The organism is Bordetella saccharivorans (assembly GCF_045862855.1).
GTDB classification, from domain to species: Bacteria; Pseudomonadota; Gammaproteobacteria; order Burkholderiales; family Burkholderiaceae_B; genus Bordetella_A; species Bordetella_A petrii_F.
Window position 1 is genome coordinate 3,279,703 of record NZ_BAAFZO010000001.1, and the last position, 448,648, is coordinate 3,728,350.

Below are 448,648 nucleotides of genomic sequence, written 5' to 3' on the forward strand. Positions count from 1 at the left end.
CATCCTGTACCTGTTCAAGAAGAACAAGATCACGTTCTTCCACGGCAAGGGCGCGTTCGCCGGCAAGGCCGACGGCGGCTATGCCATCAAGGTCTCCGGCACGGCCGACGAAGACCTGGTCGCCAAGCATGTGGTCGTGGCGACCGGCTCGTCGGCGCGCGAGCTGCCTGGCCTGCCGTTCGACGAAAAAGTGGTGCTGTCCAACGACGGCGCGCTGAACATCGATGCGGTGCCCAAGAAGCTGGGCGTGATCGGCGCCGGCGTGATCGGCCTGGAAATGGGCAGCGTGTGGCGCCGTCTGGGCGCCGAGGTCACCATCCTGGAAGCCATGCCGGAATTCCTGGCCGCGGCCGACCAGCAGGTCGCCAAGGAAGCCCTGAAGGCCTTCACCAAGCAGGGCCTGGACATCCAGATGGGCGTGAAGATCGGCGAGATCAAGGCCACGGCCAAGCAGGTCACGGTGCCGTACACCGACGCCAAGGGCGGCGAGCAGAAGCTGGTGGTCGACAAGCTGATCGTGTCGATCGGCCGCGTGCCGTACACTGGCGGCCTGAATGCCGAGGCGGTGGGCCTGAAGCTGGACGAGCGCGGCTTCATCGAGGTCGACGGCGACTGCAAGACCAACCTGCCCAATGTGTGGGCGGTCGGCGACGTGGTGCGCGGCCCGATGCTGGCGCACAAGGCCGAGGAAGAGGGCGTGGCGGTGGCCGAGCGCATCGCCGGCCAGCATGGCCATGTCAATTTCGACACAGTGCCGTGGGTCATCTACACCTCGCCCGAGATCGCCTGGGTGGGCAAGACCGAACAGCAGCTGAAGAAGGAAGGCCGCGAGTACAAGGCGGGCAGCTTCCCCTTCATGGCCAACGGGCGCGCGCGCGCGCTGGGCGACACCACGGGCTTCGCCAAGGTGATCGCCGACGCCAAGACTGATGAGGTGCTGGGCGTGCACATCGTCGGGCCGATGGCTTCCGAGCTGATTTCCGAAGCGGTCACCATCATGGAATTCCGCGGCGCCGCCGAGGACATCGCCCGCATCTGCCACGCGCACCCGACCCTGTCGGAAGCCGTGAAGGAAGCGGCGCTGGCGGTGGACAAGCGCACGCTGAATTTCTGACGCCGGCGCGGGATGCCGCCGCGTCCCTGGCTGCCAGATAGCGTGTCACTCGGGTGTCAGACACCCATAGGTGTCTGACACCTGGGGACACCGGGTGGAAGTTGCGACACCTGGCGCATCAGGCGGGCCTCCCGCCTGGTTGCGATACAAGGCGGTCGGTCCGCCTTTTTTCTTTCAGGTTTTGCCCTGCGACATGAACGTCCGCGAATATTACGAACAGGCCCTGGCGGAGCGGGGCTACCAGCCCGATGCGGCGCAGAAGCAGGCCATCGACCGGCTGCAGGCATATTACGACGATTGGGTGCGCTTCAAGGCCATGCGCTCGAATGCCTTGAAGAAGCTGCTGAACCGGCCCGATGTGCCGCGCGGCGTCTACCTGTGGGGCGGCGTGGGGCGCGGCAAGAGCTTCCTGATGGACGCCTTCTACGCCACCGTTCCGGTGGTGCGCAAGACCCGGCTGCATTTCCACGAGTTCATGCGCGGCGTGCACCGCGAGCTGGAAAGCGTCAAGGGCATGCAGGACCCGCTCGATGAAGTGGCGCGCCGGGTGGCCAAGCGCTACCGCCTGATTTGCTTCGACGAGTTCCACGTGTCGGACGTCGCCGACGCGATGATCCTGTACCGCCTGCTGCTCAAGCTGTTCGAGTACGGCACCTCGTTCGTCATGACCTCCAACTACGAGCCATCGACCCTGTATCCGGACGGCCTGCATCGCGACCGCATCCTGCCGGCCATCGAGCTGATCCAGAAGCGCATGGACGTGCTCAACGTGGACGCGGGCATCGATTACCGGCGCCGCTCGCTGGAGCAGGTGCAGTGCTATCACACGCCGCTCGACGCGCACGCGCGGGCGGCGCTGCAGGATGCCTTCGACCGCCTGGCCGATACGCCGCCGCAGGAGCCGCTGCTGCATATCGAGCACCGCGAGATCCGCGCCCAGGCGCTGGCCGGGTCGGTGGTGTGGTTCGACTTCGCCACGCTGTGCGGCGGGCCGCGCTCGCAGAACGACTACCTCGAGCTGGCCAACCGCTTCCACGCCGTGATCCTGTCGGACGTGCCGCGCATGGGGCCGCGCCAGGCCTCCGAGGCGCGCCGCTTCACCTGGCTGGTCGACGTGTTCTATGACCACAAGATCAAGCTGATCATGTCGGCCGAGTGCGCGCCCGAGGAGCTGTATACCGAAGGGGCGCTGGCCAACGAATTCCACCGCACGGTGTCGCGCATCCTGGAAATGCAGTCGCGCGAATACCTGGAGGCGGAGCGGCGCCTGACGGTCGGCTTGTAACGCGCGCCGCCCGGCGGCGGGGTCGGGCTCATAGCGATTGATAATAATATTGGTTATCAATTACTATCAGCGTTTTCGGTCCTGCCCGCTTGCCGTGAAAACCTCTACGCCATGCGGGCCCGTCGCGTCCGCGCCGGTGCCCGTGGATGTGCTTTACCGCGATCACCAGCCGTGGCTGTTCCGTTGGCTGCGGGGGCGGCTGGGCAGCCCATTCCGGGCCGAGGACCTGGCCCAGGACGTGTTCGTGCGCGTGCTCGCCGGGCGCAAGCAGGTGCACGCGGCCCAGGCGCGGCCGTTCCTGCGCACCATCGCCCACGGCCTGCTGCTGGACCACTACCGCCGCGCCGGCCTGGAGCAGGCGTATCTCGACTACCTGGCCGCGCTGCCCGAGCCGCAGCAGCCTTCGGCTGAACAGCGCGCCGCGGTGGTGCAGCAGGTCGCGGCGCTGGACCGCATGCTGGCCGGGCTGCCGGACAATGTGCGGCGCGCTTTCCTGCTGGCCCAGCTCGACGGGCTGTCTTATGCCGATATCGCCGCGCGGCTGGGGGTTTCGCTGAGTTCGGTGCAGCAGTACATGACGCGCGCCCTGACGGCCTGCTATGCCTGCCTCCAGGACTGAGGCGCCGCCGGACGACGCGGTGGCGCGCGAGGCGATTGCCTGGTGGGTCAAGCTGCAGTCCGGCGAGGGCGGCGCGGCCGCGGCGCTGGCCTGTAGCCGCTGGCGCGCCGCCGACCCGCGCCATGAGCGCGCCTGGGCGCGCCTGGAGGGATTGGCGCAGGCGGTGCGCGGCATTCCGTCCGACTTCGCCCATGCCCAGTTGCTGGGCGCGCCGCGCTCGCGGCAGCGGCGCACCGTGCTCAAGAGCCTGGCCGCGGCGCTGGTGGTGGGCGGCACAGCGGCGGCCGCATATGAATGGGCGCCCTGGCAGCGGCTGCTCGCCGACTACAGCACCCGGGTAGGCGAGCGCCGGCGCGTGCTGCTGCCCGGCGACATCCGCATGGACCTGGCCAGCGATACCGCGGTGTCGGCCGAACTCGGCGCCGGACGGCGGCAGTTGACCCTGTGGCGCGGGCAGATGGGAATCGCGGTCCACGATGCCGACGGCGCGCTGCCGCTGGTGGTGCGGGGCGCCGACAGCTTCGTCGAGGCGGCGCAAGCGCGTTTTGCGCTGCTGCGCGAGGCGGCGGGAATGCGAGTGGACGTCTACGAGGGCAGCCTGCGCGTGGTGGGCGCCGGCGGCGAATCGCGCCTGCTGAGTGCGGGCACCGCGCTGTACCGCCAGGGCGGCGCGTGGCGCGAAGGGCCTGCGGCTGCCGACCAGGGAGCCTGGGTCGACGGACTGTTGGTCGCCAACGGCGATCGGCTCGACGCCGTGCTGGCGCAATTGGCCCGCTACCGGCCGGGCGTGCTGTCGGCCAGTGGCGCGGTGGCTGGTTTGCCGGTGTCCGGCGTGTTTCCGCTGGACGATACCGACTTGGCCCTGCGGATGTTGCAGCAGACCTTGCCGATCTCGGTCACCCGCTGGGGAGAATGGTGGGTGCGGGTCGAAGCCGCTGGGGCGGCCACGCCAGGCCAGGCGTGAATCAATTCGTTGCAATTTGGGCCGCCGCGCGGCTGCAGGTTTGGCGTGGCCATGCGGAATAGCTCCTGCAGACCATCCATTCTTGCAGGAGTTCCCGTCTTGTCTTTGCTTGCTTCTTTCCTGACGGCCCCGGCCGGCGGTGCGCGGCGTCGCGGCCAGGAGGCCCGGGTCCGGCCCGCCGCCATGTTGCCTGCGCTGGTCCTGGCGCTGGCCGGCGCCGGCCTCGCCACCTTGCCGCCGGCCACGCTGGCGCAGCCGGCCGCCGCCCGCAGCTATTCGGTGCCCGCCGGCCCGCTCGGCCAAGTCTTGACTGCCTATGCGCGGCAGGCAGGCGTGCTGATCTCGTTTGATACGCGCCTGGTGGCGGGCCTGAGCGCCGCCGGGTTGCGGGGCAGCTATTCGGTGGGCGACGGGTTCGACGCCATTCTGCAGGGCACTGGCCTGCAGGCCCAGCCGGGCGCCGGCGGCTGGGTGCTGCGGCGTGTGCCCGCCTCTACCGGCGACACGGTCAGCCTGGCGCCGGTGGTGGTGCAGGGCGAGGGCGAGACCGGCACGGGGCAAACCTACGGCGTGGTGTCGCGGGTGGCGGCCACCGGCACCAAGACCGACACGCCCTTGCTGGAGACGCCGCAATCGATCTCGGTCATCACGCAGGACCAGATCGCCCAGCAGGGCGCCAATACGCTGAACCAGGTGTTGCGCTATACGCCGGGCGTGGCGGTGGAAACGCGCGGCGCGACGGCCACGCGGCTGGACCAGTTCACCATCCGCGGCTTCGCGGCCACCACCTACCTGGACGGCTTGCGCGTGTTCGGCGGGCGCGACGCGCTGCCGCAGGTCGACGCCTACCGGCTGGAGCGGGTCGATGTGCTGAAAGGCCCGTCGTCGGTCGTGTATGGCCAGGGCGGGCCGGGCGGCGTGGTCAACCAGATCAGCAAGCGACCGGTCGACGGACAGGTCAACGAGCTGGGCGTGGAGTTCGGCACCGATTCGCTGCTGCGCGGCATGGCCGACGTCGGCGGACGCCTGGACGACGAGGGCAGGCTGCTCTACCGCGTGGTGGCTTCCGGCTACAAGGCCGACGGCCAGCTCGACTACACCAAGGAACGCCGCTATTACATCTCGCCATCCTTCACCTGGCAGCCTTCGGGCGATACGCGGTTGACCGTGCTGACGCATTTCCAGCGCGATCCGGACATGGGCGCGTATGGCTCGCTGCCGGCCATGGGCACGGTGTACGAACTGCCGGACGGCAGCCGTTTTTCGCGCAGTTTCTATGATGGCGACAAGGGGTTCGAACGCAGCGACCGCAAGCATTATTCGCTGGGCTACGACTTCGAGCACCGCTTCAACGACACCTTCAAGGCGCGCCAGAACTTCCGCTATACGCACGCCGATGCACAGTACCGCAGCATCTACAACAGCGCCTGGGCCGACCCCGGCACCTACCGCTACCTGGCGCGCGGCATGATCGGCACGGACGTGGAGTTCGACGCCCTGACGCTGGACAACAACCTGCAGGCCGATTTCACCACCGGCGCATTCGCCCACAAGGTGCTGCTGGGCTTCGATTACCAGCACATCAAGACCGATACCCTGTCGGCATCGCGCTGGGGCACCGCCGACTTCAACCTGGATACCTGGAACCCCAATTACGACGCCGGCTACACCCTGCCGCCGTTCACCAGCGACCAGACCCAGAAGCAATACCAGGCGGGCTTGTATTTGCAGGACCAGATCAAGGTGGGGCGCCTGTCGGTGCTGCTGGGCGGGCGCTATGACTGGGCACGCACATCCACCGACACCACCAACCTGGCTTCCGGCGCGCGCACCCATTCGCCGCAGCGCGCCCAGGCCTTCACCGCGCGCGCCGGCCTGCTGTATCTGTTCGACAATGGGGTGGCGCCGTACTTCAGCTATTCGGAATCGTTCGAGCCGCAAAACGGCACGGGCTGGAACAACCAGCCGTTCGACCCGGTGGAAGGGGAGCAGTATGAAGTGGGCGTGAAGTACGAGCCGGCGGGGTCGCGCATGCTGCTGACCGCCGCGCTGTTCGACCTGCGCCGCAAGAACCTGACCACCACCGACCCGGATCCGTCGCATATTTGCGGCTCCGGACGCTGCAACATCCAGGCGGGCGAAGTGCGCACGCGCGGGCTGGAGCTGGAAGCCAAGGCCGAGCCCATCGAGGGCCTGAGCGTGATCGCGTCCTACACCTGGCTGAACAATGCCTACACCAAGGACAACCCCAACAGCGCCGGCGTCAGCCTGAAAGGGACCCACCCGACCGGCGTGCCCAAGCACCAGGCCTCGGCCTGGGTGCGCTACCAGCTGCAGGAAGGGCCGCTGGCCGGCCTCGGCCTGGGTGCGGGCGTGCGCTACCTGGGCGAAACGTGGGGCGATTCCGCCAATACGTTCCGCGTGCCGGGCGCGACGCTGTTCGACCTCGGCCTGGACTACGACCTGGGCCGCCACCAGCCGGCCTTGAAGGGCTGGCAGGTCAGCCTGAACGTGGCCAACGTGTTCGACAAACGCTATGTGGCGTCGTGCATCGACGAGAACTGGTGCTGGTATGGCTATGACCGCACCGTGAAGGCGGCGGTGAAATACCGCTGGTAATGGCGCTTGCCGGCCCCGTCCGCGCGGCGGGGCTGGCGGCGTTGTTGTTAATGATTATAATTCTCAACTTATTTCGTTCGCAGGACTTGCAGTGAAACCTCATCCCGGCGCCAGCCTGGCGCGTTATCGATGGGCCGTGGCGTCGCGCGTGGCCGCCGCCGTGCTGGGCGGCTACGGCCTGGCCTCGGCCACCGCCGCCTGCCTGGCAGTCTGGCTGCCGCTGGCGCGCGTCGATGCCGTCATTACCGCGATGCTGGCGGCCTTCGTGGCCTACGCCATCGGCGTGGCCTGGGTGTTCGCCACCCGCAACGCGTGGCGCGCCTGGGCCGGCATGCTGGTGCCCGCCGCGCTGCTGGCGGCGCTGTTCTGGGCGGGCCGGCCGGCGGGGGTGGCATGACACCGTCCGCCAAGCCGTCCCAGGAGGCGGGCGAGGGCCTGCGCCAGGCCATGTCGTGGCTGCATACCTGGTCCGGGCTGGTGCTGGGCTGGGTGTTGTTCGCCATGTTCCTGACCGGCACGCTGGCGTTCTTCCGGCCTGAAATCACCCACTGGATGCAGCCCGAAATGCCGGCCCGCCAGGCGGCCATGCCGGCCGCGCAGGCCGCCGACCTGGCGCAACGTTACCTGCAGCAGCACGCACCCGATGCGCCGCGCTGGTTCATCGACCTGCCTTCGCCGCGCGAGCCGGGGCTGGGGCTGCTGTACCAGGTTCCCAAGCCGGCGCCGGGCGAGCGCGGCTTCAAGCGCGTGAAGCTCGACCCGCGCACGGGACAGGAGCTGCAGGCGCGCGAGACGCGCGGCGGCGACTTCCTGTACCGCTTCCATTTCGAGCTGGAAATGGGTTTCCCATGGGGGCGCTGGCTGGCCAGCATCGCCGGCATGTTCATGTTGATCGCCATCATCAGCGGCGTGATCACCCACAAGAAGATCTTCAAGGATTTCTTCACCTTCCGTCCGGCCAAGGGCGGCCAGCGCGCCTGGATGGACGGCCACAATGCCTTGTCCGTGCTGGGCCTGCCGTTCCACTTGATGATCACCTTCAGCGGGCTGGTGATCTTCATGGCCATGCTGCTGCCGGCGGGCATCTCGGCCGCCTACGACAATCCGCGCGGTTTCACCAACGACATGTTCCCGGCCTTCGCCGCGACGCCCGCCGGCGAGGAAGCCGCGCCCCTGCTGCCGCTTGGCCAACTGGTCGAACAGGCCCAGGCGCACTGGCAGGATGGCCGGGCAGGGCGCCTGGTGGTGGCGAATCCGGGCAAGGCCGGCGCGGTCGTGTCGGTCAGCCGCGACGCGGGCGAGCGGGTGTCGTACGGCCGCCTGGCGCCCAGCCTGCGCTTCGATGGTGTCGATGGCCGGCTGCTGGCGCGCCACGATAGCGATAGCGCGGCCATGGTGACGGCCGGCACCATCATCGGCCTGCACCTGGGCTTGTTCGCCGAGCCAGTGCTGCGCTGGCTGTATTTCCTGGTCAGCCTGGCCGGCACGGCCATGGTCGGAACCGGGCTGGCGCTGTGGGTCGCCAAGCGTCGCCAGAAGGCCGGCGACGCGGCGGCCCGGTCGTTTTCCCTGCGGCTGGTCGATGCCTTGAATGCCGGCGCGATCGCCGGCTTGTGCGTGGCCCTGGCCGCGTACTTCTGGGCCAACCGGCTGCTGCCGCCCGAGCTGGCCGGCCGCGCCGCCTGGGAAACCCGCGTGTTCTTCAGCGTCTGGGGGCTGACGTTCCTGTATGCCTTCGCGCGGCGCGCGCGCATGTGGCCCGACCTGCTGTCGCTGGCCGCGGCCCTGGCCCTGGCGCTGCCGGCGCTGAACGCCGTCACGACGGCGCGCCACCTGGGCGTGTCGCTGCCTGCCGGGGACTGGGTCATGGCCGGGTTCGACCTCACCGCGCTGGCCTCCGGGGCGCTGCTGGCCTGGATGGCCCACAAGGCGCGCAAACCGCGCGCCCGACCTGTACGGCGGCCGCTGGCGCGCGGTGCGGCGGCCCTGGAGACAAGGTGATCCAATCATGATGAGCATCGCCGCTTTCTGCCTGGCCTACGCCGGCTTCGCCGCCCTGTGCCTGGGCATGGACCGCCACTATGAGGCGGTATTCGACCGCGCGCTGCCGCGCCGCCATCGCACCCCCTTGCGGGCCGCGGGCTGGCTGGCGCTGGTCCTGTCGCTGTGCGCGTCGGCCGCGGCCTGGGGGTGGCGATACGGCACGGTGGAATGGATCGGCATCCTGAGCCTGGCGGGCCTGTTGCTGATCTGGTTCGTCAGCTACCGCCCCGGCGCCGCGCTCGCAACCGGCGGGCTGTGCGCCGTGGCGGCGCCGGTGCTGGCCTGGATGTGAGCATTCAGTCCGTCGCGCTCGGGTTCCAGAATGCCTGCCGCACCGCCGGCAGCGCGGCGAGCCGCCGCACCAGCGCATCGAGTTCGTCACCATCGACCGAATCGGCCGCCAACGTCGCCTCGATCTCGATCTCCGTCTGGCCGAAGGCGTGCGCCTCAAGGTCGCGCGCCGGGTAATTGCTGCGTTCCAGCTCTTCTTCGAGCTGCACCAGGACCATCTTCTGGTGCGCGCGTTCGGCGATCAGGTAGACGGTGTTGGTGACCTCGGCCGACTGCACGTCGAGAGGCTTGCGGTTGATGGTGTTGACGATGGGGCGCAGCAGGGTGTTGGCCGCCAGCACGAACACGGTCGCCAGCATTGCCTCGGCGATCAGGTCGGCGCCGGCGGCCGCCCCGACGGCGGCCGATCCCCATAGCGTCGCGGCGGTGTTGAGCCCGCGCACGTTGCCTTCTTCGCGCATGATGACGCCCGCGCCCAGGAAGCCGATGCCCGATACGACGTAGGCCATGACGCGCACCGCCCCGTCGGGGCCGGCCAGGCGGTTGGCGGCGTCCACGAAAACGGCGGCCCCCACGGCCACCAGCACATTGGTGCGCAGTCCGGCGGTGCGCTGCCGGTACTGCCGTTCGAAGCCGATCAGGCCGCCCAGCACGAAAGCCGTGGCGAAGCTGAGCAAGGTGTCGAGCAATGAGCCCGCATTGAGATTCAGGAGAGCTTGCATGCCGGTTTCCTCATTGCCAGCCGTGGCGGCGCAGGTAGATGTTCTTCATGATTTGTGTCAGGCCCATGTACGCCAGCAAGATGACGGGCAGGCACGCGAAGTACAGCGGCGGCAGCGCTTGCAGCTTGAAGTACGGGGCCAGCGGTCCCATCGGCAGGAAGATGCCGGTGGCCACGATCAGGCCGGTCATCAGCAGCAGCGGCGCCGCCGCGCGGCTCTGGATGAACGGCAGCCTGGGCGTGCGGATCATGTGCACGATGAGGGTCTGCGTCAGCAGGCCGACGATGAACCAGCCGGACTGGAACAGGGTCTGTCCGCGCGGCGTGTCGGCGCCGAAGACGAACCACATCATGGCGTAGGTGACAATATCGAATATCGAACTGATGGGCCCGAAGAACAGCATGAAGCGCCCGATATCGGCCGGCTGCCAGCGCTGCGGCCGGCTCAGCAGGTCCTCGTCCACGTTGTCGAACGGAATGGCGATCTGCGAGATGTCATACAGCAGGTTCTGCACCAGCAGATGGATCGGCAGCATCGGCAGGAAGGGCAGGAAGGCCGAGGCCACCAGTACCGAGAACACATTGCCGAAGTTCGAGCTGGCGGTCATCTTGATGTACTTGAGCATGTTGGCGAAGGTGCGGCGTCCTTCGCGGACGCCGGCCTCCAGGACCATCAGGCTTTTTTCCAGCAGGATGATGTCGGCCGCTTCCTTGGCGATGTCCACCGCCGTGTCGACCGAGATGCCGACATCCGCCGCGCGCAGCGCCGGCGCGTCGTTGATGCCGTCTCCCAGGAAGCCGACTACGTGGTTCCCGGCCTTGAGCGCGCTGACGATGCGTTCCTTGTGGGCGGGCGTCAGGCGCGCGAAGATGTCATGGCTTTCTACTGCGTGGGCCAGTACCCGGTCGCTCATGCGCTCGATGTCTTGGCCCAGCAGCAGCCCGCGCGAGGCCAGCCCCACCTCGTGGCAGATCTTCGTGGCCACGCGTTCGTTGTCGCCGGTGAGCAGCTTGACCGCGACGCCATGGGCGGCCAGCGCCGCGAGCGCCGGGGCGGCGGACTCCTTGGGCGGATCCAGGAACGCGATATAGCCGGCCAGGACCAGGTCGCGTTCGTCGGCCACCCCATATGGCTGTCCGGTCGGCGGCAGTTGCCGGGTCGCCACGCCGATCACGCGCAGTCCTTCATCGTTCAGCCGGCCGGTCACGGCGCGGATGCGGGCCAGCAAGGCGGGCGTCAGCGCCTGCACGGTATTGCCGTGGCGCACCTGGGTGCAGGCGGCGAGCATCTCGTCGACCGCCCCCTTGGTGATCATGACGGGCGGCCCACCGCGGGCGGCCACCACGACCGACATGCGGCGGCGCGCGAAGTCGAACGGGATCTCGTCCACCTTGCGGTAATTCCTGGCGGGCTGCAGGTCGCGATGCACCTCGGCATGTTCCAGCACCGCCACGTCCAGCAGGTTCTTCAGGCCGGTCTGGTAATAGCTATTGAGGTACGCAAGCTCCAGCACCTCGTCGCTGCCGCCGCCCCAGATATCGACATGCCGCGCCACGGCAACCCGGTCCTGGGTGAGCGTGCCGGTCTTGTCGGTGCACAGCACGTCCATCGCGCCGAAGTCCTGGACAGCGTCGAGCCGCTTGACGACGACTTGGCGGCGCGACAAGGCCACCGCGCCCTTGGCCAGCGTCGATGTCACGATCATCGGCAGCATTTCGGGAGTCAGGCCGACGGCGATGGAGAGGGCGAACAGCAGGGCTGCCGGCCAATCGCCCTTGGTGAAACCGTTGATCAGCAGCACCAGCGGGGCCATCACCAGCATGAACCGGATCAGCAGCCAGCTCACCTTGTTGACGCCGGCCTGGAACGAGGTGGGGGCGCGATCGACCGCGACGACGCGACCGGCCAGCACGCCGAAGTAAGTATTGTTGCCGGTGGCGAGCACCACGGCCGTGGCCGAGCCCGACACCACATTGGTGCCCATGTAGAAGATATTGTCGAGATCCAGCGGATTGATCGCGCGCGCCTCGCGCTGAGCCGCGAACTTTTCGACAGGCGTCGATTCGCCGGTCATCGCGGCCTGCGAGACGAACAGGTCTTTCGCGACCAGCACGCGGCAATCGGCGGGAATCATGTCGCCCGCCGACAGCGCCACGATATCGCCGGGCACCAGTTGCTGGATGGGCAGTTCGATGGCGTGCGCTGCGCCCGCGTGGCGGGCGGCCGCCAAGCCGCAGGCGGACATCCCCATGTCGCGCGCCGGACCCGGGCGGAGCACGGTCGCCGTGTTGGCGACCATCCTCTTGAGCGAGTCGGCGGCGGCATTGGAGCGCGTTTCCTGCCAGAAGCGCAGCAGCGTCGACAACACCACCATGGTGGCGATGACGATGGCCGCCTTCAGGTCCTCGGTCAGCAGCGAAATGGCCGCCAGCAAGCTCAATAGCAGGTTGAACGGATTGCGGAAGCAATGCCATAGGTGCCGCCACCATGGCAGCGGTTTCTCATGCTCGATCTCATTGAGGCCCACGCGGGCGCGCATGGCCTCGGCCTGGGCGTCGCTCAAGCCTTCGGCGCGGCTGCCGAGTCGCTGCAACAGGGCCTGGGGGTCGCAGGTCGCCGCGGCGGCCAGGGACTGGCCCAGCGACGCGAGCACATCCCGGCTGACGCCGGTGCCTGCCAAGGTCTCCAGCATCGCCAGGCGGCGGAAATGCCGGACGATATGGCGAGCGCGAAGGAAGCTCGCAAAAAGCGCTTTCAATAGCGTGAAGCTCATTGTTGTTCTCCGGTTGGCATGCCTGCTTCACGCTTTGGGGCGCGTATTCAGGCGGGAGGGGGTGGTCGGGGTTCTGGCATGGTTCTGGTCGGGTCAAGTGGGCCAGGCGATCGGACGCGCACGACGAGCACGCCTGGCGGACGCGCGTCGTCGGCTCGCCGCGAACGGCAAGCATCATTCGGGCCGGCGGCCAGCAAGGCCGTCGGCGCGTCAGGGTCTGGAGAAGGGGATGCCACGGCAAGGTGCCGTGGCCGGAGGCCGCTTCCCGCGCTCGGCGAGACAGCGGCAGGGACAAGCCTGCGCGTTATCGTGCCGAGGAAGTGCCGGTCTCCTGGACCGGCCGACTACTGTCGCTCGAACAAGTGCCCACGTCGGGGTCTCCGCAGTTGATGAACTGGCGCGATTCTACGCCGGCGGATAGGCCACCTCAAGCATTTTTCGCGTTCCTGTTTGCATTCTCTTTTTTGTATGCAAAAATATATATAAATACACAATCATGATGCCATGCCCATACCGCAAGCCAGTTCACAGGCGTACGCCGCCTACAACGAGATCAAGCGCCGCATCTTTTCAGGCGAGTTCGCCCCCGGTGCGCGCCTGCGCGAGATCGAGGTCGCGGAACTGCTGGACTTGGGCCGCACGCCCGTGCGCGAGGCGCTCAAGCGCATCCAGGACGAGGGCCTGCTGCGGCAGGAGCCCGGCCGCGGCCTGGTGGTCACCACCATGGACCAGCAAGAAGTCGGCGAGCTCTACGCCATGCGCGAAGTGCTGGAATCGGCCGCCGCGGCCCTGGCCGCGCGCCATGCCACCGACGCGGAGATCGCCAACATGGAAGCCATCCTGCGCGAGGGCGGCAGCGATCCGGTGGCGCTCAACCTGCGCTTTCACGAAGCCATCTACAGCGCCGCGCACAACCGCCACCTGATCCGCCTGCTGCGCTCGCTGACCGATACCACCTACTTGCTGGGGCGCAGCACGCTCAGTTCCAGGCCGCGCGCCAAGGCGGCGCAGCAGGAACACGCCGGAATCGTGACCGCGATCCGCGACCGCGATCCGGCCCGGGCATCCGAGGCGGCCCGCGAGCATATCCACCAGGCATTGCTGGAGCGCCTGAAGATGCTGCGCCAGGGGTGAGCCAATCATTTCAAATCATCGAGGAGACAAGACATCATGCGTTACCTGAAGAGCATCCGCCGGCGCGCGCTGGCCGCGGCGGCCTGGATGCTGCCGGCGCTGGCTTGCGCGCAAGCTTTTCCAGACCAGCCCATCAAACTGGTGGTGCCGTTCGCGGCGGGCGGCGGCACCGACAGCATTGCGCGCGATATGGCGCGTACGCTGAGCGACCGGCTGGGGCAGCCGGTCGTGGTCGAGAACCACGGCGGCGGGGGCGGCTCCATCGGCGCCAACCTGGTGGCGCATGCCGCGCCCGACGGCTACACCCTGCTGTTCGCCACGTCCACTTTCGTGACCAACGCGGCGGCGCAGGCCACTCAGATGTACGACGTCGAGAAGTCATTCGCCCCCGTGGCGCTGATCGGCCGCGGGCCGCTGTTGGTGGTGACCAACAAGGACCTGGGCGTGCAGTCGGTGGCCGAGCTGCGCAGCCTGGCTGGCCAGCGGCCCGACGACATCAATTTTTGCTCGGCCGGGGCGGGCAGTATCAATCACTTGTCGGGCGAACTCTTCAAGCAGAAGGCAGGCGTGCAGATGACGCACGTGCCATACAAGGGCAGCGGCCCGGCCACGGTGGATCTGCTGGCAGGAAGAGTGCAGGTATTTTTCGCGACCGTGCCGACCATGCTGGGGCAGGTGAAAGAGGGCCGCGTGCAGTTGCTGGCCGTCACCAGCAAGGCGCGTTCGCCGCTGTTCCCCGACACGCCGACCATGGCCGAGGCGGGCGTGCCGGATTTCGACATCTCGACCTGGTGGGGCATCCTGGCTCCGGCCGGCACGCCGCCGCAGGTGGTCCAGCGGCTCAATACCGCGGTCAACGAGGCCGCTGCCGCCGACCTGGTGCGCCAGCGCCTGACCAGCGAAGGCGCCGACCTGTACGCGGGCCCGCCCGAGGACTTCAGCCGCGCCTTGTCGGCCGAACTGGCCTTGTGGCGCGGCGTGGTGCAGCGTTCGGGCATTCGCCTCGATTGACGCAGCGGAGGACCGATCATGGCACATGTTCCTATTAGCCCCGCCGTGCCCGGCCGCCGGCGCTGGTTGGCGCGCGCCGGCGCCGCCGCCATGCTTGGCGTTCTCGGCCGGCGCGCCCTGGCGCAGCCCGGCTATCCGTCGCAGGCCATCACCGTGACCGTGCCGTATGCGCCGGGCGGGCAGGGGGATGTCTTCGCGCGCTTGCTGGGCGAGCGGCTTGGCGCGGCGCTGGGGCAGACCATGGTGGTCGAGAACCGGCCCGGCGCTTCCGGCTCGATCGGCACGCGCCAGGTCGCGCGCGCCGCGCCCGACGGTTATCACCTGCTGCTGGGGCAGACGGGCGAGATGGCGGTCAATCCATTCGTGATGCCGGACCTGGGCTACGATCCGCAGCGCGATTTCATTGCGGTCGCGCTGGTGGGCGATTCGCCGCTGGTGCTGGCGGTGCCGGCGGGCTCGCCGCATGCCGACCTGGCGGCGCTGGTCGCGGCGGCGCGCGCCCGGCCCGACACCGTCACGTATGCATCGTCGGGCACCGCGACGCCGGGGCATCTGGCCGCCGCCGCGCTGGCGCTGGCCACCGGCGCGCGCATGGTGCACGTGCCGTACAAGGGCGCGGGGCAGGCCATGACCGATTTGCTCGGCGGACATGTGGATGGCTTTTTCTCCAGCGCGTCGGCGGTCATGCCGCACATCGCGGCTGGCAGGCTGAAGGCGTTGGCCGTGTCCACGCCGCGGCGCGTGGCGGCCCTGCCGGATGTGCCGGCGGTGGCGGAACGCGTTGCGCCAGGCTTCGATTTCAGCCTGTGGGGCGGCTATTTCGCGCCGGCGGGGACGCCCCAGGCGGTCGTGCAGCGGCTCAACAACGACATCAACGCCGTGCTGGCCGATCCGCGCATCCGCAGCCGTCTCGAGGCCGACGGCACCACCGTGCGCCCGGCCTCGCCGGCGGATTTCGCCGCTTTCGTGCGCGACGAGGCGGAGAAGTACCGTCGCCTGGTCGAGGCGGCTGGCGTGCGGGTGCAAGGCTGAGCGGTTCTATTTCTTACGAGGTGTCTTCATGAAGATAGTGGTTCTCCCGGGCGACGGTATCGGCCCCGAAACGATGGCGGTGGCGGTCGACGCCCTGGAAGAGGCGTCCCGGCGTTTCGGGCTGGCCCTGCAGCTCGAACATGACGTCGCCGGCCATGCCAGCCTGCAGCGTTACGGCGCCACCGTGACGCCGGCGTTGCTGGACAAGGTGCGGGCGGCCGACGGGCTGATGCTCGGGCCGATGGCGACCTACGATTTCAAGGACGAGAGCAAGGGCGAGATCAACCCGTCCAAGTTCTTCCGCAAGAGCCTCGACCTGTACGCCAACATCCGCCCCGCCCGCACGTACCGCGGCATGCCGGCGCGGCTGGGCGAGTTCGACCTGGTCGTGGTGCGCGAGAACACCGAAGGTTTCTATGCCGACCGCAACGTCGAATCCGGCGGCAGCGAGATGCTGATCACGCCCGACGTGGTCGTGTCGCTGCGGCGCATCACGCGCCAATGCTGCGAGCGCATCGCGCGCACCGCGTTCGAACTGGCCATGACGCGCAACCAGCATGTGACCATCGTGCACAAGGCCAACGTGCTGAAGCTTGGCGATGGCATGTTCATCGATATCTGCCGCCAGGTGGGGCAAGAGTTCCCCCAGGTGCGCGTCGATGACGTGATCGTCGATGCGATGATGGCGCATGTGGTCCGGGCGCCGGACCGCTATGACGTGGTGGTGACCACCAATATGTTTGGCGACATCCTGTCCGACCTGACCGCGGAGCTCTCCGGCAGCCTGGGCCTTGGCGGTTCGCTCAACGCGGGCCGCGACCATGCCATGGGGCAGGCCGCCCACGGGTCGGCGCCCGACATCGCCGGGCAGGACATCGCCAACCCGGCATCGCAGCTGTTGTCGGCCGCCATGCTGCTGAACTGGTACGGCCAGCGCAAGGGCGGGCGCAATTTCCTGGAGGCCGCGGCGGCCATCGAGCAGGCCATCGCGGCCGCGATCGAGTCGGGGCAATGCACCCGCGACGTGGGCGGCAGCCTGGGCACGCGCGCCGCCGGCCAGGCCGTGGTCGACCGGCTGCGGGCCGCCTGACCATGCCGGCCAGCGCACAGCCCGCCGGCGCCTGCGACTGCCACGTACACGTGGTCGGCGATCCGCGCCGCTATCCCATGGCGGCCGACCGGCACTACACGCCCGGCTTCGCCGGCCCCCCGGACCTGCTACGACACATGGACGGGCTGGACCTGGCGCGCGCCGTCATCGTCCAGCCCAGCGTCTACGGCACCGACAACCGTTGCCTGCTGGACGGCCTGGAGGCGCTGCAAGGCGCGGGCCGGGGCGTGGCGGTACTGGACCAGGACGCCACGCCGGCGGCGCTGGCCGGCTTGCACGCCCGCGGCGTGCGAGGGGTGCGCATCAACCTGGAAAGCGTGGGTCGCAGCGATCCGCACGGTATCCGCGCGGCACTGGCCGCCTGGGGCCGGCGCCTGGCGCCGCTTGGCTGGCATGTGCAGGTGTATGCCTCGCTGGATGCGCTTGCCGCGGCGGCGCCCACGCTGGAGGCATTGCCGGTGCCCGTGGTGCTGGATCATTTCGCCATGATTCCGGCCGGCACCGCGCTGGCGGATCCGCGCGTGCGCGCCGTGCTGGCCTTGCTGGCGTCGGGAGCCGCCTATGTGAAGCTGTCGGCGCCATACCGCATCGATCCGTCCGGCCAGCGCGGCGGCGAGGTCGCCGCCCTGGCGGCCGCTTTGCTCGCCAGCAATCCGGACCGCGTGCTGTGGGCCAGCGATTGGCCGCACACCAGCCGCGCGCCGGGCAAGGCCGCGTCGGAGGTCAGCGCCTACCGCCGGATCGGTAGGGAGCAGTTGGCCGCCGGCATCGCCGCCTGGCTGCCCGATGCCGGCCTGCGCGCGCGCGTGCTGGTCGACAACCCGGCGCGCCTGTACGGGTTCTAGGGGGGCTGCCCGCGCTCCGGGCCGGCCGCGGCTCGGGTGGCCGACGCGTTACACTGCGGACTTCCCCGCAACTGCCTGTTGTCCCTGTTCATGAGTACCCGCGTTCTCACCGGCATCACCACCACCGGCACTCCCCATCTCGGCAATTATGCCGGCGCCATCCGCCCCGCCATCCAGGCCAGCAGGCAGCCCGGCATCGACGGGTTCTATTTCATGGCCGACTATCACGCGCTGATCAAGTGCGATGATCCGGCCCGCGTGGCCCGCTCGCGCCTCGAACTGGCGGCGACCTGGCTGGCGGCCGGCCTGGACACGGAACGCGTCACTTTCTACCGGCAGTCGGATATTCCCGAGATCCCGGAGCTGTGCTGGCTGCTGACTTGCGTGACGGCCAAGGGGCTGATGAACCGGGCGCACGCCTACAAGGCCTCGGTGGACCAGAATACGGCCAAGGGCGTCGATCCCGACGATGGCGTCACGATGGGCCTGTTTTCGTACCCGATCCTGATGGCGGCCGACATCCTGCTGTTCAACGCGCACAAAGTGCCGGTGGGCCGCGACCAGATCCAGCACCTGGAGATGGCGCGCGACATCGCGCAGCGCTTCAACCATTTGTACGGCCGCGAATACTTCGTGCTGCCGGAAGTGGTCATCGAAGAAGAGGTGGCGACGCTGCCGGGCCTGGACGGCCGCAAGATGTCCAAGAGCTACAACAACACGATTCCGCTGTTCGAGGGCGGCTCGGCGGCGCTGCGCGCGGCGGTGATGCGCATCGTGACCGATTCGCGCCAGCCCGGCGAACCCAAGGATGCGGAAGCCTCGCACTTGTACACGCTATACCGCGCGTTCTCGACGCCGGCCGAATCGGCGGCGTTCCGCGCGCAGCTCGAGGAAGGCCTGGGCTGGGGCGATGCCAAGCAGGCGCTGTGCGAGCGCATCGAGCGCGACCTGGCGCCGCTGCGCGAGCGTTATCAAGAGCTGATTTCCAATCCCGGCCGTATCGAAGAGATCCTGCAGGCCGGCGCGCAGAAGGCCCGCAAGCTGGCCACGCCGTTCATCGCGGAACTGCGCGAAGCGGTAGGCCTGCGCACGCTGGGGGCCGCCCAGGCGACCGGCAAGGCCGCCAGGAAAACCGGCAAGTCGGCCCGCTTCGTCAGCTTCCGCGATGACGACGGCCGCTTCCGCTTCCGCCTGCTGGCCGCCGATGGCCAGGAACTGCTGCGTTCCGCGGGCTTCGACAACCCCAAGGAAGCCGGGGCGCTGATGCAGCGCCTGCAGGCCGGCGCGGCGGACTCCCTGCGCGCCGATGGCCTGTCCTATGCGGCCATGGTCGATGGCGAGCCGGTCGCCCATGGGCCGGCGGCGGCCGATGCCGGGCAGCGCGATGCGCTGATCGAGCAGACGCGCCAGGCTTTGGCCGCGCTGGCCGGCTGAGCACTCAGCGCGCGGCGGCCGCGACGATGCGGCCGTCCCGCAGCTGGAAGCGCGGCGGATTGCCCTGGCCGGCGATCTCCAGCACGTCGCCTTCCGCATAGCCCATCACGGCTGGGCAGTCCAGCCATTCCGGGTTGATGAACGGGAAATACCGCAGCGTGCCGCTGCCCTGGCTGGCGAATTCGAAAGTGGTATTGGCCACTACTTCGGGGTCCCACTGGCTGGCGTCGAATACCAGCGAGCAGCGCGCGCCGATGCGATAGGTAATGGCGGCGCCCATGCTGGCGAAGCCCAGCGCGCCGGCGTGCAGGCTGGCGCCATTGACCAGCTCCACCATGCGCGCGCCGAGACGTTCCAGGATGAGCTGCTTGAAAGACGCCTGCACGCCGTCCAGCACCAGGCGGGCATGCTGGCCCAGCGTGACCTCGTCGTAGCTCGCGCTGGGGCTCAGGGTGGCGGCGTCTATGGTCTGCGACGCGTGGGCGGCGAGCGCAAGCGTGTGGCTTCGCATGATGAAAGAGTCTCCGGGATACCGGGCGCAGCCGGATATCGCATGCTGACACCCGGATGGGGCAGCGATTTTATTGTTTTGATACAAAAGGATATTTTCACTTAATTGAGGCTGCCTGGCTGCTCTTTTTTGCCGCGGCGCCCCTAGGGATAACCCGGCCGGCGCTGGCCATGCTTCGGCCGGTGTCGAACTGTGGCGCCCGGACATGCGCTAGAGTGGCCATTCCCAGGAGCTGCGCGATGTCTTATCAACCCGGTTTTTCCGCCACCGCTTTCCTGCTGGCCGACCATGCGCGGGCGGCCATGCTGGCCGAGCTGCTCGACGGGCGCGCCCTGCCTGCCGGCGAACTGGCCCGCACGGCGGGTGTCACGGCGCAGACGGCCAGCTCGCACCTCGCCAAGCTGCTCGACGGCGGGCTGCTCGCCGTGGAAACCGAAGGGCGTCACCGCTATTACCGGCTGGCCGGCGCGCATGTCGCGCGCATGCTGGAAAGCCTGTCGGCGATGCAGCCCGAGCGTCCCGCGGTGCGCAAGGCCCTCAGTCCGCAGGCGCGCGAGTTCCGCTTCTGCCGGCGCTGCTACGATCACCTGGCCGGCCAGCTCGGGGTGGCCATCACCCAGGCCATGCAAGCGCGCGCCTACCTGGCCGCGGCGCCGGACAAGCAATTCGACGTCACGCCGGCCGGCGCCGCCTGGTTCGGCGGCATGGGAATCGACGTGGACCAGCTCCAGCCGACGCGCCGCGGGCTGGCGCGCCAGTGCCTGGACTGCACCGAGCGGCGCCATCACCTGGCGGGGCCGCTGGGCGTGGCGCTGCTTGCCGCGTTGTGCGACCGCGGCTGGCTGCGCAAGGATGCCCACTCCCGCGCGATCAAAGTCACCCCGCAGGGGTGGCGCTGGCTGGGCGAACAACTGGGGATCCAGGCGCCGGCGCTGCCGCTGGCCGCCTGAGCAGCTCAACGGGCGCCGCCGCTGCTGAAAGTTCTACTGGCCACCGCAATTTTTACGCCGCCCGCGCCGGCAGCCGGCTTGGTCGCCGGCAGCCGGCTTGGTCGCCGGCCGCCCGGGTACATGATGTGCTGCTCGATGGCTTGCAGCCGCCATCCCGGCGGCCATGCCCGCAGGAGGACATATGCCCAGATCCCCGACATCCCGGCCGGACGGCCCGGCGACGCGCCCCGGCGCGCCCGGCCGCGCGGCGCCGGTTGACGATTACGAATTCCGGCATTCCGGCCGCCGCGCGGCCGGCCATGGCGGCGGCGCGCTGGATCCTGCGCAAAGCCCCGGCGACGCGCCCGGCCGGCCATCGGGCGACGCCAGCATGGCCGGCCGTGGCCATACGCCGCAGCGGTCTCTCAAGCGCGAGACCGACGAGGAACTGGAGGGACGCTCCGGCCCTTATGTGCGCAGCGGCGAGCGCAAGCAGTCCAAGTAGACGGCTGGCCGCGCGGTTGCGTCAGGTCGGCGCGCCGCCCTGCAGTTGCGGGGTATTGCCGGGCGTGTCATGGACTTCCATCTGGTCGTGCACGCGCCGCACGCCGGTCATGTGAGTCACCGCGGTGATGAGCGCGTCGCGCTCGGCCGCCAGGATATGGCCGCCCAGGGTCACCTCGCCCGCGGCGACCGTCAGGTGGATCGCGCCGGGGTGGCTCACCAGGCGTCCCAGCTGTGCGCGCACGCGTTCGCCCAGTTGGTGGTCGCTGGCGGGCTGGTCCAGGCCCAGCCCGGAACGCACGCCGGCCGTCCAGCCGTGCAGATGGTCGGCCGCCTGCTTGCCTTCCGCCAGCAGGCAGTCGGCGGCGTCGTTGCGCAAGGCCGTCATTTTGTCGCAGAGCAGCGCGCGGCGCCGCCGTCCCGATTGGGGGTCGAGGTAATACATGGCTGCCGCGCCGAGCGCCAGCGTGGCGATGCGGTTCAGGATCTGGTTCACTTGCGTCCTCCGGGTCGGTCGGGCCGTGGCCGCGCCGGTCGGCGCGGCCGGCCGTGGTGGCACTGCGCAAGCGATGTGCCCGGCCGCGCGCGGGCCGGGCGATGTGGCGGCCTCAGCGCTTGAGGCGGGCGAAGGCGTCGGCCATGGCGCTGTTGCGCGGCTCGGCGCGGCCGGCATCGGCCTGCGGACGCCGGCCGGCGGGCTTCGCCGCGCCGCGCGGCGCTTCCCCGCCGCCGCGCCGGGCCGGCTGGGCGGTGTCGTTGAGCCGCATGGTCAGCGCCACGCGCTTGCGCGCCACGTCGACCTCCAGCACCTTGACGGTGACCGTCTGCCCGACCCGCACCACGTCGCGCGGGTCCTTGACGAATTTCTCGGCGAGCGCCGAGATATGCACCAGGCCGTCCTGGTGCACGCCGATGTCGACGAAGGCGCCGAAGTTCGCCACGTTGGTGACCACGCCCTCGAGCACCATGCCGGGGTACAGGTCGTTGAGCGTTTCCACGCCGTCCTTGAACTGCGCGGTCTTGAACTCGGGGCGCGGATCGCGGCCCGGCTTTTCCAGTTCGGCGAAGATGTCGCGCACGGTCGGCAGGCCGAAGCGCTCGTCGGTGAAGTCGGCCGGCGACACGCCCTTGAGCGCGTCGCGCTGGCCGATGATGTGCTGCACGTCGGCCTTGATCTTGGCGACGATGCGCTCGACCACCGGGTACGCCTCGGGGTGCACGGCTGAGGCGTCGAGCGGGTTGGCGCCGTTGGGGATGCGCAGGAAGCCGGCCGCCTGCTCGAAAGCCTTGTCGCCGAAGCGCGGCACCTTGCGCAGCGTGTCGCGCGTGGGGAACGCGCCGTTCTCGTCGCGCCATGCCACGATATTCTTGGCCAGCAGCGAATTCAGCCCGGATACCCGCGCCAGCAGCGCGGCCGAAGCGGTATTCACGTCCACGCCGACCGCATTGACGCAGTCCTCGACCACGGCATCGAGCGAGCGTGCCAGCTCGCGCTGGTTGACGTCGTGCTGGTACTGCCCCACGCCGATCGCCTTGGGGTCGATCTTCACCAGTTCGGCCAGCGGGTCTTGCAGGCGGCGCGCGATGGATACGGCGCCGCGCAGCGTGACGTCGAGGTCGGGGAATTCAAGCGCCGCGGTCTCGGAGGCCGAATACACCGAGGCGCCGGCCTCGGATACCACCACGCGGGTCAGCTTCAGGTCGGGGTACTGGCTCATCATGTCGCCGACCAGTTTCTCGCTCTCGCGCGACGCGGTGCCGTTGCCGATGGCGATCAGCTCGACCTGGTGCCGGGCCGCCAGCGCGGCCAGCGTGGCAATGGTGCCTTCACGGTCGCGGCGCGGCTCGAAGGGGTATACGGTGGCGGTGTCGACCACCTTGCCGGTGCGGTCGATGACCGCCACCTTGCAGCCGGTGCGGATGCCCGGGTCCAGGCCCAGCACGGCCTTGGGGCCGGCCGGCGCGGCCAGCAGCAGGTCTTTCAGGTTGGCGGCGAACACGCGGATGGCCTCGGCTTCGGCGCTTTCGCGCAGGCGGCCGATGAGCTCGCTTTCGAATGCCGTCAGCAACTTGACGCGCCAGGTCCAGCGGCACACTTCGCCCAGCCAGCGCGCGCGCGGCGCGGCGTCCGCGGCAAACAGGCCGTTGCCCAGCTTCAGAAAACCGGCGATGCGCGCCACGCAGGGGTGCGGCGTCTCGGCCTCCAGTTCGGCGTCCAGCCCCAGGCGCAGTTCCAGCACACCTTGCTGGCGGCCGCGCAGCAGCGCCAGGATACGGTGCGAGGGCAGGGTGCGCAGCGGCTCGCTGAACTCGAACCAGTCGCGGAAATTGGCGCCTTCGGCTTCCTTGCCTTCGGCCACCTTGGAATAGAGCAGGCCGGTGGACCAGAGGTGCTCGCGCATGTCGGCCAGCAGGTCGGCATTTTCGGCGTAGCGTTCGGCCAGGATATCGCGCGCGCCGTCCAGCGCCGCCTTGGCGTCGTTGATCGACGCTTCCGGGTTCAGGTATTGCCCCGCCAGCGCGGCCGGATCGCAGGCCGGGTCGGCCAGGATGGCGTCGGCCAGCGGTTCGAGGCCGGCTTCGCGGGCGATCTGCGCGCGCGTGCGGCGCTTGGGCTTGTAGGGGGCGTACAGGTCTTCCAGGCGCTGCTTGGTATCGGCGGCGGCAATCTCTTGTTGCAACTCGGGGGTCAGCTTGCCCTGCTGCGCGATCGATTCCAGGATGGCGCCGCGGCGCTCTTCGAGTTCGCGCAGGTAGCCCAGCCGCACTTCCAGGTTGCGCAGCACGGTGTCGTCCAGGCCGCCGGTGGCTTCCTTGCGGTAGCGGGCGATGAAGGGCACTGTCGCGCCGTCGTCGAGCAGCTCTACGGCGGCGGCCACCTGCGAGGGGCGGGTGCCGAGTTCGGTTGCCAGCTGGGCGAGGATTCGGGCGTGGTCGACGCTGGGCGCGGTGCTCGTGGTGGCGGAAGTGTCGGGCATCTCGATACGACGGCAAAGGGAAAACAAGGGGCGGATTGTGCCACAAGGCGCGGCGCGCCCAGCTGCGGCAGCGCTATTTTAGGCATCCCGGCCGGCCCGGGCGGGGTATCATTTGGGCCACTTCACCGCCTGCCCCGATTGATGCTGGACCTGGATATTTCCGAGTTTTTCGCCGCCCACGGCCCCCTGGCCGCGGCGCTGCCGGGCTATACGCCGCGCCCCGCCCAGGTCGAACTGGCGCAGGCCATCGGCCGCGCCATCGCGGACCGCGCCACGCTGGTGGCCGAGGCCGGCACGGGCATCGGCAAGACCTGGGCCTATCTGGTGCCGGCCTTCGTCCACGGCGGCAAGGTCATCATCTCGACCGGCACGCGCACGCTGCAAGACCAACTGTTCGCGCGCGACCTGCCGCGCGTGCGCGCCGCGCTGGCCGCGCCGGTTACCGCGGCGCTGCTCAAGGGACGCGCCAACTACGTGTGCCACTATCACCTCGACCGCCTGCAGGGCGACGAGCGCGCCCTGAAATCCCGCAGCGAGATGGCGCAGCTGCGCCAGATACAAGTATTCGCAGGCATCTCCAAGACGGGCGACAGGGCCGACCTGGGCAACGTGCCCGAAGATGCCGACATCTGGCAGCGCGTAACGTCCACGCGCGAAAACTGCCTGGGCCAGGAATGCCCGCGCATCCGCGACTGCTTCGTGGTGAAAGCGCGCCGCCAGGCCCAGGAAGCGGACGTGGTGGTGGTCAATCATGCGCTGTTCATGGCGGACCTGGTCCTGCGGGAAGAAGGCGTCACCGATCTGCTGCCCGAGGCCGATACCGTAATCTTCGACGAAGCGCACCAATTGCCCGATACCGCCACGCGGTTCCTGGGCAGCAGCGTGTCGACGCACCAGTTGCTGGACTTCGGCCGCGCGCTCGAGGCCGCCGGCCTGGCCTATGCGCGCGAGGCCGCCAAATGGAGCGAGGTCAGCCGGCAGGTCGAGACCGCCGCGCGCGAGCTGCGCCTGGCGTGCGCGCCGCTCGACCAACTGCCGGGCCGCAAGGCCACGTTCGAGGCCATCCCCGACGCCGAGCAGTTCGACGCCGCGCTGGCGGCGCTGCGGCAGGCGGTGGAGGCCGCCACGCGCGCCCTGGGGGCGGTGGCGGAAAAGCATCCCGACCTGGCCGCAGCCGCCCGGGGCGGCGCCGAAATCTCGCTGCGGCTGGCGCGCTGGGCCACGCCCGGGCGCGATGGCGCGGCGACGGATGAAGGATGGGGCCAGGACGTGCACGCGCTGGCGCCGGCTGGCCCAGACGGCCCGCCGCTGGCCCAGGCCCTGCTGCAAGGCGCGGCCGCGGCGGCCGACCACGGCGGCCCGGCGGTGCGCTGGGTCGAGCACGGGCTGCACCATGTGCGGCTGCACTCGGCGCCGCTGTCGGTGGCGCAGGCTTTTTCGCGCTTCCGCAAGCCCGGACAGGCGTGGGTGCTTACGTCCGCCACCCTGTCCGTGCACGGCGATTTCGGCCATTTCACGCGCCAGCTTGGGCTCGACGACGCCCGCACCGGCCGCTGGGAATCGCCGTTCGACTACACCGGGCAGGGCTTGCTGTTCGTGCCGCGCGACATGCCGGAGCCGCAGTCGCCGCGTTTCGCCGAGCGTTTCGTGCAGACGCTGGTGCCGCTGCTCGAGGCCAGCCCGGGCGGCGCGCTGGTGCTGTGCACGACTTTGCGCGCGGTCGAACGCGTCGCCACGCTGCTGGCCGACGCGTTCGACGACCAGGGCCACGACTGGCCCCTGCTCAAGCAGGGCGATGCGACGCGCCGCGAGCTGCTGGAACGCTTTTGCAAGCTGGACCACCCGGTCCTGGTGGGCAGCGCCAGCTTCTGGGAAGGCATCGACCTGCCGGGCGACGTGCTGACGCTGGTGGCGATCGACAAGCTGCCGTTCGCGCCGCCGGACGACCCGGTCATCGAGGCGCGGCTGCGCGCCTGCCGGGTGCGCGGCGGCAACCCGTTCGCCGAATACCAGTTGCCCGAGGCGGCCATTTCGCTCAAGCAGGGCGCCGGGCGGTTGATCCGCACCGAACGGGACTGGGGCGTGTTGATGGTGGGCGACGCGCGCCTGGTCGAAAAGCCCTATGGCAAGCGCCTGTGGCGCGGCTTGCCGCCGTTCTCGCGCACGCGCGAACTGAACGAGGTGCTGGCGTTCTATGCGCGGCGCCAGCAGGCGGCCGCATAGCGCGCACCGCCCGCGCCGCGGGCTACTTCCAGGAGAACGGGTTCCACCAGCTCTTGTCGGTGAGCAGCTTGGACTCGTCGTAGGTGCTGTTGGGGAAGTTGGTTTCGAGCACGCGTTGCGCGTCGTTCTTGAGGTCGGTCATGCCGAGCTTGTCGTACGACGCCACCAGGATGTACAGCGCCTCTTCGGCCGCCGGCGCGCCTTCGAAATCCGTGATGACGGTCTGGGCGCGGTTGGCGGCCGCCACGTACGCGCCGCGCTCGTAGTAATAGCGCGCCACGTAGACTTCGTTCATGGCGATGGCGTTGACCAGCCAGGTGACGCGCTTCTCGGCGTCCGGCGTGTACTTGCTGGCGGGGTAGCGCTTGATCAGTTCATTGAATGCGTCGTAGGACGCGCGCAGGCCCTTGGGGTCGCGCTCGGCCGGATCCTGCCCGGTGAGGTTGCTCATGAAGGCGCTGGCCGGCGTGAAATTGATCAGGCCCTTCAGGTACAGCATGTAGTCGGTGCCCGGGTGGTTGGGGTACATCTGCTGGAAGCGGTCGATGGCGGCCAGGGCCTGCTCGTTTTCGCCATCCTTCCAGTTGACGTAGGCCAGGTCGATGAGCGCCTGCTGGGCGTACACGCCGAACGGGTAGCGGCTTTCGATGGCCGTCAGGCGTTCGCGGGCTTCGGACCAGGCGCCCGCCGCGGTCTCGGCCTTGGCGTCGGCATAGAGCTGCTCGGCGCTCCAGCCCGCCGTCTTGTCATATTTCGTGTCAGTGCCGCTGCATCCTGCGATGGCCAGGGCGACTGACAGCGCGGCGGCCGTACGCAGGAGCGACCCGCGACGAGCAGGGCGGTTCGGGGAGGCAGCGGTGAGGAAAGTCACGAGCTTGGTTTCCTTGGTGTTAGGATGGCACGCTGAATTATATGATTTGTCCACATGCCCCACACAGACGCCCCTGCCGCCGCGCCGGCCGGCCTCGCGGCGGATGACGAGCCCCAGTTCATCACCGTGCCCGCCGGCACCCGCGCTGACCGCCTCGACAAGGTCCTGGCCGCCTTGCTGGGAGGGCATTCGCGCAGCCGCCTGCAGGGCTGGATCGAGGCCGGCTGGGTGCGGGTCAATGGCGCGCCGGCCAAGGTGCGCCAGGTGGTGGGCCCCGGCGATGTGCTGGCGGTCTGGGAGCAACCCGCGCCCGAAAGCCTCGCCTTCGCGCCCGAACCGGTGGATTTCGCCGTGGTCGACGAAAGCCCCGACTGGATCGTGGTCGACAAGCCGGCCGGCCTGGTCACCCACCCGGGCGCCGGCAATTGGCACGGCACCCTGCTCAACGGGCTGCTGCACCGCTATCCCGAACTGGCGCACGTGGCGCGCGCCGGCATCGTCCATCGCCTCGACAAAGACACCTCCGGCCTGATGGTGGTGGCGCGCACGGAACTGGCGCAGACGCACCTGGTGCGGCAGCTGCAGGCGCGCAGCATGGGGCGCGAATACATCGCCCTGGCGCACGGCTGGCTGGCCGGCCAGGGCGTGGTCGAGCGCGCCATCGGCCGCGATGCGCGCGTGCCGGTGCGCATGAGCGTGGACCGTCCCATCGCGCCCAAGCCCGCCGTCACGCACTACGCGCCGGCCCGCCGGGGAGCAGCCGCCAGCGGCGAGCCCGTGACCGAAGTCGTGTGCCGCCTGGAAACCGGCCGCACGCACCAGATCCGCGTGCACCTGGCCAGCCTGGGCCATCCGCTGCTGGCCGACGCGCTGTATGGCGGTGCGCCGCTGGCTGGCGCCAGCCGCCAGATGCTGCATGCGCGCGCCCTGCATTTCGACGACCCCGGCGGCCGCGGCGAGCTGGGCTTCGATGCCGCGCCGCCCGCTGACATGCGACAAGTACAGGAAACCCTGCAATGGAACGCCTGATCCACGGATTGGCCGTCGTCACAGGCCCGCAGTGGCCCGGCGTGCAATATTTCTGCACCACGCGCGCCGGCGGCGCGGGCACGGCCCCTCATGACACGCTCAACCTGGGCCTGCGCGCCGGCGACCGGCCCGAGGTCGTGCAGGAAAACCGCCGGCGGGTGCGGGCCGCGGTGCCTGGCGAGCCGCTCTGGCTGCGCCAGGTGCATGGCGCCGAGGTGGTCGACGCCGATGCCGGCCCGGCCGCCGAGCCGGCCGCCGACGCCAGCGTCACCGCCGCCCGCGGGCGGGTGCTGGCCGTCATGGTGGCCGACTGCCTGCCCGTCTTCATCACCGACCTGGACGGCACGGTGGTGGGCGCGGCGCATGCCGGCTGGCGCGGCCTGGCCGGCGGCGTGCTCGAGCACACCTTGCACAGCCTGCGCGCCAAGGCGCCCGGCGCGCGCGGCTGGCGCGCCTGGATCGGGCCGGGCATCGGGCCAGCCGCCTTCGAGGTAGGGGCCGATGTGCGCGCCGCCTTCGCCGCCGACGGCGCCGAAGCGCAGGCCCTGTTCGCGCCGCGCCCGGACCGCCCCGGCAAATGGCTGGCCGACCTGCCGGCGCTGGCCTTGTTGCGGCTGCGCCGTGCCGGCGTCGAGGACGCGCATGCCAGCGGGCTGTGCACGGTATCGGACCCCGGGCGCTTTTTCTCCTACCGGCGCGACGGCACGACCGGCCGGATGGCCCTGCTCGCGTGGCGGGAATGAGGCCGCCGTGCGGCGGCGCGGCAGCGGCCGGCCGGCCCGCCGCCGCGCCGCCGCGGTTATCCTTGTATACCCGCATTGACAGCCCCTATGCCGCCATGCACCATCGGGCTGTCGCGCAGTCATCAACACAAGGTGCGGGCTCGCGCCAGATGTCTCGCGCCGGACCATAATATGGTGTCGAAGTGAACGCCCCTCTTTCCGCTGCATGGCCCGTTCCGGTTAGCGTGGCGCCGGACGCCCTGGCAGAAATCCAGGCCGAATTCTCGCGTGAATGGCTGCGCCTGTGCGACGACGCCCAGCGCGGCGCGCTGGCGCCTCCCGCCGACCGGCGCTTCCGCGGCCCGGCCTGGCAGGCCAGTCCGCAGCACACGCTGCTCGCGCATGCCTACCTGCTGTCGGCCCGCACGCTGTCGCGCATGGTCGATGCCGCCCAGGTGGGCGAACCGCTGCGCAACCGGCTGCGGTTCTCCATCATGCAATGGGTCGACGCGCTGTCGCCATCCAACTTCCTGGCGTTCAATCCCGAGGCGCAGCAATCCGCCATCGAGACCGCCGGCCGGGCGCTCAGCGACGGCCTGGCCAACCTGGTCAACGACCTGCGCAAGGGGCGCATCAGCCAGACCGACGAAACCCAGTTCGAGATCGGCCGCAATGTCGCCACCACGCCGGGGCAGGTGGTGTACCAGAACCGGCTGTTCCAGTTGATCCAGTACGCGCCGCAGACCGACACCGTGTACGAGCGGCCGCTCGTGATCGTGCCGCCCAATATCAACAAGTACTACATCCTCGACCTGCAGCCGGCCAATTCCTTCGTGCGCTACGCGGTGGAGCAGGGCCACACCGTGTTCATGGTCTCGTGGCGCAATCCGCTGGCTTCCGACACCGATGGCGTCGACCGCGCCACCTGGTCGCAGTATCTCGAAGAGGCCGTGCTCAAGGCGCTGGAGGTCGCCAGCGACATCACCGGCCAGCCGCAGGTCAATGCGCTGGGGTTCTGCGTGGGCGGCACGTTGCTGGCCTCGGCGCTGGCGCTGGCCCATGCGCGCGGGCAGCGGCCGGCGGCGTCGCTCACGCTGCTGACCGTGCTGCTCGATTTCCACGACACCGGCGTGCTGCAGGTGTTCGTCGACGAGGCCCACGCGCTGCTGCGCGACCAGCAACTCGGCCAGGGCGGCCTGATGGCGGGCCGCGACCTGGCCACCACGTTCTCGTTCCTGCGGCCCAACGAGCTCGTCTGGAACTATGTCGTGGGCAACTACCTGAAGGGCCAGACGCCTCCTGCCTTCGACCTGCTGTTCTGGAACGGCGACAGCACCAACCTGCCGGGGCCGTTCTTCGCCTGGTATTTCCGCAACACCTATCTCGAGAACAATCTCAAGGTGCCGGGCCGCGCGCAAGCGGCGGGCACGGCACTCGACCTTACCCGCCTGGACGTGCCGGCCTACTTGTACGGTTCGCGCGAAGACCACATCGTGCCCTGGACCGCCGCCTATGCGTCCACGCAGTTGCTGCGCGGTCCGCAGCGCTTCGTGCTGGGCGCCTCCGGCCACATCGCCGGCGTGGTCAATCCGCCGGCGGCCGGCCGGCGCAGCTACTGGGTCAGCGACGATCCGGCGCTGCCCGGCGACCCGCAGGCGTGGCTGGCGCGGGCCGCGGAACACGCCGGCAGCTGGTGGCCGGACTGGTCCCGCTGGCTGGCCACGCATGCCGGCGCGTCGCGGCCCGCCCGCACGCGCCTGGGCAATGCCCGCTACCGGCCGGTCGAGCCGGCGCCGGGCAGCTATGTGAAGGTCCGCGCAACTTGAGCGCCCCACCCGGGTCGAACGGTTTGCAGCAAGCAGTCATTTAGGCGCCCAGCGCGCAGGAGGAAGGGACATGAGCGGGAAACTGGCATACGTCACCGGAGGGATGGGCGGCATCGGCACGGCGATCTGCCGCCGGCTCGCCAAGGACGGCTTTCGCGTGGTGGCGGGCTGCGGCCCGCGCCGCAACTACCAGCAATGGCTGGATGAGCAGGCGGCGCAGGGCTATACCTTCCACGCATCGGTCGGCAACGTGTCCGACTGGGATTCCACCGTGGCCGCCTTCGAGAAAGTGGTCGCCGAGCTCGGCCCGGTCGACGTCCTGGTGAACAACGCCGGCATCACCCGCGACGGCCTGTTCCGCAAGATGTCGGCCGACGACTGGCGCGCCGTCATCGATACCAACCTCAACAGCCTGTTCAATGTGACCAAGCAGGTCATCGACGGCATGGTCGAGCGCCAGTGGGGCCGCATCGTCAACATCAGTTCGGTCAACGGCCAGAAGGGCCAGTTCGGGCAGACCAACTATTCCACCGCCAAGGCCGGCATCCATGGTTTCACCATGGCGCTGGCCCAGGAGGTGGCCAGCAAGGGCATCACGGTCAATACCGTGTCGCCCGGTTATATCGGTACCGACATGGTGCGCGCCATCCGGCCGGACGTGCTCGAGAAAATCGTCGCCACCATCCCGGTGCGCCGGCTCGGCGCGCCCGAGGAGATCGCATCCATCACGTCGTGGCTGGTGTCCGACGAGGCGGGTTTCGCCACCGGCGCCGATTTCTCTCTCAACGGCGGCCTGCACATGGGCTGACCGCAACCGGCCGGGAGGCGCCAGGCGGCCTTTCCGGCTTACACTTGGAATAGTTCAAAGTTAAAGAGATCGCCCGATCTCGGGGACAACCATGACGCAAGCACAGAACGGCGCCAGCCTGCGCCTGATCAAAAAGTACCCCAACCGCCGGCTGTACGACACGCAGACCAGCACTTACATCACCCTGGCCGACGTCAAGCAGCTCGTGCTGGCCAACGAAGAGTTCCAGGTGGTCGATGCCAAGAGCGGCGACGACCTCACGCGCAGCATCCTGCTGCAGATCATCCTCGAAGAAGAGAGCGGCGGCATGCCGATGTTCTCGTCGAACATGCTGTCGCAGATCATCCGCTTCTATGGGCACGCCATGCAGGGCATCATGGGGTCGTACCTGGAAAAGAACATCCAGGCGTTCATGGAGATCCAGCAGCGCATGGCCGAACAGTCCAAGGGCCTGTACGGCAGCCAGTTCGGCCCTGAGGCCTGGGCGCAGTTCATGAATGTGCAGACGCCCATGCTGCAGAACATGATGAACAACTACATCGACCAGAGCAAGAACCTGTTCGTGCAGATGCAGGACCAGATGCAGGACCAGACCCGGGCGATGTTCTCGTCGTTTCCGTTCACGCCAGGGGGCGGCACGCAGGGCGGCGGCCGCAAATAGCGCGGGCGGGCGAGGGCCCGCGAAACCTGCTCGGCTTGCGATATGTCAGGAGCCTGTCAGGACGTTCGCGATACAGTAATGAAAACGGTTCTTGTTTATTAAACGGAACCGTTTTCTCGTTCTGTATCTAGAGGCTCCGCATATGTTGAAGAAAATCCTGGCGCTGGCCGCTGGCCTGGCGCTGTCGGGTTCTGCTCTCGCCGTCGAATACCCCATCGGCGAACCCGCGCAGAAGGGCGGCATGGAAATCGGCGCGGTCTATCTGCAGCCGATCGAAATGGATCCGCCCGGCATGATGCGTCCCGCCAAGGAGTCCGACGTGCACCTCGAGGCCGACATCCACGCCACGGCCGACAACAAGACCGGTTTCCCGGAAGGCGAATGGGTGCCGTACCTGGTGGTCAAGTACGAAATCCAGAAATCCGGCAGCCCGAACGCGCAGAAGGGCCTCTTGATGCCCATGGTGGCCAACGACGGCCCGCACTACGGCGACAACGTCAAGCTCGAGGGCCCCGGCAAGTACAAGCTGAAATACTTCATCGCGCCGCCCGGCGCCGACCACGCCAGCCATTTCGGCCGCCATACCGACAAGGAAACCGGCGTCGGTCCCTGGTTCGAACCGTTCGAGCTCGAATACGAGTTCGTCTACGCCGGCACCGGCAAGAAGGGCGGCTATTGATGGCGCGCCGCCGTCCTGCCTGGCTGGCCGCGCTGGCGCTGTGCGCCGGGCTGTCGGCCGTCCTGCCCGGGGTGGCGCGGGCCGAATTGCCCACCTTCAAGCTGACCTTCAAGCCGGACGGCACCTTCGAGCCGGCCCGGCTGGTGGTGCCGGCCGGCCGCTTCAAGATCGAGCTGGTCAACGAAAGCAACGAGCCGGTCGAATTCGAAAGCATCCCCTTGCGCAAAGAGAAGGTCATGGGGCCCGGCGTGAGCTCGTTCGTGGTGATCACCATTTCGCGGCCGGGCGAATACCCCTTCTTCGACGACTTCCACCAGGACGTGCGTGGCACGCTGGTAGTCACTCCCAAGGACTGATCCGGCATTCATGGAACAGGTACTTTTCATTGTCTGGCGCGAAAGCGTCGAAGCGCTGCTCGTGGTGGGCATCCTGTATTCATGGCTGCGCGCCGCGCCCGAGGGCCGGCGCGGCCTGCCGTACCTGTGGGGCGGCGTGGCCGCCGGCCTGGCGCTGGCCGTGGCGCTGGCCCTGGTGCTGCTGGGCGTGTCGTCGTGGCTGAGCGACGAGGGGCAGGAGTGGTTCCAGGCCATCATGTCGCTGGTAGCTTGCGCCCTGGTGGTGCAGATGGTCGTCTGGATGAAAAAGCACGGGCGCACGCTCAAGCGCGATCTCGAAAGCGGCGCCCATGCCTCGGCGGCCCACGACAACTGGTGGGGCCTGCTGGTGCTGGTCATGATCGCCGTCGCGCGCGAGGGCAGCGAGACGGTGGTGTTCCTGTACGGCAGCCTGGCGGCCGGGCAGGGCGGCGATACCGCCATGCTGGCGCTGGCCGGCATGGCCGGCTTCGCGGTGGCGCTGCTCACGTTCTGGCTGCTGCAGCTGGGCGGCAAGCTCATCACCTGGCGGCGCTTCTTCCGCCTGACCGAAGTGCTGCTGCTGTTGCTGGCCGGCGCCTTGCTGGTAGGCGGCCTGGACCACCTGATTTCGCTGGGCGTGCTGCCCACCGTGATCGATCCCGTCTGGGACAGCTCCTGGCTGCTCGACGACAGCAGCGGCGTGGGCAAGGTCCTGGCCGATTTCGCCGGCTATCGCGCTTACCCTGCGTTGATATCGGTGCTGTTGTGGGCGGCCTACTGGGTGGTGGTGTGGGGCCTGTTGCGGCGTGCCGGACGGCCGCCCAGCGCGGCGCCCGTGCCCGCTTGAGGGTTTTGCGTTGAACGGCCGGCAGTCCTGCCGGCCATGGCGTTTGAAGGTTGATTCGATGGCAGCCGTACTCGGGCGCTCCGCCGCCCGCTTCGCTGATTTCCTGCGCGACCACGCGCCCCTGCTGCGCAAGCTGCAGTGGTGCGTGGTCGGCGCCTATGCGTTCCTGCTGATCGTGCCGGCGCTGCTGCCGCTGCCCGACAACGCGGCGTCGGTCTTCAACAACCTGACCATCCTGGCGCAGTTCGCCTTCTGGGGCATCTGGTGGCCGTTCGTGCTGGTTTCCATTCCGCTGCTGGGCCGCGCCTGGTGCGGCTGGCTGTGCCCCGAGGGCATGCTCACCGAATGGGCCAGCGAGCGCGGCCGCGGGCGCTCCATTCCCAAATGGATGCGCTGGGGCGGCTGGCCGTTCGTGGCGTTCGCGCTGACCACGGTCTATGGGCAGCTGGTCAGCGTGTACCAGTATCCGCTGGCGGTGCTGGCCGTGCTGGGCGGCTCCACCATGGCCGCCATGGTGGTGGGTTACCTGTACGGGCGCAACAAGCGGGTCTGGTGCAAATACCTGTGCCCGGTGAATGGCGTGTTCAACCTGCTGGCCAAGCTGGCGCCCTGGCATTTCAAGGTCGACGAAGCGGCCTGGCGCCACCCTGTCATCCGCATCGAGCCGGTCAATTGCGCGCCGCTGGTGCCGTTGCGGCACATGAAGGGCGCGGGCGACTGCCATGTCTGCGGGCGCTGCAGCGGCTACCGGGGCGCCATCGCGCTGACGCCGCGTTCGCCCGAGCAGGAAATCGTCAAGATCGCCACTGGCGATGCCTGGCAGACCGCGTTGATCTGCTTCGGCCTGATGGGCATCGCCATTGGGGCGTTCCTCTGGAGCGCCAGCCCCTGGTTCGTGACCGTCAAGCAATGGGCCGCCACCTGGCTGGTCGAGCACGACATCCTCTGGCCGCTGCTCGACAACGCACCCTGGTTCATCCTGACCCATTATCCCGAGATGAACGACAGCTTTTCGTGGCTGGACGGCGCCGGCATCCTGCTGTTCGTGGTGGGCTGCACGGTGTGCGTGGGCGGCGTGGCGTTCGCCGCGCTATGGCTGGCCGACCGCGCCGCCCCCGCCAGCCTGGCAGGCGGCCGGCTGGCGGGCGTGCACCGGCTGGCCCAGGCGCTGATCCCGGCCGCCGGCATCGGCGTGTTCCTGGGCCTGTCGGCCACTACCGTCACCCTGCTGGGCCACGAGGGCGTCTCGACCAGCTGGGCGGACCCGGTGCGTTTTACGCTGCTGACGCTGGCGGTGGGCTGGTCGCTGCGCCTGCTGTGGCGTCTGCTGGCCCAGCGGGCCGTCGCGTGGCCGCGCAGGCTGGGCGCCTGGCTGCTGGCCGCGGCCGGCCTGGTACCGTTCTGCGCGGCCTGGGTGCTGTTCTTCGCGATCTGGTAGGCGCGCCGCGGCGGCGTTATCATCGGCCGTCCTTCCTTGCCGTGCCGTGCCATGCCTTCCTACGCGTTCCGCCTGCTCAATGTGTTCGCCGAAACCACATTCGGCGGCAACCCCTTGTGCGTGTTCGAGGACGCGCGCGGCCTGTCCGAACAGGTCATGCTCGACCTGGCGCGGCAGTTCAATCTTTCCGAGACCACGTTCGTCCTGCCCAGCGACCGCGCGGATGCGCGCGTGCGCATCTACACGCCCGGCTATGAAATGCGTTTCGCCGGGCATCCCACGCTGGGCACCGCGCACGTGGTGCGCCAGCTGGCCGGCGCCGGCGATCGCCTGGCGCTCGAATTTGCCGCCGGGGTGGTGCCGGTAAGCGCGCAGGGCGCTACCTGGACCTTCACCGCGCCGGCCGGCGGCGCGCCCCGCACCGCGCCGGCCGCGCTGCCGGCGGCCGAGATCGCCGCGCAACTGGGGCTGGACGTGGACGACCTGGCGGACGCGCCGCTGTGGGTCGACACCGGCGCCGACCAGCTGTTGGTGCCCCTCAAGACGCCGGCCGCGGTGGTGCGCGCACGGCCCGACAGCAGCCGCCTGGAACAGTGGCAGCCCAGCAGCCTGGGCCGCAAGACGGCCTATGTGTTCGCCTTCGATCCCGAGCCGGGGCCCGAAGGCCGCCGCAAGGTGCGGGCGCGCTATTTCTTCACGAAAGAAGGTGGGGGCGTGGCCGAGGATCCGGGCACCGGTTCGGCCTGCGCCAACCTGGGCGGCTGGCTGGTCGCGCAGGGCGGGCCGCTGCCCGCGCGCATCCTGGTGGAACAGGGCGACCTGGTCGGCCGCCCCTGCCGCCTCTACCTGGATGTCGCGCCGGACGGCGCCATCCAGGTGGGCGGCAATGTGATCGAACTGGGAAGCGGCACGGTCCGCCTCCCGTAGCCCGGCCGGGGCTTACTACTTGGCTTCGGCCTTGGCGGGATCGACCTTGATGTCGTTCTGCACCTGCTTGACGCCTTCCACGTCGCGGGCCACGCGGGCCGCCTGCTCGGTCTCGGCTTCGGTGCCCACCGTGCCCGTGAGCGTCACCGTGCCATTGGTGGTTTCGACGGCGATATCCAGCGCGCTGAGCGTCTTGTCCGCGACGAAGGCGGCCTTGACTTTGGTGGTGATGACGGCGTCCGAGGCGTACTCGCCCATGGATTGCTTGGGCGCGTCGCCCTGGGCATGAGCCGCCGTGCCGAACACGGCGCCAGCGCCCATGGCGGTGGCGACGATCAGTTTGCGCAGTTGCATGGTCGTTCTCCTTGTTGGGTGGCGGTCGGTGGGGCGGCAGCCGCCGCGGGCTGCCCCAGGCTGCCTATTTTTTCCTGAAGGCGCCGCTCAGGATGGACAGCAGCGCCAGGATCAGGAACACGAAGAACAGGATCTTCGCAATTCCCGCGGCGCCGGCGGCGATGCCGCCGAAGCCCAGCACCGCGGCAATGATGGCGATGATGAAGAAAACAACGGCGTAATACAGCATGTCGTTTCTCCTCGAATGAAAGGGGAATCAGCGATTGGCGTCGAAGAAGGCCCGCACTTCTTTTTCGGCTTCTTCCTTGGTCTTGCCGTAGCGTTCCTGGATCAGGCCGGCCAGCCGTTCGGCGTTGCCCTCGGTGCGGGTCAGCTCGTCGTCGGTCAGGTCGCCCCACGCGGCTTTCGCTTTACCAGTCATTTGCTTCCACTTGCCTGCAACGATGTCGTTGTTCATGGTGGTTCTCCTGGTTGATGAGCGTGTTACCACCGTACGTGGGCCTGCCGCGCAGTGTCAAACGCGGCTGTAGAAAAATGTAAGCGCGCGCGCGTCGTCGCCCCCGGCTGCGGGCGCGGCGCTATTGGCGGCAAGCGGAGTTACAGTTCCGTAAAGTTTTGAGTCGCTTTGACGGGGCGGCGTAACAGGGGCTCAGGCGGCTGCGATGCGGTTTGCCAGGTGCTCCAGCGCCGCCTCCACCTGGTCTACCAGGATCAGGCACAAGTCGCCTGCCGCCAGCCGCGCCAGCGCGCTGTCGATGGCGCGGAACTCGCCATGGATTTCCTCGATGTGGCGAGCGCGCCGCGCCTGCGCCAGGCCCTGGCGCAGCAGGGCCAGCACCTCGCCGTCGGCGCGCCCGCGCTGGCATTGGTCCTGGTACAGCAGTACGTCGTCGAAGGCGTCGCCCAGGATCTCCGTCTGGCGCCGCAGGTCTTCGTCGCGCCTGTCGCCGGCGCCGCTGATCACCACGCTGCGGCGCGTCGCGGGCAGGGCGTCGACGGCCTGCACCAGCGCCGCGATGGCATCCGGGTTGTGGCCATAATCGGCGATGACCGTGGCGCCGCGATAATCGAACACGTTGAAACGGCCCGGCGCGGTCCGGGCATCGCTGGCGAATCCCGCCAGGCCGCGGCGGATGACGTCCCAATCCAGTCCCAGCGACCAGGCGGCCGCGATGGCGGCCATGGCGTTGTCCACCTGGAACGCGATCGCGCCGCCGCGGGTCAACGGGATGTCGGCCAGCGCAAGGGCCACTTCGGCCGCGCCTTGCGCGGCGATGATGGCCGGGCCGTCGCGGTAGACCACGCGATTTCCCTGCGCGCGGTGAGTGGCCACCAGCGGGTGCGCGGCATCGCCCGAAAAGAGCGCCACCTTGCCCGGGCACGCCGCCGCCATGGCGGCCACCAGCGGGTCGGTCGCGTTGAGCACCGCGGTGCCGGCGGCATGCACATACTGCACGATCACCCGCTTGACCACGGCCAGGTCTTCGATGGTGCTGATGTAGCCCAGCCCCAGGTGGTCGCCCATGCCGAGATTGGTCACGATGGCCACGTCGCAGCGGTCGAACGCCAGGCCTTCGCGCAGGATGCCGCCGCGCGCGGTTTCGAACACCGCCGCGTCGACGCCGGGATGCGCGAGGACGCGGCGCGCGCTGCGCGGCCCGCTGCAGTCGCCGGTGTCAATGCGCCGCGCCCCGATGTAGACGCCGTCGGAATTGGTCATGCCGACCCGCCGGCCGGCGCAGGCCAGCAAATGGGCAGTCAGGCGCACCGTGGTGGTCTTGCCGTTGGTGCCGGCCACCGCCACGACCGGGATGCGGCCCTCGTCGCCATCGGCGAACATGCTGGCGATGATCGCCTCGCCCACCGCGCGGCCCTTGCCGAACGACGGGCTCAGGTGCATGCGCAGGCCAGGCGCGGCATTGACCTCCACCACGCCGCCGTGCTGCTCTTCGAGCGGCAGGTGCACGGTCTCGGCCACCACGTCGACTCCGCAGATGTCCAGGCCGACCATGCGCGCGGCCGTCACTGCCCGCGCGGCCAGGTCAGGGTGGACTGCGTCGGTCACGTCGGTGGCCGAGCCGCCGGTGCTGAGGTTGGCATTGTGGCGCAGCGCCACCAGCGCGCCGGCGGGCGGCACCGAGTCGGCGTGATAACCCTGCGTGGCCAGGGTGGCCAGCGCAATGTCGTCGAAGCGGATCTTGGTCAGCGAGGTGGCGTGGCCGTCGCCGCGCAGCGGGTCGGCATTGACCTGTTCGACCAGTTGCCGGATCGAATGGCGGCCGTCCCCGGTGACTTGCGGCGGATCGCGGCGAGCCGCGGCGACGAGCTGGTCGCCGACCACCAGCAGGCGGAAATCGTGGCCGGGAATGTAGCGCTCGACAATCACGTCGGCGCTGATCCGGGCGGCCGCTTCGTACGCCGCCAGCACCTGCTCGCGCGTGCGGATATTGACCGCCACGCCGCGTCCCTGGCTGCCGTCGCGCGGCTTGATCACCACCGGCCCGCCCAGCTCGCGCGCGGCCTCCCAGGCCGCCTGCGCATCGCGCACCGGGCGGCCCTGCGGCACGGGCACGCCGGCCGCCTCCAGCAGCATCTTGGTCAGGTCCTTGTCCTGGGCGATGGATTCGCCGATGGCGCTGGTGGCGTCGGTCTCGGCGGCCTGGATGCGGCGCTGCCGGCTGCCCCAGCCGAATTGCACCATGCTGCCCCGGGTCAGGCGGCGATAGGGGATGTTGCGCGCCAGCGCCGCATTGACGATGGAGGCGGTGCTGGGTCCCAGGCGCAGGTCTTCGTCCAGTCCGCGCAGCTGCGCCAGCGCGTCCACGACGTCGAACGGGGCATCCGCCAGCGTTGCCTCGAGCAATAGCGTGGCCAGTTCAACCGCGCGGCGGCCTACTTCTTCCTCGCTGTATTCCACCACGACCTGGAACACGCCCGGCTCGACGGTGGCGGCCGTGCGGCCGAAGGCGACCGGGCAGCCGGCGTGGGCCTGCAAGCCCAGCGCCACCGCCTGCAGCACGTGGGCGATCGACAGCGCGCCCTGATGGCCCTCCGGGCGCAGGCGGCCGATCTGCGGGAAGCGCGCGCGCAGCCGCGCCTCGAAATCGGGCAGGTGTTCGTCGACGGCGCATTCCGCGTCGCTGCATGTAATGATGGCTTCGATGGCGGTGTTGCGGCTCCACAGGTTGGGGCCGCGCAAGGCTCGGATACGGGAGACGTCCATGGGGCGGATTCCTTTTTGCGCCACGCCGGCGGCGGCGCGGCATGACGCTTGGTTATTGTTGGATCCAGCGGCGCACGCGGTCGATGGTCGGGCCGGAATAGGCCTCGTCGGACTGCAGCAACAGGAAGTCGCCGGGCCGCAGGCGCTCGAACATGATGTCGATGGCGCGGCCATGGTCGGGTTCCTCGTGCACTTCAGCCACGCGCGCGCCTTGCGCCAGGCCCTGGCGCAGCAGCGCCCGCGCCTGGCCCGCGGGGCGGCGGCTCGGCACCGTGGCGTCGTCATACAGCACCACCTGGTCGAACGCGGCGCCGAGCAACCGGCCCTGCTCGACCAGGTCGGCGTCGCGGCGGTCCGCGCCGGCGGCATAGACGGCGCACCGCCGGCCGGCCTCGAAATGCGCGGCCGCCGCCAGCAGGGCGCGCAGCGCGGGCACGTTGTGCGCGTCGTCCACCACCACGGTGGCGCCGCCGCGCTCGAATACCGTGAACTGCCAGGGGGCATCGGCCTGGTCCACGTCGAAGGCCTCGATGCCGGCGCGCATCAAGGCTGCGGGCAAGCCCAGCGCCCAGGCCGCGGCGACCGCGGCCAGAACATTCTCGACCTGGAAGCCGACGCGCCCGCGGTGCGTGAGCGGCACGGCGGCGACATCGGCCAGCGCCGTCTCGCGGCTGCCGTCCGCCAGCACGATGCGGCCGTCGCGCACGAACACGGCGCGCCTGCCCTCGGCAAGCTGCGCGTCGATGGCGGGCAGGGCGGGATCGATGCCGAAATAAAGCACCTCGCCATCGCACAGCCGGGCCATGTCCGCCACGCGCGGGTCGCGCGCATTGAGCACGGCCGCGCCGCCGGGCAACACCACGTCCACTTGCGTGCGCAGCACGTTGGCCAGGCGTTCGGCATCGTCGATGTCGAAGTCGCCCAGGTGATCGCCTTCATCGAGGTTGGTGATCACGCCGACCTGGCAGCGGTCGTAGGCCAGGCCCTGGCCCAGGATGACGCCGCTGTCGTTCTCGATGACGGCGGCTTCGACGGTGCGGTTCATCAGCAGGCGCCGGCCGTTGGCCCAGTCGGCGCGGTCGCCGCCCTGCACCAGGCGGTTGCCCACGTACAACCCTTCGCTGCAGGCCAGCCCCGTGCAGCGGCCCGACAGGCCCAGCAGGTGCGCCACCAGGCGCGCCACCACCGTCTTGCCGTTGGTACCGGCGACGCCCACGATGGGAATGCGGCCATCTTCGCCGGCGGGGAACAAGTGGTCGACGATGGCGCGGCCCACCGGGCGCGGCGTGCCGTCAGCGGGCTTGAGATGCATGAGCAGGCCGGGGCCGGCATTGACCTCGACAATGGCGCCGCGCTGCGCTTCCAGGGGCTGCGCGATGTCTTCGGCCACCAGGTCCACGCCGGCCACGTCCAGCCCCACGACCTGCGCGGCCAGCACCACGGCGGCGGCGGTGTCCGGATGCACGCGGTCGGTGACATCGAAGGCGACATTGCCGCTGCGCTGGATCAGCACGCGCCGGCCGGCCGCCGGCACGGCGTCGGGCGCCAGCGACTGGCGCGCCAGCTCGAGCCGGGCGGCCGAGTCCAGCCGCACGATGTTCAAGGGATGATTCTCGGTGCGGCCGCGGCGCGGGTCGGAATTGATCTGCAGTTCGATCAGTTCGGCCACGCTGGCGCGGCCGTCGCCCACGATCCAGGCCGGCTCGCCGGCGGCCGCGGCGACCAGGCGGTCGCCCACTACCAGCAGCCGGTGCTCATTGCCGGGAATGAAACGCTCGACCAGCACGCCGCTGCCCTCGTCGACGGCGATGGCGTAGGCCGACTGCACGTCGGCCTGGCTGGCCAGGTTGATGAACACGCCGCGCCCATGGTTGCCATCGCACGGCTTGACCACGACCGGCAGGCCGATGTCCAGCGCCGCTTCCCAGGCGGCCTCGGCGCTGTCGACGCGGCGCCCTTCGGGCACCGGTATGCCGCAGTCGGCCAGCAGCGCCTTGGTCAGGTCCTTGTCGCGCGAGATGCCTTCGGCGATGGCGCTGGTGCGGTCAGTCTCGGCCGTCCAGATGCGCCGCTGGCGCGCGCCGTAGCCGAACTGCACCAGGTTGCCCTCGAACAGCCGGATGCAGGGAATGTCCCGGTCGTCGGCCGCATCCACGATGCAGGCGGTGCTGGGGCCCAGGCAATGCGTATCGGCCAGGTCGCGCAGCCGCGCGACGGTGCGCGCCACATCGTAGGGACGGTCTTCCATGGCGGCCAGCACCAGTTCGCGCGCGGCCGCCAGCGCCGCGCGCGTGACCTGTTCCTGCCAGGCCCGCACCACCACCTTGTACACGCCGCGCCGCGACGTTTCGCGCGCCTTGCCGAAGCCGCCCGGCAAGCCGGCCAGCGTCTGCAGTTCCAGGGTCACGTGCTCCAGGATGTGGCCGGGCCAGGTGCCTTCGCGCAGGCGCTGCAGGAAACCGCCGCGCACGCCGGGGCTGCAGCGGTGCTCGATCAGGCCGGGCAGCCAGGACGACAGGCGTTCATAGAAGCCCGCGATGGTGTTCGACGGGCTGTCTTCCAGGTCGCCGATGTCGATCCAGGCTTCCAGCACCGGGCGGTAGGTCCAAATGTTCGGGCCGCGCAAAGCCACGACATCGAGAAATTCAATGTCTTTGTTTTTCATGGAGTAGGGGGTAGGGGCGCGTCGGCGGACAGGAAGCCCCGCATGAGGTGCGGCGGGGATGTCGGTGCAGGATGGGCCGATGCGAGAGGGCGGTCGATTCCTAGGTGGAAATTGGCAAAACCGGTGCTACTATACGCCGCCTTTTTGCGCCGATAAACTCGCGCTGTTGTAAGGAAGGGACACGTTCGGCCAGGCCGATTCCCGGCCCGGCCGGACAGCCATCCATGAACAGAAAACAGCTTCTGCCCGGCTTGCCCGGGCAAGCCGGCGCCGCCGGACACGACGCGATGCAGTCCCGCCTCGCGCCCGGCGAAGCCATTCTGGCCTGGATCGAGACCGACCTGGACGCGCGCCTGGCATTCCGGCCCGGCCTGGTAGTGCTGACCGACCGGCGCCTGCTGGCCCGCGACCCGGCCGACGGCCAATGGCATACCTGGCGGCGCACCCCGGCGCTGCGCCTGGCGTTGTACGACCACGCCGGCGCCGCCGCGCTCGAACTGCACGATGGCGGAGCGCGCCTGGCAGTCTGGCGCTTTACGCTGGCCCATCATGCGGCTGCGCTGCGCCTGCAGGCGCGTTTCGAGGAAACCCGGGGCGATCCGTCCGGCGCGCCCGCGGCGGGGCCTGCCGCGGGCGCTTGTCCGTCCTGCGGCGCGCCGCAGGCGGCCGGGCAGTCCGGGTGCGCGGCCTGCGCACCCGCTCCGGCTGCCCCGCCTTCGACCTGGGCGCTGCTGCGCCTGTGGCGTTTCGCCCGTCCCTATCGCGGGCCGTTGCTGGCCGGTTTCGTGCTGACCTTGCTGGCGACGGCGGCCACGCTGGTGCCGCCGTACCTGACCATGCCGTTGATGGACGATGTGCTGATTCCGTTCCAGAACGGCGCGCCCATCGACTACGGGCTGGTGCGCCTGTACCTGGGCGGCCTGCTGGCTGCCGCCGCGCTGGCCTGGGGGCTGGGCTGGGCCCGCACCTATATCCTGGCGTGGGTCAGCGAGCGCATCGGCGCCGACCTGCGCACCACCACGTACGAACACCTGCAGCAATTGTCGCTGCAGTACTTCGGCGGCAAGCGCACCGGCGACCTGATGTCGCGCATCGGCAGCGAGACCGACCGCATCTGCATATTCTTGTCGCTGCACCTGCTCGACTTCGCCAACGACGTGCTGATGATCGCCATGACCGCGGCGATCCTGTTTGCCATCAACCCATGGCTGGCTCTCGTGACGCTGGCGCCGCTGCCTCTCATCGTGTGGATGATCCACGCGGTGCGCGACCGCCTGCGCCACGGGTTCGAAAAGGTCGACCGCATCTGGGCCGAGCTCACCAACGTGCTGGCCGACACCATCCCGGGCATCCGCGTGGTCAAGGCTTTCGCGCAGGAAAAGCGCGAAGTGCAGCGCTTTCGCGCCGCCAACAACCGCAACCTGGAAATCAACGACCGCGTCAACAGCCTGTGGTCGCTGTTTTCGCCCACCGTGACGCTGCTGACCGAAATCGGCCTGCTGGTAGTGTGGGTGTTCGGCATCTGGCAGGTCGCCAACAAGCAGATCACGGTGGGCGTGCTGGCGGCGTTCCTGGCCTATATCGGCCGTTTCTACACCCGGCTGGACTCGATGAGCCGCATCGTCTCGGTGACGCAGAAGGCGGCCGCCGGCGCCAAGCGCATCTTCGATATCCTCGATCACGTGTCCAGCGTGCCGGAAGCCGCCCGGCCGATGTCGCTGGGCCGCGTGACCGGCCGCATCGAGTTGCGCGAGGTGGCGTTCCGCTACGGCAACCGCTCGGTCATCCACGGACTGGACCTGTCCATCGCGCCGGGCGAGATGATCGGCCTGGTGGGCCACAGCGGGTCCGGCAAGAGCACGCTGATCAACCTGATCTGCCGCTTCTACGACGTTTCGGAAGGCGCCATCCTGGTCGACGGCGTGGACATCCGCGCGCTGCGCATCGCCGACTACCGCCGCAACATCGGCCTGGTGCTGCAGGAGCCGTTCCTGTTCTTCGGCACCATCGCCGACAACATCGCTTATGGCCGTCCGCAGGCCACGCGCGCGGAGATCGTCGCCGCGGCCCGGGCCGCGCATGCCCACGAGTTCATCCTGCGCCTGCCGCATGGCTACGACTCGCTGGTGGGCGAGCGGGGGCAGGCCCTGTCCGGCGGCGAGCGGCAGCGCATCTCGATCGCCCGGGCCTTGCTGATCGACCCGCGCATCCTGATTCTGGACGAGGCGACTTCTTCGGTCGATACGGCCACCGAGAAGGAAATCCAGAAGGCTCTCGACAATCTGGTGCGCGGCCGCACCACGATCGCCATCGCGCACCGCCTGAGCACGCTGCGCCGCGCTGATCGCCTGGTCGTGCTCGACCACGGCCGTGTCGTGGAGCAGGGCGGGCACGAGGCGCTGATGGCGCGCCAGGGGGCCTATTACCGCCTTTACCAGGCGCAAGCGCGCCCCGATGCCGAGTTGCGCGATGACGGCGACGATGACATTGCCGGCGCGGACTGGCCCGCGAGCACGCCATGAACCTGCCTGCCTACGACTTGCGCCGCAATGCCGAAGGCCGGCTGGTCTTCGTGGCGGCCGACGGCCTGGCGCACGAAGGCGTGCTGGCGGTGCGCGCTTTTCCCATCAGCGATCCCGAGCGCGGCATTTCGATCATCGGCGCGGCCGGCCAGGAGCTGGCCTGGATCGAAGACCTGGCCATGCTGCCGACGCCGCTGCGCCAGGCGCTCGACGATGCGCTGGCCGAGCGTGAATTCATGCCTGAGATCCTCCGCATCGACGCGGTATCCGGCTTTGCCACGCCCTGCGAATGGCGGGTCGACACGGATCGCGGGCCGACGGCCTTCACGCTCAAGGGGGAAGAAGACATCCGCCGGCTGGCGGGGCAGACGCTGTTGATCGCCGACAGCCATGGCATCCATTACCTGGTGCGCGATGCGGCCGCGCTCGACCGGCACAGCCGGCGGCTGCTCGATCGCTTCCTGTAGCGCTACGCGCGCCGGAACGGCGTGTGCGCCTCCAGTTCGCCCAGGTAGCCGTCCACCATCTGCGTCTCGCGGCCCAGGAAGTCCTCGATCGCGGCGGCAAAGCGCGCATCGGCGATCCAGTGCGCCGACCAGGTCGGCGCCGGCAGCAGGCCGCGCGCCATCTTGTGCTCGCCCTGCGCGCCGCCCTCGAAGCGCGCCAGCCCATGGCGGATGCAATAGTCGATGGATTGCAGGTAGCAGGTCTCGAAATGCAGCCCGGCCACGAATTCCAGCGCGCCCCAGTAGCGGCCATACAGCGTGTCGCCGCCTTGCACGTTCAGCGCGGCCGCGATGGGCTCGTCATCGCGCTCGGCCACGATCAGCACCAGGGCGTCCGGCTGTGCCGCATGGACGCGGCGGAAGAATTCGGCGCTCAGATAGGGAGGGTTGCCATGCGCAAAATACGTGCGCCGGTAGCAGCGATAGAAGAATTCCAGCGCGCCGGCGTCGATCTGGGCGCCGCGCAGCCAGCGGTGGCGGATGCCGGCCGCCTGTACCTTCTTGCGGTCCTGGCGGATCTTCTTGCGCTTGTCGTGGTTCAACGCCGCCAGGAAGGCGTCCAGGTCGGCGTAGCCGGCATTGCTCCAGTGGAATTGCACGCCCTCGCGCACCAGGTAGCCGGCCTCGCGCAGGGCCGCCAGGTCGCGCGCGTGGGGGAACAGGATATGCAGCGACGAAACCTTCAGCCCCTGCGCCAATTCGATCAGCCCGCGCGCCAGCGCCAGGCGCTCGGACGGCCCCGCCGCCAGCAGGCGCGGCCCGCCCACCGGGGTGAACGGCACCGCCGCCAGCAGCTTGGGGTAGTAGCGCAGGCCGTGGCGTTCGAAGGCGTCGGCCCAGGCGTAGTCAAAGACATACTCGCCGCGCGAATGCGATTTCAGGTACAGCGGCACGGCGCCGGCCAGTTGTTCGCCATGCCGCAACAGCAGGTAGTGCGGCGCCCAGCCGGTATCGGGCACGGCGCAGCCCGTGTCGTGCAGGGCCGACAGGAATTCGTGGCGCACGAACGGCTGCGCGCCCGCCAGGGCGTTCCATTGCCGCGCGTCCACCTGGGATAGGGATGTCGTGATTGCCAGCCGGGTAGGAGAGTCCATGGCGCAATGATAAAGTCCAGGGCCTGGCGCGCCGAAAGCAGCCGCGTCCTGAATGATCCCCGCTGTTTGATTGCATGAACATTTCCGTATCCGCCGCCGTCCCCTCCGGAGTGCGCCGCCAGGCGCTGGCCGCGCTGGCCGCCTGCGCCTGGCCCGACAAGCTGGCCGCGGTGCGGGCCATCGACGACGCGGCGCCGCTGGAAGCGCACGCCACGCTGGCCGAGCCGGCCGGGCTGCCCGGCCGGCCCGCGGCCCCGGCGCTGGTGCCGCCCGCGCAGGTCAAGCAGCGCTCCGTGCAGTCCGCCGAAGGGCGCGCAGCCTTGCTGCACGCGCTGGCGCACATCGAATTCAACGCCGTCAACCTGGCCCTGGACGCGGTCTGGCGCTATGCCGGCATGCCCGACGCCTTCTACCGCGACTGGTTGCGCGTGGCCCGCGAAGAGGCCTATCACTTCGAACTGCTGAATACCCACCTGGGCGGCCTGGGCCACGCCTATGGCGACTTCCCGGCGCACAACGGCTTGTGGGAAATGGCCGAGAAGACCCGCGGCGACCTGCTGGCCCGCCTGGCGCTGGTGCCGCGCACGCTGGAGGCGCGCGGCCTGGACGCCTCGCCGCTGATCCGCGACAAGCTGGCGGCGGCGGGGGACGCGCGGGGCGCGGCCATCCTCGACATCATCTTGCGCGACGAGATCGGCCATGTGGCGATCGGCAACCGCTGGTATCGCCACTTGTGCGCCGAGCGCGGGCTCGACCCGCTGGCGTGCTATGGCGAACTGGCTGCAAGCTATGGCGCGCCGCGCCTGCGCGGCCCGTTCAACCTGGCGGCGCGCCGCCAGGCCGGATTCGACGAGGCGGAGCTGGACGCGCTGCAGCGGCCGTAGCGGTATTGCCCGACGCAGTTACAGCGCGATACCAGGGCAAGGCCGGCCCGCGGCCGCCGGGCCGCGCCTGACGATAGAATCGACGCCATGATGACTCCACGCTTCTTGCCCCTGCTGGGCCTGGCCGTACTGGCCGGCGCCGCCCATGCCGCGCCGGCCGCCGATGCGGCCAGCCCCGCCGATGCCGCCGCCTTCGCCAGCTGCCTCGCCCAATTGCGCGGCCCCGCCGCCCAGCAGGGCGTGTCGGCCGCCACGTACGACACCCATACCCGGGGGCTGGCGCCCGATATGAGCGTCATCGCCTCGCTGGACGCCCAGCCCGAATTCAAGACGCCCATCTGGGACTACATGGCCGGCCTGGTCGACGACGAGCGCATCGCCGACGGCCGCGAGGCGCTGGCCCAGTGGCAGCTGCAGTTGCAGCGGGCGCAGTCGCAGTTCGGCGTAGACCCGGCCACGGTCGTGGCGGTGTGGGGCGTGGAAAGCAATTTCGGCAAGCGCCTGGGCGGCCGGCCGCTGCTGACTTCGCTGTCGACGCTGTCGTGCTTCGGACGGCGGCAGGCATATTTCCGCGGCGAATTCTTCGCCACCCTCAAGATCATCCAGCAGGAACATGTCCGCCCCGAGCGCCTGAACGGTTCATGGGCGGGCGCCTTCGGCCAGACCCAGTTCATGCCGTCGACCTATCTGCGCCTGGCGGTCGATTTCGACGGCGACGGCCGCCGCGACCTGGTCGACAGCGTGCCGGACGCGCTCGGTTCGACGGCCAATTTCCTGCAGCGCGCCGGCTGGAAGCCGGGGCTGCCGTGGGGCTTCGAGGTCGTCCTGCCCGCCGGGCTGGACACTGCCTCGGCGGGGCGCCGCAACAAGCGCGCCATGTCGGCCTGGGCGGCGCAGGGCATCAAGCGTGTCGATGGCCAGCCCCTGCCGGCGGGCGACACGCCGGCTGGACTGCTGCTGCCGGCCGGGCCCGACGGCCCGGCCTTCCTGGTCACGCGCAATTTCGACGCGCTGTACTCATACAACGCGGCCGAAAGTTATGCGCTGGCCATCGCGCACTTGTCGGACCGGCTGCGCGGCGCCGGCCCGTTCGTGCGCGCCTGGCCCACCGACGACCCGGGCCTGTCGCGGGCCGAACGGCGCGAACTGCAGTCGCTGCTGATCGCGCGCGGCTTCGACATTGGCGAGCCGGACGGCCTGATCGGGGCGCGCACTCGCCAGGCGCTGCAGACGGTCCAGCGCCAGGCAGGGCTGCCGGCCGACGGCCGCGCCGGGCAGAAGGCGCTGCAATGGCTGCGCCAGAATGCCCCCGACCGGCCCGCCGCCGGGCTCAATGCGCCGCCGGCGGATTGAACACGTAGGCATCCATCGACAGCACGCCATGGCTGATGCCGCCGTCCATCACTTCTACGTCGGCATCGGGCGCCGCCGCGCCGGCGGCGATCAGCAGCGGCAGGTAGTGCTCGGCCGTGGGATGGGCGCGCCGGGCCTGCGGGGCGGCTTCCAGGTAGCCGACCAGGGCGGCGCGGTCGTGGCGGCGCACGGCCTGTCGCGCCCAGTCCGTGAAGGCCCGCACATAAGGCTCGTCCGCGCCGTCGCGCTGGCGGAATTCATACAGGTTGTGCGTGAGGCTGCCCGAGCCGACGACCAGCACGCCTTCGCCCGACAGCGGCGCCAGCGCCTGTCCCAGGGCCCACGCCGACGCGGGCTGCAACGTGGCCGGCAGCGACAGCTGGACCACCGGCACGTCGTGCTGCGGGTACATATGCAGGAGCGGCACCCAGGCGCCGTGATCCAGCCCGCGCTCCGCATCCAGCTCGACCCGCTGGCCCGATTCGCCCAACAAGGCGGCCACGCGCGCCGCCAGGGCCGGGTCGCCGGGGGCGGGATACCGCAGGGCATAGAATTCGGCGGGAAAGCCGCCAAAATCGTGGATAGTCGCGGGGTGGGGGCTGGCGGTCGCCGCCAGCCCGCGGGTCATCCAGTGCGGGGATACGATCAACACGCCACGGGGCCTGGCCAGGCGCTGGCCGAGCGCGGCCAGCAAGGGGCCCGCCCGTCCGGGCTGCAGCGCGAACGTCGGGGCGCCGTGGGATACGAAAAGCGTCGGTTGGGCATGCATGGCGGGAAATCTCCGATAAGCTAGGCCGGGTAGTCCAGCAAACTGTAATTGCATCCCACGGCGGGATAAATAGCCCATTTGTGGATATATTGTTCCAGGATGGTGGTTAATATGGACCGATTCGAAGAGATGCGCGTATTCACCGCCGTGGTCGAAGCGGGCAGCTTCGTCAAGGCCGCCGAGACCTTGCGCATGTCCAAGGCCGGCGTGTCGCGCCATCTGACCGAATTGGAGACGCGTCTTGGCGCCCGCCTCATCCAGCGCACCACCCGGCGCCAATCGCTGACCGAGGAAGGTCAGCTGTTCTACGAACGTTGCAAAGTCCTGCTGGCGGAGGTCGAGGACGCCGAGACCGAAGTCAACAGCCGCAGCGGCGAAGTCGGCGGCCTGCTGCGCGTCAACGCGCCGCTGACCTTCGGCGTGCGGCACCTGGCGCCGCTGTGGGGCGTGTTCAAGGCCCAGCATCCCAAGCTGATGCTGGACATCACCCTGGCCGATCGGGTGGTCGACCTGGTCGATGAAGGCTACGACATGGCGGTGCGCATTTCGCAATTGGCCGACTCCACGCTGGTCAGCCGGCGCCTGGCCTCCACGCGCATGGTGCTGTGCGCCAGCCCGGACTACCTGCGCCGCCACGGCGCGCCGGCGCACCCGCGCGAACTCGCCGCGCACGGCACCATTGCCTACAGCTACTGGGCCGGCCGCGACGAATGGCGCTTCCTCGGGCCGGAGGGCGAGGTCAATGTGCGCATCCAGCCGCTGATGCGCGCCAATAACGGCGATACCTGCCTGGCCGCTGCCCTGGCGCACCTGGGCGTTGTCCTGCAACCCACCTTCCTGGTCGGCGAAGCGTTGCGCGCCGGCGAGCTGGTCGAGCTGATGCCGCAATACCGCTGCGCCGAACTGGGCATCTACGGGGTCTACCCGACCCGGCGGCACGTGCCGCCGCGCGTGCGCGCGCTGCTCGAGTTCCTGGCGGCGCATTTCGCGCAGCCGCCCTGGCCGGAATGAACCCGCCGGCGCACCGGTTCCGGGCGGCGCCGCGCCCGCCCCGCTTGTCTACGGCGAACTTCAAAGGAGCACACACGATGTCCCGCTTTCTGCCCCGTACTGCCCGTTCCGGCATGCTGGCGCTGCTGTGCGCGTCATCCATGGGCCTGGCGCACGCGGCCCCCGTGGCCGAGGTGCATGCCGCCGCCCAGGCGCAGCGCCAGCCAATGCTCGACACCATGCGCGACCTGGTGGGGATTGAATCCGGCAGCAAGGACCTGGAAGGCCTGAAGCAGCTCGCCGGCCTGGTGGCCGGGCGCCTGAAGGCGCTGGGCGGCAAGGTCGAGGTCATCGCGCCCGCTGACATCACGCGGCTGTCCGATACGCCGGAACAAGTGGGCGCCATGGTGCACGCCGAGTTCCAGGGCAGCGGCGCCAGGAAGATCATGCTGATCGCCCACATGGACACGGTCTACCAGCGCGGCATGCTGCAGGACCAGCCCTTCCGCGTGGAAGGCGGGCGCGCCTACGGGCTGGGCATCGCCGACGACAAGCAGGGGGTGGCGGCCATCATCCATACCGTGGCGCTGCTGCGCGAACTCGGGTTCAAGGAATACGGCACCCTGACCGTGCTGATCAATGGCGACGAGGAAATCAGCTCGCCCGGTTCGCGCAACACCATCACCCGCCTGGCCGCCGAGCAGGATGCCGTGTTCTCGTTCGAGGGCGGCGGCAAAGACGGCAATCTCAGGCTGGCCACCAGCGGCATCGGCGCGGCTTACCTGACCGTCACGGGCAAGACCTCGCACGCCGGCGCACGCCCCGAGGGCGGCGTGAATGCGTTGTATGAGCTGGCGCACCAGGTGTTGCAGATGAAAGACCTGTCGCAGCCGGACCAGGGCTTGAAGCTGAACTGGACGCTGGCCCAGGCGGGCACGGTGCGCAATGTGATTCCCGGCCAGGCCACCGCCCAGGCCGATGCCCGTTCGCTGCGCGTAGCGGATTTCGACGCGCTGGAGGCGGCGATGCGCGAGCGCATCCAGCACAAGCTGCTGCCGGAATCGAAAGTCGACCTGCGCTTCGAAGTGCGGCGCCCGCCGCTCGAGGCCACCGCAGCCTCGCGCCGCGTGGCCGGCCACGGCGTGGCCATCTATGAAGAGCTCGGCCTGCCCATGAAGGTGCTGGACAAGGCCACCGGCGGCGGCACCGACGCCGCCTTCGCCGGCGTGCGGGCGCGCGGCGCGGTGGTGGAAGGCATGGGGTTGAGCGGTTTCGGCGCGCATTCCAACGATGCCGAATACGTGCAGATCGAGACCATCGTGCCGCGCCTGTACCTGGCCGCCCGCATGATCATGGATATCTCGCGCGGCAAGCTCGACGCCCGGTAAGCATCATGGCGCGGCGGGCGCCGCCGGTTTCGGCCGGCGCGCCGGCCGCAGGGCGATGAACGGCAGGTCCTGCATCACTTGCCGCGCCATGCGCACTACTGCATGCAGGCCGTCCGCCTCGGGCGCGCGCGCATAGGCCGCGCAGATTTCCAGCGGGCGGAACGGCACGCGCTGCCCATAGCGGATCACCGAGCCGCGCGCCAGCTCGTCGGCCAGCACGCAGGCGGGCAGGGCGCTTATCCCCACGCCGGCGCAGACCAGTTTGGCGATGATCGCCACGCTGTTGCAGGTATTGAAGGCGGGCGCGGGCGTCTGGCCGGTGTTGCACCATTCGGCCACCAGTTCGTACAGCGGGGAGGGCGGCGGCACGCTCAGCAGATTCAGGCCCTGCAGGTCGGCGGGCTTGAGCGTGGATGACGCCAGCGGCCGCGCGGCGCTGCCCAGCCAGGCGACCTCGGCCGCGGCCAGCGGCTCGAGGCGCATGTGGCGGCTTACGCCCGGATCGGCCAGGAAGGCGATGTCCAGCTGGTTGGCATTGAGCTTGTCGCACAGCACGAAGCTGTTGGCGACCGTGATCTCCACTTGCACGCGCGGATAACGGGCTTCGAGCCGGCGCACGATTTCCGGCAGGCAGATCATGGCGACCATCTCGGACGAGCCCATGCGCAGCGAACCCTGCAGCGGATCGCCGGTGCGCAGGCGCGCCTCCAACTCATCGAACAGGCCCAGGGCCTGCCCCGCGTACCGTACTGCCACTTCGCCTTCGGCCGTCAGCACCGCGCGCCGGCCTGCGCGCTGGAACAGGCGCGCGCCGACCGCGTCTTCCAGTTCGCGCACCCGCAGCGAGACGGTGGGCTGTGTCACGTGCAACTGCGCCGCGGCGGCGTGGAACGAACCATGCCGGGCGATGGCCAGCAAGGCCTCGATCTGCGCCAGGGAAAACCGTTTCATCAGAAAAACCTATCGAAATGGCGGTTGAATCCTAATTAGATATTGTTTTTTCTTATTGATAGCATGGAATAACTGTAGCTTCCTCACTTACCCGCGCCTGCCATGAACAAAGCCCGCCTGTTGCGCCAATTGATCGATGCGCCCGAAATCCTGCCCCTGCCTGCCGTGTTCGACGGCTTCAGCGCTCGCATGGTCGAGTACAGCGGCTTCGGCGCCGCGTTCATCACCGGCAGCGGCGTCAGCGAATCGCGCCTGGGCCAGCCCGACGTGGGCTTGATGGGCCTGGAAGAAAACGTGGCCGCCGCCCGCGCGATCGCCGCCTGCTCGGACCTGGTGCTGCTGGCCGACGGCGATACCGGGTATGGCAACGCGGTCAATGTGCATCACACAGTGCGCGCCTTCGAGCAGGCCGGCGTGGCCGGGCTGATGCTCGAAGACCAGGTATGGCCCAAGCGCTGCGGCCACATGCGCGGCAAGGAAGTGATTCCCATGGAGGAAATGGTCGAAAAGATCCACGCTGCCTGCGAGGCCCGGCGCGACCCGGATTTCGTCATCAAGTCGCGCACCGATACATTGGCCACCGACGGCGTGGGCGCGGTCATCGAGCGCCTGAACGCCTATGCCGAGGCCGGCGCCGACCTGCTGTTCGCCGATGCGCTGATGACCCGCGAGCAGATCGACACCGTCGTGCGCAATGTGTCCAAGCCGCTGTGCGTGAACATGGGCTTCGGCATACGCCAGCGTTCCACCACGCCGCTGTTGTCCGCTGCGCAGCTGCAGGCGCTCGGCGTGGCGGTGGTGATCTTTCCACGCATGCTCAGCGCCTGCGCGCTGATGGGCATGCAACAGGGGCTGGCCCTGCTGCGCGAATCGCTGGATACGGGCGCGGTGGTCGACCGCCCGGACCTGCTGGTTTCGTTCGAAACCCTGAACAGCATCATGGGCATGGCGCAGATCCAGCAACTGGAAGAACGCTTCCTGACGCCGGCGCAGAAATTCGCCAAGTATCGCGGCGGCGCGGCCGGCCCCGTCGCGGAGGCCGGGCGTGGCTGAGTGCGGCGCCGTGCCCGCCCAGGCCGGCTTGCCGGCCGGCGCGATCGATTGCCACGCCCATGTCATGCGCGTCGACGCGCCGCTGGTGCGCCAGCGGCATTCCGCCCCGGCGCGCGACGTGACCGTCGAAGAATACCTGGCGGTGCTGGACGCGCATGGCGTGCGCCGCGGCGTACTGACCGCGCCGAGCTTCTACGGCACCGACAACGGGCTGCTGCTGGAGGCGCTCGGCCATGCGCCGGACCGGCTGCGCGGCACCGCCATCGTCGATCCCGGCATCGGCGACGCCGAACTGGACGCCCTGCGCGCGCAGGGCGTGGTAGGCGCGCGCTTGAACTGGGTGCGCCGCGCGACCCTGCCCGACCCGGCCGGCGCCGCCTATCGCGCGCTATACGCGCGGCTGCGCGAGCGCGACATGCATATCGAGCTCTACGTCGAAAGCGCGCACCAGGAGCACATCCTGCCCCCCATCCTGGACAGCGGCGTGCGCCTGGTGCTGGATCATCTCGGCAGCCCCGATCCCGTACAAGGCCCGCACGGCGCGGCGTTCGCGCGGGTGCTCGCCGCGTTGCAGACCGGGCGCGTGTGGGTCAAGCTGTCGGCGCCGTACCGCCTGGCCGGGGCCGACGCGGCGCCGTACGCCCGGGCGCTGCTGCGCGCCGGCGGCCCGCGGCGGCTGGTGTGGGCCACGGACTGGCCATGGGTGGGCTTCGAAAACGCCGTGACCTACCGGCAATGTATCGACTGGCTGTTCCAGTGGGTGCCGGACGACGCGCAGCGCCAGGCCATCCTGGTGGACACGCCGCGCGAACTATTTCACTTCCCAGGGGCATAGACCCCGCGAGCGAGCAGGGCACAAGGAGACACATCCATGAAAACCATGACAAGCATTGCGCTGGCCGCCATGTCGTGCGCGCTGGCCGTGTCGGCCTGGGCGGCCGGGCCCATCCGGCTGATCGTCCCTGCCGCGCCGGGCGGCGGCACGGACGGCTTTTTCCGTGTCCTGGCCAAGGACGCCGAACCCCATTTGAAGACCTCGGTGGTGGTGGTCAACGTCGGCGGCGCCGGCGGCAGCATCGGCGTATCGCAGATGGTGCGCGCCGAGCCGGACGGCAACACCGTGGCGGGCGTGTGGATGGGGCCGGTGACGGTCGCCCCGCATACCGTGCCGGTCAACTACGGCCCGCATGACTACATTCCCGTGCTGCAACTGACCAGCGCGCCATATGTGCTGTGCACCCGCGCCGAATTTCCAGCCGACGACGGCGCGGCTTTCGTCGATACCCTGCGCAGGCATCCCGACCAGTACACCTTCGGCACCGACGGCGCCGGCGGGCCGGCGCAGCTGGCCACCGTGCGCGTGTTCCGGCCGCTCGGCATCCGCCAGCGCGACATCCCGTACAAGGGCGCCGGCGAGACGCTGCTGGCGCTGCTGGGCAGGCAGATCGACATCTACGTGGGGTCGATCCCGCCCATCATGCCCTATGTGAAGAACGGCCAGGCCAAATGCCTGATGGTGACCTCCGCCGCCAAGGTGCCGGACCTGCCGCGCGCCATCAGCCTGGACGAATTGCAGCTGGGGCAGGAGGAAACCCTGTTGTGGCGCGGCCTGCTGGCGCCCAAGGGCACGCCGCCGGAACGCATCGCGTATCTGGAAAAGGCTTTCGAGGCGGCAGCCCAGGCGCCGGGCACGCGAGAGTTCGTGGCCAGCGCGGGCGAGCAGATCGTCATCCTCAAGGGCGAAGCGCTGCGCCAACGGATCGATCGCGAATACCAGGCCCTGGGCGAACTGGTGCGGAGCCTGCACCTGGGGCGTCCGGGCCCCTAGAGCCTGTTCACCCTGAAAGGAGCCGCCAGCTCAGCGGTGGAAACCGTAGGCGCGCATGACCTGGCTGACCTTCGGCCCCTTCAGGTAGAACAGGAACGAACGCGCAGCGAGGTTTTCCCGGCCGTTTTCGAGCAGGACCGCATCCTGGCGGATCGGGTCGTACAGCGTCGTCGGCACGATCCAGGCCGAACCGCCCACGAAGCGGCTGTCCCGGTAAATGTGCGACAAGGTCACGAAGCCCAGGTCGCTGTGGCGGCCTGACAAGAAGCGTTCCGTGTCCGAGAACGTGCGGCGTTCGACCAGCTTGCCCGAGACCGCGCCGCGCAGGCCGAGGCGATCCAGCACCTGCATGGCGGGACGGCCATAGGGCACCAGGCTCGGGCTGGTAATGGACAGGCTCTGGAACCGGTTGCGCTTGAGCACGTCGCCCTGCGGGTCGACATAGCCTTCCTGGGGCGACCACAGCACCAGCACGCGCGTGGCATAGGTATAGCGCGTGCCCGGCACGGCCTGGCGCTCGGCCTCCAGGCGCGCCGGCAGCACCTCGTTGCCGGCCACGAGGACATCGTACTCGGCCCCCTGCCTGATCTGCGCATAGAGCTGGCTGGTAGGGGCCGTGGAAAGCACCACCGTGTTGCCGGTCTTCTGCTGGAAGTCTTCGGCAATGGCGCGAATGGGGGCGGCCACGTTCGACGCCACCGCGACCTGCACCTGCCCGGCCTGCGCCGGCAGGCCCGCCATACAGGCAAGCAGGGCTGCGGCCAGCAAGCGGATGCGCGCAGTCATTGGGTTCGGAGCTGCCGGGCAGCTTGGTTTCCTGTCCATATCAGGCGTGTGATTTGATCACATTCGACGCGCCGCGCCCACCCTCGGCCAGGCCCGCGCGCAGGGAATCCGCGAGATTAGGGGCAATGAACCCCCGAGATACACGAAATAAAAAGTCGCAATATGAAGTTACATACTGGGGTGGCCACGCCGGCCTTTCCAGGAGAATGCAATGAACGACCGTTACGACCAACAGCCCTTGAAGTGGCCGAGCGACTTCCCGGCCAAGCATTGAGGCCGCGCGGCCGGCCTGCGGGCCGGCCGGGTCAGGCGCAACTGGCGGCTGCCGCGGCGCTGCCGCCTATCTGCCGGTCGCGGCCGGCCAGCATCCCGCATAGCGCCAGCAGGGCGCACAGCGCGGCGCACAACAGCAGCGGGGCCGTCCAGGCGCCGGAGGCATCGTGCAGCATGCCCAGCAGCGCGGGGCCAGCCGCCGCCAGCAAATAGCCAATGCACTGCGCCATGCCCGACAAGGCTGCCGCCTGCCGCGCGTGGTGGACCCGCAGGCTGACGAACGACAATCCCAGAATGATGGCCGCGCCGGTGCCGACGCCGAACAGCACGCTCCAGGCGCTCGCCCAGGCGGGCAACAGCAGCAGGCCGGCGGCCGCGGCCAGCGAGGCCAGCGCGGCCATGGCCGCCGCCAGCGACTGGTCGCGCAGCCGCCGCAGCAAGGGCACCAGCAGTATCCCCGGCGCCGCCGTGGCCAACTGCATCAGGCCATGCAGCGAGCCCGCTTCGCGGGCCGAGTAGCCGGCGTCTTGCAGCAGGGCCGGCAGCCAGGCCACCGCGCCGTAATAGACGAACGAATTCAGTCCCAGGTACAGCGTCACCTGCCATGCCAGCGGCGAACGCCACAGCCCGGCGCCTGCGCCATGCGGCGCCGGGCGTGCCTGCGGCACGGCGGCCGGCCGTCGCGCCAGTTGCGGCAGCCAGGCGAGCATGGCCAGCACCGGTAGCAGCCCGAAGGCGGCAGTTGCATGGCGCCAGCCCCATCCGGGCAACTGCGCCAAGGGGACCGTCACCGCAGATCCCAGCGCCGCCGCCAGGCCCATGGCCAGCACATAGGCGGCCGTCACACCGGCAATCTGGCCGGGAAAATCGCGCTTGAGCAGGCTCGGCAGCAGCACGTTGCCAATCGCGATGCCGGCGCCGAGCACCGTCGTGCCCAGGTACAGGGACCAGGCCGGCCCGGCCATGCGCACCGCGATGCCCAACAGCACGGCGAGCAGGGCCCCCAACAGCGTCCGCTCCAGGCCCCACGCCTGGCCGAGCCGCGCGGCGAACGGCGAGACGGCCGCGAAGGCCAGCAGCGGCAAGGTGGTCAACATGCCCGCGGCGGCCGTGCCCAGGCGCAGGTCGGCGGCAATCAGGTCCAGCGCCGGCGCCACGGCGGTGATCGGAGCGCGCAGGCAGGCGGCAACGGCCAGAATCCCCAGGATAGAGACAGCCGAAGCGGTGTACGTATTCGAAAAGCGAGACATCAGGCAATGCATCCAGATAGTGCAAGGCCCTCATCTTAAAAATGGCGTTGCCTTGTTGAATCTGGATAGAATGACAAGAAGTTTCTAAAAACAGCCAAGCCATGGCACACGTCGCCGTACCTGTCTGCTTCGACCCGGATCGCCTGCCCCAGCCGGCCATTGCCCTGCAGCTCGATGTGCGGGCCCACGATGAAGAGGCCCCCATCCATACGCATCGCAAGGGCCAACTGGTGATCGCGCTGCGCGGCGGGGTTACCAGCGAGGTGCCCGGCGGCCTGTGGATGGTGCCGCCGCATTGTGGCGTCTGGATACCCGGCGGCGTGCCGCACAGCAACCGCATCACGCCCAACGGCCGTGTCTGCTTCCTGCTCGTCGAGCCCAGCGCCGCCGCGCTGCCGCAGGCCTGCTGCACGCTGTCGCTTACGCCGCTGGTGCGCGAACTCATCCTGCACCTGGCGCAGCAGCCGCACGAGTACGCCGCGGGCGGCGCCACCGCCCGGCTGGTCGCCGTGCTGCTGGAGCAATTGGCCCAGATGCCCACGGAACGACTGTACCTGCCGATCTCGACCGATCCCCGGCTGCGCAGGATCGCCGGCGCCCTGACGCAGGATCCGGGCGACCGGCGCACGCTGGCAGAATGGGGCGCGCGGGTGGCAATGAGCGAACGCTCGCTGGCGCGCATGGTGCTGCGCGAGACCGGCATGACCTTCGGCCGCTGGCGCCAGCAACTGCAACTGATCGCCGCCCTGCAGCGCTTGTCGTCGGGCGTCTCGGTGCAGCGCACCGCCGACGACCTGGGCTACGAATCGGTCAGCGCCTTCATCACCATGTTCAAGAAAGCACTGGGCAAGTCGCCGGCGCGGTATTTTGCCGACCGGCGCGACGGGCCATGACGGCTGCCTGATGTCAGGCCACCGGGCCGTCGGGAATGGGCCGGGTGCTCAGCGATACCGCCACCGTAGCGCGTTCGCCCGGCGCGAGGGTCAGCGCATCGTCCAGCGCCCGCGCGGTTTCGACGCACAGCATGCCCCGCCAGGCATCGTCCGCCAGGTCGTCCAGGCGGCTGGCCTTGGCGGGGCCGGGATTCCACACCACGGTTGAACGCGACGCGCTGGATGCGACGCGGATGCTCCTTCGCCAGCCCGGGTCCCGCACCACGAGCGGCGCATCGGTTTCCAGGTACAGGCGATCCGTTTCGCCGTCGAGCCGCACCGGCCCGAGCTGGCGGCGGCGCACCCAATCCTGCGCCATATCCAGGTAGTCGCGGCCGTGCAGGCCATCGACCGCGACCTGCCGGCTGTCCGATACCGCCAGGTAGGTGTGCAGCGCCAAGGCGGTGGTGCAGGACTGCGTGCCCCTGTTTTGCACGCACAGCGCCAGGCTCAGCTCCCGGTCGCAGCGGATGCGCAATGTCAGCCGCGCATCATGCCGCCACCCTGGCGCGCAGCCGGGCGGGGCATCGAAGCCGAGTTCGAGTTCCGCCGCATCGGCTTCGACGCGTTGCGCGATGAGCTGCCAGTCGGCCTGGCGCACCCATCCATGCGAGGGCGCGTCGGCGGGCGCGCCGGCGCCGGCGCTGTCGCGTACCGCCCGGGGATTGCGGGCGAAAGTCGCAAACCAGGGCCAGCAGACCGGCACGCCGCCGCGCACCGGCCGTCCCGGGACAAAGTGCGCGCGCTCCGACAGCCAGACCAGCGGCGGTTCGCCGGCCGGCGCATAGCTGAGCAATTGGGCTCCCTGGCGGGCCACCAGCGCGGTGCCGTGCGGCGTGCGCATCCGCCAGCCCTCCAGGTGGCGGATGGCCAGGGGCATGATGCTGGCGGGAGGCATGGCGCTGGCGTCGCGGTGCGCTACAGGATGTACTTGAGGTACTGCTTCAGGCAGGCCTTGGCGTCCCGGATGTTGTGCCGGCGCATTGCCTCGGCACGATCGGCATCTCCTTCGCACATCGCCTTCAGGATCTCGCATTGCTGGCGCACGCCGGCTTCGGCGCGGCCGGGCAGGATGACAATGCGCCGGATGATCACCTGGGTTTTCTCGTTGATGCTGTCCAGCGCCCGCGTGAGCTCCGGATTGTCCGCGGCCTGGATGCATTTGGCGCGGAACGCGCTGACCTCGTCCATGTAGAGCTCGAAATTACCCTGCTTGACGGCTTCGGAGACCGGTCCGGAAAAATATTCGTACAGGTCGCGCCATTCGGCGGGGGCGGTATTCTGCGTTGCCAGCCGCACGCACAGGCCTTCCAGCACTTCGCGGATATCGTAGATGCGAAAGACCTGCTCGGGCCCCAGCCGGGCCACCATTGCGCCGCGATTGGGCGTGCGTTCGATCAGCCCGCGCTGCTCGAGCTCGACGAACGCATCACGCACCCGCGTACGAGGGATGCCGAACTCCGCCGAGAGGTCGTACTCATTCAGCTTCGAACCGGGCGGAAGATCGCCCTTGGCGATGCGCTCGCGCAGGACCAGCGACAAGTCCTGGGCGGCCGAACGACTCCCTTTTCGTGCGGCGGCCGCGCCGCTGCCGGCGGTGGTCCGCTTGCGGGGGGAAGTTGAGGTGGCCATGGCAGATGGGACCGCGAATTGAAGACAGGGGAGTGTATTAATCGGCACCCGCGGGCGTCAAACCACGGTACTGCGCAGGCAATCGCCGCGCCCGCGTCCCGGACATGTCCCAGGCGCGGGCGCGCGGCGATGCGGGCCGATGTCAGGGTCGCACGCCCGCCTTGTGCTTGGGGCCGAGGCTGATTCTCAGCGCTCCCTGGGCGGCGCCGATGAAGCGCGCCAGGTAGCGGCGCGTTTCGCGCGGGTCGATGACGTCCTCCACGCCGAAGGCTTCGGCGGTCCGGAACGGCGAACCGAAGCGGCGCAGTTTTTCCTCGATCTCGGCCTCTTTCTGCCTGGGGTCGTCCGCCGCCTCGATTTCGCGCCGGAATGCCGCCGCGACGCCGCCTTCCACGGGCAGCGAACCCCATTCCGCGGTCGGCCAGGCGAGTTTCAGGCCGATGCCCACCTTGTCGGTGGCCGCCATGCCCGCCATGCCATAGCACTTGCGCACGACGACGGTCGCCATCGGCACCGTCGCCTGCAGGCTGACGAACACGCTGCGCATGCCGTCGCGCAGCGTGCCTTGCGCCTCGGCGTCGCGGCCCACCATGAAACCCGGGACGTCGACCAGGAAGACCAGCGGAATGTGGAAGGTATCGCACATCTCGATGAAATGCGTCTGCTTGCGCGCGCCCGCCGCGTCGATCGCGCCGCCGTAGAACATGGGATTATTGGCGATCACGCCGACTACGTACCCGTCCAGCCGGGCCAGCGCCGTGATGACGGCTTTGCCATAGCTCGGCTGGATCTCGAACACCGATTCCGCGTCGAAGATCATATTCATGACGCGGCGCATGTTGTAGGCCTTGCGCCGGTCCTGCGGCACGATCGTGGCCAGGCTCTCTTCGCGCCGGCCGGCAGGGTCGCCGGTGGTCTTGCGGGGCGGCAATTCCCACACGTTCTGGGGCATGTACGACAAAAAGCGCCGGATTTGCGCGAAACACTCCTGCTCGCTGGCGTAGGCGTCGTGAATAGTTCCTGCCACGTCGACGGCGATCTTGCTGCCGCCCAGGTCTTCCTTGTGGATCTGCTGGCCGAGCGAGCGCTTCACGACGGGAGGGCCGGCCGCGAAAACCTGGCTGTTGCCCTTGACCATCAACGACCAGTGCGCCAGGATGGCGCGGCCCGCGGGGCCGCCAGCCGCCGTGCCCATCACGGCGCACACCACGGGCACCTGGCCGAGCAGGGCGGTGGCGGTTTCAAAGCCGTGCACGCCCGGGAAGACGCTATGGCCACGCCTCTCGGCAGATGTCACGCTGCCCCCCACGCCATCGCACAGGTTGATGAGCGGAATCTTGTAGTGCAGCGCCAGGTCTTCGACAAAGCCGCCCTGTCCGCCTTTCTTGCGATCGCCGCTCCAGCTGGCGCCGCCGCGCACGGTGTAGTCCTCGCCGCCCACGGCGACCGGCCGGCCATCGATTTCGGCCAGGCCCATGACATAGGGCGCCGGCGTCAGGCCCTGCAGGCGGCCCTGCTCGTCGTAGTGGCCGGTGCCCGCCAGGCCGCCCACCTCCTGGAAGCTGGCCGCGTCGCACAGGGCGCCGATCCGTTCGCGTACCGTGAGCTTGCCGGCATTGTGGTGCCGTTCCACGGACGCCTCGCCGCCCATGCGCTGGGCGAGCTCGCGCCGCAGTTCGAGTTCTTCGATGCCGGGGGTCATGTGCTCCGATGGGGCATTCATGCCTGGTCCTCCTCGATGGTCGCCACCACCTGGCCTTCCTCCACCGCTTGGCCTTCCTCCACCAGGATGGCGCCGATCACGCCGGAAGCCGCGGCCTCGACGGGGATCTCCATTTTCATGGACTCGAGGGTGATGAGCTCATCGCCCTGGCTGATCCGCTGGCCAACCTGGCATTGGATTTTCCACACGGATCCGACGACCTCTGACTTGACTTCTACGCTCATGAGTTTTCCTTGGGGCAAATGAATGACCGGACGGGTGGCCCGTGCTATTGCGGCTGGATGTGCGCGGTCGCGCCCACCTTCTTCCACGTCGCCAGTTCGTCCTGGAAGATCTTCCCGAAATCGGCGGCGCTCAGGCTGGCCAGGGTGAGGCCGCCGCCGGCGATCAGTTTTTCCCGGACGGCCGGCTCTTTCAGCACGGCGTTGATTTCGCGGTTGAGCCGATCGGTGATGTCTTGCGGCATGTTCTTCGGCCCCATGACGCCGAAGAACAGGCTGCGGTCGTACTCGGGCACGCCGGCCTGCGCGAACGTGGGCACATCGGGGATCAGGGCCGAACGCTGCTCCCCGGTGACCGCCAGGCCGACCGCGCGGCCGCTCGATATGACGGGAGCGGCCAGCAGCAGCGTATCCATCAGCGCGTCGATCTCGCCCGCCATGAGAGCCGTGCTGGCCTGGCCGTTGCCCTTGTAGGGTACGTGCGTCATCTTGATGCCGGCATAGGAGCCGAATGCCTCCATCGACATGTGCGTGGACCCGCCCACCCCGGAGCTGCCGAAATTGACTTCACCCGGTTTTGCCTTGGCATGCTCGATGAAATCCCGCACCGTCTTGATGCCGGATTTGCCGGACACCATGAGCACCGTCGGCAGGTAGCCAATCAGCGCGACCGGCTGCAACTGGCCGGCCACCTCCGAGGCGTTCTTGTAGACGGCGGGGTTGACCGCGATGGCGCTGGAGACGGTCAGCAAGGTGTAGCCGTCCGGGGCCGCCCGCACCGTGTCCTGCGCGGCCAGCGAGCCGCCCGCGCCCACTTTGTTCTCGACCACGATGGGCTGCCCCAGGCGCCGGGCCAGGGCTTCCGACACCACGCGCGCCACGATATCCGTCGCGCTGCCGGGCGAGAAGCCAACGTACATCTTCACCGGCTTGTCGGGATAGGCCTGGGCCAGCGCCGGGGCGGCGGGATAGCAGGCAACCGCGAGGGCGGTCGTCAGGATGCGCACGCCGTTGAGCATGGTTTGTCTCCTGTTATGTAGTTGGTCGGGCCATAGTAACCAGCGTGGATAAATTAGACAACTATTTAGTAGACTAAAAAATAATAAATTTATCGTAATTGCTTTATTTTTTAGTTGTCTAAATAGTAGACTAATTGTCATGGCAGGTCGCGACGCCACCACGGCGGCGGCGTCGCCCCCTTTTCAGCCCAGGAAACCCGTATGTCCGACAGCTTTCAACCGGCGCCAGGCCGGAACGGTCCCTTGAGCGGTTATCGCGTCCTCGAGCTCGGCTCCACCGTGGCCGGTCCCTTCTGCGGCCGGCTGCTGGCCGACTTCGGCGCCGAGGTGGTCAAAGTCGAGCCGCTGGCTGGCGATCCAGTCCGCACCATGGGCAAGCAGTACGAGGACCAGTCGCTCTACGCCGCCAGCATCCTGCGCAACAAGTCGCTGGTCGCGATCGACCTGCGCTCGCCGGCAGGGCAGGACCTGGTGCGGCGCATGGCGGCCCGTTGCGACGTCGTCATCGAGAATTTCCGGCCGGGCGCACTTGAAAAGTGGAACCTTGGGTATGAGGCGCTGGCGTCCCTCAACCCGCGTCTGGTCATGGCCCGCATCAGCGGCTTCGGCCAGAATGGCCCGTACAGCCAGCGTCCCGGCTACGGCGTGATCGGCGAAGCGGTCAGCGGGCTGCGCCACGTAACCGGCGACCCGGACCGGCCGCCTTCTCGCGCGGCCGTATCGCTGACCGACTGCCTCACCGGCCTCTATGCCGCTTTCGGCATCGTGATGGCCGTGCTGGCGCGGCAAGCCACCGGCAGGGGCCAGTGCATCGACGCCGCACTGTACGAATGCGCTTTCAGCATCATGGAGCCGCATGTGCCGGCCTTCGACAAGCTCGGCGTGGTCGCGCAGCGCGCCGGCTCCAAGTTGCCGGACAGCACGCCCAACAACCTGTACCCCACGCGGGACGGCGGCTATATCCACATCACGGCCATGGCGGACGCGGTCTTCCGCCGCCTGCTGGGCGCCATGGACAGGCCCGCCCTGGCGGACGACCCCCGGTTCGCCGATGCGCGGCTGCGTGCCGCCAATGCCGACGCGCTGGACGGCCTGGTTGCCGACTGGACCGGCTCCCTTACCCTGCAGCAAGTCGAAGCCGCGCTTGCCGCGGCGGAGGTGCCGGCGACGCGCATTTTCACCATGCAGGACATCTTCAACGACGCCCACTTCAAGGCGCGCGACATGCTCGTCGACCTGCCGCACGACGACCTGGGATCGGTCCGGGTGGCCGGCGTCGTGCCCAAGCTGTCCGATACGCCGGGGGCGCTGCGCCGCGCCGGGGGCGCGGTAGGGCGCGACACCCGCCAGGTCCTGGCCGCGCTGGCGGGTTGTTCCGCGACGGAAATCGAGGCGCTGCTGGAATCGGGCGTGGTGGGCGCCGCGGCGCGCGGCACGGCAGCCGCCGCGCATTGAACCGGCGCGCAGCAGCGCATAACCAGGGAAGAGCCATGTTCCATAAAGTCATCGTCGCCAACCGCGGCGCCATCGCCAGCCGGCTTATTCGCGCATTGCGCGAAATGGGGATCCGTTCCGTCGCGGTCTATTCAGAAGCCGACGCCGGCGCCCCGTATCTCGAGCAGGCTGACGAAGCGCACCTGATCGGCCCGGCCATGGCGCGCGACAGCTACCTGAATCAGCACGCCTTTATCGAACTGGTCAAGCGCACTGGCGCCGATGCCTTGCATCCTGGCTACGGCTTCCTGGCCGAAAACGCGGAATTCGCCCGCCGCATCCAGGCCGCCGGCGCAACCTTCATCGGCCCTTCGGCGGACTGGATCGATGCGATGGGCCACAAGACCCGCGCGCGCGAGCTGGCCGCAACACACGGTTTGCCGGTGGGCAAGGGGTCGCCGATCCTGTCCGGCGACGCGGCGCAGATGCGTCAATATGCCGATGAGGTCGGCTACCCCGTGCTGATCAAGCCGGCGGCGGGCGGCGGCGGCATCGGCATGCTGGTCGCGCACGATGCGGGCGAACTGGCTGCCATGGTTGAGAAAGCCAGCACGCTGGCGATGCGCGGGTTCTCGAACGCGGAGGTATATCTCGAGCACTACCTGCAGCGCCCTCGCCATATCGAGTTCCAGCTGCTGGGCGACAGGAACGGCCGTGTACGGCATTTGTTCGACCGCGATTGCTCGCTGCAGCGGCGCCACCAGAAGATCATCGAAGAAGCCCGCGCGCCGGCGGTCGGGCGCGGCGGCATCGATGCGCTGGCCCGGCGCTTGGCGGACACCTTCTCGCGGCTCGGCTACGACAACATCGGCACGGTCGAGACGCTGATGAGCCAGGCCGGGCAATTCCATTTCCTGGAAATGAATACGCGCCTGCAGGTCGAGCATGGCGTGACGGAAGCGATCACCGGCGTCGACCTGGTGCGCGCGCAGGTCGAGAGCGCCGCCGGCATGCCGCTGGAGCGCATCCTGCCCGTCGACCTCCACGCTCGCGGCCACGCGATCGAGGCGCGCGTCTATGCCGAGGACTCGCGCCGCTTCCTGCCGTCGCCCGGCGTGCTCAAGGTGTACCGCCCGCCGCAAGGCATCCGTGTCGAAACCGGATACGCCGAAGGGCAGCAAGTCACCGCCCACTACGATCCCATGCTGGCCAAGCTGATCGCCCACGGTTCGGACCGCGCCGACGCCATCGACAAGCTGCTCGCCGCGCTGGACGAGTTCGAGATCGAGGGCGTCAAGACCAACATCGATGCCTTGCGGGTGCTGCTGAGCAACGAGGCGTTCCAGCAAGGCGACGTGCACACCGGGCTGGTGCCGGAGGTCATGGCGGGGCAGGTCGCCTAGGGCCCGTTCCCTCTAAAAGGCGCGCCGCACTGGCCGGGAATCGGGCGGCTGGCCAGCCGCGCCGGCCACGGGCCGTGCGACAATCGCGTCGCGTGCCGTTTCTTTTTCCGCCCATGTCCGATCCCGCCCCGACCGCGTCCTGCGCTTCTGTCCGAGTTGCCATCATCGGTGGCGGGCCCGCCGGCCTGATGGCGGCCGAAACCCTGGCGCGCCAAGGCATACGGGCCGACGTCTACGATGGCATGCCGTCGGTGGGGCGCAAGTTCCTCCTGGCCGGCCGTGGCGGATTGAACCTGACCCATGGCGAGCCGGCCGAGCGCTTCAGGCAGCGCTATGGCGGGCGCAGCACGGCGGTGGCCGCATGGCTGGGCCGCCTGGATGCCCAGGGCCTGCGCGACTGGGCGCATGGGCTGGGCATCGACACGTTCATCGGCTCGTCGGGTCGGGTGTTTCCCAGCGAAATGAAGGCCGCGCCGCTCCTGCGCGCCTGGCTGGCGCGGCTGCGCGCCGCAGGCGTGCGTTTTCACATGCGGCATCGCTGGAGCGGCTGGGCCGCCGGCGCGGCAGCCGGGCCGCAGGCACTGCATTTCGATACGCCGCAAGGCCCGCTGGCCGTGCGCGCCGAAGCGGCCATCCTGGCGCTGGGCGGCGCCAGCTGGGCCCGGCTTGGGTCGGACGGCGCATGGGTGGCTGCCTTGCAGGCGTACGGCATGGAGGTGGCGCCGCTGCGCCCGGCCAACTGCGGCTTCGAGGCGGACTGGAGCGTGCATTTGCGCCAGCGCTGCGCCGGCATGCCGGTCAAGTCGGTCGCCATGGCGCTGGATAACGCCGGCGCGCCCGGCGCGTGGCGGCGCGGCGAATTCGTGCTCACCGAATCGGGCATCGAAGGCAGCCTGGTCTACGCCTTGTCGGCCGGCCTGCGCGACGCCATCGGCGCGCATGGCGCCACGTTCGCCTGGATCGACCTGCTGCCCGACCTGTCGGCGCAGCGGGTCCTTGCGCAGGTCGCGCATCCGCGCGGCGCGCGCTCCATGTCCAGCCATCTGCAGAGCCGGCTCGGGCTCAAGGGAGTCAAGGCCGCGCTGCTGCGCGAATGCGCGGGCGCGCCGGCCTGGCAGGACCCGGCGCTGCTGGCTCGTCGCATCAAGGCGCTGCCGCTGCGCTTATTGCGCGCCCGTCCGATAGACGAGGCGATCAGCAGCGCGGGCGGGGTGCGGCTGGAAGCCCTCGACCAGGCGCTGATGGCACAAGCCATGCCCGGCGTTTTCTGCGCTGGCGAAATGCTGGACTGGGAAGCGCCCACGGGGGGGTATCTGCTGACGGCCTGCATGGCCAGCGGCGTGGTGGCGGCCGAAGGAGTGGCGGCGCTGCTCGGGCGCTGACCTGCGGGCTGGCAGCCGCCCAGAGGAAATCCATGCTTGCGGGCCGGCAGCCGCCGGCTTTCATAGGCGGCCGGGCGCCACCGGGCGGGACTGCCGCATCGACGGTCCCGCCTGCCTGGCGGCATGCTAGCGGTTGGCCTGCAACAGGCTTGCCAGCTCTGCTGTCGACATGACGTCCGCGTATTTGCTTGCCATGTCGAACAGGTTCACCGCGTGCGATACCTGCGAGCGGTCGTAGACAGCGTCCTGCGGCACCACGACCTTGTAGTTCAAGGCGCAGGCGTCGACCACGGTGGCCCTCACGCACCCGCTGGTGGTGCATCCGGTGACGACCAGCGTATCGACCCCCAGGCCGACCAGGTAGCTGGCAAGCGCGGTGCCATGGAAGGCGCTGGCCTGGTACTTCGGAATCTGGATATCGCCCGCCTGCGGCGCCACTTCCTTGACAAAGTCGTAATCCGCCGCGGACACGCTCATGACCCCGGGAACCTTGGCTTCGAACTGGCCGCGATCATGCGACAGCTTGGGCGCGACATGCGGGTAGATCACGGGCGCGCCGATTTTCCGAAATTCATCCAATAGCCGGGCGATGTGCGGTACGGCGCGCCAGCCATACTCGCCGCAGCTCGTCGGCATTGTCTCGATCGCTCGCCCAATCGGCATGGGCTCGTAGCCCATGGACCGGTATTGCACATCGATGACCAGCAGCGCGGGGCGCCGGCCGATTCCCGTGGGGGCGCCCCAGCCTGCCTTGCGGTAGATGTCGAGTTCCTCGTCAGGGATGACTCCATCCCAGGGCCGCGCACGTTGTCCCTGAATCTGAGCCATGGCGCTATATCTCCGCGGAGGTGGCGTCATACTGGAGCAGCCAGTCGTAGCGTTCCCGGACCGCCTGCGCGGACCAATGCTCATGAATATAGGGCCAGGCGGTTTCACTTTCCGCCAGGTCCGGGCTATGGAAAACTTCAAACATTTTCAGCGATTCCGATTTGGTGCGATTGGCGCGTTCGATGCGGGCGCGGTCGTAGCGTTGCAGTGCTTGCGGGATATCGGCCAGGCCTTGTTCCAGGCACCTGGCAAGAACGAAGGCGTCTTCCATCGTCAAGTTGACCCCCATCCCCAGATATGGCGTCATGGAATGGCATGCATCTCCCACCAGCGTCACCTGGCCCTTCGACCAGGCGTCGAGCGGGTCGCGGACGAACAGTCCCCAGCGGAACAAGTTTTCAGAGGCGATGAACAGGTCGATGATGTCCTGGTGCCAGCCGGCGAAGTCCCTGAGCGCGTCGGCCAGGTCGCCTTTCTCGGACCATGATTCGGTATGCCATTCTTCACTGTCGACCTGCGCCGAAAAGCTGACGAACATTTCGCCATTGCGCTGGACCGGGTAGGTCGTGACGTGGGCGGTCGGGCCTACCCAGGTCGAGGCCAGGGCTTCGCGGTGCTGCGGCTTGAGCTTGGCCATGGGCGCGAGGCCGCGCCAGGCCAGGGCGCCCGTATAGCGGGCGGGCGCCGGCCCGAATAGTGACTGCCGCACTCTCGAATGCGCGCCGTCGCAGCCGACCACCACGTCGCCCTCGACATGGCGGCCGCCGTCGAGCAGCAATCGGGCCCGCCCGTCGACCGTTGCCGCGCCAATTGAGCGTGCCCCGAAATGCACGGCATCCGGCTTCATCTTGATGACGGCTTCGTACAGCACCCGCTGCAGCTCCGCGCGCAGCACCTGTATCAGCGTGTGATCCGCCTGCGAGGCGTCGGCCCCGCGGTTATAGACAGACTTGCCCTCGCCGGTCTTCCAGTATCGGATAAGCCGGTCCTTGGGCGGCAGGTTGATATGCGCGAGCGTATCGGCCAGGCCAAGAGCCGACATGACGCGGGCCCCGTTGGCCGAAATCCACAGCCCCGCGCCCACCTCGCGGAGCTCCGGCGACTGTTCATAGACATCAACGTCGAATCCCTTCTTGAGCAGGGCCAGGGCGAGCGTCAGCCCGCCCATTCCGGCGCCCGCGACGAGCACATGTTTTCGCGGAGGGGTACTTTGCGAATCAGACATCGGTTCCTCTACCTATTGATAGTTCGATGGGTTGTGGACGAGGTCCATGACGGCCTCGAGAATCTTCACGTAACCAGTACATCTGCAAATGTTGCCCCGCAGATAGTGGCGCACTGTCTCCTCGGACGGTTTTTCATATCGTTCCAGCATCGCCTTCACCGCCAGGATCATCCCGGGCGTGCAGAACCCGCATTGCAGCGCGCCGTGGGCAATGAACGCGCGCTGGACGGGATCCAGCCGTTTCCCTTGCGCCAGTCCCTCGATAGTCGTGACTTCGCGGCCATGCGCATCGGCGCACAGCGTCGTGCAACTGGAGGTGGGATTTCCGTCCACCAGAACAGTGCACGCGCCGCAGACCTGCACATCGCAGGATCGCTTGGTCCCCGTCAGCTGCAGCCGCTCGCGGAGCACATCAATCAACATTTCGCACGGTTCGATGTCAACGGCGGTCGGGCTGCCATTGAGCTTGAAATCGACGCGCATCATGGGAAATTCGTAGTTGGTCTGACTCATGGCATGCATGCTTTGAGAGCCCGCTCGGCAAGAACGGAGACGAGATGGCGCTTGTAATCGGCTCCACCGTGGAGGTCGTCATGGGCCTCGATGCTCGCGGCGTCTGCCGCCACCGCGTGGCGAAGGCGGTCCCATGTTGCTTCACTGCCAAGGCCGGCGGGGAGCCCAGCCGCGAGCTCCTCCGCACGTTCCAGGCGCGCCGGTCTGGCAGAAATCGCGCCGGCCCAGAGGCTCAAGCGCTGCGGGTTGTCGGTCGACCAGACCGCGGCCACTCCTACGGCCGGTCGTTCGGTATGCCCGAAAGCCCGGTAGGCAGAGCGCGTGCCCGCCGACTGGGGGGCGATATCTATCGAGGCGAGGATCTCGTCGTCGGCGCGAGCCGTTGTAAATTCGCCGAGATGGAAATCCCTGGATGGGATTTCGCGTCGTCCGTCCGGGCCTGCCAGGACGACCCAGGCGTCCAGCGCGCACAGCATGGTGGGCGCATCGGCGTGCGGTTCCCCGAAGCACAGTACGCCGCCCAGTGTGCCGGCGATCCGGACCCGGATGTTCGCCACCTGCTCGCTCAGTTCGGCATACCCGGGCAGGCAGTCGCGCACAATGGGATCGTTGGCAATACGGTCGTGCGTGGTCAACGCCCCGATGCTTATGGTGTCGTCGCTGTTCAGCCGTACGCCCTTGAGTTCGCCGATCTGCTTGAGATCGATCACATGTTCGTACCGCAAGACATGGGCCTTCAATGCCACCAGAAGCTCGGTTCCGCCGGCATGAAAGGTGGCCGCGTCGCCATGCTTCTGCTTGAGCGCAATGGCCTCGTCAAGGCTGGTCGGCCGGTGCAGGAAGAATCTCTTGGCGCGCATCAGGCACCCCGCTTTCCCAGGCTCGCGGCGACGCCGAGCAGGGGAGCGGCCAGCCACCACCAGGGTGACTGGCCGAACGCCACCGCGCCGTGCGCGACGCCGATCGCCACGGCCACGTTGATGCCCAGTCTCGGCCAGAGCAGGACCAGCTCCGTGGCGCCAGTGCTGGAGGGGCGGGCGGCCGGCGCGTCATGGCGCGGGTTCCGCGGGGCCGGTGCGGGAGGCCGGGGCGTCCCGGCGGGCACAAGGGGCTCGGCGGCAGGCGGCACGGCCGCTTGCTCTTCCGCGTCCGGGGAAGCAGATTGCGGCAGCGCGGGCCTGGCGCCACCCACGTTCGAGAGTTCCGCCCGCAAGCGCTGTTCGAACTCGGCGAAGAGCTGTTCCGAACGTTTTCGGACAATCGGATACCCGAGCGAGGCGAGACGGCCGGCGACTTGCATCGTGGCGCTGACATCAAGCTTGCACAAGACGCGTTCGCCGTCTCGCTGTTCGTCGAGATTGACAACCATGCCCACATCGATCGTGGTGCCCGTAGCCTTGTCGCTGCCAGCGGCTTTCAGCGAGACCTGCCGCTCGGGATCGTACGAGTCGATGTCGATGCGGGTGGGGACCTCCAGCTTGAAAGGCCCGATCTTCTGCCGCATGACCGCGGAGAACTCTTTGAGTTTCTCCACCTCGACGACGTTCTCGCAACCCGGGATGAGAGCGGCCACCCGCTTTACATCGAAGAAAATGGCCCACAATTGCGAAGCAGTGGCCGGTAGTAGTGCATCGATTCTGAAGTCCATGGCGTCGGCGTTATTTCTCGGTTAGTTTCTTGTCCCGCAGCGCGCGCCAGACGCGCTCCGGGGTGAGCGGCAATTCTTTCAACCTGATTCCCCACCCTTGGAAAAGGGCGTTGGCCACGGCAGGGGCCGCGGGCAGGATCGCTCCTTCGCCGCCGCCGCGCGCGCCGAAAGGCCCGGGCCCGTCGCCGCTCTCTATCAATGCAGTCCCGACGTGGTCCGGGACGTCTTCCATCGTCGGCACCTTGTAATCAAAGAGCGTCCCGTTGACGACCTGGCCATCCTGGTAGATGTATTCCTCTGACAGCGTGTGGCCTAGCGCCATGACCATGGCCCCTTCGTCCTGGCCCTCGGCGGCCTTCGGGTTGATTACATGGCCCAGGTCGGCCGCGCCGCCCGCCCTCAAGACCCTGATGGCGCCGGTTCCTTCGTCCAGGGTGATCTCGAATGCGCCGGCGCCCGTTTCCCAGAACAGCGGCTGCTGTTTGAAGCTGCCGTTGTTCGTGTTCGGGTTGACGCGCCCCACGCCGAGGAATTCCCCGGCGGCCATGCCGTTGAAGCGTCGCAACAGCTCGATCAGGGCGATCGATTCTTGCGGCCCCTGTACCGCGTTTTCCACCAGCTGATAGTCGTCCGCCTGCCCGCCCAACACCTGGGCGGCCGTGTCGCGAACTTGGCGGACAATGTCCTCGCAGGCCAGCTGCACTGCCAGGCCGATGATGACGGTCGAGCGGCTGGCTCCCGTACCCCAGTCATAGGGAGCCTGCAGGGTATCGGGCTCGGCGACTGCCACCATCTTCAACGGCTGATTCAGGGTTCGGGCGGCGACGATGCGGAGCACCCCGCGGCTGCCCTGGCCGATCTCGACGGTATTGGCCGACACGCTGACCGAGCCGTCCGCCCTCAGGCGCACGATGGCGCCGCCGACCGGCATGATGCCGGGGTCCGTCGCGCCGACCGCGACGCCGAGCCCCCGGCGTCCTGCGCAGCGGGGTTCGGGCAAGTTGTCGAGCGTCTCGAGCGCCGCGCGCAATGAGCGTCGCATATCGACATCGATCGGCCTCAGGTCATGCTTGATCGCCTGTCCTTTTTCCGCCAGGTTGAGCATCCTGAACTCGACCGGGTCATAGCCCATGGCATCGGCGATGATGTCCATCTGCGACTCGGTGGCCCATACCGCCTGCGGGCCGCCGATGGAGCGGAATGCGGCGCCCGGCACGGTGTTCGTATAAACGCCGATGGCCTCGAGACGCAGGTTCGGTATGTGATAGGGCCCGATGGCACGGATCGCCGCCTTGACCGCAATCGCCGGCCCGGTGTCGGCGTAGGCTCCGCCATTCAGCGTGGCGCGGATGGATTTCGCAACGATCCTGCCGCTTGGGGCCACGGCGGTCTTGAGCGTCACTTCCGCGTCCAGGCGCCGGCACGTCAGCATGGATTCGGTGCTTGTCAGGCAGATCCGGACAGGCGCGCGCGCCTTCCACGACAGCGCCGCCACCAGGGGGTCGATCTTTACCGAGGCCTTGCCGCCGAATCCGCCGCCGACGTAGGGCGAATGGACCCGAACGCAAGCCAACGGCACGCCCAGCATTTCCGAACAGACACGCTGGATAGCGGTGGGAGTCTGGCCGCCGCTCCATATCTCCAGCGAACCCGGTTTCCAATGCGCAATGCAGACGTGCGGTTCCATTGCATAGTGGAAGACCATCGGAAAGGTGAACGTGTCTTCAAAGACCCGGACGTCGCCCTGGAAGGCGCCCTCGACATCGCCATTTTCATAGGCCCATTGCTGGAACTTGTTGGTGCCTTCCACCGGCGTGCAGTGGCCCCTGAAGTAATAGTCCTTGAGGACCTCCATATCCTCATGGACCAATGGGGCTCCCTCGGCGAGCGCTTCCTGGGCGGTGGTGGCATGCGCAAGCGCCTCGTAGCTGACCGCGATGGCCTCGACGGCTTCTTCCGCGGTCGCTTCATCGACCGCGGCCACCGCGGCGACCGGATCGCCCACGTAGCGCACTTTTTCCAGGGCAATGATCGGACGGTCGCGTAGCGATAGCCCCCACCGGATATCGGCGCCCGGCAAGTCATGCAGGTCGTCGCCGGTCAGAATGGCGACAACGCCTGGAATGGCGAGGGCCGCGCTCACGTCAATCTTGGCGATGCGGGCATGCGGCACGGTGCTGCGCAGGATTTTCCCGTGCAGCATGTTCGGTATCGTTACGTCGCTCGCGTAGATTGCCGCGCCCGTGACCTTTTCCAGATAGTCAGAGCGGGGCTCCGCGCGGAGTGAAAACTGGGGCTTGGAGTGCATGGCAAGACCTGGGCGTTAGTCTTCGAGCGAGATCTTCGAGCGCGCAATGACGTCTTTCCACAAAGCCGTTTCAGCCGCCTGGCGCTTCACGACTTCCGCGGGCGTGCTGGAGGCCGGCTCGACGCCGACCACGGCAAGCCGTTCCTTGACTTCCGCCGACGCCATCGTTTTGGCGATTTGCGGCACGACTCGGTCGACGACGTCCTGGGGAATGCCCTTGGGCGCGTACAGCGCGAACCACGTGACCACGTCGAAGCCGGGCAATACGGTTTCGGCCAGGGTCGGGACGTCCGGCAGGGCCTCGGACCGCTTCGCGGTAGTGACGGCCAGGGCCTTCAGCTTGCCGGACTTGATGTATGCCAATACCGCCGGCCCTTGTTCGATCGCCATGACGACGCGTCCCGCGATCAGGTCGACGACCATGGGGCCGCTCCCCTTGTATTGCACCGGGAACAGATCGACGCCGGCGCGCTGCTTGAAGAGCTCCATGAACACGTGCTGCGAGGTGCCGGCTCCGGCCGAACCGTAGCCATACTTGCCCGGATCCCGTTTGAGATACGCAATCAGTTCCTGGATGGAATTGACGGGCAACGTGGCCGGCACGACGACGTACGACGGATTGAAGCCGAGAATCGAGATCGGCTCGATCTTCTGGTAGACGCCGTCCATGCGTTTGCTGAGCAGGGGCAGCACGGAGAACATCGAAGAGGCGCCGATGAGCATGGTGTAGCCATCCGGCGCCATGCGCGCGGCATAGTCCGCTCCAATGATCCCCGAAGCGCCGGCGCGGTTCTCTACGACGACGGGCTGGCCCAATTCGTCCAGGCCCGCGGCGATCGAGCGCGCGTACAGGTCCGTGGCCCCGCCTGGGGGGTACGGGGCGATGAGCGTGATGGGCTTGTCCGGAAAGGAGCCCGCGTGGGCGGCGCCCACCAGGCAAAGACCGCCACAGGCCAGGCTCGCAAAAAACCGCTTCCAGCTTACGTTACGCATTGTTAATACCCCTGGAAAGTTATAGGGACACAGCAGCACGGGCGTGTGATGCGCATCCGTTCTGTTGAAGGGAACTCTATTCTGCAGAGCGGTACGATACAATGTCAACTAGGACATGCACTAGACTGAGCCAACAAATGTCGGAAGCACCGGATAGCGACGCAAAGGCTGGCGGCGTTGCCGCTGTAGAGCGGGCGATTGCGATACTCAACGCCTTCCGCGCAGGCGATAGTTCTTTATCGCTCAACGAAATCGCGCGCAGGACCAAGATGTACAAGAGCACCATCCTCCGGCTCTTGGCTACGCTGGTACAGGAACACTGCATCGTGCGGCTGGACGACGGCAGCTATCAGCTGGGCTCGATGCTGCTGCACTGGGGCGGGCTTTATCAGTCGGCTTTGCGGCTGGACGACCATGTGCCGCCGATTCTGCGCCGGCTCGTGCAAGAGACCGAGGAGGGCGCGTCGTTTTTCACACGCGAGGGCAATCACCGTGTCTGCCTGTTCCGGGTAGACTCGCCCAGGTCTATCCGGGACCACATCCGGACCGGGGATCTCGTCCCCCTCGATAAAGGAGCGGCAGGCCGGATCCTGATTGCATTCGACCCGGCAATGACTCCTCCGCCAGAGGCGCCGGCGCAGCCCTACATCATTACGATTGGCGAACGGGAGCCGGATATCGCCGCAATCGCCGCTCCCGTGTTCGGCCCGCAAAGGAACTTGCGCGGGGCGCTGGCCATTTCCGGGCCGGCGGCCCGGTTCTCTTCCGAGTTGATTCCCGCGATGGCCACGCGCCTACTATCGGCGGCGGCCGACCTGACGCGTCGGCTGGGCGGGGACGCCACGATATTCGACAATTGGCATTCGACGGACCGGCCGGCCGCATAGGCTGACGCGGCCGGCCAGGGGCGTGGGGCCGGTCGTTCAGGCGTGCCGATCGACCCGCATGGCGGGGTGGATCACGTCACCGTCTTTCAGGATCTGCGTGCCATCCAGCCAAAGGCTGCAGCGGCGCATCGGCAAATCCAGGTGGCAGGCCGTATCGTTGTCGCCCCCTACCTCGAGATTCGGTCCCAGCGAGAAAAGCACATTGCCATAGAAGGCCAGCGCGTTCATCACGTGTTCCGCCGGCAACTGGCGCGTGACCGAAAATTGGTACCAGCGCGCTTTTTCATTGAGGCCCCAGCCAATGTGCGAAATCGCATATGCCCGGTCATCGCTGAAGCTCTTGATATAGCTATCGATCAGTTGCGCGTCTACGCCCGCGCCTGATATGTCCACGACGTTGCCATCCCTTATTTTCAGGGTCACCGGCGACTCGACGTATTTCTTGAACGCGCACAGGATATCGCCCGGCTGCAGCACGACCGCGCCATTGACGCCGCCGTCATTGCCTTGCGTGAAGGCAAAGCCCGACGGGAAATGATCCCAGCGGCCGGGCTCGTAGGTATAGCCGTATTCCGAAATAACGGGGTATTGGCCCAGCTGGTATGTAACGTCCGTGCCGGCATCAGAAGTGAACCGTAGTTCGCGTGCCTGCTCAAGCATGCCCTTGGCATATTCGACGCGTCGCCGCAGGTCTTCGGTGGGGAACATCTGCTTCAGGACATGGAAAGGCTCCATCACGCGAAGAATGCGCGCGCCGGCGGCCTGGATCTCCGCCTGTTCGCGCGAGAACAAGAGCCCGACCATATCGATGACCATGTCCGCCGACTTCAGCGTCTGCATGGCGAGTTCATTGCCGACAAGCGGGTGCCGTCCCTGCACGCCCACCGCGTTCTGTTGGCCGCGGCGGACATTCAGGTTGAAGGTGGTGGCCCCCAGGCCCTGGGCGGCGGCCATGAAGGCGTTTGCGTTCTCTTGCCATTCATCATCGGCAGTCAATACCACAACGGCTTCCCCGGGCTTGACGCCGCAGAGTCTCAGCTCTTTCGTGAACAGATCCAGCGCTTCCGCATCCAGTTTCAATTGCCGCTCCTCTCCATGGTCTGGCGATGGCGGGCAAGAATGCCGCCCAACGCCTGCTTGAATGCTTCAAAGTTCTCAGCCTGCATCTGGTGGCCCACGCCGGGCAGCCGGACGATGGACATATCGTTGCGCAATTGGCGCATTTCCGCGACATCTGCTTCGGAAACGACCCCGCCTTCGCCCGCGCAAAGCAGCGAAACAGGCTCTTTCGTTTGCGCGAGATCGGCGAAAAGATCTTCGTTATGAAAATCATCGTAGGTGACGTGCACGGCGCGCTCATCGCAAGTCGGCAGCCATTCCGCCCGCAGTTGCTGCAGTTCGTCCGGCCATGGCGCCGTTCCGCGCGGCATTGACCCAAGCGCTTCGCCGCGATGGGCTGCCCGCAAGAGATTCAGGGTTCGTGTCTTTGGCACCGGGTAGGCCCTGCGGCCCGGGCCGCTGGTGGGGGGGTCGACCAGCACGAGCGCTTCGATGAGCCCGGGCGCCAGCGTGGCGGCGCGCAGCGCGATTCTTCCGCCCATGGAATGGCCCACCACGATCGGCTTGGCCAGGCCGGCCTTCTCGATGAACGCAGCCACGTCGCGGGCGCAGGCCCCTACGCTGTAATCGACATGCGGACCGCTTTCGGAAAGCCCGCGTCCTCTTGCATCGAGAATGTGGCAGTCGAATTTTTCAGATAGCCATTGCCCGACATGTCGCCAGAGAATCGCCGGGCTGACGATGCCCGGGATGATCAGCACGCTTTGGCCAGGCCCGGCAAAATGCAAATAATGCAGGCGAATGCCGTTTACGCGGAGATGCGCTCCTTTCCCTGGGGTCACTTCGTTTCCTTGTCGGCCGATGGCTGCCGGTTATGGGGCATCTCTTTGTCTATGCTGCGCAGCCGGGCTGCCCGGACAAAGAGGGTGGTGCGTCAAACAGAATTTAATTCTATCAGGAAGAATTTATGGGTCAATCCAGATATTCCGGGATAGAGACGGTGGCGAGATGGGAGGAGGCCGCGGATATGCCAGGAGCCGGCCTCCTGCGGGACAAGCCCCGATGTGTCCCCAGAAAAACGTAAAGCGGCGGATGGCCGCATGGCGAGAGCGCCGCCGGCCCCTGGAACGCATCCTGCCCGCCACGATCCATGCCCGCGGCCGTGCCATCGAGGCGCGCGTGCATGCCCGTGCCGGCGGCCGCGCCTATTGGGGCATGGCCAGGAAACTGCGCAACTCGGCCGTGCGGGGCGCCGAGAATATCGCCTCCGGCGGCCCCTCCTCGTGTACGCAGCCCTGGTGCATAAACACGACACGGTCGCTGACCTTGCGGGCAAAGTTCATTTCATGCGTGACGATGATGAGCGTCGCGCCCTCGCGAGCCAACTGCTCGATGACCTGCAGCACCTCGCCCACCAGTTCCGGATCGAGCGCGGAAGTCATTTCGTCGCACAACAGTACTTCCGGTTCCATGGCCAGCGCCCGCGCGATCGCCACGCGCTGCTGCTGTCCGCCGGAAAGCTGGTGGGGCGCGGCGTCGAACTTGCCGCCGAGGCCGACGCGCTCCAGCAGGCGCCCGGCCAGCGCGCGGCAATCGTCGCGGCTGCGTCGCCGCACGAGATGGGGCGCCAGCATGATGTTCTCGCCGGCCGTCATGGACGGGAAAAGATTGAACTGCTGGAATATCATGCCGACCTTCTGGCGCAGCTCGCGCAGCGCGGCATTGTCGGCCGTTTCGACGCGCTGGCCGCCCACGGCGATCTCGCCCTGGTCGAATGTCTCGAGGCCGTTGATGCAGCGTAGCAGCGTGCTCTTGCCCGAGCCGCTCTTGCCGATGATGCAGACCACCTCGCTGCGCGCGACCTGAAGGTCTATGCCCTTGAGCACCTCGTTGGCGCCGAAGCGCTTGTGCAGTCCGCGGATGCTGACCAGGGGAGTGCTGCCACGATCGTTCTTCATGCGTTCATCCTCAATACTGAATGCGTGTGCGTTTTTCCAGCCAGCCACCCAGCAACGAGCACGGGAAGCAGAGCGCGAAATAGAACAGGGCGACCAGCCCGTACACCAGGAACGGATTGAAGGTCACATTGGCGATCATCTGGCCGGCGCGTGTCAGTTCCACGAAGCCGACCACCGACGCCAGCGACGTGTTCTTGATGATCTGCACCAGCAGGCCCACGGTCGGCGGAATCGACAGGCGCACCGTCTGCGGGAAGATCACATAGCGCAACTGTTCGCGGAATGTCAGGGCCAGGCTGGCGGACGCTTCCCACTGCCCCTTGGGAATGGACTCGACGCAGCCGCGCCAAGTGTCGGTCAGGTAGGCGCTGGCGTAGAGAACCAGGCACAGCGTGGCCGCGACCATGGGCGAGGTCTCGATGCCCAGCAGCGCCAGGCCGAAGTACGCGAGGAATAGCTGCATCAACAGGGGGGTGCCCTGGAAGATCTGCACATAGGCCGCCACGGGCCGGGCGAAGACGGCCGGGCGGGCCAGGCGCAGCACCAGCATCAAGAGCCCGATCGCCGCGCCGCCGGTGAATGCGATGGCCGACAGCGCCAGCGTCCAGGGGATCGCCTGCAGCAGGTTGCGGACGATGTCCCACAAGGTGAACTGGATCATCGGGCGCCTCCCGTCGGCGCGCAACCGAACAGCCAGCGGGGCCCCAGCCATTGCAGGAAATGGCGGAAGCAGATGGACAACAGCAAATACAGCGCGGTGACCGCGATGTACGACTCGAAACGCAGGAAGGTCTGGCTGGCGACCAGGTTCGCCGCATACGACAGCTCTTCCGTCGAGATGAGGCTGCAGATGGCGGTGGCCAGCATGATGATCACCAGTTGGCTGATCAGGGCGGGCCAGACGCGCGACAGCGCCGGCGGCAATATCACCCGCGTGAACGTGTGCCATCGGTTCAGCCCCAGCGATTGCGCGGCTTCGAGCTGGCCGCGCGGCGTGGCCTGGATCCCGGCACGGACGATCTCGCAGGCGTAGGCGCCGAGGTTGATGGTCAGCGCCGCGATGGCGGCCGGAAAGCTGGCCAGCTTCAGGCCCGTGGCGGGCAGCCCGAAATAGATGAAGAAGATCTGCACGATGAACGGCGTGTTGCGAAAGAACTCGACATAGCAGACCACGGCCGCGCGCAGCGGGCCGGACGCGTAGACGCGCAGCCAAGCGGCGGCGATGCCCAGCAGTGTGCCCAGCGAGCAGGAGAACAGAGTCAACAGGGCGGTCAGGCCGAGTCCTGTCAGGAAGGCCGGCCAGGCGGCCAGTACGCCGGTGAAGTCAAGCATGGTCATTCCCCTTTTTTTAGGTGGCTGTCCGTGGCGCGCCTGGCGATGCGGCCGGCGCCAGGGCGTCCAGCAGCGCCTGCACCGGCCGGGCGCTGTCCAGTTCATGTATGGTCCCGAGCGCCGCGGCCGCGCGCGCCGCGCCGATGACCGGCCCGGCGCACTCCAGGAATTTACGGTCCATCTGCGCATCGTCCAGCGGCGTGTCGGCGCTGCCGATTGCCTTGGCGCGATACGCGCTGAGCACGCGGCCATCGCGCAGTTCAAGGCGCACGCTGGCGCCTTCGGGGGCCGCCGCGGCGCGTCCGGGCTCCCGCCATGCGGGTCCGCTGACCATACTGACGCGCTGCATCAGGGTGCCCAGCCCGGGATCGGCGAGCCGTCCCGGCTCGAGCGCCTCCAGCCCCCAGTCCGGGTCGCGCAGTGTCATGGCCACGGCGAACTGCATGCTGAAGCGGGCCTCGGCCGGTGAGCGCGGTCGCGCGTGCCGCAGGTTCGACACCACGATGGGGGGTACGTCGCATATCACTCGCGCCACTTCGCCGGCGCGCAGCCGGTGGCGGGCGGCCAGCTCGCGCACGGCGTCCACCGCCGCGTGCGACGAGAGGCAGACCGGGATGCGCTTGGTGTCCACGCCCGGCTGCTCCAGGTACCATCGCGTGCCGAGGCGGCTCAGCGCCTCGTCATCGAAGATTCCCTCGTTGAGGCAGGCCACGAAACCATGCGGGTCCTCGAACGGCCGCCGCGGGCCGCTCGCTCCGGCAGCGGCCAGCAGCGCGCACAGCACCCCGGCCTCGGCCGCGCGGCCTGCCATCAAGGGCTTGGTGTCGGAGCCGAAACACGATTTGGTGCCCGAGGCCATGGCGACCGCCAGGGCCAGCGCGTGATGGGTGCGGGCCACACCCAGCCCGGCGATGCGGGCCGCGGCGATCGCCGCGCCGATCGGTCCCAGCACGCCGGTCGTCCACCAGCCCCGCTCGTACAGGCGGCCCCGGGTGGCGGCGCCCACGGCGTATTCGCACTCGGCGCCCGCCACGTATGCCGTGACGGCGCGCGATCCTGTCGCGCATGCAGCCTGCGCGCAGGCCAGCAGCGCCGGCACGATGATCGCCGAACCATGCACGAAGCCGGCGTAGCAATTGTCGTCGAAGTCCAGCGCGTGGGCCGCAGTGGCATTGGCGAACGCGGCCGCGCGCGGGCTGTATCCGCCGGCCGCGCCCAGCACGGTCGCGGGGCCGTGGTCGGCATGGCCGCACAGCGTTCGCGCCGCGCGCGCCGGGCCCGACGTGCTGCCCGCCAGGGCTACGCCCAGGGTGTCCTGGACACAGGACACGGCCCTGCGCCGCACGGCGGGCGGCACGTCCGAATCCGTTAGCCTGCACGCCCAGCGCGCCAGGCGCATGCTGGCGGTTCCGGTCTTGCGGTCCACGCTGTTCCCCTTGTTTCGCGGGCGCGCGCGGCAACGCCCGCGGCGTTGTCCGTCGCCGTCGTCCGCGCGGCGCCGCCGCGTGGCGGCCTACTCCGGCAGCTCGCCCGCCGGCGCACCCATCCAGCGCTTGGAGAGCGCGTCGAGCTTGCCTTCCTGCTTGGCCTGGCGAATGATCTCGTTGATCTTGGCCAGGAGCCGGGGCTGTCCTTTGCGCACGCCGATATAGCATGGCGCGTTGGCCAGCACGACCTTCAACTCTAGATCCAGGTCCGGGTCGCGCTGTGTCAGGGTGGCGGCCACGGGGGTGCCGCTGGCGAACATTTCCGCCTGCCCCGACAGGAAGGCCGAGATCGTGCTGTTGTTGTCCTCGTAGCGCTTGATGGTGGCCTTGGGCGCCAGGTCCTGCAATTCCTGGTCCTGCATGGAGCCGCGTGTCACCGCGATGAGTTTGCCGGCCAGGTCGTCGTAGGTCTTGGCGGGGTCGGCCTTGGCGCCGAACACGGCGTCGAAGAACGGCGCGTAGGCGATGCTGAAGTCGATCACCTTGGCGCGCTCGGGCGTCTTGCCCAGCGAGGAAATCGTCAGGTCGGTCTTGCCGGTCTGCAGATAGGGAATGCGATTGGGCGCCGTGACCGGCACCAGGTCGGCCTTCACGCCCAGCTTGTCGGCGATCAGCCGGGCCATGTCCACGTCCAGGCCTTGTGGCTTCATGTCGGGCCCGACGAACCCGAAGGGCGGATAGTCGGTCGGTATGGCCACGCGGATGCTGCCACGCGCCAGGATATCGTCGAGCGCGTCCGCCGCGTGGGCCGAGGGGATCATGGCTATCGTCCATGCGCTCAAGGTCCCGAGGATCCATGTCTTGATATGCATATCACATCCTTACGAAAGTGTTGCTGTTGTCGTTCGGCGCGGCTGCGCCGCTATGGTCTCCCCGGTTTCCCCCTGAGGATGACATCAAGATTTCCGCCGGAACTCTGCGGTTCCGGTCCGGCCAGCGGCCGTGTCAGTCGGGAATCACGGCCGTCGCGTCGATTTCGACCAGGTACTCGGTGCGGGCGAACGCGCTGATCACCAGGCCGGTGGACACGGGATGGACGCCCTTGAGCCACTTGCCGACGACACGATAGACGGCTTCGCGGTAGCGCGGGTCCGTGATGTATATCGTGAGCTTGCAGATGTGGCTCAGCTGGCTGCCGGCCTCCTTCAGCAGCATGTCGATGTTCTTCATGGCCTGTTCGGCCTGCCCGGCGGGATCGCCGATGCAGACGCATTCGGAAGTATCGAGGTCCTGGCCGATCTGGCCGCGCAGGAAGACGGTGGTGCCGCGCGCTACTACCGCCTGGCACAGGTCGTTGTCGAGTTGCTGTTCCGGATAGGTGTCGCGCGTATTGAACTTGCGGATGCGGGTATGTGCCATGGTTCGCTTCTTTCTATGAGGGGCTTGGTGCGGAAAAAAAGAGGGATCAGCCGCGGTCGAAATAGCCGGCGCGTATCGCGCTGCCGATCAGGTTGACGATAAGACGTCCGGCGGTGACGCATGTCAGCCGCGCGGGGGTGTCCTTGGCGGGCTGGATTTCCACGATGTCCATGCCGACGACCCGTCCCTTGGCGACCAGGCCGTGGATCAGCTTGCGGGCCTGCACAAACGTGACGCCACCGGGCGCCGGTCCGTCGACGGCGGGCATCACCGTGGCATCCAGCCCGTCGGCATCGATGGACAGGTAGTAGTTGCCTCCGTCGGGTATGCGGTCCAGAACGGCCTGCATGCCGATATCGTGCAGCTCGTAGGCGGTGACGAGTTCGGCGCCGTACGCGCGCGCGGCCTCATAGTCGGCCGGCCGGCCGCTGCCCTGGGCGCGCAGGCCGATCTGGACGATCTTGCCTATGTATGGCAACTCGGACGCCCGCCGGATTGGACTCGACAGGCCGTCGCGCACGCCATTGACTTCATCGCGCCAATCCAGGTGCGCGTCGACGTGCACCAGTGTCACGGTTTCGCTCAATTCCTCGTAGGCGCGCAGTACCGGATTGGTGATGCCATGGTCGCCGCCGAGCACGATGGGCAGGCCCCGCCCGCGCAGAATGCGGCGCACGACCTGCTCGCAGCGGCGGTGGTGCTCGCCGGGGACGGCCAGGTCGGGCAGGACGTCGCCGCAATCGACAAAGCGGATATCGGACCGGCCCTGCAACAAGGGGCCGTCGATATCGAAGTCGTAGTGTTCCGGCGCCCTGACGATGCGGTCGGTGACGTCCCGGATCGCCTGCGGCGCGCGCGTCTGGTCGTTGCTGAACGCCTGCGGCGTGTAGGGCGAGCCGAACGGCATGCCGACGATGGCGATGTCGGCTCGCAGATTGTCCAAGTCGGTCGCCAGTTCGGAATAGAGCAGGGTGGGGTGTCCCGTCCTGGGCGCGACGGTGAGCGGCTGCGTGGGCGTGGCTGGCAAAGTGGACTCCGCTGGTGAGTTGGCAAAGACGATGCGCTGATTACTGTACGGGTGGGAAGTGGAATCAAAAAATGATATTTTTGTTGGGATAGTATTGAAATACGAAACCTTTTCGCCGGCTGCGCGCCGCTTCCGCCATGCTCAAGCTGGATTTCGATGAACGCGATCTGCGCTCGCTGCGCGTGTTCTGCCATGTGGCCCAGGCGGGCGGCTTCGCCGCCGCGGAACGGCGCCTGTTGATGTCGAAGGCTTCGATCAGCCGCCATGTGCGCGAAGTCGAGGCCCGCCTGGGGGTGCGCCTGTGCGAACGCGGCCCCGGGGGCTTTCGCCTGACGGCCGAAGGCAGCGTGGCATTGGATCTCGCCACCAGCGCGCTGCACGCGCTGAGCCGCATCCGTTCGGAAGTCGATGCCGTTCACGGCGTGCTGTCGGGGCCGCTGACCATCGGCATGGGCGAGCATTCGCTGACCCATCCAACGTGCCGGCTGCCCGAGGCATTGCGGGAACTGCACCGGCAGGCGCCCAACGTGCAACCGGAAATCCTGGTGATGTCGTTCAATGAGCTGGACCAGGCCTTGCGCACCCAGCGCATCGATATCGCCATACGCGGCAAATACCGCGAGGACCGTGATTTCGAGTACCTGCCGCTATACGTGGAGACACACTGCATGTACGTATCCAGCCAGGCGGGGCGCGCGTCCGACGCGGTGCGCCTGCCGCTGGTCTACCGCAGCCATCCCTATGTCGAGCAGGCGCTGGCGACGGGCCGCTACCAGCGCGGCCCGGAAGCGGGCGGGCTGGACGCCATCGGCGCCTTGGTGGCCACGGGGTATTATCAGGGGCTGCTGCCTACCCACTACGGGGAGCTGCTGCAGGAACGCTTTGGCCTGCGGCGGGTGGCGGGTGGCCCGGAGTACTCGCATGTGGGCTGTGCCGTCACGCTCGCTTCGCGCCAGCTCAGCCATCGCGCGGCGCTGTTCCTGAGCGTGCTGCGCGGCCTGCATCAGGCGAAAGGCCTGCACCGGTTCTAGGCAGGATCCAGGTCTTGATCCCTTGAGGCGGCGCGGCCGGTCCGGTGGGCCGGCCAAGGCCGGCCAAGCCAATCGAAACAGCTAAAAAAAAATAGCCAACCCTTGAAGTTGGCTATTATCTAGACGATTGATGAATCACGGAAATTTGGTGGAGCCGGGGGGAATTGAACCCCCGTCCGCAAGCCCTCCGCAACCAGTTCTACATGCGTAGTCGGCCTATTTGGATTTAACCCTGGACTTAGCCAGCCGACAGGCCGGACCAGGGCGATTCACGTAATTTAAGCCTGAACCGTGTGACCCCAGCGCAGACCGATTCCTTGTAAATGTCGCTGCTGCGGTTCGGGGTTGCCCCCTGGGAAGTTGCCTTCCCCCGCCTGACCCAAGGACAGATCAGTGCAGCGGCTCACCGATTAAGCGGCGAGAGCGAAACGCTCGTCGTTGGCGTTTGTAGTGTTCCAGTGGATTAACGAGCGAACTGGTGCTCGGCATGCCCTGAGTTGTTTCGCGACCCACGTCGAATCCGGATCGGCCCCAAGTTGTTTTAATTGTACCCGAAATGGCATCGAACCGACAGTATCGCGCCCCGTTCAGGCCCGCTTGCCGGACGCATGCCGCATGGCGCGCAACGGCCGCCGCGTGGTGGCCATCAGCAGCAGGGCCAGGCCCATCGCCGCCGCCATGATGCCGGCGGCCGCGCCGCCCAGTGCCGCCAGGCCATGATGGTCGATCACCAGCCCGCCGACCAGGGCGCCGATGCCGATGCCGATATTGGCGCCCGAGATGTTCAGCGACGCGGCGAAGGCGGGCGCGTCGGGAGCGGCCTTCATCAGGCGCACATGATTCACGATGAACATCGCCGCCTGCGCAATGCCCCATACGCCCAGCGTCGTCGCCAGCAGGACCGGCGTGCGCATGGCGGGCGCGGCCAGGACCTGGCCGAACGCCAGCAGGGCCGCGAACAGCAAGGTGGCGCCCAGCGGGCTGCGGTCGACCAGCCGGCCGCCGGCCCAGTTGCCCAGCAGCCCGATGGCGCCGAACGCCATCATCGACCAGCCGACCAGCCGGCCGTCGAAGCCGGCCAGGCGTTCCAGCATGTCGGCCAGATAGGTATAGGCAGTGAACATGCCGGTGAACGCCAGCACCGACAGCAGCACCTGCCCGAGCATCCGCGCGTCGCGCAGGATGCGCAGCTGCGTCCGCAGGGCGACGGCATGGGACTGCAGCCGCGGCCGCGGGAAGCAGGCCCAGAGCAGCAGCGCCTTGGCGAAGGCCAGGACGGCCAGCACCCCGAACGCGGCGCGCCAGCCGAAGCCGTCGGAGATCAGCACGCCGATGGGAATGCCGAATACCGTGGCCGCCACGGTGCCGAACGCTACCAGCGACACTGCCCGGCCGGCGCGCGCCGGGCCTGCCAGCTCGACCGCGGTGGCGCTGGCCAGCGACCAGAACACCGGCAGGGCCAGGGCAGGCACGAAGCGGGCCAGCGCCATGACCCAGATGTTCGGCGCCAGTGCGGCCAGCAGGTTGGCGGCGCCGAACAGCGTCAGCACGGCGACGAACAGCCGCTTGCGGTCCACGTTGGCCATCAGCGCCGTCAGCAGCGGACCGACGGCCGCCACCGTAAAGGCGAACAGCGTGACCAGCAGGCCGGCCTGGGACACGGTTACCTGCAGGTCGCGCGCCAGCGGCGGCAGCAGGCCGACGATCAGGAATTCCGTCGTCAGGATGGTGAATCCGGCGACAGAGAGCAGCAGAATAGGCAATAGCATGCGATTCCCGTACGCGCCGCGAGGGCGCGGCGCGATGAGCAGAAACTGGAAAAAAAGATGGCCGCCGCATGGGGCCGGAGGTGCGTTCCGCGCCCCGCCCTTGCGAGCACGGCTCTATGGGCAGGGGACGAAAGCAATGCGTCGATACGCTACTGTAGTGAAACCGGCGCCCGGGATAAAGAGCGGCGCTCCGGCATGACTGTTCGGTATTCCCGAACCGTCGCGGCCCATCCGGGCCGGGATGGCTGCAGCGGCGCTCAGCGCACGTCGGCCGGCAACAGCGGTTCGATGGCGTCCCAGAGCTCGTCGGGCGTGTTGGCGCAGGCCTCGGCCGACCAGGTGGTGACGTTCTCGTCCTGGCCCAGGTAGCCGTAGGCGGCGGCCACGGCCGGCATGCCGGCCGCGTGGGCCGCCTGGATGTCGCGCAGGTCGTCACCCACGTAGACGCAGCGGTCGGTGGCGTAGCCGGCCTCGCGCGCGGCGTGCAGGAGCGGCGCGGGATGCGGCTTGGCGTGTTCGGTGGTGTCGCCGCACACCAGCACGGCGCTGTCGCGCGTCAGGCCCAGGAACTCGACGATAGGCAGGGTCAGGTGCGTGACCTTGTTGGTGACGATGCCCCATGCCAGCCCGCGTGCGCGAATGCCGTCGAGCAGGGCGGCAATGCCCGGAAAGAGCCGGCTGTGCACGGTGGACCCGGCGGCGTAGTCCTGCAGGAACTGCTGGCGGGTCGGCTCGTAATCGGGCTGCCCGGGCAGCAGGTCCAGCGCGATCCGCAGCAGGCCGCGCGCGCCTTGCGAGGCGACCGGGCGCAGGAGTTCGTAGGGCAGGGGTTCCAGGCCCCGGCGGACGCGTTGCTGGTTGGCGGCCGCAGCCAGGTCGGGGGCGGTGTCGGCCAGGGTGCCGTCGAAGTCGAACAGGATCAGGGCGCTCATTTGCGAGTGGCCATCAGGTAATTCACCGAGGTGTCCTCCGACAGGCTGTAGACCTGGGTTATGGGGTTGTATTCCATGCCGCGCATGCTGGCGGGTTCCAGGCCGGCCTGGCGCGCGGCCGCCGCCAGCTCGCTGGGCTTGATGAACTGCTCGTGGCTGTGGGTGCCGCGCGGCAGCAGCCGCAGCACGTATTCGGCGCCGATGATGGCGTAGAGGAACGACTTGGCGTTGCGGTTCAGCGTCGAGAAAAACACCCAGCCGCCCGGCTTGGCCAGGGCCGCGCAGGCGCGCACCACGGAGCCCGGGTCGGGCACGTGCTCGAGCATTTCCATGCAGGTCACGACGTCGTAGCGGCCCGGCTGCTCGGCGGCCAGCTGTTCCACCGGCACGGCGCGGTATTCCACTTGCACGCCGGATTCCAGGCCGTGCAGGCGGGCGATCTTCAGCGAGCGCTCGGCCAGGTCGATGCCGGTGACCTGGGCTCCGGCGACCGCCATGCTTTCAGAGAGGATGCCGCCGCCGCAGCCGACGTCCAGGACAGTCTTGCCGGCCAGGCTGCCGGCGCAGTCCTGGATCCAGCCCAGGCGCAGGGGGTTGATGGCGTGCAGCGGCTTGAATTCGCTTTCCGGGTCCCACCAGCGGGCGGCCAGGGCGGCGAACTTGTCCAGCTCGGCCTGGTCGGCGTTGATGCCAGGGGTGGCGGGGGCGGAGGGATGGGTCGTCATGGGCGGCTTGGCGGCAAAAAAAGGGCCTCGCTATGCGAGGCCCTTCATTGTAGCGGCTAGCGCGTCGATTAACGGCGGCTACCCACGACTTCGATTTCAACGCGACGGTTCTGGGCACGGCCTTCACGCGTCTTGTTGGAAGCGACGGGCTGCAGTTCGCCCTTGCCTTCCGTGTAGATGCGGTTGGGGTCGACGCCCTTGCTGACCAGGTACGACTTGACCGAAGCGGCACGGCGCTCGGACAGCTTCTGGTTGTAGGCTTCGGTACCGATCGAGTCGGTGTGGCCGACGGCGATGATGGTTTCCAGATCGATGCCCGAAGCTTGCTGAGCGACTTGGTCCAGCAGTTGACGGCCTTCCGGCTTCAGGGTCGACTTGTCGAAATCGAAGAACGTATCGGCATTGAAGACGACCTTGGTGGCCATGGGAGTGGGCTTCGGAGCTTGCGCGACCGGCACGCCGTCGCAGCCCGGGACGCCGGTGGCCGGGGTCCAGAAGGCATCGCGCCAGCACAGTTCATTGGTGCCGTTCATCCACACGTCGCCGAACGGGTTGCGCCAGTTGTCAACCGTTTCGGGGTACGACTGGGCCGAGGCTACACCAGAGGCCGTAACGGCGGCGAAGGCGAGCGCCAGAGCGAATTTGGAGGGTTTGTTCATGTTTCTCCTCGTTGAGCTTGAAGCTGGATAAGTGACTCGCAGCGAACCCCCGCCGCATATCAGGAAAACGGGGCCAGTATAGCAACGCTCAGAAAAGGTTCAAAGGATCGCTACCGGGTCTCCCTGCGTGCTGGAAACAATCTTAAGGCATTTGATGATCTTTGGCTTCCCTCGCAAGCCGCATTGATGCTGGATATGATCTTTTCTTCTCTATGTGCGGTGAGGGATGTTGGTTTTTGGCAACAGGGCGGTGAAAACTGCCAGATGCTTTCGCCATGCATGCCCGCGCTGCCGGTTTCCCGGTCATCGGACAATCGGGTGATAGAATTTCCTGTTTACCCGGCCCGGGTTTCTCTTACTCGATTCAGTCGCTATATATATGGATTCCTTCGCCAAGGAGACGCTTCCGGTATCGCTGGAAGAAGAGATGCGCCGCAGCTACCTGGATTACGCCATGAGCGTGATCGTCGGGCGGGCGCTGCCGGATGTGCGCGACGGCCTCAAGCCCGTGCACCGGCGCGTGCTCTACGCGATGCACGAGCTGAACAACGACTGGAACCGCGCTTACAAGAAGTCCGCCCGCATCGTCGGCGACGTTATCGGTAAGTACCACCCGCACGGCGACCAGTCGGTCTACGACACCATCGTCCGCATGGCGCAGGATTTCTCCATGCGCTACATGCTGGTCGACGGCCAGGGCAACTTCGGCTCGATCGACGGCGACAGCGCCGCGGCCATGCGTTACACGGAAATCCGCCTGGCCAAGATCGCCCACGAGCTGCTGGCCGATATCGACCAGGAAACGGTCGATTTCGGGCCCAACTACGACGGCAGCGAGCAAGAGCCGCTGCTGCTGCCCTCGCGGCTGCCCAACCTGCTGGTCAACGGCAGCTCGGGGATCGCGGTGGGCATGGCGACCAACATCCCGCCGCACAACCTGCAGGAGGTGGTCGACGGCTGCCTGTACTGCCTGCGCAATCCCGACTGCTCGGTCGACGAGCTCATCGAGGTTATTCCGGCGCCCGACTTCCCCACCGGCGGCATCATCTACGGCATGGCCGGCGTGCGCGAGGGCTATCGCACCGGCCGCGGCCGCGTGGTCATGCGCGCCAAGACCCACTTCGAGGACATGGAGAAGGGCAACCGGCAGGCCATCGTGGTCGACGCCATCCCCTACCAGGTCAACAAGAAGACGCTGCAGGAGCGCATCGCCGAACTGGTCAACGAGAAGAAGATCGAAGGCATCGCCGACATCCGCGACGAGTCCGACAAGGACGGCATGCGGCTGGTCATCGAGCTCAAGCGCGGCGAGGTGCCCGAGGTCATTCTCAACAACCTGTACAAGAACACGCAGCTGCAGGACACCTTCGGGATGAACCTGGTGGCGCTGGTCGACGGCCAGCCGCGCCTGCTCAACCTGAAGCAGATGATCACCTACTTCCTGCAGCATCGCCGCGAAGTGGTGACGCGCCGCACGGTGTTCCAGCTGCGCAAGGCGCGCGAGCGCGGCCATGTGCTGGAAGGCCTGGCGGTGGCGCTGGCGAACATCGACGATTTCATCGCCATCATCAAGGCCGCGCCCACCCCGCCGGTGGCGCGCCAGGAACTGATGTCGCGCTCCTGGGATTCTTCCCTGGTGCGCGAGATGCTGTCGCGCACCGAACTCGACGCGGTGGGCGGGCGCGCGGCGTTCCGCCCGGACGACCTGCACGAGAGCTTCGGCCTGCAGGGCGACGGCCTGTACCGCTTGAGCGAGACGCAGGCGCAGGAAATCCTCAACATGCGCCTGCAGCGCCTGACCGGGCTCGAGCAGGACAAGATCGTCGGCGAGTACAAGGACGTCATGGCGACCATCGCCGACCTGCTCGACATCCTCGCCAAGCCCGAGCGCATCACCACCATCATCGGCGAGGAACTGCAGGCCATCAAGGCCGAGTTCTCCACCGGCGCCAAGGACGCGCGCCGGTCCGAGATCGAGCTGAACGCCACGGAACTCGACACCGAGGACCTGATCACGCCGACCGACATGGTGGTGACGCTGTCGCACGCCGGCTACATCAAGAGCCAGCCCTTGTCGGAATATCGCTCGCAGAAGCGCGGCGGACGCGGCAAGCAGGCCACGGCCATGAAGGAAAACGACTGGATCGACCAGCTCTTCATCGCCAATACGCATGACTACCTGCTGTGCTTCTCCGACCGCGGCCGGGTGTATTGGCTGAAGGTCTGGGAAGTGCCGCAAGGCACGCGCAATTCGCGCGGCAAGCCGATCGTCAACATGTTCCCGCTGGCCGACGGCGAGAAGATCACCGTGGTGCTGCCCGTCAAGGAATTCAGCGAAGACAACTACGTCTTCATGGCGACTTCGCGCGGCACCGTCAAGAAGACGCCGCTGTCCGACTTCTCCAACCCGCGCAAGGCCGGCATCATCGCGGTGGCGCTGGACGACGGCGACTACCTGATCGGCGCCGATCTCACCGACGGCAAGCACGACGTGATGCTGTTCTCCGACGCCGGCAAGGCCGTGCGCTTCGACGAGAACGACGTCCGCCCCATGGGCCGCAACGCCCGCGGCGTGCGCGGCATGACGCTCGAGGACGGCCAGACGGTCATCGCGCTGCTGGTGGCCGGCGACGAGTCGCAAAGCGTGCTGACCGCCACCGAGAACGGCTACGGCAAGCGCACGTCCATCACCGAATACACCCGCCACGGCCGCGGCACCAAGGGCATGATCGCCATCCAGACCTCCTCGCGCAACGGCAAGGTGGTGGGCGCGGTGCTGGTGATGCCGTCCGACGAGATCATGCTGATCACCACCGGCGGCGTGCTGGTGCGCACCCGGGTCGGCGAGATCCGTGAAATGGGCCGCGCCACGCAGGGCGTCACCCTGATCAGCGTGGATGACGGTAGCAGCCTGTCGGGCGTGCGCCGGGTGGTCGAAAGCGACGCCGACGTCGACGACGAAGAAGAATCCGAAGCCATGGATGCCGACGGCGATTCCGGCGCTTCGCCCGAACCGACCGAACCTACGGAGTAATCATGGCCCGTCCCTGGAACTTCTCGGCAGGCCCGTCGGCCTTGCCCGAGCCGGTGCTGCGGCAGGCCGCCGCCGAAATGCTGGATTGGCGCGGCAGCGGCATGTCCGTCATGGAAATGAGCCACCGCGGCAAGCATTTCGTGGAGATCTGCGACCAGGCCGAAGCCGACCTGCGCGACCTGCTGGGCATATCGCCCGATTACGCCGTGATGTTCATGCAGGGCGGCGGGCTGGGCGAAAACGCCATCGTACCCATGAACCTCATCGGGCGGCGCGGCCAGCCCGCCGCCGACTTCGTGGTGACGGGGCATTGGTCCACGCGCTCGCACAAGGAAGCGGGCCGCTACGGCAACACCCATATCGCCGCCAGCAGCGGCACCGCCACCGAGATCGACGGGCGCGAACAGGGGCCCTGGACCTGGGTGCCGCCGGTCGAGGCCTGGCAGGTGCGGCCGGAGGCCGCCTACCTGCATTTCTGCAGCAACGAGACCATCAATGGCGTCGAGTTCACCGACTGGCCCGATACCGCCGCGCTGGGCGCGCCGGACGTGCCGCTGGTGGTCGACGCGTCCTCGCACTTCCTGTCGCGTCCCATGGACATCGCGCGCGCCGGCCTGGTGTTCGCCGGCGCCCAGAAAAATGCCGGCCCGGCCGGCGTCACCGTGGTGATCGCGCGCCGCGACCTGCTCGGCAAGGCATTGCCGATCTGCCCCTCGGCGTTCGACTACGCCAACGTGGCGGCCGAGCATTCGCGCTACAACACGCCGCCGACCTTCGCCATCTACATGGCCGGCCTGGTGTTCAAGTGGGTCAAGGAGCAGGGCGGCGTGGCCGGCATGGAGGCCGCCAACCGCGCCAAGGCCGACCTGCTGTACGGCTATCTGGACAGCACGTCCTTCTACCGCAACCCCGTGCACGCCGCGGCGCGCTCGCGCATGAACGTGCCGTTCGTGCTGCGCGATGAATCGCTCAACGACGCCTTCCTGCAGGGCGCCGAAGCGGCCGGGCTGATGCAGCTCAAGGGCCACAAGAGCGTGGGCGGCATGCGCGCCTCGATCTACAACGCCATGCCGCTGGACGGCGTGCGGGCGCTGGTCGACTACCTGCGGGATTTCGAGCGCCGCCATGGATGATTCCCTGCAAGGCAAGCTCAAGCCGCTGCGCGAGCGCATCGACGCCATCGATGCGCAGATCCTCGACCTGCTGTCGCAGCGCGCCCGCGCCGCGCTCGAGGTCGGCGAGGCCAAGCACGCCGCGGCCGCCGACGGCCCGGTGCTGCGCCCCGAACGCGAGGCGGAAGTCATCCGCCGCCTGCAGCAGCTCAACCCCGGCCCGTTTCCGCGCGATGCCGTGGCCTCGGTCTGGACGGAGATCATCTCGGCCTGCCGCGGCCTCGAGCGCGGCATGACCGTGGCCTACCTGGGGCCGCGCGGCTCGTTTTCCGAGCAGGCGGCGCTTGAACATTTCGGCCGCGCCGTGCAGCAGTTGCCTTGTCCGTCGTTCGACGAGGTGTTCCGCGCCGTCGAGGCCGGGCAGGCCGATGTCGGCATGGTGCCGGTGGAAAACTCCACCGAGGGCGCGGTCAACCGCAATCTCGACCTGCTGCTGACCACGCCGCTCAAGATCCTGGGGGAACGCTCGGTCGACATCCGCCACTGCCTCATGACGCAGTCGGGCTCCATGGAGGACGTGACCGCCATCGCCGCGCATCCGCAGGCGCTGGCGCAGTGCCAGGGCTGGCTCAACCGCCATTATCCGGGCCTGGAGCGCGTCGCCGAGGCCAGCAATTCCGAGGCCGCCCGCGTCGCCGCCGGCAACCCGGCGATTGCCGCGATCGCCGGCGAGAGCGCCGCGCCGGCCTGGAACCTGCAGATCGTCGCCGCCGGCATCCAGGACGATCCCAACAACCGCACCCGCTTCCTGGCGGTGGGCGACATCCAGCCGCTGCCCAGCGGCCGGGACAAGACCAGCCTGATCCTGGCCGTGCCCAATCGCGCCGGCGCGGTCTACGACATGCTGGCGCCGCTGGCCGCCAACGGCGTGTCGATGACCCGTTTCGAGTCGCGCCCGGCACGCACCGGCCAGTGGGAATACTATTTCTACGTCGACGTGCTGGGGCACCGCGACGACCCGCAGGTCGCCCGCGCGCTGGCCGACCTGCAGGCGCAGGTTGCTTTCATCAAAGTGCTGGGCTCATACCCGGCGCAGTAATTCCTTACGCGTACGCGCACCGCCATGACCACTCCCAAGCCGTTGACCGCTCCCGCCCACGTCAGTGCCATCGCGCCCTACCAAGCGGGCAAGCCCATCGATGAACTGGCCCGCGAGTTCGGGCTCGACCCGGCCGGCATCGTCAAGCTGGCGTCCAACGAAAACCCCCTGGGCATGCCCGAATCCGCGCGCCAGGCCCTGCTGGCGGCCGCCGAATCGCTGGCGCGCTATCCGGACCCGAACGGTTTCGACCTGAAGTCGGCCCTGGCCGAACGCTACGGCGTGCCGATGGGCTGGATCACGCTGGGCAATGGTTCCAACGACATCCTCGAGATCGCCGCGCTGGCGCTGCTCGAGCCGGGCGCTTCGGCCGTGTACGCGCAACATTCGTTCGCGGTGTACCGGCTGGCCACGCAGGCGCGCGGCGCGCGCCACATCCAGGTACCGGCGCGCGACTACGGCCACGACCTGGACGCCATGTTCGCGGCTATCGAGGACGACACCCGGCTGGTGTTCATCGCCAATCCGAACAACCCCACCGGCACTTTCGTGCCGGGCGCCGATGTCGCGGCCTTCCTGGCGCGCGTGCACGAAGCGCACGGCGATCGCGTCACGGTGGTGCTGGACGAGGCCTACAACGAATACCTCGACCCGGAACTGCGCTTCGACAGCGTGGCGCTGGTGCGGCAGTATCCCAACCTGATCGTCTCGCGCACGTTCTCCAAGGCGTACGGCCTGGCCGGGCTGCGCGTGGGCTTCGCGGTGGCGCAACCCGCGCTCACCGACCTGCTCAACCGGGTCCGCCAGCCTTTCAACGTCAATACGCTGGCGCAGGCCGCCGCGATCGCCGCGCTCGGCGATGCCGACTACCTGGCCCGCGCGTACGAGCTGAACAAGGCCGGCAAGCGCCAGTTGTGCGAAGCTTTCGATAGCCTGTCGCTGCGCTACGTGCCCAGCTATGGCAACTTCGTGCTGGTGCGCGTGGGCGACGCGCCGCGCGTCAATCTTGAACTGCTCAAGCGTGGCGTCATCGTCCGGCCAGTGGCCGGCGACGGCCTGCCCGAGTGGCTGCGCGTGACCATCGGCCTGCCGGAGGAAAACCAGCGGTTCATCGCCGCGCTCACGGAAGTCCTGGCCGCATGACGCCCGCCGCGACCGGCGCCGCGACACAGGGGGCCGAGGGCCCCCTGATTCCTGTACTGGCGGTAATCGGCGTCGGGCTGATCGGCGGTTCAGTCGCACTGGCGCTGCGCCAGTCCGGCCAAGTCGGGCGCGTGGTGGGCGCGGGGCGCAATGCGCAATCCCTGGCCCGGGCGCAGGCGCTGGGCCTGATCGATGCCGCCGTCACGCCCGAAGAGGCCGCGCAAGCCGACGTGGTGCTGCTGGCCACGCCGGTGGGCGGGCTGGGGGCAATGCTGGCGCGCCTGCGTCGGCACCTGGGCGCGGCCACGCTGTTGACCGACGCCGGCAGCACCAAGGCCGAAGTGGTCGAGGCGGCGCGCGCCGCGCTGGGCGATCGCGTCGCGCAGTTCGTGCCCGGGCATCCCATCGCCGGGGCCGAGCGCAGTGGCCCCGAGGCCGCCGACGCGGGCCTGTATCGTGGCCGCACCGTGATCCTCACGCCGCTGCCGGAGAACCCGCCGGCCGGGGTCGCGCGCGTGCGCGACTTGTGGCAGGCTTGTGGTGCCCGGGTCATCGACATGGACGCCGCCGCGCATGATCGAGTCCTGGCGTCGGTCAGCCACATGCCGCACCTGCTGGCGGCGGCCTATATGGCGCAGGTGGCCGCGGCCGACGATGCCACGGCGCGGCTGGCCCTCGCCGGCACGGGGTTTCGCGATTTCACCCGCATCGCGGCGGGGTCGCCCGAAATGTGGCGCGACATTTTCCTGTCCAACCGCGCCGCCTTGCGCGCCGAGCTGGCGGCGGTACGGGCCGTGCTGGACCAGGCCGAGCAGGCCATGGCCGCCGGCGACGGCGGCGCCCTCGAGGCGCTGCTGGAGCGCGCCGCGCAGGCGCGCCGCAACTGGCGCAAGGAGTAGCTTTGCCATGACCGGACAGCCGTATCTCGACCTGCCGCGCGCCCGCCAGGCGCGCGGCGTGGTCGCCTTGCCGGGCTCCAAGAGCATTTCCAACCGGGTGTTGCTGCTGGCCGCGCTGGCCGCCGGCCGCACCGACATTTCCGGCTTGCTGGATTCCGACGACACCCGGGTGATGCTGGCGGCCCTGCGCCAGCTCGGGGTCGAGATCGCCGACGGCGGCCCCGGCCGGGCGACGGTGACGGGCGCCGGCCGCTTCGCGGCGGGGCAGGCGGACTTGTTCCTGGGCAACGCCGGCACGGCATTCCGGCCCCTGACCGCGGCCCTGGCCCTGATGGGCGGGCAATATCGCCTGTCGGGCGTGCCGCGCATGCACGAGCGTCCCATTGGCGACCTGGTCGATGCGCTGCGGCAATGGGGCGCCCGGATCGACTACCTGGGGCAGCCGGGCTACCCGCCGCTGGCCATCGGCCGGGGCGAGATCCGCGCCGGCGTGCCGGCGCGCGTGCAGGGCGCGGTGTCCAGCCAGTTCCTCACCGCCTTGCTGCTGGCCGCGCCGGTGCTGGCCCAGGCCAGCGATCGTCCGGTGGTCATCGAAGTAGCGGGCGAGCTGATCTCCAAGCCCTATATCGAGATCACGCTCAACCTGATGGCGCGCTACGGCGTGCGGGTGCAGCGCGACGGCTGGCATTCCTTCACCATCGAAGCCGGCGCCACGTACCGCAGCCCGGGCGCCATCGCCGTCGAAGGCGATGCCTCGTCCGCCTCGTACTTCCTGGCGCTGGGCGCCATCGGCGGCGGGCCGGTGCGCGTCACTGGCGTGGGCGCCGACAGCATCCAGGGCGACGTGGCCTTTGCCCGCACCCTGGCCAGCATGGGCGTGCAGGTCGAATCCGGCCCGGACTGGATCGAGGCGCGCGGCGTGCGCGTCGACCAGGGCGGCCGCCTCAAGGCCTTCGACGCCGATTTCAACCTGATTCCCGACGCCGCCATGACGGCGGCCGCCCTGGCGCTCTACGCCGACGGCCCGTGCCGCCTGCGCAATATCGGCAGCTGGCGCGTCAAGGAAACCGACCGCATCCACGCCATGCATACCGAGCTGTCGAAGCTGGGGGCGGGCGTCGAGTCCGGCCCCGACTGGCTGCGCGTCACGCCGCCGGCCCCGGACGGCTGGCGCGATGCGCACATTGGCACCTGGGACGACCACCGCATGGCCATGTGCTTCTCGCTGGCCGCCTTCGGGCCCGCCGCGGTGCGCATCCTCGACCCGGGCTGCGTCAGCAAGACTTTCCCCGATTATTTCGATGTCTACGCCGGGCTGGTGGCCGGCGCCGACCCGGTACCGAATCATGAGCACTGAGCCCGCTACGCCCGTCGCCGATATCCCCGTCATCGCCATCGACGGTCCCACGGCCTCGGGCAAGGGCACCGTGGCCCATCGGGTCGCCAAGGCGCTGGGCTGGGCCGTGCTCGACAGCGGCGCCCTGTACCGGCTCACGGCGCTGGCGGCCCTGAACCGCGGCCTGGCCGCGGAGGACGAGGCCGGCGTGGCGCGTGTCGCGCAGGACCTGGATGCGCGTTTCGAGGGCCGGCACATCTACCTGGAGGGGGCCGAGGTGGGCGAGGCCATCCGCCAGGAGCGGGTCGGCAACTTCGCGTCCCGCATCGCCGCCTATCCGGCGGTACGGCAGGCGCTGCTCGAGCGCCAGCGGGCATTCCGCGCGCCGCCCGGGCTGGTGGCCGACGGCCGCGACATGGGCACGGTGGTCTTTCCGGATGCGTCCCTCAAGGTATTCCTGGTGGCGGATGTCGAGGCGCGTGCGCAAAGACGCTGTAAGCAGTTGATCGAAAAGGGAATTTCTGCTAATCTATCCGACCTTTTGCGCGATATGCGCGAACGCGACGCGCGCGATACGCAGCGCGCCGCGGCGCCGCTCGTTGCGGCCGCGGATGCGCACGTGCTCGATTCATCCTACCTGACCATCGAGCAAACGGTGCAGGCAGTACTCGATTTCTGGAAAGTTTCAGGCCCTGCCAAGGGTTCGTAGCGCCGGGCGCATGCCCGGGGCGCGGAAGCTGGCAGGTTCATTCACTCCACTGTCGCGGGCAATCCGCTTCGGTGTGTTTTTCAAGGCCATTTTGGCCCAATGGATTTCAACTCAATGTCTTCCGTTTCCACTCCCGCCACCGGCGGCGAAAGCTTCGCCGACCTCTTCGCAGAAAGCCTCAAGACCCAGGACATGAAGTCCGGCGAAGTGATCAGCGCTGAAGTCGTGCGCGTCGACCACAACTTCGTCGTCGTCAATGCCGGCCTGAAGTCCGAAGCGCTGATCCCCCTGGAAGAGTTCCTCAACGACCAGGGCGAACTCGAAGTGCAACCCGGCGATTTCGTCTCGGTGGCCATCGACTCCCTGGAAAACGGCTACGGCGACACCATCCTGTCGCGTGACCGCGCCAAGCGCCTGTCGGCCTGGCTGCAGCTCGAAAAGGCCCTCGAAAACGGCGAACTGGTCACCGGCACCATTACCGGCAAGGTCAAGGGCGGCCTGACCGTCATGACCAACGGCATCCGCGCGTTCCTGCCGGGCTCGCTGGTCGACCTGCGCCCCGTCAAGGACACCACCCCGTACGAAGGCAAGACCCTCGAATTCAAGGTCATCAAGCTCGACCGCAAGCGCAACAACGTCGTGCTGTCGCGCCGCCAGGTGCTGGAAGCCAGCATGGGCGAAGAACGCCAGAAGCTGCTCGAGACCCTGCACGAAGGCGCGGTGGTCAAGGGCGTGGTCAAGAACATCACCGACTACGGTGCGTTCGTCGACCTGGGCGGCATCGACGGCCTGCTGCACATCACCGACATGGCCTGGCGCCGTGTGCGTCACCCCTCCGAGGTCCTGCAGGTGGGCCAGGAAGTCGAAGCCAAGGTCCTCAAGTTCGACCAGGAAAAGAGCCGCGTCTCGCTGGGCGTCAAGCAGCTGGGCGAAGACCCGTGGGTCGGCCTGGCGCGTCGCTACCCGCAGGGCACCCGCCTGTTCGGCAAGGTCACCAACCTGACCGACTACGGCGCGTTCGTCGAGGTCGAGGCCGGCATCGAAGGCCTGGTGCACGTCTCCGAAATGGACTGGACCAACAAGAACGTCGATCCGCGCAAGGTCGTGACCCTGGGCGAAGAGGTCGAAGTCATGGTCCTCGAGATCGACGAAGACCGCCGCCGCATCTCGCTGGGCATGAAGCAGTGCCGCCAGAACCCCTGGGAAGAGTTCGCCACCAACTTCAAGCGTGGCGACAAGGTCCGTGGCGCCATCAAGTCGATCACCGACTTCGGCGTGTTCGTCGGCCTGCCCGGCGGCATCGACGGCCTGGTGCACCTGTCCGACCTGTCCTGGACCGAAACCGGCGAAGAAGCCGTCCGCAACTTCAAGAAGGGCGACGAAATCGAAGCCGTGGTGCTGGGCATCGACACCGACAAGGAACGCATCTCGCTGGGTATCAAGCAGCTGGAAGGCGATCCGTTCAACAACTACGTCGCCACCTATGACAAGGGCGCCGTGGTGCAGGGCGTGATCAAGTCGGTCGAGCCCAAGGGCGCGGTCGTCACCCTGTCGGTCGACGTCGAGGGCTACCTGCGTGCTTCCGAGATCTCCTCGGGCCGCGTCGAGGACGCCACCACCGTGCTGAAGGCCGGCGAAAACGTCGAAGCCATGATCGTCAACATCGACCGCAAGACGCGTTCGATCCAGCTGTCGATCAAGGCCCGCGACAACGCCGAAACGGCCGATACCATCCAGCGCATGTCCGAAGCCAGCGCCTCCTCGGGTACCACCAACCTGGGCGCGCTGCTCAAGGCCAAGCTGGATCAACAGCGCAACGACGGCTGATAAGTGACCAAGTCGGAGCTGATCGCCGCACTGGCGGCCCGCTATCCCCAGCTGGCCGCCCGCGACACCGATTACGCCGTCAAGACCATGCTCGATGCAATGACCCAGGCCCTGGCCTCGGGCCAGCGCATCGAGATCCGGGGTTTTGGCAGCTTTTCACTGTCGCAGCGTTCACCCCGCATCGGGCGCAACCCCAAGTCGGGCGAGCAGGTGCTGGTGCCTGGCAAGCAGGTGCCGCACTTCAAGGCCGGCAAGGAATTGCGCGAGCGGGTCGACATGGCCGGCGGCGACGCCGGCACGCCGTCCGATACCGCCGCGGACGACCCACTGCCCACGCTGCTCGGCATGCATGCCATGTAGGGTTGCGGCAGGGTGGTTGGCCGTTTGCCGCGGCGGCGCATATCCCGATGAAGCCCCTTGCTCGTTCAAGGGGCTTTGCTTTTGCGCGCTTGTGGCGGACCGCCGCGCCGCGGGGCGGCGCATTTGTCGCCGCCGGCAGCGGATTCCGGCCCGCTTCCGCTTACAATTGACAGTCTTGAATTCTCTGGAGCATGCGCCATGCGCTACCTGGTCTGGGCCCTGCGATTGCTCGTTTTCATCGCGGTGCTGATGTTCGCCTTGAAGAACACCGGCCCCGTCGCCGTGAATTTCTACGCCGATTATGTCGTGCAAGACGTCCCGCTCATCGTGGTGATGCTGGTGACGTTCGTGGTGGGCACGGTGTTCGGCCTGCTGTTGACGGTGCCCGCCGCCATGCGCCGGCGCCGCGAAGCCATGCGCCTGCGCCGCGAGGTCGAGCGCCTGCAGGCCGCCGCCAACGGCACGACCCCGCCGGTCGCCCCGGAGGCCATTGCCCCGATGTCGCCGCTGTAAGCGGCGCGCATCGTTTCCCTCGACCGCTACAGAGCTCGCAGCGTGGATTTTGAACCTTGGTGGCTTATTTTCGTGCCCTTGCTGTTTGCATTGGGCTGGCTGGCGGCGCGTTTCGATTTTCGCCAGATGCTGCGCGAAACGCGCACTTTGCCGGATTCCTACTTCCGCGGGCTGAATTTCCTGCTCAATGAGCAACCCGACCGTGCCATCGACGCCTTCGTCGAGGTCGCCAAGCTCGACCCGGAAACCACCGAGCTGCATTTCGCGTTGGGCAGCCTGTTCCGCCGGCGCGGCGAAATGGAGCGCGCCATCCGCGTGCACCAGAGCCTGCTGAACCGGTCCGACCTGCCCGAGGCCGAGCGCGAGCACGCCCAGCACGAACTGGCCCATGATTTCCTCAAGGCCGGCATGCTGGACCGCGCCGAAGCCGCTTTCGAGCAGCTCAAGGACACCCGCTACGCCTTGCCGGCGCTGCGGTCGTTGATCCGCATCTACGAATCCGAACACGACTGGCCGCGCGCCATCGAGGCCGTCAAGACGTTGCACGGCCTGGTCGACGAGCCAGTGCCGCAGATCGTGCACTATTACTGCGAGCAGGCCCAGACCGCCCTGGCGGCCAAGCCGTTTGACGCCGACGCGGCCCACGCGGCGCTCGACGCCGCCGATCATGCGGCCAGCCAGGCGGGCGTCGGCGAAACCGCCGGCAAGGCCGCGAAAGTCCGCACTTCCATGCTGCGCGCGCGCCTGGCCGCCCTCGAGAACGATCCCAAGCGCGAGCGGCTGTACCTCGAGTCCATCCTGGCCGACGCGCCCGAGTTCGCCGGCCTGGTGGCCGAGCAACTGCTGGCCAACTACCGCGCCGCCGACCAGGCGGCCGAGGGCCTTGAACTGCTGCAGAAGCAGTACGGCCATCACGCGTCGCTGGACTTGTTCAACGTCATCTTCCGCGAGCTGCGGGTGCAGCGCGGCGCGGCGCCGGCCTGGGCCTTCGCGCGCGGCGCGCTGCGCCATCATCCATCGCTGCTCGGGCTCGACCGCCTGCTCGAGGCGGAGCTGGGCAGCGCCACGGGCCAGCCGCCGGGGCAAGAGGCCGAGCAAGGGCCCGTGCGCGGCGCCGATCTCACCCTGCTGCGCAGCCTGATCCACAAGCATACGCAGCGCCTGGACCGCTACGCCTGCCGCAATTGCGGCTTCCAGGCGCGGCGGTACTATTGGCAGTGCCCGGGCTGCAATGTCTGGGAGACCTACGCGCCACGCCGTCTGGAAGAACTCGAATGAAATCCTATCCCGCCGAGGCCATTGCGCGCAGCCGCGTGCTCGTCGTGGGCGACATCATGCTGGACCGCTACTGGTTCGGCGAGGTCGACCGTATCTCGCCCGAGGCGCCGGTGCCCGTGGTGCGCGTGGCGCGCCGCGAAGACCGCCTGGGCGGCGCCGCCAACGTGGCGCGCAACGTCGCCGCCCTGGGCGGGCAGGTCACCCTGGTGGGCATCGTCGGCGCCGACGAGGCGGGCGAGGGCATCGGCCGGCTGGCCGGGCAGGCCGGCGTGCAGGCCGACCTGGTGGCCGACGCCGACCATCCCACCACGCTCAAGATGCGCGTCCTGGGCCGCCAGCAGCAACTGCTGCGGGTCGACTTCGAACAGCACCCCGGGCCGGCCACGCTCGACGACCTGGACACCCGCTACGCGCGCCATCTGGCGCAGCACGACGTGGTGGTGCTGTCCGACTACGCCAAGGGCGCGCTCGACCGGGTCCCGGACCTGATCGCCCGGGCGCGCGCCGCCGGCGTGCCGGTGCTGGTCGATCCCAAGGGCGACGACTACGCGCGCTACCGCGGCGCCACCCTGGTCACGCCGAACCGGGCCGAGATGCAGCAGGCGGTGGGCCGCTGGACCACCGAGTCGCAACTGACCGAGCGCGCCCAGCGGCTGCGCGCCGACCTCGAACTCGAAGCCCTGCTGGTGACCCGGTCCGAGCAGGGCATGACGCTTTTCACCGCGGCGGGCCGCGAACATGTCGATGCGCAGGCGCACGAAGTGTTCGACGTGTCCGGCGCCGGCGACACGGTGCTGGCCACCCTGGCGGCCATGCGCGCCATCGGGCAGCCCTGGGCCGAAGCCATGGGCTGGGCCAACCGCGCCGGCGGCATCGTCGTCGGCAAGCTGGGCACCTCGGTCGTCACCGCCGCAGAACTCGCAGGAGAATCCACATGATCGTCGTCACAGGCGCCGCCGGCTTCATCGGCAGCAACCTGGTGCGCGGCCTGAACCGGCGCGGCATCCAGGACATCATCGCGGTCGACGACCTGACCGAGGGCGACAAGTTCCTCAACCTGGTCGATTGCCAGATCGCCGACTACCTCGACAAGGACGAATTCCGCAAGCGCGTCCTGGCCGGCGCGCTGCCGCCGGTGCGGGCCGTGCTGCACCAGGGCGCCTGCTCGGACACCACCGAGCGCAACGGCCGCTACATGCTCGACAACAACTACCGGGTCACGCTGGAGCTGTTCGAGTACTGCCAGGCCCAACGCATCCCGTTCCTGTACGCCTCGTCGGCGGCCGTGTACGGAGGCTCGTCGGTGTATGTCGAGGAGCCCGCCAACGAGCGTCCGTTGAACGTCTACGGCTATTCCAAGCTGCTGTTCGACCAGGTCCTGCGCACCCGCATGGGCAGCCTGACCGCCCAGGTAGTGGGGCTGCGCTATTTCAACGTCTACGGCCCGCACGAGCAGCACAAGGGCCGCATGGCGTCGGTCGCGTTCCACAACATGAACCAGTTCCTGGCCGAAGGGCACGTGCGGCTGTTCGCCGGCTGGGACGGTTACCCCGACGGCGGCCAGAGCCGCGACTTCATCTCGGTCGAGGACGTCGTCGCCGTCAACCTGCATTTCCTCGACAATCCCGGCACCTCGGGCATTTTCAACTGCGGCACGGGGCGCGCGCAGCCGTTCAACGACGTGGCCGCCGCCGTGGTCAACACGCTGCGCGCGGAACGCGGCGAGGCCGCGCTGCCGCTGGACAAGCTGGTCGAGCAGGGGTTGGTGCGCTACATCCCGTTCCCCGAGGACCTGAAGGGGCGCTACCAGAGCTACACCCAGGCCGACGTCAGCCGCCTGCGCGCGGCCGGCTTCAGCGCACCCATGCGCGACGTCCAGACCGGCGTGGCGGAGTACGTACGCTACTGGCGCGCGCGCAAGGCCTGACCGGCAGGCCGCCGGCTGCGTAATTTCCGGGGCGGACTTTCCCGTTCACCGGGGCGCCCGGCCGGGTGGGGCGGCGGCATCATGGCAGGCAGGCGGGCCCTCCGGCCCGCCTTTTCACACGGAGCCCCGCCATGAACCCCTTCCTGCACGATCCCGTGGCCGTCCCCTTGCCGGCCGTGCCTCGCCCTTCCCGCCGCAACCCGCCGCGCTGGCCGCTGGTGGGGGCGCGCCAGCCCGGCCGCGCCGGGCAGCCCCCGGCGCGCCGCGCCATGGCGCATGCGCTGGGCCGTTTCGCGGTCGCCGGCGGCCTCAGCCTGGCGGCCATGCCCGCGCAGGCACTGGACGTCAACGCTGCCACGGCGGAACAGCTGGAATCGCTGCGCGGCGTGGGGCCCAGCACGGCCCGGATCATCATCCAGGAGCGCGAGCGCGCCGGCCGGTTCGAATCGCTGGAAGACCTCTCCGACCGGGTGCGCGGCATCGGCCGCAAGCGCCTGCGCAGCCTGCAAGCGGCCGGGCTGGTGGCAGGGCCGGGCATTCCGGTGCTGGTTCCGGGGGGCGCCGCCACGCCGCAGTTCGCGCCCGCGCTGCCCAGCCTGTCAGCACCCTGAACGCCGCGGGCGGTATCCCTGGCGCGGGCGCGGCTTTCGCGCCACGTCCGCACGGCAGCGGTTATCATCGGCCGATGGCTACCTCATCCTATCCCACCATCGAACAAACCGTCGGCAATACGCCGCTGGTCCGCCTGCAGCGTATTCCCGGCGCGGCGGGCCAGGCACGCGGCAATGTCATCCTGGCCAAACTGGAAGGCAACAATCCGGCCGGCTCGGTCAAGGACCGGCCGGCGCTGTCGATGATCCTGCGCGCCGAAGAGCGTGGCGAGATCAAGCCGGGCGATACGCTCATCGAAGCCACCAGCGGCAATACCGGCATCGCGCTCGCCATGACGGCCGCCATGCGCGGCTACCGCATGGTGCTGATCATGCCGGACAACCTGTCGGTCGAGCGCCGCGCCGCCATGGCCGCCTATGGGGCCGAACTGATCCTCACGCCCGCGGACAAGGGCGGCATGGAATACGCCCGCGACCTGGCCACCAGCATGGAGGCCGAGGGCAAGGGCAAGGTGCTGGACCAGTTCGCCAATCCCGACAACCCGCGCGCCCACATCGAGGGCACCGGCCCCGAGATCTGGGCGCAGACCGAAGGCCGCGTCACCCACTTCGTCAGTGCCATGGGCACGACGGGCACCATCATGGGCGTGTCCACCTACCTGAAGTCGCGCAATCCCGCGGTGCAGGTGGTGGGGGCCCAGCCGGCCGAGGGCTCGCAGATCCCGGGCATCCGCAAGTGGCCCGAAGCCTACCTGCCGAAGATCTTCGATCGCAGCCTGGTGGATGCCTATGAATCCATCGGCCAGGCCGAGGCCGAAACGATGGCCCGCCGCCTGGCCGCCGAAGAGGGCATTTTCGGCGGCATTTCATCGGCCGGCGCGCTGGTGGCGGCCCTGCGCGTGGCCGAGCGGGTCGAGAACGCGACTATCGTGTTCATCGTCTGCGACCGCGGCGACCGCTATTTGTCGACCGGCGTATTCAACGAGCGCCGCTGACGGGGTTGTTGCTTTCAGATGTCTGACACCCGGCGCGGCAGTGGCCGCATGCCTGGGGTGTCTCGTCGGGTGCCAGGCGCCTGCAGCGTGAAGCCGGGCGCCTGCGCGGCGGGTCATCTGCCCATGCGTTGTTCGAGCGCGGCCGCCAGGTCGGCCACCGCGGTGGCGTAGAAATAACTACGGTTATATTGCGTCAACGCAAAAAAATTCGGCGTTGCGGTTCGGTACTGTACGGTGCCGCGCGCCTCTTCTTCCAGGTCCACCACGCCCAGCGGGCGCTCCTGCCAGCCATTGCCGCTGGCGCCGGGCGCCAGGCGCGCGCCGGCGGCCCGCAGCGATGCCCAGGTCTGCGTGGGCTCGAGCCCGCCCGAGGCCAGCGCGGATGGGTCCGGCGGCAGCACCACCGGCGCGAATACCGGCAGGCCGCGCTGCCAGCCATGCGCGACCAGGAAATTGCCGACCGACATGACCGAATCCGCGACGCTGTTGGTCAGGTCGATATGGCCGTCGCCGTCGCCGTCCACCGCGAAGCGCATGATGCTGCCGGGCATGAACTGGGGCATGCCGATGGCGCCCGCATAAGAGCCGGTCGCCTCGAGTTCGAGCTTGCCGCGCAGCGCCAGCGTGATGAAGTCCCCCAGTTGCCCGCGGAACATATCGGCGCGCTCGGGGCGGCTGGGGTCGGGATAATCGAATGCCAGGGTGGCCAGGGCGTCGAGTACGCGGAAGTTGCCCATGTTGCGCCCGTACAGGGTTTCGACCCCGATGATGGAAGCGATGATCGAGGCGGGCACGCCATAGCGCTGGGCCGCCTGGTTCAGCAGCGCCGCGTTTCCCTGCCAGAACTGCACGCCCCAGCGGATGCGCTTGGGCTCGACGAAGCGCGCGCGGTAAGTGAGCCAGCTGCGCCATATCTTGCGCCCCGGGGGGGACGGCGCGATCAGGCGCGCCACGGTGGCGTTATAGCGGGCGTCGGCCAGGGCGGCCGTGATCTGGTCCAGCGGCAGGGCCTGTTCGTCCGCCAGTTGGCGGGCGTAGGCGCGCGCTTCGGGCCGCAACTGGCCGGTGGATGTCAGCGCGGCCGGCGGCTCGCCGGGCGGCTTGGCCGGGCCGATGCGTATCGGGGCGCCGCCGGAAGGGCGCTGGGGATGGGCCTGGTCGTGGGGCTGTGAGCCGGACGGCGGGGCGCTCGCGCATCCGGCCAGGAAAAAAGCAATCGTGCCGATTTGCAGGAATTGCCGACAGATGAACATAATCTTCCTTTATGGAGACCATGTATCTTACCCACCCCGCGTGCCGGCTGCATGAAATGGGCAGCTGGCACCCCGAAAGCCCGCAGAGGCTGGATGCGATCGCCGACCAGCTGCTGGCCAGCGGCCTGATGCCTTTCCTGGCGGAGCGCGAGGCGCCCGCCGCTTCGCGCGAGGCGATCCTGCGCGTTCATACGGCGGGCTACCTGGCCAGCCTGCATGCCCGCTCGCCCGCCGAGGGCTACAGCACCATCGATCCCGACACGATGATGAACCCGCATACCTACGAGGCGGCGCTGCACGCCGCCGGCGCGGGCATCGCCGCCGTCGACGCGGTCATGGCGGGGCAGGCGGCCAATGCCTTCTGCGCGGTGCGCCCGCCCGGCCATCATGCGCGCCGCGAGCAGGCCATGGGCTTCTGCTTCCTGAATAACGTCGCCATCGCGGCGCAACACGCCATCCATGCGCACGGGTTGCGCCGCGTGGCCATCGTCGATTTCGACGTGCACCATGGCAATGGCACCGAAGAGGCCTTCGCGGGGGACGACCGGGTACTGATGTGCAGCATCTTCCAGCACCCGTTCTTTCCCAACAGCGGCACCACGCGTCCGGCCGCCAACATGGCCAATGTGCCGGTCCCGGCCTATACCGACGGCGCCGAGGTGCGTTCGGTGGTGCGCGATGTCTGGCTGCCGCGCCTGCAGGCCCACGCGCCCGAGCTGATCCTGGTCTCGGCCGGCTTCGACGCCCACCGCGAGGACGACATGGGCCAGCTCGCCCTGGTCGAGGCCGACTACGCCTGGATCACCGAGCGCATCGTCGAAGTGGCCGACCAGCACGCCCAGGGCCGGATCGTCAGCCTGCTGGAAGGCGGTTACAACTTATCAGCCCTCGGACGGAGCGTCGTCGCCCACATACGGGCGCTGGCAAAGTTGTAGAATCAATGAATTGTGCAATGCGGGGTCGGCTTGGGCCGGCCGGTTAATCATAGTTAGGAGGCTGCTGGATGAAGGTGTTGGTACCTGTCAAGCGCGTGGTTGACTACAACGTCAAGGTGCGCGTCAAGTCGGATCAAACGGGCGTGGATATCGCGAACGTGAAGATGTCCATGAACCCGTTCGACGAGATCGCGGTCGAGGAAGCCACGCGCCTGAAGGAAAAGGGCGGCGCCACGGAAGTGGTGGCGGTGTCGTGCGGCGTGGCGCAGTGCCAGGAAACCCTGCGCACGGCCATGGCCATCGGCGCGGACCGCGGCATCCTGGTGCAGACCGACGCCGAACTGCAGCCGCTGGCGGTGGCCAAGCTGCTCAAGGGCCTGGTCGAGAAGGAACAGCCGCAACTGGTCATCCTGGGCAAGCAGGCCATCGATGACGACGCCAACCAGACCGGCCAGATGCTGGCCGCGCTGCTGGACTGGCCGCAGGCGACCTTCGCCAGCAAGGTCGAGCTGGGCGACGGCGAAGTCTCGGTCACGCGCGAAGTCGACGGCGGCCTGGAAACGGTCAAGCTAAAGCTGCCGGCCATCGTCACCACCGACCTGCGCCTGAACGAGCCGCGCTATGTCACGCTGCCCAACATCATGAAGGCCAAGAAGAAGCAGCTGGACACCGTCACGCCCGAAGACCTGGGTGTCGATCCCGCGCCGCGCCTGAAGACGCTGAAGGTCACCGAGCCGCCGGCGCGCAAGGCTGGCATCAAGGTGGCCGACGTGGCCGCGCTGGTCGACAAACTCAAGAACGAAGCGAAGGTGCTCTAAGATGACGACCCTGGTTATTGCCGAACACGACAACGCCCAACTGAAGGGCGCGACCCTGAACACCATCGCCGCGGCCGCCAAGCTGGGCGGCGACGTGCACGTGCTGGTGGCCGGCAGCAATGCCCGCGCCGTGGCCGACCAGGCCGCGCAGGCCGCCGGCGTGGCCAAGGTGCTGCTGGCCGACGCGCCGCAACTGGCCGAAGGGCTGGCCGAGAACCTGGCCGCGCAGGTGCTGGCCGTGGCCTCCAGCTACAGCCATATCCTGTTCCCCGCCACCGCCTCGGGCAAGAACGTGGCCCCGCGCGTGGCCGCCAAGCTGGACGTGGCGCAGGTCTCCGACATCATCGGGGTGGAATCGGCCGACACCTTCCAGCGCCCGATCTACGCCGGCAACGCGATTGCCACGGTGCAGTCGGCCGACGCGGTCAAGGTCATCACGGTACGAACCACGGCGTTCGACGCGGTGGCCGCCACGGGCGGCTCGGCCGCGGTGGAAGTGCTGGAAGCGGTGGCTGATTCGGGCAAGTCGTCGTTCGTGGGCCGCGAAGTGGCCAAGAGCGACCGTCCGGAACTGGCCGGCGCGCGCGTGGTGGTGTCCGGCGGACGCGGCCTGGGCAGCGCCGAGAACTTCAAGATCCTCGACCCGCTGGCCGACAAGCTCGGCGCGGCGCTGGGCGCATCGCGCGCAGCCGTCGACGCCGGCTACGCGCCCAACGACTGGCAGGTGGGCCAGACCGGCAAGATCGTCGCGCCGCAGCTGTACGTGGCGGTCGGCATCTCGGGGGCCATCCAGCACCTGGCGGGCATGAAGGACTCCAAGGTCATCGTGGCCATCAACAAGGACCCGGAAGCGCCGATCTTCGGCGTGGCCGACTACGGCCTGGTCGGCGACCTGTTCCAGGTCGTGCCGGAACTGGCCAACGCCCTGTAACACGCGGGGCGCCGCGCCGGGCGCGCCATGCCGGGTCTTCCCGGCCGGCGCGCCCGGCGTTTTTTCATTGGCGGCCGCGGTTCGCCCGTCCCTGCGCGACGCCGTCGCGCAAGGTCTCAGTACAGCGCCTTGCAGCCTTGCCAGGCGCCTTGCGCGACCAGCCGCTTGATCTCTTCTTTGCACAATTCCACCACCTGTTCCACGGCCGGCGTGGGCGGCATGCTGGCGCTGGCGCACAGCACCAGTTCGCGCGCCAGCCCCATGTCCAGCGCATGCGCGGCGATGGCGCCGTCGGCGATGTCCGAGTGGGCGGCCGAATAGGGCAGGATCGTGGCCGCCATGCCGTGCCGCACGGCCGGTATCAGGATCGCCGAGGTGCTGGCTTCGGCGAACAGATTGCAGGTCAGGCGCGCCGTCAGGAATGCATGGTCCACCCGTGCGCGCAGCGTGTTCGGCAGGCTGGGCAGGATCAGCGGCAGATGGTGGAAATCGGCGATGGACAATTTGCGGCGCGGCAGCTTGACGCCAGCCCCGGTCAAAAGAAAAAGCTCTTCGAGCAGCAGCGGCGTGCATAGCAGGCCCTGCATGGGTTGCTGGTCCGGCGACAGCGAGAAATCGATGCGCCCCTGCAGCACCAGCTTGGTCAGGTCGGCGCTGGGGATGTCGACGATCTCCAGCACCACCGAAGGCAGTTCGGCCTTGACCCGCTGCATCAGCGGCAATGACAGCATGCGCGCGGTGCTGGAGGCCAGGCCGATCGATACGGTGCCGGTGACCTGGTCGGCCGCGCGGGCCAGCAGGCTGCGCGTGGCGTCCACCTGGCGCAGGATGGTCTGGGCGTGGCGGTACAGCAGCAGGCCTTCGGCCGTAGGCTGCACGCCCTTGGCGCCGCGCACCAGCAGCCCGACGCCCAGGGCTTCTTCCAGCAAGGCCATTTGCTGGCTGAGCGCCGGCTGGGCCAGGTGCAGGCTCTCGGCCGCGCGCGTCATGTTGCGCAATTCGACGACGCGCACGAAGTATTTGAGTTGACGCAGGTTCACAAGGAATAAGTTTAACTTATGGTTTGATCGTTAAATCGTATTTTTTCGCTTGGCCAGGCCTGCCTAGAATGGCTCGCATTCGAGAGGAGACGAGCCATGAGCCTGCCGTTGGCCGGACTGAAAGTCCTGGACCTGACCCGCGCCCTGTCGGGGCCATTCAGTACCATGACACTGGGCGACCTGGGCGCCGAGGTCATCAAGGTCGAGCCCACGCCCGAGGGCGACATGGTGCGCCAGTGGGGCCCCTTCGACGACGACATAAGCGTTTATTATCTGAGCGCCAACCGCAACAAAAAGGGCATCGGCGTCGATTTCCGCCATCCCGAGGGCCTGGCGCTGGTACGCAGGCTGGCATTGGGCTGCGACATCGTGGTGGAGAACTTCAAGGTCGGCACCATGCAGCGCATGGGCCTGGGGTACGAGGCGCTGGCGGCCGAGCATCCGGGCCTGATCATGGCGTCGATCTCGGGCTTCGGCAGCCGCGGGCCGGCCCGCGACTGGGCCGGTTTCGACCAGATCGCGCAGGGCTATTCCGGCTTCATGAGCCTGACCGGCACGCCGGAGTCGGGGCCCACCCGCGTGGGCACCGCGATCGGCGACCTGGCCGCCGGCCTGTGGCTGGTGATCGGCATCCTCGCCGCCGTGGTGCAGCGCAACCGCACCGGCCGCGGCCAGCATGTGGAAACCTCGCTGCTGGCGGCGCTGATGGCATTGCTGAGCGTGCAGGGCCAGCGCTACCTGAGCGTGGGCGAGGTGCCGCGGCCTTGCGGCAATGTCCATCCTGTCATCGCGCCGTACGGCACCTTCGAGACGGCCGACGGCCCGCTCAACCTGGCGCCCGCGACCCAGGCGATGTGGACCCGGCTGTGCGGCATCCTGGGCCTGGAGCGCCTGACATCCGACCCGCGCTTCCTGACCAATGCCGACCGCATGCAGCACCGCCATGAACTGAAGCAGGAACTGGAAACCGCGCTGAAGCGCCGCACGCGCATGGAGTGGACGCCGCTGATGATCGAGAACGGCATTCCGGCCGGGCCGATCAATACCCTGGACGATGTGTTCGCCGACCCCCAGGTACGGGCTTGCGGATTGGTGCAGGCATTGCGGCATCCGCTGCTGGGCGAGCTGCGTCAGGTCGGCCTGCCGCTGGACCTGGGCGGCGTGCCGCCGGAGGCGGCGGCGCGGCAGGCGCCGCCGGTGTTCGGCCAGCACACCCGTGAAGTGCTTGCCTCGTTCGGCCTGGCGCGGGACGAGATCGAGCGCCTGCTGGCCGGGCGCGTGCTGCACCAGGCGGCCGAACCGGCGGAGGCATCATGAGCGCCGCCGATACGCCGCAACTGACCGTGGACGGCCCGGTGGCGACAGTGCGGCTGCGCAAGCCGGCGGTGGCCAACCGGCTTAGCCCGCAAGACCTGGAGACGCTGCGCGCGCACCTGGCAACCGTCAATAGCGACGAGCGCATCCTGGTGCTGCGCTTCGTGGCCGAGGGCAAGTATTTCTGCAGCGGCTATGACATCTCGTCGCTGGCCGCCGACAGCGCGCCCAGTTCGCTCTACTTCGGCGCCACCATCGACCTGCTCGAGGCGGCTCGGCCGGTGACCATCGCCGCCGTGCAGGGCGGCGTCTACGGCGGCGGCACCGACCTGTGCCTGGCCTGCGACTTCCGCCTGGGGACGCCGCAGGCTGACATGTTCATGCCCGCGACCCGGCTGGGCCTGCATTTCTATGCGGGCGGCATGACCCGCTATGTGACTCGCCTGGGCCTGGACCAGGCCAAGCGCCTGTTCCTGACCGCCGACCGGATCGGGGCGGAGGAAATGCTGCGCATTGGCGTGTTGACCGAGCTCGTGGCCGCCGACGAGTTAGGCAGCCGGCTGCAGGCGCTGACCGGACAACTGGCCGATATGGCGCCGTTGGCGCTGCTGGGGGTCAAGCGGCACCTGAACCTGATCGCGCGCGGACAGATCGATGCACAGGAGATCGAGCAGGCCGTACTGCGCTCGGAACGCTCGCGCGACATCGCGGAAGGCGCGCGGGCCTGGAAGGAGAAGCGCAAACCGCGATTCACCGGCCACTGAGGCCGCAACGGCCGGGCTTGGCGGCCCGGCCGCACGAATAACCAAGAGGAGACAGACATGCACATTCAACGCGCCGCGCGCGCCGCAGGGCGCGCGCTGATGCTGGCCGGCGGGTTGCTGGCCGCGGCGGCCCAGGCGGCCACCGACTATCCAGCCAAGCCGATCACACTGGTGATCGGCTTTCCGCCCGGCGGCGGGGCCGACCATGTCGGGCGGGTATACGCCAACAGCCTGTCCAAGGTGCTGCGCCAGCCCGTGGTGGTCGAGAACCGGCCGGGCGCCGGCTCGACAATCGGCGCCAGCCATGTGGCGCGCGCCGCGCCGGACGGCTATACCCTGTATTTGGGCAATTCCAGCGTGATGGGCAGCGACAGCGTGCTCTACAAGGTGGATTACACCCCGGACGATTTCGTCCCGGTGGCCCAGCTGACGACCGGCCCCATGGTGCTGATCGCCAACGCCGGCCTCGGGCTGGCAAGCGTGCAGGACTTGCTGGACAGGGCGCGCCGCCAGCCCGGCGAACTGAATGTGGCGTCTTCCGGCAACGGAGTCATCACGCACCTGGCGGCGGTGGAGTTCATGCAATTGACCGGGACGAAGCTGATGCACATCCCGTTCAAGGGCGGCGCCGCGGCGACGCAGTCGGTGGCGGCCGGGGAGACTGATATTTCCTTTGCCACCGCGCCGTCGGCCAAGGCGGCCATCGACACCGGCAAGGCGGTGGCCCTGGCGGTGACGTCGGGCCAGCCATCGCGGCTGCTGCCGTATCCCGCCATCGCCGCCGCGGTGCCGGGCTACGACCTGTCCAACTGGTGGGGAGTGTTCGTCCCCCGGGGCACGCCGCAGCCGGTCGTTCAAACGCTGTTCGAGGCCACCCGCAAGGTGCTCGACGAGCCAGCCGTGCGCCAGAGCCTGGCCGCCGGCTATGAGGAAGTCACGCCCTCGGCATCGCCGGCCGCGTTCGGCGAGTTCGCCCGCAAGGAGGGTGCCAAAGGTTTAAGATTGGCCCGGGAGAGCACCGCAACCGCCAACTGATCCTGGAGACACAATGCCCTACGTCACCCCGTTGCAGGATTTCCGCTTCGCGCTCAAGGCGCTGGCCGGACTGGACGACATCCTCAAGCTGCCCGGTTTCGAAGAAGTCACGCCGGACCTGGTCGATGCGATCCTGGACGAGAACGCCCGCTTCGTCGAGCAGGCCATCGTGCCGCTGAACGTGCCCGGCGACCAGCAGCCGCCCCGCTGGGAAGACGGACGGGTGACGACCACTCCCGGGTTCCGGCAGGGGTTCGCCGACTACGCCGCCAGCGGCTGGCAGGGCTTGCAGCACCCGGCGCAATGGGGCGGGCAGGGGTTGCCCAAGCTGGTGGCGGCCGCTCCCAGCGAAAACATCCAGGCCGCCAGCCTGGCGTTCTCGCTGTGCCCGATGCTGACCGACGGCGTCATCGAGGCCCTGCTGACGGTGGGCTCGGATGCGCAGCGGCAAGCCTATGTGCCCAACCTGATCGCCGGCAAATGGACCGGCACCATGAACCTGACCGAACCGCAGGCCGGCTCGGACCTGGCCCAGGTGGCGACCCGGGCGGTGCCGCAGGCCGACGGTACCTACCGCCTGAGCGGGCAGAAGATCTTCATCACTTACGGCGAGCACGACCTGGCCGAGAACATCATCCACCTGGTGCTGGCCCGCACGCCCGACGCGCCGGCCGGCGTGAAGGGAATTTCGTTGTTCATCGTGCCGAAGTTCCTCGTCAACGCCGACGGCAGCCTGGGGCCGCGCAACGATGTCTGGTGCGCATCGCTCGAACACAAGCTGGGCATCCACGGCAGTCCTACCGCGGTGCTGCTGTACGGCTCGGGCAAGGGCGACGCCGGCGAGGGCGCCGTGGGCTACCTGGTGGGCGAGCAGAACCGCGGCCTTGAATACATGTTCATCATGATGAACGCGGCGCGCTTCGGGGTGGGGCAGCAGGGCATCGCCGTGTCCGAGCGCGCCTATCAGCACGCGCTGGCGTACGCGCGCGAGCGCGTGCAAGGCCGCGCCGTGGAAGGGTCGGCAGGGCCGGTGCCGATTGCCCGGCACCCGGACGTGCAGCGCATGTTGCTGACCATGCGCGCCCTGACCGAGGCCGCGCGGGCGGTGTCGTTCGTGGCGGCGGCCGCGCACGACAAGGGCACGCATCATCCGGATGCCGAGGTCCGCGCGCGCAACCGGGCCTTCTATGAATACCTGGTGCCCATCGTGAAGGGTTTTTCCACCGAATCGGCCGTCGAGGTGGCGTCGCTGGGTATCCAGGTGCATGGCGGCATGGGCTACATCGAAGAGACCGGGGCGGCCCAGTACTACCGCGACGCGCGCATCCTGCCGATCTACGAAGGCACCACCGCCATCCAGGCCAACGACCTGGTCGGCCGCAAGACCCTGCGCGATGGCGGCGCCACCGCTTACGCCTGCATCGCGGCCATGCGCGATACGCTCAAGACGCTCGACGCCGAGACCGGCCGCGCCGATGCCGACGACCGTGAAGGGCTGTGCCTGCTGCGCGACAACCTGGACCAGGCCATCCAGGCCTACGACGGCGCCGTGGCGTTCATACTGGAACATGCCCAGTCGCACATCCGGGCCATCTACGCGGCCAGCGTGCCGTACCTGATGCTGGCGGGCACGGTGCACGGCGGCTGGCAGATGGCGCGCGCCGCGCTGGCGTGCCGGCGGCAGCTGGCCGAGGGTTCCACCGACCCGTTCTACCGTGCCAAGCTGGCCACCGCGCTGTTCTATGGCGCGCAGATCCTGCCGCGCGCCTTGAGCCTGTCGGCCGCGGTCCGCGCGGGCACCGTCGCGGACGCCTGCGGCGCGCAATCGGATATTGCATAAGGTTATATAACTTGCGTATTTCCGGCGATACGAGTTTGATGTAAGAATCGTCTGATGCCGATCCCCGTGCGCCGGGGTCGCTTTGCAGGTCGCCGGCCAGCGCGGCCGGCGGCGCCAACCGCCAGGAGACTTTCATGAGCCAACTTCGCCTGGGCGATACCGCCCCCGACTTCGAGCAGAAATCGTCCATCGGCCCGATCCGTTTCCACGAGTACCTGGGCGACAGCTGGGGCGTGCTGTTCTCGCACCCGGCCGACTTCACGCCAGTGTGCACCACCGAGCTGGGCTATACGGCCAAGCTGGCCGACGAGTTCGCCAAGCGCAACGTCAAGGTGCTGGCGCTGTCGGTGGACGGCGTCGAGTCGCACACCAAGTGGATCGACGACATCAACGATACCCAGTCGACCAAGGTCAATTTTCCGATCATCGCCGACGACGACCGCAAGGTGGCCGAGCTGTACGACATGATCCACCCGAACGCCAGCGCGACCGCGACGGTGCGTTCGGTGTTCATCGTCGACCCGGCCAAGAAGGTGCGCCTGATCATCACCTATCCGGCCAGCACCGGGCGCAATTTCAACGAGATCCTGCGCGTCATCGACTCGCTGCAACTGACCGACAGCCATAGCGTGGCGACGCCGGTCAACTGGGAAGACGGCGATGATGTCATCATCGTGCCGTCGCTGCAGGACGAGGCGGTAATCAAGCAGAAATTCCCCAAGGGCTACAAGGCGGTGCGGCCCTACCTGCGCATCACGCCCCAGCCGAATAAGTAAATAACCGTGGCGCTGATGGGGCGTGCGCGCCCCGTCCGCGCCAGGTGCCGCCTCCGCGCCCGCATGGGCGCGGTTTTTTTGCCCGTCGAACACGCCCCTTCGCGGCGCCCGTGGTGTTCGAGGGCGGCAAGGGCGCCGCCGCGGCCGGCCGCTTTATTGCTGGCAGCGATGAGCAACCAAAAAATGATTCGTTCCGTTTAGCTTGTCCGCCCCGCACACTTGCATGCATCGCTCATACGCACCGGATGCAGGCATGCTGAAGAAAAAGAAACTCTGGACCGCCCTGGCCGCCGTGGCCGCGACCTTCGTCCTGGGATTGCCGGCGCAGGCGCAGGACAAGCAGGCCCTGCTGAATGTCTCGTACGACCCGACGCGCGAGCTGTACCGCGAAGTGGACGAGGCCTTTGCCAAGGCATACCAGGCCAAGACCGGCGTCGAACTCACCATCCGCCAGTCGCACGGCGGTTCCGGCAAGCAGGCGCGCTCGGTCATCGACGGGCTCGATGCCGACGTGGTGACCCTGGCGCTGGCCTATGACATTGACGCCATCGCCGCCCGCGGCCTGTTGCCCGCCAACTGGCAGAGCCGCCTGCCGCGCAACAGTTCGCCGTATACCTCGACCATCGTGTTCCTGGTGCGCAAGGGCAATCCCAAGCAGATCCAAGACTGGAACGACCTGGTCAAGGATGGCATCGAGGTCATCACGCCCAACCCCAAGACTTCGGGCGGCGCGCGCTGGAACTACCTGGCCGCCTGGGCCTATGCGCTGGAGCAGAACGGCGGCAGCGCCGACCGGGCCAAGGAGTTCGTCGGCGAACTGTTCCGCCACGTGCCGGTGCTGGATACCGGCGCGCGCGGCGCCACCACCACGTTTGTCGAGCGCGGCGTGGGCGACGTGCTGCTGGCGTGGGAAAACGAAGCTTTCCTGGCGCTGAAAGAACTCGGCCCGGACAAGTTCGACATTGTCGTGCCATCGCTGTCGATCCTGGCCGAGCCGCCGGTGGCAGTGGTGGACAAGAACGTCGACCGCAAGGGCACGCGCGCCGCGGCGCAGGCCTACCTGGAATTCCTGTACACCCCGCAGGCCCAGGAGATCATCGCCCGCAATTACTACCGGCCCACCGACGAGCGGGTGGCCGCCACGTTCGCCAGCCAGTTTCCCAAGGTGAAGCTGGTCACCATCGACGACCCCATCTTCGGCGGCTGGCAGCGGGCGCAGCAGACGCATTTCAACGATGGCGGCACTTTCGACCAGATCTACCAGCCTGGCAACAAATAGCGGACCACGACGGAATGGAATCATGAGCACAGCTTCGATGGCAGCCGCGGGCGCGACGATGCCCGCCGGCCGGCGGCGCAACCGGCCCGGCGTCCTGCCGGGCTTCGGCATTTCCATGGGATACGCGGTGCTGTACCTGAGCCTGCTGGTGCTGATCCCGCTGGCCGCCTTGCCGATCAAAAGCGCCGGCCTGGGTTGGGCGGGCTTCTGGGACACCGTGACCGCGCCGCGCGTGGTCGCCTCGTACCGGCTGACGTTCGGCGCCGCCTTGCTGGCCGCGCTGGTGAACCTGGTGTTCGGCATGCTGGTGGCCTGGGTGCTGGTGCGCTACCGCTTCCCGGGCAAGAAGATCCTGGATGCGCTGGTCGACTTGCCGTTCGCGCTGCCCACCGCCGTGGCCGGCATTGCCCTGACGGCGCTGTATGCCAGGAACGGCTGGTTCGGCGGCCCGCTGGAGCAATGGCTGGGCCTGAAAGTGGCGTTCACCCCGCTGGGCATCGTCGTGGCGCTGATCTTCATCGGCATTCCATTCGTGGTGCGCACGGTGCAGCCGGTGCTGGAGGACATCGAGCGCGAAATCGAGGAGGCGGCCGCCAGCCTGGGCGCCAGCCGCTGGCAGACCATTCGCCGCGTGCTGCTGCCCACCGTGTTGCCGGCGCTCTTGACCGGCTTCGCCCTGGCATTCGCGCGCGCGGTGGGCGAGTACGGCTCGGTCGTGTTCATTGCCGGCAACCGTCCCATGGTGTCGGAAATCACGCCCTTGCTGATCATTTCCAAGCTGGAACAGTATGACTACGCGGGCGCGGCCGCCATCGCCACCGTGATGCTGGTGCTGTCCTTCGCGCTGCTGTTGCTGATCAACCTGCTGCAGGGCTGGCAGGCCCGGCGCGCCGGGAGGTTCGCATGACCCCCGCCGCGCCCGGCCGTCCGGACCACCTGACCGAGCCGCGCTGGGTGCGCGGCGCGCTGCTGGCGCTGGCGCTGGGCTTCCTGGCGCTGTTTTTGCTGGCGCCGCTGGTGGCGGTGTTCGCCGAGGCTTTCAAGAAGGGCTGGCAACTGTACCTGGCGGCGATCGCCGAGCCGGACGCCTGGAGCGCGATCCGGCTGACGCTCTGGGTGGCCGCGATCTCGCTGCCGCTGAACCTGGTGTTCGGCGTGGCGGCCGCCTGGGCCATCGCCAAGTTCCAGTTCCGCGGCAAGCAGTTCCTGATCACGCTGATCGACCTGCCTTTTTCGGTGTCGCCGGTGGTGGCGGGCCTGGTGTTCGTGCTGCTGTTCGGCTCGCAGGGCTGGCTCGGGCCCTGGCTGCAGGAGCACGACCTGAAGGTCGTCTACGCGGTGCCCGGCGTGGTGCTGGCTACCTTGTTCGTCACTTTTCCCTTTATCGCTCGCGAGCTGATCCCCTTGATGCAGGCCCAGGGCAGCGAGGAAGAGCAGGCGGCGCTGACGCTGGGCGCCAGCGGCTGGCAGATCTTCTGGCGCGTCACCCTGCCCAACATCAAGTGGGGCCTGCTGTACGGCGCCATCCTGTGCAACGCGCGCGCCATGGGCGAGTTCGGCGCGGTGTCGGTGGTGTCCGGCCATGTGCGGGGCCTGACCAACACCATGACGCTGCACGTGGAAATTCTCTACAACGAATACCAGTTCGCGGCCGCGTTCGCCGTGGCCTCGCTGCTGGCCCTGCTGGCGCTGGTGACGCTGGTGGTCAAGAACCTGGTCGAGTGGCGCAGCGCCCGTCCGGACGCCGCCGGCGTCCCGATGGAGCGGACGGCCGCGCCGGCCGCCGCGCCCCGTCCGGCAACGGCATGAAGGAGCTCCTGCCATGAGTATCGAAGTCAGAAACCTGTCGCGCCGCTTTGGCGATTTCCGGGCGCTGGACGATGTGTCGCTGCACATCGAGACCGGCGAGCTGGTGGCCTTGCTCGGCCCGTCGGGTTGCGGCAAGACCACCTTGCTGCGGATCATCGCCGGGCTGGAAACGGCGGACCACGGCAGCGTGCTGTTCGCGGGCGAAGACGCCACTTCTGTCGATGTGCGCCATCGCCAGGTGGGGTTCGTGTTCCAGCACTATGCACTGTTCAAGCACATGACGGTATTCGAGAACGTGGCCTTCGGGCTGCGCGTCAAGCCCCGCGCGACGCGGCCTTCCGAGGCGCAGATCCGCGCCAAGGTGCATGAGCTGCTGAACCTGGTGCAGCTGGACTGGCTGGCCGACCGCTATCCGGCCCAGTTGTCCGGCGGCCAGCGCCAGCGCATCGCGCTGGCCCGCGCGCTGGCGGTCGAGCCGCGCGTGCTGCTGCTGGACGAGCCGTTCGGCGCGCTGGACGCCAAGGTGCGCAAGGAGCTGCGCCGCTGGCTGCGGCGGCTGCACGACGAACTGCACGTGGCCAGCGTGTTCGTCACCCACGACCAGGAGGAGGCCCTGGAGGTGGCCGACCGCGTGGTGCTGATGAATGCCGGGCGCATCGAGCAAGTGGGCACGCCGCGCGAAGTCTGGGAGCACCCGGCCACGCCGTTCGTCTACGGTTTCCTGGGCGACGTCAACCAGCTGAGCGGGCAGGCCGCGCGCGGGATCTGGCACGCGCATGGCGTGGCATTGCCCGCGCCCGAGCTGGCCCAGGCCGAGCATACGCAGGCCATTGCCTATGTGCGCCCGCACGAAATCGACCTGGCCCGCAACAACGGCACCGGCCAGGGCATCCCGGTGCGCCTGAACCATGCCTACCTGGCCGGCGCCAGCGCCTACCTGGAGCTGGAGCGCGAAGACATGCAGGCCATCATCGAAGCCCAGGTGCCCGAGCACCTGTATCGCGAACTCAACCTGAAGGAGGGCGAAAGCCTGCTGGCGCGGCCGCGCCGGGCCCGCGTTTTCGCCGCGCAACCATGACAACTACCGAGACCGCCCTGGACCCCGCCGTTGCCGCCCGCTGGCGCGCGCTGCAGTCGCGCCTGGCCGAAATCGCGCAGCGGCATCCGGACGCCGCGCTGGCGTCTTCGCTGGCCGCCGAGGACATGGTACTGACCCACGCCATCTACGACGGCGGCCTGGCCCTGGAAATCTTCACGCTGGATACGGGCCGCCTGCATGCCGAGACGCTCGGGATGCTGGACGCGGTGCGCCAACGCTACGGGCGCGGGCTGACCGTTTACCGGCCCGAGGCGGCCGCCGTGCAGGCCCATGTGCAGCAGCATGGCGCCTACGCGTTCTACGAAAGCGTGGAGCTGCGCAAGGCCTGTTGCCAGATCCGCAAGGTCGAGCCGCTGAAGCGGGCGCTGGCCGGCCGCGGCGCCTGGATCACCGGCCAGCGCCGCGCCCAGGCGGCTACGCGCGGCGAGCTGCCGGAGGCCGAGCAGGACGCGGTGTTCGGGCTGTACAAGTACAACCCGCTGGCCGCCTGGAGCGAGGAAGACGTCTGGCATCTCATCCGCGCGCTCGATATTCCCTACAACCCGCTGCACGACCAGGGCTATCCCTCGATCGGCTGCGAGCCCTGCACGCGCGCCGTCCGTCCCGGCGAAGACGTGCGGGCGGGCCGCTGGTGGTGGGAGTCGTCCGACTCCAAGGAATGCGGCCTGCATGCCGGCAACCGGGTCATCGGCGTGACGGCCGTTCCCGCCAAACCGACTTCTGTGTAAAGGAAAACCCCATGTCCGTCGTCGTCAACCGCAGCCACCTCGACTGGCTGGAGTCCGAAGCCATCTACATCCTGCGCGAAGTCGCAGCCGAGTGCACCAAGCCGGTGCTGCTGTTTTCCGGCGGCAAGGACTCGGTGGTGCTGTTGCGCCTGGCCGAGAAGGCCTTCCGGCCGGGCCGCTTCCCATTCCCGCTGATGCACATCGACACCGGCCACAATTTCGACGAAGTGATCGCCTTCCGCGACGCGCGGGCGGCCGAGCTGGGCGAAACCCTGTTGGTGCGCAGCGTCGAGGACTCGATCCGGCGCGGCAGCGTGGTGCTGCGGCGTGCGACCGATTCGCGCAACGCCGCGCAGGCGGTGACCCTGCTGGAAGCCATCGAGGAATTCGGCTTCGACGCCTGCATCGGCGGCGCGCGCCGCGACGAGGAGAAGGCGCGTGCCAAGGAGCGCATCTTTTCGTTCCGCGACGAGTTCGGCCAGTGGGACCCGAAAGCGCAGCGCCCCGAGCTGTGGAACCTGTTCAATACGCGCGTGCATCCGGGCGAGAACATGCGCGTGTTTCCGATTTCCAACTGGACCGAACTGGACGTGTGGCAGTACATCCAGCGCGAACAGCTGGCGTTGCCATCCATCTACTACAGCCACCGGCGCGACGTGGTGCGCCGCAAGGGCCTGCTGGTGCCGGTCACGCCGCTGACGCCGCCGCAGGACGGCGAACGGGTCGAGAACCTGGCGGTGCGCTTCCGGACGGTGGGCGATATTTCCTGCACCTGCCCAGTGGCATCCGAGGCGGCCGACGCGGCCGCCATCATCGCCGAGACCGCCATTACCGACATCACCGAACGCGGCGCCACCCGCATGGATGACCAGACTTCCGAGGCCTCGATGGAGCGCCGCAAGAAAGAAGGCTATTTCTGAACCGACACTGGATGCTCCCATGAACGCTGTGAACGATTCTTTTCTTTCGGGCGCCGACCGCGGCGTGCTGCGGCTGATCACGGCCGGTTCGGTCGACGACGGCAAGTCCACCCTGATCGGGCGCCTGCTGTACGACAGCAAGGGCGTGTTCGCCGACCAACTGGACGCCATTTCGCGCGCCAAGTACAAGCGGGTGGCCGGCGACGGCATCGATTTCGCGCTGCTCACCGACGGCCTGGAGGCCGAGCGCGAGCAGGGCATCACTATCGACGTGGCGTACCGCTATTTCGCCACCCCGCTGCGCAAGTTCATCGTCGCCGACGCGCCCGGGCACGAGCAATACACCCGCAACATGGTGACCGGCGCCTCGACCGCCGACGCCGCCGTGATCCTCATCGACGCCACGCGCGCCGCCGACGGCAAGCTGCTGCCGCAGACCAAGCGGCACAGCACCATCGCGCGCCTGCTGGGCATCCGCCACATCGTGGTGGCGGTCAACAAGATGGACCTGGTCGACTGGGACCGCGCCGTGTTCGAGCGCATTCGCGACGCCTATGCCGAACTGGCGCGGCGCCTGGACATCGCCCGCTTCCATGCGCTGCCGCTGTCGGCGCTGGAGGGCGACAACGTGGTCAATCCGTCCGCCAGGACGCCCTGGTACGACGGCCCGCCGCTGCTCAGCCTGCTGGAGCAACTGGGCCAGGCCAATGACGCGGCCGGGCAGCCGCTGCGCTTTCCGGTGCAGTGGGTGGCGCGCCACGGCGGCGACAGCGCCGACGATTTCCGCGGCTACGCCGGCCGCGTCGCCAGCGGCGTGCTGCGGCCGGGCGATGAAATCGTGGTGCAGCCATCGGGGGTGCGCGCGCGCGTCAAGCAGGTGCTGGCCTTCGATCGCGCGCTGGATGCCGCGCTGGCCGGCGACTCGGTCACGGTCGTGCTGGACCGGGATGTCGACGTTTCGCGCGGCGATGTGCTGGCGCATGCCGATGCGCCGGCGCGCGTCGGCCGCGAGTTCGAAGCGGAACTGTGCTGGCTCGACGCGCAGGCGCTGAACCCGGCGCGCAAGTACCTGCTCAAGCACGGCACGCGGCTGACCACCGCGAAGGTCCGCGACGTGCACACGCAGCGCGACATTCACGAACTGCAGGAGATCGCCAACGCCGGCGGCACGCTGAACATGAACGACATCGGCCGCGTGTCGCTGGTCACGCGCGAGGCGCTGGCGGTCGATCGCTATGCCGAGGCGCCCGCCACGGGCGCGTTCATCCTGATTGACGCCGCCACGCACCAGACCGCGGCCGCGGGCATGCTGCGATGACGTCCCGGCCCGCCGCCGGACGCCGGCGGCGGGCTGTTGTTTTATTGCGAAGCCTAGTATTCATGCGGGTTTCCGGGCGATTTCCAGACCATGAAATGATTTCTCCAGACGGCTGCCGCGTCTTGCGGTAAAGTGGGGCGTCGCCCTTTCGGGGCGTCAGGGGCTTGCTGAAAGTACTGGTTTTTTGTACAGTACTTTCATGGAACGCACCGATCACGTTTTTCCCGCCGGTTCTGGGTCCCCGGCTGCCGCCCCCGCCGCCTTGCGCGGCCGGGGAGCGGTTACTAACGTCCGGCATCGCTTCCAGCAAACCGACCGCGCCCCCGCCGACGACGGCTGGGCCGCCACCCACGTACCGGCCGATGCCCTGGCGGATGCCTCCTGGCCCGCCGACGGCGTGGCCGAACCCGCCGTCCCTTATATTCCCATCACGCCGGAGCCGGCCCGCCAGACCACCGTGGCCCCCGAACAGGCCCGCAAGCTGCTGTCGCGCAACGATTCTCCCGACATCCCGTTCGATGTCGCCGTCAACCCCTACCGTGGGTGCGAACACGGCTGCGTGTACTGCTACGCGCGGCCCACCCATGCCTACCTGGGCTATTCCCCCGGGCTGGACTTCGAAACCCGCCTGGTGGCCAAGGCCAACGCGGTGGACGTGCTGCGGGCCGAGCTGGCCCGCCCCGGCTACCGGGTGTCGCCCATCAACATCGGCTCGGCCACCGACGTCTACCAACCCATCGAACGCCAGTGGCAGCTTACCCGCGGGGTGCTCGAGCTGCTGCTGCAGACCCGCCACCCGGCCACCATCGTCACCAAGAACGCCCTGGTCGAGCGCGACCTCGACCTGCTCCGGCCGCTGGCCGAGCAGCGGCTGGTCACGGTATTCGCCAGCATCACCACCCTGGACGCCGACATGGCCCGTACGCTGGAACCGCGCGCCTCGGCTCCCTGGCGGCGCATCCAGGCGGTGCGCACGCTGGCCGATGCCGGCGTGCCCGTCGGCGTCCTGGTGGCGCCCGTCATTCCCTTCATCAACGACGAATCCCTGGAACACATCCTGCAGGAAGCCCGCCAGGCGGGCGCCTGCTACGCCAGCTACACCGTGCTGCGACTGCCCTGGGAAGTGCGCGCCGTCTTCGAGGAATGGCTGCAGGCCCATTTCCCCGACCGTGCCCAGCGCGTGCTGCATCGCATCGAAGACCTGCGCAACGGCCGGCGCAACGATCCCCGTTTCGGCAGTCGCATGCGCGGCACCGGCCTGTGGGCCGACCTGCTGCGCCAGCGCTTCGGGCTGGCGGTGCGCAAGCTGGGCCTGAACACCACCCGGCTGCAACTGGCCACGCATCTGTTCCAGCCGCCCCGGCCCGCCATGGCCGTGGCGCCGGGGCCGGGCGGGCACCGCCACGCCAGGCCGGCGCCGCAGGCCTCGCCGCAGTTGTCGCTGTTCTGATTTTCCGTTTCACCGGCTGTCGCCGCGCGTCCAGGCGGCCCCTTAATCCGCAGAGCTGTTCGTCTGCCAGCGTTCACCGGAGTCTTTCATGACCATCGCCACCCTCGCTTCCGATTCCGCCGTTTCCCTGCCCAGCTCGCGGTTGCCCGCCTGGCTGCCGCGCCTGCTGGCGCAGGCCGGCGGCGGCGTGCTGCGCCAGCCGGCCAAATGGCCGTTCTCGTCGGGGTTGTCGCGTGGGCGCCAGCTCATGCCGGCGCCCGCCCAGGCGGCCGACCGTCCGGCGCAGCCGGCCGCCGTCGCGCCCGTGGCGCCCGCCGCCTCGACGCTGTCCGCCGATACCCAGGCCGCCCACAGCCAGTCGCTGGGGACGGCGGCGCGGGTGGCGGGGCAGGGCGTCACGCTGCGCCAGATGGTGGTCGACGTCGTGCTGGTGGCCATGTGGGCCGCCCTGATCCCCGGCCTGATGTGGCTGGGGGCCGTGGCGGGGTTCTGAGCCGGCCGGCGCTCCCCGCGGCACGCCGGGGCGCGGCGGCTAGCTCGAGCCGAGCAGCACCACGCCCACCAGAATTGCCGCGCAGCCCGCCAGGCGGCCTATGCCGACCTTTTCGCGCAGCAGGAACATGCCCGCCAAGGTGCCCAGCATCATCGACATCTCCCGGGCGGGGGCCACCAGGCTGAGCGGCGCGCCGTTGCGCAGCGCGTACAGCACCAGTATGTAGCCCAGCGGAGACAGCACCCCCACGGCCAGCGCCAGGTGCCAGTGGCCGCGCATCGCTTGCCAGCTGGCGGCCCGCCGTTGCAGGACATGCGGCGTCATCATCGCGGTGCGCGTGACGCAGGTGAACCAGTCGAACAACACCGGCATGAGCAGCAGCACCTTGACGCCATAGGCGTCCACCACGGTATAGGCCGCGATGAACAGGCCTATCACCACGCCCCAGCGCACGCCCAGCCAGGCCTGGGGCTGGCGGAACAGCGCCAGCCTGCCTTGGGTGGCGATCAGCAGCACGCCGCCCACCACGCACAGCATGCCGGCGATGCCCGTGGCCGAGGCCGGCTCGCCCAGCAGCAGGAAGGCGCCCATGGTCGAGAGCAATGGGCCGGTGCCGCGCGCGATGGGATACACCACGGACAGGTCGGCGACCTGATAGCCGCGCTGCAGGCACAGGCTGTAGCCCAGGTGCAGGGCGCTCGACGCCAGGATGCATGCCACCACCGGCCAGGTCCAGGCCATGCCCTCGTGCAGCAGGATCCACACCACCCAGGGCGCATACAGCAGGCTGGCGCACAGGCCGTAGGCGAAGACGAAGACCGGTCCCACCATCGCCGCGCGCTTGGCCAGCAGGTTCCAGGTAGCATGGGCCACGGCCGCGAGGACCACTAATATCAGTGACGCATACGACATGGCGAGGCCGGTGGAATGACAGGTTTGTGACAAAACGGAGGCCTACAGCGTACTCCTTTTATTGGGGCCGGGTGGCAAGGCAGGGAAGACATGGCGGCTAGTACCAGACGTCCTGGTTTTGATGTAGAATGCTGGGTTTGCCAAACCCTCATCCTCTGCTTGCGCACAGGCCAGGGCACCGGGGCCAGCCCCGTATGCCCCGCGTAAGAACAGCGCAACGCACGATGACTTCGGAGTTCATCATGAACCTCATCGCTCTCCTGGAACAGGAAGAAATCAAGCGCCTGACCGGCGACAAGACCATGCCTGAATTCGCCCCCGGCGACACCGTGGTGGTCAGCGTCAACGTCGTGGAAGGCACCCGCAAGCGTGTGCAGGCCTACGAAGGCGTCGTCATCGCCAAGCGCAACCGCGGCCTGAACTCGTCGTTCATCGTCCGCAAGATCTCCTCGGGCGAAGCCGTCGAGCGTACGTTCCAGCTGTATTCGCCGCAGATCGCCGGCATCGAAGTCAAGCGCCGCGGTGACGTGCGCCGCGCCAAGCTGTACTACCTGCGCAGCCGCTCGGGCAAGTCGGCGCGCATCAAGGAAAAGCTCGTCATCAAGCAGGCCAAGTCGGCTTGATGCTCCGTCGCGGCAAGGCGCCAGCCATGGCGCAATGCCGCGCTCGCGGACATTCCGGGTTAAAAAGGCACCTGCAAAGGTGCCTTTTTCACATCCCTCTCAGGTATGCCTGATCCCTCGTCACGCCCGCGCCGGCCGCCCGCCGGCCCGTCTTTCGATCCCGCCGCCCAGCCCTGGCAGCCCGCCGATACCGACCTTGCCGCCGTCCCGCCGGAGCGGCTGGCGCCTGATTCCTTGCGCGGGGCGCTGAGCCGTCCCGGCCCCTGGCCGATGGACCCGGTGGTGACTCCCGAGCAGCGCTATCCCGGCCGCGAAGGGGCGCCGGTGCTGGCGGCGGTGCTCATCCCCCTGGTTGCGCACCCGGATGGCGTGCGCGTCATGTTGACCCAGCGTACTGCGCATTTGCATGATCATGCGGGCCAGGTCAGTTTTCCCGGCGGGCGGCTGGAGGCCTTCGATGCCGGCCCGGTCGCCGCTGCGCTGCGCGAGGCGCAAGAAGAAACCGGCCTGCCGGCCGAGCACGTCGATGTATTGAGCAGCATGCCCGCCTATCTGACGGCCACGGGGTTCTCGATCACGCCGGTGGTGTCGCTGGTGCGGCCCGGCTATACGCTCGCGCCCGACGCCTTCGAGGTGGCCGAGGTATTCGAGGTGCCGCTGGCCTTCCTGATGGACCCCGCCAATCATCGCCTGTACCGCGCGCGATTGCCGGATGGGCGCGAGCGCCGCTATTACGCCATGCCCTGGCAGGATTATTTCATCTGGGGGGCTACCGCCGGCATGCTGCGCAACCTGTACCACGTGGTGCGCCACCGGCTGGCCGGCATTCAATAGCGCTGCTGCGCGGCCTCGCTTTCTTCCAGGATGCGCCGGTACAGCGCGTAGCGGCCAGGGTCGATCCCGCCCGCCTGCAAGGCCGCCACCACGCCGCAGCCCGGCTCGTGGCGGTGGGTGCAGTTATAGAAGCGGCAGTGCTCGATATGCGGGGCGAATTCCGGGAAGCCGCGCAGGATATCCGCGCCGGACAGGTGCTGCAGCCCGAACGCCTGGAAGCCGGGTGAGTCGATCAGGTCGCCGCCGGGCGGCGGCAGGTGGTAGAGGCGGGTGGTGGTGGTCGTGTGCCGCCCCATGTCGAGCGCGGCGGAGTGTTCGCGCGTGGCGGCGCCGGCTTGCGGAACCAGCGCGTTGAGCAGGGTGGACTTGCCCATGCCGCTCTGGCCGAGCAGCAGGGTGGTGCGCCCGGCCAGGCGCGGTGCCAGCAGGGCATGCACCGCTGCGGTGTCATGGGCGCTGAGTTCGATCACCGGCACGCCCAGCGCGCGCACCGACGCCAGTCGCGCGCGCGCGGCGTCCAGGCCGTGTTGCAGGTCGGTCTTGTTGAGGATGATGAGCGGCTCGATGCCGGCGCTCCAGGCGCCGGCCAGCGCGCGGCCGGCCAGGTCGTCCGAGAAGGTCGGCTCGACCGCCACGACGATCAGTAGTTGGTCCACGTTGGCCGCGAACTGCTTGGCGCGCATTTCGTCGGAGCGATACAGCAGGTTGCGGCGCGGCAGGATGGCTTCGATGACGCCTTCGTCGCGGCCCTGCGGCGCGACCAGCACCCGGTCGCCCACCGCCGCGCCGGCCTTCTTGCCGCGCGGGAAGCAATGGCGCTGCACGCCGTCGGGGAATTCCACCACATAGTGGCGTCCGTGGGCGGCGATGATGCGGCCCTCTGCCTGCGCCGCGGCGCTCGCGTCGGCGCCGCGTTCATGGCGCGAGCGCACCGGCTTGGGGCGGCCTGGCGCGGCGCTCATGCCGCCTGGGTGAGGTGACGGATGCGCACGGCGGCGGGAGGGTGGCTGTCGTAGAAGGCGGAATGCACGGGGTCGGGGGTCAGGGTGGCGGCGTTGTCATCGTACAGTTTGACCAGTGCCGACACCAGCCGGTCGGGCGAGCTCTGCGTGGCGGCGTAGCGGTCGGCCTCGAATTCGTCGCGGCGCGAATACCAGCTGGCCACGGGCGTGAACATGAAGGTGAAGACCGGGATCGCCAGGAAGAACAGCAGCAGCGCCATGGCGTCGTTGCGGCCGTCCAGGCGCGGCAGCACGCCCAGGCCCTCGTAGAACCAGGGCTGCCGGGCGAGCCAGCCCAGCACCGCGAAGAACAACAGGGCCGCGCCGAAGCTGAGCACGATGCGCTTGATGATGTGCCGCTTGGCGAAATGGCCCAGCTCGTGCGCCAGCACGGCTTCGATTTCGTCGGCGTTCAGGCGCGCCAGCAGGGTGTCGAAGAATACGATGCGGCGCGCCTTGCCGAAGCCGGTGAAATAGGCGTTGCCATGCGCCGAGCGGCGCGAGCCATCCATGACGAACAGGCCGTTGAGCGCGAACCCGCAGCGCTGGGCCAGCTGCTTGATGCGGCCCGCCAGTTCGGGGTCGGTGAGCGGGGTGAACTTGTTGAACAGCGGCGCGATGAAGGTCGGGTAGATGAACAGCAGCAGCAGGTTGAAGAGGGTCCACAGCCCCCATGCCCAAAGCCACCACAGGGCGCCGGCCTCGGCCATGAGCCACAGGATGGCGGCGGCCAGCGGGGTGCCCAGCAGCAGCGCCACCACCAGCCCCTTGGCCAGGTCGGCGGCGAACAGCCCGGGCGTCATGCGGTTGAAGCCAAAGCGCGCCTCGAGGCGGAACTGCCGCCACAAGGTGAACGGCAGCCCCAGCAGGCCCAGCAGCAGGGCCACGCTGCCCAGCAGCAGCAATTGGCGCAGCAGGTCGTGGGAGGTGGCCTGCGCCACCAGCAGGTCGATGGCCTGCAGGCCGCCCAGCAGCGTCAGCGCCACCAGCACCACGGCGTCGTAGACACGCTCCAGTATGCCCAGACGCATGCGCGCCACGGTGTAGTCGGCCGCCCGCTGGTGGCTGGCCAGCCCGATGCGCGGCGCGAATTCGGGCGGCACCTGGTCGCGGTGGCGCGCCACGTGGCGGATCTGGCGGGAGGCCAGCCACAGCCGCACGCAGATATCGGCCAGCAGGAGGGAAACGAACAGCAGGGTCAGGGCGGTCAGGGGCACGGCGCGGGGGGTATGAGAAAATGCAGTGTTTTAAAGGCAAATTATATGGCTGCGAACGAAAACCGCCTGGTCTGGCTCGATATGGAAATGACCGGGCTCGACCCCACCAAAGAGCGCATCATCGAAGTCGCCGTGGTCGTCACCGAGCCCGACCTGACCGTGGTGGCCGAAGGGCCGGTGCTGGTCGTGCACCAGCCCGACAGCCTGCTCGACGCCATGGACAACTGGAACAAGTCCACGCACGGCAAGAGCGGCCTGATCGAGAAGGTCAAGGCGTCGACCCTGACCGAGGCGCAGGCCGAGCAAATCCTGCTGGATTTCCTGGCGCAGCACGTGCCGGCCGGCAAATCGCCGCTGTGCGGCAATACCATCAGCCAGGACCGGCGCTTCATGTACGCCTACATGCCCAACCTGGAGCGCTTCTTCCATTACCGCAACCTGGACGTCAGCACCCTGAAGGAACTGGCGCGCCGCTGGGCCCCGGCCGTCTACAAGGGGTTCGAGAAACAAAGCCGGCACGAGGCGCTGGCCGACATCTACGAATCCATCGACGAATTGAAGTACTACCGCGAGCATTTCCTGAAGGCGTAGGCGAGTGCCTGCCTATCCCGTAGCCCGGATCCGCCTGGCCGAACAGCGGGCGCAGGCGCGCGGCCTCGCGCTGATGCCGCGGGCGGGGGCGGCCGCCGCCGACTTCATCGCGGCGCGCTGGGCGGCGGGCGCCGCCGTGCTGGCGCTGGTCGGGCCGGGCAACAACGGCGGCGACGCGCTGGTGGCGGCGACCCGCCTGCGGGCCGCCGGCTACCGGGTGAGCGTGGTGATGCCGGGCGATCCCGGCCGGCTTCCCGCCGACGCCGCGCGAGCCTATGCGACCTGGCGCGCCCAGGGCGGCGCCGAACGGGCCGGCCTGGCGCCTGGTCCGCGGCCCGATGTCATTATCGACGGCCTGTTCGGCATCGGCCTGAACCGTCCGCTGGGAGCCGACTGGCAGGCGCTGGTCGATGAGATCAACAGTTGGGAACTGCCGGTGCTGGCCCTGGACGTGCCCAGCGGCGTGGACGCCGATAGCGGCCGGATGCTGGGGCGCCCGCTGCGGGCGCGCTGGACCCTGTCGTTCATCGGGCGGGCGCGCGGCCTGGAGGCGCCCGGCCCGGGCCGCGACGCCGCCGGCGAGCTGCACCTCGATACGCTCGGCGTGGCCGTCGAGCCCTAGCGGGCCCTAGGCGCCCGGCCGCCCGCCGAAGCGCGCGTACACCTCCGGCGACAGCGCGGTATAGCGGTCGTTGTCGCGTCCCGCCACCGCGTCCAGGTGCTGTTCCGACGCATCGAACAGCTTCCAGTAGATCTGCCCGCACAATGCGCGGGCCGCATGGCCGGGCCAGCGCTCGGGCAGCATGGGCACCGGCAGTTGCGGGTCGTGCAGCACGATCCGGCGCCAGGTATGCAGCAGCAGCATGCGCGCCGCAAAGGCGTCGGCCGGCGCTACCGGCTCGTCCAGCAGCTTGTCCAGCGGCGCGAACTGGCGCGAGAAATGCCGGTATTGCCCGGCCAGTTCGTCCAGGTTCCAGCAGTGCGGCGCCAGGCTGGCGATGGGCAGGCCGCCCGCCTCCGCCAGGTCGCGTCCCGACAGCACCAGCGCCTTGTCGGGGATGCCCAGTTTCTGGAGGATTTCATGGGCGGTGCCAGCCCCGGCCTGGGGGTGGGCGAACAGCCCCGGCGCCAGCATGCCGAAGCCTTCCCAGGCCAGTTCGCGCCGCAGCTCGGTGCGCTCGGCCAGGCCGTTGTTGCCCAGGCGCGGCAGCGCCACCAGGGTCCATTGCCCGTCCCAGTCGGCCGCCGGCCCGTCGTAGATGCGCTGCGAGGCGTGCGCGGTGTGGCGCCGGCCCTGCTCGGACAACTGGTACAGGCTGCGGCGCCCGTGCCGCTCGGCCTGCAGCCAGCCTTGCGCCACCAGCCGGAACACGCTGGTCCGCAGCAACCGTTCATTGATGCCCAGCGGTTCGAGCAGCTCGATGATGCCGCCCAGCCAGATGGCGCCCCCGTGACAGGCCAGCGCATCGCCCAGCAGGCTCACGCACAGCGACTTGGCGCGCGGCGGGTCGTCCTTGAGCAGGCGGGCGATGTAGCGGCCCACGGAAGAGGGGGGATTTGCCATGGGATACGTGGCCTATATGACAATGCTCAACATGATACACATATCTGATGTGATACAAAAATAGGTTTGACAATTAATTTTGTGTATTAAATAATCGTCTCATGCCTGGCCAGACCAATGGCCGGCGCGCGCGCCGCTCCCGGCTGGCGTGGCGCGACCGCAAGGAGACGAACATGTACGCACAACTTGTCGAAACCGGCGTCAAGCAGGTCCGCGGCGTCGACCAGCTCACCGGCCCCGAACAGGCCTTCCAGCGCCGCATCGACGACGGCGTGCGCATCGAGCCGCAGGACTGGATGCCCGAGGCCTATCGCAAGACCCTCATCCGCCAGATCTCCCAGCATGCCCATTCCGAAATCGTCGGCATGCTGCCCGAAGGCAACTGGATCACCCGGGCGCCCTCGCTCAAGCGCAAGGCCATCCTGCTGGCCAAGGTGCAGGACGAGGCCGGGCACGGCCTGTATTTGTATAGCGCCGCCGAGACCCTGGGCGTGTCGCGCGACGACCTGGTCGACGACCTGCACACCGGGCGCGCCAAGTATTCCAGCATCTTCAACTACCCCACGCTCACCTGGGCCGACATCGGCATGATCGGCTGGCTGGTCGACGGCTCGGCCATCATCAACCAGATCCCGCTGTGCCGCTGTTCGTACGGCCCCTATGCGCGCGCCATGGTGCGCGTCTGCAAGGAGGAATCCTTCCACCAGCGCCAGGGCTACGACCTGCTCATCCAGATGTGCCGGCATGGCACGCCGGAGCAGAAAGCCATGTGCCAGGATGCGCTGAACCGCTGGTGGTGGCCCGCGCTGATGATGTTCGGGCCGTCGGACGCCGAATCGCCCAACAGCGCGCAGTCGATGGCCTGGAAGATCAAGCTGTTCTCCAACGACGAGCTGCGCCAGAAGATGGTCGACCAGACCGTGCCGCAGGCCGAGTACCTGGGGCTGACGGTGCCCGATCCCGACCTGAAGTGGAATGCCGAGCGCGGCCACTATGACTTCGGCGAGATCGACTGGGACGAGTTCTATGCGGTGATCAAGGGCAACGGGCCCTGCAACCGCGAGCGGCTGGCCGCCCGCAAGCAGGCGCACGAAGCGGGCGCATGGGTGCGCGAGGGCCTGGCCGCCTATGCCGAGAAGCAGGCGCGCCGCGAGGCCGCCTGAGCGCATACGACACGACCACCCCCCGGGGCCGCGCGGGCGGCCCCGCACCTGAAGGATACGCATCATGAGCAAGCAGTGGCCGCTCTGGGAAGTCTTCATCCGCAGCCAGCACGGGCTGGCGCACAAGCACGTGGGCAGCCTGCACGCGCCGGACGCGGAAATGGCCATCAACCACGCGCGCGACGTGTACACGCGGCGCAACGAGGGCCTGAGCATCTGGGTGGTGCGCGCGGCCGATATCGTGGCGAGCAGCCCGGCCGACAAGGAGCCGCTGTTCGACCCGGCCAACAACAAGGTCTACCGGCATCCGACCTTCTTCCCCATGCCCGACGAAATCAAGCACATGTGAGGCGCGCATGGACAAGCCGTTATTCGAATACTTGCTGCGCCTGGGCGACACCACGCTGATCCTGTCGCAGCGCCTGTCCGAATGGTGCGGGCACGGCCCGGCCCTGGAAGAGGACCTGGCGCTCACCAACACCGCGCTCGACCTGCTGGGCCAGGCGCGCATGTGGCTGACGCTGGCCGGCGAAGTGGAGGGAGCGGGGCGCGACGAAGATGCGCTGGCCTATTTCCGGCATGCCCACGAGTTCCGCAACCTGATCCTGGTCGAACGGCCCAATGGCCACTATGGCGACACGCTGGCGCGCCAGTTCTTCTTCGACGTGTGGCATTACTTCCTGCTGCAGCGCCTGGCGCAGTCGACCGACGAGTGGGTGGCGGCGATCGCCGCCAAGTCGCTGAAAGAGGTCACCTACCACGTGCGCCGCTCGTCGGACCTGGTGGTGCGCCTGGGCGATGGCACGGCGCAGAGCCACCAGCGCATGCAGGACGCCGTGGACGACGCCTGGCGCCACACCGGTGAACTGTTCAGCGACGACGACATCGACCGCGACATGGCGGCGCGCGGCGTCGGCTGCGAACTGGCGGCGCTGCGCGAACCCTGGCTGGCCCATGTGCGTGAAGTACTGGGCGAGGCCACGCTGACAATGCCCGACCTGGCCGAGGCCGGCCATGCCGCGCACCAGGGCGGCCGCCAGGGCCGGCACACCGAGGCGCTGAGCTACGTGCTGGCCGAGATGCAGTCGCTGCCGCGCGCTTATCCCGGAGCCGTGTGGTGAACCGCGCCGTGTCCGTGCCCGCCAGCCAGGTCATGAGCTGGCTGGAAAGCGTGCCCGATCCCGAGATCCCCGTACTGTCGGTGGTGGACCTGGGCGTGGTGCGCGAGGTGGCCTGGGACGGCGGGACGTGCGTGGTCACCATCACGCCCACGTATTCGGGTTGTCCGGCGATGCGCGAGATCGCCCATGACATTGAACGCACCCTGGCCGGCCACGGCGTGGCGGCGGTGCGCGTCGAGACCCGGCTGGCGCCGGCCTGGACCACCGACTGGATGAGCGAGCGCGGCCGCGCGGCCCTCAAGGGCTACGGCATCGCGGCGCCCGCCGAGCGCGCCATCGATGTCTCCGGCATCAGCCGGCGCGCCGCCGGGCCGGTGGTGGCCTGCCCGCATTGCGGCTCGGGCCGCACCCGGCTGGTCAGCCACTTCGGCTCCACGTCGTGCAAGGCGCTGTACCGCTGCGCCGCCTGTCGCGAGCCATTCGATTATTTCAAGACCCATTGAGCAGGGCCGCATTGCTTCATGAGCCAGACTTCGTTCCATCTCCTGAAAGTCGCCTCGGTGGCGCGCAATACGCGCGACGCGGTGGTGGTGACCTTCGACCTGCCCGATGCCCTGCGGCCGCAGTTCGCTTTCCGGCCGGGCCAGTACCTGACCCTGCGCACCGAACTGGACGGCGAGGAGCTGCGCCGCTCGTATTCCATCTGTTCGGCGCCGGACGACGGCGTGCTGCGCGTGGCCATCAAGAAGGTCGACGAGGGCGCGTTCTCGAGCTGGGCCAACCATCAGCTGCAGCCCGGCCAGACGCTGGAAGTCATGCCGCCGGCGGGCAATTTCACGGTGGACTTCGCGCCGGACAACCGCCGCAACTATGTGGCCTTCGCCGTGGGCAGCGGCATTACGCCGGTGTTTTCGCTGGTCAAGACGGCGCTGTCGACCGAGCCGCACAGCCGCTTCACGCTGTTCTTCGGCAACCGCGCCTCGTCGTCGGTGCTGTTCCGCGAGGAAATCGAGGACCTGAAGAACCTGTACATGGAGCGGTTCTCGCTGGTCTACATCATGAGCCGCGAGAGCCAGGACATCGAGCTGTTCAACGGCCGCCTGGACGGCGACAAGGTCGACCAGCTGCTGACGGCCTGGATGCGGCCGGACGAGATCGACTATGCCTTCGTGTGCGGCCCCCAGACCATGATCGAGAGCGTGGTGCAGCGGCTGCAGGAGCGCGGCCTTGCCAAGGAACGCATCAAGTTCGAATTGTTCGGCGCGCCGCGCGGGCCGCGCGCGCTGCGCACCGGCCGCGATGCGCCGGCCGCGCCGGGCAAGGGCCAGTGCCAGGTGATCGTGGTGCAGGACGGCCACAGCCGCAGCTTCGTGATCGACAAGAACAAGGACAGCGTGCTCGATTCGGCCCTGGCGCAGGGCATCGAGCTGCCTTACTCCTGCAAGGGCGGCGTCTGTTCGACGTGCCGTTGCAAGGTCGTGGAGGGCGAAGTGGACATGGACGCCAACTTCGCGCTCGAAGACTACGAGGTGGCGCGCGGCTTCGTGCTGAGCTGCCAGAGCTTCCCGGTCAGCGACCGGCTGGTGCTCGACTTCGACCAGGAAACCTGACGCGCCCGCCGCGGCGCATGCCAACCCCGAACCCATTCATTGCGGAGATCGCCCGTGTCACCAGACTATTTCGAACGCCACCAGCCCATGCTCGAGCGCGCGCTGGCCGCCGCCGCGGAACGGGGCTACTGGAGCCCGTTCGCCGAATCGCCCAGCCCGCGCCATTATGGCGAAAGCGCCAATGAGGACGGCCGCGCCGCTTTCGAGGCGCTGCGCGGCAAGCCTTTCCCGCTGGAGGCGCGCGGCGCCCAGGGCACGGTGGGAGGCGAGCGGTCGCCCTACGGCTTCGCGCTGGACATCAGCTATCCCCAGGTGCCGCCCGCGGCGCTGGTGCAGTCGGCCGGCCAGGCGCTGCAGGCCTGGCGCCGCGCTGGCCCGCGCGCCTGGGTGGGCGTGTCGCTGGAGATCCTGGCGCGCCTGAACCGCCGCAGCTTCGAAATGGCCTACGCGGTGCAGCACACCACCGGCCAGGGCTTCATGATGGCCTTCCAGGCCGGCGGCCCGCATGCGCAGGACCGCGGCGTCGAGGCAGTGACCTATGCCTGGCAGGAAATGGCGCGCATCCCCGGCGTGGCGCTGTGGGAAAAGCCGCAGGGCAAGCACGACCCGATCAAGATGGAAAAGCGCTTCACCGTGGTGCCGCGCGGCATCGCCCTGGTGATCGGCTGCTCCACCTTCCCCACCTGGAACGGCTATCCGGGCCTGTTCGCCAGCCTGGCCACCGGCAACGCGGTGATCGTCAAGCCGCATCCCGGCGCGATCCTGCCATTGGCGCTCACCGTACAGGTGGCGCGCGAGGTGCTGGCCGAGGCCGGTTTCGACCCGGACGTGGTGCAGCTGGCGGCGCATCCGGCCGGCGACGAAACGGCGCAGCGGCTGGCGCAGGACCCGGCCGTCAAGATTGTCGATTTCACCGGCAGCAGCGCCAACGGCAACTGGCTGGAACAGCACGCCCGCCAGGCGCAGGTCTATACCGAGAAGGCGGGGGTGAACCAGGTGATCGTCGATTCGACCGACGACCTCAAGGGCATGGCGCGCAACCTGGCGTTCTCGTTGGCGCTGTATTCCGGCCAGATGTGCACGGCACCGCAGAACATCTACGTGCCGCGCGACGGCATCCAGACCGCCGAAGGCCGCGCCAGCTTCGACGAGGTGGCGGCCGCGCTGGGCACGGCGCTGGGCAAGCTGTGCGCCGACCCGGCCAAGGCGGTGGAGCTGACCGGCGCCATCCAGAATGACGATATTGTTGCGCGCATCGAGCGCGCGCGCGGGCTGGGGCTGCCGGTGGTGGCGGACAGCCAGGCGCTGGCGCATCCGCAGTTCGAGGGCGCGCGCGTGCATACGCCGCTGCTGTTGCGCACCGAGGCGGGCAACCCGGCGACCAGCCAGGAATGGTTCGGCCCGATCGCCTTCGTGGTGGCGACCGATTCGACCGACCACAGCATCGCGCTGGCGCGCGACAGCGTGATCGAGCACGGCGCGCTGTCGCTGTCGGCCTATACCACCGACGACGCTGTCGCGGCGCGCATCCAGGACGCCGCCGAAGTGGCCGGCGTGGCGCTGTCGCTGAACCTCACCGGCGCGGTGTTCGTCAACCAGACCGCCGCCTTCAGCGATTTCCACGGCACCGGCGCCAACCCGGCCGCCAACGCCGCGCTGTCGGATTCGGCCTTCGTCGCCAACCGTTTCCGCGTCGTGCAGACGCGCCGCCACGTCTGACCGGAGAGCCCCGCCATGTCCTACCAGAATATCCTGTTCGACCTGTCCGGCGGCATTGCCCGGTTGACGTTGAACCGTCCCGACAAGCTCAACAGCTTCACCGCCGCCATGCACGGCGAAGTCGCCGACGCCCTGGCGCGCGTCGAGAACGAGGGCGCGCGCGTGCTGCTGATCACCGGCGCCGGGCGCGGCTTCTGCGCCGGCCAGGACTTGAGCGAGCGCCAGATGGCGGCCGACGGCACCCCGCCCGACCTGGGCGAGACCGTCGGCAAGTATTACGCCCCGCTGGTGCGCCGCCTCAATGCGCTGCCGCTGCCCGTGGTGGTCGGCGTGAATGGCGTGGCGGCCGGGGCGGGCGCCAACCTGGCGTTCGCCGGCGACATCGTGGTTGCCAAGGAGTCGGCCAGCTTCATCCAGTCGTTCTGCCGGCTGGGGCTGATTCCCGACACCGGCGGCACGTTCGTGCTGCCGCGCCTGGCGGGCCGCGCGCGCGCCATGGGGCTGGCCATGCTGGGCGACAAGCTGAGCGCGCGCCAGGCGCAAGATTGGGGGCTGATCTGGCAGTGCGTGCGGGACGACGAGTTCGAGGCCGCGCTGGAACGGCTGGTGGCGCACTTCGCCGCCGCGCCCACTTTGGGCCTGGCGCGCACCAAGCAGGCGCTGCAGGCCAGCCTGCACAACGACCTGGCCGGCCAGCTCGAGCTGGAGCAGGAGCTGATGCGCGAACTGGGCCGCAGCGCCGACTACGCCGAGGGCGTGGCGGCCTTCCTGGCCAAGCGCGAACCCCAGTTCAAGGGGCGTTGATGAGCGCGCACGTTCCCCCCGTCGAGGCGCCCGGCGATCCCCAGGAACTGGCGCAGGCCGTGGGCGCGGCCATGTACGCCGTGGACGCCGCGTCGCAGGCGCTCGACATGACTGTGGCGGAGATCGCGCCCGGCCGGGCGCGCCTGACCATGCGGGTGCGGCCGGACATGCTGAACGGCCACCAGACCTGCCATGGCGGCTTCATTTTCGCGCTGGCCGACAGCGCCTTCGCCTTCGCCTGCAATTCGCGCAACGCCAGCACCGTGGCCTCCGGCTGCACCATCGATTTCCTGGCGCCCGGCTTCGCCGGCGACGTGCTGACGGCGGTCGCGCAGGAACGCTCGCTGGCCGGCCGCACCGGCGTCTACGATGTGACGGTCACCAACCAGGACGGCCGCCAGGTGGCGCTGTTCCGGGGGCGGTCCTACCGCATCAAGGGCCAGATCGTCGGCACGCCGCCGGATGCGTGAAGACCCTGCTTTCGCATCGCCCCCAGACTCAATACGATAAAGCGGCGTACCGCCGCACCGCCGCATTACCAGGAGACCTCCCCATGTCCAATACCGCGAGCAAGCCCGGACTGGACCCGATCGAGCACGCCAGCCGCGACGAGATCGAGGCGCTGCAGCTCGAGCGCCTGAAGTGGACGCTGGCGCACGCCTACCAGAACGTGCCGCACTACCGGAAGGCGTTCGACGCCGCCGGCGTGCATCCGGACGACCTGAAACAGCTGTCCGACATCGCCAAGTTCCCGTTCACCACCAAGCAGGATCTGCGCGACAACTACCCCTTCGGCATGTTCGCCGTGCCGCGCGAGCAGGTGGCGCGGGTCCATGCCTCCAGCGGCACCACCGGCAAGCCCACCGTGGTGGGCTACACCGCGCGCGACATCGACAACTGGGCCGCCCTGGTGGCGCGCTCGATCCGCGCGGCCGGAGGCAAGCCGGGCGACATCGTGCACGTGGCGTACGGCTACGGGCTGTTCACCGGCGGCCTGGGCGCGCACTACGGCGCCGAGAAGCTCGGCTGCACGGTGATCCCGATGTCCGGCGGCCAGACTGAAAAGCAGGTGCAGCTGATCAGCGATTTCCGGCCGGACATCATCATGGTCACGCCCTCGTACTTCTGCAACATCATCGAGGAGCAGCGCCGCCAGGGCATCGACCCGCGCCAGAGCTCGCTGCGCGTCGGCATCTTCGGCGCCGAGCCCTGGACCGGTCAGATGCGCCAGGATATCGAGGCCGAGGCGGCCATCGATGCGGTCGACATCTACGGCTTGTCCGAAGTAATGGGCCCCGGCGTGGCCAGCGAATGCGTCGAGACCAAGGATGGCCCGGTGATCTGGGAAGACCACTTCTACGCCGAGATCGTCGACCCGAACACCGGCCAGCCGGTGGCGGAAGGCGAACCGGGCGAGCTGGTGTTCACGTCGCTCACCAAGGAAGCCATGCCGGTCATCCGCTATCGCACGCGTGACCTGACCCGGCTGCTGGCGCCCACGGCGCGCAGCATGCGCCGCATCGGCAAGATCACCGGCCGCAGCGACGACATGCTGATCGTGCGCGGCGTGAACCTGTTCCCCACGCAGGTGGAAGAGCAGGTGCTGAAGATCGCGCAATTGGCGCCGCACTACCAACTGGTGCTGACGCGCGACGGCCACCTGGACGAACTGGAAATCCTCACCGAGGTGCGCGACGAGTTCGCCAACCTGGCCGAGGCCGAGCGCGAGGCCCTGGGCAGGCAGCTGCAGCACGCGGTCAAGTCATATATCGGCGTGACGGCGCGCGTGCGCGTGGCGGACTGCGGCTTCGTCGAGCGCACGCTGACCGGCAAGGCGCGCCGGGTGGTGGACAAGCGGCCCAAGTAGGCGGCCGCGATGTCCGCCGTTCCACGCCTGGCGGCCATGGACGAGCTGGCCGCCGTGCGGGCGCTGGTCCATGCCGCCTATGCGCACTACGTGCCGCGCATCGGCATCGAGCCCGGTCCGATGCGCGATGACTACGCGCCGCTGATCCGCGACGGGCGAGTCTATGTGGTCGGCGCGCCGCGGGCCTTGCAGGCGGTATTGGTGCTGCTTCCGCAGCCGGATGCCATGCTCCTGGACAACATCGCGGTGGCGCCAGCGGCGCAGGGACGGGGCTACGGCAAACTGTTGCTGCAGTTCGCCGAGCAGATGGCGCGCCAGGCGGGCTTTCGCTCGATCCGCCTCTACACCCACGAGAAAATGGTCGAGAACCTCGCCCTGTATGCGCGCATCGGCTATCGCGAGACGCATCGCGTCCACGAGCGCGGCCTGGCGCGCGTCTACATGCTCAAGGACCTGGCAGAGCGGTCCTGAGCGTGCGCGGCCGCGGCCGCTCAACCGCGTCCGAGCAGGTCGTGCGAGTCCAGCAGGGCGTAGACGATCTCGGGCTTGCGGTCCAGGGCCCGGCGGATGGCGGCGGGCAGGGTCTGGCGGGTCTTGTTGCACAGCCCCGGCTGGTCGGCGATCTCGATCTGCAGGCCGCGCACCGTGCGGACTTCATTCGGGCCGGGGGCCACCGTCAGGGAAATGCCCAGCAGTGCGCGCATGCGTTCCTGCATGTGCCGCAGGTCGTCCAGGCTGGCCAGGTTTTCCAGGCGCGCCACCAGCTTTTTTTCTTCTTCGCGGGTCAGGCGCAGGATGCGGATGTCGCCGCCCGGCGTGGCCAGCAGCCGGTCGCGGTCGCAGACACAGGCCCCGGGCGGGCATTCCTGGCGGATGGGAAACGGCAAATTCATAACGCCCGCACAGTATCACACGGTGCGGCCGCCTACCTGGCGTAGACCAGGTCCCGCAGCCCCAGCGACAGCCCGGGCCAGTAGGTAATGACCATCAGGCAGGCGATCACCACCAGCACGAACGGGATCAGCGGCCGGATCAGGCGCTCCAGCGGCAGCTTGGCGACCGCGCAGGCGGCGAACAGGTTCACGCCGAAGGGCGGGGTGATCATGCCCAGCGCCAGGTTCACGACCATGATGACGCCGAAGTGCACCGGCTCGACGCCGAACTGCATCGCCACCGGCAAGAGCAGCGGCGCCAGCACCACCACCGAGGCGGAGGTCTCGATGAACATGCCGATGACGAACAGCGCCGCATTGATGCCCAGCAGGAACGCGGTCTTGTCGTGGAACAGCTGCGCCAGCCAGGTGCCCAGCGCATCGGGCACGCCGGCGCGATTGAGGAGAAAGCTGAACACGCCGGCATTGGCGATGACGAACATGATCACGGACGTGGACACCACCGAGCGGTGCAGCGTGCCGGTCAGCGCGCGGAAACTGAGCTTGCGGTAGACGAACTTGCCGATGACCACGGCGTACACCACGGCCACCACCGAGGCCTCGGTCGGCGTGAACACGCCGCCGTAGATGCCGCCCAGGATGATCACCGGCATCAGCAGCGCCAGCCAGGCGCGCTTGAAGGCCGGCCACAAGGGCAGGCGGCCGTCGCCATCCTGCTTGCCCAGGCCGTTGCGCTTGGCATACAGCCATACGTACAGCATCAGCGCCGCGCTGATCAGGATGCCGGGCATGACGCCGGCGATGAACAGTTCGCCGGTGGAGGTGTCGGTCGACACGGCGAACAGGATCATCGGGATGGAAGGGGGGATGATCACGCCCAGTTCCGCCGCGCTGGCCTGCAGCGAGGCGGCGAACGGGGCAGGGTAGCCGTGCCGCACCATGGCCGGGATCAGGATCGCGCCGACGGCGAACGTGGTGGCCACGCTGGAGCCGGCCACCGCGGCGAAGATCATGCAGGTCAGCACGCAGGTGCAGGCCAGGCCGCCCTGGATGCCGCCGACCACGCTCTTGGCGAATTCGACCATGCGGTCCGAGATGCCGCCGGCTTCCATCAGGTTGCCGGCCAGGATGAAGAACGGCACGGCCACCAGCGGGTACTTGTCCAGCGCGGCATAGAGCTGTTGCGCCACCACCAGCCAGGGCAGCCCGCCCAGCGACACCCCGGTCAGCGCCGCCAGCCCGATTGCGACCGCCACGGGCACTGACAGCCCGAAGAAGATCAGCATCGTCAAAATCATCAATTGGGACATGGCAATTTGCCTACGGTCAGTATGTCTTGGTCTTGGTTGCTCTGCGGGCCGCCCGCGTCGCAAGAAGCGGGGCGTCAGCCTTGCGCGTCATTGCGCACCGGCGCGGGCTCGTCCGCGCCCAGCAGCCAGCGCGCCAGCACGGCGATGGCCGCCAGCGAGGCGCCCACCGGGATGGCCAGGTAGATCCAGGAAATGGAAATGTTCAGGCTGGGCACGTTCTGGAAGCGCACCCGATAGGTCATGTTGCCGCCGATCCAGGCCAGGAATACCAGGAACGCCACGCAAATGATGGCGATCAGGTGTTCCAGCAGGCGCCGGCGGCGGCCGTGCAGCAGGTTGTGCAGCACCTCCACGCTGATCATCGCGCCGTGGCGGAACGCCAGCGCGATGCCCAGCAGCACGGTCCAGATCAACAGCGCGCGCGTCAGCACCTCGCTCCAGTCCGAGGGCGCCTGCAGCACGAAGCGGGCGATGACCTGGTAGAAAGCGGCCGCGGCGGCGGCGACCAGCAGGATCTGGGCGATGGCCGAGACGCCCTTGAACAGGGCGCGTTCGGCAAGACGGAGCAGGCGCATGGTGAAGTCCGGATGCGGAAGGGATGGGAAAGCCGGCCGGGCCGCATGCGGCGGCCTGGCCGGCCGGACGGCCGCCCTTACTTGGTGGCGCGGATCGCTTCGATCAGCTGCTTGTCGTACTTCTTGTAGTACTCGGCGTAGGCCGGCTCGACGGCGGCCGCGAAGGCGTCGCGGTCGACATCGGTGGTGACCTGCATGCCTTCCTTGCGCAGTTGCTCGACGCCGGTCTTCTCGATGTTGTCGACGTAGTCGCGCATGGCCTGGGCCGAAGCCTTGCCGGCCTGCTGGAAGTTGGCCTTTTCGGCGTCGGACAGGCCTTCATAGACGCTGGCGGACATCAGCACCAGCGCCGGGCCGTACACGTGGCCCGTCAGCGACAGGTATTTCTGCAACTGCGACAGCTTGGCCGAGGTAATCACCGACAGCGGGTTCTCCTGGCCGTCGATGGTGCCCTGCTGCAGGGCGGTGGCCACTTCGGGCCAGGCCATGGGGGTGGGCAGGATGCCGATGGCGCGGAAGGCGGCGATGTGGATCGGGTTCTCGGTGGTGCGGATCTTCAGGCCCTTGGCGTCGGCCGGCGTCTTGACCGGGCGCACGTTATTGGTCAGGTGCCGGAAGCCTTGCTCGCCCCAGGCCAGCGCGATGATGCCGCGATCGGGGAACTTGGCCAGCATGTCCTGGCCGATCTTGCTGTCGAGCACCTTGCGGGCATGCTGCAGATCGCGCAGCAGGAACGGGATGTCGAACACGCCGGTCTCGGGCACGAAGTTCAGGGTGGCGCCGGTGGAGACGATGGCCAGGTCGATGGTGCCGATCTGCAGGCCCTCGATGACCTCGCGTTCGCCGCCCAGCGCGCTGTTGGCGAACTGCTGCACCTTGTACTTGCCGTTGCTGGCAGCCTCGATCGACTTGGCGAAGGCTTCCGCGCCGGCTCCGTAGTGCGACGAGGTGGACAGCGCGTACGCCATCTTCAGCGTATTCTGGGCGGCTGCGGGCAGCGCGGCGGTGGCGGCGCAGGCAGCCAGGAGGGTGGCGGCAAGCCAGGACTTACGCATGGTGTCTTCTCCAGTGAACAAATATTGGTATTGGCGGTCGCATGTTACGCCCAGGCCGCATGATAGCGGGATTCCCCTGACAAACAGACCTTTGGTTACCATTGCAAAATGATGGATTTCCCTGATTCTTCCTGCCGCGCGCGGCCAGGCCTGGCCGCCGCGCTGCGCCAGGGCGCGCGCATGATGATGCGCGACGCCCGCGCCGGCGAGCTGCGCCTGCTGGTGCTGGCGCTGGTGGTGGCGGTGGCGGCGGTGGCCAGCGTCGGCTTCCTGGCCGACCGGGTCGGCCGCGCGCTCGAGCGCGATGCCAGCCAGATGCTGGGCGCCGACCTGGTGCTCGACGCCGACGAGCCGATCGCGGCCGGGTTCTTCGACGCGGCGCGCCAGCGCGGCCTGGAAGTGGCGCGCACCCTGCAGTTCCCCTCGATGGCCAGCGCCGGCGACGGCGCCCAACTGGTATCGCTCAAGGCGGTCGAACCGGGCTACCCGCTGCGCGGCAGCCTGCGCGTGGCCGAGGCGCCCTATGCCGAGGGCGCGCCCACGCGCGACATCCCCGCGCCCGGCACCGTATGGGCCGACCCGCAGCTGCTGGCCCTGCTGAACATCGAGGTCGGCGACACCATCGGCCTCGGCGACAGCCGGCTGCGCGTGGCGCGCGTCATTACCTACGAGCCCGATCGCGGCATGCAGTTCGTCAATGTGGCGCCGCGGGTCATGATGCGGGCCGACGACCTGCCCGCCACCGGCCTGGTCACGCTCGGCAGCCGCGTCGACTACGCCCTGCTGGCCGCCGGCGAGCCCGATGCCGTGGCCGATTACTCGGCCTGGCTGGGCCAGAACCTGCAGCGCGGCCAGAAACTGGCCACGCTGGAGTCGGGCCGCCCCGAGGTGCGCCGCACCCTGGATCGCGCCCAGCGCTTCCTGTCGCTGGTGGCGCTGCTGGCGGTGCTGATCTCCGCGGTCGCCGTGGCGCTGGCGGCGGGCCGCTTCATGGTGCGCCACCGCGACGGCATCGCGGTCATGCGCTGCCTGGGGGCCGTCCAGGCGCAGATCACCCGCATGCTGGTGCTGGAATTCACCCTGGTGGGGCTGGCGGCGTCGGCGGCCGGCTGCCTGCTGGGCTATGTGGTGCACGAAGGGTTGGTGGCGGCCCTCGGCAGCCTCATCGATACCCAATTGCCGCCGCCGTCGGCCGTGCCGGCGCTGCAGGGGCTGGTCACCGGCGTGTTGCTGCTGCTGGGCTTTGCCTTGCCCGCGCTGGCGCAATTGCGCCACGTGCCGCCCGCCCGCGTGCTGCGCCGCGACGCCGACACCCTGCGGGCGCGTGGCGCGGCCGGCTACGCCCTGGGCGCGGCGGGCTTCGCGCTGCTGATCTGGTGGTTCGCCGGCAATGCGCGCCTGGGCGCGGTGGTGGCGGGCGGCTTCCTGGGCGCGTTCGCGCTGTTCGCGCTGGTGGCCTGGCTGTGCGTGCTGGGGTTGGCGCGGCTGCGCGGGCTGGCGGCCGGCCTGCCGGCGCTGCGCTTCGCGCTGGCCGGCGTGGTGCGCCGCCGCGCCGCCACCATTACGCAAGTATGCGCGCTGGCGGTGGGCCTGATGGCGCTGCTGCTGCTGGCCATGACCCGCACCGACCTGGTGGCGGGCTGGCAGCGCACCCTGCCGCCGGACGCGCCCAACCGCTTCCTGATCAACATCCAGCCCGACCAGCGCCAGCCGGTGCTCGACTTCCTGGCCGGCCACGGCTTGCGGGACGTCACGCTGTGGCCGATGGTGCGCGGCCGCCTGGTGGCGGTCGACGGACGGCCCGTGGGGCCGGCCGACTACGACGAGCCGCGCGCCAAGCGCCTGGTGGACCGCGAATTCAACCTGTCGTACGGCGCGGCCCTGCCGGCCGACAACCGCATCACGCAGGGCCGCTGGCTCGACCCCGGCGCGGCCGAGGTCTCGCTCGAGGCGGGCCTGGCCGAATCGCTGCGGCTGGCGGTCGGCGACAAGCTCACCTTCGACGTCGCCGGCCAGCAGGTCGAGGTCGCGGTCACCAGCATCCGCACCGTGGACTGGGATTCCATGCACGTCAATTTCTTCGCGGTGCTGTCGCCCGCCGCGCTGCAGGACATGCCGCAGAGCTGGATCACCTCGTTCCACCTGCCGGCCGGCCAGGCCGCCTTGCCGCGCGAACTGCTGCGGCAGTTCCCCAACCTGACCGTATTCGACGTGGGCTCCATCCTGAACCAGTTGCAATCGGTGCTGGACCAGGTCGTCATGGCGGTGCAGCTGCTGTTCGTGTTCACCCTGGCGGCGGGGGTGCTGGTGCTGTCGGCCGCGCTCACCGCCACCCGCGACGAGCGCGTGCGCGAAGCCGCCGTGCTGCGGGCGCTGGGCGCCACCCGCAACCAGTTGGCGCGCGCCCAGCGGCTGGAAGTGCTGGCGGTCGGCGGGCTGGCCGGCCTGCTGGCGGCGGCCGGCGCCAGCGCCGTCGCCTGGGCGCTGTCGTCCTTCGTATTCGATTTCCGTATCACCCTGAGCGCCTGGCCGTGGCTGGCCGGCGTGGGCGTCGGCATGGCGGCCGCCTGGGCCGGGGCCGCGCTGGCCCTGCGCGGCGTGCTGCGCGCGCCGCCCCTGCTTACCCTGCGAGAAGCCTGATGACCTCCACCCGCGTGCAACCCACGGTCGAATCCCTGCAGACCTCCGCCACGCTGTTCGACACCCTGGGTGGCGAACCGGCGATCCGCGCGCTGGTCGACCGCTTCTACGACCTGATGGATCTCGAGCCGGACCTCGCGGCCTTGCGCGCCGCCCACGGCCCCAGCCTGGACTCGGCGCGCGACAAGCTGTTCCTGTTCCTGTGCGGCTATTTCGGCGGGCCCAATTACTACATCGAGCGTTATGGGCACCCGCGCCTGCGGGCCCGCCACCTGCCGTTTTCCATCGGACGCGTCGAGCGCGACCAGTGGCTGGCCTGCATGGGGCGCGCCATGCAGGACCAGGGCCTGGAACCGGAACTCATCGACCGCCTGCTGGCGGCGTTCTACGGCGTGGCCGACTGGATGCGCAATCGTGACGACTGATCCCCCGCCGCAGGTGGAGCCGCACGCGCGGCGCCTGGCCTGGGCCGACCCCCCGGCCGGCGCGATGCTGTGCGATGCGCGCCTGGGCGCGGCCGGCCCGCAATGGCTGGATCCGAGCTGGTACGGCGAGCGGGCCCGCCCGGTGGACGCGGGCGGGCGCCAGTCGGCCTGGTTCGTGCATGCCGAGGGCTGGCAGGGGGTGCTGCGGCGCTACCGGCGCGGCGGGCTGGCCGCGCGGGTCAGCCGCGACGCCTACCTGTGGCAGGGCGAGGCCCGCACCCGCAGCTTTCGCGAGTTCCGCCTGCTGGCGCTGTTGCGCGAGCGCGGCCTGAACGTGCCGGCACCGCTGGCGGCGGCGTACTGGCGCCACGGCGCGACCTATCGCGCCGCGATCCTGGTCGAGCGCATTCCCCATGCGCGGCCGCTGGCGCATCTGCTCGACGAGCCGGCCTGGGAGGCGGCCGCCGGGGCCATCGCGGCCATGCATCGGCAGGGCGTATGGCACGCCGACCTGAACGCGTTCAACATCCTGCTCGACGACCAGGGCCGCGCCTGGCTGATCGACTTCGACCGCGGCACCGCCGGCGGCGTGTCCGGGCGCGCCCGGCGCGCCAACCTGGCGCGGCTGCGGCGCTCGCTGGAGAAAGTGGGGGGGGCGGCCGGGCTGGCTTTCTGGGAACGCCTGGACCAGGCCTACCGGGCCTGCCTGGATTAGCCGGGCGCGGCCCCAGCCGGCAAACCCGCGGGCGCAAGGCGTCTTTGCGGGCCGGCAGGCACGGCGCAAAAACCACGGTTTCTGCGCCGTTCTCTGGACAACGCCCCGTAAAAAGGCTTTATTATTTTGCCCTTTGGCAAATTTCGCACTAGGCAAGGCAAGGGGCTCGCGATGAAGATCAAGCCGGGAATGCAATGGGCGCTGGGCGCGGCGCTGGCCGCGGCGGCGGTATCGGGCGCCGCGGCGCAGGACAAGGTCGTCAACGTCTATAACTGGGCCGAATACACGGCGCCCGACACGATCCCGGGGTTCGAGCGCGAAACCGGCATCAAGGTGCGCTACGACGTCTACGACAACAACGACACCCTGCAGGCCAAGCTGCTGACCGGTAAGTCGGGCTACGACGTGGTGGTGCCGTCCACGCACTACGCCTCGCGCCAGATCGAGGCCGGCCTGTACCAGAAACTCGACAAGTCCAAGATCCCCAACTGGAAGAACCTGGACCCGGACATCATGGCGCTGGTGGCGTCCGTCGACCCCGGCAACGAACACGTCATCCCGTGGGGCTACGGCACCAATGGCCTGGGCTACAACGTCACCAAGGTCAAGCAGATCATGGGGCAGGACGCCGACCTGGGCAACTGGGACATGCTGTTCAAGCCCGAGAACGCCGCCAAGCTGAAGGACTGCGGCATCTCGGTGCTGGACGAGGCCGCGCAGGTGTTCCCGGCGGTGCTCAAGTACCTGGGCAAGGATCCCAACAGCGACAACCCGGACGACTACAAGGCCGCGCTCGACCTGCTCAAGCAGATCCGGCCGTACATCCGCCAGTTCAGCTCGTCGGGCTACATCGACGAGCTGGCCGTGGGCGACCTGTGCATGGTCTACGGCTTCTCGGGGGATGTGATGATCTCCCGCAAGCGCGCGCAGGACGCCAAGCGTCCCTACGAAATCAACTACTTCATCCCGAAGGGCGGGGCGCCCGCCTGGTTCGACGTGATGGCCATCCCCAAGGACGCGCCGCACCCCGAGGCCGCCCATGCGTTCATCAACTACATCGAGACGCCCAAGGTGCATGCCGCCATCACCAACACCATGTTCTACCCGAACGCCAACAAGGCGGCGCGCGAGTTCGTGGTGAAGGACGTGGCCGACAATCCCATGATCTACCCGCCGGCGGACGTGGCCAAGACGCTCTATGTGATCAAGGCCCAGCCCCTGAAAATCCAGCGCCTGCAGACCCGCATGTGGGCCGAACTGAAGTCCGGACGATAGCCATCATGAGCGAAAGCCGTTACGCGGCGCAGCATTCGGCCGACCCCGACGAATTCGTCCGGGTGGCCGACCTGGTCAAGATCTTCGGCGACGTGGTCGCCGTGCGCTCGGTCAACCTGGCGGTGCGCCGCAACGAGATCTTCGCGCTGCTGGGCAGTTCCGGCTGCGGCAAGTCCACGCTGCTGCGCATGCTGGCCGGCTTCGAGGAAGTCACCTCGGGCCAGATCGTGCTCGACGGCGAGGACATCACCAGCGTGCCGCCGTACCGGCGCCCGGTCAACATGATGTTCCAGTCGTACGCGCTGTTCCCGCACATGACGGTCGAGGCCAACGTGGCCTTCGGCCTCAAGCAGGAAGGGGTGGACCGCGCCGAGATCCACGACCGCGTGTTCGAGGCGCTCGACCTGGTCCAGATGGCCGGCTATTCGCGCCGCAAGCCCCACCAGCTGTCGGGCGGCCAGCAGCAGCGCGTGGCGCTGGCGCGCAGCCTGGTCAAGCGGCCCAAGCTCCTGCTGCTGGACGAGCCCATGTCGGCGCTCGACAAGCAGATCCGCCAGAAGACCCAGATCGAGCTGGTCAAGATCCTCGAGCAGGTGGGCGTCACCTGCATCATGGTCACGCACGACCAGGAAGAGGCCATGACCATGGCGCACCGCCTGGCCGTCATGACCGAAGGCCAGATCGTCCAGTGCGGCACGCCCCAGGACGTCTACGCCTTCCCGAATTCGCGCTTCGTGGCCGGCTTCATCGGCTCGACCAACCTGCTCACCGGCACCATCGTGGTCGACGAACCCGACCACGTCGCCATCGAGTGCGCCGAGCTGACCCGCCCGCTGTACGTCAGCCACGGCGTCAGCGAGCCGCTCGGCATGGAAGTGCATGTGTCGATCCGGCCCGAGCGCCTGGTGGTGTCGCGCACCCAGCCCGAAGGCGAGTACAACTGGGCCCACGGCATGGTCAGCCACATGGCCTGGATGGGCAGCTACGCGCTCTACCAGGTGCGGCTCGATTCCGGCAAGATCGTCGAGGCCAGCGTGCCCAGCCTGCAGCTGGCCCAGATCGACGCGCCGGGCATCGACGAGGAAATCTTCGTCAGCTGGGACGCCGACAGCGCGACGGTGCTGGCCTCATGAAGCCGTCCTCGCTGCGCGACTGGATGCCGTCCGGGCGCGCCCTGGCGGTGGCGCCGCCGTTCCTGTGGCTGGCGCTGTTCCTGCTGGTGCCGTTCCTGCTGGTGCTCAAGATCAGCTTCGCCGAGCTGCAGTTCGGCATCCCGCCCTACACGGCGCTGGCCGAGTTCAAGGACGAGGCCGTGCAGCTCAGCCTGCACCTGCGCGGGTACATTCTGCTGTTCACCGACAGCCTCTACCTGGCCACCTACCTGAATTCGCTGAAGATGGCGGCCGTCACCACGGTGTGCTGCGTGCTGATCGGCTATCCCATCGCGTACTACATCGCGCGCTCGTCGCCGGCGATACGCAATGTGCTGCTGCTGGGGGTGATCCTGCCGTTCTGGACTTCGCTCCTGCTGCGCGTCTATGCCTGGGTGGGCATCCTGCGCAACGACGGCCTGCTCAACAAGCTGCTGATGGGCCTGGGCATCATTTCCAGCCCGCTGGAAATCTATCGCACCGACCTGGCGGTGTACATCGGCCTGGTCTACGCCTACCTGCCATTCTTCATCCTGCCGCTGTACGCCAATCTGGTGAAGATGGACCTGCGCCTGCTGGAGGCGGCCTACGACCTGGGCGCGCGGCCCTGGCAGGCGTTCTGGCGCATCACCGTGCCGCTGTCGCGCCCCGGCGTGATCGCCGGCGCCATGCTGGTGTTCATCCCGTCGGTGGGCGAGTACGTCATTCCGGAAATGCTGGGCGGGGCCGACACCCTGATGATGGGCCGCGTCATGTGGAACGAGTTCTTCAACAATGCCGACTGGCCCATGGCCTCGGCCGTGACTTGCGTGATGGTGCTGTTGCTGCTGGTGCCCCTGGCGCTGTTCCAGTACAACCAGGTGCGCCAGCAGGAAGCCCTGCAAAGGGGGCGCGCATGAAAGGGCCCAACAAGACCGCGCGCGGCCTGGCCCTGGGGCTGGGGTATTTCTTCTTGTATGCCCCCATCCTCAGCCTGATGGTCTTCTCGTTCAACGATTCGCCGCTGGTCACGTCCTGGAGCGGCTTCTCGCTGCGCTGGTACGGCTCGCTGCTGGACGACAGCGCGCTGCTCAGCGCCGCCTGGCTGTCGTTCAAGATCGCCGCCCTGACCGCCACCGCGGCGGTGGTCATCGGCACCTGGGCCGGCTACGTGCTGGGCCGCATGGGGCGGTTCCGCGGCTTCGCGCTGTACGTCGGCATGCTCAGCGCGCCCCTGGTCATTCCCGAGGTCGTGCTGGGCATCTCGCTGCTGCTGATGTTCGTCGAGATGCGCGGCGCGCTGGGCTGGCCGGCCGAGAACGGCGCGTTCACCATCTGGGTCGGCCACGTCACGCTCTGCATGGCGTTCGTCGCCGTGGTCATCCAGGCACGCATCCGCGACCTCGACCGCTCGCTCGAAGAGGCCGCGCTGGATCTCGGCGCCACGCCCCTGACCGTGTTCTTCCGCATCACCCTGCCGCTGATCGCGCCGGCGCTGGTGTCGGCCTGGCTGCTGTCGTTCACCTTGTCGCTCGACGACGTGGTGCTGGCCTCGTTCCTGTCGGGGCCGGGCTCGACCACGCTGCCCATGGAAGTATTCTCGCGCGTGCGGCTGGGGCTCAAGCCCGAAGTCAACGCGCTGGCCACCCTGTTCATCCTGGCGGTGGGCACCTGCGTGATCCTGGTCAACCGCCTGCAACAGCGCAAGGAAGCAGATTCCAGATGAAGCCACAAGCTACCCTTTATGGCCTGAACAAGTGCAGCACCTGCGTCAAGGCGCGCGACTGGCTGTCCGCCCACGGCGTGGCGCACGAGTTCATCGATTACCGCGACCATCCCGTGCCGGCCGCCACGCTGAAGGCCTGGGCCGGCAAGGTGGGCGGCTGGGAAAAGCTGGTCAACCGCACCTCCATGACCTGGCGCAGCCTGTCCGAGGACCGCAAGGCGGCGCAGACCGACGCCGACTGGACCCGCCTCATCGCCGACTATCCCGCGCTGGTGCGCCGGCCGGTCACCGTCACGCCCGACGGCGAAGTCACGGTCGGCTTCTCGGAAAAGCGCTACGGCGAGCGCTTCGCCTGAAGATGGCCGCCGCTTCCGCCCGGCCGCGCGCCGCCGCGCGACGCGGTAAAGCCCCCGGGCCCGCGTTGCCGGACAGCTTCTTCGACCGCGATCCGGCCCAGCTGGCGCGCGAGCTGCTGGGCAAGGTGATCCGGCGGCGCCTGGACGGCCTGTGGCTGTCGGCCCGCATCATCGAGACCGAAGCCTATTACCTCGCCGAAAAGGGCAGCCACGCCTCGCTGGGCTATACCCACAAGCGCCGCGCCCTGTTCATGGACGGCGGCACCGTGTACATGTATTACGCGCGCGGCGGCGACTCGCTGAATTTCAGCGCGGGCGGCCCGGGCAATGCGGTGCTGATCAAGTCGGGCCATCCCTGGGTCGACGAAATCTCGGGGCCGGACGCGCTGGCCCGCATGCAGGCGCTCAATCCGGATGCGCGCGGCCTGCCCAGGCCGCCGGCGCGGCTGTGCGCCGGGCAGACGCTGCTGTGCCGCGCGCTGGGCCTGAAAGTGCCCGACTGGGACGCGCGCCGCTTCGACCCGGCCGAATTCTTCGTCGAGGATGTCGGCCAGGCTCCCGAGCGGTTGGTCTGCACCACGCGCCTGGGCATCCCGGCAGGCCGCGACGAGCACCTGCGCTATCGGTTCGTGGACCCTGCCTACGCGGCCTTCTGCACGCGCAATCCGTTGCGGCGCGGCCAGCAGCCGGGCCGCGACTACGACTGGATGGACCGCTACGGGGCGATCCTGGCCTGAGCGGCCCGCGCCTCGTCGTGCTGGCGCTGCAGGCGGGCGCGCCATTGCGCGTACTTGCGGTGCATGCGGCGCTTGTTCAAGCGCTTGCTCCAGGCGTACAGGGGGATGAGCGGCAGCACGCCGAAGCCGTCGATCAGGTACATGCCGGGCTTGCCGTCGGCATTGCGGCCCAGGGCGATGTTCTTGGCGGACATGTCGCTGATCACGATGTGCGCGTCGATCAGGTCCTCGAAGAACGCATCGAGCCGGTCGCTGAGCTCCGCGCCGATGCCGTCGCGCGCGATGACCTGCGCCAGGGTGGGCGCCAGCCCGCCGTCCTCGCCGGTGATTTTCTCGACCAGCTGGCCCAGCCCCAGGGTGGTCTGCGCCAGGCCGACCACGCGCGCCATGGGCACGTTCCAGACGCCCGACGGCACGGTGGTGGTGGTGACGTATTCGGCCAGTTCGTCGAGATACACGCGATAGGCGCTTTCACGCTGGAACTGCTTGTAGAAGCGCTTGAACGGCTTGCGTTCCAGGTAGGCCGCGTAGGCCTCGGTGTTGATGACCTTGATCAGCAGCGAGGGTTCGTTGGGATGCTGGAACACGTAGCGGTCGGCGCCCCTGGCCAATACCTGCGCGCCCGCCAGGTCGAGCGGCCCGAACACCGCGGCGTAGCCGGCTGACGGCGCCGTCGCGGGCGGCAGCAGGTCGAGCTGGCGGGCCGGGCCGCGGCCGCCGTGCGGAGCGGCGGACAGGGTAGAGGGGTCGTGTTGCACAATAATGTCGGCGGGCGGTTCTCGTTGTCCTGCGATTGTCGAAGTTACGGGGGTTTTGCGCAACTTGGCGCCCAGGCGTCGGCGCCGGCCCGCCTACAATGCCGCTTTCAGGAGAATGCCCTTGATCGAAGCCTTGCCCTGGATCGCCGCCGCGGCGGCCGTGGCGACCCTGCTGGTCGCCGTGGGCCTGTGGCTGCGTCCGCCCGCCGACCCGCGCGTGACGCGGCTGTTCGACGAAATGGAACGCCTGGAACGGGCCCTGCGCGCGGGCCTGGACGAAAGCCATCGCGGACTGCGCAGCGAGTTCGCCGAATCCACCCGCGGCGTGCGGGCCGAACTGGCGCAAGGGCACGAGGCGCTGCGCGGGGCGCTGGCGCGCGATGCGCTGGCCGCGCGCACGGAGTATGCGGATTCGCTGGCGCGTTTCGCCGCGCAGTTCGGCGAGCGGCTCGAGGGGCTGGTGGCGCTCAACGACCGCCGCATGCAGGAAGTGCGCCACACGGTCGACCAGCGGCTGCAGGCGCTGCAGGCCGATAACGGCGCCCGGCTCGATGAAATGCGCCGCACTGTCGACGAGAAACTCCACGCCACGCTGGAGCAACGCCTGGGCGAGTCGTTCAGACTGGTCTCCGACCGCCTGGAGGCCGTGCACAAGGGCCTGGGCGAAATGCAGTCGCTGGCCGCCGGCGTGGGCGACCTCAAGCGCGTGCTCACCAATGTGAAATCGCGCGGCACCTGGGGCGAAGTGCAACTGGCGCGGCTGATCCAGGACACCATGACGGCCGAGCAATACGCCGCCAACGTCAAGCCCGTGCCGGGCAGCGACGCCGTGGTCGAGTTCGCCATCCGGCTGCCGGGCCGCGAGGCCGGGGCCGAGCCGGTCTGGCTGCCGATCGACGCCAAGTTTCCCAAGGAAGAGTACGAGCGCCTCATGGAGGCCCACGACGCCGCCGACCCCGACGGCGAACGCGCTGCCGGCGCCGCGCTGGCGCGCGCCGTCGAGCTGCAGGCGCGCCAGATCGCGGCCAAGTATGTCGCGCCGCCTTACACCACCGATTTCGCCATCATGTTCCTGCCCACCGAGGGCTTGTACGCCGAAGTGCTGCGGCGGCCCGGCCTGCTCGACAAGCTGCAGGGACTGCGCGTCAATGTGGCCGGGCCGAGCAACCTGGCCGCCATGCTCAACAGCCTGCAGATGGGGTTCCGCACGCTGGCCATCGAACAGCGCTCCTCCGAGGTGTGGCAGGTGCTGCGCGCGGTCAAGACCGAGTTCGCCAAGTTCGGCGATTCCCTGGCCAGCGTGAAGAAGAGCCTGGAGTCCGCCAGCAACAAGCTGGGGCAGACCGAAGTGCGCACGCGGGCCATGCTGCGCAACCTGAAGACCGTCGAGGCGCTGCCCGATAGCGACGCCGAGCGCTTGCTGGGGCCGGCGGCGCCGGCGGGCGACGAAGAGGCCTGACGCGGCCCTGGCGCGCATGCCCGATACCCGGGCGATGCTTGCGCCGCCACATCAAAAGTGCTAACGGTGAAGTCTATCGTTGCGCCGCGCCGGAGGCCGCCATGCCGTCGTTCCAGACCCACGCCGTCTTCAACCAGGTCGCGCCCCTGGAGGACTATTCGCTGTACGACACGGACACGGTGCTGCAGGAGGCGGTGCAGCGCGAAGGCGCGGCCGCCTGGGCCAACGGCTTGCGCGAGCACGGGGCCTGGCTGGGGGGGGCGCCCACGCTGGCCGCCGCGGCGCAGGCCAACCGCCTGCCGCCGCGCTGGCAAGGCTACGACCGCAATGGCCATCGGGTCGACCAGGTAGAGTTCGACGGCGCCTGGCACGCCTTGCTGACGGGCATCGTGGCGCGCGGCCTGCACAGCCGCGCCTGGCTGCAGCCCGAGCCAGGGGCGCAGGCGGCGCGCGCGGCGGCGTACTTGATGCAGGGCCAGGTCGAGGCCGGCACCCTGTGTCCCACCACCATGACGTTCGCCGCCGTCCCGCTGCTGCAAGCCGAGCCGGCCGGCGCCATCGATTTCGCGCGCGACTGGCTGCCGGCGCTGGGCTCGGCCGACTACGACCCCGTCGACGCGCCCCTGCCCGGCAAGCGCGGCGCCCTGGTCGGCATGGGCTTGACGGAGAAGCAGGGCGGCTCGGACCTGCGCGCCATTACCACGCAAGCGGTCGCGGAGGGCCGGGGCGGGCGCGGCGCGGCCTACCGGCTGACCGGGCACAAATGGTTCTATTCCGTGCCGCACGCCGACGCGCACCTGGTGCTGGCCAATACGGACGCGGGCCCCGGCTGCTTCTTCGTGCCGCGCTGGACGCCCGACGGCCCGCGCAATTCGGTGCGCATCCGCCGCTTGAAAGACAAGCTGGGCAACCGCAGCAACGCCAGCGGCGAAGTGGAGTTCGAGCAAGCGTGGGGCATGCTGATGGGCGAGCCCGGGCGGGGCTTGCCGCTGCTCTTGCAGATGGCCGCCACCACCCGCCTGGACTGCGTGCTGGGCAGCGCCGCGCTGCTGCGCCAGGCCGTGGCGCAGGCCTGCCATCATGCGGGGCAGCGCCAGGCTTTTGGCCGCGCGCTGGCCAGCCAGCCGTTGATGCGCCAGGTGCTGGCCGACCTGGCGCTGGAAAGCGAGGCGGCCACCGTCTGGGCCATGCGGCTGGCCCGCGCGGTGGATGAGCGCGGCGACGCCGGCGCGCGCGCCCTGGTGCGGGTCGGGACGCCGGCGGCCAAGCTGTGGGTGTGCAAGCGCGCCATTGCCGCCATCGGCGAGTGCATGGAAGTCTGGGGCGGCAACGGCTATGTGGAAGAAGACGGTCCGCTGCCGCGGCTGTATCGCGAAGCGCCCGTGAATTCCATCTGGGAAGGGTCGGGCAATATCATGGCGCTGGATGTGCAGCGCGCCCTGCAGCGCGAGCCCGATTGCCTGGCCGCGCTGCAGGCCGAGCTGGAGCCGGCGCGCGGCGCCTGGGCCGCCTATGACCGCGCCTGGGACGATTGGCGGGCCGCGGCGGCCGCGCAAGCCGGGCAGCCTCCCGATCCGGCCCAGGCGCGCCGGGCGGCGGCCGAGCTGGCCCGGCTGTGGCAGGCCGCGCTGCTGATCCGCCACGCCCCGGCGGCCGTGGCCGACGCCTACGTGGCCAGCCGGCTGGCGTGTCCGGGCGGCATCGCCGGCGAGCTGCCGCCGGGCATCGACCTGGACGCCATCCTGGCGCGCGCCTGGCCGGGTATCTGCTAAATTGCTGCGCTGGCACTCATGAACCGCGCGCCCGGCGCGCCACCGCACCATGCTCACTCAGCAAGAACTCAAGCAGCAGGCCGCCGACGCGGCGCTGGCCCTGATCGAACCCTATATCGGCCCGGACGTCGTCATCGGCGTCGGCACCGGCTCCACGGCGGACCTGTTCATCGACGGGCTGGCCCGCTTCAAGGGGCGGCTGCGCGGCACGGTGGCCAGCTCCGAACGCAGCGCCGCCCGCCTGGCCGGCCACGGGCTGGCCGTACTGGACTTGAACGACGTGACGGCCATGCCGGTGTATGTCGATGGCGCCGACGAGATCGACGCCCGCCTGCACATGATCAAAGGTGGCGGCGGCGCGCTGACGCGCGAGAAGATCGTGGCCTCGGTGGCCGAGCGCTTCATCTGCATCGCCGACGAATCCAAGCTGGTCGAGCGCCTGGGCCGTTTTCCGCTGCCGATCGAGGTCATCCCCATGGCCCGCCAGGCGGTGGCGCGGGCGCTGGCGGCCCTGGGCGGCCAGCCGCGGCTGCGCGAGGGTTTCACCACCGACAACGGCAATGTCATCCTGGACGTGGCGGGCCTGCGCATCGACGACGCCCCCGGACTGGAAGCGGCCGTCAACAACCTGCCGGGCGTCGTCACCTGCGGGCTGTTCGCCCGCGCCGGCGCCGACGTGGCCCTGCTGGCCACCCAGGACGGGGTCCGGCGCCTGGACCGCGGCTAGGGCCCGTGCGCTCTAAAAGAGCCGGTGCCGGGCGGCGGCCCGGCGCGCGGCTTGCCGGTCTTCCGGGGGCGATTCATAATCCTGTCATACTCGAGTCATAACCTTGCGGGTCGGCGGGCCCCTCATCTCGCACCAGAAAGGGCAGTGCCATGAATACACCTACGCAGGGAGTCCGGATGACGGAGCACACCAACAAGCAATTCGACGCCGACCTGGAAAGCGTCCGTTCGCAGTTTCTGCAAATGGGCGGCGTGGTCGAGGCCATGATCCAGGAGTCGATCGACGCGGTTCCCACCGGCGACCTGGAACTGGTCGAAAAGGTGCGCGAACGCGAAAAGCAGGTCAACCGGCACGAAGTCGAGATCGACGAACGCATCAGCCTGATCCTGGCGCGCCACCAGCCCACGGCCATCGACCTGCGCACGCTGCTGGCAGTGTCCAAGATGCTCACCGACATGGAACGCTGCGGCGACGAGGCCGAGAAAATCGCCAACACCGTGCGCCGCATGTACGAGGCGGAGCAGCGCCACATCCCGGTCATCGAGCTGCGCCACATGGCCAACAGCGTCGGCCGCATGCTGCACAGCGTGCTGGATGCCTTCGCCCGGCTGGATCCGGTCCAGGCGGCGCAGGTAGTGCGCAGCGACAAGGAAGTCGACCGCGAATGGAAGGGGGCCCTGCGCAACCTGATCACCTACATGATGGAAGACCCGCGCACCATTTCGCGCGCCATCGACATGGTGTTCATCGCGCGCGCGCTCGAGCGCATCGGCGACCACGCCAAGAACATGGCCGAGCGGGTCATCTACATGGTGAAGGGCGCCGACGTGCGCCATACCGGCGTCAAGAACGCCGAGCGCCAGGCACGCGGCGAGGAAGACGAGCCGGCGCCGGCCCAGCAGCAACCGGCCGGCGAAGCCTGAGCGGCGGCCGCGCGGCTCGCGCCCATGCAAAGGCCGCCCCGTGGGGCGGCCTTTGGCTTGCGGCGGCGCTTCAGGCCGACGGCGGCACGAAACCCTGGGCCTCGACGCTGCCGTCTTCGAACAGATAGCGTTCCATCTGTTGTTGCAGGTACTTGCGGGCGCGGGCATCGGCCAGGTTGAGGCGGTTTTCGTTCACCAGCCGGGTCTGCACCTGTTTCCAGTCTTCCCAGGCTTCCTTGGAGACGCTTTGCCAGATGCGCGTGCCGAGTTCGCCGGGATAGGGCGGGTAGTCCAGCCCTTCGGCCTCGCGCTTGAGTTTTACACAGTTGACGGTACGGGACATGGTTCGCTGCCGGTTTCAATGATGGACTTGCCATTTTAGCGGCCCGCGGCCCGGCCTGCCGCCCGGCCGCGGTTACAAACCCTGGCCCGCTCAGAGTTTCTTGATGAAAACCAGGCTGTTGCGCGAGCGGTTGTAGTTGTTCTGCTTCTCGCGCGGCAGGTCGGCGATGCCGCCCGGCACGAAGCCGCGCTTCATGAACCAGTGCGACGTGCGGGTGGTGAGCACGAACAGGCGCCGCGCGCCGATGGCGCGCGCGCGCGATTCCATGTGGCGCAGCAGCAGCTCGCCCTCGCCGGAACCCTGCCATTCGGGATGCACGATCAGGCAGGCCATTTCCGCCATGTGCTCGTCGGGGTAGGGATGCAGCGCGGCGCAGCCGTAGATGACGCCGTCGTGCTCCAGCACGGTGAAGCGCTCGACTTCGCGCTCGATCACGCTGCGCGGACGCGGCACCAGGGTGCCGTCGGCCTCGAGCGGCTCGATCAGGCTCAGGATGGCGCCGACATCGTCCAGGGTGGCGGGACGCAGGTCGTCCAGGGTGTCTTCGACCACCATGGTGCCCACGCCGTCGTGGGTGAAGATCTCCAGCAGCACGCTGCCGTCCAGCGCATACGGCACCACGTGGGCCCGCGCGACCCCGCGCTTGACCGCCAGCGAGGCATGGCGCAGGAAGAAGGCCGTGTCCTCGTCCAGGTCGCCCTGCTGCAGCAGCGCGTCGGCGTCGATCCGCGCCAGTTCGGTGTCCACCGAACCATCGGGCAGCAGCACGCCGGGCGAGCCGGACAGGAAGATCAGCTTCTCGGCGCGCAGCGCCACGGCGACGCTGGTGGCGAGTTCTTCCATGGCCAGGTTGAAAGCGTCGCCGGTCGGGGAAAAGCCGAGCGGCGACAGCAGCACCACCGACGAGCCTTTCTCGATGGCGAACTTCAGCGCGTCGACGTCGATCTTGCGGACCTGGCCGGTATGCTTGTAGTCGATGCCGTCCACCACCCCGGTTGGCCGGGCGGTGACGAAATTGCCCGAGATGACCCGGATGTGCGAATGCGACATAGGCGTATTGGGCAGGCCCTGGCTGAAGGCGGCCTCGATGTCCAGGCGGATCTCGCCGGCCGCTTCCTTGGCGCATTCCAGCGCCGCCGGGTCGGTGGGCGCCAGGCCGCGGTCGAACTGCTGCGTGTAGCCTTTCAGGCGCAACTGCTCGTTGACCTGTGGACGCGAACCGTGCACCAGCACCAGCCGCACGCCCAGCGCCGACAACAGGGACAGGTCCTGCACCAGTGCGTTGAGGGCGCCGGCCTGCACCAGCTCGCCGCCGAACGCCACCACGAAGGTCTTGCCGCGGAAGGCATGTACGTAGGGGGCGACTTCGCGGAACCATCGGACGAATTGCGCGGGGGCGAATTCGGGGGCATCTTGGGCGGAAACGGTGTCGGGTTCCAGGTCGGGCATGATGTGGCGGAAGGGCTTCCTGAGCAGTCGGTGGGCGCGCCCCACGGGCGCGGCCGGCGCCGCGGTACGCGGCGCTCGCGGAAATTATAGGACTGCGCGCCCGGTTTGCCCGCGCCGTTCCGGCGTGGGCGGGCGTGCGCGCAACACTGGCGGGCCCGCCGGCGCTCCTTTTAGCGTGAGCAGGCCCTACAGGGTGCCGGGGTACAGGCCGCCGTCCAGCACCAGGTTCTGGCCGGTCATGAAGCCGGCCTGGGCGCTGCACAGGAACGCGCAGGCATCGCCGAATTCGGCCGGGTCGCCGAAGCGCCGCGCCGGGATGCCGGCCTGCCGCGCGGCCATCACGTCGGCGACGCTGCGGCCGGTGTCCTGGGCGGTCTTGGCGGCCGTCTGGGCCAGCCGATCAGTGGCGAAGGGGCCGGGCAGCAGGTTGTTGATGGTGACGTTGTGCGCCGCCACCTGGCGCGCCAGCCCGGCGACGAAGCCGGTCAGGCCGGTGCGCGCGCCGTTGGACAGGCCCAGGATGTCGATCGGCATCTTGACCGCGGCGGAGGTGATGTTGACGATGCGTCCGAAGCGGCGTTCGATCATCTTGTCCACCGTGGCGCGGATCAGTTCGATGGGCGTCAGCATGTTGGCATCCAGCGCCGCCACCCAGTCGTCGCGCGACCAGTCGCGGAAGTCGCCGGGCTTGGGGCCGCCGGCGTTGGTGACCAGGATGTCGGGGGCGGGGCAGGCCGCCAGCGCGGCGGCCCGGCCCGCCGGCGTAGTGATGTCGGCGGCCACGGTCGTCACGCGCGCGCCGGTCTCCGCGCGGATGGCGGCGGCGGCCGCCTCCAGCGCTTCCTGGCCGCGCGCCAGCATGGTCACCTCGGCGCCCTCGCGCGCCAGCGACAGGGCGCAGGCGCGCCCCAGCCCCTTGCTCGATGCGCACACCAGGGCGCGCTTGCCCTCGATACCCAGATCCATCGCTATCCTCCAGTTGGGCCGCCGCTGCGGCGAGATCACAAATTTTTATAATAGGTGCTCATAGAATAGAACGCACCCAATGCCTGAAGTCTCCCGACCGCCCGCGCGCGGCGCCGCGCCGCGCCCGGAGCGGCCCATTCCCGCCATCGCCTATCCCGAAGACCTGCCCGTCAGCGCGCGGCGCGGCGAGATCGCGCGCGCCATCGCCGCGCACCAGGTGGTGATCGTCAGCGGCGAGACCGGCTCCGGCAAGACCACCCAGTTGCCCAAGATCTGCCTGGAGCTCGGGCGCGGCCGCCAGCGCATGATCGGCCATACGCAGCCGCGCCGGCTGGCCGCCACGTCGGTGGCCAGGCGCATCGCCGAAGAGCTGAACACGGTGCTGGGCGAGGTGGTGGGCTACCAGGTGCGCTTCAATGACCGCACCGGCCCCAACGCCTCGGTCAAGCTGATGACCGATGGCATCCTGCTGGCCGAGTCGCAGCGCGACCCGCTGCTGCGCCGCTACGACACCATCATCATCGACGAGGCGCACGAGCGCAGCCTGAACATCGACTTCCTGCTGGGCTACCTGAAGCAGTTGCTGCCGCGGCGGCCCGACCTGAAACTCATCATCACGTCGGCCACCATCGACGCCGAGCGCTTCGCGCGCCATTTCGCCGCCGCGGAGGACGCGCCGGCGCCGGTCATCGAAGTGTCGGGCCGGCTGTATCCGGTCGAAGTGCGCTACCGGCCGGTGCGCCAGGACGACGCCGAGGACGGCGCCGCCAGCGGGGCGCGGCCGAACCGCGAGCGCCTGGCCGGCGACGAGGAGCGCGACCTGATCGACGCCATCGTCGACGCGGTCGACGAATGCGCCCGCCATGGCCCGGGCGACGTGCTGGTGTTCCTGCCCGGCGAGCGCGAGATCCGCGAAGCGGCCGAGGCGCTGCGCAAGCATCATCCGGCCGGCACCGGGATACTGCCGCTGTACGCGCGCCTGTCGCAGGCCGAGCAGGAACAGATCTTCCATCCGCGCGGCAATGCGCGGCGCGTGGTGCTGGCCACCAACGTGGCCGAGACGTCGCTGACCGTGCCCGGCATCCGCTTCGTGGTCGACAGCGGCCTGGCGCGCATCAAGCGCTACTCGTGGCGCAACAAGGTCGAGCAGCTGCGCATCGAGCCCATCAGCCGCGCCTCGGCCAACCAGCGCGCCGGGCGCTGCGGGCGCGTGGGTCCGGGCGTGTGCATCCGCCTGTACGACGAAGCCGACTTCAACGCGCGCGCGCCGTTCACCGATCCGGAGGTGCTGCGCTCCTCGCTGGCGTCGGTGATCCTGCGCATGAAGTCGCTGAAGCTGGACGACATCGAGCAGTTTCCTTTCGTCGAGGCTCCGCCGGGGCGCGCCATCGCCGACGGCTATCACCTGTTGCAGGAACTGGGCGCGATCGAGCTGGCCGCGCCAGACGAGGATACCGGGGACGGCGAGGGCGCGCGCACCGGCGCTGCCTTCGTCCTGACGCGCACCGGCCACGAGCTGGCCAAGCTGCCGGTCGACCCGCGCATCGGCCGCATGATCCTGGCCGCCCGCGAACAGCAGTGCCTGGCCGAGATGCTGGTCATCGCCGCGGCCCTGTCGGTACAGGACCCGCGCGACCGTCCCATGGCAGAACGCGAGGCCGCCGAGGCCGCGCATGCCAAGTTCGCCGACGACAAATCCGAATTCATCTCCTTCTTGAAGCTGTGGCGCTGGTACGGCGAACAGGTGCAGCACAAGGCGTCGCAGCGCAAGCTGGTGGCGCTGCTGCGCCAGAATTTCCTGTCGCCCGTCCGGCTGCGCGAATGGCATGACGTACATACCCAGCTCGCCGCGCTGGTGGGCGAGCAGGGCTGGCGCGTCAACCAGGCCGAGGCCACCTACGAGCAGCTGCACCTGGCGCTGCTGTCGGGCCTGCTGGGCAATATCGGCTTCAAGGGCGACGAGGGCGGCATGTACCGCGGCGCGCGCGACATCCGCTTCCACATCCATCCGGGCTCGCGCCTGGCCAAGAAGGGCGGCCGCTGGATCGTGGCGGCCGAGCTGGTCGAGACCACGCGCCTGTACGCACGCTGCGTGGCGCGCATCGAGCCGACCTGGCTCGAGCGGGTGGCCGCGCACCTGCTGCGCCGCAGCTGGTCCGATCCGCGCTGGGAAAAGAAGGCCGGGCAGGTGGTGGCCAACGAACGCGCCACGCTCTACGGGCTGGTGGTCTATGCCGGCCGCCGCGTCCACTACGGGCGCGTCAACCCGCAGCATGCGCGCGAGCTGTTCATCCGCGAGGCCCTGGTGCCGGGCGAGATCGACACGCGGCTGCCGTTCGTGGCGCACAACCGCAAGCTGATCGCCGGCATCGAGAAGCTCGAGCACCAGGCGCGCCGGCCGGACATCCTGGTCGACAACGCGCTGATCTACGCGTTCTACGACCGGCAGTTGCCCGACGGCATTTCGCAGACCGCCACGCTGGAAAAATGGGTGCATGGCCTGGACAAGCAGGCCGCCGCCGCGCTGCTGCTGACGCGCGACGAGCTGATGCGGCACGAGGCCGCCGGGGTCACCACCGACGTGTTCCCCAAGCAGGTCGAGTGGCAGGGCGTGACCATGCCGCTGGACTACCATTTCGAGCCGGGCTCGCCGCGCGACGGCGTGACGCTGTCGGTGCCGCTGTTCGCGCTGAACCAGATCGACCCGGCGCGCTGCGAATGGCTGGTGCCCGGCATGCTCAAGGAAAAGGTGCATCTGCTGCTCAAATCCCTGCCGCAGAAGCTGCGGCGCCACTGCGTGCCGCTGCCCGACTATGCCGCGGGCTTTTATGAGCGCTGGTTCGAGCGGCTGGCCGACCCGCAGCGCGGCCTGGTCGACGCGCTGATCGCCGACATGTGGGAGCAGGTGCAGGTGCGCCCCGCGCCGGGCGATTTCAAGCAGGAAACCCTGCCGGCCCACTTGTCCATGAATTTCAAGGTGGTGGACGAGCACGGGCGCATGCTGGCGGCCGGCCGCAACCTGGCGCAGCTCAAGGCCGAATTCGGCAAGCAGGCGCAGGCCACCTTCCAGCAACTGGCGGTGCGCGACACCGAGGTCGCGCAGGCGCTGGCGCACGAGAACCTCACGTCGTGGTCGTTCGGCCCGCTGCCGGAGATCATGGAAATCAAGCGCAAGGGCCAGTCGGTGATCGGCTACCCGGCGCTGGTCGACCGGGGCGCGCATTGCGACCTGGACGTGTTCGACGACCCCGACGAGGCGCGCCGGCATCATCGCGCTGGGCTGCTGAAGCTGTTCCGGCTGGGCTTGCGCGAGCAGGTGAAGTTCCTCGAGAAGAACCTGCCCGACCTGACCAAGATGAGCATGTTCTACATGAACCTGGGCACGCAGGAGGAGTTGCGCGACCAGATCATCGATTGCGCGCTGGCGCAAGCCTGCCTGGCCGAGCCCTGGCCGGCCGACGCCGAGGCCTTCGAGGCGCGCCGCCAGGAAGGCAAGGGCCGCCTGGGCCTGCTGGCCCAGGAAGCGGCGCGGCTGGCGCACGCGGTGCTGGCGGAGTACGCCGCCCTGCAGCGCAAGCTGCCGCAGGCCAAGCCGCATGCGGCCGCCTACGCCGACCTGCAGCAGCAGATCGGCGCGCTCATGCCCAAGTGGTTCGTGCGCGATACGCCGCATGCGCAGCTGGCGCATTTTCCCCGCTACCTGAAGGCGGCGGTGGCGCGCATCGACAAGCTGCGCGCCGATCCGGCGCGCGATGCGCGGCTGATGGCCGAGATGGCGCCGCTGCTGACCCAGTACCAACGCGCCCGCGCCGCCCTGAAAGGCGCCCCGGACCCGCGCCTGGACGAGTTCCGCTGGCTGCTGGAAGAACTGCGGGTGGCGCTGTTCGCCCAGGAACTGCGCACGCCCATGCCGGTGTCGGTCAAGCGGCTGGCCAAAGCCTGGGAGTCGATGCGGCGCTAAGGCCGTTGACCCCAAGGGCCCCGCATTGCCCGCGCCGCTCATCGCGCGGGCAATTGCCGGTGCTCCAGCCGGCTCAGCAGGCGCACCACCGGCCACAGCAAGGCCAGGTAGAACAGCGCCGCCAGCATGATGGGCGAGGGGTTGTACACCAGCGATTGCGCGTCGCGCGCCACGCGCAGCAGCTCGGGCAGCGCCACGGCGCTGGCCAGCGTGGTCAGCTTGACCACCTCCAGCGTATTGCTGATCAGGTCCGGCATGACATTGCGGGCGGCCTGCGGAATCTGCACATACCAGAGCGCCTGCCAGCTCGACAGCCCGGTGGAGCGGGCCGCCTCGATCTGGCCGCGCGGCACGCTTTCCAGGCCGGCGCGGAACACTTCGCCGTAATAGGAGGAGTTGTTCAGCATGAAGCCGATCGCCACCGCCAGCAGCTTGGGCAATTCGAGCCCCAGGAAGGGCGAGCCGAAGTAGATGAAGATCAGCAGCACCAGCGGCGGCAGGGCGCGGAAGAAATCGATGTAGATCGCCAGCAGCAGGCGCGCCCAGCGGCGCTTGAGGGTGATCGACAGCACGCCGATCAGCAGGCCCGAGACCAGGCCCACCGGAATGACCAGGGCCGACAGCAGCAGCGTGCGGCCCAGGCCCTGCAGCAGGTAGGGCGCGACGTTCTTGTAGACATTCAGGTTGAAGAAATTCTGCAGGATTTCATCCATGCCGTTTCCCCCGGGCCGTGCAGCGCGCCGCCGCGGCGCGGCGGCCGGCCGGTATTGGTATCAGTGCTTCCATTTGAAGCGGGTCTCGGTCCAGCGGCCCAGCAGCACGACCGGCACGAAGATCAGCAGGCTGGCCACCGCCGCCAGGGTCAGCGGCGTGGCGTTGCCCGCGTTGCTGCTGGCCGATTGGGCGTTGTTCAGGACTTCGCTCAGGCCGACCACGGAACCCAGCGCCGTGCTCTTGGTGATGGCGATGACGCGGTTGGTGAGCGGCGCGACCGTCAGGCGCAGGGCCTGCGGCATGATCACGTAGGCCATGCTTTGCAGCCAGTTCAGCCCGGTGGAGCGGGCCGCCTCGCCCTGGCCGCGCGGCACCGACAGGATGCCGGCCCAGAAGATCTCCTCGGCAAAGGCGGCCAGCACCAGCGATAGCGACAGCCAGCAGGCGGTGAAGGCCGACATGGCCAGGTTGATGTACGGAAAGGCGAAGAACAGCATCATGATCACCACCAGCGGCGGCAGGGCGCGCAGGATGTCGGCGAAGCACACGATCAGGAAGCTGAGCGGCCCGATGCGCGCGGCGCGCAGCACGGCCAGCGCCAGGCCGAGCAGCACGCCGGTGACGGCGACCGCCAGGCCCAGTTGCAGGGTCACCCACATGCCCGCCAGGATGTCGGGCAGGTAGCGCCAGGCGATTTCGGCATTGAAGAAGGAGAACAGCAGCGCGTTGAGATCCATCGGTGTCGTCGCGGCCGCGTCAAGCGGCGTGTTCGGCCATGCGCGCCAGGAAAGCCTGGGTGCGCGGCTGGCTGGGGTGGTTGAAGACCTGCTGCGGCGTGCCTTGTTCGACGATCACGCCGCCGTCCATGAAGACCACCCGGTCCGCCGCCGCCTTGGCGAAGCCCATCTCGTGGCTGACCACCATCATGGTCATGCCGTCCTGCTTGAGCTCGCGCATCACGTTGAGCACGCTGCCCACCAGTTCCGGGTCGAGCGCGCTGGTGGGTTCGTCGAACAACACCACCTTGGGCCGCAGCGCCAGCGAGCGGGCGATGCCGACGCGCTGCTGCTGGCCGCCCGACAACTGATCGGGATAGGCGGCCGCCTTGTCGGCCAGCCCGACCCGCTCGAGCGCCTCCAGGCCGCGCCGGTCGGCCTCGGCGCGCGGCAGCTTCTGCACCTTGCGCAGCGCCAGCGTGATGTTCGACAGCACGGACATGTGGCGGTACAGATTGAAGTGCTGGAACACCATGCCGATGTTCTGGCGGATGCGGTTCAGCTCGGCGCCGGCGGCGGTGATCTCGTCGCCGTCGACATGGATGGTGCCGGCCGTCGGCTCTTCGAGCCGGTTGCAGCAGCGCAGCAGGCTGCTCTTGCCGGAGCCGGACGGGCCGATCATGAAGACCAGCTCGCCCTTGGCGACGTCCAGGTCGATGCCCTTGAGGACCGGGTTGTCGCCATAGGCCTTGTACAGGCCGGCGATCTTCAGGATCGGTTCGTCCATGCAATGTTCCTCGCGATGACAGGGGGGGCGCGGCGCAGCCGCGCGCCCGTGCTAGTTGCAGCGCAACTCGACCGGCGTGGCGTCGTAGCCGGGCAGGCCCGGCACGCCCTGGCCGGGCGCCACGGTCACGGCCGCCGAGCCGGGCGCCGGCGTAAAGCCGAACCATTTCTGCGCCAGCTTGGCGACGGTGCCGTCCTGCTTGAGGCATTTCAGCGCCATGGAAACGCGATCGCGGCCCGCCTTGTCGTCCAGCCGGAACGCCAGCGCCCAGACCAGGCCGGTTTCGATGGTGTAGGTGGTGCGCACCGCCGGATTCTGCTTGGCGACCCAGGCCGACACGGTATTGCCGGCCAGGTTGGCGTCGGCGCGGCCGGCCTGCACGGCCTGTATCGCATCTGCGTTGGAGGCGTACACGTCATAGGTGAACCCGTACTTCTGCGCGTTGTCGCGCGCCCAGTGCTCGTAGGCCGAGCCCTTGTTCACCGCCAGCTTCTTGCCCTTGAGGTCGCCCAGCCCGCCGATGTCGGCGGCCTGCTTGGGCACCACGAAGGTGTAGTCGGTGTTCAGGTAGCCCTCGGAAAACAGCAGCGCGCGGGCGCGCTCTTCGGTGGCGGTGGTGGGCGCCAGCACAAAATCGTATTTCCTGGCGTTCAGCCCGGGGATCAGCGCGGCGTACTCCGTGCCTTCGATGTTGATGGTGGTGCCCAGCTGCTTGGCCAGCGCCTGGCCCAGCTCGATGTTGAAGCCGTCCAGGCCGCCGCCCAGTTTCGGCATGGCATGCGGCGCGAAGGTGGCGTCGACGCCGCTGGTCAGCGGGCGTTCGGCATGGGCATGGCCGGCGACGGCCAGCCAGAGCATCAGGCCGCAGCGGCCGGCCAGTGTCAGGGTGCGGGTAAGGCGGTTCATGTCGGGTCCTTTACGGAAGAGGGGCGCTGCCCAGCGCCGGGCCGGCGCCCGTGCGCTCGAGGATCAGGCCGTAATGCTCGGGCCGGCGATGGGCGGCGAAGTTGAAGATGTGCTGCTTGAACGTGTCCGCCAGCGCCAGGTCGGCCTGGCAGACGATCACCTCGTCTTCCTCGCTTTGCGCCAGCGCCACGATCTCGCCGGTCGGCGCGACGATGGCCGACCCGGCGATCAGGTGGCTGCCGTCCTCGATGCCGGCCTTGCCGGCCGCCGCCACCCATACCGCATTCTGGTAGGCGGCCGCCTGCAGGCTGAGCAGATGGTGGAACATGCGCAAGTGGCTCGGCTCGTTCCAGTGGATGTTCACCGACGGCGTGTTGTAGCCGAGCGCGACGATCTCGGCGCCCTGCAGCGCCATCACGCGCCAGGTTTCGGTCCAGCGGCGGTCGTTGCACAGGCACATGCCGATGCGGGTATTCATCGTCTCCCAGACGTTGAAGCCTTCATTGCCCACTTCGAAGAATTTCTTCTCCAGGTGCTGGAACGGCGCCTGCGGCTTGTGGTCGCTGTGGCCCGGCAGGTGGATCTTGCGATAGCGCCCGACGATGCGGCCTTCCGCGTCGACCAGGATGCTGGTGTTGAAGCGCCGGCCGTCGGCGGCGATCTCGGCATAGCCCAGGTAAAAGCCGATGCCGAGCCCGCGCGCGGTCTCGAACAGGATGCGGGTCTGCGGGCCCGGCATCTCTTTCTCGAAATAGCGTTCCATCGCCTCTTCCTCGCTCATCCAGTAGCGCGGGAAGAAAGTGGTCAGGGCCAGCTCGGGGAACACCACCAGGCGGGCGCCGCGCGCATGGGCTTCGCGCATCATCGCCAGCAGCCGGGCGACGGTCTGGCTGCGCGATTCCTGGGGCTGGACCGGCCCCATCTGGGCGACCGCCAGGCCGAAGGGACGTTTGCTCATGGATTCATCCTTGCCTGGGCAGGCTGTTCGTGAAGTACTTGCGCACCAGCGCGTTGGGGTTGCCGTTCAGGCGCTGGCGCAATACCGGCTCGGGCGTGCCGCGCGCCAGGAACCGGCCGCTGCCGCGCTCGACCCGCAGTTCGCCATCCTCGACGGCGACCCGGCCGCGGCTGACCACCACTTCGGGCCAGCCGCGCACGGTCTTGCCTTCGTACGGCGTATAGCCGACGTTGTCGTGCAGCATGTCCGTGGAGATCGTGACTTCGCGCTCGGGGTTCCATACGGCAAGGTCGGCGTCGGCCCCCACCGCGATAGTGCCTTTCCTGGGATACAGGCCATAGGTGCGCGCGTGGTTGGTGGCGGTCAGCGCCACGAAGCGCTCGATGGAGATGCGTCCGGCCAGCACGCCTTCGGAGAACAGCAGCGGCATGCGCACTTCCAGCCCGGGCACGCCATTGGCGACGTCCTTGAAGGTGGTCTGGTCGCCCTTGGGCAGCTTGCCGCTGGCGTCGTAGCGATAGGGGGCGTGATCGGAGGAATACAGCTGCAGGGTGCCGTCCGTCAGTCCTTGCCACACCGCCTGCTGCGAGGCCGCGTCGCGCGGCGGCGGGCTGCAGCAGTACTTGGCGCCTTCCAGGCCGGGCAGGTCGATGTCGCCGGCTTCCAGGAACAGATACTGCGGGCAGCTCTCGGCGTGGATCGGCAGCCCCAGGGCCTGCGAAGAATGCACGACCTGGACGGCTTCCAGGCCCGCCACGTGCACGATCAGGATCGGCACGTCCATCATGCGCGCCAGCGCCACGGCACGATGGGTAGCCTCGCTCTCGGCCAGCGGCGTGTGGGCCACCGCGTGGTACTTGGGCGCGGTCATGCCGCGCTCGACCAGGCGCCGCGCCACCCAGCGGATCATGTCGTTGTTCTCGGCGTGGACCATGACCAGGGCGCCCTCGCGGTCGGCCACTTCCAGCACGTCCAGCAGCTGGTAGTCGTCCAGCTTCATGCGGTCGTAGGTCATGAAGACCTTGAACGAGGTGATGCCGTTCTTGATCAGCTCCGGCAGGTCGCGCTGCAAGGCCTGTTCGGTGGGGTCGGACAGGATCAGGTGGAAGCCGTAGTCGATCACCGCCTTCTCGGCGGCGCGCCGCGCGTAGTCGGCCACCACGTCGGGCAGCGCGTCGCCGCGATGCTGGGCCGCGAACGGGATGATGCAGGTGGTGCCGCCGAACGCCGCCGACACGGTGGCGCTGTAGAAATCGTCGGCGCACATGATGCCCATGCCCGACAGCTGCTCGACATGGCAGTGGCTGTCGATGCCGCCGGGCAGCACCCAGCGGCCCGCCGCATCGATGTCGCGGCGGCCGGCCGGCAGGCCCGGGCCGAGCGCCGCGATCACGCCGTCGCGCACGCCGATGTCGGCGTGGAAGGTGTCGCTGGCCGTGCTGATGCGGCCGTTGCGGATGGTCAGGTCGAAGGGCGTGTCGGTCATGGCTGCCGCCCTCAGGCCGAGATGTCCTGGCGGCCGCCGGCCGCCAGCGCCAGGCCGACGCGGCGCACGGTGGCCTCCAGTTCGGCGGCGGTCGCCGGGTCGATGCGCATGCCCGGGGCGCGCAGGGCGTGGCTCTTGATGGCGCCGCGGCGCTGGTAGACGTACTTGCGCAGCGCCAGGCCGATCTTGGGCTGGAATTCGTAGCGGATCAGCGGGCAGTAGCGGTCGAACACCGCCGCCGCGCCGGCGTGGTCGCCGCTGGCATAGCGCTCGTAGATGGCCACCAGGATCTCCGGGAAAGCGAAGCCCGTCATGGTGCCGACGGCGCCGCGCTGCAGTTCTTCCAGGAAGTACACGCCGCCCAGGCCGCCGAAGATTTTCATTGCCTCGTCGCCGGCCAGCTCGCGGATGCGGCTGATCTTCTGCGCCACCGGCGGCTCTTCCATCTTGATCATGTGCACGCCGCCTTCGCGGCCGAGCCGCGCCACGACTTCGGGGCGGATCTCGGTGCCGAACGAGTCGGGAAAATCGTGGATCACCACGGGAATCTTCACCGCGTCGGCGACCGCCTTGTAATAGTCGAACAGCAGTGCGTCGCCGGCGTTGTCCAGCGGGGCGGCGAACACCGCGTCGGCGCCCAGGTCCTGCGCCTCGCGCGCCTGCTCGATGGCGCCAGCGATGCCGTGGGCGCGCACGCCGACCCAGACCGGCACCCGGCCGTCGGTATGCTTGACGAAGGTTTCCAGCACCTGCCGGCGTTCGGCGCTCGACAGCTTGTGCAGCTCGCCCAGGAAGCCCAGGATGGCCAGGCCGGTGACGCCGGTCTCGAGCAGGAAGTCGACCAGCGAGCGGATGCTGTCGGTGTCCACCGCCAGCGCATCGTCGAAGGGCGTCGGGCAAATGGTGAAGACGCCCTGGGCGTCGGGTATGGCGGCCATCATCTCTCCATCAGGATGCGTGGAAAACCGAAATCGGCAACTGCGTTTCGGATGTCATCCTAATGCGGAAGTTTTAGACCTCCACTTGCTTTTTTATTGCCTTTGTATAACAGCCTGTTAAGTCAAGGTTTACCCTTGGCAGGGCTTTCCCGCATTGGCTCCGTCAACTCGAAGCCCTGCTCGCGCAGGGTGCGGCGCAGCGCGTCGACGAAATCCTGCGCCAGCTGCGACAAGGGCTCGAAGCGCGATTGCACCAAATTGGCGGTGAGAATCTTGGCCTGGTCGATGGGCCGCACCACCAGGTCGCCCGAGCCGCGGCTCTTGACGGAGAACTCGTCGACGATGGCGATGCCGGCGCCGGCCTGCACCAGCGAGCAGGCGTTCTGCGGCGAACTGACTTCCACCGCCAGGCGGCGCGTATGGCCGGCCTCCCGGTACATTTCCTCGACCAGCGTGCCGAATGGCGTGTGAGTGCCGTACGAGATCAGCGGATACGGCTGCATGTCGGCGATCGACAGCAGCGAACGGTGCGCCAGCGGATGGTTGTAGGGGCAGATGCACACCAGGCGCGCCTGGCCGACCGGCTGCGACAGCAGGTTGGGGTGTTGCACCGGCAGGATGACCACGCCGAGCTCGGCGTGATTGTCCAGCAGCATCTGCGTCAGCGGCTGGTAGGTCAGCGGCTGGAACGTGACCTTGACGTCGGGGTGGGTGGCGCGAAAACGCGCGATCGACAGCGGGATGAGCATGTGCCCGATGCTGGGGCTGGACACCAGGTGCAGGATGCCGCTGCGCCGCTCGGCCAGTTCCGAGGCCAGCGCGCCGACGCGCCGCACGCCGGCGTACACGGCCTCGACCTCGCGGAACAGCTGGCGCGACTCGGGCGTCGGATAGAGGCGTCCCTTGATCCGCTCGAACAGGGTGAACCCCAGCCGCTGCTCGGTATGCGAGAGCAGGCGGCTGACCGCGGGTTGCGAGACGAACAGCAATTTGGCGGCGCCGCTGATCGAACCGGTGGTCATGACAGCGCGAAAGACTTCGATCTGCCGGAGATTCAATTGCATGACGGGTGGGCCTCCCTGGGCCGAATGCTACATAACAAAGGGTTAAGGGTGTCGCACAAATCGACAATACTTGCTTATCGGCCGGCACGGCTAGACTGCTTGCCGTACGCAACGCGGCCGACTGGCCGATGCGCCCCGTCGAGGACAGTCGAATGGAACAGACCCTGTTTGTCATCAATCCCAATTCCACCCAGGCGGTGACGGATGCGTTCGACGCCGCCCTGGACCCGCTGCGCATGGGCGACGGTCCGCGCATCCAGTGCCTGACGCTGGCCGAGGGGCCGGCCGGCGTGCAGACCCAGCTGGACGTGGAAAGCGTGACGCTGCCGCTGGTACGCCTGGTGCGCGAGCTGGACGCCAGGCATGGCGCGGCGGCTGCCGGCTACGTGATCGCCTGCTTCAGCGATCCCGGGCTGCACGCGGTGCGCGAGGCGACCGCCAAGCCCGTCCTGGGGATCAGCGAGTCCGGCATGCTGACCGCCCTCACGCTGGGGCAGCGCGTGGGCGTCATCGCCATCCTGCGCCAATCGCTGGCCCGCCATGGCCGCATGTTCGGCGCCATGGGGCTGGCCGGGCGGGTGGCGGCCGAATTGCCGCTGGACCTGGGCGTGGTGGAGCTATCCGACGCGGCGCGCACGCGCGAGCGCCTGTTGCAGGTGGGGCGGCGCCTGCGCGACGAGCACCAGGCCGACGTGCTGGTGCTGGGCTGCGCCGGCATGGCGGCGTACCGCGGCTGGCTGCAGGAACAACTGGGCGTGCCGGTGGTCGAGCCGACCCAGGCGGCCGCCGCGATGGCCATCGGCCGCATCCGGCTCAACTGGCATGGCGCCTGAGGCCGCCATGCGCATTCCGGAGCTGATAGAGCGCCTGACGCATCTGGTGGGCGAGGACGGGCTGGTGCTGGATGCCGAGGGCCAGGCAGCCTACGTGCGCGACTGGCTCGGCAAGTGGCAGGGCAGCACGGCGGTGGTGGCACGGCCGCGCAACGCCGCGCAAGTGTCGGCGGTGATGCAGTTGTGCCACCAGACCCGCACGCCGGTGGTGCCGCAGGGCGGCAACACCGGCATGAGCGGCGGCGCCACGCCGGACGGCAGCGGCGCCCAGGTGATCCTGAGCCTGAATCGCATGAAGCGCATCCGCGAGGTCGACCCGGTCAACAATACCCTGTGCGCCGATGCCGGCGTGCTGCTGGCCGAGGTGCAGGAAGCCGCCCGCGCCGCCGGCCGGTTCTTCCCGCTGAGCCTGGGCGCGGAAGGCAGTTGCACCATCGGCGGCAACCTGGCCACCAATGCCGGCGGCACGGCGGTGCTGCGCTACGGCAACGCGCGCGACCTGGCGTTGGGGCTGGAGGTGGTGCTGCCCGATGGCCGTATCTGGAACGGGCTGCGCGGCCTGCGCAAGGACAACACCGGCTATGACCTGACCAGCCTGTTCATCGGCTCGGAAGGCACGCTGGGCATCATCACCGGCGCCGTGCTGAAGCTGTATCCGGCGGCGGCCGGGCGCGCCACGGCCTGGGCCGGCGCGGCCACGCTGCCGGCGCTGGTGCAGTTGCTGACCCGCCTGCAGGCGGCCTGCGGCGAACGCCTGACCGCATTCGAGATGATGTCGGCCAACTGCCTGGAGCTGGTCCTGGCGCACGTCAGCGGCGCCGCCAGCCCGCTGGCCGGCCGCCACCCGTACTACGTGCTGTTCGAATTGACCGACACCGAACCGGCCGGCCTGCCGGTCCTGATGGAGCAGGCGGCCGGCGCGGCGCTGGCGGAAGGCCTGCTGCAGGACTGCGCCATCGCGATGAATGAAACGCAGGCGCGGGCGATGTGGCGGCTGCGCGAGGGCATCTCGCAAGCGCAAGTGCGCGCCGGCAAGGCGGTCAAGCACGACATCGCCTTGCCGGTGTCGCGCCTGGCCGCTTTCGTGGAAGAGGCGGGCGCGGCGCTGGCGGCGGAATTTCCCGCGCTGCCGGTGGTGAACTTCGGCCACATCGGCGACGGCAACCTGCATTACAACGTGCTGCTGCCGCCGGACGTGGCGGCGCCCGAATACGCGCGGCTGACTGCCGCCCTGAACCGCCGGGTGCACGACCTGGTGGCGCAGCTCGACGGCAGCATCAGCGCCGAGCACGGCGTGGGGCAATTGCGCCGCGACGAACTGCGGCGCTACAAGTCGCCGGTGGAAATGGACCTGATGTGGATGATCAAGCGGGCGCTGGACCCGAACCACCTGATGAATCCGGGCAAGCTGCTGTAGCCCGGCCTGTCGCCGCGCGGCTACAGCGTGGTCTTGTCGACCAGTTCGTCCTTGCCGTAGAACTTCACGCCGATGTGGATGCGGTCGCGGCCCTGCGAGCGGCGGTGGCGGTTGGTGTCGCGCAGCGAATACACGCAGCCGCAGTATTCCTGCTGGTAGAAGTTCTCGCGCTTGCTGATCTCGATCATGCGCTGCGAGCCGCCGCCCTTGCGCCAGTTGTAGGTCCAGTAGACCAGGTCGTCGTAGCGGGCCGCCGCGCGCTCGCCGCAGCCGTTGATCTGGTTCATGTCCTTCCAGCGCGAGATGCCCAGCGAGCTGGTGATGGTGTCGAAGCCGTGCTCGTGCGCGTACAGCGCGGTGCGCTCGAACCGCATGTCGAAGCACACCGTGCAGCGCTCGCCGCGCTCGGGTTCGTTTTCCAGCCCCTTGACCCGCTCGAACCAGTTGTCCATGTCGTAGTCGGCGTCGATGAACTCGATGCCGTGCTGTTCGGCGAAGCGGATGTTCTCCTGCTTGCGGATCTCGTACTCTTTGACCGGATGGATGTTCGGGTTGTAGAAGAAGATGGAATAGTCGATGCCGGAGGCCTGCATGGCTTCCATGACCTCGCCGGAACAGGGCGCGCAGCACGAATGCAGCAGCACCTTGCGGCGGCCGGTGGGCAGTTCGAGTTTGGGGCGCATGAATTCGGACATGGCGAAGCAGTATTGCAGCGGTAAAAACCCTTATTTTACGCCGGGTTGGGCGCCGCCGCCGGGTTGTCTCCCAGCACCGCGCGCCACAGCGCGTCGACCGCCGCGCGCTCGTCGACCAACTGGTCCTGCGGCACCCGCGCCTTTTCGGTGCCCTGCAGGCGCAACTGGTGCTGGGTGCGCCGCAGCGTGCGGTAGGCGTCGCCGGCCCGCTGCGCCAGCTCGGCGGGAATCAGCCCGGCCTCGCCGGCCAGGCGCAGCAGGGCGATGTTGCCCAGGTTGTTGACCAGCACGCGGTGCGTGCCGGCATGGCACAGCACCAGGTACTGGGTGACGAATTCCACGTCCACCATGCCGCCGCGGTCGTGCTTCAGGTCGAAGTCGCCGCTGTGGTTCGGATGGCCGGCGCTGATCTTGTCGCGCATGGCCAGCACTTCCTGGCGCAGCGCGGCCGTGTCGCGCGGCTGCACCAGCACTTCGGCGCGGATGCGCTCGAAGCGCGCGCCCACCGTGGTGTCGCCGGCCGCATAGCGGGCCCGCGTCAGCGCCTGGTGTTCCCAGGGCCAGGCGTGCTTGAGCTGGTATTGCTCGAAAGCCTCGACCGAAACCGCCAGCAGGCCGGCCTCGCCATCGGGGCGCAGGCGCAGGTCGGTCTCGTACAGCCGCCCGGACGAGGTCATGGTGGACAGCCAGGAGGTCATGCGGCGGCCGAGCTTGGCATAGACCTCGGCCGCGTCCTCGCGCGGGTCGTCGAACAGGAACACCAGGTCCAGGTCGGAGGCGTAGCCGAGCTCCTTGCCGCCCAGCTTGCCGTAGGCGATGACCGCGAAGCGCGGTTCGGCGCCGGACAGCTTGTTCACCAACGGCCAGACGCGCCGCACCGTCTCGGCCAGCAGCATGTCGGCCAGCGCCGAGAGCTGGTCGGCCAGTTTCTCGACCGTGAGCTCGCCTTCCAGGTCTTGCGCCAACAGCTGGAAACTGGCCTGGCGCTGCACATCGCGCATCAGGTTCATCTGGCGTTCGATGTCCGGCTCGCCGTCGGCCAGCCGGCAGGCGTCCAGGTCGGCCGCCAACTGCCGCGCCATCTGCGCGAAATCGAGCGGCTCGAACAGCGTGCGCCAGTCGATCAGGCTGTCGAGCAGCAGCGGATGCTGGGTCAGGTACTGGGCCGCCCAGGGGCTGGCGGCCACCATGCGGGCCACCCGCGCCAGGGTATCGGGGAATTCCGCCAGCAGGGCCAGGTAGGCGCTGCGCTGTGCAATGGTCTCGATCAGGTCGAGCAGGCGCACGGCGGCCTGCGCGGGCGCGCCGGTCTGGCGCGCGGCCGCCAGGGCCGCCGGCAACAGGGCTTCCAGGCGGCGCCGGCTGCTTTCGGGCAGGCTGCGCACGCGGTGGCTGTCCAGCAGCGATTCGGCGCGGCGCAGCAGGTCGTCGGCGGCATCGCCGTAGGCCTGGCGGATCTGTTCGGCCAACTGGCTCTCGGCATCGCCATTGGCGCCCGCCGCGGCTGCCACCGCCATCGACGGCGTGCCGTTGTCGTCTGCGTCGCCCATGCCGGCCAGCCGGAAGGCATTGCGGAACATCTGCGAAACAAAGGCGCGGTGCCCGGCCAGCGTGCGCTCGAATTCGCCGGCCTCCAGCCCGAGCGCGGCGCCCAGTTGCGCGCGCTGGGCGGGGTCGCCGGGCAATAGATGGGTCTGTTCGTCTTCGCGGTATTGCAGCGCATGTTCGACGCGGCGCAAGAACCGGTAGGCCTGTTCCAGGCGCTGCGCGTCGTCGGCGCTGACGAGGCCGGCCGCGCGTTCCGCATGCAGGGCCTGCAGCAGGCCGCGCCGCTGCAGCGCCGGCATGCGGCCGCCGCGCACCAGCTGGAATAGCTGCACCACGAATTCGATCTCGCGGATGCCGCCGTCGCCCAATTTGATGTTGTTGGCGCTGTCCACGCCGTTGCGCGCCAGCGCGCGCCGCTGCCAGTCCTGGCGGATGCGCTCGCGCAGCGCCCGCAGCGAGGCCAGCGCGTCGAAGTCGAAGTATTTGCGGTAGACGAACGGGATGCGCAGGCTTTCCAGGTGCCGCGCCTGCGGGGCGGCGTCGCTGTCGGGGAAGGCCTGCGCCGGGATCAGCCGCGCCTTCAGCCAGGCATAGCGTTCCCATTCGCGGCCCTGGGCCACCAGGTAGTGCTCGAACGCGTCCAGGCTCCAGGCCGGCGGGCCGGCGTCGCCATCGGGGCGCAGCCGCAGGTCGGTGCGAAATACCTGTCCGTGTTCGTCGGCTTCGGACAGCACCGGCATCATGCGCCGCGTCAGGCGCCCGTAGAACTCATGGTGGCTGATGCGGCGCGGCCCGTCGGTCTCGCCTTCTTCGCCATATAGCATGACCAGGTCGATGTCGGACGATACATTGAGCTCGCCGCCGCCCAGCTTGCCCATGCCGACGATCAGCATTTCCTGGGGCGCGCTGGTGGCCGGGTCGCGCGGGATGCCGTGCACGGCGGCGAGTTCGGCGGCCACGCTGCGGTAGGCGCTGGCCACGGCGAGGTCGGCCAGGGCCGTCATGGCGCCGCCCACTTCCTCCAGGTCGGCCAGGCCGGCCAGGTCGCGCACCATCAGGGCGGCGAAGGTCCGTTCGCGCAATTTGCGCAAGGTTTCCCGGCACAGCGGCACCGGCAGCACCTCCGGCGCGCCGGCGCCAGCCAGCTCGGCGTGCCAGGATGCCAGCGCGTTGGGCGTGACCGGATGGCGCGCGGCGGTTTCCAGCCAGGCGGCCAGGTCGGGGTGAGCGTCGACGCGGCGGCGCAGGTAGCCGGACCAGGCCAGGGAGGGGGCGAGCAGGGAAGCGGGCATGATGCGGACAGGCAGACGGGAGAGCGCGTTTCGGGTATAAGGGGACGATACCCCAAGACGCCTTCTCTGCCCACTGATCCGTGTCCCTGTCCGCCAAAGTCATCCGCTGTCTGCTCTGGAGCGTGCTGGCCGTCTACATCGTCGCGGCGCTCCTGCTGCTCGGGCTGCGGTACTGGGTGCTGCCCAACATCGACCAGTGGCGTCCGCGCATCGAGGCCTACGCCAGCGATGCACTGGGGGCCCAGGTCTCCATCGACCGCATCGAGGCCGACTGGCGCGGCCTGAACCCGCGGCTGACGCTTACCGGCGTGGCCATTCATGACGCGCAGCCCGAGCCGGTGCTGGCCTTGCCATCGGTCTCGGCGGTGCTGGGCTGGCGCAGCGTCGCCTTGCTCTCGCCCGCGCTGCTCAGCCTGCGCATCGAGGGGCCGGAACTGCTGCTGCGGCGCGACGCCGAGAACCGCTTGTGGATCGCCGGCCGTTCGGTCGACCTGGACGCCGCCGGCGACGACCGCCCGCCGCGATTGCTGCAATGGCTGGCCGGGCAGCGCGACATCGCGCTGGTCGGCGCCACGCTGCATTGGCGCGACGAACGGCGCGGCGCGCCCGATATCGCGCTGCGCAATGTAAACCTGCGCCTGTACAACGGCGCCTTGTCGCATCGCTTCGCCCTGAGCGCCGAGCCGCCCGCCGGCCTGGCGCGCGATCTGTCGCTGCGCGGTCGCTTCGCGCGCAATCCGCTGCTGGCCGGGCAGCAGCGCTTCACCGGCGAGTTGTATGCGGAGATCAACGATGCCGAACCGTCCGCCTGGGCGCCCTGGCTGGCGGCCCCGCCGGTGGCCGGGCGGGCGGCGGCGCGGGCCTGGCTGACCCTGGACGAGGGCGCGGTGACGGATGTGACTGTGGATGCCTCCGTGCGCGGCGTCCATTGGCAGGCCGACGGCGGGGCCGCCGCGTTCGGGCTGGACGAGGGCAGGCTGCGCGTACAAGGGCCGCCGGGCGCGGTGGTGCAGTTCGCCGATGTCCCGCTGGCGCCCGGCGGCGACGGCGCCGGCGTGGCGCTGCGCGGCGAGCTGGCGGGCCTGCGCGTCAACCTGCCGGGGCTGTTCGACCCGGCGCTGCTGCAAGCCGACACGGTACGCGTCGACGCCAGCGTGCGGCGCCCGGCGCAGCAGCCGGCGGTGGTGGACGTACGCCAGCTCGATATCATCAATGCCGACCTGGATGCGCGCCTGCACGGCCGCTGGACGGCGCAGGGCAGGAGCGCCGCCGGCACCGCCGATTTCGGCGGCAACCTGGCGCGCGCGGCCATGCCCGCCATTCACAAATACCTGCCGCTCACCGTCAATGCCGATGCCCGCGAGTGGCTGGCGCGCGGCCTGCCGGCCGGCCAGGCGCGCGACGCCTCGGTCACGGTCAAGGGCGATCTCGACGATTTTCCCTTCGGCCGGCCCGACGACACCGGCCAGTTCCGCATCGCCGGCGCCTACGACGGCGCCATCGTCGATTACGCGCCGGCGCGCGGCGACCGCAAGGGCTGGCCGCGGCTGGAAAACCTGGCGGGCAATTTCGCGGTGGACAAGGTTAGCCTGTCGGTGGACAGCCCTGACGGCGCCATCATACGCACCGGCGAAGGGCAGACGGTGGAACTGGGCGCGGTCACCGCATCCATCCCCAACATGGAGGAGCGCGCCACGCTGTACATCGACGGCGCGACGTCGGGACCGGTGCCCGCCTATCTGGCGCTGGTCGACAACTCCCCGCTGGGCCGCATGCTCGACGGCGCCCTGGACGAGGCGCAGGGCAGCGGGTCCTGGCAAGTGCCCCTGAAGCTGGAAGTGCCGCTGCTGGATGCCGAGGAAACCAAGGTCGACGGCCGCATCGTGTTCGGCGGCGACACTTTCCGCTTCGTGCCGGAGATGCCCGAGCTGCGCCAGGTGCAGGGGGAACTGCATTTTTCCGAGCGGGGCGTGCGCACCGACGGCGTGCGTACCGAGTTCCTGGGCGGACCGGCGCGTATCGCCGGCAAACTGGAGCAGCGCGGCGATGCGCTGCGCTTCGACGGCACGCTGGCCGCGGCGGGCCTGAAGCAACTCACCAACAGCCCCGTCCTGGCGCGTTTCTCCGGCCAGGCGTCGTACCGCGGGCAGCTTTCGTACGGCGCCGGCGGGGCGCTGGATATTTCCGTCGAATCCGACCTGGCCGGCCTGGGCATCGATCTGCCGGCCCCGGTGGGCAAGGATCGCGCCGCCGCGCGGCCGCTGAAGGCGCGCTGGGGCCCGGCCGCCGACGCCGCCGGCCGCGACCAGCTATCGGTCTCCCTGGGGGGCGACATGGCGCTGCTGCTGGAGCACAACCGCGGTGCGCGCGACGGCCCGTATTTCCCGCGCGGCGCGCTGGGCATCGGCCGGCCGGCTGCGCTGCCCGCCGCCGGCCTGGCGGTGGATATCGCCGCGCCCGAGCTGGACCTGGATGCGTGGGAAACGGTGGCCGACAGCGCCGCGTCCGCGCACGCGGACGGCAAGCAGGGCGGCGGCGTGTTGCCCGAACTCAGCCGCATCGACCTCGAAACCGCGCGGCTGCGGGTGGCGGGATGGGATCTCGACGAACTCAAGCTGCATGCCACCCGGCCGCAGCCGGCGCACTGGCAGGTCGACCTGCAATCACGCCAGGCGGCCGGATCGTTGTCGTGGCAGGAGGCGTCGGGCGCGATCGCCGGCCAGGTCACGGCGCGGCTGTCGCGCCTGGCGCTGGGCAGCGAGGACTCATCGGAAGCGCCGGCCGACGACACGCCCATGGCCGATGACGACCTTTCCGACATTCCCGCCGTCGATTTGCGCGCCGAGCATTTTTCCCTCTATGGCCACGATGTCGGCGCGCTGGAACTGCTGGGCACCAATCTCGAGCGGGGGCGGTTGTGGCGCCTGGACAAGCTGCGCATTGCCAACGACAGCGCCACCCTCGATGCGTCGGGCAACTGGCGGCTCGACGGCGCACAGCGCGGCCTGTCGGTCGAGGCCACGGCCCAGTTCAAGGACCTGGGCGCCTTCATGGACCGCATCGGCTACAAGCAGATGGTTGCCGGCGGCAGCGGTTCGGTGCATGGCAAGCTGACCTGGCGCGACCTGCCCTGGACGCACAACCTCGCCAATATCGACGGACAGGCGCGCATCAGCCTGGACAACGGCCGCTTCCTGAACGTCAATTCCCGCAGCGCCCGGCTGCTGGAGCTGTTGTCGCTGCAATCGGTGCAGCGCCTGGCCAAACTGGAATTCAACCCCGCCAACCTGCTGCGCGACGGCTTTCCGTTCGACACCATCCGCGGCGACATGGCGCTCAGCCGCGGCATTCTGCACACCGAGGGCTACAAGCTCAACGGCCCGGTGGCCACCATCGTGCTGGCCGGCGACACCGCCATCATCGCCGAGCGCTGGGACCTGAAAGCGGTCGTGATTCCCAACCTGGATGCGAGCGGCGCGGCCGTGGCCACCGCGCTGGCGGTCAACCCGCTGATCGGCCTGGGCGCCTTCGTGACCCAATGGCTGCTGAAGCAGCCGCTGGCCCGCGCCATGGCCATGGAATACACCGTCACCGGATCGTGGGACGAGCCCAAGCTCGCGCCGGTCGAGCCCAAGGCCACGCATACGCCCAAGCCGGTCGAGGACCACATCGAGCATTGAGCGGGCCTTGCCGGATCCCGCCGGCCCGTTCCGGCGCAACCGGCCGGCCGCGGCGGGCCGCGCCGCCCGATCAGGCGGTGACCGAGCGCCAGGCCGCGTTCACCCCAGGCCGCGTTCACCGTTGGCGGCCAGCACCGCCGCGAGGCCTGCTTGCAGGTCCTTGACGAAGCACGCGGGAACCTCCAGCGACGGGAAATGTCCGCCGCTTGCGGGCGTGCCCCATCGGACGATCTGGCGGTACCGCTCTTGCGCCCAGGGGCGCGGGCATTTTTCGATGTCGCGGGGATACACGCTGATGGCCGCCGGGACGTCGACCCGCAGCGCGGGGTCGAGCGAGTCGTGGCTTTCGTAGTAGATGCGGGCCGCGGATGCGCCGGTGCGCGTCAGCCAGTACAAGGTGACGTCGTCCAGGATGCGGTCCCTGGATATCGTCTCGAACGGGCTGTCCTCGGTATCTGTCCACTCTGCGAATTTGTCGAGGATCCAGGCCAGCAGCCCGACCGGCGAGTCGACCAGCGAGTAGCCGATGGTCTGTGGCCGGGTCGCCTGCTGCTTCGCGTACGCGGCGCGGTAGCGCCAGAAGTGGCGGGTTTCCTCGGCCCACTTGCGCTCGGCCGACGTCAGGCCATCCATGGCCAGCCCGGGCGGCGCCTGCGCCAGCGTCGAGTGGATGCCGAGCACATGCGCCGGAAACCGGCCGCCGAGGATGGTGGTGACCACGCCTCCCCAGTCGCCGCCGTGGGCGAGGAACCGGCCGTAGCCGAGCCTGCCCATCAACTCCACCCATGCGGCGGCGATCTTTTCGGTGCCCCATCCGGTGGCGGCCGGCTTGTCGCTGTAGCCGAAGCCCGGCAGCGATGGCGCCACGACGTGGAACGCCGGCGCGCCGGCATCTGGTGGGTCCGCCAGTTCGTCGATGATGTCGACGAACTCGGCGATGCTGCCCGGCCAGCCGTGCGTCAGGATCAGGGGCGTGGCGTCCGCGCGCCCGGACCGGCGGTGCAGGAAGTGGATGCCCAGGCCGTCGATGGTCGTGCGGAACTGGCCGATCCGTTCGAGGCGCGCCTCGAACGGCCGCCAGTCGTACCCGGTGCGCCAGTAGTCCACCAGCTCGACGAGGTCGGCGAGCGGGACGCCCTGGTCCCAGCGGCGCGGGCCGGGCGGGGCGCGCCGGACCGTCTCGGCTTCCGGCAGCCGCGCCGCGGCCAGGCGCGCGCGCATGTCGTCGAGCTCGGCCTCGGTTGCGCGGGCTTCGAACGCTTGTATGTCGCTGCTTGAATGGGGCATGGGACCTCCAGGCTATCGTGGAGCCGGCCATGGCTATTGTGAACCGGCTTAGATGGTTCTAACATGTGCGCCATGACAACGTCAATCAAGCCCGGCGGCTCCCTGCGCGCCGGGTTTCCCGGTTTTCGCCTCGGCAGCGTGCTGGCGACCAGCTTTACGGGAACCCTGACAGAGCGCCAGGGCAACCCCGTGGAGCGCATCCCCACGCCGCGTCGCCTGATCGACTGGCTGGCCGTGTACGGCCTGGCGGTGGACTCCTGCAGCGCTGCCCAGCTCGAGCTCGCCCGCGAACTGCGCGAGGCGATCCACGCCGCCGCTACTGCGGCCGCGATGGGGCGCGCCCTGCCTGCGGCCGCCATCCACGTCATCAATGCGTGCAGCGCGCGGGGCCGGGCCGCCGCGATCCTGGCGCCCGAGGGCAAGCGGCAATGGCGGCTCGGCCCGCCGCGTCGCGTGGAAGATGCCCTGAGCGTGATCGCCGCCGACGCGATCGGCATCATCGCCGGCGAGCGGGACGGAAAACTGGCCTTGTGCGCCTCGCCGACCTGCCGGGCCGCCTTCTTCGACACAAGCCAGAGCCGCACCCGCAGATGGTGCGACATGAATACATGCGGAAATCGCCAGAAGAAAGCGCGCTTCAATGCCAATCGGCGCGACAAGCCGGCCGGGGAGGACGCCGGACATTGAGCCGGGACAAGGAGGGCAAGTGGTGCGAATGGTGTGCAGGTGTCAGACACCTCTGCGAGGTGTCTGACACCTAATATGCGTGCGAGACAGGAGCAGCCATGCCCCATCGGGGACGCGCGGATCCGGCTCCGCCGGTCCGCAGCGTCGCCCCCCTGGGGGGGAAGCGCGCAGCGCTTCGGGGGGGGACCCTACTTCTTCATCATGTCGAAGAATTCGGCATTGGTCTTGGTGGCGCGCATCTTGTCCAGGATGAATTCCATCGACTGGACTTCGTCCATGTCGTGGATGAACTTGCGCAGCACCCACACCTTCTGCAGCAGCTCGGGCTTGATCAGCAGTTCTTCGCGGCGGGTGCCGGACTTGTTCAGGTTGATGGCCGGGTAGACGCGTTTTTCGGCCAGGCGCCGCTCGAGGTGCACTTCGGAGTTGCCGGTGCCCTTGAATTCTTCGTAGATGACCTCGTCCATGCGGCTGCCGGTCTCGATCAGCGCGGTGCCCAGGATGGTGAGCGAGCCGCCTTCCTCGAGGTTGCGCGCCGCGCCGAAGAAGCGCTTGGGACGCTGCAGGGCGTTGGCGTCGACGCCGCCGGTGAGCACCTTGCCCGAGGCCGGCACCACCGTGTTGTAGGCGCGCGCCAGGCGGGTGATGGAATCCAGCAGGATCACCACGTCCTTCTTCATCTCGACCAGGCGCTTGGCTTTCTCGATGACCATTTCGGCGACCTGCACGTGGCGGGTGGCCGGTTCGTCGAAGGTGGAGGCGACCACTTCGCCGCGCACCGTGCGCTGCATCTCGGTGACTTCCTCGGGGCGCTCGTCGACCAGCAGGACGATCATGACGGCGTCGGGATAATTGGTGGTGATGGCGTGGGCGATGTGCTGCATCATCACCGTCTTGCCCGACTTGGGGCTGGCCACGATCAGGCCCCGCTGGCCCTTGCCGATGGGGGCGAAGATGTCCATGATCCGGCCGGTCAGGTTTTCTTCGCTCTTGATGTCGCGTTCCAGGCGCAGCGGCTGGTTGGGATGCAGCGGCGTCAGGTTCTCGAACATGATGCGATGCTTGATCGCCTCGGGCGCCACGCCGTTGACCTTGTCGACCTTGACCAGGGCGAAGTAGCGTTCGCCGTCCTTGGGCGTGCGCACCTCGCCTTCGATGGAGTCGCCGGTGTGCAGGTTGAAGCGGCGGATCTGCGACGGCGAAATGTAGATGTCGTCGGTGCTGGCCAGGTACGAGGTCTCGGGCGAACGCAGGAACCCAAAGCCGTCGGGCAGGACTTCCAGCACGCCATCGCCGAAAATCTGTTCGCCCTGCTTGGCGCGCCGCTTCATGATGGCGAACATCAGCTCTTGCTTGCGCAAGCGGTTGGCGTTTTCGATTTCCAGGCCGGCGGCCATTTCCAGCAACTGCGAGACGTGCAGCGCCTTCAGTTCATTGAGGTGCATCGCGGTGAAAGGGGGAAAGTAGAGAAGGGCTCTGGCGGCGGGCCACGGACGGGCCCGCGCGGTACAAAGGCGCCGGCGGCGCCGGCGCCGGCGCGTGGTTTACAGCGCGTAGTTTACAACGTTACAGCGCGCCGTCCAGGAAAGCGGTCAGTTGCGACTTGGACAGGGCGCCCACCTTGGTGGCGGCGGCCTGCCCGTCCTTGAAGAGCATCAGGGTGGGAATGCCGCGGATGCCGTACTTGGCGGCGGTGCCCTGGTTTTCGTCGACGTTGAGCTTGGCGACCGTCAGGCGGCCGGCATATTCGGTGGCGACTTCTTCGAGGATCGGCGCGATCATCTTGCAGGGACCGCACCAGGCGGCCCAGTAGTCGACCAGCACGGGCTGGCTGGACTTGATCACATCGGCATCGAAGCTGGCGTCGCTGACGTTCTTGATTTGCTCGCTCATGGTGATTCTCGGTTCAGCAGCATGGGTCACGCCTCGCGGCCCTGCCGTTTTGTTCTACTGATAGGTTGGTAAGGGTTAAGCATACCACTGTTGATAACAACAGGGTTTGCCGGTTTTGTGTAGGATTGGCGACGCGGCCCGGGGAGCCGGGGCCGGCGCTTGCCGGCGCTGCCGCCCCCGGGCCGCCAGATTTGTCATCGTACCGAATTCGGGGCTGGTCAGGTCGTGCGCATCCCACCTCGGGCCGCGCAGAATCTGGACTTGTCCTTAAAATGTCGGTTTTTTTCCACAGATGTTGGGGATAACTTGGCTACACCACGTTACACCGAAGCGTCCATCCGGGTCCTGAAGGGCCTGGAGCCGGTGCGCCAGCGCCCGGGCATGTACACCCGCACCGAAAATCCGCTGCACGTCGTGCAAGAGGTCATCGACAACGCCGCGGACGAGGCACTGGCCGGCTACGGCAAGCAGATCCAGGTCACCCTGCACGCCGACGGCAGCATCTCGGTCGAGGACGACGGCCGGGGCATCCCGGTCGGCCTGCACCCCGAAGAAAAGGCGCCCGTGGTCGAGCTGGTCTTCACCCGCCTGCATGCCGGCGGCAAGTTCGACAAGCAGGGCGGCGGGGCGTACGCCTTTTCAGGCGGCCTGCACGGGGTGGGCGTGTCGGTCACCAATGCGCTGGCCACGCGGCTCGAGGTCGTGGTCTGGCGCGATGGCGGTCCTACCCGCCTAGTCTTCAAGGGCGGCGACGTGGCCGAGCCCCTGGCCCCGTATCCCGAGGCCGGCCGCAAGAAGTCCGGCACGCGGGTGCGGGTCTGGCCCGACCCCAAATATTTCGACAGCGCGCAGATCCCCCTCGGCGAGTTGACCCACCTGCTGCGCAGCAAGGCGGTGCTGCTGCCGGGCGTGAAGGTCAGCCTGGTCGTCGAGAAAACCGGCGACACCAAGACCTGGCAGTATGAGGACGGCCTGCGCGGCTACCTGGCCGAGGCCCTGGCCGGCGCCGAGCTGATGGTGCCTTTCTTCGAGGGCCAGCAGTATGCCGGCGCGGACCACGAAACCTTCGCCGACGGCGAGGGCGCCCAGTGGGTAGTGGCCTGGACGGAAGACGGCAACGCCGTGCGCGAGTCCTACGTCAATCTCATTCCCACCCCGGCCGGCGGCACGCACGAGTCCGGCCTGCGCGAGGGCCTGTACGGCGCCGTCAAGGGCTTCGCCGAGCTGCATGGGTTGCTGCCCAAGGGGGTCAAGCTGCTGCCGGAAGACGTCTTCGCCCGCGCCAGCTTCGTGCTGTCGGCCAAGGTGCTCGACCCGCAATTTCAGGGGCAGATCAAGGAGCGGCTCAACAGCCGCGACGCCGTGCGCCTGGTAGGCGGTTTCTCCAAGAGCGCGCTCGACCTCTGGCTGCACAGCAACGTCGAATACGGCAAGAAGCTGGCCGAGCTGGCCATCCGCCAGGCCCAGGCGCGCGCCCGCTCGGCCCAGAAGGTCGAGAAGCGCAAGAGCTCGGGCGTGGCGGTGCTGCCCGGCAAGCTCACCGACTGCGAATCCTCCGACGCCAGCCGCACCGAGGTCTTCCTGGTAGAGGGCGATTCGGCCGGCGGGTCCGCCAAGATGGGCCGCGACAAGGAATTCCAGGCCATCCTGCCGCTGCGCGGCAAGGTGCTCAATTCCTGGGAAGTCGACCGCGACCGCCTGTTCGCCAACAACGAAATCCACGATATCGCCGTGGCCATCGGGGTCGACCCGCACGGCCCGAACGACACGCCCGACCTGTCCGGGCTGCGCTATGGCCGCATCTGCATCCTGTCGGACGCCGACGTCGACGGCTCGCACATCCAGGTGCTGCTGTTGACGCTGTTCTACCGGCACTTTCCCAAGCTGGTCGAGGCCGGCCACGTCTACGTGGCCAAGCCGCCGCTGTTCCGGCTGGACGTGCCGGCCCAGGGCAAGCGCCCGGCGCGCAAGATCTACTGCCTGGACCAGGGCGAGCTCGAGGCCGCGCAGGACAAGCTGCGCAAGGAAGGGGTGCGCGAGGGCGCCTGGAGCATCAGCCGATTCAAGGGCCTGGGCGAGATGAACCCGGAGCAGCTCTGGGAAACCACCATGAATCCCGACACCCGCCGCCTGCTGCCCGTCGGCTACGGCAGCCTGACGCCCGAGGACACCACCCGCATGTTCGACATGTTGATGGGCAAGGGCGAATCGTCGCAGCGCCGCGCCTGGATCGAAGAAAAGGGCAACCTGGCCGAACTCGACATCTGAGCCGCGCCCCCCGGCCGGCTCCCTGACAGTACACGCAACCGCTTAGACACATGACCGACAGCAATCAACCCGGCTTGTTCGACGAGGCCGCCGGCGAGGCCGACGAGGCCATCACGCTGGCCCGCTACGCCGAGCAGGCCTACCTGGACTACGCCGTTTCCGTGGTTCGCGGCCGCGCGCTGCCCGATGTGGGCGACGGCCAGAAGCCGGTGCAGCGCCGCATCCTCTACGCCATGCAGGACATGGGCCTGGGCCCCGGCGCCAAGCCGGTGAAGTCGGCCCGCGTGGTCGGCGACGTGCTGGGCAAGTATCATCCGCACGGCGACCAGGCCGCCTACGACGCCATGGTGCGCATGGCGCAGGATTTCTCCCTGCGCTATCCGCTCATCGACGGCCACGGCAATTTCGGCTCGCGCGATGGCGACAACGCCGCGGCCATGCGCTACACCGAGGCCCGCCTGACGCCGTTCTCGCGCCTGCTGCTGGACGAACTCGACGAGGGCACGGTCGATTTCGCGCCCAACTACGACGGCAGCCAGCAAGAGCCGCAGATGCTGCCGGCGCGCCTGCCGGTGATGCTGCTCAACGGCGCTTCCGGCATCGCGGTGGGCATGGCCACCGAGATCCCGTCGCACAACCTGCGCGAGATCGCGCAGGCCTGCGTGGCGCTGCTCAAGCAGCCCAAGCTGCCGGACGAGGATTTGTACGCCATGGTGCCGGGGCCGGATTTCGCCGGCGGCGGCCAGATCATCACGCCGGCGGCCGACATCGCGCAGATCTACGCCGGCGGGCGCGGTTCGCTCAAGGCGCGGGCGCGCTGGCAGTTCGAGGAACTGGCGCGCGGCCAGTGGCAATTGGTGGTCCATGAGCTGCCGCCGGGCACCTCGTGCCAGAAGGTGCTGGAAGAGATCGAGGAAATCACCAACCCCAAGGTCAAGGCCGGCAAGAAGAGCCTGACGACCGACCAGCAGCAGGGCAAGGCGGTCATGCTGAACCTGCTGGACGCGGTGCGCGACGAGTCGGGCAAGGACGCGGCGGTGCGCCTGGTGTTCGAGCCCAAGACCTCGCGCGTGGACCGCGACGAGTTCGTCAACACGCTGCTGGCCCAGACCAGCATGGAAAGCAGCGTGCCGGTCAACCTGGTGTGCATCGGCACCGACGGCCGGCCGCGCCAGAAGGGGCTGCGCGACATTCTCACCGAGTGGCTGGCGTTCCGCACCGACACCGTGGTGCGCCGCACCCGCCATCGCCTGGACAAGGTCATCGACCGCATCCATGTGCTGGAAGGGCGCATGGTGGTGTACCTGAACGTCGACGAGGTCATCCAGACCATCCGCGAGTCCGACGAGCCCAAGGCCGCGCTGATGCAGCGCTTCAAGCTGTCCGAGCGCCAGGCCGAGGACATCCTGGAAATGCGGCTGCGCCAGTTGGCGCGCCTGGAAGGCATCAAGATCGAGCAGGAACTGGCCGACAAGCGCGACGAACAGGCGCGCCTGCAGGAACTGCTGGACAACCCCGCCTCGCTCAAGCGCCTGCTGGTCAAGGAGATCGAGGCCGACGCCAAGCAGTACGGCGACGAGCGCCGCACGCTCATCGAGACCGCCGAGCGCGCGGTGCTCGAGACCAAGGTGCTGGACGAGCCGGTCACCGTCATCGTGTCGCAGAAGGGCTGGCTGCGCGCCCGCCAGGGGCACGGCCACGATGCCTCGCAATTCGGCTTCAAGCAGGGCGACGACCTGTACGGCGCGTTCGAGTGCCGCACCACCGACACGCTGATCGCGGTGGGCGACAACGGCCGCGTCTATTCGGTGGCCGTCGCGGGCCTGCCGTCGGCGCGCGGCGACGGGCAGCCGGTCACCACCATGATCGACCTGGAGCCCGGCACGCGCATCGTGCACAGCATCGCCGCGGCGGCCGATACGCGCTGGCTGCTGGCCACCCAGCGCGGCTTCGGCTTCGCGACGCGCCTGGGCGACATGGTGTCGCGCCAGCGCGGCGGCAAGCAGTTCATCACGCTCGAACAGGGCGACGCCCTGCTGCGGCCGGTGCCGCTGTTCGAGGGCGCGCGGCAGCTGGCGCTGCTGTCGGCCAAGGGCAAGTTCCTGGTGTTCGGGCTGGACGAGGTCAAGACGCTGGCGGGCGGCGGCCGAGGCACCATCCTGATCGGCCTGGACGCCGCCGACAAGCTGGCCCAGACCGTGCCCGTGGGGCCGGCCGGCCTGCGCGCCGCCGGCATCTACCGCAACAAGCCGACCGAGGACATCCTGGCCGGCGCGGCGCTCGAGGCCTACGTAGGCAAGCGCGCCCGCAAGGGCCGCGCGCTGGACGTGCGGCCCAAGCAGCCGGTGCTGTCGCCGGTGCTGTGAGGGAACCGCGCGCGCTAGGGGTCTCGCGATAGGTGTCTGACACCCCTATGCCGCGATAGCGGCTTGCCCCGGGGTGTCTCGGGGGTGTCAGGCACCTGACTCCGGACGCCTGGTCACCCGCCTACGTGATAGGTGTCTGACACCCCTATGCCGCGATAGCGGTTTGCCCTGGGTGTCTCGGGGGTGTCAGACACCTGGCTCCAGATGCCTGGTCGCCTGCCTACGTGGTAGGTGTCTGACACCCTCATGCGGCGATCGTGACTTGCCTCGGGGTGTCTCGGGGGTGTCAGACACCTGACTCCGGACACCTGGCCCCCAGGCGCCTGCGCCTTCAGCGCAGGATCGCCACGCCGTCCGCCGCCTTGACTCCCTGGCCCTCGGGCAGCACGAACAGCGGGTTGATCTCCGCCTCGGCCAGTTTGTCCCCGAGCTCCCCGGCCATGTGGGCAAAGGCCAGGATGGCGTCGACCAGGGCCGGGATGTCGGCGCGCGGCGCGCCCCGGTAGCCTTCGAGCAGCGCGCGGGTCTTCAATTGGCCCACCATGGCCTCGGCGTCGGCGCGCGTCAGCGGCAGCAGGCGCAGCGCGGTGTCGTTGAACAGCTCGGCGGCCACGCCGCCCATGCCCAGCAGCACCGCGGGGCCGAGTTGCGGGTCGTGGTGCAGGCCGAGGATCATCTCCACGCCGCCGCGCACCATTTCCTGGACCAGCAGGCCTTCGACCGGCGCGTCGGTGGCGGCACGCACGGCCTGCAGCATGGCCCGGCCGCGCGCCTCGGCGTCAGCCGCCGGCACGCCGACCGCGACGCCGCCGATGTCGCTCTTGTGCGCCAGCTGCCGCGACAACACCTTGATCACTACGCGCTCGCCCAGTGCCGTCGCGGCAGCGGCTGCTTCGGCCGGCGTGGCCGCGATGGCCTCGCGCACGGCGGGAATGCCGAAGCGCGCGAACAGCGCCTTGCTGTCGGCCTCGTGCAATGGGCCGGCCGACAGGGCGCGCACTTGCTTGCCGGCCGCCCGCCATGCGGCCTCGTCGGCCGGCACGCGGCCGGCCGGCGGGGCGGCGGGCGCCGCCCCGCGCGCCAGCATGGCCGCGAAAGCCGATGCGCAGCTCTCGGGCGCCGCGAATGCCGGAATGCCCTGGCGGTTCAGGCCGGCCACGATGTGCGGCGCATGCGGGCTGACGTAGACCAGCACGGGCTTGTCGCTGTCCCGCAGGCAATCGCGCACGGCGCCGGAGACCAGCTCGGGATGCTGCAGCGACGACGACCCGGCGATGACCACCGCGCCATCGTAGCCCGGGCTGGCCAGCAGCGCGCCGAGCGCGCCGCGCAGCAATTCGGGCTTGAGTCCGGCCAGCGTCAGGTCGATCGGATTGCGGCTCAGCACGGCGTCGCCGCCGCTTTCCAGCGCGTCCAGCCGCGCCGCGGTCGTGTCATCGGGGGCGGGCGTGTCCAGGCCGGCCAGGCCGCAGCTGTCGGCCACCAGCGTGCCGGCGCCGCCAGTGGAGGTCAGGATGGCGATGCGCCGGCCCGCCAGCCGCCGGCCGGTGGACAGCGCGGCGGGAATGTCCAGCAAGTCGGCGAAGGTCTGGGCGCGGATCACGCCGCATTGCGCGAACAGCGCGTCGTACATGCGGTCGGCACCGGCCAGTGCGCCGGTATGCGACACCGCCGAGCGCGCGCCGGATTCCGACCGGCCCACCTTGAAGACGACCAGCGGCTTGCCCAGCCGCGCCGCGCGCAGGGCGGCGGCGCGGAAGGCGGCCGGCTTGCGCAGGCCTTCGATATATAGCGCGATCACGGCGGTGGCAGGATCGTCCAGCAGGCACTCGACCAGGTCGGCCACATCCAGGTCGGCCTCGTTGCCGGTCGAGACCAATTTCGAGAAGCCGATGCCGCGGCTGGCGGCGCGCGACAGCATGGCCCCCAGCACGCCGCCGCTCTGCGACACGACGGCGATCGGGCCGCGCTGCAGGTCGTCCATTTCCAGCGCGCCGCTGGCCGACAGCGTGATGCCGTCGGTCAGGTTGACCAGGCCGATGGTATTGGGCCCCAACAGCGGCATGTCGCCGGCGGCCTCGCGCAGCGCGCGCTGGCGCTCGGCGCCTGCGGCGCCGGTTTCCTGGAAACCGCTGGCCAGCACGACGGCCGCGCCGGCGCCGCGCTCGGCCAGGTCGCGCACGGCCTGCGCCGCGCGCGCGGCGCCCAGCAGCACCAGGCCCACGTCGGGCGCCTCGGGCAGGGACGCCACGTCGGCATAGCAGGGCAGGCCGGCGATCGTGTCGCTGCGCGGGTTCACCGGGTAGATCCGGCCTCCGTAGCCGTGCTTCTGCAGATAGGCGATCGGGCGGCCGGCGGTCTTGGCGGACTCCGACGAAGCGCCGATCACGGCCACGCTGCGCGGCCGCAGCAGAGAGTCGAGTTGTCGCATCGCCTGTCTACCCCTTGGCCGCGGTCTTGGCCAGGAACGCCGCCACCGAGGCCCGGTGTTCGGCCGTGGTATAGCAGACTGCCTGGGCCTGGCTGCTCATGGCGAACGATTGCTCGGCGCTCAGTTCGAAGGTCTGGTTCAGCATGGTCTTGGACAGCGCCAGCGCCGTCGGCGAGCCGTGCGACAGCTCGGCCGCCCAGACGCGCGCCTGGGCCAGCAGCGTATCGGCCGTGGCGATGCGGTCGATCATGCCCAGCGCCAGCGCCTCGTCGGCCGCCACGCGCCGGCCGGAGAAGATCAGTTCCTTGGCGCGCGCCAGGCCCACCCGGCGCGGCAGGAAATACATGCCGCCGCCGTCGGGGATCAGGCCCCGGTGGATATACGTCATCGACAGGTGCGCGCAGTCGGCCGCGATGACGAAATCGCACGACAGCGCCATGTCGCAGCCCAGCCCGGCGGCGGCGCCGTTGACGGCGGCGATGGTGGGCTTGGGCAGCTTGAACAGCGCGGTCACGGCATGATGGGTGCGCTGCTGGCGCTTCCAGCCGTTGAAGGCGACTTCGCCGGCCGGGGCGTCCAGGCGCGCCTGCATGCCCTTGATGTCGCCGCCGGCGCAGAAGGCCGGGCCGGCGCCGGTCACCACCAGCGCGCGTATCGCCGGGTCGCGCGCGGCGCGGTCGAGCGCCTCCAGCAGTTCGCCGCGCATGGCGTCGTCGATGGCATTGCGCACGGCGGGACGGTTCAGCGTCAGCACGCCGATGCCGTCCTCCACGCTGAGCAGGATGGCGGCGGTGGGCGGGGTGTCGATAGAGGACATGGTCGATCCGGATGACAGGGGATAGGATGGAAGGTCAGTTCTGCTGCAGATGGGCGTCGCGCACCACCTGGCTCCAGCGCTGTTGCTCGGCTTTGACGTAGCTGGATAATTGCTGCGGCGGGCCGGCGTCGACCACCAGGCCTTCTTCGGCCACGCGCTCCTGGAAGGCCGGGGCCTGCACCGCGCGGGCGATGGCCGCGTGCAGGCGCTGCACCGCGGCGTCCGGCGTGCCGGCCGGCGCATAGACGCCGTACCAGCTTTCCGCCTGGTAGCCCGGCACGCCCGCCTCGGCCACGGTGGGCAGGTCGGGGAAGGCTTGCGAGCGCTCTGCCGACGTGACCGCCAGCGCGCGCAGCTTGCCGCTCTTGATGTGGGACGCGACGCTCGCCACCGTGGTGAACATGAGCTGGATCTGCCCGCCCATCAGGTCGTTCAGCGCCGGCGCGCTGCCTTTGTAGGGCACGTGCACCAGGTCGACCTTGGCCAGGTTCTTGAACAGCTCGCCGGCCAGGTGCGCCGAGGTGCCATTGCCGAACGATCCATAGTTGAGCGTCCCGGGCTTGGCGCGCGCCGCGTCGAGCAGGTCCTGGACGCTGTGGAACGGCGAATTCGGGTTGACCACCAGCACATTGGGCGAGTGCGCCACCAGCGCCACCGGCGTGAAGGCGCGCTCGGTGTCATACGGCAGATTCTTGTGCAGCGACGGGTTGACGGCGTGGGCGAAGGTAGCCATGACCAGCGTATAGCCATCGGGCTCGCTGCGCGCGACGAACTGGGTGCCGATCACCGTGCCGGCCCCGGGCCGGTTCTCGACGATGACGGTCTGGCCCAGGTCGCGGCCCATGCCTTCGGCCAGGACGCGCGAGACGATGTCGGTGCCGCCGCCGGGCGCGAAGGGCACTACCAGGGTGACGGGGCGTTCGGGAAAGGCGGCCTGCGCGGAAGCGCTGCCCAGCGCCAGGGCGGCCGTGGCCAGCGCGCAGGCCAGCAGCCGCGGCGCGCGGCGCGTCCGGCCGGGGAAAGGGAAAAGCGACATGGCTGTCTCCAGGATTTTTCGTCGGGGTTCCGTCGAGGGGCGGAACTGCAGCGAAATTGTGGGACGGCCGGGCGGGTGCGGACAATCAACAATTTGTCCGCCCCAGACTGACTTATTGTTGGGCTCGGGGTTCCGTTTGCGCCAGCGTCTGCAACAGCCAGGCGCGGAAGATGCGCAGCGCCGGCGATTCGCGCCGCCCGCGGGGACGCACCAGGTAGTAGCCGCCCGGCAGCGTGTGCGTCAGGGCAAAGGGCGCCACCAGCGCGCCCGAGTCCAGGTAGCGCCCGACCAGCGCGCGGATGCCGATGGCGCAGCCCACGCCCTGGATGGCGGCCTCGTAGGCCATGGCGGAGTTCTCGAACTTCAGCACGCGCAGGCCGGCATCGCCGCGGCCGGCCGCCGCCAGCCAGGCCGACCAGTCGTCCGGCCGCGCCAGCGAATGCAGCAGCGTGACGCGCCGCAAGTCGCCGGGGCCGCGCAGGCCGCCCACCGTCTTCAACAGGGCCGGACTGACCACCGGCAGCAGCTCGATGGGCGCGAGGAAGTCGCTTTCGTAGTCGGGCCAGGCGCCGGTGCCCGAGCGGATCGCGGCATCCAGGTCGCGATGCGCGAAATCCACGGCCTGGGTCGAGGCCGACAGGCGCACCTCGATGCCCGGATTCTTTTCGTGAAAGCGCGACAGGAGCGGAATCAGGCCATGCTGCGCGAAGGTGGTGTAGGCCTGGATGGCCAGCACGTCGGGGCGGTTGCGGCGGCTGACCAGCGCGGCCGCGTGCGAGATCTCGTCGAACGCGCGCCCCACCGCAGGATAGAAGCGCGCGCCCGCGTCGGTGAGTTCGATGGAGCGCGGGCCGCGCGTGAACAGCTCCACGCCCAGGTAGCCTTCCAGCACCCGCACCTGGCGGCTGATGGCGACCTGGGTGACGTTCAATTCTTCGGCCGCCCGGGTGAAGCTGAGCAGGCGCGCGGCCGCCTCGAAGGCGCGCAACGGGTTGAGCGGGACGGGAACGCGTTTCATGGGGCGATTCTAATCGCCGGCGGGGCCCGCCTTCAGTTCGCGCCGCAGGATCTTGCCCACCGGCGAGCGCGGCAAGTCGTCGCGGAACTCCACGTGGCGCGGCACCTTGTAGCGGGTCAGGTGAGCGCGGCAATGCGCGATCAGGGCCTGGGCGTCCAGCGCCGGGTCGCGGCGGATGACGAACAGCTTGACGGCCTCGCCCGAGCGGGCGTCGGGCACGCCCACCGCTGCCACTTCGCGCACGCCCGGATGCAGCGCCGCGACGTCCTCGACCTCGTTGGGGTACACATTGAAGCCCGACACCAGTATCAGGTCTTTCTTGCGGTCCACCAGGAACACATAGCCGCGCTCGTCCACGTAGCCCATGTCGCCGGTGCGCAGGAAGCCGTCGGGATGAAAGGCCAGGGCGGTTTCGTCGGGGCGGTTCCAGTAGCCCGTCATGACCTGCGGGCCGCGCACGCACAGCTCGCCCGTCTGGCCCACCGGCAGTTCGCGGCCGTCGTCGTCGCGTACCGACAGCTCGGTCGAGGGCACGGGCAGGCCGATGGAGCCGGTGAATTCCGGCGCATCCAGCGGGTTGATGGTGACGGCCGGGGCGGTCTCGGTCAGCCCATAGGCCTGCGCCAGCGTCACGCCGGTGGTCTCGCGCCAGCGCTGCGCGACCGCGCGCTGCACGGCCATGCCGCCGCCCATGGTCAGGCGCAGGCGGGAGAAGTCCAGCCGCGCGAAGCCGGGCTGGTTCAAGAGCGCGCAGAACAGCGTGTTGACGCCGGTAATGGCGCTGAAAGGCGTCTTGCGCAGGGCCTTGATGAAGGCCGGCAGGTCGCGCGGGTCGGCGATCAGCAGGTTGCGCGCGCCCAGCTTGAGGAAGACCAGGCAATTGGCGGTCAGCGCGAACACATGGTAGAGCGGCAGCGCCGTGACGACGCACTCCTCGCCTTCGCGCACCAGGTCGCGCACCCAGGCGTGCGCCTGGCACAGGTTGGCCAGCATGTTGCCGTGGCTCAGCACCGCCGCCTTGGCCACGCCGGTGGTGCCGCCCGTGTATTGCAGGAAGGCCGGGTCGGCCCGCGTCAGCGCGGGCGCCTGCCAGGGCAGCCGATGGCCGGCGGCCAGCGCCCGGCCCAGCGGCACCGCGCCCGGCAGCGACCAGGCGGGCACTTTGCGCTTGACGTGCCGCACCGCGAAATCGACCGCGCGCCCCTTCAGCGGTCCCAGCAGTTCGCCCACCGAGGTGGTGACAATGTGCCGCAGCGGGGTCTGCGGCAGCGCGCGCTGCAGGGTGTGGGCGAAGTTCTCGGCGATGACGATGGTCTCGGCGCCGGCATCCGCCAACTGGTGGGCCAGTTCATGCGCGGTGTAGAGCGGATTGCAGTTGACCACGGCGCAACCCGCCCGCAGCGCGCCGAACAGGCACACGGGATACTGCAGCAGGTTGGGCAGCATGAGCGCCACCCGGTCGCCCCGCCGCACGCCGCGCGACTGCAGCCAGGCCGCGAAGTCGCGCGACAGGCGGTCCAGCCGCGCGTAGCTGAGCGTGGCGCCCATGCTGATGTAGGCCGGCAGGCCGGCGAAGCGCCGGCAACTGTCGTCCAGCACGGTCAGCAGCGAGTCGTACGGCGAGGTGTCGATCTCGGCGGGCACGCCGGGCGGATAACTGTCGAGCCAGATCCGTTCCATATTGTTCGCTCGGCCTCCTCAGGGGCCGGGCGGCGCGCCTGCGGCGGCGCCGGCCCGGGCCTTGTTCTTGTAGAACTGCTTGTCGGCGATGTACACCGTGCGCTCGACCACCGCGTACACCACGCCCTCGCGGTCCTTGAGCTCGACCACGTACAGGCGGGTGGTCTCGTGCCGGCGCGCCAGCTCGGCGCGTATGGCGGCGATGTCGGCGCGGTCGATGCGGAAGTCGGCATACAGCGTGCGGTAGGCCGGCTTGCGGTAGCGGATGGTGGCCGCCTTGTCCCATACGATGGCGCCCGACCCGAGCGCCGACATCAGCAGCGTGGGATGGGCGCCGTCGGTTACCGCGAACAGCGAGCCGCCGTACATCGAGCCGACGATGTTGCGCGTGCGCCGCACCAGCGGCAGCTTGATGCGCAAATGCGTGAAGTCCGGCGAAACGTGCACGACGCGCCCGCCAGTGGCCCGGAAGGCCGGATGCAGGTTGAACCCGGCCCGCATCAGGCGGGCCCGCCACCTGGGCGGCAGCTTCTGGAACCAGTACGGTTTCACGGCGGCTAGAGGGCCTCGAAGATGCCGGCCGCGCCCATGCCGGTGCCCACGCACATGGTCACCATGCCGTACTTGCCGCCGGTGCGGCGCAGGCCGTGCACCACCGTCGCGGTGCGGATCGCGCCGGTGGCGCCCAGCGGGTGCCCGAGCGCAATCGCGCCGCCCAGCGGGTTGACCTTGGCGGCGTCGAGCTGCAGGTCGCGGATGACGGCCAGGGACTGCGCGGCGAAGGCTTCGTTCAGCTCGATCCAGTCGAGATCCTGCTGGGCGATGCCGGCGCCGGCCAGCGCCTTGGGAATGGCGAGCTTGGGGCCGATGCCCATGATTTCCGGCGGCACGCCGGCCACCGCGAAGCCGGCGAAGCGCGCCAGCGGCGCCAGGTTGAGCTCGCGCACGACCCGTTCGGACACCAGCACCACGGCCGCGGCGCCGTCGGACATCTGCGAACTGTTGCCGGCGGTGACCGAGCCGCGCGCCGCGAAAACAGGCCGCAGCTTGGCCAGCGCTTCGGCGCTGGTGTCGGGGCGCGGGCCTTCGTCGCGCTCGGCCACGCGTTCGGCGGCGCGTACTGCGCCCGCTTCGCCCGGCAGGTGCGACACCACGGTATAAGGGGTGATCTCGGCGTCGAAGTATCCCGCCGCGATGGCGGCGCAGGCCTTCTGGTGCGACGCCAGCGCGAAGGCGTCCTGGTCTTCGCGCGAAATGTTCCATTGCGCCGCGACTTTCTCGCCGGTCAGGCCCATGCCGTAGGCCATGCCGAGATGCTCGTCGCCGGCGAAGATGGCGGGGTTGATGGCGACCTTGTTGCCCATGATCTGCGGCATGGCGCTCATGGATTCGGTGCCGGCGGCGATCATCACGTCGGCCGCGCCCAGGCGGATGCGCGCCGCCGCGTCGGCCACGGCCTGCAGGCCCGAGGCGCAGAAGCGATTGACCGTCACGCCGGGCACGTTGTCCGGCAGGCCGGCCAGCAGCAGGCTCATGCGCGCCACGTTCATGCCTTGCTCGGCCTCGGGCATGGCGCAGCCGGCGATCACGTCCTCGACGCGCGCCGGGTCCAGCGCCGGCACCTGGGCCAGGGCGGCGCGCAGCGCGGCGGCCAGCATGTCGTCGGGGCGCGTGGTGGCGTAGATGCCGTTGCGCTTGCCCACCGGCAGGCGGGTGGCGGCCACGATATAGGCGTCCTGGATCTGTTTGCTCATCTTGGTTCCTCAGTTGCGCAGCGGTTTGCCGGTTTCCAGGGTGTGGCGGATGCGCGCCTGCGTCTCGGGCGTGCGCAGCAGCGCCACGAACTCGCGGCGCTCCACGGCCAGCAGCCATTCCTCGTCGACGCGCGTGCCGGCCTCGACTTCGCCGCCGCACAACGCCACGGCAGCGGCATGCGCGACCCGGTAATCGTGCGCGCTGATCATGCCGCCTTCGCGCATGTTGACCAGCACCATGTCGAAATTGGCGATGCCGGTGCGCCCGGCCACCGGCACCGCGCGCGGCCGCGGCGGCGGCGCGTGGCCGGCATCGGCCGCCGCGCGCGCCTGGCGCAGGGCCACCCACAGCAATTCGTCGGGATGGAACACCACCGGGTCGCCGGCTTGCGCGTAGCCCATGTCGATGGCGTGCAGCGCGCTCTTGGCGACCTGTGCGGTGGCAATGTTCTGGAATACCGGTTGCAGGTGCGGGAAGACTTCGGCCGGCGTGGCGGTGGTGGCGGCCAGGGCGGCGGCGCGCACCGCCAGCGCCTTGCTGCCGCCGCCGGCCGGCACCAGGCCGACCCCGGCCTCGACCAGGCCGACGTAGCTTTCGAGCGCCAGCACGCGATGGCTGCAGTGCATCAGGAATTCGCAGCCGCCGCCCAGCGCCATGCCTTGCACGGCGGCCACGGTGGGCACGCGCGCGTAGCGCAGCGCCAGCGAGGCGCGCTGGAATTTCTCGACCGTGGCTTCCAGCAGGTCGAACTGGCCGGCGGCGCAGGCCTGCGCCACCTGCGCGAGGTTGGCGCCCACCGCGAACGGCGCGTCATGCCACAGCACCAGGGCGTCGAGCTCGCGCTCGCTGTGGGCGACCGCGTGCATGACGCCGTCCAGCACCTCGGCGCCGATCGTGTGCATCTTGGAAGTGAACGACAGGATGCCGATGCCGGCATCGAGTTCGGGCAGGTGCCACAGGCGCACGCCGTCGTTTTCCCATAGCGTCGCGCCGCGCGTGGCGGCGGCCTCGCCAGCCACCCGTTCCGGGAACAGCTGGCGCGCATAGACGGGCAGCGTCGAGCGCGGCTGCGGCTGGCCGGTGCGCGGCGAGTACGAGCCTTGCTCGCCGTGCACGCCGGCGCGGCTGTCTTCGCGCGCCCAGGCCGGCAGCGGCGCGCCGCTCATGGCGCGGCCGGCGGCGATATCCTCGGAAACGGCGGCGGCAATGGCCTGCCAGCCGGCGGCCTGCCAGGTTTCGAACGGCCCCTGCGACCAGCCGAAGCCCCAGCGCATGGCCAGGTCCAGGTCGCGCGCGTTGGCGGCGATGTGCTCGAGCTGGAATGCGCTGTAGTGGAAGATGTCGCGGAACAGGCTCCAGAGGAACTGCGCCTGCGGGTGCGCGCTGGCGCGCAGCGCGGCAAAGCGCTGCGCCGGCTCGCGCTGCTTGAGGATGGCGTCGACCTCGTCGGCCACCGCGCCGGCCGCGGGCCGGTAGTCGCCGGCGGCCGGGTCCAGCACGCGGATCTCCTTGCCGACCTTGCGATATACGCCCGCGCCGCTTTTCTGGCCCAGCGCGCCGCGCGCGATCAGGGCGTCGAGCCAGGCGGGCAGGTGGAAATGCGCATGCCACGGGTCGTCCGGCAGCTTGTCGCGCATGGTTCCCACCACGTGGGCCAGCGTATCCAGGCCGACCACATCCGCCGTGCGGTAGGTGGCGCTCTTGGGCCGGCCGATCCTGGGGCCGGTCAGGGCGTCGACTTCGTCGAAGCCCAGGCCCAGGCGCTCGGTATGGTGCAGCGCCGCCAGGATGGAGAACACGCCGATGCGGTTGGCGATGAAATTGGGCGTATCCAGCGCGCGCACCACGCCCTTGCCCAGCCGCGTGGTCAGCCAGCTTTCGAGTTCGTCGAGCACGGCGGGCCGGGTGTGCGGCGTGGCGATCAGTTCCACCAGCCGCATGTAGCGCGGCGGGTTGAAGAAGTGCACCCCGCAGAAGCGCGCGCGCAGCGCGGCGGGCAGGGCGTCGGCCAGTTCGCCGATCGACAGGCCGGAGGTGTTGGAGGCCACGATGGCGTCCGCCGCGACATGCGGCGCGATGCGCTCGTACAGCGCCGTCTTCCAGTCCATGCGTTCGGCGATGGCCTCGATCACCAGGTCGCAGCCGGGCAGGCGGTCGAGATGGTCGTCGTAGTTGGCCGGCGTGATCAGGTCCAGGCGCGACGGGCTGGCCAGCGGCGCCGGCTCGAGCTTTTTCAGGCCGGCCAGCGCCTTGTTGGCGATGGCATTGCGGTCGCCTTCCTTGGCGGTCAGGTCGAACAGGGTGACCGGCACGCCGGCGTTGGCCAGGTGCGCGGCGATCTGCGCGCCCATGACGCCGGCGCCGAGCACGGCGGCGTGTTTGACGATGAACTTGCTGCTCAAAATGGTCTCCTTGAGGCGGCGGGCGCGCGGCCGGGCCAGCGGCCGCGGCCATGCGCCGCGGGTGTGCCCGATGCGGCCGTCAGAACCGGGTGGACACCTGGATGCCCAGGATGTTCCCCTTGCTGCGGTAATCGCCGGCGACGCGCCCCTTGGTGAGCGCGCTGCCCGAGTCGGTGTCGATGTCGGTGTCGCGCAGATACAGGTAGGTGTAGCCGACGTCGATGCGCGTGTCCTTGCTTGCCTGGTACTGTACCCCCGTCGAGAACCACCAGCGGTCGGTGTCGGGCAGCGAGGTGGGGCGGTCGGACGGGTTGTGCACGGGGGACTGGTCCCAGGCCACGCCGAAGCGCCATTTCCATTTCGGCGCGAACTGGTAGTTGGCGCCCAGGGCGACCCGCCAGCTGTCGCGGAACTCGAGCGGCAGCGTGTCGGTGGGGCCGCCGTCGTTCTTGATCTTCAGTTCCTGGATGCTGCTCCAGCCCGTCCATGATACGTCGGCCAACAGTTCCCAGCGTTCGTTCAGCTGGTGCGCGGCGCTCAGGATCAGCGTATCGGGCAGGTCGACCGAGGCCTCGGCGTCGTACGACAGCGAACGGCCCGGCGCGAACCCGTCGATGTCCGTGTCGCCCTTGGCCTTGTGCTTGATCTTGGACCGGTAGGACAGGCCGATGCGGGTGTCCTCGGTGGGCTGCAGCATGATGCCGGCATTCCATCCCCACGCGTCGCCGTCCAGGTTCAGGTCGGCGTCGCCCGGCAGGAACGGCCCCATGGGCGTGACCGGCACCACCACTTTCTTGGTGTATTGCGCGTCGATGTACTGGTAGTTCAAGCCGAAGCCGATCGAGAACTGGTCGTTGACCTTGTAGGCCACCGACGGGTTGATATTGATGGTCTTGATGTCGAACTTGGTGGAATGGTATTGGCCGACCCAGTCGTCGTCGTATTCGGTCATCAGGCCGAACGGCGCTCCCATGCCGACGCCGACGAACCATTTTTCCGTGAGCTGCCACGAGAAGTACGCATTGGGCACCACGCCCAGGTTGCCGGCATCGCCGCCGTTGCCGCCGGTGGGCGCGCCGCCGCCCAGCGCCAGCGGGTTGCGGCTGTTGCCGTTGTCGCGGAACTTGAACGACGGCCAGATGGCGTTGACGCCGGCCGACACGCTGAAGCCGGGCAGGTAGGTCATGCCCGCCGGGTTGAAGTAGATGGTGCTGGCGTTCTCGGCGACCGCGGCCGAGCCGGCATAGGCATTGCCCAGGCCGCTGGCGTTCTGTTCAAGCAGCTGGAATCCCGCCGCATGGACGACGCCCGTGCCCGCCGCCGCAAGCGCGGCGGACAGGGTGGTCAATGCCAATGTTGCTTTCTTCATGGTGTGTCTCCTCCTTCAGGCGGCAAAAAGCTTGTCTCGCTGCGTTGGCGTGTTGTGATTTATGGCGCCGGCGGCGGCGCGGCGGCCGCGGCCCGGTCGGTTGTCCTGGCGGCAACGGGCGCGCTGGCCGTCGCGTGATAGTGCAGTGGTCCGCCGGTAAAGGGGGCGAAGCCGGTGCCGAAGACCACGCCGGCGTCGGCCAGGTCGGCGTCGGCCACCACGCCGTCGCGCACCTGTTGCCGGGCGCGCTCGATGAGCGGACGCACCAGGCGCAGCGCCAGTCCGGCCGGCGGCGTGGCGGCCTGGCCCTTGCCGGGCTTGCCGTCTTGCCACGTGTAGAAGCCGCGGCCGGTCTTGCGGCCCAGGTCGTTGCGCGCGACGCGTCCGGCCAGGCAGCGCGGCGGCTCGGCCTGGTCAGTGAGCTGGCGGCCGGCCGCCATGGCGATGTCCAGGCCGACGGTGTCGGCCAGCTCGAGCGGCCCCATGGGCATGCCGAAATCCGTCATGGCGCGATCGATGGTCTCGGGCGCCAGCCCTTCGTCGACGCAACGCATGGCCTCGAGCAAATAGGGGGCCAGCACCGCGTTGACCAGGAAGCCCGGCGCGTCGCGCACCGGCAGCGGCAGCTTGCCGATCTGGCCGACGAAGGCGCAGGCGCGCGCCTGCGCGTCGTCGCCGTCCGCGCCGGCCTGCACCACTTCGACCAGCGGCATCTTGGCCACGGGGTTGAAGAAGTGAATGCCGACCAGCCGCCCGGGCTGCGCCAGGCCCTGGCGCAGCGTGGCCAGCGACAGGCTCGAGGTGTTGGTGGCCAGCAGCGCGCCCGGCTTCAGGCGCGGTTCGATGGCGCGGTAGAGCGCCTGCTTGGCCTCGGCCTGTTCGGTGATGGCCTCGATGACCAGGTCGGCGCGCGCCACCCCGGCGCCGGCGGGATCGGGCGTCAGCCGGTCGGCCGCGGCCCGCGCGGCGCGCGGGTCCTTGAGCTTGCGCGTGAACAGGTCGGCGGCGCGGCCGATGGCCGGCGCGATGCGCGCCGCGTCCTGGTCTTGCAGGGTGACGGCCAGGCCCTTCAGCGCGCACCAGGCGGCGATGTCGCCGCCCATGGTGCCGGCGCCGACCACGTGCACGTGCCTGATCGGCGCGGCGTCGGCGGCCGGCTTGCCGTTGGCCTTCAGGCGTTCTTGCAGCCGGAACACGCGCAGCAGGTTGCGCGCGGTGTTGGAGGTAAGGATGCGGTCGACGATGTCGGGCGCGCGCAGGGCATTGCCGCCGTGGCGCGCCCACAGCGTGACGATGGCGGCGGCCGCCGGATAGTGGCCCTGTGGATCCTTGGCGGCGACTTGGCGCAGCGCGCGCCGCTCGACCAGTAGCTTGAGCGGCCAGCGGTCCAGCCAGCCGGCCGGGCCGCGCGCGCGCCGCGGCGCCTTGCCCGAGCGCACCTGGGCGCGGGCCGCCGCGTCGGCCAGCCGGGGCGGCACTTTGGCATCGACCAGGCCCAGCGCCGCGGCCCTGCGCGCGTCGGCCGGGCGACCGGTCAGCATCATGTCGAGCGCCGCCGGCGGGCCGATTAGGGCCGGCAGGCGGCGCATGCCGCCCCAGCCGGGGAAGATGCCGAGCATGACCTCGGGCAGCGCCAGCGACGTGCCGGGCTCGTCGACGGCCAGGCGGTAGCGGCAGGCCAGGGCCAGTTCCAGCCCGCCGCCCAGGCAGTGGCCGCGGATCAGGGCCAGCGTGGGGTAGGGCACGGCGGCCAGGCGGTTGAACAGGTGCCAGCCGCGCTCGACCAGCGCGCGCGCCTGTTCGGCAGTGCGCAGTTCGGAGAATTCGTCGACGTCGGCGCCGGCGATGAAGCCGGCTGCCTTGCCGGAGCGGACCACCAGGCCTTGCGGGGGATCGGCCTGCAAGGCGTCGAGCACGGCGGAGAGTTCGGCCATGACCTCGGCCGACAGGGCATTGACCGCGGCGCCGGCCCGGTCCAGCGTGAGCCAGGCCAGCCCGTCGGCATGGCGTTCGAGCCGCCAGTGGCGCCAGGCGTGGGGCGTTGCGGTGTTCATGGGGTGGCCTCCGTCTCGACCAGCATGGCGCCGCCCTGGCCGCCGCCGATGCAGATAGCCGCCACGCCGCGCCGCAAGCCGCGTGCCCGCAGCGCCTGCAGCAGGTGCAGCACGATGCGGGCGCCCGAGGCGCCGACCGGATGGCCCAGCGCGATGGCGCCGCCATCGACGTTGAGGCGGGCCTGGTCGAGCGGGCCCCAGGCGCCGGTGCCCAGGTGCTCGCGGCAGTATGTTTCATCTTCCCACGCCGCCAGGCAGCCAAGGACTTGCGCGGCGAAGGCTTCGTTGATTTCCCACAAGTCCGGATCGTTGAGCGCCAGCCCATGGCGTTGCAGGATGGGCGTGGCCGCATGCACCGGGCCGAGGCCCATCTGGGCCGGGTCGAGCCCGGCCCACTGCGTGTCCACGATGCGGCCCAGCGGTTGCAGGTTCCAGCGCCGGACGGCCTCTTCCGAGGCCAGCAGCAGCAGGGCCGCGCCGTCGGTAACTTGCGAGCTGTTGCCGGCGGTGATGTTGCCCCACGGCTTGTCGAACACCGGCCGCAGCTTGGCGAGCCGTTCCGGCGTGGAGTCGTCGCGCACGCCGTCGTCTTCGGCGTACAGCGTCCCGCGCGCATCCATCAGCGGCACGATTTCGTCGAGCGCCCCGGCGGCCCGGGCGGCCAGCACGCGCGCATGGCTGCGCGCCGAGTAGGCGTCCATCGCGGCGCGGTCGATGCCGAAGCGCGTGGCGAGGTTCTCGGCGGTCTGGCCCATCGACAGGCCCACCACCGGGTCGGTCAGGCCCTTGACCAGCCCGATGACCGGCGCCAGGCCGCGCCACGGGAAGGCGCGCAGCGCGGCCAGCCGCTGGCCCGCGCCGCGCGAGGCATACCAGCGCGCCAGCCAGCGCGTCATGGCGTCGGACACCAGCAGCGGCGCGCGCGACAGGGCATCCACGCCGCCGGCCAGCACCAGCGAGGCGCGGCCGGTCTGGATATCGGCGATGGCCGAATCGAGCGCCTGCATGCCCGAGGCGCAATTGCGCATGACCGTCCAGCCGGGCACGCGATGGCCGCAGCCAAGGCGCAGCGCGATGACGCGGCCGATATTGACTTCGTCGGGCGAGGGCGCCGCGCAGCCGATGATGACTTCGTCCAGGTCGGAGGGCGCGAAGGGCTGGCGCAGCAGCAGCGCGCGCCCGGCCTGCACCGCGAGGTCGGCGGCCGAGAACGGGCCGGGCGCGTTGCGCGCCTTCAGGAAAGGGCTGCGCGCGCCGTCCACGACATAGATGGGAGTGGGCGTCATGGGGGCTCCTTTGCGGATATCCTACGCCGCTTTGCGCTGCGCGCCAGGCTGGAGCGCGCCGGTGATGCCAAAATCAAACGGAAAGTCATCGACGCGGATCACCTGGTCGCGCAGCGCATCGCGGCGCTTGATCAGTTCGTAGTCCTGGCGCTCGATGCCGCCCGCCGCATAGGCCGCGTCGGCCAGGTCGCGCACATTGGCGCGCGGGTCGCCGTCGAGCGCGCCGGTCTTTTCGTAGGCGCGCAGCCGCGCGTCGGCCAGCTCGGCCGCCAGCGTGGCGGCCAGGGCCTGTTCGAGCGCGCCGACCGGCTCGTCGGCGCCGGCGGGCAGGTGGCAGCTGGCAGTCAGGCGATCGCGCGCCGCGCCGGGCTCGGTGAGCAGGCGCGCGACCTGCTGGCCGAGCGCATCGGAGGGCGCGCGCTGCGGCTGGCCCCAGGGAAACACCACGCGGCGCAGCATCCAGGCCATGGAACGGCGCGGCAGGTTTTCCAGCACGCCATCGAAGGCCTGCTGCACGCGCAACAGGGCGTCCTGCAGCGCCCAGTGCGCCAGCGGCGCGTCGGCGGCCTGCCGGCCGTCGTCCTCGAAGCGCTTGAGCACCGCCGAGGCCAGGTACATCTGCGAGAGAATGTCGCCCAGCCGCGCCGACAGGCGCTCGCGGCGCTTGAGGCTGCCGCCCAGCAGCGCCATCGATGCGTCGGACAGCAACGCGAAAGCGCATGAATAGCGGCTCAGCTGCCGGTAATAGCGGTGCATCTCGGGCGCCGCGGCGGCCGGCACGCGGGCCAGGCGCGCGCCGGTCAGCGCATGGCCCGCGGCGCGCAGGGCGTTGCCGGCCACGAACGCCACGTGGCGCCAGAATGCGCGGTCGAACGCATGCAGGCCGCGCCGCGCGTCGGCGTCGCCGGCGGCCCGCATTTCCGCCAGCACATAGGGATGGCAGCGGATCGCGCCCTGGCCGAAGATGATCAGGCTGCGCGTCAGGATGTTGGCGCCTTCCACCGTGATGCCCACCGGCACCTGCTGGTAGGCGCGGCCCAGGAAGTTGGACGGCCCCAGGCAGATGCCCTTGCCGCCGATCACGTCCATGCCGTCGTTGACCACCTGGCGCGCGCGTTCGGTGACGTGGTATTTCACGATGGCCGATACCACCGAGGGCTTTTCGCCCAGGTCCACCGCGCCGGCGGTCATGACGCGCGCCGCGTCCATCAGGTAAGTGTGGCCGCCGATGCGCGCCAGCGCTTCCTCGACGCCCTCGAAGCGGCCCACCGGCGTGCGGAACTGGCTGCGCACGCGGGCGTAGGCGCCCACGGCCCGCGCGGCCAGCTGCGACATGCCGGTGTTCGAGGCGGGCAGCGAAATCGAGCGGCCGGCGGCCAGGCATTCCATCAGCATGCGCCAGCCCTGGCCGGCCATGGCCGGGCCGCCGATGATGAAGTCCAGCGGCATGAACACATCGGTGCCGCGCGTCGGGCCGTTCATGAACATGGCGTTCAGCGGAAAATGCCGGCGCCCCGTTTCCACGCCGGGGTGGTCGTGCGGCACCAGCGCGCAGGTAATGCCTACGTCGGCCGGCCCGCCCAGCAGGCCGTCCGGGTCGTAGAGCCGGAACGCCAGGCCCAGCAGCGTGCAGACCGGCGCCAGCGTGATGTAGCGCTTGTCCCAGGTGACGCGCATGCCGAGCACTTCGCGGCCTTGCCAGAGGCCTTTGCAGACGATGCCGCGATCGGGGATGGCGGCCGCGTCGGAGCCGGCCCACGGGCTGGTCAGCGCGAAGGCGGGCACTTCCTCGCCGCGCGCCAGGCGCGGCAGGTAATGGTGCTTCTGTTCCTCGGTGCCGTAGTGCAGCAGCAATTCGGCCGGCCCCAGCGAATTGGGCACCATGACCGACACGGCCAGCGCCGACGAACGGGTCGACAGCCGGGTCACCACCTGCGAATGCGCGTAGGCCGAAAAGCCCAGGCCGCCGTATTCGCGTGGAATGATCATGCCCAGGAAACCGTTGCGCTTCAGGTAGTCCCAGGTCTCGGCGGACAAGTCATAGCGCTTGTGGGTGACGTCCCAGTCGTCGACCAGGCGGCAGGCTTGCTCGGTTTCGTTGTCCAGGAAGCGCTGTTCGTCCTCGGTCAGGCGCGGGCGCGGCAGGGCCAGCAGGCGGGCCCAGTCCGGGCGGCCCCGGAACAGCTCGCCTTCCCACCATACGGTGCCGGCCTCCAGCGCGTCGCGCTCGGTATCGGACATTTGCGGCAGCACCTTGCGGTAGGCATTGAACAGGGGCCGGGATAGTAGCGCGCGCCGGACCGGCCGCACGCCAAGTAGGACGGCGGCCAGGGCCGCCAGGATGCCGACCGTAAGCAAGAAACCGCTCATATCGTCTTGTCTCCGTTATATGCGTGCGCGGGCGGGGTCAGCCCGCGGGATGTTGCGGCAGCGGGGCGCGCAGGCCGCCCAGCAGGAAACTCATCAGGCGCGGCAGCAGCCGTTCGGGGTCGTGCTCGCGGTCGGTGTCTTCCAGGCTCCAGCCCATGGCCAGCCGCAGCACTTCCGTGCCCACGATGGCGTACGAGGTGGCCCCCAGCATGAATTGGAAGCGCCAGATCACTTCGGCGCGCGGCACGTCGGGCAGGGCCTTGAACAGCGCCGCCTGGTAACGCTCCATCACGTCCGCGTATTCCTCCGCCACCAGCGCGCGGATGAACCCGGTCGGGTCGGTCATGGTGCGTTCGAGCAGCGGCAGGAAGTTCTTGCCGGCGTGATCGGGGCTGGCGGCCAGGCGCAGCAGCGTGCCGAAGAAGGCGTCGACGATTTGCGACGGCTTGAGCGGCTGGCCCGCGGCGCGCGCCTCGAGTTCGTCGAGCAGGCGCAGGCGTTCCTGGTTCAGCACCGCCAGGCGGCGCTTGAGCACGGCTTGCACCAGGGCTTCTTTCGAGCCGAAGTGGTAATTGACCGCCGCCAGGTTGACCCCGGCCTCGCTGGTGATCTGCCGCATCGAGGTGCCGTCGTGCCCCTGCCGGGCAAACAGGGCCTCGGCCGTGTCCAGGATGACTTCGCGGGTGGAAGGGGAACTGAGTTCGCTCATGGTCGAATTCATTCAAACGTTCGTTTTAACTAAGATTATAGGAATGCCCGCGCGGAATGCCAGTCCGCATTAACCCCAATAAGAGGGGTGGCGTCGCCGCCCGCGCGACAAAACCCCAATGGGAGGCGGGTCGCGCCCGGCAAGCGGGTGCCGGAGCGGTTACAGTCATGGCTGGCGCCGCGGCGAAATGCGGCGCGGCTATGCAGAGGTTTTGCCATGAATGATTCGTCCCATTTGCCGCCGGCGCACTGGAACCTGGACAGCATCGTCTCGGGGTTGCGGGCCGCGCGCGTCGACTGGCGCGGCCCGCGCGGGCGCCTGCGCGAAGACGCCGGGAACCGCGAATTCCCTTCGCAGGAAAGCCTGCGCGTCATCGTGCGGCAACTGTGCGGGGCCCTGTTTCCCATGCGCCTGGGTCCCATCGACCTGCGCGAAGAAGTCGAGGACTTCTACGTCGGGCACACCATCGGCGCCGCGCTCGACGCCTTGCTGCACCAAGTCTGCCTGGAGCTGCACCACATGGGCCGCAACGCGCCCGAGGCCGAGCCGGAGGCCAGCCTGCGCGCGCGCGCCACGCAGATCGTGCGGCAGTTCGGCGCCGCCTTGCCGCAGGTGCGGCGCGCGCTCGACCTGGACGTGACCGCCGCCTACCAGGGCGACCCGGCCGCGCACAGCGTGGACGAGGTGCTGTTGTGCTATCCCGGCGTCAGCGCCATGATCCACCACCGGCTGGCCAGCGTGCTCTACAAATTGGGCGTGCCCATGCTGGCGCGCATCGTGGCCGAGATCGCCCACGCCGACACCGGCATCGACATCCATCCCGGGGCCACCATCGGCAAGAGCTTTTTCATCGACCACGGCACCGGCGTGGTGATCGGCGAGACCGCCATCATCGGCGACCGCGTGCGGCTCTACCAGATGGTGACCCTCGGGGCCAAGCGCTTCCCGCCGGGCGAGAACGGCGAGCTCAAGAAGGGGCTGCCGCGCCACCCGATCATCGAGGACGACGTGGTGATCTACGCGGGCGCCACCATCCTGGGACGCGTCACCATCGGGCGCGGCTCGACCATCGGCGGCAATGTCTGGCTGACGCGCAGCGTACCGCCCGGCAGCAATGTCACGCAGGCCAGCCTGGTCAGCGACATGCCCGACTGCGGGCTGGGCGGCGCCTAGGGTTCGATGGACCAGCCCGCCCGCGCATCGGCCGCTCCGCCGGCCCGGCACGCGAACGCGCCGGACCTGGCCGCGCTGGGCCGGTTCATCGATGGCCACGCCGGCCTGTTCGTGTTGACGGGGGCTGGCTGCAGCACCGGTTCCGGCATTCCCGATTACCGCGATGCCGACGGCCAATGGAAGCGCAGCCCGCCCATCGATTTCCAGGCGTTCATGGGCAGCGAGCAGGCGCGGGCGCGCTACTGGGCGCGCAGCGCCGTGGGCTGGCGCCGCTTCGGCAAAGTGCGGCCGAATGCCGCGCACCGCGCCCTGGCGTGGCTCGAGGCGCAAGGCCGGCTGGCGTTGCTGGTCACGCAGAACGTCGATGGCCTGCACCAGGCCGCCGGCAGCCGCGAGGTGCTGGACCTGCACGGGCGGCTCGACGAAGTGCGCTGCATGCGCTGCGACTGGCGCGGCCCGCGCGCCGCGTGGCAGGTGGAACTGGACGGCCGCAATCCCGGCTGGGCCATGCTGGATGCGGCCGACGCCCCCGACGGCGATGCCGACCTGGAGGGCGTCGATTTCGCGTCCTTCGACGTGCCGGCCTGTCCGCGCTGCGGCGGCATCGTCAAGCCCGACGTGGTGTTCTTCGGCGAAAGCATTCCGCCCGAGCGCGGCGCCCGGGCGCGCGCCGCGCTGGCGCGGGCCGGCGCGGTGCTGGTGGTGGGGTCGTCATTGATGGTGCATTCCGGCTACCGCTACGTGCGCGCGGCGGCCGACGCGGGCCTGCCCATCGCGGCCCTGAACCTGGGCCGCACGCGCGCCGACGCCTTGTTCAGCCTGAAAGTGTCGCGTCCCTGTGCGCCGGCGCTTGATGCGCTGTACGGCCCGTTCACCGCGCAAGCCTGATCGCAAACTGCAAGTGCTTGGCCCGCCTGGGTTTTTTGTGGATGGCCCCAGGCTGTCCATAGGGTTGTCCACAGAAACTGGGGATAAGCCGGACGCGATTCAGGCGGGAGGGAAGTCGTCGCCCATCAGCGCCCGGCGGGCGGCATGCCAACTGCCGACATCGGGCGCGTACAGCAGGCCGCCGCTGCGGTGGGTGGGCTTGTAGGGGCTGGCATCGAAATGGGCCGAGAAGCCGCCGGCTTCGCGGTGCAGCAGCCAGCCGGCGGCGTGGTCCCAGGGGTCGAGCTTGTTGTAGAGCATGACGTGGCAATGGCCGGCGGCCGCCATGCGGTATTCGTGCGCGGCGCAGCGCAGCGACGCGGTGGTGGCCAGCGCGCCCAGGTTGCCGTTGACCGTGGCGCGCAGCGGTTCGGGCAAGGCGCCGGTGGAGATCAGGCCATCCATGTCGTGGGGCGGGGCCGGCTCGGCCACCTTGAGCGGGGTCTGCGTGCCGTCGCCTGCTTCGGACCAGGCGCCTTCGCCGCGCACGGCCATGGCCCAGTCGTGCGCCACGGGATCGTAGATGACGCTGGCCAGCACGTCGCCGCGATGGCACACCGCCACCATCATGCCGAACAGCGGCAGGCCGGCCACGAAATTGCGGGTGCCGTCGATGGGGTCGATGAGGAAGGCCAGGTCGGCGTCGACCAGCATGTTGAGCAGCGCCGGATTGCGGGCCGCGGCTTCCTCGCCGACCATCACGGCGCCGGGATGCAGCTTGGCCAGGCGCGCGGCGATGAAGCGTTCGGCCGCTTCGTCGGCGTCGGTGACGAGATCGCGCGGCGAGCTCTTGCTGTGCACCGCATCGGCCGGCAGCCTGCGAAAGCGCGGCATGACCTCGGCCTGTGCGGCCTCGGCCAGGATCGCGCCGATGCGGCGGGTGTCTTCGCGGGTATAGGATCGGGTCATGCCGGACTCTTCGGAAGGAGCCGCAAATCTAGCATGTTTGGATGGCGGGCAGGTTGATGCGCGGGCGGGTTCCAGGCCCGGCCGGAGCGGGGGAAGGTGTCAGACACCTTGTATCTTGGGCGCAGTGGTGATTAGCTATCCCCACTAGCGGATCTGGTGAGCTTGTTCAGACACCGAAGGCTTGAGACTTTGTCCTACAGATTAAGCGCCGGATCCTCCCTCTGAGAGCCGACTGGACACTGGACGGTAGCGAAGGGCTTGGAGCCCCTGGATGTACAAGGCAAGTGGGCGCAGTGGGCTTGGAGGCAGCGTCAATAGGAGTCCAAGTCTATGTTTTTTCTGGGAATTGATGTTTCAAAGGCGAAGCTGGATTGCGCGCTGTTGAGCGCCGAAGGGACCAAGCGCAAGACCAAGGTGGTGCCCAATACGGCGGCCGGGGTGCGGCTGTTGCTGGGTTGGTGCGCCAAGCAGGGCGCGCAGCCCGAGCAGTTGCATGCCGTGCTTGAGCCGACCGGGCCGTATCACGAGCAGGCCGGCACGGCGCTGCACGATGCGGGGGTGACGGTGTCGATGATCAACCCGGCGCAGGCTCGCGATTTTGCGGGTGCGCTGGCGGTGCGCTCGAAGACCGATGGAATCGATAGCTACGTGCTGGCACGCTATGGCCAGGTGCTGCGTCCGTCGGCCTGGCAGCCTGCGCCGCTGCACGCGCGGCAGTTGCGCGCGCTGCTGGCTCGGCGCGAGGCGCTGGTTCAGGATTTGCAGCGAGAACTCAACCGCCAGGAGAAGGCCCAGTTCGGCCGCTCGCCGCAACTGGTGACGGGCTCGATCAGCGAGAGCGTGGCGTTCTTGCGCGAGCAGCTCAAGCGCCTGGAGCGTGCGATCGACGACCATATCGATCGTCATCCGGACCTGAAAGAAGATCGCGAGCTGTTGACCAGCATCCCGGCCATCGGCCCGCAAACAGGCAATGCCATCCTGTCGATCATGCACAACCGGCGTATCGACTCGCCAGGGGCGTTGGCCGCTTACCTGGGTGTGGTGCCGGTGCAGCGCCAGTCCGGGACCAGCCTGTGCGGCCGAGCGCGGCTGTCCAAGGCCGGCCCGGCTCAGGTGCGGGCCATTCTCTACATGGCTGCCATCGTGGCCGTGCGGCGTAATCCGCACGTGCAGCAGCTCTATGCCCGCTTGCTCAAGGCCGGCAAAAGCAAGATGGCCGCGCTGGGCGCGGCCATGCGAAAGCTCACTCACTTGTGCTTCGGCGTGCTCAAAAACCGCACCCCCTACCGCAGTGACTACGCTTTAAATGCTTGACTGCCGAGACGGTATCTGTAGCCGAGTGTCTGACACGCGAGCGGAGGGGGAGGTGTCTGACACCCCATGAGACGGGCCCTGCCTGCCTGGGGCATCCCGGGGGGTGTCAGACACCTGACAGCGACACTGACCGCGGCGGGTGTCAGATACCGGTGCCTGGCAAGCTCATGCGCCCAGGTCGACGCACAGGTACTTCAGTTCGAGGTATTCCTCGATGCCGTACTTCGACCCCTCGCGGCCCAGGCCCGATTGCTTGACGCCGCCGAACGGCCCGACCTCGTTCGAGATGATGCCGGTGTTGATGCCGACGATGCCGTATTCGAGCGCTTCGGACACGCGCCAGATGCGCGCGTAGTCGCGCGTGTAGAAGTACGCGGCCAGGCCGAAGATGGTGTTGTTGGCCTGCTCGAGCACTTCGGCCTCGGTCTCGAACTTGAACAGCGGCGCCACCGGCCCGAAGGTTTCCTCGACGGCGAAGCGCATCGAGGCGGTGACGTCACGCACCACGGTCGGCTGGAAGAACGTGCCGCCCAGCGCGTGCGGCTGGCCGCCGGTGACCACCTTGGCGCCCTGGGCGGTGGCGTCGGCGATGTGTTCCTGCACCTTGGCGACGGCATTGCCGTCGATCAGCGGGCCCTGCACCACGCCGTCGGCGAAGCCGTCGCCCACTTTCATGGCTTCGACCTTTGCGACCAGCCGCTTGACGACTTCTTCATAGACGCCCGCCTGCACGTAGATGCGGTTGGCGCACACGCAGGTCTGCCCGGCGTTGCGGTACTTGGAGGCGAGGATGCCGTCCACCGCGCGGTCCAGGTCGGCGTCGTCGAAGACGATGAACGGCGCGTTGCCGCCAAGCTCCAGCGAGAGCTTCTTGATGGTGGGCGCGCATTGCTCCATCAGGGTGCGGCCCACTTCGGTGGAGCCGGTGAAGCTGAGCTTGCGCACGACTTCGCTTTCGCACAGCGCCGCGCCGATTTCGCGCGAACTGCCGGTGATGACGTGGAACACGCCGGCCGGCACGCCGGCTTCCTCGGCCAGCACGGCCAGCGCCAGCGCGGTCAGCGGCGTCTGCTGGGCCGGCTTGACCACCATGGTGCAGCCGGCGGCCAGCGCTGGGCCGACCTTGCGGGTGATCATGGCGGCGGGGAAGTTCCAGGGCGTGATGGCGGCGGTCACGCCGATGGGCTGCTTCAGCACCATCAGGCGCTGGCCACCCTTGGGGCTTTGCAGGATGTCGCCGTCGATGCGCTTGGCTTCTTCGGCGAACCATTCGAGGAACGAGGCGGCGTAGGCGATCTCGCCGGCCGCTTCGGCGACCGGCTTGCCTTGCTCCGACGTCATGATGGCGGCCAGGTCCTGCTGGTTGGCCATCATCAGCTGGGCCCATTTCAGCAGGATCGCGCCGCGTTCCTTGCCGGTCTTGGCGGCCCAGGCGGGCAGGGCGGCCGCGGCGCTGGCGATGGCCTGCTCGGTTTCCTTGCGCCCCAGCTTGGGCACCGAGACGATGGTCTTGCCGGTGGAGGGGTTGTCGACCGGGATCGCGGCGGCGCCGCCGGCGCCTACCCATTTCCCGTCGATGTAGCAGGCGTCGCGCAGCAGTTCGGCGCGCTTGAGCGGATGGGACAGTTGCGACATGAATGCTCCTTGATATGGAAAGCGCGAAAACGGCTCGCCGGCCCGCCGCGTCCGGGCGGGCGCGGCGGGCCGGATGTGGTCCGGAGGATGCCGCCTTCAGGCGGTCAGGACATCGGCGAGGATATCCAGGGCCCGTTCGAACTGGGCATCCGGGATGGTCAAGGGATACAGGAAGCGCAATACGTTTCCGTATACACCGCAGCTTAGCAAAATCAGGCCGCGCTTGAGCGCTTCGTCCTGCACGCGCTTGACCGCCTGGGCATCGGGTTGGCCGGTGGCGGGGTCGTTCAGTTCCAGCGCGACCATCGAGCCCAGCCCGCGCACATCGGCGATGGCCGGGCAGCGGGGGCGCAGGCTGGCGAGGCGCTCCTGCAGGCGGCGGCCCAGCTCCGCGGCGCGCTCGCACAGCCGTTCTTCCTCGATCACGCCCAGCACGGCGTGGGCGGCCGCGATGGCCAGCGGGTGGCCGGCGTAGGTGCCGCCCAGGCCGCCCGGGGCCGGGCCGTCCATGACTTCGGCGCGGCCCACCACGCCGGAGATCGGGAAGCCGCCGCCCAGGCTCTTGGCCATGGTGATCAGGTCGGCCTCGACCGCGTGGTGCTGCATGGCGAACAGCTTGCCGGTGCGCGCGAAACCGGTCTGCACTTCGTCGGCGATGAGCAGGATGCCGTGCTCGTCGCAGACCTTGCGCAGCGCGTTCATCAGTTCCGGCGGCGTGATGTTGAAGCCGCCTTCGCCCTGCACCGGCTCGATGATGATGGCCGCCACGCGCTTGGGATCGATATCCGACTTGAACAGCAGGTCGAGTGCCTTGAGCGAGTCGGCCACGCTGATGGCCTGCGTGGCATTGGGGAAGGGCACGTGGTAGATGTCGCCCGGCATGGGGCCGAAGGCCAGCTTGTAGGGCGCCACCTTGCCGGTCAGCGCCATGCCCAGCATGGTGCGGCCATGGAACGAGCCCGTGAACGCCACCACGCCCGAGCGGCCGGTGTAGGCGCGCGCGATCTTGACGGCGTTCTCGACCGCTTCCACCCCGGTGGTGAAGAAGGCGGTCTTTTTCAGGCCGCCGATGGGCGCCAGGGCGTTGATGCGCTCGGCCAGCGCCACGTAGCCTTCATACGGCACGATCTGGTAGGCGGTATGGGTGAACGCCTCGAGCTGGGCGGCCACGGCGGCCTTCACCTTGGGATGGCGGTGGCCGGTGTTCAGCACGGCGATGCCGCCGGCGAAATCGATGTATTCCTTGCCGGTGTGATCCCACAGCGTGGCGTTTTCCGCGCGCACGGCATAGAAGTCGCACATCACGCCCACGCCGCGCGGCGTGGCGAGCGAACGGCGCGTGTTCAAGTCTGGGTTCTGCATATCAACAACCTCGATGGCAAACGGTCAGGCCGCGCGGATGCGGCGGGAAGCGCCGGCGCCGCCGGGCGGCGCCTGTCAATGGGTTATTTAATGCTAAGATGGCTCCATTCGTAGGAACCACTGCAGCAAAACAGGTAGAACCAATTGCGATCCCTTGCCGGCGACCTCCTGCAGCTGCGGCTGGGCGAACCCGGCGACGGGCCGATGAACAAGCGCCTGTACCAGGGCATCCGCGAAGCCATCCTCGAAGGCGCCATCCCCGCCGGCACGCGGCTGCCGGCCTCGCGCGACCTGGCGGCCGAGCTGGGCATCGCGCGCAATACCGTGGTGCACGTCTACGGCCAGTTGCTGGCCGAGGGCTATACCTACAGCCGCCAGGGCAACGGCACCTTCGTCACCGATTCGGTGCCCGACACCTACCTGGCCAGCGGCCGCGGCCAGCGCCATGCCAGCGCCGCGCAGCCCGGCGCCGCGCTGTCGCGGCGCGGCGCGCAGATCGTCGACGAGGTCTCGGCCTCGCCCTACCAGTGGGGCGCCTTCATGCCCGGCGTGCCCGACGTCACCGAGTTCCCGCACAAGAAGTTCGGCCGCATCGTCGGCGCGCTGTGGCGCGATCCCGCGCCGGACATGCTCAGCTATTCGTACGGAGGCGGCCTGCCCGCGCTGCGCGAGGCGCTGGCCCAGCATCTTTCGCTGACGCGTTCCGTCGATTGCGAGCCGGACCAGATCATCATCGTGGAGGGTTCGCACCAGGCCATCGACCTGGCCACCCGCATCCTGGGCGACCCGGGCGACGTGGCCTGGGTAGAGAACCCCGGATACTGGGGCGCGCGCAGCGTGCTGGCGGCCAACGGCATACGCATCGTGCACCAGCCGGTCGACGAGGAAGGCATGCAGGTGCCGACGCAGGCCGACGGCGCGCCGCCGCGTTTCGTGTTCGTCACGCCGTCGCACCAGTATCCGCTGGGCCCGGTGATGTCGCTGGCGCGGCGCCGGCAACTGCTGGCCATGGCGCGCGGCTGGGGCAGCTGGATCATCGAGGACGACTACGACAGCGAATTCCGCTTCTCGGGCCGGCCCATCGCCTCGCTGCAGGGCCTGGAGCCCGACGCGCCGGTGATTTACCTGGGCACGTTCAGCAAGACGCTGTACCCGGGCCTGCGGGTCGGCTACCTGGTGCTGCCCAAGGCGCTGACGGCGGCATTCCAGGCGGCGCACGCCGAGCTCTACCGCGAGGGCCACCTGATGACCCACGCGGCGCTGGCGACATTCATCGCCGAAGGCCACTATGCGGCGCATATCCGCCGCATGCGCATGCTGTATGCGCGCCGGCGCGCCATCCTGGTCAATCTCATCGAGCGCCGCCTGGGCGCGCAATGGCTGCATCGCGATTCCAGCGACGCGGGGCTGCACCTGGTGCTGAACTTGCCGCCCGACATGGACGACGCGCGGGTGGTAGAGGTGGCGCGGGCGCGCGGGGTGCTGACGCGTCCGCTGTCGCGCTACTACGCGGCGGGCACGCCGGGGCGCCGCGGCTTGCTGCTGGGCTACGCCTGCGTGCCCGACAGCGAGATCGCGCGCAAGTTCGAAGTGCTGCTGCAGAGCCTGGCCCAGGTCGACCGGGAAAGGTAGGCGCGGGCGCGCCGCGCCATGCCGGCCAGGCGCGCGGTCATGCCGACACGGCGTTCTTGAGATAGCCGATGAAGGCCTTGCACGCTTGCGGCAGGACGCGGCCGGCCAGGGTCTGCACCTCGAAATGGCGTTCGTTCATCTCGCGGTCGCGCAACGCGACGGCGACGATATTGTCCCAGCGCAGGCGGTTGCGGATCGCCAGCTCGCCGCAGAAGGTCACCCCGCCGCCCGCGCTGGCGAAGCCCACCAGCGCGTCCAGGCGCTGGCTGGTGAACACCGGCTCGCACGGCAGCTGCTGGCGGCTGCAACTGATGTCGATGAGCTGCCGCAGCGTGGTGTCGCCATTCGGCAGGGCCAGCGGATAGGCGACCACCTGCGCCAGCGACAGGGCCCGCCGCCCGGCCAGCGGATGGTCGCGCGCCAGCACCGCGCGTATCGGCGCCGGGCTGCGCAGTTCGACCCGGATGCCGCGCTGCGACGCCAGGCCCAGCGTGATGCCGATATCGGCCTCGCCGTCGCGCACGCGGCGCGGGATGTCCTGCTGCGAGCAGGCCTCCAGCGAGAAGCGGATGCCGGCGTATTGGCGGCGAAAGGCGCTGATCACGGCCGGCAGGAAGTCCGAGGCATAGCCTTCGGTCGTGACCAGCCGCACCTGGCCGTGACGCAGCCCGCGCAGCGCCTGGATCTCCTCGACGATGCGGTCGGTGTCTTGCTGCATGCGGCCGGCATGGGCGGCCAGCAGCTCGCCCGCCGCATTGAGGGCCATGCCGCGCGCGCGCCGCTCGAACAGCAGCGTGTCCAGCTCGCGTTCCAGCCGGGCGATCTGCCGGCTGACCGCGGACGGCGCGACCTCGAGCCGGGCGGCCGCCGCGCTGACCGAGCCGGTGCGCACCACTTCCAGGAAATAGCGCAGCGCCATTTCCTGGAGTACCTGGGTATTCATCATGCGGCTCCTGGGCAAGGTTTGCGTTTGGCGCAATGAATCATTCTAACCATTGATCTTGCTGCACGGCTCGGTCTGCGCCTAGGATGAGCGGGCCCGCCATAGCACGAGATTCTTGCCGCCAGATGACTACCGCCGATCCGTCCCGTCTCCTGCATGCCTTGCGGCGGGCCGAGCCCCTGCTGTGGGTCCGGCCGGCCGCCTGCGCCGATGCCGCCGCGCCCGCGCCTGTCACGGCCGCGCAGGTGGAGCAGGCGCGCCTGCGGATGGCGCGCTTCGCGCCCCTGCTGGCGGAGCTGTTTCCTGAATTGCGCGCCAGCGGCGGCGCCATCGAGTCGCCGCTGTTGCGGGCCGATGCCATGCAGCAGGCGCTGGGCTTGCCGGCCGCGTCCGGCCGCCTGTGGATCAAGGCCGACCACCAGTTGCCGGTGGCCGGCTCCATCAAGGCGCGCGGCGGCATCCATGAGGTGCTGGAGTTCGCCGAGGGCCTGGCGCTGCGCGAAGGGCTGCTCGATGCCGGGGACGACTATCGCAAGCTCGGCGGTCCGGCGGCGCGCGCCTGCTTTGCCCGCTACCAGGTCGCCGTCGGCTCCACCGGCAACCTCGGGCTGTCGATCGGCGTCATGGCGTCGGCGCTGGGCTTGCGCGCGGCGGTGCACATGTCAGCCGACGCCAAGCCGTGGAAGAAGGCACGCCTGCGCGCCCGCGGCGTGGAGGTGATCGAGCACGCGGGCGACTATGAACAGGCGGTGGCGGCCGGCCGGGACCAGCTGCGGGCCGACCCGCGCGGCCATTTCGTCGACGATGAACGGTCGTCGTCGCTGTTCCTGGGCTACGCGGCGGCCGCCTGGCATCTGCGCGCTCAGTTGGACGCCGAAGGCATCCGCGTCGACGCGGAACATCCGCTGTTTGTCTACCTGCCTTGCGGCGTGGGCGGCGCGCCTGGCGGCATTGCCTTCGGCCTGCGGCAGTTGTTCGGCCCGCATGTGCATTGCTTTTTCGCCGAACCCACCCAGTCGCCGTGCTTCCTGGCGCGCATGATGGCCGGCTGCGGCCAGTTGCCGCCGCTGGCCGGGCCGCCTTCGGTGTACGACCTGGGGCTGCGCAACCAGACGGAAGCCGACGGCCTGGCCGTGCCGCGCGCCTCCGAGCTGGCCTACGCGGCGGTCGGCGCGTGGCTGGACGGCGTCTATACGGTGGCGGACGAGCGCCTGTTCGCCGACCTGGCGCGCCTGCACGACAGCGAGGGGCTGCGCATCGAACCGTCGGCGGCCGCGGGTTTCAGCGGCCCCGCCCGGCTGTGCGGCAGCGACGCGGGACGGACCTGGCTGCGCGCCCATGGACTGGTCGGCCGCCTGGCGCGCGCCACGCACCTGGTCTGGACCACCGGCGGGCTGTACGTGCCGGACGACGAATACGCGGGTTTCCTGCGCCGCGGCCGGCAGGCCGCGGCCGCTTCCTGAGCGCGGCGCAGTCCGTGCCAGCCTTTCCACCACCACAACCTCGAGTACACCCATGAAAATCCCGTTTCTCGGTGCCAGTCTCGCATGTGCCTGCTTGCTGGGCGGCGGTGCCGCCGCCGTCGCGCAGGATGTCTACCCCAACCGTCCCATCACGCTGGTGGTGCCCTTTCCGCCAGGCGGCGCCACCGATGTGGTGGGCCGCGTAGTGGCCAAGACGCTGGGCCAGAAGCTCGGCCAGACGGTGGTGGTCGAGAACCGCGCCGGCGCGGGCACGGTCATCGGCGCGGGCCACGTGGCCAAGTCGCCCGCCGACGGCTACACGCTGCTGGTGAGCTCGGGCAGCACCTTCACGGTCAACCCGGCGATCCGCAGCAACCTGCCCTATGATTCGGTCAAGAGCTTCGAACCCATCGGCATCGTCGGCCGCTCGGGCCTGGCCTTGCTGGCGAACCCGCAGGTGCCGGTCAAGAACCTGCAGGAATTCGTGGCCTATGTGAAGGATCCCGCCCATGGCAAGCCACCGTACGGGTCGTTCGGCACCGGCACGACCTCGCATTTCGTCGGCGAGGCCCTGCTGGCCGCGGCTGGCGTGCAGATGACGCACGTGCCCTACAAGGGCAGCGCGCCCGCCATGACCGACCTGATCGGCGGCCAGATTCCTTTTTCGGTGGACACGGTCGCGGCCGCGCTGCCGCAGGCCCGGCAGGGCAAGATCCGCGTGCTGGCCATCTCCGCGCCCAAGCCGTCGGCCTTCTTCCCGGATGTGCCGACCATGGCGCAGGCGGGGTACCCGAGCGTGAACATGGACACCTGGCTGATGATGGTGGCGCCGCGCGGCTTGCCAGCCCAGGCCAAGGCCCGGCTCGAGGCGGCGCTGCGCGACACGGTGGCCGACCCCGAGGTGCGCAAGAATCTGGAGGCGCTGGGATTCGAACCGGAGTATTCCGACGCCGCGGCCAGCGAGGCCTTGATCCGCACCGAGCTGGTCTCGATGCGCGAGATCGCGCAGCGCGCCAACATCAAAGTCGAATGAGGAGTGGCAGCATGGCATTGGACGAATCCCTGGTATCGCTTTCCGCGGTCGAATTGCGCCGCCTGATCGGCGCGCGGCAGGTGTCGCCGGTGGAACTGCTGGAGGCCTGCATCGAACGGATCGCGCAGGTCAACCCGTACGTCAACGCGGTCACCGCGACCGCCTACGAGCGGGCCCGCGGCGAGGCGCGCGAGGCCGAGCGCGCCGTGCTGGCCGGCCAGCCGCTGGGGCTGCTGCATGGCCTGCCGCTGGGGGTGAAAGACCTGGAGCCGACCGCCGGCGTGCTGACCACCTACGGCTCGCCGCTGTACCGCGGCCATGTGCCGGCCGACGATGTGGAACTGGTAGCGCGCCTGCGCCGGGCGGGCGGCATCGTCGCCGCCAAGACCAACGTGCCCGAGATGGGGGCCGGCGCCAACTCGCGCAATGCGGTATGGGGCGCCACCGGCAACCCGTTCAACCCTAACCTGAATGCCGGCGGTTCGTCGGGCGGCTCGGCGGCCGCGCTGGCGTGCGACATGCTGCCGGTCTGCACCGGCTCGGATACCGGAGGTTCGCTGCGGATCCCGGCGGCCAAGTGCGGCGTGGTCGGCTTCCGGCCCTCGCCCGGGGTGGTGCCCAGCGCCCGCAAGCCGCTGGGCTGGACGCCGATCTCGGTGGTGGGGCCGATGGGCCGCACCGTGGCCGACGCGTGCCTGCAACTGGCGGCCTCGGCCGGCGTGCATGCCGGCGACCCGCTCAGCTACCCGCTGGACCCGCTGCAATTCCTGCAGCCGCGGCCGGCCGACCTGGGCGCGCTGCGCGTGGCCTACACCGAGGACTTCGGCGCCTGCGCGGTGGACGACGGCATCCGCGCCGCCTTCCGCGCCAAGATCGCCGCCATGCGCCACTTGTTCGCCGCCTGCGACCCGGTGGCAATGGAACTGGGCGAGGTGCATCGCTGCTTCGACGTGCTGCGCGCCGAGGCATTCGTGGCCGGCATGCGCGACGCCTACGAGAAGGACCCGGACAGCCTGGGGCCCAACACCCGCGCCAACTACGAGATGGGCGCGGCCATGAGCCTGCTGGACAGCGCCTGGGCCCAGGCCGAGCAGACCCGCGTGCTCAAGCGCTTCCAGCAGGTCTACGCCGATTATGACCTGGTGCTGGCCCCCACCACGCCGGTCTCGCCGTTCCCCTGGACGCAGCTGTATGCCGACACCATCAATGGCGAACCGCAGGAAAACTATTACCGTTGGCTGGCGCTGACGTATGTCGTGACGCTGACCACGCACCCGGCCCTCACGCTGCCGTGCGGCCGCGACGCGCAGGGCATGCCGTTCGGGCTGCAGGTGATCGGCCCGTTCCGCGCCGACCTGCAGGTGCTGGCCGCCGCGCAGGCCATGGAGCAGGCCTTCGCCGGCATCGAGGCGCTGCGCCGGCCGCTTCCCGACCTGGCCGCCCTGCGTCCCGCCGAGCCTGCGCTGACGTCGATCGTCACCGCGCCGCCCACGCTGCCGGCCGGTGGGCAGGGCGGGGCGGTGTCGGCGGTGTAGCGGCTACGACCGGGCCAGCGCCGCCGCCAGGCCGGCCGCGTTGCGCATGCCCTGGTCCTGGTAGTTGGTGTTGAGCACCGCATGGGCCTGCCGCACGCGCTCGGCCAGGCGCTTGAGGCGCTCGGCCAGTTCGGCCAGTTCGGCCGGCGAGTATTCGTACTGGAAGCGGCCGGACGAGGCGCCGGTCATGTTGTTCCATGCGGCGGCGTTGCGCCCGTGCAGGCGCACGACGGCCAGGTCGGGATGGGTGGTTTCCCAGACGGCCGGCACGGTGTTGTCGGAGCCCTGGGGAGCGTCGACCACCGTATGCACCGCGCCCAGCTCGCGCTCGAAGGCCAGGGTGGACGCACTGGCGGCGGCGCTGTCGAACCAGCTGCGATGGCGGAACTCCACCGCCATCAGGTGCTCATCCAGGTGGCGCGCGCAGTCGCGCACCAGCGCCATGCCGCGCGGTTCGCGCCGCACCCAGGGGGCGAACTGGAACTGCACGGCGCCCAGCTTGCCCGCCAGCCGCAGCGGCTCCAGCGCCACCAGGAAGCGGCGCCACAGTTCGTCGCGCAGTTCGGCCGGCACTTGGCCGTAGTAGAGCGTGGGCGCGCTGCGCGCGGGGCTGCCGGGTGGCGCCGGCGCGTCGGCGTCGTCGCCGGACGCGCCCAGTTCGCGCCGGATATCGGCGGGCAGGGCACGCAGCGACGCGGCATGGCCGGTGAACAGCCGGAACGCCTTGACGTTGAAGACGAAGCGGCCCGGCGTGCGCGTGGCCCAGGCATGCGCCATGTGGCCGCTGGGCAGGCCGTAGTAAGTGGCGTCGACCTCGGCCATGCCGAACTGGCTGGCATAGTGGCGCAGGCGCGCCTCCGGCGTGCGCACGTGCGGCGGGTAGAAGCGGCCGCAGGCCAGCAGGGTGGGGTCGGTCCAGGAGGCGGTGCCGGTCAGGATGGACATGGCGGGAAGGCGGCCGGCGCGGCGGGGCGCCAGCGTGCGCGGGCCCTGGGCGACGGCGGCGGTCGAGTTCCGGTTATAGTCTGTATGAATATACAGTATTGTCTTCGTCCTTCCCCATGTCCGGTTCTCCTGATTCTGCTGCCGGCGCCGCTCGCGGCGACGCCGATTACCTGTCCGACCTGAACCCCGCCCAGCGCGAGGCGGCCGAGTTCGGCGTGGGCGCCCCGGCCGCGCCCGCGCTGCTGGTGATCGCCGGCGCCGGCTCGGGCAAGACCAGCACATTGGCGCATCGCGTGGCGCACCTGATCCTCAACGGGGCCGACCCGCAGCGCATGCTGCTGCTGACGTTCTCGCGGCGCGCCGCCCAGGAAATGGAACGCCGCGTCGGCACCGTGCTGCGGCGCGTGATGAAACTGCATCCCACCCAGCAGGCGCCCGCGTTGCCGTGGGCGGGCACCTTCCACAGCATCGGCGCGCGCCTGCTGCGCGACTGCGCCGGCCGCATCGGCTTGGCCGAAAGCTTCACCATCCACGACCGTGGCGACGCCGAGGACCTGATGGGCATGGTGCGCCACGAACTGGGCCTGTCGGCCACTGCCGAGCGCTTTCCGCTCAAGGGCACCTGCCTGGCCGTGTATTCGCGCGTCATCAACAGCCAGGCCCCGGTGGCCGAGGTGCTGAAGGACGCCTATCCCTGGTGCGCGCAATGGGAAGACGCGCTCAAGCGGCTGTTCGCCGCCTACGTGCAGGCCAAGCAGGACCAGCAGGTGCTCGACTACGACGACCTGCTGCTGTACTGGGCCGAGATGATGCAGGATGAAGTGCTGGCGCGCGACGTGGGCGGGCGCTTCGATCATGTGCTGGTGGACGAATACCAGGACACCAACCGGCTGCAGGCCGCCATCCTGCTGGCCATGAAGCCCGACGGCCGCGGCCTGACCGTGGTGGGCGACGACGCGCAATCCATTTATTCTTTCCGCGCCGCCACGGTGCGCAATATCCTCGATTTTCCATCGCAGTTCGCGCGCCCGGCCCATATCGTCGCGCTCGAGCGCAATTACCGTTCGACCCAGCCCATCCTGGACGCCTCCAATGCGGTGATCGGCCTGGCGCGCGAGCGCTACACCAAGAACCTCTGGACCGACCGCGCCTCGACCCGCCTGCCGGCGCTGGTCACGGTCAGCGACGAGGCGGGCCAGGCGCGCTGGGTGGCCGACCAGGTGCTGGCGCGGCGCGAAGAGGGCGCCACCCTGAAGTCGCAGGCGGCGCTGTTCCGCGCGTCGAACCACAGCGCGGCGCTCGAGCTCGAGCTGACGCGCCGCAATATTCCATTCGTCAAGTTCGGCGGCCTGCGTTTCCTGGAGGCGGCCCATATCAAGGACGTGCTGTCGCTGTTGCGCTGGGCCGAAAACCCGCGCGGCCGGCTGGCGGGGTTCCGGGTGGCGCAACTGCTGCCCGGCATCGGGCCGGCCATCGCGGGCCGCCTCATGGACGCGCTGGCCGAGGCGGCCGACCCCTTGGCGGCGCTCGCGGATTTCAAGCCGGGCGCGGCCGCGCGGGGCGACTGGCAGGCCTTTGCCGAGACCTATGCCGCGCTGCGCGCGCCAGGGCTGCAATGGCCCGGCGACCTGGACCTGGCGCTGCGCTGGTATGCGCCGCAGCTCGAGCGCCTGTACGACGATGCGCGGGTGCGCAAGGCCGACCTGGACCAGCTGGCGCGCATCGCCGCCGGCTATGCCAGCCGCGAGCGTTTCCTGACCGAGCTGACGCTGGATCCGCCCGACGCCACCAGCGCGGAATCCGGGCCGCCGCTGCGCGACGAGGACTACATGATCCTGTCCACCATTCATTCGGCCAAGGGGCAGGAATGGAAGTCGGTCTATGTGCTCAACGTAGTGGACGGCTGCATCCCGTCGGACATGAGCACCGGCAGCGCCGAGGAAATCGAGGAAGAGCGCCGGCTGCTGTATGTGGCGATGACACGCGCCAAGGAGCATCTGCAGCTCGTCATGCCGCAACGCTTCTATGTGCACCAGCAGACCGGGCTGGGCGATCGCCATGTCTACGGGTCGCGCACGCGCTTCATTCCCGAGCCGCTGCTGCCGCTGTTCGAGTCGCTGCCCAGGCCGCCGGAACTGCCGTTCGGCCGCGGCCGTCCGCCAGAACAGGCCGCGCCCCGGATCGACGTGGCGCAGCGGGTCCGCAAGCTGTTCTCGTGAGCTATCATGCCCCGGTCGCCCGCGCCGGGGCGCGTTCCGGAGACCCGCATGCCGCAGAATGAATCCGCTACGTCGCAGCCGCAAGGCGAAGTGGTCGCCTCCGTGGCCTATGAACGGGGCGAGCGCGCCTACGACGTCCCCATCGAGGGCATCAAGGCGTATACCTGCCAGGACGAGAACCTGCTCTGGATCGGCCTGCGCAATCCTGGCGAGGCAATGCTGCGGCGGGTGGCCGACGACCTCGGCATCAAGGCCAAGGCGCGCGACGAGATGCTCGAAACGCACCGCCGCCCCAAGATCATCGATTTCGGCAGCTGCGTGCTGGTCGTGGCCATCACCGTCGAGGTCGAGCAGGACCGGCCCGTGTTCGGCGAAACCCAGGTCGTGATCGGCCGCGGCTACCTGGTGACGGTGCGGCGCGGCGCCACGGCCAGCCACAGCGAGCTGCGCGAACGCCTGGAAGGCGCGCCGGACCTGCTGCGGCGCGGCAGCGACTATGTCGCGTCCGAACTGCTGGACCTGCTCATCGACCGCTATGTCGCGGCCGCCGCCAAGCTGGAAAGCGTGGTCGAGAGCGCCGAGCAGAAGCTGATGATCCGCGGCGCCAAGGATTCGGACATCCGCAAACTGTACCGGCAGCGCCGCGACCTGCTGCGCATCCATACCGTGATCGCGCCGCTGGCCGAGATCTGCCGGCGCCTGGCCTCCATGGACATGTCCACCGTCGACGCCAACGCGCGCCCGTACTTCGCCGTGGTGGCCGACCGGGTGCTGCGGGTCGATGAGCTCATCAACGCGCTGCGCGAGGCGCTGGCGTTCGCCTTCGAAGCCAGCCTCATGATCGCCCAGACACAGCAGAACGACATCACCCGGCGGCTGGCGGCCTGGGCCGCCATCCTGGCAGTGCCCACCGCGGTTGCCGGCATCTACGGCATGAATTTCGAGTTCATGCCCGAGCTCAAGACCCACTGGGGCTACCCGGTCACGCTGGTCGCCATCGTCACCGCCTGCGGGGTGCTGTACTGGCGCTTCCGCAAGGCGGGCTGGCTGTAGCGCGGGCCGCGTTCCGCCGCCGGCACGCTCTGTGGCACACTGCGGGCCACTGGATTCTTCGGGACACACATCTTGCGCAAGCCGTATTCGTTCGGCCGCCTGGGCCGCAGGCTGGGCGGCATCGTGGGCGTGGCCCTGGCCGCCGCGCTGGTCCATTGGTTCCAGGGCGGCCGGGAGCCCGCCCCGCCTGCGACCGCGCCAGCCGGCCAGCCCGCGCCTGCGGCTCCCGCCATGCCGCCGGCGGCCGGCGCCGTGCCGCCGGGGCGCTACGCCCTGACCGGTGAGATCGTCAAGGTGGCCGATGGCGATACCGTCACCCTGCGGGCCAATGGGCGCCAGCACCGCATCCGCCTGGACAGCATCGACGCGCCCGAGGACGGCCATAGCCCGCGCGAACCTGGCCAGCCATACGCCGAGGCGGCGCGGCGGCACCTGGAACAACTGGTGGGCGGCAAGACCCTCACCGCGCAATGCTACGAGCAGGACCAGTTCGAGCGCGACGTGTGCGCGCTGATGCTGCCCGGCGGCAATTCGGCCAACCGCGCCCAGGTCTCCGCCGGCTACGCCTGGGCCTACACCGCGCGGCGCGGCGACTACCTGCGCGACAAGGCCATGCCGGGCCTGCAGGACCAGGCCCGGCAGGCCCGGCGCGGCCTGTGGGAGCGACCCCGGGCCACCGAACCCTGGAAATGGCGCTACGAATGCTGGCGCAACCAACGCTGCCAATAGCTTGTCCAAGGGCAAGCCGCCGGGCGCAAGCCCGGGCTTGCCTGGATGGGGCGCGCGGACAGCCTTTGCTATGCTGTGCGCCGGGCTGTATGCAGGATAACGAGACGGAAATGGTTCTATGGGTGCATGGCTGCGGGGGATCTCGATAGCGGCGCTGGCGTCGGTGCTGGCATTGGCGGGTTGTTCGCGGGACCCGATCAACAGTCCCTATGAAACCGGCGCGCTGGCCGAAAACACGCTGTATACCGCGTTCGTCAAGCGTTCGCCCAAGTACCTGGACCCGGCGCGGTCTTATTCCACCGACGAAACCCCGTACACCTACAACATCTACGAGCCGCTGTACGGCTACCAGTATCTCAAGCGGCCCTACGAGCTGGTGCCGCGCGCCGCGGCGGCCGTCGCGCAGCCGCGCTACCTGGACGCGCAAGGCAAGGTCCTGCCCCAGGACGTGCCCGGCCAGCAGGTGGCCGAAAGCGTGTACGACATCCGGATCCGTCCGGGCATCCGCTTCCAGCCGCACCCGGCCTTCGCCCGCGATCCCGATGGCGGCTACACCTATTTCCCGCTGCAGCCGGGCGAGCTGGACGACAAGTTCTACCTGCCGGATTTCCCCCGCACCGGCACGCGCGAGCTGACCGCCGCCGACTACGTCTACGCGTTCCGGCGGCTGGCCAGCCCCCGGGTGGCCTCGCCGATCTATTCGCTGATGGCCGACTACATCATCGGCATGCAGGACTACAGCGAACGCCTGCGCCAGCGCGACGAGGCGCTGCGGCGCGGCCTGCCCGCCGGGCAGCGCGACCTGCCCTGGCTCGACCTGCGCGAGGCCGACGGCTTCGACGGCGTGCAGGCGCTCGATGCCCATACGCTGCGCATCCGCATCAAGGGCAAGTATCCGCAGTTCAAGTACTGGCTGGCCATGACCTTCACGGCCCCCATCCCCTGGGAAGCCGACCGCTTCTACAGCCAGCCCGGCATGGCCGGGCACGACCTGTCGCTCAACACCTGGCCGGTGGGCACCGGCCCCTACATGCTGGCCGAATCGCTGCAGAACCGCCGCCACGTGCTGGCGCGCAACCCCAACTTCCGCGGCGAACCGTATCCCTGCGAGGGCGAGCCGGCCGACCGCGCCGCCGGCCTGCTGGCCGATTGCGGCAAGCCCACGCCGTTCGTCGATCGGGTGGTGTTCAGCGTCGAGAAGGAAGCCGTGCCGCTGACCGGCAAGTTCATGCAGGGCTATTACGACATCCCGCAGGTCGAGCGCGGCGAGTACGGCGTGGCCATGCTGGTGGCCGCCGGCGACTCGCCCGACAAGGCCAAGCGCTACCGCGACCATGGCATCCAGCTGCCCACCGCCATCGAGACTTCCAGCTGGTACATGGGCTTCAACTGGCTGGACCCGGTGGTGGGGCTGGGCGATACGCCCGAGCAGCAGGAAAAGAACCGCAAGCTGCGCCAGGCCATCAGCATCGCCTTCAATTGGGAAGAATACGTGGCCGTGTTCGAGAACAGCCAGGCCATGGTGGCGCACGGGCCGGTGCCGCCCGGCGTGCTGGGCTACCGCGATCTGCCCGAGGGCATGAACCCGGTGGTGTACCGGGAGGTCGACGGCCGGGTGCAGCGCAAGCCGATTGAAGTCGCCAAGCAGTTGCTGGCCGAGGCCGGCTACCCCAACGGCCGCAACGCCGAGACCGGCGCGCCGCTGGTGCTGTACTACGACGCCATGACCGGCGGCGGCGCCAACCCGCAGTTCGACTGGATGCGTCGCCAACTGGCCAAGATCGGCATCCAGATGGACGTGCGCTCCACCGACTACAGCCGCTTCCAGGACAAGATGCGGCGCGGCACCGCGCAGATCTTCTACTGGGGCTGGGTGGCCGACTACCCCGACGCCGAGAACTTCCTGTTCCTGCTGTACGGGCCCAACGGCAAGGCCAAGCATGGCGGCGAGAACGCCGCCAACTACGTCAACCCCGAATACGACCGGCTGTTCGAGCAGATGAAATACCTGGACGACGGCCCCGAGAAAGAGACCGTGATCGCCCGCATGGTGGCCATCGTGCAGCGCGACGCGCCGTGGATGTTCGGCTATTTCCCCATGTCGGGCGGCGCCTACCAGCAATGGGTGGGCAACGCCAAGCCCACCCAGATGGTGCGCAACACCCTGCAGTACGTGAAGATCGACCCGGCGCTGCGGGTCCGCAAGGTGCATGAATGGAACACGCCGCTGTGGTGGCCGCTCGGGGTGCTGGCCGTGCTGCTGGCGCTGGCGATCTGGCCATCGTACGTGGCGCTGAAGCGGCGCGAGCGCCAGACGGCCTTCGGGCCGGGCGCCGCGCCGGCCCGACCCAAGGAGCAACGGCCATGACCGGCTACATCATCCGCCGCCTGCTGTACGGGGTACTGATCCTGGTCGGCGTCAACCTGTTCACCTTCATCCTGTTTTTTGCCGTCAACACCCCGGACGACATGGCGCGCCTGGCCATCGGCGGCCAGCGCGTCAGCCAGGAAGCGATCGAGCGGTGGAAGGCCGAGCACGGCTACGACAAGCCGCTGTTCGTCAATACCGGGGCCGAGGGCGCCGCGCGGCTGACCGACACGGTGTTCTACCAGCGTTCGGTGCCGCTGCTGGCGCTGGAGTTCGGCGCCTCGGATGCCGGACACGACATCGGCCGCGAGATCCGCATGCGCATGGGCCCGAGCCTGGCGCTGGCCATTCCCACGTTCATCCTGGGCTTGTTCGCCAGCGTGGCGTTCTCGCTGCTGCTGGTGTATTTCCGCGCCACCCGGCTCGACTTCTGGGGCGTGGTGCTGTGCGTGATACTGCTGTCGATCTCCAGCCTGTTCTACATCATTGCCGGCCAATGGATGTTCTCCAAAGTGCTGCGGCTGGTACCGTATTCCGGCTTCGCCGGCGGGCTGGACGCAATCAAGTTCCTGGCGCTGCCGGTATTGGTGGCGATCGTCTCGCGCCTGGGGCCCGAGGCGCGCTTCTACCGCGCGCTGTTCCTCGAAGAGGCCGGCAAGGACTACGTGCGCACGGCGCGCGCCAAGGGCCTGGCCGAGCGCGTGGTGCTGTTCCGCCACGTGCTGCGCAACGCCATGCTGCCCATCCTGACCGGCACCGTGTCGGCCATTCCGCTGCTGTTCATGGGCAGCCTGATCGCCGAGTCGTTCTTCGGCATCCCCGGACTGGGCAGCTACACCATCGACGCCATCAACGCCCAGGATTTCTCCATCGTGCGCGCCATGGTGTTCCTGGGGTCCGCGCTGTATATCGTGGGCCTGATCCTGGCCGATATTTCCTATACGCTGGCCGACCCCCGCGTACGCTTCGAGTGACCGCCATGCCCAAGTTCGTATTCCTCTGGACCGATGTGGCGCTGTTCCTGCTGGTGGCGGGCGTGCTGGGCTATGCCTGGCGCGTGCGCCGCAGCCCGGCCTTGCGCGCGACCTGGGCGCGCGTGGGCCGCGACGCGCCCGCCATGAGCTCCGCCGTGATCCTGCTGGCGTTCGTGGCGGTGGGCCTGCTGGACTCGATCCACTACCGGCCGCAATTGCCGCCCGCGCCGGGCGCCGCGGCCGATGCGCCGCCGATCTATGCCCCGGCGGTCCGCTCCGCGCTGGACGGCCTGCTGGACGGCACGGTGCTGGCGCGTCCCGAAAAGACCTACTCCGCGCCGCTGGCGGCCCGCCAGTTCACCAAGGAAACCGAACTGATCGACGGCCAGCCGGTGCGCGACTTTCCGCGCCTGCGCAGCGGCGGCGCACACCTGGCCGAGCCGGACACGGAGCGCTGGCCCGACGTCTTGCGGCGCCTGGGCTGGGGCCTGGCCGGCGGCGCGGCGGCGGCGCTGGCGGGCGGCGTCCTGTTGTGCGCCGGGCTGGCGCGCGGTCGCGCCTCATGGCGCCGGGCGCTGGCCGACGTGGCCGGCGCGCGCACCGACATGCCGTGGCGCGCCATGTGGATCACTTTCGCGCTGCTTTGCCTGGCGGTCGGCGCGGTGGCCGGGCTGGCGACCGGCTATCACACCTTCGGCACCGACCGCACCGGCAACGATGTGCTCTGGCAGGCGCTGAAAAGCGTGCGCACGGCGCTGGTCATCGGCAGCCTGACCACGCTGGCCATGCTGCCGCCAGCCATCGGCTGCGGCATCGCGGCCGGTTATTTCAAGGGCAGGATCGACGACGCCATCCAGTACGTCTACACCACGCTCACGTCCATTCCGGGCGTACTGCTGGTGGCGGCCTGCGCGCTGATGATGCAGGTCTACATCGACAGCCACCCCGACCTGTTCGATACCTCGGCGGCGCGCGCCGACCTGCGCTTGTTCCTGCTGTGCATGATCCTCGGCCTGACCGGCTGGTCGGGCTTGTGCCGGCTGCTGCGCGCCGAGACCCTCAAGCTGCGCGAGCTCGAATACGTGCAGGCGGCGCGCGCCTTCGGCGTATCGCACTGGCAGATCATGCGGCGCCACCTGCTGCCCAATGTGATGCATATCGTGCTCATCACGGTGGTGCTGGAATTCTCCGGGCTGGTGCTTTACGAGGCCGTGCTGTCCTACCTGGGCATCGGCGTCGACCCCAGCATGAATTCGTTCGGCTCCATGATCGACAGCGCACGGCTCGAGATGTCGCGCGACCCGATGATCTGGTGGAACCTGCTGACCGCGTTCGTGTTCATGCTGGCGCTGGTGCTGGCGGCCAACTTGTTCGCCGATGCGGTGCGCGAGGCCTTCGACCCGCGCGCGCGCCGCTATCGGCCGGCGCGCCTGGCCGAAGCCAGCGCGGCGCCGGTCGCGGATGCCGGAGCCCCGCGATGAGCCGGCCCGCCGACGCCTTGCTGACCGTGGACGGCCTGGACGTCGCCATCGCCGGCGAATCCGGCTTGACGCATGCCGTCAAGCGCCTGCGGCTGGCCATCGCGCGCGGCGAGACATTCGCCCTGGTGGGCGAGTCCGGCTGCGGCAAGAGCATGACGGCGCTGGCGTTGTTGCGGCTGCTGCCCGACGCCGGCCGCATCGTGGGCGGGCAGATCGAGCTGGGCGGGCAAGACCTGAACCTGCTGGCCGAGAGCGCCATGCGCGGCGTGCGCGGCGGGCGCATCGGCATCATCTTCCAGGAACCCGCCACCAGCCTGAATCCCGTCATGCGGGTGGGCGAACAGATCCTCGAGACGCTGACCGCCCATACGCCGCTGCGCGGCGCGGCGGCGCGCGCGCGCGCCATCGACTGGCTGCGCCGCGTCGGCATTCCCGAGCCGGAGCGCCGTATCGACGACTACCCGTTCCAGTTTTCGGGCGGGCAGAAACAACGGGTGATGATCGCCATCGCGCTGGCCGCCGAGCCGGCGCTGCTGATCGCCGACGAGCCCACCACGGCGCTGGACGTGACCGTGCAGGCCCAGGTGCTGGACCTGCTGGCCGATATCCAGCGCGAGATGGGCATGGCGATTCTGCTGATCACCCATGATCTGGCGGTGGTGCGCAATGTGGCGCAGCACGTGGCCCTGATGCGCGCCGGCGAGATCGTCGAGAGCGCGCCGGCCGATGTGTTCTTCGCCGCGCCGCGTCATCCGTATGCGCGGCAGTTGTTCGATGCCATTCCCACCTACGCCAAGCGCGGCCGGCCGCTGGCGGGCGGGCCGGGCGCCGCGCCGTCCGCGCGGCCGGCGCCGGCGGGCGAGGTGGTGCTCGATGTGCAGGACCTGCTGGTGCACTACCCGGTGCGCAAGGGCCTGTTGCGGCGCATCGATTCCTGGGTGCAGGCGGTCAATGGCGTGACGTTCTCGCTGCGCGCCGGCGAAACGCTGGCGCTGCTGGGGGAATCGGGCTGCGGCAAGACGACTACCGGCAAGGCGCTGTTGCGGCTGGCCGAGGGCGCCAAGGTCGAGGGCAGGGCGGTGCTGCAGGGGCGCGACCTGCTGCGCGCCGGCCACCGCGAACTGCGCCGCATGCGGCAGGACATCCAGATCGTGTTCCAGGATCCGTTCGCCTCGCTGAACCCGCGCATGCGGGTGGGCGACATCCTGGACGAAGGCATCGCATCGCTGCGCCCCGACCTGGCCGAGCCGGCCCGCCGCGAGCGCGCGCAAGGCCTGCTGCGGCGCGTCGGGTTGCCCGACGACACGGCCAGCCGCTATCCCCACGAGTTCTCCGGCGGCCAGCGCCAGCGCATCGCCATTGCGCGCGCGCTGGCGGTCGAACCCAAGGTGTTGATCTGCGACGAGCCTACGTCGGCGCTGGACGTTTCCGTGCAGGCGCAGATCCTCGACCTGCTGCGCGAGCTGCAGGTCGAGTTGGGCATTGCCTATCTATTCATCACGCACAACTTCGGCGTGGTCGAATACCTGGCCGACCGCATCGCCATCATGCACGAAGGCCGCATCGTCGAAGAGGGCAATGCCGACGCCGTCCTGCACGCGCCGCGCCACGAAATGACCCGTCGCCTGCTGGACGCCGTGCCCAGGCTGACGTTCGGCAAGCAGGCGTGAATGCCGGCCTTGCCGGGCATGAGCAACGGGAAGGTGTCTGACACCCCGCGAGCAGCCGCGTGCATGCCGGGACCATGGCACGGGGTGTCAGACACCTGGTGCGCTATTGGGGAGAGCTAATCACCACTGCGTGCAAGACACAAGGTGTCTGACACCCCGTGGGCAGCCGCGTGCATGCCGGGATCATGGCATGGGGTGTCAGACACCTGGCGCGCTATTGGGGATGGCTAATCACCACTGCGTGCAAGACACAAGGTGTCTGACACCCCGCGAGCAGCCGCGTGCATGCCGCGATCGTGGCATGGGTGTCAGACACCTGGCCTATGAAGAAAGGTGCCTGACGCCTGGCCCGTCAATCATCCCACCGCTGGGCATTGCGCATTTCCAGCCACGCGCGGGTATCGTGCCGCAGCGCTTTCAGGCACTGCGCCAGGAAGCGGTGCACGGTCTCCAACTGCGTGGTGTCGAAGTTGCGCGCCAGCAGGGTGACTTCGCGGGCGATGGCTTGCCGTTCGGCCAGCAGCGGCCGGCACCGTTCCTGGACCGGCCGGATCACGATGACCCGGCGGTCCAGCGGATGCCGGCCGCGCGCGATGTAGCCGGCCGCTTCCAGCCGGTTGATCAGCGCCGTGGCGCCGCCGGGGCTGATGCCCATCAATTGCGCCAGTTGACCGGTGGGCAGCGACTCGAACTCCAGTACCAGGTCCAGCGCCTTGAGGTCGGCCAGCGCCATGTCCATCCTTTCCGCCAGCGCGGCCTGGCAGGCCGCGGTGTAGGCGGCGAATTGCCGTCCCAGCATCAGCGCGATGTCGTCGATCATGTCTGGCCGTGTCTCGTCGCTTTCCGAAACCGGTACGGAAGGACGGCTGAAGGGCACGACGGAATCCAGGTGTTGCAGCATGGGTTCACGCTCCGTTCACCGTCCGGCCGATCACTTGGCGCCGCCGTTCAGGCCGCCCAGCAATCCGCCGACCAGGCCGCCCAGCAGGCCGCCGTTGCCGGCGTTGTCGCCCAGGCCGCCGGTCAGTCCGCCGACCAGTCCCGTTACCGGCGCCAGCAGGCCGCCGCCATTGGCGCCACCGCCCGCGTCCCCGCCGCCAGCCAGCCCGCCCGTCAGGCCCGCCACCAGGCCTGTGGCCGGGGCCAGCAGGCCGTTGTTGGCGCCGGCGTTGCCGCCCAGGCCGCCGGTCAGCCCACCGACCAGGCCAGTCACAGGGGCGAGCGGGCCGCCATTGCCGGCGTTGCCGCCCAGGCCGCCAGTCAGGCCGCCAGTCAGCCCGTCGACCAGGCCGGTCACCGGAGCGAGCAGGCCGCCATTGGCGCCGCCGCCTCCCAATCCGCCGGTCAATCCGCCGACCAGGCCGGTCGCCGGGGCCAGCAGGCCGCCTTCGCCGGCCAGGCCGCCGGTCAGCGATGCGACGGCCGCGGTCGTGTGGCCCAGCGTGGCGCCCAGCGGGTTGGGGTTGCCGGGCCCATGCAGCACGCCGCCCAGGCTGGCCACGGCATTCCCCAGGTTATTGACCACGCCATTCAACGGCGTGCCTCCGGGCAGTTGGCCTTCGACGCCGGCCAGCGTGCCGCCGATGCTGGTCAACAGGCCGGCCACCGGCGCGCCCAGCCCGGTGGCCGCGCCTACTTGCTGGGTCACGTCCATCAGCTTGCCGGCCACCGGGCTGACGACGTTGTCGAGGCTGGCGCCGACGCCGCCCAGGGCGGGGTTCAGGCCCAGCGGCAGCACGTTGTCGACGGTCGTGCCGACATTGGCCAAGGCCGGCTCCAGCAGCGGCTGGCCGTCGCCCAGGCTGCCGGTCAAGTTGCCGACCAGGCCAGTGACAGGATTGAGCAGCCCGCCTTCGCCGGCCAGCGCGCCGGTCAGCGCGCCGACCGCGTTGGTGGCATTGCCCAGCACCGTGGTCAGCGGTTGGGGGTTGTCAGGGTTGGCGTTGAGCAGGCCGCCCACGCTGGCGACGGTGTCGCCCAGGCCGCTGACCAGGCCGCCTACGCCGGCGCCGAGCCCGCCGGGCAGGCCGGTGCCGGCGACGGTGTCGCCCAGGTTGCCGACCACGCCGCCCACTTGGGTGAGCACGCCGTCCACGGGGGCGCCCAGGCCGGTCGCGGCGCCGACTCGTTGAGTCAGGCCGGTGACCGTGCCGACTACCGGGGCGAGGGTGGGGTCGAGCGCCTCGCCGACGCCCGCCAGGGCCTTGCCCAGGTCGAGCGGTGCGACGTTGTCGACCGCCTTGCCAGTGTTGCCGAGCGTGGTTTCCAGCAGGCCGGGCGGCAGGGTCGCGGGCGTGTCGCCACCCCCTCCGCCGCCGCCACCACCGCCACCGTTTCCACCGCCGCCGACCCCCGGCGGGATGCCGGCGATCGCGTCGTCGCCGCCGCCACCGCCGCCGCAGGCGGCCAGCGCGGCTGACAGGGCAAGGACCAGGGCCGTCCGGGCCAGCAGATGGGGAACACGACGAATCTCGGAAGTTGTCGCAGGCATGATTGCACTCCTCTCAGTGGTCTATTCGGCGTCACATACGCCGGAATATCCCGCTTGAAGCACAATTCATGCCAAATTTTGAAACTGCCGGAAAAATCTTGTATTGCGACCCAGTGAAAAACCGAAAAGTCGTGCCGGATCAAAGGCTTGGTCGGATAACCCAGAATATCGCCCAGGCTCGACCATCGTGAATCTGGGATGGTCCCGAACCTGCGAACGTTACGAGTTCGCGGCCAAGTCACGTTACATGGGGGCCGATGTTACGTAACGCAGTCGGGCGCGGCGCGCCGCCCGCCGGCGCTCAGAAGGCGTCGTAGAACAGCGAATAGTTGGCGTTGAACCGCAGGTCGCGGTCGCCGTCATCGAGCCGGCGGGCGCCTACCGGCTTGGCCATGTTGACATCGAACAGGTAGTACTTGTCGTCGGTGAAGCGCATGCCCAGGCCGACCGAGGACAGGTGGCCGGGATTGTTCTCTTGTATGGCGCGGTTGTTGTACCAGGTGCGCGCATAGTCCACCACGGCGTAGGGTTGCACACTGTTCAGGTACTTCCAGCCTACCCCGAAGCGTCGATTGATTTCGGCCGACAGGCCCACTCCCTTGTCGCCGTTTTTCTCGCCTTGGGGGTAGCCCAGCGCATAACGCCAACTGCCGTACGACACTTGCTCCGAGCTGGGCAGTACGTCGTCGCTGTATTGCGCCGCGCCGCGCAATACCAGCCCGATCTCGCCGGGCAGCGTGAAGGTCTGCTTCAGGTCGAGGTTGTAGCGCGTGAAATTCAGGTCGACCTGGGCGACGCCGCTGTATCCGTAATTGGTATCGACGGTCTTGTCGGCGCCCAGGCTGTTGAACCCCTGCGATATCGCCAGGCCCGCCTCCGTCGAGCGGCTGGGCAGGATGTCGCGATAGCGCAGCTCCGCGGTCGCCGCCCGTACGTCGACATCTTGCTGCAGCCAGTAGTCGGTGCCGCGCAGCGTGTAGCGGTCGGTCGCGTCCACGGCGTACATGCCCGCAGAGGCTGTCAACGAACGGCGATTGTTCAGCAGCAACGGATAGCTCAGCCCCAGCGCCACGCGGTTGTTGGTCACTTCGCGGGCGTAGCCCAGCCGCTCGACCGCATCGTCCTGCGGCTGGGACCGGTAATGGTGCCCCTGGGCATACAAGGCCAGTCCGTCCGCGCCCAGCGGCACCGTGGCTTCGACGGCAATGTAGCGCACGTCATCGCTGTTGAGCGGCACGCTGCTGGTCAGCTTCACCTGCTCGCCCAGCGGCGTGAGGCTGTTGCCCGCGACATTCGCCAGGGGCTGCATGCCGGTGCCCAGATCCACCAGCCCGCCGTTGGCCGTGACCGGGCGCCGGGTGGCATCCAGCGCCAGTTCGGTCGCGCCGTCGGCGCGGCGCGGCAAGTCCAGGCTGGGCTGGAACCGCACGCCCGGCACGGCGCGCATCAGGTTCAGCACGCGTTCGAGCGTGGCCTGCGTGAGCGGCCGTTCCTGCAATAGCGGAGCGGCCAGGTCTTGCAGGCGGTCGCGCGCATTGCCGATGTCGCCATCGATGCGGACCTGGCCGACATAGCCTTCGACCACGGTGACCACCACCAGCCCGCCGGCGAACGACTGGTTTTGCAGCAGGGCGAACGACAGCGGGTAGCCGCGCGCGCGGTACAGCGCAGTGATCTTGTCCACTTCCTGCACCAGCGCGCCTACCGTGGTTTCCTTGCCTGCCAGGGGCGCCAGCAGATTCGAGATCTCATCGAAGGGCAGGGCGCGCACGCCGGAGACATCGAAGCTGCGCGGCACCAGCCGCTGGGCCAGCCGCGCCTGCACGGCGCGTTGCTCCGGCGTGGGCGCCTGCAGGGCGGGTTGCGGCCGGGGAGCGTCGCTGGCGGCGGGCGTCTGGATGCGGGGCAGCGCGTCGACCGGATTGCCGCGCAACGGTCCTTCAGCATGCGTCGGACCGGTCGCCATGGCGAGCAGCAAAGAGGAAGCCAGAACGCCTGTGCGCAAGGAAACAATCATGGGCAACGGTCCGCCGGAAACGAGGGGGGAAGCCGGCGTCCGGCAAGCCGGCCGCCGGATTGAAACAAAAAACTAATTCTTATTCTTAATGTTGCCACCGAACATCATAGATGCCGAATGCAACGTAATAAACGAACACAAAATTGAATCATTTGTGTAGTCTATATAGGCAATATTTGCCAATATGTAACGAATATTCGGCATTTTGTTGTTTATTTCCGATCTTATCTGCCGCTATTATGCATATAAGTTAGGATAGTTGGAAATATAAACATAAATTACGTAATAACCCTGATGTTCCTTCTTGGTTATTAGTTGAAACTATATTGAACGTTATGCAACTTCATTTGTTGCAATTGGTTGTCCTTTTTCATTGTGGAACTAGCCGCATGTCCCCTTCCTTGGTCCCGCCGCTGAGCGCGGGGGCTGCTGCCGATCGGAAGCTTTCATGACTCCTGGCGAAGTGGTCCCGCTGTCGTTCAGCGCGGGTCTGGTCATCCTGTCGTTCCTGACCGCCGCATATGGCGCCTATGTCGCATTGCGCGCCGCCGCGCAGATCCGCGCCGCCGCCGCCGATGGCGTGTCCTGGCTGCCCAGTGTGGGCATTGCCGCCGTATCGATGGGCGGCATCGGCATCTGGAGCATGCATTTCATCGGCATGCAGGCACAGGCCATGCCGTTCGAGGCGGGCTACCAGGTATGGCTGACGCTGCTGAGCTTCCTGCTGGCCGTGGCGTGTTCCGGCCTGGCGCTCTGGTACGTGGCCCGCGTCCGTTTCTCGGCGGCGCGCTGCCTGGCGGGCGGCATCATCGCCGGCCTGGGCATTGCCGCCATGCACTACGTGGGCATCGCCGCCATGCGCATGCCGGCCCTGTTCCTGTGGAGCCTGCCGCTGATCGTGCTGTCGGTGCTGGTCGCGGTGGCCGCGACCACCGCCGCGCTGTGGCTGGCCTTCAACGTGCAGACCGCCTGGCAGCGGGTCCTGGCCGCGGTGGTCATGGCCGCCGCCGTCTGCGGCATGCACTACACGGCTGCGGCGGCCGGCGTCATGGTGTGCACCGCGCCACGCGAATCCGGCGGCCTGCAGGTGGGCGGCGCCGCGCTGCCCTACGTGGTGTTCGCGCTGTCGATCGTCGCGCTGGCGCTGCTGCGCTGGCAGTTGCACCGCTCGTCCCTGCGCTTCCGCCAGAAGCTGGCGCGGCGCGTGGATGCGCTGATTGGATCTGGCGCCGTGGCGGCGGCGGGCGATGTGCCCGCCAGCCCGCCGGGGCGCGGATAGGGAGCCCGGCATTGCCGGGGTGGTAGGGGCGGCGCCGCATGGGGTGGCGCCGGCCGGGTAGTCGGTAGGCCTGGAGAGCGAAATGAAAGAGCAATTGATGCGGTTCTGGAACGATGAAGAGGGCGTGACGGCCCTGGAATACGCGATCGTCGCGGCGGTGCTGGTCGTGGCCGTGGGTGCGGCGATATGGGCGCTGGGGGACGATCTCAAGGCCTTCTTCGAAGGTATCGGCACCAAGCTGGACGACGCCGCCACCAAGCCGACGTGATGATCGCGACGTGGACGAAGTTGTGGCGGCGGCGTCGGGCGGCCCGGGAAACGGCCCGGCCGATCACCGCTGCGCGGGATGCGTGTGAAGCATGGAACTGTCCGCAGGGGTAGCGTTGTGGTGGCTGCTATTCACGTCCTGGAACCTGGCGCTGGCCCATGGCGACCTGCGTTACCGCAAGGTGTCCAACAGGCTCGTCGTGGGCGGGCTTTGCGGCGTGCTCCTGTGGGCGGGCGCCGCCGCGTGCGTCGCCGGCTGGCGCTATCCGCCGCTGTGGCCGGGCTGGCCGGCCGCCGCGGCCGGCTTCCTGGTGGCTGCGCCGTTCTTCCTGCTCTGGCAGCGTCGCTGGATGGGGGCGGGCGACGTCAAGGCGATCGCCGTCCTGGGGCTGGCGATGGGGCCGGCGCGCCTGGTGCTGGTGCTGGCGCTCGCCAGCCTGGCCGCCGGCGCGCATGCGCTGCTGTATCTGGCCGCGGCGCGCCGCTGGACGCCGCCGGCCCGGCTGCGCCAGGTGCCCTACGCGGCCTACTTGGCCCTGGGCGCGCTCAGCGCGGTGTTTATTCCCTTGAGTTCGGCCTGGTGTTTCTGGTGTTTTTCATGATCCTGTACGCGATCATCACCTATGGCCTGGTGTTCACCGCCCAGCAGTCGCTCGACCTGGCCGCGCAGGATGGCGCGCGCAAGGCGCTGCAGTGGCAGTCGGGCGAGGCGCACATGCTGGCCCGCGCCAATGCGGCGCGCGACGTCGCGCTGGAGCGCGCCGGCTGGATCGCCGCCATGTCGGCAGCGCCCCTGCAGGTCGCCGTGTGCGGCAGCGCCGGCGCATTGAGCGCCGCTGGCGGCGGGGCGTGCGGCGGCACCGTGCTGGAGGCGGACCAACTCGAAGTGCGTGTTTCCTATGCCTATGCAAGCCACCCCCTGGTCCCCGCGCTGCCGTGGATCGGCGCGGCCATGGTGCCGGACCTCCTGAGCGCCCGCGCCATCGTGCGGCTGGGGCAGTTGCACGCGACGGGAGGCCCCGCATGAGCACGCCTGTCCGGCGCATCGTGCCGATCGCCGCGACGCGCGGTCGCCAGCGCGGCGTGGCCGCCGTCGAATTCGCGCTGGTGGTGACCCTGACGCTGTTGTTGTTGCTGGCCGTGATCGGCTACGGGGCCTTGTTCTGGACCCAGCAGCAACTGTCGGCGGCAGCCGGCGAGGGCGCGCGCGCCGGCATGCTGGCGCGCTACGCGGGCCGCGCCGACGTACAGGACGCCGCCTGCGACGCGGCGCTGGGTGTCTTCGGCCCGGCCACGCAGGTGGACTGCAACCGCGCGGCAGGGCCGGCGCCGTGCGCCTGGGCGGGCGCGGGCGGCGCGGCGGTGGGCTGCGTCGACGTGGTGTTGCGCTACGACATGGCGCAGTGGCCGCTGCTGCGGTCCTTCCAGGGCCTGCTCGATCTGGCGACCGGCGGGGCGGCGAGCGGGCTGGTGCCCGTCGCGCTGACCGCCCGCGCCGTCATTCAAATCACACAGGAGCCGCTATGACCGGCGTCAGCAAGATTCTCGCCGCTGTGCTGCTGGCGGCAGGCGTGATGTTGGCATTTCTCGCCTACCACCTCGCCACGCGGCCCGCGCCTGTGGCCGCCGCCGTTTCGGCGGACGAGCCTGCCGCGCCGCCCCGGCCCGCGCCCGCCGCGCCGCAATACCCGGTCGTGCTGGCGGCGACCGCGATCGCGGCCGGCACGCGCCTGGAGCCGGCCATGCTGAAGGTCGAGCAATGGCCGGTCTCGCTCAGCCAGGGCTATGCCAGGCCCGAGGACCTGCTGGGCGAGGTGGCGCGGTTGGATATCGCGGCCGGGGAACCCGTCACCGGGCAGTCGCTGGCGCAGGGCCTGGCGCGCCAGCTGCAGGCCGGCGAGCGCGCCGTGGCGGTGCCAGTCGACGAGATCGTCGGCGCCGGCAACCGCGTCATGCCGGGCGACATGGTCGACGTGTTCTTCGCGCTCGAGAAGAACCAGGAAGTGCAGGGCACCCAGGTCCGCCTGTTGCAGTCGCGCGTGCGTGTGCTGGCGTACGGCATGCAGTCGATCGACGGCCCCCCGGTCGCCTCGGACAAGCCGGCCGTGCAGCGCGGCGGCGTCTCGCAGCCGGCCCGTTCGGCCCTGCTGGCAGTGCCGGTGGAGCGCGTCAACGAGCTGCTGTTGGCCAGTCGCTCGGGCCATCTGCAACTGGCCTTGCGCGCGCCGGACGATGACAGTCTGCCGGACCGCGACCTGTTCCTGCCGCGCCAACCCGTGATGACGGCGCGCGGCGGGTTGAGCGCCGCGCAGCTCGAGGCGCTCCAGACGGGGCCGAACCGCGCCTATGCGGGCGACAGCCTGGCGCAGCTCGACGGCCCGGCCCCGGAACCCGTCAAGCGCGCCGCGGCGCGCGCGGCGAGCGCGGGCGGGCGCAGCATCGAGATCCTGCGCGGCGACAGCGCGCAGCACGTGCGCTATTGATCCGGCCATCCAAACTCAGGCTACCGCCCATTTTCCTTTTCCTTCAATGTCGATTCGGATGAACTCCAGAATGCGCGCCTCCCTGATTTGTTTTGCACTGGCGCTGGCCGGTGTCTGCCACGGCGCGCCGGCGGCTGGCCAGGACCGCGCCGCCGCGCCGGCGGCCGCGCGGGACATCAGCCTGCCGGTCAAGGGCCAGCATTTGTTGCCGCTGCCCGGCGCGCCGACGCGCATCGCCGTGGCCGATCCCGCGGTGGCCGACGTGAAGATCCTGCCCGCGGCGGCTGGCCGGCCGGCCGCCGTGATGCTGATCGGCAAGCAGGCCGGCACCACCGAGGTCCAGGTATGGGCGCGCGGCAGCCGTACCCCCATGGCGTGGACGGTGCGCGTGGCCGGCGCGGTGCAGGCCGAACTGGCGCGGCGCGGCCTGGCCGGCGAGGCGCAAGTCGGCGTGGCCGGGGCGCATGCGGTGGTGTCGGGGCAGTCGCAGTCGGCGCTGGCGCACCAGAGCGCCGTGGCCGCCGCGGCGGCCGCCGTGGGCGAGCAGCAGCTGGTCGATGTGGCGACCGCCGGCACGGGCGGCGTGGTGCAGGTGGAGGTCAAGGTCGTCGAGCTGTCGCGTTCGGTGATGAAGCAGGTGGGCCTGTCGATGGCGGGCAGCGCCGGCGGCTGGGGCTTCGGCACGCGCACGGCGCCGGATGGGTTCAACGTGCCAGGGGCGATCGCCGGCCGCGGGTTGCTGGGCGAAGGTTTCAGCCTGCTGTTCGATTCGGACGACTTCGGCGCGACCCTGCGCCTGCTGCAGAGCAACGGCATGGCGCGCGTGCTGGCCGAACCCACGCTGGTGGCGCTGAGCGGCCAGAGCGCCAGCTTCCTGGCGGGCGGGGAAATCCCCGTGCCGGAGTCCGGCGGGCTGGGCACCCAGAATGTGGTGTTCAAGCCGTTCGGCATCGGCCTGACTGTCACGCCCACGGTCCTCTCGCGCGAGCGCATTGCGCTGAAGGTCGCGCCGGAAGCCAGCGAGCTCGACTATGTCAACGGCATTCCCATCGTCAACGGCGAGAACACCACGCTGATTCCCGCGCTGCGCACGCGCCGCGCCGACACCATGGTCGAACTGGGTGACGGCGAGAGTTTCGTCATCAGCGGCCTGGTGTCCCGCCAGACCAAGGCGTCGGTCAACAAGGTGCCGTTCCTGGGCGAACTGCCGATCATCGGCAGTTTCTTCCGCGGCATCGAATACTCGCAGGAAGAGCGCGAACTGGTCATCGTGGTCACGCCGCGCCTGGTGCGTCCCATCGCGCGCGGGGTGTCCCTGCCGCTGCCCGGCGAGCGCCAGGAGCAGGCCGACGGCCTGGCCAATGCCTGGGGTTATTACCTGATGGGGCCGGCCGGCGGCCAGCAATTGCCCGGTTTTTCACGGTGAACATCATGAAGGCGTATTCCACAGAACTTGCCGGGCTTCAGAGCGGTGTCCGGTTTCTCTTCTGCTCCAGGGGCGATGCCATCGCCGCGCAGCTGAGCCAGGCCCTGGGCCCCATCGGCGTGCTGACGCAGGAATCCCCCTCGCTCGAGCACCTGGCGCGGCGGCTGGCCGACATCGAGCCCAAAGTGATCTTTCTGGATTTCACGCTCAGCAGCAACGAGCCGGGCAAGCTGCTGCATTCGGCCGACCTGGCGCGCACGCTGGCGCGCGTCGCCCCGGACATCCCGCGCGTCGCGGTCGGGCTGCTGGGCCAGCCCGAAGGAGCCATTGCCGCGCTGCGCGCCGGCGTGACGGATTTCGTCGATCCGTCGGTCGCGCCGCACGAGGTGCGGGAGGTGGTGCAGCGGCTGCTCGACGTGCCGGCGTTCGGCGCGGGCGAGGCCGGTTCGCGCCGCGATGTGCTGCTGATCGGCGCGCGCGCCGGCGTCGGCACCAGTACGCTGGCCGCCCACTTGTCGGGCATTGCGCAGGAGCGCTACGCGCAGGTCCATGGCGCGTCGCCCGGCGCGGCGTCCGGCAAGCCGGCGGAACCGGGCGCCGCGCTGCCTCTGGCCGCGCGCGTAGCCTTGCTGGACCTCGGCTGGCCGATCGGCGATGCGCAGCTTTATGTCAACGTGGCGGGCGATTTCGATTTCGCCGAGGCGACGCGCAACCTGCAGCGCCTCGACGCGACCTTGCTGGGCTCGGCCATGGCGCGGACGCGCGAAGGGCTGGGCGTCATGGCCCTGCCGCGCGACCTGGCGCAGATGAACAACATATCGCCGTCCGATTCGCTGCTGGTCTTCGAGCGCCTGCGCCAGCACTTCGGCCTGCTGGTGACCGACACGGGCGGCTTTTCCAACATGGACTTCGTCGCCGGGCTGGCGCGCTCATCGCACACCATCTGGGTTGTCACCGACCAGAGCGTGAGCTCCCTGGTGGCGCTGTCCGGCGTGCTGCAGGACCTGGAGCGGCGCCACGTCGACCGGGCCGGCATCGGGCTGGTGGTGAACCGCTACGACGAACGCTACGGCATGACCGCCCAGCAGATCGCCGAGCGCTTCCGGCTGGAGCTGGTCGGCACGCTGCCGGACCGCACGCTGGCGCTGATGGTGTGCACCAACCAGGGCCGCCTGCTGCACCAGGATGCCGAGCGCGACGTCTATGTGCGGGGCGTGCAGGGCCTGATGGACAAACTGTGCAACGACACGCAGCAAGCCGCGGGACGCGGCAGCTGGCTGGCGACCTGGCTGCCCGGCGTGCACCGGCGCATGCTGGTCAGCAGCTGACCGGCGCCCGCGGCGCGCTCGCGCCGGCCGCGCGCCGGCGGGCTGAGTGAAACAGGACCCGACATGATCATGACAGCGACGATCCAATTCGGCCCGGATGGCGACAACAGCTTTGTCGGCTCCGCGCGCTACCAGGAAATCAAGACGGCGGCGTATGAGCACCTGCTCTCGCGCATCGAGGAGCTGGGCGCCGAATTCGGCCGCTGGGCCCGCGAGGCGATCCAGGACTTTGTCGATATCGAAGTCGCCAGCTTCGCGCGCACCCGGCGCGTGGCCATCAACGAGGGCGAGATGCGGCACATCGCCGCGGCGCTCACCAAGGAACTGGCCGGCCTCGGGCCGCTGGAAGACCTGCTGGCCGACCCGGCCGTCGAGGACATCCTGATCAACGGCCACGACAACGTGTTTGTCTCGCGCGGCGGCGTGCTGTCGCGCGAGACGCTGGGGTTCTCGGACAACCAGCACGTGCTGCGCATCGTGCGGCGCATCCTGGCGCCGATCGGGCGGCGGCTGGACGAGTCCAGCCCGATGGTGGATGCCCGCCTGCCCGACGGCGGGCGGCTGAACGTGGTGATCGAGCCGCTGGCGGTGGACGGGCCGATGGTGTCGATCCGCAAGTTCCGCAAAGATCCGCTCAAGCCGGCCGACTTGCTGACGCTGGGCACGTTCAATGAAGAAATCTACCGCCTGCTCAGCGCGGCGGTCGCCAACCGTTGCAACATCCTGGTGTCGGGCGGCACCAGCTCGGGCAAGACCTCGCTGCTCAATGCGCTCGCGTTTTTCATTCCGGGCGGCGAGCGGGTGGTCACCGTGGAGGATACGGCCGAACTGTCGCTGAACCATCCCCACGTGGTGCGGCTGGAGTCGCGCCAGGGCGGTTTCGACGGCAACGGCCTGGTCACTATCCGCGACCTGATCCGCAACAGCCTGCGCATGCGGCCCGACCGTGTCGTGGTGGGCGAAGTGCGGGGCGCCGAAGTGATGGACATGCTGCAGGCCATGAACACCGGCCACGAAGGCTCCATGGCCACCATCCACGCCAATTCGCCGCGCGAATGCCTGTACCGCATCGAGATGCTGGCCGGCTTTGCCGGTTTCCAGGGCAGCGAAGACAGCCTGCGCCGGCAGATTGCCAGCGCCCTCGACTTCATCGTGCAGATCGGCCGGCTGCCCAACGGCAAGCGGCGCGTGCTGTCGCTCACCGAGGTCACCGGCATGGGCGACAACGTCATCGCGACCCAGGAACTCTACCGGCACGAACTGTTCGTGGCGCCGGACGGCGAGGAGAAGGACAACTGGCAGTGGCTGGGCGTGCACCCGCATACGCCGAAACTGGCCAAGCTGCGCGACGAGCTGCGTGCCAGCGCGGCCGCCCAGGACGAGCCGTCCGGCGGCGGCTTCTGGGGGCGGAGGCGCTGATGGCGGCCGCATGGATGACCGCGCTGCTGGCCCTGGCTATGGTGCTGGGCGCGGCGCTGTTGTGGCGCCAGGCCGGCCGCGGCGCGCGGCGCCAGGCCAGCTCGGTGTTCCTGGAGCGCCAGCTCGCGCAGGGCCAGGCTGGCGCCGCGCCGGCCGCCCACGATCCGCGCGGCGCGCGCCGCGCGACGTTCAGCAGCGGCGTGGCGCGCTGGGACACGCTGCTGCGCTGCGCCGGCATCCGGCAGACGGCCGGCCTGTATGCCGGCGCGGCCGGCATACAGGCGCTGGGCGTGGCGCTGGCCGCGCTGCTGGGCGGCATGGTGTCGGCGGGCGCGGCCGGCGTCATGTTGCTGGTGGCGATGTATTTCTTCATCTGGCTGCGCGCCGACCGCCGCCGTGCGCGCATGTTCGATCAATTGCCCGAGATGTTGGACAACATGGTGCGGCTGATCACCATCGGCAACAGCATGGCAGCGGCGTTCCAGGCGGCCGCCGCCAACACGGGCGAGCCGCTGCGCGAAGTGGTCGAGCGGGCCGCGCACCTGAGCCGCTCGAGCCAGGAACTGGACGCCGCGCTGGCGCAAGTGGCGCGCCAGTACGACTTTGAAGAGCTGCGCCTGCTGGCGGCGGTGGTGCGGGTCGCCCAGCGGTTCGGCGGGCGCAGCGACGTGGTGCTCGAGCGCATGGCCGAGTTCATGCGCGACGTGGCGCAGGCGCGCTGCGAACTGGCGGCATCCTCGGCCGAGATCCGCCTGTCGGCCTGGGTTCTGGCGCTGCTGCCGCTGGGCATTGCCTGCTACATCATGCTGACCAATAACGCCATGTTCATGACCATGTGGGACGACCCGCTGGGCTTCAAGCTGCTGATGGCCGGCCTGGCCCTGCAGCTGCTCGGCTCGTACTGGTTGTACCGCATGACCAAGTCGATATGAGGGCGGCGCCATGAACATCCTGAACGCCGCCAACCCCTCCGCGCTGCTCGCCGCCGGCGTGCTGCTGATCGCGCTGGCGCTGCTGGTCGCCGGCCTGGGGATGGTGTTGCGGCTGCGTGGGCAGTCGCGGACCCTGCGGGTGGTGGACCAGGCGTTGGCCGCGCGCGCCGGCGCCGCCGGGCCGGACGGTCCCGCGCCGTCCGGAGCCGCCGGCCGCATGGGCGCGCTGGCGCAGGGAGCCGATGCACTCGGCCGGCGCCTGGGCCAGGGCCGCTTCGCCGAAGCGCTATTGCCCGCCGAAGACAGCAAGTTGCTCGAGCTGGCCGGGTACCGCGATGTCGGCCGCGCGCGGGCGCGCTATGTCGCGCTGCGCTTCGCGCTGGCGGCGGGCCTGCCCCTGGCCGCGCTGCTGCTGCGCAGCGCCTGGCTGGGGCCGGGTTCCATGGTCGCCACGCTGTCGACCGTGTTCATCGGCTTCGCCGCGGGCTATCTGCTTCCCAAGGCGCTGCTTGCGCGCCGCGTCGCCGCGCGCAAGAAACAGGCCGCCAACGAGCTGCCGCTGCTGATTGACCTGTTGCGGCTGCTGCAAGGGGTGGGTCTGTCGGTGGACCAGAGCCTGCATGTCATCGTCAACGATTTCTCGCCGGTGCTGCCGGTGCTGGGGCATGAACTGGCCGTGGCCACGACCATCTACTCGCGCGGCCGCACGCGCGAACAGTCGCTGGCGCGGCTGTCGCAGGATTTCGACGAGGACGACCTGGCGGCAGTGTGCCGGTTGATCGTGCAGGTGGACCGCCATGGCGGCGCGGTGCAGGAACCGCTGAACCGCTTCGCGCAGCGCGTGCGCGATCGGCGCCGCTTCGAGCTGCGCGAGAAAATCGGCCGGCTCACCGTGAAGATGACCGGGGTCATGATCATGACCCTGTTGCCGGCCTTGCTGATCGTGACCGGCGGCATGGGTGTCCTGTCGGTCATGCGCGGCCTGTCGCGCATCGCGGGAGGAATGTGATGAAACTTCAATGGCGGCTGGCGCTGTTGCCCTGCGCCGCGGCGCTGGCGGGCTGCCAGGGCGGCGGCGCGCAGACGGCCTGGGCCCTGATGCAGCAGCAGCAACAAGAGCAGGCGCTCATGCGGCAGGCGGAAGACCAGGCCCAGGCCGGCGCTCAGCCCTCCGAGCCCGGCCTGACGCTGGCCATGATCCGCGCCACGCAGGCGCAGGGGCGCTACTTCGCCGCGCTGGCCTACATCGACGCCTACCGGCAACGCTTCGGCGCCAACGATGAATTGGCCGCGCTGCAGGCCGACGCGCTGCGCCGCACCGGCCAGGAGGCGCAGAGCGAGGCCGCCTACCGCAAGCTGCTGGGCGGCAGCCAGGCCGCGCTCGGCTGGCACGGCCTGGGCCTGTTGGCAGGCGCCCGCGGCGACTATGAGCAGGCCGCCCGGGACCTGGAGCGCGCGGTCCGGCTCGCGCCCACCGATCCCCAGATGCTCGGCGATCTCGGCTACGCGCGTCTGCGCGCCGGCGACAGCGCGGGCGCGCGCGTGCCGCTGGGCCAGGCCGCCGAGCTGGACCCGGGCAATGCCAGGGCGCTGGCCAACCTGGCATTGCTGCTGCTGGTCGAAGGCAAGGCCGCGCAGGCGCAGCAATTGATGGAGCGCGCCAAGCTGGGACCGGAGGCCCGCAGCCAGGTGTTCGAGTTGGCCAGCCAGATAAGCGCCCGGCGCGACGATGCGCCGCGCAGCGGCGTGGTGCGGCCGGTCGCGCAGGTGTCCAGCGGCCGCGATGTGGTGATGCCGATGTTGCAGCCGACCATGGACCGCATGCTCAACCCGCCGCTGTCCCAATGACGGCCGCGTCCCTCAAACTCCGACTACTCGAAGAGGCAACCATGCTCCGACATTTCCCGCGTTTCCTGGTCCTGTCCGTGGCGCTGCCCTGGGCGGCGTGCGCCCAGACGAACGCGCCGCTGACCGGAGCGCCGGCCCCGCAGCCGGCGGCCGCGACGCCTGCGGCCGCCGCGCAGCCGATGCCGGACCGGCCGGTAGTGCGGCAAGTGCAGACGCCCATGCCGGCCGCGCCCGCCGCCCCGCAGCAGGCCGCCCGCCACACTGCGGTCGGCGACGTTACGCGCGCGCTGCTGGCGGCCCAGGCCGACGGGCGCCGCGCCGGCGCTGCCTTGCCGATCCTGGGGCCGGTTGCCACCGCATCCTGGCATCGCTACCTGGAGAGCTTCCGCCAACCCATTCCGGAATGGTTCAGCGAGAAGGTCAAGATCGAAGGGCAATAGGGCGGCGTCACTCATGAACCGGCTACCCCGTGTGTCGCCGCGTCCGCTGCCAGGCCAGCGCGGCTCCATCACTGTCATGGCGGTGTTTGCCGTGCTGATCGGCATGGCGGTGCTGCTGTCGGCGCAGGTCGGCTATCTGTTCTACATGAAGCGCGAACTGCAGAAGGCCGCCGACCTGGCCGCGCTGTCGGCCGTGCAAGTGCTGGCGCCCGGCGGCAGCCCGACGGACTGCGCGGCGGGCTCGCCCGTGCACGCGGCCGCGCAGGCCAGCGCCATTGCCAATGTGCCGGGTTTCGTCGACGCCGTCGCGGCGGCCGACATCATCGTCGACTGCAAATTCTGGGATCCGACCCGCGCCGACGCGACGGGCATGCATTTGTTCGATCCCGCCGCCGGCGGCCGCGCCAACGCCGTGCGGGTGCGCATCGACAAAACGCTCAGCGCGCTGATCCCCAGCGTGATCAGCGGCTGGGCCGGCGGTACGCGCGCCAGTGTCGTGGCGGTCGCCGCCACCACTGCCCCGACCGCCGCCTTCAGCGTCGAATCGCGCTTGCTGCGGCTGGCCTCGGACGGCTTGCTCGCCAAGCTGCTGGCCTCGCTGGGCGCGACGCCAGGCCAGCTCGCCGTGCTGGATTCGGCCGGCCTCGTCAACCTGGACATCACGCCGTCGGGCCTGCTGCAGCAACTGGGCCTGCCGCTGACCTTGCTGTCGGGTATCGGCACGCCGGAGCAACTGGCCGCCCTGGATGCGGTGTCGCTGGGCGACCTGCTCAACGCCACGCTGGCGCTGGTGCAGCGTACCCACGGCACGGCGCAGGCGCAGATCGGCCTGCTGTCCGACGTCATCCAGGTACTGCTGGACGTGGCGCCGCTGGACATTCCCATCAAGCTGTTCGGCGACGGCGGCGTGCTCGACGCCGCGCTGGCCACCGACGCGCAGTCGGCCCTGCTGGCCGACGTCAAGGTCATGGACCTGCTGCAGACCAGCCTGGTGATCGCCAACGGCGACAACCTGATCAACCTGGGGTTGGATGTGCCGCTGCTGGGCGTGCAGAGCCGGGTGCGCGTGGTAGAGCCGCCCTCGATCGCGGTGGGCGGGGTCGGCACGCGCGCCAGCACCGCGGGCGTGCGCGTCTACCTGCGCCTGAGGACCGACGACATTCCCGTGGTGGGACCACTGCTGAGCACCCTGGGCACCCGCGTGGACCTGCCGCTGATCATCGAGGCCGGGCAGGCTGACGCGACCCTGGCCGCGCTGTGCGAGGCGCCCCTGACGCCGCGGCAGGCCCGCTTCGAGGTGCGCTCGTCGGTGGCCAATGTCTGCCTGGGCGGCTTCCCGGCCATGGATCCGGCCAATGCCGAGTCGTTTTTTTCGCGCGCCAACGCCTGTGTGGAAAGCGGGTTCGTCGACGTGGGGCGCCACCAGGTATTGAACGTGCTGGGCATCCTGCCGGTCACCAGTCGGGTGACCTTGCCCGTCTTTCGCGCCGGCGACCCGCTGTCGGTGACGCTGACCGAGCCGCCTTCGGACGAGGCCAGCAAGACGGTCCAGGCCACCGACCTGAACCTGGCGGCATTGACCGCGGATGTCGCAGATGCCGTGATCGGCGGCATCCTGGGCGACCTGCTCACCAACGGCGCTGTGTTGACCGCGGCGCAGCGCAAGGAGCTGGCCGCGCAACTGGTGGGGCCGTCGCAGCACGGCCGCTCGATCACGGAAGTGGTCAATGAGTTGCAATGGTCCGGCGCCGCCATGGACCGGCTGGGCCAGCGCATGCGCCAGGGCGGCCTGACCGGCGTGCTGGGCGGCACGCTGCAGGTGGTCGGCAATGTGCTGGGCTCGCTGTTGTCGCCGGTGCTGGATATCGCCTGCGGCGTGGGCGGCTTGTTCGGCAGCATCAAGGAATGCCGCATCAACACGGTGGCCGACCTGGCCCTGAGCGGCGGCAATGCCCTCAGCAGCCTGGCCAGCATCGTCGTGGCGCTGCTCGAGCCGCTGCTGTCGCCGCTGTCGATGCTGCTGCAGCAATTGCTCAACCTGCTCGGCCTGAACCTGGGCGAGACCGACGTATCCCTGTTGTCCGTGGATTGTGGCAAGCCGCGGCTGGTGTATTGACATGAACATGCAGAATTCCTGGTGGCCGCCAGCGGGCGGCGCGGGCCATGCGTAGCAAGCCTATCCGCGACGACTTCGACCTCTATGTCTGGGAGGGCGCTTCCGACATCGCTGCGCGCGCCGAGCGCTGCCTGGCGGGCATGGACGTCACCGTGGTGCGCGCCGACGCCGCTACCGCCTTCCCGCCGCCGCGCGACATGGCGCGCGCGGCGATCGCCCTGGTGTCGGTGTCCGTCATGGGCGACAAGCGCTTCAGCGGCTACGACTGGCTGGCGGCGCAGGGCATGCCGGTGGTCTGGGTGGCGGCCGAGCCGCGCGGCGCCGATCCACGCTTTTATCCGCCGGCGTATTCGTACATCCTGCCGCCGGCCTTCACCGCGGCCGAGCTGCGCCGGCAACTGGTCGAACTGCTGGGTTCGCTGGACGGCGCGGACCGCCGGGCGGCCCGCCGCGAGCAGCCGTTCGTGGCCGTATCGGAGCCCATGCGCGCCTTGCTGGCCGAAGCCCGCATGTTCGCCGATTGCCGCAGCAATGTGCTTATCCACGGCCAGACCGGCGTGGGCAAGGAGCGCGTGGCGCGCCTGCTGCACGAGTGCGCCGCCTGGGCCGACGGGCCGTTTATAGCGGTCAATTGCGGCGCCATCCCCGAGGGGCTGTTCGAGGCGCATTTCTTCGGCCATGCCAAGGGCGCTTTCACCGGCGCGGTCGGCGCGCACAAGGGCTACTTCGAGCAGGCCGACGGCGGCACGCTGTTCCTCGACGAGATCGGCGACCTGCCGCTGTACCAGCAGGTCAAGCTGCTGCGCGTGCTCGAGCAGAACGCCGTGACCCGGCTCGGCTCGACGGTCGAGGTGCCGGTCGATTTCCGCCTGGTGGCGGCCACCAACAAAGACTTGCGCGCGCTGTGCGCGCAGGATGAATTCCGCTCCGATCTCTACTACCGGCTGGCGGTCATCGAGTTGTACATCCCCAGCCTGCAGGAACGTGGCTCCGAGGAAAAAATCGCCATCTTCCGCGCGCTGCTGGAGCGGCACGGCCTGGACGCGGACGATCCGCCGCCCGGCTGGCTGCTCGAGCGGGTGGCCTGCACCGTCTATCCCGGCAACGTGCGTGAACTGGCCAACGTGGTCGAGCGCGTGGCGATCGTGCGCCGCCAGTTCCAGGAATGGGACCGGCCGCGCATCGAGCAGGTATTCGACCGGCTGGGCGCCGGCCCGGCGCTCGCCGCCGCGCCGGCGGCGGATGCGGCTGACGCCTGGTCCGATGCCGAGCGGACCGAGCGCAACCGCATCCTGGCGGCGCTCGAGGCGCACGGCTGGCGGCGCCAGGACACGGCGCACTACCTGGGCATCAGCCGCAAAGTGTTGTGGGAAAAGATGCGCAAGCTGCGGCTGGGCAGCAGCCAGGGCGAGCCGGCCGAGGGACTGGCGGAACCGCTCTAGCGGCCGGCGCGCCATCACGCTGGCCGTTCGAAAATTTAATTAATTGGTATAGTTTCGAAACAATCACTTGGGGAAGGCATGAGAGTCCATCATCTTCATCGCGCCGTGCGCCTGGCGGTGCTGGGCGCGGCGCTATCCGGCCTGGCGGCCTGCGCCAGCGCTCAGCAGTCCGAAGCCGCCCGGCCGCCCGTGCAGCAGGTCGAAAGCCGGCAGGCCGGCGATGCGCCGGTGACGCCCCCGGCGCCGGCGGCCAAGCCCAACTCCACGATCGCCGAATTGCAGGCCCTGATCCAGAATCGCCAAGTGTCGGAACTGCGCACCACCTACAACGGCACGTACGGCGCCAGCCTGCTGTTCAAGCCCGACGACCTCACGTATTACGCCGCTTTGTTCCAGCAGAAGGATTTCTGGCGCGTGGTGCAGACCAAGTCGGACAAGCAGGCCGAGGCGACCTACCGCGCTTTCGCCGAACAATCGGCCGAGCTGGCGGAGGTCGACATCAAGCGGATCAAGCTGCAGGCCGAATACGCGCATTCCGAGCGCCTGCTGGCCGACCGCAGCAATGAGCTGGCCACCCTGCAGGCCGACCAGTCGCTGCGGCGCCAGCAGGAACAACAAGTGGCCGCCCGCCAGGAACAGGCGCGCCAGCAGGCCGCGGCCCTGGCCCAGCAACAGCAGCAGATGCGCGCCGAACTGCAATCGATGCAGCGCCAGATCGACGCGCTGCAGGCACAGCAGGCCGCGCTCGAGCGCGGCGACGGCGCGGCGCCCCGCAAGGGCGCCGCCAAATGACGCCGGCCGGCGCTATTGCAGCCGGTCGTCGTCGAGGAAGTCGGGCAGCGCCATGACGTCGATGCCTTCTTCGCTGAGCGAGGCGCGTTCTTCGGGCGTGGCGGTGCCCCGGATGGGGCGGTCGTCGGCGTCGCCGGCATGGATGCGGCGGGCTTCCTCGGCGAAGCGCGGGCCGACGTTCTCGGTCTTGCGGATCATTTCGCGGATCTGGCGCAGCACGACCGCCTGCATGCGGGCCATGGCGGCCGGGTCGCCGCCCGCGGCGGGCTTGCCGCCGTCGGCGGGCGTGGCCGGCGCATGCAGGTGGGCCACGTTCAGGTGCGGCGCCGACAGCCGCTTGGTCACCTTGGCCGACGCGCAGACCGGGCACGTGACCAGCCCGCGCGCCTGCTGCGCGTCATAGTCTTCGTGCGAACCGAACCAGCCTTCGAAAAGGTGGTCCTGGTCGCATTGCAGGTCGAATACTTTGAGTGCCATGATGGAAATATGGAGGCGCCAGCCTGGGAAAACAAGCTTTTTCCGGCCGGCGGCCGGCCAGGTGTGGCGCCGCAGCAATAACGGCGCCTTGCGGCGCCGTCACGGTAGTGCCGATAGCGGCGTGCCCGCCGCCGACGCTCAGTTCACGCGGCTGCGGTATTCGTTGGTGCGCGTGTCGATTTCGATCTTGTCGCCGATTTCGCAGAACAGCGGCACGTTCAGTTCGAAGCCGGTGTTGATCTTGGCCGGCTTGAGCACCTTGCCCGAGGTGTCGCCGCGCACGGCGGGCTCGGTGTAGGTGATCTCGCGCACCAGGATGGTGGGCAGCTCGACCGAGATGGCGCGGCCTTCGTAGAACACCACTTCGACTGGCATGGCTTCTTCGAGGTAGTTCAGGGCGTCGCCCATGCTCTCGGCTTCGATCTCGTACTGGTTGTACTCTTCATCCATGAAGACGTACATGGGATCGGCGAAGTACGAATAGGTGCATTCCTTGCGGTCCAGCACCACGACGTCGAACTTCTCGTCGGCCTTGTAGACCGATTCGCTGCCCGAGGCGGTGAGCAGGTTCTTGAATTTCAGCTTGACGACGGCCGCGTTGCGGCCCGACTTGTTGTATTCGGCCTTCTGGACGACGAGGGGATCCTTGCCGACCATGACCACGTTGCCGACTCGCAATTCCTGAGCGGTTTTCATCGATTAAAAAACTCCGGGTGATATAGCGCGCTCGCCGTGCTTGCGCGCAGGTGCCGGCATGGCGGGCCCGCGTGCCCCGGGAGGCTGTCAAAGTCGAGGCCTGGCTCGCCGCAACATGCGCGGGCAAAGGAACTCGGAAAACTCTCTATTCTAGCGTTTCTTGGATAATTCTGCGGAAAAATCGGCCAAGGTGTCCCCTAAATCGGGGCGGGCGGCCTGCGCCGCGTCCCAGGCGCGGGCGGCATCCTGCCAGGCCACCCAGGCCGACGCCTGGAGCGCCGCCGGCAGGGCCGCCGCCGTGGCGGCGGCGGCCCCGGCCGGCGCATTCCAGGCGCGGATCAGCGCCTCGGCCTGCGGCGGCGCCGGATAGCGCGCCAGCCAGGCGTCGAGCTTGTCCAGGTGCACGTTCTCGTCCTGCGGATAGATCTGCCAGACCAGCGGCCGGGCCGCCCAGGCGGCCCGCACGAAGGAGTCCTCGCCGCGCACGAAGTTCAGGTCGGCGCACCACAGCAGCCGGTCGAACTCGGGTTGCGGCACGAAGGGCACGCGCGCCATCCACAGGCGGTTGCCGGCTGGCAGGTCCTGCTCCAGGCCGGCCGCCACCCCTTCCGGCGCCAATAGCAGGGTGGGGCGTTCGTCGCGCGCCAGCGCCGCGCACAGCGCCGGCGCCGGCGCGTGCGGGTAGCAGAACAGCGTGGCCAGCCGGGCGCCAGCCTGCCAATGGGCCAGCGCCGCAGGCGCCAGCCCCAGGCCGCGCAGGAAGTCGCGCTGGGCGCCGCGCGATGCCTGCAGCGCGTCGCGCTCGGCGCTCAGGCCGGGTTCGCGCAGCAGCCCCCCGGTGGCGGCCGTGAAACCGGGGAAGAAAAAGTGCTTGACCAGGCCGTCGGGCCGCTGCGACGGCAAGCCGTGGCAGCTTTCCACCCAGGGTTCGGCGCTGAGGTATTCGAGGTTGATCCAGACCGGCTGCGCGGTGCGCATGGCCTGGATGAAATCGGCCGGCGGATCGCAGGCGAACGCTTCGATGACCACGTCGCCCGGCGCCAGGTCGGGCTGCGGCGCGGCGGTCCAGTGGATGATGTCGATACCGCCGTGCGCCTGCCGCGCGGCGTCGTCCCGGATGCCGGGCTGGATGCGGGCGAAGGCCCGCAGGTCGTCGACCCATAGGCGCACCCGCCAGCCCCGCCCGTGCGCCAGCCGTCGCGCCAGGCGCCAGCAGACGCCGATGTCGCCGTAGTTGTCGACCACGCGGCAGAAAATGTCGGCCCGCATGGTTGGACCGCCTCAGTGGAACTTGGCCGGGGCCGTGTCGGCGTCCTCGGGCAGTTCGGCGTGCACCAGTTCGCCCAGCGGATTGGGGAAGTGCGGCGCGCCGCAGTCCTCGCAGTATTCGGGCGGCAGCACGCCGGGAATGCGGCGCACGTCATGCACGCCGTATTCCTTGAGCAGCGCGGCGATCTCGTCGACGGTGTCGGGCATGTCTTCGTCGGCGGGCTGGTCTTCCTCGCGGCCATACAGCGGCCAGACGCAGCCGTAGTAGACGTCGTTGCTGTTGCGGGCGGTGAATCCGATGCGGTATTCGTCGATGCGCACGTCGCCGCAGCCGGCGACCACGGCGCGCAGCTCGGACGGCGCCAGGTTGACCGCGCCTTCCAGCCAGTTGACGGCGGCGCGCAGCGACAGCGGCCGCACGCGGCGATCGGCCTCGCGGTTGCTGACATAGTAGGCATCGGGCAGCAGGCATTCGATGCCGCAGCCGGGCAGCAGGCCGGCCAGCGTCGGCTGGGCCTGCTCGACCCACTGCGCCAGGCAGGTTTCGCGGCTGTGGCCGGATTCGCCGGGCTGCTCCTGCCAGCGGAACAGCGGCGCGCCCTGCGGCACGGCCACGGCCGCCACCACGTAGCGGGTATCGGCCAGCATGTTGGCCGTCTCGGCCTCGTCGTTCAGCGTCGGCTTGACGGTTTCGGCGCCCAGCGCCTGGCTGCCCAGCCGCTGCAGCCATTGCCAGGTTTCCGAGAACGTGCGCGGCATCTGGTCGATGCTGACCAGCCAGGGCATCAATGCGACGCGCGCGCCCTCGGCCAGGATGTGGCCGTGCAACTGGGCCAGCAGCGCCTGTTGCGCCGCCGCCGGGATGGCGCCGGTCGGGATGGTGTAGCGCGTCCAGGCCACCACCGGCGCGACCACCAGCAGCACGTCGTGGCGCTGGCCGTTCTTGTCGATCTGCATCGATTCGGACAGGGTCTCGGCTTGTTCGATCAGTACCTCATAGGCGCCCGGGTCGCGCTGCGCCAGGTGGTCCAGCGCCGCTTCCAGCGGGCCGTCCTGGCCGCCGCGCAGCAGTTTCGGAATGGCCTCGCCGAGCAAGGATTCCCAGTACAGGTCTTCGACCCGGCTGCCGGAGCGGTTCAGCGACTGGGCAAGCGCCACCAGGCGCGACGCGTCGCGGCTCAGGCGGGGAGAGGAGGGGCTGCGGGCTCGGGCCATGTGTTGTTGCGGGTGTCCAAAAGAGTAGGGGCGGAACCCGCTAGTTTAACGCCGGCCGGCCCGGGCCCGCCCCGTCGGGGGGCGGGCCGGCGGCCGCGTCAGGCGGCCAGCAGTTGACGCAGCACAAACGGCAGGATGCCGCCATGCTGGTAGTACTCGACTTCGATCGGCGTGTCGATGCGCAGCAGCACCGTCACGTCCTGCCGGGAGCCGTCTTCGCGGTGGATGGTCAGCGTCACGTCCTGCATGGGCTTGATGCCGTTTTCCAGGCCGGAAATGTCGTAGGTTTCGCGGCCCGTGATGCCCAGCGACTCGACGCTGTCGCCGCCCTTGAATTGCAGGGGCAGCACGCCCATGCCCACCAGGTTGCTGCGGTGGATGCGTTCGAAGCTGCGCGCCACGACCGCCTTCACGCCCAGCAGCTGGGTGCCCTTGGCCGCCCAGTCGCGCGACGAGCCGGTGCCGTATTCCTCGCCGCCGAACACCACGGTGGGCGTGTCCTGCGCCACGTACTTCATGGCCGCGTCATAGATGGACATCTGCTCGCCGCCGGGCTGGAACAGGGTTTCGCCGCCCTCGAAGCGGCTGCCGTCGGGCAGCGCCGGGATCATCAGGTTCTTGATGCGCACGTTGGCGAAGGTGCCGCGCATCATGATTTCATGGTTGCCGCGGCGCGACCCGTAGCTGTTGAAGTCGGCCTTCATGACGCCGTGCTCTTTCAGCCATTTGCCGGCCGGCGAGGTTTCCTTGATGGAGCCGGCCGGCGAGATGTGGTCGGTGGTGACCGAATCGCCGAAAATGCCCAGCGCGCGCGCGCCGCGGATGACCGGCATCGCGCCCGGCGTCATGCCGAAGCCTTCGAAGAAGGGCGGCTCGGCGATGTAGGTGGATTCAGGCCAGTTGTAGGTGTCGCCCGTGACCCCCTTGATGTTCTCCCAGAGCTTGCCCGGGTTCGACTTGACCTGGCCGTAGTTGGCCTGGAAGGCCTCGGGATCGAGCGCGTGCTTGATCAGGGCCTGCACTTCCTCGGTGGTGGGCCAGATATCGCCCAGCCACACGTCGCCCTTCTTGCCGCGGCCCACCGGCTCGGTCATCAGGTCGCGCGTGATGGTGCCGGCCAGCGCGTACGCCACCACCAGCGGCGGCGAGGCCAGGAAGTTGGCCTTGATGTTCGGGTGGATGCGGGCCTCGAAGTTGCGGTTGCCGGACAGGACCGCCGCGCAGACCAGGTCATTGCCCAGGATGGCTTCGTTCAGGTCGGGGGCCAGGTCGCCCGCGTTGCCGATGCAGGTGGTGCAGCCGTACGCGGCGACGTCGAAGCCGAGCTTTTCCAGGTAGGGCAGCAGGCCGGTCTTGGTCAGGTATTCGGTGACCACGCGCGATCCGGGGGCGAGCGAGGTCTTGATGTGCTTGGGCACCGTCAGCCCGGCTTCCACCGCCTTCTTGGCCAGCAGGCCGGCCGCCAGCAGCACGCTGGGGTTCGACGTGTTGGTGCAGGACGTGATGGCGGCGATCAGGATGTCGCCGTTCTTGATCTTGGTGCCGGCGCTGGTGGTGAAGGCCTGGCCCAGCTTGTCGGCCGGCTGGTTGAAGCCGTTCTCGGCCACCGGCTTGGAGAACAGGTCGATGAAGGTGCGCTTGACGTTGCCGATCTCGATGCGGTCCTGGGGGCGCTTGGGGCCGGCCAGCGACGGCGCCACGGTGGACAGGTCCAGCGTCAGCAGCTTGGTGTAGTTGATGTCCTTGGCCTTGGGCACGCCGAACATCTTCTGGGCCTTGAAATAGGCCTCGAAGGCGGCGATTTCTTCCGGCGTGCGGCCGGTGCCCTTGAAGTATTCGATGGTGCGGCCGTCGACCGGGAAGAAGCCCATGGTGGCGCCGTATTCGGGCGCCATGTTGCCGATGGTGGCGCGTTCGGCCACCGACAGGCTGGCGGTGCCTTCGCCGCAGAATTCGACGAACTTGCCCACTACCTTTTCACGGCGCAGCATTTCGGTGATGGTCAGCACCAGGTCGGTGGCGGTGACGCCGCCGCGCAGCTGGCCCTTCAGCTCGACGCCCACCACGTCGGGGGTCAGGAAATACACCGGCTGGCCCAGCATGCCGGCCTCGGCCTCGATGCCGCCCACGCCCCAGCCCACCACGCCGATGCCGTTGATCATGGTGGTGTGGCTGTCGGTGCCCACCAGCGAATCGGGGTAGTAGACGTTGTTCTTCTGGTGCACGCCGCGCGCCAGGTATTCCAGGTTGACCTGGTGCACGATGCCGAAGCCCGGCGGCACCACGCCGAAGGTGTCGAAGGCCTGCATGCCCCATTTCATGAACTGGTAGCGTTCCTGGTTGCGCTTGAACTCCAGCTTCATGTTCAGGTCCAGGGCGTTCTTGGTGCCGAAGTAGTCGATCATGACCGAGTGGTCGACCACCAGGTCGACCGGCACCAGGGGTTCGATGCGCTTGGGGTCCTTGCCCATCTTGTCGGCCACCGAGCGCATGGCCGCGATATCGGCCAGCAGCGGCACGCCGGTGAAGTCCTGCAGCACCACGCGCGCCACCACGAAGGGAATCTCGTCTTCGCGCTTGGCGTTGGCCTGCCAGTTGGCCAGTTGCTTGATGTGTTCTTCGGTGACCTTCTGGCCGTCGCAGTTGCGCAACACCGACTCGAGCACGATGCGGATCGAGACCGGCAGACGCTGCACGTCCACCCCCAGGGCTTTGCCCAGGGCCGGCAGGGAATAGAACTGACAGGACTTGCTGCCGATCTTGAAGTTCTGGAGGGTATTGAACGTGTTGTGCGGCATGATGGGGACTCCGTGGGTTTGGGACCGCGTAAAGCTGCCATTTTCTGGCGTTTTGGCGCGCTTGTCATTGTATGTGAGACATCGCTGCCTGGGTCCTTATGTCTTATATCTTATATAAGACTTGGGCGGTGGGTCAAAGTTCCCCTGCCCCGGATGGGGGCATGCCCGTATCGGGCAATCGTTCACGCAGGAAATCGACGAAAACCCGCAGTTTCAGCGCCATGTGCGTGCGGTGCGGGTAATACAGGTAGAAGCCCGGAAAGGTCGCGGTCCAGTCTTGCAGCACCGGCACCAGCGCCCCGCTCGCCAGGTGCGCAAGGATGGGATCTTCCAGGACATGGATCAAGCCCAGCCCGTCCAGTCCCGCCCGCACCATCAGCGCGAAATCGTTGGTGACCAGCCGGTGCGGGACGTCCACTTCGAGCAACTGGCCGTCGGGCCGCAGGTATTCCCAGCGGTACAGCGCGCCCCGGCTCTCGAAGCGGGTGCCGATGCAGTCGTGGCCGGCCAGGTCGGCCGGGCTTGCGGGCGGCGGCCCGCCATGCCGGCGGAAATAGGCGGGCGAGCCCGCCGTGACCATGCGCTGGTTGCGGCTGATCCGCACCGCCACCATGTCGCGCGCCAGGTTCTCGCCCAGCCGGATGCCGGCGTCGAAACCACCTGCCACCAGGTCGGCCAGGCCATCGTCGAGCACCAGCTCCAGCGTGATGCCAGGATAGCGCGCCCGGAATTCGGCCAGGTGCGGGGCGATGAGCAAGCCGCAAGCCACCCGCGAGCTATTGATGCGCAACGTGCCGGCCGGGTGGCCGCGGGCCGCGTCCACGTCCTCGAGCGCCTCGCCGATGACGCCGAGCGCCGGGCGCACGCGTTCCAGCAGGCGTTGGCCGGCCTCGGTCAGTCCGACCCGGCGGGTAGTGCGGTTGAGCAGGCGCGCCCCCAGGCGCGCTTCCAGTCCCCGCAGGGTCTGCGACAGGGCCGAGGCCGACACTCCCAGTTCGGCCGCTGCGCGCGTGAAGCTGCCGTGGTGCGCCACGCGCGCGAAGGCGTGCACGGCAGGCAGCAGGTGGGCGGGGAATTCCATGGCGTGTCAATTATGAAGTATGGCTTCACAAGGCATCAACCCAGACGCTATTTTTCTTAGCAGTCCCGGCCCCTAGAGTACCGCCATGGCTGCCGCATTCCGCGTCGCCGCCAACTCGATCTCAGGGAAATATGACCATGAACCACTATGTCACGCTGGGCCGTTCCGGGCTGCGGGTCAGCCCGCTGTCGCTGGGCACCATGACCTTCGGCAACGAATGGGGCTGGGGCGCCGAGCAGGCGGTGGCGCGCCAGCTGTTCGACCTGTACCGCGCCGCGGGGGGCAACTTCATCGACACGGCCGACATGTACACCAATGGCACCAGCGAAAGCTGGCTGGGGCAGTTCGTGCAGGAGAGCGGCGGCCGCGACCAGCTCGTGATCGCCACCAAGTATTCATACAACGCCCAGCCGGGCAACCCGAATGCCGGCGGCAACCAGCGCAAGAATTTCCAGCGCGCGCTGGAAGGCTCGCTCAAGCGGCTGCGCACCGACTACATCGACCTGTATTACCTGCACACCTGGGACCGCCTGACGCCGGCCGACGAGGTCATGCGCGCCATGGACGATGCCGTGCGGGCCGGCAAGATCCGCTATGTCGGCCTGTCGGACGTGCCTGCCTGGTACGCGTCGCGCGCGCAGACGCTGGCGCAGTGGCGGGGCTTCGAGCCGGTGGCCGCGCTGCAGCTCGAATACTCGCTGGTCGAGCGCAACGCCGAACGGGAATTCGCCGACCTGGCGGTCGAACAGGGCATGGGCATCGTGCCGTGGAGCCCGCTGGCGATGGGCCTGTTGTCCGGCAAGTACCGGCCGAGCGGGGACGGCAGGTTCGGCCAGGGGCGGCTGCAAACCGTGGCGGGCGACCCGGCGCCGGGCTTCGATCGCTTCACGGAGCGCAATTTTGCCATCGTGGCTGAATTGGAACGCGTGGCGGCCGGGCTCGGCAAACCGATGGCGCAGGTCGCGCTGAACTGGTTGGCGGGCAGGAAAGGCGTGTCCAGCATCATCCTCGGCGCCACCAAGCCGGCGCAATTGCAGGAGTCGCTGGCCTCGCTCGAATTCGCGCTGCCCGATGAGGCCGTGCGGCGGCTCGATGCCGCCAGCGCGCCAGCCGCGCCGTTTCCCTATTACATGTTCGCCGACGTGCAGCAGCGGCGCATCCACGGTGGCGTGCGGGTGGCTTCGCGTCCGGCGGGATATGCGCCGGCCACCGTCATCAGCGCGTCGGCCGAAGCCTAGCCGCGCTATGCGCCGGCTTCCTGCCACAAGACCGGGAGCCGCCCGCAGGGCGGCTCAGGGCAGGGCGTCCAGCCTTCGATCCAGCGCGGGAGTGTCCGGCAACGACAGGCCGAATGCCTCGCGCAGCACCGCGCGGATGTCGGCGGTGGTGGCCAGCCGGCGCCTGGTGCCGGGGCCGTCCAGCCGATGCTCGGCGTAGTCGCGGCCTTGTAGCGCCAGGCGGCCGCCCGGGACCGGGCGCGCCGCGACCAGGCCGGTCACGAAATGCGAATCCGGATGGGTGGAAAGATAGTAGTTGCTGACTTCGTAATCGACCTGGTAGGCGGGCTGCAGGTCGAAGCGGTACAGCGTGCGCCACTGTTCCTGCACGCGGCTTTGCAGGCGCCACGATGCGTCATCGCGCAGCAGGCGGAACTGCCCGTGCGGCGTGTCCTGGGCGAGGCCGGCAAGCAAATGCAGTACGCCGGTGGGCGTCTGCCCGCCGAATCCCACGTCCACGATACGCGGCCCGTCGTCCAGCCGCACCGCCAGCAGCATGTGCGAACGCGGGGTAATGGCGTCGTCCGGCCGGTTCCACAGCACCCGCGCCGAGAGATTGTCGACCGCATAGCCGAGCGCGCGCAGGATCGCGCCGAACAGCAGATTGTGCTCATAGCAATAGCCGCCGCGCTGGTCGCGCACCAGCTTGCGCTCGATGTCACGCAGCGCCAGGCTCACCGGCAGGCCGGCGAACGGATTCAGGTTCTCGAACGGGATCGCCTGCGCATGGTGCAGCACCAGCCGCTGCAGCGTGTCGAGCGACGGGCCGCCGGAGACATCCGGCTGGCCGATGCGGGACAGGTAGGCGGGCAGGTCGGGCTGAAAAGCCATGGCGGCGCACGGAAGCGAAAGGCGAGCGACTAGTGTATCGCCGCCCGCTGTCCGTGGTCAGCCGGCCAGGGAACGCAGTTCCGCGCGCAGGAAATCAATCACCGCGCGCATGCCGGAAGACGGATACGGGCTGGGCGTGGTCAGGATGAACAGTTTGTCGCCGGGGCCGGCGACTTCATAGTCCGGCAGCACGATGCGCAGTCTGCCGGCGGCGATGTCCGCGCGCACCACATAATTGGGCAGCAGCGCCACGCCCACGCCGGCGCGCGCCGATGCGGCGAGAAACGGGAAATACTCCGACTGCAGGTGCGGCGCCAGCTTGACCGTATGGGCTTGCGCCTTGCGCATCAGGGTCAGGTTGAAATAGCGCTTGTCGCCCGGCGGGCAGAGGAAGTCCATGCGCGCCAGGTCGCGCGGGTGCGCCGGCGTGCCGGCCTTGCGCAGGTAGGCTGGCGTTGCGCACAAGCGCCAGGCGACGTCGCACACCTTGCGCGCGACATAGTCCTGCGGCGGATCGGCGACCACCCGCAGCGCCACGTCGATCTCGGACGAAATCAGGTCGCTGACCCGGTTCGAGAACAGCACGCGCAAATTGAGCCCGGGATGCTGCTTCGCAAACCGGATCAGCAGCGGTTGCAGGTCCAGTTCGCCCAGGCCGGTGGGAATGCTGAGCCGCACATGGCCGGCCGGTTCCGAGCCGAGCCGGTGCAGCGCATGGCGTGCCGATTCCACTTCGCGCGTCATGCGCACCCCGTGCTCGTAAAGCAGCGTGCCCTCGTGCGTCAGCTCCAGGCGGCGGGTGGTGCGGCGGATCAACTGGGCGCCGAAGGCGCGCTCGAGCTTTTGCAGCCCCCGGCTGACGTGCGAACGCGTCACGCCTTGGCGGACGGCGGCCTCGCTCAGCGTGCCGGCATCGACAATGGTGACGAACAGCTGGATGAGGTTCAGGTCGAAGGAAGGCGGGGCAGGGGGCATGGCGCGCCGGATTGTTGCCTGATAGACAACAGAGTTTACTCATCTGCGGGAATTGTCGCAGATCGGCCGCATTGATATTCTGGCCGCACTGGTTCGAATGGAGATTTGCAATGCAACCTGGCCTGTTTCGCCCCGGCCTGTTCGAAGGACGCCGGATCCTGGTCACCGGCGGCGGCACCGGCCTGGGCTATGCCATGGCCGACCAGCTCAGCGCGCTGGGCGCCACCATTCACCTGTGCGGCCGGCGGCCGTCGGTGGTCGAAGAGGCCGCCCATGCCCTGCATGCGGAGCACGGCAACCCGGTGCATGCCCATACCGTGGATATCCGCGACGCCGGCGCGGTCGAGGCCATGGTCGGCGCCTTGTGGGACCAGCACGGCGGGCTGGACGGGTTGATCAACAACGCCGCGGGCAACTTCATCAGTCCCACGGAGAAGCTGTCCGCGCGGGGCTTCGACGCGATCGCCGATACGGTGTTCCACGGTACGTTCTACGTCACGCAAGCCGTCGGCAAGCGCTGGATCGCGACGGGCACGCCGGGCGCGGTCGTCTCCATTGTGGTGACCTGGGTATGGACGGGCTCGCCTTTTGTGGTGCCATCCGCCATGTCCAAGGCCGGCATCGACGCCATGACCAAGTCGCTGGCGGTCGAATGGGGGCGGCGCGGCATCCGGCTCAATGCCATCGCGCCCGGCGTGATTCCAACCGAGGGCGCCACGGCGCGGCTGCGCCCGACGGACGGCGCGGCGGATGCCATCGCCAGGCAGAATCCCATGCAGCGCGTCGGCACCGGCCGGGACATCGGGCAATTGGCGACGTTCCTGCTGTGCGAGGAAAACGACTGGATCAACGGCCAGACGATCGCCCTGGACGGCGGCGACTACCTCGCCAACGGCGCCTACTTCAAGCAGTACTTCGACTGGACCGACGACGACTGGGCCGCGGCCCGCGCGGCGATCGACGCCCGCAACCAGCAGGACAAGGCGCTGCGCGCCCGGCGGCCGGCATGACGGGCCTGGTGATCGCCGCCGGCGCCACGCTGGACCTGCCGTCGCTGGCCCGGCGCGGCGAACAGCTCGCGGCCGGCCTGGCGGCCCTGGGCGTGGGCGAGGGCGACGTAGTGGCGGCGCTGTTGCGCAACGGCATGCCGTACCTCGAACTGATCCAGGCGTGCCGCCGCCTGGGCTGCTATTACTGCCCCATCAACTGGCATTTCACCGCCGGGGAAGTGGCCTACCTGGTCGAGGACAGCGGCGCCAAGGTCCTGATCGCCGGGGCCGACTTGCACGACCGCATCGCGCATGCGCTGCAACCCGGCTTGCCGGTGCTGCGAGTGGCGGACCCGGCCGCGCGACACGATCCCGCCCGCCCGGCCTGGCACGACTACGATGCCTGGCGCGACAGCCATGCCCCCTACGCGGGTCCCGCGGTGGCGCCGCGCGGCCACATGGCCTATACCTCCGGCACCACCGGCCGGCCCAAGGGCGTGGTGCGCCAGCCTTTCCCCCTGGCCGAGCTGGCGCGGCGCCAGGCCGGCATGAACGCCGTGGTGGAGCGCGCCTATGGGCTGCGCGACGGCGCCCGCGCCTTGCTGCCGGCGCCCATCTACCACAGCGCGCCCAGCGTGTTCGCGCAAATGGCCCTGCGCCTGTGCGAGCGCTTCGTGGTCACGCAGCGGTTCGATCCCGTCGAGGTGCTGGAGCTCATCGCGCGCCACCGCATCGACACTGTCTACATGGTGCCCATCATGTATGTGCGCCTGCTCAAGCTGCCCCCGGCCGTGCGCGCCGCCTACGATCTTTCCTCGGTGCGCTTCGTGGCCTGCACTGGCGCGCCGTGCGCGCCGGATGTCAAGCGCGCCATGATCGAATGGTTCGGGCCGGTCATCCACGAGACCTACGCTTCCAGCGAGACCGGCATGGTGACGGTCATCGATTCGGCCCAGGCCCTGGCCAAGCCGGGCAGCGTGGGGCTGCCGATCGGCGATGCCGTGGTGCGCATCTATGGGCCGGACGGCGCCGTCTGCGCGCCGGGACAGGTCGGCCGCATCTACGTGCGGCAGCCGGCCTACGCCGACTTCACCTATCGCGGCAATCCGCAGGCGCGCGCGGCGGTGGAGCGCGACGGCCTGATCTGCCTGGGCGACCTCGGCTACCTGGACGAGGACGGTTTCCTGTTCGTATGCGACCGCGAGTCCGACATGGTGATTTCCGGCGGCGTGAATATCTACCCCGCCGAAATCGAGCAGCACCTGCTGCAGTTCCCCGGCGTGGCCGACTGCGCCGTCATCGGCGTGCCCGACGACGAGTACGGGGAACGCCTGCTGGCCCTGTTGCAGCCCGCGCCGGGCAGCGGCATCGCGCCGCAGGCGGTCGGGCAATGGCTCGCCGCGCGCGTGGCCGGCTACAAGGTGCCCCGCGACATACGGGTCGAGCCGCAGCTGCCGCGCGACGACAGCGGCAAGATCGCCAAGCGCAAACTGCGCGCGGCCCACTGGAGCGGGCGGGACAGGAAGGTCTAGGGCCGCTCGATAAAAAACGGCGCGGCCAGCGCCATACGAGGAGACAACAGATGAAATCGGTCGACAAATGCCTGCGCCTCATCGCCGCGGCATGGCTGCTGGGTTGCGTGGCGGCCGGCGCCGCGCGGGCGGATTTTCCCGACCGGCCGGTCCGGTTCGTGGTGCCCTATGCGGCGGGCGGCTCGGCCGACCAGCTCGCGCGCGCGCTGGCCGACCACATGGCGCAGCAACTGGGCCAGCCCGTCGTCGTGGAAAACAAGCCGGGCGCCAGCACCCGCGTGGCGGCCGTGCAGGCAGCCCGCGCGCCCGCCGACGGCTACACGATCTTCCTGGCGAGCAATTCGAGCATGGTGCTCAATCCGCTGCTCTACCGGAAGCTGGACTACGGCGCGCAGGATTTCCGCGTCATCTCCGTCACGGCCGAGATGCCGCTGGTGCTGGTGGCCAACAGGCAGGTGCCGGGCGATACGCTGGGCCAGTTCGTCGCCTATGCCAAGGAGCGGCCGGGCAAGTTGAACTACGCCTCGGTCGGTCTCGGCAACCCGCTGCAGCTTGCCACCGAATTGTTCAAGTCGCGCGCCGGCATCGACGTGGTGCATGTGCCATACAACGGCAGCGCGCCGGCCTTGACGGCGCTGATGGCGGGGGACACGCAGATCATGATCGATGTCATCAGCACGTCGCTGCCGCTGATCCGCGAGCGCAAGCTCAAGGCCTTGGCAGTGGCGTCGGCCGAGCGCCTGGAGGTGCTGCCCGAAGTGCCTACCGTGGCCGAAAGCGGCTACCCCGGGTTTCGCGCCGCGACCTGGTTCGGCGTTGCCCTGCCGGCGGCCGCGCCGCCCGCGGCGGTCGCGCGCCTGGTGCAGGCCATCGATGCCGCCCTGGCGACGCCGGCGTTCCGCGCGCGCTTCCAGACGCTCGGGCTGGCGGTGCAGGCGCCGCGCAGCCAGGCCGGGATCGACGCCTACGTACAGGAAGACCGCGAGCGCTGGGGCGCAGTGATCGAACGCAACGGGATCCGGCTGGATTGAGCCGCGCCGGCCGGGAAAGGAGAGCGGACCGCCCGCCCGTCCGGCCCGGCCGCGGCGGGGCATGGGCGCCCCGCCGCGGCTGCCGCCTCAGGCCGGCACCAGGCCCTTCCGCCGCTTCTCGCGGCGGCCCTGCATGCCCCATACCAGGGCCAGCAAGGCCAGCGCCGGCACGTAGATCCAGAACTCCGACGGGCGGTTCGGGTTCGGCACCTTCACGTCCACCACGTCCCAGCCCTGTTCCCAGCCCGCGCGGCGGGCCCGGCTGCCGAACTGCACGGCGCTGATCTGCACCTGGTCTCCCAGGGCGGTGACCATCAGGCCGGCTTCGCTCAGGCGCTTGCGCCCGGCCGCCACGCCGGTGCTGGTGTCGCCTTCGGGCAGCGCGGGCAGGGCCACCGCCACCGTCTTGGTGAGTTCGTCGCCTTCGATGTTCATGCCGTGCAGCACCGCCACCAGCCGGCCGCCGTCCGGCAGCGAGCCGGCCGTGGCGACCAGTTCGGACGCCGGGCGGCTTTCGTACTTGTCGGCCAGGTGGTTCATGAACCAGTCCGGGCGGAACAGCATGAAGGTCACCAGCAGCAGCACGCCGATTTCCAGCATGGAGCAGCGCACCCGCATCCAGCCCAGCGTAGCGGCGGCGAAGGTCAGCGACGCCAGGGTCGCGCCGCCCACCACCAGCAGCAGTTCCCACCAGCCGTGCACGTCGATCAGCAGCAGCAGCGGGTTGAACACGAACATGAACGGCAGCACGGCGGTGCGCAAGGCGTAGGTGGTGCCCTGGACGCCGGTCTTGATCGGGTCTTCGCCCGAGATGGCCGCCGCGGCGAAAGTCGCCAGGCCCACCGGGGGCGTGATGTCCGCCATGATGCCGTAATAGAACACGAACATGTGCACGGCGATCAGGGGAATCACCAGCCCGTTCTGCGCGCCCAGCTCCACCACCACCGGCGCCATCAGCGTGGCCATCAGGATGTAGTTGGCCGTGGTGGGCATGCCCAGCCCGAGGATCAGGCATACGATGGCGGTGAAGACCAGCATCAGCAGCACGCTGCCCATCGAGATCAGCTCGACGAAGGCCGTCATGCGCAGGCCCAGGCCGGTCAGCGTGATGGCGCCCACGATCAGGCCGGCCGTGCCGCAGGCGATGGCGATGCCGATCATGTTGCGGGCGCCGTCTTCCAGCCCGCCGATGGCTTCGCGCCAGCCGCGGCCCAGGGCGGGAGCCACCGGCTGGTTGCGGAACCAGGCCGTCAGCGGCCGCTGGGTGATCATCTGCACCAGCATGGCCAGCGCCGCCCAGAAGGCCGACAGGCCGGCCGACAATTGCTCGATGCTCAGGCACCACACCAGGATGCCGATGGGAATCAGGAAATGCAGGCCCGCCCGCACGGTGGGCCAGGGTTCCGGGCGCACCGGGTTGGTGACGCTGATTTCCTCGGGCAGGTCGGGATGGCGGGCCGCCATGCGCAACAGCCAGACGTTGAGGACGACCAGCAGCGCCAGCAATATCCAGACCGCGGCGGCGCCGGCGACGGCCTTGACGCCCATGCCGATCCAGTAGATCAGCCCCATCACGATCAGCGTGCCGCAGATCCCCATGCCCCAGCCGGCCAGCTTCTGCAGCGGCGTGCGCGGCTGGCCGGCCGACATCATGGGCTGGATGCCCAGCTTGAGGGCTTCCAGGTGCACGATGTAGAACAGCGCGATGTACGAGATCGATGCGGGCAGGATCGCATGGCGGATGATGTCCGTGTACGGGATGCCCACGTACTCGATCATCAGGAACGCCGCCGCGCCCATCACCGGCGGCATGATCTGCCCGTTCACCGACGAGGCGGTCTCGATGGCGCCGGCGCGGATGCCGCCATAGCCGGCCTTCTTCATCAGCGGAATGGTGAAGATGCCGCCCGTGACCACGTTGGCCACCGACGAGGCCGACACCAGCCCGTTGACCGCCGACGAAACCACCGCCACCTTGGCGGGGCCGCCGCGCAGGTGGCCCAGCAGGGCGAACGAGACCTGCATCATGTAGTTGCCGGCGCCGCACTTGTCCAGCAGCGAGCCCAGCAGCACGAAGATGAAGATGTACGACACCGACACGCCGAGCGCCACGCCGTAGACGCCTTCGGTGGTCAGCCACATGTGCGAGGCCAGGCGCTCGAGCGAGGCGCCGCGGTGCGCCAGCACGTCCGGCAGCCAGGGGCCGGCCAGCACATACAGCACGAAGACGGCGCCCAGCACGGTCATGGGCAGGCCCAGGGACCGGCGCGTCACCTCCAGCAGCAACAGCAGGCCGATGATGGCGGTCGCGACGTCCAGGGTGGTGGGCTGGCCCGGCCGGGCGGCCAGCTCTTTATAGAACAGGAACAGGTAGGCGCCGCAGAAGGCGGCGATGATCGCCAGCGCCCAGTCGTGCCAGGGCATGCGATCGCGCGGCGAGCTCTTGCGCGCGGGATAGGCCAGGTAGCCCAGGAACATGGCGATGCCCAGGTGCAGCGCGCGGGCCTCGGTGTCGTTGAAAATGCCCCAGTTCAAGGCGAAGGGCAGCGGCGAGGCATACCAGAGCTGGAACAGCGACCACAGCAGCGCGCCCAGCGCGAGCGTGGCGCCGGCAATGCCGCCGGCCTGGCGCCCGCCGCGGTCGACATCGGCAACCAGTTGTTCCAGATCGGCAGTCGTGGTGGACGGCTCGGTCTTCATTGAATTTCCCCAGCGTGTTCGGGTGGCCGGTTGGCGGGGCCGCGCCTGGCGCGTCCCGGTCCGGCATCATGGTGAAACAGGGGCCGGCCGCGGCGCCAGGGCGCGCGCGGCCGGCCGGCGCGGGCGCTTAGAGCAGGCCCTTTTCCTTGAAGTACTTCTCGGCGCCCGGATGCAGCGGCGCGGACAGGCCGTTCTTGACCATGTCCTCGGCCTTCAGGTGCGCGAAGGCGGGGTGCAGCTTCTTGAAGTCGTCCAGGTTGTCGAACACCGCCTTGACCACGGTGTATACCGACTCTTCGGGCACGTCCGACGACGTGACGAAGGTCGCGATCACGCCGTAGGTCTTGACGTCTTCCGGGTTGCTCGGATACAGGCCGCCAGGAATGGTGGCATGCGCGTAGTACGGGTACTTGTCGACCAGCTTGTCCACCGCCGGGCCGGTCAGCGACACCAACTGGGCACCGCAGGTGGTGGTCGGATCCTGGATGTTGGCCGACGGGTGGCCCACGCCATAGAAGAAGCCGTCGATCTTGCCGTCGCACAGCGCCGAGCCGTGCTCGTCGGGACGCAGTTCCGACGCCAGCGAGAAGTCCTTCAGGGTCCAGCCCATGGTGGCCAGCAGCTCTTCCATGGAGGCGCGGGTGCCCGAGCCGGGGTTGCCGACGTTGAAGCGCTTGCCCTTGAAGTCCTCGAACGACTTGATGTTGGCTTCCTTGCGGGCCACCACCGTGAACGGCTCGGGGTGGATGGAGAAGACCGAGCGCAGCTTCTTGAACTCGCCGCTGTCCTTGAACTGGCCCTGGCCGTTGTAGGCGTTGAAGCCCACGTCGGACTGCACCACGCCCAGGTCCAGCTCGCCGGCCTTGATGGTGTTCACGTTGAACACCGAGCCGCCGGTCGATTCGACCGAGCAGCGCAGGCCGTGCGAAGAGCGGTCCTTGTTGACCAAGCGGCAGATGGCGCCGCCCGCGGCGTAGTACACACCCGTGACCCCGCCGGTGCCGATGCTGACGAACTTCTGCTGCGCCGCGGCGGGAAGCGGGACGGCGAACGCCAGGGCGACGGCCGCGCAGGCGGCGGCCAGCCCCAGGGTGGTTTTTTTCTTGCCCAAGGTGTGTTTGACAGACTTGCTCATACAAACTCCTTTTGAGGATTTTCCCCGTGAGTATGCCGGTCGTTCCGGCGATCGATGCGCCCGAGCCGGGGCGCGTTGCTTGTGGCGCCGGGATTGTGCCCCGGCGCAGAGAATAACGCTAGCGGCGCGCTTGCGCGATGGCCGCCTCGATGGCGCCGGCCAGGCGCTCGGTGAGCTGGTCGAGCTCGTCGTCGGAAACGATGAACGGCGGGGCCAGCAGGACATGGTCGCCGAGCCGGCCGTCGATGGTGCCGCCCATGGGGTATACCATCAGGCCGCGCGCCATGGCCTCGCGCTTGACCCGGGCGTGCAGCGCGTGGCCGGGGTCGAAGGGCTGCTTGCTGGCGCGGTCGGCCACCAGCTCGACGCCCATGAACAGCCCGCGTCCGCGGATGTCGCCCACGTGCGGGTGGTCGCCCAGCGCCGCCTGCAGGCGCTGGCGCAGGCCGGCGCCCTGGTCGCGCACGCGCGCCAGCAGGCCGTCGCGGCGGATCACTTCCTGTACCGCCAGCGCGGCGGCGCACGCGGTGGCGTGCCCCAGGTAGGTGTGGCCATGCTGGAAGAAGCCGCTGCCGCCGCTCATGGCGGCCACGATCTTCTCCTGCGCCATGACCGCGCCGATCGGCTGGTAGCCGCCGCCCAGGCCCTTGGCGATGGTGATCAGGTCCGGCACGATGTCTTCCTGTTCTACCGCGTACAGCGTGCCGGTGCGTCCCATGCCGCACATGACTTCATCGGCGATCAGCAGCACGCCGTAGCGGTCGCACACCTCGCGGATGCGCCGGAAGTAGCCCGGCACCGCGGTCAGCGCGCCTGCCGTGGCGCCGACCACCGGTTCGGCCACGAAGGCGATGACGCTGTCGCCGCCCAGGCGCACGATGGTGTCTTCCAGCTCCTGCGCGAGGCGCGCGCCGTAGGCCTCGGGCGATTCGTCGGCGCCGCGGTCGCGGTATTCGTAGCAGGGCGCCACATGGGTGACGTCGATCAGCAGCGGCTTGAACTGCGCGCGCCGCCATTCGTTGCCGCCTACCGCCAGCGCGCCCAGCGTGTTGCCGTGGTAGCTCTGGCGGCGCGCGATGATATGGCGGCGCTGCGGCTGGCCGATCTCGACGAAATACTGGCGCGCCATCTTCAGCGCCGCCTCGACGGCTTCCGAGCCGCCCGATACGAAATAGGCGTGGCTGGTGCCGGCGGGCGCGTCGGCTGCCAGGCGGTCCGCCAGCCGCTCGGCGACTTCGGTGGTGAAGAAGCCGGTATGCGCATAGGCAAGCTTGTCGATCTGCGCGTGCATGGCGGCCTGCACGTCGGGATGATTGTGCCCCAGGCAGGAGACGGCGGCGCCGCCCGAGCCGTCGAGATAGGCGTTGCCGGCGCTGTCGTACAGCCAGGCGCCCTGGCCGCGAACCGCCACCGGAGGGGTGGCGCGCAAGGATCGGTGCAATACGTGGGTGGTGCTCATGTCGGTCGATCTGGTGAGGGGTTGACGCGCGAGGCGTTCAGGAAGGCGTGTTGCAAAACGGGTAGGCCGAGCGGTCGGCGTGGCGATACGGCAGCGTGGTCAGGTCGGCGGGCCCGTAGTCGGGCGTGTCGACGATGAGGATCTCCTGGGCCAGCGGCTCGTAGTGGTGGCGGAAATGCGTTTTCGAGCGCAGCACGATCATGTCGAAGTCGGTGGATTTCAGGCCATAGATGCGGAACGGGTCCTCGTCGACGCCGAATACATAGTTGGACGTGACGCTGACCGATATGCCGCCGACCTGCAGCAGGGCGCTCGGGCCGAGGTCGACGGGCATGCCGTGGTTCATCCGGCCCGACACCCGGAACTGCATGGGCCCGGCCTGCAGCACCCGGGCCTCGACCCGCAGGCGCGGCCCCGCGCGTTCCGACGACCAGCCGCCCAGTTCCAGGACGCCGGTGTTGCCGGCGCCGATCTCGGCGGCGCGGCGCGCCGCCCGCGGATCCATCAGGAAGGGCACGGCCGCGCCGCCGGCCCCGCGCGCCAGCAGCTCGGCCAGCACGTAGGTGGAGTCATTCATCCGGTCGGCGTGCTCCAGCAGCACGTAGGGCTTGGCGGCGGGATGCGCCAGCACGTAATCGACCGCCTGCCGCACTCCCATGACCGGCAGCGCGTGATACAGCTCGTGGCGCTGGTCGCGGATGCGGCCGCTGAGGCGCTCGGCCACCTGGCGGGCGCGGTCGGGCGCCGCGTCGGTCACGCACAATACGGAAAACCCGGTATTGGGGGCGTCCGCATAGGAAAAGCCGGCCATCACGGAGATATCCAGGTAGCCTGGCTCGGCGCTCTCCAGTTCGCGCGCCTCCGCCAGGATCCCGGCCAGGCAGGGCAGCGCCGTGGCGCTGAAAATGCTGGGCACCAGCACGCCCGGCTTGGCGATCGCCAGCGCGGGCCGCAGCTCGCCGCGCAGCGTGCGCACCAGGCAGCGCGCCGCGCGGCGGCCCGTCTCGCCCATGTCGGTATGGGGCGACTGCTGGTACGCAAAGGCGGCGTCCAGGTTGCGCAGCGTGCCGGCATCCAGGTTGCCGTGATAGTCGAACGCCACCATCAGCGGCATGCCGGGGCCGATCGCGGCGCGGACCGTGTCGATGATGTAGCGTTCCGGGTCCAGGTAGGACGGCGCCCAGGACGCGCCGTGCAGGTGCAGCAGCACGCCGTCGAGCTCGTCGCGCTGGGTCCGCAGCGCGGCCGCGATTTCCTGCGCATAGCGTTCGACTGCCTCGTCCGAGGCGGGCCCGAGCGCGCCGCGATACGCGTTGACGATGGGCGCCATCCCGGCGCCTTCCTGTTCGCAGATGTCGATGAAGCCGCCGATGACGGTATTGGTGCCGCGCAGCGCCGCGATGATGTCGGCGCCGCGCTGGCAGCCTTGTTCGAAATCGGCATAGGTGGAGACCACCGGCAGGAAACTGACCGACTCGATATGGAAACCGGCGATGGCGATGCGCATGGCTTGCCTCATTGCACGGGCAGCTTGGCCTGCTTGACCACGTCGGCCCACTTGCGGGCTTCCTGTGCGGCGTAGTCCGCCAGGGCCTGGGGCGGGCCGCCGACGATCTCCACCCCCATCTCCTGCAGCCGTTGGCGGATGGCGGGCGCTTGCAGCGCCTTGTTGAGCGCCGCATTGAGTTTCTGCACGACCTCGGCCGGCGTGCCGGGCGGGGCAACCAGGCCGCCCCAGGCGACGCTTTCGAAGCCGGGCTGCAGCGTTTCGGCGACCGTGGGCACATCGGGAAACAGCGGCGAGCGCTGCAGGCTGGTAATGGCCAGCGGCCGCAGCTTGCCGGACTGGAGATGCGGTCCGATGCTGGGCGTGTTGTCGATCAGGGCCTGCACGGTGCCGCCGATCACGTCGGTGGTGGCCGCGGGGCTGCCGCGATAGGGGACGTGCATCATGCGCAGGCCGGCGGTTTGCGCCAGCAGCTCGCCGCTCAGGTGGCCCGAGGTGCCCTGGCCGGGCGAGGCGTAGGTCACCTGGTCCGGATGCTGTTTCACATAGTCGGCGAATTCGCGCGCCGTCCGGGCCGGGACCTGCGGGTTGACGGCCAGCACATTGGACACCTTGACCAGCAGCGCGATCGGCGCAAGGCGGTCCGGGTCGTAGGGCAGCTCCTTGAAGGTGCTGCGGTTGATCGCCAGCGTGACGTTGTTGGCGTAGCCGATGGTATAGCCGTCGGGCCGCGCACGGTAGACCTCGCTGATGCCGGCGATGCCGGACGAGCCCGGCTTGTTTTCCACCACCAGCGTCTGGCCCAGGTCCTGGCCGACCTCCTGCGCCAGCAGGCGGATGATGATGTCGGGCGAGCCGCCGGCGGCGGACGGCACGACCACCTTGATCGGCCGTTGCGGATAATCCTGCGCGGCCGCGGGGGCCGCCAGCGCGGCGCACAGCAGGGCGCCGTACAACCGGGATTTCATGCTGCCGCCATGCGTGTGAGCCACGGTATTTCCCCCTTGTATCGATTCAGTGGTTGGACTGCCCTACGTAGGCCGACCAGAACACCTTGTCGGCCTGCATGCGCTCTTCGATTTCGCTCAGCCGGTTCAGCACGGCCTCGCCGCCGCGCGCGGTCAGGCGGGCGATCAGGTGTTCGGCCAGGCCGAGCAGGCCGGCGGTGGTATGGAAGAAGGAGCCCGGCCCGCGCTGCGCCGGCCGTTCGCGCACGCCGTCGCGGTCAGGGCGCCGGAACAGCAATACATGGCGCGAATGCACGGCCAGCGGCGCCAGCGTGTCGTCGGTCAGCGCGATCACGGCCACGCCCTGCTGCGCCGCCTGGCGCGCCAGCCGCACGGTGGCGGTCGGGTAGGGGGCCTGGGAAATGGCGACCAGCGCGTCGCCTTCGCGCAGGTTGTCGATGGCTTCGGCCTGCAGCCCGCCCAGGCCGTCGATGAGCATGCTGTTGCGGCGCACGAGCTGGTAGGCGTAGTGCATCTGGAAGGCGATGCCGAAGGCCGAGCGCGAACCCAGGAACCCCACTTGGCGCGCTTCCAGCAGGGTCTTGACCGCGGCGTCGAAGGCCGCCGAACTATTGAGCGAGCAGACCGACTGGATCGCCTCGGCCTGCAGGCTGGTCAGCGCATCGTGGCCCGGCTTGCCGGCGCTGCCCTCGGCGGCCTGCAGTTCGGCGGCGCGCTCGCGCAGGCTGGCAGGCCGCTCGCCGGCCAGGGCCTGTTGGAATGGCCCCCGGAATGCCTCGTAGCTGTCATAACCGGCCGCCCGCGCCAGCCGCAGCATGGTGGCCGGCGCCACCCCCACGGCCTGCGCCTGGCGGCGCATCGACCACAGGCCCACCTCGGCGGGATGGTCGACCACCCAGTGCGCCGCCCGCTGCAGTTCGGGCGACAACTGTTCCAGCAGGCTTTGCAGGCGCTGCAAGACCGGCAGGGGCGGAAAGGGCGGCGGCACGGCGGGGGAGCGAGGCGGCGAAATGGAAAAAACACATGATAAATAATGGCTTCTTCAAAAAACATATGTTTTTTGAAGACTCAGGGTAATCCTGATGGGCCAATCCCGTGCCGCGTCAAGAAGCTATTCCTCCCGGCTTTATTTCAAGCGTCCCAGAAAAGTTGATATTTTTCATCATCTTCTTGAAACATGAATTTATTTATTCACAATTCGGGGGTATTGCGGGTTGACCTGGGCTTCATGGCGGCATATTATCTGGGTAGAATCATTTGAGTAGAAATCAATCCTACTGAACTATTTTCAGTCATGAACAACGTTTCTTCGCCCGACCCGTCACAGCAGTACGATCTGCGCATCCTGCGCGCCCTGCGCCGCATCACGCGCTCGATCGCACTGCATTCGCGCCAGCTGGCGGCGGTCAGCCATATCACCGCCCCGCAGCTCATGTGCCTGCGCACCGTGATCGCCAACGGGCCGCTGACGGCGACCGCCATCAGCCGTGAAATCCATGTCAGCCCCAGCACGGTCGTGGGCATTCTCGACCGCCTGGAAGACAAGGGCCTGGTGCGCCGCGAGCGCGGCCGGGAAGACCGCCGCATCGTGTTCGTGTCGGCCACCGACGCCGGTCGCGAGCTGGCCGCGCAGGCGCCGTCGCCGCTGCAGAAGCACCTGGCCGACGCGCTCAACGCGCTGCCCGAGCTGGAGCAGGCCACCATCACGCTGGCGCTCGAACGCATCGTGACCCTCATGGAACAGGAAGGGCATGCGGTCGAGGCCCATGGCGATGTCTCGTCGCCCATTCTCGAAGTGCCCACCGGCGGCGCGCCGCCTGAATCGGGGCTGGTCGTATGAGGGGGCAAGACCTGCACACCCCCCAGCCTTCATCGGCCGTCCAGCCGGCCGCCGCTTCCCCGCGCCTGCAACTGCGGGCGCCGCGCCGCACCGACGGGGCCGCGCTGCACCGCCTGGTGTCCGAGTGCCCGCCGCTCGACGTCAATTCTCTGTACGCCTATCTGCTGCTGTGCGAGCACTTCAGCGCCACCTGCGTGGTGGCCGAAAGCGCCGGCGGCCGCATCGATGGGTTTATTTCCGCATATTTGCCGCCAGCCCGGCCCGACGTGATCTTCGTCTGGCAGGTTGCCGTGCATTCCCGCGCACGCGGCCAACGGTTGGGCCGCGCCATGCTTCGCGAGCTCTTGCAGCGCCCAGAGCTGGAGCATGTTCGTCATCTTGAAACCACGGTGGGGCCTGACAACCAGGCATCGCGCCGCACCTTCGCCGGCCTGGCCGGCGAGCTGGGCGCGCACGTCTCCGAGCAGCCGTTCTTCGACCGGCAATTGTTCGGCGGCGCCGACCATGACGACGAGATGTTGTTGAGGATAGGTCCGTTCACGCTGCCGTCCCGCCAGGGTTCGTGACCCGCGGCGGGGCGCCGGCCGGCGGCCTATCGGAACCGGGACGCAGTCTTGCCCGAATGCCCATGTGGGCGTCGGTGGCGGCTGTGTCTGTCAATTCACGAGTTGAAGGGAGGATTCTATGGACTTGAAAATCTTTGACCGGATGGAGTCGGAAGTGCGAGGCTACATCCGGTCGTTTCCGGTGATATTCAATCAGGCGCGGGGCTCCGTCCTGATCGATGAGGAAGGTGGCGAGTACATCGACTTCTTCAGCGGCGCGGGCACCTTGAATTACGGCCACAACAATCCTGTCTTCAAGGAAAAACTGCTCGAGTACCTGGAATCCGACGGCGTCGTGCATGGCCTGGACATGGCCACCAGCGCCAAGAAGCAATTCCTGGAAGCCGTCGACCGCGTGCTGCTCAAGCCGCGCAACTGGCAATACACCCTGCAGTTCACCGGGCCGACCGGCACCAATGCGGTCGAGGCGGCGCTGAAGATCGCGCGCCAGGTCAAGGGCCGTTCCAACATCATTTCCTTCACGCACGGATTCCACGGCGTCAGTGGCGGCTCGCTGGCCGCGACGGCCAACATGAAGTTCCGCGACGCGGCCGGGTACGCCCTGGGCAACACGACCTTCATGCCGTACGACGGCTATTTCGGTCCCGACGTCGACACCATCGCCTATCTCGAGCGCATGCTGGAAGACCCCAGCAGCGGCCTGGACAAGCCGGCCGGCGTGATCGTCGAGACGGTGCAGGGTGAGGGCGGCGTCAACGTCGCCACGCTGCGCTGGCTCAAAGAGCTGGAGAAGCTGTGCCGCCGCCATGACATGCTGCTGATCGTCGACGACATCCAGGTGGGTTGCGGCCGCACCGGCAGTTTCTTCAGTTTCGAGTCGGCCGGCATCCGCCCCGACATCATCACGCTGTCGAAGTCCCTGTCGGGTTTCGGCCTGCCGATGTCGCTGGTGCTGATGAAACCCGAGCTGGACATCTGGAAGCCGGGCGCGCACAGCGGCACGTTCCGCGGCAACAACCTGGCGTTCGTCACCGCCACCCAGGCGCTGGATACCTACTGGGCCAGCGATGCGTTCTCGACCGAAGTGCAGCGCAAGGAGCGGCTGGTGCGCGACTGGCTGGAGAACCTGGCCCACAGCTATCCCAACGCCGGCCTGGCCGTGCGCGGCCGCGGCCTGATCCAGGGCCTGGTGACCACCGCCGATCCGGCGCTGGCCAATCGCATCGCGCACCAGGCGTTCAAGCGCGGCGTCGTCATCGAGACGTCGGGGGCACAGGACGAGGTGCTGAAGCTGCTGCCGGCGCTGACCATCGAGGACGATCTGCTGGCCCGCGGCCTGGAGACCATCGAGGCCGCCGTCGCCGAGGCGCTGGGTGAAAGTGGGCAGTCCGCCCGTGTTCTGAAATTTGGAGGAAAACGTCGATGATCGTACGCAATGTGAAAGATGTGATCGGGACCAAGGACGAGGTCCGTACCGACACCTGGGTCAGCCGCCGCGTGCTGCTGAAAAAGGACGGCATGGGATTCTCGTTCCACGAGACCACCATTTTTCCCGGCGGACGCACGCACATCCACTACAAGAACCATCTTGAAGCGGTCTGGTGCATCGAAGGCGACGGTTCCATCGAAACGGTCGCCGACGGTAAGAAATACGAGCTGGGACCGGGCGTTGTGTACGCCCTGAACGAAAACGACGAGCACTGGCTGTGCGGCGGCAAGGAGCCGCTGCGCGTCATCTGCGTGTTCAACCCGCCGCTGACCGGCCAGGAAGTGCACGACGCCGATGGCGTCTACGCGCTGCCGGTCGAAGAGCAAGCGGCCTGAGAACAAGGAGTCTGAATATGATCTCACCTGCCCAGGATCCGTACGCCTCGCGTACGGATCGCAGTTCCGCCATCATCGCCCGCCAGGATCCCGTGGTCTACGGCGAAGGCAAGTACGCCGATGCCTTGTCCGCAGACCAGGTGCAGTCCTACGACCGCGACGGCTTCCTGCTGCTGGAAAACGTGTTTACCGAGGCCGAGGTGCAGGCCCTGGTCGCCGAGGTCGAGCGCATGACGCGCGACCCGGCCATCGTGCGCCGCGAAGAGGCCATCACCGAGCCGGGCAGCAACGCCGTGCGCTCGATCTTCATGGTGCACGTGCTCAATCCCATGCTGGCCCGCCTGACCCGCGATCCGCGGCTGGCCAATGTGGCGCGCCAACTGCTCGGCTCGGAAGTGTATATCCACCAGTCGCGCGCCAATATGAAGCCCGGCTTCAAGGGCAAAGAGTTCTACTGGCACTCGGACTTCGAGACCTGGCACGTGGAAGACGGCATGCCCGCCATGCGCGCGCTGAGCTGCTCGGTGCTGCTGAGCGACAACAACGAATGCAACGGCCCGCTGATGCTGGTGCCGGGTTCGCACCGCCAGTTCATCTCGTGCGTGGGCGAAACCCCGCGCGACCACTACAAGCAGTCGCTGAAGAAACAGGAATACGGCGTGCCCGACCCGGTCAGCCTGCAGCTGCTGGTGGAGCAGGGCGGCATCCGCACCATGATGGCGAAGGCCGGCTCGGTGGTGTTCTTCGACTGCAACACCATGCACGGCTCCAACAGCAATATCTCGCCGTGGCCGCGCGCCAATGTCTTCATGGTCTACAACAGCATGGAGAACACGCTCAATCCGCCCAAGTACGGGCTGGACCCGCGTCCGGAGCACATTGCCACGCGCAAGGCCTTCAAGGCCGTCACGCCGCTGGACAAGCTCAAGCTGGTCGAATAGGGCGCATTGGCGCCATGGCCCGCCAGGCGGGCCGCCAGACCCCGGGAGTTCCTCCCGGGGTTTTTTTGCCGGCAGTTCTGTACGTACAGGTTGTACGTATCGTTGTACACTGCAGGTTTTCGACCACCCGGATCGTCCGGAATCCCCCACGTGGCCTGGCGGCCCTTTATCTTTCAATAAAAGCTCCTGGAGACACCCATGAACTCCGACGTTTCCCGCTTCCCCATGTACTCGGCCATGATGAAAGTGCCGGGCGGCCTGATGCTGTTGCCGCTCATCCTCGGGTCGATCCTCGGCACTTTCGCTCCCGATGCGCTGGCCATCGGCGGGTTCACCACGGCGCTGTTCAAGAACAGCGCGCTGCCGCTGATCGCGCTGCTGATCTTCGCCACCGGCACGCAGGTGAATATGCGCACGGGCGGCCCGATCCTGGCCACGGCGGGCACCATCCTGCTGATGAAGACGCTGGTGCCGGCCACGCTGATCGTGCTGCTGGGCAGCTTCGTCGGCCTGGACGGCGTGCTCGGCGTATCGATCCTGGCGATGCTGGCGGCCTTCGACAACAGCAATGGCGGCCTGTGGCTGGCCTATACCGGCCAGTATGGCGACGGCCGCGACCGCGGCGCCTACGTGGCCAGCGCCGTGAACGACGGGCCGTTCTTCAGCCTGCTGTTCCTGGGCGCCTCGGGCCTGGCCGACATCCCCGTGACGGCGCTGGTGGCCGCGCTGGTGCCGTTCCTGCTGGGCGTGCTGGTGGGCAACCTGGACGTGCAGTGGCGCAACGTGCTCAAGCCCGTGCCCAACATCGTCATCCCGTTCTTCGCGTTTGCGCTGGGCACCGGCATCAACCTGGGCGCGGTGGTCTCGGGCGGCGTCACCGGGTTGATCCTGGGTCTGCTGATCAGCCCCATCACCGGCGCCCTGGTGTACCTGGGCTATCGCTACATCCTGCGGCGCGGCGGCAAGAGCGGCATCGGCTTTGCCGCCGGCACCACGGCGGGCAATGCCATCGCCACGCCTGCGGTGGTGGCCGCCGCCGACCCGACCTTCCAGCAGTACGTTAGCACCGCGACCGCGCAGGTGGCCGCGTGCGTGCTGATCAGTTCGATCCTGGCGCCGGTGCTGGCTTCGTACTTCCTGAAGCGGGCCGGCGAACTCAAGCCGGCCGATGACGTGGCCGTGCCGCTCGACGGCGGCGAGCAGCCGGCCGAGGCGAGGGTCTGACCGTGGCGCCGTTCATCGCCATCGTCGCCGACGACCTGACCGGTTCGGGCGATACCGCCGTGCAGTTCGTGCGCGCCGGGTGGCAGACGCAATTGTCGGTGGGGCGGGCCGGGCAGGCCCTGGCCGATCCGGCCGCCCGCCGCGCGGAAGTCATTGCCGTCACGACCCACAGCCGGCCCTTGCCGGCGCCCGAGGCGGCCGCCGTGGTGCGCGACGACGTGGCGGCCCTGCGCGCCGCCGGCGTGCGCCGGCTGTACAAGAAAGTGGATTCGACGCTGCGCGGCGCCTTCCGGGCCGAGGTCGACGCGGCGCGCCAGGCTTGGCGCGACGACGCGATTGCCGTCGTATGCCCGGCTTTTCCCGCCACCGGACGCACGGTGCGCGGCGGCGTCCTCTACGTGGATGGGCGGCCGGTCACCGAGACCTCGGCGGCTACCGATCCCGTCACCCCGGTCACCGAGAGCCATATCCCGACCTTGCTGGGCGGCGCGCAGCTCGAGGCGATCGACGACGGCGAAACCGCCGCGGCGCTGGCCGCGCGCATCCAGCAGGCCGGAGCCGTGGTGGTGGTCGACGCCGCCACGCCGGCAGATATCGAGCGCCTGGCCTGCGCCATTGCGCTGATCGGCGAACGGGCGCTGCCGGTGGGTTCCGGCGGCCTGGCCGCGCCGCTGGCGCGCCTCTGGGCCGGCGCCGAATCGCGCGGTCCGGTGGTCGTGGTCGTGACCTCGCAGCACAGCGCCGCACGCCGGCAGGCCGCCGCGTTGCAGGCGGCCGGCGCGCAAGTCTGGTCGCCCACGTTGGCGCAATTGGCCGACGATGCGGCCTGGCGCGCCTGGTGCGACGCCGTGCGCGGCAGCGCGCCCGGCGCCGAAACGGCCGCGACGCTCTTGCTGCTGGCGCCGGAAGGGCGGCTGGCCGGATTGGACTCGGACACGGTCGCGGCGCGCCTGGGCGGCCTGGCCGGGCAACTGATCGAGGCCGGCGGCTGCGCCGGCGTGGTGGCCACCGGCGGCGATGGCGCCAGCGCGGTGCTGGCCGCCGTGCAGGCCGGCGGCATTGCACTGGTGGACGAGGTCACCGGGGGCGTGCCGCTCGGCACGCTGACCGGCGGGCCGGCCGCCGGACTGCCCATCGTGACCAAGGCCGGCGGCTTCGGCGCCGACGACGTATTGATCCGGGCCGCGCGCGCGGTCCGGGAACGGAGATTCACATCATGACGCAAGACCCCCGTATTCCCACTCTGGCCGTGACGCTGGGCGATGTCGCCGGCATCGGGCCCGAGATCACGGCCAAGATGTTGCTCGGCCATGACGACTTGCGCCAGCGCGCGCGCCTGGTCGTGGTCGGCGATGCCGCCGCGCTGCGCAAGGCCGTGCAGGCGCTCGGAGCCGACCCGGCGCAAGTGCGCGTGGTCGAGGGCCCTGAACAGGTCCGCAATGCGCCGGGCACCATCGAAGTCATCCAGGCCGGACCCTCGCTCGAGCACGTGCCCCTGGGCGAGCTCAGTGCCGATGCCGGCGATGGCTCGGTGCGCTTCGTCACCACGGCCTGCGCGCTGGCCCGCGAGGGCCGCATCGACGGCATCGTGACCGCGCCGCTGAACAAGGCCGCCATGCACATGGCGGGCCACAAGTGGCCGGGGCACACCGAACTGCTGGCGCACGAGTTCGGCGTGAAGACCTTCTCGCTGGTGCTGTCGGCGGGCGAGCTGTACATCTTCCATGCCACCACGCACGTGTCGCTGCGCCAGGCCATCGATGACGTGACGCCGCAGCGCATGCGCGCCGTGCTGCGCCTGGCGGGCTCGTTCGCGCGCGCGCTGGGCCGCGGCGACGAGCCGGTGGCGGTCGCCGGCCTCAATCCGCATGCCGGCGAGAACGGCATTTTCGGCAGCGAGGATGCCGACATCCTGGCCCCGGCGGTGGCCGAGGCCAATGCGGCCGGCATCCGGGCCGCCGGCCCGATCCCCGCCGACGCGCTGTTCCCGCAGGCGGTGCGAGGCAAATGGAAGTTCGTCATCGCTTGCTACCATGACCAGGGCCATGCGCCGTTCAAGTCGGTCTACGGCGACGACGGCGTCAACATCACCGTGGGCTTGCCGGTAGTGCGGGTGTCGGTCGACCATGGCACGGCGTTCGACATCGCCGGGCAGGGCGTGGCGCGCGAGGAAAGCCTGGTCCTGGCGGCTGAACGCGCCGCCCACCTGGCCCCCGGCTGGTCGCATGTATGGGAAACTGCGCGCTCCACCACCGGAGACTGATTTCCATGGCGTCGTCCGCCAGCACCGTCGCATCGCTGGATCGTTCCAGCGCCCATCCCCTGCATGCGCAAGTCGCCCAGGCCCTGCGCCGCGATATCGGCGGACGACGCCTGGCGCCCGGCACCGCGCTGCCCAGCGAGGCGGCCCTGTGCCGTCAGTTCGGGGTGGCGCGCAGCGTGGTGCGGCAGGCCCTGGCGGCCCTGGTGGCCGAAGGAGTCATCCAGCGCGAGCCCGGCCGCGCACCCACCGTGGCGCCGCCGCTCGAGCACCATCGCATGGTGCAGCGCTCCACCGGCCTGTTCGAGCAGTTCGCCAGCATCGGCACGGCGCTGCGCACCCGGGTCCTGCGCTGCGAGCCCGCGGCGGCGCCGCCCGATATCGCCGCCTTCTTCGGCACGGCCGATGCCTTGCTGCTGGAGCGCCTGCGCAGCGTCGACGACGAAACGCTGGCCTTCGTGCGCACATGGCTGCCGCGCGCCCGCCTGCCTGGCCTGGCCGCCGAACACCTGCATGATGCTTCGCTGCATCGCACGCTGGCGCAGCGCTTCGGCCTGCATCCCGGGCGCGGGCGCAACCGCATCCGGGCCGTGGGGGCGGACGCCGTCCTGGCGCGCGCGCTGGACGTGGCGCCCGGCAGCCCGCTGCTGATGCTGGAAGGGCAGGGCTTCGACCAGGACGGCCGCCCGCTCGAGTGGTTCACTACCTGGCATCGCGCCGAGAAACTGGTGTTCGACGTGGATGTCAGTCCGGCCGGCGAACAGATACAGCCGGCCTTGCCGGATGCGCCAGCCGGCTTCCAGCCGGACGCCTCGCTGGAGGCCGTCGAGCAGGCGCTGTGCACGGCGCTCGACCAGGTGCGCCGCCTGCGCGGCAAGGCCTAGCCAGCGCCGGCGACGGAGCCTGCCAGCCCGCACCGGCGCCAGCGCGCTCGATAGCGGATGCTATGCTTTGGCGCCTTCCTCCGATTGCATTGCCGCCATGACCGCCCGCATCGTCAGCCTGCACATCTATCCGATCAAATCCTGCGCCGGCATCGACCTGGCCGAATCGCCCATCGACCGCGCCGGGCTGGCCGGCGACCGCCGCTGGATGATTCTCACCGCCCAGGGCCAGTTCATGACCCAGCGCCAGTGGCCCGCCATGGCGCTGATCCGTCCCGCCTTTACGGCCGATGCCCTGGAGCTGCACGCGCCCGGCGTGCCGGCCCTGCGCGTGCCGCTCGATGGTTCGCAACTGGGCGCCGCCGTCCGCGCAGTCACCGTATGGAAGGACAGCGTGCCCGCGCGCCAGGAGAGCGCCGAGGCCGCCGCCTGGCTCAGCCGCGTGCTGGGGATCGACTGCGTGCTGGTCAAGCTGGACGCACAAGCCCGTCGACCCGCCAGGCCGGAATGGGTGGACCGCTGGCGCGGCAATCATGCCGAGCTGGCCGGGCATTTCGCGGGCGACCACGTGTTCGGCTTCGCCGACGGGTTCCCGCTGCTGGTCACCAACCAGGCTTCGCTCGATGACCTCAACACGCGCCTGGCGGCGCGCGGCGAGCCGGCCGTGCCCATGAACCGCTTTCGCCCGAACATCGTCATCGAGGGCGAATGGGAGGCCTACGAGGAAGACCATACCGCGATGGTATCGGTGGGGGATGTCCGCCTGGCCTTCGTCAAGCCCTGTACGCGCTGCCCCATGCCCAACATCGACCAGCGCACGGGAGAACGCTACGAAGAGCCGGGCCGCACGCTGGCGGGCTACCGCCAGATGGAAATCGGCGTGGTGTTCGGCCAGAACGCCATTGTCGCCGCGCCATCCGGCGCGCGCCTGCGCGCCGGCGACGCGGTCGACATCGAGCTGGATTTCTGACGCCCGCCGGCCCCAATGGCCGCAGGCTCAGGAGGACAGCTTCAGGCCGATCAGGCCCGCGGCGATCAGCAGCACGCTGATCACCCGCATGGCGCTCATGCTTTCGCCGAACAGCACGATGCCGGCCACGAAGGCGCCCAGCGCGCCGATGCCCACCCAGACGGCATAGGCCGTGCCGAGCGGCAGGCTTTTCATCGCGAGCGACAGCAGCCAGAAGCTGATGATCATGCCGACCAGGGTGATCAGCGAGGGAACCAGGCGGGTGAAGCCGTGGGTGTATTTCAGGCCGACGGCCCACACCACTTCGAACAAGCCCGCCAATACAAGAATGATCCAGGTCATGGAATGCCCCATTTCAGGAAAGGCCGGCGCGTGGCCGGCGATATGGGGCCGTCCCCGGGAAGTACAGCCGCCGGCACTGGCCGGCACGCGGCGCCAGGCCGTCCCGGCGCCTCAAAGATTATAGAATAGGAGATTGACTGCCGGGTACGGCCGCTTGTCCGTCGGCCGCCGCACCGGCCACGCGCATTTTTCACAAGGTCGTACTCATGAGTTTTCAGGTCACCGTACAACCCAGCCAGCATCAGTTTCCGGTCGAGGCCGGCCAGACGGTGCTCGACGCCGCCCTGGCGGCCGGCATCGTGCTGCCCTACAGCTGCCGCAATGGCGCTTGCTCCACCTGCAAGGGCAAGGTCGTCTCCGGCACGGTCGAGGCCGGCGAATATCCCGCGCAGATCCTCTCACCCGAAGAGCTCGCGCAGGGCTATACGCTGTTCTGCCAGGCGCAGCCGCAGTCCGACCTGGTCATCGAGTCGACCGAGGTCCGGCTGGCCAGCGACATCCAGATCCGCAAGCTGCCGGCGCGCGTGCAGGCGCTCGACCTCGCGGCGCCCGACGTCACCGTGCTGCGCCTGCAACTGCCGGCGGCCGAGCCGTTCCGCTACTACGCGGGCCAGTACATCGAGGTCATCCTCAAGGACGGCAAGCGCCGCAGCTATTCCATGGCCGGCGCGCCGCACACCGGCAGCCCGCTCGAGCTGCACATCCGCCACATGCCGGGCGGGGTCTTCACCGACCACGTCTTCGGGGCCGGCGATACGCAGATGAAAGTGCGCGAAATCCTGCGCCTGGAAGGGCCGTTCGGTTCGTTCTTCCTGCGCGAAGACAGCGACAAGCCCATCGTGCTGCTGGCCAGCGGCACCGGGTTCGCCCCCGTCAAGGCCATCGTCGAGCACATGGCCCATCATGGCATCCGCCGGCCGGTCGCCCTGTATTGGGGCGGGCGGCGCCCGCGCGATCTCTACATGCACGAACTGGCGCAATCGTGGGCGCAGTCGCTGCCCGACTTCCGCTACGTGCCGGTCGTCTCGGACGGCCTGCCCGAAGACGGCTGGACCGGCCGCACCGGCTTCGTGCACGAAGCCGTGTTGCAGGACCTGCCCGACCTTTCCGGCTACCAGGTGTATGCCTGCGGCGCCCCGCCCATGGTCGACGCCGCGCGCCGCGAATTCTCCGCCCAGTGCGGGCTGCCGCCGGAAGAGTTCTACGCGGACGCGTTCACCTCCGAGGCCGACCTGGCCCGGGTGGGCGCCTGAGCCGGCGCGGGCCGGCCAAGCCGTCGGGAAACCTTCCGGTGCAAATGGATACCCCCCCTTTGTTTATGTCATAGGCGAGGGCCGGGCGGCGCAGTAAACTGCCGCACCGACATCTCGATCGGATCGAGCCGCGACAGCAGGGGGGCCGCCCGCTGCAGCCGGCGGCGCAAGGAGCAAGGCGCGCATGAAAGTAGCGGTATTGGGTAGCGGCATCATCGGCATTTCCAGCGCCTGGTGGCTACGCCAGGCCGGCCACGATGTCGTGGTGGTCGACCGCCGCCCCGGCCCGGCCCAGGAAACCAGCCTGGCCAACGGCGGCCAGATTTCCGTCTCGTACGCCGAGCCGTGGGCCAATCCCCAGGCGCCGTTCAAGCTGCTCAAATGGATGTTCCAGGACGACGCTCCGCTGCTGTTCCGTCCCCAGCTCGATTGGCGCCAATGGGCATGGGGGCTGGCATTCCTGCGCGAATGCCTGCCCGGCCGCCTGGCGCCCAATATCCGCGCCATGGTGCGCCTGGCCGAATACAGCCGCGCCACGCTGCAGGCCCTGCGCGCCGAGCTGGCCATCCCCTACGATCACCTCGAGCGCGGCATCCTGAATTTCTATCGCGATCCGCACGAATTCGAAACCTCGCAGAAGGCCGCCGGCCTGATGCGCGATTTCGGCGTCGAGCGCCGCGTGATCGGCACCGACGAGGTCATCGCCATCGAGCCCGCCCTGGCGCCGCATCGCGCCACCATCGTCGGCGGCGACTACACGCCCGAAGACGAAAGCGGCGACGTCCACCTGTTCGCCGCCGGGCTGGCCAGCCGCTGCGAGGCGGCCGGTGTCGAATTTCTCTATGAAACCACCGCTACCCGCCTGGTCGGCCAGGGCGGGCAAGTGCAAGCCCTGGAAGTCATCCAGCCCGACGGGCGCTTCGGCCGCATCTCGGCCGACGCCTACGTGGTCGCGCTGGGCAGCTTCAGCCCCCGCCTGGTGCGGCCGCTGGGCGTGCCCTGCAACGTCTATCCGGCCAAGGGCTATTCGGCCACCTTCATGGTGCGCGATCCGGCACGCGCGCCTTCGGTGAGCCTGACCGACAGCAGCCACAAGGTGGTGTTCTCGCGGCTCGGCGACCGCCTGCGCATGGCGGGCACCGCCGAACTCTCCGGCTATTCGCGCGCGCTGAATGCCGGCCGCTGCGAATCCCTGACGCGCCTGGCGCGCGAACTGTTTCCCGACGCGCTCGACTTCGAGAGCGTCAGTTATTGGTCGGGGTTGCGCCCGTCCACCCCTTCGAACGTGCCTCTCATCGGTCGCACCCGCATTTCCAACCTGTACCTGAATACAGGCCACGGTACGCTGGGCTGGACCATGGGGGCAGGTTCGGGCCGGGCCCTGGCCGATCTGCTCAGCGGACGCAAGCCGGAGCCCGATTTTCCTTTTCTTGGTCTGTGAACCTATGAAGACACTGCAATTGGCGGGATTGACCCGCGCACTGAGCGCCAGCCGGCGCACGTGGATTTTCGGGGCGGCCATGGCGGTCGCCGGGGCCGCGCATGGCGCCCCTGTCGAAATCCAGGTCTGGCACACGTTGAGCGGCCCGAACAAGGCCGAATTCGAAAAGCTCACCAAGAAATACAACAAGGAACAGAAGGACGTGGTCGTCGAACTGCGCGACTTCGACAGCGCGCAGAAGCTGCATGCGGAAGCCGCCGCGGCCATCAAGCAGAAAAAGGGGCCCAACCTGGTCCAGCTGGCCGACAACCGCTCGCCGGAAGTCGTGTCGCAGCACAAGGCCATTCTGCCGTTGTACCAACTGCTGTCCAAATACCCCATCAAGGACCTGAACTGGTTCCTGCCGGCCACCTCCAGCTTCACCCGCGACGCCAAGGGCCGCCTGCTGGCGTTCCCCTGGATGGCCGAAGTACCTCTCATGTACTACAACCTGGCCTACTACAAGAAGGCCGGGCTCGATCCCAACAAACCCGCCCGCACCTGGGCCGACCTGCAGGGCGAACTGCTCAAGCTGCGCGACGTCGCCAACATCGAATGCCCGTACGCGTCGAGCGACCAGGTCCAGGTCCACCTCGAGAACCTCGCGCCGGTCAACAAGCAGCTGTACACCAGCAACGACAACGGCCTGTCCGCCAGCAAATCAGCGCCGGCCTTCCAGTTCAATACGCTGTACATGCGCCACATATCCCTGATGGTCAGCTGGAAGCGCTCGCTGCTCTTCACCGCGCATTCCGACGACAACCAGAGCGATGCCTTGTTTGCCAAGGGGCAGTGCGCGGTGCTGACCTCCGGGTCGGGGTCGGCCGGCACATTCATGAACACGCGTTCCCTGTCGTTCGGCGTGGCGCCGCTGCCGTACTACACGCAGGCCACCCAGGAGGCGGGCAGCCCATTCGTCAGCGGCTCCGCATTGTGGGCGATCGACGGCCATCCGCAGGCGCAGGAAAAGGCCACCGCCCAGTTCCTCGCTTGGCTGGCCAAGCCGGTCAACGCCGCGGAATGGCACCAGCGCACTGGCTACCTGCCGCTCACCGATGCCGCGTTCCGCGCTTCGGATGTGTCGTTCTACGACAAGATCCCCGGCGCGCACGCCATCATCCAGTCGATGCAGGGCAAGGCGCTGAGCACCAGCCGCGGCTTCCGCATGGCCAATTACGAACGCGTCGAAGCCGTGCTCAACGACGAGCTCAACCAGGCGTTCGAGGGCAAGACGCCTCCCGTCGCGGCGCTCAACCGCGCCGCCGAGCAGGCGCGCCGCCTCGCGCAGCAGCGCTAGCGCGCAAGGCCTGGCGGCGCGCCGTCAGGGCTGCATTCCCGAGCCGGCCGCGGGCCGGCTTTTTTTCGTCCGCCTGACCCGCGCGAGCCGGTGGATGTGTCTCCCGCAACAGAAGGGCGACCTGTCCGGCACAAGTACGCGACACGAGGAATGAACGAAAAACTCCGTTCGTATATGTCGGTCTAGGCGGGCCGGCCGCGGCGGTACACCATGCTGGCCATGCGCTCCGTTCCGGGGGCGCGCCTGGATACGGGACGAGCATGGTTCGATTCTTCCTTCTGGTGTTGGCGCCATTCTGGCTATCCGGTTGCGCGCAGTGGTCCGGCGCCGCACCCGGCTGGCAGGACGACGGCTTGCCGGCCGGCCAGTACGACTTCAACTGGCGCTTGTCGGGCGATCCTGCCGTCGCGCCGCTGCAGGTGTTCAGCGGGGTCGGCCGCACCTGGCTGCAGTTCGCGCCAGGCCGCACGCCGCCGGCGCTGTTCGCGCAAACGCCGGCAGGGCTGCAGCCCTTGCCTTATAAGCGGCGCGACCCCTATGTCGTGGTCGATGGCCTGTGGCCGGCGTTGGTCTTGCGCGGCGGGCATCGCATCGCGCGAGCCGACCGCGACGCCGCCGGCCATGCCGGCGCGCCAAGCGATGCCGCGCCGGCTTTGCAGTCCGCGGCGGCGCAATTGCCGCCTGCCGCTCCGCCGCCGGTCCCGGTGGCAGGCCCGGCGGCTGACGTCGCGTCGCCCAGCTATCGCGCCGGCCCGCCCGACGCCAGCCTGCGCGCCGTGCTGGCGCGCTGGGCAACCGACGCCGGCTGGACCTTCGAACCCCAGCATTGGGCGGTGGATGCCGATATCCCGTTGGCCGGTACGGCTGACTTCACGGGTGATTTCAAGCAGGCAGTGCGCGAACTGCTGGGCGCGACCGAAATGTCGGACCGACCGGTGCAACCGTGCTTCTATCTCAACAAGGTGTTGCGCGTGGTGCCGTTGGCCCAGGCCTGCGACCGCTCCGTCGCCGCGGGAGCCCGCACATGATGGCCCGCATGACCGCGGCGGGAGCCGTGCTGCTGTGCCTGGGCGGATGCGCGGTGCAGCAGTCCTTGCAGAGCCTGCGCGAAGCCATCGCCGGCGTGCGCGACCAGGTGGACGCAGACCAACGGCAGTTCGCCGCCGCCGTGTCCGACCGTGCCGCGCGAATCGCCGCACAGGACGTCGGCAAGCCTTGGCTGGCGGGCCGCGCGCAGCCGTTGGCCCGCGATATGGTGCTGCCGCCCGCCCTGCGTGGCGATATCGACACCACTTTGCTGTTCGCCGGCCGGCTTGATCTCTCCTCCTTGGCCGAGCGCCTGGCCCGCGCAACCGGCATTGCGGTCCGCGTGGCGCCCGACGCGCTGTTGCCGCAGGCGCTGTTCCTGCCCCGGCTGGCGCAACCCGCCCCGTCCGACCTCGCTGCGCCCACGCGCGTGCCAGTCATGGCCGGGCCGCGGCCCTTGCCCGATGCGCTCGACGCCTTGGCCGCCAGTTTCGGCGTGTACTGGCGCTACCATCGCCATGCCATCGAGTTCTATCGCATGCAGACCCGGGTATTCGATGTGTCCGGGTTGACCCTGTCCAGTCGCGCCGACGCGCGGCTGGGGCGCTCCGGCACCAGCGAAGAGGGTGGTTTCGACAACACATCGAACACGGCGCTTTCTTCCGGCGAGCACAATGCCTTGCGGGCGGTTCGCGACCGCATCATGCCGTTCCTGACGCAAGCCGGGTCCGTGGCCGAGATCGACAGCGGCGGCACCTCCCTCGTGGTCACCGACACGCCCGAGGTCCTCGACCAGATCGCCCGCTTCATCGAACGCGAAAACCAGGCATTGACGCGCCGCGTGCGCTTGCTGTTCGAAGAGATCACCGTCTTGACGAAGGCATCGGACGAAGGCGGCATCGACTGGGCAGCCGTCTACGACAGCGCCCGCCTGGCCGTCACGGCCGCCATCCCGGCAATCGCCGGGAACAGCGCCGGTTCGCTCGGCGTCACCGTCGGGCAGGGGCCGCTGCAGGGGTCGCGGGCCATCGTCTCGGCGCTCAGCCAGACCGGCGCAGTGCTGCGGCACAGCAGCGTGCCGGTCCTGACGCTGAACCGCCGTCCCGTCACGCACGCAGTCCGCACCACGTTCTCGTACATCGACCAGGTGCAGAGCACCGCGGTGCCCGGGGTGGACGCATCGCTCGGCAGTGCCGCGCTGCCCTCGGTCTCCATCAGCCAGAAACAGGAAACCGTGGGGACCTTCCTCACGCTGGTGCCCGACGCCCAGCCCGACGGCCGCATTCTGTTGTCCATTGCGTACGACAACACCGTCGCCCAGCCCATCAAGAGCATCACTTTCGGCGAGGATGGCAATCAGGTCCAGGTGCAGCAGATCACCATCGACGGCAACGGCACGGTGCAGCAGGTAGCGATCAGCCCTGGGCAGCCCGTGATCCTGTCGGGGTTCGACCGCCGCCAGGACGAGTACGATCGGCGCCGCCTGTCCGCCGATGCGCCGCTGCTGGCGGGCGGCCAGGACCGCGCCTCCACCGATCGCATGACCACGGTCGTGCTGGTCACCGCGCAAGTGGAAGAGGGCATCTGAATGCCGGTCGCCGCCGCCAATCCCGTATTGCTGATCGATAGCCCCGTTCCTGGGCAGGCATTCGCCTTCGGCGTGTCGTGGTTTGCGCTGGTAGGCAGCCATCCGCAGTCCATGGCGCGCGCCCGGGCGCGGCGCCAGCGCGCCACCCATTATGTGGTCGGCGGCCAGGGCGCCGTGGCCGGCGGCTGCGCCAGGCTCGCCGCGGGCCTGCGCCGCCGTCCCGTTCACGCCGCGGCGCAGGCATTCGCCGCCCAGCATCCCGATGGCACCGCCGCCTGCATTGCGCAACTGCCCGATGGGCGCTGGTGGCTGGTCGCCGCCCAGGATGGCGCGGTGCTGGCGCGCACCGATCGCCTGTATGACGACGTCGACGCGGCGGCCGAGGCCCTGCGGACGCTGAACGCCCAGCATCCGTCGCTGCGGCAATGCGACGGGGCGGCGGCATTGGCCGCCGTGCTGGCGGAGGCGGACAGCGCTGCGTTGATGTCGCCGGTGCGCTCGCGCTGGGCCCTGCTGCCGCTACCGGTGCGAGCCTTTGCCGTGGGGCTGGCCGCCGCGCTGGTCGTGCCGCCGGCATGGCAAGCCTGGAGCAAACCGCCACGGCAACCGGTGGCCGTGCCGGCCATGTCGGCCGAAGCCGCCTGGGCGCTGGCGGCCGAGCAGTTCCGGCGCAGTCGTCCCGTGCATTCGCTGGGCGAACTGTCACGAGTGCTGGCTTCGCTGCATCGCCTGCCGCTCGGCGTGCAAGGCTGGCTGCTGCGCGAGGCGCATTGCCAGCCCGGGAGCCAGGCCTGGGCATGCCGGGCCACGTATGCCCGGCAAGGCGTCCAAGCCGCCAACGACGATTTCGCGCGCGCCGTGCCCGCCGGCTGGGGCGTGCACTTCCGTCCGCTCGACACGGCGGAAGTGTCATGGACAGTCGTGGGCGACGGCGCGACGCTGGCGACTGCCGTGCCGCCTGGCGCGGTGCGCGTGGAACGGGACCTGGCCAGCGTCCTGCAGCGGGCGCGACCGGCCTTCAACCGCCTCACGCTGGGGCCGGCGGTCGCAGTGGACATTCCGCCGCCGCGCGACCCGCACGGGTACCCCTTGGCCGCGCCGCCCATGCAGCCCGCGACGCGCCAGCGCCTGCTCGCGCTCGAAGGGCCGTTACGTTCCCTGGCATTGCTTGCCGACCAGCCGCTGGTTGTCGCGTGGTCGTCCCTGGCCCTGCGCCTCGCCGCAGGCCGCTCGCCGGGCTTGGCCGTCAGCGCCTTGACGGCCGAACTCCAAGGAGTCCTCTATGAGCAAGATTGAACCTCGTTCCCCCGTTCGCCGGCATGCACGGTTCCGAACACGCCTGGCGGCCGCCGCGATCGCCTGTGGTGCGATGCCCTGCGCGGCCGCTCCGGCCGACTCCACCGGCGCGCCCATCGCCGAGCCGGCCGGCTGGGCGGAGGGCGACACCGTGCGCGACCTGCTGCGCGCCGATGCGCAGGCGGCCCAGACGGCGCGCCACCCGCAACAGGCCGCCGATTGGCTCGGGCCTTCCCACGCCGGCCGTCCGCCTTCCTCTCCGCATGGCGGGCTGGCGGACCAGGTCGACGTGATGGCCATCTATGGCGTGGGCAAGTCCTTGCACGCGGATGTATCTGTCAACGGCCGCATCGCACGCTACCGGGCCGGCCGCGCCTGGCCCCTGGAAAGCCAGTTGTCCGCGGACGGCGAGCGCTATGCGCTGCTATCCATCGATGTCCCTTGCGTGCGCCTGCGCAAGGCAGGGGCGCCCTTGACCGCATGTCTGCTGGACCAGGATGTCATCCATGACTGACACTTGCGCTCCCGCAGCCGGCAACCGTGCTGCCGCCGAGGCGCCCTGGCTGCGCACCGCCGACGACCTGGCGCGCATCGATCCGGCCTTCGTACGCACCCTGGGCGACGAGTTCGACCTGGCATCGCTGGCCGGGCGCCTGTGCCCGGTCTTGCTCGAAAATGGCGCCGCCGCCGTGTTTGCCCTGCAGGACTACCTGCACGGCGACCAGATCGCCGAACTCGAGCGCCTCATGCGCCTGCGCGGCTATCGTCCTGCCGCGGTGCCGCGCTACATATTGCCGGCCGACTTGCTGCTGGGCGTGGCGCGCAACCAGGTGACCGCCGCCACCTTGCGCGATCGCCGCGGCGCGGCGCCCGCCTCGCGTCGGTCCGCGCTCGCGTCGGTCTTCCTGGACTTGATCCGCTGGGGCGTCGAGCATCGCGCCAGCGACGTGCACATCAATGTCGGCCAGCCGCAGGGCAGGTCCGAGGTGCGCTACACCATCGACGGCGCCTACGTCGCGCCCGGCTGCTTCGGCAACCTGTCGGGCGCCACGCTGCTCGAGGTCCTGTCGGTTGCCTGGATGGACGTGCGCGGCGGCAACGGCGCGGTGTTCGACCCCTTGGCGGAACAACAGGGGCGCATCGCACTCCAACTCGACGGCCGGCCGGTGACCGTGCGCTGGGCCTCCCTGGCCACCGACGCGGGGCCATCCGTCTGCCTGCGCCTGTTGCGCCTGGATGCCGCCGAGGGTGGCGCCACGCTGGCCGAACTGGGATACCTGCCGTCGCATATCGCCGCCCTGGAGCGCGCCCGCGACCGCGCCGGCGGGGCCATCGTGATGGCGGGCATGGTGGGCTCCGGCAAGTCGACGTCCATGGCCTCGCTGATGCGCGGCATCGCGCCCACGCGCAAGGTCATCACGCTCGAGGACCCGGTCGAGTACCGCATCGGCAACGCGCTGCAGAACACGGTGGGACGCACGCTCGATGCCTGCGTTTCATCCACGTTCGACGCCAAGCTCAAGACCATCAAGCGGTCGGCCATGGATGACCTGCTGATCGGCGAGGTGCGCGACCGCGATACCGGCAGGGCCTTCATGGACCTCGCCGGGTCGGGCTCCAATGTGTACACCACCACGCACACGGGCTCGGCCTACATGATTCCCGAGCGCCTGGCCTCCGATTTCATCGGCGTATCGCGCGACTTCCTGGCCACGCCCGGCGTGCTCAAGCTGCTGGTCTACCAGGCCTTGCTGCCGCGCCTGTGTCCGCGCTGCGCCTTGCCGTTCGACCGCCTGCCGGCGCAGGATGCCCAGCCCGTGTCCTGGCGCGACTGGGCACGGGCCTTCGCCGTTGCCCATCGACTCGATCCCGCCAGCCTGCGCGCCCGCAATCCCGCCGGATGCCCGGCATGCCGGCACCCCCAGCTGCCCCAGTTGCATGGCCTGGCGGGGCGCACGGTGGTTGCCGAAATGCTCGAGCCCGACGGCGACGATCGTTTCCTGCACCTGGTCCGTCGCCGTGACAATCTCGGCCTGCGGCGTCATGTCGCGGCATTGTCCCGCAGTGCCGCGGACGACGCCGACATGACCGGCAAGCGTGCCGTCGACTGCGCCCTGTACAAGGCGGCATGCGGGCAGGTCGATCCGCGCATGATCGCCAGCCGCTTCGACATGCCCACGGCCTTGCTGTCGGCCGTCCCGTTGCGGCTCGTCGCCGGAGGCCAGCATGCCTGAAGGCGTCGCCATGCTGCCGGCGGCCTTGCGCCAGGGGGCCGCCCGCCTCGCGCTATGGCGCGACGCCCTGCTTTTCCGCCAGCAGCGCGCCGCCTATTACGACTACCTGGCGGACTTGCTCGACAGCCTGCAGGGCCACAAGACGCTGCGCGACATGTTCGATGACGACGCGCGGCGCTACGGCGGACATACGGCGCGCGGCAGGCTGGCGCGGCACTGGAGCCAGGCCTACCAGGAGTCGGGCGGCGACCTGGCCGCCGCCTGGGGCGGTGTCATGCCCGAAGACGAACTGCAGCTGATCGCCACGGCACAGCGGGCGGGCGGCGGGGCGCTCGCCGCGGCCCTGCGCGATCTCGCCCAGGCGGTGCGGCTGGTCGGCCAGGCGCGCGGCACCCTGGTGGCCGCCAGCGCGGCCGGAGTGCTGGCGCTGGCAGTCGCTCTCGGGCTGCTGTGCGCGGTGCCGTACTTCACCGTGCCGCGCCTGCAGCAGGTCTTCCAGGGCCTGCCGCCCGATTACTACGGCACGCTCACGCGCAGTCTGTACGAGCTCGCCGACGCAGTGCGCCGCTGGCTGGCGTTCTGGGTGATCCTGCTGGCCGGCGGCGCCGGACTGCTCGCCTGGTCGCTGCCCATGCTGTGCGGCCCCTGGCGGTCGTGGCTCGACCGCTGGTTCCCGTGGCGGCTCTACCGCGATTTCCACGCCATTCGTTTTCTCGCCATGCTGGCCGTGCTGGTGCGGCAGCGCGGCAATGTGGATACCCGCCTGCGGCAGGCGCTGGCGGCGCAGGCGTGGCATGCCAGGCCCTGGCTCGCCTGGCACATCAACGCGATGCTGGCGCGCGTGGACCGCGGCCAGGTTGGCGCCGAGACGTTCGATACCGGCCTGTTGGACCGCGAGACGGGCTGGTTCATGGCCGACATGATCGCCGCCCGCGGCGTCGAGGCGGGCATCGCGCAGGCGCGCTTGCGCGTCGAGTCCCGCACGCTCGCCGGCGTGCGTCGCCGGGCGCTGGCGCTGCGCTGGGCGTTGCTGCTGGGCGCGGTGGGGGCGGTGCTGGCCCTGGCCCTCTGGCATTACGCGGTGATCGACGAACTGCGCCGCGCCCTCATCAATTTCTACGCCAGTCGCTGAGCGCGCCTGGCTCCGTTACTTCCGTTTCCAGGAGCGTTCCATGCCTTATCTTCGTCCCATCGCCATGCCCGGTCGGCAAGGCGGCTTTTCCCTCATCGAGGTCTCCATCGTCACGGCCATCGTGCTGCTGGTGGCCATCATCGGCATCCCGGCCATCGGCGCCTATGTCATCGAGAACAAGGTGCCGAAGGTGGGCGAGGAACTGCAGCGCTTCGTGGCCCGCATCAAGGCCAATGCACAAGGTGCCGGGCCGACGCCCTATGCCGATATCGATACCCGCGCGCTGGCCAATGCGCTGCGCGATTCCAGCGTCGTGTCGGTGAACGGCACGGGCGCCAGCGCCGTGGTGGCGCACGGCCTGGGGGGCAACGGTTCGGCGGGCAACGGCAATATCACCGTCGCGCCGGTGGCGGTGGCCATGGGCGGAGCCGGGTCGGGTTTTGCCATTACGCTCGGCCAGGTCAATCATGCCGCCTGCCCGGCGCTCGCATCCGTCATGCAGCGCGTGTCCGACATGATCACCGTGGCGGGCCAGGGCGGCCCGGTCAAGGTCAAGGACGACACGATCACTCCCCGGCTGGCCTACAGCGCGACTGCCGCGGAGGCCCAATGCACGCAGGGAGACAACAACACCTTCGTCTTCACGGTGCGCTAGGAGCCGCTCGCATGGTTGCCTTGTCTTCCGTCCGGAGCCGCGGCCGCGCCGCCGGCGCGGCTCCCCGGCTCGGCCAGCGCGGTTTCGCGCTGGCCGAGCTGGCGCTGGCTGTTGCGCTGACCACCATGATCCTCGTCTGGGCAGCCAGCCGCATCGTCCACGAGGTCGACGATGCCGCCGCGCGGGCTACCGGTGTCTGGCTGCTCGAGCTCAAGCGCGGGATGGACAACATGCTGCGGCAGCATTTCGCCGACCTGGCCGAAGGGGTAGCGCCCGTGGACCAGGCCGGATTGCCGCTATATGCTGACCCTCTCGCCCCGCGCCTGGCCGAGCTCAAGGCCCAGGGGCACCTGCCGTCCGGCTTCCCGGAATCGGGCGCCATCGGCGGCGGCGCAGCCATCCGCATTCTGCGCGATGCCCGCTGCCCCGAAGCCGGCTGCCGGCTCGACGCGCTGGTCCACCAGGCCGAGCCGCTGCTGGCCGGCGGCGCCGCGCCCGACCTGATGCGCATCGCGGCGGCGGTCGGGGCGGCCGGCGGCTATGGCGGCGCCGCCACCGCCACCCGCGTGCGTGGCGCCAATTTCGATTTCCCCAATCCGCCGGCGTCCGGCATGGCCCCGCTGGCGGCCGGCACGCTGGCGGCCTGGGCCGCCCTGGGGACGGCCGAATACGACCTGTTCGTGCGCATGCGCGACACCCGCGACCCCGATCTTCGCGGCCCGCTGTCGGTTGCCGGGAGCGTTTCCACCGGCGGCCGCCTGCGCACGGACGAATTCTTGTCGCTGGGAGGTATCGCCGCGGCCGGTGCGGCCTGCCCTGAGGCCGGATTGGTCGCGCGCGATCCCGACAGCACTTTGCTGGTGTGCCGCGAAGGCGCCTGGCTACCCGCCGATACCGGTTTCGGCGGGGCCTACGCCTACAATAATCGCTACGGTTGCGCGCACTATTCGGGAGTTTCCACTGCCAACCCGCGAACCGGGACTTGCGCCTGTCCGGCGGGATACCGTGCGATTATCGTCTCGGCGGGAGGCAAATGGACCGAAACCGAAGGCTGGACGACAGGATACGTCTGCGTCCGGTAGGCAGAAGCGCAGGGGCGGCTGCTGGCGCCGGGCTGCCGAGGCTCTATATAATCGAAAATTCGCCTCATTCCCGGTTCGTCCCAGCATGAAATCCTCAGAGATTCGCCAGAAGTTCCTGCAATTCTTCCAGTCGAAAGGGCATACCATCGTTCCCTCGGCCTCGCTCGTGCCGGGCAACGACCCGACGCTGCTCTTCACCAATTCTGGCATGGTGCAATTCAAGGACGTCTTCACGGGCAAGGAGACGCGCGCCTACACCCGGGCCACTTCGTCGCAGCGCAGCGTGCGCGCCGGCGGCAAGCACAACGACCTGGAGAACGTCGGCTACACCGCGCGCCACCATACGTTCTTCGAAATGCTGGGCAATTTCAGCTTCGGCGACTATTTCAAGCGCGACGCCATCCAATATGCCTGGGAGCTGCTGACCACGGTCTACAAGCTGCCGGCCGAAAAACTGTGGGTCACGGTCTACCAGGAAGACGACGAAGCCTACGATATCTGGGCCAATGAAGTCGGCGTGCCGCGCGAGCGCATCATCCGCATCGGCGACAACAAGGGCGCCCGCTACGCCTCGGACAACTTCTGGCAAATGGCCGACACCGGCCCGTGCGGGCCGTGTTCCGAGATCTTCTACGATCATGGCCCCGAAATCTGGGGCGGCCCTCCGGGCTCGCCCGAAGAAGACGGCGATCGCTACATCGAGATCTGGAACCTGGTGTTCATGCAATTCGAGCGCGACGCGGCTGGCAACATGGAGCGCCTGCCCAAGCCCTGTGTCGACACCGGCATGGGCCTGGAACGCATCGCGGCGGTGCTGCAAGGCGTGCATTCCAACTATGAAATCGATCTGTTCCGCCACCTGATCCAGGCCGCCGCGCGTGAAACCGGCGTGACCAACCTCGAGGACAACTCCTTGAAGGTCATCGCCGATCACATCCGCGCCTGCGCGTTCCTCATCGTCGACGGCGTCATCCCCAGCAACGAGGGGCGCGGCTATGTGCTGCGGCGCATCGTGCGCCGCGCCCTGCGCCATGGCTACAAGCTGGGCCAGACCAAGCCGTTCTTCTACAAGCTGGTGCCCGACCTGGTCGCCGAGATGGGCCAGGCCTATCCCGAGCTGGCCCAGGCGGCCGAGCGGGTGGCGCAGGTGCTCAAGCAGGAAGAAGAACGCTTCGGCGAAACGCTCGAGCACGGCATGAAGATCCTCGACGGCGCGCTGGCCGGCGTGCCGGCCGGTGGCCAGCTCGACGGCACCACGCTGTTCACGCTGTACGACACCTACGGGTTCCCGGTCGACCTCACCGCCGATATCTGCCGCGAGCGCAACGTCGAGGTCGACATGGCCGGCTTCGAGGCCGCCATGGCGCGCCAGCGCGAGCAGGCGCGCGCCGCCGGCAAGTTCAAGATGGCCGAAGGCCTCAGCTATGAAGGGGCCGACACGCGGTTCGAGGGCTACGACACACTCGAGCTCGACGGCGTCAAGGTCGCCGCGCTGTACGTCGACGGCACCCAGGTCGACCGGCTGCAGGCGGGGCAGAATGCCGTGGTGGTGCTCGATGCCACCCCGTTCTATGCCGAGTCGGGCGGCCAGGTAGGCGACACCGGCCTGCTCGAGGGCGGCGGCGCGCGGTTCGCGGTGGCCGACACCCAGAAAATCCAGGCCGGCGTATTCGGCCACCACGGCCTGCTCGAGGCCGGCACGCTGGCGGTGGGCGATACGCTGCTGGCCCGCGTGGACGCCGTGCGCCGCGCGCGCACCGTGCGCAATCACTCGGCCACCCACCTCATGCACAAGGCCTTGCGCCAGGTGCTGGGCGCCCATGTGCAGCAGCGCGGCTCGCTGGTCGATCCCGACAAGACCCGCTTCGACTTCGCCCACGACGCGCCGTTGTCGGCCGAGCAGATCGCCCAGGTCGAGGCCATCGTCAATGCCGAGGTGCTGGCCAACCAGCCGACCCAGGCGCAGGTCATGGCCTACGACGATGCCGTCAAGGGCGGCGCGATGGCGCTGTTCGGTGAAAAATACGGCGATACCGTGCGCGTGCTGGATATCGGTTTCTCGCGCGAGCTGTGCGGCGGCACCCACGTGGCGCGTACCGGCGACATCGGCCTGTTCAAGATCGTGGCCGAAGGCGGCGTGGCCGCCGGCGTGCGCCGCGTCGAAGCCATCACCGGCGACAACGCCCTGGCCTGGGTGCAGAACCAGAACGCGCTGCTGCTGCGCGCCGCCGGCATGTTGCGCAGCACGCCGGCCGACCTGCCCGAGCGCATCGCGCAGGTGCAGGAACAGGTCCGCGGCCTCGAGAAAGACCTCGAGCAGGCCCGCGGCAAGCTGGCCGCCAGCGCCGGCAACGACCTGGCCGCCAAGGCCGCCGAGATCAAGGGCGTCAAGGTGCTGGCCGCCAGCATCGGCGACGTCGATCCCAAGGCGCTGCGTGGCATGGTCGACAACCTCAAAGACAAGCTGAAGCCGGCCGTCGTGCTGTTGGCCAGCGCCGATGGCGCCGGCAAGATCAGCCTGGTCGGCGGCGTCACCGGCGACCTCACCGCACGGGTCAAGGCCGGCGACCTGGTCGGTTTCGTGGCCGCCCAGGTGGGCGGCAAGGGCGGCGGCCGTCCCGACATGGCCATGGGCGGGGGCAGCGATGTCCAGGCCCTGCCGGCCGCTATTGCCAGCGTGCAGGGGTGGATCGATGAGCGCCTCTGAGCTGCCGGACGACCTGCCGGCGTTCCAGCAGGAGGTCGACGCCAGCGGGCTGACCTGCCCGCTGCCCATCCTGCGGGCCAAGAAAGCCCTGGCCCAGATGGACAGCGGCCAGGTCCTGCGCGTGGCCACCACCGACCCGAAAGCGGTGCGCGATTTCCAGGCGTTCGCCAAGCAAAGCGGCAATGTCCTGGTGGCGCAGCACGATGCCGGGGATTCGGCGCTGCACTTCCTGCGGCGGCGCTAGGGCCTGCGCCCGGAGGCAGCGCCGTACCGGCCGGGAGCCGGGCGGCGGGGCAGGGCGGCATGGCGTGCGGGGCCGGCCCGGGTGTATGCTGGTCGTCCCAGTCAGGTCGAAACCGGGGCTGTATTGCCAGGGCTCCCGTTTCAATGCTAGAATCTTCCGTTTTTCACAACTAATTCAAGGGATTACCTATGGTGGTGATTCGCATGGCCCGTGGCGGGTCGAAGAAGCGTCCGTTCTACAACCTCGTGGCCACCGATTCGCGCAACCGCCGCGACGGTCGTTTCATCGAGCGTGTGGGTTTCTACAATCCCGTCGCGAGCGAAGGCTCGGAAAAGCTGCGCATTTCGCTCGACCGCGTGCAGCACTGGACCAGCAACGGCGCGCAACTGTCTCCCGCCGTGGAGCGCCTGGTCAAAGACTACTCGGCCAAGGTTTCGGCCGCGGCCTGACGGCGCGCGTCTGGCGCAATAACCGCGCGTCGATTCGCCGCCCGGCTCATGCCTGACGCCGCCCACCCCGCCGCGGTGCCCACCGACCTGGTCGAACTGGGCCGCATCGCCGCGGCCTACGGAGTCAAAGGCTGGGTCAAGGTGCATCCGCATTCGGCCCAGTCCGAGGCGCTGCGCCAGGTTTCGTCCTGGTGGCTGACTCGCCCCGCCCCTGAATTGGCGCGGGGCGTTGTTGCATCCGTGCCGCAACCCTACACGGTGCTGCAGGCGCGCTCGCAGGGCTCGGCCATCGTGGCGCAACTGGCCGGCGTCACCGACCGCGACCAGGCCGAGGCCTTGCGCGGCTGCATGGTGCAGGTGCCGCGCAGCGAATTCCCGGCTGCCGACGAAGACGAATACTACTGGGTCGATCTCATCGGCTGCGCGTTCTACACCAACGCCGACGGCGAGCAGGCCCGGGTGGGCGTGGTCGACGGCGTGCTCGACAACGGCGCGCACGCCGTTCTCCGCGTCGTCCTGCAACGGGCGCCGGTGGCCGGCGGCGACCCCGAGCCGCGGCGCGACGCCAAGGGCCGGCCCCTCGAAATGCTGGTGCCTTTCGTGCGCGCGCACATCCTCGCCGTCGACCTGGCGGCGCGCCGCATCGACAGCAACTGGCCGATGGAATACTGATGCGCTTCGACGTCGTCACGCTCTTTCCGGACATGTTCGGAACCGTGCGCGACCTCGGCATCACCGGGCGGGCGCATGCCCAGGGGCTCTGGGCCCTGCATACCTGGAACCCGCGCGACTATACCCACGACCTCCATCGCACCGTCGACGACCGCCCCTATGGCGGCGGGCCCGGCATGGTCATGCTGGCGGCCCCGCTCGAGGCCGCCGTGGCCGCGGCCCAGGCGGCGCGCGCCGCGCAAGGCCTGGCGCCGGCGCCGGTGGCGCTGCTGTCGCCCGCCGGTCGTCGCTACGACCAGCAAGGCGCCCAGTCGCTGGCGGCAGGCGAGGGCATCATTCTCATTTGTGGTCGCTACGAAGGGGTGGACCAGCGTTTCATCGACCGCTGCGTCACCGATGAAATCTCCCTGGGCGATTTCGTCCTCTCCGGCGGCGAGATCGCCGCCCTGGCCGTGATCGACGCCGCCGTGCGGCTGCTGCCCGGCGCCTTGAACGACGGCGATTCCGCCTTGCAGGACTCCTTCAACGAGACGCTGTCCGGCCTGCTCGACAGCCCGCATTACACCCGTCCCGAAGTACACGCCGGCCAGCCGGTGCCGGCCGAACTCCTCAGCGGCCACCACGCCAATATCGCGCGTTGGCGCCGCGAACAGTCCTTGCGCCTGACCGCGGCGCGGCGCCCCGAACTGCTCGAGAATGCGCGGGCCAACGGCTGGCTGACGCAGGCCGACGAGCGTTTTCTCGCCGCCCTGGCCGCGTCTGGCGGGCGCGCCCCCAAGCCTTGAATCTGTCCGCGCGAACTTCCTAGGGAAGTCCCCATATCGCCGGCGGCCGGGCGCTGCTAGCATGTGAAAATTATGTAAATATGAAAATTTCACGTGCCTGCCGCTTGCCAGCCCGCCGTCCCGGTCGTCCCGGGTGCCAATGAACCGCGCAGCGCGGCGCGGGCGTCCGCGCCTGCCTCCATCATTGATTTCTGGCTGGGGCAGCAGTTGCGGCTGCTGCGCAAGCAGCGTGGCCGGTCGCTGGTCCAGGTGGCCAAGGCCTGCGGCATTTCGCTGGGCCTGCTCAGCCAGATCGAGCGCGGGCTCAGCTCTCCCTCGGTGAAGACCCTCAGCCTGCTGGCCGGCGAGCTGGGCGTGTCGGTCGATTCGCTGCTGCGCGGCGCCGGGCAGTGCGACACCGAAGCTGGCGGCCGCCTGGCCCGCGCGGGCTCGCATCGCCGCGTCGATCTCGACGACAAGGGCATCCACAAGGAAATGTACACGCCCCCGGCGGGTCGCACGCTCGACTTGTGCCGGGCCTGCATCGAGCCCGGCGGCTCCACTGGCGAAGAGCCGTTCTCCACCAACATGGGCGAGCAGGTCGGCCTGGTGCTGCGGGGCCAGCTCGAGCTCTGGTTCGAGGACCGCGTCGTCCTGCTCGGCGCGGGCGACAGTTTTTGCTACGACAGCCGCATGCCGAGGCGCTGGCGCAATCCCGGCTCCGATGTGGCGGAAGTCATCTGGGCCATCAGCCGCATCGACCACCAGGAGGGCGGCCCATGAACCAGGCGCCATGCGGGCGGGCCGGCCAGGTTTGGCTGGTCCGCCCGCATGGTGCCGGATGAGGCGCGCGGCGCGCGCTTCGCCTTTCGACGACCCTAGGGGAATATCCATGAAACTCAAATTTCTGGCCGCCGCGCTGGTGGCTACGCTGGCCTGCGGCGCGGCGCACGCCCAAACCGTGTTGAAAGTCGGCTCCACGCCGACCGGCAGCCCGTTCACGTTCCTGGACACCAAGACCAACACCATCGAAGGCGTGATGGTCGACATCATCAAGGCGGTCGGCAAGGAAGCCGGTTTCGAGGTGCAGATCGAACCCATGGCTTTCTCGGCGCTGATCGGGTCGTTGCGCTCCAAGCGCATCGACCTGATCTCGGCGGCCATGTTCATCACCGATGCGCGCAAGAAGGTGGTCAGCTTCTCCGACCCGGTGTACCGCTACGGTGAAGGCTTCATGGTTCCCAAGGACGACGACAAACAGTACAAGTCGTTCGCCGACATGAAAGGCATGACGGTCGGTGTACAGGTCGGCACAGCCTTCGTCGAGCCCATCCAGAAGAGCGGCATGTTCAAGGAGGTCAAGCTCTACGACAATCCGCCCGACATGATGCGCGACGCCAACGCCGGCCGCATCCAGGGCGGCTTCATGGACTACCCGATCGCGGCCAGCATCATTGCCAAGGGCAGCTATCCCAACCTGAAAATGGCCAAGAGCTACGAGCCCACGGTGGTGGGCAGCCTGGGCATCGCCACCCGCCAGGAAGACACCGAGCTCCTGGCACGGGTCAACAAGGCGCTGGGCAAGCTCAAGGCCGATGGCACCATCGACGCCATCCTCAAGAAATGGGACCTGGCGGATTGAGCGCCGCGCCGGCGCCTGTCGGCGGCCGGGGCCGCCGGCTGTTTCCGTATACCCCAAGAGGATGGACTGAACGATGATGGAGTTTTTCAACGACGCGCGGGAGTTCCTGCCGATACTGCTGCAGGGCGCGACCCTGACCATACTCGTGACCTTCGGGTCGCTGCTGCTGTCGACCCTGCTGGGCCTGGTATGGGCGCTGATGCGGGTGTCGGGCATCAAGCCGCTGGCCAAGTTCAGCGCCGGCATGATCAACGTGCTGCGCGGTATCCCGATTATCGTGCTGCTGTTCTACATCTACTTCGTAATGCCTGACATGGGCATTGCGCTGACAGCGGTGCAGGCGGCCATCATCGGCCTGGGCATCGCCTATTCGGCCTACCAGGCGGAGAATTTCCGCGCCGGTATCGAGGCCATCGACCGCGGCCAGATCGAAGCGGCCATGGCCATGGGCATGAGCTGGAGCATGACCATGCGCCGCGTGGTGCTGCCGCAGGCCGTCAAGATCGTGCTGCCGCCCTATGGCAACATCATGATCATGATGTTGAAGGATTCGTCGCAGGCATCCACCATCACCGTGGCCGAACTGGCCCTGCAGGGCAAGCTGATCGCCGTTTCCACCTTCAAGAATGCCACTGTCTTCAGCCTGGTCGCGCTGATGTACCTGGTGATGTGCGTGCCGCTCATCCTGTTCGTGCGGCACCTGGAAAAGCGGAGCGCCGCGAAATGATCCTGCTCAAAGATGTACGCAAGAATTTCGGCAAACTGGAAGTCCTGAAAGGCATCGACGCGGAAGTCCAGAAAGGCGAGGTGGTGTGCGTGATCGGCCCGTCAGGGTCGGGCAAGTCCACCATCCTGCGCTGCATCAACGGCCTGGAACGCTACGACGGCGGCCTCATCACCATCGATGGCGAGCGCGTCGATTGCGATGCCTCTTCCATCGTGTCGATACGCACCCAGGTCTCGATGGTGTTCCAGCGCTTCAATCTTTTTCCGCATCGCACCGCGCTCGAGAACGTCATCGAGGGGCCGGTGTTCGTCAAGAAGGAACCGCGCGCCCAGGCCATCGAACGCGGCCGCGAGCTGCTCGCCAGCGTGGGCCTGGCCGACAAGGCCGATGCGCATCCACCGCAATTGTCCGGCGGCCAGCAGCAGCGGGTGGCCATTGCGCGCGCGCTGGCCATGCAGCCCAAGGCCATCCTGTTCGACGAACCCACCTCGGCGCTCGATCCGGAACTGGTCGGCGATGTGCTGGGCGTCATGCGCAAGCTGGCCGAGGCCGGCATGACCATGGTGGTCGTCACGCACGAAATGAGTTTTGCGCGCGAAGTCGCCGACCGCGTGCTGTTCATCGACGGGGGCGTCGTGGTCGAGCAGGGCGCCGCCCGCGATGTGCTGAATCAACCGCGGCACCCGCGCACGCAGGACTTCCTGCGCCGTGTGCTGCATCCCATGTAAGGAGCCATCATGGCGCAGGCGCCATATCCGCTGTCGCATTCCCTGTGGGCCGCCACGGCCGCCCCGGCGCCCGAGACGCGGCCGCTGGAGGGTTCGGGCCAGGCCGACGTGCTGGTCATCGGCGGCGGCTACGCCGGGCTGAGCACCGCGCTGCACCTGGCCGAGCGCGGCATCGACACCTTGCTGCTCGAAGCGCGCGAAATCGGCTTCGGCGGCTCGGGCCGCAATGGCGGGCAGGTCATTCCGGGCCTGAAGTACGACCCGGATGAGCTGATCCGCATGTACGGCGCCGAGCGCGGCGAGCGGCTGGTGCGCTTTGCCGGCGGCACCGCCGACATGGTGTTCGACCTGATCGCGCGCCATGGCATGGATGTGCCGCATACCCGGGCCGGCTGGATCCAGGGGGCGCACACCGCGGACGCGTTGCGGATCGCCCACGGACGCGCCGAGCAATGGGCCCGGCATGGGGTGGCGGCGCGCAAGCTGGATCGTGCCCAGGTCGCGGAACTCACCGGCACCGACCGCTACCTGGGCGGCTGGGTCGATCCGCGTGCCGGCGCCATCCAGCCGCTCAGCTATGTGCGCGGCCTCGCGCGCGCCGCGTTGCGCGCTGGCGCGCGGCTGCATACCGGCACGCCGGTGGCCGCCTTGCGGCGCGACGGCAGCCGCTGGGTCGCCACCACCGCCGCCGGCGGCAAAGTGGTGGCGCAGCGCGTCGTCATGTGCACCAATGCCTATGGCGGCGACCTCTGGCCCGGCCTGAAACGCAGCATCATCGACGCCAACACGTTCCAGGTGGCCACGCGCCCCTTGCCGGACGCGGTGCGCGCGAGCATCTTCCCGCAGGGGCATGTCTCGTCTGACACGCGCAACTTGCTGCTGTACTTCCGCCTCGACCACCAGGGCCGGCTGCTGATGGGCGGCCGCGGGCCGTTCCGCGAGCCCAGGGGGGCGCAGGACTGGGCCCACCTCGAGCGTGTGCTGGTCAAGCTGTTTCCGCAGGCGGCCGGCATTCCTTTCGAGTACCGGTGGTGCGGCCGGGTGGCCGTGACCCGCGACTACCTGCCGCACCTGCACGAGCCCGAGCCGGGCTTGCTGATCGACATCGGCTGCCAGGGGCGCGGCGTCGGGCTGCAAACCGCCATGGGCAAGGCGCTGGCGGCCTTCACGGCAGGCGAGGGCGAGGGTGCGTTGCCGGTGCCCCTGACTCCCATCAAGGGGTTCCCGCTGTATGCCCTGCGGCGCATCTACGTGAATGCCGTGGTGGCCTGGTATCGCCTGAACGACGGCGGGCTGTAGGCGGGGCTTCAGCCCAATCGCACCGTCACGCGCAGGCCCCGGCCGTCCAGCCCCCCAGCGCACCAGGCCTTGCCGCCGTGCAGGCGGGCAATCTGCGCCACCAGGGCCAGGCCGATACCGCTGCCGCGCAGGCCGTTGCTGGCGGCGCGGCTGCGGTAAAAGCGCTCGAACAGGCGCGGCCATTCGGCTTCCGGTACGCCGGGGCCATTGTCGGCCACGCTCAACAGGGCCCCGCCTTTCGTGGTCGGGGTGCATCGCACTTCGATGTCGCCGCCCTCGGGGGTATAGCGCACCGCGTTGTCCATCAGGTTGCTGATCAGGATGCCGATCGCGTCGATATCGCCGTTGACGGTGCACGCGTGCGTGTCCAGCATGATGTGCTGGCCCTTGTCGCGGGCGGCCGATTCGTAGTCACGCACGCCCATGGATACCAGCGCAGCCAGGTCCACCGGGGTGGCAGGGCGCTGTTCGATGGCATCCAGGCGGGCCTGGTCCAGCAGTTGCTCGGATAGCCGCGTGGCGCGGCGCGCCACGGCCAGCAAGCGGTCCAGCGCGACTTGGCGCGATGCGTTCTCGTCGGCGGTGCGCGCCAGTTCGGCATGCGTGGTCAGGGCCGCCAGCGGCGTGCGCAATTCGTGCGCCGCGTCGGCGATGAAGCGGCGCTCGCGATTCATCGCGGTTTCCAGGCGGGCCAGCAGGCGGTTGACCGAGACGATCAGGGGCTGCAGCTCGGCCGGCATGCCGTCGTGCGGCAGCGGCGCCAGATCGAACGGATCGCGCGACAGCAGGGTCGCGCGCAACCCGTCCAGGCGCGCCAGGGTCCGGTTCACGACCAGCCTCAATGTCAGCGTCAGCAGCAGGAACAGCAGCGCCGACGCCTGCAGGCCCTGCCACAGCCAGGCGCGGAATTCGGCGCGCCGGTCCGCCAGCGCGATCCCGACCTGGATCTGGATCCGGTTGCTCACATCGTTGGAGGCGTACATGCGCCAGGGCTGGCCGTTGACCATGACGTTGGCATAACCGCTTTCGAAGCGGTCGTTCAAGGGCGCGGCGGGCGCGCCCGGGGAATGCGCCAGCTGGCGGCTGCCGTCGCGCGTCCATATCTGGAAATTGATCTGGGTCTCGAACGACACCTTGCCGCCATCGGCGGGCTCGAAGCCGATGGGGCCCTTCGCCTCGGTCAGCGAGATCGGCAACGACCGCATCGCGACGTTGGCGACTTCATGCAGTTTCTGGTCCCACACCCCCGTCTGGGTGCGTCCTTGTTCGTAGGCGTACCAGGTGAACCAGCTCGCCCAGTTGACCACCAGCGCCAACAGCAGGCCCAGCAGCAGGCGGCGTTTCAGGGAGGGCAATCCGCCACCTCGTTGATCCGGTACCCATAGCCATGCACCGTGGCGATGACGTTGTCGCCCAGCTTGCGGCGCAATTGATGCACGTACACCGCGACGGTATTGCTTTCGATGGTGCCGTGCCCGCCATAGACGGCGTCTTCCAGCTGCTCGCGCGTCACGGTGCGCCCCGCGCGTTCCATCAACGCCAGCAGCGTGAGATATTCATGCTGGCTCAGCGTGACCGCGGCGCCGTCGCGGCGCACCTGCCGCGTGGCAGGGTCCAGCGTGACGGCGCCGCAGGACAGTAGCGGCGTGACCCGGTTGCGGCTGCGGCGCAGCACCGCCCGCAGGCGCGCCAGCAGTTCGTCCAGCTGGAAGGGCTTGACGATGTAGTCGTCGGCGCCGGCATCCAGGCCGCCGATCCGCTCGCTCAACTGGTCGCGCGCGGTCACCAGTAGTACGGGCGTCGCGTCATAGCGCGCCCGCAAGGCCCGCAGCAGCGACAACCCCGATTCGCCCGGCAGGCCGATATCCAGCAGCACGGCGGCATAGCCCGCGCCCGCCAGCGCCAGTCTCGCTTCCGCGGCGTCGCGCGCCCAATCTACCGTCGCCTGGAGCCGCTGCGCCAGGCCGGCCTGCATGGCCTCGCCCAGCATGGGGTCATCTTCCACCAGCAATAAGTGCACGTGAATCCACCCGTTGGAACAGTGCCGCCCAGTATGCCGTGCAGCCATTAAAAACAATTTAAAACCCTGCCGGCACAATCTGCAGCCTGGGATAGGGTCCGCATGGCGCGGTCCGCCGATATTAAAAGGAATTGCGATGAAATGCGGAATGCGATGGGCCGCCGGGCTGGCCCTGTTGGGCGCTGCGGCCGGGCAGGGCGCGCAGGCGGAGAACTTTATCGGCGTGGCGGCCGCGTTCTTGCCCGAATATGACGGCGCCAAGGATTATCGTTTCCTGCCGGTGCCGCTGATCAACTATGAAAGCGGCCACTTCTTCATTTCGCCCCGAGCCGGGCTGCCGGCCACCGGCCTCAAGTGGGACCTGGCGCAAGACGTGTCGGCCGGGGTGTTCCTGGGCATGAGCCTGGGGCGCGACGCCGACGACGCCGACCGGCTCGAGGGCCTGGACGATATCGATTTCCATGGCGTCTACGGGGCGTACATGGAGTGGCATCCGGGCCGCTTCTCGCTGGGCGCGGCGTATCGCCAGGCCATGCGCAGCGGTTATGGCGGCACGCTGGAATTGCGCGCCAGCTACCGCGTGATCCAGACCGAGCGCAACATCGTCACCGTGGGTGCCAGTACCGAATGGGCCAGCCACGGCGACATGGAAACCTGGTTCGGCATCACTTCCTCGCAGGCCGCCAGCAGCGAAGCCGGCCTGAAACCGTATTCCGCCTCGGCCGGCTTCAAGTCGGCGGCCTTGTTCGCCAATTGGCGCTATAGCCTGGACAAGCACTGGGCGGTGGTCACCACGGTGGGCGTCAATACCTTGCTGGGCGACGCGCGCGACAGCCCGATCGTCGAGCGCGAGACCAGCGCGTTCGGCGCGCTGGGTGTCACGTACTCGTTCTGACGGCGGGGCAGTACGGCGACACTGGGGGTCAGCCCAGCTTGCCGCGCTGCTCGCGCACCTTGGCCAGCGTCGCATTGAACTGCGCCAGGCGCGCCTTTTCCTGCTCCACCACGGCCGCCGGGGCGCGTTCGACGAAGCTGGCGTTGCCCAGCTTGCCGTTGGCCTTGGCGATTTCGCCTTCCAGGCGGGCGATTTCCTTGTCGAGGCGGGCCTGCTCGGCCGCCACGTCGATCTCGACATGCAGCATCAGGCGGGCCGCGCCCACCACCTGCACGGGCGCGCCGGCATCGGGCAGCGCGTCCACCACGTCGACCTGGCTCAGCTTGGCCAGCGCGGCCAGGTACGGCCCGTTGCGCGTCAGCGTCGCGGCGTCGCCTTCGGCCACCAGCGGCACGCGTTGCGCGGGCGACAGTCCCATCTCGCCGCGCAGCGCGCGCACCGCCTCCACCTGGGCCTTGAGTTCGGCCACTGCGGCTTCGGCGGCCGGATCGACCGCGGCCGGGTTGGGCTGCGGATAGGGCTGCACGCTGACACTGCCGGGTTCGCCCGCCCGCCGCTTGCCGGCCGCCACCGACACCTTTTGCCACAGCGCCTCGGTGATGAACGGGATGATCGGGTGCGCCAGGCGCAGCACGGCCTCGAGCACGCGGATCAGCGTGCGGCGCGTGCCCAATTGCTGGGCCGGCGTGCCGTGCTGGATCTGCACCTTGGCCAGTTCCACGTACCAGTCGCAATATTCGTCCCACACATAGCGGTACAGCGCGTTGGCCACGTTGTCGAAACGGTAGTCGGCGAAGCCGCGCGCCACCTCGGCTTCCAGCGCCTGCAACTGGCTGACGATCCAGCGGTCCGCGAATGACAGCTCGGCGGCCTGTTCGCCGCCCAGGTCATGGCCCTCGGTATTCATCAGCACGTAGCGCGTGGCGTTCCACAGCTTGTTGCAGAAGTTGCGGTAGCCCTCGCAGCGCTTGAGGTCGAAATTGATGTTGCGGCCGAGCGTCGCATAGGCGGCCATGGTGAAGCGCAGCGCGTCGGTGCCGAAGGCCGGAATGCCGTCGGGGTACTGGCGCCGGGTGGCTTTCTCGATGGCGCCGGCCTGCTTGGGATTCATCAGCCCATAGGTGCGCTTGGCCACCAGGCCGTCCAGGTCGATGCCGTCGATCAGGTCGACCGGATCGAGCGTATTGCCCTTGGACTTGCTCATCTTCTGGCCGTCGGCGTCGCGGATGAGGCCATGTACGTAGACGTGCTTGAACGGGATCTGGCCGGTCAGGTGCGTGGTCATCATGACCATGCGCGCCACCCAGAAGAAAATGATGTCGAAGCCGGTGACCAGCACGCTGGAGGGCAGGTAGCGGCGCAGGTCGGGCGTCTCTTCGGGCCAGCCCAGCGTGGTGAAAGGCACCAGCGCCGACGAGAACCAGGTGTCCAGCACGTCCGGATCGCGCGTCAGCGGGCCGGCCACGCCAGCGGTGCGGGCCTGCTCTTGTGCCTCGGCCTCGGAATGGGCCACGAACACCTGGCCGTCCTCCGAGTACCAGGCCGGGATCTGGTGGCCCCACCACAGCTGGCGCGAGATGCACCAGTCCTGGATGTTGTTGAGCCACTGGTTGTAGATGGTGGTCCAGTTTTCCGGGTAGAACTTGATCCGGCCGTCGGCCACGACATCGAGCGCCACCTGGGTGATGCTCTTGCCGGGATGCAGCGTGCCGTCGGGGGCCGGCTTGCTCATGGCCACGAACCATTGGTCGGTCAGCATGGGCTCCAGCACCACGCCGGTGCGGTCGCCCTTGGGCTGCATCATCTTGTGCGGCTCGACCCGCACCAGGTAGTTCTGCGTCTCGAGTTCGGCCACCACGGCCTTGCGGGCCTCGTAGCGTTCCATGCCCTGGAACTGCTCGGGGCCGTTCTCGTTGATGTGCGCGTCCAGCGTGAAGATCACGATCATCGGCAGATCGTGGCGCAGCGCGCAGGCGTAGTCATTGAAATCGTGCGCGCCGGTGATCTTGACGCAGCCCGTGCCGAATTCCGGATCGACGAAATCGTCGGCGATGATGGGAATGTTGCGGTCGCACAGCGGCAGTTCGACCATCTTGCCCACCAGGTGCCGATAGCGCGGGTCATCGGGGTGCACGCACAGCGCGCCGTCGGCCAGCATCGTTTCCGGGCGGGTGGTGGCGATGGTCATGCCGCGCAGGGTGACCGTCTGGCCGTCCTTGTCGACGATGGTCTGCGGGCCGTCGACGAACGGGTAGAGGATATGCCACATGTGGCCGTCGACTTCTTCCGACTGGACTTCCAGGTCGGACACGGCCGTCAGCAGCTTGGGATCCCAGTTCACCAGCCGCTTGCCGCGGTAGATCAGGCCCTGCTGGTACAGGCGCACGAAGGTCTCCACCACGCCGCGCGACATGCGTTCGTCCATGGTGAAATATTCGCGCGGCCAGTCCGCCGAGGCGCCCAGCCGGCGCACCTGGCCGGTGATGGTATTGCCCGACTGCTCCTTCCATTCCCAGACTTTCTCGATGAACTTCTCGCGGCCCAGGTCGTGACGCGAGACGTTCTCCGCATCGAGGCGGCGCTCCACCACGATCTGGGTGGCGATGCCGGCGTGGTCGGTGCCCGGGACGAACACGGTGTCGTCGCCACGCATGCGGTGGTAGCGGATCAGGCCATCCATGATCGTCTGGTTGAACGCATGGCCCATGTGCAGGGTGCCCGTCACATTGGGAGGCGGGAACTGGATGACATACGGCTGGGGGTCGGTCCCCGTTTCTACGTGCCGGCCGGCCTGGAAGTAGCCGCGCTTTTCCCATTCGGCATACCAGTGCGCTTCCAGCTCGGCGGGCTCGAAGCTTTTGGGAAGGTCGGCGGTTTCAGTGTCAGGAGGGATCGGTGCGGCGGCTTCAGTCATTACAGGGTTCCGGCAAAACGGGGCCAGGTCGATACTCGGCCAAGCAAACCGTTAATTTTAAGATGTATTGGGGCCTTGACGGCGTGCTAGAATGTCGGGTTACTGTAAACCTTGCAGAAGTGCCTGTTTTTATTGAGGAATTGCGAAAACGGGCGGCAGCCGGAACCCGCGTTCCGGAACCTTCCGGAAGGTGCCAGTCTCGAATCCATGTCCCGGAGCGCGGCGCCGGGGCGGCCCCCGCATGCCGGTTCCGCCCGCGCTTTCGCGCCCCGATCAACCGAAAAACAGTCAAACCCAGTCTGGAGTTCTCATGTCCGTCGAACGTACCCTCTCGATCATCAAGCCCGATGCCGTGGCCAAGAACGTCATCGGCCAGATCGTCGCCCGCTTCGAAAGCGCCGGCCTGAAGGTCATCGCTGCCCGCATGCAGCAATTGTCGCGCGCCGATGCCGAGCGCTTCTATGCCGTGCACAAAGAGCGCCCCTTCTTCAAGGACCTGGTCGACTTCATGGTCTCGGGCCCCGTGTTCGTGCAGGTCCTGGAAGGCGAGGGCGCCATCCAGAAGAACCGCGACCTGATGGGCGCCACCGATCCCAAGAAGGCCGCGCCGGGAACCATCCGCGCCGACTTCGCCGACAGCATCGACGCCAATGCCGTGCACGGCTCCGACGCCGCCGAGACCGCCGCCGTCGAAGTGGCGTTCTTCTTCCCCGAAATCAACATCCACAGCCGTTGATCGGGTAACTTTTCCCCACAGCACTCCATGGAAACCGCCGAACGCGTCAATCTGCTGGGCCTCGATGGCGCCGCCCTGTCCGACCTGGTCGGGCAATGGGGCGGCAAGCCGTTTCGCGCCCGCCAGCTGCAGCGCTGGATCCACCAGCGCTGCGCCGACTCGTTCGACGCCATGACCGACCTGGCCCGCGACTTCCGCGGCCAGCTTGCGCAACGCTGCCGCATCGAGGCGCCGCCGGTCAACACCGAGCAGCGCTCCTCCGATGGCACGCGCAAGTGGCTGTTCGACGTGGGCCAGGGCAATGCCATCGAAACTGTCTTCATTCCCGAAGACGACCGCGGCACGCTGTGCGTGTCCAGCCAGGCCGGCTGTGCCGTCAACTGCCGCTTCTGCTCCACCGGCCACCAGGGTTTCAACCGCAATCTCACCACCGGCGAGATCATCGGGCAGCTCTGGTGGGCCAAGCGCGTGCTCGAGGCCGATGCCGGCACGGCGCGGCTCGGCGGCGGGCGCGGCGACGACACGCGGGTGGTCAGCAACGTGGTCATGATGGGCATGGGCGAGCCGCTGCTCAACTACGACCAGCTCGTGCCGGCCTTGCGCCTCATGCTGGACGACAATGCGTACGGGCTGTCGCGCCGCCGCGTCACGGTGTCCACCTCCGGCGTGGTCCCCATGATGGACCGCCTGGCACAGGACTGCCCGGTGGCGCTGGCCGTCTCGCTGCACGCGCCCACCGATGGGCTGCGCGACGAACTCGTGCCGCTCAACAAGAAGTACCCGCTCGCAGAGCTGCTGGCGGCCTGCGAGCGCTACCTGGCCTTCGCGCCGCGCGACTTCATCACGTTCGAATACTGCATGCTGGACGGCATCAACGATACCGACCAGCACGCCAGGGAGCTCATCCAGGTGGCCCGGCAAGTGCGCTGCAAGCTCAACCTGATTCCTTTCAACCCGTTTCCGGCCTCGGGCCTGAAGCGTTCGCCCTCCGCCCGCGTCAAGGTTTTCGCCCAGCGCCTGATGGACGCCGGTATCGTCACCACGGTGCGCAAGACGCGCGGCGACGACATCGACGCCGCCTGTGGCCAGCTCGCGGGCGAAGTGCGCGACCGTACCCGCGTCGCCCAGCGCAACGCCGCCCGGACCATTCCCATCGCACAGGTACAGGCATGACGCAGGACCTCGATCCGGCAGTCCCCCGAACCGAATCGCCCGCGGCGGCGCCGTCCGTCGGCCAGGCGCTGCACGCGCTGCGCGTGGCCAAGGGGTGGTCGCTCGACGAAGTCTCCAGCCGCATCAAGTTCTCGGCGCGCCAGATCCAGGCGCTCGAGAGCGAGCAGTGGGCCAAGCTGCCCACCGGCGTTTCGCTGCGCGGCCTGATCCGCAGTTACGCGCGCCTGCTGGATGCCGACGCGCCCGCCATCGTGGCCTCGCTCGAATCGCGGATCGCCGCCGCCCCGGCGGGCGTCCCGGGACGGCGCCTGGCCCATACCGTGCCGGTGCCGATCCCCTCGTCGGACGACGATCGCTCCTCCATGCCATGGGGCTGGCTGCTGGCCATCGTGGCCTTGCTGGCCGTGCTGGTGGCGTATGCTTTCTGGCAGGGCTGGCTGCCCGCCGACTGGCTGCCCTGGTTTTCGCCGCTGAACTCGTAATCCCGGTACACGCATGCAAGAGCCGTCCCCGCCCTGCCAAGATGCCCCGCCGCCCGAGGTGGGCGCCGCGCCGCGCCGGCCGACGCGCGCGGTCGCCGTGAAGTGGGGCGACCGCGTGGTCACTATCGGCGGCCCGGCGCCGGTCGTGGTGCAATCCATGACCAACACCGACACCGCCGACGCCATTGCCACGGCCATCCAGGTCAAGGAGCTCGCCCAGGCGGGTTCCGAACTCGTGCGCATCACGGTGAACACTCCGGAGGCCGCGCGCGAGGTCATCGCCATACGCGAGCAGCTCGACCGCATGGGCGTGTCGGTGCCGCTGGTCGGCGATTTCCACTACAACGGCCACAAGCTGCTGACGCAGTTCCCCGATTGCGCGCAGGCGCTCTCCAAGTACCGCATCAACCCCGGCAACATGGGCGGCGGCAAGCGCCGCGACGACAATTTCGCCCAGATGATCGAAGTGGCCTGCCGCTACGACAAACCGGTGCGCATCGGCGTCAACTGGGGCAGTCTCGACCACGAACTGATGGCGCGCAAGATGGACGAGAACAGCCGCCGCGCCCAGCCCTGGGAGGCCCAGGCGGTGATGCGCGACGCGCTGGTGGTCTCGGCCATCAGCAATGCGCGCCGCGCCGAGGAACTCGGCCTGCGCGGCGATGCCATCATCCTGTCGTGCAAGGTCAGCCACGTGCAGGACCTCATCGCCGTCTATGGCGACCTCTCCGCGCGCTGCGACTACCCGCTGCACCTGGGCCTGACCGAAGCGGGCATGGGCAGCAAGGGCATCGTCGCCTCGACCGCCGCGCTGGCAGTGCTGCTGCAGCAGGGCATCGGCGACACCATTCGCATCTCGCTCACGCCCGAACCTGGCGGAGACCGCGCGCGCGAAGTCATCGTCGCGCAGGAAATCCTGCAGACCATGAACCTGCGCGCCTTTACGCCGATGGTCGTGGCCTGCCCGGGCTGCGGGCGCACCAGCAGCACATTCTTCCAGGAACTGGCCGACAGCATCCAGTCGTACCTGCGGCGCCAGATGCCGGTGTGGCGGACGCGCTACCCCGGGGTCGAGAGCATGAACGTCGCGGTCATGGGCTGCGTGGTCAACGGCCCCGGCGAAAGCCGCCATGCCGATATCGGCATCAGCCTGCCTGGCACTGGCGAGGTGCCGGCCGCGCCCGTGTTCATCGACGGCGAGCGCACGGTCACTCTCAAGGGCGACCGCATTGCCGAAGAGTTCCAGACCATTGTCGAAGACTACGTCGCGCGCCGCTACGGCGCGTCGGCGACTCACTAAAAATAAGGGCTGAGCCGCCAGGTGCGCCGCGTTGCGGGCCATTGCGGCATGACGAAGATGACGCAAGCTTTCCAGAAAGTCGCCGCGATCCGCGGCATGAATGATGTACTGCCGGGCGACGGCGCCCGCTGGGAACGATTCGAGCAGATCGTGCGCGACTGGCTGCACGGCTACGGCTACCGCAATGTGCGCACCCCCATTCTCGAGCATACGCGCCTGTTCGCGCGCGGCATCGGCGAAGTGACCGACATCGTCGAGAAAGAGATGTACACCTTCACCGATGCGCTCAATGGCGATTCGCTGACCATGCGGCCCGAGATGACCGCCGGGGTGGTGCGCGCCAGCATCGAGCACAACCTGCTGTACGACCGGCCGCAGCGCGTCTACAGCATCGGGCCGGTGTTCCGCCATGAACGGCCGCAGCGCGGGCGCTATCGCCAGTTCCACCAGATCGACGTCGAGGCCCTGGGCTTTGCCGGCCCCGATGTCGATGCCGAGCTCATCGTCATGCTGGCGCGCCTGTGGAAGCTGCTGGGCCTGGCCGACGTGCGCCTCGAGCTGAATTCGCTGGGCCAGCCGGCCGAGCGCGCGGCCCATCGCGCCGCGCTCATCGAGCACCTCGAGCGCCATCGCGACATCCTCGACGAAGACGGCCTGCGGCGCCTGTACAGCAATCCGCTGCGGGTGCTGGACACCAAGAACCCGGCCATGCAGGCCATGGCCGACAGCGCGCCGCGCCTGTTCGACTTCCTGGGCGACGAATCGCGCGCCCACTTCGACGGCGTGTGCCAGCGCTTGGCAGATGCCGGCATCGAATACCGCCTCAATCCGCGCCTGGTGCGCGGGCTCGATTACTACAACCTGACCGTTTTCGAATGGGTCACCGATCGCCTGGGCGCGCAGGGCACCGTGTGCGGCGGCGGACGCTATGATGGCCTGGTCGAGCTGCTGGGCGGCAAGCCGGCTCCGGCGGTCGGCTTCGCCATCGGCATGGAGCGCCTGCTCGATCTCTGGGAGCAAAGCGCGCCGTCCACGCCCACGCCCGAATGCGAGATCTATGTCGTGCACCAGGGCGAGGACGCGCAGCGCCTGGCCGCGCGCGTCGGCGAACAACTGCGCGACGCCGGCCTGGCCGTCATCGTGCATGCGGGTTCGGCGGGCTTCAAGTCGCAGTTCAAGCGGGCCGATGCCAGCGGGGCGCGGGTTGCGGTTATCCTTGGCAGCGATGAAGTGGCCGCCCAGGCCGCCAGCGTCAAGTACCTGCGCGCCGAGCCGGCAGGCGAAGCCGCGCAGCAGCAAGTGCCGCTGGACAGGTTGGCCGACGTTTTGAAATCCAAGGGTTAGCATGGCATACGATCTCGAAGAACAGGAACAACTCGACGCGCTCAAGGCGTGGTGGGCGCGCTATGGCACGCTGGTGCTCACGCTGGCGGCCGTGGTGGCCCTGGCCTGGGGCGGCTGGTGGAGCTGGAAGGCCTACCAGACCCATCGCGCCAATCAGGCGATGGGCTACTTCGAGGCGCTCGAAGACGCCGCCCGCCTGGGCGGGGCCGACGCCGCCGTGCGCATCAAGGCCGCCGCCTCGACGCTGCGCGACGACTATCCGTCCACCGGCTATGCGGCCCGCGGGGCGCTGGTGGCGGCGCATGCCCTGAAAGAGCAGGACGACCTCGCCGGCGCGCGCGAACAGCTCGAATGGCTCGCCGGGCAGTCCAAGCATCCGGCCCTGCAACCGGTGGCGCGGGTGCGTCTGGCCGGGCTGCTGCTCGACCAGAAACAATACGATGCCGCCCTGGCCCAGCTGGATAACCCGCCGCCTGCGTTCGCCGCGTTGTACGCCGACCGCCGTGGCGATGTCCTGGCCGCGCAGGGCAAGCATGACGAGGCCCGGAAGGCCTGGCAGGCCGCGCTCGACGGCCTGGATGCCGCCGACCCCTTGCGACAAGCCGTGCAACTCAAACTGGATGCCCTGAGCGGAGCCTGAACGTATGCGTATCTTCCGTCATGGCCGCGCCTGGCGCGGCGCCGCCCTGGTCGCCGGACTGCTCGCCCTGTCCGGTTGCTCGATGTTTTCCAGCAACGACGACCGCTACGAACCCACGCCGCTGACCGAATACGCGCCCGGCATGTCGGTGCGCTCGGTCTGGTCCACCTCTGTTGGCAGCGGCTCCGGCCTGGGGTTCGTGCCCACGGTGGTCAATGACGCGGTCTACGCGGCCACGCCCGACGGTTCGGTGGCCAAGCTCGACCTGGCCAGCGGCAAAGTGCTCTGGAAGGCCTCGGCCGACACCAAGCTGTCGGCGGGCGCGGGCAGCGACGGCACCACCACCGTGGTCGCTTCGCCGCTGGGCGACGTGATCGCTTTCGACGACACCGGCAAGGTCAAATGGAAGGCGCGCGCCACCAGCGACGTCTCGATCGCGCCGGTGGTCGGCTATGGCGTGGTGGTGGTGCGCAGCGGCGACTACCGCATCCAGGCGTTCAATATCGAAACCGGCGAACGGGTCTGGAGCCTGCAGCGCCCGGGGCCCGCGCTGGCGCTGCGCAGCAACGCGCAAATGATCATGGCCGAAGGCCTGGTCATCACCGGCCTGCCTGGCGGCAAGCTGCTGGCCATCAATGTCGGCAGCGGCAACGTCCAATGGGAAGGCACGGTGGCCACGCCGCGCGGCGCCAGCGACCTGGAGCGCCTGACCGACGTGGTGGGCGCGCCGCGCATCGCCGGCAGCCTGCTGTGCGCCGTGGCGTACCAGGGGCGCATCGTCTGCTTCGATGTCACCCAGGGCGGCCGCCCGATCTGGGCCAAGGACTTCTCCAGCTCCAGCGGCATGACGCTGGATGGCCGGTTCGCCTATGCGGCGGACCAGCACGGTGTCGTCAACGCGTTCGCGCTCGACAGCGGCGCCAATGTCTGGAAGCAATCCGCGCTCAAGAACCGCAAGCTGACCTCGCCGGCGCTGCTGGGCGAGGCCATCGGGGTAGGCGACCTGGACGGCTATGTCCATTTCCTGTCGCGCAGCGACGGCCGCCTGCTGGCCCGCCTGTCGGTCGGCGGCGACGCCATCGTCTCGCCTCCGCAGACCACGCAGCGGGGCGTGCTGGTGCAGACCGGCAACGGCAACCTCGTGCTGGTCGGCACCAACTGAACCTAACCTTGTAAGCCTTACCGTGTCCTTCAAACCCGTTGTCGCCCTGGTCGGCCGTCCCAATGTGGGCAAGTCGACCCTCTTCAACCGCCTGACGCGCTCGCGGGCGGCGCTGGTGGCCGACTATTCCGGCCTGACGCGCGACCGTCATTACGGCGAGGGCAGGGTGGGCGACACGCCTTTCATTGTCATCGATACCGGCGGTTTCGAGCCGGTGGCGAAGTCCGGCATCCTGCGCGAAATGGCGCGCCAGACCCGCCAGGCCATCGCCGAGGCCGACGTGGTGGTGTTCCTGGTCGACGCGCGGGCCGGCGTCAATGCGCACGACCACGAGATCGCCCAGCTGCTGCGCAAATCGGGCCAGCAGCGGGTGGTGCTGGCCGTCAACAAGGCCGAGGGCATGGGCGTGGGCAGCGCCACCAGCGAATTCCACGAACTGGGCCTGGGCCAGCCATACCCGATCTCGGCGGCGCACGGCGACGGTATCGTCGATCTCATCGGCCTGGCCTTGCAGGGCCTGGCCGAACCGGAACCCGAAGCGCCGGTCGAGGCCGGCCAGGAGCTCCCTCCCGATCACCGTATCAAGCTGGCCATCGTCGGCCGGCCCAACGTCGGCAAGTCGACCCTCATCAACACCCTGCTCGGCGAAGACCGCGTCATCGCGTTCGACATGCCGGGCACCACGCGCGATGCCATCGAGATCGACTTCGAGCGCGATGGCCGCAAGTACACCTTGATCGACACCGCCGGCCTGCGCCGGCGCGGCAAGGTATTCGAGGCGGTCGAGAAATTCTCGGTCATCAAGACGCTGCAGGCCATCGAGGCCAGCAACGTCGTGCTGCTGATGCTCGACGCCCAGACCGAAGTGTCGGAGCAGGACGCGCACATTGCCGGCTTCGTCCTCGAGACCGGCCGCGCCGTGGTCGTGGCCATCAACAAATGGGACGGCCTGGACACCGACCAGCGCGAACGCATCGAGCGCGAATTCCACCGCAAGCTGCGCTTCCTGTCGTTCGCGCCCACCCACACCATTTCCGCCCTGAAGGGGCAGGGCATCAAGCCCGTGCTCAAGTCGGTGGTGGCCGCGCACGCCGCCGCATTCGCCAAGCTGCCCACCCCCAAGCTGACGCGTGCGCTGCAGGCCGCCGTCGAGCAGCAGCCGCCGCCGCGCAAAGGCATCTTCCGGCCGAAGATGCGCTACGCCCACCAGGGCGGGCAGAATCCGCCGCTGATCGTCATCCATGGCAACGCGCTGGACGCCATTCCGGACTCCTATCGCCGCTACCTGGAAACCCGTTTCCGCGATGTCTTCAAGCTGGCCGGCACGCCGCTGCGTATCGAGTTCAAGTCGTCGCGCAATCCCTATGCGCAGGAAAGCTGATTCATGAGTCGCTACTGGAGCCCCGTGGTCGGGACGCTCAGCCCCTATGTGCCGGGCGAACAGCCGAAGCTGCAGGACCTGGTCAAGCTCAACACCAACGAACATCCCGCCGGCCCGTCGCCCAAGGTGCTGCAGGCTATCCGCAATGCCTGCGACGACAGCCTGAGGCTGTATCCGGACCCGGGCTCCGACCGCCTGCGCCAGGCCATCGCCGCCAATTTCCGCGTGCAGCCGGACCAGGTGTTCGTCGGCAACGGTTCCGACGAAGTCCTGGCGCACGCCTTCCAGGCCCTGCTCAAGCACGACCGGCCGCTGCGTTTCCCTGACATTACCTACAGCTTCTATCCGGTGTACTGCGGGCTGTACCAGATCGCCTACCAGGCGGTGCCGCTCACCGAGGAATTCTGTATCGATGTGCAAGACTACCTGCCGGCCGCGGGCGAGGCGGGCGGCATCATTCTGCCCAATCCCAATGCGCCCACCGGCCGCGCGCTGGCGTTGGCGGATATCGAACATATCGTCGCCGCCAATCCCGACATCGTGGTGGTGGTCGACGAAGCCTATGTGGATTTCGGGGCCGAATCCGCGGTGGAGCTGGTAGCCCGGCATGACAACCTGCTGGTGATCCAGACTTTGTCCAAGTCGCGCTCCCTGGCGGGCCTGCGGGTGGGGTTCGCCATCGGCAGCCGGGTGCTCATCGAGGCCCTCGAGCGCGTCAAGAACAGCTTCAATTCCTACCCCATCGACCGGCTCGCCGAAGCCGGGGCGGTGGCGGCGCTGGAGGACACCGCCTATTTCGAGCGCACCCGGCAGGCCGTCATCGCCACGCGCGAGCGGCTGACCGCCGATCTGCAGGCGCTGGGGTTCGAGGTCCTGCCATCCGCCGCCAATTTCGTCTTCGCACGCCACCCGCGCCACGACGGGGCGGCCCTGGCGGCGGCCCTGCGCGAGCGCAGCATCATCGTGCGCCATTTCCGCCAGGCCCGCATCGACCAGTTCCTGCGCATCACCGTGGGGACCGAGGCGCAGTGCGGCCGACTGGTCGAGGCGCTGAAGAACATCCTCGCCGGGTAATGGCGCGCCGTCTGACACCTTATGAAAGAATTTGCCCCGCCGGGCAAGTGGCACGGGCCGGGAAAACCCTGTAGAGTACATATTTCGGCGTCTGCCACCACTCAAAACAAACAATTGGAGCCTGGCCAATGAGCAATAAAGGGCAAACTCTGCAAGATCCGTTTCTGAACACGCTGCGCAAAGAACATGTCCCCGTGTCCATCTATCTGGTGAACGGCATCAAGCTGCAAGGGCAAATAGAATCTTTCGATCAATACGTGGTGCTGCTGCGCAATACCGTCACGCAAATGGTCTACAAGCATGCCATTTCCACGGTCGTTCCGGCACGCGCCGTCAATTTCCAGGTGGATGTGCCCGCTGAATAATCGTCACGCTCCAGCTGTACCTTTTCCTGCCCGCCGCACGTTTCGTGTCGGCGGGCATTTTCGCTGTGGCGGGGTGCCTGCATGCGCGCACTGATCATCAGCGTCGATCTGGGCAGTCCCGATTTCACCGCGCATGCCGAGGAATTCGCCATGCTGGCGCGCGGTGCCGGCGCTGAAATCGTCGGCACCGTCACCGCGCGCCGCGACCGGCCCGATGCCAAGTTCTTCATCGGCTCGGGCAAGGTCCAGGAGGCCGTCGCCATGGCCGGCGCGCTGCTGGCCGACATCGTCCTGTTCGACCAGCCGCTGTCGCCGGCCCAGCAGCGCAATCTCGAGCGCGAGTTCAACCTGCGGGTGGTCGACCGGGTCGCGCTCATCCTGGATATTTTCGCGCTGCGCGCCAAGAGCCACGAGGGCAAGCTGCAAGTCGAGCTGGCGCAATTGCAGCACCTGGTCACCCGCCTGACGCGCCTCTGGACCCACCTGGAGCGCCAGCGCGGCGGCATCGGCATGCGCGGGCCGGGCGAATCGCAGCTCGAAATGGACCGCCGCATGATCGGCGCCAAGGTCAAGGTGCTGCGCGAACGCCTCGACCGGGTCGAGCGCCAGCGGGTCACCCAGCGCCGCGCCCGCGCGCGCGGGGGGGCGCTGTCGGTCTCGCTGGTGGGCTACACCAATGCCGGCAAGTCCACGCTGTTCAATGCCCTGACGCGGGCCGGGGCCTATGCGGCCGACCAGCTCTTCGCCACCCTGGACACCACCACGCGCCGCATCTGGATCGAAGGCACCGGCTCGGTAGTGCTGTCCGACACCGTGGGGTTCATCCGGGACCTGCCGCCCAACCTGATCGCCGCCTTCCGCGCCACCCTGGAGGAAACCATCCACGCCGACGTGCTGCTGCATGTGGTGGATGCCGCCAGCCCGCAGCGCGACGAGCAGATCGCCGAGGTCCAGAAGGTACTGGCCGAGATCGGGGCCGGGTCGATTCCCACCATTTTGGTGCACAACAAGATCGACCAGGCGGGCCTGGCCCCGCGGGTCGAGCGCGACGCCCATGGTACGATTGCGCGAGTATTCGTAAGCGCTACCGAGCGCGCCGGTCTGGATGCGTTGCGCGGGGCAATTGCAGAGATCGGCCAGATTGTGGGAAACAATGCCTCGAATCACCAAAATCTTCAATCTGAACGACCCGGGCTGGGGTCGCGGCAATAACAATGGTTCGGAGCCGCCCAAGCGGCCGAAAGGCAATGGCGACGGCCCGCCCGACCTCGATGAAGTCTGGCGCGATTTCAACAATCGCATCGGCTCGCTGTTCGGGCGCAAGGGCGGGGGCGGCAACAACCGGCCCGGCAACCGCGGCGGCATGACCCCGCCGTCGCCGCGCGGCGCCCGCATCGGCCTGGGCATCATTGCCCTGGTCCTGGTCCTGCTGTGGCTGGCCAGCGGTTTCTTCATCGTCCAGGAAGGCCAGGTGGCGGTGGTGACGCAGTTCGGCAAGTACAAGAGCACCGCCCAGGCCGGCTTCCAGTGGCGCCTGCCGTATCCCATCCAGAGCCACGAGACCGTCAACATCTCGCAACTGCGCACCTTCGAGGTCGGCTTCCGCGGCAGTTCGCGCAACAAGGTGCTGCCCGAGGCCCTGATGCTCACCACCGACGAGAACATCGTCGACATGCAGTTCGTGGTGCAGTACCGCCTGCGGGCCGATGGCGCGCCCAACTATCTGTTCAACATGCGCGACCCCGACGACTCGGTGCGCCAGGCCGCCGAGACGGCCATGCGCGAAATCGTCGGCAAGAAGCCCATGGATTTCGTCCTGTACGAGGGCCGCACCGAAGTGGCCGTCGAGGTGCAGAACCTGATGCAGCAGATCCTCGACCGCTACCAGTCCGGCATCCAGGTCAGCACCGTGGCGATCCAGAACGTGCAGCCGCCCGAGCAGGTGCAGGCCGCGTTCGACGACGCCGTCAAGGCGGGCCAGGACCGCGAGCGCCAGATCAACGAAGGGCAGGCCTACGCCAACCAGGTCATCCCGATGGCCGGCGGCCAGGCCTCGCGCATGATCGAACAGGCACAGGGCTACAAGGCCAAGGTCATCGGCGACGCCACGGGTGACGCCGCGCGCTTCACCAGCATCCTGGCCGAATACCAGAAGGCGCCGGAGATCATGCGCGAGCGCATGTACCTGGAAACCATGCAGCAGATCTTCTCGCGGGCCAGCAAGGTCATGGTCGACACCAAGGGCAGCAACAACATGCTGTACCTGCCGCTCGACAAGATCATGCAGCAGACGGCGCGCGACGCGACGGTCAAGCCGACCGCGCTGCCTGGCGCCAGCCAGCCCACCATTCCGCAGCCCCCTCCGCGCAGTACCGGAGCGAGCTCTTCCGGCAACGACGGCAGCGGCAACACGCTGACCCGCGACCGCATGTCGCGCTAACCCGGAGGAGCCCACATCATGCAACGTTTCATGCCCGTCCTGGTCGGCCTCCTGCTCGTGCTGGCCGCGCTGTCTTCCTGCGTATTCATCGTGCGCGAGCGCGACTACGCCCTGGTGTTCTCGCTGGGCGAGGTGCGCAAGGTCATCAACGAGCCCGGCCTGTACTTCAAGGCGCCGCCGCCGTTCCAGAACGTCGTCACCATCGACAAGCGCATCCTCACCATCGAGTCGACCGACGCCGAGCGCATCCAGACTTCCGAGAAGAAGAACCTGCTGATCGATTCCTACGTCAAGTGGCGCATTGCCGACCCGCGGCTGTACTACATCACTTTCGGCGGCAACGAGCGCGCCGCGCAGGAACGCCTGCAGGCGCAGATCCGCGACTCGCTCAACGCGTCGGTGAACGTGCGCACCGTCAAGGAAGTGGTGTCGGCCGAGCGCGACAAGATCATGAACGAGATCCTCACCACGGTGGCCAAGCGCGCCGAACCGCTGGGGGTCGAGGTGGTCGACGTGCGGCTGCGCCGCATCGAATTCGCTCCCGAGATTTCCGAGTCGGTCTATCGCCGCATGGAGGCCGAGCGCACCCGCGTCGCCAACGAGCTGCGCTCCATCGGCGCGGCCGAGAGCGAGAAGATCCGCGCCGAGGCCGACCGCCAGCGCGAGGTCATCCTGGCCGAAGCCTACGCCAAGTCGCAGACCATCATGGGCGAGGGCGATGCCGAAGCCAGCTCCCTGTACGCGGCAGCCTTCGGCAAGGATCCGGCCTTCTACTCGTTCTACAAGAGCCTCGAGGCCTACCGCTCGTCGTTCTCGAATTCGAACGACGTCCTGGTGGTCGATCCCAGCTCCGAATACTTCCAGTTCATGAAGAGCTCCACCGGGCAGGCCGCCCCGGCCAAGTAACGGCCCGCCGGGCGCCGCCGGGGCAGGGCACGGCCCGGCGGCGTCCTGCACGAACGCGTAAACCATGTACAATATCGCGTAAGCTAGAAAACATTCCGCAGGCGGCTGAGCGGGCTTACGCCCTCTCAGCCGCTTTCGTTTTGGGCGTTGCCCACGCATTTCAGGTGTCATTCAGGTAAACACTCATGGGTAACTGGCTGCTGCCCGAGAGCCTCGCCGACGTGCTTCCGGCCGAGGCCCGGCGCATCGAGGAACTGCGCCGCGAGCTTCTCGACCTTTACCGTACCTACGGCTTCGAGCTGGTCGCGCCGCCCCTGGTCGAATATATCGATTCGTTGCTGTCGGGCACCGGCAGCGACTTGAATCTGCGCACGTGCAAGCTGGTCGACCAGCTGTCCGGCCGCACGCTGGGGGTGCGGGCCGACATGACGCCGCAGGTCACCCGCATCGATGCGCACTTGCTGAACCGGCCCGGGGTCACCCGGCTGTGCTATTGCGGCACCGTGCTGCACGCCCGGCCGGCCGACCTCCTGTCCAGCCGCGAACTGCTGCAGATCGGCGCCGAAATCTACGGCCATGCCGGCTTCGAGGCCGATCTCGAAATCATTTCGCTGGTGCTGGAAACCGTGGCGGTGGCCGGGCTGCGCCAGCCACGGCTCGACCTGTGCCATCCCGGCGTGGTGCGGGCCATACTCGATGCCGATCCGGCCGCCGCGGCCTGGGCCGAGGACATCATCCTGCTGCTGCGGGAAAAGGACGTGCCCGGCCTGGCCGAGCTCGCCGCCCGGGCCGAGGGCATGCGGGCCGACACGCTGCAGGCGTTGCAGCGGCTGCCCGCCCTGTATGGCGGCCCGGATGTCATCAAGCAGGCGCGCCATGACCTGCCGCTGTTGCCCGGGGTGGCGGCGGCGCTCGACGCCCTGCAGGTCATCGTGGATTCGCTGGCCGGCGTCACGCCCGGCGTCGACCTGGCCGACATCGGCGGCTACGGCTATCACTCCGGCGTCACCTTCGCACTGTATGCCGAAGGCTGGCACGACGCGCTGGTCAGCGGCGGCCGCTACGACGACGTCAGCCGGGCCTTCGGGCGGGCGCGGCCGGCGACGGGCTTCAGCCTCGACCTGCGCAAGCTGGCGCGCGGCCTGCCGCCTGCCGGCCCGGCGCGCGCCGTGCGGGCTCCCTGGGGCCAGGATGCCGCCCTGGTCGAGGCCGTCCGGCGGCTGCGCCGTTCGGGCGAAATCGTGGTCCAGGTGCTGCCGGGCCACGAGCAAAGCCTGGATGAGTTCATCTGCGACCGCGAATTGGCGCTGCAGGACGGCGCCTGGACGGTCCGGACGCTGTAAAACTGATTCCCTTCCGGCTACGGAAGGGCCGCAGGGAGATTTCCGGATTTCCCGAGAAACTCGATATCGATTCGTACAATGAGCAAGAACGTAGTGGTTATCGGCACCCAATGGGGTGACGAAGGCAAAGGCAAGATCGTCGACTGGCTGGCTGAGTCCGTCCAGGGCGTGGTGCGCTTCCAGGGCGGTCACAACGCCGGCCATACGCTTTGGATCAACGGCAAGAAGACCATCCTGCGCTTGATCCCCTCGGGCATCATGCACCCGGGCGTCACCTGCTTCATCGGCAACGGCGTCGTGCTGTCGCCCGAGGCGCTGCTCAAGGAAATCGAAGAGCTCGAGGCCGCGGGCCTGGACGTCCGCTCGCGCCTGCAGATCTCCGAAGTCTGCCCGCTGATCCTGCCGTACCACATCGCCGTCGACCAGGCGCGCGAGGCCCGCAAGGGCGAGGCCAGGATCGGCACCACCGGCCGCGGCATCGGCCCGGCCTACGAAGACAAGATCGCCCGCCGCGCCCTGCGGGTGCAGGACCTCTTCAACCCCTCGCTGTTCGACGAAAAGCTCGCCGAGCTGCTCGATTACCACAACTTCGTGCTTACCCAGTACCTGGGCGCGCCGGCCGTGTCGGCCGAACAGGTGCGCGACCAGGCCATGGCGCTGGCACCGGCCATCGCGCCCATGGTCAAGGACGTCTCCAGCAACCTGTACTCCATGCAGCAGGCCGGCCAGCAACTGCTGTTCGAAGGCGCGCAAGGGGCGTTGCTCGACGTCGACCATGGCACCTATCCGTTCGTCACCAGCAGCAACTGCCTGGCGGGCGCCGCTTCGGCGGGCGCCGGCGTCGGGCCGCAATCGCTCGATTACGTCCTGGGCATTACCAAGGCCTATACCACGCGCGTCGGCTCCGGCCCTTTCCCCACCGAGCTGGTCGACGAGATCGGCACCCGCCTGGCCACCATCGGCAAGGAATTCGGCTCGGTCACCGGGCGCCCGCGCCGTTGCGGCTGGTTCGACGGCGCCGCGCTCAAGCGGTCCGTGCGCCTGAACGGCATCACCGGCCTGTGCATCACCAAGCTCGACGTCCTGGACGGCTTGGAAAGCATCCAGCTCGGCGTGGGCTATCGCGTCAATGGCGAATTCCGCGATGTGCTGCCCTACGGTGCGCACGCCGTGGCCCAGGCCGAAGCGGTGCTCGAGGAACTGCCCGGCTGGAGCGAGTCCACCGTCGGCATCACCGAATATGCCAAGCTGCCGGCGGCCGCGCGGCGCTACCTGGAGCGTGTCGCCGAAGTCTGCGGCGTGCCCATCGACCTGGTGTCCACCGGCCCCGACCGCAACGAGACCATCGTCCTGCGCCACCCGCTCAAGGGCTGAGCCCCATCCGCCGCGTGCGGGCACGCCGCCCGCCGGGTTATCATTTCCAGGCCGCCGCCGGCCATGCCGGTGAGCGGCCTTTTCGTATTCTCAGGAGAACAGCGCATGAGCGTGCCCGCCAACGACGACAGCCACCTGTGGGTGACGTGGGATGAATACAACCGCCTGATCGAACGCCTGACACTGCAGGTCTACCAATCGGGCTGGGAGTTCGACCTGATCCTGTGCCTGGCGCGCGGCGGCGTGCGGGTGGGTGACGTCATGTCGCGCATTTTCGACGTGCCCCTGGGGATCCTGGCCACCAGCAGCTACCGCGAGGCGGCCGGCACCAAGCAGGGCGACCTCGACATTGCGCAGTTCATCACCATCACCCGCGGCGCGCCGGCCGGCCGGGTGTTGCTGGTGGACGACATGGTCGACACCGGCCTGACCTTCAACAAGGTCCAGGTCCATCTGCGGGAGCAATTCCCTGAAATCTCGGAATTGCGCAGCGCCGTGCTCTGGTGGAAAGGGCACTCGCAGGCCACCCCGGACTACTACGTCGCCAAGCTGCCCACTAATCCCTGGATCCACCAGCCGTTCGAAGACTACGACAGCCTGCGCCCGCACCAGCTCGAAGCCTGGATCCGCAAAGGCTCCTCGTCGTCCTGAATATAGGGACGCATACGAGTGACGGCTGGGGCTTGTCGGTTTGCAGTTGCGGATCTCGCCAAACCCGACTCTGCGTGCTAAACTCGCGGATTACCGCTAAACCTCGTTAGTACTGCCCCAGGGCGCGCCTTTTGGGTTTGGGGCTTGAAATTTGCTGTTTTGGCCGTTTGGAACAACAATCAAGCCAAATGTGCCGATCAGGCCCCAAGCCAAAGCGTCCTGTGTGTCCAACCTTTTTGTTATTCCAAACCAGGCCTGCCACTTTATGCCTATTGTCCGACTGAAGGAAAACGAACCGTTCGAAGCCGCGCTGCGCCGCTTCAAGCGCACCATCGAAAAGACCGGTCTGCTCACCGAACTGCGCTCGCGCGAGTTCTACGAGAAGCCCACGGCCGAGCGCAAGCGCAAGCATGCTGCCGCCGTCAAGCGCCACTACAAGCGGATTCGTAGCCAACAACTGCCGCCCCGCCTGTATTGATATTTTCGATTCCAGAATCTATTGATTCCAGAATCATTCATTCAGGATTTGCTCGCCCGGGTCGACGTCGCGGACGTCGTCGGGCGATACGTGCAGTTGCGAAAGGGCGGCGCCAACCTGCTTGGCCTGTGCCCTTTCCATAACGAAAAAAGCCCCTCGTTCACCGTCAGCCCCACCAAGCAGTTCTACCACTGCTTCGGTTGCGGCGCGCACGGCAGCGCCATCACATTCCTGATGGAGCACACGGGCGCAAGTTTCCCCGAGGCCGTGCGCACGCTCGCCGCCTCGGTGGGAATGACAGTCCCCGAAGAGAACCGCAGCCCGCGCCAGCAGGCCGAATCGGTGCGCCGCAAGGCCGAGGAGTCGCGCCATACGCAGGTGCTGGACGCGGCCCAGGCGCATTATCTGCGCCAATTGCGCGCGTCTCCGGCTGCCATCCAGTATTTGAAGCAGCGCGGCCTGACCGGCGAGATCGCCGCCCATTTCGGCCTGGGCTGGTCGGGTACCGACCGGCACGGGCTGGCCCAGGTCTTCGACAATTACGATGACCCCACCCTGGTCGAGGCCGGGCTGGTAATCGAATCGGAAGACGGGCGCCGCTATGACCGCTTCCGCGAGCGCGTCATGTTCCCCATCCGCAACGTGCGCGGCAGCCTCATCGGATTCGGCGGACGCATCATCGGCAAGGGCGAGCCCAAGTACCTGAACTCGCCCGAAACGCCGCTGTTCTCCAAAGGCCAGGAGCTCTACGGGCTCTGGGAGGCGCGCCAGGCGATCCGCAAGGAAGGGCTGGTGATCGTGGTCGAAGGCTACATGGACGTAGTCGGGCTGGCTCAGCAGGGTATTGCCAATGCCGTCGCGACGCTGGGCACCGCCACCACCCCGGATCATGTCAAGAAGCTGCTGCGCGCCAGCGACAAGGTCGTCTTCAGCTTCGATGGCGACGCGGCCGGGCGCCGTGCCGCCTGGCGCGCCCTGCAGGCCTGCCTGCCGGTGCTGCGCGACGATATCTCGATCCGTTTCCTGTTCTTGCCGGCCGAACACGACCCGGACTCCTATGTGCGCGAGCTTGGGGCCGAGGCGTTCCGCGCCTGCCTGGCCGAAGCAATGGCCTTGTCGCGCTTCCTGCTGGAGGAGCTCGCTTCGCGCCATAACCTGGACGAAGCAGAAGGGCGGGCCAGTTGCCTGCACGAAGCCCGGCCGCTGCTGGCCGCTATTCCCGAGTGCGCATTGCGCCTGCAGATCGAACGGGAAATGGCCCGGCAAGTGCAGTTGACGCCAGAGGAAATGGCCCAGCTCCTCGCGCAGGCGCCGGCCCGTCCCTATGGCCCGGCGCCGGCCGCGCCTTCCGGCGCCGGCAAGCCTGCGCCGCAGGCTGCCGCGGGGCCGGCCGACGATCATCCGCATTTCGACGGGCCGCCGCCCGACTTCGATTACGAACCACTGGACGCCGGCTATGTCGATGCTCCGCCGCCCGGAGCCGAGTTTGGCGAGCCGGCCCGCGAGGGTTGGGGCGGCCGTGGCCAGGGCGGCTGGAAGGGCGGCAAAAAGGGCGATTGGCAGGGCGGCAGGAAGGGCGACTGGCAGCCGGGCAAGGGCAAAGGCAAGGGAGACTGGCGCGGACGGCGCGAGGACGACGTGGGCGGCTACGAGGGGCGGCGCGCCATGCCGTCGCTAGCCAAGCGGCTGCTTGCCTTGCTGCTGGCGCATCCCGAACTCGTGGACAGCATGGGCGACCAGCAGCTTGAAGTCCTGGACAAGGGCCCCCATCTAGGATTGGTAAGGGATCTGATCATGCTGGCCCAGGCCAGCGGCGCCCGCCATGTAGGTGCCTTGCTGGAGGCCGCGGAACCGGATTCCGACCTCGCCACGGTGTTGAAAGGCATGCGTGCCGATCTGCTGGCCCAGGAAGACCTGCCGAACCCGCAGGCCGAATGGGACGACGCGCTGCGCCGCATCGAATTCGACGCCGTGCGCACGGAAATGGCGGGATTGGCCGCCGCAGGGCTGTCTTCAGCGGATGCGCGCGAGCGCTACCAGGAACTGTCCGCGCGTCTGACAGTCTTAAAAAGTGGTGGAATCCGCTGAATGCGGTAGAATCAAAGGTTTTCCAGCGGCTTTGTAGTTGTTTTTTACGCTGGCAGGATTTTGAAACGGGTTTTCCGCGTGGTGGGGTTGCCCTCCGGCGGAAAGCCTTGCAGAGACGATAACAAACCGGGTTGGGCTGGTCAGCACGCCATCATGGCACCAGAGCCGGCACGAAACAGGCTGAATGATACTGAAGCCGCCCCTCCGGGTTTGTTACATTATGGTGGCAAGTTGCGCAGTTCGGCGAAGGTCTGGCTGGCAGCGTTGCAGGTACGGAGCTGTGTCTATCGCAAGCAGCTTGGGGCCAGGCCCTTCAAGCTGACAGAGCCTGTCGCAGGCACGACAGCCCCCGCAACGCCCCGGACCCCGTTCGAGCGAATTCGCGATACCAGCGCGCCCCTGGGCCTTCAGGCCAGAAGGGGCGCCGGTTGGGCCTGGCAGGGCCCGCGCCGCGGCCAACGCGGCGCACGCGGCTTCGGCGCGCTTGCCTGTTTTACCCGCATCGGCTCGGTTGCGGCGCTTCGGCGCGCGCAAGCGGGCCTTGCGGTGCAATGACTCCCAATCACGGGTTGCGACGACCACGGAAGCGACTATGACCAGAACATCAGGCAAAACCTCCCCTGCAAACGATGCGGCCGATACCCCGGTCAAGGCGGCCAAGCGCGCCGTGAGCATGGCGGCGGAAAAGGCGCCTGCGAAGGCGGCAGTGAAGGTCGCCAAGACGGCAACCAAGACCGCCGCCAAGAAGGCGGCCAAGCCGGCCGCGGCTGCCGACAAGGCGGCCGCCAAGACGCGCGCCAAGAAAGCCGAAGACAAGCTGGCCGACCTGGTCGGCGGCGCCCGGCCGTCCAGCGGCCGTCGTCCTGGCCGTCCTGCCAAGAACGCCAACAATGACGCCGATACGTTCGACGATCCGATGGATGGCGAAGGCGAAGTGCTGCCCGACCTGAAGCCGCCCAAGCGCGGCGGCAAGCGCGGCAAGGCCGACCCCAAGGACCTGATCGCGCGCGGCCCCGTCTCGCCCGAAGAATACGAAGCCCGTCGCAACCGGCTCAAGCAGCTCATCAAGCTGGGCAAGGACCGCGGCTACCTGACTTACGGCGAGATCAACGACCATCTGCCCGACGACCTGGTCGACGCCGAAGCCATCGATGGCATCATCAGCACGTTCAGCGACATGGGCATCTCGGTCTACGACCAGGCTCCTGACGCCGAAACGCTGCTCATGAGCGAAAACGCCCCGGTCGCGTCCAACGACGACGACGTCGAAGACGAAGCGGAGGCCGCGCTCACGACCGTCGATTCCGACTTCGGCCGCACCACCGACCCGGTGCGCATGTACATGCGTGAAATGGGTTCGGTCGAGCTGCTGACGCGCGAGGGCGAAATCGAAATCGCCAAGCGCATCGAAGACGGCCTGAAGCACATGGTGATGGCCATTTCCGCATGTCCCACCACCATCAACGAGATCCTCAGCCACGTTACGCGCGTGCGCGAAGGCCAGGCGCAAATCGACGAAGTGGTCGATGGCCTGGTCGACCCCGAGGACGGCGAAGAATACGCGGGCGCGGGCGTGACCGCCGACGAAGACGAGAACGACGACGGCCCGGCCGGTGGCATGTCGAGCAAGCAGCTCGAGGACCTGCGCGTCAAGGCGCTGGCCAAGTTCGACGAGGTTGCCAAACAGTTCGAGAAAATGCGCCTGTCGTACGAGAAAGAAGGCTACAAGTCCGACTCGTACATCAAGGCCCAGGAAGCCATCCTGAATGAGCTGATGGGCATCCGCTTCACCGCCAAGATGGTCGAGAAGCTGGCCGACACGCTGCGCGCGCAGGTCGAAGAAGTGCGCCAGCTCGAGCGCGCGGTGCTGCACACCTGCGTCGATCGCGCCGGCATGCCGCGCAGCCACTTCATCAAGGTCTTCCCGGGCAATGAAACCAATCTCGATTGGGTGCTGCAGGAAGTCGCGCTGGGCCAGCCCTACGCCGAGACGCTCGAACGCCAGGTGCCGGCCGTGCAGGAACTGCAGCAGAAGCTCATCGACCTGCAGACTCGCGTCGTGCTGCCGCTGAAGGACCTGAAGGACGTCAACAAGCGCATGGCCACCGGCGAAGCCAAGGCCCGCAAGGCCAAGCGCGAAATGACCGAGGCCAACCTGCGCCTGGTGATCTCCATCGCCAAGAAGTACACGAACCGCGGCCTGCAGTTCCTGGACCTGATCCAGGAAGGCAACATCGGCCTGATGAAGGCGGTCGACAAGTTCGAGTACCGGCGCGGCTACAAATTCTCCACGTACGCCACGTGGTGGATCCGCCAGGCCATCACGCGCTCCATCGCCGACCAGGCGCGCACCATCCGCATTCCGGTGCACATGATCGAAACGATCAACAAGATGAACCGGATCAGCCGCCAGATCCTGCAGGAAACCGGTGCCGAGCCCGATCCCGCCACCCTGGCGCAGAAGATGGACATGCCCGAGGACAAGATCCGCAAGATCTTGAAAATCGCCAAGGAGCCGATCTCGATGGAAACCCCCATCGGCGACGACGACGATTCGCACCTGGGCGATTTCATCGAGGATACGTCCACCCTGGCGCCCTCGGACGCGGCCCTGCATGGTTCCATGCGCGACGTGGTCAAGGAAGTGCTAGACTCGCTTACCCCGCGCGAAGCCAAGGTCCTGCGCATGCGTTTCGGCATCGAAATGAGCACCGACCAGACCCTGGAAGAAGTGGGCAAGCAATTCGACGTCACGCGCGAGCGCATCCGCCAAATAGAGGCCAAAGCGCTGCGCAAGCTGCGCCACCCCAGCCGGGCAGACAAGCTCAAGAGCTTCCTGGAAGGGCAGTAAGTTTCCTGGGCCTCTAGCTCATGCCTGGTTAGAGCAGCGGACTCATAATCCGTTGGTGCTCGGTTCGACTCCGAGGGGGCCTACCAACAAATACCTGTTAAATCGGGAATTTGTCGCCGCCAGCAATGGCGGCGTTTCTTTTCTTGCGCCTGCTGTGACCAAACGTGATTGTTTCGGCTTGGTTGGCTTTTTTTTGCGAGATTGTTATCGTGACAAGGACTGGTCGCGACGGAACCAGGCTGCTGGCCGAAGCGCTGTCGCGCCTTTCCAGTAGGTGTATGTACGGAGTATATGCAGCGCTAGCACCGTGTTTCCCCGGGGCGCCATGCAAGTGCCCGTCGGTCCACCGCATCATTGAGCCGTAAGCCTCTTGCTCGGGATGTAGTCCGCAGCCAGCATCGTTACTATATTGACGTTCTGGAACATTGATCGGTGTCCCGTGTCAACGTATGACTCGGATGGAGCTCCTTGGGACAATAGAATGTCGAAGTGGTCCAGTTCAATGTGGAAGTAGTCGAACTGCTTGCGGGAAAAATCCTGCGTAACGGTCTTACCGTTCATCAGCAGGCCGGCAGGGATCAGGCAGCCATCGATGTACACGCCATGGCCTGGAGAAACATATAGATTTCTCGCCAGGAATACCTGGCGCTATCGCGTCTCTGGCGATGCGCACCGGGGACGCGCGAATAGCACCCCGTTCAGAAATATGCTTTGCGTACAAGCTTCGAAAGCCGATCCACCTGACCGTGGCGGTCCCACCGTTGGCGGTCCGTACCAAATTTCCGGCCTTCAGCTTTCCACGGCTGTTTGGCCCTCTGGCGTGGCTATCAACGTGCCACGCAAAACGCAGGCAACCAACACTGATGTGCCGGTTGAACTGGTTTGGAATTTCATGCTGTCCGCATGCCGCTGGGCCATGTCCGGCACATGCATGTAGAAGATGGCTTCATCGTCAGAGTCGTAAAAGGCGACCAGGCCGTCAATTACTTCTGCTCGAGTGACATTACTACTCTCGAAATAGAGGCTTCCCCCGTCCGAGAATCCGTCCAGCGTGAGAACCGCGGCAGGATCAGCAACGAAAATATCGGAAAACTCTACCCACGTTCACGGAGGTAGGATAGGCTCTAGTGACCTACGGTATTGGCCAACCATTGCTAGGGGAGCGGGATCGATATGACTACTTTCGATGATTTGGCGAATGAAACTGATCCGTCAAAAGGTGCAGCCCTTGTAGGTTATAGGCTAAATGCTGTCGGTACGACAGGGCGAACGCTGGCAGAGAAGTTCGATGATCGAATCAGTTTGATGGAATTCACAGGTGCGGATCGAACCGGTATTGCCAATTCCTCCTCGGCCTTCAATGCGGCTGCCACATATTGTCGGCTGACTGGCAAGACCGTCCATGTACCGGCAGGTACATATCGCATCAATAATGAAGTGGACATGACGAACACCAGGTGGGTGTTCGAGCCGGGCGTCACGCTTAACGCTCGTGATTCTAGTGCGCCAAACTTGTTATCCGCTCGGGGTTCGGCGGGCCCGATGGTGGCTCTTGGCGCGAATGCGGACCGAGGGGATTCTTCCCTGACGTTTGCAGCGCCTCACGGCTTGGCGGCGGGCGATTGGTTCCTTTTGACATCACAGCGGGCCTGCTCGCATCCGGACGCCGGCACCTGGCAGTTGGGTACTACTACGGGGAACGGGGCCCATTGCTTCTTTGCAGAGCCATGCCAGGTTGCCAGTGTCACCGACCACGTCACGGTCACCCTGCAAACGCCTTTGATCTTTCCCGGCTACCGTACGGATCGATCGGAAGAGACGCTTCCTGCCGCTGAGGGGAGGCCTGACTTCGCGCATATGCGAAAGGTCACCTGGGCTACGGCAAATATCAAGGGCTTCCCCAAGGTATTGGCACGGGATACTACGGCCAATGCACTTCGGTGGGTTTGGACCAAAGATGCCTACGCTGAGGTTGATTTCGATTTTGGGACGCCACCGGGCATCGGTGTCAATGTGCAGAATTCGTACAACCCCATGGTTCGAAGCCGTTCTCAACGGGACCGTCGCTGGAACAGCACGGAAATGCCGATCTTCAATACCTATAAGTATATTTCAAGCTGGTATGGTGGATTCACGGTCGAGGAATACCACGGCTCGCAGTGCATTGACCAGACGTACGCTCCGATTTCCGGTGACATAGCGTCCTTCTCGGTATGTTGCATTTGGCCTGAGTTTGATATCAAGGCCCACTATGCCCACTATCAGGGTATGACCACGCACGGTAATTCCTACGGCGTGAGGGCCAGGGTGTTGGCCATTTGCCCCCGCGGTGCGGCGATAACTAACCGGGCCCGCTTTGCGGATCTCGATGTCACCTGTATCGGGGAGGCCGGCAATGATGCGCCCGCAGTCAGCATTAACGAATTCGGAGGGCAGGATCTTACGCTCAAGTTGTCTTCCCAGGACAACTACATGGGCGTGGAGTTCACGCGTTCCATCACCAGCATTACGGACAGTCCACGCTCCATTCGGGCAAACATAACGGGCCGTATCGTGAACCCCATTCTGTCCGCGATCGTATTTCGCTATCCGGCGAGTACGTCGACTGACGTCCCCAATCAGATTCGGTTTCACAACCTCAAACTGGTGAATGTGAATGCCGCCGTGAAATCGGTGGGATGGTGGCACGGCCTGCATTTTGACGGTGTCGACGTGACGGTCAACCCGGATTCTACCGAAACGTATCTTTTCGATCTGGGTGACAATAGTGCCTGGAATACCGCGCGCAATATCAATATTCTGGGCGGTAGTATCCCCGTGCTGTTCAAGTATCCGACCATCGACAATTCAGCGCTCTTGTCCAACGTCCAGCTATCTTGGGATATTGATTGGGCCTCAGTCAACACAGTAAACAATACATCGATGGCTGTGTCCCAAGGGTATAGCGGTTACCCGGCTACAGCTGTTGCCCAGCGGGCCATCCAAAACCGGTGGTTCAATCGCGTCGTGAGCCTGAACCTATCAAACAATGAGTCTGCCCGGACGCTTACTCTTATTGCAGGCTACGATCACGCAATGCCCGTGGGGGCATATATCGAATTTGTCAACCGTGCTGCGGTTACTCTGATCGTCGCTGCTGGCACAGGGATCACTATAGCTGGCGCATCAGGCGAAATCCCCATCGTAAATCGCGTGATAAAAGTCTATAGAGCTGCCGCCAGTGTCTATGTCGTATCAGCGACCGCTTGAGCATGTCGGAAGCCGTCGCCGGCAACGGCGGCGTTTTTTCGCCTTTGCGAACCCGCGTACGCGGATTTGCAATCCGCTCCTCCACCATGCACGCGAAAGCGCAGTCTCATATCTGGCCGGTAGGCGCTAATTTGTGTCCGTCGACCTACGCCACTGCGACGTCCGTTCGGTCCAGGATAGCGCGACGGATTTGCTCCAGTGTCGGCCCCGGCTTGAGCACCTTGTAGCCCTGGCGCTGGCGGAAATTCCACGGCGCCTCCACCGGCCCCGCCTCGCCGTCGTAGCTGGCATGGTTCTGGAACATGGTCCGGTTGCCGGTATCGAAGTAGCTTTCCGCCGCCACGCCCTCGACCAGCACCATGTCGTACCGCTCCAACTCGATGTGGTAGTACTCGATCTCGTCGACGGAGGTGTCCTGCGTGATGTTGACGCCGTTCACCAGCAATTCGGCCGGGACTAGGTAGCCGTCCACCTGCAACTGGTGGGCGGGCGACACGCGCAGTTCGCGGCGGGGCTGATTTTCGCCAAGCGCGTCCTTCTGCACCACTATCGGGTAGGCCTTGGACCGTTGATCGGCCTTGATGTAGCGGAAACGCAGGCGCCGATAGCCCACCCACTGGATATTCGCCGGCCGCCCGCTCGCGGTGACGACTTGCCCGCCCGGGCGCAGGTCTTCCACCGCGACCCAGCCCCCGGGCGTTGCGATACTTGTTCCCCGGGCAAAACAGGCGAAAAGGACCTTGCCGGTGTCGTCGACCTCGAGCGTCATCCCCTCGAAACTCGCATCGCTCACATCGAACCGGGCGACCTCGACATCTCCCACGTAGGCATGCAGGATGCCATCCTGGATTTCGAAGCGGTCCGCGGGGGACATCGTCCCGTCGTCATGCAGGAACGACACTTTTACGCTCGTCCCCTTCATGAGATGCGAAAAGTGCAGAGGGGTCGCCAACTGCAGATGGTCCTCGACCGCCACATAGCTCAGCGTGCCCTGCTCGTCAGGATCAAAGTCGCTGTTGTAGAAAGGGCCGAGGTTTATATTGATCTTTGAAAGGGTTTCTGCATCGAAAACATCGCTTCGGATAATGGCACTACCATAAGCGCCGACCGAGATGTTGAACTTCATGTCTTGGCCGAGGCCGTTTATTCCGCCAAAAGTAATGTTGTTCAGTTCTACGTGCACACCGGTTGTCCCAGCGGTATCGCCTCCGTAGTTGAATGTCAGTGTTCTGTCGCCGCTGCTCATGTCGAGAGCGGAACTTCCGGAGATTACAGAGAAGCTGTAGCCGTTCGGGTTGTAAAAATTGACTGTGTCGCCAGGACTGCCGATTTCGTAGAGTTCATAGCTGGCCTGGTCATAAGAAACCTCTACATCCCTATCCATTTTTATTTCTCCGGGCAAGCCAAGGGTCGAGCCATTCAGGAGGCTATCCGTCGGCAGGACAAGCGGCGCATCGCATGATCGGATGCAGTGGCCTCGTCCTCGGCTGATATTAAACAGAAATAGCGAGCTTGCGGCCGGGTAAAATCAAGCCCGAACGGTGCTACGCCAGCTACTGGAAAAACAATAAGACTTGGTGTCGGTCGTTTGGTGGACACGCGCGCGTCATTCCAGGGGGGCGGGTGACGTTATTCGGGAAAGAGCCAGTCAGCCTAGGCCGAACCGGGTCCGGATTTCGTCGCCGCAGTTCTTGCCGTTCACCGTGTAGTGATCTCCGATCTCGGCACATTGTTCAGCGATTGCCAGGGCAAAGGCCATCAGGGCTTCTGGGGGTGCACGCAAGCCGGCGCTTTCAGCCAGGCTGTCCAGAGCGTCGACGCTGATCCCTAGGTCGTCGAAGTCGGACGGCTGCGGGGAGTTTTCATTCATATCTTGGCTCCTGTTTCTCACGGCCAGCAGCAACCTCTGTACCGGCTCAACCTGAGGCGAGCGGGCAGCCAAGTCGCTGGCGGGTTGGACACCGAAATCCTGGATATCCTCCCACCCGGAACTATTTCTCCATTCGCTCGCACTTTCTCGACGCCCGGATAGCGGCTGCACAGTGCTGGGCCCCTATAGGTCAGCACCAGTATATCCACCGTTGGGGGAATATTGCCAAACTTGGCGCATTTTGAGTTGGCAAGCGCGAATCCCGATGGCTGCCCTTCCGCAATCGCGGAAACTCATCCAGACCTGATAAGGGTCGGGCTCGACTAAAAAAACTCCCGGAAATGCGGACACCAATTGGGCAGCGGTTGCCCCGTGGCATATGAGGTCGCAGTATCGCTGTCGCGGAGTTGGCCGCGGGCCTGTTGTCCGGCCTTCTTTAGTTTGGATGGATAGCCCGCCAATGCATAGTCGACAGAGCGGGACGTTCCCGGGGCGGGCGGGCTGGCGGTTACGATCCTCACAGTATGGCCATCGACAATCGATATCGATGAAATGTCGACAGGACTCTCAGAGCCATCGTGGATGCGAAAGCCCCAATCGGGTGGCGGTGGGCTGTTGACGGCGGGGTGCGTCGCATCCTGGACCAGCGGCGGGGCTGGCACATGAAATCGAATATCAATGGTCCTGTCGCCGTCGTAGGCTATGTGGGTCGGCATGATGGTGCCTGGTGATGGCGGCCCTGATAGTCCCAATACTCGCACAGCCGAATGCGCGATTTTTTCTCCCAGGGTGAGTGCTTGCAAGCCCAGGTGCAAGTTGTCCTCAGCCATTGCAAAAGGATAGTACGGGCTGGCTAAGTGGAACTTCTGCGAGTCTGTCGCAACTGCTTGGTATGGCGCCAGGACTCCGTAGACATTCGCGCTTCCCACAAACGTACTGGCTTGTGTCGCAATGAACGGGACTGGACTCGCTTGTCTTGTGATTGCCTGAATATCGGATTCGTAGTCGGCCTGCCATGCCAGATACTCCGATACATACTCCGGCCGTGCGCTGTCCGATTCTCCGTGTATCACTGGAACGAACGGCACCCACGTGTGCCATCCCCGTGCGTCCGCCAGGTGCTTGAGCTTTTGCAGGGCCTTCAAGCCATTGTCATAGGGAATGGAGCCCTTTTTCAGACCCTTATAGAGCCTGCCGCCCCATCCGGATGTGAAGACACAGATCTTGACGTCCAGGGCGAGTTTTTCTTTTATGACGGTAGCGAAGGCGTGGGCCAGTCCTTCGAGCGGTGTAGCGCCCAGTCCCGGTACTAGCTGGCTCTGCATGGAAGTCAGTGGCTTGAACCCGGTGATGCGATCCGGATCCAGCTTTGCCTCCGCTCCGGGGCGTTCCATTCCGCTTGGCAGGCCAAGTCGCACGTCCATGAAGCCGGGACCATCCGGCATAAGCAGCATTTCGGGCCATTCATTGCGCGTCAGCGCTTCGGGCGGCTTAAAGCCCTTGGCTCCGATGCTGTTGGATTGCCCGATGCCCATGACCAGAATCAACAATGTCGATCCCGCAGGTAGTGCGAGAGGCGGTTGCCAATCCAGAGATGGTTGCAGGGCGGCAGGAGTATCTGGGCTAGCCGAGCCAAGCGATTTTGGCTGTCGCCGCAATAGGTTTGTAACGCCGGCGACTATTGTTTTGAGAATCATCTTATGGTTTTGTACCGGGCGCTCAGCGAGAGTGCGGGCACGCGCTGCTATGGCACGCGCGTGGAAGGACGACACGCCTTCGTAAGCGAATGGAGCATAAAGTTACTTTAAGTTTATTTTAAATAACTATTTGATTCAAACCATGTCTTTCAGGTAAGCAGGACGGTGGGCGCGGGTGAACACAGGTGCAAGCAATCTGACGGGCGCGCCCGGTAACGTCGTTCTGGGGGCGATCTCTTGGTCATGTAAACTGCCCGACGCCTATATTTCTTTTTCGCCACCATGCGTCTGCTGATCGCCTTTCTTCTTCCCTGGCTGACTTTCTTCACCATCGGCCGTCCCATTGCCGGCATCATCTGCCTCATTCTGCAGGTGACGCTCATCGGCTGGATTCCCGCCACCATCTGGGCGGTGTATGCCCTCAGCCAGTACAAGACCGACAAGAAGATCGAGCAGGCATTGGGTCAGAGAGGCTGACCGCTCGAGCGTCCGTTCGGTCGCAGCCAGGTGGAGCATCCCGCGGGGCTGAATGTTCCGCTGACGTACATGGCGCCGTGGCGGTATAGCCTCAGGCGGCTGGGAGGATCGGCCGCCGCGATGACCCAGACGGCTCCCTCCGGGGCCACCCATAGTAGGCGGGCTGCCGTGCCGTCCAGTGCGGCAAGCAAGTCTGCCGCCGAGGCGCCAGGCGCCAATACTACAGCGGTCGTATTGGCGCTGGCATCCGCACTGACGGGATAAGCGTTCAACGCACCGGCAGCGAACGCCAGGGCCACGACCAATGTTGCGATCGTTGTGCCACCGGAGCCAGGGCCCGTCCCACGGTTGCCCCTCCGGCGCAGGCGCAAACCAATGACCAGAGGCACCACTCCAAACAGGACCAGCCATGCCACGTCCCAAGGCAGGGGATGCGCCACGTCCATGCGGATGCGGTGGATGCCGAGCAGCCAATGGGAAAGCAGGGCATCCAGCACGTGCCAGGTGCCGAAGCCGATCCAGAAGTTGGCGATGAACCGCAGATCGGCCCCCGGCCTGGCCAACTGCGAGCGTGCCCGTTAGAGCTGCCACAATCCCATTGCCGCGATGACATACATGCCGGCATGAAACAGGCCGTCCGCCATGACCTGGACACGCAAGTCGGCGAAGGCCCCCGTCCGCAAGCCCGACAGCAAATGGTGCCACTGCAGCACCTGGTGCAGCAGGATGCCGTCGAAGAAGCCGCTCAATGCGAACCCCAGGCTGTAGGTGGCCCAGTCGAATCCCTTGCTGGATGCCCCGGGCGTGGCGGGGTGGGGCGCCGTGGCGTTCATGTCGCCTCACGGGCCACGCATTCCCGCAGCCAATGCTGGACGATAGACTGGTGGCGCGCCTCGGTGGCCAGCGCTTCGGTGCAACGGGCCACCAGGTCATCATGGCCGTGCTGTCTGGCCAGGTCGGTAAGCAATTCCCACGAGGCATGGTCGGTCAGTTCGGCGGTCAATAAGGCTTCCAGGCTTTGCGAGAGCGTGGTGCGGGGATCGGTGATGACCTGTATCAGCCCCATCGCGGCTAGGGCAGTGACATCGGCTCCGGGCGTCTGCGCGGTGGGATCCGCACCGAGATCCTGGATGATCTCGGCAAGCATGTGGAAGTGACTTTCTTCTTCGTGGCAGATCTTGACCAGGTCCGCCCGCAGTTCGGTATCGCGGTCATCGTGTGTGGCGTCCACCTTGACCAGCATGGCCTGGTACAGCCTCACGCCAGAACGCTCGTAGGCCAACCGCTGGCCCAGCTTGTCGATCAGCACTTCCGGGTTGCGCCCGGCCAGCTTGCCGGCCGCCGTGGTCAACCAGCCTTTGCCAGTCGCGGGGACAGGCACGGATCCAAGCCGCTCGGCCGCCTCGATGCAGGCGGCGCGGCGGGCTGCCGCCTGGGCCACGTCGCCGGGGGCAGGGCCGTACTGTTCTGCGAATTTCACCTGCAGCGGGCCTTGAATCGGCGACATCTGCATGCCGGTGCGGTTCATGCCGGTCTTGATGGTGCGTTCCATGGTCATGTCCTCTGCTGCGCGGGATGGCGGGCGCGGTTGAGTTCGGTGCCCGGAGTCCACTGATAACCCGCCGAGACGATGCTGCTCGGCGAGCCGGACGCATTGAGCGCTTCGCGCGCGCCGATCGAAGCCTGGCTTTCCTGTTCCTGCGGCACGTAGGCCGAACCTTTGGCGCGTAGCGGAACTTCATTGGCCAGCACGCTGCGCACGAAGTCTCGCTGTGGGGCGAACCTCAGGGATGCGGGGATGACGGTGCCCAGGACTTCTTCGGGGTCGCGTCGCTCGTGCTGCTTGAACAGGGATTTGACCAGGGCAAGGTGGCCCAGTTCGTAGTCCAGGAAGCGTTCCCAGATGGCCTTGATGCGGGGATTGGTTTCCTGTTCGACGCAACTGTAGTAGGTGTAGACTTCGGTCGCTTCATGGATGAGCAGTTTTTCCAGCAGCGATTCTGCCGGGTCCTGCAGCGAGCCATACTGAGTGACGTGCTGCTCTTCGATGGAAGCGATTTCGGCATACAGCTGGCGTGCCAGGGGGTCGGCGAACAGCGGCCCGATGTTCATGTAATAGTCGTGCGTCTGGTATTCCGCCGCGGTGATGAGCGTGGCGTGCAGCTTGGTGAGCAATGAAGCCTGCTCGCGTTGATACGGGCGCCGTACGTCATCCTCGGGGGCGCGGTGTTCATCCCGGGTGGGGCGGCCGGGCACGATGTCGGTGTAGCCCTGCAGGATATTGTTCGCGTCCTTGCCTTCCAGGCGGTCCAGCATGGCGCTGTAGCGGTACAAGTGATCGAAGTCTTCCAGCAGGCCGAAGCGATAGCTTTGCGCCTGGTACGGATCAGGCTCGGCCTGGGCAACCGCCGCCGTCACCTCGATGGCGACCTGCTCATAGGCGATGGTGGTTTCCAGCGGGGAATGGTCGGCCGAAAGCAGCCAGTTGATCATGGTCGCCTGGTGATGCTCGACGCGCCGCAACTGGGCCAGTGGCACGCGCAGCGGCTCGTTGAACCGGCTGGCGACATGTTTCAGCCGCAGCGCATCCACCTCCAGCCCGTTGAGCAGAATGATGCGGATCCGCGTGAAGGCATCGTCATCCAGCTTGCTGATGGGTTGGCCCACCATGTCGGCCCAGGTGAAGCGCTGGCGGTCCAGCGGGACGCCGGCGTTGTCCCACAGATTGTTCATTGTGCCCATGTCGGCCTCCCGGAAAACCGTCGCTGGCAGCAAACGATGTTCCCGCCATGGAGCCTAGCCGTTGCGCGGGCCGGACCGTTTGCGCAGTACCGCGGGTGTATCGTCGCGCGGTTTCAGTACGCCTGATTCGTCGTCGCCTTGCGGGTTGGGGTTGCCGTCGAACTGTGTCGCCTTGCCTTCCGGCGAGTCCAGGCCGCCGGCCTGCGGGGGGCGGGCAGCGTCCGGTTCGTCGCGCTGGTTGGCGTGCCGAATCCCTTTTTGCACGTCGTCGCCGATATCTGGCTGGGGAGTGTCCGGGCCGGGAGCTTTGGACGTGCCGGCGCTGCGTGTTTCGGACGATTTACTGGAAGGGCGGTGCGGTGGGTGGGGGTTCATGGCTGCCTCCGGTTAGAGGATGTTGTGCAGCAGTTTTCGTGCCGGAGGGGCGCCGCGAAAAAAAGCCCCGCGTGGCAGAACCATGCGGGGCAACAAGCATTACCAAGATGTGTGTGTCGTACCTGGAGAGAGGAGGTGCATCACACAGGTCCTACGATAGGCCAATTGCTTGGCGTGCGGGGCATTGCGTGCGCCTTGGGCTTGCGCCAGATCAAGTTGGGTTCTTGCTGATGGCCCGGGCTGCGCGGATGACGAGCGGGCCGAGTTCGTGCCGGGCGCGCTCCAGGGTCCAGCGGGGCTTGGGCACGGAAATGTTGATGGCCGCGATGGGCTGGCTGTCTTCGTTCAGGATGGCGGCCGCCACGTTGACGTCGCCTTGGAAGAATTCCTCGTCCGCGTAGGCATAGCGGCTTTGGCGGGCCTCGGCGATCAAGTCCCGCAATACCGCGATTTCGGTGGTGCTGTGCGGCGTGTATTTCTGCAGCGGCGCGCTGGCCAGCCGGCGCTCGGCCTCGTCGGGCGGCAGGTGCGCCAGCACGGCCCGGCCCGAAGATGAGGCCGGCATGGGGATGCGCGTGCCGGTCGGCATATACACGGGAATGTGCTGGGAGGTGGGCACGCGCATCACGAACACCATGCTGTTGTGTTCGTCGGGCACCGACAGGTTGACGATTTCTCCCGATTCCTGGTTCAACTGGTGCAGCACCGCGTGGGCGTTCTGGAAGAGCGGTTCGCGGGCCAAGTAGCTGTAGCCCAGGCCCACAGCCTTGACCGTGACGCGGTAGCGCTTGCTGTACGCGTCTTTCTTCAGATAGCCGCACTGCTCCAGCGTGTAGGCCACGCGCTGCGCTGAGCCGCTGGTGATGTCGCAGGCTTGCGCGATCTCGCGCAGGTTCATGGTCTCGCAGTTGCGGAAGGCTTCCAGGACTGCGAGGCCTTTTTCCAGAGATTGGATGAATAGCGCCGAATCGGCCATCGGAGGTTCCCGGCGACGGCATGGCGAGGCTGGCCATCGCATTGCGTAACGTATTTGACTGGCGATGTTATCACCGCCCTTGCCACTGCCTGGGCGCGGGAAAGGTGGTTGCCATTCGCCTTTAATCGATAAATAATAATCGAATATCAAATTATAGTTATCGATATTCGATATGTCATTAGAGGAGCGGCCGATTTTGCCGGAGGCAGTGGATGTGGCCATTGTCGGCGGCGGCATCATCGGGATTTGTACGGCGTACGCGCTGGCCCAGGCCGGCATGCGGGTCTGCGTGCTGGAAAAAGGCGTGCTGGCCGGCGAGCAGTCGTCGCGCAACTGGGGCTGGGTGCGCACGCTGGATCGCGATCCGGCGGAGGTGCCGCTGGCGCTGCGCGCCAATCAGCTGTGGGGCGAGATCCAGGCTCGCGCGGATGTCGGTTTCCGCCGCACCGGCATTCTTTACTTGCAGGAGGACCGGCACGATGCGCAACGGCACCAGCGCTGGCTGGAGCTGGCGCGCGCCTGTGAAACCGGGGCGACGCTGCTGGATCGGGCCGCGGCGCTGCGTCTCTTGCCGGAATCGCCTCGGCCCTGGAGCGGGGCGCTCTACAGCCCGACCGACGGGGTCGCGGAACCCGGCCTGGCCACGCAGGCCATCGCCGGCTTGGCCCGCGGGCATGGCGCGATGGTGCTGGAGCGTTGCGCCGCGCGCGGCCTGGACCTGCAGGCCGGCCGCATCGCGGGCGTGGTCACCGAGCATGGCCTGGTCAAGGCACAAGCCGTGTTGCTGGCGGGGGGCGCCTGGTCGCGCCTGTTCTGTGGCAATAGCGGCATCGAGTTTCCGCAACTGAAAGTGCGCGGCTCGGTGCTGCGTACCGAACCTTTCGATGCGCCGTTGTCGGCTACGGTGAATGGCAAGACTTTCACCTGCCGCAAGCGGGCCGATGGCGGATATACGGTCTCGCAGTTCGGCGCCTCGATGGCGGACGTGGTGCCGGACAGTTTTCGCCTGATGAGCAAGTTCCTGCGCGCGTGGCTCGCCAACAATGCCTTCGTCAAGGTGCGTTTCGGCAAGCGGTTCTTCGAGGAGCTGGCTATCCCGCGCCGGTTTGCGCTGGATGATGTCAGCCCGTTCGAGCGTTGCCGCGTGCTCGACCCCGCGCCTTCGGCGCGCGCCATCGCGATGGCATGGCGGCGCCTGACGGCGGCTTTTCCGGTTTTCAACGCGGCGCGCATCGCGCACGCCTGGGGCGGCTATATCGATGTCACGCCGGATGCCTTGCCGGTGATGTCGCAGGTGGACGGCATCCCTGGGTTCTACCTGGCCTCGGGGTTTTCCGGGCACGGGTTCGGCATCGGCCCAGCCGCCGGCGAACTGATGGCCGACCTGATCCTGGGCCGGGCGCCGCGCGTCGATATCCATCCGTTCCGACTTGCGCGCTTTGCCGGCTGAGGCAGGGGCGGATGCCACCAATGCACCACATGACAAAAGGGGAAGCTCCGATGCGTTCATCATCCTTGTTGCACGAACAGGCCGTCGTGGTCGACGGCCTGGTGTTCTTCAGCGACGGCAGCACCCGCGATATGCGGGCCGGCGGCGTCAATGCCATCAACCTCACCGTCACCGACATGCGCTCGGACTTCGAGCAGTCGCTCAAGGATGTGATGGCGTGGCGGCAGCGCGCGCTCGACCCGGATTCCGGCTGGCTGCTGGTCGAGCGCGCCGAAGATATTGTGCGCGCCAAGCAGGCCGGCAAGCTCGGGCTGATCATGGGTTGGCAGAACGGCCGTCCGCTGGAGGACCAGCTCGACCGGGTGGCGCTGTTCCATACGCTGGGCATGCGGGTCATTCAATTGACTTACAACGAAGCCAATTTGCTCGGCGACGGCTGCCTGGAGCGCCGCAATGCTGGCTTGTCGGCGCTGGGCGTCGAGATGGTGGCCGAGCTCAACCGCGTCGGCATTGCCATCGACTTGAGCCACTGCGCGGCGCAGACCTGCCTGGACGCGGCGCGCCACAGTGCGCGCCCGGTGCTGCTGACGCACGCTAATGCCAATGCCGTGATCGCGCGGCCCCGTAACAAGTCTGACGAGGTGCTCGAGGCGGTGGCGGCGACCGGCGGCGTCATCGGTTGCAGCATTCATGCCTACCTGAACTGGCGCGGCGATCCCAAGCAGCAGCCGACGCTGGACGATTTCGTCGCCAATGTGCGCTACATCGGCGAACTGGTCGGCTACGAGCATGTGGGGATCGGCACGGATTTTCCCGCGGTGGACACTTACGAGGCGGTGCGCCATGTCATGGTGATGTCGCGAACCAAATATGCCGCGTCCGGGGGCGATTTTTCGAATGCGTTCGGCGACGTAATGGAAGCGCGCTACCCCAGGGAAACGCCGACACCCGCGCAGTTTCCCGAGCTGACCGCGGCGCTGGCGCGCGGCGGCCTGAGCGACGAGCAGATTCTCGGCGTGCTGGGCGGGAATTTCCAGCGCGCCTTCGCGGCCATCTGGTCGGCGGCCTGAGGGAGGAGGGGCACCATGGCACTCCGTCATATCCTGCGCGTCATCGGCATGGGGGCCGCGCTGGCCTGCGCCGCCCTGGCAGCAGCCCATGCCGCCTATCCCGAGCGCACTATCCGCATCATCGTTCCGTACCAGCCGGGAGGCTCGACCGACACGGTGGTGCGCAAGTTCGCCGAGCTGGCCGCGCCTGAGCTGGGGCAGTCCATCATCATTGAAAACAAGGGTGGCGCCGGCGCCACCCTGGGGGCCCGCGCGCTGGCGAACGCCGAGCCGGACGGCTATACGCTGGCGATCCTGCCCAGCCCGGTGTTCCGCATGCCGCATATCCAGGACATGGGCTACGACCCGAACCGCGACTTCACCTACGTGATGATGCTCAGCGGCTATACGCTCGGGGTGGCCGTCCCGGCCAATGCGCCGTACCGTGATTGGGCCGGGTTCATCGATTATGCCCGCAAGCACCCGGGCGACATCGCGTACGGTACGGCAAGCGTCGGCAGCGCTTCCAACGTGATGATGGAGGACATCGCCAGGCGCAATGGCGTGACCTGGCGGCACATTCCCTACAAGGGCGAGTCGGACGTGATCCAGGGCGTGCTGGGCGGGCAGTTGCAGGCGTATGCCGGTTCGACCACGGTGTTGCCGATGGTCCAGGCGGGCAAGATGCGCATGCTGGTGACCTGGGGCGACGCCCGCAGTGCGCAGTTCCCTGATGTGCCGACCCTGCACGAGCTGGACGGCACGCCGGCGGCCTATGCGCCTTTCGGCATCGCCGCGCCCAAGGGCCTGCCGCCGGCGATCCTTCAGACCTTGCACGATACGTTCAAGCGCGTTGCCGAGTCGGACGCCTTCCGGTCCATCCTGACCCAATACGGACAGGAGCTGGTCTACCTGGACAGCGCCGCCTACGCCCGCTATGCCGCCGAGCAATTCGAAGCCGAAAGGAAAATCGTCCAGGACCTGGGCCTGAAGGCGAACTGACGCCATTCTCCGCGACGTACGAGCGGATCGACCAAGGAGAATCTCTATGGTTAACGCTGTATCAGTAGACGAGAGGAACACCCCGGCGCGCCGCCGTTTCATGGGGCTGCTGGGTGGCGCGGCGCTGGCCGGGCTGGCGCCGTTGCGCAGGGCCCGGGCCGCGGCGGCGGACTGGCCCGGCCAGCCGATCCGGTTGGTCGTGGGCTACCCGCCAGGCGGCGGCACGGACACGGTGGCCCGCCTGCTGGCCGAGCAGTTTTCGCGCAGCCTGGGCCAGCAGGTCATTGTCGAGAATCGCCCGGGGGCCAGCGGCACCATCGCCACCCAGCAGGTGGTGCGCTCGGCGCCCGACGGCTACACCTTGATGTTCGCCACGGCGTCGCCGCTGACCGGCGCCCCGCTTACCATGAAGGGGCTGCAGTACGATCCCATGACCGACCTGGCCCCGATCACGCTGGTGGGCAATGGGCCGTTCATCCTGGTGGCCAACCCGGCGTTTCCGCCGAATACGCTGCCGGAACTGGTGGAATACGCGCGCCAGCATCCGGGCGAAGTCAACTACGCGTCGCCGGGCAATAGCACGGCCAACTATTTCTTTTGCGAACTGCTCAACATGGACGCCGGCATCAAGACCGTCAACGTGCCCTACAAGGGCAGTTCGGCGCTGGTGAACGACTTGATCGGCGGCTACGTGCAGTACACGCTCGAAACGCCGGGCACGACCCTGCCGCTGATCCGCCAGGGCAAGCTCAAGGCGCTGGCCATCCTGCACGACCGGCGGCTGGCCAAGGCGCCGGAGATTCCCACCACTGCCGAGGCAGGCTATCCGCAACTGCTCGGCGGCTCCTGGTACGGCCTGCTGGCGCCGGCCGGCACGCCGCGCCCCATCTTGGACAAAGTCCGGCAAGCTACCGTGGCCGCGCTCGCGACGCCGGCGATGCGCACGGCGCTCGAGGAGCGCGACGTCCTGGCCCAGGGTAATACGCCCGAACAGTTCCGGCAGTTCATCGAGGCCGAGTATCGCCGGTGGAAGGATGTGACCGGCCGGCTCGGCATCAAACCCCAATGACAGCGGAGTCTCCATCATGAATACCGCGGATCCGGACCTGACCCAGGGCAGCGCCCCATTATCCATGCGGCCCACGCTGGCGGGCACGGACCACATGATCTCGGCCGGTCATTACCTGGCCACGCATGCGGGCGCGCAGATACTGCAGGCCGGCGGCAACGCCATCGACGCCGGCGTGGCGGCCGGCATCGCGCTCGGGGTGGTGCAGAGCGATATCGTCAACGTCGGCGGTGTGGCGCCGTGCCTGGTCTACCATGCGCAGACCGGCAAGGTATGGAGCATTTCCGGGCTTGGCTATTGGCCGCGCGCCGCCACCCTGGACCTGTTCCTGGACAAGTATGGCGGGCGCATCCCCGCCGGCGTGCTGCGCACTGTCATTCCCGCCGCGCCCGATGCGTGGATCACGGCGCTCCAACGCTTCGGCACCATGTCGTTCGGCGAGGTGGCCGCGGCCGCGATCGGCTTCGCGCGCGATGGCTTCGTCATGTATCCGCTGATGGCCGAGGTGCTGGCCGATCACCAGGACGACTACCGGCGCTGGCCCTCCAGCGCCGCGGTGTATTTGCCCGGCGGGCGGCCGCCGGCCGCCGGCGAGGTGTTCCGCCAGGCCGACCTGGCGGCGAGCCTGCAGTACATGGCCGACGAGGAACGCGCGCATGTTTCGGCGGGCCGCCAGGCCGGCCTGGCGGCGGCGCGACGCGCTTTCTACCAGGGCGACATCGCGGCGCGCATGGTCGCCTACCATCGGGAAAATGGCGGGTTGCTGACGCATGACGACCTTCGCGACTTCTCGGTCGAGGTGGAGCCAGCCTTGAGCGCCGACTTCCACGGCACGCGCCTGTACAGTTGCGGCTTCTGGTGCCAGGGACCCACGCTGCTGCAGATGCTGAACATCCTGGAGTCGCGCGACCTGCGGGCGCTGGGGCATAACTCGGCGCCCTATATCCACCTACTGACGGAGGCGATCAAGCTGGCCTTCGCCGATCGCGAAGTGCATTACGGGGACCCGCGCCACAAGCCGGTGCCGCAGGAGACGCTGCTGTCCAAGGCTTATGCGCGCGAGCGCCTGGCGATGATCCTGGCAGATCGTGCCGGCCCGGACATCCCGGCCGCTGGCCACCTGCTCGACGCCGGGCTGAGCAGGCCGCGCCTGCATCGGCCGGAGGACGCGCAGCGCACCGATCCGCGCCTCGATACGTCCTATGTGGCCGCGGTAGACAAGCATGGCAACGCATTCTCCGCCACGCCGAGCGACGGTTCGTACAACACGCCGGTCATCCCGGGAACCGGGTTGTGCGCGTCTGGCCGCGGCAGCCAGTCGTGGGCCGAGCGCGGCCATGCCTGCGCCATCGGGCCCGGCCGCAGGCCGCGCCTGACACCCAATCCGTCGCTGGCGATCCGGCCCGGCGGCTATGTCATGCCATTCGGCACGCCTGGCGGCGACGTGCAGTGCCAGGCCATGCTGCAGACCTTCCTGAACATGGAGGTGTTCGGCATGGACCCGCAGCAAGCGGTGGAGGCGCCGCGTTTCGCCACATTCAGCTTTCCTTCGTCGTTCGAGCCGCACAGTGTGCAGCCGGGGCGGCTGATGATCGAGGACCTGGTGGCGCGGCCAGTGGGCGACGCGCTGGCGGCGATGGGCCATTCGGTGCAATGGTGGCGCGATCGCAACTGGCGCGCCGGCGCGATGTGCGTGGTCAGGCACGACACCCGTACGGATGTACGCTGGGGAGCGGCCGACCCGCGCCGGCCAGCGTACGCCATCGGCCGCTGAGGCGATAGCGTGCGTGCCATGCATGCGGCATGGGCGCGCGGATAGGCGCTGGTAACCGACGGCTACCGGTTTGTCGGAAGCCATGGGCGACGAATCGGTTTGTTGCATTTGGCAGGGATGTCTTGCTTTCTGGCGCGTGCGCGTTGCGCGCAGGCGAGTACAGTGAAAAGGCCTCAAGAACAACAGGAGCGTCCCATGTTCGACAAACTTCCCGTTTTGCGTCGCGGCGCGTTGGCCGCCATGTCGGTGGCGGCGGCAGGCCTGGTTTTCACCGGCTGCACCACCACTTCGCCGCAGGCTTCCGCCAGCGCGGCCGAGCAACGCCAGGAAATCGACAGCGGCGCCGACGCCGCGCTGGGCAAGCTGTACCAGACTTCGCCGCAAGCCAAGGAACTGGTGCAGCGCGCCAAAGGGGTGCTGGTGTTCCCCTCGGTGTTGAGCGCCAGTTTCGTGGTGGGCGCCCAGCACGGCAAAGGGGTGTTGCGCGTCGCCGGCGCCAACGCGGGCTACTACAGCACGTCGGCGGGATCCATCGGCTTCCAGGCGGGCGCGCAATCCAAGGCCGTGATCCTGCTGTTCATGACCGACCAGGCACTCGAGCAATTCCGCAACAGCCAGGGGTGGACGGTCGGAGCCGATGCTTCGGTAGCGGTAGCCAATGTCGGGGCCAATGGCCGCATCGACTCGAATACCGCGCAGCAGCCTATCGTCGGTTTCGTCATGAATAATGCCGGCCTGATGGCGGGCGTGTCGCTCGAAGGCGCGAAAATCTCCAAGCTGGATCTTTGACCGCAGCGCGGCATTGCCGCGCGATGCTTCGAATAGCCCCGGCGCCTGCGTGGCGGCGGGGCTTTTTCCTGCTTGCCGGGGGCTTTTTAGAGGGAACCGACCCTAGGGCGTCTGGCCGCCGCCGCCGCCCTCGGCGGGCTTGGGCGCGGGCTTGTCCGCGCAAGTGAAGTCGACCGTGGCCTCCTTGGGCATCAGGCCGGTGGCGTGATTGGACGTGACCTTGGGGTGCAACAGGCGCTGTCCCAGGGATTCGCAATGCGCCGTGGCCTGTTCGCGCGCGATATTCTTGACTTCGACCCAGGTCTGGAACTTGGCGCCGGCATTGTAGGTGACACGATAGGTGTCTTTGCCCGTGGGGGTGGTCTGGCTGACGCTCGAGCACGCGGACAGTAGGGAGAGCGCCAGGGCGCAGGGGAAAAGGCGAAACGGCATGGAACTTCCGGGGGCAGGTGTCAGCGCTATTACATAGCACCAGGCGCCTGTCGCGCAAGCAGGCGGCGCAGGCGCCGGTATCAGCCGGGCGCGATCGCGTTGCGGCGGTCCAGCTTGCGGCTCAGCACGATCGACGTCTGGGTCTGCTTGACACCTTCGAGCAGGCCGATGTGGTCGAGCAGGTCGTCGAGTTGCTCATGGGTTTCGCAGCGCAGGAAGACCAGATAATCGAACGGCCCGCTGACCGATGAGACTTCTTCGACTTCGGGGATCTTGGCCAGTTCGCGGATGACCGCGGCCGGGGTTTTCGGCAGCACGCTGATGAAGCAGTATGCCCGCACCGCAGCGTCTTCCAGCTTGTGTCCCAGTCGCACGCCGTAGCCCGCGATAGCGCCGTCGCGCTCCAGCCGCGACAGCCGGCCCACCACCGTACTGCGCGCCAACTTCAGCTTGCGCGCCAGGATGGCGGCGGGCTCGCGCGCGTTGGCTTGCAGCAGGCTGAGAAGCTGGCGGTCGATGGCGTCGAGTTTGTCGGGCATACGTGAAGTGTGACGAGCATAGGCCTGTCCGGAAAGTACAGGCGCGGCGTGCGGCAAGTCAATGCGGACCGTCGATCGCGCGTCCCGGGCCGGCGGCGCGGTGCGTGCTAGCATGCCCGACGGAAACCCTTATCGCGAGGCCTTATGGATATCCAGGAACAAATCGCCGTCATAGTGCATACGATCTCGCACCAGGGCGGGCGTATCGACGCGCTCAATGCCGTCACGTCGTCCATGCTCCACCTGGCCAAGTCGTCGCCCGGCTTGCGCGAGGCGATCGAGGCGCAGCTGGAGCAGAATTATTCCAGCCTGCTGGCCCGCTCGGAAAATCCCCAATACGTGGCCGGCTTCGAGAGCGTGCGCGATACCGTGCTGGCTGCCCTGAAGTGAAGGGAGGCTTACCCACAGCTTCTGTGGACAAGCCTTGGGATAGGCTGGGCACAGCCGGAAAATTCCTTTGCGCGACAAGCGCTTGCAGGTTGCGGTCAAGACCTGACTGGGCGCGGGGGCTTCAACCGGCGGCCGCCACGATGCCGCCCAGGGTCTGTATTGCCTCGGCAATCTGCGGCGTGTAGGTCTGCCCGCAGCTGAGTCGCAGGAAATGGTTGTAGCGGTCCGAATTCGAGAACATCGTCCCGGGGGCGATGCGGATGCCCTGTGCCAAGGCCCGCTCGAACACCCGGGCGCTGGCTCGCTGGCCGGGCAGCTCGACCCACAACAGCATGCCGCCCTCGGGCATGCTCAGGCGCGTGCCAGGCGGGAAATGCCGGGCAACGGCTTCCGCCACCTGCTCGCGCTGGATCTTCAACTGGCGGCGCAGGCGGCTGAGGTGCCGGTCGTAGGCTTTCGACCCCATGTAGTCGGCCACCGCGACCTGGGCCAGGGGCTCGTTGTGACGGCTCTGCGCGAACTTCAGCATGGCGACGCGCGATTGCCAGCGGCCGGCGGTCATCCAGCCCAGCCGCATGCCGGGCGCCAGTGTCTTGTGCATCGAGGCGCAATGGATCACGTTGCCGGTGTGGTCCCAGGACTTGACGGCAGGGCGCAGCCGATCGTCATCGCATAGCATGCCGTAGGTGTCGTCTTCGATCAGGGCGACCTGGTGGCGTTCGCACAGCGCCGCCAGCCGCGCTTTTTCGGCGTCGGGCATGACGCAGCCGAGCGGGTTCTGGAAATTCGGCACGACCACCACGGCGCGCAGGTGCGGGTGGGTCTGCAGGGCCAGCTCCAGCGCGTCGACGGACAGGCCCTGCAGGGGGCTGGTGGGGATCTCGAGCGCGCGCATGCCCAGGCTCTCCAGGATCTGCAGCAGCCCGAAATACACCGGCGATTCAACCGCAATGGTGTCGCCGGGCCGCGCTACCGCGCGCAGCGCCAGATTCACGGCCTCGATACAGCCGTGCGTGACCAGTATTTCGTCGGGAGCCAGGTTCATGCCCAGTTCCAGCGCGCGGCGCGCCAGCACGCCGCGCAATTCCGGATGTCCCAGGGGAGGAACCCGGTCGACCAGCATGAGAGGCTTGGCGCGCACCGCGCGGATCATGGCCTGCTTGAGCGCGTCGGCCGGGTAGTGCGCCGGCAAGGCGGCCGCCAGGGCCAGGTTGACGCTCGTGACGTGCCGTTCGCATTGGGCAATGAAGTCCGAGACGCGATCATGGATGCCCACATAACGCGCCGGATCGAGCGGCCGGCCCGGGTCCGGTTCGGACGCCGGCAGCATGGCCTTGCGGTGCAGCGGGCGCACGAAATACCCGGAGCGTGGCCGCGCCTCGATCAGTCCGTCGTCCTCGAGCTGTCGGCACGCCTGCAGCGCCGTGGAAAGGCTGACCCGGTGGGTGCGGACCAGCGTCCGCACGGAAGGCATGCGTTCGGCCGGGGCCAGCGCGCCAGTACGAATGGCGCGCCGGTAGTGGTCGGCCAGGCGCTGGTAGAGAGGCGTATCCATGTGGGGATGGTGCGCGGACGCAATGCCACCGTACAGGCACAGTTCAAGGGAAAATCCACCATAACAGATACTGTAACGGCTGTCTGTTGCGGTACAGAAACCCATGGCGTGTGTCTGTCAGCGAAGCCGCGGTGCGCGTAGCCTGGGAACCATTCCCGAACCCCGTGCAGGAGCGCCGCCATGGCAGTTGCCAGTGCCATTTTTACCCGCCAGGTCGTGCTGCGGCGCGGCGAGACACATGTGTTCCATGCGCCGTGCGGCAGTGTGGTGGTCTGTGCAGAGGGCAGTGTGCGCCGCATCGAGCAAATTGCCCGCGGCGACGAAACATCACCCTACGCAGTCGACGTACTCCTGCACCAGGGAGAATCCCACGTCGTGGCAAACGGCGCCGTCGTCACCCTGGTGGCCGAATCCGACGCGCAACTGTTATGCCTGCTGTCGGTACGCCCGTGGCGTGTATTTGCGGCGAGATTGCTGCAAAGGGCCGCAGATTATGTTATGATGACAAACATCAGACGCGGGGTGGAGCAGTCTGGCAGCTCGTCGGGCTCATAACCCGAAGGTCGTAGGTTCAAATCCTGCCCCCGCAACCAATTCGATGAGGGCCTGGCGTGTTCGCCGGGCCTTTTTCATTGGCAGCGTCGTTGGCGCGGCCAGCCGTGCGGTCTCAGGCGCGCCCGCCGGGGCGGTCGAGCATGGCGACCAGCGCCTGTTTCAGGTGCGGCGAGAAAATCGGCACGGTATGCGTGACGCCATCCCGGTCGACACCTTCTTTCAGGGTGACCGACTGGCCGTCGAAGATGTCTGGCGCCTTGCGCAGTTCGACATAGCGCTCCAGCAGCGCATCGACTTGTTCCTGGGCGGCCGCCAGCGGCGCGGGGCCGGCCAGGCGCTGCGCCGAGTGGGCCTGCAGCACGCGGTGCAGGTCATCGATGAACAGCGCCAGCGCAGCCTGGCCGCGGCAATGGGGCTGTTGCCAGCCCCAGTCTTGGTCGGCCGGAGCGGCGGGCGGAGGACGTTTCTTGGACATGGCATCATCCTAAACCATTCGGGCGGCCGCGTGCGTTGCGTCGAGCCGGCAATATGGGGCATGGGGTTTGGCGCTTTGGCGGGAAACGGTGCATGATTGGCACTGCCGGCTTGCCGGCGCCGGGTGCCGCCCGGGCCCTGGTGGTCTTCCGTGCCAAGGAGAAATCATGAAGAACAGAATCCTGCTTGTCGTCCTGCTCGCCATCTCGGCGGTGTCTGCCGGATGCAATACGGTTGCCGGCGCCGGCAAAGACATCGAACGCGGCGGCGAGGAAATCCAGAAGGCCGCCGACTGAACGCGGGCCGCCGCCGTGCCGGCGCGGCCCGGCGGCAGCCGTCGATGCGGGGCTGAGGCATAATTCAGCGTCGAATCATCTGCCAGGAACATCTATGCGCATCTGGGGCTTGTCGGGCTTGATCATGGCGGTCGCACTGGGCGGCTGCGCGAGCAAGGGGCTGTTGTCCGGCGACCCGCCGGGCGCCACGGAAACCTTCCAGGTCAATGCCGACTTCCAGGCGGCCCATCGCCGGGCGGGCGAATATGTCCGGGTCTGCCACGAAGAGCGCGCCCACCCCTACGGCGCCGTCTACCAATCGAACAGCACGCTGGGCGAAAAAGGCGTGCCCAACGAGATCCAGATCTACAAGCAGAAAGAGCCCGCCAAGATCCTGGAAATCATTCGCAGCCAGGCGGACGGTCCGGCCGCCTCGCGGGTCACGGTCATGGTGCTGGGCGATGCTCCCTGGGACGCCGCCGAACTGGCGGCGGCCAAGGCATCCATCCAGAGCGCCACGCCGACCTGCCGGCCGCTGAAAGATTGAACCCCGTCGAAACATCCATGCCAGCCTCTCGCCACGGTAGTTCATGCGCCGCGCTGGCCGCTGCCTCGCGCTGGCTGGGCTGGCTCAACGCCATTGCAGTCCTGGGCGAGCTGGGGTTCGCGCTCGGCGTGCTGGGCAGCGACGTCGCGCCGCCCGACCTGACCATGCCGCTGGCATGTTTCCTAGTGGGGGTGGTGGCCAGCGGCCTGTCCATGGCCTGCTGGGCCTGGGGCGCGGGCGGGGCCGAAGAGCGCCCGGTGGGCGTGTCCGGCCTGGCGCGGTGGGTCGGCTTGCTGGCATATTTGCTGGCGCTTGCCGCCTTTGTCGTCGGTTGCTGGCTGTCGGCCGGCTTGGCGTTCGAAGCCGAGGCGGGCGACGTGGACGCTGGCTACACAATGCGTATACCCGGCGCCTGAAATCGCTTGCCGCGGGTCGAGTGGCGGATTTAATATACGCATTGCGTATATTTGTTCCCGCCGAGGCTGCCCATGTCCATCTCCCAGCAAGCTTTCCTGCGCGACGCCATGCGTCGTCTCAACCTGACGCGTGATGTATTCGCGACCCGCATTGGCGTGAAGCGCCGTGCGCTGGATACATGGCTGCTGCCCGAGGGCTCGCAGGAATTCCGCGCCATGCCGGAAGTGGTCGAGCGATTCGTCGGCGAAATTGTCCAGAACGAGGCGTTGCGCGAAAAATATACGCAAAGCTCGCAAGTCGGGCCGCTGCGCGACCGCATCGCCTATGACGGCAGGTACCAGCTCATTTCGGTAGACCAGTTTTCGCGCGAATCGGTCGAGGATCTGTTCCGGGTCGCCGATATGATGCAGCCCATTGCGCGCCGCCAGAAAGTGTCGCGCGTACTGGAAGGGGCGGTGCTGGGCAACCTGTTCTTCGAAGCCAGCACCCGGACGCGCGTGAGTTTCGGCGCGGCCTTCTGCCGCCTTGGTGGCTCCGTATGCGACACCACCGGCTTCACGTTCTCGTCCATGGCCAAGGGCGAATCGATCTACGACACCAGCCGGGTGATGAGCGGCTATGTGGATGCCATGGTGGTGCGCCATCCGGACCAGGGCTCGGTGGCCGAGTTCGCGCGCGCGACCAACATCCCGGTGGTCAACGGCGGCGACGGGCCCGGCGAGCATCCCAGCCAGGCGTTGCTGGACCTCTACACCATCCTGACCGAGTTCTCGCGGCTGGGCAAGCTGCTGGATGGGGCCCATATCGCCATGGTGGGCGACCTGAAATACGGGCGCACCGTGCACTCGCTGATCAAGCTATTGGCGCTGTACAAGGGCATCAAGTTCACGCTGATTTCCCCCCCGGGGCTCGAAATGCCCGGCTACATCATCGAGCAGGCCAGCCGCAACGACAACGTGATCGAGCAGAAGAGCTCCCTGGCCGATGGGCTGGCCGGCGTCGACGTGATCTACGCCACCCGTGTGCAGAAGGAGCGCTTCGCCAACGAGGAGACCGAGGGATATACCCCGGATTTCCAGATCAGCCGCGCCACCATCGACGCGCACTGCGGACCCGATACGATCGTCATGCACCCGCTGCCGCGCGACAGCCGGCCGGGGGCCAATGACCTCAGTACCGACCTGAACGACGATCCGCGCCTGGCGATCTTCCGCCAGACCGACAACGGCATTCCGATCCGCATGGCGATTTTCGCCGTGCTGCTGGGGGTGGAAGGGCTGGTGCAGCACTCGATGCGCGACGTGACCTGGAAGCATCCGTCGCACATCGGGCCCGACGATTCCGCCTTCCACGGGCTTGACTGACGCCGGCGGAGGGGCGGGCGCCGCCGCCGCCCCGTCCGTGCTTCAGACGCGCTTTTCGCCGCCCAGCGCGTCGGTCAGCTCGGCCAGCAACTTGGCCAGCTCGCCGGTCATCAGCGCCATATCGGAGTCGAATTTCTCGTCGTCGTTCTGCATGACCGTGTCATTGCCTTCCTTGAGCACGTCCAGCGGCGTCACCCGCTTGATGTCCAGGGCTTCGGTCAGCACGAATGACACGCGGTCGGCCCAGGTCATGGCCAGGCGGGTGCATTGCTTGCCGGCCTGGATATGGCGGCGCACGTCGTCCACGTCGATGGAGTGCTTGACATAGCGGATGGCCGCGCGGCTTTCGCCCGAGGCCCGCAGTTCGGTGTCCTGGTCGATGCTGAAGTTCGGCGGCGCTTCGTCGGCGGCCAGCCAGCCGGTCATGGCCGCCGCCGGCGACTGCGCAACGTACAGGTTTTCCAGCGGCAGCGGGTCGATGGTCTTGACCAGCAGGCCGATGACTTCATCGGCCTTGGCCGACGCGGCTGCGTCGATCACCAGCCAGTGATTCACCGGGTCGATCCACACCCGGGTGTCCCGGTAAACGCTGAACGCCTTGGGCAGGAGCTCGTCCGCGACGCGCTCCTTGATTTCCTTCATTTGCTTGCGGCCGGGCTTGTAGCCCTGTTGCTCTTCGATTTCCTGGGCGCGTGCGCGCGCGACCTGGTTGACCACGGTGGCGGGCAGGAGTTTTTTCTCGGCCCGCACGGATAGCAGGATCTGCTGGTTCACGCTGTGCGACAAGGCGGCGTTCTCGCGCGGGGAAATCCAGCCCAGGCTTTGCATTTCGAGGTTGTTGCCGGCCTGGTAGGCGTGCCGGGCCAGGCTTTCTTCAAGCTGCTCGCCGGTCAGCGTCCACGGCGAGGAAAGACGGTATATCTTGAGATTCTTGAACCACATGGCGTCGGGCAAAAGGGTTGATTCTATACGACCGCGACTGTCATGGCGCCCATGTGGTTTCCCCATTGACACGACACGTTCTGTCACTGACAGTGGACGGGCGTTCCGGTATCTTCCGGCGCATCGTCACTAGCCAAAAGGACATAACAATGAAACCTGCGACCATTGTGGGCATCGTGCTGATCGCGCTGGGCGCCGCGGCGCTGGTGTACAAGGGCTTCGACTACAAGAGCGAAGAAACCGTCCTGCAGATCGGTTCAGTCAAGGCCACGGCCGAAACCGAAAAATCGGTGACTATTCCGACCTGGGCCGGCATCGCCGCCATTGTGGTGGGGGTACTGGTGGTCGGGCTCGGTCGTCGTCGCTGAAGCCGCGATCGTCACGCCGAAGGCCTGCGCCGGAGGGCGGCAAAAAAAGGCCCGGCTTGGAAAAGCCGGGCCGGCAGGGTCACACAATGTCGCGCCATTAAAGGCTCGCGGGGGACGCGGCATTGGCGTCAGAGTACTGGCCCTGCGATCGTCGGACAGGGGATCAAACGCCCGACAATGCAGTGCAAGACCGTGATCTGAGCTTGCAGTCTAATCCTGTCGGTCTGACAGCGTCCTGAATCAAGCCGCCCCGGAGAAGGGGCAAAAAAAAAGCTCCCGAGGGAGCTTGAAGGGCCAGACAGGCGCAGCAGTCCTGCCTGGCGGGGGAACGCGCGGTCAGGCGTTGATGTCCACGTCCTTCGTCTCGCGCACGAACAGGGTGCCGATGACGAGAGTCATGACCGCGATGATGATCGGGTACCAGAGGCCGTCGTAGATGTTGCCCGTGGCGGCGACGATGGCGAAGGCCACCGGCGGCAGGAATCCGCCGAACCAGCCGTTGCCGATGTGGTACGGCAGGCTCATCGACGTGTAGCGGATGCGGGTCGGGAACATTTCCACCAGCATGGCGGCGATCGGGCCATACACCATGGTCACGTAGATCACCAGGATGGTCAGCAGCACCACCACCATGAACTTGTTCATCTGCGCCGGATCGGCCTTGGCGGGATAGCCGTGGTCGCGGATGGCGGTGGTCAGCGCCGCCTTCAGTTCGGCCGACTTGGCCTTGAACTCGGCGGGAGCCATGTCCTTGCCCTCGAACGAGGTGAACTCGTCGTTGCCGATCTTGACCTTGGCGACCGAGCCCGCCGGCGCGGCCTGGTTCTGGTAATTGACGGAGTTGCTGGCGAGGAACGACTTGACCACGTCGCAGGAACTGGTGAAGGACGAGGTGCCGACCGGGTTGAACTGGAACGAGCAGGTGGCCGGGTCGGCGACGACCGTGACCGGCGCCGTGGCCTGGGCTTTTTCGAGCGCCGGGTTGGCGAAGTGGGTCAGGCCCTGGAACAGGGGGAAGTAGGTGACCGCGGCGATCAGGCAGCCGGCCATGATGATGGGCTTGCGGCCGATGCGGTCGGACAGCGAGCCGAAGATCAGGAAGAACGGCGTACCGATCAAGAGCGCCAGGGCGATCATGATGTTGGCGGTGTTGGCGTCGACCTGCAGCGTCTTGGTCAGGAAGAACAGGGCATAGAACTGCCCGGTGTACCAGACCACGGCCTGGCCGGCGGTCAGGCCGAGCAGGGCGATGATGACGATCTTCAGGTTCTTCCACTGGCCGAACGATTCGGTCAGCGGCGCCTTGGAACCCTTGCCTTCTTCCTTCATGCGCTTGAAGGTGGGCGATTCATTGAGCTGCATCCGGATCCACACCGAGATGCCCAGCAGCACCACCGAAATCAGGAACGGAATGCGCCAGCCCCAGGCGCGGAACGATTCCTCGTCCATCAGGCCGCGCACTCCCATGATCACCAGCAGCGAGAGGAACAGGCCCAGCGTGGCGGTGGTCTGGATCCAGGCAGTGTACGCGCCGCGCCGGCCATGCGGCGCATGCTCGGCCACATAGGTGGCCGCGCCACCGTACTCGCCGCCCAGGGCCAGGCCCTGCAGCAGGCGCAGGCCGATCAGGATCGCCGGGGCGGCAATGCCGATGCTGGCGTAGCTGGGCAATACGCCCACGAGGAAGGTCGACAGGCCCATGATCACGATGGTGACCAGGAAGGTGTACTTGCGCCCGACCAGGTCGCCCAGGCGGCCGAATACCAGTGCGCCGAACGGCCGCACCGCGAAACCGGCGGCGAAGGCCAGCAACGCGAAAATGAATGCCGCCGTGGGATTGACGCCGGAGAAGAAGTGGGTGGCGATGATAGCCGCCAGCGAGCCGTACAGGTAGAAGTCGTACCACTCGAAAACGGTGCCTAGCGACGACGCGAAGATCACGCGCCGTTCTTCCTTGGTCATCGGGCGCGGGCCCGTTGATGGGCCGCGATCGGCCAGCGATGCTGTGCTCATGATGTCTCCTCGTTTGATGCCAGTGGTGCTCCACCGTGCTTACTTTCCGCCGGCGGATACCGGCATCAAGCTGGTTACAAGGTAGAAAACCAGCCTGACGAGGTTCTGACGCGATACTTACCCGAATCTTAATTTTGAAACTTAATGTTTCTATGCCGGCGGGGCGCCGGGCGGGCGAGGGTATATCCTAGGCGGCCGTGGAGCTCTCGGATGTGCGTCCATACAACGAAAAAATCACCCGGATGCAGGTGCCCGGCAATTGGGAGTGCGCGGTGCCTTCGTGGATCTGCACCTCGGCGTGGTGCTTCTGGGCAATTTCGCGGACGATGGCCAGCCCCAGGCCGCTGCCTTCGGCCTGCGTGCCCAGTACGCGGTAGAAGCGGTCGAACACCCGCTCGCGGTCCTCGGGGGCGATCCCGGGGCCGGAATCCTCGACTTCGAGAATGGCGTGCAGGGCGGTGGCGCGCACCCGCACGGTCACGTGCCCGCCTGCCGGCGTGTAGCGCAGGGCGTTGTCCAGCAGGTTGTTCAGGAGTTCGGCCAGCAGGATGCTGTTGCCGGCTATGTACACCGGCCGGTCGGCGGCTTCGAAGCCCAGGTCGGTGCCCAACGCCAGGGCCTGCGGCACCCATTGCATGGCCTGCTCCGAGCCGACGGCATCCAGGTCGACGCGGGCCAGTCCCGCCGAATGCGGGTTTTCGGCGCGCGCCAGCAGCAGCAGCTGGTTGACCAGGCGGGTGGCGCGCTCCGAGCCCATGACGAGCTGGCGCAGGCTGGACTGCATCTCGTCGGGGCTGGCGTCGCGCAGCGCCAGCTCGGCCTGGGTGCGCAGCCCGGCCAGCGGGGTCTTCAACTGGTGGGCCGCGTCCGCGACGAAGCGGCGCTGTGCCTCCACGTTGGCCGACAGGCGGTCGAGCAGCTCGTTCATGGCGCCGACCAGCGGGGCGATCTCGGATGGCGCGGCGCGCTCGTCAATGGGCGACAGGTCGTCGGGACGGCGCGCGCGCAGCCGCTGCTGCAGGGCGTTGAGCGGCGCCACGCCGCGCGACAGGCCGAACCACACCAGCAGCACGGCGACCGGCAGCACCACGAACTGCGGAATGATCACGCCCTTGATGATGTCGTTGGCGAGCTGCGTGCGCTTTTCCATGGTCTCGGCCACCGCCAGCAGCACAGGCTGGGTGCGCGGGATGTGCAGGTCGACCCAGGTGTAGGCCAGCCGCACGCCGAACCCGCGCAGCGTGTCGTCCGCGTACAAAATAGTGCCCGGCTGGGGCGGACCGAGTTCCGGCGGCAGGGGCAGGGCACGGTCGCCGCCCAGGTATTCGCCCCGGCTGCCGAGGGCTAGCCAGAAGACGCTTTCGGTTTCGTCGGGGCGCAGCACGTCGCGCACGCCTTCGCTCATGCGCAGGACGGCGCGCCCGTCCTGCGCATGCACGTGGCGCGCCAGTACATGCAGGTTGTTGGCCAGCGCGCGGTCGTACGGGACGTTAGCGATGTTCTGCGCCACCACGTAGGTGATGGCCACGCTCATGGGCCATAGCAGGAACAAGGGCGCCAGCATCCAGTCGAGGATTTCGCCCAGCAGCGAGCGTTGCGGCGGCGCGAAGCTGGGGCCCTTGGCCCCGCCGCGCATGGCATCCAGGGCTTCCTGGTTCAGCTTTTCGTGCGCGGCCGGCTCAATGGGGGAGGTAGCCGGCACCCTGGTCCCGTTCAAGGCAATAGCCCAGGCCGCGCACCGTGATGATCTTGACGCCGCTGGGCTCCAGCTTCTTGCGCAGGCGATGCACGTAGACCTCGATGGCGTTGGTGCTGACTTCTTCGCCCCATTCGCAGAGGTGGTCCACCAGTTGCGTCTTGCTGACCATGCGGCCGCTGCGGGTCAGCAGAATCTCGAGCAGGCTGACCTCGCGGGCCGAGAGGTCGAGCGTCTGGTCGTCGACCAGGGCCACGCGGCCGGTCTGGTCGAAGACCAGCCTGCCGTGGCGCAGCAGGGTGGCGCCGCCGCCGGCCCCGCGCCGGGTCAGCGCGCGCACCCGCGCCTCGAGTTCGGACAGGGCGAAGGGCTTGGCCATGTAGTCGTCGGCGCCGAGGTCGAGCCCTTTGACGCGTTGTTCGACGCTGTCGGCGGCGGTGAGGATCAGCACCGGCAACAGCGAGTTGCGCGCGCGCAGGCGTCGCAGGACTTCGAGGCCGGCCAGCTGGGGCAGGCCGAGATCGAGGATGAGCAGGTCGAAGGCCTGGGCGGCCAGGGCGGAATCGGCGGCCACGCCATCGCGGACGGCGTCGACGGCATAGCCATTGTGCCGCAGCGAGCGGGACAGGCCATCGGCCAGGATGCTGTCGTCTTCGGCGATGAGGATGCGCATGCGGGTAAGCGGAAACGGTGGCCGGACATGCCGCCCGGATCGGGGGCATTCTGGCACACGGCGGGACGCTTGCCCAGCCAGGGAATCCCTGGAAAATTATGGCATACTGGATTTTTGTACAGTATAATCCGATGCCATAATCGCCGCTAGCTTTCGAGCCGTATCAAGCAGAGTTCTCCGGCCAGCCCCGCCTGGCCGGGCAACAAGTTACCCATGGCCGCCGCCGGCGCATCGTGCCGCGGCGCCGCATACATACATTCATCCACGGGACACCACATGGACGACAAAACCAGCAAGGCAGCCGCGTCGGAAAAGGCCAAGGCGCTGGCCGCCGCGCTTTCGCAAATCGAGAAGCAGTTCGGCAAGGGCTCGATCATGCGCTACGGCGACAACGAGGTCGAGCACGACATCCAGGTCGTGTCCACCGGCTCGCTGGGGCTCGACATCGCGCTGGGCGTGGGCGGCCTGCCGCGCGGCCGGGTGATCGAGATCTACGGCCCCGAATCGTCCGGCAAGACCACGCTCACCCTGCAGGTCATCGCCGAAATGCAGAAAATCGGCGGCACCTGCGCCTTCGTCGACGCCGAGCACGCGCTCGACGTCCAGTACGCCGCCAAGCTCGGCGTCAACCTGACCGACCTGCTGATTTCCCAGCCCGACACCGGCGAGCAGGCGCTGGAAATCACCGACGCTCTGGTGCGCTCGGGTTCGGTCGACCTGATCGTCATCGACTCGGTCGCGGCCCTGGTGCCCAAGGCCGAAATCGAGGGCGAAATGGGCGACTCCCTGCCCGGCCTGCAGGCCCGCCTGATGAGCCAGGCGCTGCGCAAGCTGACCGCCACCATCAAGCGCACCAACTGCATGGTGATCTTCATCAACCAGATCCGCATGAAGATCGGCGTCATGTTCGGCAACCCCGAAACCACCACCGGCGGCAATGCGTTGAAATTCTATTCGTCGGTGCGCCTCGATATCCGCCGCATCGGCTCCATCAAGAAGGGCGAGGAAGTCGTGGGCAACGAAACCCGCGTCAAGGTCGTCAAGAACAAGGTCTCGCCCCCCTTCAAGCAGGCCGAATTCGACATCATGTACGGCGCGGGTATCTCGCGTGAAGGCGAAATCATCGACCTGGGCGTGCAGGCCGGCGTGGTCGACAAATCCGGCGCCTGGTACAGCTACAACGGCACTCGCATCGGCCAGGGCAAGGACAACGTCCGCGAATACCTGAAAGAGCACCCCGAGCTCGCCATCGAGATCGAGAACAAGGTGCGCGAGAACCAGGGCATCGTCAGCCGCGCGGCCACGTTCCCGGCCAGTGAAGCCGAGGAACCCGGCGAAGCATGATCCGCCGGCCCAGGCCTCCGTCGCCACGACGCGGCCCGGGCAAGGGCGAGGCCGACGACGACGGCTTCGAAACCCTCGCCCAACCCTCGCCCCGCCCGCGCGGGCCTTCCTTGAAGGCCCGCGCCGTCGGTTATCTGTCCCGCCGCGAATATGCGCGCAATGAGCTGGCGCGCAAGCTTCAGCCCTACGCGGAAGAGGGCGACGACATCGATGCGGTGCTCGACGCCCTGGAAAAAGAGGGCTGGCTGTCCACTGAACGGTTCGCCCACAGCCTGGTGCACCGGCGCGCCGGGCGGCAGGGCACGGCGCGCATCGTGCAGGAACTGCGTCAGCATGGCGTGGCGGAAGAGCAGGTGGCGCAATTGCGCGACGACCTGCGCGCCACCGAGTACCAGCGGGCACTCGAGGTCTGGCGCAAGCGCTTCGCCGCCAAGCCGGCCGATCGCGCCGAATATGCCAAGCAGGCCCGCTTCCTGGCGGGCCGCGGGTTTGCCCACGACATCATCCGCCGCCTGTTGGGCGACGAGCACGACGACTAGGGGCGTGCTCGCGGTCAGCTCTTGGCCGTGCGGATCCCGTCGAGCGTCTTGAAACATACTTCCCGCGCGATCGCCAGGAAGTCCTTCACATACGAAGCATCCGTGTCCTCGGTGCGCACCGCCGCGTACAGCGTGCGCCAGACGCCCTGGGGCCCCAGGTGGCACAGATGCAGCCATCCCTGCTGCAGATACTCGGTGAGCGCCCAGTTCGGCAGCGCCGCCACGCCGCGATTGCTGGCCACCAACTGGGCAATGATGGGGGTCAGTTCGGCCTTGCGCACCGCCGCCGGCTCGACGTCGGCCGGATCCAGGAACGCGGTGAAGACATCCAGCCGCTGGCGCTCCACGGGATACGTGATCAGGGTCTGGTCCTCGAGTTGCTCCGGTTCGATATGGCGGCTGGCCGCGAACGGATGGGACTGCGCCACAGCCAGCACCAGCTCATACTTGAACAGCGGCAGGTATTCGACGGCCTCCAGGCGCTGCGGGTCGGACGTGATGACCAGGTCCAGGTCGCCGCGCACCAGCGCGGGCAGCGGGGCGAACGAGAACGCCGCCGACAGGTCCAGCGCGACATCGGGCCACTGGGCGCGGAACGCATCCAAGGCCGGCATCAACCACTGAAAGCAGGAGTGGCATTCGATGGCCATGTGCAGGCGGCCGGTGCGGCCGGCTGCCAGCCGCTGCAATTCCCGTTCGGTGGCGCGCAGGCGGGGCAGGACGTCATCGGCCAGGGCCAGCACGCGCAGGCCGGCCGTCGTCAGGCGGGCAGGGCGGGTGCGACGGTTCAGCAGGGGCGTGCCCAGCCTGGTTTCCAGGTCGCGCAACTGGTGCGACAAGGCCGACTGCGTCAGGTGCAGGCGTTCGGCGGCTTCCTGCAGGCTGCCGCCGTCGCGGATGGCGGACAGCGTTTCGAGGTGGCGGATTTCGAGCATGGCGGGCGACAGTCGCGGCGGGGCTGTATTTACATGAAAAATATTCAATCAATGTATGGCGAGATTGATTTTGCTGCAAGTTGAGTTGCTGCCAGAATACGCTACGAATTGAACAAATTTCGCTTATTCTGGATATTTATATGACTATTACTCATAGTTTGGGTTTTCCGCGAATTGGCGCGCAGCGCGAGCTGAAGCGCGCCGTGGAGGCGTACTGGGCCGGCAGGCAGGACGTCGAAGCGCTGGAGCAGGTCGGGCGGGACCTGCGTGCCGCACATTGGCGCCAGCAGGCCGCGGCCGGCCTGCAGTTCGTGCCGGTGGGCGATTTCGCCTGGTACGACCACATCCTGGAATGGACCACCTTGCTGGGCGCCGTGCCGGCGCGCTTCGGCCAGCCGGAGGGCCAGTTGGTGGGGCTGGACACGCTGTTCCGCATGGGCCGGGGGCGGGCCCCCACCGGCACGCCGGCCGCCGCCTGCGAAATGACCAAGTGGTTCGATACCAACTACCACTACATCGTGCCGGAGCTCGTGCCGGGACAGACGTTCCGCATCGCGCGCGAGTATTTGTTCGATCAAGTGGCGGAGGCCCAGGCGCTGGGCTACCAGCCCAAGCCGGTGATCCCGGGCCCGCTGGCCTGGCTGTGGCTGGGCAAGGGCGACGCCTTTGCCAAGGGCGCCGGCGATCCCGCCAAATTGCAGTTGCTCAACGCACTGTTGCCGGTCTATGCGGAGGTGCTGGCCCGTCTGGCGCGCCAGGGGGTGCAGTGGGTGCAGATCGACGAACCGATTCTGGTCCTGGACCTGCCGCAGGCTTGGCGTGATGCCTTCCGGGAAACCTACGCCAGGCTGGCCGACACGCCGGTCAAGCTCTTGATGGCCACCTATTTCGGCGGCCTGAAGGACAACCTGGCCACTGCGTTGGCACTACCGGTGGCCGGCCTGCACCTGGACCTGGCGCGCGCTCCCGGGCAGTTGCAGGAAGTGGCTGCCGCGCTGCGGCCCGACCAGGTGCTGTCGGCGGGCGTGATTGACGGCCGCAATATCTGGCGCACCGACCTGGACGCCGCGCTGGCGGCGCTGGCGCCGGTCCGCAAGCAATTGGGCGAACGTCTCTGGCTGGCGCCGTCGTGCTCGTTGCTGCATGTGCCGGTCGACCTGGCGGGCGAGACCGACCTGGATGCCGAATTGAAGAGCTGGCTCTCGTTCGCGGCGCAGAAGCTCGACGAACTGGACCTATTGGGGCGTGCGCTGGCAGACGCCGGACAGCCGGCGGTGCGCGACGCGTTGGCCGTCCAGCGCGCGGCGCTGCAGGCACGCCGGCAGTCGCCGCGCATCCATAATCCGGCGGTGGGTCGCCGCATGGCCGAGGCCGCCGGCGTGGCGCGTGAACGCGCGCCCTTTGCCGAACGCATCGCCCGACAGCAGGAATTGCTGAAGCTGCCGGCCTTCCCCACCACGACCATCGGCTCGTTCCCGCAGACCGCCGAAATCCGCGCGCTGCGACGCGACTGGAAGTCCGGTGCGCTGACCGATGCCGCCTATGAAGCCGCGATCCGCAAGGAAATCGAGGCAGTCATCCGCTTCCAGGAAAAAATCGGCCTGGACGTGCTGGTGCATGGCGAGCCGGAGCGCAACGACATGGTGGAATACTTCGGCGAACTGCTGGCCGGGTTCGCCTTTACCCGCAACGGCTGGGTGCAAAGCTATGGCTCGCGCTGCGTCAAGCCGCCCATCATTTTCGGCGACGTGGCGCGGCCGGCGCCCATGACCGTCGGCTGGTCGTCGTATGCCCAATCCCTGACCGACAAGCCGGTCAAGGGCATGCTGACCGGGCCGGTCACCATTTTGCAGTGGTCCTTCGTGCGCGACGACCAGCCGCGCGAGCAGACCTGCCGGCAACTGGCGCTGGCCCTGCGCGACGAGGTGGTCGACCTGGAAGCGGCGGGGGTGCGGGTCATCCAGATCGACGAGCCCGCCATCCGCGAGGGCCTGCCGCTGCGCCGCGCCGACTGGCAGGCATACCTCGACTGGGCGGTGGACTGCTTCCGGCTGTCGACCGCCGGGGTGGCCGCCGACACCCAGATTCACACGCACATGTGCTATTCCGAGTTCAATGACATCATCGAATCCATTGCCGCCATGGATGCCGATGTCATTACGATCGAGACCTCGCGCTCCAATATGGAATTGCTGGCCGCCTTTGAGGATTTCCGATATCCCAACGATATCGGTCCGGGCGTCTACGATATCCATTCGCCTAACGTCCCGGACGTCGACTGGATGGTGGGCCTGATGCGCAAGGCGGCCGCCCGGCTGCCCAGCGAGCGGCTGTGGGTCAACCCGGACTGCGGCCTGAAAACCCGCGCCTGGCCGGAAACCGAGGCGGCGCTGGTCGGCATGGTCGAGGCGGCCCGCGTCCTACGGGCCGGCTGACCGGCCCCGCCGGGGCACGGGGCGGGCCTTCGACCCCGCCTCGCGCCCCGGCGGGCCCCCGCACGGGCATGGGGGCCTGCGTTATACTTCCCAGGATTTGCTGCTTCGCGTCAAATACCTTGAAGCGCAGGCTAACTCATGCCCTTGCCACCGTCGAAAGCCCCCCGCCGCCCGCTGCACACGCGTTCCATACGCGTGCAGTCCTACGAGCGCGACGACGGATTGTGGGACCTCGAAGCCGAGCTCATCGACTTCAAGGCCTACGATTTCCCCAGGCAGAATGGCGAGATCTTCAAGGCCGGCCGTCCCGTCCACCACATGCACCTGCGCATCACCATCGATGCCGCGTTCTCCATCGTGGCGGCCGAGGCGGTGTATGACGCGGCGCCGTACGACCGGCAGTGCATGGCCATCGAACCCGCCTACGAGGGGCTGGTGGGCATGAACCTGCTCAAGGGGTTCCGCCGCCAGGTCAAGGATCGCTTTGGCCACACGGCCGGCTGTACCCACATGACCGAACTGTCGCAGGTGCTGCCTACCGCGGCAGTGCAGACCATGGCCAACCGGCGGCGTCAGAGCAGCAATCCGGACAAGCGCCCGTTCCAGCTGGACGGCTGTCATGCCTTGCGCACCGACGGCCCCGTGGTGCTTGAGCACTATCCCAAGTGGTACACCGGGGATAGCGCTGAAGCGGCGGCGGACGCGATCTCCGACATCCCCTCTTTTTCTCATTCGTCCTGACAGGTAACACATGAAAATCCACGAGTATCAAGGCAAGGAACTGCTGAAGCAATTTGGCGTGCCCGTGCCGCGCGGGATCCCCGCTTTTTCCGTCGACGAGGCCGTGGCTGCCGCTGAAAAGCTCGGCGGGCCGGTATGGGTCGTCAAGGCGCAGATCCACGCCGGCGGCCGCGGCAAGGGCGGCGGCGTCAAGCTGGCCCGTTCGATCGACGACGTCCGCAAGCTGGCTTCGGAAATCCTGGGCATGCAGCTCGTGACGCACCAGACGGGCCCCGAGGGCCAGAAGGTGCGCCGCCTGTACATTGAGGAAGGCGCCGACATCAAGAAGGAATACTACGTGTCGCTGGTGACCGACCGCGCCACGCAGAAGGTCGCCATCATCGCTTCCAGCGAAGGCGGCATGGACATCGAGGAAGTCGCCCATTCGACGCCCGAGAAGATCATCACCGAATACATCGATCCGCTGACCGGCCTGTCGGCCGGGCAGGCCAAGCAAGTGGCCGAAGCCGTGGGCCTGAAGGACGGCTCCGCCGACCAGGCCGCCGACGTGTTCCAGAAGCTGTACAAGTGCTATATGGACACCGACGCTTCGCTGGTGGAAATCAACCCGCTGAACTGCGACAGCAAGGGCAACATCATCGCGCTGGACGCCAAGTTCAACTTCGATTCCAACGCGCTGTTCCGCCATCCCGAGATCGTCGCCTACCGCGACCTCGACGAAGAGGACCCCGCCGAAATCGAGGCCAGCAAGTTCGACCTGGCCTACATACAGCTCGACGGCAACATCGGCTGCCTGGTCAACGGCGCCGGCCTGGCCATGGCCACCATGGACACCATCAAGCTGTTCGGCGGCGAGCCCGCCAACTTCCTGGACGTCGGCGGCGGCGCCACGGCCGAGAAGGTCACCGAAGCCTTCAAGATCATGCTCAAGAATAAGGGCGTGAAGGCCATCCTGGTCAACATTTTCGGCGGCATCATGCGCTGCGACGTGATCGCCGAAGGCGTGATCGCCGCGTGCAAGGCGGTCAACCTGAACGTGCCGCTGGTGGTCCGCATGAAGGGCACCAACGAAGAACTGGGCAAGAAGATGCTGGCCGACTCGGGGCTGCCCATCATCAGCGCCGACACCATGGCCGAAGCGGCCACCCGCGTCGTAGCCGCCGTCAAATAAACGCCAAGGATTTACAAATGTCGATTCTGATCAACAAGGACACCAAAGTCATCACCCAGGGCATCACGGGCAAGACGGGCCAGTTCCACACCCGCATGTGCCGTGAATACGCCAATGGCAAAGCCGCCTTCGTGGCCGGCGTGCATCCCAAGAAAGCCGGCGAGGACTTCGAAGGCGTGCCCATCTTCGGCAGCGTGCAGGACGCCAAGGACAAGACCGGCGCGACCGTGTCGGTCATCTACGTGCCGCCCGCGGGCGCCGCGGCCGCCATCTGGGAAGCCGTCGAAGCCGAGCTGGACCTGGTCATCTGCATCACCGAGGGCATCCCGGTGCGCGACATGCTGGAAGTGAAGAACCGCATGAAGGCCAAGAACAGCAAGACCCTGCTGCTGGGCCCGAACTGCCCCGGCCTGATCACCCCCGACGAAATCAAGATCGGCATCATGCCGGGCCACATCCACCGCAAGGGCCGCATCGGCATCGTCAGCCGCTCTGGCACGCTGACCTACGAAGCCGTGGCGCAAGTCACCGAGCTGGGCCTGGGCCAGTCGAGCGCCGTGGGTATCGGGGGCGACCCGATCAACGGCCTGAAGCACGTGGATGTGCTCAAGCTGTTCAACGACGACCCCGACACCGACGCGGTCATCATGATCGGCGAAATCGGCGGCCCGGATGAAGTCAACGCGGCACAGTGGGCCAAGGACAACATGAAGAAACCCGTGGTCGGCTTCATCGCCGGCGTCACGGCGCCTCCGGGCAAGCGCATGGGCCACGCCGGCGCGCTCATCTCGGGCGGCGCCGATACGGCCGATGCCAAGCTCGAAGTGATGGAAGCGTGCGGTATCCGTACCACCCGCAATCCGTCCGAAATGGGCAAGCTGCTGAAGTCCGTGCTGTAATCGGACTGCATCCGCGCCAGGAAAGGCCCGCCTCGGCGGGCCTTTTCGTGGGCGCGGCCCTGCGGGGGCCGGCAAAATATAATAACGGGCCGGTCTTATATATACGTGCAAGAAGATCCCGCCCGTTGCGGCGTTCCCGCATCGGGCCCGGGCCACCCGCCACGCTCGCGCGTTCCAACCAAAAAGGGCTGTACGTTTTTTGTTTATTCACACCTAGGGGATCATCTAGGAAAGAGAGGAATGGAACTTACATCAGCCGCATTCTGGATTGCCCTGCTCCAGATCATCTGGGTCAATATCCTGCTATCCGGCGACAACGCCGTGGTCATCGCGCTCGCCGCGCGCTCGCTGCCTCCCAAGCAGCAGAAGAACGCCATCGTGGTCGGCTCCGCCGCCGCGATCATCATGCGCATCGTGCTGACGCTGGTGGCCGCCAAGCTGCTCTTGCTGCCGTGGCTCAAGCTGATCGGCGCGCTGCTGCTGGTCTATATCGGCGTCTCCCTGCTGATGCCCGAGGGCGAGGACGAGGGCGAGGGCAAGCAGCACGGCAGCCTGCTGGCCGCCATCCGCACCATCATGATCGCCGACTTGGTCATGAGCCTGGACAATGTCGTGGCAGTGGCCGCCGCGGCCATGGGCGACACCACGTTGCTGGTCGTAGGCCTGGCGATCAGCATTCCCCTGGTCATTTTCGGCAGCACGCTGCTGCTGAAGGTCATCGAGCGCTTCCCGATCATCGTGTGGGTCGGCGCGGCGCTGCTGGGTTTCATCGCGGGCGAGCTGCTGGTGGGTGATCCGGCCTTGCAAGAGCCGGTGACGCGCATTGATACCGCGCTGGGCCTGACGCAGCACCAATTGGCACTTATTGCTGGCGTGCTCGGCGCCATCGTGGTGCTGGCGCTGGGGAAAATTTTCCTGGCTCGTCAAAAAGTACTGACGCAAAGCTGAACTACAATAATAGGTTGTACACCGGGCCGCCATGGCGCCTTGCGCGCCGGCGGCCCGCGCCGGTGCGCGGCCGGCGCCGTTTCTTCGTTCAAAAATTCCCTGGGGGTCTAACGTGCTTGAGTTTTTCCAGACGCTGAGTTGGGCAGCGGTGTTCCAGATTATCCTGATCGACATCCTGCTGGGTGGCGATAACGCCGTGGTCATCGCACTCGCCTGCCGCAACCTGGCTCCCAAGCAACGCATGCAGGGCATCCTGTGGGGTACCGCCGGCGCCATCATCCTGCGCGTGGTGCTCATCGCCTTCGCGCTGACCCTGCTGGCCATCCCGTTCCTGAAGGTCGTCGGCGGCCTGCTGCTGCTGTGGATCGGCATCAAGCTGCTCATTCCCGAAGACGACGCCCACGGCAACATCAAGGGCGGCACGTCCATCGCCGCGGCGGTCAAGACCATCATCGTGGCTGACTTCGTCATGAGCCTGGACAACGTAATCGCCATCGCGGGGGCCGCCCAGAACGCCCATGAAGGCCACCAGATCGGCCTGGTCGTGTTCGGCCTGATCGTCAGCGTGCCCATCATCATCTGGGGCAGCACGCTGGTGCTCAAGCTCATCGACCGCTACCCGCTGGTCGTCACGTTCGGCGCCGGCCTGCTGGGCTGGATCGCGGGCGGCATGGTAATCACCGATGTCTTCGTAGTGCGTCAATTCGGCGAACAGCCCACCACGGTTAAAATCGCCGCCGAAGTCATCGGCGCACTGATCGTCATCATCGTGGGGCGGTGGCTCGCCAGCCGTAAAACCGCCTCGAAGGAATCCGCTCATGAGTCTGCGTAAAAGCGACAACCCCGAATCCGGCCTCAGCCTGCTGCAGGGCCTGCTGGTGCTGGCCATTCTGGGCGTGATCGCCGCCGTGGTTTTCGCCAGCCTCGCGTGACGCCGTTCGTGTCCGTTCCGCAACGCCTCGTCATCGCGACCCGCGCCAGCCGGCTTGCCCTCTGGCAAGCCGAGCACGTACGCGACCGCCTGCGCGCGCTGTATCCGGGTTGCGCGGTTGAACTGCTGACGCTCACCACGCGCGGCGACCAGATCCTCGATCGCACGCTGTCCAAGGTGGGCGGCAAGGGCCTGTTCGTCAAAGAACTCGAGACCGCGCTGCTCGACGGGCGTGCCGACCTGGCCGTGCATTCCCTGAAGGACGTCCCGGTCGACCTGCAAGCACCCTTCGACTTGTGCGCGGTGCTCGAGCGCGCGGACCCGCGCGATGCCTTCGTCTCGAACGACTACGCTACCCTGGCCGACCTGCCTGCCGGCGCGGTGGTGGGCACTTCCAGCCTGCGGCGCGAGTCACAGATCCGCCAGCGCTACCCCCATCTGGCCGTCAAGCCCCTGCGGGGCAACCTGGATACCCGGCTGGGCAAGCTGGACCGCGGCGACTACGCGGCCATCGTCCTGGCCGCGGCGGGCCTGCAGCGCCTGGGCCTGCAGGCCCGCATACGCTGCCTGCTCGACCCCGACCAGAGCCTGCCGGCGGCCGGGCAAGGCGCGTTGGGCATCGAAATCCGCGACGATCGCGACGATCTGCGCGCGTGGCTGGCCCCACTGGCCTGCGCCGATACCACGGCCTGCGTCGTGGCGGAGCGTGCCGTGTCGCGCGCTCTGGGCGGCTCGTGCCAGGTGCCGCTGGCCGCCTACGCGCAAATCGCCGGCGATACGCTGTCGCTGCGTGCCCTGGTGGCGTCGCCCGATGGCGCGCGCGTCGTCCGCTGCCAGCATGCCGGGCCGGCGTCCGAGGCGCAGGCCATCGGCGAAGCTGCCGCGCGGGAACTGCTGGCCGATGGGGCCGCGGCCATCCTGGCCGAACTGCTGCAAGAACCGCCGGCGTCCTGACGGGGCGAAGGCTTGCCGGTCGCCTGCTGGGTTTCGCCCGAGAGGTCGCTATGCTGCCTATTGCCATCCTGACCCGTCCCGACGGGCGCAATGCGCCGCTCGAGCGCGGGCTGCACGATGCCGGTTGGCAGACATTGGCGCTGCCGGCGCTCGAGATCCAGCCATTGCCCGCCGATGCCGCGGGGCCGCCGTTGCCGCAGGATCATGACCTGGTGGTGTTCGTCAGCGGCAACGCCGCGCGCCTGTACCTGGCCCAGCTGCACGCCGCCGGCATGCCGGATTGGCCGGGCGGCACGCTCGCGGCAACCGTGGGGCCGGCCAGCGCGCGGGCCTTCCGGGCATGTCCCGGAGTGGGGCCGGACGCCGCCGTGTTGTACCCCCCGCCCGAGGCGGCTGCGCATGATTCCGAAGCGCTGTGGCAGGTGTTGCGGGCCCGCGGCGCACTGCCGCGGCGGGTCTTGCTCGTGCGCGGCACGAGCGGGCGCGATTGGCTGGGCGACCAGCTCGAGGCCGCGGGCGTGCAAGTGGCGCGGCACGCGGTGTATCGCAGGCTGCCCGCGCTGTGGCCGGCATCCGCCGTGCGCCAGCTGCGCGAATGGGCCGGGCAGGGCAGGCCGGCAACCTGGCTGCTGACCAGCGGCGAGGGCATCGATGCGGTTCGCGCGCAGGTCGACGCGGCAGGGATCGCGGCCTGGTGGCGGGCGTCGCGCTTCGTGGTTACGCACCCGTCGCTGGTGCCGCGCCTGGGGTTGGCGGGCAGTGGCCAGGGACCCGCCCCGATGGTAAAAATCTGCTTGCCTGCCGACGAAGCGATCCTCGCGGCTTTTGTTGCGGCTTGAATCGAAGTTTTGGCATTTCACCGAATACAATCGCGTCATGACAGACCAGACCCCCGCCACTGAACCGGCCGCCCGCGCGGCCGCCCCGGGCTCAGGCTCGCCCGCCACGCCCAAGGCCAGGAAGCCTGCCAGCGCGGTGGGTACCTTGTCCGCAGCGCTCATCATCGTCGTGCTGCTGGCCGTCGGCCTGAGCTGGGCGCTGTGGATGCAGCGCAAGCAGTTCCTGAATGCCGGGCGCGAGGTTGCCGCCCGCCTGGATGCGCTGGAACAGTCCGCCGCATTGAGCGGCAAGGCGGCGCGCGAGGCCCTGGCCCTGGCCCAGGCGCAGGCCGGGCGCGTGGCCCAGCTGGAGAACCAGGCCGAGGAAGCCAAGAGCCGCTACGATGATCTGCAGCAGGCCTGGCAGACGGTCAGCGGCGGCGCGAGCGACGAGCTGCTGGCCAACGATGTCGAACGCCTGCTGGTCATGGCCCATCAGCAGTTGCGCCTGGCTGGCAACGTCAACAACGCCATCGTGGCGCTGGAGACCGCCCAGTCGCGCCTCGCGCGCGCCGACCGGCCGCGTTTCGCCAGCCTGCAGCAAAGCATCAACGGCGACCTCGAGCGCCTGCGCGCGGTCGCCACCATCGATATTCCGGCCCAGTCGGCGCGCATCGACCGCCTGGCCGGGTTGATCTCCAAGGCCCCGATGCTGGTGCCCGATGCCGCGGCGCCTGGCACGCCGCCGGCCGACGGCGCCGCGCCGCCGCGGCCGGAGCCCCAGCCCGCCGCCGACCCGCGCGCCGAGTTGCCGGCCGACGCGGCCTGGTGGCAGCGCTGGCGCGCCGAAATCGCTTCATGGCCGGGGCGCGCCGGCAGCGTGCTGGCTCAGGAACTGGGTGACCTCATCAGCGTTCAGCGCGTCGACCAGCCCGCCGCCCTCATGCTGTCGGCCGAGCAGGCCGGGCAGGCGCGCGCCGCTTTGCGCCAGCGCCTCATGACGGCCCAGCTCGCCATGCTGATGCGCCAGCCCGAAATCTGGAAGAGCGAGCTCGACAACGTCGTGCAGGCGCTGCGCTCGTACTTCGACGGCCGCGCCGCCGACACCCAGGCTGCGCTGCGGCTGGCGCAGGAATTGGCGCAGACCGATATCGCGGTGCCGTTGCCCGGCGTCAGCGACAGCCTGGCCAATGTCGCGGCCCTGCGCGCCGCCGGCGCCAACGCGCCCGCTACACAGGACTGACGCATGCGTACCTGGTTCTGGACTCTGCTGTTGGCCGTCGTCGCCGTGGCGTTGGCGGTCGTCCTGCGTTCCCATGCGGGCAATGTGATGGTGCTGGTGTGGCCGTGGCGCATCGAGCTGTCGCTGACATTGGCCGTATTGCTGATCCTGGCCGCCTTCGTGGCCCTGTACGTGGGCTTGCGCGTGCTGGCGTGGCTGCTGGCCATTCCCGACCGCATGCGGGTCTGGCGCGGCAACCGTGCCCAGGCGCGCGACCACGAATTGCTCGAACGCGGCTGGACCGAACTCCTCGAAGGGCGTTTCGCGCAGGCGGAAAAGAACCTGACCCGGCTGCTCGAACAGACGCGCGTTCCCAGCCGCCGCGTATTGGCGGCCCTGTCGGCCGCGCGTGCCGCGCACGGGCTGGGTGAATTCGAGCGGCGCGACCGGCTGCTCGAGTCCGCGCGCGAGCATGCCGACGGCAACGTCGGGCTGCAGGAGGCCATTGCCACGGTCTCGGCGGACCAGCTGCTGGACCAGGGGCGGGCACAGGATGCGCTGGCCGTGCTGACGCCCCTGCAGGATGGCGGCGCGCGTCATTTGCATACCATGCGCCTGCTGCTGCGCGCCGAGACCGCGCTGGGCCACCACGACCGGGTGTTCTCGCTGGCGCGTGGGCTGTCGCGCCGCAACGCGCTGTCCAAGTCCGAGGCCGAGCATCTTGTCGATACCGCTGGCGCCGCGCGCCTGCGGGCGGCCGCCGCGTCGGGGGCCGAAGGCTGGCGCGCCGTCTGGAAAGACCTCAAGAGCGAGGAGCGCGTGCTGCCCAATATCGCGCTGGCGGGCGCCACGGCATTCGAGGCCGCCGGCGAGCCGGTCGAGGCGGCCCGCGTGCTGGAGGCCGCCATACCCGCGCATTTCACGCCCTCGCTGGTAGCTGCGTATGCCCGCTGCGACGCCGACCAGGTCCCGCGTCGCCTGGCCAAGGCCGAGGCCTGGCTGCAAAAGCGGCCTGCCGATGCCGACCTGCTGGCGGCGTTGGGCATGTTGTGCCTGAACGGCCAGCTTTGGGGCCAGGCCGAACGCTATCTGCAGCGCAGCCTCGGCTTCCGCAACGACTCGCATACCCACGCCTTGCTGGGCAGCCTGTACGACCGGCTCGACCGCCCGGGCGACGCCGTGCGCCATTGGCGCCTGGCCACGGCGGCCAGCATGGCCCTGCCCACCCTGGCGGCCGACCAGGCTTTGCCGGCCGCCGAGACCTCGGCCGATCCGCTGCACCTGGATGCCGAAGGCGAGTATTCCGCATACCCGCCCGAGGCCAGCCTGCCGGCCGACACCACCGCGCCGGCGGCGGAAGATGCCGTGCCCGCCGATTACGTGCTCGATCCCGATGCGCGCACCCTCGGGCGCGAGGCGCCTGCTTCCACGCCGGCCGAGCCGCCCGCGGCGGTGCCGGCCCGTTCCGCGGTGGACATCGAGGACTACTTCGACAGCGCGCCCATTCCCGTGGCGGCTTTCGACGTGCCGGTGCCCACCTACGGCGGCTCGCCGCCCGCCGTGTCGTCCGGCAGCGCCGCCGCGCCGGACGATGCCGGCGACGACAAGCCCAAATCCTTTCCAGACAAACAAGGTTGAATCATGAGCCTCGATCGCGTTTCTCCCGGCAAGAAGCTGCCGGAAGACTTCAATGTCGTCATTGAAATCCCCATGAACGCCGACCCCGTCAAGTACGAGGTCGACAAGGAAACCGGCGCCGTCTTCGTGGACCGCTTCATGCTGACCGCCATGCACTACCCCTGCAACTACGGCTACATCCCGCAGACCCTTTCCGAAGACGGCGATCCGGCCGACGTGCTGGTGGTGACGCCGTTCCCGATCCAGGTCGGGGCGGTGGTGCGCTGCCGTGCCCTGGGCGTGCTCGAGATGGACGACGAGGCGGGCGGCGATGCCAAGCTGCTGGCCGTGCCTATCGACAAGCTGTACCCCCCGTACCGCAACATCAAGTCGTACGAGGACCTGCCCGCCGAGGATATCGGCCGCATCCAGCACTTCTTCGAGCACTACAAGGACCTCGAAAAAGGCAAGTGGGTCAAGGTCAAGGGCTGGAAGGGCGTCGAGGCCGCGCAGGAAGAAATCGTGCGCAGCGCCGAGCGCTACGGCAAGACCGCCTGAGGCCTTCCCGCCGCGCCAGGTAGCCAGGCCGCAATGCGTACCGCATTGCGGCCTGAGTCGTTTACAGGGCATCGGCGGCGCAAAAAAGGGATAAACTCGCGCATTGAATTCCATCCCTGCCGGCACGCCGGCATGTATTGAACAAGGTCACAGAACATGGATTACGTCTTCTCCCCGGCGCCGCCCGTCGCCGTGCCCGTCGCCGGCAGCGACGCCCGGTTTCCGGTGCGCCGCGTGTACTGTGTCGGCCGCAATTACGCCGAACATGCCAAGGAAATGGGCTTCACCGGCCGCGAAGACCCGTTCTTCTTCTGCAAGCCCGCCGACGCCATCGTGCCGGTGGCCGATGGCGAGACCGGTTCCATGCCGTATCCGCCCAAGACGTCCAACCTGCACTACGAAATGGAGCTGGTGGTCGTGCTGGGCAAGGGCGGCAAGAACATCCCGGTCGACCAGGCCAATGACTGCGTGTGGGGCTATGCCCTGGGCCTGGACATGACGCGCCGCGACCTGCAGGGCGAGGCGAAGAAGCAGGGCCGTCCCTGGGAAGTGGGCAAGGCCTTCGACCAGTCGGCGCCGCTGGGCCCCATCCACCCGCGCAGCGCGGTCGGCACGCTCGAGCGTGGCGCCATCTGGCTCGACGTCAACGGCCAGCGCAAGCAGTCCAGCGACATTTCGCAGATGATCTGGAACATCCCGGAAAGCATTTCCTATCTGTCCGGCCTGTTCGAGCTGCAGGCCGGCGACCTGATCTTCACCGGCACCCCCGAGGGCGTGGGCGCAGTCGTGCAGGGCGACCTGATGACCGGTGGCGTGGAAGGCCTGGGCGAGCTGCGCGTGCGCGTCGCCTGATACCCGTTTTCTTTGTTCGATCCAGGAGCTAGATCATGCGCGGAAAAGTCATGCTGACGGCGCTTATCGTTTTCGGTGTCGTGCTGCAAGGCTGCAATACCATGGCGGGCATGGGCAAGGACGTATCCCAGGCCGGCAACGCCATCACCTCGGCCGCCGAAAAATAAGCCCGGCGGCTGCATGAACGGCCCCCAGTGGGGGCCGTTTTTTTTCGCCGGCGCGCAGGGCCGATGCATGCGCGCGTCCGGGAGCATTTCGCCCACCTCGGCATCCGCGAATAGCCGCCGCGCGGCGGCGCCTCCACACTACAGCCTCTTGTTCACGGAATAGGGGCTAGGCATGATCCGCAGTATTTCCCGCCAGCGCGGCCAGGGGATGACCGAGTACATGACATGCCCTGAAACCCGCGTATTTGTTGGGTCTTGCTGTCCAAGTCTTTAGACTGTCTAAAACCCGGCGTCCAAAACTGGACGTTCATCCAGCCTTTTTCCGGGGCCCGGAGACCAGCTTGGGAGACTTGTCGCGCAGGTAGATTTGTGTGGTCCGGCGGTCGGTGTGGCCGAGCAGGCCTGTCGCGTCGCCACCCTGGCGATCCACCTCTGTTCCCGCCATGGCCCGAAGGTCGTGCAGGGTGACGTCCCCCACGCCGGCCTTGGAGGCGGCCAGCTTGAACGAGCGCCAGACATTCGAGTGCGCGCGCAACTTGCCGCCGCGGCCGGCCAGCAGATAGGTCATGTTGACCACTGGACCCGTCTCCTGCTCCGCGCGCTTGACGGCGTCGCGCAGCTCCGGCGTCCAGGCCACGACCAGCTGTTTCCCCGTCTTCTGCTGCCGGAAGTAGATGCCGTCGTCCCCCAGGTGGGCGCGCTCGATGGCCAGCACGTCGCCGATGCGCTGGCCCGTCAGATAGCACAGATCGAGTACGCACTGGAGCCAGGGCGCACATTCCTTGTAGATGGCCAGGTATTCAGCCTCCGAGATCAGCCGATCCCGCGGGCGCTGCTTGAAGCGCTTGACGCTGACGGTCGGGTCCATTTCGACGATCTGTCGATCCAAGGCCCATCTGTAGACCAGGCGCAGGACCGTCAGCATGCGGTTGGCCACCATCTGCCGGTCTTTGAAGCCGTCCATCATCTGCACGATGTCGCCGTGGCGAACCTGCTCGGGGCGAAACTCGGCGAACACCTCTTTCAGCAGCCTCGCGCAGTACTGGTACTGCTTGCTGGTCGATTCCTTGACGTCCTCCAGGATCGACGGCAGGGCCTTGTCGATGAGGTCAGGGACCCCGTCCTGCGGAGACCCCATGATGCGGGCGTACTCCAGCAGGGCGGACTTCAGATCGCCGCCCAGCCGCTGCCACTTACCCTGTTTGACCAGATAGTAGGCGCCGTGCTTGAGGTATACGCAGGGTGGGAGATCGCGGTTTTTCGTTCTTGGTCGCATAGCCTAAAGCAACCTCCATGGCCGAGCGGAGCACCACTGGGGTGCCATTTGGCCGAATCTTAAACGGGATGCCAAGCTCACGGAGGATTTCGACTTGGGAAGTCTTCCGGGTTTTCCCGGTGATCTCGGCAAGTTCATCAGGGGAGAGCGTCAGCATGTCGCCTCCTAGAAAAGCCGCCGCCCACTGCCATTGAGCCTGCACCCGGCACCATGGGGGACGAGGACGGAGGGTAGCCAACCGGGGACTGTGTTGCAGTATTCGTCGGTGGTCGGGCTGTCGGGGCACTGGCCTCGTTCGGCTTGGCCCTGCGTATTCCCAAGGCGAGCGGCATGGTCTGGAGGCGCTTCATCTTGTGGAATCACTCCCGGTGGTACGATCTTACTCAGACCTTGGGGAGGCATATGGATTTCGAGGCAACAAACTCTTTTTGCTATCAGTTTGCAAGGTATGTCGCCTTGCCAGAGATCCTCCAAATGCCACAAGTACAGGGGGGCGCAGAGTTCCGTTTGATCGAGCTCTCTCGGGAAGTAATTGCGCGACACTTGACCGACGAACAGCAGTCCGCCACTTTCATCCGCCCACAAGCGGGTGTGTCGGCGCAAGTTGGCCAGACGATCAGGTTCTATATTCCTTTTGTCGCCAAGAACACGAAGCAACTGATCAGTCTCGGGGGCGGCTTGTTTCGATTGCCGACTGCGGATGACATTAGCGAAGACGCTTTGGAGGCATCGGTAGCTGATGTCGAGAACGACTCGGACCCGACCGACCCCACAATCGATCAAGCCGGTACCGTTTACGCCTTCACCTTTCCGATGCTGAAACGGAACGGAGCGCCGTTCCCTATCAAAGTAGGACGGGCCACCGGCTCGCCAGAGGCCCGTATTGCCGTCCAATGTCGACAGTCCGCCGCGTTTGAGTCGCCAGAGATACTTCGGCTTTGGTCCACTCAGCGCGTACAAGCTCTGGAACGTGCAATTCACTCTGTGCTTCGTTGTCGAGGGAAATGGCGTGAGCACGCGCCCGGTAAGGAATGGTTTGATACCACCCTGGACGAAATTGAAGAGATTGTGCAGTTCATTGAGCGGCGCTGAACATATCGCCACAGGGGTAAAGAAACCGGGTCGAGTTTCAACGGGGCTTATTAACGGCTGCATCATTTGCTTCCTTCTGTTTGCCCAGGTGCTGCCAACAGCTTCGATTCGCTGGCGTGCTCAAGCACGGTGCGGCCACTGGGTAGCATGATCTGGCCCAGGAAGGCACCCTCAAACGACAGGATGCCGGTCTCGATGGCCATGACCTGGCCCTTGATCCAGTCGCGCAGGATGGAGTAGACCGCCACGCTGGCGATGTCCATGGCCTTCCGTTCATACTGGCGCTGGGTCCCGGCGCGCCGGCTGTTCCAGGGGTTCTTTTTCAGCCACGCCGCGGCGTAGCCTTTGGTCGAGGCTTTCACGCTGACCTGGCGGCCGTGGTACTCGAATTGCACCAGCAGCTCGCCGGCGGCATCGTCGATCATGCTCCCGAACTTGTTGCAGCCGAAGGCGCGCAGGAGTTTCTGAATCTCGCCCAGGGCCTTCTCGCCGCTCGTGGCGGTGCTGTAGGGTAGGGCCATCACTTCCCCTCCTGGATCTGCTGGGCAGATATGGCGGCGTCGAGCTGCTCGGCAATTCGATACAGATCGGCCACGGCCTGCTTTGCACCTTCCGCAGCTTCCAATCGGAGGGGATGGTCGCTGCTCAAATTGCTGGTCAAGCAATCAAGGATTGCCCCTGCGTTCCGTATGCGTTCCACATCCCCGCCGTCCGGCTTGTGCGCGGCCAGGGCGGCGCGCTCCAACGCCTCCCGAATTTTGACTTTGGCCTGGCCGAGCAGCCGCATGGCACGGGCCGGGTTGCGGTGCATGCACTCCGAGATCTGGGCGAACAGGGTATTGATGGCTTCGAGGTCGTAGCTCATGCTGACACTCCAAAATAGGTGGGGTACGATCGCTTCGCCACAGCAAGGCCTACATGGAGTGGGGCATGAGCGAGATAAAATTTAATGACTGGCGGCTGACCTGCTTTTGGGTAGCCATGACGGTAGCCGCAGCGATATTTGGATTTGTGGCTGGTTGGGGCTGGCGTGACCGACCGGACGCGTTGGCAGGCGTCAGTATTTTGAGTGCGATGACTGCGTTCGGAACTGTTGCGGCCGCGGCTGGCGCCGTGTGCATTGCGTACTGGCAGCATCGAAGTGCCGCCAACGAGCGATACCTCCGCGCAACGCACGCGGCTGCCGGCTCGTACCTTGTTATGGCGACGATGGCGGGAGAGTTGAATAGGCAAATGCCGCTGATTCGAGCTGCCGGGCAAGTTGGAACGTCGATAGAGGCCTTCGACGGCATTCGTACAACGATTGAATCGATCCGAAGCACCTACACTCTTCCCGATCCAGTATTGCTTAGCCCACTGGGCAAAAACTGCGGCCCAAGACTTGCCTCTGCGATCGGGCAGCTCGGCGTGCTGATCAAGCTGCTTGATGTATCCAGACCATACTTTGAGCCTGGAAACAGAGAGAGCCAAGATCGTCAGCAGGACTTTGGAATCATCCTCGGCGTTTTGCATGCTGTTATTCAGCATTTGCGATACGTGTCCCAACAGTGCCAGCTGGTAGCATTGCCATTGGACAGTCCCCATGCGGAGGCTTGATGTGGCGAGACTCATATCGTGCGGGCCTCTCCCATCTCTGCCTTGATCGGCGTCTGCTGCAGCAGATCAAGCTGATCGTCGGGGTCGGCGATGTCCATGGTTCGGCGCAGCACCGGCATGTCCATCTTCAGCTTGGCCAGCGTGCTGCCCATGACCGGTTTGATGTACTTCAGCGCGATGTGCAGCTCGCGCAGGCTGTCCAGCGGTAGCTCGCGGCCGTGGCGCGTGCAGAACATCTCGAAGTGCCAGATCACGCCCTCGATGGCACCGGCGGCGTCGTACCATTCGCCGTCGCCAGCCTGGAAGATCGGATTGCCTTTGCCGTCCACGTCGACAGTGCCGTCGATCTCCAGGCGGTCGATGATGGCCTCCACCGGCCGCAGCACCAGGTCGCTGGCCACCAGCATGGGGGCGTGCTTGGCGCGCTGCCGGTAGGGCTTGTTGCGCCGCTTCTCGCGGCGCGCCTTGCGGTAGGGGTTGCTCATGCCGCCTCCTTCAGCGCAGCCGCACCGGCGCGGCCCTGCTCGATCCAGTAAACGGTGAAGGCCTCGCTGGGGGCGGCCGGCGCCGCCTTGAGCGTGCCCAGCAGCAGCACGGTGTCGATATCGCCGTCGGCGGCCAGGGCGTCGAGCAGCCCCAGGATCTCGGAGCGGCCCGCCAGGTTCAGACAGTCGAATCTGTCCAGGATGGCGCAGCGCAGGCCCGACAGGTGGGCGATAGCGAGCGCCAGCAGGGCGTCGGTGCGCCAGCGCTCCGACTCGGACAGCAGGCGGTAGACGCGGCCACCGGCCGTGATGGTCATGTCGCCGTCGATCCTGACGACCGGCCAACCGGCACATTCCGACAGGGCCAGCAGCTCGTCGTTGACCGGCTGCAGGGCCTTGGCCAGGATCTCGCCGGGGATGCCGTCGGGCGACAACGCGGCGCCGATGGCGTCCCAGGCCATGACCTCGGCGTGATATTCCGCGGCGTTCCGGGTGCGCTGTGCTGCGCCGACGGCCGCCTGCTTGGCCGCCAACAGAGCGTCAACCCGAGCTTGGGCGGCGCCGCGCTCGGTGCGCAGGCCGGCCAGGTGGGCGCGGGCGGCTGCCACGTCTTCGTCGGCCACCGCTTCGGGAGCGGCGCGCGATTTCAGGTCTTCGGCAGCGGCTTCGGCGGCGGCGATATCGCGTCGGCAGTTCTCGGCGGCCCGGGCCGACAGGTCGCGGGCTTCGATAGCCTTGGGTAGCGCGGCGGAGGCCTCGGGATCACCATCGCCGTCGAGATGGCCGTACTGTTCGATGTACGCCTTCAGCGCAGCCTGGGCGGCACGGTCTTCCGCGGTAACAGTCTCGATCTCGATGAAGCCCAGCAGATAGTCCACGGCGCGCGCCAGGTCGTGCACCAGCCCCTGCCGCGGCCCCGTGCCTGCCTTGGCCTGCAGTTCCTGCACCTTGGCCGTCCAGGTAGCCAGGTCCTGCTGGTCGCATTCCAGCTTGGCGCGCAGCGAATCCAGCCGGCCGGCGCGCTCCTGCAGGGCCGCAAGCTGATCGTTCTGCCCCTGGTATGCGCGCAGCTGCTGCTCCAGACCGCCCACGGCCTTGGCGGCGGCCTCCATGCGGACCTCGATCGCGGCCAGCTCGGTCTGGGCGGCGGCCAGGCCGGCCCCGTCGTAGGCCGGCACCTCGGCCTGCCAGGTTTCGCCTTTCTGGCTGCCCCAGGTCTCGTTGGTGACGCCGCGCCACGCGCCCTTGGCCTCGGTCGCTTGCTTCTTGGCGAACTCGGCGCCGGCGGCAAAGCCGCTGCGCAGGATCGGCTTCATCTGTGCCACCAGCACCTTGTGGCAGCCGCGCTCCAGCAGTCGGCGCTCGATCTCGTCGGGCGTGGCGCGCGTGCCGGTCAGGGTGAACAGCAGTTGTCGGCGGTCGTCGGGCTTGGCGGCGGCAAAGAGTTCGGGCGATAGCACATAGGGCAGGGCCGGGCTGGGGGGCACGGCTTCTTCGCCGTTGCGCTTGCCGCTGGGCAGCGTGATCGCCACCGGCGCGCCGTCGACGTCCACGGCCACCGAGCCCAGCTTGGCACCGTCGCGCACGACCTGGCCGAGTTCCTTTTTCAGGCTAACGCGCTCGGCGCTGCCCAGCAGGGCCATGCGCACGGCCTCGGCGATGGTGGACTTGCCGGCGTAGTTGTCGCCGGTGATAAATCCGATGGGCGTGGGCAGCGGCAGCTCGGCCGACTGGACGCCCTGGAAGTTGGACACGGAAAGGTTGGTCAGGCGCATGGCTTGCCCCTCATTCCGGAGCCGCCATGCGGCGGCGCTGCTGGACGGGGCGCTGGCCAGAGGCCTGGCCGGCGGCGGCCTGCTGCTCGGCTAGCGCTGCCTGCTGGATGGCCTGGCGCCGCTTTTCGTACACCTGCTCGAGGTGCGCCTGGGCCAGGGCGTCCAGCACGCCGCCAATCGAATCGGCCGCCAAGTCGAGCACCTTCAGGTCCTTGGCCGCCATCAGTTGCGCCTCGACCTGGGCCGGATCCAGGCCGGCGTCATCGGTGCCCGCGAGCGTGCCCTGCGCGCCGTCCTCCCGAGAGGCAGGGGCGGCCGCTGCCGCACCCTGCGCCGGTTTACCGGCCTCGGCTTGCGCCTTCGCGGGGGAGGAGTTCAGTACTTCGCCGGTCTCGGGGTCGACGTCGGCGACGTCGGCCGGCTGGCGACGGGCCGCGGCGCTGGCCGTCGCCTGGGCCGCGCGCAGCTCATCGACGTTCACGCTGATCGTGCCGTCCGGGCCGGTGGTGGCTTCGATGATGTCCTGGGCTTCCTCGACGGTCTGCAGGCCCATCAGCAGCTCGGGGGCGTACAGCTTGCCGAAGAAGCTGGCCGTGCGGTAGCGCAGCATGACCTCGTCCATGGTCTGCCACTTGCTGCCGTTCTTCGTGTACCAACCTTCCTTGACCGCCATTTCGATCGACACGGCCGGAGACTCCAGGCGTTCGCCGGTTTCCTTCTCGATGGCCCAGGCGATGCACACCTTGTCGGTGATTTCGACTTGGTCGACCTTGGTGCGACGCTGGCTGTCCTCCCAGTACGTCGACTTGTACTCGACCGTCTTGGCGCCCAGCACCTTGATGTCAAAGCGCAGCGGCGAGAAGCGGCCGCAGCCGTTGATGGCCGCGATGATCCACTGCGAGGACCAGGACGGACGCCCCTCGACGATGTAGAGGTTCTGCATGACCATCAGCGGGTCGGCGCCCATACGCTGCGCCATGTTCAGCGCTACGACGGAGTTGGCGAGGGCGTTCGGGTTCTCGCGGCTTTCCTTGACGTTGCCGTAGCGGTCCAGCTTCTCGATGGTCTTGCGGTAGGCGGCCGGCACCAGCGTGCTGCTGGACAGGAGATTGGCCGCGCGCTGCATCAGCTCGAAGCTCTGCAGGCTGCCGAAGCCGGGCGCGACGGTCGGCAGGTTGGATTCCGCCGGCGCGCGCAGGGATTGGACATTGGTGCTTTGGGACATGGACTTATCCTTTGAACTTGCAGGTGGAATGGCGCGGGCAGTATTTCGCCGAGCACAGGTAGGACTTCGGGTTGCCGTAGAAGCTGCCGGAGTGGATGAGGCGGGAGGCGTGTTCGAGTAGCCCCGGGCTGTCGTCGGTGCCCACCAGCGCGCCGCGCGCTTCGACGATCTCGCCGGTGCCGACCCGCTGGGCGGCGGCTGTTTTGCCGGTCTGCAGGCCGATGATCTGCGCGGGCGCGGTCAGCGGCTCGCCTATCGAGAACTCCGCCAGCAGCTCGTAGACGCCCATCTGCGGGCCATGGCCGGCGGTGGCCACGCGGCCGTCGGCGCCCACGGCAGTCTTGCCGCTCTTCAGGTCAGCGATACCCAGGCGGCCATCGGCGACGCGGCGCACGCGGTCGGTCGTTCCGGTCAGCGCCAGGCCCAGGTCGGTGATCTCCAGGCGCTCGCACGTCAGCTCGATGGCGACGTAATCCTGGTGAGGCGCGATCTCCGTGCAGTAGCGGGTGTGCAGGGCAAGCGCGACGCGCTCGGCGTCCGACGGCTTCGCGTCCTCCCAGTCGACCTCTTCCATGGTGCCGTGCAGGACGTCCACCAGCGCGCCGGCGGCGTCGTCGGCGCTGATCGGGCTGCCATCAAGCTTTGCCTGGTCGAACGCCGCGGTGCCGGCGTGGATGGCCGTGCCGAGGCGCGAGGCGGCCGACGACGGCATGCGCATCTTCAAGATGTGCTTCGCCTCCCAGCGCGCCGGACAGTCGAAGAGTTCGGCCAGGCTGGACGCCCGAATGGGGATGATCGGCTTTTGCATGGTCAGAACCCCGCCGCGTGGCCAACGAGCGGCACGATGATGAAAAGGAGGGCGGCGACGAGGGCCGCGCCAATCCAGGCACGACGGGGGATGCGACGGCTGTCGGGCGCCCAGTTGCCGCCCCAGTCGCTGGTGCGCTGGGCGCGGCCGGTCCAGTTGCTGCTCGAGCGGTCGATGCCGCCGGGCCAGTTGGTCGTGTTCATGCCAGTTGCTCCAGCCGCTCGAGGGCGCGGGACAGCGCGTTGTCAGCGCATTCCTGCGCCGCTTCATACGTGACGCTGATATCGGACAAGGCAGCGGCATAAAGCGTCAGCCAGACGTGCTGCTGCATGTTCAGGCCCGTCGGGACGCCGTAGGCGCCAGCTGCATTGACCTGGTCGCGCGTGGGGTCGTAGATGGCCGGCTGCGGGAAGGCGGAGAGAAAGGCGAAGTCGCTCATGCCTGCTCTCCCTTGGCCTTGGCGATGGCGGCGCGACCGGCGGCTTTGGCGGCATCTTCCGCCTGCTCGATCTGCTGCAGAAGCCGCTCGTGGTCGTCGTGCTCGACGTCGCTCATAGCAAGTCGTGCGTACGCGGTGTCAACCTGGGCGCGCTTCTCCAGCGCTTCCAGCAGTTCCGGCGCACCGGCCGCCCGCAGAGCGGCCGCCGCGATGGCCTGGCTCGAGCCGTTGCCATGCGCGTAGCGCTGGCAGGCTGCTTGGAATTGTTCGTCGAGCGCGGCGCGCTCGATCATGATGGCTGTCGTCATGCGTCGCTCCTGAACAGGGCCATGACGCGGTCGCCCAGCACGGCCAGCGGGTAGGCGGCCAGCAGGCCGCAGGCGGTGAAGAGAAGGGCGGCCGTCACTGCAGCGTCTCCAGCTGCTCGGCGGTCATGTCGGCCAGCAGCTTGCGGGCGCGCTTGAGCAGTTCGGCCTGCAGGGCGGCAATGCCGGGCCCGCAGCGGTCGCGGTCGAAATGCCAGGTAGTCATGGCGGCCAGGGCGACCTGGCCCATGTGCTCGGCGCCGATGTCGGCGAAGGATTCCGCCCACCATTCCAGCGTCTCGCCGTAGGCGCGGTCGATCCGGCCGGCGAACAGGTCGAAGATCGGGCCCAGGACGCGGTCGTCGCTCAGCTCGAGGACCTTGACGCCGCGGTCCCGCTGCAGCTCGCCAGGCGCTGCGACGCGGGTGGCGTCGTCAGGCAAGGCGGCAAAGTTGATCTGCATGGTGTTCTCCCATTCGCTGGCCCGGCGGGCCGATTGGTAGCGCGATGGGAGAATGTTAGGCGAAGCCTTATTTAAAGTAAATAGGCAAAGCCTTATTTATTTGTAACGCGCAACAAAAAACCGCCCGAAGGCGGCCGTGTATGGCAACTCGACACCTAAGCGATCAGGCGCCCGAGCTGGGGGAACAAAAGTCGATGGTGCGCTGGCCACCGCCGAACTGAGCTTTCACGCGTCTCCACATAGAAAGGCATTCCGGATCGACCTGCTTACCATCAGCAGCATCTTGCTCATCCTGGCAGAGCTGAACCAGACCACGAAGTTGCGGAGGTTCGTCGGACTCTATGGCGTGGTACTCGTTCCTGAGCTGCTTGATTGTCTGTGACTCGTTGTCGGCCAGTGCGACTTTGCACAACAGGGCATTGAAGCGACTGGCCAGTCCGCCGTGACGGCCGGCCATCCCTGGGCAATCAACCACTATGGTCGCAATCGTGAACAGGCCGCTTACGATCGCGGCGGCCATCGTGAAATAGCTGGCATCAAAGCCTATGGAGGCGAGCGCAATCAGCGATACCGCCTTTGCCGAGGCATCCACTACACGGTAGAAACCTTCACGTTTCCTGTGGTAATTGATGCTGAGCTTGGCGTCATATTCGATCTCGCTGATTGAGTCTGCCATTTTTATCTTCCGTTAGAACCGCCGCCACTACCGCCGCCAGAGCCGCCATCTCGCCGAGGCTGAACGCGCGATATTGTCGTGTCTTTATGCCTGATCTCACCCTGCCGGTGGTTAGGCGTTAAAGGCTGCCGCTGATCTTGTCGGCGATCATGGCTTGGCGCTGGGATCGGTCTGCTGCCCCTATCAGGCTTTGTGGCCATTATTGCTTCTCCTCTGAAAATTATCTATGCCCAGATTTGGGCGGGCGAGTCCATTCCTCGTGGTCAATCAATTCGAGCGGGTGAATTTCGTCGTTGCGGGCGGGTGAGTTCAATGGCCTTTGTCATCTATCGTGGGGCTGTATGAAATCCCGTGTGCTCGCAGCTTTTCTATCGCTGCCGTCCTGGCCTCTTCCAGTGCTTTAGCGTTCCTTGATACCTTTCCGACCGCTGCTTGGCAGGCCTTGAAATTCTCTGAGCAATCGGCAGCCGGGTCCACTAGGCTTGCAAGCGCGATAACGGACACCCCAAAGTTCGCGGCGTCGTCTGACACGCCCTCCCCAGCAAAGAAGCGGTCCGTCTCGATGGCCAGCGCACCAAGTACTTCAGATGCTACGTCAATCGCAAATCTGCAGTTTCTGAACATCGGAGTGCCAGCAATGGATCCGGCCCCCTCACAGACAAGTCCGACTTTTGCCCCGCGGCTCAATTGCGCTGCGCGCTCCGCGGCGTTGGAGTCTAGGATCGCCTGCGGGTTCAACAGGCGATCACCTTTGAAGACCAGATACGGTGTATTCCCGATTCCACTCTTGATGGCATCCACCGTGCCGACTAAAACCAGACGCTTGCCGAAATACTTGCGGTCGCCTGCTACCTCGTTTGCCCGATACGCCTTCACCACATCATTCACCGTGAGTGATTCGTCGATTTGGGCGAGCCGGCCTGTTAATGACTCCTGTCCTTGAGAGAAGGCTATCGTGTCATCCATGGTCAGATAGGTGACGATTTCAATCTCGGACTGGCTGGGCTTGTATTGAGCGTGAGCCTGGCTCGAAAAGAAGCTGACCAGGATAGCGGCTAGAAATACAATTCGCATTTGGTCACATGGATGGAAAAAATCAGAAGTCCTCGCTGCGCCATACCTTCAGCACGCGGCCAAACACTTCAAATTCCATGGTCGAATCGATCACCCAATCGCGATAGGCACTGTTCTCTGATATCGCCAGGAGGCCCTTCCCAGGCACGCGCTGCAAGCGCTTGATGAAGCCCTCATTGCCCACGCGGAAGAAGTAGACCGCATCGAATTCCACGGACCGGACACTTGCATCCACGATCAGCGGATCGCCGGGATTGAACATTGGGCGCATGGAATCGCCGAAGCCGGTGACCAGGCAAAGACTGCTCGCCGAGGCAAAACCGCGCACGTTCTTTTCCAGCCACTCTCGGCTCACCCGCCAGCTTTCGATAATCCCCGGCTGATCTCTTAACTCCACTCCAGCCGCTCCCATCCTGCCACCTGTGTCATATTGACTGATGGTAACGGAAGTTGACGGCTGGTGTGAAAGTGGGGTTAACCCGGCTGCGTGCTCGGCTTGGATGTCATCGGCAAGCGGGGCTGCCGGCCATTCCCGTAGGCCCCAGTGCTCGGGCCCAACCACGTCGGCGAAGTACTGCCACAGCTTCGGCAGCTTGTCCTTCGCAATGACGCCGCGCTTGATCCAGTCCTGCACGGAAGGGGGTTTCACGCCGAACTCGGCCGCTACGGCCTTCTGCGTGACCCCTTTCTTTTTGATGGCAGCGCGTATCGCTTGCCCGAGTTGTTCGCCAGTAAGCATTGCCTAATTTCGCCTGTCCGGCTCAGATACGGCAATGCCTGTTGTCAAAAATTAGGCTAAGCCTTATTATTCGGGCATGAACGAGACCATGATGCGCGCCGCCGACGCGTGCGGAGGCCAGGCCAAATTGGCCCGTCTCATCGGCGTCACGAACCCGACCGTCAACCAGTGGGTGCGGGGCGTCCGCCCTGTACCGATCGAGCGTTGCCCGGACATCGAACGGGCGACTGCGGGTGCAGTCACGCGCCGCGATCTGCGCCCCGATGATTGGGAGCGGATCTGGCCGGAACTGGCTGAGGTCTCCCATGCGTGAATGGATTCTCATCTTTCACGCATCCGCGCTGCTCGCCCTGACGGTCAGCTTGATCGTCTTGGCGCGGCGCCTGCTCGAGCTGCACAAAGAGATGGTGGCTTCGCGTTCCATCTTCAGAGCCAACCATTGTTCGAATGGACCGTCGCGTGCCACTGACGAAGGCACGTCGATGGCCACCTCCATCTCTGAAGCCCACTCATGGGCAGGGGAGTAGGTGGCATGGCCTTTCATGAAGTCCGTGCTAACTCGCGCGACCATTCCCCCCTCGACGGCAATGCGCTCAAAGCGGGCCGGCAATCGACCCGGATAGATTTCCAGGATTGCCAGGAAGAATCCGTCCTCAGTCAGCAGGCGGACGTGCACTGTCGGCTGTTCAGCGGCTTGCATGCGGTGGTAGGTCATTCCTGCGTAGGTCGCAGCGATGACGCCACCGAGCGCTCCAATCAAGCTCAAGTAGTCCAAACGAGTTCCCCCGGCGTAGAAAAGGGTGGCGTAGGAACCCCCGATTCTACGTCTGGCGGGAACACAGTGGAGGTGCCCCATGCGTGACCCCGACCCGAAGGACGACAGGGTGCCAATAGGCCCCCTCGATGTTTGATTTTTTCCGGAGAAATCGATGAACGAGACAGTGAAAGCCGGGCAGATTCCTGCCGGCATCCAGCAGGCCATTGTGGGAGCCGCCTTGGGCGCGGCAATCAACGCTTTGAGTGACGGCCTCTCTGCGGTGATTGCGTCGGAGCATGCCCGTACAGCGGACGAAGCCGGTGTCCGGGCATGGCAATAGGCCTCTGGATTCAGTCGTTCGGCCCCTTCTTCGTCTTGAGCTCGGCGAGTGTCTCGATAAAGCCCCAGTACGCCCCGGCCAAATGTCTGCCGCCTTGTTCCGTTGCAGGTGCGGCTTGGAACAGATTGGGCTGTTTGGCTATCAGGTTGATGAGTTCGGCGCGTGCATACGCATATTCGTCTTTCGTCATGAGAGCCCCTCCTGTGGGGAAAGTTGGTTGTGGTTAGTCGCCACGCCCGTTGTGCCCGGGCAATGCCGATCGTAGCCGCGGGCAGCGGTTCCCGCCAGTTTCCGAATCGCCGTGCTTTGTCTTCCTTAAACCTCTTTGATCCTGTTCCCATGACCAGCACTGTACCGATCCCCGCCGCCAAAGGCATGCGAAACGAATCGCACAAGTCCCTGATCGCCATCATCCGCGACCGCGTGTCGGCCTGGCGCAAGGCCGAGGGCTGGTCGCGCGAGAGCGTGGTGGCCGTCATCGTCGAGGCGCACGAAGCCATCGGCGGGCCGGCGGCCACCGGCATTCATTTCGACCCGGCCACGCGCGACACATTCGAGCGGATGAAGGTCAACGCCGACCGCGTGTTCCGATGGCTCGACGACGACAGCAAGGACACCAACCTACTGCCCGCCAATTTCCTGCCGTCGATCTTGGCGGCGATGCCGGCCGAATGGCGCCGGCACTGCCTGGACGACATCTTGCGGCCGCTGGGCATGGCGGCGCGAATGATGGCGCTTGGCGGCGGCGATGGCGTCGATATCGCTCAGGTCACCGCCGTGATCCGCGAGGGGGCGGAGGCACACGCCGCCGTCGCGGCGTTGCTCGGCGGCCAGGTCACGCCGGCCAAGATGGCGGCCGCGCACCGCGAGATAAGCGAGGCCATCCTGGCGCTGCGCACCGTGCGCGCATCGTTGGAGAACCAGATGACGATGGCCGGCATGGAATTGCCGTTCGGGGAGGGGGGCCGTGGCTGAAATCACCCTGGTCAAGCAGGATCCGGTCGAGATATCCGAGGCCGACCGCGCAATCGCGCGCCGCGTCATCTTCAGCGTGATCGATGGCCTGGGCAAGCGCGGCAAGAAGCAGTGGCGCCGCCTGTGGAATCGGATCTTCAAGCTCGAGCCCGGCGAGGCGATGGCGATCATCACGCACCAGGAGCGCCTCGGCTGGTTCCACCGCAAGCACATGGCGCTGGAGCAGCGCGTCTTCGAGGCCCAGGAGGCCTTCGAGCACTTTGAGCTGTTCCGGGACTGGCTGAAGATCGGCTCCGGCCATGTGGACTGGATCCCGGGCGAGGGGGACGCGCTGCAGGCCGTGCCGAAGTCGATCAGCTATGCCAGGCTGGAACAGGGCGAAATGGAGGCGTTCCACGACGCCGCCGTGGCGTTCCTGCGGTCGCCGCGCGCCATTCGGCAGCTCTGGCCGCATCTTGCGCCGGCCGCTGCTGGCGACGTTATTGAGCGCGTACTGGGAGGGTTCAGGGAATGAGACTGCGTCCTGCTCAGTCAGGTCGCTCCACCGGCGTAGTGGGATCGAAGCTCTCTCGATCTCGAATCCAACGTCCCAGTGTCGGCCAGGTATTCCTCATATTCGGCTTCCTCGAAGTCAGGGCCCTCTCGGCCTCGATTCGCGTACCGATCGAGAGTGTCGCGGACATTGTTCAAGTGTGCCCGCCCATCGACCGCTCGGCGGATTGCTTCAATGCCACCCAGTTCATGAATCGGTATTGCCTCAAAGTACGCCAAAGCTGCAGCCAATCTGGCATCCAGATCCGGCCATTTGTTCTTGAGGTCACGAAGGGTTCCCCATTGTTTTACCTCGGCAACGACCTCGTCTGTCTCGGAAATCATGAACTCGAGTACCCCCCTGTAGCCGCGCTGTTTGGCTTCCCGACGCTCGTTTTCAACATCCATAGCTGTCTTGTGCGCTGCCTTTGCCTGCTGAGCGCCAAGAAAGAACGCTCCGAGGAGGGCCCCAATGGTGCCGAAGGCCTGAATCCAGGCCGCCAAATCGTTGCTGTTGCCGGGGAACACTCGCGCTGTGGATGGCCAGTATTCAACAGTGGCGATTGCCGACATCACCGCTGCGAACAGCAAGAGGATCGCGGAAACGATGAGGGTGACTTCGGTATTTCGTTTCATTTTGGCTCCAGAAGGGATGTCGCTGAATGTTACGACGAAGGGGCATTGGCATGAAGTGGTCCGAGCATGCCATTGCCCGTGCCCTGGTGCGCCAGACGTTCAACCGCAAGTACCTGGTGGTGGTGCCCAACTGCAACTGGACGGGCCACGAATGCGACCTGCTGGTGGTGACCGAGAACCTGCGGATCATCGACGTCGAAATCAAGATCAGCCGGTCAGACCTGAAGGCGGATGCCAAAAAGGACAAATGGTGGCACCGGCAGTATGTCGGCGCGCCGCGCTGCGTGGATGTCAATCGTCACGGCCGGCTTATTGGGCGTCGCCACGTGTACGCGGAGCAATTCGAGCTTCGGGACTGGCCGCGAAAGGTCTGGAAGCACTACTACGCGCTGCCCAAGGAAATCTGGCGGCCCGAGCTGCTGGCTGTCCTGCCGAGCCCGCGCAGCGGCGTCCTGCTGCTGGACTGCGACGGCTATCCGCGGCCGGCCGGCGAGACCATGCGGATCGAGTGCGTGCGCCGCGCGACCGCCAGTCGCGACGCGCCGGCGCTCAGCCCGGCCGCCGCAGTCGATATCGCGCGGCTGGCAAGTCTGCGCATGTGGGATGCGTACGGACGCCTGGAAGCGCAGGGGGCGGCATGATCGCGATCTTCAGTTGCGCGACTCTGCCAGGATTTGGCGAACGGCGTCGCGCGCTTCCTCTAGTGCTACAGCCCTGGTGGGCGCCCATTCTTCGCAGTTTTTGTACCCCTTGTTGGGTACCGACACGCGCCAGCTCCAGCGCCCAGAACCGATGGGGCGGAGTTCGATATAGCGGTCCAGTTCTTCGTCCGATTTGCTCATTTTTGAGTCCTTTGCGTCGGGTTTGCGAGGCCTCAGTTTCACGTCACGACTTGATCTCGACAAGCGGGGCAGTGCAATGACGAAGCCGGCTCCATATCCCTACGACACGCGCGCCAAGGGGTGGCGCTTCGAGCTCGACCACGAACGCATCCGCCAGTCCGATACCTGGGCGCTGGCCGCTCCCGAGATCCGGCCGTGGCTGCTCATGTTGTGGATGACGGCCTGGGAGCAGACGCCGTGCGGAAGCCTGCCGGATGACGACGAACTGATCGCGGCCCGCATTGGCATGCCGCTGGACCAGTTCCAGGTCGCCAGGGCGCGACTGCTGCGCGGCTGGTGGCGTGCCGACGACGGCCGGCTGTACCACGACACGATGACCGAGCGCGTGCTGGAGATGATCGAGCGCCGTGACGGCGAGCGCAACCGCAAGGCTGAATACCGGGCCCGCAAGCAAGCCGAGCTGGCCGCTGCCCAGCGACAACAGGCCGAAAACCGTCCCGATACGTCCCCCGGTAGTCCTGATTTGTCCCACGGGACAGACGCGGGACTACCAAGGGATTCCGGTGGGAGTGACGCTACCGGAACCGGAACCGGAACCAGTAAAGAAAAAGATATACCGGCGGCGGCGTCTTTCGCGGGCGCGCCCGCGTGCGAGGCCGAACCCCCGCCGCCGCCGCTGGACGACGAGACGCCCGAGAAACGGGCCATGCAGGTCGCCGCCTGGCTGCGCCGCCGGGAGAAGGGTCGCGGCAAGCAGCCGCGCGGCACGCAGAGCAACGACCCGCGTATCGCCGCGTGGCTCGCCGCCGGCGTCACGGGCCTGCAGCTGGCCGAGGCCTACGAGCTCGCCGTCGCCGACCGCGAAAGCTCGGGCGACGTCGGGCCGATCACGCCGGGGTTCCTGGACATCTTCGTCGGCAAGGTCCTGCATCCGCCGGCGGCGCAAAGCGCCGTCAACGGCAAGCGGCCGGCAGCCAGCAAGACCGACCCGCTCGCCTGGGCAACGACATGGTCCGGGATCGTCGCCAAGGGCACCGAGCTCGGGCTGCAGCAACAGGCCGGCGAGCTGGACCGGGATTTCAAGCTGCGGGTGCATGCCACCGCCGGCACGACTGCCGACGACTTCGCGCGCCTGCTTGCCGACTACGGGGTGAGGGTATGAACACGATGCAGCAGCCACTGCGCGACCCGCGCCGCTGGGCGCGCCGGATCCTGGTGGAGCAGAGCCGCAAGGGCGGCCGCCGGTACGCGCCGGCGGTCCTGGCCATGGCCGAGCGCGCGCTCGCCGCGGCAGCCCAGCAGGAGAGGGCGCAATGACGGTCCAGTGCGTCAGCTGCCGCCTGTTCAGCCTGCAGAAGCACGCCGGCATGGCGCGCGAGGGCTACGGCAAGTGCGAGCTCGACGCCGCCTATCCCGGGCGGTTCCAGAGCTCGACCTTCGATAGGCACTGCCCACACTTTGCCGAGGCCCTGGGCCCGGTAGTCGAGAAACGCATCGAATGGCTGCGCGAGCAGCGTCAGGATCGGGAGGAAGCGTGCAGACAGTGGAAGTGATCGTGGCGGTGGACCCGGGGCCCACCGAGTCGGGCTGGTGCGTCTTTGACGGCGGCCGCGTTGTCGATTCGGGCATCATGCCGAACGCCGATCTGCTGAGGCACCTGCAGGCCGGCCACTTCCAGGAGCAGGGCTGCCGCCTCGCTGTCGAGATGATCGCCAGCTACGGCATGGCCGTCGGCCGCGAGGTGTTCGAGACCTGCGTGTGGATCGGCCGCTTCGTCCAGGCCTGGCACGCGCCTGAGCAGGCCGACCTGGTGTACCGCCGCGACGTGAAGCTGCACCTGTGCGGCACCGCCAAGGCCAAGGACGCCAACGTGCGCCAGGCCGTGATCGACCTTTTCCCGCGCGCCGGCGGCGGCAAGGTGCCGCAGATCGGCACGAAGGCCGCGCCAGGCCCGCTGTACGGCGTCACTAGCCACGCCTGGTCGGCACTGGCCGTGGCCATCACCGCCCGCCACCGGCGCATGTTGGCCAGGCGCCAGCAGCAGCCGGCGGCCCTCCAGTTTCCATCCCAAGACCTGCTCGGAGCGAGCCACCATGCGTGACACTTCCATTCCTTCCCGCGAGCCGGGTACCTTCTCGTGCCCCGAGCACGCTATTGCCGTGGCCTACCTGATGCTGGCCCTGCCCATCGAGCCGAAGAACCCGACGCAGCTGGTTTGCGAGGCCCTGCAGGAGCGTTTCGACGCAACCTACGAGCGCAAGGCGCTGTCCGGCCTGACGCCGCACGACTGGCATGCCCAGGCGGTCTTCACGGTCAAGGCGCTGCAGCGCACGCTGGGCGATGGCATCGGATTTCACATTCTGCGGGCCCAGTACGGCACCGGCGAGGAGGGGGCGGCCAGCGCGCGCCAGGTGTCCGAATGGCTCAACCCGGAGGCGCCGGCCGACAGCCGCATGCGCGAGCTCACCGACCTGCTGGTGGGGAACATTCTGCGAGGCCGGCCGCGCCAGCGCGACCTGTCGGATCGCTTCGACGTGCCGAAATCCAACGTCTCGCGGCTGGCCTCGGCGTATCGGGTCCTGGTGGAGGGCGCCCGTCGCGCCGCGTTGCTGCGGCTGGACGTGTGCATGCGCGACGCGGGTATCGTGGTCGACCTGGACGAAGACCGACGTCCGACACCCCTTGACAACGTGGGACAAGATCAGCAGAATTCAGCCACACTCGTAGCAAGTGCGACCTGAACAAAGCCCCGGCCTGAAGCCGGGGCTTTTGCTTTGGTGGATATTGACCGGGAGGTGTAAAAATGTGACTCCGACAAAGTGCCCAAAGGAGGCCGGAGTGGAACACAAATTTATCCAGATTGCGGTCGCGCCGCCGAAGCCTGACGCGAGTTTTTACGTCCTTATCGGCCTGAAAGATGACGGTACGGTTTGGAAGGCTCGGGTCATGTCGAGCGGTGACGAGTTGCCAGAAGATTGGGTGCCGCTAGTTCCCCGGAAACCTGAGTAACCGACCGAACGAACCGCCGCGAGGCGGTTTTTTCATGACGATCATGGCGCGAGATTCGAAGCAACGTGGATCTGGAGTGAAGCGGCCAATTCCTTCCCAAAGCCTTCGGGAGGAACGGCAGTTCCAGCCGGCGGCGGAGTTGGGCGCATGGGTGGACGCCCAGATACTGGCCGAACGCGGCGCGCTCTATAACCCGGACCACGCACACCTGATGGGTGCGGACCTCTGTTTCCTATGGGCCGCGTCGGGCTTCGCTAAGGCGGGCCGCTACGTCCTGGGCCAGGCCGAGCAGGTGATGTTCCGCGCCGGCGGCTGGCAGAAGGCCCGCCAGGAGCAGCAGATGGTGGATTGGTTCGGCCGGGTGCCGATGTTCCTGATCACGCTGGCGGCCGACTACTGCGCCACCTGTAGCGACGAGGAATTCTGCGCGCTGGTCGAGCATGAGCTGTACCACATCGGCCAGTTGAAAGACGAATTTGGGGCGCCGGCCTTCTATCGGGACGGCCGCCCAAAGCTGGGCATCCAGGGCCATGACGTCGAGGAATTCGTGGGCGTCGTCCGGCGCTACGGCCCGTCGGCCGAAGTTTCCCGCCTGGTGGCCGCTGCCAAGGGCAAGCCCGAGGTGCCGCGCCTGAACATCGCCCGGGCCTGCGGCTGCTGCCTTAAGGTCGCCTGACCGATACCGACCCTTTACAGATTTCACATTATGGCAAGGCTGAACGACGCGCAGAAGCGCTACATCGTGCAGGCCCTGGCCTGCTATGACACGCCGGCGCAAGTCGCCGAGGCGGTAAAGGAAGAGTTTGGGCTGGACGTCCACCGGGCGCAGGTCGCCCAGTACGACCCCACCAAGGTGTCCGGCCAGGACCTGGCCAAGAAGTGGCGCGACCTCTTCGACGACACCCGCAAGCGGTTCCGTGACGAGGTGGCCGAGATCCCGATTGCCGACCAGGCGTACCGGCTGCGCACGCTCCAGCGCGCCATGGCGAAAGCCGAGCGGCAGGGGAACGTGGCCATGGTGTCGCAGCTGCTGGAGCAGGCCGCGAAGGAGGTGGGCGGGGCATTCACAAACAGGCGGGAGCATTCCGGCCCCGGCGGGGGGCCGATAGAACAGAAAACGGTGGTGGTCGATGAAAACAAAGTCGCCGCCGCCGTCGCCAAGCTCGAGGACGACTACTGAGGTCGATCCCGGGCTCCTGCGCGCCGCCGCCAAGGCCAAATGCGAACGGTCGCACCTGTTCTTCAGCCGGTACTTCTTCAAGCACCGGCAGGCGATCAAGTTCCGGGTCAACTGGCATCACGAGCTGATCGCCGAGAAGGTGCAGGCCGTGATGGACGGCCGCATCAAGAACCTGGTCATCAACGTGCCTCCAGGTTCGTCGAAGACCGAGCTGGTCGCCATCAACCTGATGGCCCGCGGCCTGGCGCTGAACCCGCGCGCCCGGTTTTTGCACATCAGCTACTCCGACGACTTGGCGCTGCTGAATTCGCAGACCGCCCGCGAGCTGGTGCAGTCGGACGAGTTCCAGGAGCTGTGGCCCCTCGCCATCGCCGACGACGCGAAGTCCAAGAAGCGCTGGAACGTCCTGGTGGACGGCAAGAAGGCCGGCGGCGTGTATGCCGTCAGCCTGGGTGGCCAAATCACGGGTTTTCGCGCCGGCCACATGGCGGAGGGCTGGCAGGGCGCCATCATCATCGATGACCCGCTGAAGCCGGAGGATGCCTACAGCAAGGCGCGGCGGTCGGCCGCAAACCGGAAACTTCTTTCGACGGTGAAGAGCCGGAAAGCGAATCCGGACACGCCGATCATCGTCATCATGCAGCGCCTGGCGCAGGAGGACGTCACCGGGTTCATCGAGGCGGGTAACCTGCCTGGTGAGTGGGAGCACGTCGTCATCCCGGCGCTGATCGATGACGACTATGTGGCCGGCCTGCCGGCCGAGCTGCGGGCCAAGGTCGACAGCTCCGAGCGTGACGAGCAGGGACGGTTCAGCTACTGGCCATACAAGGAGCCGCTGGACGATCTGCTCGCCATGGAGACCGGCACCGGAGCTGACCAGGACGGCGCTCGCGTCAGCCGGTTCGTTTTCGCGTCGCAGTACCAGCAGCGCCCGGCGCCGCTGGGTGGCGACCTGATCCAGGGGGCCTGGTTCGGGCGGTACACCGTGCTGCCGCGGATCGTCGCGCGGAAGGTGTTCGTTGACACCGCGCAGAAGACTGCGGAGCGGAACGACTACAGCGTTTTCGAATGCTGGGGCCTGGGCGACGACGGCAAGCTGTACCTGCTCGATTTGCTGCGAGGGAAATGGACGGCGCCCGAACTCAAGCGCCGTGCGGTGGATTTCTGGGCCAAGCACAAGCCCTACGACGCGAAGCTGTCGGCGCCGCTGCGCCAGATGCTGATCGAGGACAAGTCGAGCGGTACTGGGCTCATTCAGGACATCGCGGCCGACGGCAAGATTCCCGTCAAGGGCATCGAGCGGGTCAAGGACAAGCTCACGCGCGTGATGGACGTGCAGTCCTACATCGAGGCTGGCCTGGTTTGCATTCCGGCAGAGGCCGAATGGGTCGCTGAATTCATCGCTGAATGCGAGGCATTCACGGCCGACGACACCCACGCCCACGACGACCAAGTGGACCCCATGGTCGACGCCATCAACGAAATGCTCGCCACCGCGGGCAGCAATCTATCGCGCTTCACGGCGCTGGCGAGTTGAATATGAGTTTTCACGCGGACGGCTACGAGTCGGCGCTGATCGGACACCGCCGACTGCAGGTCGGCCAGTCCGCGCCGCTGACCGAGCTGCAGCTGTACGCCAGCGGCGGCATCTTCGGCCGGGTGGTGGACGCGCCGGCCGACGACGCCGTGGCGCGCGGCGTCACCATCAAGGGCGACGACGGCCGAATCGCGGCCGAGCTGGACCGCCTGAAGGTGCTGCCGGCCCTGGCCGATGGCATGCGCTGGGCCCGCCTGACCGGCGGCGCGGCGCTCATGCCGATCACCGACGACAGCGCGCGGCTGGATGCGCCGCTGAACCCGGCGCGCCTGCGCCAGATCCACGAGTTCCGAGTCTTCGACCTGACGGACATCGACGCCTCGGAGCGCCGGTACCGCGACCCGTACAAGGCGAACTACGGACAGCCGGAGGTCTACCGCGTTCGAAGCCTGGCGCCCGACGACGGCACGGCCGTCTTCTACGTGCACGAATCCCGGCTGATCCCGATCCCGGGCGACCCGCTGCCGAGGCGGCTTGCCGCCGTGACGGGCGTGCCCTGGGCCGGGCGGACCGCCGTCGAGCGCACCTACCGCGCCATCTGCCGGTACCAGGAAGCCCTGGCGCTGGCCCTGAAGGTGTTGGAACGCAAGCAGCAGGGCGTCTACGGCATGAAGGGCCTGGCCGAGGCCATCGAGAACGAGATGGAGACGGCGGTCCAGAAGCGCATCGACCTGGTCGACGCCGTACGCGGGCTGCTGAACACCGTGGCGATCGATAGCGAGGACGAGTACGTCATCCACGACGCCAACGTGTCGGGCGTGCGGGACCTGGTGAACGAGTTCCAGGTGGGGGTGTCGGCCGAGTGCGGCATGCCGGTCACAATCCTGTTCGGACGGTCACCGGCCGGGCAGAACGCCACCGGCGAGGCCGATTTCGACGGCTACTACGACCTGGTCGAGGCCCTGCAGCGCAGCAAGGGAACGCCGGCGCTCGAGCGCGTTGTGTCGCTGATCCTGGCGCAGGAGTCGTTCGCCAATCCGCCCGAGGCCTGGTCGATCTCCTGGCCGTCGCTGAAAAGCCCGACGCCCAAGGAAGAGGCGGACGTGCGCGAGACGAACGCCAAGGCGGAAAAGGCCGAGATGGAGGCCCTGTCTCTGGCCGTGGACAACGGCCTGAGCGAGGACGAGGCGCGGGCCTACCTGAAGGAGCGCGGGCAGTATGGCCTCAAACCTGATGAATCCGGCGGGCACACCGCGGCCACGCAGTACGCCGCGCAGACCGCGTAAGTGGCGCTATCCGGCCGGCCAGGAGGCCGATTATGCCGCCGCCCTGGACCAGATTGCGCGCCGGACGACCGAGGCCGTAACCGCACATGTCCTGCCGGCGCTGGGCGCCGCGCAGCGCGCCGACGACCTGAACAGCATCCCGGAGACCGAGGGCTGGTACGAGACGCTGCGCCAGGCCTTCCTGGCGGCGCTGAGTGCGGCGTCGGTCGATGACGAGGCGGTCGGCAGTCTGGTGGCGCTGGTGGCGCGCCGCGTCGAGCGGTTCAACGCCGAGCAGTTCCACCGCACGATCCGCCAGGCCTACGGTGTCGACATCTTCAAGGCAGAGCCCAGGCTGGGCCAACTGGCCACCATCTGGGAGGCCGAGAACATCAAGCTGATCAAGTCGATCCCGGCCCAGTACCTGGAGGGCTTGCACGGCAAGGTGGTGGCGGCCGTCCAGAAGGGCACCAGCCTGCGAGAGCTCACGGCCCTGGTGCGGCAGACCTACAAGATGCCGCGCAACCGCGCCGAGCTGATCGCCCGCGACCAGGTCGGCAAGCTGAATGGCCAGTTGACCGAGTACCGACAGCAGAGCATCGGCGTCGAGGAGTACCGGTGGCGCGGCGTTCTGGACGAGCGCGAGCGCGAGGAGCACGTGGCGCGCGAGGGCGAGGTGTTCCGCTGGGACAAGCCGCCCGAGGATGGCCACCCCGGCCAGCCTATCCGCTGCCGGTGCTGGGCCGAGGCGGTGCTGCCGCTGTTTGAAGACCTGGACGCCCTGGTCGTCCACTGAGGAAATCCCCATGGTTATGCGATTCGACCGCGTGGCATTCAAGGCCACGCGCACCGACGAGGGCTACATCAAGGACACGCCGGTGCTGACCCGCACCGGCGTCTTCGTCTACCTGGACGGGCAGGGCCGCGAGCGCCGCGAGTACCGGCCGCCCGACGAGGTGTTCAACGCCGATTCGCTGGCCAGCCTCAAGGGCGTGCCGGTGACCGACACCCACCCGGGCAAGGTCAGCGCGCGCAACGTCAAGCAGCACATGATCGGCACCGTGCTGTCCGAGGGCCGGCAGGACGGCGACCGCGACATGGTCGGCGACGTCGTGATCTACGACGCCAGCCCGATCGACGAGGGCGGGAAAAAGGAGCTGTCGCTCGGCTACGAGCTCGAGCTCGATGAAACCCCGGGCGTGTCGCCCGACGGCGAGCGGTACGACGCCGTCCAGCGACGCATCCGATACAACCACCTGGCGGTGGTCAAACGCGGCCGCGCGGGCAATGCGCGGCTCAACCTGGACGCGGCGGACGCCGTAACGAAAACCGAAGAGGACAATGACATGAGCATGGTCAAGATCCGCCTCGATTCCGGCCTGTCGTACGACGCGGCCCCGGAAGTGGCGAACGAACTGGAGCGCCTGCGCGCCGACGCCGCCGAGCTGCGGCAGAAGGTCGACGCCGAGGCGGCCCGCGCCGACACCGAGAAGGCGCGCGCCGACAAGGCCGAGGCCGACATCAAGAAGGCCCGCGAGGACGCCCACGCGGCCGCGCTGGCCCGCGTGAAGCTGGAAGCCGCCGCCACCGCCCACAAGGTGGAATTCAAGGCCGACACGACCGACCGCGCGCTGCGCGAAGGCGTGATCAAGGCCATCCGGGGCGACGGCTTCGACCTGACCGGCAAGTCGGACGGCTACGTCGAGGCGGCCTTCGACCTGGCCGTGGCTGACAGCGCCGGCCGCCAGGACGCCGCGGCGTCCCAGCGCCAGACGGTCAGCGGCCAGCCCGGCCAACCGACCACCCAGATGAACCAGGACGGCGGCAACCAGCCCAAGTCCGCCGCCCAGGCGCGCGCCGCGATGATCGCCGCCCGGAACAAGGAATAAGGAGCTGACATGTACGAGGACTACATGCTGCCGGCCTTCGCCGGCATGAAGGTGGATTCGGGCGACGACCGCGTCGAATCCTTCCCGGCCGCCGGCGACGTCGCCGTGGGCGTCGTGTGCGGCACCAATGCCAGCGGCCTGCTGGTGGCCGGGCCCGGCACCAAGGTGCGCGGCGTGTCGCTGCACACGGCCACGCTGCCCTACGACCGCTACCGCTACGTCGAGGGCGACAGCGTGTCGACGATGACGCGCGGTCTCGTCTGGGCGCGTGTCACCGCCGCCGGCACCGTGACCGAGGACGGCCCGGTGAAGTTCGCCGCTGACGGCACGGTATCGGACGGCGGCGCCAACACCCTGAACAACGCGGTCTTCCGCAGCGGCATCGTGACCGGCCCGAACGGCCAGCAGATCGCCCGCGTGGAGCTGCACAACCCGTTCAGCGTGCCGCCCGCGGCGCCTTAATCGCGTCTCCGAACCCACCCCATAGGGCCCGCCTCGAGCGGGCCTTTCTCATTTCCGCGAGGGAAAGATGGAACACATGCATTATGACCAGGCCGACCTGGCCGGCGTTCAGGCCTTTGCCCCGACCATGGGCGGCCTGCGCGAAGACGAGGGCATCTATGCCGCCCGCGAGCTGGACTACGTGAAGTCGCGCACCTACGACAAGAAGCTGCCCCCGATGAAGGGCCTGCAGCTGGTGCCCCAGTCCAGTGAAGTGCCGGAATGGGCCGAAACCTACACCTACAAGGTGTATGACCAGGTCGGGATCGCCAAGATCATCGCCAACTACGCCGACGACCTGCCGCGCGTGGACGTCTACGGCCAGGAAGTCACCGCCCGGATCAAGGATATCGGTGACTCCTACGGTTACAACGTGGGCGAGCTGCGCGCCAGCATGGCCATGCGCACGTCCCTGCCCACCCGTCGGGCCGCAGCGGCGCGCCGCGCCATCGAGGTCAAGCAGAACCAAATCGCCATGGTGGGCGACGCCCAGCACAAGCTGTACGGGCTGACCAACCACCCGAACATCGGCGTCACGACCGGCCTGAATGGCAACTGGGCGAATCCGGCGACCACGGCGGACCAGATCCTCGACGATCTGAATGCGCTGTACAACGCCGTGCGGCTGCAGTCCAAGGGCGTGCACACCCCCAACGTGCTGGCGATCCCCAGCACGCAGCACGCGGCGCTGTATTCCAAGCGCCTGGCGGACTCCGGCGGTCTGACCGTGGGCGAGTTCTTCATCAAGCAGCACCCGGGCCTGCGCATCGAGGACGTGCCCGAGCTGGCCGATGCCGGCACCGGTGGCGTCTCGATGGCGATCATGTACGAGCGCAGCGAGGAGAACCTGAGCATGGAGAACCCCATGCCGTTCAACCAGCTCGCGGCGCAGGCGCGCAACCTGGAGCTGGTCGTGCCGTGCCTGGCGCGCACCGGTGGCGTGGCGGTGTACTACCCGCTGGCGCTGACCAAGGCGGAGGGCATCTGACATGGAAAAGCACGTCAAAAACCTGGCGGCCTACGCCATCGTCACCGCCGCCGGCGAGGTCATTCCGCCCCTGCAGACCTCCAAGGCGCCCATCGACATCACCAAGCGCGACACCGCGGCGCTGATCAAACGCGGTGCGCTCGAGGTGGTGGGCGGCGTCAAGGCGTCCGGTAAGGCCGCCGACGACGAGGGCGGCACGACCACCGATCCGGCGCAGATGAAAGCCGGCCAGCTCAAGGCCGAGCTGGACAAGCTGGGCGTCGAGTACGCGGGCAACGCCAGCACCGAGGTGCTGCGCGAGCTGTACGTGGCGAAGCTGGCCGAGCAGGCGGGGCAGTAAGCATGGCCGCCACCGTCGAGCTACTGGACTTCCTGGCGCCGGCGGTGGCGGGCATGTCGGCCGAGGACAAGCAGAAGGCCCTGGACATCGCCGCCGGGTACCTGCCAACGTGCCTGCCCGAGGCCAAGCAGGACGAGGCGCAGGCCTGGTATGCCGCCTGGTTGCTGTACGGCCGCCTGCAGCAGCTCGCCGGCCAGGAGCAGGGCGCCACGCCCTTGCCGGGCGTGATCAGCGAGAAAGAGGGCGACTTGTCGCGCACCTACGGGCGCGCTGACGGCGCCGACGATCCGGCGGGTTTCTTCGGCCACTATGACCGGCTGGCCAAGCTGTGCCGCGCCGGTGCGATCACGGTCGGAACGAGGCGCAGGTATGGCTGCTGTTAAGACCATCGACCGCGGGCTGAACCGCCTGATGGCCCAGGCCCGTGCGCTGGACGGGTCCGGCGTGAAGTTCGGCATTCAGGGCGACGCCGGCGCAGACCCAGAAAGCGGCGCCGACCTGGTCGACATCGCCGTCTGGAACGAGTACGGCACCGAGCACATCCCGGCGCGGCCTTTCATGCGGGACTTCGCCGAGAAGAACGGCAAGGTGCTGGGCCAGGCGATGGACCGCGTCGCCATGGCGGTGCAGGATGGCCGGCTGTCGGCCGATGCCGGGCTGGACCAACTGGGTACCTTCGCGGAACGCCACCAGAAGGCGCACGTGCAGCAGTCCAAGAGCTGGGCCGTGCCGAACGCGCCGTCGACGGTTGCCAAGAAGGGCAGCGACGTGCCGCTGGTCGACCAGGGCGTCATGGTCAACGCCATTCGCTACGAGAAGGTGCGCTGATGGGCTTTCGCAGACCGCAGACCATCCGACCGCGTGCGGGCGGGCAGTACGTGAAGGGTCGATGGGTCGAAGGTGCCGACGCGGTGCCGTACACGATCCAGGCTTCGGTGCAGCCGGCCAGGCTGTCCGACTACGACACGCTGCAGCCCAACGCCGAGGGCCGGCGCGTTACGGCTGCCGTGCGCATCTACACCACCGCGGTGTTGAATGTGGCCGGCCAGGACGATCAGAACGGCGACCGCCTGGTCTGGGACCGGGCACCGCACCCCGGCGACTACCTGGTGGTGGCCGTGGCGCCCTGGCAGTCAGGTGTCATTTCGCATTACCGCTACCTGGCGGTGCTGCTTGCAAACTGAGTGCCCACAGAGCCCCGGCAGTCTGGGCCGGGCCCGACGGGGTTAAGCGTCGGGAAAGGACTACCGCGCCGGGCGGGGCAGCCAGACACCGGGAGGGCAGTACCGAGTCGGCGCAGGCCGATAGCCCCATCGGTACACACAAAGGACCGCTATGGACGCCCAACAAGCCATCTTCGACCTGATCGAGCACGCGGCCGGCGGTATCCCTGTGATTTTCCGCGACGGCAACGGTCCACGGCCAGGCAAGCCGTACATGACCCTGAAGGTCACGCCGGCGGCGCGCTTGCCGGTGCATCTGGGCGCTGTGGACCAGGACGGGCGCCAGGATGTATCGGCGCACCGCGACGCCGGCGTCGAACTGCAGTGCTTCGGCGACGACGCCTTCCAGGTGCTGGACGAACTGAGCCTGCGCCTGGGCTTTCCCAGTCTGGTGGACTTCGCCAACTCGCTGGACCTGGCCGTGTTCGACGTCGGCGACGTCCAGGACCTGCCGGTACCCCGCGACGACGCCCGGTTCGAGCCGCGCGCCGTGCTCGAGCTGCGCGTGCGCTACACGGGCACGCTCGCCGACGAGGTTGGCTACTTCGAGGCGGTCGAGGTCACCGGTACCCTTACCGGCGGCGTAACAGAGCTGCCGCCCATCCAGATCACCACTGCGGCGTCCTGACGTCGCCAGCCTTGCATCCGGCCGCCTTCGGGCGGCCATTTCTTTGGAGCCACGAAAATGTCTGAGCTGACGGCCGAGAGGCTGCGCGAACTGCTGGCATATGACCGCGAGACAGGCATATTTACCAACCTGATCTGCCGCGGGCCGAACTCCCCAAAGGGCGCAGTATCAGGGTATCGGACGGATGAGGGGTACTGGTCCATTGGCATCGGGGGCAAGTACTACAAGGCTCATCGATTGGCATGGCTGTACATGACAGGTGAATGGCCCAAGGGTCAGATCGACCACCGCGACTGGAACAAATCGAATAATCGCTGGCGAAATCTGCGGGAGGCATCGCACAGCGGGAACATGCAAAACCTTAGCGGGCCACAGCGCAACAACAGGAGCGGGCATCTCGGGGCCAGTTACCACGCGAGGAGCGGCCGGTTTCAGGCGCAGATTGGCGTGAATGGCCGTCCGAAGTACTTGGGACTCTTTGACACTGCCGAAGAAGCAGAAGCCGCGTATCTGAAGGCCAAGCGAGCATTCCACCCTAATTCGACGCTAGCGGCCGCAGTCGCTGGATAGATAGACCGCGCCCGATAGCAACGGGCCATTTTTGGAGCCAACAATGGCAAATCTCGAGCGCATTGTGAATGTTCAGATTTCGCTGAACACGACCGCGATCCGCGAGCAATCGTTTTCCGACCTGCTGGTGCTGGGCGCGCACACGCTGTCAGTCAACCGCGTGCTGGTCGTCACCCAGGCCGACGAGCTGATCGAGCTGGGGATGTCCGCCGCCGACCCGCTGTACATGGCAGTGCGCGACTCCTTCAAGCAGATCCCGACCCTGAACCGTATCTATGTCGGGCGCCAACAGGTCGACGAGGCGACCATCACGGTCACCGCAGCGGCCGAGGTCGCCTACTCGGTCACGCTGACCTGGCGCGACGCCCAGGGCGCCGTGCAGACTGCGACGGCCGTCTACACGGGCCTGGCCGCAGACACCCCGGCCGCCATCGCCACCGGCCTGGTGGGGGCCATCAATGCCACCGCCGCGCCGGTGACGGCGACCGCCACGGCCGCAGTGGTGTCGATCGACGCCGATGTCGCCGGCGCCGCTTTCGGCCTGTCGGTGGCGGGCAACCTGACCATCAACGCCGCGACCAGCACCGAGACGCCGACCGAGGCGCTGACCGAGTGCCGGGCCGAGAATGGCGACTGGTACGGCGTGGTCCTGGCTTCGCGCGCCGAGGCGGACATTCTGGACGCCGCCGAGTGGGTCGAGGCGAACCAGAAGCTCCAGTTTGTGGGCTCGGCCGACCCGGGCATCATCGATGCCGCGCTCAGCACCGACCTGGCGTCGAAGCTGAAGGCCAAGAATTACTTCCGCACGTCCTGCTGGTACCACGCGCTGGCGGCGTCCGAATGGCTGGAGTCGGCCGTAGCCGCCAACCGCTTCACCTTCTACCCGGGTGCGGAGACGTGGGCCAACGTGAAGCTGGCCGGCATCACGGCTGACAACCTGCGCGAGGGCCAGGCCCAGGCAGCCTTCAACAAGAACGCCAACACTTTCGAGCCGTTCCGCAATTTCGCCATCACGCAGGGCGGCAAGGTGGCGGCAGGCGAGTGGATCGACGTCATCCGGTTCCGCGACTGGCTGGCCGAGCAGATCAAGATCGCCGTGGTGTCGGCCCTGATCAACGTCAAAGGCCAGCTGGGCAAGGTGCCGTACACCGACGGCGGCATCCAGATCGTCACGAACGCCATGCGCGGGGTGCTGGACCTGGGCGTGGCCCGCGGCGGCATCGCGCCGGAAGAGGTCGACGAAGACGGCCGCAAGATTCCGTCCTACACGGTTTCGGCGCCGCTGTCGGCCAACGTGCCTTTCAACGACAAGGCCAACCGCATCCTGCGCGACGTGTCGTTCACGGCCCGACTGGCCGGCGCCATCCACGCCGTCGAAATCAAGGGCAACCTGACCTACGAACTGTAATCGGAGCCGAGCATGACGGTAAAAACCTACGACCCCGCGAAGGTCATCATCACCTTCGGGGCATCCACGATCACCGGCACGGCCGACGGTTCGTTCGTCAATATCGAGCCGATCTCGGACGGCATCACGTCGCAGTCCGGCGCGGACGGCGAGGTGGCGCGGGCCATGTCGGCCGACCGCCGCCACCGTGTCACGATGACGCTGCAGCAGACCAGCCGCAGCAACGACGTCCTGTCGGGCTATCACGAAGCCGACCGACTGAGCGGCGGTGGCGGCGCGTTGCCGCTCACCGTGCGCGACCTGCGCGGCACCACGCTTTTCGCTGCGACGGCCTGGGTGACCAGAATGCCGGCCAGCGAGTACGGCATCGAACTGGGCAACCGCGAATGGACGCTGGAAACCGGTCCGGCCGCGTACTTTGTCGGGGGCAATGACTGATGAGCAAGCCCTACGAAGTCACCATCGGCCGCACGACCTACTACATCCGGCGCTTCGATGCCTTCTCGGCGCTCGAGCTGTTCGGTGACCTGCAGCGGGACATCCTGCCGGCGGCCGGCGGCGCCCTGGCGGCGGTTTTCGGGCCCGAGGACGGCGCCAAGGACGAGCAGGCCATGTTGCAGGCCTTCCGCGAGCTCTCGACGACGCTGGACGGCAAGACGCTGAAGGCCTGGGCGGATCGGCTCATCGACCCGGACCTGGTCGCCTATGAGCGGGACGGCGCCGAGCCCGCCAAGCTGGACAAGCGCGGCCGCGAAGCCGCCTTCGAGGACTTCACCGAGATCCTGGAGTTGATGTTCCACATCATCAAGTGGAACTGCGAAGGCCCTTTGGCGCGCTGGCTCGACCGTTTTGGCGAGGTCCGCGCCAAGATGGAGAGCCTGTCGGCAAGTTTAGGGAAGACCTCGAGCGCGAGCTGATCATCTGGCGGCCGATCCTGGCCGGCCACGCCAGCCTGGCCGACGTCAAAGCCGGCCGGGTCGACCTGCTGGACCTGCTCAAGATCAACGCGCTACTCGATGCGCAAGAGGCTGCCCAGGAGGCCGCCGCCCGAAAGAAGAGGTAACCCATGGCTGTAGTCCGCGAACTGGTGACGCTGCTGCGTTATCAGGTCGACCAGTCCGGCCTGCGTGCCTACCAGCAGCGCGCCGTCACGGTGGCCGACCGCCTGCGGCGCGGCATGCGCGTGGTGCGCGACGCCGGCGTCGGTGCCATGCAAGGCGTCCGCCTGGGCGTGCAGGACGTGCTGCGCGAGCAGCGGGCATTGAACGCCGCCCAACGGCGGGGTGTGGCCGAAACCCGAAAGATGGGTGACGGTTACAGCCGCGTGGGCGGCCTGATTCGTGGGGTGCTGACGGGGATTTCGGCGCTGAGCACTGCCCGGGTGGCCGACGAGTGGGCGAGCGTGCGCGGCCGCGTGAGCCTGGTGACCGACAGCATCGCCGAACAGGAGCAGGCTCTGCGTAGCCTATTCCGAATCGCCCAGGACACCCGGCAGCAGTACGTTGCCACGGCCGACCTGTTCCAGTCGGTCCAGCGCAACCGGAAAGAGCTGGATCTGACGCTGGCGGACTCGCTGCAGCTGACGAAGACCATCGGCCAAGCGCTGACCATTGGCGGCGGCAGTACCTCGGCGCAGCAGGCTGCGCTAGTGCAGCTCGGCCAGGCCTTGGGCGCTGGCGCGCTGCGTGGCGACGAACTCAACTCGATCATCGAGCAGTCGCCGCGCCTGGCCCAGGCTATCGCCGAGGCTTTCGACGTGCCGGTGGGCAAGCTGAAGGAGCTCGGCGAGCAGGGCAAGTTGGCCAGCAAGGAGCTGGCCAGGGGCCTGCTGAAGCAGTCCGAGAAGCTGGCGCGCGAGTTCGACCGGATGCCGAAGACTTTCGGCGCGGCCTGGACCCTGATCACGAACAAATGGGGGCAGATTGTCGACTCCATGAACCGGGCGTCGGGAGCCAGCGAGGTCTTCTTCGCGGTCACCAAGCGCGTGGTCGGCAACCTCGGCGACATCGCCAAGGTCGGCGCGCTGGCCGCGCTGTCATACGGCATCGTGCGGGTCACGCGGCTGTTGCGGGCCATGCGCACGGCCGCCTGGGCTTCGCTGGGGCCATATCTGGCCATCGCGGCGGCGCTGGGCGCGGTCTACCTGATCGGCCAGGACATCTGGGTGTGGCTGCAGGGCGGCGATTCCATCCTGGGAACCCTCGTGGGTCGGGTGGAGGACTGGCAGTTTCAGCTCGACTCGATCCTGATCGTGGCCAAGGAGATCTGGTGGGCCATCGAAGATATCGGCACGGCGCTGGCCAACAGCATTGGCGAGGCCCTGGGCCTGAGCGTCACGTTCACCGACCTGGGCGACGTGGCACGCACGGTGTTCCGCTCGATCCTGGCGACGATCCGTTGGGCGCTGGGTATCGTCCGGGACCAGCTGAAGGCGGTCGCCGCCGTGTTCCGCGGGGACTGGGAGACGGCAGGGGAGCTGGTCAAGAAGGCTTTCACCAGTCTCCTGCAGCCCCTGGTGCTGCTCAAGGACAAGGCCGTCGAGGTCATGCAGAACATCGGCAAGGCCATCCAGGAATGGGTGACTGACAAGCTGCATGCGGCGAAGCGGGCAATCGAGAGCCTACTGCCGTCGAGTTGGAGCGATGAGGCCCAGACGCAGCGGATGGCGGGCGTCAACAGCTGGTTGCGTGAGAATGCCCCCTGGCTGCCCTTCGGCAACGCTTTCCCGGTCTCCCCGGCGAGTGCACAGCGCGCCGGCAGTCGCGGCGGGATGTCCGTCATGAACAACGTCCAGCAGGAGATCACGGTGAACGCCCCGGGCGCCGATCCGGCCTCCGTCGCCGCCGGCGTGAAACGGGGCGGCGATGCGCTGAATCGACGCTGGGAGGGCAATTTCGCCACCTTCGTGCCCAGTGTGGAGCAACCGTCATGAGCTTCGTCTCCCTGGTCTTCGGCCAAGGCTTCGCCCAGAGCTCCGTCGGAGCGGTTACCCTCGATGCGCTCCTGGGCGAGACCACCGAATTGAACAGCCGCGCGACAGAATATGTGGTCGAGGACGGCCCGCCGGTGACCGACCATATCGTCCAGGACTCGGAGCAGCTGCAGCTCTCGGGGTGGATCACGTCGGCGGACCTGACGCTATTCGGCGCCCAGGGGCGGTCGAAGCTGGTTTCGGCCAAGGCTGCCTTGCGCCGGATCCACGCCGAGCGGTTGCCGGTGACGGTCACCACAGGCCTCGACGTGTATGTCGACATGGCCATGGAGTCCTGCAAAATCGAGCGGACCAACGAGGGCGAGTTCTTCAGCGTCCAGTGCGGTTTCCGCAAGATCCGCAAGGTGGCGCTGCGCACCGCGGATATCCCGCCGGCCAAGGTGGCCGCGTCTGCCAAGGGCAAGGCGGGGCAGACCAAGACCAACGCCGGCAAGACCGACACGCCCGAGGCCACGCCGAAGCAGCAGTCGGACCTGTACCGGATCCTGAACAGATGATCACCATTCCCGTCATCGACGCCAACGACAGCCTCACAGAAGTCGAGCTGGAGGGCGGCACGTATTTCTTGCGGCTGTCCTGGAACAGCGAGGCCGACCTATGGGTGCTGGGCATCGAGAACGCCAACAATGAGGTCATCATCGCCGGCATCGCCCTGGTGCCTGACACGCCGCTGCTCGCCCAGTACCGATACCTGCCGCTGCCGCCAGGCGAAATCGTGGCGCTGGCGCCAGACCGCCGCAACACGATCAGCCGGGAGGCGCTCCCGTCTGGCGACGTGACGCTGGTTTACGTGACGGCGCAGGAGGTGGCCAGTGGCACGGTTTAATCGGGTATACAGGCTGTTGGTGGGCAAGGCTGGCCAGACGGGCGTCGAGATTACCCAGCCGCTGCGCATCACCTTCGAGATCGAGAAAACCACCAGCGAGCAGCCCAATCCGCACAAGATCCGCGTCTACAACTTGGCCGCCACCACGCGGCGCGCCATCGAGGAGCCGGACCTGCGCTGTGTGCTCTACGCCGGCTACGCAGAGGAGCACGGGCCCATCCTGATGGCGGCGGGCGCTATCACCTTCGCCTACACCGCCTACGACGGGCCGGACGTGTTCACCGAGCTGGAGGTGCGCGACGGCTATGTCGAGATCCGCGATACCGCCGTCTCCCTGGGCTACGGGCCCGGCGCTCGCGCCTCGGTCATCGTGCGCGAGATCGCCAGGCAGATGGGGCTGCCCCTGATCCTGGAGGACGACGCCCCGGACCGGACATGGGCGCACGGCTTCTCGTTCTACGGGCCAGCACGCCAGGCCCTGCACAAGGTGGTGGCCGGCACGGGCCTGGAGTGGTCCATCCAGAACCAGCAGCTGCAGGTTATCGCCCGGGGCGGTACCACGCGGCGGCAGGCGGTCGTGCTGGCTGCCGACAGCGGCCTGCTGGGGTATCCGGAGCGCACGCGCGAGGGTGCGCGCGAGAAGGCCAAAGTGAAGGACCGGGACACCGGCGAGATCCGGCAGATCGTCAGCGCCCAGCAGCAGCGCGAGGGCTGGCGCGTCTCGTCGCTGCTCTTGCCGTCGATCAACGCCGGCGACCTGGTGAAGCTGGAAAGCCGCAGTGTGCAGGGCTTCTACCGCGCCGACGGCGTGCGCCACGTCGGCGACAGTGCCGGCGGCGACTGGCAGACCCAGCTGGACCTGGTGGACCGCTACGCGCCGCCCAAGAAGAAATAGCCATGACCGACCCTGTAACCGACCTGCGCCGCCTGATCGCCGCCGAGCTCGCCGAGGTGCACACTACTCTGCCCGGCGTGATCGTGGCCTACGACGGCAGCACTGCAGTGGTCCGGCCGGCGCTGCCCAAGCAGCTCGCCAATGGCCAGGTGTTGCCGGCGCCCCAGATCGTCAGCGTGCCCGTATGCTGGCCGGTCGGCGACGTGGCGGGGGCGCTGGCGCTGATCAGCGTGCCGCTGAAGGCCGGCGATCCGGTCGTCTTGCACTTTTCCGAGCGCGCGCTGGAGTCGTGGCTGGCCGGCGGCGACGGGCCGCCAGACGACCCGCGCCAGTTCGACCTGACGGACGCCTTCGCCGCGCCGGTGGTCAGGCCAGGTGCGGCGGCAGCAGATACCGAGCATGTCAGCGTCCAGTACGGGCCCGGTTCGATGAAGATCGCGGCTGACGGCACCTTGACCATTCGCGTGCCGCGCAAGCACGTCATTGCCGACGAGACGGTGTTCGACAGCCCCGTCACGATCAACGGGCTGCTCACCTACACCCAAGGGATGTCGGGCGAGGGGGGCGACGACGCGACGATCCGTATCCGGGGCAACGTGGCTTTCGAGGATGGTTCGCTGACCCACAACGGCAAGGATGTGGGCGATAGCCACCGCCACGGCCTGCCGGGCGGCGGTGCCACGGATGAACCGCTATGAGCCTTGATCTGAAACTCGCTGACGACCACGACCTGGCGCTGTCGTCGGCCGGCGATGCCCGGCTGCTCGATGGCGCCGAGCGCATCGCCCAGCAAATCAAGGTGACGCTGCTGACGTTCCTGGGCGAATGGTTCCTGGACACGGATTTCGGTGTCCCCTATCTGGAGCAGGTGCTGATCAAGGCTCCGCAGCGCGCCCAGCTCGAGGCCGTGTTCCGAGCCCGGATCGCTGACGTGCCGGGCGTGCGTGGTGTGCGCCGCCTTGACCTGCAGATCGAGCGTGCGCTGCGGCGCCTGCGCGTCGAGTTCGAAGCCGAGACGGACGAGGGCATCGTGACCCTCCAGTTCGTCCTGTAACCCCTAATTCTGAGGTTTCCCTATGGCCTACGGCGTTACGCCGGACGGGTTCGTGCGCCCGCGCCTGCCCGAAATCCGGCAGGAGATCGTTGCCGACTTCACGGCGCGCCTGCGTGCGGCCGGCTACACCGGCGATGTGCAGACGCGACCTGACAGCATTCTCGGGCTGCTCATCGACACCTTCGCCGAGCGCGAGACGGCCTTGTGGGAGCAGGCCGAAGGCGTGTATTACGCCATGTATCCGGGTTCGGCTATCGGCGTTTCCCTGGACCGGGCGGTGTCCTTCACCGGCGTCAGGCGCTTGGGCGACGAGAAGTCGCGCGGCTATGTGGTGCTGTATGGCCAGCAGGGCACCACGGTGCCGGCCGGCTCCCAAATCAGCAACCAGCTGACGCAGACCATCTGGGCCACCGCGGCGGATGCCGTGATCAGCGCCGGTGGCGCGGCCGACGTGTCGATCGTGCCGACGGTGGCGCCCGGCGCCACGTATACGGTGACCCTGGACGGCACGCCCTACAGTTACACATCGGACATCACGCCCACCGTGGCCGAGATTCTGGCCGGGTTGGTGGCGGCGCTCAGCACCACCGAGTACGACGTCTCGAGCAACGGCGCGGGGGTGCGGATCCAGTCCGACGGCCGGCAGGCCTTCGGCGTGTCGCTGTCTGCGAACCTCACCGTAGACCAACTGGGCACTCCCGTCCTCGCTGAGACGCTGGAGCCGATGGTGGAAGAGGCTGCGCCAGGGACGCTGACGGGCATCATCACGCGAATCAACGGCTGGGACGCCGTGAACAACCTGCAGGCCGCAGCTCCAGGCCGCCTGGCCGAGAACGACGCCGAGCTGCGCGCGCGCTACCCCAGCGGCCTGGCGCGGCTGGGCGCGGCGACGTTGCCCAGCATCTCGCCGAATGTGCGCGACAAAGTGCAGGGCGTGACCGCCATCAAGGTCTACCACAACAACACCGACGAGGTGGACGCTTCCGGTCGGCCGCCACATTCGCTGCACGTGGTGGTAGATGGTGGCCTCGACGACGAGATCGGCGCGGCCATATTCCAGACCGTGGCGGCTGGCATCGACACCCATGGCGCTGTCGTTGTCACGGTGAAGGACTCGGAGGGTGCGAACCACGACATCCGGTTCGACCGGCCGGCGCCCGTCTATGTCTGGGTGAAGGCGCAGCTGACGCTGCTGCCCAGCACCGAGCAGGAGTTTCCAACTGACGGATACGCGCAGGTGGCGGCATCGATCCTTGCGACTGGCCAGGCGCACCAGATCAGCCAGGACGTGCTGCAGCAGCGCTTCTACTGCGGCATCTACCAGACGCCCGGCATCGCCGTCGTGACGCTGGCGTTCGCGCACTCCACGGATCCTGGCTTCATGCCGGGCCCGGGTGACTACAGCTCCGACAACATCGCCATTCAGGAATACGAGGTCGCCAAGTTCGACGCCAGCCGTATCGAGGTGACCTGATGGACCTGAACCAAGACCACGGCCTGATCGCCTGGAACCACTGGCTGACGCAGTTCGAAGGCAAGCCGCGATTGCAGGCCTTGGTCCGGGCGCTTCTCCAGCCGGCCGACGGCTTGCAGGGCGCCCTACGCGATCTGTACGAAAAGCGCTGGCTGGACACCGCCGAGGGTAAGCAGCTCGACGGCATCGGCGAGATCGTCGGGCTATCGCGCGTCGTCGAGAAAGCGGTCTACGTCCAGTTCTTCGGCTTCAACGGGCAGCCCAATATCGGGGGCTTCGGCGAGGCGCGCATGCGCCATCGGTTCGAGCAGTCGGTGGCGGGTTCGTTGACCCTGCTCGACCACGAGTACAGGAAGCTCCTGTACTGGAAGATCGCGCTGAACAATGGCCACGGCACGACGCCGGAGATCATCGCGGCCATCAAGCCAATCTTCGACGTGTCGCGCGTGATCGTCGAGAACGCCGGCAACGCCAAGATCACGGTCTGGATGAACCGGCTTCCCAAGCCGGGCGAGGCGTTGCTCAACGACCCGGAGCGCTGGATTCCCGTCGCCGCAGGCGTGGGCATCAAGCGGGTGACGGTGTCAGGCGAGAAGCCATTCGGCTTCAAGAACCAGGGCTTTTTCGGGTTCGGTGTCGGTGTGTTCGCCCACAACATCAAGAGCGGGCCGGGCGGCGGCTGCTTCGCCGTCAGCAACGGCTACGCGCCCACGTATTTCGCAGGCGAGTACACGGCGACTACGACCTGTTACCCGACCAGCTAAACCAATTCGGAAGAGTGACATATGAGCGATGAGCTGAAGCTCAGGACGGTGCTCGGCCGTCCGCTGCAGGATAGCGAGGTTGATGGCAACTTTGTCTTGCTGCAGGAGGGAGTCTCAAGCCTCCAAGATCAGGTAGGGCCAATCCAGCAAGCAACAGCCGCGACGGTAATTTTTGATCACCAGGATTATGCATGGGTGCTCGCGCAGCGCGCGTCGCCCACCAGCAGCCAATACACGGTTCTCGCCGGTCTGCGCAAGGCTGATGGTGCGTTCTACGCGCCGCTGATCGATGGGCCGGGTGTGGTGCGTGTCGTGCCAGATATTCCGGGCTGGGCTCGCGTAATCTATTCGGACACGGATCCGCCGCGCGCCTTGCACGGGGTCACGACTGCTGGCCAGATCTACGAAACCATCAATGGCGAATTCGTCAAGATCTACGATCCCGCCGAGCAGGGGGATGGCAGCGGAGGCGCGGCCGGCGCCGTGCCGCGTCAAGCGCTGCAGGAAATGATCGCCCGCTGCATGAACCCATTCCAAGACATGATTGGTGTGGCAATCGGCGATAGCATCACCTGGGGCAGCGGTTCGACTGATCCCGGGCCTACCTCACCGCGCGATCACCGCCTGACCGATGTTCGCTCGAACCTGACTTGCCGATCCTGGGTAAACATCCTCCGCGAGTACCTGGGTCGCATGTACCTCAACATCGCGCCGGATGCGATGCCTACGGAAGAGACGGCACCCGGCGCAACTGCGGGTGGCTCGGGCTCGTTCTCGGCACCCGTGTTCGGCATGTTCTGGGCATCCGCTCATGTAGCTGTGGCCGATGGGGGGGGTATGCCGACTGCACAAGCCGGGGTGCCGACAGCGACGCCTGCGCGGGCCGACATCGCGCTTGCGCTTCCTGTCGGTTTCTCGGTCGAGGTGCTCGTGAACTCTGGCACCTTTGATCTGGTTTATGGGTCGGTTTCGGAGGCCTCCGCGCAGTTCGAGATCTACGCCGACGGCGTGCTGATCGACACCGTTTCGGCCTATGCTGCTACGCCTGCCTGGGGTCAAACTCGCAGCGTAACATTGCCCAACGCTCGGCCCACGCTGGTCAGGATCGTAAACACTTCCGCATCGACGACGATTGGCCTGGAGGGGATTGCCCGCACCAAGATCATTCGTCTGATCAACCAGGGCATTTCAGGCACGAATGCGGCGGCTTGGATACCCAATCCCAACACCAACGGCCGCATCCTGCTGACGGAGGCCTTGCCCACCAATGTGACGGATGTCTTGATTGCCTTGGGGACCAATGACCGCACGCTGTTGACTGCCGACCCGATGCCCACCTATGGGGCAACGCGATATCGGCAGTACATGGACCAGATCATTCTCTGGATTCAAGAACGACACCCTGGTGTATGGATTCAGCTCATCGGCGGCTACGCCACTCTCGATGACGCCGGCCGTGTGTTCGGTCAGCGCGACCTGGCCAGAGAGATGGAAGGCCTTGCGCAACGACATCAGCGCGTTTCGTTCCTGAACTTGTATCCGGTCATGCAGCGCCGGGTTCTCGAAGACCCGGCCGGCGGCACCACGATCCTCCCGGACAACCTGCACCCGAGCGACCAGGGCTACGCCATCATCGCCAACGAAGCCATCATTCCTTACGCGGAACGTACTTTCTCAAAGTGAGCAAACTATGTCCACAATCGCTACTCGTCTGACTGGTGTGACGCCTGCCCCCAACGCGCCGATCATCGTGCTGCCCTCGGACAACGAACTCGCTATCCTCAATTCGCCGTACACGGTCGAATGGTGGCGCGCAGACTACAACTTCGACAACAATGGCTGGACCGGTCGGAAGGGCGGGCTGCGCCTCACCACCAATGCGCCCGGCGCCCTGTCGAAGGTGCCAGGGGACCTCGGGCTGACCTGCATCAACCGCACCACCGCTCAAGGTGGCGGCAACGTTTACACGACACTGGTTTCGCCTGCGGGTTCGACCACCTGGCCGACGACTGGTGGCTACACCTTCGCATGGGTGGCCAAGTTCAATGCGGCGGCATCGACCATCGGCGGCGCTATCGTGGCGAATACGGTGCAAGCCGGCGCATACGTGGGATATGGGAACAATGCCGCGCCGAGCCGCTTTGTTGCGCGTCATAACTCACTTGTCACGCAAACCGATAGTGTGATCACCCCGGATGTGGCGAAGGCGGTAGTCTGGTCCTACAGCTACGTCGACCGTGTCGGGGTCGTCATGGACAGTGCGGGCGAGGTGCTGCACACCACCTCTCTGCAATTGGCTGCCAATGTTCCGACGGATGGCCGCATCAGCTTGTTTGGAAACCGCGACGAAACTGGGTCTTTTATCTCGGCGGGCGGCTTCAATGGTGACCTGTACGACCTCATCATCTTCAATAAAGCGGTTCATAAGAGCGAGAGTGCTCGCGACATGCTGCTCGCGTACATCCTTGAACGCTACGGTGACGCAGTGTAGGGTAAACACATAAGGGCGACTATGAACGTAGATTTCTTCACCAGCTTCACCTACTCCTGGGCGCAGGCCGGCATCGTCGACGTGCTCGACGACTCGCAATATAAGCTCGGCTGGTCCTTCATCGGTGCCACGCCGCCCACGGTCGAGCAGTTCAACGCAGTGCATCAGCTCGCCGACAAGAAGCTCGCCTGGCTGTACCAGAATGTGAAGGCGGTCACCGACAATGCCGGCGTCACGCTGGGGCCGACCGTCTATACCGGGCTGCTGACGGCCATCCAGCGCGCCGCGGCGCACGGCCGGCGCGCCTTCACCGAGAACGGCACCTTCGTGGTGCCAGCCACCATCACGAAAATCCGGGTTTCGGGGTGCGGCGGCGGTGGTGGCGGTGGGGGCGGCGGCGGATCCACGACCAGCACGACTGGCGTAGCCGGCGGCGGTGGTGGTGCCGGCATGTTCGCCATCGACCAGGAAATCACCGTCACCCCGGGCCAGACGCTAACCATTCAGATCGGCGGCGCCGGCCTGGGCGGCACGGCGGGCACCACGGCGGTTCGCGCCGGCGACGGCACCAATGGCGGCGCGTCGTCGGTGGTGGGGTTCGTCACGCTGACCGGCGGCAGTGGCGGGAAGGGCGGCGCGTCCTCGGCTTCGGCCGGCCTATCTGAAGGGGGCGCCGGATTCCCGGCCGGCGGCCGCGCGGCTCCGCACAGCGCCTCGCCTCTGATCTACAGCTTGGGTGGCATGGGTGCGGGCGGCCCGTTCGGTGGTGCGGGCGCCGCAGGCGCATCAAGCGCCGGCGATCCGTCGGCCGGAAACAACGCCTATGGGCACGGCGTGGGCGGCGGTGGTGGTGGCGCCCAGGTCACCGCGAACGGCAACGGGACGGCCGGCGGCAACGGCGCGCCGGGCCTGATCATTCTGGAGTGGTGACATGCGATACGCCTATTTCGACCCAACCTCGTCCGCAGTGATCGGCTGGATCGACACCGAGCGCTTCCATTACGACACGCTGCCCGATGCGGCGACGCTGGCCGAGGTGCCGGCTGACCTCGACGGGCCTGGCGACGGCCTCTGGGAAGTGGTCGACGGCCAGCTTCAGGAGCGCGCCGAAGCGCCGGCCTGACGGCCGAACGGGCTGGGCGGCAAGATGTCCGCCCAGGCCCGACCGCGGAACTCGACCAGGCGGTAGCTGAGCGCGGCAACCGCCAGGGTCAGGGTCACATAGGGCACCGAGTAGGCCAGATTCTCGGCAAGGGCGGGGCGGAACGGGTCGAGCAGCGCACCGTGCCACACGTAGACGCTGTAGCACATCATGCCCAGGGCCTCGACTGGCCAGGCGATGGCAATCGGCCGGCGTACCAGCCCAAGCAGCGCCAGCGTCACCACGACCAGTCCCGCGTCCAGTGGCAAGTTGAGGGCCGCCACCGCCATGTATGGCAGCTCGCCGCGGTACCACATGCCCCACAGCACCAACGATAGGGCACAGGCAGCTACGCCGGCGGCGGCAGCGCCCAGCGTCGGCCGCCAGCCCCGCGCGTACAGGTGGGCCGCGGCCATGCCATACACGAACTCGTCGAGCCGGCCTACGACCGAGTCGGCGACGTAGTGCAGGACCAGGCGGGCGCCGTGGTCAGCCAGAAGGGCACGGCCCCACCACCGCGTGGCGAACGCGATGAGTAGCGCCGCGGTCAACACGCGCCAGATGCCGTAACGGCGCGCCGCCAGCAAGACGGCTGGGAACAGCACCGAAAACCAAATCTCGACGCCGATCGACCACAGCACCCAGTTGCCGGGCGGCATGAACGTCGAGGCGTGGAACGGGAAGAGCACGAACGCATAGTCGGCGGCCGCCCGCCAGAAATCGGTCGAGCCGAAGGTCAGATCGGAAGTGGACAGCGCGACGATGGCGGCCAGGTAGTAGAGCGGCAGCAGCCGGCGTGCTCGATGCGCGTAGAACTGGCGCACGTCAACCCAGCGGGCCATGTCGCGGTCGCCGCGCGCATACGGCAGGTACAGGACCAGGCCGGACAGGAAGAAAAACAGATTCACACCGAGCCAGCCGCTGGACGCGATGAGCGTGAGCGGCGCGGGCAATTCAATGCCGGTCAGCCCATAGCGGAACTCGGCAAAGAAGAGGTGGTGGAAGACCACGCCGATGATGGCGAGGCCCCTGAGCAGGTCCAGTAGCTCGATGCGTTTCATGGTCGTTTGTCGGCCGGCGCGGCTTAGCGGCTGGCCGGCCGATTGTATTCGAGATGTTACCGGCGGGGCCATGCGGCGCCGTCAGGTCAAAAAGCCGGAATAGGAGCGGCGTGAATTGGAAATCGACCCCAACACCCTGAGCGCAGACGCCAAGGCGCTGCTGGTGGCCATCCAGACCATGCAGGCCCAGCAGCAGCGTCGAGACGCCGCCCAGCAGGAACAGCACCAGCGCGACAACGAAGCGCTGCAGCGGGAAATCATGGCGCTGTCGGCGGCCGTGAAGACGGGGTTCCCCGACGGCGACCTGGACGGCCATCGCCGCTATCACGAGCTGCTCATCGAAGAGGCGCTGGAGCGCAAGCGCATGCGCAGCGCCGTTTTCATTCACGTCGCCAAGGCCAGCACGTGGGCGGTCATCGTCGGGCTGCTCGCGCTGCTGTGGGCGGGATTCAAAGAGAGGATATTGAAGTGATCAACGAACTGACGCGATTGCTGCGTGGTGACGAAGGCGAGGTTCTGCACGCCTACCAGGACCATCTGGGCTACTGGACCATCGGCGTGGGCCGGCTCATCGACAAGAGGAAGGGCGGCGGCATCAGCCGCACGGAATCCGCGCTGCTGCTGAGCAACGATATCGCCGAGAAGGAGGCCGAGCTCGACCGGCGATTGCCGTGGTGGCGCGAGCTGCCCGACGCCCGGCGCGCAGTGATCCTGGCAATGGCATTCCAGATGGGCGTCGACGGGCTGCTGAGCTTCAAGAACACGCTGACCATGGTCCGGGCCGGCAACTTCGAGGGCGCCGCGCGCGGGATGTTGTTGAGCCTCTGGGCGCGCCAGACGCCCGAACGCGCGCACCGCATGGCCGAGCAGATGCGGACCAACACCTGGCAATTCAAGGAGGGCACATGAAGCTGAAACCCGTAGACGACTGGCGCCGCGGGTGGCGTTGGATTTCCGTGCACTGCATGGCCGTTGCCGTGGCCGCGCAAGGTACCTGGGCGGCCATGCCCGACGACCTGAAGGCGGGGATCCCGCCGGGCTGGGTGACGGGCGTGTCGATCGCTGTGTTGGTGCTGGGCGCAGTCGGTCGGTTCATCAAGCAGGGGAGCTCCGATGCTGACGACTCTACTGAGTAGCTTTGGTGGCTACATCGTCGCCGCAGTGGTGGCGCTGGTAGCCGTGGCCGGCGCCTACTTGCGCGGCCGCTCCAGTGGTAAAGCGGCTGAGCGCACAGAGCGCGACGCCAAGATCAACGAACAGGCCGCTCAGGCGCGCCAGGAAGCGCAGGAGGTACGGAATGAAACGGCTGCTATGGCTGACGATGCTATCGCTGTTGAGCTGGCAGATAAGTGGGTGCGCAAGCCAGCCAGCAAGCGTGGGAATTGAATATTGCGACCACGCGCGGCCGATATGGTTTGACAGCGACGTAGATGTGATGGCCACACCAGCGCCAGTGCGCCGGCAGATTCGGGACGGCAACCAGACTTGGGAACGGCTCTGTGCAAGATCAACGGGCGAATTCCGGCGCCAGAACTGATCTAGATCCGTTGTAAAAATAGCAGGTCTATTGACCGTCTAGAAAATTGAACCTACGATTCCTTCTATAAAGACGGCGACCGAATGGTCGCCGCCTTTGCAAGCTGTTAGATCAGCTTGCGGCTACCGTATTATGATGCGGTGACCGATTTTCAATCACCTACCCTCCTTTTCTGCACTACGCAGCAGAGTTTGGGCCTCTCAGACCGTGGTTGAAATTTGAAGGGCCGACGCTTCCTAGGGCGCCGGCCCTTCGCCTTTCCTCTATTGTGTTTCTCATTGAGGGAGGGGGCAAGATTTTATGGTAATGGAATCATGCACATCATCTGGGTATGTTGCTTTCGCCACACACCATAGATGGTGCTCCCTTAGGGAGCGAGGGTAGGGGTAGCTCAAGCGTGCTCTGCCACTCGCGCATCCTCGACGCGTAGTTCCAGGCTTCTGCCCATCGTTGCCAGCGCCTCGGCGATGGTGTCGATCTTCGTGGCGTGGCCGAGGTTGACGATGCGGTTGACGTCCTGCTTGCGGGTATGCAGCCGGCGCGCCAGCTCGCTGGGCGTGACGCCCTGGGCGATCATTTCGTTGAGCAGCAGCACCTTGGCCGACACGCTGGCCGGCAGGTTCACCAGCACTTCATCGGCCTGAGGGGCTGACGGCGCCGGCACCTGGCGGCGGTCTTCGAAATAGAAGTCCATGGCGGTCAGCAGGGCGTCGGCCGCCATAGCTTCGGCCTCTTCGCGGGTATCGGCGCCAGTCAGCGCCTCGGGGATGTCGCGGAACGACACCATGAAGCCGGAGGTGTCCGGCTCGATCTTCGCGGGATAGCGCAACATAGCAATGCTCCAATTCGGGGTACGGTAGCGCGAGCGGGAAGCCCCTGTCGGGGCCTCCTTTCCTACTTCAATCCCAACTGCTTCAGGATCGCTTGCCTCAGTCCTTCGCCAATCTCTTGGCCTGGGTGCCGGGGCAGGGTGGTTTGCTTGCCGTTCAGGTAGACCTTCGTGTGGTTGGAACCCTCTTTGAAAGTCGCCCCTTGGGCAGCGAGCCACCTCTTGAACTCGCTCTGTTTCACCGCACCTCCTTTGTTCGTTGACGATGGATGTATAGTAAACAAAAATGTTTACTTCGTCAAGTTTTTTCGGCTGGCGCGCAGCAAAATCAGCCGGCCCTGACTGACGCTTCCCCTGGCGCCTGTGCCCGCCGGCACGCCTCATCGAATACCGCCAACACGGCCGCCTCGGTCGGTCGCTCCAGCACGTCGACGCAGGCCGCCAGCGCGCCCGACATCATGCCGGCCGCCGCGAGCACTGCCTGGCGCTCGTGCACGAGCAGCCCATAGTCGGGCGCGCGCCGCGCCCACAGGTCGAGTTCTGTTCCATCCATGCTGACAGTGTGGCCATCGCCCGACGGCACGTCTATTCGTAGTTCCCGAGGGTTATGACTGCGCCCACACGATGTACCAGCCCTGGTAATAGCGCCTGAACTCGATCTCTTCGAAGCCGCGCACTATTAAGGCCCGATCGCTCGAAAAGCCCAGCAGCCCAACATCCATCAGGTCTGGGATCGGCGACGTCATGCGCTCGCCGTGTTGCTTGCGCATCACCCTGAAGCATTGGACATAGCGGCGCATGTTGTCCCGGTAGATGGAGTACGCCATCACTGGACCTGACGCTGGGGCCTCCCTCAAGCTTGTAGATGGAGGGGCGCGTTCGTGAGTTTGTTAGACCGGTGCAAGCTGGCATAGCTGGGAATCTGTATGAATATACAGTGCTTCAGGGCTGGAAGTGTGAGCCATGTCCTACGGAGCGTTTTGGAGGCGCAACCAGGTGACAGACGCCTTTGGGTCGTCGCGAAGGTCGAGATGCGAAACGTAGCTATCTGTCATAGAATCTTTCCACTTGCCGTGGAAGAGAACAATGGATGATCTGAAAAGAACGCACGCAATCGTCGCTCTGCTGCGACAGACGACCAACAAGGACGTTGTGGCTGATTTTCTTAAAGCAAAAGATTTGGCCTCTAGTGGTACGTGGGATGACTTATTGACTAAGCGAATCGTCCCCGCCGTTGCCGACAATAAAGTTTCCAACGATGAGTTGATCGCGTTGCTTCGGTCCGCAGAGGAGCATGGCAAGCAACATGTGTTCTTGTATCAGACCCCAAAGGCTACGGCGCAAGACCGTATGGCCCGAGCCCGCATAACGGCGGAGTTGAAGCGCCGCAAGATCGAGGCCATCTTGGTGCAGCCAATGGTTCTCGATCAGCCAGACACGCCAACAATTGTTGACGTACGATGGGAAAGTGCGCATATCGACTTATCGGTCACCGTGAAGGAAGTCGAGCGTCGCGAATCGCAGCGATTTGCCCGGCAGGAGCACAGTGCCGACGGGAAGCGTCTCATCAAAACTTATGATGTTGTCCGTGAACGCGCAGTGAATGTCGTGCGGCTTCATCACGATGGGCTGCTTGAGATGCGGATTTCTGCTCGAAGTACCGGCTCGACCAAATACGATCAGGACGTTAAGATGTTCTGGAATCGGCTGCGCGGCATCGTGGATCTTGGTGACTATAAACCTTTACCGCTGGCGAAGTTTAAAGCAAAGTTACTCGACCCGGCTGCACTTGCAGGGGTGATTCGCTCCAGCGGGTCCACTTTGCGGAATGCAGATGGTACCGTGATGAACATGTCGTCGCGGGGCGCGGATGCAGACCTATATGGTGATGGTGGCGCAGCCGATGGCATTAGCGCTTTTGCCGCGCGCGGGGGGTTCTGTGACGGATCGAATTTCTTCTTCACCAAGAATGCTCACCTATCTAAAGATGTACATATATTGGTCTCTGGGGCGGTAAATGAATTTGCTGTCACAGCAGATTGCAGCGAGGAGGATTACCGCTATGTCCTCAGTCAAGTTAGACGCCTTAATACGTGAGTTTCCCGAAGAGGCTCAGGCATTGGAACGCCTCGTGCATTTTTTGGATCAGTATCAGGAGCAGGAGGGTAGGAGAGAATTTCCACTCGAACGGCTTTTTGAGATCGCGGAACCATCCTCTGAGCGAGTTCTGCTAAAGATTTTGCAACGTGTGTGTAAGCAGGGAGCACTTACGCGTCTTGTCAGGATTGAAAATGCGAACGGGCAGGGTCTCGCCACGTTCCCCACTGTAGATGATGTGCCCGATCAAATTTATGATTTTACGCTGGGTCGAACAATAGAAGTTGACCACGACCTGCTTCGCATTATTTATCAAACGCGCTCAAACATCCACGCAGCTTAGATGTCGCTCACCCCGCGAGAGTTTGCTCAATCCGTCGCTCATCTGCCTCAGAAGGAGCGGGTCGCCGCTCAACGGAAATATCGGCTCACCTTGCCGACCGCAGATGAGCGAGAGAACGCAGAGCTCTATTTTTTGCGCTTCCCTTATGGGGAGGACGATTCGCCACCCGTAGTCATCGTTTTTTTACACGGCATTCGGACTTGGGGAGAATGGCAAGATCGCCTCACACAGGCGTTACAAGCTGAGTATCAGGTAACGGCCCATCCAATTAAATACGGTCGAGTAGACATTCTGCGATTTCTCGTCCCATTTCTTCGGCGATCGGCAGTTAAAGAGGTCACTGAAAAAATCTCTTGTCTTGAAAGGCTTTATCCGGGGGCCAGAATTGCTATTTGCGCCCATAGCTTTGGCAGCTATTTAGTGGGTAGGATTCTGATGCGAAACCCGGCCCTAAACGTGACACGGCTTTTGCTATGCGGTTCAATCCTTCCGAGGGCGTATGGCTGGCAGAACGCCTTTCCAAATGGCAATGGAAAGAATATTGTGAATGATGTGGGTACTCGCGATATATGGCCGATAGTCGCGTATTCTTTGGTTTACGGATGCGGCGAGTCTGGTCGCTTCGGATTCGGGCACCCTTACGTCGTCGACAGATTCCATGACCTTGGTCATTGCGATTTTTTTTCGACTGAACATGTAACGAAATACTGGGTACCATTTCTAATTGAGGGGCAAGTGGTAACGTCTCCTCATACGGAAGAACGGAAGCCACCTGGCTTTTTCGCTGGTCTGTGTCTTGCTGTGCCATTGAAGATATGGGTGCCAATCGCTATGGTGGCAGCGTTGCTCTATTCCCGTTTTCCAATAGCTTGAATGGCCGATCAGTAGACGCCGAATCATGGCCATCATCGGCCGATCACCAGTTATCGCTTAGCTACCACCTCATTACGTAAGTCTTATTTGGACGGGCACTTGATGAGCTCGCCGGAATACTTTGGCGATGCAGTCTACGTAGTCGGCAAGAGATGCCGCGTAGCCTAAGTACTTCTTCGATAAGGGCCCAGTTAAATGGCCCGATATTGGTTGCACGTAGGCGGATTCTGGCCTATGGGTTGTCTAAAATCCTAGCTTGCCCCTAGAAAAATCAATGGCTTAGAGCAGCAAGTACTTCATCCTCAATTAGACGCCACGATTCTAAAAGTACATTGAAATCAATGCGATAGGCCGGTTTTCCGATGCATTGACCGAGTACATCATCGTGGTGGCATTGATCGCGGTTGCCGCCATTGCGGTCTATCAACTGTTCGGCCAGGTCGTTCGCTCCCAGACTGCCGCCATGGCGCGCGAGCTGGCCGGCGAGGACGGCACCACCGAAGCGCGCGCCGCGCAGGCAGCGGCCGGCAAGGCGTCGGCGCAGACCAAGGCGCGCACGCTCAAGTCGTTCACGGGCAACGCAAAATGATGGCTGGGCGTACGCCTGCAGCGTCGGGGCAGGGCGGCCAGGCGCTGCCTGTCGCCCTGATGCTGGCTGCATTGGCCGGTCTGGCCCTGGTTGCGCTGTACAACGTCGGCCAGACCGCCTCCGCCCGCGTCCGCCTCACCCATGCCGCCGACGCGGCGGTATACAGCGGCGCGCTGGAGCAGGCCCGCATGCTGAACCTGCTGGCGTATATCAATCGGGCCCAGGTGGCACACCAGATCGCCATGGCGCACATTGTCACGCTGGCATCCTGGGCGCAGTTCGGCCAGGCACAGTCGGCGCGGCGCACGCAGGGCAACCCTCCGGCGTCGCTGATTTCCATGCTGTTCGGCTCGGCGGCCGGTACAGCCTATGCGCGATCCAGCAGCACGGGCGATGTCGTGCCAGGGTTGGCGCGTGCCTTCCAGCAGCATGACCACGTCGTGCACCAGGTGCTGCAGCGCGCCGCCGAGGCGGCGCGGGACAGCCTGCCCGAGGCGCGGTTGCAGAGCATGCTGCGCGTACTGCGCGCCAATTATCCGGAGCACTATGCGGACCATGCCGGTGGCCACGGAGCCGCGCAGGCCGGCCCGGTGCGCCTGGCGCTGCTGCACGACAACAGCGCCGGCTATGTCGCGCAACAACGTGGCAATGGGGCCACGGGGCTGCGCGGCATGATAGAGCTGTCCGCCGGACGCCATGATTTCCTGCGTCCCCGTGACCTGACCCGCCACAGCTCCTGGATCGTGCAACGCACCTGTCCGACACGCCGGCATGAACTGCGGCGTCGCGGCGGTACCTGGCTCGACGACGAGGGCCGCTGGGGTTCGATCGATACGCTGTCATACCATGCGTTGCGCTCGAACAAGTGGATTGGTTGCTACTACCGCGAATACGCCATGGGATGGGGGCAGGCGGGCGCCTCGACCGTGAAATCCGGCGACTACGTCGACAAGCCGCCGCAGGATTTCTCGCAACAAGACTTCTGGCGTTGGGTACACGAGAACACCTTCTGGAATCTGTTCGCAGGACGCAGCAACCCGCTGGCCAATTCGTATGCCGTGGCGGGTGCGGCCCGCTGGGCCGGCAAAGGGCTGCCGTTCTACCACGACGTCAACCCGGATGCCGCGCATCAGCCGTTGCGTTTTGCCATCCAGGTGCGGCAGTCGGCCGGCTCCCTGCCCACCACCGATGCGGCGAGCAAGGTGGCGGCACCTATCGGGCGCTTTGCCGCCTCCACCGGCCTGGCCGGCGACGAGGCAGTCACCGTGGTGAGCGCCGCGGAAACCTATTTTGCACGGCCCGAGCCGAGGGCCGATGGGCGCAGCGAGTATGCCAACCTGTTCCGCCCGTATTGGCAGGCCCGCCTCAGCGCGCCTGTCGAACCCGGGGCCGGCGAGGTGGCGCCATGAACCTGCCGCGCCGATATCATGCCCAGCATGGTCAGGCCGCGCTGGAGGCCTTCCTGGCAGTGGCCTTGTTGGCGGCCTGCCTGCACGGCCTGGCGACGATCGGCGCCTTGCAGCATCGCGTGCTGCAGGCGGCTCATCTTGGCCGGCATGCCGCTTTCGCGGCGGCGCGGGGACAGCTGCGCCAGGCAACGATACCGCCCGACGCGACGGTGTCGGTCGCGCGCAGCGCCAATGACGGCCTCGGATGGGGGCCGGACGACCCGCAAGCCGCCGTGTTGTCGCAGGATTGGCTGCGCGTCGATCGCCGTTTGCTGCGGGCACAAGCCACTGTGGGCCCAGGCAGGGCGGTAGCCTTTGCACAGCGCAACGGCCCGGCCGCGCGATTGGCGATCCGACGCTACACCTCGCTGGCGGTGGGCGCGGGACACGCGGCCGGCGATTTGGCGACACAACAGCGTCTGGCCATGTCGGAAGCCGGGTGGTCGGGTGCCGCCCGGGGTACCGTCGCGGCGGCGCAGAGCCTGCACGGGCGTATGCGGGCAGTGGACGCTCCATGGGGGCGGGGGAAGTGGTCGCTCGACTGGTTGTCCGCCTGGGCCGATCTGGTGCCGGCATATCCGCGTGGTACGGAGCACTGACGCCATGCGCGCGCCACATCATGGCCTTGCTGTTGCCGGCCGCCGGCCGGGTTCCCGCGCCGGTTTGTTGCGATTCCGCCTGGCGCACCTGGGCGGCGGCTGCATGGCCGTGGCGGGGTTGCTGGTGCCGCCGGCGCTGTCCGCCGGCATGCTGCCCCGTCCCGACGAGTTGGCGCTGCCGCCCGGCAGCGAGCAAACGTCCCTGGGCGAAGGGCTGCGCTTATACGGCATGCCCGCCGATATACGGTTGCTCGACATACCCCTGCCCGTTGCCGATGCCGTTCCGCTGCTGACGGCGCGCCATCCTTCACTGTCCGACCTGGGGGTCTATCCGGGACGGGCCGTGTTGTCGGGACGCGTTGGCGCGGACCTCTGGGTCATCATGCTGGAGCCCGCAGGGCCACGGCGCTCGCGGGGCAGCATTTCGGTGCTGGGAGGCAAGCCCGATACGTCGCGCGCCAGCCTCGGCCGCCGGCTCGGGATGCCGGCCGGTGCGCGGCTGCGCCTTGATTTCGCTGCCCGGGAGCAAGGCGGGCAAGTCACGCACCAGGTATGGACGCTGGCGCTGCCCTTGTCCGCCGCGCGTCGCGCCGTCGACGATGGCTTGCGGCGCGCCGGCTGGCGCCGCGACGCCGCCAGGCCGGAGCCGCAACACTGGGTGCGCGGCGCCGCGCGGCTGGTCGTCAGCATCGTCGAGGCGGACGGCGGCAGCGGAATCCTGGTGCAGCACCACGAGGCCAGCGAGCCATGAAGATCACCATTGCTTCATTGAGGTCGCACGCGCGTTCGTTGGGCGTGTACGCCTTCGCCCTGGGCGCCGGCCTGCTGGCCGCCTGGGCGGCCCGCGAGCATATTCAGGCCCGTGTGCGGGAAATCGAGCGCGAGGCGGAAGTCGTGATGGCCGAACGGCTGGTGGCGGCCGAAGACCTGCCTGCCGGCACGCGCCTGCAGGCAGCCCACCTGGCGGTGCGGGACATCCCGTTGCCGTGGGTCACCAGCGGCATGCTGGAGCCCGACGCGGCCGATCACGCCATTGGCGCGGTGCTGGCAAATGATGTCGGCCAGGGAGATCCGCTGCTCGATATGCACCTGGTGCGGGAAGCAGCCGCGCCACCGGTGTCGGAGCTGCTGGCGGCCGGCCGGCGCGCGGTCACGTTGCCGGCCGATGAGATCAATGCTGCCTCGGGAATACTGCGGGCTGGAGATGTCATCGATCTGTACGTATCGTTCGCGCATCGCGGCCAGCAGCTCACGGCGCCGCTATTGCAGGGCGTGCGGGTCCTTGCCGCGGGCGGCGGGCCGGACGCCGCGCCGTCGATCACGCTCGACACCACGCCCCAGGACGCAATCAAGCTCATCGCCGCGCGCCAGGCGGGAGCCCTGACGGCCATGCTGCGCCACCGGGGCGATGCGGCCGTGCCCGGGCCTTCCACTTCCGGCGACCTGGCGGCCCTGATGGGGCTCGAGGCCCCCGGCGCCTCGCCCCGGCGCGCCGTCCAGATCCTTTATGGCGATCGCGTGGATGCCGAGGCGCCACGCGACCCGGATGGCGCGGCGGCCGATCTTCCCGCCCGGGGGGCGCCATGAGGGTGCCGCTCATGATCGCGATGTTGTGCGCCATGGCCATGCTGGCGTGGCCAGGCGCAGCGGCCGAGCCATTGCCGCTGACGCTCGAGGTCGGCCAGACCCACGTGGTGCGCCACGCGGGAGTCACCCGCGTGGCGGTGGGCAATGGCCAGGTGCTCAGCGCGGTGTCCGTCGATGGCCGCGAGGTCGTGCTGTTCGCCCGCCAGGAGGGCATGTCGTCGGTGCATGTCTGGACGCCCCGGGGTGTCGGCGCGGCGTATCAGGTGCAGGTCCGGCCGGCAGGCTGGTCGCACATGCAGGAAGAAGTGCGGGCGTTGCTGCGGCACATTCCCGCGGTGCGCAGCAGCCTGGTGGGCGACAGCATCGTGCTCGAGGGCGAAGACCTGGCCGATGACGACCGCGCCCGCGTCGCGGCGTTGGCGCAGCGCTATCCGCGCATTCTCGATTTCACTGGCCAGGTCGGCTGGGACCGCATGGTGCTGCTGGACGTGCAGGTCGTCGAACTGCCCAGTTCGCGCTTGCGCGAATTCGGCGTGCAGTGGGACGGCGTCACGCAGGGGGGGCTGCAGGCGGGAGTGGTATGGCAGCCTGGCTCGAGCGCGCGGCCGGGCGAAGCCGTCGAGGCTCCGCCGCTGACGGTCGCCGGGTTGGGCGCCTTCGGATACTTCGGCGCGAACGCGCTGCTGTCGTCGCGCATCGCCGCGCTGGCGCAGCAGGGCGAGGCCGTCATGCTGGCGCAACCCCAGTTGCTGGCGCGCAGCGGCACCACCGCGTCGTTCCTGGCCGGCGGCGAGGTGCCCTATACCTCCACCGACGCGCAGGGCAACCCCAATACCGAGTTCAAGCCGTACGGTGTCTCGCTCAACATCACGCCGCGCATCGACCGCAACGGCACCATACGTTCGCGCATCGACGTCGAGGCCAGTTCGATCGACACTTCGCTCAGCGCAGAAGGCGGCCCGGCCTTGCGGACGCGCCGTGCTTCCACCGAGTTCAATGTCCGCTCGGGGCAGACGCTGATCCTGGGCGGTTTCCTGTCGCGTGAACGCTCCAGCGAGCGCAGCGGCCTGCCATTTTTGCAGGACATCCCGCTGGTGGGCGTGCTGTTCTCGGGTCGGCGCGAGCAGCGCAAGCAGACCGAGCTGGCCATTTTCGTGACGCCGCGCATCGTGTCCCAGGATCACCCTGAACTGGCTGCGCGGGTCGCGCGTGGCCACCAGGTACTGGACCAGGCCTTTCCCGACCCACCGCCACTGGGCACCGCCGCGCCGGGGCCGGGCGAGCCCGACTGGAGCTCTCATATGGGCCCCGGCTCCCAGTGGCAGGCCACGGGCGGTCCCGCGTTTTCCCAAGGAGGCAATTGATCATGCTTGACATACACATGACGTTCGAGGACGGGCAGCAGCGTACGGTACGCGGGCAATTGCCATTGGTGATCGGCCGCGCGCCGCAGTGCGGCCTGCGCATCGCCAACTGGCGGGTCGCCAAGCGCCACGCCCGGATCGATTGCCAGGACCAGGCCCTGGAGCTGGAAGACCTGGGGTCGCTCGGCGGCACTTTCGTCAACGGGGTGCGCATTACCGTGCACCGGCCGGTACTGCCGGGCGACGACGTGTTGATCGGCCCCTGCCGCTTGCGCGTGCGAAGGGTGGCTGACGAGCCCCGGGACGCCGGGGGCGATGAGCATCCGGCCGGGCCGGTTATCCAGGATGCGGGGCCTGCCCACGCTCCCGCTCCGGCTGCCAGGACCGCGTTGGCGCTGTTGCCGCATCGCCGCCGCCTGCATGCGGCACTGCTGCAGGCCCTGGACCTGCGGCGCCGCGATGTGGCGGGCATGAGCGACGGCCTGTTGCGCAGCGAGGCGCAGCGGCTGCTCGGCGCCATCGTGGCCGCGGACCCGGAGATTCCCGCCCATGCGGATCGCGCCGCCCTGTGCCGCGACGTGCTGGACGAGGCGGTCGGGCTGGGGCCGCTGGAGCCGCTGCTGGCCGATGCCGGCATCAGCGAGATCATGGTCAACCGCTATGACGAAATCTACATCGAGCGCCAGGGACGCCTGTCGCGCCACGATGCGGCATTCAGCAGCGAGGATTCGGTGCGCTGGGTGATCGAGCGTATCGTGGCACCGGTCGGCCGGCGCATCGATGAAAGCGCCCCCATGGTCGACGCGCGCTTGCCGGACGGCTCTCGTGTCAACGCGGTGATCCCCCCGGTTGCCCTGAAAGGCGCCAGCCTGACAATACGCAAGTTCCCGGCGCGGCGCCCGCAGATGGCCGATCTCATCGGGTCCGGTTCGATCGACCGGCCGATGGCCGAGTTTCTTTACCTGTGCGTGCGCGCGCGCAAGAATATCATGGTGTCCGGCGGCACGGGGTCGGGCAAGACCACGCTGCTGAACATCCTGTCCAATGGCATTCCGGAAGGCGAACGCATCGTCACCATCGAGGACGCGGCCGAGCTGCGGCTGGACCATGAACATTTGATTGCACTCGAGGCGCGGCCGGCCAACCTGGAGGGGCGTGGCCGCATCGATATCCGCGAACTGGTGCGCAACGCCCTGCGCATGCGCCCTGATCGCATCGTGGTGGGCGAATGTCGCGGCGCCGAGGCGTTCGACATGCTGACGGCCATGAACACGGGCCACGAGGGCTCGCTGACCACGCTGCATGCCAACTCGCCGCGCGACGCGCTGGGCCGGCTGGAAGCCATGGTGCTGATGGCCGGGATGGATCTGCCCCTGGCCGTCGTACGCGAGCACATCGGCGCCAGCATCGACATCATCGTGCAGCAGGCCAGGCTGTCGGACGGACGCCGGGTGGCTACCTCCATTGTCGAAATCACCGGCCTGGAAAGCGGGCGCATCCAGCTGCAGGAACTGTTCCGTTTCCAGCAGGGGCGGGGGTTCATCGGCTGCGGCCTGTTGCCCAGCTTTGCCGACGACTGGCGGGCCGCCGGCATCGCGCTGGATGCCGGCATGTTCTGCGGCAACGCAGACTCCGGCTTCACGGCGAACGGACAGGCATGATCTGGCTGGCAGTCGCCATGACGATGGCGTCCGCGGGCGTGCTGGTCTGGCGCGCGCAGGCCTGGTTCGGGCCGGCGTTGCGGCGCTACCGCCAGCTCTACACCCAGGATGCCGGCGTGCGGCTCGGCGAGATCTTCCTGTTTATCGACCCCGCGCAGCTATGGCTGGCGGCCATGGTGCTGGCGGTGCTGGCCGGTCTTTTTGGCTTCGCCTTCAGCGGCAGCACGCTGCTGGCATGCGGCGCCGCGCTATTGGCGGCGCGGCTGCCGCGCTACTTGGTCGACCGCCTGCGGCGCCGCCGGCTGGCCCGCTTCGACCAGCAATTGCCGGGCGCCTTGCTGGCGCTGGCCTCGGCCTTGCGGGCCGGCGTCAGCGTGGCCACGGCATTGCGGCACATCGTCGATCACAGCGAGGCCCCGCTGGCGCAGGAATTCGGGTTGATGCTGCGCGAACAGCGCCTGGGGGTTTCCTTCGATGCCGCGCTGGCCAACCTGAACGGTCGCGTGCCGTCCGAGGCCAGCGCCCTGGTGGCCGCCGCGCTGCGCGTGGCCACCCATACCGGCGGCAACCTGGCCGAGACGCTGGACGGCATTGCGCGGACGCTGCGCGAACGCCTGCAACTGCAAGGCAAGGTGCGTGCCCTGACCGCGCAGGGACGCCTGCAGGCGTGGATCATGGGCGGCTTGCCCCTGCTGCTGATGTGGGTGCTGGATCGCATGGAACCGGACGCCATGGCGGTGCTGTGGCACACCCCGGCAGGCTGGGCCGTGCTGGCCTTGATGGCGGGGCTGGAGACGGTCGGCGTGGCGTTGATCCGGCGCATCGTGGACATTGACATCTGATGCTCTCGATGCTGGCAATCTGCCTGGCTGGCGCGGGCACGACGGTAGCGGCCTGGCTGCTTGCCCGGCCATTGGTCAATGCGCCGGCTGCGCCCGACACGCACGAGCGCATGCCGTGGGCGTGGCGCGTGGCGTGGCCATGGCTGTCCGTCGTGGCCACGGCATGCGGGCCCTGGTTGCCATGGCGGTTGCGCGCCCGCCTGGCGCGCGCGGTGGCGCAGGCGGGGTTGCCTGCCGAGGTCACGGCCGCCCACGCCGCCGCCCTGGTCGGCTGCGCGGCCCTGTCGGGCATGGCGGCCGGCATCGCCGTGGCGTGGTGGGCCAATGCGCCGGCCGCCGCGCCCTTGCTGGCGTCCGCCGGCGCCATGCTGGGCGGCGGCTGGCCAGCCGTCTGGGCGCATAGCCGGGCGCGGCGTCGCCGCCGGCGCATCGGACGGGAGCTGCCGTTCGTGCTCGATATGATGACGCTGTGCGTCGAGTCGGGGCTGGGCCTGCACGGCGCCCTGCAACAGGCCGAGCAACATGGACCGCCGGGACCGTTGCGCCAGGAACTGGGCCGCGCCTTGGCCGACATGCGGGCCGGCATGCCGCGCGCGGCCGCGCTCAAGGCGCTTGCCGAGCGCGCCGACGAGCCGGCCGTACGCAGTTGGGTGGCAGCCCTGAGCCAGGCGGACGGCCTGGGCATGAGCATGGGGGCGTTGCTGCGGGGGCAGGCGGCACAGTGCCGGACCGATCGCTTCCAGCGCGCCGAGAAGCTGGCCATGGAAGCGCCCGTCAAGATGCTGCTGCCCTTGATCGGTTGCATTTTCCCTTGCACCTTCATCGTCCTGGCCTTTCCCATCGCGGTGCAGTTATGGCAGGCGGCACAGTGACGCCGCGCGCGCGCCGTCCGCCGGCCGGGGGCCGTCTCCGGCTGGTGCGCGCGCAAGGCGCGCTCGGACGGCTGCGCGGCCTGCTGTGCCGCGGGCGCCCGCCGGGACCGCGCAGCGGATTGTGGCTGGCGCCGTGTCGTGCCATCCACACCCTGGGCATGCGCTATCCCATCGATGCGGCGTTTCTCGACGCCGACGGCCGGCTGCTGCGCCTGGCGCGCAACCTGCCGCCCGGCCGCGTGGCGGTATGCCTGCGCGCGGCATCGGTGGTGGAACTGGCGGTCAATCGCGTGGATACGCCGCTGCGCTATCGCCGTCGCCTGCGCGTCGCCGTGCGCCGCGCGCCAGCGCCCGGCAACCGCAAGCCGTGCGGCTGACGCCGCCAGGCGCTATGAGGCCGGCACGAAGAACCGTTCGCGCAGGGGCTGCAGGCCGATGCGGTCCAGTATTTCATTGAGCCGTTCGGCCGGCTTGCGGCGCGGCAGGTTCTTGTAGTGGGCGATGATCAGCTCGTTCTTCATCGAGTGTTCCCAGCCCACCAGTTCCGTGACGCTGACCTGGTAGCCATGCGCCTCGAGCTGCAGGCAGCGCAGCACGTTGGTGATCTGGCTGCCGAATTCGCGGGTGTGCAGCGGATGGCGCCAGATCTCGGCCAGCGGGTCGGCCAGCGCGCGCCCTTTGTTCTTGCGCAGCACGGCGGCCACCTCGGCCTGGCAGCAGGGCACCACGACGATGTACTTGGCGTGCTTTTCCAGCGCGAACCGGATGGCGTCGTCGGTGGCGGTGTCGCAGGCGTGCAGCGCAGTGACCACGTCCACGCGCGCGGGCAGCTGCCCGGAGGCGATCGATTCGGCCACCGACAGGTTCAGGAACGACATGCCGTCGAAGCCGAGTCGCGCGGCCAGCGCCTGCGACGAGGCTACCAGTTCGGCGCGGGTCTCGATGCCGTAGACGTGCGAGTCGTCTTGCAGCGCCTTGAAGAACAGGTCGTACAGGATGAACCCCAGGTACGACTTGCCGGCGCCGTGGTCGACCAGGGTGACGGTGCCCCGCTCGGCCTTGACGTCGCGCAGCAGGGGCTCGATGAACTGGAACAGGTGGTACACCTGCTTGAGCTTGCGGCGGCTGTCCTGGTTCAGCTTGCCGTCGCGCGTCAGGATGTGCAGTTCCTTCAGCAGTTCGACGGATTGGTCGGGGCGGATCTCGGGGGCAGGGGACATCGGGGCGGCGCGCCGCGAGCGCGGCTGGCGAAAACCGGTATTTTACTGAAACCCGCGCCGCCGCCCCGCCGGTTGCCGGCTCAGTCCTGCGGGAATACCGGCTCGCCCAGGTTCAGCATCAGGCGGTTGGCCCAGGCGAAGATGGCGTCCGAATGCAGCAGGTCCAGCACTTCGGCGTCGCTCAGGCCTACGTCCTTCAACGCCTGGATGTCGGCCGCCGAGATCTCGGCCGGACGCTCGGTAATGGCGATCGAGAAGCGGGCGATGGCCTGTTCGCGCGGCGTGGTGCCGGCGCTGGCGGGGTCGTCGAACACCTGCTCGACCACGTCGTCGCGCTTGGCCAGCTGGGTGAAGCGCTGGGCATGCACCGATGCGCAGTACACGCAGCCGTTGATGCGCGACACCACGGTGGCACCCAGCTCGCGTTCGGCGCGCGGCATGCCGCCGGGCGCGTACATGATGGCGTTGAAGGCGGTCGAGCGCTGGCGCAGGATTTCCGGCTGGTGCACCAGGAACAGGTAGTAGTCGGACACCTTGGCCTTGGGATGGCTTTCTTCCAGCACCGCGATCTGTTCGGGACTGGCGCGCTCGACATCGACCACGTCCAGCCAGGCGCGCCATTCGAGCGTTTCGTTGGTGAAGCCGTGCGATTTGATGATGCGGCTCATGCGGACTCCTCGAGGGCTTTCATGGCTTTCAGGCCGGCAACCAGGCGCACCTGGTACGACAGGAAGGCGATCAGTTGCGACAATGCCACCACCGCGGGGGTGGACAGGCCGGCGGCGGGCAGCGTATGCAGCGCGGCGCGGTCGCCTTCGACCGGCTTTTCGATCAGCTTGCGGGTGAAGGCCAGGATGGCGGCCAGCCTGGCGTCGCCGGCATCGGCCGGCTCGCCGCGCTCCGCCAGTTCGACCAGCGCTGGCGCGGCGCCGCTGGCCGCCAGGCGCTCGCGATAATGCGCGGCCAGTTCCGGCGCGGGCGTCAGGCGGCAGGCATACAGCGCCACCAGCAGGCGCTCCTGCAGCGGCAGGCCGGGCAAGGCCGGGTCGAACAAGGCGTCATAGCTGCCCTGGGTGGCCGCGACCACCTTGTCGCGCTGGTGGCGCACCGCGTGGGTCTTGCTGCCTGGCGCCAGGCCGACCAGGCGGTCGACCAGGTCGGCGGCGGAATGGGGGCGATCTTGCATATGCAGGCTCCTCGGGGTTATTGAGTGGCGGCGCGTGCCGCCACGGCGTCGCGCAGGAATTCCAGCACGGCCGGCCAGGATTCGGCGTCGGCGCGGGCGTTGGGGGCGGGGCTGCCGCCGCTGGTGCTGATGCGACCCGAGACCGGGTGCGCGTATACCAGTTGCGTGGTGGGTACGTACGGAAACAGGATCGAGTGGCCGCCGCCCTCGTAGTTCAGCCATCGCACCGGGTACGGGTGTCCGGCCTCGCGCAGGGAATCGCGCACCATGCGCGAATACAGCGAAGAGGGCCATGAGCCGTCGTCGGTGCCGGACAGCAGCATGACCGGGCCCTGGATGCGCTCGACGGGGATGCGGGCGCGCGCCACGGCGTCCGGGTCTTGCAGTGCTGTCAGGATGGCCCGCTCGTGGCGGTGCGGCGCCGGGCCCTCGTCGAAAGGGGCCCAGGTCGCGGTGCGGTTGCCTTCCCAGACGTGCGGCAGCGGCTTGCCGCCGAGCAGCCAGGCCGGGCCTTCGCGGCCGATCCTGGGGTCGCAGGCGTTCTGCGCGCTATGCACCACCGCGCCCGGCACGTAGGCGACCACGGCCGAGACTGCCTCCGGGAAGGTCGCGCCCAGCAACAGCACCAGTTCGCCGCCGCGCGACTGGCCGCTGACCGCGACGAAGTCGTGGGCCGGCTTGAGCGTGCGCCGCATCCAGGCCAGCCCGGTCTGGAAGTACTCCAGCGGCGTGTTGGAGATGTAATCGGACAGCCCGGGCGCCTTGAAGTAGGCCAGCGCCAGCGCCGCGTAGCCGCGCGAGGCGTATAGGGCGGCGCGCGGTTCGTTGATGCCGCCGCCCGAGCCGTTCAGGATCATGACTGCCGGATGGGGGCCCGGCCCGGCGGGCGTGTACAGCACGCCGACCAGTCCGTCTTCGCGGATCTCGCGGCGTGTCACGCCGTTGGCCGCCAGGCGCTGCACCAGTTCGCCCTCGAGCGCCACGCCGGGCGCGCGCACGGTGACCTGGGTGCGCAGCGGCTCGACGACGGCCGAATGGAAGTAAGTGCGGCTGGCGCCGTCTTCGGGCACCTGCGCCCAGATCAGCCCCATCGGGCTGACGTCCTGGTAGCTGCCGGAGGCGGGCGCATCGCGCGACAAGTCGATGCTGCCGGCCGCGTCGGCGCGGTAATGCGCGCTGCTGGTCCAGGCGATGCCGTCGCGCAGCGTGCGGGTGGCGACCTCGACGGACTGGCCGGGCGCCAGTCCATCCACGCGGATCTGGCGGGCGACGTCGATCAGGTCGTCGGCGGGGGTGATGCGAAGCGTGGGCCGGGTCATGCTGGGCTCCATGAAAATCCGGGATCCGCCGCGCCGGCAATCGGCGCGGCGGGCGGCGGCGGGGGTTACTGTGCGTCCGCCTTGCTGACCATCTGCGCGGCGGTGCGGTCGCTGGTCATCGGCGTGACCTTCAGGCCCTTGCGGGCCGCCCAGATGTTCTTGTAGTGGTACAGCGGGATCACTCCCACGTCGTCCGACACCACCTGCGCCGAGGTGCGCAGGATGGCCTCGCGCTTGGCTGTGTCGAATTCCGCCGTGGCCTGCGCCAGCGCCTGGTCGACCTTGGGATTGCTGTAGTGGCCCCAGTTCGAGGCGCCCAGACCCTTGTCGGGCGCGACCGTGGCCAGCACATTGACCAGCGCATAGCTGGCCTCGCCGGTGCCGTTGCCCCAGGCCAGCATGCTGACCGCGTATTCATTCTTGCGCGCGCGGCTGGAGTAGACGGCCCACGGCATGACCTCCACCTTGGTCTTGACGCCGATGCGGGTCCAGAACTGCGCTACCGCCTGCGCTGTCTCGGGGCCTTGCGGATAGCGGTCGTTGGGCACGTGCATGGTCAGGTTGAAGCCCTCGGGGTAGCCCGCCTCGGCCAGCAGGGCCTTGGCGCGCTTGGCGTCGTAGGCGATGTCGCGGATATCCGGGTTGTAGCCGAAGGTGTCCTTGGGCATCCACTGGTTGGCCACGGTGGCGGCGTCCTGCAGGATCCGGTCGACGATGGCGGGGCGGTTGATGGCGATGCTGAGCGCCTGGCGCACCCGCACGTCCAGCAGCGGGTTCTTCGGCAG

At 67.9% G+C, this 448,648-nt stretch carries 432 protein-coding genes, 2 tRNA genes, 1 other RNA gene and 2 pseudogenes (2 of these 437 running past the window's edge); 282 read left to right on the plus strand and 155 right to left on the minus strand.

The features are described 5' to 3' along the window. From lpdA to ACKTT0_RS15760, 8 genes are all read left to right on the plus strand, one after another. Positions 1-1,114, plus strand: the 3' portion of a protein-coding gene (gene lpdA / locus ACKTT0_RS15725) for a dihydrolipoyl dehydrogenase (RefSeq protein WP_028354295.1). It extends 314 nt beyond the left edge of the window; 1,114 of the gene's 1,428 nt are visible here — the last part of the coding sequence; the start codon falls outside the window, past its left edge; the stop codon is at positions 1,112-1,114. 193 nt (positions 1,115-1,307) lie between these two features. Further along, positions 1,308-2,399, plus strand: a complete 1,092-nt coding sequence (gene zapE, locus ACKTT0_RS15730; RefSeq protein WP_407850764.1) for a cell division protein ZapE — start codon at positions 1,308-1,310, stop codon at positions 2,397-2,399. A 142-nt stretch (positions 2,400-2,541) separates the two neighbouring features. Continuing rightward, positions 2,542-3,018 (plus strand): sigma-70 family RNA polymerase sigma factor, encoded by a 477-nt coding sequence (locus ACKTT0_RS15735; protein ID WP_407850765.1) that lies wholly within the window; start codon positions 2,542-2,544, stop codon positions 3,016-3,018. Next, the gene (locus ACKTT0_RS15740; RefSeq protein WP_407850766.1) at positions 2,999-3,982 is read left to right on the plus strand and encodes a DUF4880 domain-containing protein; all 984 of its coding nucleotides are present in this window, start codon (positions 2,999-3,001) and stop codon (positions 3,980-3,982) included. The genes ACKTT0_RS15735 and ACKTT0_RS15740 overlap by 20 nt, the downstream gene beginning before the upstream one ends. A 183-nt stretch (positions 3,983-4,165) precedes the next feature. After that, positions 4,166-6,601, plus strand: a complete 2,436-nt coding sequence (locus ACKTT0_RS15745; protein ID WP_407852438.1) for a TonB-dependent siderophore receptor — start codon at positions 4,166-4,168, stop codon at positions 6,599-6,601. Positions 6,602-6,716: 115 nt separating this feature from the next. Beyond that, positions 6,717-6,998, plus strand: coding sequence for a DUF3649 domain-containing protein (locus ACKTT0_RS15750; RefSeq protein WP_407852439.1), 282 nt, complete (start codon positions 6,717-6,719; stop codon positions 6,996-6,998). After that, the gene (locus ACKTT0_RS15755; protein ID WP_407850767.1) at positions 6,995-8,602 is read left to right on the plus strand and encodes a PepSY-associated TM helix domain-containing protein; all 1,608 of its coding nucleotides are present in this window, start codon (positions 6,995-6,997) and stop codon (positions 8,600-8,602) included. Before ACKTT0_RS15750 ends, ACKTT0_RS15755 begins: the two co-directional genes overlap by 4 nt. Before the next feature lie 7 nt (positions 8,603-8,609). Then, positions 8,610-8,936 carry a DUF3325 domain-containing protein gene (locus ACKTT0_RS15760; RefSeq protein ID WP_407850768.1) on the plus strand — a complete coding sequence of 109 codons (327 nt, stop codon included), beginning with the start codon at positions 8,610-8,612 and terminating at the stop codon, positions 8,934-8,936. Between the two features lie 4 nt (positions 8,937-8,940). Here ACKTT0_RS15760 and ACKTT0_RS15765 read toward each other — a convergent pair whose 3' ends face one another. Then, positions 8,941-9,657 carry an MgtC/SapB family protein gene (locus ACKTT0_RS15765; RefSeq protein ID WP_407850769.1) on the minus strand — a complete coding sequence of 239 codons (717 nt, stop codon included), beginning with the start codon at positions 9,655-9,657 and terminating at the stop codon, positions 8,941-8,943. Positions 9,658-9,667: 10 nt separating this feature from the next. Next, positions 9,668-12,430 (minus strand): magnesium-translocating P-type ATPase, encoded by a 2,763-nt coding sequence (gene mgtA / locus ACKTT0_RS15770; protein ID WP_407850770.1) that lies wholly within the window; start codon positions 12,428-12,430, stop codon positions 9,668-9,670. A gap of 504 nt (positions 12,431-12,934) precedes the next feature. Here mgtA and ACKTT0_RS15775 point away from each other — a divergent pair. The 6 genes from ACKTT0_RS15775 (at position 12,935) to ACKTT0_RS15800 (ending at position 18,997) form a co-directional block, all read left to right on the plus strand. Further along, the gene (locus ACKTT0_RS15775; protein WP_407850771.1) at positions 12,935-13,564 is read left to right on the plus strand and encodes a GntR family transcriptional regulator; all 630 of its coding nucleotides are present in this window, start codon (positions 12,935-12,937) and stop codon (positions 13,562-13,564) included. Between the two features lie 36 nt (positions 13,565-13,600). Further along, positions 13,601-14,575, plus strand: a complete 975-nt coding sequence (locus tag ACKTT0_RS15780) for a tripartite tricarboxylate transporter substrate binding protein (RefSeq protein WP_407850772.1) — start codon at positions 13,601-13,603, stop codon at positions 14,573-14,575. 18 nt (positions 14,576-14,593) lie between these two features. Next, positions 14,594-15,607 carry a Bug family tripartite tricarboxylate transporter substrate binding protein gene (locus tag ACKTT0_RS15785; protein WP_407850773.1) on the plus strand — a complete coding sequence of 338 codons (1,014 nt, stop codon included), beginning with the start codon at positions 14,594-14,596 and terminating at the stop codon, positions 15,605-15,607. A 28-nt stretch (positions 15,608-15,635) separates the two neighbouring features. Beyond that, positions 15,636-16,697: an isocitrate/isopropylmalate dehydrogenase family protein gene (locus tag ACKTT0_RS15790; RefSeq protein WP_407850774.1), complete on the plus strand. Its 1,062-nt coding sequence runs from the start codon at positions 15,636-15,638 to the stop codon at positions 16,695-16,697. 2 nt (positions 16,698-16,699) lie between these two features. Further along, entirely contained in the window at positions 16,700-17,563 is an 864-nt protein-coding gene (locus tag ACKTT0_RS15795) for an amidohydrolase family protein (RefSeq protein WP_407850775.1), read from the plus strand. 90 nt (positions 17,564-17,653) lie between these two features. After that, positions 17,654-18,997: a tryptophan--tRNA ligase gene (locus ACKTT0_RS15800; protein WP_407850776.1), complete on the plus strand. Its 1,344-nt coding sequence runs from the start codon at positions 17,654-17,656 to the stop codon at positions 18,995-18,997. A gap of 4 nt (positions 18,998-19,001) precedes the next feature. On the opposite strand, the gene ACKTT0_RS15805 is transcribed toward ACKTT0_RS15800, so the two are convergent. Further along, complete coding sequence (locus tag ACKTT0_RS15805; RefSeq protein ID WP_407850777.1) at positions 19,002-19,508, minus strand: hypothetical protein; 507 nt, start codon at positions 19,506-19,508, stop codon at positions 19,002-19,004. 239 nt (positions 19,509-19,747) lie between these two features. Here ACKTT0_RS15805 and ACKTT0_RS15810 point away from each other — a divergent pair, with 239 nt between their 5' ends. Together ACKTT0_RS15810 and ACKTT0_RS15815 are read left to right on the plus strand one after the other, a co-directional pair. Continuing rightward, the gene (locus tag ACKTT0_RS15810) at positions 19,748-20,458 is read left to right on the plus strand and encodes an ArsR/SmtB family transcription factor (protein WP_407850778.1); all 711 of its coding nucleotides are present in this window, start codon (positions 19,748-19,750) and stop codon (positions 20,456-20,458) included. 181 nt (positions 20,459-20,639) lie between these two features. Then, on the plus strand, positions 20,640-20,942 hold the full coding sequence (locus ACKTT0_RS15815) for a hypothetical protein (protein ID WP_407850779.1): 303 nt from the start codon (positions 20,640-20,642) through the stop codon (positions 20,940-20,942). Between the two features lie 21 nt (positions 20,943-20,963). Here the strand turns inward: ACKTT0_RS15815 and ACKTT0_RS15820 are convergent, their stop codons facing one another. Together ACKTT0_RS15820 and tex are read right to left on the minus strand one after the other, a co-directional pair. After that, positions 20,964-21,437, minus strand: coding sequence for a BON domain-containing protein (locus ACKTT0_RS15820; RefSeq protein WP_407850780.1), 474 nt, complete (start codon positions 21,435-21,437; stop codon positions 20,964-20,966). 112 nt (positions 21,438-21,549) lie between these two features. Further along, entirely contained in the window at positions 21,550-23,919 is a 2,370-nt protein-coding gene (tex, locus tag ACKTT0_RS15825) for an RNA-binding transcriptional accessory protein Tex (protein ID WP_407850781.1), read from the minus strand. 141 nt (positions 23,920-24,060) lie between these two features. Between tex and ACKTT0_RS15830 the strand changes: the two genes are divergently transcribed. Continuing rightward, positions 24,061-26,142 (plus strand): DNA repair helicase YoaA, encoded by a 2,082-nt coding sequence (locus tag ACKTT0_RS15830; protein ID WP_407850782.1) that lies wholly within the window; start codon positions 24,061-24,063, stop codon positions 26,140-26,142. Between the two features lie 22 nt (positions 26,143-26,164). Here the strand turns inward: ACKTT0_RS15830 and ACKTT0_RS15835 are convergent, their stop codons facing one another. Next, positions 26,165-26,959, minus strand: a complete 795-nt coding sequence (locus tag ACKTT0_RS15835; RefSeq protein ID WP_407852440.1) for an outer membrane protein assembly factor BamD — start codon at positions 26,957-26,959, stop codon at positions 26,165-26,167. Positions 26,960-27,067: 108 nt separating this feature from the next. Here ACKTT0_RS15835 and ACKTT0_RS15840 point away from each other — a divergent pair, with 108 nt between their 5' ends. The 10 genes from ACKTT0_RS15840 to ACKTT0_RS15885 all read left to right on the plus strand — a co-directional run bounded on the left by ACKTT0_RS15840 (position 27,068) and on the right by ACKTT0_RS15885 (position 36,306). Further along, entirely contained in the window at positions 27,068-28,042 is a 975-nt protein-coding gene (locus ACKTT0_RS15840; RefSeq protein WP_407850783.1) for an RluA family pseudouridine synthase, read from the plus strand. Then, positions 28,030-28,785, plus strand: a complete 756-nt coding sequence (gene pgeF / locus ACKTT0_RS15845; RefSeq protein WP_407850784.1) for a peptidoglycan editing factor PgeF — start codon at positions 28,030-28,032, stop codon at positions 28,783-28,785. The genes ACKTT0_RS15840 and pgeF overlap by 13 nt, the downstream gene beginning before the upstream one ends. Before the next feature lie 182 nt (positions 28,786-28,967). Next, positions 28,968-30,590, plus strand: coding sequence for a class I poly(R)-hydroxyalkanoic acid synthase (gene phaC / locus ACKTT0_RS15850; RefSeq protein ID WP_407850785.1), 1,623 nt, complete (start codon positions 28,968-28,970; stop codon positions 30,588-30,590). Positions 30,591-30,660: 70 nt separating this feature from the next. Next, positions 30,661-31,398: an acetoacetyl-CoA reductase gene (gene phbB / locus ACKTT0_RS15855; RefSeq protein ID WP_028354271.1), complete on the plus strand. Its 738-nt coding sequence runs from the start codon at positions 30,661-30,663 to the stop codon at positions 31,396-31,398. Positions 31,399-31,489: 91 nt separating this feature from the next. Beyond that, complete coding sequence (phaR, locus tag ACKTT0_RS15860) at positions 31,490-32,059, plus strand: polyhydroxyalkanoate synthesis repressor PhaR (RefSeq protein WP_407850786.1); 570 nt, start codon at positions 31,490-31,492, stop codon at positions 32,057-32,059. Positions 32,060-32,201: 142 nt separating this feature from the next. Further along, positions 32,202-32,738: an iron transporter gene (locus ACKTT0_RS15865; RefSeq protein ID WP_407850787.1), complete on the plus strand. Its 537-nt coding sequence runs from the start codon at positions 32,202-32,204 to the stop codon at positions 32,736-32,738. Continuing rightward, a complete protein-coding gene (locus tag ACKTT0_RS15870) occupies positions 32,738-33,094 on the plus strand; it encodes a cupredoxin domain-containing protein (RefSeq protein ID WP_407850788.1) in 357 nt (118 codons plus the stop codon). The genes ACKTT0_RS15865 and ACKTT0_RS15870 overlap by 1 nt, the downstream gene beginning before the upstream one ends. Before the next feature lie 10 nt (positions 33,095-33,104). Beyond that, positions 33,105-33,941, plus strand: coding sequence for an FTR1 family iron permease (locus ACKTT0_RS15875; protein WP_407850789.1), 837 nt, complete (start codon positions 33,105-33,107; stop codon positions 33,939-33,941). 58 nt (positions 33,942-33,999) lie between these two features. Beyond that, positions 34,000-35,379, plus strand: a complete 1,380-nt coding sequence (locus ACKTT0_RS15880) for a 4Fe-4S binding protein (RefSeq protein ID WP_407850790.1) — start codon at positions 34,000-34,002, stop codon at positions 35,377-35,379. Between the two features lie 51 nt (positions 35,380-35,430). Continuing rightward, positions 35,431-36,306, plus strand: coding sequence for a PhzF family phenazine biosynthesis protein (locus ACKTT0_RS15885; protein WP_407850791.1), 876 nt, complete (start codon positions 35,431-35,433; stop codon positions 36,304-36,306). Positions 36,307-36,321: 15 nt separating this feature from the next. On the opposite strand, the gene ACKTT0_RS15890 is transcribed toward ACKTT0_RS15885, so the two are convergent. From ACKTT0_RS15890 to cphA (ACKTT0_RS15910), 5 genes are all read right to left on the minus strand, one after another. Beyond that, positions 36,322-36,660 (minus strand): BON domain-containing protein, encoded by a 339-nt coding sequence (locus ACKTT0_RS15890; protein ID WP_407850792.1) that lies wholly within the window; start codon positions 36,658-36,660, stop codon positions 36,322-36,324. A 64-nt stretch (positions 36,661-36,724) separates the two neighbouring features. Next, positions 36,725-36,889, minus strand: a complete 165-nt coding sequence (locus ACKTT0_RS15895) for a DUF1328 family protein (protein ID WP_028354263.1) — start codon at positions 36,887-36,889, stop codon at positions 36,725-36,727. Positions 36,890-36,916: 27 nt separating this feature from the next. Next, positions 36,917-37,117, minus strand: coding sequence for a CsbD family protein (locus tag ACKTT0_RS15900; protein WP_407850793.1), 201 nt, complete (start codon positions 37,115-37,117; stop codon positions 36,917-36,919). A 192-nt stretch (positions 37,118-37,309) separates the two neighbouring features. Beyond that, a complete protein-coding gene (cphA, locus tag ACKTT0_RS15905; RefSeq protein ID WP_407850794.1) occupies positions 37,310-39,883 on the minus strand; it encodes a cyanophycin synthetase in 2,574 nt (857 codons plus the stop codon). A 52-nt stretch (positions 39,884-39,935) separates the two neighbouring features. Next, a complete protein-coding gene (gene cphA, locus ACKTT0_RS15910) occupies positions 39,936-42,548 on the minus strand; it encodes a cyanophycin synthetase (RefSeq protein ID WP_407850795.1) in 2,613 nt (870 codons plus the stop codon). Between the two features lie 224 nt (positions 42,549-42,772). Between cphA (ACKTT0_RS15910) and ACKTT0_RS15915 the strand changes: the two genes are divergently transcribed. Both ACKTT0_RS15915 and ACKTT0_RS15920 read left to right on the plus strand, forming a co-directional pair. Next, a complete protein-coding gene (locus ACKTT0_RS15915) occupies positions 42,773-45,070 on the plus strand; it encodes a cyanophycin metabolism-associated ABC transporter (RefSeq protein WP_472977670.1) in 2,298 nt (765 codons plus the stop codon). Beyond that, complete coding sequence (locus tag ACKTT0_RS15920) at positions 45,067-45,537, plus strand: cyanophycin metabolism-associated DUF1854 family protein (protein WP_407850796.1); 471 nt, start codon at positions 45,067-45,069, stop codon at positions 45,535-45,537. Before ACKTT0_RS15915 ends, ACKTT0_RS15920 begins: the two co-directional genes overlap by 4 nt. 2 nt (positions 45,538-45,539) lie before the next feature. On the opposite strand, the gene ACKTT0_RS15925 is transcribed toward ACKTT0_RS15920, so the two are convergent. Beyond that, positions 45,540-46,670 (minus strand): GNAT family N-acetyltransferase, encoded by a 1,131-nt coding sequence (locus ACKTT0_RS15925; RefSeq protein WP_407850797.1) that lies wholly within the window; start codon positions 46,668-46,670, stop codon positions 45,540-45,542. A gap of 74 nt (positions 46,671-46,744) precedes the next feature. On the opposite strand from ACKTT0_RS15925, the gene ACKTT0_RS15930 reads away from it, so the two are divergent. Together ACKTT0_RS15930 and ACKTT0_RS15935 are read left to right on the plus strand one after the other, a co-directional pair. Continuing rightward, positions 46,745-47,554 carry a ferritin-like domain-containing protein gene (locus ACKTT0_RS15930; RefSeq protein ID WP_407850798.1) on the plus strand — a complete coding sequence of 270 codons (810 nt, stop codon included), beginning with the start codon at positions 46,745-46,747 and terminating at the stop codon, positions 47,552-47,554. A gap of 87 nt (positions 47,555-47,641) precedes the next feature. Next, the gene (locus ACKTT0_RS15935) at positions 47,642-48,907 is read left to right on the plus strand and encodes a lytic murein transglycosylase (RefSeq protein WP_407850799.1); all 1,266 of its coding nucleotides are present in this window, start codon (positions 47,642-47,644) and stop codon (positions 48,905-48,907) included. On the opposite strand, the gene ACKTT0_RS15940 is transcribed toward ACKTT0_RS15935, so the two are convergent. Continuing rightward, positions 48,885-49,676 (minus strand): dioxygenase family protein, encoded by a 792-nt coding sequence (locus ACKTT0_RS15940; RefSeq protein ID WP_407850800.1) that lies wholly within the window; start codon positions 49,674-49,676, stop codon positions 48,885-48,887. The two genes, ACKTT0_RS15935 and ACKTT0_RS15940, sit on opposite strands and share 23 nt — an antisense overlap. A gap of 111 nt (positions 49,677-49,787) precedes the next feature. Between ACKTT0_RS15940 and ACKTT0_RS15945 the strand changes: the two genes are divergently transcribed. Beyond that, a complete protein-coding gene (locus tag ACKTT0_RS15945; RefSeq protein ID WP_407850801.1) occupies positions 49,788-50,687 on the plus strand; it encodes a LysR family transcriptional regulator in 900 nt (299 codons plus the stop codon). A 77-nt stretch (positions 50,688-50,764) separates the two neighbouring features. Continuing rightward, the gene (locus ACKTT0_RS15950) at positions 50,765-52,054 is read left to right on the plus strand and encodes a M20/M25/M40 family metallo-hydrolase (protein ID WP_407850802.1); all 1,290 of its coding nucleotides are present in this window, start codon (positions 50,765-50,767) and stop codon (positions 52,052-52,054) included. A 3-nt stretch (positions 52,055-52,057) separates the two neighbouring features. On the opposite strand, the gene ACKTT0_RS15955 is transcribed toward ACKTT0_RS15950, so the two are convergent. Next, the gene (locus ACKTT0_RS15955) at positions 52,058-53,005 is read right to left on the minus strand and encodes a LysR family transcriptional regulator (protein ID WP_407850803.1); all 948 of its coding nucleotides are present in this window, start codon (positions 53,003-53,005) and stop codon (positions 52,058-52,060) included. A 102-nt stretch (positions 53,006-53,107) separates the two neighbouring features. Here ACKTT0_RS15955 and ACKTT0_RS15960 point away from each other — a divergent pair, with 102 nt between their 5' ends. From ACKTT0_RS15960 to ACKTT0_RS15970, 3 genes are read left to right on the plus strand one after another with little or no spacing between them, the layout of a single operon-like run. Continuing rightward, the gene (locus ACKTT0_RS15960; RefSeq protein WP_407850804.1) at positions 53,108-54,058 is read left to right on the plus strand and encodes an isocitrate lyase/PEP mutase family protein; all 951 of its coding nucleotides are present in this window, start codon (positions 53,108-53,110) and stop codon (positions 54,056-54,058) included. Continuing rightward, entirely contained in the window at positions 54,051-54,893 is an 843-nt protein-coding gene (locus ACKTT0_RS15965) for an amidohydrolase family protein (protein WP_407850805.1), read from the plus strand. Before ACKTT0_RS15960 ends, ACKTT0_RS15965 begins: the two co-directional genes overlap by 8 nt. A 36-nt stretch (positions 54,894-54,929) precedes the next feature. Further along, complete coding sequence (locus tag ACKTT0_RS15970) at positions 54,930-55,886, plus strand: Bug family tripartite tricarboxylate transporter substrate binding protein (RefSeq protein ID WP_407850806.1); 957 nt, start codon at positions 54,930-54,932, stop codon at positions 55,884-55,886. Between the two features lie 30 nt (positions 55,887-55,916). Here ACKTT0_RS15970 and modA read toward each other — a convergent pair whose 3' ends face one another. Together modA and ACKTT0_RS15980 are read right to left on the minus strand one after the other, a co-directional pair. Then, complete coding sequence (modA, locus tag ACKTT0_RS15975; protein WP_407850807.1) at positions 55,917-56,672, minus strand: molybdate ABC transporter substrate-binding protein; 756 nt, start codon at positions 56,670-56,672, stop codon at positions 55,917-55,919. Between the two features lie 305 nt (positions 56,673-56,977). Beyond that, entirely contained in the window at positions 56,978-58,195 is a 1,218-nt protein-coding gene (locus ACKTT0_RS15980; RefSeq protein ID WP_407850808.1) for an MFS transporter, read from the minus strand. A gap of 101 nt (positions 58,196-58,296) precedes the next feature. Between ACKTT0_RS15980 and ACKTT0_RS15985 the strand changes: the two genes are divergently transcribed. Further along, complete coding sequence (locus ACKTT0_RS15985; RefSeq protein WP_407850809.1) at positions 58,297-59,088, plus strand: AraC family transcriptional regulator; 792 nt, start codon at positions 58,297-58,299, stop codon at positions 59,086-59,088. A 13-nt stretch (positions 59,089-59,101) separates the two neighbouring features. On the opposite strand, the gene ACKTT0_RS15990 is transcribed toward ACKTT0_RS15985, so the two are convergent. The 5 genes from ACKTT0_RS15990 to ACKTT0_RS16010 all read right to left on the minus strand — a co-directional run bounded on the left by ACKTT0_RS15990 (position 59,102) and on the right by ACKTT0_RS16010 (position 63,722). After that, on the minus strand, positions 59,102-60,025 hold the full coding sequence (locus ACKTT0_RS15990; protein ID WP_407850810.1) for a D-hexose-6-phosphate mutarotase: 924 nt from the start codon (positions 60,023-60,025) through the stop codon (positions 59,102-59,104). 20 nt (positions 60,026-60,045) lie between these two features. After that, positions 60,046-60,759 (minus strand): GntR family transcriptional regulator, encoded by a 714-nt coding sequence (locus tag ACKTT0_RS15995; RefSeq protein WP_407850811.1) that lies wholly within the window; start codon positions 60,757-60,759, stop codon positions 60,046-60,048. A 142-nt stretch (positions 60,760-60,901) separates the two neighbouring features. Then, positions 60,902-62,482, minus strand: a complete 1,581-nt coding sequence (locus tag ACKTT0_RS16000) for an acyl-CoA carboxylase subunit beta (RefSeq protein ID WP_407850812.1) — start codon at positions 62,480-62,482, stop codon at positions 60,902-60,904. Continuing rightward, positions 62,479-62,706 carry a biotin/lipoyl-binding carrier protein gene (locus tag ACKTT0_RS16005; protein ID WP_407850813.1) on the minus strand — a complete coding sequence of 76 codons (228 nt, stop codon included), beginning with the start codon at positions 62,704-62,706 and terminating at the stop codon, positions 62,479-62,481. The genes ACKTT0_RS16000 and ACKTT0_RS16005 overlap by 4 nt, the downstream gene beginning before the upstream one ends. Positions 62,707-62,750: 44 nt before the next feature. After that, positions 62,751-63,722 (minus strand): Bug family tripartite tricarboxylate transporter substrate binding protein, encoded by a 972-nt coding sequence (locus ACKTT0_RS16010; protein WP_407850814.1) that lies wholly within the window; start codon positions 63,720-63,722, stop codon positions 62,751-62,753. Positions 63,723-63,965: 243 nt separating this feature from the next. Between ACKTT0_RS16010 and ACKTT0_RS16015 the strand changes: the two genes are divergently transcribed. The 3 genes from ACKTT0_RS16015 (at position 63,966) to ACKTT0_RS16025 (ending at position 67,941) form a co-directional block, all read left to right on the plus strand. After that, the gene (locus ACKTT0_RS16015) at positions 63,966-65,177 is read left to right on the plus strand and encodes a CaiB/BaiF CoA transferase family protein (RefSeq protein WP_407850815.1); all 1,212 of its coding nucleotides are present in this window, start codon (positions 63,966-63,968) and stop codon (positions 65,175-65,177) included. A gap of 35 nt (positions 65,178-65,212) precedes the next feature. Continuing rightward, entirely contained in the window at positions 65,213-66,559 is a 1,347-nt protein-coding gene (locus ACKTT0_RS16020; RefSeq protein ID WP_407850816.1) for an acetyl-CoA carboxylase biotin carboxylase subunit, read from the plus strand. Between the two features lie 113 nt (positions 66,560-66,672). Beyond that, positions 66,673-67,941, plus strand: a complete 1,269-nt coding sequence (locus ACKTT0_RS16025) for a TIGR03862 family flavoprotein (RefSeq protein ID WP_407850817.1) — start codon at positions 66,673-66,675, stop codon at positions 67,939-67,941. 126 nt (positions 67,942-68,067) lie between these two features. On the opposite strand, the gene ACKTT0_RS16030 is transcribed toward ACKTT0_RS16025, so the two are convergent. Genes ACKTT0_RS16030 through ACKTT0_RS16060 form a run of 7 tightly spaced genes read right to left on the minus strand, consistent with a single transcriptional unit; the run spans position 68,068 to position 75,456 of the window. After that, the gene (locus ACKTT0_RS16030; protein WP_407850818.1) at positions 68,068-68,769 is read right to left on the minus strand and encodes an isochorismatase family protein; all 702 of its coding nucleotides are present in this window, start codon (positions 68,767-68,769) and stop codon (positions 68,068-68,070) included. A 4-nt stretch (positions 68,770-68,773) separates the two neighbouring features. Next, a complete protein-coding gene (locus tag ACKTT0_RS16035; protein ID WP_407850819.1) occupies positions 68,774-69,994 on the minus strand; it encodes an FAD-dependent monooxygenase in 1,221 nt (406 codons plus the stop codon). Positions 69,995-70,006: 12 nt separating this feature from the next. Further along, the gene (locus tag ACKTT0_RS16040) at positions 70,007-70,507 is read right to left on the minus strand and encodes a (2Fe-2S)-binding protein (RefSeq protein ID WP_407850820.1); all 501 of its coding nucleotides are present in this window, start codon (positions 70,505-70,507) and stop codon (positions 70,007-70,009) included. Continuing rightward, on the minus strand, positions 70,504-71,367 hold the full coding sequence (locus tag ACKTT0_RS16045; RefSeq protein ID WP_407850821.1) for an FAD binding domain-containing protein: 864 nt from the start codon (positions 71,365-71,367) through the stop codon (positions 70,504-70,506). The genes ACKTT0_RS16040 and ACKTT0_RS16045 overlap by 4 nt, the downstream gene beginning before the upstream one ends. Continuing rightward, positions 71,367-72,155 (minus strand): SRPBCC family protein, encoded by a 789-nt coding sequence (locus ACKTT0_RS16050; RefSeq protein ID WP_407850822.1) that lies wholly within the window; start codon positions 72,153-72,155, stop codon positions 71,367-71,369. The genes ACKTT0_RS16045 and ACKTT0_RS16050 overlap by 1 nt, the downstream gene beginning before the upstream one ends. A gap of 10 nt (positions 72,156-72,165) precedes the next feature. Beyond that, entirely contained in the window at positions 72,166-74,463 is a 2,298-nt protein-coding gene (locus tag ACKTT0_RS16055; protein ID WP_407850823.1) for a xanthine dehydrogenase family protein molybdopterin-binding subunit, read from the minus strand. 15 nt (positions 74,464-74,478) lie between these two features. Continuing rightward, the gene (locus tag ACKTT0_RS16060; protein WP_407850824.1) at positions 74,479-75,456 is read right to left on the minus strand and encodes a Bug family tripartite tricarboxylate transporter substrate binding protein; all 978 of its coding nucleotides are present in this window, start codon (positions 75,454-75,456) and stop codon (positions 74,479-74,481) included. A 137-nt stretch (positions 75,457-75,593) separates the two neighbouring features. Between ACKTT0_RS16060 and ACKTT0_RS16065 the strand changes: the two genes are divergently transcribed. Then, positions 75,594-76,343 (plus strand): IclR family transcriptional regulator, encoded by a 750-nt coding sequence (locus tag ACKTT0_RS16065; protein WP_407850825.1) that lies wholly within the window; start codon positions 75,594-75,596, stop codon positions 76,341-76,343. Positions 76,344-76,379: 36 nt separating this feature from the next. Here ACKTT0_RS16065 and ACKTT0_RS16070 read toward each other — a convergent pair whose 3' ends face one another. The 9 genes from ACKTT0_RS16070 to ACKTT0_RS16110 all read right to left on the minus strand — a co-directional run bounded on the left by ACKTT0_RS16070 (position 76,380) and on the right by ACKTT0_RS16110 (position 84,565). Next, positions 76,380-77,423, minus strand: a complete 1,044-nt coding sequence (locus tag ACKTT0_RS16070) for a 2,5-dihydroxypyridine 5,6-dioxygenase NicX family protein (protein ID WP_407850826.1) — start codon at positions 77,421-77,423, stop codon at positions 76,380-76,382. Then, positions 77,420-78,163 carry an alpha/beta fold hydrolase gene (locus ACKTT0_RS16075; RefSeq protein WP_407850827.1) on the minus strand — a complete coding sequence of 248 codons (744 nt, stop codon included), beginning with the start codon at positions 78,161-78,163 and terminating at the stop codon, positions 77,420-77,422. The genes ACKTT0_RS16070 and ACKTT0_RS16075 overlap by 4 nt, the downstream gene beginning before the upstream one ends. Positions 78,164-78,607: 444 nt before the next feature. Continuing rightward, positions 78,608-79,360: an amino acid ABC transporter ATP-binding protein gene (locus tag ACKTT0_RS16080; protein WP_407850828.1), complete on the minus strand. Its 753-nt coding sequence runs from the start codon at positions 79,358-79,360 to the stop codon at positions 78,608-78,610. Between the two features lie 10 nt (positions 79,361-79,370). Further along, entirely contained in the window at positions 79,371-80,021 is a 651-nt protein-coding gene (locus ACKTT0_RS16085) for an amino acid ABC transporter permease (protein WP_407850829.1), read from the minus strand. Further along, positions 80,018-80,692, minus strand: a complete 675-nt coding sequence (locus ACKTT0_RS16090; protein WP_407850830.1) for an amino acid ABC transporter permease — start codon at positions 80,690-80,692, stop codon at positions 80,018-80,020. Before ACKTT0_RS16090 ends, ACKTT0_RS16085 begins: the two co-directional genes overlap by 4 nt. A gap of 16 nt (positions 80,693-80,708) precedes the next feature. Beyond that, positions 80,709-82,118: an MmgE/PrpD family protein gene (locus ACKTT0_RS16095; protein WP_407850831.1), complete on the minus strand. Its 1,410-nt coding sequence runs from the start codon at positions 82,116-82,118 to the stop codon at positions 80,709-80,711. A gap of 87 nt (positions 82,119-82,205) precedes the next feature. Beyond that, positions 82,206-82,991, minus strand: coding sequence for a transporter substrate-binding domain-containing protein (locus ACKTT0_RS16100; RefSeq protein WP_407850832.1), 786 nt, complete (start codon positions 82,989-82,991; stop codon positions 82,206-82,208). A gap of 133 nt (positions 82,992-83,124) precedes the next feature. Then, a complete protein-coding gene (locus tag ACKTT0_RS16105; protein ID WP_407850833.1) occupies positions 83,125-83,538 on the minus strand; it encodes a RidA family protein in 414 nt (137 codons plus the stop codon). A gap of 46 nt (positions 83,539-83,584) precedes the next feature. Continuing rightward, the gene (locus ACKTT0_RS16110; protein WP_407850834.1) at positions 83,585-84,565 is read right to left on the minus strand and encodes an agmatinase; all 981 of its coding nucleotides are present in this window, start codon (positions 84,563-84,565) and stop codon (positions 83,585-83,587) included. A 137-nt stretch (positions 84,566-84,702) separates the two neighbouring features. Between ACKTT0_RS16110 and ACKTT0_RS16115 the strand changes: the two genes are divergently transcribed. Then, entirely contained in the window at positions 84,703-85,596 is an 894-nt protein-coding gene (locus ACKTT0_RS16115; protein ID WP_407850835.1) for a LysR family transcriptional regulator, read from the plus strand. A 146-nt stretch (positions 85,597-85,742) separates the two neighbouring features. On the opposite strand, the gene ssrA is transcribed toward ACKTT0_RS16115, so the two are convergent. The 5 genes from ssrA to ompA all read right to left on the minus strand — a co-directional run bounded on the left by ssrA (position 85,743) and on the right by ompA (position 89,681). Next, positions 85,743-86,129: a transfer-messenger RNA gene (gene ssrA, locus ACKTT0_RS16120) on the minus strand. 54 nt (positions 86,130-86,183) lie between these two features. After that, positions 86,184-87,365: an MFS transporter gene (locus tag ACKTT0_RS16125; RefSeq protein ID WP_407850836.1), complete on the minus strand. Its 1,182-nt coding sequence runs from the start codon at positions 87,363-87,365 to the stop codon at positions 86,184-86,186. Between the two features lie 257 nt (positions 87,366-87,622). Beyond that, entirely contained in the window at positions 87,623-88,297 is a 675-nt protein-coding gene (locus ACKTT0_RS16130) for an HAD-IA family hydrolase (protein WP_407850837.1), read from the minus strand. Further along, the gene (ubiG, locus tag ACKTT0_RS16135) at positions 88,294-89,022 is read right to left on the minus strand and encodes a bifunctional 2-polyprenyl-6-hydroxyphenol methylase/3-demethylubiquinol 3-O-methyltransferase UbiG (RefSeq protein ID WP_407850838.1); all 729 of its coding nucleotides are present in this window, start codon (positions 89,020-89,022) and stop codon (positions 88,294-88,296) included. Before ubiG ends, ACKTT0_RS16130 begins: the two co-directional genes overlap by 4 nt. A gap of 68 nt (positions 89,023-89,090) precedes the next feature. After that, on the minus strand, positions 89,091-89,681 hold the full coding sequence (gene ompA / locus ACKTT0_RS16140; RefSeq protein WP_407850839.1) for an outer membrane protein OmpA: 591 nt from the start codon (positions 89,679-89,681) through the stop codon (positions 89,091-89,093). Between the two features lie 379 nt (positions 89,682-90,060). Between ompA and gyrA the strand changes: the two genes are divergently transcribed. From gyrA to cysM, 15 genes are all read left to right on the plus strand, one after another. Next, positions 90,061-92,715: a DNA gyrase subunit A gene (gene gyrA, locus ACKTT0_RS16145; protein ID WP_407850840.1), complete on the plus strand. Its 2,655-nt coding sequence runs from the start codon at positions 90,061-90,063 to the stop codon at positions 92,713-92,715. Continuing rightward, entirely contained in the window at positions 92,715-93,848 is a 1,134-nt protein-coding gene (serC, locus tag ACKTT0_RS16150; protein WP_407852442.1) for a 3-phosphoserine/phosphohydroxythreonine transaminase, read from the plus strand. Before gyrA ends, serC begins: the two co-directional genes overlap by 1 nt. Continuing rightward, complete coding sequence (pheA, locus tag ACKTT0_RS16155; protein WP_407850841.1) at positions 93,841-94,926, plus strand: prephenate dehydratase; 1,086 nt, start codon at positions 93,841-93,843, stop codon at positions 94,924-94,926. Before serC ends, pheA begins: the two co-directional genes overlap by 8 nt. A gap of 24 nt (positions 94,927-94,950) precedes the next feature. Continuing rightward, positions 94,951-96,069, plus strand: a complete 1,119-nt coding sequence (gene hisC / locus ACKTT0_RS16160; RefSeq protein ID WP_407850842.1) for a histidinol-phosphate transaminase — start codon at positions 94,951-94,953, stop codon at positions 96,067-96,069. Beyond that, positions 96,066-96,968: a prephenate dehydrogenase gene (locus ACKTT0_RS16165; protein WP_407850843.1), complete on the plus strand. Its 903-nt coding sequence runs from the start codon at positions 96,066-96,068 to the stop codon at positions 96,966-96,968. The genes hisC (ACKTT0_RS16160) and ACKTT0_RS16165 overlap by 4 nt, the downstream gene beginning before the upstream one ends. Positions 96,969-96,975: 7 nt before the next feature. After that, a complete protein-coding gene (gene aroA / locus ACKTT0_RS16170; RefSeq protein WP_407850844.1) occupies positions 96,976-98,325 on the plus strand; it encodes a 3-phosphoshikimate 1-carboxyvinyltransferase in 1,350 nt (449 codons plus the stop codon). Then, positions 98,315-99,013 carry a (d)CMP kinase gene (gene cmk, locus ACKTT0_RS16175; protein ID WP_407850845.1) on the plus strand — a complete coding sequence of 233 codons (699 nt, stop codon included), beginning with the start codon at positions 98,315-98,317 and terminating at the stop codon, positions 99,011-99,013. The genes aroA and cmk overlap by 11 nt, the downstream gene beginning before the upstream one ends. A 114-nt stretch (positions 99,014-99,127) precedes the next feature. Further along, complete coding sequence (gene rpsA / locus ACKTT0_RS16180) at positions 99,128-100,840, plus strand: 30S ribosomal protein S1 (protein ID WP_028354227.1); 1,713 nt, start codon at positions 99,128-99,130, stop codon at positions 100,838-100,840. Between the two features lie 3 nt (positions 100,841-100,843). Continuing rightward, entirely contained in the window at positions 100,844-101,200 is a 357-nt protein-coding gene (locus ACKTT0_RS16185; RefSeq protein ID WP_028354226.1) for an integration host factor subunit beta, read from the plus strand. A gap of 198 nt (positions 101,201-101,398) precedes the next feature. Continuing rightward, complete coding sequence (locus tag ACKTT0_RS16190) at positions 101,399-101,713, plus strand: LapA family protein (protein WP_094806151.1); 315 nt, start codon at positions 101,399-101,401, stop codon at positions 101,711-101,713. Between the two features lie 42 nt (positions 101,714-101,755). Next, entirely contained in the window at positions 101,756-102,991 is a 1,236-nt protein-coding gene (gene lapB / locus ACKTT0_RS16195; protein ID WP_407850846.1) for a lipopolysaccharide assembly protein LapB, read from the plus strand. Continuing rightward, on the plus strand, positions 102,988-103,929 hold the full coding sequence (gene rfaE1 / locus ACKTT0_RS16200) for a D-glycero-beta-D-manno-heptose-7-phosphate kinase (RefSeq protein ID WP_407850847.1): 942 nt from the start codon (positions 102,988-102,990) through the stop codon (positions 103,927-103,929). Before lapB ends, rfaE1 begins: the two co-directional genes overlap by 4 nt. Further along, positions 103,926-104,918: an ADP-glyceromanno-heptose 6-epimerase gene (rfaD, locus tag ACKTT0_RS16205; protein WP_407850848.1), complete on the plus strand. Its 993-nt coding sequence runs from the start codon at positions 103,926-103,928 to the stop codon at positions 104,916-104,918. The genes rfaE1 and rfaD overlap by 4 nt, the downstream gene beginning before the upstream one ends. A gap of 131 nt (positions 104,919-105,049) precedes the next feature. Then, positions 105,050-105,529 (plus strand): ComEA family DNA-binding protein, encoded by a 480-nt coding sequence (locus tag ACKTT0_RS16210; protein ID WP_407850849.1) that lies wholly within the window; start codon positions 105,050-105,052, stop codon positions 105,527-105,529. Between the two features lie 74 nt (positions 105,530-105,603). Next, complete coding sequence (cysM, locus tag ACKTT0_RS16215; protein ID WP_407850850.1) at positions 105,604-106,524, plus strand: cysteine synthase CysM; 921 nt, start codon at positions 105,604-105,606, stop codon at positions 106,522-106,524. A gap of 113 nt (positions 106,525-106,637) precedes the next feature. Here the strand turns inward: cysM and mltB are convergent, their stop codons facing one another. Beyond that, positions 106,638-107,777: a lytic murein transglycosylase B gene (mltB, locus tag ACKTT0_RS16220; protein WP_407850851.1), complete on the minus strand. Its 1,140-nt coding sequence runs from the start codon at positions 107,775-107,777 to the stop codon at positions 106,638-106,640. Between the two features lie 11 nt (positions 107,778-107,788). Here mltB and ACKTT0_RS16225 point away from each other — a divergent pair, with 11 nt between their 5' ends. The 3 genes from ACKTT0_RS16225 (at position 107,789) to ACKTT0_RS16235 (ending at position 110,461) form a co-directional block, all read left to right on the plus strand. After that, complete coding sequence (locus ACKTT0_RS16225) at positions 107,789-108,712, plus strand: histone deacetylase family protein (RefSeq protein WP_407850852.1); 924 nt, start codon at positions 107,789-107,791, stop codon at positions 108,710-108,712. 68 nt (positions 108,713-108,780) lie between these two features. Then, the gene (locus ACKTT0_RS16230) at positions 108,781-109,530 is read left to right on the plus strand and encodes an electron transfer flavoprotein subunit beta/FixA family protein (protein WP_028354219.1); all 750 of its coding nucleotides are present in this window, start codon (positions 108,781-108,783) and stop codon (positions 109,528-109,530) included. 1 nt (position 109,531) lies between these two features. Next, positions 109,532-110,461 (plus strand): electron transfer flavoprotein subunit alpha/FixB family protein, encoded by a 930-nt coding sequence (locus ACKTT0_RS16235; protein ID WP_407850853.1) that lies wholly within the window; start codon positions 109,532-109,534, stop codon positions 110,459-110,461. A gap of 116 nt (positions 110,462-110,577) precedes the next feature. Here the strand turns inward: ACKTT0_RS16235 and ACKTT0_RS16240 are convergent, their stop codons facing one another. Further along, on the minus strand, positions 110,578-111,501 hold the full coding sequence (locus tag ACKTT0_RS16240) for a LysR substrate-binding domain-containing protein (protein WP_407850854.1): 924 nt from the start codon (positions 111,499-111,501) through the stop codon (positions 110,578-110,580). Positions 111,502-111,597: 96 nt separating this feature from the next. Between ACKTT0_RS16240 and ACKTT0_RS16245 the strand changes: the two genes are divergently transcribed. The 14 genes from ACKTT0_RS16245 (at position 111,598) to ACKTT0_RS16310 (ending at position 126,326) form a co-directional block, all read left to right on the plus strand. Next, a complete protein-coding gene (locus tag ACKTT0_RS16245; RefSeq protein WP_407850855.1) occupies positions 111,598-112,818 on the plus strand; it encodes a CaiB/BaiF CoA transferase family protein in 1,221 nt (406 codons plus the stop codon). Beyond that, positions 112,815-113,579: an enoyl-CoA hydratase/isomerase family protein gene (locus ACKTT0_RS16250; protein ID WP_407850856.1), complete on the plus strand. Its 765-nt coding sequence runs from the start codon at positions 112,815-112,817 to the stop codon at positions 113,577-113,579. Before ACKTT0_RS16245 ends, ACKTT0_RS16250 begins: the two co-directional genes overlap by 4 nt. A gap of 57 nt (positions 113,580-113,636) precedes the next feature. After that, positions 113,637-114,614: a tripartite tricarboxylate transporter substrate-binding protein gene (locus ACKTT0_RS16255; RefSeq protein WP_407850857.1), complete on the plus strand. Its 978-nt coding sequence runs from the start codon at positions 113,637-113,639 to the stop codon at positions 114,612-114,614. A 13-nt stretch (positions 114,615-114,627) separates the two neighbouring features. Next, on the plus strand, positions 114,628-116,454 hold the full coding sequence (locus ACKTT0_RS16260; protein WP_407850858.1) for an acyl-CoA dehydrogenase: 1,827 nt from the start codon (positions 114,628-114,630) through the stop codon (positions 116,452-116,454). A gap of 134 nt (positions 116,455-116,588) precedes the next feature. Further along, complete coding sequence (locus ACKTT0_RS16265) at positions 116,589-117,230, plus strand: peroxiredoxin (RefSeq protein ID WP_028354212.1); 642 nt, start codon at positions 116,589-116,591, stop codon at positions 117,228-117,230. Positions 117,231-117,483: 253 nt separating this feature from the next. After that, the gene (locus tag ACKTT0_RS16270; protein ID WP_407850859.1) at positions 117,484-118,509 is read left to right on the plus strand and encodes a sulfate ABC transporter substrate-binding protein; all 1,026 of its coding nucleotides are present in this window, start codon (positions 117,484-117,486) and stop codon (positions 118,507-118,509) included. Positions 118,510-118,531: 22 nt separating this feature from the next. Beyond that, on the plus strand, positions 118,532-119,416 hold the full coding sequence (gene cysT / locus ACKTT0_RS16275) for a sulfate ABC transporter permease subunit CysT (RefSeq protein WP_407850860.1): 885 nt from the start codon (positions 118,532-118,534) through the stop codon (positions 119,414-119,416). Then, positions 119,413-120,318, plus strand: a complete 906-nt coding sequence (gene cysW / locus ACKTT0_RS16280) for a sulfate ABC transporter permease subunit CysW (RefSeq protein ID WP_407850861.1) — start codon at positions 119,413-119,415, stop codon at positions 120,316-120,318. Before cysT ends, cysW begins: the two co-directional genes overlap by 4 nt. A gap of 13 nt (positions 120,319-120,331) precedes the next feature. Continuing rightward, entirely contained in the window at positions 120,332-121,396 is a 1,065-nt protein-coding gene (locus tag ACKTT0_RS16285; RefSeq protein WP_407850862.1) for a sulfate/molybdate ABC transporter ATP-binding protein, read from the plus strand. Further along, the gene (locus tag ACKTT0_RS16290; protein WP_407850863.1) at positions 121,393-122,145 is read left to right on the plus strand and encodes a phosphoadenylyl-sulfate reductase; all 753 of its coding nucleotides are present in this window, start codon (positions 121,393-121,395) and stop codon (positions 122,143-122,145) included. Before ACKTT0_RS16285 ends, ACKTT0_RS16290 begins: the two co-directional genes overlap by 4 nt. 11 nt (positions 122,146-122,156) lie before the next feature. Then, positions 122,157-123,065 (plus strand): sulfate adenylyltransferase subunit CysD, encoded by a 909-nt coding sequence (gene cysD / locus ACKTT0_RS16295; protein ID WP_407850864.1) that lies wholly within the window; start codon positions 122,157-122,159, stop codon positions 123,063-123,065. Between the two features lie 19 nt (positions 123,066-123,084). Then, positions 123,085-124,383: a sulfate adenylyltransferase subunit 1 gene (locus ACKTT0_RS16300; protein WP_407850865.1), complete on the plus strand. Its 1,299-nt coding sequence runs from the start codon at positions 123,085-123,087 to the stop codon at positions 124,381-124,383. Between the two features lie 199 nt (positions 124,384-124,582). Further along, a complete protein-coding gene (locus ACKTT0_RS16305) occupies positions 124,583-125,833 on the plus strand; it encodes a PA0069 family radical SAM protein (protein WP_407850866.1) in 1,251 nt (416 codons plus the stop codon). Positions 125,834-125,921: 88 nt separating this feature from the next. Further along, entirely contained in the window at positions 125,922-126,326 is a 405-nt protein-coding gene (locus ACKTT0_RS16310; RefSeq protein ID WP_407850867.1) for a hypothetical protein, read from the plus strand. Positions 126,327-126,365: 39 nt separating this feature from the next. On the opposite strand, the gene ACKTT0_RS16315 is transcribed toward ACKTT0_RS16310, so the two are convergent. Next, positions 126,366-127,238, minus strand: coding sequence for an EamA family transporter (locus ACKTT0_RS16315; RefSeq protein ID WP_407850868.1), 873 nt, complete (start codon positions 127,236-127,238; stop codon positions 126,366-126,368). 242 nt (positions 127,239-127,480) lie between these two features. On the opposite strand from ACKTT0_RS16315, the gene rplS reads away from it, so the two are divergent. Beyond that, complete coding sequence (gene rplS / locus ACKTT0_RS16320) at positions 127,481-127,861, plus strand: 50S ribosomal protein L19 (RefSeq protein WP_407850869.1); 381 nt, start codon at positions 127,481-127,483, stop codon at positions 127,859-127,861. Between the two features lie 105 nt (positions 127,862-127,966). Next, positions 127,967-128,695, plus strand: a complete 729-nt coding sequence (locus ACKTT0_RS16325) for a CoA pyrophosphatase (RefSeq protein WP_407850870.1) — start codon at positions 127,967-127,969, stop codon at positions 128,693-128,695. On the opposite strand, the gene rsgA is transcribed toward ACKTT0_RS16325, so the two are convergent. Both rsgA and ACKTT0_RS16335 read right to left on the minus strand, forming a co-directional pair. Further along, positions 128,689-129,657: a ribosome small subunit-dependent GTPase A gene (gene rsgA / locus ACKTT0_RS16330; protein ID WP_407850871.1), complete on the minus strand. Its 969-nt coding sequence runs from the start codon at positions 129,655-129,657 to the stop codon at positions 128,689-128,691. The genes ACKTT0_RS16325 and rsgA overlap by 7 nt on opposite strands. Next, on the minus strand, positions 129,654-130,913 hold the full coding sequence (locus ACKTT0_RS16335) for a M48 family metallopeptidase (RefSeq protein WP_407850872.1): 1,260 nt from the start codon (positions 130,911-130,913) through the stop codon (positions 129,654-129,656). The genes rsgA and ACKTT0_RS16335 overlap by 4 nt, the downstream gene beginning before the upstream one ends. A 45-nt stretch (positions 130,914-130,958) precedes the next feature. On the opposite strand from ACKTT0_RS16335, the gene orn reads away from it, so the two are divergent. Both orn and ACKTT0_RS16345 read left to right on the plus strand, forming a co-directional pair. Beyond that, positions 130,959-131,504: an oligoribonuclease gene (gene orn / locus ACKTT0_RS16340; RefSeq protein WP_407850873.1), complete on the plus strand. Its 546-nt coding sequence runs from the start codon at positions 130,959-130,961 to the stop codon at positions 131,502-131,504. A gap of 4 nt (positions 131,505-131,508) precedes the next feature. After that, on the plus strand, positions 131,509-132,126 hold the full coding sequence (locus tag ACKTT0_RS16345; RefSeq protein WP_407850874.1) for an NAD(P)H-hydrate epimerase: 618 nt from the start codon (positions 131,509-131,511) through the stop codon (positions 132,124-132,126). Between the two features lie 6 nt (positions 132,127-132,132). Here ACKTT0_RS16345 and paaX read toward each other — a convergent pair whose 3' ends face one another. Next, the gene (gene paaX, locus ACKTT0_RS16350; RefSeq protein WP_407850875.1) at positions 132,133-133,068 is read right to left on the minus strand and encodes a phenylacetic acid degradation operon negative regulatory protein PaaX; all 936 of its coding nucleotides are present in this window, start codon (positions 133,066-133,068) and stop codon (positions 132,133-132,135) included. A 173-nt stretch (positions 133,069-133,241) separates the two neighbouring features. Here paaX and paaA point away from each other — a divergent pair, with 173 nt between their 5' ends. The 10 genes from paaA (at position 133,242) to ACKTT0_RS16400 (ending at position 141,823) form a co-directional block, all read left to right on the plus strand. Then, positions 133,242-134,231 carry a 1,2-phenylacetyl-CoA epoxidase subunit PaaA gene (gene paaA / locus ACKTT0_RS16355; protein WP_407850876.1) on the plus strand — a complete coding sequence of 330 codons (990 nt, stop codon included), beginning with the start codon at positions 133,242-133,244 and terminating at the stop codon, positions 134,229-134,231. Between the two features lie 64 nt (positions 134,232-134,295). Then, positions 134,296-134,580 (plus strand): 1,2-phenylacetyl-CoA epoxidase subunit PaaB, encoded by a 285-nt coding sequence (gene paaB / locus ACKTT0_RS16360; protein WP_028354195.1) that lies wholly within the window; start codon positions 134,296-134,298, stop codon positions 134,578-134,580. A 7-nt stretch (positions 134,581-134,587) separates the two neighbouring features. Further along, entirely contained in the window at positions 134,588-135,352 is a 765-nt protein-coding gene (gene paaC / locus ACKTT0_RS16365; protein WP_407850877.1) for a 1,2-phenylacetyl-CoA epoxidase subunit PaaC, read from the plus strand. A gap of 32 nt (positions 135,353-135,384) precedes the next feature. Further along, positions 135,385-135,855 carry a 1,2-phenylacetyl-CoA epoxidase subunit PaaD gene (gene paaD, locus ACKTT0_RS16370; protein ID WP_407852443.1) on the plus strand — a complete coding sequence of 157 codons (471 nt, stop codon included), beginning with the start codon at positions 135,385-135,387 and terminating at the stop codon, positions 135,853-135,855. Between the two features lie 18 nt (positions 135,856-135,873). After that, entirely contained in the window at positions 135,874-136,962 is a 1,089-nt protein-coding gene (gene paaE, locus ACKTT0_RS16375) for a 1,2-phenylacetyl-CoA epoxidase subunit PaaE (protein ID WP_407850878.1), read from the plus strand. Between the two features lie 54 nt (positions 136,963-137,016). Then, positions 137,017-138,681 carry a phenylacetic acid degradation protein PaaN gene (paaN, locus tag ACKTT0_RS16380; protein WP_407850879.1) on the plus strand — a complete coding sequence of 555 codons (1,665 nt, stop codon included), beginning with the start codon at positions 137,017-137,019 and terminating at the stop codon, positions 138,679-138,681. Positions 138,682-138,696: 15 nt separating this feature from the next. Next, on the plus strand, positions 138,697-139,485 hold the full coding sequence (paaG, locus tag ACKTT0_RS16385; protein ID WP_407850880.1) for a 2-(1,2-epoxy-1,2-dihydrophenyl)acetyl-CoA isomerase PaaG: 789 nt from the start codon (positions 138,697-138,699) through the stop codon (positions 139,483-139,485). Then, entirely contained in the window at positions 139,485-139,955 is a 471-nt protein-coding gene (paaI, locus tag ACKTT0_RS16390) for a hydroxyphenylacetyl-CoA thioesterase PaaI (RefSeq protein WP_028354189.1), read from the plus strand. Before paaG ends, paaI begins: the two co-directional genes overlap by 1 nt. A gap of 83 nt (positions 139,956-140,038) precedes the next feature. Continuing rightward, entirely contained in the window at positions 140,039-141,352 is a 1,314-nt protein-coding gene (paaK, locus tag ACKTT0_RS16395; protein ID WP_407850881.1) for a phenylacetate--CoA ligase PaaK, read from the plus strand. A 9-nt stretch (positions 141,353-141,361) separates the two neighbouring features. Further along, on the plus strand, positions 141,362-141,823 hold the full coding sequence (locus tag ACKTT0_RS16400; RefSeq protein WP_407850882.1) for a GNAT family N-acetyltransferase: 462 nt from the start codon (positions 141,362-141,364) through the stop codon (positions 141,821-141,823). A gap of 20 nt (positions 141,824-141,843) precedes the next feature. Here the strand turns inward: ACKTT0_RS16400 and ACKTT0_RS16405 are convergent, their stop codons facing one another. The 4 genes from ACKTT0_RS16405 to ACKTT0_RS16420 form a co-directional block, all read right to left on the minus strand. Then, positions 141,844-142,245 (minus strand): hypothetical protein, encoded by a 402-nt coding sequence (locus tag ACKTT0_RS16405; RefSeq protein ID WP_407850883.1) that lies wholly within the window; start codon positions 142,243-142,245, stop codon positions 141,844-141,846. Between the two features lie 32 nt (positions 142,246-142,277). Beyond that, a complete protein-coding gene (locus ACKTT0_RS16410; protein WP_407850884.1) occupies positions 142,278-143,555 on the minus strand; it encodes a TRAP transporter large permease in 1,278 nt (425 codons plus the stop codon). Positions 143,556-143,629: 74 nt separating this feature from the next. Then, on the minus strand, positions 143,630-144,130 hold the full coding sequence (locus ACKTT0_RS16415) for a TRAP transporter small permease (protein ID WP_407850885.1): 501 nt from the start codon (positions 144,128-144,130) through the stop codon (positions 143,630-143,632). A 77-nt stretch (positions 144,131-144,207) separates the two neighbouring features. Beyond that, the gene (locus ACKTT0_RS16420; RefSeq protein ID WP_407850886.1) at positions 144,208-145,185 is read right to left on the minus strand and encodes a TRAP transporter substrate-binding protein; all 978 of its coding nucleotides are present in this window, start codon (positions 145,183-145,185) and stop codon (positions 144,208-144,210) included. A gap of 108 nt (positions 145,186-145,293) precedes the next feature. Here ACKTT0_RS16420 and ACKTT0_RS16425 point away from each other — a divergent pair, with 108 nt between their 5' ends. The 9 genes from ACKTT0_RS16425 (at position 145,294) to ACKTT0_RS16465 (ending at position 154,189) form a co-directional block, all read left to right on the plus strand. Then, entirely contained in the window at positions 145,294-147,825 is a 2,532-nt protein-coding gene (locus ACKTT0_RS16425) for an ABC transporter permease (RefSeq protein WP_407850887.1), read from the plus strand. Then, entirely contained in the window at positions 147,825-148,250 is a 426-nt protein-coding gene (locus ACKTT0_RS16430) for a group II truncated hemoglobin (RefSeq protein WP_407850888.1), read from the plus strand. Before ACKTT0_RS16425 ends, ACKTT0_RS16430 begins: the two co-directional genes overlap by 1 nt. A gap of 64 nt (positions 148,251-148,314) precedes the next feature. After that, a complete protein-coding gene (locus ACKTT0_RS16435; protein WP_407852444.1) occupies positions 148,315-148,965 on the plus strand; it encodes a 3-deoxy-D-manno-octulosonic acid kinase in 651 nt (216 codons plus the stop codon). A gap of 171 nt (positions 148,966-149,136) precedes the next feature. Beyond that, on the plus strand, positions 149,137-150,240 hold the full coding sequence (locus ACKTT0_RS16440; RefSeq protein WP_407850889.1) for a polyamine ABC transporter substrate-binding protein: 1,104 nt from the start codon (positions 149,137-149,139) through the stop codon (positions 150,238-150,240). A gap of 5 nt (positions 150,241-150,245) precedes the next feature. Then, on the plus strand, positions 150,246-151,373 hold the full coding sequence (locus ACKTT0_RS16445; RefSeq protein WP_407850890.1) for an ABC transporter ATP-binding protein: 1,128 nt from the start codon (positions 150,246-150,248) through the stop codon (positions 151,371-151,373). Further along, complete coding sequence (locus tag ACKTT0_RS16450; protein WP_407850891.1) at positions 151,370-152,290, plus strand: ABC transporter permease subunit; 921 nt, start codon at positions 151,370-151,372, stop codon at positions 152,288-152,290. The genes ACKTT0_RS16445 and ACKTT0_RS16450 overlap by 4 nt, the downstream gene beginning before the upstream one ends. Then, positions 152,287-153,096, plus strand: coding sequence for an ABC transporter permease subunit (locus tag ACKTT0_RS16455; RefSeq protein ID WP_407850892.1), 810 nt, complete (start codon positions 152,287-152,289; stop codon positions 153,094-153,096). The genes ACKTT0_RS16450 and ACKTT0_RS16455 overlap by 4 nt, the downstream gene beginning before the upstream one ends. Further along, positions 153,093-153,452: a Spx/MgsR family RNA polymerase-binding regulatory protein gene (locus ACKTT0_RS16460; protein ID WP_407850893.1), complete on the plus strand. Its 360-nt coding sequence runs from the start codon at positions 153,093-153,095 to the stop codon at positions 153,450-153,452. Before ACKTT0_RS16455 ends, ACKTT0_RS16460 begins: the two co-directional genes overlap by 4 nt. 2 nt (positions 153,453-153,454) lie before the next feature. Continuing rightward, positions 153,455-154,189, plus strand: coding sequence for a DNA-3-methyladenine glycosylase (locus tag ACKTT0_RS16465; RefSeq protein WP_407850894.1), 735 nt, complete (start codon positions 153,455-153,457; stop codon positions 154,187-154,189). Here the strand turns inward: ACKTT0_RS16465 and ACKTT0_RS16470 are convergent. Then, positions 154,168-154,878, minus strand: coding sequence for a YrbL family protein (locus tag ACKTT0_RS16470; protein ID WP_407852445.1), 711 nt, complete (start codon positions 154,876-154,878; stop codon positions 154,168-154,170). The genes ACKTT0_RS16465 and ACKTT0_RS16470 overlap by 22 nt on opposite strands. Positions 154,879-155,062: 184 nt before the next feature. Here ACKTT0_RS16470 and ACKTT0_RS16475 point away from each other — a divergent pair, with 184 nt between their 5' ends. The 4 genes from ACKTT0_RS16475 (at position 155,063) to phoU (ending at position 159,828) form a co-directional block, all read left to right on the plus strand. Continuing rightward, positions 155,063-156,406 (plus strand): DNA recombination protein RmuC, encoded by a 1,344-nt coding sequence (locus ACKTT0_RS16475; protein WP_407850895.1) that lies wholly within the window; start codon positions 155,063-155,065, stop codon positions 156,404-156,406. 101 nt (positions 156,407-156,507) lie between these two features. After that, on the plus strand, positions 156,508-158,178 hold the full coding sequence (locus ACKTT0_RS16480) for an isovaleryl-CoA dehydrogenase (RefSeq protein WP_407850896.1): 1,671 nt from the start codon (positions 156,508-156,510) through the stop codon (positions 158,176-158,178). A 49-nt stretch (positions 158,179-158,227) separates the two neighbouring features. Next, on the plus strand, positions 158,228-158,905 hold the full coding sequence (gene rpiA, locus ACKTT0_RS16485) for a ribose-5-phosphate isomerase RpiA (RefSeq protein WP_407850897.1): 678 nt from the start codon (positions 158,228-158,230) through the stop codon (positions 158,903-158,905). A gap of 176 nt (positions 158,906-159,081) precedes the next feature. Next, positions 159,082-159,828 carry a phosphate signaling complex protein PhoU gene (phoU, locus tag ACKTT0_RS16490; protein ID WP_407852446.1) on the plus strand — a complete coding sequence of 249 codons (747 nt, stop codon included), beginning with the start codon at positions 159,082-159,084 and terminating at the stop codon, positions 159,826-159,828. A gap of 70 nt (positions 159,829-159,898) precedes the next feature. On the opposite strand, the gene ACKTT0_RS16495 is transcribed toward phoU, so the two are convergent. The 3 genes from ACKTT0_RS16495 to ACKTT0_RS16505 form a co-directional block, all read right to left on the minus strand. Further along, positions 159,899-160,171 carry an oxidative damage protection protein gene (locus ACKTT0_RS16495; protein WP_028354164.1) on the minus strand — a complete coding sequence of 91 codons (273 nt, stop codon included), beginning with the start codon at positions 160,169-160,171 and terminating at the stop codon, positions 159,899-159,901. Positions 160,172-160,261: 90 nt separating this feature from the next. Beyond that, a complete protein-coding gene (gene argA, locus ACKTT0_RS16500) occupies positions 160,262-161,620 on the minus strand; it encodes an amino-acid N-acetyltransferase (RefSeq protein ID WP_407850898.1) in 1,359 nt (452 codons plus the stop codon). Between the two features lie 186 nt (positions 161,621-161,806). Then, a complete protein-coding gene (locus ACKTT0_RS16505) occupies positions 161,807-162,586 on the minus strand; it encodes an SDR family oxidoreductase (RefSeq protein ID WP_407850899.1) in 780 nt (259 codons plus the stop codon). A 79-nt stretch (positions 162,587-162,665) separates the two neighbouring features. Here ACKTT0_RS16505 and hrpA point away from each other — a divergent pair, with 79 nt between their 5' ends. Then, a complete protein-coding gene (gene hrpA, locus ACKTT0_RS16510) occupies positions 162,666-166,547 on the plus strand; it encodes an ATP-dependent RNA helicase HrpA (RefSeq protein ID WP_407850900.1) in 3,882 nt (1,293 codons plus the stop codon). A gap of 38 nt (positions 166,548-166,585) precedes the next feature. Here the strand turns inward: hrpA and ACKTT0_RS16515 are convergent, their stop codons facing one another. From ACKTT0_RS16515 to ACKTT0_RS16550, 8 genes are all read right to left on the minus strand, one after another. Continuing rightward, positions 166,586-167,260 carry an amino acid ABC transporter permease gene (locus tag ACKTT0_RS16515; RefSeq protein WP_407850901.1) on the minus strand — a complete coding sequence of 225 codons (675 nt, stop codon included), beginning with the start codon at positions 167,258-167,260 and terminating at the stop codon, positions 166,586-166,588. A 60-nt stretch (positions 167,261-167,320) separates the two neighbouring features. After that, a complete protein-coding gene (locus tag ACKTT0_RS16520) occupies positions 167,321-167,998 on the minus strand; it encodes an amino acid ABC transporter permease (RefSeq protein ID WP_289784387.1) in 678 nt (225 codons plus the stop codon). A 19-nt stretch (positions 167,999-168,017) separates the two neighbouring features. Then, positions 168,018-168,764 (minus strand): amino acid ABC transporter ATP-binding protein, encoded by a 747-nt coding sequence (locus ACKTT0_RS16525; RefSeq protein ID WP_407850902.1) that lies wholly within the window; start codon positions 168,762-168,764, stop codon positions 168,018-168,020. Between the two features lie 51 nt (positions 168,765-168,815). Further along, a complete protein-coding gene (locus tag ACKTT0_RS16530) occupies positions 168,816-169,670 on the minus strand; it encodes a transporter substrate-binding domain-containing protein (RefSeq protein ID WP_407850903.1) in 855 nt (284 codons plus the stop codon). Positions 169,671-169,680: 10 nt separating this feature from the next. After that, positions 169,681-170,628, minus strand: coding sequence for an N-carbamoyl-D-amino-acid hydrolase (locus ACKTT0_RS16535; protein ID WP_407850904.1), 948 nt, complete (start codon positions 170,626-170,628; stop codon positions 169,681-169,683). 4 nt (positions 170,629-170,632) lie between these two features. Then, on the minus strand, positions 170,633-172,114 hold the full coding sequence (gene hydA / locus ACKTT0_RS16540) for a dihydropyrimidinase (protein ID WP_407850905.1): 1,482 nt from the start codon (positions 172,112-172,114) through the stop codon (positions 170,633-170,635). An 11-nt stretch (positions 172,115-172,125) separates the two neighbouring features. Continuing rightward, on the minus strand, positions 172,126-173,052 hold the full coding sequence (locus tag ACKTT0_RS16545; protein WP_249278484.1) for a dihydrodipicolinate synthase family protein: 927 nt from the start codon (positions 173,050-173,052) through the stop codon (positions 172,126-172,128). 122 nt (positions 173,053-173,174) lie between these two features. Continuing rightward, positions 173,175-174,116, minus strand: coding sequence for a LysR substrate-binding domain-containing protein (locus tag ACKTT0_RS16550; protein WP_407850906.1), 942 nt, complete (start codon positions 174,114-174,116; stop codon positions 173,175-173,177). Positions 174,117-174,268: 152 nt separating this feature from the next. On the opposite strand from ACKTT0_RS16550, the gene ACKTT0_RS16555 reads away from it, so the two are divergent. Continuing rightward, complete coding sequence (locus ACKTT0_RS16555) at positions 174,269-174,949, plus strand: aspartate/glutamate racemase family protein (protein ID WP_407850907.1); 681 nt, start codon at positions 174,269-174,271, stop codon at positions 174,947-174,949. Further along, positions 174,939-176,366, plus strand: a complete 1,428-nt coding sequence (locus ACKTT0_RS16560; RefSeq protein WP_407850908.1) for an FAD-binding oxidoreductase — start codon at positions 174,939-174,941, stop codon at positions 176,364-176,366. Before ACKTT0_RS16555 ends, ACKTT0_RS16560 begins: the two co-directional genes overlap by 11 nt. A gap of 20 nt (positions 176,367-176,386) precedes the next feature. On the opposite strand, the gene ACKTT0_RS16565 is transcribed toward ACKTT0_RS16560, so the two are convergent. Both ACKTT0_RS16565 and glnE read right to left on the minus strand, forming a co-directional pair. Beyond that, positions 176,387-177,061 carry an epoxyqueuosine reductase QueH gene (locus ACKTT0_RS16565; protein ID WP_407850909.1) on the minus strand — a complete coding sequence of 225 codons (675 nt, stop codon included), beginning with the start codon at positions 177,059-177,061 and terminating at the stop codon, positions 176,387-176,389. Positions 177,062-177,096: 35 nt separating this feature from the next. Beyond that, positions 177,097-179,901, minus strand: a complete 2,805-nt coding sequence (glnE, locus tag ACKTT0_RS16570) for a bifunctional [glutamate--ammonia ligase]-adenylyl-L-tyrosine phosphorylase/[glutamate--ammonia-ligase] adenylyltransferase (RefSeq protein WP_407850910.1) — start codon at positions 179,899-179,901, stop codon at positions 177,097-177,099. Between the two features lie 80 nt (positions 179,902-179,981). On the opposite strand from glnE, the gene ACKTT0_RS16575 reads away from it, so the two are divergent. Further along, complete coding sequence (locus tag ACKTT0_RS16575) at positions 179,982-183,581, plus strand: YhdP family protein (RefSeq protein WP_407850911.1); 3,600 nt, start codon at positions 179,982-179,984, stop codon at positions 183,579-183,581. Positions 183,582-183,680: 99 nt separating this feature from the next. Here the strand turns inward: ACKTT0_RS16575 and ACKTT0_RS16580 are convergent, their stop codons facing one another. Further along, positions 183,681-184,868, minus strand: coding sequence for an epoxide hydrolase family protein (locus ACKTT0_RS16580; RefSeq protein WP_407850912.1), 1,188 nt, complete (start codon positions 184,866-184,868; stop codon positions 183,681-183,683). A 63-nt stretch (positions 184,869-184,931) separates the two neighbouring features. Between ACKTT0_RS16580 and ACKTT0_RS16585 the strand changes: the two genes are divergently transcribed. Next, a complete protein-coding gene (locus ACKTT0_RS16585) occupies positions 184,932-185,555 on the plus strand; it encodes a CGNR zinc finger domain-containing protein (protein ID WP_407850913.1) in 624 nt (207 codons plus the stop codon). A 188-nt stretch (positions 185,556-185,743) separates the two neighbouring features. Here ACKTT0_RS16585 and rho read toward each other — a convergent pair whose 3' ends face one another. Both rho and trxA read right to left on the minus strand, forming a co-directional pair. Next, positions 185,744-187,000: a transcription termination factor Rho gene (rho, locus tag ACKTT0_RS16590; RefSeq protein WP_012248888.1), complete on the minus strand. Its 1,257-nt coding sequence runs from the start codon at positions 186,998-187,000 to the stop codon at positions 185,744-185,746. A gap of 121 nt (positions 187,001-187,121) precedes the next feature. Beyond that, positions 187,122-187,448 carry a thioredoxin TrxA gene (gene trxA / locus ACKTT0_RS16595; protein ID WP_028354145.1) on the minus strand — a complete coding sequence of 109 codons (327 nt, stop codon included), beginning with the start codon at positions 187,446-187,448 and terminating at the stop codon, positions 187,122-187,124. Between the two features lie 306 nt (positions 187,449-187,754). On the opposite strand from trxA, the gene ACKTT0_RS16600 reads away from it, so the two are divergent. Then, positions 187,755-189,716 (plus strand): DNA topoisomerase IV subunit B, encoded by a 1,962-nt coding sequence (locus tag ACKTT0_RS16600; protein WP_407850914.1) that lies wholly within the window; start codon positions 187,755-187,757, stop codon positions 189,714-189,716. 50 nt (positions 189,717-189,766) lie between these two features. Further along, on the plus strand, positions 189,767-192,082 hold the full coding sequence (gene parC, locus ACKTT0_RS16605; RefSeq protein ID WP_407850915.1) for a DNA topoisomerase IV subunit A: 2,316 nt from the start codon (positions 189,767-189,769) through the stop codon (positions 192,080-192,082). A gap of 331 nt (positions 192,083-192,413) precedes the next feature. Here the strand turns inward: parC and ACKTT0_RS16610 are convergent, their stop codons facing one another. From ACKTT0_RS16610 to ACKTT0_RS16670, 13 genes are all read right to left on the minus strand, one after another. Beyond that, positions 192,414-194,513, minus strand: coding sequence for an acetate--CoA ligase family protein (locus ACKTT0_RS16610; protein WP_407850916.1), 2,100 nt, complete (start codon positions 194,511-194,513; stop codon positions 192,414-192,416). A gap of 7 nt (positions 194,514-194,520) precedes the next feature. Next, entirely contained in the window at positions 194,521-195,330 is an 810-nt protein-coding gene (locus tag ACKTT0_RS16615; protein ID WP_407850917.1) for an enoyl-CoA hydratase/isomerase family protein, read from the minus strand. A 34-nt stretch (positions 195,331-195,364) separates the two neighbouring features. Next, entirely contained in the window at positions 195,365-196,366 is a 1,002-nt protein-coding gene (locus ACKTT0_RS16620) for a tripartite tricarboxylate transporter substrate binding protein (RefSeq protein WP_407850918.1), read from the minus strand. A 112-nt stretch (positions 196,367-196,478) separates the two neighbouring features. After that, complete coding sequence (locus tag ACKTT0_RS16625) at positions 196,479-197,384, minus strand: LysR substrate-binding domain-containing protein (RefSeq protein ID WP_407850919.1); 906 nt, start codon at positions 197,382-197,384, stop codon at positions 196,479-196,481. Between the two features lie 9 nt (positions 197,385-197,393). After that, positions 197,394-199,064 (minus strand): AMP-binding protein, encoded by a 1,671-nt coding sequence (locus tag ACKTT0_RS16630; protein ID WP_407850920.1) that lies wholly within the window; start codon positions 199,062-199,064, stop codon positions 197,394-197,396. A gap of 18 nt (positions 199,065-199,082) precedes the next feature. Then, entirely contained in the window at positions 199,083-199,616 is a 534-nt protein-coding gene (locus ACKTT0_RS16635) for a PaaI family thioesterase (RefSeq protein ID WP_407850921.1), read from the minus strand. 5 nt (positions 199,617-199,621) lie between these two features. After that, positions 199,622-200,818: an acetyl-CoA C-acyltransferase gene (locus ACKTT0_RS16640; RefSeq protein ID WP_407850922.1), complete on the minus strand. Its 1,197-nt coding sequence runs from the start codon at positions 200,816-200,818 to the stop codon at positions 199,622-199,624. Between the two features lie 9 nt (positions 200,819-200,827). Next, positions 200,828-203,221, minus strand: a complete 2,394-nt coding sequence (locus ACKTT0_RS16645) for a 3-hydroxyacyl-CoA dehydrogenase/enoyl-CoA hydratase family protein (protein ID WP_407850923.1) — start codon at positions 203,219-203,221, stop codon at positions 200,828-200,830. Positions 203,222-203,300: 79 nt separating this feature from the next. Continuing rightward, positions 203,301-204,590 carry an OmpP1/FadL family transporter gene (locus ACKTT0_RS16650; RefSeq protein WP_407850924.1) on the minus strand — a complete coding sequence of 430 codons (1,290 nt, stop codon included), beginning with the start codon at positions 204,588-204,590 and terminating at the stop codon, positions 203,301-203,303. A gap of 59 nt (positions 204,591-204,649) precedes the next feature. Next, positions 204,650-206,644 carry a 3-hydroxyacyl-CoA dehydrogenase NAD-binding domain-containing protein gene (locus ACKTT0_RS16655; RefSeq protein ID WP_407850925.1) on the minus strand — a complete coding sequence of 665 codons (1,995 nt, stop codon included), beginning with the start codon at positions 206,642-206,644 and terminating at the stop codon, positions 204,650-204,652. Then, positions 206,641-207,930: an acetyl-CoA C-acetyltransferase gene (locus tag ACKTT0_RS16660; RefSeq protein WP_407850926.1), complete on the minus strand. Its 1,290-nt coding sequence runs from the start codon at positions 207,928-207,930 to the stop codon at positions 206,641-206,643. The genes ACKTT0_RS16655 and ACKTT0_RS16660 overlap by 4 nt, the downstream gene beginning before the upstream one ends. Positions 207,931-207,951: 21 nt before the next feature. Continuing rightward, complete coding sequence (locus ACKTT0_RS16665; protein ID WP_407850927.1) at positions 207,952-210,300, minus strand: acyl-CoA dehydrogenase; 2,349 nt, start codon at positions 210,298-210,300, stop codon at positions 207,952-207,954. Positions 210,301-210,337: 37 nt separating this feature from the next. Further along, complete coding sequence (locus ACKTT0_RS16670; RefSeq protein ID WP_407850928.1) at positions 210,338-211,009, minus strand: TetR/AcrR family transcriptional regulator; 672 nt, start codon at positions 211,007-211,009, stop codon at positions 210,338-210,340. A 216-nt stretch (positions 211,010-211,225) separates the two neighbouring features. On the opposite strand from ACKTT0_RS16670, the gene epsC reads away from it, so the two are divergent. Both epsC and ACKTT0_RS16680 read left to right on the plus strand, forming a co-directional pair. Further along, positions 211,226-212,182, plus strand: coding sequence for a serine O-acetyltransferase EpsC (epsC, locus tag ACKTT0_RS16675; RefSeq protein ID WP_407850929.1), 957 nt, complete (start codon positions 211,226-211,228; stop codon positions 212,180-212,182). A 6-nt stretch (positions 212,183-212,188) separates the two neighbouring features. Next, complete coding sequence (locus ACKTT0_RS16680; protein WP_407850930.1) at positions 212,189-213,070, plus strand: NAD-dependent protein deacetylase; 882 nt, start codon at positions 212,189-212,191, stop codon at positions 213,068-213,070. 99 nt (positions 213,071-213,169) lie between these two features. Here ACKTT0_RS16680 and ACKTT0_RS16685 read toward each other — a convergent pair whose 3' ends face one another. Beyond that, positions 213,170-214,018 carry an inositol monophosphatase family protein gene (locus tag ACKTT0_RS16685; RefSeq protein WP_407850931.1) on the minus strand — a complete coding sequence of 283 codons (849 nt, stop codon included), beginning with the start codon at positions 214,016-214,018 and terminating at the stop codon, positions 213,170-213,172. A 330-nt stretch (positions 214,019-214,348) separates the two neighbouring features. On the opposite strand from ACKTT0_RS16685, the gene ACKTT0_RS16690 reads away from it, so the two are divergent. Next, complete coding sequence (locus tag ACKTT0_RS16690; RefSeq protein WP_407847750.1) at positions 214,349-215,332, plus strand: IS110 family RNA-guided transposase; 984 nt, start codon at positions 214,349-214,351, stop codon at positions 215,330-215,332. Between the two features lie 165 nt (positions 215,333-215,497). Here the strand turns inward: ACKTT0_RS16690 and ACKTT0_RS16695 are convergent, their stop codons facing one another. Both ACKTT0_RS16695 and ACKTT0_RS16700 read right to left on the minus strand, forming a co-directional pair. Next, on the minus strand, positions 215,498-216,967 hold the full coding sequence (locus ACKTT0_RS16695; RefSeq protein WP_407850932.1) for an NAD-dependent succinate-semialdehyde dehydrogenase: 1,470 nt from the start codon (positions 216,965-216,967) through the stop codon (positions 215,498-215,500). A gap of 96 nt (positions 216,968-217,063) precedes the next feature. Then, positions 217,064-218,329, minus strand: coding sequence for a 4-aminobutyrate--2-oxoglutarate transaminase (locus tag ACKTT0_RS16700; protein ID WP_028353605.1), 1,266 nt, complete (start codon positions 218,327-218,329; stop codon positions 217,064-217,066). Between the two features lie 144 nt (positions 218,330-218,473). Between ACKTT0_RS16700 and pdxR the strand changes: the two genes are divergently transcribed. Next, positions 218,474-219,961 (plus strand): MocR-like pyridoxine biosynthesis transcription factor PdxR, encoded by a 1,488-nt coding sequence (pdxR, locus tag ACKTT0_RS16705; protein WP_407850933.1) that lies wholly within the window; start codon positions 218,474-218,476, stop codon positions 219,959-219,961. A 37-nt stretch (positions 219,962-219,998) separates the two neighbouring features. Here the strand turns inward: pdxR and ACKTT0_RS16710 are convergent, their stop codons facing one another. Further along, complete coding sequence (locus tag ACKTT0_RS16710) at positions 219,999-220,904, minus strand: LysR family transcriptional regulator (protein WP_028353603.1); 906 nt, start codon at positions 220,902-220,904, stop codon at positions 219,999-220,001. Between the two features lie 125 nt (positions 220,905-221,029). On the opposite strand from ACKTT0_RS16710, the gene ACKTT0_RS16715 reads away from it, so the two are divergent. Genes ACKTT0_RS16715 through ACKTT0_RS16725 form a run of 3 tightly spaced genes read left to right on the plus strand, consistent with a single transcriptional unit; the run spans position 221,030 to position 224,935 of the window. Continuing rightward, positions 221,030-222,367: a D-serine ammonia-lyase gene (locus ACKTT0_RS16715; RefSeq protein ID WP_407850934.1), complete on the plus strand. Its 1,338-nt coding sequence runs from the start codon at positions 221,030-221,032 to the stop codon at positions 222,365-222,367. 52 nt (positions 222,368-222,419) lie between these two features. Further along, positions 222,420-223,400: a Bug family tripartite tricarboxylate transporter substrate binding protein gene (locus ACKTT0_RS16720; protein ID WP_407850935.1), complete on the plus strand. Its 981-nt coding sequence runs from the start codon at positions 222,420-222,422 to the stop codon at positions 223,398-223,400. 11 nt (positions 223,401-223,411) lie between these two features. Beyond that, a complete protein-coding gene (locus tag ACKTT0_RS16725; protein WP_407850936.1) occupies positions 223,412-224,935 on the plus strand; it encodes an amidase in 1,524 nt (507 codons plus the stop codon). Between the two features lie 3 nt (positions 224,936-224,938). Here ACKTT0_RS16725 and ACKTT0_RS16730 read toward each other — a convergent pair whose 3' ends face one another. Further along, entirely contained in the window at positions 224,939-225,880 is a 942-nt protein-coding gene (locus ACKTT0_RS16730) for a DUF72 domain-containing protein (RefSeq protein ID WP_407850937.1), read from the minus strand. A 116-nt stretch (positions 225,881-225,996) separates the two neighbouring features. On the opposite strand from ACKTT0_RS16730, the gene ACKTT0_RS16735 reads away from it, so the two are divergent. The 7 genes from ACKTT0_RS16735 to ACKTT0_RS16765 all read left to right on the plus strand — a co-directional run bounded on the left by ACKTT0_RS16735 (position 225,997) and on the right by ACKTT0_RS16765 (position 236,374). Continuing rightward, complete coding sequence (locus tag ACKTT0_RS16735) at positions 225,997-228,099, plus strand: ATP-dependent helicase (protein WP_407850938.1); 2,103 nt, start codon at positions 225,997-225,999, stop codon at positions 228,097-228,099. A 48-nt stretch (positions 228,100-228,147) separates the two neighbouring features. Then, positions 228,148-229,152 carry a magnesium and cobalt transport protein CorA gene (locus ACKTT0_RS16740; RefSeq protein WP_407850939.1) on the plus strand — a complete coding sequence of 335 codons (1,005 nt, stop codon included), beginning with the start codon at positions 228,148-228,150 and terminating at the stop codon, positions 229,150-229,152. A gap of 72 nt (positions 229,153-229,224) precedes the next feature. Next, on the plus strand, positions 229,225-229,881 hold the full coding sequence (locus ACKTT0_RS16745; RefSeq protein WP_407850940.1) for a thermonuclease family protein: 657 nt from the start codon (positions 229,225-229,227) through the stop codon (positions 229,879-229,881). 118 nt (positions 229,882-229,999) lie between these two features. Further along, complete coding sequence (locus tag ACKTT0_RS16750) at positions 230,000-232,249, plus strand: ABC transporter substrate-binding protein (RefSeq protein WP_407850941.1); 2,250 nt, start codon at positions 230,000-230,002, stop codon at positions 232,247-232,249. Then, positions 232,246-233,223, plus strand: coding sequence for an ABC transporter permease (locus tag ACKTT0_RS16755; RefSeq protein WP_407850942.1), 978 nt, complete (start codon positions 232,246-232,248; stop codon positions 233,221-233,223). Before ACKTT0_RS16750 ends, ACKTT0_RS16755 begins: the two co-directional genes overlap by 4 nt. A 5-nt stretch (positions 233,224-233,228) precedes the next feature. Beyond that, positions 233,229-234,704 (plus strand): ABC transporter permease, encoded by a 1,476-nt coding sequence (locus ACKTT0_RS16760; RefSeq protein ID WP_407850943.1) that lies wholly within the window; start codon positions 233,229-233,231, stop codon positions 234,702-234,704. After that, positions 234,701-236,374 carry an ABC transporter ATP-binding protein gene (locus ACKTT0_RS16765; protein WP_407850944.1) on the plus strand — a complete coding sequence of 558 codons (1,674 nt, stop codon included), beginning with the start codon at positions 234,701-234,703 and terminating at the stop codon, positions 236,372-236,374. Before ACKTT0_RS16760 ends, ACKTT0_RS16765 begins: the two co-directional genes overlap by 4 nt. Positions 236,375-236,726: 352 nt before the next feature. Here ACKTT0_RS16765 and ACKTT0_RS16770 read toward each other — a convergent pair whose 3' ends face one another. From ACKTT0_RS16770 to ACKTT0_RS16780, 3 genes are all read right to left on the minus strand, one after another. Further along, positions 236,727-237,275, minus strand: a complete 549-nt coding sequence (locus ACKTT0_RS16770; protein ID WP_407850945.1) for a MarR family winged helix-turn-helix transcriptional regulator — start codon at positions 237,273-237,275, stop codon at positions 236,727-236,729. Positions 237,276-237,305: 30 nt separating this feature from the next. Then, positions 237,306-238,865: a collagen-like triple helix repeat-containing protein gene (locus tag ACKTT0_RS16775; RefSeq protein WP_407850946.1), complete on the minus strand. Its 1,560-nt coding sequence runs from the start codon at positions 238,863-238,865 to the stop codon at positions 237,306-237,308. A gap of 301 nt (positions 238,866-239,166) precedes the next feature. Continuing rightward, positions 239,167-240,831 (minus strand): ShlB/FhaC/HecB family hemolysin secretion/activation protein, encoded by a 1,665-nt coding sequence (locus ACKTT0_RS16780; RefSeq protein WP_407852447.1) that lies wholly within the window; start codon positions 240,829-240,831, stop codon positions 239,167-239,169. Between the two features lie 499 nt (positions 240,832-241,330). Here ACKTT0_RS16780 and ACKTT0_RS16785 point away from each other — a divergent pair, with 499 nt between their 5' ends. The 16 genes from ACKTT0_RS16785 (at position 241,331) to ACKTT0_RS16860 (ending at position 256,654) form a co-directional block, all read left to right on the plus strand. Continuing rightward, positions 241,331-242,161: an MHYT domain-containing protein gene (locus ACKTT0_RS16785; RefSeq protein WP_407850947.1), complete on the plus strand. Its 831-nt coding sequence runs from the start codon at positions 241,331-241,333 to the stop codon at positions 242,159-242,161. 82 nt (positions 242,162-242,243) lie between these two features. Continuing rightward, the gene (locus ACKTT0_RS16790; RefSeq protein WP_407850948.1) at positions 242,244-242,429 is read left to right on the plus strand and encodes a Flp family type IVb pilin; all 186 of its coding nucleotides are present in this window, start codon (positions 242,244-242,246) and stop codon (positions 242,427-242,429) included. Positions 242,430-242,520: 91 nt separating this feature from the next. Then, positions 242,521-243,030, plus strand: coding sequence for a prepilin peptidase (locus ACKTT0_RS16795; protein WP_407850949.1), 510 nt, complete (start codon positions 242,521-242,523; stop codon positions 243,028-243,030). After that, on the plus strand, positions 243,027-243,455 hold the full coding sequence (locus ACKTT0_RS16800; RefSeq protein ID WP_407850950.1) for a TadE/TadG family type IV pilus assembly protein: 429 nt from the start codon (positions 243,027-243,029) through the stop codon (positions 243,453-243,455). The genes ACKTT0_RS16795 and ACKTT0_RS16800 overlap by 4 nt, the downstream gene beginning before the upstream one ends. Beyond that, positions 243,452-243,955: a TadE/TadG family type IV pilus assembly protein gene (locus ACKTT0_RS16805; protein WP_407850951.1), complete on the plus strand. Its 504-nt coding sequence runs from the start codon at positions 243,452-243,454 to the stop codon at positions 243,953-243,955. Before ACKTT0_RS16800 ends, ACKTT0_RS16805 begins: the two co-directional genes overlap by 4 nt. Further along, complete coding sequence (gene cpaB, locus ACKTT0_RS16810; RefSeq protein ID WP_407850952.1) at positions 243,952-244,911, plus strand: Flp pilus assembly protein CpaB; 960 nt, start codon at positions 243,952-243,954, stop codon at positions 244,909-244,911. Before ACKTT0_RS16805 ends, cpaB (ACKTT0_RS16810) begins: the two co-directional genes overlap by 4 nt. A gap of 70 nt (positions 244,912-244,981) precedes the next feature. Further along, positions 244,982-246,337: a type II and III secretion system protein family protein gene (locus ACKTT0_RS16815; RefSeq protein WP_407850953.1), complete on the plus strand. Its 1,356-nt coding sequence runs from the start codon at positions 244,982-244,984 to the stop codon at positions 246,335-246,337. After that, the gene (locus ACKTT0_RS16820; RefSeq protein ID WP_407850954.1) at positions 246,334-247,665 is read left to right on the plus strand and encodes a pilus assembly protein CpaE; all 1,332 of its coding nucleotides are present in this window, start codon (positions 246,334-246,336) and stop codon (positions 247,663-247,665) included. Before ACKTT0_RS16815 ends, ACKTT0_RS16820 begins: the two co-directional genes overlap by 4 nt. 63 nt (positions 247,666-247,728) lie before the next feature. After that, on the plus strand, positions 247,729-249,084 hold the full coding sequence (locus tag ACKTT0_RS16825; RefSeq protein WP_407850955.1) for a TadA family conjugal transfer-associated ATPase: 1,356 nt from the start codon (positions 247,729-247,731) through the stop codon (positions 249,082-249,084). Beyond that, a complete protein-coding gene (locus ACKTT0_RS16830) occupies positions 249,084-250,016 on the plus strand; it encodes a type II secretion system F family protein (protein WP_407850956.1) in 933 nt (310 codons plus the stop codon). Before ACKTT0_RS16825 ends, ACKTT0_RS16830 begins: the two co-directional genes overlap by 1 nt. 10 nt (positions 250,017-250,026) lie before the next feature. Then, a complete protein-coding gene (locus ACKTT0_RS16835) occupies positions 250,027-251,025 on the plus strand; it encodes a type II secretion system F family protein (protein ID WP_407850957.1) in 999 nt (332 codons plus the stop codon). Next, positions 251,025-251,864 carry a tetratricopeptide repeat protein gene (locus ACKTT0_RS16840; protein WP_407850958.1) on the plus strand — a complete coding sequence of 280 codons (840 nt, stop codon included), beginning with the start codon at positions 251,025-251,027 and terminating at the stop codon, positions 251,862-251,864. The genes ACKTT0_RS16835 and ACKTT0_RS16840 overlap by 1 nt, the downstream gene beginning before the upstream one ends. Positions 251,865-251,905: 41 nt before the next feature. Then, positions 251,906-252,304 (plus strand): DUF3613 domain-containing protein, encoded by a 399-nt coding sequence (locus tag ACKTT0_RS16845; protein WP_407850959.1) that lies wholly within the window; start codon positions 251,906-251,908, stop codon positions 252,302-252,304. A gap of 13 nt (positions 252,305-252,317) precedes the next feature. Then, positions 252,318-254,420 carry a pilus assembly protein TadG-related protein gene (locus ACKTT0_RS16850; protein ID WP_407850960.1) on the plus strand — a complete coding sequence of 701 codons (2,103 nt, stop codon included), beginning with the start codon at positions 252,318-252,320 and terminating at the stop codon, positions 254,418-254,420. Positions 254,421-254,467: 47 nt separating this feature from the next. Then, positions 254,468-255,862 carry a sigma 54-interacting transcriptional regulator gene (locus tag ACKTT0_RS16855; protein ID WP_407850961.1) on the plus strand — a complete coding sequence of 465 codons (1,395 nt, stop codon included), beginning with the start codon at positions 254,468-254,470 and terminating at the stop codon, positions 255,860-255,862. Positions 255,863-255,940: 78 nt separating this feature from the next. After that, positions 255,941-256,654: a DUF2968 domain-containing protein gene (locus ACKTT0_RS16860; RefSeq protein ID WP_407850962.1), complete on the plus strand. Its 714-nt coding sequence runs from the start codon at positions 255,941-255,943 to the stop codon at positions 256,652-256,654. A 12-nt stretch (positions 256,655-256,666) separates the two neighbouring features. Here the strand turns inward: ACKTT0_RS16860 and ACKTT0_RS16865 are convergent, their stop codons facing one another. The 6 genes from ACKTT0_RS16865 to ACKTT0_RS16890 form a co-directional block, all read right to left on the minus strand. Beyond that, positions 256,667-257,131: a DUF1178 family protein gene (locus ACKTT0_RS16865; RefSeq protein ID WP_407850963.1), complete on the minus strand. Its 465-nt coding sequence runs from the start codon at positions 257,129-257,131 to the stop codon at positions 256,667-256,669. Positions 257,132-257,269: 138 nt separating this feature from the next. Beyond that, complete coding sequence (gene efp / locus ACKTT0_RS16870; RefSeq protein ID WP_028353573.1) at positions 257,270-257,827, minus strand: elongation factor P; 558 nt, start codon at positions 257,825-257,827, stop codon at positions 257,270-257,272. A 150-nt stretch (positions 257,828-257,977) separates the two neighbouring features. Further along, positions 257,978-259,096, minus strand: coding sequence for an elongation factor P maturation arginine rhamnosyltransferase EarP (gene earP / locus ACKTT0_RS16875; RefSeq protein WP_407850964.1), 1,119 nt, complete (start codon positions 259,094-259,096; stop codon positions 257,978-257,980). 12 nt (positions 259,097-259,108) lie between these two features. Continuing rightward, a complete protein-coding gene (locus ACKTT0_RS16880; protein WP_407850965.1) occupies positions 259,109-260,311 on the minus strand; it encodes a DUF2863 family protein in 1,203 nt (400 codons plus the stop codon). A gap of 98 nt (positions 260,312-260,409) precedes the next feature. Next, positions 260,410-263,109 carry an aconitate hydratase AcnA gene (gene acnA, locus ACKTT0_RS16885; protein ID WP_407850966.1) on the minus strand — a complete coding sequence of 900 codons (2,700 nt, stop codon included), beginning with the start codon at positions 263,107-263,109 and terminating at the stop codon, positions 260,410-260,412. A 133-nt stretch (positions 263,110-263,242) separates the two neighbouring features. Then, on the minus strand, positions 263,243-264,190 hold the full coding sequence (locus ACKTT0_RS16890; protein ID WP_407850967.1) for a LysR family transcriptional regulator: 948 nt from the start codon (positions 264,188-264,190) through the stop codon (positions 263,243-263,245). 137 nt (positions 264,191-264,327) lie between these two features. Between ACKTT0_RS16890 and ACKTT0_RS16895 the strand changes: the two genes are divergently transcribed. Beyond that, entirely contained in the window at positions 264,328-265,428 is a 1,101-nt protein-coding gene (locus tag ACKTT0_RS16895; RefSeq protein ID WP_407850968.1) for an aldo/keto reductase, read from the plus strand. Between the two features lie 54 nt (positions 265,429-265,482). Here the strand turns inward: ACKTT0_RS16895 and ACKTT0_RS16900 are convergent, their stop codons facing one another. Both ACKTT0_RS16900 and ACKTT0_RS16905 read right to left on the minus strand, forming a co-directional pair. Then, positions 265,483-266,298 (minus strand): arylamine N-acetyltransferase family protein, encoded by an 816-nt coding sequence (locus ACKTT0_RS16900; RefSeq protein WP_407850969.1) that lies wholly within the window; start codon positions 266,296-266,298, stop codon positions 265,483-265,485. A 57-nt stretch (positions 266,299-266,355) separates the two neighbouring features. Then, the gene (locus tag ACKTT0_RS16905) at positions 266,356-267,273 is read right to left on the minus strand and encodes a LysR family transcriptional regulator (protein ID WP_407850970.1); all 918 of its coding nucleotides are present in this window, start codon (positions 267,271-267,273) and stop codon (positions 266,356-266,358) included. A gap of 110 nt (positions 267,274-267,383) precedes the next feature. Between ACKTT0_RS16905 and ACKTT0_RS16910 the strand changes: the two genes are divergently transcribed. The 3 genes from ACKTT0_RS16910 to ACKTT0_RS16920 are packed head-to-tail and all read left to right on the plus strand — an operon-like array spanning position 267,384 to position 270,825. Further along, positions 267,384-268,283, plus strand: coding sequence for an SDR family oxidoreductase (locus tag ACKTT0_RS16910; RefSeq protein WP_407850971.1), 900 nt, complete (start codon positions 267,384-267,386; stop codon positions 268,281-268,283). Next, positions 268,280-269,794 (plus strand): AMP-binding protein, encoded by a 1,515-nt coding sequence (locus tag ACKTT0_RS16915; protein ID WP_407850972.1) that lies wholly within the window; start codon positions 268,280-268,282, stop codon positions 269,792-269,794. Before ACKTT0_RS16910 ends, ACKTT0_RS16915 begins: the two co-directional genes overlap by 4 nt. A 50-nt stretch (positions 269,795-269,844) precedes the next feature. Continuing rightward, positions 269,845-270,825, plus strand: coding sequence for a Bug family tripartite tricarboxylate transporter substrate binding protein (locus ACKTT0_RS16920; RefSeq protein WP_407850973.1), 981 nt, complete (start codon positions 269,845-269,847; stop codon positions 270,823-270,825). Between the two features lie 87 nt (positions 270,826-270,912). Here ACKTT0_RS16920 and ACKTT0_RS16925 read toward each other — a convergent pair whose 3' ends face one another. From ACKTT0_RS16925 to ACKTT0_RS16950, 6 genes are all read right to left on the minus strand, one after another. Next, positions 270,913-273,525 carry a TRAP transporter permease gene (locus ACKTT0_RS16925; RefSeq protein ID WP_407850974.1) on the minus strand — a complete coding sequence of 871 codons (2,613 nt, stop codon included), beginning with the start codon at positions 273,523-273,525 and terminating at the stop codon, positions 270,913-270,915. Between the two features lie 127 nt (positions 273,526-273,652). Further along, positions 273,653-274,660 carry a TAXI family TRAP transporter solute-binding subunit gene (locus tag ACKTT0_RS16930; RefSeq protein WP_407850975.1) on the minus strand — a complete coding sequence of 336 codons (1,008 nt, stop codon included), beginning with the start codon at positions 274,658-274,660 and terminating at the stop codon, positions 273,653-273,655. A 118-nt stretch (positions 274,661-274,778) separates the two neighbouring features. Next, on the minus strand, positions 274,779-276,119 hold the full coding sequence (locus ACKTT0_RS16935; protein WP_407850976.1) for an aspartate aminotransferase family protein: 1,341 nt from the start codon (positions 276,117-276,119) through the stop codon (positions 274,779-274,781). A 37-nt stretch (positions 276,120-276,156) separates the two neighbouring features. Further along, positions 276,157-277,626, minus strand: a complete 1,470-nt coding sequence (locus ACKTT0_RS16940) for a M81 family metallopeptidase (RefSeq protein WP_407850977.1) — start codon at positions 277,624-277,626, stop codon at positions 276,157-276,159. An 8-nt stretch (positions 277,627-277,634) separates the two neighbouring features. Then, entirely contained in the window at positions 277,635-278,594 is a 960-nt protein-coding gene (locus ACKTT0_RS16945) for a Bug family tripartite tricarboxylate transporter substrate binding protein (RefSeq protein ID WP_407850978.1), read from the minus strand. A 46-nt stretch (positions 278,595-278,640) separates the two neighbouring features. Continuing rightward, complete coding sequence (locus ACKTT0_RS16950; protein WP_407850979.1) at positions 278,641-279,582, minus strand: MurR/RpiR family transcriptional regulator; 942 nt, start codon at positions 279,580-279,582, stop codon at positions 278,641-278,643. A 306-nt stretch (positions 279,583-279,888) separates the two neighbouring features. Here ACKTT0_RS16950 and ACKTT0_RS16955 point away from each other — a divergent pair, with 306 nt between their 5' ends. The 10 genes from ACKTT0_RS16955 to ACKTT0_RS17000 all read left to right on the plus strand — a co-directional run bounded on the left by ACKTT0_RS16955 (position 279,889) and on the right by ACKTT0_RS17000 (position 289,103). Continuing rightward, positions 279,889-280,434 carry a MarR family winged helix-turn-helix transcriptional regulator gene (locus ACKTT0_RS16955; protein WP_028353560.1) on the plus strand — a complete coding sequence of 182 codons (546 nt, stop codon included), beginning with the start codon at positions 279,889-279,891 and terminating at the stop codon, positions 280,432-280,434. Further along, positions 280,431-281,000 carry a diaminobutyrate acetyltransferase gene (gene ectA, locus ACKTT0_RS16960; protein WP_407850980.1) on the plus strand — a complete coding sequence of 190 codons (570 nt, stop codon included), beginning with the start codon at positions 280,431-280,433 and terminating at the stop codon, positions 280,998-281,000. The genes ACKTT0_RS16955 and ectA overlap by 4 nt, the downstream gene beginning before the upstream one ends. Before the next feature lie 118 nt (positions 281,001-281,118). After that, entirely contained in the window at positions 281,119-282,426 is a 1,308-nt protein-coding gene (gene ectB, locus ACKTT0_RS16965) for a diaminobutyrate--2-oxoglutarate transaminase (protein WP_028353558.1), read from the plus strand. Further along, positions 282,423-282,824 carry an ectoine synthase gene (locus ACKTT0_RS16970; RefSeq protein WP_407850981.1) on the plus strand — a complete coding sequence of 134 codons (402 nt, stop codon included), beginning with the start codon at positions 282,423-282,425 and terminating at the stop codon, positions 282,822-282,824. Before ectB ends, ACKTT0_RS16970 begins: the two co-directional genes overlap by 4 nt. Before the next feature lie 17 nt (positions 282,825-282,841). Beyond that, positions 282,842-283,765 (plus strand): ectoine hydroxylase, encoded by a 924-nt coding sequence (thpD, locus tag ACKTT0_RS16975; protein WP_407850982.1) that lies wholly within the window; start codon positions 282,842-282,844, stop codon positions 283,763-283,765. A gap of 198 nt (positions 283,766-283,963) precedes the next feature. Then, entirely contained in the window at positions 283,964-284,989 is a 1,026-nt protein-coding gene (locus ACKTT0_RS16980; protein ID WP_407850983.1) for a 2-keto-3-deoxygluconate permease, read from the plus strand. Positions 284,990-284,991: 2 nt separating this feature from the next. Further along, complete coding sequence (gene dtnK, locus ACKTT0_RS16985; RefSeq protein ID WP_407850984.1) at positions 284,992-286,209, plus strand: D-threonate kinase; 1,218 nt, start codon at positions 284,992-284,994, stop codon at positions 286,207-286,209. Next, on the plus strand, positions 286,206-287,252 hold the full coding sequence (pdxA, locus tag ACKTT0_RS16990; RefSeq protein ID WP_407850985.1) for a 4-hydroxythreonine-4-phosphate dehydrogenase PdxA: 1,047 nt from the start codon (positions 286,206-286,208) through the stop codon (positions 287,250-287,252). The genes dtnK and pdxA overlap by 4 nt, the downstream gene beginning before the upstream one ends. 5 nt (positions 287,253-287,257) lie before the next feature. Further along, the gene (locus ACKTT0_RS16995; RefSeq protein ID WP_407850986.1) at positions 287,258-288,133 is read left to right on the plus strand and encodes a GntR family transcriptional regulator; all 876 of its coding nucleotides are present in this window, start codon (positions 287,258-287,260) and stop codon (positions 288,131-288,133) included. A gap of 97 nt (positions 288,134-288,230) precedes the next feature. Next, entirely contained in the window at positions 288,231-289,103 is an 873-nt protein-coding gene (locus tag ACKTT0_RS17000; protein ID WP_407850987.1) for an MOSC domain-containing protein, read from the plus strand. Between the two features lie 27 nt (positions 289,104-289,130). On the opposite strand, the gene sugE is transcribed toward ACKTT0_RS17000, so the two are convergent. Continuing rightward, positions 289,131-289,445 (minus strand): quaternary ammonium compound efflux SMR transporter SugE, encoded by a 315-nt coding sequence (gene sugE, locus ACKTT0_RS17005; protein WP_407850988.1) that lies wholly within the window; start codon positions 289,443-289,445, stop codon positions 289,131-289,133. Between the two features lie 206 nt (positions 289,446-289,651). On the opposite strand from sugE, the gene ACKTT0_RS17010 reads away from it, so the two are divergent. From ACKTT0_RS17010 to ACKTT0_RS17110, 21 genes are all read left to right on the plus strand, one after another. Beyond that, on the plus strand, positions 289,652-290,698 hold the full coding sequence (locus ACKTT0_RS17010; RefSeq protein WP_407850989.1) for a CDP-6-deoxy-delta-3,4-glucoseen reductase: 1,047 nt from the start codon (positions 289,652-289,654) through the stop codon (positions 290,696-290,698). 184 nt (positions 290,699-290,882) lie between these two features. Next, complete coding sequence (locus ACKTT0_RS17015) at positions 290,883-292,139, plus strand: D-amino acid dehydrogenase (RefSeq protein WP_407850990.1); 1,257 nt, start codon at positions 290,883-290,885, stop codon at positions 292,137-292,139. Positions 292,140-292,143: 4 nt separating this feature from the next. Beyond that, a complete protein-coding gene (locus tag ACKTT0_RS17020) occupies positions 292,144-293,475 on the plus strand; it encodes an extracellular solute-binding protein (RefSeq protein WP_407850991.1) in 1,332 nt (443 codons plus the stop codon). Positions 293,476-293,735: 260 nt separating this feature from the next. Further along, positions 293,736-294,503, plus strand: coding sequence for a TrbG/VirB9 family P-type conjugative transfer protein (locus ACKTT0_RS17025; protein ID WP_407850992.1), 768 nt, complete (start codon positions 293,736-293,738; stop codon positions 294,501-294,503). Next, complete coding sequence (locus tag ACKTT0_RS17030) at positions 294,500-296,089, plus strand: hypothetical protein (RefSeq protein ID WP_407850993.1); 1,590 nt, start codon at positions 294,500-294,502, stop codon at positions 296,087-296,089. Before ACKTT0_RS17025 ends, ACKTT0_RS17030 begins: the two co-directional genes overlap by 4 nt. Next, a complete protein-coding gene (locus ACKTT0_RS17035; protein ID WP_407850994.1) occupies positions 296,090-297,385 on the plus strand; it encodes a hypothetical protein in 1,296 nt (431 codons plus the stop codon). After that, positions 297,372-297,899 carry a hypothetical protein gene (locus ACKTT0_RS17040; RefSeq protein WP_407850995.1) on the plus strand — a complete coding sequence of 176 codons (528 nt, stop codon included), beginning with the start codon at positions 297,372-297,374 and terminating at the stop codon, positions 297,897-297,899. Before ACKTT0_RS17035 ends, ACKTT0_RS17040 begins: the two co-directional genes overlap by 14 nt. Then, complete coding sequence (locus ACKTT0_RS17045) at positions 297,892-299,619, plus strand: GspE/PulE family protein (RefSeq protein WP_407850996.1); 1,728 nt, start codon at positions 297,892-297,894, stop codon at positions 299,617-299,619. Before ACKTT0_RS17040 ends, ACKTT0_RS17045 begins: the two co-directional genes overlap by 8 nt. Continuing rightward, positions 299,612-300,751, plus strand: coding sequence for a hypothetical protein (locus ACKTT0_RS17050; protein ID WP_407850997.1), 1,140 nt, complete (start codon positions 299,612-299,614; stop codon positions 300,749-300,751). The genes ACKTT0_RS17045 and ACKTT0_RS17050 overlap by 8 nt, the downstream gene beginning before the upstream one ends. A gap of 40 nt (positions 300,752-300,791) precedes the next feature. Continuing rightward, entirely contained in the window at positions 300,792-301,406 is a 615-nt protein-coding gene (locus ACKTT0_RS17055) for a type 4 pilus major pilin (RefSeq protein WP_407850998.1), read from the plus strand. A gap of 11 nt (positions 301,407-301,417) precedes the next feature. Then, entirely contained in the window at positions 301,418-302,488 is a 1,071-nt protein-coding gene (locus ACKTT0_RS17060) for a prepilin (protein WP_407850999.1), read from the plus strand. Positions 302,489-302,573: 85 nt separating this feature from the next. Further along, positions 302,574-305,195, plus strand: coding sequence for an alanine--tRNA ligase (alaS, locus tag ACKTT0_RS17065; protein WP_407851000.1), 2,622 nt, complete (start codon positions 302,574-302,576; stop codon positions 305,193-305,195). Continuing rightward, positions 305,182-305,439: a sulfurtransferase TusA family protein gene (locus tag ACKTT0_RS17070; RefSeq protein ID WP_407851001.1), complete on the plus strand. Its 258-nt coding sequence runs from the start codon at positions 305,182-305,184 to the stop codon at positions 305,437-305,439. Before alaS ends, ACKTT0_RS17070 begins: the two co-directional genes overlap by 14 nt. A 188-nt stretch (positions 305,440-305,627) precedes the next feature. Beyond that, positions 305,628-305,888 (plus strand): 30S ribosomal protein S16, encoded by a 261-nt coding sequence (gene rpsP / locus ACKTT0_RS17075; protein ID WP_094806305.1) that lies wholly within the window; start codon positions 305,628-305,630, stop codon positions 305,886-305,888. Positions 305,889-305,936: 48 nt separating this feature from the next. After that, a complete protein-coding gene (gene rimM, locus ACKTT0_RS17080) occupies positions 305,937-306,560 on the plus strand; it encodes a ribosome maturation factor RimM (RefSeq protein WP_407851002.1) in 624 nt (207 codons plus the stop codon). Further along, positions 306,560-307,345, plus strand: coding sequence for a tRNA (guanosine(37)-N1)-methyltransferase TrmD (gene trmD, locus ACKTT0_RS17085; protein ID WP_407851003.1), 786 nt, complete (start codon positions 306,560-306,562; stop codon positions 307,343-307,345). Before rimM ends, trmD begins: the two co-directional genes overlap by 1 nt. A 93-nt stretch (positions 307,346-307,438) precedes the next feature. Further along, positions 307,439-308,107, plus strand: a complete 669-nt coding sequence (locus tag ACKTT0_RS17090; protein WP_407851004.1) for a helix-turn-helix domain-containing protein — start codon at positions 307,439-307,441, stop codon at positions 308,105-308,107. Between the two features lie 109 nt (positions 308,108-308,216). Continuing rightward, complete coding sequence (locus tag ACKTT0_RS17095) at positions 308,217-308,966, plus strand: ABC transporter substrate-binding protein (RefSeq protein ID WP_407851005.1); 750 nt, start codon at positions 308,217-308,219, stop codon at positions 308,964-308,966. A 73-nt stretch (positions 308,967-309,039) separates the two neighbouring features. Continuing rightward, positions 309,040-309,693 (plus strand): amino acid ABC transporter permease, encoded by a 654-nt coding sequence (locus ACKTT0_RS17100; RefSeq protein WP_028353532.1) that lies wholly within the window; start codon positions 309,040-309,042, stop codon positions 309,691-309,693. Then, positions 309,690-310,421 (plus strand): amino acid ABC transporter ATP-binding protein, encoded by a 732-nt coding sequence (locus ACKTT0_RS17105; RefSeq protein WP_094806308.1) that lies wholly within the window; start codon positions 309,690-309,692, stop codon positions 310,419-310,421. Before ACKTT0_RS17100 ends, ACKTT0_RS17105 begins: the two co-directional genes overlap by 4 nt. Positions 310,422-310,430: 9 nt before the next feature. After that, a complete protein-coding gene (locus ACKTT0_RS17110; RefSeq protein WP_407851006.1) occupies positions 310,431-311,720 on the plus strand; it encodes an NAD(P)/FAD-dependent oxidoreductase in 1,290 nt (429 codons plus the stop codon). An 8-nt stretch (positions 311,721-311,728) separates the two neighbouring features. Here ACKTT0_RS17110 and ACKTT0_RS17115 read toward each other — a convergent pair whose 3' ends face one another. Continuing rightward, the gene (locus ACKTT0_RS17115; protein ID WP_407851007.1) at positions 311,729-313,075 is read right to left on the minus strand and encodes a sensor histidine kinase; all 1,347 of its coding nucleotides are present in this window, start codon (positions 313,073-313,075) and stop codon (positions 311,729-311,731) included. Continuing rightward, positions 313,063-313,740: a response regulator gene (locus ACKTT0_RS17120; protein ID WP_407851008.1), complete on the minus strand. Its 678-nt coding sequence runs from the start codon at positions 313,738-313,740 to the stop codon at positions 313,063-313,065. Before ACKTT0_RS17120 ends, ACKTT0_RS17115 begins: the two co-directional genes overlap by 13 nt. A gap of 136 nt (positions 313,741-313,876) precedes the next feature. Here ACKTT0_RS17120 and ACKTT0_RS17125 point away from each other — a divergent pair, with 136 nt between their 5' ends. Continuing rightward, on the plus strand, positions 313,877-314,635 hold the full coding sequence (locus ACKTT0_RS17125) for a MipA/OmpV family protein (protein WP_407851009.1): 759 nt from the start codon (positions 313,877-313,879) through the stop codon (positions 314,633-314,635). A 28-nt stretch (positions 314,636-314,663) separates the two neighbouring features. Here the strand turns inward: ACKTT0_RS17125 and ACKTT0_RS17130 are convergent, their stop codons facing one another. After that, a complete protein-coding gene (locus ACKTT0_RS17130) occupies positions 314,664-317,549 on the minus strand; it encodes a valine--tRNA ligase (RefSeq protein ID WP_407851010.1) in 2,886 nt (961 codons plus the stop codon). A gap of 310 nt (positions 317,550-317,859) precedes the next feature. On the opposite strand from ACKTT0_RS17130, the gene ndk reads away from it, so the two are divergent. The 20 genes from ndk to ACKTT0_RS17230 all read left to right on the plus strand — a co-directional run bounded on the left by ndk (position 317,860) and on the right by ACKTT0_RS17230 (position 339,423). After that, on the plus strand, positions 317,860-318,285 hold the full coding sequence (ndk, locus tag ACKTT0_RS17135; protein ID WP_028353525.1) for a nucleoside-diphosphate kinase: 426 nt from the start codon (positions 317,860-317,862) through the stop codon (positions 318,283-318,285). Between the two features lie 27 nt (positions 318,286-318,312). Then, on the plus strand, positions 318,313-319,458 hold the full coding sequence (gene rlmN, locus ACKTT0_RS17140; RefSeq protein ID WP_407851011.1) for a dual-specificity RNA methyltransferase RlmN: 1,146 nt from the start codon (positions 318,313-318,315) through the stop codon (positions 319,456-319,458). Then, entirely contained in the window at positions 319,455-319,940 is a 486-nt protein-coding gene (locus ACKTT0_RS17145; protein WP_407851012.1) for a helix-turn-helix domain-containing protein, read from the plus strand. Before rlmN ends, ACKTT0_RS17145 begins: the two co-directional genes overlap by 4 nt. A gap of 13 nt (positions 319,941-319,953) precedes the next feature. Continuing rightward, positions 319,954-321,240, plus strand: coding sequence for a flavodoxin-dependent (E)-4-hydroxy-3-methylbut-2-enyl-diphosphate synthase (gene ispG / locus ACKTT0_RS17150; RefSeq protein WP_407851013.1), 1,287 nt, complete (start codon positions 319,954-319,956; stop codon positions 321,238-321,240). 57 nt (positions 321,241-321,297) lie between these two features. After that, a complete protein-coding gene (gene hisS, locus ACKTT0_RS17155; RefSeq protein ID WP_407851014.1) occupies positions 321,298-322,584 on the plus strand; it encodes a histidine--tRNA ligase in 1,287 nt (428 codons plus the stop codon). Position 322,585: 1 nt separating this feature from the next. Then, on the plus strand, positions 322,586-323,224 hold the full coding sequence (locus ACKTT0_RS17160) for a YfgM family protein (RefSeq protein ID WP_407851015.1): 639 nt from the start codon (positions 322,586-322,588) through the stop codon (positions 323,222-323,224). A 4-nt stretch (positions 323,225-323,228) separates the two neighbouring features. Continuing rightward, positions 323,229-324,386: an outer membrane protein assembly factor BamB gene (gene bamB, locus ACKTT0_RS17165; protein WP_407851016.1), complete on the plus strand. Its 1,158-nt coding sequence runs from the start codon at positions 323,229-323,231 to the stop codon at positions 324,384-324,386. 22 nt (positions 324,387-324,408) lie between these two features. Beyond that, positions 324,409-325,767 (plus strand): ribosome biogenesis GTPase Der, encoded by a 1,359-nt coding sequence (gene der, locus ACKTT0_RS17170; protein WP_407851017.1) that lies wholly within the window; start codon positions 324,409-324,411, stop codon positions 325,765-325,767. 3 nt (positions 325,768-325,770) lie between these two features. Further along, entirely contained in the window at positions 325,771-326,841 is a 1,071-nt protein-coding gene (gene hisC / locus ACKTT0_RS17175) for a histidinol-phosphate transaminase (RefSeq protein ID WP_407851018.1), read from the plus strand. Positions 326,842-326,969: 128 nt separating this feature from the next. Then, a complete protein-coding gene (gene hfq / locus ACKTT0_RS17180; RefSeq protein WP_012248943.1) occupies positions 326,970-327,206 on the plus strand; it encodes an RNA chaperone Hfq in 237 nt (78 codons plus the stop codon). An 81-nt stretch (positions 327,207-327,287) separates the two neighbouring features. After that, positions 327,288-328,418, plus strand: coding sequence for a GTPase HflX (gene hflX, locus ACKTT0_RS17185; RefSeq protein ID WP_407851019.1), 1,131 nt, complete (start codon positions 327,288-327,290; stop codon positions 328,416-328,418). Then, positions 328,360-329,646, plus strand: a complete 1,287-nt coding sequence (gene hflK, locus ACKTT0_RS17190; RefSeq protein ID WP_407851020.1) for an FtsH protease activity modulator HflK — start codon at positions 328,360-328,362, stop codon at positions 329,644-329,646. The genes hflX and hflK overlap by 59 nt, the downstream gene beginning before the upstream one ends. Positions 329,647-329,664: 18 nt before the next feature. Next, positions 329,665-330,552 (plus strand): protease modulator HflC, encoded by an 888-nt coding sequence (gene hflC, locus ACKTT0_RS17195; RefSeq protein WP_407851021.1) that lies wholly within the window; start codon positions 329,665-329,667, stop codon positions 330,550-330,552. Between the two features lie 185 nt (positions 330,553-330,737). After that, positions 330,738-331,895: an ATP phosphoribosyltransferase regulatory subunit gene (locus tag ACKTT0_RS17200; RefSeq protein ID WP_407851022.1), complete on the plus strand. Its 1,158-nt coding sequence runs from the start codon at positions 330,738-330,740 to the stop codon at positions 331,893-331,895. A 78-nt stretch (positions 331,896-331,973) separates the two neighbouring features. Continuing rightward, positions 331,974-333,269, plus strand: a complete 1,296-nt coding sequence (locus ACKTT0_RS17205) for an adenylosuccinate synthase (RefSeq protein WP_407851023.1) — start codon at positions 331,974-331,976, stop codon at positions 333,267-333,269. Positions 333,270-333,374: 105 nt separating this feature from the next. Then, entirely contained in the window at positions 333,375-333,920 is a 546-nt protein-coding gene (locus ACKTT0_RS17210; protein WP_407851024.1) for a phosphoribosyltransferase, read from the plus strand. 265 nt (positions 333,921-334,185) lie between these two features. Continuing rightward, entirely contained in the window at positions 334,186-334,398 is a 213-nt protein-coding gene (gene rpsU, locus ACKTT0_RS17215; protein ID WP_006218592.1) for a 30S ribosomal protein S21, read from the plus strand. A gap of 21 nt (positions 334,399-334,419) precedes the next feature. Then, positions 334,420-336,486 carry a DNA primase gene (gene dnaG, locus ACKTT0_RS17220; protein ID WP_407851025.1) on the plus strand — a complete coding sequence of 689 codons (2,067 nt, stop codon included), beginning with the start codon at positions 334,420-334,422 and terminating at the stop codon, positions 336,484-336,486. A 592-nt stretch (positions 336,487-337,078) separates the two neighbouring features. Continuing rightward, positions 337,079-339,337, plus strand: coding sequence for an RNA polymerase sigma factor RpoD (gene rpoD, locus ACKTT0_RS17225; protein WP_407851026.1), 2,259 nt, complete (start codon positions 337,079-337,081; stop codon positions 339,335-339,337). Between the two features lie 7 nt (positions 339,338-339,344). Beyond that, positions 339,345-339,423 (plus strand) — tRNA-Ile (locus tag ACKTT0_RS17230). A gap of 265 nt (positions 339,424-339,688) precedes the next feature. Here ACKTT0_RS17230 and ACKTT0_RS17235 read toward each other — a convergent pair. Continuing rightward, on the minus strand, positions 339,689-339,973 hold the full coding sequence (locus tag ACKTT0_RS17235) for a Hint domain-containing protein (RefSeq protein ID WP_407852448.1): 285 nt from the start codon (positions 339,971-339,973) through the stop codon (positions 339,689-339,691). Then, entirely contained in the window at positions 339,888-340,226 is a 339-nt protein-coding gene (locus ACKTT0_RS17240; RefSeq protein ID WP_407852449.1) for a Hint domain-containing protein, read from the minus strand. The genes ACKTT0_RS17235 and ACKTT0_RS17240 overlap by 86 nt, the downstream gene beginning before the upstream one ends. A 284-nt stretch (positions 340,227-340,510) precedes the next feature. Here ACKTT0_RS17240 and ACKTT0_RS17245 point away from each other — a divergent pair, with 284 nt between their 5' ends. After that, positions 340,511-342,586, plus strand: a complete 2,076-nt coding sequence (locus ACKTT0_RS17245; protein WP_407851027.1) for a hypothetical protein — start codon at positions 340,511-340,513, stop codon at positions 342,584-342,586. Between the two features lie 145 nt (positions 342,587-342,731). Here the strand turns inward: ACKTT0_RS17245 and ACKTT0_RS17250 are convergent, their stop codons facing one another. From ACKTT0_RS17250 to ACKTT0_RS17260, 3 genes are all read right to left on the minus strand, one after another. Then, positions 342,732-343,970, minus strand: a complete 1,239-nt coding sequence (locus tag ACKTT0_RS17250; protein ID WP_407851028.1) for a Hint domain-containing protein — start codon at positions 343,968-343,970, stop codon at positions 342,732-342,734. A 264-nt stretch (positions 343,971-344,234) separates the two neighbouring features. Continuing rightward, positions 344,235-344,456: a hypothetical protein gene (locus ACKTT0_RS17255; protein WP_407851029.1), complete on the minus strand. Its 222-nt coding sequence runs from the start codon at positions 344,454-344,456 to the stop codon at positions 344,235-344,237. A gap of 323 nt (positions 344,457-344,779) precedes the next feature. Next, a complete protein-coding gene (locus ACKTT0_RS17260) occupies positions 344,780-346,006 on the minus strand; it encodes a hypothetical protein (protein ID WP_407851030.1) in 1,227 nt (408 codons plus the stop codon). 429 nt (positions 346,007-346,435) lie between these two features. Between ACKTT0_RS17260 and ACKTT0_RS17265 the strand changes: the two genes are divergently transcribed. Beyond that, positions 346,436-346,630, plus strand: a complete 195-nt coding sequence (locus ACKTT0_RS17265; RefSeq protein ID WP_407851031.1) for a YqaE/Pmp3 family membrane protein — start codon at positions 346,436-346,438, stop codon at positions 346,628-346,630. On the opposite strand, the pseudogene ACKTT0_RS17270 reads toward ACKTT0_RS17265, so the two are convergent. From ACKTT0_RS17270 to ACKTT0_RS17290, 5 genes and pseudogenes are all read right to left on the minus strand, one after another. Continuing rightward, positions 346,618-347,463: pseudogene (locus tag ACKTT0_RS17270) on the minus strand (DUF2243 domain-containing protein). The gene ACKTT0_RS17265 and the pseudogene ACKTT0_RS17270 overlap by 13 nt on opposite strands. Beyond that, a complete protein-coding gene (locus ACKTT0_RS17275; protein WP_407851032.1) occupies positions 347,460-348,182 on the minus strand; it encodes a DUF892 family protein in 723 nt (240 codons plus the stop codon). The pseudogene ACKTT0_RS17270 and the gene ACKTT0_RS17275 overlap by 4 nt, the downstream one beginning before the upstream one ends. Before the next feature lie 2 nt (positions 348,183-348,184). Continuing rightward, complete coding sequence (locus ACKTT0_RS17280; RefSeq protein ID WP_407851033.1) at positions 348,185-349,372, minus strand: hypothetical protein; 1,188 nt, start codon at positions 349,370-349,372, stop codon at positions 348,185-348,187. Between the two features lie 54 nt (positions 349,373-349,426). Beyond that, positions 349,427-349,747, minus strand: a complete 321-nt coding sequence (locus ACKTT0_RS17285) for a hypothetical protein (RefSeq protein WP_407851034.1) — start codon at positions 349,745-349,747, stop codon at positions 349,427-349,429. 211 nt (positions 349,748-349,958) lie between these two features. Then, complete coding sequence (locus ACKTT0_RS17290) at positions 349,959-350,723, minus strand: IclR family transcriptional regulator (protein WP_407851035.1); 765 nt, start codon at positions 350,721-350,723, stop codon at positions 349,959-349,961. Positions 350,724-350,919: 196 nt separating this feature from the next. Here ACKTT0_RS17290 and ACKTT0_RS17295 point away from each other — a divergent pair, with 196 nt between their 5' ends. The 6 genes from ACKTT0_RS17295 (at position 350,920) to ACKTT0_RS17320 (ending at position 357,856) form a co-directional block, all read left to right on the plus strand. Beyond that, positions 350,920-352,173 carry an NAD(P)/FAD-dependent oxidoreductase gene (locus ACKTT0_RS17295; protein ID WP_407851036.1) on the plus strand — a complete coding sequence of 418 codons (1,254 nt, stop codon included), beginning with the start codon at positions 350,920-350,922 and terminating at the stop codon, positions 352,171-352,173. A 50-nt stretch (positions 352,174-352,223) separates the two neighbouring features. Beyond that, complete coding sequence (locus ACKTT0_RS17300) at positions 352,224-353,243, plus strand: dipeptidase (RefSeq protein ID WP_407851037.1); 1,020 nt, start codon at positions 352,224-352,226, stop codon at positions 353,241-353,243. A 15-nt stretch (positions 353,244-353,258) separates the two neighbouring features. Beyond that, on the plus strand, positions 353,259-354,224 hold the full coding sequence (locus ACKTT0_RS17305; RefSeq protein ID WP_407851038.1) for a tripartite tricarboxylate transporter substrate binding protein: 966 nt from the start codon (positions 353,259-353,261) through the stop codon (positions 354,222-354,224). Positions 354,225-354,270: 46 nt separating this feature from the next. Further along, positions 354,271-355,293 carry a Bug family tripartite tricarboxylate transporter substrate binding protein gene (locus ACKTT0_RS17310; protein ID WP_407851039.1) on the plus strand — a complete coding sequence of 341 codons (1,023 nt, stop codon included), beginning with the start codon at positions 354,271-354,273 and terminating at the stop codon, positions 355,291-355,293. Positions 355,294-355,309: 16 nt separating this feature from the next. After that, a complete protein-coding gene (locus ACKTT0_RS17315) occupies positions 355,310-357,067 on the plus strand; it encodes a gamma-glutamyltransferase family protein (RefSeq protein WP_407851040.1) in 1,758 nt (585 codons plus the stop codon). A gap of 195 nt (positions 357,068-357,262) precedes the next feature. Next, positions 357,263-357,856, plus strand: coding sequence for a BPSL1445 family SYLF domain-containing lipoprotein (locus ACKTT0_RS17320; protein ID WP_407851041.1), 594 nt, complete (start codon positions 357,263-357,265; stop codon positions 357,854-357,856). 102 nt (positions 357,857-357,958) lie between these two features. Here ACKTT0_RS17320 and ACKTT0_RS17325 read toward each other — a convergent pair whose 3' ends face one another. Then, positions 357,959-358,288, minus strand: a complete 330-nt coding sequence (locus tag ACKTT0_RS17325) for a hypothetical protein (RefSeq protein WP_407851042.1) — start codon at positions 358,286-358,288, stop codon at positions 357,959-357,961. A gap of 80 nt (positions 358,289-358,368) precedes the next feature. Next, positions 358,369-358,827: an Lrp/AsnC family transcriptional regulator gene (locus ACKTT0_RS17330; protein ID WP_407851043.1), complete on the minus strand. Its 459-nt coding sequence runs from the start codon at positions 358,825-358,827 to the stop codon at positions 358,369-358,371. A gap of 144 nt (positions 358,828-358,971) precedes the next feature. On the opposite strand from ACKTT0_RS17330, the gene ACKTT0_RS17335 reads away from it, so the two are divergent. After that, positions 358,972-359,217: a hypothetical protein gene (locus ACKTT0_RS17335; protein ID WP_038853173.1), complete on the plus strand. Its 246-nt coding sequence runs from the start codon at positions 358,972-358,974 to the stop codon at positions 359,215-359,217. 121 nt (positions 359,218-359,338) lie between these two features. Here ACKTT0_RS17335 and ACKTT0_RS17340 read toward each other — a convergent pair whose 3' ends face one another. After that, positions 359,339-360,772: an aminotransferase-like domain-containing protein gene (locus ACKTT0_RS17340; RefSeq protein ID WP_407851044.1), complete on the minus strand. Its 1,434-nt coding sequence runs from the start codon at positions 360,770-360,772 to the stop codon at positions 359,339-359,341. A gap of 516 nt (positions 360,773-361,288) precedes the next feature. Here ACKTT0_RS17340 and ACKTT0_RS17345 point away from each other — a divergent pair. Then, a tRNA-Met gene (locus ACKTT0_RS17345) sits at positions 361,289-361,365 on the plus strand. Between the two features lie 74 nt (positions 361,366-361,439). Here the strand turns inward: ACKTT0_RS17345 and ACKTT0_RS17350 are convergent. Continuing rightward, positions 361,440-361,802 (minus strand): hypothetical protein, encoded by a 363-nt coding sequence (locus ACKTT0_RS17350; RefSeq protein WP_407851045.1) that lies wholly within the window; start codon positions 361,800-361,802, stop codon positions 361,440-361,442. Positions 361,803-361,968: 166 nt separating this feature from the next. Here ACKTT0_RS17350 and ACKTT0_RS17355 point away from each other — a divergent pair, with 166 nt between their 5' ends. From ACKTT0_RS17355 to ACKTT0_RS17370, 4 genes are all read left to right on the plus strand, one after another. Further along, complete coding sequence (locus ACKTT0_RS17355) at positions 361,969-362,097, plus strand: entericidin A/B family lipoprotein (protein ID WP_407851046.1); 129 nt, start codon at positions 361,969-361,971, stop codon at positions 362,095-362,097. Positions 362,098-362,191: 94 nt separating this feature from the next. Beyond that, positions 362,192-362,623 (plus strand): BPTD_2524 family lipoprotein, encoded by a 432-nt coding sequence (locus ACKTT0_RS17360; protein ID WP_407851047.1) that lies wholly within the window; start codon positions 362,192-362,194, stop codon positions 362,621-362,623. A gap of 17 nt (positions 362,624-362,640) precedes the next feature. After that, complete coding sequence (locus ACKTT0_RS17365; protein ID WP_407851048.1) at positions 362,641-363,039, plus strand: hypothetical protein; 399 nt, start codon at positions 362,641-362,643, stop codon at positions 363,037-363,039. Between the two features lie 72 nt (positions 363,040-363,111). After that, the gene (locus tag ACKTT0_RS17370) at positions 363,112-364,404 is read left to right on the plus strand and encodes an aspartate carbamoyltransferase (RefSeq protein ID WP_407851049.1); all 1,293 of its coding nucleotides are present in this window, start codon (positions 363,112-363,114) and stop codon (positions 364,402-364,404) included. 42 nt (positions 364,405-364,446) lie between these two features. Here the strand turns inward: ACKTT0_RS17370 and ACKTT0_RS17375 are convergent, their stop codons facing one another. Then, positions 364,447-365,346 carry a recombination-associated protein RdgC gene (locus tag ACKTT0_RS17375; RefSeq protein WP_407852450.1) on the minus strand — a complete coding sequence of 300 codons (900 nt, stop codon included), beginning with the start codon at positions 365,344-365,346 and terminating at the stop codon, positions 364,447-364,449. A 149-nt stretch (positions 365,347-365,495) separates the two neighbouring features. Between ACKTT0_RS17375 and ACKTT0_RS17380 the strand changes: the two genes are divergently transcribed. Then, positions 365,496-365,714, plus strand: coding sequence for a hypothetical protein (locus tag ACKTT0_RS17380; protein ID WP_407851050.1), 219 nt, complete (start codon positions 365,496-365,498; stop codon positions 365,712-365,714). Positions 365,715-366,050: 336 nt separating this feature from the next. Here the strand turns inward: ACKTT0_RS17380 and ACKTT0_RS17385 are convergent, their stop codons facing one another. The 3 genes from ACKTT0_RS17385 to ACKTT0_RS17395 all read right to left on the minus strand — a co-directional run bounded on the left by ACKTT0_RS17385 (position 366,051) and on the right by ACKTT0_RS17395 (position 370,096). Next, complete coding sequence (locus ACKTT0_RS17385) at positions 366,051-367,727, minus strand: MFS transporter (RefSeq protein WP_407851051.1); 1,677 nt, start codon at positions 367,725-367,727, stop codon at positions 366,051-366,053. Positions 367,728-367,914: 187 nt separating this feature from the next. After that, positions 367,915-369,429: a sensor histidine kinase gene (locus tag ACKTT0_RS17390; protein WP_407852451.1), complete on the minus strand. Its 1,515-nt coding sequence runs from the start codon at positions 369,427-369,429 to the stop codon at positions 367,915-367,917. Next, a complete protein-coding gene (locus ACKTT0_RS17395) occupies positions 369,407-370,096 on the minus strand; it encodes a response regulator transcription factor (protein WP_028353486.1) in 690 nt (229 codons plus the stop codon). Before ACKTT0_RS17395 ends, ACKTT0_RS17390 begins: the two co-directional genes overlap by 23 nt. 276 nt (positions 370,097-370,372) lie before the next feature. Here ACKTT0_RS17395 and recA point away from each other — a divergent pair, with 276 nt between their 5' ends. Beyond that, a complete protein-coding gene (gene recA, locus ACKTT0_RS17400; protein WP_407851052.1) occupies positions 370,373-371,440 on the plus strand; it encodes a recombinase RecA in 1,068 nt (355 codons plus the stop codon). Continuing rightward, positions 371,437-371,979: a recombination regulator RecX gene (recX, locus tag ACKTT0_RS17405; RefSeq protein ID WP_407851053.1), complete on the plus strand. Its 543-nt coding sequence runs from the start codon at positions 371,437-371,439 to the stop codon at positions 371,977-371,979. The genes recA and recX overlap by 4 nt, the downstream gene beginning before the upstream one ends. A gap of 14 nt (positions 371,980-371,993) precedes the next feature. Here the strand turns inward: recX and ACKTT0_RS17410 are convergent, their stop codons facing one another. After that, positions 371,994-372,914, minus strand: a complete 921-nt coding sequence (locus ACKTT0_RS17410; protein ID WP_028353483.1) for a LysR family transcriptional regulator — start codon at positions 372,912-372,914, stop codon at positions 371,994-371,996. Between the two features lie 140 nt (positions 372,915-373,054). Here ACKTT0_RS17410 and metE point away from each other — a divergent pair, with 140 nt between their 5' ends. From metE to ACKTT0_RS17475, 13 genes are all read left to right on the plus strand, one after another. After that, positions 373,055-375,349 (plus strand): 5-methyltetrahydropteroyltriglutamate--homocysteine S-methyltransferase, encoded by a 2,295-nt coding sequence (metE, locus tag ACKTT0_RS17415; protein WP_407851054.1) that lies wholly within the window; start codon positions 373,055-373,057, stop codon positions 375,347-375,349. 138 nt (positions 375,350-375,487) lie between these two features. Then, positions 375,488-376,090, plus strand: coding sequence for a DUF2889 domain-containing protein (locus ACKTT0_RS17420; protein ID WP_407851055.1), 603 nt, complete (start codon positions 375,488-375,490; stop codon positions 376,088-376,090). Positions 376,091-376,100: 10 nt separating this feature from the next. After that, positions 376,101-377,261 (plus strand): ADP-forming succinate--CoA ligase subunit beta, encoded by a 1,161-nt coding sequence (gene sucC, locus ACKTT0_RS17425; protein WP_407851056.1) that lies wholly within the window; start codon positions 376,101-376,103, stop codon positions 377,259-377,261. A gap of 17 nt (positions 377,262-377,278) precedes the next feature. Further along, positions 377,279-378,160, plus strand: a complete 882-nt coding sequence (gene sucD / locus ACKTT0_RS17430; RefSeq protein WP_012248978.1) for a succinate--CoA ligase subunit alpha — start codon at positions 377,279-377,281, stop codon at positions 378,158-378,160. Between the two features lie 240 nt (positions 378,161-378,400). Further along, complete coding sequence (locus ACKTT0_RS17435; protein ID WP_407851057.1) at positions 378,401-379,108, plus strand: TerC family protein; 708 nt, start codon at positions 378,401-378,403, stop codon at positions 379,106-379,108. A gap of 112 nt (positions 379,109-379,220) precedes the next feature. After that, positions 379,221-379,940: a TerC family protein gene (locus ACKTT0_RS17440; protein WP_407851058.1), complete on the plus strand. Its 720-nt coding sequence runs from the start codon at positions 379,221-379,223 to the stop codon at positions 379,938-379,940. Between the two features lie 108 nt (positions 379,941-380,048). Continuing rightward, complete coding sequence (gene hemC, locus ACKTT0_RS17445) at positions 380,049-380,993, plus strand: hydroxymethylbilane synthase (RefSeq protein WP_407851059.1); 945 nt, start codon at positions 380,049-380,051, stop codon at positions 380,991-380,993. Positions 380,994-381,043: 50 nt separating this feature from the next. After that, positions 381,044-381,832 (plus strand): uroporphyrinogen-III synthase, encoded by a 789-nt coding sequence (locus ACKTT0_RS17450; protein WP_407851060.1) that lies wholly within the window; start codon positions 381,044-381,046, stop codon positions 381,830-381,832. A 37-nt stretch (positions 381,833-381,869) separates the two neighbouring features. Further along, positions 381,870-383,054, plus strand: a complete 1,185-nt coding sequence (locus tag ACKTT0_RS17455) for a uroporphyrinogen-III C-methyltransferase (protein ID WP_407851061.1) — start codon at positions 381,870-381,872, stop codon at positions 383,052-383,054. A gap of 3 nt (positions 383,055-383,057) precedes the next feature. Next, on the plus strand, positions 383,058-384,671 hold the full coding sequence (locus tag ACKTT0_RS17460; protein WP_407851062.1) for a heme biosynthesis HemY N-terminal domain-containing protein: 1,614 nt from the start codon (positions 383,058-383,060) through the stop codon (positions 384,669-384,671). 3 nt (positions 384,672-384,674) lie between these two features. Further along, the gene (gene ppa / locus ACKTT0_RS17465) at positions 384,675-385,208 is read left to right on the plus strand and encodes an inorganic diphosphatase (protein WP_407851063.1); all 534 of its coding nucleotides are present in this window, start codon (positions 384,675-384,677) and stop codon (positions 385,206-385,208) included. 156 nt (positions 385,209-385,364) lie between these two features. Further along, complete coding sequence (locus tag ACKTT0_RS17470; RefSeq protein WP_407851064.1) at positions 385,365-386,060, plus strand: fumarylacetoacetate hydrolase family protein; 696 nt, start codon at positions 385,365-385,367, stop codon at positions 386,058-386,060. A 35-nt stretch (positions 386,061-386,095) separates the two neighbouring features. Continuing rightward, on the plus strand, positions 386,096-386,227 hold the full coding sequence (locus tag ACKTT0_RS17475; protein WP_028353470.1) for an entericidin A/B family lipoprotein: 132 nt from the start codon (positions 386,096-386,098) through the stop codon (positions 386,225-386,227). A 307-nt stretch (positions 386,228-386,534) separates the two neighbouring features. On the opposite strand, the gene ACKTT0_RS17480 is transcribed toward ACKTT0_RS17475, so the two are convergent. Both ACKTT0_RS17480 and ACKTT0_RS17485 read right to left on the minus strand, forming a co-directional pair. Next, a complete protein-coding gene (locus ACKTT0_RS17480; RefSeq protein WP_094806336.1) occupies positions 386,535-387,503 on the minus strand; it encodes a tyrosine-type recombinase/integrase in 969 nt (322 codons plus the stop codon). Then, positions 387,421-387,660: a DUF4224 domain-containing protein gene (locus ACKTT0_RS17485; RefSeq protein WP_081760358.1), complete on the minus strand. Its 240-nt coding sequence runs from the start codon at positions 387,658-387,660 to the stop codon at positions 387,421-387,423. The genes ACKTT0_RS17480 and ACKTT0_RS17485 overlap by 83 nt, the downstream gene beginning before the upstream one ends. A 245-nt stretch (positions 387,661-387,905) precedes the next feature. On the opposite strand from ACKTT0_RS17485, the gene ACKTT0_RS17490 reads away from it, so the two are divergent. Further along, positions 387,906-388,595, plus strand: coding sequence for a GIY-YIG nuclease family protein (locus ACKTT0_RS17490; RefSeq protein ID WP_407851065.1), 690 nt, complete (start codon positions 387,906-387,908; stop codon positions 388,593-388,595). A gap of 62 nt (positions 388,596-388,657) precedes the next feature. Here the strand turns inward: ACKTT0_RS17490 and ACKTT0_RS17495 are convergent, their stop codons facing one another. Continuing rightward, on the minus strand, positions 388,658-389,116 hold the full coding sequence (locus ACKTT0_RS17495; RefSeq protein ID WP_407851066.1) for a hypothetical protein: 459 nt from the start codon (positions 389,114-389,116) through the stop codon (positions 388,658-388,660). Next, entirely contained in the window at positions 389,116-389,460 is a 345-nt protein-coding gene (locus ACKTT0_RS17500) for a hypothetical protein (RefSeq protein WP_407851067.1), read from the minus strand. The genes ACKTT0_RS17495 and ACKTT0_RS17500 overlap by 1 nt, the downstream gene beginning before the upstream one ends. A gap of 65 nt (positions 389,461-389,525) precedes the next feature. Between ACKTT0_RS17500 and ACKTT0_RS17505 the strand changes: the two genes are divergently transcribed. Further along, a complete protein-coding gene (locus ACKTT0_RS17505) occupies positions 389,526-390,191 on the plus strand; it encodes a hypothetical protein (protein ID WP_407851068.1) in 666 nt (221 codons plus the stop codon). Between the two features lie 11 nt (positions 390,192-390,202). On the opposite strand, the gene ACKTT0_RS17510 is transcribed toward ACKTT0_RS17505, so the two are convergent. From ACKTT0_RS17510 to ACKTT0_RS17560, 11 genes are all read right to left on the minus strand, one after another. After that, positions 390,203-390,676, minus strand: coding sequence for a hypothetical protein (locus ACKTT0_RS17510; RefSeq protein ID WP_407851069.1), 474 nt, complete (start codon positions 390,674-390,676; stop codon positions 390,203-390,205). Then, positions 390,673-392,451, minus strand: coding sequence for an AAA family ATPase (locus ACKTT0_RS17515; RefSeq protein WP_407851070.1), 1,779 nt, complete (start codon positions 392,449-392,451; stop codon positions 390,673-390,675). The genes ACKTT0_RS17510 and ACKTT0_RS17515 overlap by 4 nt, the downstream gene beginning before the upstream one ends. Before the next feature lie 10 nt (positions 392,452-392,461). Continuing rightward, on the minus strand, positions 392,462-393,676 hold the full coding sequence (locus tag ACKTT0_RS17520; protein ID WP_407851071.1) for a hypothetical protein: 1,215 nt from the start codon (positions 393,674-393,676) through the stop codon (positions 392,462-392,464). Between the two features lie 4 nt (positions 393,677-393,680). Further along, the gene (locus ACKTT0_RS17525; RefSeq protein ID WP_407851072.1) at positions 393,681-394,484 is read right to left on the minus strand and encodes a RecB family exonuclease; all 804 of its coding nucleotides are present in this window, start codon (positions 394,482-394,484) and stop codon (positions 393,681-393,683) included. A 2-nt stretch (positions 394,485-394,486) separates the two neighbouring features. After that, complete coding sequence (locus ACKTT0_RS17530; RefSeq protein ID WP_407851073.1) at positions 394,487-394,687, minus strand: hypothetical protein; 201 nt, start codon at positions 394,685-394,687, stop codon at positions 394,487-394,489. Further along, positions 394,684-394,923, minus strand: a complete 240-nt coding sequence (locus ACKTT0_RS17535) for a hypothetical protein (RefSeq protein ID WP_407851074.1) — start codon at positions 394,921-394,923, stop codon at positions 394,684-394,686. Before ACKTT0_RS17535 ends, ACKTT0_RS17530 begins: the two co-directional genes overlap by 4 nt. Continuing rightward, on the minus strand, positions 394,920-395,231 hold the full coding sequence (locus ACKTT0_RS17540) for a hypothetical protein (RefSeq protein ID WP_407851075.1): 312 nt from the start codon (positions 395,229-395,231) through the stop codon (positions 394,920-394,922). The genes ACKTT0_RS17535 and ACKTT0_RS17540 overlap by 4 nt, the downstream gene beginning before the upstream one ends. Positions 395,232-395,325: 94 nt before the next feature. Next, entirely contained in the window at positions 395,326-395,691 is a 366-nt protein-coding gene (locus tag ACKTT0_RS17545; RefSeq protein WP_407851076.1) for a hypothetical protein, read from the minus strand. Between the two features lie 163 nt (positions 395,692-395,854). Then, positions 395,855-396,367, minus strand: coding sequence for a hypothetical protein (locus ACKTT0_RS17550; RefSeq protein WP_407851077.1), 513 nt, complete (start codon positions 396,365-396,367; stop codon positions 395,855-395,857). 309 nt (positions 396,368-396,676) lie between these two features. Next, complete coding sequence (locus ACKTT0_RS17555) at positions 396,677-397,441, minus strand: OB-fold protein (protein WP_407851078.1); 765 nt, start codon at positions 397,439-397,441, stop codon at positions 396,677-396,679. Between the two features lie 22 nt (positions 397,442-397,463). Next, positions 397,464-398,180, minus strand: a complete 717-nt coding sequence (locus ACKTT0_RS17560; RefSeq protein WP_407851079.1) for a LexA family transcriptional regulator — start codon at positions 398,178-398,180, stop codon at positions 397,464-397,466. Positions 398,181-398,256: 76 nt separating this feature from the next. Here ACKTT0_RS17560 and ACKTT0_RS17565 point away from each other — a divergent pair, with 76 nt between their 5' ends. Beyond that, positions 398,257-398,493, plus strand: a complete 237-nt coding sequence (locus ACKTT0_RS17565) for a transcriptional regulator (RefSeq protein WP_407851080.1) — start codon at positions 398,257-398,259, stop codon at positions 398,491-398,493. Positions 398,494-398,508: 15 nt separating this feature from the next. Here the strand turns inward: ACKTT0_RS17565 and ACKTT0_RS17570 are convergent, their stop codons facing one another. Beyond that, on the minus strand, positions 398,509-398,955 hold the full coding sequence (locus tag ACKTT0_RS17570) for a hypothetical protein (protein ID WP_407851081.1): 447 nt from the start codon (positions 398,953-398,955) through the stop codon (positions 398,509-398,511). 154 nt (positions 398,956-399,109) lie between these two features. On the opposite strand from ACKTT0_RS17570, the gene ACKTT0_RS17575 reads away from it, so the two are divergent. Next, positions 399,110-399,277, plus strand: coding sequence for a hypothetical protein (locus tag ACKTT0_RS17575; protein ID WP_170947041.1), 168 nt, complete (start codon positions 399,110-399,112; stop codon positions 399,275-399,277). A gap of 10 nt (positions 399,278-399,287) precedes the next feature. On the opposite strand, the gene ACKTT0_RS17580 is transcribed toward ACKTT0_RS17575, so the two are convergent. Then, the gene (locus ACKTT0_RS17580; protein ID WP_094806350.1) at positions 399,288-399,467 is read right to left on the minus strand and encodes a hypothetical protein; all 180 of its coding nucleotides are present in this window, start codon (positions 399,465-399,467) and stop codon (positions 399,288-399,290) included. 62 nt (positions 399,468-399,529) lie between these two features. Here ACKTT0_RS17580 and ACKTT0_RS17585 point away from each other — a divergent pair, with 62 nt between their 5' ends. After that, entirely contained in the window at positions 399,530-400,252 is a 723-nt protein-coding gene (locus ACKTT0_RS17585; RefSeq protein WP_407851082.1) for a toxin YdaT family protein, read from the plus strand. Then, positions 400,245-400,766: a hypothetical protein gene (locus ACKTT0_RS17590; protein WP_407851083.1), complete on the plus strand. Its 522-nt coding sequence runs from the start codon at positions 400,245-400,247 to the stop codon at positions 400,764-400,766. Before ACKTT0_RS17585 ends, ACKTT0_RS17590 begins: the two co-directional genes overlap by 8 nt. Positions 400,767-400,783: 17 nt before the next feature. On the opposite strand, the gene ACKTT0_RS17595 is transcribed toward ACKTT0_RS17590, so the two are convergent. After that, entirely contained in the window at positions 400,784-401,419 is a 636-nt protein-coding gene (locus tag ACKTT0_RS17595; RefSeq protein ID WP_407851084.1) for a hypothetical protein, read from the minus strand. A 50-nt stretch (positions 401,420-401,469) separates the two neighbouring features. Here ACKTT0_RS17595 and ACKTT0_RS17600 point away from each other — a divergent pair, with 50 nt between their 5' ends. After that, positions 401,470-402,060, plus strand: a complete 591-nt coding sequence (locus tag ACKTT0_RS17600) for a hypothetical protein (protein ID WP_407851085.1) — start codon at positions 401,470-401,472, stop codon at positions 402,058-402,060. 9 nt (positions 402,061-402,069) lie between these two features. Here ACKTT0_RS17600 and ACKTT0_RS17605 read toward each other — a convergent pair whose 3' ends face one another. Further along, positions 402,070-402,261 (minus strand): hypothetical protein, encoded by a 192-nt coding sequence (locus ACKTT0_RS17605; protein ID WP_407851086.1) that lies wholly within the window; start codon positions 402,259-402,261, stop codon positions 402,070-402,072. A gap of 76 nt (positions 402,262-402,337) precedes the next feature. On the opposite strand from ACKTT0_RS17605, the gene ACKTT0_RS17610 reads away from it, so the two are divergent. The 34 genes from ACKTT0_RS17610 to ACKTT0_RS17775 all read left to right on the plus strand — a co-directional run bounded on the left by ACKTT0_RS17610 (position 402,338) and on the right by ACKTT0_RS17775 (position 428,418). Continuing rightward, the gene (locus ACKTT0_RS17610) at positions 402,338-403,423 is read left to right on the plus strand and encodes a hypothetical protein (RefSeq protein ID WP_407851087.1); all 1,086 of its coding nucleotides are present in this window, start codon (positions 402,338-402,340) and stop codon (positions 403,421-403,423) included. Next, complete coding sequence (locus ACKTT0_RS17615) at positions 403,420-403,578, plus strand: hypothetical protein (protein WP_407851088.1); 159 nt, start codon at positions 403,420-403,422, stop codon at positions 403,576-403,578. Before ACKTT0_RS17610 ends, ACKTT0_RS17615 begins: the two co-directional genes overlap by 4 nt. After that, positions 403,575-403,814: a hypothetical protein gene (locus tag ACKTT0_RS17620; RefSeq protein ID WP_407851089.1), complete on the plus strand. Its 240-nt coding sequence runs from the start codon at positions 403,575-403,577 to the stop codon at positions 403,812-403,814. The genes ACKTT0_RS17615 and ACKTT0_RS17620 overlap by 4 nt, the downstream gene beginning before the upstream one ends. After that, entirely contained in the window at positions 403,796-404,362 is a 567-nt protein-coding gene (locus ACKTT0_RS17625) for a hypothetical protein (RefSeq protein WP_407851090.1), read from the plus strand. The genes ACKTT0_RS17620 and ACKTT0_RS17625 overlap by 19 nt, the downstream gene beginning before the upstream one ends. Beyond that, entirely contained in the window at positions 404,355-405,002 is a 648-nt protein-coding gene (locus ACKTT0_RS17630) for a hypothetical protein (protein ID WP_407851091.1), read from the plus strand. Before ACKTT0_RS17625 ends, ACKTT0_RS17630 begins: the two co-directional genes overlap by 8 nt. Before the next feature lie 311 nt (positions 405,003-405,313). Next, on the plus strand, positions 405,314-405,946 hold the full coding sequence (locus ACKTT0_RS17635; protein WP_407852452.1) for a putative metallopeptidase: 633 nt from the start codon (positions 405,314-405,316) through the stop codon (positions 405,944-405,946). A gap of 30 nt (positions 405,947-405,976) precedes the next feature. Further along, positions 405,977-406,450, plus strand: coding sequence for a DUF2280 domain-containing protein (locus ACKTT0_RS17640; protein ID WP_407851092.1), 474 nt, complete (start codon positions 405,977-405,979; stop codon positions 406,448-406,450). Beyond that, on the plus strand, positions 406,401-407,987 hold the full coding sequence (terL, locus tag ACKTT0_RS17645; RefSeq protein WP_407851093.1) for a phage terminase large subunit: 1,587 nt from the start codon (positions 406,401-406,403) through the stop codon (positions 407,985-407,987). The genes ACKTT0_RS17640 and terL overlap by 50 nt, the downstream gene beginning before the upstream one ends. A gap of 2 nt (positions 407,988-407,989) precedes the next feature. Beyond that, a complete protein-coding gene (locus ACKTT0_RS17650; protein ID WP_407851094.1) occupies positions 407,990-409,273 on the plus strand; it encodes a phage portal protein in 1,284 nt (427 codons plus the stop codon). Then, positions 409,206-410,048 carry a phage head morphogenesis protein gene (locus tag ACKTT0_RS17655; protein ID WP_407851095.1) on the plus strand — a complete coding sequence of 281 codons (843 nt, stop codon included), beginning with the start codon at positions 409,206-409,208 and terminating at the stop codon, positions 410,046-410,048. The genes ACKTT0_RS17650 and ACKTT0_RS17655 overlap by 68 nt, the downstream gene beginning before the upstream one ends. A gap of 10 nt (positions 410,049-410,058) precedes the next feature. Further along, entirely contained in the window at positions 410,059-411,141 is a 1,083-nt protein-coding gene (locus tag ACKTT0_RS17660; protein ID WP_028353445.1) for a DUF2213 domain-containing protein, read from the plus strand. Between the two features lie 9 nt (positions 411,142-411,150). Further along, positions 411,151-411,603 carry a structural cement protein Gp24 gene (locus ACKTT0_RS17665; protein ID WP_407851096.1) on the plus strand — a complete coding sequence of 151 codons (453 nt, stop codon included), beginning with the start codon at positions 411,151-411,153 and terminating at the stop codon, positions 411,601-411,603. Positions 411,604-411,670: 67 nt separating this feature from the next. After that, positions 411,671-412,630 carry a DUF2184 domain-containing protein gene (locus ACKTT0_RS17670; protein ID WP_407851097.1) on the plus strand — a complete coding sequence of 320 codons (960 nt, stop codon included), beginning with the start codon at positions 411,671-411,673 and terminating at the stop codon, positions 412,628-412,630. Position 412,631: 1 nt separating this feature from the next. Beyond that, complete coding sequence (locus ACKTT0_RS17675) at positions 412,632-412,970, plus strand: hypothetical protein (RefSeq protein WP_407851098.1); 339 nt, start codon at positions 412,632-412,634, stop codon at positions 412,968-412,970. Positions 412,971-412,972: 2 nt separating this feature from the next. Continuing rightward, the gene (locus tag ACKTT0_RS17680) at positions 412,973-413,353 is read left to right on the plus strand and encodes a DUF4054 domain-containing protein (protein WP_407851099.1); all 381 of its coding nucleotides are present in this window, start codon (positions 412,973-412,975) and stop codon (positions 413,351-413,353) included. Beyond that, the gene (locus ACKTT0_RS17685; RefSeq protein WP_407851100.1) at positions 413,340-413,798 is read left to right on the plus strand and encodes a hypothetical protein; all 459 of its coding nucleotides are present in this window, start codon (positions 413,340-413,342) and stop codon (positions 413,796-413,798) included. The genes ACKTT0_RS17680 and ACKTT0_RS17685 overlap by 14 nt, the downstream gene beginning before the upstream one ends. Beyond that, a complete protein-coding gene (locus ACKTT0_RS17690; protein WP_407851101.1) occupies positions 413,798-414,154 on the plus strand; it encodes a hypothetical protein in 357 nt (118 codons plus the stop codon). The genes ACKTT0_RS17685 and ACKTT0_RS17690 overlap by 1 nt, the downstream gene beginning before the upstream one ends. A gap of 151 nt (positions 414,155-414,305) precedes the next feature. Further along, positions 414,306-414,821, plus strand: a complete 516-nt coding sequence (locus tag ACKTT0_RS17695; protein ID WP_407851102.1) for a phage neck terminator protein — start codon at positions 414,306-414,308, stop codon at positions 414,819-414,821. Between the two features lie 57 nt (positions 414,822-414,878). Further along, on the plus strand, positions 414,879-415,391 hold the full coding sequence (locus ACKTT0_RS17700; RefSeq protein WP_407851103.1) for an HNH endonuclease: 513 nt from the start codon (positions 414,879-414,881) through the stop codon (positions 415,389-415,391). Between the two features lie 43 nt (positions 415,392-415,434). Then, positions 415,435-416,799 (plus strand): DUF3383 family protein, encoded by a 1,365-nt coding sequence (locus ACKTT0_RS17705; protein WP_407851104.1) that lies wholly within the window; start codon positions 415,435-415,437, stop codon positions 416,797-416,799. Positions 416,800-416,811: 12 nt separating this feature from the next. Continuing rightward, on the plus strand, positions 416,812-417,237 hold the full coding sequence (locus tag ACKTT0_RS17710) for a phage structural protein (protein ID WP_407851105.1): 426 nt from the start codon (positions 416,812-416,814) through the stop codon (positions 417,235-417,237). Continuing rightward, positions 417,237-417,716 carry a phage tail assembly chaperone gene (locus tag ACKTT0_RS17715; RefSeq protein ID WP_028353436.1) on the plus strand — a complete coding sequence of 160 codons (480 nt, stop codon included), beginning with the start codon at positions 417,237-417,239 and terminating at the stop codon, positions 417,714-417,716. Before ACKTT0_RS17710 ends, ACKTT0_RS17715 begins: the two co-directional genes overlap by 1 nt. Positions 417,717-417,865: 149 nt before the next feature. Beyond that, entirely contained in the window at positions 417,866-419,731 is a 1,866-nt protein-coding gene (locus ACKTT0_RS17720; RefSeq protein ID WP_407851106.1) for a tape measure protein, read from the plus strand. Beyond that, entirely contained in the window at positions 419,728-420,288 is a 561-nt protein-coding gene (locus tag ACKTT0_RS17725) for a phage baseplate protein (protein WP_407851107.1), read from the plus strand. The genes ACKTT0_RS17720 and ACKTT0_RS17725 overlap by 4 nt, the downstream gene beginning before the upstream one ends. After that, complete coding sequence (locus ACKTT0_RS17730; RefSeq protein WP_407851108.1) at positions 420,285-420,617, plus strand: phage baseplate plug family protein; 333 nt, start codon at positions 420,285-420,287, stop codon at positions 420,615-420,617. The genes ACKTT0_RS17725 and ACKTT0_RS17730 overlap by 4 nt, the downstream gene beginning before the upstream one ends. Then, a complete protein-coding gene (locus ACKTT0_RS17735; protein ID WP_407851109.1) occupies positions 420,604-421,512 on the plus strand; it encodes a phage protein in 909 nt (302 codons plus the stop codon). Before ACKTT0_RS17730 ends, ACKTT0_RS17735 begins: the two co-directional genes overlap by 14 nt. Before the next feature lie 2 nt (positions 421,513-421,514). Then, the gene (locus ACKTT0_RS17740) at positions 421,515-422,210 is read left to right on the plus strand and encodes a Gp138 family membrane-puncturing spike protein (RefSeq protein ID WP_407851110.1); all 696 of its coding nucleotides are present in this window, start codon (positions 421,515-421,517) and stop codon (positions 422,208-422,210) included. Further along, positions 422,207-422,566 carry a contractile injection system sheath initiator gene (locus tag ACKTT0_RS17745; RefSeq protein WP_028353431.1) on the plus strand — a complete coding sequence of 120 codons (360 nt, stop codon included), beginning with the start codon at positions 422,207-422,209 and terminating at the stop codon, positions 422,564-422,566. Before ACKTT0_RS17740 ends, ACKTT0_RS17745 begins: the two co-directional genes overlap by 4 nt. A 22-nt stretch (positions 422,567-422,588) precedes the next feature. Continuing rightward, the gene (locus ACKTT0_RS17750; protein ID WP_407851111.1) at positions 422,589-424,040 is read left to right on the plus strand and encodes a baseplate J/gp47 family protein; all 1,452 of its coding nucleotides are present in this window, start codon (positions 422,589-422,591) and stop codon (positions 424,038-424,040) included. After that, complete coding sequence (locus ACKTT0_RS17755) at positions 424,040-424,804, plus strand: baseplate wedge 1 family protein (RefSeq protein WP_407851112.1); 765 nt, start codon at positions 424,040-424,042, stop codon at positions 424,802-424,804. The genes ACKTT0_RS17750 and ACKTT0_RS17755 overlap by 1 nt, the downstream gene beginning before the upstream one ends. Positions 424,805-424,825: 21 nt before the next feature. Then, a complete protein-coding gene (locus ACKTT0_RS17760) occupies positions 424,826-426,487 on the plus strand; it encodes an SGNH/GDSL hydrolase family protein (protein ID WP_407851113.1) in 1,662 nt (553 codons plus the stop codon). A 7-nt stretch (positions 426,488-426,494) separates the two neighbouring features. Further along, positions 426,495-427,295 carry a hypothetical protein gene (locus ACKTT0_RS17765; protein ID WP_407851114.1) on the plus strand — a complete coding sequence of 267 codons (801 nt, stop codon included), beginning with the start codon at positions 426,495-426,497 and terminating at the stop codon, positions 427,293-427,295. 21 nt (positions 427,296-427,316) lie between these two features. Next, entirely contained in the window at positions 427,317-428,225 is a 909-nt protein-coding gene (locus tag ACKTT0_RS17770) for a glycine-rich domain-containing protein (RefSeq protein WP_407851115.1), read from the plus strand. 1 nt (position 428,226) lies between these two features. Further along, positions 428,227-428,418, plus strand: a complete 192-nt coding sequence (locus tag ACKTT0_RS17775; protein WP_407851116.1) for a hypothetical protein — start codon at positions 428,227-428,229, stop codon at positions 428,416-428,418. Here ACKTT0_RS17775 and ACKTT0_RS17780 read toward each other — a convergent pair. Next, positions 428,391-429,497: an acyltransferase family protein gene (locus tag ACKTT0_RS17780; RefSeq protein WP_407851117.1), complete on the minus strand. Its 1,107-nt coding sequence runs from the start codon at positions 429,495-429,497 to the stop codon at positions 428,391-428,393. The genes ACKTT0_RS17775 and ACKTT0_RS17780 overlap by 28 nt on opposite strands. Positions 429,498-429,612: 115 nt before the next feature. Between ACKTT0_RS17780 and ACKTT0_RS17785 the strand changes: the two genes are divergently transcribed. Genes ACKTT0_RS17785 through ACKTT0_RS17800 form a run of 4 tightly spaced genes read left to right on the plus strand, consistent with a single transcriptional unit; the run spans position 429,613 to position 430,883 of the window. Continuing rightward, entirely contained in the window at positions 429,613-429,969 is a 357-nt protein-coding gene (locus ACKTT0_RS17785; RefSeq protein ID WP_028353424.1) for a hypothetical protein, read from the plus strand. Beyond that, a complete protein-coding gene (locus ACKTT0_RS17790) occupies positions 429,966-430,406 on the plus strand; it encodes a glycoside hydrolase family protein (protein ID WP_407851118.1) in 441 nt (146 codons plus the stop codon). Before ACKTT0_RS17785 ends, ACKTT0_RS17790 begins: the two co-directional genes overlap by 4 nt. Continuing rightward, entirely contained in the window at positions 430,403-430,633 is a 231-nt protein-coding gene (locus tag ACKTT0_RS17795; RefSeq protein ID WP_407851119.1) for a DUF7940 domain-containing protein, read from the plus strand. Before ACKTT0_RS17790 ends, ACKTT0_RS17795 begins: the two co-directional genes overlap by 4 nt. Then, positions 430,611-430,883: a hypothetical protein gene (locus ACKTT0_RS17800; protein ID WP_407851120.1), complete on the plus strand. Its 273-nt coding sequence runs from the start codon at positions 430,611-430,613 to the stop codon at positions 430,881-430,883. Before ACKTT0_RS17795 ends, ACKTT0_RS17800 begins: the two co-directional genes overlap by 23 nt. 542 nt (positions 430,884-431,425) lie before the next feature. Here ACKTT0_RS17800 and ACKTT0_RS17805 read toward each other — a convergent pair. From ACKTT0_RS17805 to ACKTT0_RS17820, 4 genes are all read right to left on the minus strand, one after another. Beyond that, on the minus strand, positions 431,426-431,866 hold the full coding sequence (locus tag ACKTT0_RS17805) for a type II toxin-antitoxin system HicB family antitoxin (RefSeq protein WP_407851121.1): 441 nt from the start codon (positions 431,864-431,866) through the stop codon (positions 431,426-431,428). A gap of 62 nt (positions 431,867-431,928) precedes the next feature. Next, positions 431,929-432,105 carry a type II toxin-antitoxin system HicA family toxin gene (locus ACKTT0_RS17810; protein WP_028353419.1) on the minus strand — a complete coding sequence of 59 codons (177 nt, stop codon included), beginning with the start codon at positions 432,103-432,105 and terminating at the stop codon, positions 431,929-431,931. 86 nt (positions 432,106-432,191) lie between these two features. Then, a complete protein-coding gene (locus ACKTT0_RS17815) occupies positions 432,192-432,416 on the minus strand; it encodes a hypothetical protein (RefSeq protein ID WP_407851122.1) in 225 nt (74 codons plus the stop codon). 52 nt (positions 432,417-432,468) lie between these two features. After that, positions 432,469-432,690 carry a hypothetical protein gene (locus ACKTT0_RS17820; RefSeq protein ID WP_407851123.1) on the minus strand — a complete coding sequence of 74 codons (222 nt, stop codon included), beginning with the start codon at positions 432,688-432,690 and terminating at the stop codon, positions 432,469-432,471. Between the two features lie 259 nt (positions 432,691-432,949). Between ACKTT0_RS17820 and ACKTT0_RS17825 the strand changes: the two genes are divergently transcribed. From ACKTT0_RS17825 to ACKTT0_RS17885, 13 genes are all read left to right on the plus strand, one after another. After that, on the plus strand, positions 432,950-433,960 hold the full coding sequence (locus tag ACKTT0_RS17825) for a hypothetical protein (protein WP_407851124.1): 1,011 nt from the start codon (positions 432,950-432,952) through the stop codon (positions 433,958-433,960). Further along, positions 433,926-434,303, plus strand: coding sequence for a hypothetical protein (locus ACKTT0_RS17830; RefSeq protein ID WP_407851125.1), 378 nt, complete (start codon positions 433,926-433,928; stop codon positions 434,301-434,303). The genes ACKTT0_RS17825 and ACKTT0_RS17830 overlap by 35 nt, the downstream gene beginning before the upstream one ends. Then, positions 434,304-435,176 carry an alpha/beta fold hydrolase gene (locus ACKTT0_RS17835; protein WP_407851126.1) on the plus strand — a complete coding sequence of 291 codons (873 nt, stop codon included), beginning with the start codon at positions 434,304-434,306 and terminating at the stop codon, positions 435,174-435,176. A gap of 337 nt (positions 435,177-435,513) precedes the next feature. Continuing rightward, positions 435,514-435,765, plus strand: coding sequence for a hypothetical protein (locus tag ACKTT0_RS17840; RefSeq protein WP_407852453.1), 252 nt, complete (start codon positions 435,514-435,516; stop codon positions 435,763-435,765). Then, positions 435,765-437,174, plus strand: a complete 1,410-nt coding sequence (locus tag ACKTT0_RS17845; RefSeq protein ID WP_407852454.1) for a pilus assembly protein TadG-related protein — start codon at positions 435,765-435,767, stop codon at positions 437,172-437,174. Before ACKTT0_RS17840 ends, ACKTT0_RS17845 begins: the two co-directional genes overlap by 1 nt. Beyond that, a complete protein-coding gene (locus ACKTT0_RS17850; RefSeq protein WP_407851127.1) occupies positions 437,171-437,812 on the plus strand; it encodes a hypothetical protein in 642 nt (213 codons plus the stop codon). The genes ACKTT0_RS17845 and ACKTT0_RS17850 overlap by 4 nt, the downstream gene beginning before the upstream one ends. 64 nt (positions 437,813-437,876) lie before the next feature. Next, positions 437,877-438,563, plus strand: coding sequence for a hypothetical protein (locus ACKTT0_RS17855; protein ID WP_407851128.1), 687 nt, complete (start codon positions 437,877-437,879; stop codon positions 438,561-438,563). Then, positions 438,560-439,399, plus strand: coding sequence for a Flp pilus assembly protein CpaB (gene cpaB / locus ACKTT0_RS17860; RefSeq protein ID WP_407851129.1), 840 nt, complete (start codon positions 438,560-438,562; stop codon positions 439,397-439,399). The genes ACKTT0_RS17855 and cpaB (ACKTT0_RS17860) overlap by 4 nt, the downstream gene beginning before the upstream one ends. A gap of 11 nt (positions 439,400-439,410) precedes the next feature. Further along, a complete protein-coding gene (locus tag ACKTT0_RS17865; RefSeq protein WP_407851130.1) occupies positions 439,411-440,763 on the plus strand; it encodes a type II and III secretion system protein family protein in 1,353 nt (450 codons plus the stop codon). A gap of 2 nt (positions 440,764-440,765) precedes the next feature. Further along, complete coding sequence (locus ACKTT0_RS17870; RefSeq protein ID WP_407851131.1) at positions 440,766-442,424, plus strand: TadA family conjugal transfer-associated ATPase; 1,659 nt, start codon at positions 440,766-440,768, stop codon at positions 442,422-442,424. After that, entirely contained in the window at positions 442,421-443,266 is an 846-nt protein-coding gene (locus ACKTT0_RS17875) for a type II secretion system F family protein (RefSeq protein WP_407851132.1), read from the plus strand. Before ACKTT0_RS17870 ends, ACKTT0_RS17875 begins: the two co-directional genes overlap by 4 nt. Continuing rightward, on the plus strand, positions 443,266-444,138 hold the full coding sequence (locus ACKTT0_RS17880; RefSeq protein ID WP_407851133.1) for a type II secretion system F family protein: 873 nt from the start codon (positions 443,266-443,268) through the stop codon (positions 444,136-444,138). The genes ACKTT0_RS17875 and ACKTT0_RS17880 overlap by 1 nt, the downstream gene beginning before the upstream one ends. Continuing rightward, positions 444,120-444,515 (plus strand): DUF192 domain-containing protein, encoded by a 396-nt coding sequence (locus ACKTT0_RS17885; RefSeq protein WP_407851134.1) that lies wholly within the window; start codon positions 444,120-444,122, stop codon positions 444,513-444,515. Before ACKTT0_RS17880 ends, ACKTT0_RS17885 begins: the two co-directional genes overlap by 19 nt. Before the next feature lie 12 nt (positions 444,516-444,527). Here ACKTT0_RS17885 and ACKTT0_RS17890 read toward each other — a convergent pair whose 3' ends face one another. The 4 genes and pseudogenes from ACKTT0_RS17890 to ACKTT0_RS17905 all read right to left on the minus strand — a co-directional run. Continuing rightward, positions 444,528-445,358, minus strand: a complete 831-nt coding sequence (locus ACKTT0_RS17890; RefSeq protein WP_407851135.1) for a class I SAM-dependent methyltransferase — start codon at positions 445,356-445,358, stop codon at positions 444,528-444,530. A gap of 80 nt (positions 445,359-445,438) precedes the next feature. Then, a pseudogene (locus ACKTT0_RS17895) lies at positions 445,439-446,544 on the minus strand (CMD domain protein). A gap of 17 nt (positions 446,545-446,561) precedes the next feature. Continuing rightward, complete coding sequence (locus tag ACKTT0_RS17900; RefSeq protein ID WP_407851136.1) at positions 446,562-447,863, minus strand: acyl-CoA thioester hydrolase/BAAT C-terminal domain-containing protein; 1,302 nt, start codon at positions 447,861-447,863, stop codon at positions 446,562-446,564. A 65-nt stretch (positions 447,864-447,928) separates the two neighbouring features. Further along, a protein-coding gene (locus tag ACKTT0_RS17905) for an ABC transporter substrate-binding protein (RefSeq protein ID WP_407851137.1) crosses the window boundary here: on the minus strand, positions 447,929-448,648 show its final stretch. It continues 852 nt past the right edge of the window; 720 of the gene's 1,572 nt are visible here — the last part of the coding sequence; its start codon lies beyond the right edge, outside the window; its stop codon occupies positions 447,929-447,931.

Coding starts and splice junctions, on each gene's coding strand:
- ACKTT0_RS16830 (WP_407850956.1), top strand. CDS start 249,084: ATGGCGGCCGCATGGATGACCGCGCTGCTGGCCCTGGCTATGGTGCTG.
- ACKTT0_RS16325 (WP_407850870.1), top strand. CDS start 127,967: ATGCCTGATCCCTCGTCACGCCCGCGCCGGCCGCCCGCCGGCCCGTCT.
- ACKTT0_RS16725 (WP_407850936.1), top strand. CDS start 223,412: ATGGCATTGGACGAATCCCTGGTATCGCTTTCCGCGGTCGAATTGCGC.
- ACKTT0_RS16680 (WP_407850930.1), top strand. CDS start 212,189: ATGGACCAGCCCGCCCGCGCATCGGCCGCTCCGCCGGCCCGGCACGCG.
- ACKTT0_RS16560 (WP_407850908.1), top strand. CDS start 174,939: ATGGCGCCTGAGGCCGCCATGCGCATTCCGGAGCTGATAGAGCGCCTG.
- rlmN (WP_407851011.1), top strand. CDS start 318,313: ATGGAAACCGCCGAACGCGTCAATCTGCTGGGCCTCGATGGCGCCGCC.
- ACKTT0_RS17890 (WP_407851135.1), bottom strand. CDS start 445,358: ATGTCCCCTGCCCCCGAGATCCGCCCCGACCAATCCGTCGAACTGCTG.
- rpoD (WP_407851026.1), top strand. CDS start 337,079: ATGACCAGAACATCAGGCAAAACCTCCCCTGCAAACGATGCGGCCGAT.
- ACKTT0_RS16465 (WP_407850894.1), top strand. CDS start 153,455: ATGGCCGCCGCTTCCGCCCGGCCGCGCGCCGCCGCGCGACGCGGTAAA.
- ACKTT0_RS17865 (WP_407851130.1), top strand. CDS start 439,411: ATGATCGCGATGTTGTGCGCCATGGCCATGCTGGCGTGGCCAGGCGCA.
- paaG (WP_407850880.1), top strand. CDS start 138,697: ATGTCCTACCAGAATATCCTGTTCGACCTGTCCGGCGGCATTGCCCGG.
- ACKTT0_RS16700 (WP_028353605.1), bottom strand. CDS start 218,329: ATGCAGAACCCAGACTTGAACACGCGCCGTTCGCTCGCCACGCCGCGC.
- ACKTT0_RS16915 (WP_407850972.1), top strand. CDS start 268,280: ATGACGGGCCTGGTGATCGCCGCCGGCGCCACGCTGGACCTGCCGTCG.
- ACKTT0_RS16530 (WP_407850903.1), bottom strand. CDS start 169,670: ATGAACCGCCTTACCCGCACCCTGACACTGGCCGGCCGCTGCGGCCTG.
- ACKTT0_RS16630 (WP_407850920.1), bottom strand. CDS start 199,064: ATGGAACGGATCTGGCTCGACAGTTATCCGCCCGGCGTGCCCGCCGAG.
- ACKTT0_RS16670 (WP_407850928.1), bottom strand. CDS start 211,009: ATGAGCGAACTCAGTTCCCCTTCCACCCGCGAAGTCATCCTGGACACG.
- ACKTT0_RS17060 (WP_407850999.1), top strand. CDS start 301,418: ATGGTTGCCTTGTCTTCCGTCCGGAGCCGCGGCCGCGCCGCCGGCGCG.
- ACKTT0_RS17050 (WP_407850997.1), top strand. CDS start 299,612: ATGCCTGAAGGCGTCGCCATGCTGCCGGCGGCCTTGCGCCAGGGGGCC.
- ACKTT0_RS17620 (WP_407851089.1), top strand. CDS start 403,575: ATGACGGTCCAGTGCGTCAGCTGCCGCCTGTTCAGCCTGCAGAAGCAC.
- ACKTT0_RS17310 (WP_407851039.1), top strand. CDS start 354,271: ATGGTTAACGCTGTATCAGTAGACGAGAGGAACACCCCGGCGCGCCGC.
- terL (WP_407851093.1), top strand. CDS start 406,401: ATGAAAACAAAGTCGCCGCCGCCGTCGCCAAGCTCGAGGACGACTACT.
- hisC (WP_407851018.1), top strand. CDS start 325,771: ATGAGTCGCTACTGGAGCCCCGTGGTCGGGACGCTCAGCCCCTATGTG.
- ACKTT0_RS15925 (WP_407850797.1), bottom strand. CDS start 46,670: ATGGACTCTCCTACCCGGCTGGCAATCACGACATCCCTATCCCAGGTG.
- ACKTT0_RS17555 (WP_407851078.1), bottom strand. CDS start 397,441: ATGCGAATTGTATTTCTAGCCGCTATCCTGGTCAGCTTCTTTTCGAGC.
- ACKTT0_RS17370 (WP_407851049.1), top strand. CDS start 363,112: ATGTCCATCTCCCAGCAAGCTTTCCTGCGCGACGCCATGCGTCGTCTC.
- ACKTT0_RS17595 (WP_407851084.1), bottom strand. CDS start 401,419: ATGAAACGAAATACCGAAGTCACCCTCATCGTTTCCGCGATCCTCTTG.
- rimM (WP_407851002.1), top strand. CDS start 305,937: ATGCCTGACGCCGCCCACCCCGCCGCGGTGCCCACCGACCTGGTCGAA.
- ACKTT0_RS15875 (WP_407850789.1), top strand. CDS start 33,105: ATGGAACAGGTACTTTTCATTGTCTGGCGCGAAAGCGTCGAAGCGCTG.
- ACKTT0_RS17450 (WP_407851060.1), top strand. CDS start 381,044: ATGCTGCCTATTGCCATCCTGACCCGTCCCGACGGGCGCAATGCGCCG.
- ACKTT0_RS17880 (WP_407851133.1), top strand. CDS start 443,266: ATGCTCTCGATGCTGGCAATCTGCCTGGCTGGCGCGGGCACGACGGTA.
- ACKTT0_RS16420 (WP_407850886.1), bottom strand. CDS start 145,185: ATGCGTAAGTCCTGGCTTGCCGCCACCCTCCTGGCTGCCTGCGCCGCC.
- ACKTT0_RS16405 (WP_407850883.1), bottom strand. CDS start 142,245: ATGAATTTGCCGTTTCCCATCCGCCAGGAATGCCCGCCCGGGGCCTGT.
- ACKTT0_RS17020 (WP_407850991.1), top strand. CDS start 292,144: ATGAAGACACTGCAATTGGCGGGATTGACCCGCGCACTGAGCGCCAGC.
- ACKTT0_RS16225 (WP_407850852.1), top strand. CDS start 107,789: ATGGAGACCATGTATCTTACCCACCCCGCGTGCCGGCTGCATGAAATG.
- ubiG (WP_407850838.1), bottom strand. CDS start 89,022: ATGACGACCCATCCCTCCGCCCCCGCCACCCCTGGCATCAACGCCGAC.
- ACKTT0_RS17520 (WP_407851071.1), bottom strand. CDS start 393,676: ATGTCCCAAAGCACCAATGTCCAATCCCTGCGCGCGCCGGCGGAATCC.
- ACKTT0_RS17110 (WP_407851006.1), top strand. CDS start 310,431: ATGGCGCAGGCGCCATATCCGCTGTCGCATTCCCTGTGGGCCGCCACG.
- ACKTT0_RS16305 (WP_407850866.1), top strand. CDS start 124,583: ATGGAACGCACCGATCACGTTTTTCCCGCCGGTTCTGGGTCCCCGGCT.
- orn (WP_407850873.1), top strand. CDS start 130,959: ATGGCTGCGAACGAAAACCGCCTGGTCTGGCTCGATATGGAAATGACC.
- ACKTT0_RS15995 (WP_407850811.1), bottom strand. CDS start 60,759: ATGGCCACCTCAACTTCCCCCCGCAAGCGGACCACCGCCGGCAGCGGC.
- ACKTT0_RS15885 (WP_407850791.1), top strand. CDS start 35,431: ATGCCTTCCTACGCGTTCCGCCTGCTCAATGTGTTCGCCGAAACCACA.
- ACKTT0_RS16655 (WP_407850925.1), bottom strand. CDS start 206,644: ATGAACACCGCAACGCCCCACGCCTGGCGCCACTGGCGGCTCGAACGC.
- ACKTT0_RS16785 (WP_407850947.1), top strand. CDS start 241,331: ATGACTCCTGGCGAAGTGGTCCCGCTGTCGTTCAGCGCGGGTCTGGTC.
- ACKTT0_RS16300 (WP_407850865.1), top strand. CDS start 123,085: ATGAACGCTGTGAACGATTCTTTTCTTTCGGGCGCCGACCGCGGCGTG.
- epsC (WP_407850929.1), top strand. CDS start 211,226: ATGAATGATTCGTCCCATTTGCCGCCGGCGCACTGGAACCTGGACAGC.
- cysT (WP_407850860.1), top strand. CDS start 118,532: ATGAGCACAGCTTCGATGGCAGCCGCGGGCGCGACGATGCCCGCCGGC.
- ACKTT0_RS15870 (WP_407850788.1), top strand. CDS start 32,738: ATGGCGCGCCGCCGTCCTGCCTGGCTGGCCGCGCTGGCGCTGTGCGCC.
- ACKTT0_RS16535 (WP_407850904.1), bottom strand. CDS start 170,628: ATGAGCAAACGTCCCTTCGGCCTGGCGGTCGCCCAGATGGGGCCGGTC.
- cpaB (WP_407851129.1), top strand. CDS start 438,560: ATGAAGATCACCATTGCTTCATTGAGGTCGCACGCGCGTTCGTTGGGC.
- ACKTT0_RS17125 (WP_407851009.1), top strand. CDS start 313,877: ATGAAATGCGGAATGCGATGGGCCGCCGGGCTGGCCCTGTTGGGCGCT.
- ACKTT0_RS16695 (WP_407850932.1), bottom strand. CDS start 216,967: ATGTCGCAACTGTCCCATCCGCTCAAGCGCGCCGAACTGCTGCGCGAC.
- ACKTT0_RS16625 (WP_407850919.1), bottom strand. CDS start 197,384: ATGAAACGCGTTCCCGTCCCGCTCAACCCGTTGCGCGCCTTCGAGGCG.
- ACKTT0_RS15915 (WP_472977670.1), top strand. CDS start 42,773: ATGAACAGAAAACAGCTTCTGCCCGGCTTGCCCGGGCAAGCCGGCGCC.
- paaD (WP_407852443.1), top strand. CDS start 135,385: ATGAGCTGGCTGGAAAGCGTGCCCGATCCCGAGATCCCCGTACTGTCG.
- ACKTT0_RS17635 (WP_407852452.1), top strand. CDS start 405,314: ATGGCGCGAGATTCGAAGCAACGTGGATCTGGAGTGAAGCGGCCAATT.
- ACKTT0_RS17320 (WP_407851041.1), top strand. CDS start 357,263: ATGTTCGACAAACTTCCCGTTTTGCGTCGCGGCGCGTTGGCCGCCATG.
- ACKTT0_RS16555 (WP_407850907.1), top strand. CDS start 174,269: ATGGAACAGACCCTGTTTGTCATCAATCCCAATTCCACCCAGGCGGTG.
- ACKTT0_RS16285 (WP_407850862.1), top strand. CDS start 120,332: ATGAGTATCGAAGTCAGAAACCTGTCGCGCCGCTTTGGCGATTTCCGG.
- ACKTT0_RS17725 (WP_407851107.1), top strand. CDS start 419,728: ATGAGCTTCGTCTCCCTGGTCTTCGGCCAAGGCTTCGCCCAGAGCTCC.
- paaX (WP_407850875.1), bottom strand. CDS start 133,068: ATGGCAAATCCCCCCTCTTCCGTGGGCCGCTACATCGCCCGCCTGCTC.
- ACKTT0_RS17515 (WP_407851070.1), bottom strand. CDS start 392,451: ATGCGCCTGACCAACCTTTCCGTGTCCAACTTCCAGGGCGTCCAGTCG.
- ACKTT0_RS17305 (WP_407851038.1), top strand. CDS start 353,259: ATGGCACTCCGTCATATCCTGCGCGTCATCGGCATGGGGGCCGCGCTG.
- ACKTT0_RS15990 (WP_407850810.1), bottom strand. CDS start 60,025: ATGCCTCCCGCCAGCATCATGCCCCTGGCCATCCGCCACCTGGAGGGC.
- ACKTT0_RS17300 (WP_407851037.1), top strand. CDS start 352,224: ATGCGTTCATCATCCTTGTTGCACGAACAGGCCGTCGTGGTCGACGGC.
- ACKTT0_RS16210 (WP_407850849.1), top strand. CDS start 105,050: ATGAACCCCTTCCTGCACGATCCCGTGGCCGTCCCCTTGCCGGCCGTG.
- hisS (WP_407851014.1), top strand. CDS start 321,298: ATGACGCAAGCTTTCCAGAAAGTCGCCGCGATCCGCGGCATGAATGAT.
- ACKTT0_RS17690 (WP_407851101.1), top strand. CDS start 413,798: ATGGGCTTTCGCAGACCGCAGACCATCCGACCGCGTGCGGGCGGGCAG.
- cysW (WP_407850861.1), top strand. CDS start 119,413: ATGACCCCCGCCGCGCCCGGCCGTCCGGACCACCTGACCGAGCCGCGC.
- ACKTT0_RS16270 (WP_407850859.1), top strand. CDS start 117,484: ATGCTGAAGAAAAAGAAACTCTGGACCGCCCTGGCCGCCGTGGCCGCG.
- ectB (WP_028353558.1), top strand. CDS start 281,119: ATGGACTTGAAAATCTTTGACCGGATGGAGTCGGAAGTGCGAGGCTAC.
- ACKTT0_RS17845 (WP_407852454.1), top strand. CDS start 435,765: ATGGCTGGGCGTACGCCTGCAGCGTCGGGGCAGGGCGGCCAGGCGCTG.
- ACKTT0_RS17030 (WP_407850993.1), top strand. CDS start 294,500: ATGATGGCCCGCATGACCGCGGCGGGAGCCGTGCTGCTGTGCCTGGGC.
- ACKTT0_RS16125 (WP_407850836.1), bottom strand. CDS start 87,365: ATGCTATTGCCTATTCTGCTGCTCTCTGTCGCCGGATTCACCATCCTG.
- thpD (WP_407850982.1), top strand. CDS start 282,842: ATGATCTCACCTGCCCAGGATCCGTACGCCTCGCGTACGGATCGCAGT.
- ACKTT0_RS16440 (WP_407850889.1), top strand. CDS start 149,137: ATGAAGATCAAGCCGGGAATGCAATGGGCGCTGGGCGCGGCGCTGGCC.
- ACKTT0_RS17605 (WP_407851086.1), bottom strand. CDS start 402,261: ATGAGCAAATCGGACGAAGAACTGGACCGCTATATCGAACTCCGCCCC.
- ACKTT0_RS17640 (WP_407851092.1), top strand. CDS start 405,977: ATGGCAAGGCTGAACGACGCGCAGAAGCGCTACATCGTGCAGGCCCTG.
- alaS (WP_407851000.1), top strand. CDS start 302,574: ATGAAATCCTCAGAGATTCGCCAGAAGTTCCTGCAATTCTTCCAGTCG.
- ACKTT0_RS16580 (WP_407850912.1), bottom strand. CDS start 184,868: ATGCCCCATTCAAGCAGCGACATACAAGCGTTCGAAGCCCGCGCAACC.
- ACKTT0_RS17805 (WP_407851121.1), bottom strand. CDS start 431,866: ATGTTGCGCTATCCCGCGAAGATCGAGCCGGACACCTCCGGCTTCATG.
- ACKTT0_RS16845 (WP_407850959.1), top strand. CDS start 251,906: ATGCTCCGACATTTCCCGCGTTTCCTGGTCCTGTCCGTGGCGCTGCCC.
- ACKTT0_RS17420 (WP_407851055.1), top strand. CDS start 375,488: ATGCCCTTGCCACCGTCGAAAGCCCCCCGCCGCCCGCTGCACACGCGT.
- ACKTT0_RS17770 (WP_407851115.1), top strand. CDS start 427,317: ATGAACGTAGATTTCTTCACCAGCTTCACCTACTCCTGGGCGCAGGCC.
- ACKTT0_RS16730 (WP_407850937.1), bottom strand. CDS start 225,880: ATGTCCATCCTGACCGGCACCGCCTCCTGGACCGACCCCACCCTGCTG.
- ACKTT0_RS17775 (WP_407851116.1), top strand. CDS start 428,227: ATGCGATACGCCTATTTCGACCCAACCTCGTCCGCAGTGATCGGCTGG.
- ACKTT0_RS17740 (WP_407851110.1), top strand. CDS start 421,515: ATGACCGACCCTGTAACCGACCTGCGCCGCCTGATCGCCGCCGAGCTC.
- pheA (WP_407850841.1), top strand. CDS start 93,841: ATGGATGATTCCCTGCAAGGCAAGCTCAAGCCGCTGCGCGAGCGCATC.
- parC (WP_407850915.1), top strand. CDS start 189,767: ATGACCGACAGCAATCAACCCGGCTTGTTCGACGAGGCCGCCGGCGAG.
- ACKTT0_RS17800 (WP_407851120.1), top strand. CDS start 430,611: ATGCTGACGACTCTACTGAGTAGCTTTGGTGGCTACATCGTCGCCGCA.
- ACKTT0_RS16475 (WP_407850895.1), top strand. CDS start 155,063: ATGCCCTTGATCGAAGCCTTGCCCTGGATCGCCGCCGCGGCGGCCGTG.
- ACKTT0_RS16825 (WP_407850955.1), top strand. CDS start 247,729: ATGATCATGACAGCGACGATCCAATTCGGCCCGGATGGCGACAACAGC.
- recA (WP_407851052.1), top strand. CDS start 370,373: ATGGACGACAAAACCAGCAAGGCAGCCGCGTCGGAAAAGGCCAAGGCG.
- ispG (WP_407851013.1), top strand. CDS start 319,954: ATGCAAGAGCCGTCCCCGCCCTGCCAAGATGCCCCGCCGCCCGAGGTG.
- ACKTT0_RS15950 (WP_407850802.1), top strand. CDS start 50,765: ATGTCCCGCTTTCTGCCCCGTACTGCCCGTTCCGGCATGCTGGCGCTG.
- ACKTT0_RS15760 (WP_407850768.1), top strand. CDS start 8,610: ATGATGAGCATCGCCGCTTTCTGCCTGGCCTACGCCGGCTTCGCCGCC.
- ACKTT0_RS16445 (WP_407850890.1), top strand. CDS start 150,246: ATGAGCGAAAGCCGTTACGCGGCGCAGCATTCGGCCGACCCCGACGAA.
- ACKTT0_RS15755 (WP_407850767.1), top strand. CDS start 6,995: ATGACACCGTCCGCCAAGCCGTCCCAGGAGGCGGGCGAGGGCCTGCGC.
- ACKTT0_RS16710 (WP_028353603.1), bottom strand. CDS start 220,904: ATGAATACCCAGGTACTCCAGGAAATGGCGCTGCGCTATTTCCTGGAA.
- ACKTT0_RS17610 (WP_407851087.1), top strand. CDS start 402,338: ATGACGAAGCCGGCTCCATATCCCTACGACACGCGCGCCAAGGGGTGG.
- sucD (WP_012248978.1), top strand. CDS start 377,279: ATGTCGATTCTGATCAACAAGGACACCAAAGTCATCACCCAGGGCATC.
- ACKTT0_RS17385 (WP_407851051.1), bottom strand. CDS start 367,727: ATGAGCACAGCATCGCTGGCCGATCGCGGCCCATCAACGGGCCCGCGC.
- ACKTT0_RS17870 (WP_407851131.1), top strand. CDS start 440,766: ATGCTTGACATACACATGACGTTCGAGGACGGGCAGCAGCGTACGGTA.
- ACKTT0_RS16260 (WP_407850858.1), top strand. CDS start 114,628: ATGCCCTACGTCACCCCGTTGCAGGATTTCCGCTTCGCGCTCAAGGCG.
- ACKTT0_RS16755 (WP_407850942.1), top strand. CDS start 232,246: ATGACCGGCTACATCATCCGCCGCCTGCTGTACGGGGTACTGATCCTG.
- ACKTT0_RS17375 (WP_407852450.1), bottom strand. CDS start 365,346: ATGTGGTTCAAGAATCTCAAGATATACCGTCTTTCCTCGCCGTGGACG.
- ACKTT0_RS16980 (WP_407850983.1), top strand. CDS start 283,964: ATGAACTCCGACGTTTCCCGCTTCCCCATGTACTCGGCCATGATGAAA.
- ACKTT0_RS16505 (WP_407850899.1), bottom strand. CDS start 162,586: ATGGATCTGGGTATCGAGGGCAAGCGCGCCCTGGTGTGCGCATCGAGC.
- ACKTT0_RS17730 (WP_407851108.1), top strand. CDS start 420,285: ATGATCACCATTCCCGTCATCGACGCCAACGACAGCCTCACAGAAGTC.
- ACKTT0_RS16650 (WP_407850924.1), bottom strand. CDS start 204,590: ATGAAGAAAGCAACATTGGCATTGACCACCCTGTCCGCCGCGCTTGCG.
- mltB (WP_407850851.1), bottom strand. CDS start 107,777: ATGTTCATCTGTCGGCAATTCCTGCAAATCGGCACGATTGCTTTTTTC.
- ACKTT0_RS17885 (WP_407851134.1), top strand. CDS start 444,120: ATGGCAGGCGGCACAGTGACGCCGCGCGCGCGCCGTCCGCCGGCCGGG.
- ACKTT0_RS16085 (WP_407850829.1), bottom strand. CDS start 80,021: ATGATCCAGTTCACCTTGTGGGACATCGTCCGCAACCTGCTGCAGGCG.
- ACKTT0_RS16945 (WP_407850978.1), bottom strand. CDS start 278,594: ATGAAATCCCGGTTGTACGGCGCCCTGCTGTGCGCCGCGCTGGCGGCC.
- ACKTT0_RS17835 (WP_407851126.1), top strand. CDS start 434,304: ATGTCGCTCACCCCGCGAGAGTTTGCTCAATCCGTCGCTCATCTGCCT.
- ACKTT0_RS15740 (WP_407850766.1), top strand. CDS start 2,999: ATGCCTGCCTCCAGGACTGAGGCGCCGCCGGACGACGCGGTGGCGCGC.
- ACKTT0_RS15880 (WP_407850790.1), top strand. CDS start 34,000: ATGGCAGCCGTACTCGGGCGCTCCGCCGCCCGCTTCGCTGATTTCCTG.
- rpiA (WP_407850897.1), top strand. CDS start 158,228: ATGCTCACTCAGCAAGAACTCAAGCAGCAGGCCGCCGACGCGGCGCTG.
- ACKTT0_RS17365 (WP_407851048.1), top strand. CDS start 362,641: ATGCCAGCCTCTCGCCACGGTAGTTCATGCGCCGCGCTGGCCGCTGCC.
- hfq (WP_012248943.1), top strand. CDS start 326,970: ATGAGCAATAAAGGGCAAACTCTGCAAGATCCGTTTCTGAACACGCTG.
- ACKTT0_RS17145 (WP_407851012.1), top strand. CDS start 319,455: ATGACGCAGGACCTCGATCCGGCAGTCCCCCGAACCGAATCGCCCGCG.
- paaK (WP_407850881.1), top strand. CDS start 140,039: ATGTCCAATACCGCGAGCAAGCCCGGACTGGACCCGATCGAGCACGCC.
- ACKTT0_RS16685 (WP_407850931.1), bottom strand. CDS start 214,018: ATGACCCGATCCTATACCCGCGAAGACACCCGCCGCATCGGCGCGATC.
- ACKTT0_RS17035 (WP_407850994.1), top strand. CDS start 296,090: ATGCCGGTCGCCGCCGCCAATCCCGTATTGCTGATCGATAGCCCCGTT.
- cpaB (WP_407850952.1), top strand. CDS start 243,952: ATGACCGGCGTCAGCAAGATTCTCGCCGCTGTGCTGCTGGCGGCAGGC.
- argA (WP_407850898.1), bottom strand. CDS start 161,620: ATGCCCGACCTGGAACCCGACACCGTTTCCGCCCAAGATGCCCCCGAA.
- ACKTT0_RS17045 (WP_407850996.1), top strand. CDS start 297,892: ATGACTGACACTTGCGCTCCCGCAGCCGGCAACCGTGCTGCCGCCGAG.
- trmD (WP_407851003.1), top strand. CDS start 306,560: ATGCGCTTCGACGTCGTCACGCTCTTTCCGGACATGTTCGGAACCGTG.
- ACKTT0_RS16735 (WP_407850938.1), top strand. CDS start 225,997: ATGTCCGGTTCTCCTGATTCTGCTGCCGGCGCCGCTCGCGGCGACGCC.
- ACKTT0_RS16890 (WP_407850967.1), bottom strand. CDS start 264,190: ATGGAATTCCCCGCCCACCTGCTGCCTGCCGTGCACGCCTTCGCGCGC.
- ACKTT0_RS16865 (WP_407850963.1), bottom strand. CDS start 257,131: ATGGCACTCAAAGTATTCGACCTGCAATGCGACCAGGACCACCTTTTC.
- ACKTT0_RS17550 (WP_407851077.1), bottom strand. CDS start 396,367: ATGGCAGACTCAATCAGCGAGATCGAATATGACGCCAAGCTCAGCATC.
- ACKTT0_RS16765 (WP_407850944.1), top strand. CDS start 234,701: ATGAGCCGGCCCGCCGACGCCTTGCTGACCGTGGACGGCCTGGACGTC.
- ACKTT0_RS17680 (WP_407851099.1), top strand. CDS start 412,973: ATGGCCGCCACCGTCGAGCTACTGGACTTCCTGGCGCCGGCGGTGGCG.
- ACKTT0_RS15840 (WP_407850783.1), top strand. CDS start 27,068: ATGCCCCACACAGACGCCCCTGCCGCCGCGCCGGCCGGCCTCGCGGCG.
- ACKTT0_RS17250 (WP_407851028.1), bottom strand. CDS start 343,970: ATGGATAGGGATGTAGAGGTTTCTTATGACCAGGCCAGCTATGAACTC.
- ACKTT0_RS16910 (WP_407850971.1), top strand. CDS start 267,384: ATGCAACCTGGCCTGTTTCGCCCCGGCCTGTTCGAAGGACGCCGGATC.
- ACKTT0_RS17685 (WP_407851100.1), top strand. CDS start 413,340: ATGGCTGCTGTTAAGACCATCGACCGCGGGCTGAACCGCCTGATGGCC.
- cysD (WP_407850864.1), top strand. CDS start 122,157: ATGTCCGTCGTCGTCAACCGCAGCCACCTCGACTGGCTGGAGTCCGAA.
- cphA (WP_407850794.1), bottom strand. CDS start 39,883: ATGGACGTCTCCCGTATCCGAGCCTTGCGCGGCCCCAACCTGTGGAGC.
- ACKTT0_RS16795 (WP_407850949.1), top strand. CDS start 242,521: ATGGAACTGTCCGCAGGGGTAGCGTTGTGGTGGCTGCTATTCACGTCC.
- ACKTT0_RS17745 (WP_028353431.1), top strand. CDS start 422,207: ATGAGCCTTGATCTGAAACTCGCTGACGACCACGACCTGGCGCTGTCG.
- hflK (WP_407851020.1), top strand. CDS start 328,360: ATGCCTCGAATCACCAAAATCTTCAATCTGAACGACCCGGGCTGGGGT.
- ACKTT0_RS17540 (WP_407851075.1), bottom strand. CDS start 395,231: ATGACGACAGCCATCATGATCGAGCGCGCCGCGCTCGACGAACAATTC.
- ACKTT0_RS17255 (WP_407851029.1), bottom strand. CDS start 344,456: ATGAATGAAAACTCCCCGCAGCCGTCCGACTTCGACGACCTAGGGATC.
- ACKTT0_RS16130 (WP_407850837.1), bottom strand. CDS start 88,297: ATGAGCGCCCTGATCCTGTTCGACTTCGACGGCACCCTGGCCGACACC.
- ACKTT0_RS16800 (WP_407850950.1), top strand. CDS start 243,027: ATGATCCTGTACGCGATCATCACCTATGGCCTGGTGTTCACCGCCCAG.
- ACKTT0_RS17160 (WP_407851015.1), top strand. CDS start 322,586: ATGGCATACGATCTCGAAGAACAGGAACAACTCGACGCGCTCAAGGCG.
- ACKTT0_RS16715 (WP_407850934.1), top strand. CDS start 221,030: ATGACTACCGCCGATCCGTCCCGTCTCCTGCATGCCTTGCGGCGGGCC.
- ACKTT0_RS16935 (WP_407850976.1), bottom strand. CDS start 276,119: ATGAGCACCACCCACGTATTGCACCGATCCTTGCGCGCCACCCCTCCG.
- ACKTT0_RS16250 (WP_407850856.1), top strand. CDS start 112,815: ATGAGCGCCGCCGATACGCCGCAACTGACCGTGGACGGCCCGGTGGCG.
- ACKTT0_RS17580 (WP_094806350.1), bottom strand. CDS start 399,467: ATGACGAAAGACGAATATGCGTATGCACGCGCCGAACTCATCAACCTG.
- ACKTT0_RS16775 (WP_407850946.1), bottom strand. CDS start 238,865: ATGCCTGCGACAACTTCCGAGATTCGTCGTGTTCCCCATCTGCTGGCC.
- ACKTT0_RS17200 (WP_407851022.1), top strand. CDS start 330,738: ATGGGTAACTGGCTGCTGCCCGAGAGCCTCGCCGACGTGCTTCCGGCC.
- mgtA (WP_407850770.1), bottom strand. CDS start 12,430: ATGAGCTTCACGCTATTGAAAGCGCTTTTTGCGAGCTTCCTTCGCGCT.
- ACKTT0_RS16660 (WP_407850926.1), bottom strand. CDS start 207,930: ATGACGCCCACTCCCATCTATGTCGTGGACGGCGCGCGCAGCCCTTTC.
- ACKTT0_RS17435 (WP_407851057.1), top strand. CDS start 378,401: ATGGAACTTACATCAGCCGCATTCTGGATTGCCCTGCTCCAGATCATC.
- ACKTT0_RS17720 (WP_407851106.1), top strand. CDS start 417,866: ATGGCTGTAGTCCGCGAACTGGTGACGCTGCTGCGTTATCAGGTCGAC.
- ACKTT0_RS16190 (WP_094806151.1), top strand. CDS start 101,399: ATGCGCTACCTGGTCTGGGCCCTGCGATTGCTCGTTTTCATCGCGGTG.
- rfaD (WP_407850848.1), top strand. CDS start 103,926: ATGATCGTCGTCACAGGCGCCGCCGGCTTCATCGGCAGCAACCTGGTG.
- cphA (WP_407850795.1), bottom strand. CDS start 42,548: ATGAAAAACAAAGACATTGAATTTCTCGATGTCGTGGCTTTGCGCGGC.
- ACKTT0_RS15970 (WP_407850806.1), top strand. CDS start 54,930: ATGAAAACCATGACAAGCATTGCGCTGGCCGCCATGTCGTGCGCGCTG.
- cmk (WP_407850845.1), top strand. CDS start 98,315: ATGAGCACTGAGCCCGCTACGCCCGTCGCCGATATCCCCGTCATCGCC.
- trxA (WP_028354145.1), bottom strand. CDS start 187,448: ATGAGCGAGCAAATCAAGAACGTCAGCGACGCCAGCTTCGATGCCGAT.
- ACKTT0_RS16450 (WP_407850891.1), top strand. CDS start 151,370: ATGAAGCCGTCCTCGCTGCGCGACTGGATGCCGTCCGGGCGCGCCCTG.
- ppa (WP_407851063.1), top strand. CDS start 384,675: ATGAGCCTCGATCGCGTTTCTCCCGGCAAGAAGCTGCCGGAAGACTTC.
- ndk (WP_028353525.1), top strand. CDS start 317,860: ATGTCCGTCGAACGTACCCTCTCGATCATCAAGCCCGATGCCGTGGCC.
- ACKTT0_RS16780 (WP_407852447.1), bottom strand. CDS start 240,831: ATGGCGACCGGTCCGACGCATGCTGAAGGACCGTTGCGCGGCAATCCG.
- bamB (WP_407851016.1), top strand. CDS start 323,229: ATGCGTATCTTCCGTCATGGCCGCGCCTGGCGCGGCGCCGCCCTGGTC.
- ACKTT0_RS16020 (WP_407850816.1), top strand. CDS start 65,213: ATGTTCCATAAAGTCATCGTCGCCAACCGCGGCGCCATCGCCAGCCGG.
- paaI (WP_028354189.1), top strand. CDS start 139,485: ATGAGCGCGCACGTTCCCCCCGTCGAGGCGCCCGGCGATCCCCAGGAA.
- ACKTT0_RS16545 (WP_249278484.1), bottom strand. CDS start 173,052: ATGGCCGCCATACCCGACGCCCAGGGCGTCTTCACCATTTGCCCGACG.
- ACKTT0_RS16520 (WP_289784387.1), bottom strand. CDS start 167,998: ATGGATCTCAACGCGCTGCTGTTCTCCTTCTTCAATGCCGAAATCGCC.
- ACKTT0_RS16400 (WP_407850882.1), top strand. CDS start 141,362: ATGTCCGCCGTTCCACGCCTGGCGGCCATGGACGAGCTGGCCGCCGTG.
- ACKTT0_RS16850 (WP_407850960.1), top strand. CDS start 252,318: ATGAACCGGCTACCCCGTGTGTCGCCGCGTCCGCTGCCAGGCCAGCGC.
- ACKTT0_RS15980 (WP_407850808.1), bottom strand. CDS start 58,195: ATGTCTCGCTTTTCGAATACGTACACCGCTTCGGCTGTCTCTATCCTG.
- ACKTT0_RS16310 (WP_407850867.1), top strand. CDS start 125,922: ATGACCATCGCCACCCTCGCTTCCGATTCCGCCGTTTCCCTGCCCAGC.
- ACKTT0_RS16940 (WP_407850977.1), bottom strand. CDS start 277,626: ATGCGCATCGCCATCGCCGGTTTCCATATCGAGTCGGTCAGTTTCCTG.
- ACKTT0_RS17650 (WP_407851094.1), top strand. CDS start 407,990: ATGAGTTTTCACGCGGACGGCTACGAGTCGGCGCTGATCGGACACCGC.
- ACKTT0_RS17205 (WP_407851023.1), top strand. CDS start 331,974: ATGAGCAAGAACGTAGTGGTTATCGGCACCCAATGGGGTGACGAAGGC.
- ACKTT0_RS17100 (WP_028353532.1), top strand. CDS start 309,040: ATGATGGAGTTTTTCAACGACGCGCGGGAGTTCCTGCCGATACTGCTG.
- ACKTT0_RS17705 (WP_407851104.1), top strand. CDS start 415,435: ATGGCAAATCTCGAGCGCATTGTGAATGTTCAGATTTCGCTGAACACG.
- ACKTT0_RS16790 (WP_407850948.1), top strand. CDS start 242,244: ATGAAAGAGCAATTGATGCGGTTCTGGAACGATGAAGAGGGCGTGACG.
- ACKTT0_RS16610 (WP_407850916.1), bottom strand. CDS start 194,513: ATGCGACAACTCGACTCTCTGCTGCGGCCGCGCAGCGTGGCCGTGATC.
- ACKTT0_RS16860 (WP_407850962.1), top strand. CDS start 255,941: ATGAGAGTCCATCATCTTCATCGCGCCGTGCGCCTGGCGGTGCTGGGC.
- ACKTT0_RS17360 (WP_407851047.1), top strand. CDS start 362,192: ATGCGCATCTGGGGCTTGTCGGGCTTGATCATGGCGGTCGCACTGGGC.
- ACKTT0_RS15790 (WP_407850774.1), top strand. CDS start 15,636: ATGAAGATAGTGGTTCTCCCGGGCGACGGTATCGGCCCCGAAACGATG.
- ACKTT0_RS17630 (WP_407851091.1), top strand. CDS start 404,355: ATGCGTGACACTTCCATTCCTTCCCGCGAGCCGGGTACCTTCTCGTGC.
- ACKTT0_RS16030 (WP_407850818.1), bottom strand. CDS start 68,769: ATGGCTCAGATTCAGGGACAACGTGCGCGGCCCTGGGATGGAGTCATC.
- phoU (WP_407852446.1), top strand. CDS start 159,082: ATGACGGAGCACACCAACAAGCAATTCGACGCCGACCTGGAAAGCGTC.
- phbB (WP_028354271.1), top strand. CDS start 30,661: ATGAGCGGGAAACTGGCATACGTCACCGGAGGGATGGGCGGCATCGGC.
- metE (WP_407851054.1), top strand. CDS start 373,055: ATGACTATTACTCATAGTTTGGGTTTTCCGCGAATTGGCGCGCAGCGC.
- ACKTT0_RS16410 (WP_407850884.1), bottom strand. CDS start 143,555: ATGTCCCAATTGATGATTTTGACGATGCTGATCTTCTTCGGGCTGTCA.
- ACKTT0_RS16055 (WP_407850823.1), bottom strand. CDS start 74,463: ATGCACTCCAAGCCCCAGTTTTCACTCCGCGCGGAGCCCCGCTCTGAC.
- ACKTT0_RS17615 (WP_407851088.1), top strand. CDS start 403,420: ATGAACACGATGCAGCAGCCACTGCGCGACCCGCGCCGCTGGGCGCGC.
- ACKTT0_RS16245 (WP_407850855.1), top strand. CDS start 111,598: ATGAGCCTGCCGTTGGCCGGACTGAAAGTCCTGGACCTGACCCGCGCC.
- ompA (WP_407850839.1), bottom strand. CDS start 89,681: ATGAACAAACCCTCCAAATTCGCTCTGGCGCTCGCCTTCGCCGCCGTT.
- ACKTT0_RS17455 (WP_407851061.1), top strand. CDS start 381,870: ATGACAGACCAGACCCCCGCCACTGAACCGGCCGCCCGCGCGGCCGCC.
- rsgA (WP_407850871.1), bottom strand. CDS start 129,657: ATGAGCGCCGCGCCAGGCCGCCCCAAGCCGGTGCGCTCGCGCCATGAA.
- rpsP (WP_094806305.1), top strand. CDS start 305,628: ATGGTGGTGATTCGCATGGCCCGTGGCGGGTCGAAGAAGCGTCCGTTC.
- ACKTT0_RS17055 (WP_407850998.1), top strand. CDS start 300,792: ATGCCTTATCTTCGTCCCATCGCCATGCCCGGTCGGCAAGGCGGCTTT.
- ACKTT0_RS17510 (WP_407851069.1), bottom strand. CDS start 390,676: ATGAGCAACCCCTACCGCAAGGCGCGCCGCGAGAAGCGGCGCAACAAG.
- ACKTT0_RS16115 (WP_407850835.1), top strand. CDS start 84,703: ATGCTCAAGCTGGATTTCGATGAACGCGATCTGCGCTCGCTGCGCGTG.
- ACKTT0_RS17585 (WP_407851082.1), top strand. CDS start 399,530: ATGCCGATCGTAGCCGCGGGCAGCGGTTCCCGCCAGTTTCCGAATCGC.
- paaC (WP_407850877.1), top strand. CDS start 134,588: ATGGACAAGCCGTTATTCGAATACTTGCTGCGCCTGGGCGACACCACG.
- ACKTT0_RS17395 (WP_028353486.1), bottom strand. CDS start 370,096: ATGCGCATCCTCATCGCCGAAGACGACAGCATCCTGGCCGATGGCCTG.
- ACKTT0_RS16050 (WP_407850822.1), bottom strand. CDS start 72,155: ATGGACTTCAGAATCGATGCACTACTACCGGCCACTGCTTCGCAATTG.
- ACKTT0_RS17545 (WP_407851076.1), bottom strand. CDS start 395,691: ATGCAGATCAACTTTGCCGCCTTGCCTGACGACGCCACCCGCGTCGCA.
- ACKTT0_RS16235 (WP_407850853.1), top strand. CDS start 109,532: ATGACGACCCTGGTTATTGCCGAACACGACAACGCCCAACTGAAGGGC.
- ACKTT0_RS17850 (WP_407851127.1), top strand. CDS start 437,171: ATGAACCTGCCGCGCCGATATCATGCCCAGCATGGTCAGGCCGCGCTG.
- ACKTT0_RS17070 (WP_407851001.1), top strand. CDS start 305,182: ATGAGCGCCTCTGAGCTGCCGGACGACCTGCCGGCGTTCCAGCAGGAG.
- ACKTT0_RS16010 (WP_407850814.1), bottom strand. CDS start 63,722: ATGCTCAACGGCGTGCGCATCCTGACGACCGCCCTCGCGGTTGCCTGC.
- ACKTT0_RS17900 (WP_407851136.1), bottom strand. CDS start 447,863: ATGACCCGGCCCACGCTTCGCATCACCCCCGCCGACGACCTGATCGAC.
- ACKTT0_RS16855 (WP_407850961.1), top strand. CDS start 254,468: ATGCGTAGCAAGCCTATCCGCGACGACTTCGACCTCTATGTCTGGGAG.
- ACKTT0_RS17535 (WP_407851074.1), bottom strand. CDS start 394,923: ATGAGCGACTTCGCCTTTCTCTCCGCCTTCCCGCAGCCGGCCATCTAC.
- ACKTT0_RS16315 (WP_407850868.1), bottom strand. CDS start 127,238: ATGTCGTATGCGTCACTGATATTAGTGGTCCTCGCGGCCGTGGCCCAT.
- ACKTT0_RS17410 (WP_028353483.1), bottom strand. CDS start 372,914: ATGCTCGAAATCCGCCACCTCGAAACGCTGTCCGCCATCCGCGACGGC.
- ACKTT0_RS16620 (WP_407850918.1), bottom strand. CDS start 196,366: ATGTCGCTTTTCCCTTTCCCCGGCCGGACGCGCCGCGCGCCGCGGCTG.
- ACKTT0_RS15890 (WP_407850792.1), bottom strand. CDS start 36,660: ATGCAACTGCGCAAACTGATCGTCGCCACCGCCATGGGCGCTGGCGCC.
- ACKTT0_RS16740 (WP_407850939.1), top strand. CDS start 228,148: ATGCCGCAGAATGAATCCGCTACGTCGCAGCCGCAAGGCGAAGTGGTC.
- ACKTT0_RS15955 (WP_407850803.1), bottom strand. CDS start 53,005: ATGAAACGGTTTTCCCTGGCGCAGATCGAGGCCTTGCTGGCCATCGCC.
- ACKTT0_RS16290 (WP_407850863.1), top strand. CDS start 121,393: ATGACAACTACCGAGACCGCCCTGGACCCCGCCGTTGCCGCCCGCTGG.
- ACKTT0_RS16005 (WP_407850813.1), bottom strand. CDS start 62,706: ATGAGCGTAGAAGTCAAGTCAGAGGTCGTCGGATCCGTGTGGAAAATC.
- ACKTT0_RS17655 (WP_407851095.1), top strand. CDS start 409,206: ATGGCCTCAAACCTGATGAATCCGGCGGGCACACCGCGGCCACGCAGT.
- ACKTT0_RS15745 (WP_407852438.1), top strand. CDS start 4,166: ATGTTGCCTGCGCTGGTCCTGGCGCTGGCCGGCGCCGGCCTCGCCACC.
- ACKTT0_RS17015 (WP_407850990.1), top strand. CDS start 290,883: ATGAAAGTAGCGGTATTGGGTAGCGGCATCATCGGCATTTCCAGCGCC.
- rpsA (WP_028354227.1), top strand. CDS start 99,128: ATGTCTTCCGTTTCCACTCCCGCCACCGGCGGCGAAAGCTTCGCCGAC.
- ACKTT0_RS17485 (WP_081760358.1), bottom strand. CDS start 387,660: ATGCTGACGCTCTCCCCTGATGAACTTGCCGAGATCACCGGGAAAACC.
- ACKTT0_RS17530 (WP_407851073.1), bottom strand. CDS start 394,687: ATGAACACGACCAACTGGCCCGGCGGCATCGACCGCTCGAGCAGCAAC.
- ACKTT0_RS16080 (WP_407850828.1), bottom strand. CDS start 79,360: ATGAAGAACGATCGTGGCAGCACTCCCCTGGTCAGCATCCGCGGACTG.
- ACKTT0_RS17815 (WP_407851122.1), bottom strand. CDS start 432,416: ATGGATGGAACAGAACTCGACCTGTGGGCGCGGCGCGCGCCCGACTAT.
- ACKTT0_RS15815 (WP_407850779.1), top strand. CDS start 20,640: ATGCCCAGATCCCCGACATCCCGGCCGGACGGCCCGGCGACGCGCCCC.
- rplS (WP_407850869.1), top strand. CDS start 127,481: ATGAACCTCATCGCTCTCCTGGAACAGGAAGAAATCAAGCGCCTGACC.
- ACKTT0_RS17475 (WP_028353470.1), top strand. CDS start 386,096: ATGCGCGGAAAAGTCATGCTGACGGCGCTTATCGTTTTCGGTGTCGTG.
- modA (WP_407850807.1), bottom strand. CDS start 56,672: ATGACTGCGCGCATCCGCTTGCTGGCCGCAGCCCTGCTTGCCTGTATG.
- ACKTT0_RS15780 (WP_407850772.1), top strand. CDS start 13,601: ATGCGTTACCTGAAGAGCATCCGCCGGCGCGCGCTGGCCGCGGCGGCC.
- ACKTT0_RS17040 (WP_407850995.1), top strand. CDS start 297,372: ATGAGCAAGATTGAACCTCGTTCCCCCGTTCGCCGGCATGCACGGTTC.
- ACKTT0_RS17330 (WP_407851043.1), bottom strand. CDS start 358,827: ATGCCCGACAAACTCGACGCCATCGACCGCCAGCTTCTCAGCCTGCTG.
- ACKTT0_RS17750 (WP_407851111.1), top strand. CDS start 422,589: ATGGCCTACGGCGTTACGCCGGACGGGTTCGTGCGCCCGCGCCTGCCC.
- gyrA (WP_407850840.1), top strand. CDS start 90,061: ATGGATTCCTTCGCCAAGGAGACGCTTCCGGTATCGCTGGAAGAAGAG.
- ACKTT0_RS17755 (WP_407851112.1), top strand. CDS start 424,040: ATGGACCTGAACCAAGACCACGGCCTGATCGCCTGGAACCACTGGCTG.
- ACKTT0_RS17350 (WP_407851045.1), bottom strand. CDS start 361,802: ATGTCCAAGAAACGTCCTCCGCCCGCCGCTCCGGCCGACCAAGACTGG.
- glnE (WP_407850910.1), bottom strand. CDS start 179,901: ATGCCCGCTTCCCTGCTCGCCCCCTCCCTGGCCTGGTCCGGCTACCTG.
- ACKTT0_RS17830 (WP_407851125.1), top strand. CDS start 433,926: ATGTCCTCAGTCAAGTTAGACGCCTTAATACGTGAGTTTCCCGAAGAG.
- ACKTT0_RS15810 (WP_407850778.1), top strand. CDS start 19,748: ATGTCTTATCAACCCGGTTTTTCCGCCACCGCTTTCCTGCTGGCCGAC.
- pgeF (WP_407850784.1), top strand. CDS start 28,030: ATGGAACGCCTGATCCACGGATTGGCCGTCGTCACAGGCCCGCAGTGG.
- ACKTT0_RS17495 (WP_407851066.1), bottom strand. CDS start 389,116: ATGGCCCTACCCTACAGCACCGCCACGAGCGGCGAGAAGGCCCTGGGC.
- ACKTT0_RS17275 (WP_407851032.1), bottom strand. CDS start 348,182: ATGGAACGCACCATCAAGACCGGCATGAACCGCACCGGCATGCAGATG.
- ACKTT0_RS16760 (WP_407850943.1), top strand. CDS start 233,229: ATGCCCAAGTTCGTATTCCTCTGGACCGATGTGGCGCTGTTCCTGCTG.
- ACKTT0_RS16750 (WP_407850941.1), top strand. CDS start 230,000: ATGGGTGCATGGCTGCGGGGGATCTCGATAGCGGCGCTGGCGTCGGTG.
- ACKTT0_RS17010 (WP_407850989.1), top strand. CDS start 289,652: ATGAGTTTTCAGGTCACCGTACAACCCAGCCAGCATCAGTTTCCGGTC.
- zapE (WP_407850764.1), top strand. CDS start 1,308: ATGAACGTCCGCGAATATTACGAACAGGCCCTGGCGGAGCGGGGCTAC.
- ACKTT0_RS17355 (WP_407851046.1), top strand. CDS start 361,969: ATGAAGAACAGAATCCTGCTTGTCGTCCTGCTCGCCATCTCGGCGGTG.
- ACKTT0_RS15920 (WP_407850796.1), top strand. CDS start 45,067: ATGAACCTGCCTGCCTACGACTTGCGCCGCAATGCCGAAGGCCGGCTG.
- ACKTT0_RS17780 (WP_407851117.1), bottom strand. CDS start 429,497: ATGAAACGCATCGAGCTACTGGACCTGCTCAGGGGCCTCGCCATCATC.
- ACKTT0_RS17675 (WP_407851098.1), top strand. CDS start 412,632: ATGGAAAAGCACGTCAAAAACCTGGCGGCCTACGCCATCGTCACCGCC.
- ACKTT0_RS17105 (WP_094806308.1), top strand. CDS start 309,690: ATGATCCTGCTCAAAGATGTACGCAAGAATTTCGGCAAACTGGAAGTC.
- ACKTT0_RS16460 (WP_407850893.1), top strand. CDS start 153,093: ATGAAGCCACAAGCTACCCTTTATGGCCTGAACAAGTGCAGCACCTGC.
- ACKTT0_RS16565 (WP_407850909.1), bottom strand. CDS start 177,061: ATGTCCGAATTCATGCGCCCCAAACTCGAACTGCCCACCGGCCGCCGC.
- tex (WP_407850781.1), bottom strand. CDS start 23,919: ATGCCCGACACTTCCGCCACCACGAGCACCGCGCCCAGCGTCGACCAC.
- ACKTT0_RS15775 (WP_407850771.1), top strand. CDS start 12,935: ATGCCCATACCGCAAGCCAGTTCACAGGCGTACGCCGCCTACAACGAG.
- ACKTT0_RS16690 (WP_407847750.1), top strand. CDS start 214,349: ATGTTTTTTCTGGGAATTGATGTTTCAAAGGCGAAGCTGGATTGCGCG.
- acnA (WP_407850966.1), bottom strand. CDS start 263,109: ATGCCGCACAACACGTTCAATACCCTCCAGAACTTCAAGATCGGCAGC.
- ACKTT0_RS17765 (WP_407851114.1), top strand. CDS start 426,495: ATGTCCACAATCGCTACTCGTCTGACTGGTGTGACGCCTGCCCCCAAC.
- paaE (WP_407850878.1), top strand. CDS start 135,874: ATGAGCCAGACTTCGTTCCATCTCCTGAAAGTCGCCTCGGTGGCGCGC.
- ACKTT0_RS15895 (WP_028354263.1), bottom strand. CDS start 36,889: ATGCTGTATTACGCCGTTGTTTTCTTCATCATCGCCATCATTGCCGCG.
- ACKTT0_RS17795 (WP_407851119.1), top strand. CDS start 430,403: ATGAAGCTGAAACCCGTAGACGACTGGCGCCGCGGGTGGCGTTGGATT.
- ACKTT0_RS17875 (WP_407851132.1), top strand. CDS start 442,421: ATGATCTGGCTGGCAGTCGCCATGACGATGGCGTCCGCGGGCGTGCTG.
- ectA (WP_407850980.1), top strand. CDS start 280,431: ATGAGGGGGCAAGACCTGCACACCCCCCAGCCTTCATCGGCCGTCCAG.
- ACKTT0_RS16435 (WP_407852444.1), top strand. CDS start 148,315: ATGCTGTGCGATGCGCGCCTGGGCGCGGCCGGCCCGCAATGGCTGGAT.
- ACKTT0_RS17285 (WP_407851034.1), bottom strand. CDS start 349,747: ATGAACCCCCACCCACCGCACCGCCCTTCCAGTAAATCGTCCGAAACA.
- ACKTT0_RS17095 (WP_407851005.1), top strand. CDS start 308,217: ATGAAACTCAAATTTCTGGCCGCCGCGCTGGTGGCTACGCTGGCCTGC.
- ACKTT0_RS16815 (WP_407850953.1), top strand. CDS start 244,982: ATGCGCGCCTCCCTGATTTGTTTTGCACTGGCGCTGGCCGGTGTCTGC.
- paaB (WP_028354195.1), top strand. CDS start 134,296: ATGAGCAAGCAGTGGCCGCTCTGGGAAGTCTTCATCCGCAGCCAGCAC.
- ACKTT0_RS16835 (WP_407850957.1), top strand. CDS start 250,027: ATGAACATCCTGAACGCCGCCAACCCCTCCGCGCTGCTCGCCGCCGGC.
- ACKTT0_RS15865 (WP_407850787.1), top strand. CDS start 32,202: ATGTTGAAGAAAATCCTGGCGCTGGCCGCTGGCCTGGCGCTGTCGGGT.
- ACKTT0_RS17290 (WP_407851035.1), bottom strand. CDS start 350,723: ATGGCCGATTCGGCGCTATTCATCCAATCTCTGGAAAAAGGCCTCGCA.
- ACKTT0_RS15830 (WP_407850782.1), top strand. CDS start 24,061: ATGCTGGACCTGGATATTTCCGAGTTTTTCGCCGCCCACGGCCCCCTG.
- ACKTT0_RS16805 (WP_407850951.1), top strand. CDS start 243,452: ATGAGCACGCCTGTCCGGCGCATCGTGCCGATCGCCGCGACGCGCGGT.
- ACKTT0_RS17280 (WP_407851033.1), bottom strand. CDS start 349,372: ATGGGCACAATGAACAATCTGTGGGACAACGCCGGCGTCCCGCTGGAC.
- ACKTT0_RS16995 (WP_407850986.1), top strand. CDS start 287,258: ATGGCGTCGTCCGCCAGCACCGTCGCATCGCTGGATCGTTCCAGCGCC.
- ACKTT0_RS16895 (WP_407850968.1), top strand. CDS start 264,328: ATGAACCACTATGTCACGCTGGGCCGTTCCGGGCTGCGGGTCAGCCCG.
- ACKTT0_RS17490 (WP_407851065.1), top strand. CDS start 387,906: ATGGATTTCGAGGCAACAAACTCTTTTTGCTATCAGTTTGCAAGGTAT.
- ACKTT0_RS16970 (WP_407850981.1), top strand. CDS start 282,423: ATGATCGTACGCAATGTGAAAGATGTGATCGGGACCAAGGACGAGGTC.
- ACKTT0_RS16880 (WP_407850965.1), bottom strand. CDS start 260,311: ATGGCCCGAGCCCGCAGCCCCTCCTCTCCCCGCCTGAGCCGCGACGCG.
- ACKTT0_RS17245 (WP_407851027.1), top strand. CDS start 340,511: ATGACTACTTTCGATGATTTGGCGAATGAAACTGATCCGTCAAAAGGT.
- ACKTT0_RS17380 (WP_407851050.1), top strand. CDS start 365,496: ATGAAACCTGCGACCATTGTGGGCATCGTGCTGATCGCGCTGGGCGCC.
- ACKTT0_RS17335 (WP_038853173.1), top strand. CDS start 358,972: ATGGATATCCAGGAACAAATCGCCGTCATAGTGCATACGATCTCGCAC.
- ACKTT0_RS16720 (WP_407850935.1), top strand. CDS start 222,420: ATGAAAATCCCGTTTCTCGGTGCCAGTCTCGCATGTGCCTGCTTGCTG.
- ACKTT0_RS15765 (WP_407850769.1), bottom strand. CDS start 9,657: ATGCAAGCTCTCCTGAATCTCAATGCGGGCTCATTGCTCGACACCTTG.
- ACKTT0_RS16515 (WP_407850901.1), bottom strand. CDS start 167,260: ATGGATGAAATCCTGCAGAATTTCTTCAACCTGAATGTCTACAAGAAC.
- ACKTT0_RS16770 (WP_407850945.1), bottom strand. CDS start 237,275: ATGCTGCAACACCTGGATTCCGTCGTGCCCTTCAGCCGTCCTTCCGTA.
- hrpA (WP_407850900.1), top strand. CDS start 162,666: ATGCCTGAAGTCTCCCGACCGCCCGCGCGCGGCGCCGCGCCGCGCCCG.
- ACKTT0_RS15785 (WP_407850773.1), top strand. CDS start 14,594: ATGGCACATGTTCCTATTAGCCCCGCCGTGCCCGGCCGCCGGCGCTGG.
- ACKTT0_RS17565 (WP_407851080.1), top strand. CDS start 398,257: ATGAACGAGACCATGATGCGCGCCGCCGACGCGTGCGGAGGCCAGGCC.
- ACKTT0_RS17660 (WP_028353445.1), top strand. CDS start 410,059: ATGGTTATGCGATTCGACCGCGTGGCATTCAAGGCCACGCGCACCGAC.
- ACKTT0_RS16255 (WP_407850857.1), top strand. CDS start 113,637: ATGCACATTCAACGCGCCGCGCGCGCCGCAGGGCGCGCGCTGATGCTG.
- ACKTT0_RS16525 (WP_407850902.1), bottom strand. CDS start 168,764: ATGGACGAACCGATCCTGAAGATCGCCGGCCTGTACAAGGCCTATGGC.
- ACKTT0_RS16495 (WP_028354164.1), bottom strand. CDS start 160,171: ATGTCCCGTACCGTCAACTGTGTAAAACTCAAGCGCGAGGCCGAAGGG.
- ACKTT0_RS17760 (WP_407851113.1), top strand. CDS start 424,826: ATGAGCGATGAGCTGAAGCTCAGGACGGTGCTCGGCCGTCCGCTGCAG.
- sucC (WP_407851056.1), top strand. CDS start 376,101: ATGAAAATCCACGAGTATCAAGGCAAGGAACTGCTGAAGCAATTTGGC.
- ACKTT0_RS17665 (WP_407851096.1), top strand. CDS start 411,151: ATGTACGAGGACTACATGCTGCCGGCCTTCGCCGGCATGAAGGTGGAT.
- ACKTT0_RS17000 (WP_407850987.1), top strand. CDS start 288,231: ATGACCGCCCGCATCGTCAGCCTGCACATCTATCCGATCAAATCCTGC.
- ACKTT0_RS17470 (WP_407851064.1), top strand. CDS start 385,365: ATGGATTACGTCTTCTCCCCGGCGCCGCCCGTCGCCGTGCCCGTCGCC.
- ACKTT0_RS16550 (WP_407850906.1), bottom strand. CDS start 174,116: ATGCAATTGAATCTCCGGCAGATCGAAGTCTTTCGCGCTGTCATGACC.
- ACKTT0_RS16585 (WP_407850913.1), top strand. CDS start 184,932: ATGTGCGCCATGACAACGTCAATCAAGCCCGGCGGCTCCCTGCGCGCC.
- ACKTT0_RS16100 (WP_407850832.1), bottom strand. CDS start 82,991: ATGCATATCAAGACATGGATCCTCGGGACCTTGAGCGCATGGACGATA.
- ACKTT0_RS15900 (WP_407850793.1), bottom strand. CDS start 37,117: ATGAACAACGACATCGTTGCAGGCAAGTGGAAGCAAATGACTGGTAAA.
- ACKTT0_RS16090 (WP_407850830.1), bottom strand. CDS start 80,692: ATGCTTGACTTCACCGGCGTACTGGCCGCCTGGCCGGCCTTCCTGACA.
- ACKTT0_RS17460 (WP_407851062.1), top strand. CDS start 383,058: ATGCGTACCTGGTTCTGGACTCTGCTGTTGGCCGTCGTCGCCGTGGCG.
- recX (WP_407851053.1), top strand. CDS start 371,437: ATGATCCGCCGGCCCAGGCCTCCGTCGCCACGACGCGGCCCGGGCAAG.
- ACKTT0_RS17715 (WP_028353436.1), top strand. CDS start 417,237: ATGAGCAAGCCCTACGAAGTCACCATCGGCCGCACGACCTACTACATC.
- ACKTT0_RS17575 (WP_170947041.1), top strand. CDS start 399,110: ATGAACGAGACAGTGAAAGCCGGGCAGATTCCTGCCGGCATCCAGCAG.
- ACKTT0_RS16615 (WP_407850917.1), bottom strand. CDS start 195,330: ATGTCCTCTATCGACACCCCGCCCACCGCCGCCATCCTGCTCAGCGTG.
- ACKTT0_RS17525 (WP_407851072.1), bottom strand. CDS start 394,484: ATGCAAAAGCCGATCATCCCCATTCGGGCGTCCAGCCTGGCCGAACTC.
- ACKTT0_RS16060 (WP_407850824.1), bottom strand. CDS start 75,456: ATGCGTAACGTAAGCTGGAAGCGGTTTTTTGCGAGCCTGGCCTGTGGC.
- ACKTT0_RS16920 (WP_407850973.1), top strand. CDS start 269,845: ATGAAATCGGTCGACAAATGCCTGCGCCTCATCGCCGCGGCATGGCTG.
- ACKTT0_RS16640 (WP_407850922.1), bottom strand. CDS start 200,818: ATGAGCAAACAGATCCAGGACGCCTATATCGTGGCCGCCACCCGCCTG.
- ACKTT0_RS17710 (WP_407851105.1), top strand. CDS start 416,812: ATGACGGTAAAAACCTACGACCCCGCGAAGGTCATCATCACCTTCGGG.
- ACKTT0_RS16900 (WP_407850969.1), bottom strand. CDS start 266,298: ATGGCTTTTCAGCCCGACCTGCCCGCCTACCTGTCCCGCATCGGCCAG.
- ACKTT0_RS16955 (WP_028353560.1), top strand. CDS start 279,889: ATGAACAACGTTTCTTCGCCCGACCCGTCACAGCAGTACGATCTGCGC.
- ACKTT0_RS16105 (WP_407850833.1), bottom strand. CDS start 83,538: ATGGCACATACCCGCATCCGCAAGTTCAATACGCGCGACACCTATCCG.
- ACKTT0_RS17600 (WP_407851085.1), top strand. CDS start 401,470: ATGAAGTGGTCCGAGCATGCCATTGCCCGTGCCCTGGTGCGCCAGACG.
- ACKTT0_RS17505 (WP_407851068.1), top strand. CDS start 389,526: ATGAGCGAGATAAAATTTAATGACTGGCGGCTGACCTGCTTTTGGGTA.
- hydA (WP_407850905.1), bottom strand. CDS start 172,114: ATGACCGACACGCCCTTCGACCTGACCATCCGCAACGGCCGCATCAGC.
- ACKTT0_RS16165 (WP_407850843.1), top strand. CDS start 96,066: ATGACGCCCGCCGCGACCGGCGCCGCGACACAGGGGGCCGAGGGCCCC.
- ACKTT0_RS16040 (WP_407850820.1), bottom strand. CDS start 70,507: ATGAGTCAGACCAACTACGAATTTCCCATGATGCGCGTCGATTTCAAG.
- ACKTT0_RS17825 (WP_407851124.1), top strand. CDS start 432,950: ATGGATGATCTGAAAAGAACGCACGCAATCGTCGCTCTGCTGCGACAG.
- hflC (WP_407851021.1), top strand. CDS start 329,665: ATGCAACGTTTCATGCCCGTCCTGGTCGGCCTCCTGCTCGTGCTGGCC.
- ACKTT0_RS17340 (WP_407851044.1), bottom strand. CDS start 360,772: ATGGATACGCCTCTCTACCAGCGCCTGGCCGACCACTACCGGCGCGCC.
- efp (WP_028353573.1), bottom strand. CDS start 257,827: ATGAAAACCGCTCAGGAATTGCGAGTCGGCAACGTGGTCATGGTCGGC.
- sugE (WP_407850988.1), bottom strand. CDS start 289,445: ATGACCTGGATCATTCTTGTATTGGCGGGCTTGTTCGAAGTGGTGTGG.
- ACKTT0_RS17560 (WP_407851079.1), bottom strand. CDS start 398,180: ATGCTTACTGGCGAACAACTCGGGCAAGCGATACGCGCTGCCATCAAA.
- ACKTT0_RS17265 (WP_407851031.1), top strand. CDS start 346,436: ATGCGTCTGCTGATCGCCTTTCTTCTTCCCTGGCTGACTTTCTTCACC.
- ACKTT0_RS17695 (WP_407851102.1), top strand. CDS start 414,306: ATGGACGCCCAACAAGCCATCTTCGACCTGATCGAGCACGCGGCCGGC.
- ACKTT0_RS17500 (WP_407851067.1), bottom strand. CDS start 389,460: ATGAGCTACGACCTCGAAGCCATCAATACCCTGTTCGCCCAGATCTCG.
- ACKTT0_RS16065 (WP_407850825.1), top strand. CDS start 75,594: ATGTCGGAAGCACCGGATAGCGACGCAAAGGCTGGCGGCGTTGCCGCT.
- ACKTT0_RS15945 (WP_407850801.1), top strand. CDS start 49,788: ATGGACCGATTCGAAGAGATGCGCGTATTCACCGCCGTGGTCGAAGCG.
- ACKTT0_RS16925 (WP_407850974.1), bottom strand. CDS start 273,525: ATGAAGACCGAGCCGTCCACCACGACTGCCGATCTGGAACAACTGGTT.
- ACKTT0_RS15985 (WP_407850809.1), top strand. CDS start 58,297: ATGGCACACGTCGCCGTACCTGTCTGCTTCGACCCGGATCGCCTGCCC.
- ACKTT0_RS16430 (WP_407850888.1), top strand. CDS start 147,825: ATGACCTCCACCCGCGTGCAACCCACGGTCGAATCCCTGCAGACCTCC.
- pdxA (WP_407850985.1), top strand. CDS start 286,206: ATGACGCAAGACCCCCGTATTCCCACTCTGGCCGTGACGCTGGGCGAT.
- ACKTT0_RS16230 (WP_028354219.1), top strand. CDS start 108,781: ATGAAGGTGTTGGTACCTGTCAAGCGCGTGGTTGACTACAACGTCAAG.
- ACKTT0_RS16000 (WP_407850812.1), bottom strand. CDS start 62,482: ATGAATGCCCCATCGGAGCACATGACCCCCGGCATCGAAGAACTCGAA.
- ACKTT0_RS16905 (WP_407850970.1), bottom strand. CDS start 267,273: ATGCCCCCTGCCCCGCCTTCCTTCGACCTGAACCTCATCCAGCTGTTC.
- ACKTT0_RS15795 (WP_407850775.1), top strand. CDS start 16,700: ATGCCGGCCAGCGCACAGCCCGCCGGCGCCTGCGACTGCCACGTACAC.
- aroA (WP_407850844.1), top strand. CDS start 96,976: ATGACCGGACAGCCGTATCTCGACCTGCCGCGCGCCCGCCAGGCGCGC.
- ACKTT0_RS16265 (WP_028354212.1), top strand. CDS start 116,589: ATGAGCCAACTTCGCCTGGGCGATACCGCCCCCGACTTCGAGCAGAAA.
- ACKTT0_RS17480 (WP_094806336.1), bottom strand. CDS start 387,503: ATGCGACCAAGAACGAAAAACCGCGATCTCCCACCCTGCGTATACCTC.
- ACKTT0_RS16455 (WP_407850892.1), top strand. CDS start 152,287: ATGAAAGGGCCCAACAAGACCGCGCGCGGCCTGGCCCTGGGGCTGGGG.
- ACKTT0_RS15960 (WP_407850804.1), top strand. CDS start 53,108: ATGAACAAAGCCCGCCTGTTGCGCCAATTGATCGATGCGCCCGAAATC.
- ACKTT0_RS16415 (WP_407850885.1), bottom strand. CDS start 144,130: ATGCGCCTGCTCCGTCTTGCCGAACGCGCCCTGTTCAAGGGCGTCTCG.
- hisC (WP_407850842.1), top strand. CDS start 94,951: ATGACCACTCCCAAGCCGTTGACCGCTCCCGCCCACGTCAGTGCCATC.
- earP (WP_407850964.1), bottom strand. CDS start 259,096: ATGCGGGCCGACATTTTCTGCCGCGTGGTCGACAACTACGGCGACATC.
- cysM (WP_407850850.1), top strand. CDS start 105,604: ATGGCTACCTCATCCTATCCCACCATCGAACAAACCGTCGGCAATACG.
- ACKTT0_RS16930 (WP_407850975.1), bottom strand. CDS start 274,660: ATGAGCAAGTCTGTCAAACACACCTTGGGCAAGAAAAAAACCACCCTG.
- ACKTT0_RS17210 (WP_407851024.1), top strand. CDS start 333,375: ATGAGCGTGCCCGCCAACGACGACAGCCACCTGTGGGTGACGTGGGAT.
- ACKTT0_RS16025 (WP_407850817.1), top strand. CDS start 66,673: ATGTCCGATCCCGCCCCGACCGCGTCCTGCGCTTCTGTCCGAGTTGCC.
- hflX (WP_407851019.1), top strand. CDS start 327,288: ATGCGCGCACTGATCATCAGCGTCGATCTGGGCAGTCCCGATTTCACC.
- ACKTT0_RS16665 (WP_407850927.1), bottom strand. CDS start 210,300: ATGAGCGGTTTCTTGCTTACGGTCGGCATCCTGGCGGCCCTGGCCGCC.
- ACKTT0_RS15805 (WP_407850777.1), bottom strand. CDS start 19,508: ATGCGAAGCCACACGCTTGCGCTCGCCGCCCACGCGTCGCAGACCATA.
- ACKTT0_RS17025 (WP_407850992.1), top strand. CDS start 293,736: ATGGTTCGATTCTTCCTTCTGGTGTTGGCGCCATTCTGGCTATCCGGT.
- ACKTT0_RS16035 (WP_407850819.1), bottom strand. CDS start 69,994: ATGTCTGATTCGCAAAGTACCCCTCCGCGAAAACATGTGCTCGTCGCG.
- ACKTT0_RS17325 (WP_407851042.1), bottom strand. CDS start 358,288: ATGCCGTTTCGCCTTTTCCCCTGCGCCCTGGCGCTCTCCCTACTGTCC.
- ACKTT0_RS17130 (WP_407851010.1), bottom strand. CDS start 317,549: ATGACTGAAGCCGCCGCACCGATCCCTCCTGACACTGAAACCGCCGAC.
- ACKTT0_RS16840 (WP_407850958.1), top strand. CDS start 251,025: ATGAAACTTCAATGGCGGCTGGCGCTGTTGCCCTGCGCCGCGGCGCTG.
- ACKTT0_RS17670 (WP_407851097.1), top strand. CDS start 411,671: ATGGAACACATGCATTATGACCAGGCCGACCTGGCCGGCGTTCAGGCC.
- ACKTT0_RS16480 (WP_407850896.1), top strand. CDS start 156,508: ATGCCGTCGTTCCAGACCCACGCCGTCTTCAACCAGGTCGCGCCCCTG.
- ACKTT0_RS15940 (WP_407850800.1), bottom strand. CDS start 49,676: ATGCATGCCCAACCGACGCTTTTCGTATCCCACGGCGCCCCGACGTTC.
- rho (WP_012248888.1), bottom strand. CDS start 187,000: ATGCACCTCAATGAACTGAAGGCGCTGCACGTCTCGCAGTTGCTGGAA.
- ACKTT0_RS17315 (WP_407851040.1), top strand. CDS start 355,310: ATGAATACCGCGGATCCGGACCTGACCCAGGGCAGCGCCCCATTATCC.
- phaR (WP_407850786.1), top strand. CDS start 31,490: ATGACGCAAGCACAGAACGGCGCCAGCCTGCGCCTGATCAAAAAGTAC.
- ACKTT0_RS17700 (WP_407851103.1), top strand. CDS start 414,879: ATGTCTGAGCTGACGGCCGAGAGGCTGCGCGAACTGCTGGCATATGAC.
- ACKTT0_RS15800 (WP_407850776.1), top strand. CDS start 17,654: ATGAGTACCCGCGTTCTCACCGGCATCACCACCACCGGCACTCCCCAT.
- ACKTT0_RS16425 (WP_407850887.1), top strand. CDS start 145,294: ATGATGGATTTCCCTGATTCTTCCTGCCGCGCGCGGCCAGGCCTGGCC.
- rfaE1 (WP_407850847.1), top strand. CDS start 102,988: ATGAAATCCTATCCCGCCGAGGCCATTGCGCGCAGCCGCGTGCTCGTC.
- rpsU (WP_006218592.1), top strand. CDS start 334,186: ATGCCTATTGTCCGACTGAAGGAAAACGAACCGTTCGAAGCCGCGCTG.
- ACKTT0_RS17820 (WP_407851123.1), bottom strand. CDS start 432,690: ATGGCGTACTCCATCTACCGGGACAACATGCGCCGCTATGTCCAATGC.
- ACKTT0_RS16045 (WP_407850821.1), bottom strand. CDS start 71,367: ATGCGCGCCAAGAGATTCTTCCTGCACCGGCCGACCAGCCTTGACGAG.
- ACKTT0_RS15930 (WP_407850798.1), top strand. CDS start 46,745: ATGAACATTTCCGTATCCGCCGCCGTCCCCTCCGGAGTGCGCCGCCAG.
- ACKTT0_RS15935 (WP_407850799.1), top strand. CDS start 47,642: ATGATGACTCCACGCTTCTTGCCCCTGCTGGGCCTGGCCGTACTGGCC.
- paaA (WP_407850876.1), top strand. CDS start 133,242: ATGTACGCACAACTTGTCGAAACCGGCGTCAAGCAGGTCCGCGGCGTC.